Source organism: Nonomuraea sp. NPDC003709, assembly GCF_040610775.1.
In the GTDB taxonomy this organism is placed as follows: Bacteria; Actinomycetota; Actinomycetes; order Streptosporangiales; family Streptosporangiaceae; genus Nonomuraea; species Nonomuraea angiospora_A.
The window spans coordinates 55,924-513,314 of the sequence record NZ_JBEXMW010000005.1 but is presented as its reverse complement, the minus strand read 5'-3'; the positions used below and the strand labels follow the sequence as shown (position 1 = coordinate 513,314).

Genomic DNA, 457,391 nt, shown 5'->3' with positions numbered 1-457,391 from the left:
GTTGCCCCCGACGTCGAGGTGCTCGCCGTTGACGACGACCCCGCCCGGGTTGTCCAGGTGGGCGCGGTTGAGGTTGAGGTTGCCGCTGACGCGGGCGCCGGACAGGCGCAGCTCGCCGGTGACGTGGCAGCCGGCCAGGCGCAGGTTGCCGTCCACCTGGATGTTCGAGGCGATCAGGCCGGGCAGCGTGGAGCCGCTCAGGCTGAGGAACCGGGTGCGCGCCTGGTACAGGTCGGGCGCCTCGTCGAACGCGCACTGCTCAAGGGTGATCGGGAAGCCGATCTCGGCGAAGGCCAGGTGGAGCAGGCCGGTGATCCGGGCGCCGATGAGGCGCAGCGCGGGCTTGGGCCCGTCGTGCTCGCCGAGGAGCAGCTCGGCCAGGGCCTGCGCGCGAACGGCCGGGTCGAGGTCGCCCGAGCGCAGGTCGACTTCCCTGCCGCGGGGCACGGCTTCGGCCACGGCCCGCTCGGCCGGGAGGAGATCGGTGATTTTCACACGGCCATACTGCGTTGCCCGCCCGGGATCCGCAGCCGATCTCGGTGGCCGCCTACTCGCGTACGTCGAGCCCCAGCGCGCCGGCCACGACCGTCGCCTGGAACGGGTCGATGATCGCGTTCTTGAGCGTGACGGTGAGCGGGTCGAGCGTGCTCAGGTCGCTGCCGCGCAGGTCGCACCGCGTCAGGTCGGCGCCGCGCAGCGACGCGCCCGACAGGTCGGCCCGCCGCAGCTCGGCACCCTCCAGCCGGACGCCCGACAGGTCGGCCTCCCGCAGCCGGGTGCCGCGGAAGACGCTGCCCCGCAGGTCGGCGCCGGCGAGGCCGACGTACGACCAGTCGCCGCCCTCGACCTTGAGCAGCCCGTACGTGCACCCGTCGAACACGCTGCCGGTCAGCTTGCACCCGTCGAACGTCGCGTCGAAGAACGAGCACCGCGTGAACGTGCAGTTGACGAAGCGGGCGTCGTCGTGGGCCGACACGTTGAAGCGCACGTTGCTGAAGTGGCACTCCTCGAAGGAGGAGCCGTGATCAACCAGCTCGGTCATGTCCACGTCCTGGAACAGCACCCGGCGATGGCTCTCGCCGGAGATCTCCACGCTGTCCCAGTCGGTGGACCAGATCGTCTTCTCGGTGGGCTGGGTCATGCGAACAAACTAGCGGATCAGGACCGCTTGGCGATGGAGGTGATGAGAGGTTGCACGAGCTTGGCCGCCAGGGGCCCGAAGGCCGCCAGGATGAGGACGTACGCCGCCGCCAGCGCGCCCAGGTCGGGGTGGGCGCCCGCGCCCACCGCCAGGCCCGCGATGACGATGTTGAACTCGCCGCGCGGGATGAGCGCGATGCCCGCCCGCGCCTGACCCGCCTTGCCGATGCCCGCCCGCCTGGCCGCGTACGCGCCGGTCAGCAGCTTGGTGATCATGCTGACCACCGCGAGCAGCGCGGCCAGCCCCGCCACGGGAAGGATCTTCGCCGGATCGGTCTGGAGGCCGAAGAAGACGAAGAACACCGCCGCGAACAGGTCGCGCAGCGGCGCCAGCAGCGCCTGCGCGTCCTCGGCGAGCTCGCCGGACAGCGCGATGCCGACCAGGAACGCGCCGACCGCCGCCGACACGTTCAGCTGCTGGGCGAGCCCGGCCACGAGCAGGGCGAGCCCGACCACCTTGAGCAGCAGCACCTCGTTGTTGGGGCTGGCCACGAACGCCTCGATGAAGCGCCCGAACTTGAGCGCCACCACCAGCACCGCGCTCACGGTCAGCAGCGCGACGCCCACCGCGACCGCCCCGCTGGCCAGGCTCAGCCCGGCCAGGATGGTCGTCAGGATCGGCAGGTAGACGGCCATCGTCAGGTCTTCGAAGACCAGCAGCGACAGCACCGTCGGCGTCTCCCGGTTACCGATCCATCCCAGATCGGACAGCACCTTGGCGGTGATCCCGGAGGAGGTGGCGTACGTGACGCCCGCCATGGCCACGGCCGCGACCGGGCCCCAGCCCAGCAGTAATGCGCAGATCGCGCCGGGGGCGGCGTTCAGCACCAGGTCGACGATGCCCGCGCGGACGTTGCCGGTCAGGCTGGTGACCAGCTCGTCGGCGTTGTACTCCAGGCCGAGCGTCAGCAGCAGCAGGACGACGCCCAGCTCCGCGCCGACGGAGACGAAGTCGTCGCTGGTCGCCAGCGGCAGCACCCCGCCGGTCCCGAACGCCAGGCCGGCGATCAGGTAGAGCGGGATGGGCGAGATGCCCACGCGCAGCGCGAGGGCGCCCAGGATTCCCAGGGCGAGGACAATGGCACCGAACTCGAGAAAGAGGACCGCGGTGTGGTGCACCCGCGGTCCTACCCGTCCGCCAGGATGCCGGCCACCTCGGCGGTGGTGTCCTCGCTGCCCACGACGACCACGACGTCGCCCGCGGCGAACACGAAGTCGGGGCCGGGGCTGGCGAAGACCCGCCCGCTGCGCACGACGGCCACGATGGAGGCGCTGGTACGGGTCCGCACCCGGGCGTCACCCATGGGACGCCCGGCGTAGGGGGAACCGTCCGGGACGGGCAGCTGCACGCTGACCAGGCCCTCGACCTGCTCGTGCAGCTGGTTGAGCCGCTGCACGATGCGAGGGGCGCCGAGGAGCTCGGCCAGGGCGTCGGCCTCCTCGTCGTTGAGCTTGACCACGTGGCAGACGGCGTCGGGATCGTCCGCGTCGTAGATCACCAGGTCCCGGCGACCGGTGCGATGGGACACGACGCCGACCCGCTGTCCTTTGCGGGTGGTGAAGTCGTGTCGTAGCCCGATTCCCGGCAGCGCTGTCTGTTCGACCTCCACCTATCCCCACCCGCTCAGATCCGCCTATTTGCGACTAAACCCTACCAACACCTGCTTATGGCCTCTGCCTTGCAGAAGCGGGCTCGGTCGCCCTCGATGCCGCCTCGCGTAGCGGGCGTCCGACCTCGTGCAGGTGCCGCAGGGCCTGGCCCCACGACGCGAACAGGCCGCATTCGAGGTAGTCGACGCCGAGCCGCTCGCAGTACTCGCGGACGATGGGCTGCGCCTTGCGCAGGTTCGCGGTCGGCATGCTGGGGAACAGGTGGTGCTCGATCTGGTAGTTCAGGCCGCCGAGCGCGGTGTTGACCAGGCGCCCGCCGCGTACGTTCCGGGAGGTCAGGACCTGGCGGCGGAGGAAGTCCAGCTCGTCCTCGGCGGTCAGGACCGGCATGCCCTTGTGGTTGGGCGCGAACGTGCAGCCGAGGTAGACGCCGTAGCAGGCCTGGTGCACGATCACGAACACCAGCGCCGTGCTGAAGGGCAGCACCAGGAAGACCGCCCCCAGGTAGGCGAGCACGTGCGCGCTCAGCAGCAGCCCTTCGAGCCCTCTGCTCTTGAGCGAGGGGCGGCGCAGCGCGCGGAAGCTCGACACCTTCAGGTTCACGCCTTCGAGGGTGAGCAGCGGGAAGAACAGGAACGCCTGCCAGCGCCCGATGAACCGGGGTATCCCGCGCGCCTCCTCGGCCTGCTTCTGCGACCAGATCAGGCTGTCGGGCGCGACGTCGGGGTCGTGCTCCTCATGGTTGGGGTTGGCGTGGTGGCGCGTGTGCTTGTCCATCCACCAGCCGTAGCTGAGCCCGACGGCCAGGTTGCCCACCAGCAGCCCGGCGATCCTGCTGATGCGCCGCGACCGGGAGATCTGCCCGTGCGCCAGGTCGTGGGCCAGGAGCGTCACCTGCGCGAAGGCCACGGCTAGCAGCACCGCGACCGGGATCTGCCACCAGGAGTCCCCGACCATGGCGAACAGCGCCCAGCTCCCCGCGAAAAGGCCGGACACCATGCCGATCCTGGCCGCGTAATAGCCTGGCCGCTTGTCCAGCAGCCCCGCCTCGGCGATGCGGCGTGACAGTCTCGCGAAGTCGCTGCCGCGCCGAACGGCGGCGGTCCCCACAGTCCCCACGTTTCTCTCCGATGCTGACGAGTCGTATGTGATCACTCATCAGCATCGCGAGAGACGGGGGTCCGGCGGACCCCCGCTGTCACCCGTTCTCTTGGTAGTGCCCGCCCTACCATTGGGGCGCCCGGTGGGCGCCCCCGCCGCCTGGGGACAGGGCCGGTCCATCGCACTCAGCGTGGCACTGGACGACCTCACCTCTGGTGGGGAATGGCGGGCGGCGGGGACACCGGCTCAGATCGGCTGCAGGGCCGCGGCGTCGCCGTAGATGTGCAGGTCCGGGCGGAAGGCCGCGAGGTAGGCGGACCGGTCGTGGAAGGTCGCGGCCAGGGCGTCCCCGTAGTCGATCAGCTGCCTGTGGGCGTCCCTGCGGGGCTCGTAGCGGGCGGACAGCAGCCGATCGAGCAGGTCCGCGTCGCCGCCGGCCGCGCAGATGACGTCGGCCAGGAGCTCGGCGTCGTGCAGCGTGTAGCTCATGCCCATCCCGGTCATGGGGTGGCAGGCGAACGCGGCCGAGCCCAGCAGCGCCGCGTTGCCCTTGTGGTACTCCGCCACCCGCATCGAGGAGACCTTGATCCGCTGCCAGGTCGCGGGCTGGAGGACGTTGAAGGCGTCCGAGCTGTCGGTGACGAACTTCTTCAGCGCGTCGAGCAGCGCGGGGATGCCGTCCTGGAAGATCTCCTTGTCGTCCTCGGGGGGCAGGCCGACGAACACCCTGGCCTGGTCCCTGTTGACCGGATAGAGGTAGGCGAACCAGCCTTCCGAGCTGAAGTACAGCCGGTTGAGCTGGGCGACGCTGGCGGTCAGCGGGACGGTGGCCACCCGCATCAGCAGGCGCTCGTACGGCAGCGTGCGCTGCTCGATGTCGAGCGCCTGCCGTACGGCCGACCTGGTGCCGTCGGCGCCGATCACGACGCCGGCCCGCAGCCTGCGCCCGTTCGAGAGCGTCAGCTCCTCCACGCGGCCGTCGCCGATCGCGATGTCGTCGATGCTGGCGTCGAACCAGAACTCGACGCCCTCCATGACGCAGCTCGTGTAGATGAGCTCGACCAGCTCCCGGTAGGGGCGGACGAGGAAGCCTCCCTCCGGGAAGCGGCACTCCTGGATGGGGTCGCCGTCGTGGTAGTAGCGGATGGTGTCGCGCCTGAGGCCATGGCGTCCGACCAAGTCGGCCAGCCCGTGCCGGGCCAGCACCCGGAGCCCGGGGGGCTTGAGGAAGTCCGCGCCCGCGCTGGGGACCGATGGTCCCTGTTCGATGACGACGACGCGCTGTCCGCGGCGACGCAGCAGCAAGGCGAGGAAGCAGCCGCCGAGCCCGGCGCCGACGATCGCTACGTCGCACGATGTGGTTGCCATGACGAGAGCCCTTTCGAATGGTTGAACTAGTTCGGGTTCCCGCGGGAACCGGCGAGCGGGCCTGGCTCGGCCGCCCGCGGCCGCGGGATGTGGTCCGTGGGGGGTGTGCGGGTCTCGGCAGGCAGCAACGCGTCGGCCTCCGCCGCCACGGTGGCGAGAGTCATGCGCAGTTCCAGCAGCATCCGGCGCGGCACTTTGATCATGACGTCGCCCGGGTCGGTCCGCAGCCGGGTGATCTTGGTGAGGGCCAGCGCGCCGATCAGCACGGAGATGGCCACGCACATCGCGAGCGCGCCGGCCAGCCCCGCGAGGGGGCCGGTCATGAACGGGTGGTCGATGACGACCGACACGACGGCGACGCCGACGGCCCCGCCGACCATGCGCGCCATGGTGGCCGCGCCGACGGCGGAGGCGTACTGGTGGGGGCGGGCGGCCAGGGTGGTGGCGACGGAGGTGCCCGGCGCGAGCGCGCCGACGCCGATGCCGACCACGACGCTGGCGATCAGGCCCCACACGGTGGGCCCGGCCTGTGTCAGCACGAGCACGCAGGCGCCGCCGCACAGCAGCGAGCCCGCGTAGATCAGCCCGTACGCGCCGACCCGCTTGACGATCCGCCCGGCCAGGAAGCTCGTCACGACGACCGCCACCGACGTGGGTGTCAGCCACATGGCCACCTCGAGCATGGGGTAGCCCAGGTGGAGCAGGTACAGCGGCTGCACGGTCAGCAGCCCGTACGACAGGGCGCCGAAGCCCCAGGTCGCGAGCCAGCCCCAGACGAATCTGGGACGCCGCCACAGGGCCAGGTCGATCGCGGGCAGGCGGTGGTGCTTGGCCTGCGCGAACGCGCCGCCCAGCAGGGCCAGCGCGGCCAGCGCCAGCCACACCACGTCCATGCCCCAGGCCATCGCCTTGGAGATGGCCAGCACGATGACCGCGATGCCCGCGGCGAGCAGCCACGCGCCGAGGACGTCCGGCAGGCCCCTGGCGCCGGCGCGCTTACCCGGCGGAAGCGCGGCGCAGGCGATCAGGAGCGCGACGCCGATGACGACGTCAGGGACGAACAGGGCCCGCCAGCCGACGGAGACGACCAGCCAGCCGCCGCCCGCCTGCATGAGCAGGCAGCCCAGCCCGGAGGCGGAGCTCCAGAGAGCGATCGCGCCGCGCCGCTGCGACTCCGGCAGCTCTCCGAGCAGCAGCCCGAGGCTGGCCGGGATCATCGCCGCGGCACCGGCGCCCTGGACGGCCCGTGCCGCCAGGACGTACGACCAGGAGTCCACCAGGACGGTGGCGACACCGCCCAGGACGAACACCACGAGCCCGACGGCCAGGACCCGTCGGCGGCCGAACAGGTCCGCCCAGCGGCCCGCGGTGGCCAGCAGCGCCGCGATCGGGATGAACGCCGCGCTGGTCAGCCAGACCAGGTCGCCCAGCGGCATGCCGGCCCCGGCGGGTGTGTACCGCAGGACTCCGACTGCCAGGGTGGTGGCCGTGGTGTCGGCCATCACCGTCAACATGACACCCGCACCGACCAGCCGCAGCATCACGGCGTGACGACGGTCGATGGTGCTCGTCCCCCGCGCTGGTGACGAACGCACGTGGTCACCTCCAAGCTATGAGTGGTCTCCGCCGACCGGCACACTCCGGATGTGCGACCGGCGGAGGTGGGTCGTTCGGTTATGCGCCGTAGCGGCCGGGCGAGAGCAGGCCGTCCGGGTCGAGGGCGGTCTTGAGCCGGTGCAGCATGCCCAGGCTGGCGGTGCTGGTCTCCGACCACACGTCGGCGGCGGCGTGGTCGATGTCGGAGCGGTAGATGGCGCACCCGTGGCTGCGCAGCAGGCAGTTGCCGTCGTTGCGGAGCTGGTGGGCGCGGTAGGGGGCATCCGGCGCGCCCCGTTCGAAGAAGATCTGGATGACGCCGTTGGCCATGTGCCGGCTGACGAGGTTCCACTCGACCATGAGCGCGGTGGTGTGCGCGTCCACGGCCGTCTGGAGGGCGGCCAGGATGTGTTCGGTCCTGCGGGCGTGCGTCGGCATCAGCGGCATCAACGCCAGGAAGCCGGTCTGGCCCTCGTCGATCTGGTCGCAGGAGGTGACGCGGAGGGCGTTGCGCACGCCCAGGCAGGTGGGGATGCCCTGGGACATGAGCGCCCTCGGGTAGAGCGGGTCGTCGGGGCCCACCTCGGCCGCGTCGACCACGCGCAGCGACTCGGCGCCCTCGACCTCGATGAGCGCCTTGCGCAGCAGTTCCTCGGCCAGTTCGACGGCGGCGTCGCTGCCGAGCAGCGGCCCCATGACGGTGAACAGGTCGGGGTCGACGCCCCTGGGCAGGAACCAGTCGCCGTGGCTCGGAACGAGCGCCAGCTCGCGCACGCGCAACATCCCGTCGGCGGGGTTGCCGCGGCGCAGGAATCCGGCCATCGCGTCGAGCGCGACGCCGACCTGGGCGCGCGGCATGCGGCCGTAGACGAGGCCGACGGTCTGCGGGCGCGGTACGAGGGCGACGGCCATGGCGGTGACGATGCCCAGGTTGTGCTGGACGAAGGCGGGCGTCAGGTCGGGCCCGGCGACCCGGCCGTGGTAGCGCCCCGCCGGGTCCAGCCCGCCGGTGGTGACCACGCTGCCGTCTGCCAGCACGGCCTCCAGCCCGGCCACGTCGTGCACCCGGGAGCGGAAGGTGCCGTCGCCGCGGTCCAGGGCGTTGCCGACGACGGAGGTGTCGGCGCAGGAGTTGGTGACGTTCAGCATCCAGGGGGTGTCGCGCAGCGCCTCGGCGAGCTGTGCCTGGGTCACCCCGGGTTCGATGACCGCGAAGCCGGCTTCCAGGTCGAGGCCGCGGATGCGGTTCATCCCGCTCAGGTCGACGACCAGGTTGTCGTCGGTGACCGGCACGGCCGAGCCCATGCCCCAGTTCTTGCCGGTGCTGATCGGGTAGAGGCGGTGGCCGGTCCTCATGGACTGCCGTACGAGCGCGCGTACCTCGTCGAGGCTGCGCGGAGCGTCGATGCCCGCCACGGAACGCGGTTGGTGACCCCCGACGTCGTGCGACTTCAGCTCCAGTCGCTCTAGGTCCTGCATGACTCTCCTCTTTCGGCTCACGCGGTGTGCTGGAGCAGGTCGTCGATGGAGCCGATGGCCTGGTTGGACATCTCCCTGATGCCGAGCAGCCGCTGCTCGACGTACTCGTCGGGCTCGGTGGTGGTGTCGGGGAGGTCGAGGGTTCCGAGCGGCGCCGACTGCACGGGGACCTCGTGCAGGCCGTAGGGGTGCCGGCGGGGCCGGATGTCGGTGTCCCGGGTGTCGCGGATGGTTCTGGCGGGCAGGTGCGGGGGGGTTCGCATGACGGGAGCTCTCCTACCGGACTCGATGGGGTTTTTCCGGGCGACCGCTCGCCGTTGAGCGGATCTGGGTCAGCGTGCGCCCTCCCTGTGGTCGAGGTGGTCGACCACTGGAGTGACGGCCGCGGGGGTCGCCCGCGGCACGCCGTGGTTGATGACGCTCGCGGCGATGCGGCGCTCCGCCAGCCCCATGTGGGGACGGCCGGCGGTGCCACCGGTGCTCGGCCGGGCGCCGGCCGAGCCTCGGATCATGGAGCTGGCGTGCACCCATCGGCGCGACTCCAGCAGCACGTCGCGCTGGGCGCGCGACAGGTCTGAGTGGCGGGCGTACTGCTCGCAGACGGCCCGCGCCAGCACCCGCGCCATGACGAGGTGCTCCGCGCAGGCGGCCGAGACCTTCGCCTCCAATCCGATGACCTGGGCGAGGAGCAGCTGCAGGTGGGACAGCCCAGAGCTGCGCTCGAACCCGTCGAGCTCGGCCAGCCGCTCGGGCCAGCGCAGCCGCCGTTCGACCGAGGCGTTCACGGCGGCGACGATCTCCGTGGCGGGCTCCTCCGGGCGCCGCCCTTCGAGCTGTACGGCCCGCTGCGCGGTCGACTCGAAGTCGGTCAGCCGGCGCAGCCCGCTCTGGAGCAGGCGTACGCGGTTGTGCAGGCAGGCGGCGCTCCAGCCGAGGACCAGCAGCCGGTCGGCGTCGGCCTCGCAGTGCCAGCCGACCAGCGCGACCTCGCGCGCCATGCGGTGGTAGAGCACCCAGGACTCCTGCGCGGGGACCGGCACCGGGGTGTCGATCCACACCTGCAGGCCGCCCGGGGGTACTTCGTCGACGCCGACGTCCACGCCGGCGGGCGCCACTCTGGCGCAGATTCGCTGAACCACCCGTTGCTGGGCGGCTGTCTCCGGCGCCAGAGGCACCGGGCCTGGCAGCACTCGCTCTGGGGCCACTCTCGCCCTCGGCTCGATGCTCATCTGGGGCCACCTCCCGACCCACGACCTACGTAAATTGACACTTAATAGTGCCGTCCCGATCGTCGTCAGAGAGGGGTTTTCTGTCAACTGGTACTTAACAAAACCAGTATGGGTCCCCCGCCGCCCGATCGGCGGCAGCCGTGAACCCGCGACTTCCCGCAGGTGAATCCGGTGTTACGGAGCGTGGATCATCTAGAGTCCGAACGGTTCGGTCAGTTCGGGAGAGATGCGGGGAGCGAGCCGGTGTGGGTGCCAAGATCCGTGGTCGTGGCCTTGTCGGTGGCCGCGGGACTGCCCGCGCCGCCCGACGCGACGCAGGCGGCGGCCGGTTACTGCCAGCTACCGGATCACTCCCAGCCGTCCATCCCGGGCGAGGCTTACCTGATCGATACTGCTTCCTCACCCGACTGGATTCATCCCAATCCGCCGCCCGTCGACCGTGAGCCGACGGAGTCCGAACGGCTCGACTTCGCGGGCTTCCCGAACGTCTCGGTCCTCGACGTCGTGGGCCCCGGCGGGGCACCCCGGCAGAAGGTGATCAGCACCTTCACCACGAACGTGGACCAGATCGTCACCCTCACCAACTCGGTCGCGGTCTCGGACGACGGCGGGCTGGCGTTCGGCCCGGCGAACCTGACGCCGCTCCGCGAAGCGCCCATCCAGCTGCTCGACGGCCGCTACTTCGCCACCGAGTACTACCTGCAGGTCACCGGCCCGCACACCGGCACGCTGGGCGTGCTCACCACCTCGTCGCTGGAGGACGGGGAGAGCTGGGTGCGCTCGGAGGCGGCGCTGACCACGCCCGGCGAGCTGCTGCCCGGCGGGGCCACGCACGGGCTGCCGGTGCAGCTCGCCGACGGCACGATCCTGATCACGATGTACGCCCAGTACCGCGATACGGGGATGTACCAGGCCGAGCTGTACGCCAGCCGGGACGGCGGCCGGACGTTCGAGCGGCGCGGCGTGATCGGGCCGCCGTCCGACGGGCTGGTCTACAACGAGGCGAGCATCGCGCAGACGATGGACGGCAGCCTGCTGGCGGTGCTGCGCCGCGACGGCGGCCGGTTCTCCACGCTGCACCAGAGCCGCTCCACCGACGGCGGGCGCACCTGGTCGCCGGTCGGCGAGCTGCGCTTCGCGGGGCAGGACTGCGTGGTCCGCGGCGTGGCGCCCCGGCTGCTGCTGATGCCGGACGGCGTCCTCGTGCTCAGCGCCGGGCGCCCGGACAACTGGCTGGCCGTCTCCCCCGACGGGCTCGGCGAGGAGTGGCTGGAGCCGCGGGTGACGTACCACAACCGCGACGGGATCTGGCCGGTCCACGGCTCGTCCGGTTACACCGGGATCGCGGCGCTCGGCCCGCACCGGCTGATCCAGGTGTTCGACAACTGCAAGCTGCCGGGCGTGCGCCGCGACGGCCTGCTGGACGAGACCGCCTGCCCGGCGCACGGGCGCTTCGAGAACCACGGCTGGTACGCGATCAAGCGGCAGCTGTTCACGATCGATCCCCCCGGCCCCGGCCTGCTGGACCTGGCCGCGATGCGCCGGAGCGGCCGGTTGAGCGTCGAGACCACCATGCGCTGGACCGGCCGGCCCAGGAGCCGCCCCGGCGGGGCCTTCGACGGCAGCACCGGCTACTGGTCGAGCGCCGTCGCCCGGGGCCGCGGCCGGTACGTGCTGCACCTGGACCGCCCGTACGCGCTGACCCGGATCGGCCTCAGCCTGCGCCCGGGCCATCCGGCCGGGGCCCGCGTGTACGTCTCCGAGGACGGCCGCTCCTGGGGCGAGCCTGTCGTCACGATCACGGACCGGACGGACTACGCGATGCAGTACGAGGAGATCGACCGCACCGGCCGGCACATCAAGATCGTCACTGAGCCGACCTCCGGCTGCGAGCCGGAGCTCGGCCGGACGTGCAGCATGCTCAACGAGATCGAGCTCTACTCGCCGTGAGGCGTCTCCGGTCCCGGGGTCGTCTCCGTGGGCGTGCCGATGGACGATTCGGTGGGCGACCCGGTGGGTGTCTGCGTGGGCTGGCCGCCCCCGGACTGCCGCAACGCGGTCAGGTGCGCCACCAGCGCCGGCTCGGCCGTCCTGGCCAGCGCCACCACCGTCGGCGAGGTCCCGTGGGAGATCTCGACCTTCGTGGCCGCCAGCGTCTGCTGGTGCGCGTTGATCATGGCGGCCGTGAAGTCCTGGTCGAACTCGTCGCGCGGCGAGTCCTGCAGCTCGGCCAGCATGGCGCGCTGGTCGGCGCTCGGGGACATGGGCAGCGGGATGCGGAGCCGCGTGGCCGCGTTGGTCACCTGCGTGTCGAGCTTGGTGTGGTCCGCGACGAGCATCTTGCCGATCGCCCTGATCCGCGCCGTGCTCCCCTTGCCCACCCCGAGCTGCCCCGCCTGGACCTCGGCCAGGTTGGCCTCGTGGATGCCCCGCATCCAGGCCTTGTCCTGCTCGGACGGCTGGGTGTCGGTACGCGACACCAGGCCCGCGGTGTCCGTCGGCACGTCGGCACAGCCCCCGAGAGCGGCGAGGGCCACGGCGGCCAGCAACAGTGTGCGCATGAGCATTTCCTATGACATTGTGATACGACTCAACTACAGTGCGTAATAACCCCTTCCCCCAAAACCCGACATCCCACCCCCGGGCGCGCGGAGCCGGGCGCGAACGATAATGACCACGACCATGACGCCGATGTGACCGGAGCCCGGATGACCCAGCCAGATCCCCGCACGCCCCACCAGCGCAAGCGGGACACCCTCGACCGGCTCGAGAACGACGTGGACGCCTGGGTGGCCACGGCGGACGAGGGCGGGGTGCCGTACCTGGTGCCGTTGTCGTTCCTGTGGGACGGCGCGACCCTGCTGATCTCCACCACCAGCGCCAGCCGGACCGCCCGCAACCTGCTGGCCTCCGGGCGGCTGCGCGTGGGCGTGGGGCTGGTGCGCGACGTCGTCCTCGTCGAGGGCACGGCCGAGGCCATCCCCGAAGCCGAGATCCCGGCCGAGGTCGGCGACGCGTTCGCGGCGAAGACGGGCTTCGACCCGCGCAAGGAGCCCGAGTCCTACCACTACTTCCGCATCACGCCGGTGCGCCTGCAGGCCTGGCGCGAGGCGAACGAGCTGCGCGGCCGCGACCTCATCCGCGACGGCGGGTGGACGGTCGCCTGAAGACCCGCGACGGCGGGTGGACGGTCAGTTGAAGGTGACCACCAGGGTTGTGTGGCGCTTCGGGATGACCGCCCCCTTCCCTTCGTCGCCGGCGCGCCCGGGATAGGCGTGGATGCGCAGGTCGCCCGTCTCCGGGCGGCCCGCCTCGTTCCACGCCCGCACGTGCCCGGCCAGGTCGGCCGCCAGCGCGGCGCCGCCCGGCCCGTGGCCCTGGGCCGCCAGACCGGGGCCGGTGGGTCCCCGGCCGCGGGCCACGTGCGCGCCCCGCCCTCCGAGCAGCGCGATGGCGTCACCGTCGACGAGGCCGATGCTCATGCCGTACCCCTGCCCCAGCCTGCCGGTCAGGACGCAGCACCGGGAGTCGCGCAGGGCCAGCCACAGCGTGACACCCGGCCCGTACGCCACCTCCTCGCCCCCGTCGACGGCGACCTCGTCCGGCTCGCCGTCGAGCGCGGCCAGCACGTCGCCGATCTCGCGCCACTCGGGCAGGCCCAGCATGAGCTCGGGGTCCTGCCGCAGCACCACGATCGCCTCGGGTCCGGCGAACGCCCCGCGCATCCGCATGAACCCGCACGGCGCCACCGACCGGCTGGCCCAGTGGTCGCCGGCGCGTTCGAGGGCCACCGACACCTGCACGCCCCGCAGGTCGAGCGGCGCCACCAGCCGCCCGCCCGCGCCCAGCTGCTCCAGCCACGCCGGGGCCAGATCCCACACGCCGACCGTGGCGATCACGCGGTCGTACGGGGCCCGCTCCGCGAACCCCTGGACGCCGTCCGCGCACACCACCTCCACCCGCTCCGCCCCGGCGGCGGACAGGTGCCGTCCGGCCCGCGCGACGATGTCCTCGTCGATGTCGACGCTCACCACGTGCCCGGCGGGCCCGGCGAGGCGGGCCAGCAGCGCCGCGTTGTAGCCGGTGCCCGCGCCGATCTCCAGCACCCGGTGCCCCGGCTCCACGCCGAGCTGGTCGAGCATCGTGGCCATGATCGCGGGCTGCGAGGACGAGCTGATCGGCCGGCCCGCGTCGTCACGTTTGGTGACGATGGGCTCGTCACGGTAGGCGTCCCCGGGGTCGACGCCGGGCACGAAGAGGTGGCGCGGCACCGCCAGCAGCGCGGCGGCCACGGGATCGCTGATGTCCTGGCGTTTCCGCAGGTGCGCCACCATGGCCTGCCTCTGCTCCGCGAAGTCCATGGCCCCCATTCTCCACAGGGAGCTCCAGGAAATCTGAGTAAAGAAACAGCCAAGAAGGGTTGAGCTGGAAAGTTGGGGGAAGGGCAGGCAACTCCTGAACGTCGACCGTGAGGAGGAGCCGTAGTGCTCACCCTGACAGCCAACGCAGCCCAGGCGATCCGCGATCTGACCTCGACTGCGCCCGAACCTGCCCAGAGCGGGATCCGCATCTCGTCTCAGGGAGAGGGCGCGAGTTCGCTCACCCTTACGCTGGCCACCGCTCCGGAGCCGGCGGACGAGGTCGTCGAGGCCGAGGGGGCGCGCGTCTACCTCGACCCCGTGGCCGCCACCGTATTGGAGGACAAGTCACTCGACGCCGGAGCCGACGACCAGGGAAGCGTGTCGTTCCTGGTCAAGGATCAGATGGCGTGACATGGGCGCCCGCCGTGCCGCACCGGCACGGCGGGCGCGCCCGTCAGCCGTCGCTGAGGAGCTTGTGGAGGTAGCGCAGCTGCTCCTCCGTCTGGAAGCCGCCGCCGCCCTCGTGGCCGTTCCAGGGCCACACGGAGATCTCCTTCGGGCCCTGCCAGTGGTTGTATCCGGCGAACACGGTCGACGGCGGGCAGACGTCGTCCATCAGCGCCACCGAGTAGAGCGCGGGCACCTGGCCGCGGGCGGCGAAGTTGAGCCCGTCGAAGTACGACAACGTGCGGAAGACCTGGTCGGCGGTGTCCCTGCGGGTGGAGAGGAAACGCACCAGCTCCTGGTACGGGTCCTTCCCGGTGATCTCGACCGCCCGCCGGAAGTGGGTCAGGAACGGCACGTCGATCAGCGCCGCCTTGACCGCCGGATGCAGCGCGGCCGTGGCCTGCGCGATGCCGCCGCCCTGGCTGCCGCCCGAGACGACGACCCGGCTCGCGTCCACCGCCGGGTGCTCGAGGGCCGCGTCCACGGCCCTGACGGCGTCGGTGAAGACGCGCCGGTAGTAGTAGTCGTCCGGGTCGAGGATGCCCCGGGTCATCATGCCCGGCGCCTGCGGCGAGGCGCTGCCGTGCGGGTCCCCGGTCGCGCCGGGGCTGCCGGCGTTCGCGCCGCCGTGGCCGCGCGTCTCCATCACGAACACCGCGTACCCGGCCGACGGCCAGAACAGGTGGTCCTTGGCGAACCCGCGACCGCCGCTGTAGCCGATGTAGTGCATCACGCACGGCACCGGGCCCTCGACGCCGCGCGGCACCAGGAACCACCCGTTGATCCGGTGCCCGCCCCAGCCCGCGAAGGACACGTCGAACACGTCGACGGTGGCGAGGGGCAGGTCGTACGGGACGTACTCGGCGCTCAGGTCGAACTCCCTGGCCTCGGCCAGAGTGCGTGACCAGAACGCGTCGAAGTCCGCGGGCTCGTCGCGTTCGGGGAGGTAGCTGCGGAGTTGCTCAAGCGGCAGGTCGAACAGTGGCACGGAATCTCCAGCCTCGTAGAGGGACGCTGATATTTCACCTCATCCCGCCGGTAAGCGCTATCCCACTCCGCGTCCGGAATCCCATCCACCTGACCGAAACCCGTGGCGTGCACTAACGTCCCCTTGTGGCTTCTTTCGCCAGACTGGCCGGACGGGCGGTGGCGGGCGCCGGGGTGCTGGCCCTGTCGCCGGTCCTCGGGCTGGCCACTTTGGCCGGGATGGCGATGGTGGGCGCGGAGGCGACCACGTTCACGGTGACGGGGCTGGCGGTCTTCGCGTCGGTGTTCTTCCTGGGGCTGCTGCTGTGCGTGCCCAGGCCGAGGGCCGTGTGGGGGCGCTGGTTGCGGGCGTTGGTGATCCTCGGGGTGGAGGCGGCCGTCGTGTGGCCGGTCGGTGTCGCCACGCTGCGCCCGCCGCAGCCCTCCGCTCCCCCGGCGCCGGTGGCCGGGCAGCGCGAGTGGCGGCTGCCGACGGGCTCGGAGCTGGCGTACGTACGGCTCGCGCCGAAGCGGGTCACGCGCCCCGACCCCGTGGTGTTCCTGCACGGCGGGCCCGGCGTGGCCGACCTGGCGGCCTCCTCGGCCTTCTTCAGGAAGCTGACGGCGGACGGCTACCAGGTGTACGTCTACGACCAGCTCGGGGCCGGGCGCTCGGCCCGGCTGCGGGACCCGCGCGAGTACGGCCTGACGCGCGACGTGGAGGACCTGGAGGCCATCAGGCAGACCGTGGGCGCGGACCGGCTGAACCTCATCGCCCACGACTACGGCGCGCAGCTCGCCACCGCCTACCTGGCCGCGCACCCCGACCGGGTGGCGAAGGCCGTCCTGGCCTCCCCCACCGGGCTGCCGCCTGAGCGGAAACCGGACGGCGAGGTCGAGCTGGCGGCGATGTTCGGGCCGGGCGGCTCGCCGGATCCGCGCCTGCTCGCCGTCTCCACGCTGCTGCAAGTGGACCCGCACGCCGCGCACGCCTTCGCGGGTGACCGCGAGCTGGACGCCTACCTCGGCCTCGTCCGTCGGGGGGAGCCGCACCCGTGCCCGGCCGCCGCCACGACCGGATCCGGGGGGTATGTCGGCCTGACCGGGCGGACGGCGCCTTCCTCGCTCCCGTTGAGCCTGTCCGAGGCGAAGGCCCCCGTGCTGATCGTCAAGAGCCGGTGTGACGAGGAGGGCTGGACGTCGGCCATGGCCTACCGGCGGGCGCTGCCGTCGGCCACGCTCGCCTACCTCGACGACCAGGCCTCCACGGACGCCTATGCGAGCGAGCCGTACCTCGGGGTCCTGCGGGCGTTCCTGTCCGGGCGCCCGGTGGAGGCGTACGAGGGCGAGCACCCGCCGCCCGGCTACCGCGGCCCGAGCTGACCGCCGCACCGGGCGCGGCGGCCAGCCGGGTGAGCAGGAACGTGTTCAGCAGGGCCGGGTCAGCGGGAGGCCGGGCGGCGCTCGGGGTCGCAGCCGCCCGCCTTGGTGCCCGCGACCTTCCACTCCGCCCCGGGGAACGGGCTCATGAAGTGGGTCAGCAGGTCCACCGCGTAGTCCGGCACCTGGCCCCCCGGATCCAGCAGCGACACCATCTGGGGCCCGTCGGCGCCACGCAGCGTGATGGAGCTGGACCCGTTCCCGGCCGCGAAGCCGGGCTTGGCGTCCACCGTCACGCACGCCAGGCTGATCCCCGCCGCCTTGATCTCCTGCTTGGCGCCGATCCGCCGCATCCGCTGGTCGTAGCGGCGCAGCGCGAGCGAGTCGGTGGGGGCCAGCCGCACCGAGTCGCGGAAGACGTCGCTGCCGACCTCCCTGCTCAGCCGCACGTCCAGGGAGACCTCGGGCCGCAGGTCCACCCCCTTGGCGGCCAGCTTGAGCTGACCGTAGTCGCCCTCGAAGCCGGGCGCGACGTACCCGAGGGCCGGGGGCGCCTTCAGCCCGAACGGGACCTTGCCGGGCCGGATGCGCAGCCACGACACGCGCTGGGCGTCCAGCGACAGGTCCTTGACCGCGCTCGCCTGCAGCCCGAACTTCCCGCCGACGTTGTAGGTGAGGAAGCCCGTCGTGTACGGGACCTCCTTGCTCACGGAGATCTGCTGCGGCGCGACCGCGTCCATCCGCAGCCCCGCGTGCAGCGACAGGCGGCCCGTGGGGACGGGACGGGAGACGAGGTCGAGCGACTGGTCGGGGTTCATGCGGATCGTGGTGTCGGCGGCCAGGTCCTTGACCGCGAACGACACGTCCCCGAGCCTGCCCTGCGGGTCCACGAGGCCGCCCTCCACGCCGAGGTAGCCGTCGAGGGTGCTGACGTTCGACTTGTAGGTGAGCGCCGGCACGCTCAGCCCGGCGGCCGAGGCGTCGGCGTCCACCCCGAACGAGGCCGGCACGTCCGCGAAGCGCAGCTCGCCGGTGCCCTTCCCGGCCAGGGTGACCTTGGCGTCCAGGCGCTTGACGGCCGCGGAGTTGTTGACGCGGATGCGGGTCTGGGCGCCGTACGTGCCCTGGACGGACACCGAGGCCGGCACGGGGTCGATCGACACGTGCCCGCGCAGGTCACCGGCCTCGGCCTGCACGTCGAGCGCGCCGAGCGTGGCGGCGGGCTCGATGCGGTACGCGGCCTGCACGGCGTTGCCCTGCGCCACGCCGAACGGCCCCAGCGACATGCTGGTGATCTGGGAGGGCAGCCCGGTCAGGGTGGCCCTGGCCTTGACGGGCACGGGTGACAGGACGCTGCTGGCGAGATAGACGCCGAGGCTCTTGCGCCGCGGGCTGAACCCCGAGAACGCGAACGTCTTACCCGTCATGTCCACGGTCACCTGGTCCGGCAGCCCGCTCACGTCCAGGTATCCCTGCAGGCCGAAGCAGCCGCGATCCGGCGTGCAGAACGGCCCCTGGGAGCAGCCCGCGGATCCGGCCGCGCAGCCGCCGTCCACCAGGGACACGCCGCCGGGCACGGCGGGCGCGGCCCGCATGCGGTCGAGCGCCCCGGCCTTGCCGAGCCAGGCGCGGGCGCGCACGTCCAGGCGCGAGCCGGCGTAGGTGAGCTTGCCCCCGTCGGAGGTGACCGACAGGCGGCCGGGCACGGGCCCGAGCGTGCCGATCAGGCCGAAGCGGGCGTCACCCTGCGTGACGTCGGCGTCCACGGCCAGCCTCTGCCGGGCCGAGCGGAAGTCCGCGCTGAACCCCTGCGCGGCCGGAGAGAACCCGACCTGCTTGAGCCCCTTCACCAGCACGCTGGCGTCCAGGTCGCCGGTCGCCTGGCTGTAGTGCGCCGACAGGTGCGGCCCGGTGGGAGCCTTGGCCCCGTCGTGGTTGGTGAACGCCACCTCCGCCGACCCGACCGGCCCGGACAGGCCGCGGAAGCGGTACGACGCCGGGTCCCACGAGGCGTCGAAGCGGGCCGGCACGCCGCTCACCTCGGCGGCGGCCCTGGCGTACCGGTCGCCGAGCTTGACCCTGGCCAGGGCCGAGACCTTGGCCACCGGCGCGTCCGCGGTCCAGGTGAGGGTCCGGGCGCCCGTGTCGGCGACCAGCTCGACGCTCTTGCGCACGCCCTCGACGGTCGCCTCCAGGTCCTCCCCGGACGGCGAGGTCACGTGCGCTTTATTGGCATAAATCTTGATCTGGTCAATCTTGGCGGACGTGGCGACCTTGACGGTCGAGCGCTCGCCCAGCTCCCACGAGGCCTTGACGTCGTCGCGCACGCCCAGGACGGTGCCGTCGACGGTGGGGCCCGTCTCGAGATTCGCATAGGCGGCGCGGATGCTGCGGATCACGCCGCTGGCCTGGTATTCGGCCTTCCGGCTCGCGGGGTCGAGGGTGACGTCCACGGTGGAGGGCGTGTTGGAGATCTCCAGGCGGGCCACGTGGGTGCCGTCGATGCTGGCCGCGCCCACGAACGAGCGCCCGCTGGAGCCCACCTCCAGGTGGGCGTGCGGCACGGCCCCGTACGTGACGTCGAACCCGGACAACCCCGACAGCAGCCCCGACACCCCCACCGCGTCACCCTTCTTGATCATGGTGACGTGGCCGCCGCGCGGGCTGGAGATGGCGCCCTCGTTGCGCTGGAGCACCACGGCGAACCGGCCGATGGGTGAGCTGGTCGTGTGCGTGACGCGGTGCTCGGCCAGGTCGTTGACCAGGCGCACCTTGGCCGGCAGGTCGCTCAGCTCGGTCCTCAGCACGGTCTTGTCCGCGGCCCGGTCGAAGAAGAGCAGAGAGGCCGCCCCGGCCCGGCCCTTGGCGGACTCGACGGTCAGGGTCTGCTTGCCGTCCGCGGCCGCGTACTTGGCGGTCAGGGTCGGCGGCACCTTCCTGACCTGGGCGCTCAGCACCCTGGCCAGCTTGCCGTCACGGTAGGTGAAGCTGTGCAGCCGGGCGCGGGCGATCGAGGACGGGCTGGTGAAGCGGACCTCGCCGTCCGACAGCCGCACCGCGGCGCGGGCGGGCATGCGGTCGAGCACGGCCTGGGTGAACTGGCGGCCGTTCACCGCCAGCGCCTCCAGCTTGGCGGGCGCGGAGGCGTGAACGTCGAGGGAGGGCGAGTCGAGCGCGGCGGTCACGCTGAGCTTCTCGGTGGCGGGCGTCTGGCGCAGGCTCACCACGCTGCGGCCGGTCAGCCCCGCGACCAGGGCCGCGGACTTCCCGGGATCGGTACGCTTCACGCTGGCCTTGACCTGCTTGCCCGTCAGGTCGACGCCGAACGTCCCCCAGTCGAAGGCCGACAGCGACGCGCCGTGCCGCAGGCCGTCGAACCCGACCGACACCTTGCCGTCGTACTCGGCCCAGACCAGCGCCTTGACCTGCCCCTGCGACAGCCGCTTGACCGCGAACCCCAGACCGGCCGCCCCCTCCAGGGGGTTGGCCGTGGGCACGAGGTCGGCGGCCAGGTCGGGCCTGCCGTCGCCGGTGACGTCGGCGACGGCCGGTGTGGCGACCGGCTGCGAGATGGAGCAGGAGACCGGCACGGCCTCGCTCTGGACGCAGAGCCGGTACGTCAGCCCCGGCACCACCTTGCCCAGCCCACCCAGCCCGTCGAAGGCCTTGAGGATCGGCGCCAGCGGCTTGATCAGCGTCAGCGGCTCGGCGTCCGCCGTGTCGGGCAGCACACTCCGGACGTCGGGCGCCTGCCTGCCGAAGCCCTGTTCCTCCTGGACGGAGGCGGCCTCGGAGGTGACCTCGTCGATGAGCCGCGGCCCGGCGGGCGTGGTCACCTCGGGCTCGTCGGGCCCCACCCGCCCGGTGCCCGCCGGCCTGACGGCGAGCGAGGGCCGGGTGGGAACGCTGACCGCGGCGGCCGGCGGCTCCTGCACGGCGGGCACGGGCTGGACCCTCACCTGGGTGTGGCCCAGCGTCTGGGCCTGGGCACTCGGTGGCAGGGCCACCAGGACTGTGGCGCTTGCGATGGACGTCGAAGCGAGCACGCGCAGAAGGGCGTGCGGCATGAAACGTTCTCCCCCGGACCGGTCTAATTCATCCCATCAGAAACATAGGTCACGATGCGACCACACCTCCTCACAGGTAGTCAAACCCACCTGGACATGGGACCCCAATTTTCAGGATCGCTGTCAAGCGGTTGAGTCTCCATCTAGGGGAGGCGGGAAGGTGGAGACATGGCGCTCTACTCCATCGGCGACCTGGCCCGGCGCACCGGGCTGACGGTCAAGACCATCCGGTTCTACTCCGATCGGGGGATCGTGCCGCCTACCGACCGCAGCCCCACCGGGTACCGCCTTTACGACCTCGACGCCGTCGCATGCCTGGAGCTCGTACGGACGCTGCGCGACCTGGGAGTGGACCTGCCCACGATCCGGCGGGTCGTGGCACGCGAGGTCTCGCTCCCCGAGGTCGCCGCAGCGCACGCCGAAGCGCTGGCCGTGCAGATCCGCACACTCCGGCTGCGGCGCGCGGTGCTCACGGCGGTGGCCAGGCGCGGCTCCAGCCCCGAGGAAATGGATCTCATGCACAAACTGGCAAGACTCTCCGAGGACGAACGCCGCCGCCTCGTCGACGACTTCCTGGAGGCCGCCTTCGACGGCCTGGACACCGTTCCGGGGTTCGCGGGGGTCATGCGCTCGATGACGCCCGAGCTGCCCGACGACCCCTCGCCCGAGCAGGTGGAGGCCTGGGTGGAGCTGGCCGAGCTCGCGCAGGACCCGGACTTCCGGGCCGCCGTCCGGCGCATCCTCGCCCGGCACGCGGCCGAACGAGGCGAGGCCGACGCGCCCCCGCGCCCCGACCCCGCCGCACTGGCCCGCGACCACGCCCGCCCGGCCCTCGCGGCAGGTCTCGCCCCCGAGGCCCCCGAGGCGGACTCCGCGGTGGCGGCGGTCGTGGCCGCGTACGCCCGCGACCTCGGCCTCCCGGACGACCCCGCCCTCCGGCGGCGGCTGCTGGGCCGGCTGGAGGAGGCGGACGACCCGCGCAGGGACCACTACCTCGAACTGCTGGCGGTGATCAACGGCTGGCCTTCGCCGGAGCCGCTGAGCCCCGCCCTCGGCTGGTTCACCGAGGCTCTGCGCGCCCGCCTGGACTGACGTTCCCGGCGGGTCCAGTACGGTTTCGCCGTGGTCTCTGAGCTCGGTTGAGATGGGCGGTGGCCAAGCGTCTGGGCTTGCGGGTCGTGGTGCGGCTGCGGGTCGGCCGGGGCCGCATTCGTGTGGTGTGGCCCGGCATGGCTCAACTCGAGGGCGGCGGTCAGACGGCCTCGGCGGGCTCGACCACCGCGTCAGGTCCCGGGACGACGAGTTGCTCGTGTCCGTCCTTGAATCGCACCAGGAACGGTGGCGTGCCGTTCTCGCCCCGGGTCTCGATGATCTCGCCTATCCGGTCTCCGTGGCCGACAACGTTGCCGTGGACGATCAGGTGGTCACCGACGTTCGCGCGCATGATGAGTTCCTCTCAGCTGGTCTTGGGCAACTTTGAGGTTCCTTCCCACATTGCACCCGAAGGGCCGCCCCGCAAAGGGCATGCCTTTCTCATGCCGCGTCTTAGAGAGATCTGCGAGCCCGCGCTCGACGCCTCGGCCGTCCCGCGCCGCAGTAGCGTCGGCGCGGGACGAGCACTGCTGCCGGGAAGCACGAGCTCACGGCCGGCACCCGCGAGGCGCTGGTTCATCAGCTCGGACCTCGGGACCCGCAAGCCCGACCCGGCGCCCTACGAGCTGGTCGCCGCCGCTAGGGCAGGAAGGCGTCCAGGGCGGCCAGGTCGTCGGGGGTGAGCTCGACGGCGGCCGCGTCCAGGTTCTCCTCCAGGTGGGCGAGCGACCCGGTGCCGGGCGTGGGCAGGATGACGGGCGAGTGGTGCAGCAGCCACGCCAGCGCCACCTGACCGGCGCTCGCCCCGTGCCGCCGCGCCGCCTCCGGCAGGCCGTCGCGGACCAGCGAGCCGTTGCCCAGGGGGAACCACGGCAGGAACGCCAGCCCGCGCTCCTCGCACGCCCGCAGCACCGGCGCGGACTCGCGGTCCAGCAGGTTGAAGCGGTTCTGCACCGAGGCGATCTCCGTGATCTCCAGCGCCCGCTCCAGCTCCTCCACGGTGACCGTGTCGAGGCCGATGTGCCGGATCTTGCCTTCCTGCCGCAGCTCGGCGAGCGTGCCGAGCTGGTCGGCCAGCGGCACGTCCGGGTCGATCCGGTGGAGCTGGTAGAGGTCGACGGCGTCGGTCTTGAGCCGGCGCAGGCTCGCCTCGCACATGGCGCGCAGCCGCTCGGGCCGCCCGGAGACGTGCCAGACGTTGGGGCCCGTACGGACGACACCGCCCTTGGTCGCCACCACCAGATCGTCCGGGTACGGGTGCAGCGCCCGCGCCACCAGCTCTTCGGCCAGGTCGGGCCCGTAGTTGTCGGCCGTGTCGACGAGCGTCACCCCGCGTTCCACGGCGCGGCGCAGGATGGCGACGGCCTCGTCCGGGTCGAGGCGCGGCCCCCAGTAGCCGGGCCCGGTGAGCATGCCGGTGCCGTACCCGAGCCGGTTGACCCGCAGCTCACCGGCGATGTCGAAAGTCTGACTGGTCACTGTGCCCCTCTCAGTAGCTGTGTTCCGCCGTGACGTCGGCGGAGGCCGACACCGCCCGCTCGGCCGCGCCGCCGCGCAGCGCGAGCACGATCATGGACAGCGTGTCGACGATGGTGAGGTGGGCCAGGCGGCTGGCGACCGCCTCCATCCCGAAGACGAGGTCCTGCCCGCCGCCGACGAGCACCCAGGTGCTCTCCTCGGCCAGCGGCGAGCTGGCGTAGCTGGTGATCGCCACGACCCGCGCCCCGGCGGCGCGGGCGCGGCGGGCGGTGTCGACGGTGGAGCGGGTGGCCCCGCTGTGGCTGATCGCCAGGCAGACCGACCGCTCCGGCAGCAGCTCGGCGGCCAGGTGCGCGGTGAGCGGGTCGGGCGGCAGGTCCACCGGCAGGCCGAGGGCCCGCAGCCGGTAGGCGGCGTCGACGGCGACCGCTCCCGACAGGCCGGTGGCGGCGAACAGCACCCGGGCGGCCCCGCTGAGCGCCTCGGCGGCGGCGTTCAGGTCGTCGCGCGACAGCGTGGCGCCCAGCCCGCCGAGCGCCTCCTGCGCCGCCCGTACGGTCGCGGCCAGCGGGTCGCGGTCGTCCTGGGGCTCAGGCACTCGCGGCGTCTCGCGGGCGGAGGCGATCTTCAGCTCCTGGTAGCCGCCGAACCCGAGCCGCCGGCACGCCCGTACGACGGTGGACGCCGACGTGCCGGCCAGCCGCGCCACGTCGCTCACGCTCAGGTGGACGAGCCCGGCGCCCTGGTCGAGCACCACCTGCGCGACCCGCGCCTCGGCGTCGTGCAGCCCGGAGAGCCTGGCCCGCACGGTGGCCGCGAGGGAATTGCGTTCCATCGCGGCAGAGTAGCAGAGAACGAAATTCCGTCTTGATACCGTGGTGGGCATGCGTCCCATGGAGCAGCGGACGATCCTCGTCACCGGCGCGACCGACGGGCTCGGCCGGGCGCTGGCCGCCGACCCGGCCGCACGCGGCGCGACCGTCCTCGTGCACGGCCGCGACGACCGGCGCGGCCACGACACGCTGGCGGAGATCCGGGCCGCCGTCCCCGCCGCGCGGCTGCACTGGTACCGCGCCGACCTGGCCTCGCTCGACGAGGTACGCGAGCTCGCGCAGGCCGTCTCGGCCGACCACAAGGACCTCGACACGCTGGTGAACAACGCGGGGATCGGCACGACCGTGCCGGGCGGCGGGGCGCGGCAGGAGAGCGCGGACGGCCACGAGCTGCGCTTCGCGGTCAACTACCTGGCCGGCTACCTGCTCACCCGGCTCCTGCTGCCGGTGCTGCGCGAGTCGGCCCCGTCCAGGATCGTCAACGTCAGCAGTCTCGGCCAGGCCCCGATCGACTTCGGCGACGTCATGCAGGCCGCCGGCTACAGCGGGGTGCGCGCGTACTGCCAGAGCAAGCTCGCGCAGGTGATGTTCACCGTGGACCTGGCCGAGGAGCTGGCGGGCACCGGGGTCACCGCCAACGCCCTGCACCCGGCCACGTACATGCCGACCAAAATGGTCGCCACGCCGGTCAGCGAGCTGCGGGAGGGCGTGGAGGCCACGTCGCGGCTTGTCACCGACCCCGAGCTGGACGAGGTGTCCGGGCGCTTCTTCGACGGCCTGCGGCCCTCGCAGGCGCTGGAGCAGGCGTACGACGCCGGGGCGCGGGCCCGGCTGCGCGAGCTGTCGGAAAACCTGTCGAAGGCGCGGCCACCGGCTCACTAGCGTTTGCCGGTGCACATCTATCTGGAGACCGGGCGGCTGATCCTGCGCCGCTTCACCGAGTCCGACGCCGGCCACCTCTTCACCCTCCACAACGACCCCGAGGTCATGGAGTTCCTCAACGGCGGCAAGCCCACGCCGCACGAGGTGATCGTCGGGGAGACGCTGCCCGCGTTCATCGCAACCGGTTTCTTCGCGGCGATCGAGAAGCCGTCCGGGGCCTTCCTCGGGTGGTTCCACCTGCGCGCGCCCAAGGGCACGCCGGACGACGAGCCGGAGCTGGGCTACCGGCTGCACAAGTCGGCCTGGGGCAGGGGGTACGCGACCGAGGGCTCGCTCGCGCTGATCGACAAGGCGTTCCGGGAGCTGGGCGCGCGCCGGGTCTACGCCCAGACCATGGCCGTGAACGTGCGCTCGCGGCGGGTCATGGAGAAGTGCGGGCTGCGCTTCACCCGCACCTTCCACCCGGAGTGGGAAGACCCGCTGCCGGGAGCCGAGCACGGCGAGGTGGAGTACGAGCTGACGCGCGCCGAATGGGAGACGCGCTGACCCCCAACCTGGTGCACTGGTCGGACCAGTCGCTAGGGTGCCTCGTATGGGATATGACGCGCTGTTCCGCCTGGATGGGCGGCGGGCCGTGGTGATCGGGGCGGGGAGCGGGATCGGCCGGGAGGCGGCGCTGGCGCTGGCCGCCCACGGGGCTTCCGTGGTGTGCGCCGACCGCGACCTGGCCTCGGCCGAGGAGACCGCCGCCGCGTGCGGCGGCGACGCCCGGCTGCTCGACGTGCTGGACGCCGCCGAGGTGCAGAGGGCCGCCGGGGAGGAGCCCGCCGACGTGCTGGTGTTCACGGCCGCCACGAACGTCCGCAAGCGGCTGCTCGACTACTCCGGCGAGGAGTTCGACCGGGTGGTGGGGCTGAACCTGCGGGCCTCGTTCGACGTGGTGCGGGCCTTCGGGGCGGGCATGGTCGAGCGCGGGCGCGGGTCGATCATCGGGTTCGCCTCGATCCGCGCGTCCGTGACCGAGCCGGGGCAGAGCGTCTACTCGGCCACGAAGGCGGGCCTGGTGCAGCTGCTGCGGACGGCGGCGGCCGAGTTCGGGCCGCACGGGGTGCGGGTGAACGCCATCGCGCCCGGCGTGGTGGAGACGCCGCTGACCAGGCAGATCAAGGACAACCCCGACTGGTACGCCGCGTACGCGAACAAGAGCGCGCTCGGCCGGTGGGCGACGGCGCGGGAGATGGCCGGCGCGGTGGTCTACCTGGCCGGCGACGCGGCCAGCTTCGTGACCGGCTCGGTCCTGTACGTGGACGGCGGCTGGACCGCCGTGGACGGCCGCTTCGACCCGCCCAACTAGAAAGGCGCCGGCGACCGGGTCCCGCGACCCGGTCGCCATGACCACCCGCTAGGCGGGCCGGATGATCGCCATCCGGGTCACCGTCAGCTCCTCGATGGCGAAGCGGGGCCCCTCGCGCCCGATCCCGGAGTCCTTCACGCCGCCGTACGGCATGTTGTCCGCCCGGAACCCCGGCACCTCGTTGACCACCACTCCCCCGGCCTCGATCCGCTCGATGGCCGCGAACGCCGTGGCCAGCGACCGGGTGAACACCGAGGCGTGCAGGCCGTACCGCGACTCGTTGACGGCGGCGAAGGCCGCGTCGAGGTCGGGCACCGGGCGCACGCACACCACCGGCCCGAAGATCTCCTCGTCCCAGGCGGCGGCCCCGTCGCCGACGCCCGCGAGCACGGTCGGCGCGATGGCCCGGCCGTCGCGGTGCCCGCCCGTGACCACTTGGCCCCCCGACTCCGCGATCCACTCCAGCACGCGGTCCGTGGCGGTCTCGTCGATGAGCGGGGCGACGCGGGTCTCCGCCAGGCGGGGGTCGCCGACCGTGACGTTCTTGACGCGGTCGGCCAGCAAGGGCACGAACCGCTCCCGTACGGGCTCCTCGACCAGCACCCGCTGGACGGAGATGCACGCCTGGCCGGAGGCGTAGTAACCGCCGCGCACGACGGCGTCGGCGGCGGCCTCCAGGTCGGCGTCGGCCGCCACGACGAGCGCCGCGTTCGACCCCAGCTCCAGCAGGACCTTGGTGGGGGCCGCGTTGCGGGCGATGGCGTGCCCGGCGGCGGCCGAGCCGGTGAACGAGACCGCGCCGATCCGGCGGTCCTCCACCAGCGTCCTGCCGACCTCGACGTCCCCGGTGACGAGCTGCACGGCGGCCGGGGGGAGCGCGTCCGCCGACCGGATGAGGTGCACCAGCCAGAGCGTGGCCAGCGGGGTCGCGGGCGCGGGCTTGACGATCACGGGGCAGCCCGCGGCCACGGCCGGGGCGATCTTGTGGGCGGCGAGGAGCAGCGGGTAGTTGAAGCCGGTGATCCCGACGACCACGCCGATCGGGCGGCGCGTCCAGAACCCGACCAGGCCCTCCCCCGAGGGCAGCAGGTCGAGTGGCACGGTCTCGCCGTGCAGCCTGGCGACCTCCTCGGCGGCCGTGGCCAGCGTGACGAGCGTCCTGGCGACCTCGACCCTGCAGTCGACCAGCGGTTTGCCGGTCTCGAGGACGAGCAGCCGCTCGAACTCCTCCCGGTTGGCGGCGAGCGCGTCGTGGGCCTTCATGAGGGCGGCGCGGCGGGCGTGCGACGGGAGCGCCGCCATGGCGGGCGCGACGGCCAGGGCCGCGTCCACGGCCCGCCGGGCGAGACCGGCGTCGCCCCTCGGGGCCGTGGCGACGAGGGAGCCGTCGTACGGGAAGGTGACGTCGTCGGTTTCCGCCGTCTCCACCCACCCGTCGCCGATGGGCAGGCCGGACGGCCATGCGGTGTCGATGCTCATGCTCGCTTCCGTTGGGCGCTGGGGAACACGTCGAGGTAGGCGGGCGCGTCCTCGTGGCCGGTGGCGGCGAGGACGGCGTGCGCGATGGCTCGGCTGAACACGTCGGCCCCCGCCGCCAGGACCTCCTGCAGGGTGTCGTGGTCGGGCTCGGGGCCGGCGCAGGTGGCCAGGCCGAAGATCGTGTCGCCGTCGGTCATGGTGTGGGCCGGCCTGATCGCCCTGGCCAGGCCGTCGTGGGCGACCGCGGCGAGCTTGCCGCACTGGGCCTTGGTGAGGGTGAGGTCGGTGGCCACCACGCCGATGGTGGTGTTGAAGGAGGGGGCGTTCTGCGGGCGCCAGGCGTCGATCTCCGCCTGGAGCGGGGGCTGGAGGTGGTCGAACTCGCCTGGCAGGCCGTACCTCGCGCCGGCGAGCGTGCCGTCGCGGGGGTCGAGGACCGAGCCTACGGGGTTGGCGACGACCAGGGCGGCCACGGTGGCGCCGCCGGGCAGGACGACGCTCGCCGTCCCCACCCCTCCGGCCAGCCCACCGGCCCTGGCCCCGGTCCCGGCCCCGACCGACCCATTCCCCACCCCGCCGTCGAGGGTTACGGTCCCCCGGACGGGGACGACGCCATCCGGCGAGCCCGTCCCGCTCCTCCCCCAAGGGACCCCCGCCACGGACGGCGGGAGAGCGGCCGACCCACCGTCCGGGGTGGCGGCGTCGTGGGCGGCGGTGCCGAAGTCGGCGTCCGGTACGGCGCGGAACGTGCCACCGCGCCCCAGGTCGAAGATGACCGCCGCCGGCACGATGGGCACCACCCCGCCGGCCACCGGATACCCGATGCCCGCGTCCGCCAGCCGTTCCACCACCCCGCAGGCCGCCGACAGCCCGTACGCGCTCCCGCCCGTCAGCACCACGGCGTGCACGCGCGACACCAGGTTCCGCGGATCCAGCAGCTCGGTCTCGCGGGTCCCGGGAGCGGCGCCCCGCACGTCCACCCCCGCCACGGCCCCCGAAGGAGGGGCCAGGACGACGGTGGTGCCCGTGCGGTAGCCGCCGCCGACCCGCTGCGCGTGGCCGACCCGGAGCCCGGCCACGTCCGTCAGCGAGTTGGAAGGCCCAGCGCGCATCAGAAGTCCCCGTTGAGGAAGCGCCGGGCCGCCTCGGCGAACACGCGGGTGCACTGGACGATCTCGGCCACCTCCACGAACTCGTCCGCCTGATGCGCGATCCACTTCCCGCCGGGCCCGTACACCACGGACGGGATCCCGCCCCAGTGCGTCAGCACGGTCCCGTCCGTGGACCCGGGCACCCCGCCGTAGACGGGCTCCGCGCCGGTGACGGTGCGGTGGGCGGCGGCCAGCGCGGCCACCACCGGGTCCGACACGGGCACGTCCACCGGCGGCCGGTCCACCAGCACCGACACCTCGGCGGCGATCCCGTCGTAGGAGGCGAGCGCGGCCACCCGGTCGGCGATCAGCTTGTGCTCGACCCCGGGGATCGTCCGCACGTCCACGAAGACCGAGGCGGCCGCCGGGATCACGTTCACCTGTTCCTCGGAGCCGGCCCGCAGCACGGTCGGCGTCACGTACACCTCGCCGAGATGCTCGTGCGCCGGGTGCCGTCCCTGCAGCTCCTCCTGCAGCGACCCCAGCCCCACCAGCAGCGAGCCCACGGCGGGGAGGGGGTTGCGGCCGTGCTGCGGCATGGCGCCGTGCGCCATCTTGCCGGCGAAGTCGACGCGCAGCCGCAGCGCGCCCTTGGCCACCGCGCAGATCTCGCCCGCCTCGGGCTCGGCGACGATCGCGCCGTCCACGTCGGCGGTCAGCCCCTCGGAGACGAAGTGGTGCGCGCCGATCATGAGGCCTTCCTCGTCGGCCAGCGCGCACACCTTGATCCGCCCGGGGAACGGTCCAGCCAGCTGCAGGGCGCGGGTGGCGAAGAGGGTCGCGGCCAGGCCGGACTTCATGTCGGCGCTGCCCCGCCCCCACAGCCTCCCGTCGCGGATCTCCCCGCCGAACGGGTCGACGGTCCAGGTGGACAGGTCGCCCTCGGTCACCACGTCCGTGTGGCCCTCGAACATCAGGGTCGGCCCGGCACCGCCGCCGCCCTCGACCACGGCCACCACGTTCGGCCGGTCCGGCTCCACCTCGTACACCGTGGGCTCCCAGCCCCACTCCCGCATCTTGGCGGCCACCAGCTCGGCGGCGGCCCGCTCACGCCGCCCGGGGTCGTTGGTGCTGGGGATCCGCACCAGCTCCTGGGTGAACCCCACCACTCCGTCGGCATCGACGTCGATCAAAACAATCCCTCCAGAGTCGGTACGGCCTGCAGCAACGTACGCGTGTAGGCGTGGGCGGGCGCGGCCCAGACCTCGTCCACCGGCCCGCTCTCCACGATCTCCCCATGGCTCATGACCGCGACCGTCTCGCACACGTGCCGCACCACGGACAGGTCGTGCGACACGAACACGAGCGTGAGCCCCAGCTCGTCCACGAGATCGGCCAGCAGGTTGAGTATCTGCCCGCGTACGGACACGTCCAGCGCGCTCACCGGCTCGTCGGCCACCAGCACCTTCGGCCGGGGCGCGAGCGCGCGGGCGATGGCGATGCGCTGGCGCTGCCCGCCGGAGAACTGGTGCGGGTAGCGTTCGGCGGCCGAGGCGGGCAGCCCGACCCCCTCCAGCAGCTCGGTCACGCGGTCGCCGACCGGCAGGCCGAGCGCGACGAGCGGCTCGGCGACCAGGTCCCGGACGCGCATGCGGGGGTCGAGCGAGCTCATCGGGTCCTGGAAGACGATCTGCAGGTTCTCCCGCAGGAAGCGCAGCCGGCGTTCCGGCTTGCCGGCGATCTCCTGCCCGTCGAAGAGGATGGACCCGCCGGTCGGCTGATCGAGCCCGCACAGCAGGCGCAGCAGCGTCGACTTGCCGGAGCCGGACTCGCCGACGATGCCGTACCGCTCGCCCCGGCCCACCGTGAGCGACACGTCCTTGAGCGCGTGCACGGCGGCGCCCACCTTGGTGAGCGAGGTGCGGGGCCGGTGGTAGACGCGGCTGAGGTCGCGGGCCTCAATCAGCGGGGTGCCAGCATGCGTGGGCATGGCCGTCTCCTGTCAGCGCGGGTACGGTCTCGCACTCGGCAGTGGCGTGCGGGCAGCGGTTGCGGAAGACGCAGCCGCCGGGGAACTGCCCGGCCGGCGGCACGCTGCCCTTGATGGTGGGCAGCCGGGTGCCGCGCGGGGTGAGCCTGGAGGCGGCCAGCAGGCCCTCGGTGTAGCGGTGGCGGGGCCGGGTGAAGACCTCGCGGATGGGGCCGCTCTCGACGACGCGGCCCCCGTACATGACCAGGACCCGCTCGCACACCGACGCCACGACGGCGAGGTCGTGGGTGATGAACAGCAGCGCGGGCGCGACCTCGGCGATCAGCTCCAGCATCTGCTTCTGCACGGTGACGTCGAGCGCCGTGGTGGGCTCGTCGCAGATGAGCAGGCTCGGCTCGTTGGCCAGGGCGATGGCGAGCATGACGCGCTGGCGCTGGCCGCCGGAGAGCTGGTGCGGGTACGCGCGGGCGATCTGCGCCGGTTCGGGCAGGCGTACGCGTTCCAGCAGGTCGAGTGCCTTCTCCCGGGCCCGCGCGCGCGGCGTGCCGTGCAGGGTCATGACCTCGGCGACCTGGGCGCCGATGCGCATGAGCGGGTTGAGCGCGGTCATGGGCTCCTGGAAGACCATGGAGACGTCCTGGCCGCGCAGCCGCTTCAGCCGGCTCTCGGGCACGCCGACCAGGTCGTTCCCGCCCATCGTGGCCGTGCCCGAGGCGGTGACGCCCTCGGGGAGCAGGCCCATGAGCGACAGCGCGGTCAGCGACTTGCCGGACCCGGACTCGCCGATCAGCCCGACGCGCTCGCCGGGCGCGATGGCGAACGACACCTCGTGCACCAGTTCCAGCGAGTCGGCCCGTACGGTCAGCCCCTCAACCTTCAGCACGGACCCTCCTGAGCTTCGGATCGAGGTAGTCGCGCAGGCCGTCCCCGAGGAGGTTGAAGCCGAGCACCGCGAGCGCGATCGCCAGGCCGGGCCAGAGCGCCAGGCGCGGGGTCGAGAACAGCAGCTCCTGCGACTCCTGCAGCATCCGCCCCCACGACGGGGTCGGCGGGCGGGTGCCGAAGCCGAGGAACGACAGCGCCGCCTCGGCCAGGATCGCGATCGCGAACGACACCGACGCCTGCACGATGAGCATGGAGCCGATGTTCGGCAGCACGTGGCGCATCGCGATGGCCGGGCGGCGGCGCCCGGCGGCCCTGGCGGCCAGGATGTAGTCGGTCACCATGACCTGGAGCGTGGCGGCGCGGGCCACCCGGGCGAACGCGGGCACGGTGGCCACGCCGATCGCGATCATCGCGGTGAGCGTGCCCGGCCCGTAGACCGCGCCGAGCATGACGGCCAGCAGCAGCGCCGGGAACGCGAACACCAGGTCGTTGACCCGCATGATCAGCTCGGAGAGCCAGCCGCGCGGCGTCATCCCGGCGATCATGCCGAGCGGCGTGCCGATGACGGCGGCGATGCCGACGGCGACGATGCCCACGTAGAGCGTGGTCCGGGCGCCGACCATGATCTGGCTGAAGGTGTCGCGGCCGAACTTGTCGGCCCCCAGCAGGTAGCCGCCGCCCGGCTGCCGCAGCTTGCGCGCCGCGTCCACGAGCGTCGGGTCGTGCGGCGTCCAGAAGAACGACACCGCCGCCGCCAGCACCACGAGCCCGACGAGCACGCCGCCGACCAGCAGCCCGGCGTTCATCCGGCCCCTCATCGCAGCCTCGGATCGAGCACGCGGTAGGCCACGTCCACCACGAAGTTGATCAGCAGGACGGCCGCCACCAGCACCATCACCACACCTTGGACGAGCAGCAGGTCACGCCCGGCGACGCCGTTGAGCAGCAGGTCGCCGAGCCCGGGGATGACGAAGACCCGCTCGACCACGACCGCGCCGATCAGCAGCGTGGCCAGTTGCAGGCCGAGCACGGTGACGACGGGGATCGAGGCGTTGCGCAGGCCGTGCCGCCACAGGGCGCCGGTGCTGCCCCGGCCCTTGGCGCGGGCCGTGCGCAGGTAGTCCTCGCGCATCACGTCGAGCACGGCGCTGCGCACGTACCGGGTCAGGACCGCGCCCTGCACGAGGCCGAGCGACAACCACGGCAGCAGCAGGCTGAGGAGCCACTGCGCCGGGTTCTCGGCGATCGGCACGTAGCCGCCGGACGGCAGCGCCTGGGCCTGCACCGCGAACACGAACACCAGCAGGATGCCCGCCAGGAACGCCGGGATCGCGATGCCGACCTGGCTGAGCGCACTGATGGCCGCCCCGAGCGGGTTGCGGTGGTGCACGGCCGCGAACGTGCCGAGCGGCACCGCGATGACCAGCGCCACCAGCATCCCGCCGAGCACCAGCACGGCCGTGACGCCGAGCCGGTCGCTGATCTGCGGGCCGATGGGCGAGCTGGTCACGTACGAGGTGCCGAAGTCGCCGTGCAGGAGCCCGCCGAACCAGTCGAAGAACTGCACGACGGGCGGCCGGTCGGTGCCGAACTGCTTGCGCAGCGCCGCCACCGCGTCGGGCGTGGCGTTCACGCCGAGCGCGACCTCCGCCGGGTCGCCGGGCAGCAGCGCCATGAACGCGAACACCACCACGCCCGCCACGGCGGTGCTCGCGACGAGCACCGCCAGGCGTTTGATCAGGTAAAGCGTCACTGCTGCTTGGAGAGCGCGGTGAAGTCGAAGGACTCCGCGATGGCGTTCTTCGGCAGCCCGGTGACGCCCTTCTTCGCCACGATCAGGTTGGGGAAGAGGAAGAGCCAGTCGGCGGCCGCGTCGTCGGACAGCAGCTTGGCGGCCTTCTTCAGGTCGTCGGTCTGCTGCTGCTCGGTGCCCTCGTCGGCGGAGGCGAGGAGCTTGCCGAACTCGGGGTTGTCGTAGCGGAAGTAGTACGACTTGTCGGCGAATATGCCCATGTCGCGGGGCTCGACGTGGTTGATGATGGACAGGTCGTAATCGCCCTGCTTGAACACCACGTCCAGCCAGCGGGCCGGGAACTCCAGGGGCTCGATGTCGGCGGTGATGCCGACCTGCGCGAGCTGCGACTTGACGACCTGCGCACTGGCCACCGCGTACGGCAGGTTGGGGATGCGCATCTTGACGTTGAGCGTCTTGCCGCCGAGCAGTTCCTTGGCCTTGGCCGGGTCGTACGGGTAGTCGCCGGTGCGGTCCTCGTACCAGGGGTCGGTGGGCGGCACCATCGAGCCGATCAGCTGGCCGCGCCCGGCCCAGGCGGTCTCCAGCAGCGCCTTGTGGTCGATCGCGTAGCGGACGGCCTGCCTGGCCTTCTTGTCGTTGAACGGCGGGCGGCTGTTGTTCATCGACAGCACGACCTCGCCGTTCGTGGTGCCCTCGACCGTCTGGAAGCGGTTGGGGTCGGCGAACTGCTGCAGCGACTCGGGCGCCTGCACGGCGGAGATGACGTCGATGCCGCCGGTCAGCAGCGCGTTGTTCATCGCCGTGGCATCCTTGAAGTACTTCAGCGTGATCGACGACAGCGGCGGCTTGGTGCCCCAGTAGGAGGCGTTCGCGTTGAGCTGGATGGAGTCGCCGCGCCGCCACGAGCCGAGCGTGTACGGGCCGGTGCCGACGGGCTTGTTGGCCAGGTCGGCGATCCCGGTGCGGCTGAACATGGCGCCGAGCCTGGTGGCCATCGAGTAGAGGAAGCCGTTGCTCGGCTTCTTGAGCGTGACGACGGCGGTGGAGTCGTCCTTCTTCTCCACCTTGTCGACGACGTCGAGCTGCGCCTTGATCTTGAGCTTCCAGTCCGTCTTGACCCGGTCGAGCGAGAACGCCACGTCGTCGGCCGTGAACGGCGCGCCGCTGCTGAACTTGACGTCCTTGCGCAGGCTGAACGTGTAGGTCTTGCGGTCGGGCGAGACGTCCCACTTCTCGGCGAGCAGCGGCACGATCTTGCCGTCCTGGTCGAGCTTGACCAGGCCCTCGTAGACGTTGACGAGCAGCGCCTGCGGAATGGCGGCGCCCTCCGTCGAGGTGAAGTCGAGGTTCGCGGGCTCGGCCACGAATCCCACGGAGAGGGTCTGGGTCTTGGGGGTGCCCGCACTGCCGCCGCCGCTGGAGGTGCCGCCGCAGGCGGCCGTGCCCAGCAGGAGACCGCCGGCGGCGATCCAGATGCCGATTCGCCTCATGTGTTACTGCCTCCTGGCTAGTGCACTGGTCGGACCAGTAGGCTACGCACATTGCCAGTCGGCGGCGGCTCGGGTCAAGGGGGCTTTCATGGGTGGTCCGAGGTTCGAGCCGGTGCGTGCCGTACGCGCCTATGAGCGGGTGGTGGAGCAGGTCGAGGAGGCCATCGAGAGCGGCTCCCTCTCGCCGGGCGAGCGGCTGCCGAGCGAGCGGGAGCTCATGGTGCAGTTCTCGGTCAGCCGGTCCACCGTGCGCGAGGCGCTGCGGGTGCTGCAGGCGCGCGGCCTGGTGCGGTCACGGCCCGGCGACCCCAACGGGGCGGAGGTGCTGCCGTTCTCGCCCGCCACGCTGCACAAGTCGATGACCACGCTGGCCAGGGTGGAGGAGCTGTCACTCGCCGAGCTGGTGCAGTTCAGGATGGTGCTCGACTCGTCGGCGATCCTGCTGGCGGCCCGGCTGCGCACCGACGCGCAGTTCGCCGAGATGGAGTCGGCCGTCGCGCACATGCGGACCGCCGTGGAGACGGGGCAGGACACGTTCGGCGAGGCCGACGTGGCCTTCCACGACGTGGTGGCGCGGGCGAGCGGCAACAAGCTCATCCAGATCTGCACGGACGTGGTCCGTTCGATCGTGCTCAAGCTGATCTCGGAGAAGATCGCCGACGCGCCCGACCGGGAGGCGCTGATGCGGCAGAGCATCCGGCACCACGAGGAGGTGCTGGCCGCCATGCGCGCCGGCGACGGCCCGCTGGCCGCCCGGCTGTCGAAAAAGGCGATGTACGACTATTACGCCGGCTACATCCCCGCCCCCGAACGCCCCGCCCTCGGCGCCCTCCTCGACTGATCCCCCGCCGCCGCCCGCGCACCACCCCGTCGCCTGGTTGCACGATCTCGCCATCGCCACTGAACGGCCTGACATCCCGGTCGAGCGTCTCCAGGCTCGCAGCGTGTGGAAGGGTCGCTGCGCGAGACCTGAGCCGCCGGAAGTGCACCCTCTTCAGGTGGACGAGCGCTGGCGCGGCCTCTTTGCCTCCCGGCCATCCGCCGGTTCCTCACCCCCGTCATCCCCAAGTAGCCGCGTGACCCACGTTGTCCGGCGCCGGCGGCCGTCCATCGTGGCGGCCGCCATCACACGTTGTCGCGGTACGCCTGCCCGGGCACCCCATGACATGTCAATAAGTGCATTTTTTCGCACCCGCCAATGTATTTCGATCAGCGCCGATAGAGCGTGTATCGGTTTGTGAGAGTTCGGCGATCCGGGCGAGCGACGGTACGTGCATCGAATCCATCAGAACGGGACGGACCATGACAACCAACGATGGCCGGCAGACCACCCAGGCGCAGGACATTCACCAGGACGTGCCGATCCGGCGGCGGTGGCACCTGGAGAAGGTCGGCCAGCCGCAATCCGGGGCGATCGCCGAAGTGCTCGGCGCGATCAGAATGCTCAATTCCACGTTCGCCCCCATCCCCTCGCCGGTCGCCGTCGTCAAGGGCACCGACGGCCACCTGTGGATGGTCACACCGCACGGTCCCGGCGTGTGGGAGTGGACCCACGTGAAAGGCGCGGCCGACCAACCGGTGGGCGTCGTCGCCGTCGACGACGACAGCCGGGGCACCCGCCCCTACATCTTCGTCCTGCTTGACAGGCAACTGCAGCTGTACTGGTGGGATGGCACCAAGTGGGTCCCCACGGCTCTGGGCACGCCGCCTGGCACGACCCTCACAGAAGGCATCGGCGCGGTCTCCCTCGCACTGGTCCCCGGCGCCAGCGCCCAGCCGTTCGTGGTCGTACGCGGCCAGGACACCAATCTGTGGGCCGGCTGGTGGAACCCCACTCAGCACCGCTGGCAGTGGGCCAACCTGCGCCATCCCGAGGGCGTCGGCCTCAGCGGGAAGATCGGCGTGGTGGCCGTCACCGACCGAGCGACCGGTCATGGGCTCCTGCACGTCTACATGAACGGTGGCGACGGAAACCTGTGGCTGTGTGTCTCCGACACGGGCGAGACCCGATGGACCAACCTCGAAAAGCCGCCGGTTCCGAGCAGCGGCACCGCCGGCGTGACGGCCGTCCAGAACGCCGATGACAAGGCTCCACAGGTCTGCGCCTTCACCACCGCCCACGGGCAGCCGCTATACGCCCACGTCACCGACGCCGGCGGCACCGGCTGGCACGACGCCGGCGCCCCGCCCGGGGAGCAGGTGAACCTCGGCCTGGGGACCGCCCTCGTTCAGTCGCGCGCCGGCGGGGACTTCTTCCCGGCCGCCCTGGTGGGCGACACCACCGCCGCCGTGTGGGCTGATCAGGCGGACACGGAAGGCCGCTGGTCCTGGTCCAGAGTTGGCGACCTCGTCCGCGACGTCTTCGAGTCGCAGCTCGGCGAGGGCGTCATCATCGAGGACTCCCCCGAGATCACCTACACGCACGTCTTCCTGCTCAGCCGCGGCGGCGTCCTGTACGACGCCTGCTACGGCTAGAGACGCCATGACCATCGCCACCGGCGGCGTTGCCCCGCCGCCGGCCCGCCCAGACCACCCCGCCGCAGAGGGCCACCGCTCCTTCTACAAAGCATAAGCCTTGGGTTCCCTGAGGTCTCTGTGGCCTCACTACCCCCTGAACCTGCACCTTCTGCTTCACGGTCTCAGTCGCCAGTGGCCACCTGGATGGCCGGCCCGTCCGGCTTCGACCGGCCGCCCGATACCGTCACCGTGCCGCAGCCCACCTCCGGCTGGTCCGGACACGACTTTCCGTCCGCAGTGGACTGTTCGGGTCAGGGCCGGCCCAAGGCCCTCCCGCGCGTCACCGTGAAACCTCACCCCAAAGCCGTAAACGCGACTTTGATCCGGGGCGGCAATCCGTTCGCAGTCACGGATGCCGCCCGCCGGAAATGACGGGCAGGAACAGAAGGAAGCCCAGGCCGATGATCGACAATGATTGGACGGCGGTGTCCGTCGGTACCACGTTTGCTGAGCGGTGCCGCACCCTGATCGTGGTCTGCTCAGCGGCCGGCGCACCTCATCCTGCGATCACTTCTCTGGGGCGGTCGTCCGCTTGGCCGGGGGTTGTGCCATCGATGGACTACCCTGGCGGGTCATCGATCTTGATCTTGTCTCCTGTGTTGGAGATGAAGATGACCAGCAGCTTCGCCGGTTTCGTCTGGCTGGTGTTCTCCGTGAGCACATGGTGGGCACCCGGAGGCTCGACCCAGTGCTCGCCCTCATGGAAGGTTCGCACCGGCTCGCCACCGATCTGGCTACGAAAAGTTCCTGCAAGCACGTAGGCGTACACAAAACTGTTGCCGTGCCGATGCGGCACCGCACGTGAACCTGGCGGGAAGTCTGCGATCGCCGAGGTGAACGTCTTGCCCTTGACATTGGGAAGCGCCTGTTCCGACAGAATCGAGAGCGTCTCTGTCGGCGGTTGCGTAACCGTGACGGCAGCCGGCACCTCGGCCGCACCCTGCACCTTGCCGGTCGCATGCTCTGCCACGGGAGCACATGCGGCGGCCGCGGCTACCATGCTGGCAGCCAGAATGCCACCGGCGCACCGTCGTCGGATCATGATGTCTCTCCTATCCCGCTTGGACCTTGAGGCCGACGGGACGATCCCGAGGCCTCCCCCCTCCGGCCCTCAGGGCTCGCTGCTCCGACGCGCTACACCACCGCAGACAGCCGCTGACCTCGGTGTTGCGTCCCGGCCAGGCGGGGTGGACGTGCTCGAGTACGCTGCCCAAGCGATTCGATGCCTATCGAGGGCGAAATCAAGCCTTGGCGATGGTCTGTTCAGGCGCAGGTCGAGCCGCCCGAGGACCGCGCCGCGACGAACTGCGCGGCCGATCCCGCTGTGTGGCCGCGAACGCCGAGGGCACCTCGGCGAGCGTCCGCACGGCCCCGACGATCGGGCGGAGCCGTCCGTCCCGTACCCGCCGTGCCAGGTCCGCCGGCCGGGCACGATCGGGCTCGACGACGAAGAAGATCGTCTGCCCGTCACGGGGCCGAACCGTGGGGGCGAGACGATTGAGACGAGCGTGCCACCGGCGCGCCCGCAGGTCCAAGAAGGCATCCGCGCCGAGGTCGAGTGCTGTGTCCCTGTCGCCGGCCCTGCCGGTGCCGATCACTCGGGCTCCCGCCTCGCACGCGAGCTGCACCGCGATAGACGAGCTCATCAGCGGAGATCGACCTCCCAAGGGCCGCAACCCCGGACGACCGGTTTCCCCGTACTACATGTCATTGACGTCACATCCCTCCTATGTAGAAGATTTCCCTACGTACACGCGCCTGCGGATGGGGACGCCCATGTCGTCCGAGTCGTTCAACGCCAGCGTCTTTCTCGTGGACCGCCAGGTCGAAGCGGGCCACGGCGATCGCATCGCCGTCACCGGTCCCGCGGGCACGCTGACCTACGCGCAGCTGGCCGACCACGTGGCCAGGTTCGCGGCCGGTTTACGCACGATGGGCGTCCGCCCCGAGGAGCGGGTCCTGCTCGTCATGTCCGACCGCCCGGAGACCGCGATCACCGTCCTGGCCGTCATGCGCATGGGCGCGGTCGCCGTGCCGGTCTCCACCATGTACAACCCCACCGAGCTCGCCACCCTGGTCCGGGACTCGCGGGCGAGGGTGGTCGTGGCCACCCCCGAGTTCGCGCCGACCGTGCGCGAGGCGGTGCGGAGCACGCCCGACGTGGCGGTGCTCGTCCTCATCGACCCGCCGCCGGCGGAGGAGGAAACGCCGGTGTGCCTGTGGTCTGACGTCCTGGAGTCGGGCCGGGCCGCGGGCCTCCCGTACGACACCTGGCGCGACTCCCCCGCCCTCTGGCTCTACACCTCCGGCACCACCGGCGCCCCCAAGGCGGCCATGCACCGGCACGGCGCCGTCCAGGAGGTCTACGAGGGGTACGGGCGGCAGGTCCTCGGCATCCGCCCCGACGACCGGTGCTTCTCGGTCGCGCGGCTGTTCTTCGCGTACGGCATCGGCAACTCCATGTTCTTCCCCCTGGCCGCGGGCGCCACGGCGGTCCTCGACCCGGCGCGGCCCACCCCCGCGGGCGTGGTCGCCAGGGTGATCGAGGAACGGCCGACACTGTTCTTCGCGGGCCCGACGTTCTTCGCGGCGCTGCTCGCCGCCGACATCCCCGCCGGCGCCTTCCAGTCCGTACGGCTGGCCGTCTCCGCAGGCGAGGCACTGCCCGCCGAGATCCACCGCCGCTTCACCGAGCGCTTCGGGGTGGACATCATCGACGGCCTCGGCTCGACGGAGGCGCTGCACATCTTCATCTCCAACCACCCGGGCCGGGTACGCCCGGGCAGCTCGGGCACCGTCGTGCCGGGCTACGAGGCCAAGCTGCTCGACGACTCCGGCGCGCCCGTCAAGGACGGGGAGCCGGGCCACCTGTACGTCCGCGGCGACTCGGTGGCCACCGGCTACTGGTGCCGCACGGCGACCAGCCGGCAGGTGTTCCAGGGCGAGTGGCTGCGTACCGGCGACACCTACATCAGAGGCGAGGACGGCTTCTACCAGTGCCTCGGCCGCTCCAACGACATGATCAAGGCGGGCGGCATCTGGGTGTCGCCGATGGAGGTCGAGGCCCGGCTGCTCCAGCACGAGTCGGTGGGCGAGTGCGCCGTCGTGGCGTACATCGACGAGGACGGGCTGGAGAAGCCGGTGGCCTGCGTGGTGTCCGCCCCGGGCCGCACGGTGGACGCCGGCGAGCTGATCGGCTTCTGCCGGGAGGGCCTGGCCTCCTTCAAGCGGCCGCGCGAGGTCCTGGTGCTGGACGAGCTGCCGAAGACGGCGACCGGCAAGATCCAGCGCGTGGTGATCCGCCAGATCGCCGCCGACCTCCTGGGCAAGACCGGCGGCTAGGAGGTCGGCGGCGCCGGTTTCGTCCCGTAGACGGTGATGGCGAACGGGCGCGACGTGGCCGTGTAGACCTGCTCGGTCAGCCGTGACAGCGCCGCGTGCGAGTCCAGGTAGTGGTGCAGCCGGCCGGCCTCGGGCCACGGGTGGACGGCCACGAGCACCCCGTCGGGCACCAGCAGCTCGCTGAGCTGCGCCGACGCCTGCCGCAGCCGCTCGTGGCGGCCCAGGTAGTAGAGGGTCTCGGAGCAGAACACCAGGTCGAAGCGCTGGTCGGGGCGGTGGGTGAGGATGTCCGCCCGGATGAAGCGCACCCGCCCGTCCTGCGGCACCCGCTCGCGCGCCCGTGCCAGGGCCCGCTCCGACACGTCCACCCCGATGATCTCCGCCTCCGGGTACGTCACCGCGAGGACGTGCGTGAACACGCCCTCGCTGCACCCGACGTCGATGATCCGCCGGTACGGCCGAGCGGGCAGGTGCATGAGCGTGGTCCGGTACTTGTCCTGCTCGTAACTGTCCGTGGCGAGGCTCCACGGGTCAGGGGTCCGGTGCAGCCAGTCGAAGACGTAGCGCAGGAGCACCGCCTGCCCCTCCGGAGACAGCAGGGACAGGGTACGGAAGAACGTACGGTGCATGATCTCCGGCAAACTCGGCATGCGGTCTCTCTCGGTCGAGGCGGAGGAGCGCCCCAGGGTCTGAGGAGGAGTTCGTCACCGAGAGTGAATGCCCGCTAATCGCCGAGCTGACGCAAGCGCGCGATCAGAACGCGTCGCGCAGCTCCCGCTTGAGCACCTTGCCGGAGGCGTTCTTGGGCAGGGCGTCCACGAACACCACCCGCTTGGGCGTCTTGAACGCCGCCAGCCGCTCCCGCAGGAACGCGATCAGCTCCTGCTCCGTCGTCCCGCCCCCTTCGCGCAGCACCACCGCGGCCGTGACCGCCTCGATCCACGTGTCGTCCGGCACTCCGAACACGGCCGCCTCCGCCACCTCCGGGTGCTGGTAGATGGCCTCCTCCACCTCGCGGCTCGCGACGTTCTCGCCGCCCGACTTGATCATGTCCTTCTTCCTGTCCACCACGGACAGGTAGCCGTCGGCGTCCATGACGCCCAGGTCGCCGCTGTGGAACCAGCCGCCCCTGAACGCCTCGGCGGTCTTGTCCGGGTCGTTCCAGTAGCCGAGCATGGCGTGCGGGCTGCGGTGGACGATCTCGCCGACCACGCCGGGCGGCACGGGCCTGTCCTGGTCGTCGACGACCCTGGTCTCGACGTTGAGGGCGGCCCTGCCGGCCGAGCCGAGGCGGGTGAGCTGCTCCTCCGGGCCCAGGATGGTGGCGACCGGGGCCATCTCCGTCTGCCCGTAGAAGTTGAACAGGCGGACGTCCGGCAGGCGGGCGGCGATCTCCTTCAGCACCTCGACGGGCATGATCGAGGCGCCGTAGTAGCCCTTGCGCAGGGACGACAGGTCGCGGCGGTCGAAGTCGGGGTGGCGCAGCAGGCCGATCCAGACGGTGGGCGGGCAGAAGAGCTTGGTGGCGCGCTCGCCCTCGATGGTGGCCAGGATCGACGCCGGGGTGGCGCCGGGCAGGATGATGTTGGTGGCGCCGAGGTAGACGCCGGGCGTCAGGAAGCAGTGCAGCTGGGCGCAGTGGTAGAGCGGGAGCGCGTGGATCTCGACGTCGTGGTGGCTCATCTCGCCGTCCACGACGCAGGTGACGTACTGGGCGATCAGGCTGCGGCTGGACAGCGTGGCGCCCTTGGGCCGCGACTCGGTGCCGCTGGTGTACATGAGCTGGATCGGGTCGTCGTCGGCGATCTCCACCTGCGGCTCCGACGCGTCGTCGAAGGCCGACCACTCCTTGAACGACTCCCAGCCGTCGGCCGCACCGATCACGCCGCGCACCCGTACCTGCGGCCCGGCCGCCGCCGCGGCCACCGGCAGCAGCGCCTCCTCCACGAGGATCCCGGTCGCGCCGGAATGCTCCAGGATGTACGCGACCTCCGCCGTGCCCAGCATGAAGTTGATCGGCACGGAGATCGCGCCCAGCCGCGCCAGCGCGAAGTACGCCACCACGAACGCGTGGTTGTTGTGGCTGAAGACGGCGAACCGGTCGCCCTTGCCGACGCCGCGCGCGGCCAGGGCGTTGGCCGTGCGGTTCACCGCCAGGTCGAGGTCGGCGTAGCTCTGCCGCAGGTCGCCGTAGACGACGGCGGTCTTGGCCGGGTGGCGGGCGGCGGAGCGACGGAGGAGATCACCAATGGCGTGCCGGCGAGTCGTCATGCGGACTTCCCTTGCGATCGCAGAACGATGATCGGCGATCGTACCTGACAAAGGGGTCAGTCCAGTGGATCCCACGCAATACGGTCGTAATGCTCGAGAACGCTCGCCATCAGCGTGTCGTCCTGGGGCAGCGGGATGCCGTCCACCCCGCCGACCGGCCAGACGCCCCAGGAGTTGCAGAGGAAGACCTGGTCGAGGCCCTGCAGGTCGGCGACCTTCAACGGCCGTCGCTCCTGCGGGACGTCCATCCGCTCCAGCAGCTGCATCGTGATCCCGCGCAGCATCGGCGCGTCCGGCCAGACCAGGCGCCCACCGGCGAAGCCGCCCACGTTGGTGATCGAGCCCTCGCTGATCAGGCCGCCCTCGGCGGTGAGCAGCGCCTCGTCGAAGCCCTCGCGCTCGGCCTGCCGCCCGATGTGGGCCTGCATCATGCCGGACGCCTGCTTGATGTGCGGCAGGTAGCGCTGGCCGACGACCGACTTGACGCTCACCGGGCCGGTGGGCGGCTCGTGGGGCGGGGCGGCGACGGCGATGACCCGCGGGCCGTCGGCGAACTCCACCACGGACACGCGTACGCTCGCGTCCCGCACGTCGTCGCCGAGCACCGCCGCGACGGAGGCGAGCACGGCGGCGCGGTCGACCGGGACCCCGAACAGCTCGGCGTTGGCCGCCTCCAGCCGGGCGATGTGCAGGTCGAGCCCCCGCACCCGGCGATCCCTGACCTGCATGGCGGTGAAGTGGCCGTAGCGCGCCTGCCACATGAGGCGCGCGTCGGCGTCCACCAGCCTGCCCTCGAAGGCTGCCCGTTCCGTCACGCGATCTACTTTACGTACACGCCCACCGACCATCGCACCGGGCGGTTGGTGTACTCGCCCCAGAAGCCGATCTTTCCGGTGATCGTCACCTTCTTGCCTTTGGGGACGAAAAATTCTTGCAGGGCCATGGGGTACGGGCCTGATTTCCAGACGGCGCAGCTCGTGGCCATGGATTCCTCGGCGTCGACCCGGTATTTGAACCACATCCGCGTGGCCAGCTCACCCGTGCAGAGCCGGTCGATGCTGATCTTGCCGCCCGGGCTCGTGACCACGAGGGTGAAGGACTGATTCCGATCCCACATACCCGTAGCCGAACGGGCCAGCTTCCACCCCGCCAACCGGTCGGGGAAGTCCCTGACCGGCTCGGGCTCGACCGGCCGGGCAGGCGGCGTCCACTCGTAGACGGCCACGTGCCAGGTGGCCTCCTTCGGCTCGGGAGTCACGCACGGCCCGTCCTTCTTGAACTGGACGCAGCCCCGGGCCACGACGGTCGTGTCGAACGTGACCGTGGCCTCCGTCGCGCCGCGCCGGACCACGGACAGCGGGCGCAGCTGCATCGACTTCCCGCACGGCACGGCCTGGGAGCCGGTGTCGGCCCTGTCGTTCACGACGACGACGGGCGAGTCGGCGCCGGTGTCGCCGTCGCACGTCATGGCCACGTCCAGCGGCTTGCCGGAGACCGGCACCGTGAACGAGACCTTCTTCGCGCCTTCCTGCCTGATCGTGCCGACGGCCAGGCGGCGGTACGCGGTGCCGTCCCCGGCGGTGAACTCCTCGGGCAGTCCGGCGGGCTTGTCCTGTTCGGTCCTTGCCGTGGCGGTCGTGCCGGGCCCCGGTGCCGTCACCGTACCGGGGAACAAGGAGACGCCCACTACGGCGCTCGCCGCCACGGCCGCCGCGCCCGCCGTCGCCCGCCTGCGCAGGCGGGTCCTGCGGATGCGGGAGCTGACCTGCTCGTGCCGGTTCGGGTTGCCCGGCGAGGGGGCCTCGGCCCGCTCGCGCAGGACGTCACGCAGGTCTTGCACGGTCATCGGTGCAGCTCCTTCACGATCGACTCGTCCACTCGCAGCTTGGCCAGCGCCTTGGCGGTCTGGCTCTTGACCGTGCCCTCCTGGCAGCCCAGGATCGCGGCCACCTCGGCCACCGGCAGGTCCTCGTAGAAGCGCAGCACGATCACCGCGCGCTGCCTGGCGGGCAGCCGCCCGACCGCCTGCCACAGCTCGTCGCCCCTGCCCGCGTCGTCGTACGCGGGCGCCTCCGGCAGGTCCCCGCTGGGCAGCTCCCTGCGCCACCTGCGGCGCCACCAGGAGGTGTACGTGGTCACCAGGACGCGGCGCACGTACGCCTCGGGCTCGTCGATGCCCGGCCAGGCGAACCACGCTTTGGCCAGCGCCTCCTGCAGCAGGTCCTCCGCGGTGGCCCAGTCGTGGGTCAGCAGGTACGCCGTGCGTAACAGCCGATCCGACCTCGCCACCACGAAGTCCTGAAATATCGCCCTATCCGCCAACTTGATTTGCCTCTCGTGAGAGCCTGTTGCCGGTAGTGACGCATCGACCGCAACCCCAGGTTGCCCGCCCCCGGCAACGGCGCACACCGCCGCCCAGGTCGGCCCCACCTCGGCCGCCGCACCGCCCGCGCGCCTGACACCATGACGTCACCGACGCCCCGCCTCACCCGGCCGACACGCCGCCGGGGCGCGGGTCGGGCTACCCGCCAGGACGTCGGCGGAGGTGCCGGCCGACGCCCCCTGGCGCGCCACCCCTGCGGCGGGCAGCACGCCAGGTGCCGGCGGAGGTGCGAGTCGCGGGTGGTGGGTCAGGAGCCGGAGCGGGTGACCGTGAACGGGGCCAGTTCGCCGAGCCCGCGGACCGACAGCCGGTTGACGGGCCGCAGCCGGAACGCCCGGTCCCCCTCCAGCTCCTCGGCGAACTGCGGATCCGCCAGGATCGTCCCCGGCAGCGACAGCGCCGTGAGCCGGCTGGCGAGGTTGACCGTGGTGCCGAAGACGTCCCCCATGCGCCAGATCACCGGCCCCGCCGCCAGCCCCACCCGCAGCTCCGGCATGTCCTTGATCTTCGCGTGCGTCTCCACCAGCCGCAGCGCGATCTCGGCCACGACGTGCGGCTGGTCGGCCACGAACAGCACCGAGTCGCCCAGCGTCTTGACCACCCGCCCACCGGTGGAGGTCACGATGTCGGCCGAGCGCCCCTCGAACCGGTCGATCAGCCTGGACAGCTCGCTCCCCGTGATCTGCCTGCTCAGCCGGGTGAACGCGACCAGGTCGGCGAAGCCGACGGCCAGGCGTACGGCGCTCATGTCCTGCTCGGCGATGCGCCCCGCGGCGGCGGCGAGCTGGCGCTGCCAGCCGTAGACCAGCAGGCGCGCCAGGTCGGGCACCACTCGCTCGGCCCGCCGGCGCCAGGCCCGCGGGCGTTCGGCCAGCGGCACCCCGGCCTGGTCGAGCGCCTCGACGCCCAGCTCGGCCTGCGACTCGGCCAGCCGGGTCGTCGCGCTGCCGATCGATCGCGCGACCAGCAGCATGTGCTCCTCGTCGTAGACGCCCGAGCTGACCAGCTCGAGCATCGTCCTGAGCGCCTCCACGTCGGAGTCGGTGAACTCGACCGCGTCGTCGGCCACGTTCGCGAACCCCAGGGCACGCCAGTAACGCCGCGCGCGATAGACCGGCACCCCTGCCATGTAGGCCACCTGGTGGCTGGTATAGCGCCGCGGCTCGCGCAGAAAGGCCTCCGTCAGCCCGTCCTCCCCATCCACGCCCGCCACGCAGGCAAGATAACACCCTGTGGGCCAGGTCACGCCTCCACTCCCCGCAAGATCCGCTCCCGAGGGGCCCGTCACAGGTGGACGTACTCGTAGTCGAACGGACGGCCGTTGATGCCGTTGCGGGGCGGCGCCACCCAGGCCGCGATCTTCCCCGGCTCGTAGACGGGGCGCATCAGTGCCTGGACGCGCGTCTTGTCCTCGGCCGTCGGCAGCCACCGGTCGCGGGACGCCTCCCAGGCCGGCTCATCCAGAAGGCGCCCGTGCGGCGAGATGTGATGCCCGCCGAACATGCCCACCCACCGGTTGAACCCCAGGTGCGGCAGGTGGAGGACGGCGTCGAGACCGCGGTCGGTGAGGATCCGGTTCCACCGGTTGACGCCGGTGGCGCAGTCGGCGACGTACTCGCCGCGCAGGTCGGCGTTGAGCGCGGTGAGCGCGGGCAGCTCGACGTCGGCCAGCCGCCCCGCCTCGACCCGCTGCACGACGGCGACCGCCTCGGTGAGCAGGTGGTCGTCCTTGCGCCGCTCCTCCTGCCACCGCCCCTTGAGCCCGGCGGTGAAGTAGTTGGCCACGTTGGTGGAGGTCTCGCCGCCGAAGAGGTCGAGGCTGACGCTGTAGTGGAAGTTGATGTACTTCTGGAGGACGTCGAGCGGGATGCCGCCGTACTCCCAGATGTCGTCGGTGTCGTGTTCGCGCATCAACTGCGCCGTACGCTCCACCACGCGGTCCACGCCCGTGGTCCCCACGAACATGTGGTGGGCCTCCTCCTTGAGCATGAACTCACAGGTACGGCTCAGCGGGTCGAACGCCGACTCCTTCAGGGTGCCGAGCTGGTATTTCCCGTCCCGGTCGGTGAAGTACGTGAACATGTAGAACGACAGCCAGTCCGGCGTCTCCTCGTTGAAGGCGCCCAGGATGCGCGGAGAGTCCTCGCTGCCCGAGTTGCGCAGCAGGAGCGCTTCGGCCTCCTCCCGCCCGGACCGGCCGAAATAGGCGTGCAGCAGGTAGACCATGGCCCACAGGTGTCGCCCCTCCTCCACGTTCACCTGGAAGAGGTTGCGCAGGTCGTAGAGGGAGGGGGCGGTGAGGCCGAGCCGCCGCTGCTGCTCGACGCTGGCCGGCTCGGTGTCGCCCTGGATGACGATGAGCCGCTGCAGGTCCGCCCGGTGCTCGCCGGGCACCTGCTGCCAGACGGGCCGCCCCTTGTTCTGCCCGAACGCGATGCGCCGGTCGGTGTCGCGTTCGGCGAGGAAGATGCCCCAGCGGTAGTCCGGCAGCGCCACGTGATCGAAATGCGCCCACCCCTCGCGGCCGACCGCGACGGCCGTACGGAGATAGACGTCCTGGGTGGGCAGCGCGGGGCCCATCTCCGACCACCACTGCAGGAAGCGCGGCTGCCACGACTCCAGCGCCCGCCGCAACCGGCGGTCCTCCGCGAGGTCGACGTTGTTGGGTATGCGCTCGGAGTAGTCGATGGACATCCCGGACCTCCGCCTCCCGCTCGACACCTCCGAGTTCAACAGCAGGCCTTTAGTTGCGTCAAGGCTGTGTAGTGCTTTCCGAGTCACGTCGCAGGATTCGCAGGCCGTCGCGGTCAGCGATCTGCCTTCTGTTACGTACGGCGCATCATTGAGGTGTAGACCATTCGTGCAGGGCGTAGGGCACGCTGTTCACGACGTTGGCGATGGCCGCCGCCGGATAGCCGACCATGTCGCGGGGCAGGCCGTCCAAGGGCCACCAGGCGATCTCAGAGCATTTGTCCGGTTCGGCGTTGTACGGCTCGCCGGTCCACGTGTCGGCGGCGAAGAAGAGGCCGACCCGTTCCGGGGCCCGGTGCATGACGTGGACGAACCTGAGGTCGTCCGGATCGATCGTCACGCCGACCTCCTCGCCCGCCTCCCTGACGGCCGCCTCGGTCGCCGATTCGCCCGCTTCGAGGTGGCCTGAGGGCAGATGCCACAGCCCGTCGCCGTACCCGGTGCCGGCCCGCCTGCCGAGCAGCACAGTGGAGTCGCGGAGGAGGAGCACGTGCACGTCGACGATCGCCCGGAAACGTTCCCTCGGCAGCCCTCGATCGGCGGTGAGGGGTGCGCGGCGGTCGAGGGCCTGGGTCCATTTGACGGCGACGGCGGCCACCTGGACCAGCTCGGCGCGCAACCGCTCCGGGTCCGACTCCGCGAACGCCTCCAGCACCTCCTCCGCCAGCACGTGCCGCCACGTCAGCGTCCCGGCCTCGGCCGCCGCCTCCGTCTCGGACCTGGCCCGGCCGGACTCGGCCGCCGTCCCCTCGTGCCCGGTGCCGTCGGGCAGGAGCTGCATGCCCCACCGCACGTCCTGGGCCACCCGCTCGGCGGTCACGTCCGCGAGCACCCTCGCCAACGAACCCGGCACGCCGGCATCGCCATCGTGATTCATGGCCACCAGTCTGACGGGGTTCAGGGGGTGGCGGGGCGGAAGCCCGGGCCCAGGGCGGTGGTGCCGGCGCGGGCGTGGTCCCGGAAGGCTCGTACGGCCGGCGGAAGGCGCGCGTCCTGGAGCCAGCTCACCCCGATGGTCCGGTACAGCGGCGGGGACAGCGGGATCTCCACCACACCGGCCGCGGTCGCGTCCGATGTGGGGTGGGTGGAGCGGGGCAGGACGGCGACGCCGAGCCCGGCCGCCACCAGTCCGCGTACGGTCTCCGTCTCCTGGCCCTCGAACGCGATCCTCGGCTCGAACCCCGCCGCCGCGCACAGGTCGTCGGTGATCTGGCGCAGGCCGTACCCCGGCTCCAGCGTCACCAGCTCCTCCCCCGCCAGCTCCGCCGCCCGCACCCGCGCCCGCGCCGCGAGCCGGTGGGACGGGGGCACGGACAGCACCAGCTCCTGGTCGGCGAGGCGAGCACCGGCGAGGTCGGGGGCGTCCACGGGCATGGGGGCGACGAACACCAGGTCGATGCGGCCCTCGCGGAGCTCCTCGATCATGTCGTGGCGCGAGCCCTGCACCAGGCTGAAGCGGATGCCGGGGTGGTGCTCGCGGAAGCCGCCGATGAGGGACGGCACGAGAGTGCGGCCCAGGAGGTGGAGGAAACCCAGGACGATGCGGCCCGAGGCCGGGTCGATCTCCTCGCGGACCTCGCGGGCGGCGGCGGCCATCGTGGTGAGGGCGCGGGCGGAGGCGCCGGCCAGGGTGCGGCCCGCCCGGGTGAGGCGGATGCCGCGGCCGGAGGGTACGACGAGCGGGGCGCCGACCAGGTCCGCGAGCGCGGCGAGGCGGCGGCTGGCCGTGGGCTGCGGGATGCCGAGCAGCTCGGCGGCGCGCGTCACGTGACCCGTCTCACCCACGGCGGCCAGCAGGGCCAGCGCGGGCGCCAGCCGAGCCGCCAGCCGCTCGTCGGCCGATTCATCCATCATGGTATGAATTATCGCCCATTCCTGCATTAGACGTATTTATTAGCCTTGCTTAGCGTTGCAGGCGTGGTGGTTCTCGAGGCTCCTCCGGTTCGTGACACGCGGCGGGTCAGTGCGGCTGTGGCCGCGGCCGGGGTGTCGTCGTTCGCCCTCCTGTACGCGCCGCAGCCCGTGCTGCCGCAGCTCGCCGCCGGGTTCCGGCTGGATCCGGGCAGCGCCTCGCTGACCATCGGCGTGGCCACCGGAGCGCTGGCCGTGGCCGTGCTGCCGGTGGCGTGGCTCGCCGGGCGGGTGGGGCGGCGCAGGGTGATCGTCTGGTCGGTGCTGGCCTCGGTGGTCATCGGGCTGCTCCTGCCGCTGGCCCCGTCCTTCCCCGTGCTGCTGGTGATGCGGGCGGTGCAGGGGGTGGCGGTCGCGGGGTTCGCCGGGGTCGCGGCGGCGTACCTGGCCGACGCGGTCGGTACGGCACGGCTGCCCGCCGCGGTGGGGGCGATGATCGCCGGGAACTCGGTCGGCGGGATGCTGGGCCGGCTCGGCGCCGGGTTCGCCGCCGGGCCGATGGGGTGGCACGGCGCGCTGCTGGCGGTGGCGGTGCTGTCCCTGCTGTGCGCGCTCTTCGCGGCCCTCACACTCCCGCGCGACCACGCCCCGGAGCCCGGATCGGAGGCCGCCGACCTCGGATCAGAGGGCCTGGGGCGCGGGTCAGGGATCCAAGGGCGCGGGTCAGGGGGCCTGGAGTCCGGATCGCAGGCCTCGGGGCGCGGGTCGCCGGATGCCGGGCCGGGCCGGAGGGCTCGGATCGGGGCCGGGCTGGTCGGGCCGTTCGCCGTGGGGACGCTGGCCACGGGGGCGTTCGTCGCGCTCTACAACGCCGCCGGGTTCCGCCTGGCCGCCCCTCCCCTGTCGCTCGCCCCCGCCGCCGCCTCTCTCGTCTTCCTCTCCTACGCCATGGGCACCGCCTCCTCGGCCGCCGCCGGACGCCTGGCGGCCCGGCTGGGCTGGACGAAGGCGCTGGTCACGGCACTGGCCGTGACGGTGGCGGGCTCCGTGCTCACCGCGCACCCGTCGCTGCCGCTCATCGTGACCGGGTTCGCCGTACTGACCGCCGGGTTCTTCGCCGCGCACGCCATCGCCAACGCCTGGGTCGCCGCCGAGGCGCCCCCGAGCGCCCGGGGCCGCGCGGCCGGCGTCTACACCCTCTGCTACTACCTGGGCAGCGGCCTCGGCGGCACGGCGGGCGGCGTCGTGTACGGGCACGCGGGCTGGGCCTGGCTGATCGGGCTCACGTCGGCCTGGCTGGCGCTGGCGGTCCTCGCCGTCCTCATGACCCGCCGCTCAAGGTGACCGTCACCCCGATCTCCGCGCTGGAGCGCCGCGTGGCAGGCGGGTGACGGCCACGACGGGCGCTGGAGCGTGCCCACCGACATCAGGTCATCGGCCCTGAGCACGTCCACGACCGCGCGCGGATCAGGACGGCCGGACCTGATCGGGGCGGCGCTGGACCTCAAGAGGATGCTCACCCTCCCTGAGGGGGTCTAGGGTCGGCGCAGGACGTCGGTCCACGACGCGGCCGGCGACACCCCGGCGGGCCAGATCCACGGCGAGGGTGAGCCCGGTCGGACCGGCACCGACGATGAGGACGCCCGCCGTTTTCTCGTTCATGGCTCGACCGTGCCAGGCGGCTCTGCCGGATCGCTGTCAGCGTCTGTCGGGCACTGTCCATGGAGTCGGCCGGCCTCGCTGCTGGAATCAGGCCGGTTTTCTGGCGGGCGGCGAGGAGCTGCCTTGATCTCTTGGGTGCCGGCGCTGAGACTCCAGACATGAATGCGGAGCAGGAGGTCATTGCGGCGGCCTTGGAGCGCGCGGACGCTCTGGCCGGGGGAGACCCTGATCGGCTACGCCGGTTGCTGCACCCGGACTTTCACTGGACGTCGCATCTGGGCGAGCAGTTCGATCGAGAGGACTATGTCCGGTCCAACACAGCGGGGGCCACCACGTGGAAGAAGCAGTCGCTGACCGACGCCGAGGTGGTGGTGGTCGGGCAGCAGGTCGCGGTGTTGCGCTGCGTGGCGGCCGACGACGTCGTCAGCGGCGAAAGCGTTCGTTCGACGTTCCGGATGCCGATGACCCAGACCTGGGTCAATGAAGGGGACCGCTGGCTCTGTCTGGCCGGGCACGCCGGCCCGCGTCTCAAAGGATGATCACGGGTTGTTTCGGCGCCGGCAGCGGGACGGCATATGGGCACGGATACCGATGGGCTTCATGCGGGTGATCACCTGTACGCGGGCCGGCGAGAACGGGGCGTCACTGAAGACTCGACGTAGATCGTGGCCACATCTTGCCCATCGCTCGTGCAACCTTTGTTGACAGCCTTGCGCTCAAGTCGCCCGTGCAGGCTCTGGTCGCCCGCAATGCAAAGCTCGGCCCGCAGTGGAGGCGTTCCGTAGTACGGGCCATTGTCGCCGGGGCAGTCGAACGGCGGGGAGGTGCAGGGGGTCCCTGCGGGAGGGTCGTGCCTTTCTTCGGGATGGCAGTAATGCGCCATGTGCATCATCTCGTGAATGATCGTTTGGGCGATCTCCTCGTCTCCCAACGGGAACAGAAGTTGGAAGTTGACGCTCAACTCCCCGCGGTTCCGGTCCGCCCTGCCGAGATCGATTTCATCGACAAACGCCTTGTGGTGAATCGGGCGATCATAGGCTACGTCGATGAGACGGCGTTTCTCCTCAGCCGACAGGCTGTTACATAGCATGACGCGCCGCAGCGCGAACCTGTGCCGCTCGATCAGCCGGTCCCGGAGTACTGCGGTGATGTCGTTCGCGAAAGTGAAGTGCATGAGGCGGAAGTTCATCGGGAATGGCGGTCCGATGGTCTTGCCGATGACATTATGGCCCCAGACGTCGCCGTCTCCCCTGATGACGATGAGACGGTTGTCACTGGTGACCACGAATCTGTCCATGGCGCCGTTGATCGCGACCTTCGCTCCGTCGAACTTGAAGGCCGGTCCGATGGTGTTGTTGATGACCCCGCCCGGATCGACCTCATGGCCCCAGACATCGCCGTCTTCCCTGACGACGATCATGCGACTGCCCATCGTGACCACAAATCTGTCCACCGGGCCGTTGATCGCGACCTTCGCCCCGCCGCACTTGATGCCCGGCCCGATGGAGTTGCTGGTGATCGCATGGCTCCAGACGTCGCCGCTTTGCGTGATGACGAACATCCGGTCGTCATTCTTCAGACCACTGGCGACCACGAACCTGTCGACGGGGCCGTTGATCGCGACCTTCGCTCCACCGTACTTGAAGCTCGGGTCGATTTTACTGCCGTTGAACTTGTGACCCCAGACGTCGCCGCTTTGCGTAATGACGAAGATACGGTCGTCTTTCGTGACCACGAACCTGTCGACGGGACCGTTGAACGCGACCCGCGCACCTTCGAACTTGAAGCCTTGCCCGACGGCGTTGGCGTTGCCTGCGAGATTATGCCCCCAGACGTCGCCGCTTTGCGTGATAACGATAATCTGGCCGCTTCCCAGGTTGCTCGTGACCACGAACCTGTCCACAGGGCCGTTGAACGCGACGGAGAAGGGTGCAGTTCTGGACATGATCGATGACTCCCTGTACGGCAACCAAAGGGCAGCGCCACCCAGGCAAAAACGTCACGTACTGATCATATGCAGGAGGACCCGGCAGAAAACAAGAAAGGCAACTCCTCAATTTCCGAAAAACGACGAGATTGATAGCTGGACAAATGATGGCTAAACCTCGATCCATCAAGATCTTCCTGTGGTCTGCCGAGTGGTTCGCCTGCGTGACCGGTCGGTCGAACTGCTCGGGTGCATCCGTTCCGCCCGCGTGCTGCGCCCGCTCACGCCACCGAGACGCCATGACCCCCAGGCGCGGCCGACCGTCCGAGAGGCCGGGCGCACGTGTCGTCCCAACGCCAGTACTCGCCACGCCCCGCTCATGGCCGGGGTGGTGATCGTCCCTCACGCCGGCACTGCTCCGCACCGATGTCGATACGGTCCGCTACCGCTCATCCATGGCCGCTGAGTCGGCCTTGGATGATTGCCGGTCCCATGACCACGGGTCAACATCGGGAGTAGCCGGCCAACACCCCATGGAGGCAAATGTGCTCACGGTGATCGGCGCGGGATTCCCGCGTACCGGAACCAGCTCGATGAAGGCGGCACTCGAACGGCTCGGTTTTGGACCGTGCCACCACATGTTCACGATCATCAGCGACCCGTCCCGCGTCGACAGGTGGCTGCCCCTGGCCGACGGCGCGCAGGTGGACTGGGAGCACGTCTTCGACGGCTTCCGCTCCACGCAGGACTGGCCGGCGTCCTTCTTCTGGAGGGAGCAGGCGGAGGCGTACCCGGACGCGAAGGTCATCCTGACCGTACGCGACCCGCACGCCTGGTACCGCAGCATGCAGACGCTCGTCTCCATCGGCCCGGGGCGGGAGCTCCCGGAGGACCTGCCCGAGACGGCGGCGGCCGTGTTCGGCGGGATGATGCGGCTCAGCCCGGTGATGGATCTGATCACTTCGTCGGTGTTCGAGGGCAGGAGGAGCCTCAGGGAGGGGCTGCCGGAGGAGGACGAGGCGGTGGCGGTGTTCGAGCGTCACCTGGCCACGGTCAGGGAGAGCCTGCCCGCCGAGCGGCTGCTGGTGTTCGACGTGCGCGAAGGGTGGGAGCCGCTCTGCCGGTTCCTGGGCGTGGACGTCCCGGCCGGGGAGCCGTTCCCGCACCTGAACGACGCGAAGACCATGCGTGAGACCCTGGACCGGCTGATCAACGAGGGTCGGCTGGGCTCGCCGTTCACCCGGCAGGAGTGAGGGTGCCTTCGCCGCCCGGGTCTCACGTGTCCAGGTAGCGGAGGATGGCCAGGACGCGGCGGCTGTAGTCGGGGTCGCGGGGCAGGTCGAGCTTCTCCACGATGGCGTTGACGTGCTTCTCGACCGTGCTGAGCGAGACGTGCAGGCGCTCGGCGATGGCCGCGTTCACGAAGCCCTGGGCGAGGTGCCGCAGCACCTCGCCCTCGCGCGGGCTCAGGCCGCTCAGCGGGTCTGCGCGGGTGGTGCGGGCCAGGAGTTGCCGCACCACCTCGGGGTCGAACGCGGCTCCGCCCGCGCGTACGCGTTCGAGCGAGTCGAGGAAGTCGGCCACCTCCGAGACCCGGTCCTTGAGGAGGTAGCCGAGGCCCCGCGTGGAGCCGGCCATCAGCCTGGCGGCGTAGTGCTGCTCGACGTACTGCGACAGGACCAGCACGCCGACGCCGGGGTGGCGGTCGCGGATCTCCAGGGCCGCCCGGAGGCCGTCGTCCTTGTGACCGGGCGGCATGCGGACGTCGATCACGGCCACGTCGGGGCGGTGGCGCTCGACGGCGGCGAGCAGGGCGGGGGCGTCACCGACGGCGGCGACCACCTCGTGACCGGCGTCGTCGAGCAGCCGGGTGAGCCCCTCGCGCAGCAGCACGGAGTCGTCGGCCAGGATCACCCGCACGACGAGCCCGCCTCCGCCCCGGACCCGCTGGACGACGCCATCCCAGGCCCGCTCGACCCTGCCCCGGACCCGCTCGACCCCGCTCGGGGCCCGCTGGGCACCGCTCCGGAAACGCCCCCGGATGGCCCGGGGACGGCCTCCGACGCCTCGGGGGAGCCGCCGGGCGGTGTCTTCGGGAGGGTGGCGGCGATCTTGGTGGGCCCGCCCGGCGGGCTCTGGACCGTGAACTCCCCGTCCAGCGCCAGCACGCGCCGGGCCAGCCCCGACAGCCCGCCGCCCATCGGATCGGCCCCGCCCGAGCCGTCGTCCGAGATCACCACGCTCACCGCCCGCTCGTCCTCCGTCAGCACGACCAGGATGTCACGCGCCCCGGCGTGCTTGATCGCGTTGGTGATCGCCTCGCGGGCCACGAAGTAGAGCGCGGTCTCCACCTCCGACACGGGCCGTCCGGCCAGCCCGTCGTGCACGGTCACCGGCACGCTCGACCGGTCGGCGACGCCCGCCAGCGCGGCGCGCAGCCCCAGCTCGTCGAGCGCGGTCGGGTAGATGCGCCAGGCCACGCTGCGCAGCTCGTCGAGGAGCTGGCGCGACTCGGTGTACGCCTGGGCGACCAGTTCGGTGGTCGCCCCGGGATCGGCGCTGTGCCGGGCGCGGCCCAGCAGCATGGCGAGCGCGACGCCGCGCTGCTGGACGCCGTCGTGGAGGTCGCGTTCGATCCTGCGCCGCTCGTCGTCCACGGCCCGGACGATGCCGGAGCGGGTGGCGGTCAGCTCGGCGATCCGCCGGCGCATCAGCTCGTGGCTGCCGGGGCCGAGGAAGTGGTCGGCCAGCCGCCGTTCGAGCGATCCGACGGCCAGGGTCATGAGGGCGACCAGGGCGAGCAGCACGGCGCCGCCGGTCAGGCCGAGCATGCCGCTGCTGGTGACGATCCTGACGCCGGGCAGGTTCACCGGCACCGGCTCGGCCCGCCCCCATGCGAGATCCCACAGGCCGCCGACCAGCAGGAGCCCTCCGAGAAAGAGGCCCGCCGCGCACAGGTACCCGCCCAGGACCCCCAGGGCGGCGCGGGCCGCGAGGAAGCCGTAGCCGCCGTCCCGCCGTGCCACCTCGTGCCCGAACCAGCCGGACAGCCTGGCCCGTTCCAGCGCCATCAGCCTGTCCAGGCCTCGGACGACGGCGGGCCGGGCGGCGGGGACCAGGCACGCGGGCCACGCCACGCACAGGAAAACCAGCTCGACGAGGCCGAGGGCCATCCCGAGGACGACCCCGGCCAGCACCCGGGCTGCCCTACTGCCTGACACGGGCGTGAATTCTAGGCGCAACCCCCTGATGACGCGCACTGCTCCTGGCATCGCGGGCCGCCGCGCTACGCGTCGCGGCGGCGCAGCACCGCGTGGCCCGCCGCCAGGGCCGCCGCCGTCCAGGCGAGGAGCCAGGCCAGCCCCTCCCCCGCCGAGTACGGCATCGGCCCGCCGGCCAGGTTGTCCGCGCTCCCCATGAACGCCAGCCCGGCAAACGTCGGCATCCGCAAAGAGGCGTCCAGCGCCGCCTGGCTCCCCGTCGTCAGCAACATCAGCGGCAGCCCCATGAGCAGCATGAACACCACGGTCAGCGTGCCCGCCGCGCTGCGCATCGCGGCGCCGACGCCGAGCGTCATCACCGACACCAGCGCGAAGAACGCCCCGACCCCGAGCAGGTCCGGCACGACCTCGCCGATCGGCGACACCACGAGCCCGCCGAACAGAGCGCCGGACAGCACGACCTGGACGACCACCGTCGCGACGGCCCCCGACAGCACGCCCGCCACGGCCATCACCGGCGCCACCACCAGCGCCTTGGCCGCCAGCACCACCCCTCGGACGGGCGTGGCCTGCAACGTGGCCCGGATGCTCCCGGACGAGTACTCCGAGGTGATCGCCAGCATCGCCAGCGCCACCAGCGCGAACTGGACGAACGACGTCGCCGACACCACCGGCTCGCTGGCCGTCACCCGCGCGCCGGTCCGGCCCTCGCGCAGGGCGTCGGTGACGCTCGCGCCGCCCAGCGTGAGCGCGGTCACCACCATGAGCGCCGCCGCGCAGGCCAGGCACCACCACGTGGACCTGACCGACCACAGCTTCGCCCACTCGGACCCGATCGCCTGCCACAACGTCCTCATGATCCCGCCCCGTACTCGACGCTTCCCGCGGTCAGCTCCTGGTAGGCCTGTTCGAGCGAGGCCTCCCGAGTGCGCAGCTCGTGCAGCCGGATCCCGGCCTCGTAGGCCAGGTCGCCGACCGTTTCGAGGGTGGCGCCGGTGGCCTCCAGCTCGTTCTCGCCGTACCGGTCCACCGCGATCCCGGCGGCGCGCAGCCGTACCGCGAGATCGCCGGCGTGCGGGGTGCGGACGAGCACGGCCGTCAGGGAGCTGCCCGCGATGACGTCGGACAACGGCGCGTCCGCGATGAGCCGGCCCTTGCCGATCACGACGAGGTGGTCGGCGGTGAGCTGCATCTCGGTCATGAGGTGACTGGAGACGAACACCGTCCGGCCCTCGGCGGCCAGCGAGCGCATGAGCCCGCGCACCCAGCGCACCCCGTCCGGGTCGAGCCCGTTGACGGGTTCGTCGAACATCAGCACCTCCGGATCCCCCAGCAGCGCCGCCGCGATGCCGAGCCGCTGGCTCATGCCGAGCGACAGCGCCCCGGCCCGTTTGCGTGCCGCCGCGGCCATGCCGACCGTCTCCAGCACCTCGTCCACGCGCCGCCGGGGGATGCCGTTGGCGCGGGCCAGCGCCACCAGGTGCGCGTGGCCGCTGCGGCCCGGGTGCAGCGCGCGGGCGTCGAGGAGCGCGCCGACGGTGCGCAGCGGGTTGCCGATCCGGTGGTACGGCACGCCGCCGATGAGCGCGGTGCCGGAGGTGGGGCGGTCGAGGCCGAGGATCAGGCGCATCGTGGTGGATTTCCCGGCCCCGTTCGGGCCGAGGAACCCGGTCACCGTGCCCGGTCTCAGCTCCAGTGTCAGGTCGTCGACCGCCGGGCGGTCGCCGTACCTCTTGCTCAAACCCTTCAGACTGATCACGCCGCCTCACGCTAGGCGGCCTCGGGTCCGGCGGGTATGGGGGCGAGCCGCCGACTTCGATGGCGGAAAGCCGTAAAAGACCAGGCCGGCGGCGAACGGGGACGTCTCCGGCCTGGTCGGCCCAATGTACTGCCTCGCCTCGGGTGCGGACCACGGGGAAATACCGGGTTCGGCTGTGCCTCCGGGCATCGCGCATCCAGAATCCGTACGATTCCCTCGATCATCGACAAATCCTGCGAGGTCGTATGTTCGGCATCACCTGCGGGAGGTGGAGTTCGAGGAGCGCCACCTGGTGGACACGCTGCTCGGCGCCGAGGTGCATCGGGCGGTGGAGCGGGTGTTCCGGGCGTCGTACGAGCGGCCCGGCTGGATCCGCAAGACGGGGGCCGGGATCCTGACGGTCCTGACCTGCGGCCGGTGGCAGCCCCGGTGGAACAGGCGGGACGCCCGTCATCGCGGCCGGGGCGGGTGTGACCTGAGTGGCCTGGACTGTTCCTGTTGCGACTGCTGCAACTGCTGCGACTGCTCCACCTGAAGCCGCTCACGCCGGGCGGACGGCGCTGATCGCGGCGTCGCGGGTGAGCGCGGCCCCGCTCTCGTACGCCGCGGCGAACGCCTCGTCCCCCAGCGCCGCCCGCGCCCGCTCCGCGGGCCACAGCAGGTCGCCGAACCCGCTGCGGTCCTCCGTCCCGAGCAGTGCGGTAGCGGCCCCCAGCAGGTACGCCGCCCGCGCCGGCTCGTCGTCGGCCAGCGCGGCCGCCCGCACCTGCGCCGCGGCGGCCAGGATCGGCAGGTCCCCCAGCTCCATCGCGGTGTCGAGCGACGGCCCGGCACCCGGCCGGTCGCCGTCGAGCAGCGCGGCCATCGCGCGATAGCAGGCGGCCCAGGCCCGCACGTCGGGAGGGCAGGACGGATCCTCGACCGCCGTCAGCTCGCGCCGCGCCTCCTCCAGGTCACCGCTCCGGAGCAGCACCTCGACCTGCGACAGCCGGACGTACTCGACGCCCTCCCTCCGCCGCAACCGCTCCACGCAGTCCCAGCACGCGTCCATGTACGACCGGGCGCGGTCATGCTCACCCGACCGCGCGTACGAGAGCGCGATCTTGGCCAGGATGGCGGCCTGGTCCTCCACGACACCCAGCTCACCGGCCAGGCGCAGCGCCCGCGACCTGGCCTCGATCCCGGCAGCGAGATCGCCCGCGCGGTCGTGGTGCTCGGCCAGCACGCGCAGCGCGGAGGACAGCCCCCACCGCTCGCCGAGGGCCTCCATCTCCCGCCGCGTCTCGTCGACGAGGGTGAACGCCCCGCTGACGTCCCCCTTGCTCTCGGCCGCCATGGACAGCGTCATCCGCGCGAACGCCCGTTCCCAGCCGGTCAGGCCCGGCATCGACCGTTCGGCGGCCCGGGCGGCCGCCACCAGGTCTCCCAGCACCATCGACGCGCAGAGCAGCAGCACGCCGACGGGCCCGCCCAGCCGGTCGCCGAGGTCCAGCGCCTCCTGAACCGTCTCCTGTGCCGCCGCCGGGTCGCCGAGCTGCTGGTGGACGAGCCCCTGGAGCGCCAGCCGTACGGGCCGCAGCTCCTCCGGCACCTCGCCCGGCAGGTCGAGCACGCCACGCATCCAGTGCACGCTCTCGATCCGCATGCCCTGCAGGAACCAGAACCACCACATGGCCGCCGACAGCCGCACGCCCAGCTCGGCGTCCCCCGCGTCGGCCGCGAACCGCAGCGCGGCCACGACGTTGTCGTGCTCGGCCCGCAGCCTGTCCAGCCAGTGGAGCTGGCCGGCGCCGCGCAGCCCGGGGTCGGCCGCCTCGGCGAGCCGCAGGAAGTGGCGCGCGTGCCCGTCCCGCACGGCCCGGTCCTGCCCGGACTCCGCCAGCCGGACCATCCCGTACGACCTGACCGTCTCCTGCATGCGGTAGCGCTCGCCGGACAGCTCGACCAGCGACTTGTCCACCAGCGCCGTGAGCGCGTCGAGCGGGTCGAGTCCGCTGACCGCCTCCAGCGCCTCCAGCGTGGCCCCGCCGGGGAAGGCCGCCAGCACCATGGCCAGCTCCCGCTCCTCGCCGGACAGCGGGTCCCAGCTCCAGTCGACCACCGCCTGCAAGGTGCGGTGCCGGGGCAGGGCCGTCCGGCTGCCGCTGCTGAGCAGGCGGAAGCGGTCGTCGAGCTTGGCCGCGATCTGCTCCACGCTCAGCGCGCGCGTCCTGGCGGCGGCCAGCTCGATGGCCAGCGGCATGCCGTCGAGCCGCCGGCAGATCTCGACGACCGCCCGGGTGGTGGTCTCGTCGAGGGTGAAGCCGGGGCGGACCGCCACGGCCCGTGCGGCGAAGAGGCGGACCGCGGAGTAGCCGCGGGCGTCCTCGGTCGTGCCGGCGGGCCACTCCAGGGGCGGGATGGGGTAGAGACTCTCGCCCGCGACGGCCAGCGACTCCCGGCTGGTGGCCAGGACGCGCAGGTCGGGGCAGGCGCCCAGCAGCCGGTCCACCAGCTCGGCGACGGCCGACACGACATGCTCGCAGTTGTCGAGCACGAGCAGCGCGCCCTGCTGGGCGAAGACCTCCTCCAGCCGCTCGGCGGCGCCGCCCTCCCCGGCCTCGAACCGGGCTCCGTCCCGGCCGCCGATCGCCGTGAGCACCGCGTTGGCGACGTCGTGGGGGTCGGTGACGGGCGCCAGCTCGGCCAGCCAGACGCCGTCCGGCGCCAGGTCGGCCGAGCGCTCGGCGACCTCGGCGGCGAGCCGGGTCTTGCCCGCGCCCCCGGGGCCGACGACGGTGACGAGCCGGCCGGTCTCCAGCGCCTTGGCGAGCTGGGCCAGCTCCTGCTCGCGGCCGACGAAGCTGGTCACCTGGGCGCGCAGGTTCGTCCGGCGGGTGCGGCGGCGGTCCTGGCGCTGCGGGTCGTGCCGGAGGATCGACAGGTGCAGCTCGGCCAGCTCGGCGGACGGGTCGACGCCCAGCTCCTCCGACAGCGTCCGCCGGGTCCGCTCGTAGGCGTCGAGCGCGTCCGCCTGCCGGCCGGCCGCGTACAGGGCCCGCATGAGCAGGCCCTGCAGGCGCTCGCGCAGCGGGTGCGCGGCCGCCAGCGGGCCCAGCTCCGCCAGCACGTCGTTGCCCGCACCGAGCTCCAGGTCCAGCCGATCCTCGGCGGCGGACAGGCGCAGCTCGTCCAGCCGTACGGCGGCGTTGTCCGCGAACGGCAGCCCGGCCAGGTCCGCCAGCGCCGGCCCCCGCCACAGCCCCTCGGCCTGGCGGAGCGCGGCGAGGCCCCCCGTGCCGGCCAGCCGCTCGAACCGGGAGACGTCCACGTCGTCGGCGTCGGCGGCGAGCCGGTAGCCGGCCGGGTGCGACTCGATCGCGGCGTGGCCGACCAGCCGACGGGTGCGGGAGACCAGCGACTGGAGGGCGTTGGCGCTGCCGGCCGGCGGGCGCTCGCCCCAGATGGCGGCGGTGAGCACGTCGAACGGCACGACCCGGCCCGGCTCCAGCGCGAGCCGGGCCACCAGAGCGCACAACCTGGCACCGGAGATCTCGACCCGGCGCCCCTCCCCGTCACGCACCTCGAACGGGCCGAGCAACATCACACGCACGGCACCAAGCTTGCCATTCACTCCATATCGCGCCAACCGCGCGGCGGTCAGGTGCCGAAGACGGTCTTCGCCAGGTCGTACGACTGTCCGGCCACGTCATCCTCGGCGAGCCGGAACGCCTCCACGATGGCGTCCGCCAGCGCCTGCGAGCCCAGCCGCATCGCCCGCGGGTCGATGCGCAGCCCGGCCAGCGAGCCGGTGGGCTTGAGCTCCACGACGACCTGACCGCCGGCGCTCTCGCCGCGCCCCCGGGTCTCCTCCAGCAGGCGGCTCACCTCTTCGAGCTCGGCCGTCCGCGCCGCCATCTCGGCCAGCGCGCGGTCGAGCTCCGGGTCTCCGGTACGGGGTGTCGTCATCGGTGTTCCTCACTCACTCAACGCTTGAAGATGAAGGCCCTGGGCGCGTGCGCCAGCGCCGAGCGGAGCGCGCCCTGCTCCGACATCGCCCCGCCGGCGACCAGGGGGTAGATGGTGGCGGCCGAGAGCGTGCGGCGGAAGAACTTGCCCGCGGGGTCCGAGCCCAGCAGCGTCTCGGTGACCTTCGTGGCGGGGAAGAACCTGCGCACGTCGCTCAGCGCCTTGATGCCGCCGTTGTAGGCCATCTCGGCGGCGAAGTGCTTGCCCGCGTACTCCCAGAGGTTACCCATCGGCTGCCCCGTGGCGGCCGAGCTGCCCGCGTGCACGCCGGTCTTGAGCGCGGTCCACAGCACGGAGTCGGCCAGCGCGTCGAGCCCTTCGCGAACGAAGTAGTTGCCGACGCGGCGCTTGCCCATCCGCGCCTCCAGGATCATCCTGGTGATCTTCTGGAAGATCGTGCGCTCCAGCTTGGCCCTGGACACCAGCCATCTGAACGCCTTCTCGGCCGCGACCCTGGCCGCGGGGTAGACGAAGCCGAACATCATCGTGAAGGCCATGGCGGCGAGGTACGTGCCGATGATCCGGAGCTGTTCGCGGTGTTCCTCGACGGCGTCGGCGTACTCCTCGCAGCCCGCCGCCAGGTCCAGCAGCTCCTCCTGGAGCGCGGCGTAGCGGGGGGCGAGCTCCTTCGGCCACACGTCGGCGAAGCGGTCCACGATGCGGCTGTCGTTCGCCTTGCGCGCCTCGGCGACACCGGCGTCGGTCTTGTGCGCGACCTTCCCGATGGACTCGGCCAGCGTGCGCAGCGCCTTGGCACGGTCCCGCAGGTTGCTCACGTCGGCCACCGGCACGTGCACGTCGGCGAACCAGGCCAGCGCCTGGAAGGGGTCGAACATCAGGCGCCTTCCTTGCGCGGCGGGGCCTGCGGGATCGGCGGCGCGGGAAGGTCGGGGATCTTGGGCAGCGTGCTGATGATCTGCTGCTCCAGGAAGTCCCAGAACTTCTCGAAGTCGCGGAAGTTCCCCGCCGCGCTGAAGTTCTTGTCGGCGATGCCCCGCATCGCCTCGGTGAGCGAGTCGTAGCCGTCGCTGTACCACTCGGCGAACGCGCGGCCGTCGTCGTCGCCGCCGACCAGGTCGGAGGTGGTGGCCAGCGAGGTGGAGCCGCGGTGCAGCGCCACGACGTCGTCGCCGGTCTTGTCGAAGAGCTTGGCCAGGCGGCGGATCGAGGTCCAGTGGATCTCCAGGCCGCCACTGGGGGCGTTCGGGGGCTGGACCGGCTCCTGGGTCGGGGCCGGGCGCGGGGAGGGCTCCTGCACCGGGGGGATGACCGACCAGGTGGGCGTCGGAACGGGCGACCAGGTGGGCGTGGGGGTGGGGGTGGGCGTGCCCGACGGAGTCGGGGTCGGCTTCGGGGTGCCCGTCGGGGACGGGGTCGGGCTCGGTGACCCCGTGGGCGTGGGAGTCGGGGTGCCGGACGGGGACGGGGTGCCCGTCGGAGATGGGGAGCCCGTCGGAGATGGGGTGCCGGTTGGGGACGGGGTGCTGGTCGGGGACGGGGTGCCCGTCGGGGACGCGGTCGGCGTCGGGGAGGACGTCGGGCTGGGGGTGGTCGTTGGACTCGGCTCACCAGACGAATCAGCCATCAACCCTCCAATCACTACAAACAAACACGACTAGTAACAGTGAGACACTAACGTTGACAAATTTCTCAGGTGTTAACAAGCGGCTACGGATTGTTCATCCATGCCGGCGTCACCTTGAGCAGCTCGCCCAGCTCGTCGAGCGGCTCGCTGTCGACGGCGCCCGTACGCGCCCGATCCTCGACGCGCCGGCACAGCTCGGCCTCGCGGGCCGCCCCGACGGTCGCGCAGCTGCCCTTGAGCCGGTGGGCGAGCGCGGCCACCTCCGCCACGTCGCCGGTCCGCGCCGCCAGCCGCAGCTCCTCGTACGTCCGCGTCGCGGTGGCCAGGTACGCCTCCGCCACGTCGGCGAGCGCCTCCGGCGACAGCCCCACCAGCTCGGGCGGGAGCCCGGAGTAGGCGGCCCACTCCGGGATGCTGGCGAGCACGCGCGGCCAGTCCACCGGCTTGGCCAGGTGGTCGTCCATCCCGGCCGCCAGGCAGCGGATCCGGTCGTCCGGCATCGCCGCCGCGGTCATCGCGATGATCGGGGTGTGCGCGTCCTCGCGCCGCCTGATCTCCTCGGTCGCGGCCAGCCCGTCGAGCACGGGCAGCTGGCAGTCCATGAACACCAGGTCGTAGCCCCCGGCCAGCACGGCGCGTACGGCCTGCTCGCCGTCGTCCACCACCTCGACCTCGTGCCCGGCCTGGCGCAGCACGAGCATCGCGACCTGGCGGCTGACCTCGTCGTCCTCCGCCACCAGGATCCGCGCGCCGCCGTCCCTGCCCGCGAGCTCCACGCCTTCGCGCGGCTCGCCGGGGCACTCGGCGGTGACCAGGGCGTTCTCCACGGCGGCCAGCAGGCGGCGGCGGCTCAGCGGCCGGGTGATCGACTGGACGGCCCGCTCCCCCATGGCGCCGGGCCAGGCGAAGCCCGACCGCCCGGGGGTGACGACCACGACCACGCTGGTCGCCTGGAGCAGCGGGTCCGTGAGGATCACGTGCGCGGTCGACTCGGCGTCGGTGCCGAGGTCGAGGGCGACGACCGCGAGCTCGTACGGCCGCCCGCCCGACGCGGCGGCGCGCAGCAGCTCCAGGGCGGAGTCCGCGGTCTCCTCCACGTCGAGCCCGGCGCCCGCCAGGAACCGCACGGCCAGCGCGCGGTCCTCGGGCCGCGGGTCGGCGACGAGCGCGCGCCTGCCCTGCAGAGCCTCGACCGACGGTTCCGACCAGGTGAGCACGTCAACGGGCAGGCGCACCCAGAACCGGCTGCCCACGCCCTCCACGCTGTCGAGCCCGATCTCCCCGCCCATGAGCTCGGTGAGCTGCCGGCCGATGGCCAGCCCCAGGCCGCTGCCGCCGGTCCTGCGCGTGATCGGCGAGTCGACCTGCCGGAAGACGCCGAACACCCGCTCCCGGTCGTCGGGCCCCACCCCGATCCCGGTGTCGGCGACCGCGAACCTGAGCACCGCCCGCGCGTCGCCGGGCTCGCCCTCCTCGAGGGTGACGTGCAGGTCCACCCCGCCCTGGACGGTGAACTTCAGCGCGTTGCCCACCAGGTTCGTGAGGATCTGACGCAGCCGCGCCGGATCGCCTGTCACCTGCCGGGGCACGCCGTCGTCGAGCCGCAGCGTGAGCCAGAGCCCCTGCTCGTACGCGTGCGGCGCGAACGGCGCGACCACCTCGTCGCACAACCGCGGCAGGTCGAACGGCACCGCGTCGACCTGGAGGTGGCCCGCCTCGATCCTGGACAGGTCGAGGAAGTCGTCGAGCAGGCGCAGCACGTTCTGGGCCGACTCCTGGGCCGTGGTCGAGTAGTGGCGCTGCTCGTCGTCCAGCCGGGTGCTCATGAGCAGGGAGTTCATGCCGAGCACGCCGTTGATCGGGGTGCGGATCTCGTGGCTGATCTTGGCCAGGAACTCGGACTTGGCGCTGGAGGCGCTGACCGCCTCGTCCCTGGCGGCGGCCAGCTCGGCCGCGTACCTGGCCAGCGTGGCCTGCGCGCGGCGGCGGCCGCGCGTGGTGTGGATCTGCAGGCCCAGGCCGATGAGGATGAGCAGGGCCAGCAGGGCCGCGACGGTCATGACGTTCGTCCTGAGCCGCTCGGCCGAGGCCAGCGCCTTGGTGGCGGACACCTCGGCGGTGACCGTCCAGCCGATGCCCGGGATCGGCTCGGACGCCGACAGCACCGTGCCGTCGACGCCGCTGAACAGGCCGTTCCAGGTGCGCCCGGCGAGCGCGGCGTCCACCCGGGGGTCCTCGCGCAGGGAGGTGAGCGCGAGGAGCTTCCTGCCGGGGTCGGCGACGAGCACGCCCGCCCGGTCGGTGATCAGCAGCCTGATGTCCTGCGCCTCGGCGGCCTCCTTGGCGAACTCCTGGATGGCGTCCAGGCTGTAGACGACGGCGAGAATGCCGAGCATGCGCTTGCCGTCGGCGCTCGGGATCGGCGCGGCCACCGCGACCGCCCTGGACACGTCGATCATCGTGGGCGTGTACGCCTGGGAGATGTGGGCCGCCCGCCGGTCGCGCACGGCGCGGTACCAGTCGGTGGCGGTGAGGTCCTGGGGCAGCACGGTCTTCGGCTCGGCGCCGAGCATGCGGCCCTCCGACGAGACCAGGATCAGCCCGCTGATGCCGTCGCGCAGCTCCTTGAGCTCTCCGAGGGACGCACGCATGGCCTCGGGGGACGCGTGCTCCACCGTGTCGCGCACGCCGGGCCGCTGCGCGAACGTGGTGACGAGCTGCGCCAGGGAGCCCATCTGCTGCTCGACCACGACCCGGCTCACCGAGGCGGTGATCCTGACCCGGTCGTCGACCTCGTCGCGCACGGCGTTCTCCGACAGGGAGATACTGGAGGAGGTCAGCAGCGCCAGGGGCAGCAGGCCGAGCAGCGTCCACAGGGCAGTCACCGCGAGCACCCATCTCACCGGCGTCCGTCCTCCCCCCTGTCGGTTCGGCTACAGATTAAGAGGAAGAGGGCATGGGCGGCGGATCATGGTGAGCAGAACGCGCAAAACTTGAGCGTTTGTAACAAAACCTGCCTAAGCTCACTCTGATTTGTAAAAACTGCACCTGGACGAGGAGTGGCGGTGCCTGAGCCACGGGACATCACCGTTCTCATCGTGGACGACGACCCGGTCGTCACGGCGGCCCTGCACGCGCAGGTGAACAGAGTACTCGGGTTCAGGGTGGTCGGGATCGCCCACACCGGCCAGGCGGCGCTCGCCGCCGCCGGCCGTTTCGCGCCCCGGCTGGTGCTGCTGGACCTGCACCTGCCCGACCTGCCGGGGCTGGAGGTGGCGCACCGGCTGCGCCGGCCCGAGCAGCCGCCCATCGACATCATCGTGATCTCCGGGCGCAAGGAGTCGGCCACGGTACGCGCCGCCATGCAGCGCGGCGCGCTCTACTACCTGGTCAAGCCGACCAGGGCGGGCACGCTCGAGCAGACGCTGCTGCGCTACGCGGCCACGGCCGAGCAACTGGAGTCGGGCGACCGGTTCGCCGAGCAGCAGGAGATCGACCGCATCTTCCGCACGCTCCACCTCGACCAGGGCGCCCGGCCGAAGAGCATCTCGGCGGCGACCGAGCAGGCCGTGCTGGACGCGCTGGCCGCCGTCCCTGAGGACGTGTCGGCGAACGAGCTGGCCGGGATGATCGGCGTCAGCCGCGCCACCGCCCGCCGCTACCTGGAGCATCTGGCCGATCGCGGGCTGCTCGAAGGCCGGCCGAAGTACGGGCCGACCGGGCGCCCCCAGCACCGTTATCGAGTGCGATGAGAGGGCTCAGGGCGCTGCTCGCCGTCCTGCTCTGCCTCACCGCCGCCGGATGCGGGAGCGACAACCCCTTCCCCGAGGGCTCCACGATGGCCCGGATCAGGGAGCGGGGCGTCCTCGTCGTGGGCACCAAGTTCGACCAGCCGATGTTCGGCTACAAGGATCCCGCCAGCGGGCGGATCATCGGCTTCGACGCCGAGATCGCCAGGCTCATCGCGAAGGACCTCACCGGCAGCGAGCGCAACATCCGCTTCGTCGAGACCGTCTCGCGCGAGCGGGAGAACTTCATCTCGCAGAACGTGGTGGACCTCGTCATCGCCACGTACTCGATCACCCCGGCCCGCGCGCAGCTCGTCGCCTTCACCGACCCGTACTACTACGCCGGGCAGGACCTTCTCGTCAGGACGTCCGACACCACCATCAACGACGTGTCGGACCTGGACGGCAAGACCGTGTGCACCGCCACGGGCTCGACGTCCGTCGAGCGGCTGCGCTCCCTGGTGCCCGGTGCCACCCTGGAGATCGTCGACGCCTACAGCATCTGCGTGCCCGCGCTCACGAACGGGCGGGTCGATGCGATCAGCACCGACGACACGATCCTGCTCGGCCTGCTCGACCAGCATCCGGACCAGTTCCGGCTGGTGCTCAAGCCGTTCGGGCGCGAGCCGTACGGGATGGGCGTGCCCAAACAGGACGTCGCCTTCCGCGACTACCTCAACGGCCTGATCGCCGGCTGGCTGCGCGACGGGCAGTGGGACCGCGCCTACAAGGACACCATCGGGGTCTCCGGCGCGACGTCCGACTCCTCCAGGCCCGGCGACCACCGGCCCTGATCGAACTCAGATCGATCAATCACTGAGCAGAACGCGCACAAGCCTTTCGGTGACACATACGGCTCCTACGGTTACGCCATCGCTGACCGAGACAAGGAGCGTGACGCATGACCGAGGCCGACCTGATCGTCCTGGACCAGGTCAACAAGCGCTACGGCGACCACCATGTGCTCAGGGACGTCAACCTGAACGTCAGGCAGGGCGAGGTCGTCGTGATCATCGGCCCGTCCGGCGCCGGGAAGTCGACTCTGTGCCGGGCGATCAACCGCCTGGAGACGATCGACTCCGGCACGATCACCCTGGACGGTACGCCGCTGCCCGCTGAGGGCAAAGCGCTGGCCAGACTCCGCGCCGAGGTGGGCATGGTGTTCCAGTCCTTCAACCTCTTCGCGCACAAGACCGTCCTGGACAACGTCGTCCTCGGCCAGGTCCACGTGCTGAAGCGGCCGAAGGCGGAGGCCGTGCGCAGGGCCCAGGAACTGCTCGACCGGGTCGGCATCGGCGGCCAGGCCGCCAAGTTCCCCGCCCAGCTCTCCGGCGGGCAGCAGCAGCGGGTGGCCATCGCCCGCGCGCTGGCCATGGACCCCAAGGCGATCCTCTTCGACGAGCCCACCTCGGCCCTCGACCCGGAGATGGTCAACGAGGTGCTCGACGTCATGACCTCGCTGGCCCGCGAGGGCATGACCATGGTGGTCGTCACCCACGAGATGGGCTTCGCCCGGCGCGCGGCCGACCGGGTCGTCTTCATGGCCGAGGGCGAGATCGTCGAGCAGAACACCCCCGACGCGTTCTTCGGAGCCCCGAACAGCGAGCGCGCCCAGTCCTTCCTCGCCAAGATCCTCACTCACTAAGGAGCCGTCATATGTTCGGCAGGTCCCTTTACGCGACCTTCGCGGTGGTCGCGCTCGCCGCCACCGCCACCGCCTGTGGCAGCGCCGAGGCCAGCAACGCCTCGATCGTCGACAAGGCCAAGAACGACAAGAAGCTGGTCGTCGGCGTGAAGGCCGACCAGCCAGGGCTGGGGTTGCGCACGCCCGACGGCAGCTTCGCCGGGTTCGACATCGAGGTCGCCAAGTACGTGGCCAAGCAGCTCGGTGTGGAGGCCAAGGACGTCACGTTCAAGGAGACCGTGTCGGCCAACCGCGAGGCGTTCATCGAGCAGGGCCAGGTGGACATGGTGGTGGCGACGTACTCGATCACCGACGCCAGGAAGCAGAAGGTGTCCTTCGCCGGGCCGTACTTCGTGGCCGGGCAGGCCCTGCTCGTCAGGGCCGACGACACGGCGCTGACCGGGCCCGAGACGCTGAACGGCAAGAAGCTCTGCTCGGTCGCCGGCTCCACCCCGGCGCAGAAGGTCAAGGCGGAGTACTCCAAGGAGGTGCAGCTGCAGGAGGAGCGGACGTACTCGGCGTGCGTGGACCGCGTCCTCGGCGGCCAGCTCGACGCGCTCACCACCGACAACGTCATCCTCGCCGGCTACGCCGCCCAGTACGGGGGCAAGCTCAAGGTGGTCGGCCAGCCGTTCAGCACCGAGAAGTACGGCATCGGGCTGAAGAAGGACGACACGGCCGGGCGCAAGGCGATCAACGACGCGCTGGAGAAGATGTTCTCCGACGGCAGCTGGACGAAGGCGCTGCAGGCCAGCGTCGGCGCCTCCGGCTTCACTCTCCCGCAGGCCCCGCAGCTGGAGCGCTACTGATCCATGGAAGCGCTGCTGTTCGAACGCGACACGATCCTCGCCGCGTTCTGGATGACGATACGGCTGACGGCGGTCAGCGCGCTCGGCTCTCTCGTGCTGGGGACGCTGCTGACCGCCATGCGGGTGGCCCCGCTGACCTCCCTGCGCGGCGCGGCCAACTTTTACGTGACCATGATGCGCAACACGCCGCTCACGCTGGTGCTGATGTTCACCGGCCTCGGCGTCGGAGCGCAGCTCGGCGTGGAGCTGTCGGACGACATCGCGACCAACAACTTCTGGCTCGCCGTCATCGGGCTGACCGCCTACACCTCGGCGTTCGTCTGCGAGGCCCTGCGGTCGGGACTCAACACGGTGCCGGTCGGCCAGGCGGAGGCGGCCCGGTCGCTCGGGCTGGGCTTCACGAAGACGCTCGGGCTGATCACGCTGCCGCAGGCGTTCCGCGCCGTGGTGGCGCCGCTGGGCAGCATCATGATCGCGCTGACCAAGAACACCACGATCGCGCTCGTGGTCGGCGTGGGTGAGGCGTCCGTGCGGATGCGGGAGATGATCGAGACGTACGGAGACCAGGTCCTCGAGATCTTCCTCGGCTTCGCCGCCGGGTTCGTGCTGCTGTGCCTGCCGATGGGGCTGCTGTTCGGCTGGCTGTCGCGGCGGATGGCGGTGGCCCGATGAGCTACGCGAACCTTTACGAGCGGCCCGGGCCGCGCGGGATCCGGCGCAACCGGCTGCTGGCGGCGGTCGTCGCACTCGTGCTGCTGGGGCTGGCGTACGTGGTCTACGTGCGCTTCGACGCCAAGGACCAGTGGGCGGCCGACAAGTGGACGCCGCTGCTGCGCGGGGACGTCTGGGCCACGTTCATCCTGCCGGGGCTGGCCGGGACCATCGGCGCGGCCGTGGTGGGGGTGGTGCTGGCGGGCCTGTTCGGCCTCGTCTTCGCCACCGCCCGGATGTCGGACCACCGGTGGATCCGGGTGCCCGCGGCCGCGGTGGTGGAGTTCTTCAGGTCCGTGCCGCTGCTGCTGCTGATCTTCTTCGCCTTCTTCGGCTCGTACATGCTGATCGGCGTGAACATCTCGGCCTTCGCCGCCGTCGTCTTCGGGCTCACGCTCTACAACGGCTCGGTGATCGCGGAGATCATCCGGGCCGGGGTGCAGAGCCTGCCGCGCGGCCAGTCCGAGGCGGCCTACGCCATAGGCATGCGCAAGGGGCAGGTGATGCGCCTCGTCCTGCTGCCGCAGGCGTTCCGGACCATGATGCCCGCCATTGTCAGCCAGTTCGTGGTGCTGCTGAAGGACTCGGCGCTGGGGCTCATCGTGGGCTTCGACGAGCTGGTGAACCGGGGGTTGAACGGGATCGCCGCCAACTTCAAGAACACCATCCCGGCGGCGATCCTCATCGCGGCCATCTTCATCCTGATCAACATCTCCCTCGACCGCCTCGCCACCCGGCTCTCCACCCGCCTCGGCACCACCCGCTGACCCGCCACCCCTCCCCTTCAGCCCGGCCCCCGCACGGCCCACCCCCTCGCCGTGCCCGGCCGCCGCGCCCATCGCGCGCCTCGCCCACCGGCGAAGCGCGGGGCGCCCACCCGCGGCCCGGACGGTGAACCACCGTCCGGGCCGCGCTCTCATCCCGGGCTACGGGTCCTCGGGCGCCCCCAAAGGGGGATCTCAGCCACGGTCGGAGGGACGGAGACGGCGGCGGAGGGCCGGGAGCCAGGGGGCCGCGGCGAGGGCGGCGAGCAGGATCAGCAGCGGCGTCCGCCACCACCACGAGACGGTCGCGGGCGGCGCCGACGGCGGCCGGGCCACCCACGGCCGGGCCGTCTTCGCCCAGGCCAGGAACGCGTCACCGATGGGCAGCAGCCCGAAGGCGTACCGCTTGGTCCAGGGGGTGTCCACGGGCAGCCCCGCCAGCTCCCCGTAGCCGGCCAGCGCCGAGGCCAGCGGAGCGTCGGAGTGCGCCTGCGCCGCACCGAGGGTGACCACGGTCGCCGACAGGCTCACCCCGAGCGGCAGCGGCCCGGAGTCCACGTCGGCCGGTCCGTCCACGCCCCCCGGGTACTCGCGCACGGCGGGCCCGAGCCCGAGCGGGGTGGCGACGTACAGCTCGCGGAAGCGCGCGTACTGCTCGGCGGCGAAGGCCGGATCCACGTCCACCAGGAACCGCTGGATCATGCTCTGTGAGCTGCCCCGCGCCACCTCGGCCGGCGCGCCGTCGCCGGGGTCGGCGCGGTGCGGGAGCAGCCCGGTACGCGGGTCGAGCCGCCGCCGGACCTCCCGCAGCCAGCGTTCGACGGTCCCGCCGAAACGGGGCGGGAGGATCGCGTCGTGCAGCCGCAGCGACGCCACCGCCACGGTCGAGTCCACCGGCCAGGCCTGCCCCGGGTACGCCGCCAGGTACGGCGAGGCCGACGCGTCGAACGCGGCCCCGAGCGCGGCGGAGTCCTCCGCGAACCGGCGCACCTCGGCCGGATCACGCTGCCCGGCCGGCTCCAGGCTCAGCGTCCCGCCGCGCAGCCAGTTGGACCATCCCCGGTAGAAGACGCCGTAGGGCGGGGTGAGGCCGGGGCTGAACGGGGCCCGCCCGGCGGGCGAGTCCAGCCGGCTCAGCGCCCAGCGCGCCTCGCGCAGCGCCCGCGACCGTTCGCCCGCCGGCGCGCGCATCCCGAGCTCGACCCAGCTCAGCCCGTACAGGGCGTGCAGGAAGAAGTACCCCTCGGGGAAGAGCGCCTGGGCCTCGTCGCCCGCGCCCGCGTCCAGGGCCGCGCGCAGGAACGCCAGCTGCCGCCGCACCCCGGGCGGCTCCCCCGACGTGCCCGCGGTGGCGGGCACGGTCAGCCGTACGACGCCGGCCAGCGCGCACGCGCTCACCACGACGGCGAGGACCAGCCGCGCCCACTTCCATGCCCGGCGGGCGGCTGACGGCTGGGACATCCGACGATCTTAGCCGCGTGAGGGGGAGCCCTGCGGTGGAAGGTCCGATGTGCGTGGTGTTCAGTGGGATCCGTCAGCCGACGACCGCTCGAAAGGACCCCATGCCGCTCTCCCCCGGCCCCTTCACCGGCCGTACCATCACGAGCCTCGCCCAGGACCTGCGCGAAGGCCGGACCACCGCCGTCGAGCTCGTCGAGCAGGCGCTCGAGGCCATCGCCGAGCACGACCCCGCGCTCGGCGCGTTCGTCACCGTGGACGCCGACGGGGCGCTGGCGGCGGCGCGGCGGGCGGACGCCGAGCTGGACACGGGCACCTACCGGGGTCCGCTGCACGGCGTGCCGGTGGGCGTGAAGGACCTCTTCATGGTCGCGGGGCTGCCCGCGACCATGGGTTCGCGGCATTTCGCGGGGTACGTCGCGGACTCCGACGCCGAGTCCGTGACCCGGCTGCGCCGCGCGGGCGCCGTCGTCGTGGGCAAGACGACCACCCACGAGTTCGCGTACGGCCCCACGGGCGACCGCTCGGCCAACGGCCCCTCGCGCAACCCGTGGGACCCGGAGCGCATGTCGGGCGGCTCCAGCGGCGGCAGCGCGGCGGCCGTGGCGGCGGGCCTGGTGCCGCTCGCGCTCGGCACCGACACGGGCGGATCCGTCCGTATCCCGGCGGCTCTGTGCGGGATCGCCGGGTTCAAGCCGAGCTATGGGGCGATCTCGGCCGAAGGCGTGTTCCCCCTGGCACGCAGCTTCGACCACGTCGGCGTCCTGGCCGGTGACGAGCAGGACTGCCTGCTCGCCTACCGCTGCCTGGCCTCCGCCCAGTTGCGCGAGGACCCCGGTCCCGCGCGGGTGGCCTGGCTCGATCCGTCCGAGCTGTTCGACGGAGATCCGCGCGTGGTGGACGCGGTACGCGCGACCGCGGAGTCCCGCCTGGCCCGCTCGGGGCTGGAGGAGGTGCGGCTGCGGGCGGGGCTGGGCGAGGAGTTCCGCGAGACGTACACGGTGATCCAGAGCTGCGAGGCGGTGGCCGTGCACGCGGCCCGGATCGCGCAGGCGCCCGAGCTGTTCGACCCCGAGCTGCTCGAACGCCTCCGCACGGCCGCCGAGATACCCGGCTGGCAGTACGTCGCGGCCGTGGCCGCGCGCTCCCGGCTCGCCGAGGCCGCGGCGACGCTGTTCGAACGGCACGACGTGCTGGCGCTGCCCACCGTGCCGATCACCGCCCCGCTGCTCCTGGAGCGCGAGATGGAGGTGGACGGCCGGACCGTCGCCGTGCGGCCCGCGCTGCTGTCCATGACGAGCCTGTGGAACGTGCTGGGCCTGCCCGCGCTGACCGTGCCCGCTGGCACGGTGGACGGGCTGCCGGTGGGGCTGCAGCTCGTGTGCCGCCCCGGGCGCGAGCTTCGGCTCTTCGAGGCGGCCGGAATGGCGTGAAAGCGACCTCAAGGCGGGGGCGCGGCGTGGCAGCGCCCCCGAGGAGAGCACGCTAGATCGTCGTGCGCCCGCCCGCGTCGGAGGAGCCCGGGATGGCGGCGGCCAACTCGGGGATGCGCGCCCGGTAGCCGTCGAGCAGCTTGCGGGCCGTCGCGACCGAGTCGACCAGCGGGTGCAGCGCGAACGCCTCGACCGCCAGCCGGGCCGAGCCGGACCTGGCGGCCTCGATGGCGGCCTGCTCCACGGCCTTCACCTGCTGCACGAGACCAAGGAAGCGGCCCGGCAAGGGGCGGGTGGCCAGCGGCCGGACGCCGGCCCCGTCCACCGCGCACGGGATCTCGACGACCGCGTCCGCGGGCAGGCCGGGCACCGCGGCGCCGTTGCGCACGTTGAGGATCATGGAGGTGGGCTCGCCGCGGGCGATGGCGGCCATGAGGGCCAGGGCGATGCCCTCGTACCCACCGGCCTCCAGGTCGGCGGCGTCGCGCGCGCCCGCGGCGGTGGGTTCGCGGGCCTCGGCCATGTACGACTCGTCGCGCAGCCTGCGCGCCCTGACCCACTCCGCCAGCGCCTCCTCGGGACGCGCCCGCACGGCGGCGTAGAAGTCGTCCTGCTGCCGGACCAGCGACTCCCCGCGGGTCTGCCCGGAGATCGCGGCCACGGACTCCCGGGTGAAGTAGTAGTAGTACAGGTACTCGTTGGGCAGCGCGCCCAGCGTGCGCACCCAGTCGCCGCCGAAGATGCGCGCCTCCTCGACCTGCCGCAGCGCCGCGTCGTCGGCCAGCAGGTCGGGCAGCACGTCGCGCCCCTGATAGGTGAGGCCACGCAGCCAGCCGAGGTGGTTGAGGCCCACGTAGTCGGGCGACACGCGCGCCGGGTCGAGCCCGAGCGCGACGGCGGCCCGGCGGATCAGGCCGATCGGGGAGTCGCAGATGCCGATCACGCGGTCGCCGAGCACGTGCCGCATGGCCTCAGTGATCATGCCGGCGGGGTTGGTGAAGTTGATGACCCACGCCTGGGGCGCGAGCGCGGCCACCCGCTCGGCGACGTGGAGCGCGACCGGGATGGTGCGCAGGCCGTAGGAGATGCCGCCGGGACCGGTCGTCTCCTGGCCGAGCAGGCCCAGGTCGAGCGCGACCCGCTCGTCGGCGGTGCGCCCGGCCAGGCCGCCGACCCGGATGGCGGAGAAGACGAACGAGCTGTCGCGCAGCGCGGTGTCCAGATCGGTGGTGATCAGGACCTCCGGCGGGTCGTCGTGCCCGGCGGCGAGCTGGCCGAGCACGTGCCGGATGGCCTCCAGCCGGTCCTGCGACACGTCGTACAGGACCACTTGCTCCACACGCGGCTTCGCGGTCTCGCGCAGCAGCGCGCCGTACACGAGCGGGACCCGGAAGCCGCCGCCCCCGAGAACGGCCAGTCTCATCGATACCCTTTCACGTGAGCAGGATCTCGGCGCCTGCGGCGGCGCAATTGCGCAGCGTCGCCTCGTCGGCGCCCTGGTTGGTGACGATCACGTCGATGTCGTCCGGCCCGCACACCCGCAACGCGCCGGTGCCCGGGAACTTGTGCCGGTCGACGAGCAGCACCACCTGGCCCGCCGCCGCGATCATGGCGCGCTTCAGCGGCACCTCGGCGAGCGTGGTGTCCACGAGCTGCCCGTCCGGCCGCAGGCCGCTGGCGCCCAGGAAGACGCGGTCGGCGACCACCTGGCTCAGGGCCGCCTCGGTCAGCACCCCGACCAGCGAGTGGTACGGCCGCCGCAGCGCGCCGCCGAGCAGCAGCAGCTCGACCTCCGGGTCGGAGCGCAGCACGTCGAGCACGGCGAGGCTGGAGGTGACCACGGTGACGCGGCGCCCGCGCAGCCGCCGGGCCAGCCGCATCGTCGTCGTGCCGATGTCGAGCAGGACCACGTCGCCGTCGCGGACCAGCTCGGCGGCGCGGACCGCGACCGCCTCCTTGTCCTGCTCGTCCACCTCGGCCACCTCGGCGAACGGCCGGTCGGCGTCGGCGTCCACGTTGACCTCGCCGTCGAGGATCAGGGCTCCACCTCGCACGCGCCGCAGCGTGCCGTCGCGGTCGAGCACCTCGAGGTCCCTGCGGATGGTGGACGGGCTCACGCCGAGCTGGCTGGCGAGATCGCTGACGCTGGTGGCGCCTGAGAGTCGGACCCGGCGCATGATCTCGGCATGCCTGAGGCGCTGAAGCACGGCGCGAGTGTATCAGTCAAAATCGCGCAGGAGTATGCAGCTTCAGCCAAAAACTCCCAGAAGAAGACTTGAAGTGCGTGAGCAAACATGCAAGATTGCGCAGAGCTGGATACGTGTCGGGGAGGACTCATTCCCGTGTCTAATCAGGTGTACGACCCTCTCGCCGCCGAGCGCACCCCGGACGGGCCGCAGTTCGATGTCTTCCTGGCGGGCACGGTCTTTCTGGACATCATCTTCACCGGTCTGCCCGCGATGCCCGCGGCCGGAACCGAGATCTGGGCCGAGGGCATGGGATCGTGCCCCGGCGGCATCGCCAACCTCGCCATCGCGACCAGCCGGCTGGGCCTGCGCACCTCGCTGGCCGCCGCGTTCGGCGACGACGACTACGGCGACTTCTGCTGGCGCACGCTCGAGGAGCAGGAGTCGGTGGACCTGTCCAGGTCGCGGCGGTTCGAGCACTGGCACTCGCCGGTGACGGTCTCCATGGCGGTCGACCGCGACCGCAGCATGGTGACGCACGGCCACCCCTCGCCCATGCCGGCCTCGGAGATGATCGGCAACCCGCCGCGGTCCAAGGCGGTGATCGTGTCGCTGTCCACCGACGATCCGCTCGACTCGCCGGACAGCCCGTGCAACTGGGCCGAGCTGGCGCGCCGCGACGGCGCGCTCATCTTCGCCGACGTGGGCTGGGACCCGTCGGGTTCCTGGTCGGCCTCCTTGCTGGACCAGCTCGCGCTCTGCCACGCGTTCATGCCCAACGCGGTCGAGGCGATGGCCTACACCGGCGCCGACACCCCGCGCGACGCGCTCTACGCGATCGCCGACAAGGTCCCCGTGGCCGTGGTGACCGACGGGGCCAACGGCGCCATGGCCATCGACTCCACCAACGGCGAGGAGGCGTTCGTGCCCGCGCCGCGGGTGACGGCGCTCGACCCGACCGGCGCGGGCGACGTCTTCGGCGCGGGGTTCGTGCTCGGCACGCTGTCGCGCTGGCCGCTGGCCGACCGCCTGGCCTTCGCGCAGCTGTGCGCGGCGCTGGCGGTGCAGCAGTTCGGCGGCTCGCTCGCGGCGCCCGGCTGGGGCGACATCGCCGACTGGTGGCACGAGGTCCGCGACTCGGCCGACCACAGCGGCGCCTACGGCAACTCGCTGGCCCGCCGCTACGCCTTCCTCGACAGGCTGGTGCCCGCCGTGCCGGTGGGCGCCGTGCGCCGCGCGGCCGCGACCATCGCCCGGTACGCCGACGTCGGCCCCAAGGTTCCCACCACGCGGCCGAACCCACCCGAGGACGAGGGCCCCGACACGCCTCGCGTGCCCGCGCAAAAGGAGTAACACCATGAACCCCCCGCTCCGAGCGCTCGCCGTGCTCGCCGCCAGCGCCCTTGCCATCACGGCGTGCGCCCCCGGATCCTCCGCCCCGCCCGCGGCCACCTCCGCGCAGCCCTCCGCCTCCGCGGTGCGCACCGACGCCGCCGCGCTCGGCAACGTCACCCTGACGATCTGGGACCAGGAGGTACGCGGCGGGCAGGCCGCCCAGATGAAGCAGCTCAACGACGCCTTCCAGGCGAAGTACCCGAACATCAAGATCAACCGGGTGAGCCGCTCCTTCGACGACCTCAACACGACCCTGCGCCTGGCCCTGAGCGGCAACGAGCCGCCCGACATCGTGGAGGCCAACAACGGCCGCTCGTCGATGGGCGCGTTCGTCAAGGCCGGGCAGCTGCGCCCGCTGGACGCCTACGCCGAGGCGTACGGGTGGAAGAAGCGCTACCCGCAGTCGGTGCTGCGCTATTCGAGCTACAGCGCCGACGGCAAGACCTTCGGCGAGGGCAACCTGTACGGCCTGCCGCAGGTCGGCGAGGTCGTCGGCATCTTCGTCAACAAGGCCAAGCTGACCAAGCTCGGCCTGCAACCCCCCGCGACGTGGGCCGACTTCGACGCCGCGCTGGCCAAGGCCAAGGCCGCCGGCGAGGTGCCGATGCAGCTGGGCAACCTCGACAAGTGGCCGGCCATCCACGTGTTCGGCACGGTGCAGAGCCGCAGCGTGCCCGCCGACCAGATCAGCACGCTGGCCTTCGGCCGCAAGGGCGCCTCGTGGAACACGCCGGAGAACACCAAGGCCGCCGAGGAGCTCGTCGGCTGGGTGGACAAGGGCTACTTCAACAAGGGCTTCAACGGCCAGGGCTACGACCCGGCGTGGCAGGCGTTCGGCAAGGGTGCGGGCGTCTTCCTGATCGGGGGCACCTGGCTGCTGGCCGACCTGCAGAAGGCGCTGGGCAAGGACCTGGGCTTCATGCTGCCGCCGGGCGCCACGGCCGACGCGCCGACCGTCGCGACCGGCGGGACCGGGCTGCCGTTCGCGATCACGGCCAAGAGCCCCAACCCCGACGCCGCGGCGGCGTACATCGACTTCATCACCAACGCCGACGCGATGAAGGTGCTCACCACCACCGGCAACCTGCCGGTCGCCGACACCGCGCAGCAGAGCGTCCCGGCGGGTCCGCAGCAGGACGTCTTCACCGCGTTCGGCACGGCCACGGCGAAGGACGGGCTGGTGCCGTACCTCGACTACGCCACACCGACGTTCGCCGACACGCTGGGCGCGGCGCTGCAGGACCTGCTGGCCAAGAAGCAGACCCCGCAGGAGTTCCTGGCCACGTTGGAGAAGGACTACAAGACCTTCGTCGAGAGCAACGGCTGAGCATGGCAGTAAGAAGCGCGGGGCCTCCGGGAGAGCCTCGCCGCGTCGCCTACCTCTACCTGCTGCCGGCCTTCGCCGTCTACGCGGTGTTCCTGCTCTATCCGATCGGGCGCGCGGTGCAGCTGTCGCTGTACGACTGGGACGGGCTGTCGCTCGGCCGCTGGGTCGGCCTGGACAACTACCTCGCGATCGTCTCCGACGAGGGGCTGCGGGCGGCCTTCGGCCACGCGCTGGTGCTGGTCGTGTTCTACGCGGCCGCGCCGCTGGCCATCGGGCTGGGGCTGGCCGCGATCCTCAACCACGCCAAGGTGCGCGGCCTCGGCTTCTTCCGCACGGTCGTGTTCCTGCCGCAGGTGGTGGCCATGGTCGTGGTGGCCGTGGCCTGGCGGCGGGTCTACGCGCCCGACGGCACGCTCAACACCCTGCTCGGCGCGCTCGGGCTCGACTCGCTGACGCGGGGCTGGCTGGGCGACTACACGTTCGCGCTGCCCGCGGTCGGGGTGGTGGGCACGTGGTTCGAGACCGGGCTGGTGACCGTGCTGCTGCTGGCCGGGATGAGCCGCATCCCCGGCGAGCTGTACGAGGCGGCGCGGCTGGACGGGGCGGGCGCGGTCAGGGAGTTCTTCGCGGTCACGCTGCCGTCGGTGCGCGGGGAGATCGCCGTCGCGCTGACGCTGACCGTGATCGCCGCGCTGCGCACGTTCGACCTGGTGTACGTCACGACGCGCGGCGGGCCGGGCGACTCGACGTCGGTGCCGTCGTACGAGGTCTACCACCGGGCCTTCGGGCTCAGCCAGATCGGCTCGGCCGCGGCCATCGGCGTCACGCTCACCGTGGTCATCTTCGTGATCTCGTTCGGGATCAACCGGTTCGCCGACAGGAGGGTGTCGTGATCTCGCGGGGCGAGCGGGTGGGCAACTACGTGATCCTGTCGGCGTTCGCCGCCTTCGCGCTCTTCCCCATCGTGACGATCCTGGCCGCCGCGCTCGGCCCCGCCGACAGCGGGGGGACCTCCGGGCTGGGCAACTTCGCGGCGGCGTGGGAGATCGGGCGGTTCGGCACGTACCTGCGCACCAGCCTGGCGGTGTCGTCGTTCGTCGTGGTCGTGAGCGTGGTGCTGTCGATCCTGAGCGGGTACGCGTTCGGCACCATGCGCTTCCGCGGCCAGTCGGTGCTGTTCTACCTGTTCATGCTCGGGATCATGATGCCGAGCGAGGCCATCGCGGTGCCGCTCTACTTCGACCTGCGCTCGCTCGGCCTGATCGACACGTTCTGGTCGGTGGCGCTGCCGCAGGTGGCGCTGTCGGTGGCGTTCGGCACGTTCTGGATGCGGGCCTACTTCCGGGCCTCCAACCGGGCCATCGTCGAGGCCGCCCGCATCGACGGCGCCTCGACGTGGCGCATCCTGTGGCAGGTGCTGGTGCCGCCGGCCCGGCCCGCCGTCGTCACGCTGACCGTGCTGGTCTTCATGTGGACGTGGAACGAGTTCCTCATCCCGCTGATCATGGTCACCAGCGAGTCGCTGCGGACCGCGCCGCTGGGGCTGGCCTTCTTCCAGGGCCAGTACACCTCCGGCTTCACCCTGCTGGCCGCCGGCTCCGTCATCGTCGCGACCCCGGTCGTGATCTTCTACTTGTTCCTCCAGCGTCACTTCGTCCGCGGCCTGCTCCAAGGGGCGGTCCGCGAGTAACTGTTCCGGAGGTTCCATGCGTAAACGCCTGTCATTGGTGCTGGCCGCCACGGTCGCGCTCGCCCTCTCACCCGCCGTTCCCTCCGAAGCCTCCACAGCCTCCACAGCCTCCGCCGCATCCACCGCCGGCGCTCCCGTGGACCTCGACGCGCTGTTCGTCGGGGCCCACCCCGACGACGAGGCGTTCAGCCTGTCCACGCTCGGCCAGTGGAACGAGGACCACCGCGTACGCACCGGCGTCGTCACCGTCAGCCGCGGCGAGGGCGGCGGCAACGCCGTCGGACCCGAGGAGGGCCCGGCGCTCGGGCTGCTGCGCGAGTCCGAGGAGCGGGCGGCGGTCGGCAAGGCGGGCGTGCGCGAGGTCTTCAACCTCGACGACGTCGACTTCTACTACACGGTGAGCGCCCCGCTGACCGACCAGATCTGGGGCGCGGACACCCTGGAGAAGGTCGTGCGGGTGGTCCGCCAGACCAGGCCCGAGGTCATCCTGACCATGGACCCGGCGCCCTCCCCCGGCAACCACGGCAACCACCAGCAGGCGGCGCGGCTGGCCGTGCAGGCGTTCTACGCGGCGGCCGACCCCAAGGTGTTCCCCGAGCAGATCACCCGCGAGGGGCTGCGCCCGTTCGCGCCGGCCCGGCTGCTGCTCGGCGGCGGGCGCGGCACCTCGCAGACCGGCCCGTCCTGCGCCTCGACCTTCCGCCCGAACAACCCCGCGCAGAACGTGTACGGCGTGTGGAGCGGACGCCCCTCCCCGGCCCAGGGCAAGACGTGGGCCGCGATCGAGCGCGACGCCCAGCGCGCGTACGCCTCCCAGGGCTGGGCCGTCTTCCCCGACGTGCCGTCGGACCCGAACCAGCTCGGCTGCGACTTCTTCACGCAGGTGGACTCGCGGGTGCCGTTCCCCGAGCCGGGCAGCGCGGCGGCGGCGGCGCCCACGGCGATCCTCGACGGCGCGCTGACCAGGGCGAGCGGGGCGGTTCCGCTGGGTACCCTGTTCGAGCTGCGCGCCGGCACGTTCGACGTGCGGCCCGGCACGCCGTTCACCGTCAAGGTCAGCGCGACCGCGCCGGCCCGCGAGCCGCTGGGCCGCTCGTCGGTGACGCTGGGCGTGCCCGCGGGCTGGCAGGTCAGCGGCTCGGGCGACCTGGGCAGGCTCTCCGCCGGGCGCACCGGGACGGCGACGTTCACCGTAACCCCCGCCGCGGGCACCGGGCGGGCGCGCGTGTCGGCCGCGCTGACCACCGAGCGGGGCCGCGGCTACACCGACCGGCAGGTCGAGATCAGCCCGCCCGTACGGGCCGGGCAGCAGCTCCTCCCCCAGGTCGCCCAGTACGAGAAGTGGACCTCCGAGGTCGGCGTGCCGCAGCTGCGCGGCATCGTCACCCCCGTGCTCACCCTGCCCTCCGGCGGCTCCCGGCAGGTCGGCGTCGTGGTGACCAACGTCAGCGACGCCGCCAGGTCGGGGACCGTGCGCGTGGACCTGCCCGCCGGGTTCACCGCGGACCGCGTGGAGGCTCCCTACAGCGGCCTGGCCGCCGGGGCCTCGACGACGGTGCCGTTCACCGTCACGAACTCCGACCCCTCGTTGAAGACGTCCAACCAGGGCGGCGACTACGCGTACACCATCAGCGTGGACGGCGCGGTCGCGAGCAAGCCGGCGCTCGAACTGGTCCCGGCGGCCTCCGTGCCGCAGGCGTCGCCCACCGTGGACGGCGTGGCGGGCGACGGCGAGTATCCCGGGCCCGCCCTCGACATCTCGCGGCTGTGGGAGGGCACGGCCTGCTCGTCCGCGGCCGACTGCTCCGGCACCGCCAAGCTCGCGTGGCACGACGACACCCTCTACCTGCTGGTCCAGGTGCAGGACGACGTGCTCGGCACCCGGCTGGCCGCCGCCGACTGCAAGCGGCACTGGCGTACCGACTCGGTGGAGGTCACGCTCGACCCGCGTGGCACGTCCGAGAACACCTCGACCACCTTCAAGACCGCGGTGCTGCCCGTGACGGCCGAGGGACCGCCGTGCTTCCTGCGCGACGCCGACAACCGCCAGGGCCCGGGCGAGCAGACCGCTCCCGGCATGCGGGTGGCCTCGAAGGTCGCCTCGGGCGGATACACCGTGGAGATGTCGATCCCCCTGGAGCTCCTGCCCGGCTCCGTCGACCCTGCCGATCTCGGGGCCCACCTCGGGCTGAACATCCTCGTGTACGACTCCGACACCCAGGACAAGACCGGCCAGACCCGGATCGGCTGGTCGACGTGGGGCGGCGTGCAGGGCGACCCGTACCGGTGGGGCGTGGCCACGCTGACCGGCTACCGGCCGCCCGCGAACCGTCCGGTGCCCGACCCGGTGATCCCCGACACGGCCCTGTCCAGCCTGGACTCGCCGCAGTCGCTGGAGCAGGCGGTCCGGGTGCACGTCCCGCTCGCGGGTGGCCCGGCGGCCAAGGAGTCGGAGAGCGGCCAGGCCGTCTCCGCCGCCGGCCAGAAGGAGGTGAAGGTGACGCTGCGGGCGGAGGCGCCCGGTAAGGCCCACCTGTTCGTCCGCGACGACCAGGGGACGGCGGGCAGCCGCGTCGTCACGGTGTCCCGCAAGGGCGTCACGACCGTCACCGTGCCTCTGACCCGCGCCCTGGCCGCCCACCCGGCGGTGGTGGCGGGCTGGGAGGCGCCCGGCGGCGGCACGGCGGCCTCGCAGGTGAAGGTGCGCTGAAGCCGGGCTGCCCGCCCTCCTCCCCGGAGGGCGGGCAGCCCTGTCGGACGCATCCCGTAGTCTGCCGGGATGCCGGAATCCCTCACACTCACGAACCTGCTCGACGACGCGGCCATCCTCTCCCTCGAGCACCAGATCCACCTCGAAGAGGTCCTCGGCGAGCACAGCTGGAGCGTCGACCTGCGGGAGCAGCGCTTCCAGTTCACCGGGAGCCGCACGATCACCTGCACCCGCTTCCACCTGCTCGGCAGCGCCGCCCCAGGGCCGGAGTCGTGGCTGTGGGCCTGGGCCAACCCGTCCGGCTTCCCGGAGCCGGTGACCGCCCTGTCGGGGACGCTGCGGGACTTCGGGCAGCGGTTCGGCATCGCGGAGCTGGCCTCCGCGGAGGTCCCGTTCGCCGCGCTGCCCACCTCCCCCGCCGAGCCGCACTTCGCCGCCGCGATCCTCACCGAGGCCGCCAAGGCGGTGACCGGCCACTGGACGTCCTACAGCGGCGACGCGGGCGGCGGCACCCGGGCCGCGTTCCTCGTCGAGCACCCGGACTTCCAGCTGCCGCCGCCCGAGCCGGTCCGCGTCATGCGCGTCCTGCAGCAGGCGCTCTCCCTGCCGCTGCTGACGGACCACCGGCGCGCGATGCACGCTTACGCCGCCCGCCGCGGGCTCGGAGCGTCCTACAGCGACGCGGGCGGCGACCGGCTCATGCTCACGGGCCCCGGTTTCGAGGCGGCCGTCGACTTCGACGGGCACGGCCGCGTCGGCAACATCAGCGCGACCCTGTCGGCCCCCCGCGGCGCCTGAGCAGCGCCACCCCTGATCGCTCGCGGCGGGTGCCGTTTCGATAGATTCATCCCTCGGTGACCGACCGAAGGAGCCTCGTGACCATTCCCGAACTGACCGACGTCCACGCGGCGTGGCTGCCGCCCGAGGCGTTCCGGGCGATCGGTTCCCGCCGTACCCTCGTGCGGGCCGACGGGCCGCTCGCCGAGACCGTGCAGGCGGAGGTCACGCGGGCCCGCGCCCGGTACGGCGACGGCGCCGAGGGCCCGTACGACCTGGTGCTGGGCCTGGACGCGGCCGAGGGCGCGGACGGATACGCGATCGCGCGGCGGGACGGCGTCACGACCGTGACCGGCGGCGATGAGGCCGGGCTGCTGTACGGGTTCTTCCACGTCGTACGGCTCGGCGAGGCCGCGTTCGGGGCCGACAAGGAGACGGAGCACCACCGGCCCGCGATGCGCCGGCGCATGCTCGACCACTGGGACAACATCGACGTGCACCCGGTGATGGGCCAGGTCGAGCGCGGCTACGCGGGCGGCTCGATCTTCTGGGACAAGGGCGCGCCGCGCGCGGACCTGACGCGGGTGCGCGCCTACGGGCGGCTGCTGGCCGCCTCCGGCGTCAACGCGGTCGCGATCAACAACGTGAACGTGCACGCCACCGAGGCCCACCTGCTGACCGACCGGCTCGGCGAGGTGGCCGCGATCGCGGCCGAGCTGCGCCCGTACGGGATCCGCGTGCACCTGTCGGTCAACTTCGCCTCCCCGATCGCGCTCGGCGGCCTGCCCACCGCCGACCCGCTCGACGAGGGGGTGCGGGCGTGGTGGGCGCGGACCACCGAGCAGGTGTACGCGACCATCCCCGATTTCGGCGGATACGTGGTGAAGGCCGACTCGGAGGGCCAGCCGGGCCCGTTCGCGTACGGGCGCACCCACGCCGACGGCGCCAACATGCTCGCCGAGGCCCTGGCCCCCTTCGGCGGGGTCGTGCACTGGCGGGCCTTCGTCTACAACCACCGCCAGGACTGGCGCGACCGCTCGACCGACCGTGCCCGCGCCGCCTACGACCACTTCGCCCCGCTCGACGGCCGGTTCCTGGACAACGCGATCCTGCAGGTCAAGCACGGCCCCATGGACTTCCAGACGCGCGAGCCGGTCTCCCCGGTGATCCTGGAGATGCAGGGGACCCGCCTGGCGGTGGAGCTGCAGGTGACGCAGGAGTACACCGGCCAGCAGCGGCACGTCTGCTACCTGGCCCCCATGTGGAGCGAGATCCTCGCGTTCGAGAACGTCGCCGAGGCGGGCGACCTGGTCGCGGTCTCCAATGCGGGCGACGACCGCTACTGGACCGGCCACCCGCTCGCGCAGGCCAACCTGTACGCGTTCGGCCGCCTCGCCTGGGACCCGGGCCTCGACCCGGCCGCCGTCCTCGACGAGTGGATCGACCTCACCTTCGCGTGGCCCGGCGAGTCGCTGCGGCGCACCCTGCACGCCATGATGGACGGGTCGTGGCGCACGTACGAGCGCTACACCGCGCCGCTCGGCGTCGGCTTCATGGTGCGCCCCGGCCACCACTACGGCCCGGACGTGGACGGCTACGAGTACACGCCGTGGGGCACGTACCACTTCGCCGACCGCGACGGCGTGGGCGTGGACCGCACGCGCGCCACCGGCACCGGCTTCACCGGCCAGTACCCACAGCCGTGGTCGGACGTCTACGAGTCGCCGGAGCGCTGCCCCGACGAGCTGCTGCTGTTCTTCCACCACATCCCGTACGGGCACGTGCTGCACAGCGGCTCGACGGTCATCCAGCACATCTACGACACGCACTTCGCGGGGGCGGAGGAGGCGGCCGAGACGCGGCTGCACTGGGAGAAGCTGGCCGACACCGGCGCGGTCGACCCGGACCTGTACGCCCGGGTCAAGGAGCGGCTCGACGAGCAGGTCCGCTGCGCCGAGGAGTGGCGCGACCAGATCAACGCCTATTTCTTCCGCAAGTCAGGCGTCCCCGACGCGCGCGGCAGGCGCATCCCCTAGGGAGCGCCCCGCGAACGACCGCGCGACGGCGATCACAGCCGCCACCAGCACGGGCAGGGCGACGATCGCGGGCCACGGCACGTCCGCCACGACGTCGGGCGTGACGGGCCCGCCCTGCCAGGCGCGCACGAGCCGGGGCATCAGGACATGGCAGAGCCCCAGCCCCAGCAAGGCGCCCGCAGCGGCGTGCCACAGGGCCGCCCAACGGCCCGCGGCGGCGGCGTGGAGCAGGAGGCCGGACGCGGCCATCAGCCCCAGCGCGATCGCTCCGCCCAGTAGAACGGGCGATGGGACCGCCGAATCCGGCGAGCCGATCACCGTGACGTCCCACCCGGATCCGGCCACCGCCGCGCGGGCCGCGTTCCCGTCGCCGTCCACGGCGAGCCACCAGTCGGTCGCGGGCAACGGCGGCCGTGCCGCGGCCAGGTTCCAGGCCTGCAAGGTCTGCCAGTCCATGAGGACGGCGGCGGAGTCGAGAGCGACGCCGGGCATGCGCTCGACGACACCGGCGAGCTCGACCTGGAGCGGTCGCCGTCCGAGCGAGATGGAGCCGGTCCGGCCCGTGGCGAGCTTCGCCGAGGCGGCCAGCTCGGGGGTGAGCACGATCGGCACCGGCCGGGCGGGGGCGGCGTTCAGCGGTACGGGCCGCACGACGGAGGCACCGTCCTTCACCTTCAGCGAGAAGATGCCGCTTCCTGTCCCTTCCGACCATCGCTGACCCGCGGGCAGGGCCAGTTCCCCGCCGTCGGCGCGCAGCGCGGTCACGGTGATCACGTGCGCGGAGTCGTCGGTGGCGTCGCCCAGGAAACCCCGGACGGCAAGCGGGTAGGCGATCTTCCCATCCGGGCCGGCCAGGCCGGCGAGGTCCACGTCCACCTTCGCGGAGCCTTCGCGCAGCGGTGCGACCGGCAGGTCATGCCAGACCCCGAGGGCGTCGGAGACCACCACGCGCAGCCGCGCAGAGCCGTCGGACCGCTCGACCTCGACGGTGAGCGTGCGCGGCTGACCGGGCAGCGGGAGGGCGCCGAGCTGGGGACGGCCGGCGACCATCGCGGCCGCCAGCTGCGCAACCGTCCGGTCCGACAGATCGGGCCGCAGCCGGAACACCTCGCCGAGGCGGTTCGCGTCGACGCCGAGGAGGGTGCTGTAGCGCAGGTCGACATCGACGCGATCGCGGTGTCCGGGCACCGCGGCGGTGACACCGGGCAGCGCGGTGAAGGCGGTGCCACGGCCGAGGACGCCCGGCTCGCCTCCCGACGGCGGGCCGGTCAGCCGCACGTCGGCACCGGCCTGGTGACGGGCCTGGTCCGCCTGCGAGGAGCGCCAGGTCGTGGCGCCACCGATCGCGAGAACGGCGACCGCGGCGGCGATCCCCGCGGAGAGCGCCCGTATCCCCGGCCTCGGTGCCTCGGCGACCAGGCACGCCACCGCGACCAGCGCCATCAGGATCGCCACCGGGAGTGTTCCCGACAGGTCCGGCAGCCGTATTCCCGCGGCCCGCCACCACGGCGTGGCCTCCGCCAGGGACAGCAGCAGGCGGGCCACGAAGGGGGCCAGGAACGCGCAGCCCATGACCACCGCCGCCGTGCCCAGGGCCCGGCCGGTCCGCCTGGGCCCGGGCGTGAGGAGCAGCGCCAGGGCCAGGAGCGCCGCCAGACCCAGGACGGTCCAGCGGGCCGCCTGCGCGGCGGCCTCGATCCGGGCCAGTGTGCCGGGGAGAGCACTGGCGGGCGTGCAGTCGGGGCAGCCGTTCGCCTTGAGCCGTTCCCGCAGGTCCGGCAGCCGGGCGGCCGCCGTACGCAGCCGCTCGACCGGCATGCCGCGCAGGTCGGGCACGACGGTCCAGGTGGCGTCGACCGTTTCGGCGAAGCGGTCGAGGAAGGTGGCCTGATCCACCATGAGCGGGCCGTAGGTGGTGTATCCCTCCCTCTCGACGCCACGGCCGAGCATCAGGTCGCCGGCCCAGCGCGGCCCGTAGGGGTCGTCGGGCACGAACACCCCGGTGATCTTGACCTTTACCGGCTCGGCGTCGATACGGCCGATCGTGGTGAACACCTGTCCGGCCGTGAAGCCGGTGAACGAGGCGGCGGCCTGGGAGATCGCCGCCTCGACCGGCTCGGTGCGCGACCGGGGCCAGGAGCCGCTGACCAGTCTCGCGTGCTGCTGGAATCCGTCCAGACTGCCGAACCTGAGCCGCTCCGGCCGCCGGTACCTCAGCTTCTCCTGGCCCGGCATCGTGTAGCCGTCCGAGCGGAGCAAGGTGGTCACCTCGGTGCGCGCACCGCCGAAGGCCAGGGCCGTCTGTTCCCGTACGGCCCGGTCGAACCCGGCGAAGTTCCCGGCGTTGATCACGCCGGCGACCGTGACGCCGACGGCCTGAGGCGGAGCCGTCTCCACGGCATGCCGCACTTCCGCATCGCCCAGAGCCGCGGCACACATGCCGAGCCCGGCGAACACAGTGGCGACCAGCAGGCTCACCACGCCCAGCCTCAGCACTGACGGCATGCCCCGCCACCTTCCGCAGCTCTCATCTCCCGGTGATCACCGGGAGATCATGCTGAGGATAGTGGCTCGATCCGCGCCCGCGACTCCTCAGGCGGTGAAGCGCTCGCGGACCTCGGCGATCACCGGGCGGCTGTTCCACAGCAGGGCCGCGGCGAACGCGGAGGCCAGCAGGGCGGGCGCCAGCTCGGTGGCGACCATCGTGATGCCGCCCGCCACGATCAGCAGCGACGCGTTGCCGAGGGCGGCCTTCGGGTGGCGCATGAGGAAGTACGACGCCAGCCGCGCCACGTCCACCGCCCGGAACGCGAACAGCGACGTGATCACCAGCGCGTTGGCGGCCCACAGCAGCGCCGCCAGCGCGACGAGCACGAGCAGCACCGCCCACCACCCCGGGACGCCGGCGACGGCGAAGTTCGCCAGGTTCGTCCCGACGACGGCCAGCGCGACGAGCCACGGCACCCAGATCTTCAGCACGCCGCGCACGTTGGCCTGGTAACCGCGCCAGAACGCCGCCGCCGGATGCAGGTCCGTCATGTCCCGGCTGCGATGGCGCAGCGCGTAGAGGGCGGCGGACAGCGCGGGGCCGAGCGGCAGCGCGCAGGCCGCCACCAGCGGCACGTTGGCGGCGTCGCCGCCGAGCAGCGTCAGCGCGATCAGGCCAGGCGCGGTCGCGACGAGGAACAGGCCCTCGACCACCAGCAGGCTGTAGATCAGCGTGGCGGCGCGCGAGAGCGGGCCCTCGCCGAACCACCGCCCTGCCGACACCTCGCTCATGGGCTCTCCTCTTCCAGGCCGAGCAGCCGCCTGTCGTCCCACCACGGCGGCGTCCGGTCCACCACCGGTGTGAGCTCGACCAGCGTAACCTCGTGGCGGTCGAGCCGGAGATCCAGGTCCACGCGACCGTCCGCGACGGGCAGGCTCCGGTGGGAGCGCACGGGCTCGGCCGCCTCCCGCAGCGCGTCGAGCTCCCTGGGCCGGGGCGAGCGCGGGCGGCCCAGCTCGCGCCACGCCGCCCACGCGTTGCCCTTCTCCTCGCTCACCGACGAGCGCAGCTCGAACGCCGAGGCGGCGTCCCCGATGGGGATCGACAGCCGCACGGCGTGCCCGTCCACTGGAGGCGCGCCGGTCACGTCCGCCGGGGCCCAGGCCAGCACGGTGACCCGGCCGTCGCCGTCCCGGGTGACCAGGTGGTCCTCCCCGCGCGCCAGGACCTGGTCACCCATCCGGGCCATGAACGCGTACAGGTGGTAGGTGGGCTTCTTGATCTGCCGGTGGGTCAGCAGGCCGAAGCCGCCGTGGAAGAGCGAGGTCGGGATCCCCTGCTCCTCGAACATGTCGCTGAAGGTCCAGTAGGAGAAGGAGTCGACCAGGTCTCCCCCGGCCGCCAGCACCGGGGCGAGGTAGGCGGCGTGGAAGGCCGTGTCGTGGACGGGGTTGTCGGGCCGGTAGGAGGAGTTGAACTCCGTGATGTGCACCGGCAGCCCCTCCAGCGGGCCGCCCGCGAGCTGCCGCCGCGGCGTGGCGAACTGCTCCAGCAGCTTCGACGCCGGCGCGAGCGTCTGGTGCACGCCGAACGGCACGTGCTGGGCCGGGCCGGAGGTGTACGCGTGCCGGCTGACGAAGTCGATGGGCAGCGAATGCTCGGCCACGAAGTCGGCGAAGCGCACGAGGAACTCGTCGGAGCCGGGCGAGATGGCCGGGCCGCCGACCTGGAGCGAGGCGTCCACCTCCTTGACCGCGTGCGCGCTCACCTCATAGAGGCGGTGGTAGGCGTCCTGGTCGGCGTCCTGCCAGAAGTCCTTGAGGTTGGGCTCGTTCCACACCTCGATGGGCCAGGTGCGCACCTCGTCGAGCCCGTACCGGTCGACGAGGTGCGCCACCGTGGCCCGCACCAGCTCCGCCCACTCCCGCCAGGAGCGGGGCGGGGTGACGTTGCCCTGCCACCAGAAGACGGTCTGGTCGCCGGAGGCCAGCCCGGAGGGCATGAACCCCAGCTCCACGAAAGGGCGGATGCCGAGTTCGAGGTAGGCGTCGATCACCTGGTCCACGTACGTGAACGAGTGGCGCACGTGCCGCGCGCCCGCGTACTCGTACGGCTGGTGGACGCCCACCCCGTCGCTCAGCAGCCCGTGCCCCCGGATGTGCCGGAAGCCGATCTCCCGCTGGATCAGCGCCAGCGAGTCCTGGTAGTCGCGGCGCAGCGCCAGCTCGAAGCGGCCGGTGCCGACACAGAACCGCCAGGCGTCGGACAGCCGCCCCGAGGCCTCCGAGGGCACCCGCATCAGCCGTGGTCCTTCTTGAAGCGCTCGTAGGCGGAGTTGACGAGGTTCAGGTAGGAGGTCATGTTCTTGGCCTCCAGCTCCTTGACGTAGGCGTCCCACTCGCTCAGGTCACGCTCGCCGAGGACGAACTTGAGCGTCTGCTGGGTGACGTAGTCCTTCAGCGGCGTCTCCCACAGCGTGGCCTGCTCGCGCTCCTCGTCGTTGAACGGGTGCGGCGGCTCGACCGGCCAGTCCTTCCTGGCGTTCATCACGTCCTGGAAGGCCACCTCCTCCTCGGAGAAGGTGGAGTTCAGCAGCTTGGTGGTGCCGCCGTAGGCGAACACGCCGTTGGAGAAGCCGAAGTCCTTCTGCAGGTGCTTGGGCGCGCCGGGGTTGAGGCCGACGAAGTCGATGTCCTTGGCGATCTTGTAGTCGCCCGAGGCGTCCTTGGTGTACGTCGTGCCCTCGACGCCCCACTTGGCGAACTCCTCGCCCTGGTCGGAGTACCAGAGCCAGTCGACGAACTGCATCATGGCGACGAAGTTCTTGTTCTCCAGCGCCTTCTTGGAGATCATGATGCCGTTCTCGAGCCGGGTGTCGATCTTGTACTCGCCGACCGGGCCTACGGGCACCGGGATCTTGGCGACCTTGGCGCCGGGGACGAGCTTGCTCAGCGTCGGGCGGTAGTCGTTGACGATCGACTGCGCGTTCGCGCTGATCACGAACGACTTGCCGGAGTTGAACTTCTGCTTGGCCTGCTCGTCCTGCTGGGTGAAGCTCTCCGGGTCGAGCAGCTTCTCCTTCACCAGCTTGTTCAGGTACTCCAGCATCTGCTTGTACTGCGGCATCGCGCCGGTGTAGACGAACTTGCCGGCCGTGGCGTCGAAGGTCGCGTGCTGGTACTGCCAGCCGCCCTTGGCGCCGTAGGCCTGGGCGACGAGCTTGAACAGGTTGCCGCCGGGCGTGGGGACGCCGAACCGGTCGGTCATCGGGTAGAGGTCCGGGTATTCCTTCTTCAGCGCCTTGAGCAGGGTGTAGAGATCATCCCAGGTCTTCGGGACCTCCAGCTTGTGCTTCTCGAGGATGTCGGTCCGCACCGCCAGGGAGTAGTCGATCCAGATCTCCTCGTGGAGGCCCGGCAGCAGGTAGATGCGGCCGTCGGCCTGGCGCAGCGTGTCCAGCTCCGGCTCCATCTTCCACTTGGCGACCTTGTCCTTGAAGTTGGGCATCAGGTCGAAGTAGTCGCTGACCGGCAGGATGGCGCCGGAGGAGACGAACGCCTCCTCGGCCGGGTGGTAGGTCTTCGGGATGATGAGCGGGGCCTGGCCGGAGCCCACCAGCAGGCCGCGCTTCTTCTCGTAGTCGCTGAGCGGCACCTCCACCGGCTTGATCGTCACGTTGGTCCGCTTGGTCAGCTCCTGCCAGAACAGCCAGTCGCTCTTGTCCGGGTAGAACGGGTGGTTGTTGTAGAGCGCGTCGAACGAGACCGGCTCGGTGGCCTTGAACTGCTGGCCGACTCCGTAGTTGGCCATCGCGCCCGCCTTGTTCGCGGACACGTCGGCGGCCTTCTTCGGAGCCTCGTCCTCGCCGCAGCCGGCGACGGCAAGAGTGAGCGCACCCAGCCCGAGGAGTGCCTGACGGCGGGAGATGTGCTGCATGGGGGGATCCTTTCGGGAGGACAGTGGTTAACCCTTGACCGCGCCGAGCATGACGCCCGAGACGAAGTACCTCTGCACGAAGGGGTAGACCGCCAGGATGGGGACGACGGTGAGCATGATCGTCACCGACTGGATGTTGGCCGCCGCCGCCGACGCCTCGCTGAGCGACGCGCCCGCGGACTCGGCGCCGGTGGCGCCCGCGATGAGATTGCGCAGGTAGATGGTCACGGGGAACAACTCGGTCTTGTTCAGGTAGAGGAACGCCGTGAACCACGAGTTCCAGAACGAGACCGCGTAGAACAGCACCATCGTGGCGATGACCGCCTTCGACAGCGGCAGCACCACCCGCCACAGGACGCCGTAGGTGTTCAGGCCGTCGATCGCGGCGGCCTCCTCCAGCTCCTGCGGCAGGCCCTCGAAGAACGCCTTCATGACCAGGAGGTTGAAGACGCTGATGGCGTTGGGCAGGACGATGGCCCAGATGGAGTTGGTCAGCCCGAGGCCGTTGACCAGCACGTAGTTGGGGATCAGGCCGCCGGAGAAGATCATGGTGAAGACGGCGACCCAGATCAGGAACGTGCGGCCCCTGAGGTGCTTCTTGGACAGCACGTACGCGTAGCACGTCGTCAGCAGCATGGCGATCGCCGTGGCCACGACGGTGTAGACAATCGTGTTGCCGTAGTTCGTCCAGAATGTCGGGTCCGACACCACGAGCTTGTAGGTCGTGATGTTGAACCCGCGCGGGATGAGGTTGACCTGCCCGCCGACGATGTAGCGCTCCTCGCTGAACGAGCGGGCGAGGATGTTGAGGAAGGGGTAGAGCGTCACGATCACGACGCCGCTCAGGATGACGGCGTTGACCACCTGGAAGGCGCGGTAGCCACGGGTCTTCTCGAGGGTCACCACAGGCTCGTCCCTACTGTGCGGCGGGAGATCAGGTTCGCCGAGAGGATCAGCACCACGCCGACCAGGGCCTCGAACAGGCCGATCGCGGCGGCGTAGCTCAGGTTGCTGGACTCCACGCCCATCCGGTACAGGTACGTGGAGATCACGTCCGCCGTCGGGTAGGTCAGCGGGTTGTACAGCAGCAGGACCTTCTCGAAGCCCACGGCCATGAACGTGCCGATGTTGAGGATCAGCAGCGTGATCGCCGTCGGCCGGATGCCCGGCAGGGTGACGTGCCAGATCTGCCGCCACCGTCCGGCGCCGTCCATCCGGGCCGCCTCGTAGAGCTGCTCGTCGATGGTGGTCAGCGCGGCCAGGTAGAGGATGGTGCCCCAGCCGACGGTCTGCCAGACCTCCGACGAGACGAAGATCGTGCGGAACCACTCGGGTTTCTGCAGGAACGCGGTGGGCTCCCCGCCGAACACCTTGACGATCTGGTTCACCGGCCCGTCGATGGCCAGCATCTGCATGACGATGCCGGCCACGATGACCATCGACAGGAAGTGCGGCAGGTACGACACCGACTGCAGGAACCGCTTCACGCGCCGGTTGCGCACCTCGTTGAGCAGGAGCGCCAGCACGATCGGCAGCGGGAAGCAGAACAGCAGGGTCAGCGCGCCGAGGATGAGCGTGTTGGCGAACACGGTCCAGAACGACGGGTCGTTCAGGAACATCTTCACGTAGCGCAGGCCCACCCAGGTCTCGCCGAAGATGCTCCCGCCGGGCTCGAACTTGCGGAAGGCGATCACGTTGCCGAGCATCGGGAGGTACCGGAAGATCGCGAAGAACAGCAGCGGCAGGATCGCCAGCGAGTACAGCTGCCAGTCGCGGCGGATCGCGTGCCGCCAGGTGCCGGGTTTGGCCCGTCTGCGCCGGCTGGGCGCCGGTCCCGCCGCCCGTGCGTCTCGCGGCGGATTGTCCAACGACGTTGTGCTCATCCCGCTCCTTCCCGTGTTACACGAGCCGTGACCAGCAGGTTCCTGTCGTGCCCGAGCTCGCGCTCGGCGCCGGTCAGCCGCAGCGGCACGGCCGCCACCGTGCCCGCCGCCGTGCCCGCCACCGTGCCCGCCGCCGGGTCCGTCGCGGCGTCCCCGCTGGAGCGCGCGAAGCGCAGCTCGACGTCGCCGGGCTCGACGATGCGCCGGCCGCGCACGCCGGTGAACGACGCGGCGTCGGCCGGGACGGTGAACTCCACGCGGGCGGCCTGCCCGGCCTCCAGCGGAACGCGGGCGTAGCCGACCAGCCGCACCACCGGCCTGGTGGTCTGCGCGACCGGGTCGTGCAGGTAGAGCTGGACGACCTCGGCGCCGGCCCGCGATCCGGTGTTGCGGACGTTCACCCCGACGGTGACCTCGCCGTCCACCGGCCACTCGGCCGCGCCCGTGTCGAGGAGCTCCCACTCGAACGTGGTGTAGCTCAGCCCGTGCCCGAACGAGTACGCGGGCGTCGGGTCCACCGACGACACCTGCGTACGGCGCCCGAGCCACGGCGACAGGTAGGTGGCGGGCAGGCCGCCGGCGTCGCGCGGCACGCTGACCGGCAGGCGGCCGGTCGGGTTGACGGCGCCGGTGAGCACCTCCGCCAGCGCCTGGCCGCCCCGCTGGCCGGGGAAGAAGCCGTAGACGACGGCCGCGGCCGCGTCGAACTCGGGGCCCAGCGCGTACGGCCGCCCGGCCAGCAGCACCAGGACCACCGGGGTGCCGGTCGCCAGCACCGCCCGGACCAGCTCGGACTGCACGCCCGGCAGGCGCAGGTCGGCGGCGTCACAGCCCTCGCCGGAGGTGCCGCGCCCGAACAGCCCCGCCCGGTCTCCGACGGCCAGCACGCACACGTCGCTGTCCGCCGCCGCGGCGACGGCCACCGCGATCCCGGAGGTGTCGTCGCCGGTGATCTCGCAGCCCGGCTCGTACGCGAGATCGGGGACCAGCGCGCCGAGCGCCTCGCGCAGCGACGGGAGGTCGAGCCCGAGCCCGTGCTCGGGGTGCGGGCCCACGTGCGCGGGGAAGGCGTAGCAGCCGAGCATCGCCATCGGGTCGTCGGCCACCGGCCCCACGAGCGCCACCCGCCGGCCCGGCGCGAGCGGCAGGACGCCGCCGGTGTTGCGCACCAGCACGATCGACTCGCGCGCCAGGCGCAGGGCGAGCTCCTGGCTCTCCTCGTCGTCGAGCCGCACGTCGGCGGCGTCGCCGGGCAGCGGCCGCCAGTCCTCGTCGAGCAGCCCCAGCTCGGCCTTCTGCGCCAGCACCCGGGCCAGCGCGCGGTCGATGAGCGCCTCGTCCACCTGTCCCGACTTCACGGCCTCGATCAGCGGGGGGCCGAAGGTGTCCACCGTGGGCAGCTCGACGTCGATCCCGGCCCGCAGCGCGAGCCCGGCCGCGTCCGCGGCCTCCGCCGCGACGCCGTGCAGCTTGTGCAGGAACCGGATGGAGAAGTAGTCGGCGACCACCGTGCCCGCGAACCCCCACTCCTCGCGCAGCAGCCCGGTCAGCAGCTCCTCGTCGGCCGCGACGGGAACGCCGTCGATCTCGGCGTAGGAGTTCATCACCGACCGGGCGCCGCCCAGGCGCAGGGCCATCTCGAACGGCGGCAGGATCACGTCCGCCAGTTCCCTGCCTCCCATGTGGGCGGGGGCGAGGTTGCGGCCGCCCCGGGAGGCGGAGTAGCCGGCGAAGTGCTTCAGGGTGGCGACGAGGCCCGCGCCCTCGAGCCCGCGCACGTAGGCCGCGCCGACCGTCCCGACCAGGTAGGGGTCCTCGCCGATCGTCTCCTCGGTGCGGCCCCAGCGGTAGTCGCGGGTGACGTCGAGGACCGGGGCCAGGCCCTGGTGGACGCCGGCGGCCCGCATGGACCGGCCGATCCGCCCGGCCACCTCCTCGATCAGCTCGGGGTCGAAGGAGGCGCCCCAGCTCAGCGGCGCCGGGTACACCGTCGCCCGCCAGGCGGCGAAGCCGGTCAGGCACTCCTCGTGGACCTGGGCCGGGATCCCGAACCTGCCGGCGGCCACGATCTGGGCCTGCGAGGCGGCCAGCGAGCGCGCACCGGCGACGGGATCGACCGGCGCCGTGCCGAACGGGCGGGTCAGCTGGCCCAGCCCGTGGGCGATGACGTCGCTCCACTCCACGCCCGCCATGTCGGCCTGGTGCGGGGCGACGCCTCCCCCTGACGCGTCGGCGCCGACCCAGACGCCCACGAGCTGGGCGACCTTCTCCTCCAGCGTCATGAGCGGGATGAGCACCTCGGCCCGCTCGGCGGCAGTCAGCCGCGTGTCCCGCCACTTGTCGATTGGTACCTGGCCCCTCATGCCACCCTTTCGGCTCTTAGCCGGCCTGCTGCCGAAACTTTCGAGGAATTCCCGTTAATATTGCGGCAACTTATGGGTCCAGGTTTCGGCGTGTCAAGAGGGTGCAAACTGTTATATTCGTGCTGATCACCGCAGGGTCAGGCCGGCATTCGACGCCCGCATTTCCAGAAAGTTTCCGGATGCTCAGATGACAAGTTGCCGTTCAGCCACGCTCAGGTCAGGGACTCCGTCAGAGTGCGGGCCGCCCGGGTGACCAACTTGCCGTACTCCCCGCGCAGTTCCTCCGGCATGCGACTGGCGGGGGTGGAGATGCTGAGGCTGGCGACCGGGCCGTCCGGGCCCAGCACGGCGGCGGCGACGGCCGCGATGTCGGAGCGCCACTCACCGCGGTTGTCCGCGTAACCCCGCGCCCGGACCGCAGCCAGCTCGGCGTCCAGCGCCTCAGGGTCGACGATCGTCGTGTCCGTGTACGACGCGAGCTCCGGCAGCGGGGCGGACCTGTGCGCGAGCACGGCCTTGCCGTTGGCCGAGGCGTGCAGCGGGAGCCTGATGCCGAGCGGCAGCACGATGCGCAGCGGCTTGTCGGTCTCCAGCCGCTCGATCAGGACGACCGCGTCGCCCTCCGGCACCATCAGGTGGATCGTCTCCCCGGTGCGCTGCCGCAACTGCTCCATGACCGGCATCGCCGCGTCCCGCAGGCCCAGCTCCGTCCTGCGGCCGACCTGGAACGCCTTGCTCGTCACCTGCCAGCGCGTGATCTCGCCCGCGGCGGGCCTGATCCACCCGGCCTCGTGCAGCGTCCTCAGCGAGCGCTGCACCGTGCTCTTGGGCAGCCCGAGCACCCGGGCCAGCTCCCCGACTCCGGCGGGCTGGCGGGCGGCGACCTCTTCGAGCACCCGGAGGGCGTTGATCACGTTCTGCATCCATTGACTCCTCTGCGGACCGATTTTAATGTTAGTGAACCGCAACACGGCACACCGTGCCGTGACACGGCACGCAAGGAGATCAAGACGTGGGGCGTCATTTCCTGCAGATCCCAGGACCGACCAACGTTCCCGACCGGGTGCTGCGCGCCATCGCCCAGCCCACCGTCGATCACCGCGGCCCCGCCTTCGCCCGCCTGGCCGGCGAGGTCCTGGAGCGGCTGAAGGCGGTCTTCCGGACCCGCCACCACGTGATCGTCTACCCGTCGTCGGGGACGGGCGCGTGGGAGGCGGCGCTGGTCAACACGCTCTCGCCCGGGGACAGGGTGCTGGCGTACGAGACCGGGCACTTCTCCGCGCTCTGGTGCGAGATGGCCGCCCGGCTGGGGCTGGTCGTCGACCTCGTGCCCGGCGACTGGCGGCACGGCGCCGACCCCGACGCGATCGCGGGCCGCCTCACCGCCGAGCACGCCGCCGTCATGGTCGTGCACAACGAGACCTCGACCGGCGTGCGCAGCCGGATCCCGGAGATCCGGGCGGCCGTCGACCGGACCGGGCACTCCCCGCTGCTGCTGGTGGACACGATCTCGTCGCTGGGCTCGATGGACTACCGCCACGACGAATGGGGCGTGGACGTGACCGTCGGCTGCTCGCAGAAGGGGCTCATGCTGCCGCCCGGCATCGGCCTCAACGCGGTCAGCCCGAAGGCGCTGGCCCACCGGGGGCGGCTGCCCCGCTCGTACTGGGACTGGGAGCCGATCATCGCGGCCAACCGCGGCGGCTTCTACCCGTACACGCCGCCGACCAACCTGCTCTACGGGCTGCGCGAGGCGCTCGTCATGCTGCTGGAGGAGGAAGGGCTGGCGGAGGTCTTCCGCCGCCACGACCGGCACGCCGAGGCGACGCGGCGCGCCGTACGGGCGTGGGGGCTCGAGGTGCTCTGCGCCGACGAGCGGGAGCACTCGAGCTCGCTCACCGCGGTACTGATGCCGGACGGGCACGACGCCGACGCGGTCAGGAAGCTCATCCTCGATCGGTACGACATGTCGCTCGGCACCGGGCTCGGGCGGCTCGCGGGGCGCGTCTTCCGGATCGGCCACCTCGGCCACTTCAACGACCTGACGCTGGCCGGCACGCTGAGCGGCGTCGAGATGGGGCTGAGCGCGGCCGGGGCACCGATCAAGGAAGGCGGGACGCGCGTCGCGCTGGCGTACCTGGAGGGGGCCGAATGACCCTGGCCCGGACCCTGTCCCGGCTGCTCGAAGGAGACGTCAGGGACGATCCGTACACCAGGCATCTGTACGCCTCCGACGCCAGCATGTACGCCATCGAGCCGCTCGCCGTCGCCTTCCCCCGTCACGCCGGCGACGTCCAGGCGCTGGTCGCGGCCTGCGGCGAGCTGGGGGTGCCGGTACTGCCGCGCGGGGCGGGCACCAGCCTGGCCGGGCAGACGGTCGGGGCTGCGGTTGTCGTCGACTTCTCCCGCCACATGAACCGCATCCTGGAGATAGACGGCAGGACCGCCCGCGTGCAGCCGGGCGTCGTGCAGGACCAGCTCAACCGGGCGGCCCGCAAACACGGGCTGATGTTCGGGCCCGACACCTCGACCAGCAACCGGGCCACGATCGGCGGCATGATCGGCAACAACTCGGCGGGCAGCCACTCCGTGCTCTACGGGTCCACCGTGGACCACGTCGAGTCGCTGCGGGTGGTGCTCGCCGACGCCGGCACGCCCGACCTGCGCTCCGACGCCCGCCTGGGCGCGGCCGTCGCCGGGGCGCTGCAGGGGGTGGACCTGTCCGGGTTCCCGCGCTTCTGGCGGCACTCGGGCGGTTACCGCCTGGACCTGGCCGCCCGTGATCTGCCCGACCTCACCAAGCTGGTCGTCGGCTCCGAGGGCACGCTGGCCGTGGTGACCGAGGCCACGGTCGGGCTGGTGGACCGGCCCCGGGCCAAGGCCATCGCCGTCGGCCACTTCACCTCCACGCCGTCCGCCATCGCCGCCACCGCGGACGCGCTCTCCTTCGAGGCCGCCTCGGTCGAGCTCATCGACAAGGCCATCCTCGACCTGTCCAGGCGGCGCGTGGACTACGCCGGGCTCGGCGACATCCTGTCCGGCGACCCCGAGGCGCTGCTGTTCGTCGAGTTCTTCGGCGACAGCCCGGCCGAGGTGGCCGACCGCGTGGACAAGCTCGCCGCCACCTGGAAGGCGAACGGCCACGGCTACCACACCCTGCGGGCCGTCACGGCCGGGCAGCAGGCGGCCGTGCTCAAGGTCCGCAAGGCGGGGCTCGGGCTGCTGATGGCCTCCAGCGTGGGCAGCCGCAGGCCGCTGGCGTTCGTGGAGGACACGGCCGTGCCGCCGGAGCGGCTGCTGCCGTACGTCGAGGAGTTCGCGGAGATCCTCTCCCGGCACGGGCTCTCCGCGGGGTTCTACGGCCACTGCTCGGTCGGCTGCCTGCACATCCGCCCCTTCGTCGACCTTCGCGTGCCCGACGAGATCGGCACCATGCGCGCGGTCGCCGAGGAGATCGCCGAGCTGGCCGCCCGGCACGGCGGCGTCAACTCCAGCGAGCACGGCGACGGGCTGGCGCGCTCCGAGTTCAACCGGCGGCTGTTCGGCGACGCGGTCTACGAGGCGATGCGGCGCATCAAGCACGCCTTCGACCCGCGCGGGCTGCTGAATCCCGGCAAGATCGTGGACGCGCCCCCGATGACGGAGCACCTGCGCGATCCCGCGATGCCCGCGCCGCGCCCGCTGCGCACCACCCTGTCGTTCGCGGACGGCATGCACGCCGCCGCCGACCGGTGCATGAACGTCGGGGTCTGCCGCAAGGACGACACAGGCGTCATGTGCCCGTCGTACATGGCCACCCGCGAGGAGGAGCACTCCACCCGCGGCCGCGCCAACGCCCTGGTCAAGGCCCTGTCCTCGGACGACCCCCGGCAGGCCCTCGGCGACGAGAGGCTGCACGGGATCCTCGACCTCTGCCTGGAGTGCAAGGCCTGCCAGTCGGAGTGCCCGCTGGGCGTGGACATGGCGGCGATGAAGAGCGAGTTCCTGCACCAGTACCAGGAGACCCACGGCGTGCCGCCGCGGTCGCGGCTGTTCGGGGCGATCCGGACGCTCAACCGGCTCGGCTCGGCCACCGCGCCCCTGTCGAACTGGCTGGCCGCCCCCCTGCGCGGGCCGCTCGGGCTGAGCACGCGGCGGCCGCTGCCCCGTTTCCGCCGCGACAACCTGCTCCGCTGGTTCGCCCGCCGGCCGCCCGCCGCCGGGCGGCGGGAGGTGATCCTGCTCGCGGACTCCTTCACCTCCTTCAGCGAGCCCGGCATCGGGCGGGCCGCCGTCGAGCTGCTGGAGCGCGCCGGCTATCGGGTGCGGCTGGAGTCGGAGGGCTGCTGCGGCCGATCCAGCATCTCCAAGGGGCTGCTGGACCGCGCCCGCGCGATGGCCGAGGCCATGGTCGGCCGGCTCGCCGGCTCGGACGCGCCGATCGTCGGGCTGGAGCCGTCCTGCCTGCTCACGCTCAAGGACGAGTACGCCGCGCTGCTCCCCGGCGACCCCCGGGTGGCGGCGGTGGCGGCGCGGGCCAGGCTCATCCCCGAGCTGCTGGCGGAGGCCGTCGACGACGGCTCGCTGCCGCTGAACGGCGGGCTGAGCGGGCGCCGGATCCTCCTGCACGGCCACTGCCACGAGAAGGCCGTCGTCGGCACCGCGGCCACGCGCGAGCTGCTGTCCAGGATCCCGGGAGCGGAGGTGGAAGAGATCGACGCCGGCTGCTGCGGCATGGCCGGTTCGTTCGGATTCGAGAGCGAGCACTACGACCTGTCCATGAAGATCGGCGGCCTCCGGCTCTTCCCGGCGATCGCCGCATCCTCGCCCGACACCCTGCTGGCGGCCACGGGGGTCTCGTGCCGCCAGCAGATCGCCCACGGCGCGGGACGCGCTGCCCGCCATCCGGTCGAGCTCCTCCACCAGGTGGTCGACCTGCCATAACGCTCGGGGGAGATCGGAGTACGCAGTGTCCGCAGAGCTCCTGTCCATTCTCGCCCTCATCGTCATGTTCGTCATCGCGACCGTCTTCCCCGTGAACCTGGGCGCGCTGGCCCTGGTCGGCGCCTTCCTCGTCGGCACGCTGGCCGCCGGGATGAGCACGGACGACATCCTGGGGGCCTTCCCCGGCAGCCTGTTCGTGATCCTGGTCGGGGTGACGCTGCTGTTCGCGATCGCCACCAACAACGGCACGGTCGACTGGCTCGTACGGGCCGCCGTGCACCTGGTACGCGGCCGGCTGGCCGCCATCCCGATCGTGGTGTTCGCCATCTCGGCGCTGCTGACGGCCGTGGGCGCGCCGGCCCCGGCGGTGGCGGCGATCCTGGCGCCCATCGCTTTCGGGTTCGCGGCCGACTACCGGATCCATCCGATGCTGATCGGGCTCATGGTGGCGCACGGCACGCAGGCGGGCGCGTTCTCGCCGATCAGCGTGCTGGGCGGGATCGTGAACGGGGTGACCAGGGACGCGAAGCTGCCCGTCGACGACCTGGTGCTGTTCCTGTCGAGCTTCGCGTTCAACGCGGGCGCGGCGGTGGTCGTGTTCTTCATCTTCGGCGGCCGTCACCTGGTCAACCGCGGCGCCGTCTCCCCCGACGCGCTCGCCTCCTCCTCGCCCGTCTCCCCTTCGCCCGCCGCCTCTACGCCCGCCGCCTCTTCGGCCGCCTCGCCTTCGGGTGGGGCCGCTACCGGTTCGTCGTCCGGCGCGTCCGCCCCCGGAGCCGCGGCCACGTCCGTCTCCGTGGAGACCGCCGACGATGCCGCGGCTCCGGAACCGGTCCCCGACGCCTCTGACGCGGGGTCCGGTGGCCTGCGCCTCACCCCGCACCAGGCGCTGACCCTGACCGGCATCGTCGCCCTCTGCCTGGCGGTGCTGGTGTTCAAGCTGGACGTCGGCCTGACCGCCGTCACCGTCGCCGTCGTCCTGTCCCTCACCTCCCCCAGGACGAACAAGGGCGCCGTCGAGCGGGTGGCCTGGCCGACCGTGCTGCTGATCTGCGGCGTCGTCACGTACGTGGGCGTGCTCCAGGAGATCGGCACCGTCGACTACGTGGGCTCGGCGGTGGCGGCGATCGGCATCCCGCTGCTGGTCGCGCTGCTCATCTGCTACGTCGGAGGCGTGGTGTCGGCGTTCGCCTCGACGGTGGGCATCCTGGGTGCGCTGGTCCCGCTGGCCGTGCCGCTGCTCAACCAGGGCACCCTGGGCCCGGTCGCGATGATCGCGGCGCTGTCGGTGTCGTCGGCCATCGTGGACGTCAGCCCGTTCTCGACGACGGGGGCGCTGCTGGTGGCCAACGTCAGGGGCATGGAGCGGGACGCCTTCTACCGCAAGCTCCTGGCGTACGGCGCGGCGATCGTGGTGGTGGGCCCCCTGGCGGCCTGGGCCGTCCTGGTGGCGCCGGGCTGGCTCGGCTGACGCCGTCCTCGTGGCGCCCGGCCGGCTCGGCCGACGCCGTCGGGACAAGCCCCGCAACCCGGGGAGCGCGGGCCTCTTCGGGTTGCGGGCCTCTCACCCGTGGCGGTGGCGCTCACTCCTGGCGGTGGCGCTCGATCCAGGCGGCGTTCAGCTCGTCGGCCCGGCGCCGGTGGCCGGCCACGATCGCGCGTCCTTGGGCAGGTCGAGGAGCAGGGTGCCGCCGGTGCGGGGAGTGGCGCAGGCGAAGTACGGGTCCGCTGTCGGCATGGTCACGGCGTCCAGGTGAAACGATCAGGCAGGTCCCCCGCAACCCGATGACGCTCGTGGGCCAGGCGTGGGGTTGGTCGCCGGGTGAGGGCCGCTCCAGCGGGCCGCCTCGGCCGCCGCGCGGGCGGGCAGGTCGGGGCGCCCGCCGCTCGCCCAGGCGACGTACCCGTCCGGGCGGACCAGGATCACCGCCGGCCGGCCCGGCCGCGCGGGGCCCGTGTACCGCGTGACCTGGACCTCGGGCGCCGCGCTCGCGACCGCCTCGGCGACGGCGCCGGACGCGGTCATGTCCACCAGCCGGAAACAGCCGTCGCGAAGCAGCTCGTACAGCCTGCCGCCCTCGCACGCGAGATCCGGCATCCGCCGCCCGGTCCACGGGTGGGCGCCCCGGGTCGCGGCGGGATAGGCGATGCCGAGGCCGGTCAGCCGCCCGGCCAGGATGCGGCGGGTCGGCCCGAAGCGCAGGATCAGCCGGATCGCCATCGCCTGCGCCGCCCGGCGCACGGCCGAGCGGCCCAGCACGAGGCGGTTGAAGCCGTCGGTCAGGGCCAGCACCTGCGCGCCCACCCGGTGCCGCTCGCCCTCGTAGCCGTCCAGCAGCCCGGCCGGCGCCCGCCCCCGCACGGCGGCGGCGAGCTTCCAGCCGAGGTTCACGGCGTCCTGGATGCCGGTGTTCATGCCCTGCCCGCCCAGCGGCGAGTGCACGTGGGCGGCGTCGCCCGCGAGGAACACCCGGCCGACGCGGTAGTGCCGGGCCTGCCTGCGCTCGCTCCTGAAGCGGGAGCTCCACCGCTGCTCGCTCATCCCGAAGTCGGTGCCGGCGATGCGATGGAAGGCGTCGCGCATCTCCTCCATCGGCAGCGGCACGGTCAGCGGGATCTGCTCGCGCAACCGGTCCCAGGCGATGGCCCGGAACCAGCCGTCGCCGAACGGGACCATGATCACCACGCCCGCGTCGTTCCCCGTGGCGAACAGGGCCTGCCCGGGCGGGGCGGTGAGCCGTACGTCGGCGAGCAGGATGTGGGTCTCGTACTGCCGGCCGGCGAAGTCGACCCCGATCAGGCGGCGTACGGCGCTGTGGGCGCCGTCGCAGCCGACGACGTACGCCGCCGACTCCGTGCGGCCGTCGGCGAGGTCCAGCTCCACCCGCCGGGCGTCCTGCCGGATCCCGGTCACCTCGGCCCCACGCACGATCTCGACGCCGAGCTCGCGGGCGCGGGCCTCCAGCACGTGCTCGGTGCCGCTCTGCGGCACGATGAGGATCATCGGGAACCTGGTCTCCAGCGAGCGCAGGTCGAGCGTGGCGCCGGGCGCGGGCTGCACCTCGTGCACCCGCAACCCGCGCGCCAGGAGGTCGCCGGCGAGGTCGCGGGCGTCGAGGAGTTCGAGGGTGCGCGCGTGGACGGCGAACGCCCTGGTGATGTTGGGCTGTTCGGTACGCCGTTCGAGGAGGCGGCAGCGGACTCCGGCGAGGGCCAGCTCGCAGGCCAGCATGAGCCCGGTCGGCCCGGCGCCGACCACGATGACGTCGGTCTCGTTCATGGGGTTCTCCCATCGGATTCGATGCCCTCACGATGCCGCCGCGGGCGGTCCGGTCGAATCGGTGAAGTACACAGTCGTACCCACCGGTGCGAGCTCCCCTCGGCAAATGAGTAGGCCCTACTCATGCCGTCTTGCCCGGTCCTGCCTACTTTCGAGGCAGAGATCGTTCCCGAAGGGCAGGAAGACATGAACAAGACACTTCGCATCGCGGCGACCGCTGTGATGGTCGTGGCCGGGTCGGCCTTCGTGGCCCAGCCGGCCTCCGCGCGCTCGTGCCAGATCCAGCCGTACGGGCTGATCGGCGACTACTGGAGCTCGCTCGGCGGGGAGAACGCCATCATCGGCTGCCCCACCGACGAGGAGCGGGGCGTGCCGAACCGCAACGGCCGCAGGCAGAACTTCGACGACGGCCAGATCGCCTGGTCGCCGGACCAGGGCCCGAAGATGATCGTCGCGGCCTACTCCGCCAGGATCAACGGCAGGAACGGGCTGGTCTTCCGCTGGGGGCCGAGCACGCCCTTCAACTACGACTACTACCGGGTGACGCTCAGCGGCGGGCTGAAGGGCGAGCTGAAGCTGAAGGACCAGCCGCGTACGCGCGGCCGTCTCGTGGTCTACCCCGGTGCGGGGAAGCGGGTCAGTTTCAGCGTCATGGGCTGCGACAACAAGCTCCCCTCCGACACCTGCCGCCAGGGATGGACCATCTGGGTCTCGGCCACCTCCAGCTAGGGGCCGTGAAAACAAGTTGCAGCGTGCGCGCCCCGAAGAAAGTATTCGTGCATGATCCGGGTCGAGGGATTAACCAAGGTATTCCGCCGGCCACGCACCTTCCCCGGCCCCTTCGGGGCGTTACGCACACTGGTCACCCGGCAGTACGAGCACAAGACCGCCGTCGACGACGTCAGCTTCGCGATCGACGAGGGCGAGGTCATCGGCTACCTCGGACCGAACGGCGCGGGCAAGTCCACCACCATCAAGATCCTCACCGGCATCCTCACCCCGACGAGCGGCACCGTGCGGGTCAACGGTCTGGTGCCCTGGCGCAGCCGCTCGGCCAACGCGCGCAACGTCGGCGTGGTCTTCGGCCAGCGCAGCCAGCTGTGGTGGGACCTGCCGCTGATCGAGTCGTTACGGCTGGTGGGCTCGCTCTATGACGTTCCCGCCGCGCGCTTCGAGACGTCGCTGAAGAAGGTGCGCGACCTGCTCGGGCTCGACGAGTTCCTCGACACCCCGGTGCGCCAGCTCAGCCTGGGGCAGCGGATGCGGGGCGACCTGGCCGCGGCCGTGCTGTACGAGCCTCCGCTGCTCTATCTCGACGAGCCGACCGTCGGGCTGGACGTGGTGGCCAAGGAGGCCGTACGCGAGTTCATCGTGGAGACCAACCGCGCCGGCCGCACCACCGTCATCCTGACCACGCACGATCTGGCCGACGTCGAGGCGCTGTGCAAGCGGATCATCCTCATCGACCACGGCCGGGTGCTGTTCGACGGTGCCATCGACGCGCTGGTGAACCAGCCCCGGCGGCTGGTGGTGCTGCTCGAGTCCGGGCCGGAGGAGGTGCGTGGCGTGCCGCGGGACGCCGAGGGGCGCCACGTCTTCGAGATCCACGACGACCTGCCGGGCATGATCGCCTCGATCTCCGCCGAACACACCATCCGCGACCTGTCGATCGAGGAACCCGACCTGGAGAGCGTGATCAAAGGGATCTACACCCGATGACGCGCATCGGCTTCCTCCTTGCCCTGGCCTACCGCAGCAACATCATCATGACCTGCGTGACGATGGTCGCCCAGGTGTTCCTGCTGCGCATGATCTGGACCGCCGTGTACGGCGCGCGCCCCGTGGCCGCCGGGCTCACGCTGGAGGCGCTGCTGGCCTACCTCACCTTGGTCAACCTGCAGGCCTTCGCCACCCACACGCTCGTCTCCCGCACCGTCCATCACCGCATCCGTACCGGGACGGTCTTCTTCGACCTGGCCCGCCCGGCCGGCTACCTGAGGCAGATGGCCGCCTTCCAGGTCGGGAACACCGCCGGCGGGCTGCTGCTGCTCGCCCCGGTCGTCCCCGTGGTCCTGCTGGTCGGCTCGATCACCGTGCCGGTCAACGGCCCGGGCTATGTGATCACGCTGGTGCTCGGGTACGTGATCGCCGTGCAGATGGCGCTGCTGATCAGCCTGATCGGCTTCTGGACCATGGAGACCGGGGCCATCTCGCTGCTCTACCGGCTGGTCAGCCAGTTCTTCGCCGGGACGATGGTGCCGCTCGCCTTCTTCCCCGGCTTCCTGGGCGATCTGGCCGAGGTCCTGCCCTTCAAGTACATGGGCTACGTGCCCGCCGCGATCTACATCGGCCACATTTCCGATATTTCAGGACCTGTGGTGGTTGAGGTCGCCTGGATCGCCGGACTGTGGGGCCTGCTCGAACTGACCTGGTCCCGGGCCCACCGAAGGGTGGTGATCCAGGGTGGCTGAGCTCCTCCGCGGCCTGCGGCTGTACGTCCTGCTCCAGCGCGCCTCCGCCCGCGGCGCCCTGCAGTACCGCATGAACACCGTGATCGGCATCCTCAGCGGCGCGATCTGGCAGGGCACCGGGTTCGCCTTCGTCTGGGTGGTGATGCACACCTTCCCGTCGCTGGCGGGCTGGGGCCTGGCGGAGATCGCCTTCCTGTACGGCCTGCGCCTGACCGCCCACGCCCTGGCCATGATCCCCCTGATGAGCGTGAACGACATCCAGGGGCTCGTCCTCAACGGAGAGTTCGACCGCTTCCTGCTGCGCCCGCTCAACCCCCTCGTCCAGCTCATGGGCAACAGAATGGGCATCGCCCAGTTCGGCGACCTGCTCGTGGGCCTGACGCTGTTCGCCGTGGCCGGCCAGAACGCGCAGGTCCGGTGGAACGCCTGGCTGATCGCCTTCTGCCTGATGGCGATCGTCGGCGGCGCCCTCATCGAGGCCGCCTTCTTCCTCGCCCTCTGCTCCCTGTCGCTGCGCATGATCGACACCTTCGCGCTGCGGGTATTCGTGGACGACGTCTTCAGCAAGTTCGGCTCGTACCCGATGCGGATCTTCGGCGGCGTGGTGGAGTGGCTGCTCACGTTCGTGCTGCCGGTCGCGTTCGTGGCGTACGTGCCGGCGAGCGTCGTACTGGGCAAGCTCGGCAACCCCTGGGCGCTGGCCGCCCCGCTGGTGGGAGTGATCCTGATCGTGCTGGCGTACCTCGTGTGGCGCCGCCAGCTCGACCACTACCAGAGCGTCGGCCATTGAGCTCCGCCCCGAGAGCCGCTTTCAGGCCGCGCCGAGCCACAGGTCCGGGCCGAACACCTCGTAGTGGATGTCGCGCGGGGCGACCCCGGCCGTGATGAGCTCGCCGCGTGCCGTCCGCATGAACGGCACAGGCCCGCACATGTAGACGACCGCGCCCGCCGGGATGTCCACCTCGTCCAGGGACATCCTCCCGGTACGGGGGTGGCCTTCCTCGTACCAGAAGATCCGCTCCCCGCCGGGCAGGGCGTCGGCCAGGCGTTCCATGTCCGAGCGCAGGGCGTGGGCGGCCGGGGAACGGTCGGCGTGCAGCACCAGGACCCGGCGGGTGTCGCCGGTGAGCGCCAGGTGCTCCAGCATCGCGGTGATCGGGGTGCAGCCGATGCCCGCCGAGACGAGCACGAGCGGGGCTTGGCCGCCGTCGAGCGTCACGTCGCCGAATGGCGCGGACAGGGTCAGTTCGTCCCCCTCCTTGGCGGTGGCGTGCAGGAGGCTCGACACCTCGCCGTCGCCGACCCGCTTGACCGTGATGCGGCGCAGGCCGTCCGCGCCGTTCCCCGACAGCGTGTACTGGCGGAGCTGGCGGACGCCGTCGGGCATCCGTACCCGTACGCTGACGTACTGGCCGGGCCGGGCGGGCGGGGCCGGCGCGTCGCCGACCGGCCGCAGCACCAGCGACATGGCGTCCGCGGTCTCCTCGCGCCGCTCGACCACCTGCCACTGCCGCCAGGTGTCGCCGTGCCGGGCACCCGCGTCGGCGTACAGGCGGGCCTCGATGGCGATGAGCGCGCCGGCCATCAGCCAGTACACCTCGTCCCAGGCCGCCGCGACCGCGGGCGTGACGGCGTCGCCGAGCACCTCGGCGATCGCGCCGAACAGGTACTTCTGGACGATCACGTACTGGTCGTCGGTCACCCCCACCGCCGCGTGCTTGTGCGCGATGCGCGCCAGCAGCGCGTCGGGGCGCTCGTCCGGGTTCGCGACCAGCGCGGCCGCGAACGCCGCGAAGGCGCCCGCCAGTGCCTGCCGCTGCTCGCCGTTGCGCTGGTTGCCGCGGTTGAACAGCCCGTCGAGCAGTTCGGGGCGGTCGGCGAACATGGACTCGTAGAACCTGGCCGTGATCGTCTCGAGCCGCGCCTGCACGACGGGCAGGGTTTCGCCGACGATCGCCGCGCTCTCGGCGGACAGCATGAGACCTCCCAGAAAGGACCATAAATTGGTATCTGGGATTCATATTAAGCAATGGCGGGGTTGGTCCCCTTTCCGGGGGGCGTCAACGACAGCAAAAGCGGCCCGGTCGGCGCGTCCACCAGGGACGCGACCGTGATCGTGTCGAGCGAGGCGTAGAAGGCCTCCTGGGCCTGGCGCAGCGCGGACCGCAGCCGGCAGGCCGCCCGCAACGGGCACGGCGGGTCGTCCTCGCACCCCACCACGTCACCCGCGGGTTCGAGGGCGCGGACCAGGCCCCCGACCGTCGCCTCGCGCCCGGCCGCGGTGAGCTGCAACCCGCCGCCCCGCCCGCGCCTGGCCTCCACCACACCCAGCTCGCTCAGCCTCGCGACGGCCTTGGCGGCGTGGGTGTAGGGGACGGCGAGCAGGTCGGCGGCGGCCCGCGTGGTCAGCAGGTCGTCCGGATCCGCCACGGCCAGCCGCATCACGATGCGCAGGGAGATGTCGGCGAAGGCGGTCAGGCGCATGCACCCACGGTAGGCGCTGTCCCGCAGTGGTACGGCAGCCTGCTCGGCTTCGTCTATCCTCGCCAGCTATGGATCTTCGAGGCAGAACCGTGGTCGTGGCGGGCAGCTTCCGCACCGAGTCCGTCGCGAAGCTGAAGGCGCGGCTCGAGGCGGCCGGGGCGAGCGTCGTGGACGAGGTGTCGCGTTCGGTGGACGTCGTGTTCGACGGGTACGACGGCGGTTACCCGAACGAGCACGTCCGCGCGGCGGAGCGGCTGGGCGTGCCGGTGTTGCCGGTGACGGAACTGCTGGCGCCGGCCCCGCGTAGCGGGTCCGGGGAGTTCCCCGATCTGGAAGCGGCGCGGGACGATCCCGCGGCCCTGCTCGAACTGCTGGAGGAGGCCGACTGGTCGGCGTTCGAGCCGGAGCGGGACCTGCTCCCGCTGCGGGACTTGCTGGCCGGGGTGGAAGAGCGGCACGGCGTCACCGGCGCGCACCTGCTGGCCACCGAGCGCCTGCGCCAGCGCGGGGCGCGGCTGCGGCACCCGTACACCATGTTCGGGGGCGGCTTTCAGGACTACGCGCTCAGCCCGTGCGGCCGCTACCTCGCCACGGGCCGGGGCCTGACGAAGGACAACTACGATGGCACCGGTCCGCTGCAGGTGTGGGAGATGGCCACGGGGCGCCTCGTCAACACCATCGACATCATGTACGGCGTCGGCTGGCCCGGCCGCCGCGACACCGTGCAGTGGTCGGCGGACGGCACCCGGGTCGCGCTGGCGTTCTGCACGAACAACGTCGGAGTGTGGGACCCGTTCGGCGCGCGTACCAATCCGTACGGGAGCGCGGACGTCACTGACGGGTACGACGCCGCGGCGATCTTCACCCTGGCCCCCGACGGCCGCCGGGCCTACGTCTCGATGAGCAGCGAGCACGAGATGATGGGCTGCGTCGCGGCGCTGGACGAGGGCAAGGTCTTCTACAACGACTACCGCCACCACAACACGGGCCCCGAGCCGGCCATGCTGACCGAACCGCTGCCGGAGGAGGCGAAGGAGCGGCTCAAGGACGACTACTTCTCCTTCCGCCGGGTGCGCTGGTCCCGCGACGGCGGGCGGCTGCTCGGGGACAACGACACGTGGGCCGCCGTGGTCGATCTCCCGGGCGGGCGGATGCGCTGGCTGGCGCTGACCGCCGGCCCGGTCGCGTGGAGCCCGGACGACCGGTACGCCGCCGCGCTGACGCCGGGCCGCCCGCGCCGGCTGACCGTCTTCGACGCCGACACCGGGCGGCCGGTGGGCGACCCCGTGGCCCAGTCCGAAGGGTCGCTGCACTGGGGCATGCGCGGGGCCGAGGCCCGGCTGGCGGTCGTGGTGGAGGACGGCGGCGGTGTCGACGTTCACGACGCGCACGGCCGCCACCAGTACCACCTGCCCATCGCCACCACGAGGCGCGTCGGCCGGTACTTCTACGACGGTCAGGAGCGCCCCTGGGCCTGGGAGAGCGCCGGGGACTTCGGCGCCTGCCTGACCGCGGACGGGCGGGCGGAGGTGTGGTCGCTGGGCGACGAACCGGCCCGGGTCGGGTCGATCGAGGCGCCGGACGGGACGGAGGCGGTGCTGTGGGGCGCGGACGGGGTGCTCGCGCTGATCGGCGCGCAGACGCTCCGCTTCGTCGGCGCCTTCACCGGTGCCGTGCTGGGCGACTTCGTGTTCGGCCGTTACTTCGACAGTGAACGGAGTCCGCTCGACGACGATTATGCGACCTTGCACGGGATGTTCCGGTCGGACGCCTTTCCCCTGGCGGACTCCTCGTGGTGCGCGATCGCCGACCCCGCCGTCGGCCCTGCCGCGGCCCTGTTGATCGCCGACGAGGACCGTCTGAACTCCCCGGGCGACCTCGACGCCGTCCTGGCCTGGACCGTCGACCGCCGCTTCTCCTGGCCTGTCCGCTGGGGCCGGCTCGACGTCGTCGCGAGTGTCGAGGCGGCGTCCGCGCTCCTTCGCCGGACCTGAAGAACGGCAGGCGGGCCCCGCTGAGCCGGCCACGCCCGCCGTTACGTGCCCTGGTGCGGTTCGCGCGCGGACGCCTGCCCGGCGGGGCCCGCCGATGCCGGACCGGTGAAGTCGCGGATGCGAGCCGGCGGCGTCCCGGGCAGGATTGCCCGATGCGGCATGACGAGATGGTGTGCACGGTGTCCGGTTCGCTCGTCCGGGCCTACAGAGCGGGCGACGGCCCCGAACTGGTGCTCCTTCACGGCGGCGGGCTGGACAGCGCCCGCCTCACCTGGGAGCCGGTCTGGACGGCGCTCGCCGCGCACGCCCGGGTGACCGCACCCGACCTGCCCGGTTTCGGCGGCACCCCGCTGGGGACGACCGAGCCCACCTTGATCGGGTACGCGGCCTGGCTCCGGGAGTTCCTCGACACGTGCACCACCGGCCCGGTCGCCATCGCCGGGCTGTCCCTCGGCGGGGGGATCGCCCTGCGGGTGGCGCTCGACCAGCCGGACCGGGTCGCCAAGCTGGCGCTCTGCGCGCCGTACGGGGTGAGCCCGTCCGTGGCCGGCGGCCGGGCCGGCTACCTCGCCGTGCACGCCCCGTACGCGCCGGCCGCGTCCAACGCGCTCATGCGACGCAGCGACCGGCTCCTCCGCGCCGGCCTCCGGGCGGTGCTCCACCGCCGGGACGCGGTGACGGCCGGCCTTCTGGCCGAGGTACGAGCGGCGTTGTCCGGTCCGGACGCCGGTGTCGCGTGGTCGGCCTTCCAGCGGGACGAGGTGCGCTGGAACGGCCCGCGTACCTGCTTCGGCGACGAGCTGACCCACCTCGCCTGCCCGGCGCTGCTGCTGTGCGGGGCGAAGGACACGCTGGTGCCGCCCGGCGACGTACGCGCGGCGGCGGCCCTCATCCCGGACGCCCGCTTCGCCCTGGTGCCCGATGCCGGCCACTGGCTGCCCCGCGACGCGCCGGAGCGGGTCGCGAAGGAACTGGTGTCCTTCCTGACCTCAACCGCGCCGACGCCTCCCGCCCCGTGACCCGTCACCCCGGAAAGACCCACCCGGCCGAACGCTACCGCCCCGGCCCCGAACGCCACCGACCCGGACTCCGAACGCCGCCCCAGCCCCGCCGAGCGAGTCCCCGAACCACCGCCCCAGCCCGCTCAGCAAACCCCGAACCGCCACCCCCCTCGCTCAACGGCCGCCCAGCACGCCGCCGTCCTCGATGGCCAGCCGCACCAGCTCGGCCCGCGACGAGACCCCCAGCTTCACGAACACCTTGTGCAGGTGGTAGTCCACCGTGCGCGGGCTCAGGAACAGCTGCGCCGCGATCTCCCGGTTCGTACCGCCCTCGCTGACCAGCCGGGTGATCTGCACTTCCTGTGGAGTGAGCTGGGCGACCGCGCCGGGATCGCGTTTGCGCGCCGTCTCCCCGGTGGCCTGAAGCTCCACCCGGGCGAACTCCGCCCACGGCGCCGCGTCCAGCCGTTCGAACGTCTCGCACGCCGCACGCAGGTGACGCCGCGCCTCGGCCCGCCGCCGTCGCCTCCGCAGCGCCTCGTCGAACAGCAGTGCGGTCCTGGCCGTGTCGAACGGCCGCCCGGCCATCGCGTGCAGCGAGAGCGCCTCGGTGAAGTGAGCGTCGTAGGCGTCCCCGCCGAGCAGACCCTGGCAGCGCGCCACCAGCGCGTGGGCCCACCGTACCCGTGCCGGTCCGGCCCACCCGCGCAGCAGGTCCAGCGCGGCCCGCGCCCGTTCCATCCGATCCGTCCGTGTGGCCACCTCCACGAGATCGGCGGCGGCGAAGATCTTGACGATCGGGTGCCCCTCCCCCGGACCCGCGTCCGCCAGGGCGGTCAGCCGGTCGAATGCCTCCTCCGTACGGCCCTCCCCCAGGTCCAGCAGGGCCAGTGCCCACGCCGCGATCCCGGCCGGCGGTCCGAGACGCTGTCCGATGGCGTGCGCCAGCGCGGCGCTCGCCTCCGTACGGCACTCCTCGGCCCGTCCCTGCGCGGCGGCGATCCACGCGAGCACCGCGCGGTGGTGCGCGGCCGGGTTGTCCTGCCCGGTGTCCACGGCCAGCCGGAACCCCTCGCTCGCGGTGGCTCCGGCAGCGGCGAACCGGCCGGTCCACATCTGCACCGCGGCCAGCGGCGCGAGCACCATGGGCAGCGCGCTGACCGCACCGGACGTGCGGGCGCGCACGGCCGCCGCGGTGAACAGCTCGAGCGCCGCGTCATCCGCCCCCAGGAACAGCGCCGCGCCCCCGGCCAGCCCCAGGTCCTGCGGGTCGGCCGCGTCCTTCGCCAGCGCGCGTCCCTCACGCAGCAACGGCGCGGCCCGCTCGGCGTCCCCGTCCAGAAACGCGGCCAGCCCCATCACCAGCCGCGCACTGGCAGTGACAACCACCTCCACCGAACGCAGACCCGCCTCGGTCCCCTCCACCGAAGGCGAACCCAAACCGGCCACGTCGTCCTCCACACCAGTCCGACTCGAACCAGCGACGACGTCCTCGACCTGGGGACCACTCGAACCAGCCACGTCGCCCTCCACCACAGGCCGACTCGAACCAGCCACGTCGCCCTCCACCACAGGCCGACTCGAACCAGCCACGTCGCCCTCCACCACAGGCCGACTCGAACCAGCCACGGCCTCCTCAGTCGGACGCAGACTCGCGCCGGTGGGGGCAACGTCTTCAGCCGGGGGCGAGCCGGCGGCGGCTTCGATCGCGGGCAGGGCGGCGAGTCGGCGGCCGGCTTCGGCCAGCCGAGGGTGGTCGGAGGCGGCCCAGGCGAGCCGGCCCGCTTCGGTCAGCATGCGTGCGGCCTGGCCCGGGTCCAGATCGGCGACCGGCTCCGATCCGGCGATGAGCATCGCGTACGCGGTGTCCGGGCGGCCGCAGACGCTCTCGATCACGCCTCGTACGTACGTGCCGCGAGAGCGTAACCGGGGATCGGTCGCGTACTGGGCCGCCTCGTCCAGCAGCGCTCGGGCTCCGTCAGGCTGGCCCGCGAGCCATCCCGCCTCGGCGGCGAGGGTGAGCCGCCGCGCCCGGTCCTCGGCCGACGCGGTGAGGGCGGCCGAACGTCGCAGCGCGCTCGCGGCGGCGGCATGCCCGCCCCTGCGTGCGGCGCGTTCGGCGGACTGCTCCAGTTCCCGGGCCACCGCCTCGTCCGGTCCGATCGCGGCCGCCGCCAGGTGCCAGGCGCGCCGGTCGACGTCCTCGTCCGCCAGCGCCGCCGCCAGGGCCTGCTCCACGGCGCGGCGCTGCAGGAAGGTCGCGCCGCGGTAGACCGCCGAACGTACCAGCGGATGCCGGAAGACGATGGCGCCGCCCTCGACCCGTACCAGCCCGGCGGTCTCGGCCTCGTCGAGCGCGTCCGGCGGCACTCCCAACGCCTGCGCGGCCCGCAGCACGAGCTCGACGTCACCGCTCTCCTCGGCCGCGGCCACCAGCAGCAGCGTCTGCGCCGGGGCCGACCGCTCCCGCACCCGTACGAGGAACACCTCCTCAACGGCGGCGCCGACGGGCAACCGCTCGGGCAGTGGCCGCACGCCGGCGAGTTGCTCGGCCGACAGCGAGCCCGGCACCTCCAGCAGGGCCAGCGGGTTTCCGGCGGTGCTGCTCACCAGCAGGTCGGCCACCGCGGGGGCCAGCGTCACCCCCGCGCGCTCCGCCAGCAACGCCCGCGCCGCCTCCGGATCCAGCCCGCGCAGCCGCAGCTCAGGCAGCCCAGCGAACCGCCCTCCGCCCACCACCGTCCAGATGCTCCCACTCGGCCCACTGACCGCCGGATCCACACCTCCCACCGGATCCCTGCCGCTCCTCGGATACGTGTCTTCCACATCGTCGTCGCGGACCGCGAACAGCAGTGCCACCCCCTCCGCCTCCAGCCGCCGCGCCACGAACGCCAGCGCGTCGGCCGACGCCCCGTCCAGCCAGTGCGCGTCGTCGACCAGACACAGCAACGGCCGTTCCTCCGCCACCTCGGAGAGCAGGCTCAGCACCGCGACCGACACCAGGAACCGGTCCCCCTCGACCGGGTCCCCCAGCCCGAACGCCCCTCGCAGGGCTGCCGACTGGCCTGCGGGGATCGCCGGGAGCCGGTCCCGTACCGGATGCAGCAGCTGGTGCATCGCCGCATACGGGAGCTCCGCCTCCGACTCCACCCCGCCGCCCCGCAACACCCGCAGGTCGGACGCCTGCGCGGCGGCGAAGTCGAGCAGTGCCGACTTGCCGATCCCCGCCTCACCGCGAATGACCAGCGCCCCGCTGCGGCGCGCCCGCGCGTCGTCCAGCAGCCGCGCGACGAGCCCGCACTCCCGTTCCCGGCCATGCAGCATGAGCCGATCGTACGACCCGGCTCCGGAGCGGGATCCGGGTCAGTGCTCGGCGTCCCTCAGGTGCTCCCGCCAGGCGCGCAGCGATCCGGCCACCCCGGCGCTCATACCCGTAGGAATCATCACTTGTGGGACAGGAGGCGGTCGACCAGCGTGCCGGCGTAGCCGGGGGTGAGCGGGCCCGCTCCGAACAGGATCCGGATGTACATCGGGGCCAGGATGTGGTCGAGGACGTCCAGGACGTCCGGCGGGTGTTCGCCCCGGTCGCGGGCCCGGTCGAGCATGACCTGGAGTTGGCGGGAACGTTCGGCGAGGAACGCGTCGCGCGCCCGCAGGCCGTCCTGTCCCGCCGTGGACAGGGCGATGACCAGGCGCAGCACCGCCGGCCCGTCGGGGCCGGTGACGTCGCGGGCCACGTTGGCGGCGTAGGCGCGCAGGTCGCCCGCCAGGCTGCCGGTGTCGGGGATCGGCGACTGCGTGGTCAGCCAGGTGATCGCCACATCCATGAGCAGGGCCTCGAGGTTGCCCCAGCGGCGGTAGACGCTGGTGTCGGCCACGCCGGCGCGGGCCGCGACCTCGCCGACCGTGAAGTTCCCGTAGCCGCGTTCGGCGATGAGGTCGGTGACGGCCTGGTGCACCGCAGCCCGGACGCGGGCGCTGCGACCACCGGGCCGGCGGGCCGCCTGTCGCTCTTCCTCCATGCCGCCACCTTAACGCAGTTGCGACTTGCGTTTGCGGCTTCTGCGGCTCTAGATTGCGCTTTAACGCAGTCGCGGCCTGCTTTAGAGCGCGACGGTACGCCCCCGCATCCCTTGGAGAACGACATGAGCAGCGTCATCGAGCAGATCGACCGGGCCATCGACATGACGGCCGCCATCGTCAAGGGGATCGGGCCCGACCGGCTCGGAGCCGGCACGCCGTGCCCGGAGTGGGACGTACGCACCGAGCTCAACCACCTGGTGGGCGGCATGCGGATCTTCGCCGCCGAGCTCACCGGGACCGAGGATGGGGCCGATCACGAGTCCGACTGGCTGGGCACCGATCCGCAGGGGGCCTTCGCCGTCGCGGCCGACCTCGACCGTGCGGCCTGGCACCGGCCCGGCGTCCTGGAGACGAGCGTGCGTCTGGGGTTCGGCACCGTACCCGGGCCGATGGCGGCGCTCATCCACCTCACCGAGGTGCTCGTGCACGGCGCCGACCTGGCACTCGCCACCCGCCAGGAGCACCTCGTCGACCAGCGCTCCTGCGAGGAACTGCTGGCGGTCATGCGGGGCATGGACTTCGGCGCCTTCCGCCGGCCGGGCATGTTCGGCCCCGAACTGCCCGCCCCGGCCGACGCCACCGCTCACCAGCGGCTCCTTGCCTTCCTCGGCCGCGCCGTCACTTCCGAGGCCGCGCGCTGATCACCCCACTGGCCCACCCGGCAGACAAAGGGCCCGCAGACAAGAGCGCCCCGCTCCAGGCAAAGGGTCACGCATGAGCGCGTGGGTCCCGCCCGGCCACAGGCGTCCCGTTACGCCGGCGGCCAGCTCGCCCCCGGGCCCAGCTCCTCCGCCATCCCGGCCCGCATCGCCTCCAGCGTCCGCCGCCGCGCCCGCGCCTTCGTAGCCGCATGCGCTCTCATGTTCAGGCCGGTCAGCGCCTCGGCCGTCTCGCGAGCCACGTCGGACACCCGGGCCGGCTCCACCACCCGGTCCAGGAACCCGGCCGCCACGCCGTCGTCGGGCGAGAACGTCTCGGCCAGCAGCACCGCCCGCGTGAAGCACGCGGGCGTGAGCCGCTGCCGAAGGATCTCGACCGCCGCGTACGGCATCGTGATGCCCATCGCCACCTCGTTGGCCACCAGCCGGTACGGCCCGGCCGCGCCCACCCGGTAGTCGGCCGACAGCAGCAGGAACGCGCCCATCGCCACCGCGTGCCCCGTGCAGGCGGCCACCACCGGCGTCGGGAACGACAGCAGCCGCTCCGCCAGCTCGAACCCGCCCCGCACCAGCGCCAGCGCCCCGTCGCCGCCCGCCGCGAGCACCTTCAGGTCGAACCCGGCGGAGAAGACCCCCTCCCGGCCCTCCAGCAGCACGACCGCCGAGTCGGCGGCCGCCCGGTCGAGGGCGGCGCCGAGCTCGGTCAGCATCTGGACCGAGACCGCGTTCACCTTGCCGTCGTCCATGGTGATGGTGGCGACGGAGTCCTTGAGCTGATAACTGACGAGGGTGCCCATAGGGCTCAGAATAATGTTCTGGAGGCTAGCCGTCACGCAGTCCCGCGAACAGGTCCTCCTCGTGGTCGGGCGCGTCCACCTTGCACAGCTTCCGCTCGAACGCCTCGTGCGAGAACGCCTGCTGCTGCACTTCCTCGGGCATGCGGAGCAGGAAGATGTTCTCGCCCTGGCTCTCGTGCGCCCTGAGCGCCTTGAGCTTGCGCTCGACGAACGGCGCGATGTCGACGACGCTGGTGACCCGCTCGTCGGGGGTGCCGAAGTCGTCGGACGGCTGGAAGTCGCCGAGATCGACCCCGCTGGCCCGCATCATCTCGAACATCTGCTTGATGCCGGACCGAGGCATGGCCGTGTAGTAGAACTTGTCGGGAATGCCGGTCTGCTCGACGGCCGCCACCGTGACGCGGTGGGCCTGGACGTGGTCGGGATGGCCGTAGCCGCCACCGCCGGTCTCGTCATAGGTCACCACCACCTGGGGCCGGTAGTGCTCCATCAACGCGGCCAGCTTGGCGGCGGCCGTCTCGACCGGCACGTTGGCGAACGCGTCGGGGTGGGCGTTGGCGTCCCAGCCCTCCATGCCGGAGTCACGGTAGCCGAGCAGCTCCAGGTGGTCGATGCCCAGGTGGGACACCGACTCGCGCAGCTCGGCCAGCCGCTGCTCGGCCACCGCCGCGTCGTCGTGGCCGTCCTCGCCCGGCTTCACGCCGCCCTGGCCGTCACCCTGCTCACCGTTGGTGCAGGTGACCAGGACCGTGCGGATGCCCTCGTCGGAGTAGCGTGCCAAGATGCCGCCGGTGCTGAGGCACTCGTCGTCGGGGTGTGCGTGTACGACCATCAGGGTGAGTTGCCGTTCCATGGCCGGAAACACTACCCGCCGGCTCCGACAGTTCCCCGATCAGGACCCGGCCGCCGTTGCCGGCTCCCCGGCTAGGACCGGCCGCCGTTGCGGGCCAGCTCCCCGGCGCGCAGGCGGGCGGCCGCGGCGGCGCCCCGTTCGCCCAGCTCATCGGCGAGGGCGGCCTGCTTGAGCCAGTTGTACGGGCTGCACGGCCGGACGTTGACGCGCTCGCTCACCAGCACCCGCGCGACATCCCGCCGCCCCGCCCGCAGGGCCGCCTCCAGCAGGGTCTTCTGCACGGCGTCCCGCTGCGCGTGGCTGCCGCCGAACTCGTTCACCCGGTGCCTGATCGGATAGAGCAGGTCCACGACCGCGTCGTAGTCGCCCCGCCCGAAGGCCACCAGCGATCGGCACACCGGCAGGCCCACCCTGAGCGTCATGTCCCGGTTGGTGACGCCCGGACGCGGCTCCAGCACGTACGCCTCGCGCGTCGCGATCAGCTTCTCCGCCTCCCCGACCCGCCCGGCGCCCACGTACGACATCACCGCGTGCATGTCGTTGAAGGCGTAGAACGGCTCGCCCACCCTGACCGGCCACGCGTCGGCCAGAGCGCGCCAGCGCTCGTGCTGCTCGGAGCCCTCCAGGTGGAGCCGCCAGAGCAGGGCGGCGGCGTCCAGCAGCTCCATGCAGGTCTCCCCGCCCGCGAGCACCGAGTCGTAGATCGCCAGCGCCCGCGCCTCGTCACCGGACTCCAGCGCGAAAAGGCAGTAGTGCCACCAGTTGTGGATGTTGAAGAACGTTCCGGTGGACCAGTCCGGGACCCGCGCGTCGAAGTAGCGCAGCCCCTCCCCGAACCGCCCCTGCATCTCGTACGTGTGCACGACCGCATGAATGCCCCACACGTCGCGCGCGTTCAGCTCGACCGCCCGCAGCCCGGCCTCCTCCGACCGGTCGTAGTGCCCCGCCTCCTCCAGGCCGAAGGCGTACATCCCCAGCACGTGGCCGAAGTGCGGGTCGTCCTCCCGCCAGGCGTTCAGGGCCCCGCCGATCCGGTCGCGCAGCGAGCGCGCGTCGCCGGTGAAGAAGTCGACCTGGTGCCCGGCCGCCAGCGCCAGGGCGTCGCGCGGGTGCTCCACGGTGATCTCGCCGAGCAGCCGCCCGCACGTCAGCCAGTCGCCGTCGAGCAGCGCCTGCACGGCCGCCACGTGGGCGCGCTCGCGGGGCAGCAGCGACGACTCGTCGATCCTGTCCCGGAACGCCCCGAACCGCGCCCGCGCCTTCCGCGCGTCATCGACCTCGGTGGTGAGCAGCCCGAGGTACGCGCTCAGGACGTTGCCCATCGGGAAGCCGGGCGACTCGGCCAGCGCCGCCTTGGTCTCGGTGGCGACCTCCACCCGCAGGTGCAGCAGTTCGTCGATCGCGCGGTCGTAGTGCCGCGCCGCGGCGGCGCCGGCCCCGGTCATCGCCAGGCCGTGCTGGTCGTTCCTCACCGGACCAATGTACCCACTGATCCGGTGGGGAATAGGGCCGACGCCCCACGAGTCCCTACGCCTGCCGTCCGCTCACCACGGCCCTGCCCATGGCGGGGTCGTCGCAGAAGGCGCCGTCGATGCCCAGGTCGATCAGCTTCGACAGCCACCCCATCACGTTCCCGGTGGCCCGGGGGTAGACGGGGCTGGCCGGGTTGCCGAGCCGGTAGTCGGCGGGCAGCTGCGAGTTCTCGTTCCGTACCGTCCAGACGTGCACGTCCAGCCGGCGCCGGTGCGCGTCGGCGACCAGCGTGGTGGGTTCGAGGGTCTTGCCCGAGGCGTCCTGGGGCACGACGCGCCGGGTGTCCACCCCGATCCCGTTCGCGTACGAGGCCACCTCGCGCAGCCCGTCCGGCTTGACCATGTCGTCGTACGTGCGGGTGCTCCCGGAGGCGACCCAGTCGTACGGCGCGCCCCCGAACGTGATCAGCTGGATCAGCGGCAGACGGGTCTTGCCGCGCAGCTCGCGCAGGTTCGCGGTCTCGAAGGACTGGATGTACGCCTTGCGCACGTGATAGCGGTTGAGCACGTCCAGCAGCGGCTCCTCCAGCGACAGGCCGATGGAGTCGAAGTACGTCGGGTGCTTGGTCTCGGGGTAGACGCCGACGCCGTGCTCCTGCGCCAGCTTCACGACCTCCTCGAACGTCGGGATCTCCGGCAGCCCGTCGAACGCGGTGTTGTCCGGCCGCAGGTCGGGGACGCGCTCCTTGGCGCGCAACGTCTTCAGCTCGGCCAGCGTGAAGTCCTCGGTGAACCAGCCGGTGATCGGCCGGCCGTCCACGGTCTTGGTGGTGCGCCGGTCGGCGAACTCCGGGTGCGCGGACACGTCGGTCGTCCCGGAGATCTCGTTCTCGTGCCTGGCGACCAGCACGTGATCCTTCGTCGAGACGAGGTCGGGCTCGATGTAGTCGGCGCCCATGGCGATGGCGGTCTCGTACGACAGGAGCGTGTGCTCGGGCCGGTGGGCGCTCGCGCCCCGGTGGCCGATCACGATGGGTGCCTGGCCGCGGCGCTCGGCCGTGGCGGGAGTCGTCTGGGTCAGCACGACCGCGACGGTACCGCCGGCGACGACTCCGGCCAGCACACTCGCGAGTAACCTGCGCATTCTCATGCGCGCACCGTAGACCGCCCAGGTGGACCGCGAGTTACGCGTGAGCACACAGTGGAAGACGTACGGAAACGCCCCATTTCAACGTGCCGTCAACGCCTCTGTCACGGGGAAGATTGGGTGACATGACCCAACTCACTGGCCGCGTGGCCCTGCTGACCGGCGCGTCGGGCGGCATCGGGCAGGCGATCGGGCGCCGCCTCATCGCCGCGGGAGTCAGGACCGCCTTCACGTACGGCACCCGCTCCGAGCACGCCGACGACCTGGTGGCGCGAGCGCGGGCCGCCGGCGTGGACGCGATCGCGCTCCCGGGCGACCTGGCCGACCCGCAGGTCCCGGTCGCCCTGCTGCGCGCCACGGCCGACGCGCTCGGCCCCGTCGACCTGCTGATCTCCAACGCGGGCTATGCCATCCAGCAGGAGTACACGGCGGTGGACGCGGTGACGTGGGACCGCACGATGGCGGTCAACCTGCGCGCGCCGTTCCTGCTGGCGCAGCAGTCGCTGCCGGGGATGGCGGCGCGGGGGTTCGGGCGGGTGCTGTTCATGTCGTCGATTGCGGCCTTCACCGGCGGCATCGTCGGCCCGCACTACGCCGCGTCCAAGGCGGCGCTGCACGGCATGCTCCACTTCCTGGCCGCCCGCGTGGCCTCGCACGGCGTGACGGTCAACGCCCTGGCGCCCGCCCTGATCGAGGACACCGCGATGCTCCCGGCCACGGCGAGCCCGAGCCACCTCCCGGTCGGCCGCTTCGGGCGGCCGGAGGAGGTCGCCGACCTGGCCCTGGCCGTCCTCCGCAATGGCTATCTGACCAGCCAGGTCCTCAGCCTGGACGGCGGCGCCTACCCCCGCTAGCTATCTGGGGGCGGGCAGCTCGCCCGAGCCCCGGACGACCAGCCGGGTGGGCACCAGTGTCCTGCGGGCCTTGGAGCGGTCGCCGTCCAGCCGGGCCAGCACCTGCTCGGCCGCCGCGGCCCCCATCCGCGCCGGGTCCTGGGCCACGACCGTCAGCGGCGGGTCCAGGCACTCGGCCAGGGGCAGGTCGTCGAAGCCCACCAGCGCCACGTCCCTGCGGCGGGCCCGTGACAGCGCCACCACCGCGCCCGTGGAGGCGAGGTTGTTGCCCGCGAACAGGGCGGTCGGCGGATCGCCGAGGGCTAACAGCCGCATCGTGGCCCGGGCCGCGGCCTCCTGGTCGTGACCCGTCTCCACCAGGCCCCGGTCGAACGGCAGCCCCGCGCCTTCGAGCGCGTCGCGGTAGCCCTGGAAGCGTTCGCGGCGCGTGTAGAGGGCGGCGGGCACGTCGCCGACGAAGCCGATCCTGCGGTGGCCGTGGGCGATCAGGTGGGCGACGCCGGCTCTGGCGCCCTCCCGGTTGGCGCTGACCACGCTGTCGGCGGTCAGGCCGACGGCCGGCCGGTCGAGGAAGACGATGGGCAGGCCGGCCACGCGTTCGTTGCGCAGGTGGCGGTGGTCGCTGGTGGCCGAGGGGACCACCATGAGCGCGCTCACCCTGCGGGCCAGGAACGTCGCGATCAGCGACTGCTCCAGGTCGGCGGTCTCGCTGGAGTTGCCGACGATGAGGGTGAGGCCGCGGGCGCGGACGGCGCTCTCGATGCCGCCCGCGACCGTGCCGAAGAACGGGTTGCCCATCTCGGGGATGACCAGGCCGATCGCGGCGTCGCGCGCGCCGACCCGCATGTTGCGGGCCATCAGGTTGGGCTGGTAGCCCAGCTTCCTGACGGCCTCCATGACGCGCTCGCGGGTCTCGACGGCGACCGGGCCGTCGTCGTTGAGCACCCGCGAGACCGTCTTCGCCGTGACGCCGACCTCACGCGCCACATCTGTCATCGTCGGACGCCGCATTGCGCCCATGTTAGTGGCCGCTCATCAGGACAACCCGATAGCCTCCGCCGCGCCCTGGTCCGCCACCACCGCCTTGCCGTCCGAGACCTGGAGGGCGCCGGTCATGATGGCCACCACCTCGGCCATGCTGTGGTCGCCCGGCTTGATCTGGGCGACCCGGCGGCCGAGGCGCTGGACGTGGATGCGGTCGGCGATCTCGAACACGTGCGGCATGTTGTGGCTGATCAGCACGACCGGCGTGCCCCCGTCGCGGACCCGTTTGATCATGTCGAGCACCTGGCCGGACTCCTTGACGCCGAGCGCGGCGGTGGGCTCGTCCATGACCACGACGTGCGTGGCCCACGCCACCGCCCTGGCCACGGCCACACCCTGCCGCTGGCCGCCGGACAGCGACTCGACCGGCTGGGTGAGCGAGCGCAGCCCGATCTTGAGCTCGGCCATGTGCCGGGCGGACTCCTCGCGCATGCGCTTCTTGTCGAGCATGCGGAAGACGCTGCCGAGGATGCCGGGCTTGCGGATCTCGCGGCCGAGGAACATGTTCGTGGCGATGTCGAGCGAGGCCGCCACCGCGAGGTCCTGGTAGACGGTCTCGATGCCCTGCCGGCGCGCCTCCAGCGGGTCGCGGAAGCGCACCGGCTTGCCGTCGAGCAGGATCTCGCCGGTGTCGGGCTGGAGCGCGCCCGTGAGCGCCTTGATGAGGCTGGTCTTGCCGGCGCCGTTGTCGCCGATGACGGCGAGCACCTCGCCGGGCATCAGCTCGAAGTCGGCGCCGTCGAGCGCGGTCACGTGGCCGTAGCGCTTCACCAGGCCGCGGGCCTGGAGCACGGGGGTCGTCATCGGTTCCTCCTGCGGGAGAGCTGGTCGACCGCGACGGCGAGGATCACCAGGATGCCGGTGATGAGCGTCTGATAGATCGACGGTACGCCCATCAGCTGCAGCCCGTTGCGGAACACCCCCACGATGAGCGCTCCGACCAGCGTGCCGATCACCAGTCCACGGCCGCCGAACAGGCTCGTCCCGCCCAGGACGACCGCGGTGATGCTGTCCAGATTGTCGGTCTGGCCGGCCTGCGGGTCGCCCACTCCGGTACGCGAGACCAGCAGCAGGGCGGCGATGCCGTACACGAAGCCGGCCAGCGTGTAGACGCCGATGGTCAGCCGGCTCGTCCTGATGCCGGTCAGGCGGGCCACCTCGGGGCTGTTGCCGAGCGCGTACACGTGGCGGCCCCATGCCGTGGAGCCGAGCAGGTACGCGAACAGCAGGAACAGCAGGATCGTCAGCAGCGAGCCGTAGGTGACGTTCGTCTGCCCGACCTGGAACGTCTGGCCGAGGAACGTCAGCACCGGCGGCAGGTCCGTGACCGTCTGCTCGTTGGAGTAGATGTGGGTCAGGGCGAAGACCACGTTCAGCATGCCGAGCGTCACGATGAACGGCGGCAACGAGATCCGTGTCACCAGCAACCCGTTGACCAGCCCGAACAGCGAGCAGACGGCGAGCCCGGCGGCGACCGCGAGGACCGGCGGCAGGCCACTGTCCACGGCCAGCTTGGTCATCACGATGCCGCCGAACGCCATGATCGCGCCGTTGGACAGGTCGATGCCCGCGGTCAGGATGATCAGTGTCTGGCCGATGGCCAGCGTGCCGACCACCATGACCTGCTGGATGATCAGCGAGAAGTTCGGGCCGGTGAAGAACTGGTCGGTCCTGAGCGCGAAGAACACGCAGGCCAGGACGAGCGCGGCCAGCGGGCCCGCGACGGGTGTGGAGATCAGGCGGCGCGGCAGCGTCGCTTCCATGACGGCCATGTCAGCCCCAGCAGTTGGCCAGGCCGAAGGCCGTGTCCTTGGCCTCGACGCCGGAGACGGACTTGTCGGTGATCAGGGTGACGCCGGTGTCGGTGTAGCCGGAGGCCTTCTTGCCGGTCTTGGCGAACTCCGACACCGCCTTGACGCCGTCCTCGGCCATCTTCAGCGGGTACTGCTGGCTCGTGGCGGCGATCTCGCCCGACTTCACGGCCTTGGTGCCGGTGCAGCCGCCGTCCACGGAGACGATCAGCACGTCCTTCTCGCGGCCCTTGGCCTTCAGCGCCGTGTACGCGCCCAGCGCCGCGGGCTCGTTGATCGTGTAGACGAGGTTGATGTCGGGGGCCTTCTGCAGGCAGTTCTCCATGGCGGTCTGGCCCTTGGCCTGGTCGCCCCTGGTGTCCTGGGAGCAGACGACGGACGGGTCGCCCTCAGCGATCCCGTACCCCTTCAGGAAGCCGTCGTGCCTGAGCTGGCCGACGGTGATGCCGGGGGCCAGGTCGAGGGTGGCGATCTTGGCCGGCTTGCCGGCCATGGCGGCCTTGGCGTACTGGCCGATCAGCTCGCCGGCCTTGAGGTTGTCGGTGGCGAACAGCGCGTCCGTGGCGTCCTGCGGGTCCGTCGGCGTGTCCAGCGCGATGACGAGCACGCCCGCGTCGCGGGCCTTCTTGACGGCGGGCACGATGGCCTTGGTGTCGCTCGGCGTGATGAGGATGCCCTTCACACCGGCGGCGACCATGTTCTCGATGGCCGTGATCTGGGAGGCGTTGTCGCCGTCGAACTTGCCGGCGGCGGTCATCAGCTCCATGCCGTTGGCCTGGGCCGACTTCTGGGCGCCCTCCTTCATCTTCACGAAGAACGGGTTCGTCTCGGTCTTGGTGATGAGGCCGACCTTGGGCGTCGCGGAGGAGCTCTGCCCGGCGCCCCCGCCCCCGCCGCCACATCCGGTGACGAGAAGGGCGGTGACCAGGAGTCCGGCCGAAATCTTTGCATTCATGGGCGGTTCCTATCAGGGGGGACCCGATGTCATCGTTGACATATGTCAACGTTGACATCCGCTGTGCTGCGATGATGGACTCCCATCCGAGAAACGTCAATGCCCCCCTGCCGTAACAAATCGGCAACGTGCCTGAAAGGCAGGCTCGATGATCGCTGTCCTGGGCGAGTGCGTCGCCGACGGCTTCACCACCCGCTCCCCCGGCGACCACCCCCTCATATCCGGGCCGGCCGAGCACGGCGGGGAGGCGATGGAGCTGGGGTTGCGGGTGCTGCCGGGCGGCGGGCCCGCGAACACGGCGGTGGCGCTGGCCCGGCTCGGGACCCCCACGCGCTTCCTCGGCCGCGTCTCCGGCGACGTGTTCGGCGAGCTGTTCCGCCGCCACCTCGCCTCCTCGGGCGTGGACCTCTCGGCCTCCGTCGACGCCAAGGAGCCCAGCACGCTCGCCGTCGCCGCCCTCGACGCCGGTGGTCAGGCCGAGTACACCTTCTACGCCGACGGCACCGCCGACTGGCAGTGGACCCCGTACGAGCTGGACCTGGACCGCCTCGGCCCGGTCGCCTGCCTGCACACCGGATCGCTCGCCCTGGCCAGGGAGCCGGGCCGGACGGCGGTGGAGGCCTTCGCGCGGGAGGCCGCCGGGCGCGCCACGATCTCGATCGACCCGAACGTCCGCCCCAGCCTCGCCTCCCTGGCCGACTACCCGGTGTCGCGCTGGTGCGAGTGGACCGACATCCTCAAGCTCAGCGCGGACGACCTCGACTTCCTGCTGCCCGGCGTGCCGATGGAGCGTGCCTGCGACACCTGGCACGCCGCCGGCGCCCGGCTGATCGTCGTCACGAGGGGCGGGGCGGGCGCACTGGTATCCCTGGACGGTGAGCGCGCGTCGGTGCCGGCGCCGGAGGTGAACGTGGTGGACACGGTCGGCGCGGGCGACTCCTTCACGGCGGGCCTCCTGCACAGCCTCGCCGCCAAGGACCTCCTGGGTGGCCGCCTGGACGGCCTGGATCTCGGGACGGCGGTGGAGGCGGCCGAGTTCGCGGTAAGGGTGGCGGCACTGACGTGCTCGGTCGCGGGCGCCAACCCGCCTTGGACCGTGTGATCATTCCGTCGGGACCGTACGGTAGCCGTTCCAGACGAAGCGGGCGGTCGTCACCGCGTCGTCCCCGTCGCCGGTGATGAGCTGGTGGACGGCGATCCCGTCGAGCTCGCGATACTCGCACCACTCGTGGTCGGACGTGAGCACCAGGTCCAGCCCCAGGTTCACCAGCAGGTCGAACACCTGCCCCCGGTTCGTCCTGTCCACCCCCACGAACACCTCGTCCAGCAGGATGAACCGGGGACAGCCCGGGTCGCTCTGGTAGTGCGCGGCCACGGCGGCGAACAGCGGCAGGTGCAGCGCGATCGCCTTCTCCCCGCCGGACAGCGCCCCGTGCAGCTTCCTGGTGAGGTCCTGCCAGCCCTGACCGTCGCCGCGGTCCAGCCTGACCACGAACCGGTGCCAGGCCGTGTAGTCGAGCACCTTCATGAGCTGGTCCTCCCAGCTCGCCGACGAGTTGTCGGCCCGCGCCTCCTCCACCCGGTCCCTGAAGAAGACGTACAGGGCCTCCCTGTCGGCCTCGTCCAGCCCGGCCGGGTCGCGCAGCAGCAGGTCGCGGGCGGCCCGGGTGCCGGGCGACTGCGTGGGATCGACCTGCCACACCAGGCGGACGGCCACCCGGGAGGCGGTGCGGACGCGTTCGAGGCGCTGGTTCATGCCCTCCACCAGCGCGGTCGCCTGCCTGATCCGGTCGGCGAGGTGCCGCCGCGTGTCGCCGGCCAGCGTCCGGTCGAACAGGTCCCGCTCCGCCTCCGTGATGTCCGAGCGCCGCTCGTCGCGCTCCTTGCGCAGCGCCTCGCTGAGGGCGGCGGCCCCCGCCCGGATGCCGGCGACGGTGGCGGTCAGCAGCTGGACGTCCTCGTCGGGCGTCAGCTCCAGGTCCGCGCGGTCGGCGAGGATCTCCCTGGCGTGGTGGAAGGCATCCAGCAGCCGCGCCTCCGCCTCCTTGACGTTCTTCTGCTCGTACGGCACCGCCGCGAGCTGCTCGGCGACGTCCCTGGCCGAGACCAGCACGGCCCGCACCCCGGCGTCGCGCGCCAGCTCGACCGTCGCCCGCGCGTCCGCCGCCAGATGCCCGGCCGTCAGGCCGCGGAAGCGTTCGGACACCTCGTCCCGCACCCGCCCCGCCTCGGCGTGCTTCTCCTCGGCCGTGCCCAGCTCGCCCCTGAGCTCGCCGAGCCGGGCGTGCATGCGGGCCAGGTCGTCGTTGACCGAGCGGATGAGGCGGCGGCAGGTCTGGTACGCGGCCTGCGTCTCCTGGAGCCGCTCCAGCACGCGCAGGTGCTCGGCGCCGACCGTGGACTCGACGGCAGCGAGCTTCTCCGCCAGCGTGACGGCGCCCGCCGCGGCGTCCTCGGCGCGTTCGACGGCCCTGACGGCGAGGTCCTGGTATTCGCCGGCGGTCTCGGCGGCGTGCTGGGCGCGCTCCGCGGCGGCGCGGGCGTCGGCGCGCCGGTCGTGCCAGGCGGTGCCGGTCGTCTCGGCGGTGCGCAGGGCCTCTTCGAGGTTGTCGAGCGCGGGCGGCGCGGTGGGCAGGGCGTGGCCGGCCGCCAGCTCGGTGAGCCGCCGCAGCGTCCTGCCGACCTCCTTCTCCCGGTCGTGCAGGCGTTGTTCGTAGGCCCTGAGCTGGTCCTCGAGCAGCGCGACCTTCTTCACCGCCCCGTCGAGCGCGTCGAGCGCGTCCGCGTACGGCCGCCGGGCGGGCCGGCGCCGCAGCTCGGCGGCCAGCGTGTCGCGGTCGGCGTCGACCACGGCGAGCAGGTGGTCGCACTCGGCGACCGTGCCCGCGAGCTCGCCGAGCCGGTCGTCCAGCTCGGCGACGCGGCGGCGCCTGGCACGCTCGCGGGCGGTGGCGCCGATGTAGGAGGGTTCGGGCTTGACCCAGCGGCCCGCGGCGGGTCCGAGCCGCCAGGTGCCGTCGGCGCCGACGACCGCGGGGTGGTCGACGCCGATCGCGCTGGGCGCGAACGCGATGCCGGCCAGCACCGTGTCGGCCTTGACCGGGGAGTCCGCCTCCGTGAGCAGCACGTGGGCCAGGCTGTAGCCGGGCGCGGGCTTGGCCAGCGCGGCCACCGCGAACGCGTCGTGCTCCCCCGCGTCGAACCCGCCGTCCGGGCGCAGCCACAGGTCCAGCAGGCCCGCCGCCTCCAGCGCCGCCTCCACGCCCGCCTGGGCGACGGGGTCGAGGCCCGACCTGAATGCCACCGCCCGCCACAGCGGGGCCCCCGGGCGTCCCTTCCTGGCGGCCATGTCGCGGGCGTGCGTGGCGCGCGGGTCGAGGACGGTCCGGTCGTTGAGGCGTTCGCGTTCGCGGATCAGCTCGCCGCGCTCGGCCAGCAGCTTGTCGCGCAGGCCGGTCAGGTGCTGCTCGCGGGCGGCCAGCTTGACGGCCGCCGCCGTACGCGCGGCGCCCACCAGCTCGTCGGCCTGCTCGAACCGCTCTGCCAGACCCGCCAGCTCGTCCGCGTCGAGCTTGAGCTGCGCGCAGCCGGCCGCCCATTCGGACAGGGCGGCGGCCAGGTTGGCGGCCCGCTCGTCGCGCAGGCTCTCGGCCGCGTCGTGGGCGGCCTGGGCGGCGGCGAGGTCGTCGCGGGCGCGGTCACGGTCCTGCTCTGCCGTGGTGCGGCGGTTGATGGCCTCCTGGTGCTCGACGGCTCCGGCGCGTACCTCCCGGATCTGGGCGGCGCGGCTGGTGACGGCGGCACGCAGCAGCTCCCGGGCCCGGTGCACGGCGCCGGCCCCGTCGGCGGCGCGGACGGCCTGGTCGCCCTCGTCCGGCTCCGGGCCGGATCCGGCCCGGTCGGACTCCTCGTGGGCGGCCAGCAGCCCGGCGCGTTCGGCCGCGTGGCGGGCCTCCGTCCTGGAACGTTCCGACAGCGCGGCGGCGGTGCGGGCGGCGGCCTCGGCCAGCGCCGACAGCTCCTGCTTGGCGGCGGCCGAGCGGGCCGCCGCCCCCGCCTGGTCGCGGAGCAGGGCGGCCGTCTCGTGGGCGGCCTGCGCCTCCATGCGGAGCCGGTGCAGCTCGGAGCCCGCCCGGTACGCCTCGCTCTCCTTGAGCCCGTCGATCTGCGCCGCCAGCGCCAGCTCCTGCGCCTCCTCCTCCCCGAGCCGCACGGTCGTGGCGTTCAGCTCGCCCTCGACCTCCTTGAGCGCCTCGCGCTTGGCCTTGGCCTCGGCCGCCAGCGAGTCGAGGGTGTGGCCCGCGGACGTCACCGCGGCCGCGGCGGCGCGCAGGACGCGCTGCGCGTAGCCGCGCTGGCGGCCCGCCAGCCGGTCGGCCTCCTCGACGTCGCGGTCGAGCAGGCGCAGCTCCTCGCGTTGCCGGTCGAGCCGCTCGAACCCCTCGGCGATCTCGTGGATCTCCCCCTCGCCGAGCGGCGGCAGGGCGCTCGACAGCAGGTCGGACAGCAGGCCCGGGTCGAGGCGTTCGGAGAGCTTGGGGGTGCGCAGCTGGCGCAGGGCGGTGAGGAGCGAGTCGTAGCGCTGCTCGTTGAGCGCCCGGTAGAGCGTCTGGCGCACGACGGCGCGGTAGGCGTCGGCGGACTCGTGGACCTGGCCCGACGTGCCGAGCTCCTCGGCGAGCTGGGCCTTGGTCAGGGGCTGGCCGCCTTCGCCGGCGAGCCGGATGCCGTCGGGGGCGTCGACGCGGGCCTCGGTCGTGAAGTATGTGGCGGTGACGTTCTTGGTGTGGACGGTGGCCTGGAGCCGGGCGCCGCACGTGAACCAGCGCCCGTCGGCGTGCCGGAACTCCAGCCACACGTAGCCGACCCGGGTGGTGCCGGTGGCGCCGTCGCCCATGAGGTTCCAGTGCATGGTGCGCTCGGTGCCGCCGAACGTGGACAGCCTGCTCGGCTTGAGGCTGGCGTCGAGCACGTACGGGAGCAGCAGCTCCAGCACCTTGGACTTGCCGCTGCCGTTGGGCCCGCGCAGCAGCAGCCTGCCCCGGTGGAACTCGAACACCTCGTCGTAGTAGCGCCACACGTTCATGATCCCCGCGCGTACGGGCACCCAGCGGGCGTCCATGCCCTGCGCGGCACGCGTGCCGGTGGTGAGTGCGGCGGTGAGCTCCGTGACTGTCATGAATCCTCCTGGACGGCCGTGCCGCGATCGACCCGGTAGCGGGCCGCGGCAGGCAGAGCGGCGACCCGGTCACCCGTACGGCGGGCCAGCCCGAACAGTTCGAGCACCTCCAGCGCGTCGGCGGCCAGCCGCGGCCCGCCGCCGTCGGACTGGTACGCCTTGGCCCACTGCGGGAAGCGGCGCAGCAGCTCCGTGGCCTCGGCGTCGACCCGGGCGGCCCGGACGGGGCCGGCGGAGACGAGCAGGTCGAGCAGGAGCAGGGCGGCCACCTTGGCGTGGCTTCCGTCGTCGGGGAACTTGGTGTCCGTGGCGGTGGCGTCGGCGTCGATGAGCAGGAAGCCCTCGGACCGTTCCTCCAGCACGAACCCGGCCTCCTCCGCGGCGCGGCGGATGATCCGGCGGCCGGTGAGCGAGGCGGCGTAGGCCGACTGCTCGGGGGTCAGCTCGTCGCGGTAGACGACGGGCTCGTCGAGGAGGCGGCGCATGAGGGAGTGCCTGGCCCACAGGTTGCGCTGGGTCTCGGTCGGCTCGTCGCCGCCGTAGCGGGGCTCGGTGGTGAGCGTGCCGAGCACCCGGCCCATCGGGTCGTCGCCCTCGGCGACGATGCGGGACGGGGGCACCGGGGCGGCGAGGAGCCTGATCACGCGGGTGGTGTCGACGCGGTAGAGCACCTTGGCGTCCTCGTCGTCGAGGTAGGAGTCGGTCGCGCCGTCCATGGCCGTGATCGCGCCGTAGTGCTCCAGCTGTTTGAGCGCGTCCACGAACGCGGCCCGCTCCTCGCTCCTGACCGGGTCGAACGCGGGCACCCCCGCCTCCACGGCGGCGGCCTGGACCACGCGCTGGGCTAGCATGCCGATCGTGGTGACCGGCGAGGTGAGCAGCTCGGCGGCGCAGAGGCAGAGCAGCGTGTAGCGGCGGCGGTCGAACGGGGCCCTGGTGGTGCGGCGGCGCCGGGCGGGCCGGGTGGCGCTCGCCTCGGATCTGACCTTGACGAGGCGGGCGTACCCCTGGCGCGGCTCCACCACGAGCCGCCAGCCGCAGAAGTAGTCGAACCACTGGATCAGCGGCTGCCGCCGTTTCCTGATCAGGTCGAAGGCGGCGGCGTCGTCGTGCAGGGACACGAGCGGCCGGCCGAGCAGGGTCCTGATCGCCCGCGCGATCTCCTCCTTCTCGGCTCTGACGAGCTGGTTGGCCAGGCTGCTCATGCGCCCGCCGCCTGCTCGTGGTAGGCGGGGGAGCCGCCCACGCGGGCGAGCTCCAGGGAGCGCACGTCGATGAGGTAGTCAGGACCGCGGAACCAGCCGTCCGACGTACGCAGCACCGCCACCGCGCCGTCCTCCGGGGCCCGCAGCACGATCTCCACCCGCCCGTCCGAGGTCACGGCCCGCCGGAACCCGGTCGAGTCGGGCCGCTCGGCCAAAGCCCTGCCGAGCAGGTCGAGCAGGCGTCCGAAGGTGTCGTGGTCGAGCTCCCCCAGCTGCGACAGCCGGGTCGCCCCGGTGGTGGCCAGCGCCGACCAGGCGGCCTCCAGTTCGGCCCGCTCCTTCCCTGCCCGTTCCTGGCGCTCGGCCCGCAGGGCGATGACGTCGCGCACCTTGCCCGTGCGGCCCATCCGCTCGGTGCGCCCGCGCGAGCGCAGCAGCGCCGACACCTCCACGGGCTCGGCCTCCCGCCACGGCACACCGGCCGGGATCAGCTCCGCGTCCGCGTGCCCCAGGTGCGCGTGCCGGGCGGGACCCAGCCCGAACGCCGCGTCCCACAGCCGGTGGGCGTCGTCCTCGCTCGGGGCGCCGGCGAACCAGCGGGCCAGCGTACGGAAGTCGGCGGCGGCGCTGGAGGAGCGTCGGCGGGAGTCGGTGATCCGGTCGAGCACCTGCAGCAGCGACACGATGGCCTGCCGCGCCACGTCATGGAGCCGGCGGATCCGCGGCTCCCCCCAGTCGTCCGGCCCGCCGTCCGATCCGTCGGTCGGCCTGTCCTCGGGCGCGAACCACCGGCACAGGCCCTCCCATCTGGCTGCCCGCTCCGCCAGCCACAGGGTGACGTGATCCGTGCCCGGCGCCTCCGGCAGGTCGGCCCCGTCGAGCGCCCGCGCGTGCAGCACGGCGACCCCGTGCCCGGCCACCCCGCGCAGGGCCGCGGCGATGGTGTCGGCGCGCTGCTCCAGATTGCTCACGAACTCCTGCAGGTAGGCCACGGTGGCCCCCTTGACCTCGTGGAACGTGGTGAGGTCGGTCCCCTCGACGCGCAGCAGCCGCTGCAGCTCGCCGTTGAACTGCCTGGTGTTGTCGCGCAGCCCGTCGAGGTGGCCTTCGAGCTCCCGCAGGCTCGCGAAGATCCGCCGGTTGCGCCCGGGGTCCGGGTCGCGCAGCAGCGACTCCAGCTCCCCCAGCCGGTCGGCGATGGCGTCGAGCACCGCGGTCTGCAGCGCGCCGGCGGAGGCCAGCACCGCCATCGCGTGCCGTACGCCGGCGAAGGCCGCCTCGCCGCGCCTGGTCAGCGAGTACTGCAGGTTCTTGCGCTCGTACTCCTCGGCGGTGGCGAAGCTCCCGGCGTGGTTGAAGATGACGTCGAGCAGCCCCCACCCCGCGAGCTGCTTGAGCGTCGCGGTCAGCTCCTGCTCGCCGACCGGCGCGTACCAGCCCACCGCCCGCAGCCGCTCCCGCGCCGCCTCCACGGTGAGCGCCGTCTCCAGCCGCTCGCCGGCCTCGCCGAAGGCGTAGAGGACCGCGGTGTTCAGGTCTGCCCGGTCGGTGGTGGCGAACCGGAACATCTCCGGCGGCACCCGTGGCGGCTCAGCCATCGCCCCGCTCCCCTCGCCGCACGATTTCCACGCGCGCAACCGTAGCGGGAAGCCCTCATGACCCGACCCCGGTTTGCGCGAGGATCACCGAGGGCACGGCGCGCGCAGGGGAACGGGGGCCGGGATGGCGGGGTTCGGTACGACACGTCCCCGCGCCTGACGCGGGATCGGCGCGATTCGGCGTCCGAGCACTACCGTCCGATTACCTTGTCGAGGGCGGCGCATGGGCGAGCCCCGAATTCGCGCTTGCAGACGATCTATTCCAGCGCCCTTAAAGGCCGCCGCAAGCTTTCACATTCACGTTCTATTCATGCGACGTCTAATCACCATCATTTCGCCCGCCATCGCAGGCTTGATCGCCGCCGCCGGTCTCGCCGGGCCGGCGCGGGCGACCGAGCCCGGCGGGCTCGACGCTTATTACGGTCAGCGGGTGGCCTGGTCCTCCTGTGGCAACGGATATGAATGCGGGAAATTGCGGGTCCCGCTCGACTATTCGAAGCCCGGCGGCAGGCAGATCAAGATCAGCCTGGTCCGGTTGCGCGCCACCGGAAAGAAGATCGGGTCGATCGTGCTCAACTTCGGCGGCCCGGGCATCTCCGGCGTCGATTCGTTGAAGGCCGCCAAGACCATGGTTTCCCCTTCTCTCAGGCAGCGGTTCGACGTGGTCAGCTTCGACCCGCGCGGCGTGGGCGCCTCGGCTCCCGTGCGCTGCCTCGGCACGCTGGGCCTCGACGCGCTCTTCGCCACCGACCCGACGCCCGACAACCGCACCGAGGTCAAGCAGGCCAAGCAGTGGGCCAAGGCGTTCGCCGGCGCCTGCGCGAAGAACGCGGGCAAGCAGCTCCTCGCGCACGTCGGCACCGGCGAGGCCGCCAGGGACATGGACGTGATGCGGGCCGCGCTGGCCGAGCGGCGGCTGACGTACCTCGGCTGGTCGTACGGCACCTACCTCGGCGCCAGGTACGCCGACCTGTTCCCCACGAGGATCCGCGCCATGGTGCTCGACGGCGCCGAGAACCCGAACCAGACCGGCATCGAGTTCGCCCGGTCACAGGCCAAGGGCTTCCAGGTGGCGACCGAGTCGTTCATGCGCGACTGCTTCAAGGCCAAGAACTGCCCGTTCAAGAAGCACTCCGTCAGCGCGGCCTGGAAGCGGCTGGACGCGCTGTACAAGCGGGCCGACCAGGCGCCGCTGCGCAACACCTACGACGGCCGTCAGGTCAGCGAGGCCGTCGCGCGGACCGGCGTCATGAACGCCCTCTACGCGGTGGCCTACTGGCCGACGCTGCGGGTCGCGCTGGCGGACGCGTTCAAGGGCGACGGCACGAAGCTGCTGCTGCTCGCCGACGACTACAACGGTCGGCGGGCCGACGGCAGCTACGACAACCGGTACGAGGCGCTCATGGCGATCAACTGCCTCGACCACCCCGAGTCGCGCTGCCCGTACTGGCCGGTCAAGGGCACCAGGTTCGCCAAGAAGGTGCGGGCCCAGGGCTCGCCGCCGATCGTGGTGGTGGGCACGACCCGCGACCCGGCCACGCCGTACGGCCTGGCGAAGGCGCTAGCGTCGCAGCTGTCGAAGGGCGTGCTGCTGACCAACGACGCCGACGGGCACACCGCGTACAGCGGCGGTTCGAGCTGCGTGGAGAAGCAGATCGACCGCTACCTGATCACGGTCGTCCCGCCGCGGGCCGGAGCCTGTTCCGCCAAGGCGTAAGCCCCCTGTTCCCCCAGTCCCACACCACGGTGTGGGACTGGTGTCGTTCGGGTCAACCACGGTCGCGCCTGCGGGGCGCGCGTGCCATGCCGGGAGAGATTGGCGGACGTAGCCGGAAAAGTCCCTCCCGAGGAGCCCATGGAGTCGCTGCTGGTCCTGCACGCGGTGGCGGCGGTGTGCGCTCCCTGGCTGGTCAGGCGCACGTCCCTGGCCGTGCTCGCCCTTCCCCCGGGCATCGCCTTCCTCGCCGTGCTGCTGTGGCTGCCCCCGCGGGAGAGCGCGGCCTGGGCGCCCGTGCTGGGGCTGGAGCTGTCCTTCCGCGCCGACGCATTGGCCGTGCTGATGATGTCGCTGGTCACCGGCGTGGGCGCACTGGTCATGATCTACAGCTCCCGCTACTTCAGCCGGGACGACAAGGGGCTCGGGCGCTACGGCTGCTTCATGACGGGCTTCGCCGGGTCGATGCTGGGGCTGGTGGCGGCCGACGACCTGCTCCTGCTGTACGTCTTCTGGGAGCTGACCACCGTCTTCTCCTACCTGCTCATCGGGTACGACCCCGAGAGCAGGCTGAGCAGGCAGGCCGCCATGAAGGCGCTGATGGTCACCACGTTCGGCGGTCTGGCCATGCTGGCGGGGTTCGTCCTGCTCGGGCAGGCCGCGGGCACGTACCGCGTCTCGGACATCGTCGCGCACCCGCCCCACGCGGGCCCCGTCGCCGTCATCCTCATCCTGGCCGGCGCGCTGTCGAAGTCGGCGATCTTCCCGTTCAGCATGTGGCTGCCGGCCGCCATGGCCGCCCCCACCCCCGTCTCGGCCTACCTGCACGCGGCCGCCATGGTGAAGGCCGGCGTGTACCTGCTGGCCAGGCTCGGCCCCGCGCTCGGGGACCTGGCGGTCTGGCGGGCGGTGGCGGTGCCGCTCGGCCTGGTCACGATGGTGCTGGGCGGGTGGCGGGCGCTGCGCGAGACGGATCTCAAGCGGCTGCTCGCCTACGGCACGGTCGGCCAGCTCGGCTTCCTCACGGTGCTGTTCGGCTCGGGCGACGGGGGCGCGGCGCTGGCCGGCGTGGGCATGCTGCTGGCGCACGCGCTGTTCAAGGCCGCGCTGTTCCTGGTGGTGGGCATCGTCGATCACGCGGCGGGCACCCGCGACCTGCGCGAGCTGAGCGGGGTCGGCCGGTCGATGCCGTGGGTGTGCGGGGTCGCGGTGCTGGCGGGGGCGTCGATGGCGGGGCTGCCGCCGCTGGCGGGGTTCGCGGGCAAGGAGGCCGCGCTGGAGGCACTCATGGGCGCTCCGGTCGTGCTGGCGGGCGTGGTGGCCGGGTCGGCGTTGACGGCGGCGTACACGCTGCGGTTCCTGTGGGGCGCGTTCTGCGACAAGCCGGGGGTGGCGGCGCGGCAGACGCATCGCATGCCCGCGGCCATGACGGGACCTGCCGCGCTGCTGTCGCTGCTCGGGCTGGTCCTGACGCCGTTCGCCGGGTGGTTCGCCTCCGCCTTTTCTGGATATATCGGGACATTTCGCATTAAGGGGCATGACGTCCATCTGGCGGCGTGGGGTGGCTTCACCCTGCCGCTCCTGCTGTCGGCGGTGTCGGTGGCGGCCGGGGTGGCGCTGTTCCTGGCCAGGGAGCCGGTGGCCAGGGCGGGGGCGGCGCTGCACGTGGTCGACTCCGGGCAGGTCTTCTGGGCGCTCGTGCAGCGGCTCGACCGCTTCGCCATCCAGCTCACCGGCTTCATCCAGCGCGGGTCCGTACCCGACTACCTGACGCTCACCCTGCTGGCCGCGGTCGGCGTCGGCGTGTTCTCCCTCGCCTCCGGCGGCCCGCCCCACCTCGGCGTGCCCGTCGTCCTCTGGCAGCGCCCCGAGCAGCCCGTCGTCGTCGTCCTGACGGTGGCGGCGGCCGTGCTGGCGCTGTTCGCCCGCGCGTTCATCCTGCTGGCCCTGGTCGTCGGCCTCACCGGGTACGGCACGGCGCTGCTGTTCCTGGCGCACGGCTCGCCCGACCTGGCGCTCACCCAGTTCCTGGCCGAGACGGTGAGCCTGGTCATGTTCGCGCTGGTGCTGCGGCGGCTGCCGCTCGGCCCGGTCAGGGGGCGGCTGCCGTTCCCGTTCAGGATGGCGCTCGGGCTGGCCGTGGGGGTGGTGGTCACGGGCGCGGGCATGCTGGCGATGGGCGCGCGGACCGCCGAGCCGGTCGGCGCGCACCTGGAGGCGGCCGCCGGGCAGGCCGGCGCCAGGAACATCGTCAGCGCCCTCATCGTCGACCTGCGCGCCTGGGACACCATGGGCGAGAGCACGGTGCTCGTCGTGCTGACCCTGGGCGTGACGAGCCTGGTGTTCCTGCGGCGCAGGTCGTACCACATCGAGCCGGTCGCGGGGCCGCCCGCCGAGCGCACCCGCTGGCTGTCGGCCACGCTGCCGCGCGGGCAGCGGGCGCTGGCGTTCGAGGTGGTGGCCCGGCTGACGTTCCACACGGTCCTGGTGCTCTCGGTGTTCCTGCTGTTCATCGGGCACAGCGAGGTCGGCGGCGGGTTCGCCGGCGGCATCGTGGCCGGGCTGGCGATCACCGTGCGCTACCTGGCGGGCGGGCGGAACGAGCTGGCCGCCGCTCTCCCGGTGCACGCCGGGGTGCTCATGGGCGCCGGGCTCACGCTGTCGGCGGGCACGGCGCTGATCGGGCTGGTGTTCGGGCGGGCGGCGCTCGACCTGCTGACCGTGGACGTGAGCGTGCCCCTGGCCGGGCACCTGCACGTGTCCACGGGGCTGCTGTTCGACCTCGGCGTGTACGTGTCCGTCGTCGGCATGGTCCAGGACATCCTGCGCTCCCTCGGCGCCGAGCTGGACCGGCAGGAGAGCATGTGACCGTCACCCTGCTGCCCTTCCTGGCCTGCTTCGCGATGGTCGCCACCGGGGTCACGCTCCTGCTGGAGCGGAGCCTGGTACGGGTGCTGGCCGGCGTCGTCCTCCTGGGCAACGGCATCAACCTGCTGATCGTCACCGCGGGCGGCGACCCGGGCGGCCCGCCCTTCGTGGACGTCCGCGGGCGGGCCGACCCGCTGCCGCAGGCCATGGTGCTCACCGCGATCGTGATCACCCTGGGGGTGACGGCGTTCCTGCTGGCTCTGGCGCACCGGTCGTGGCAGCTGTCCGGGAGCGACGAGGTCCAGGACGACACCGAGGACCGCCGCGTACGGCTGCGCGCCCGGCGCGGCGAGCTGAGCGACGCCGTGCGCGCCCGGCGGGACGCCTACCGGCGGCTGGTCGCCGAACAGCGCGCCGAGCTGGCCAAGCTCGCGGCCGAGCAGGCCGAGCGCGAGCGGCTGCAGGAGGCCGACCTGGAGCAGCGCATCTCCAGGGTGCACGACGAGCTCGAACGGTGGATGCACGAGCGGCGGCAGGAGGGGCTGACCGAGGAGGAGGTGCACCTGCGCTTCGAGGAGGCGGGGCGGCGCGAGGACGCGGCCGCCCTGGACAACGCCGAGCGCATCGAGCAGCTGCGCGAGCAGCACACGCGGGGGCGGGAGGAGCAGGCGGCCAGGGAGCGGACGATGCGGAGAAAGCTCAAGGCACGGCAGCGGGAGGCGCGCAGGCAGATGCGGGCGGCCATCAGGGAGGAGCGGGAGCGCCAGGCCCTCGCGCAGGACCCCGAGCTGGAAGGCGAGGACTGACCATGAGGAGCCGCGTGCCCGGACCGGAAGGCGAGGTCTGACCGTGGAGAGCCGCGTGCCCGAGCCGGAAGGCGAGGGCTGATCCCGGTGGAGAGGCTGATCTGCGTGCCCGTACTGCTGCCGCTCCTGGCCGCCGGCGTGAAGCTGGCGATCGGGGGGCGGCTGCGCCGGCTGCAGTCGCTCATCAGCCTGGTCACGCTCGCCATCTCGGTCGTCGTCTCGGCGCTGCTGCTGGTCGCCGCCGACACCCGCGGCCCGCTGGTCACCGAGCTGGGCGGCTGGCCGGCGCCCGTCGGCATCTGCCTGGTGGCCGACCGCCTGTCCACGCTGGTGCTGCTGGTGTCGTCGGCGGTGACGTTCTGCGTCATGGTGTACTCGGTCGCCAACGCCTACGCCGCGCAGGAGCACGACGCCCCCATGGCGATCTTCCATCCGGCGTTCCTGGTCATGGTGGCCGGGGTGGCGGACGCGTTCCTGTCGGGTGACCTGTTCAACCTGTACGTGGCGTTCGAGCTGCTGCTGAGCGGCTCGTACGTGCTGCTCACCTTCGGCGGCACCGAGTCCAGGATCCGGGCGGGCGCCACGTACACGCTGATGGCCCTGGCCTCGTCGATGTTGTTCCTGATCGCGCTGGGAGTCACGTACGCGGCCACCGGGACGCTGTCGATGGCGCAGCTCGCCGAGCGGTTCGCCACGTTGCCCGTGCAGGTGGCGCTGCTGGTGGAGCTGACGCTGCTGCTGGCGTTCGGCATCAAGGCGGCGATCTTCCCCATGTCGGCCTGGCTGCCGGACTCCTATCCCACCGCGCCCGCCCCGGCCACGGCCGTGTTCGCCGGCCTGCTGACCAAGGTCGGCGTCTACTCGATCATCCGTCTGGAGGCGCTGCTGTTCCCCGGCGGGCCGGTGTCGACGCTGCTCATGTGGGTGGCGCTGGCCACGATGCTGACGGGCGTGCTGGGCGCGGTCGCGCAGACCGACCTCAAGCGCATGCTCTCGTTCACGCTGGTCAGCCACATCGGCTACATGGTGTTCGGCGTCGGCCTGTCCACGGTGGCCGGGCTGGCCGGGGCGATCTTCTACGTGGTGCACCACATCACCGTGCAGACGACCCTGTTCCTGGTGACCGGGCTGGTGGAGCGGCGCACCGGCACCACCTCGGTGAACGGGCTCGGCGGCCTGATGACCACCGCGCCGCTGCTGGCCGTGCTGTTCTTCGTGCCCGCCATGAACCTGTCGGGCATCCCGCCCATGTCCGGCTTCCTCGGCAAGCTGATGCTGGTGCAGGCGGGCCTGGCCGACGGCCGCCCGCTGCCCGTCGCCCTCGTGGCCGGGGGCCTGGTGACGAGCCTGCTCACCCTGTACGCCGTGGCCCAGACGTGGAGCAAGGCGTTCTGGCGCGGCCCGCGGGCCGTGCGGGCGGGCACGGTCGTGGAGAGCGAGGAGTACACCGGCGAGGACCCGACCGTCACCACGACGGCCGTCCCGGGGGCGCTGACGGCGGCGGTGGCGGCGCTGGTCGCGATGGGGCTGTCGTTCACGGTGCTGGCCGGGCCGCTGTCGGCGTTCACGCACCGGGCCGCCGCCGAGCTGATGGCCCGCGAGCCGTACGTCACGGCCGTGCTCGGAGGGCGGCCGTGAAGCCGCGGCTGGCGCTGATCGCCTGGCTGGCGGTGGTGTGGGTGACGTTGTGGGGCGAGCTTTCGGCCGGCAACGTGCTGGGCGGCCTGGCGGTCGCGCTGGTGGTGACGTGGCTGCTGCCGCTGCCCGTTCTCGACCCGGGCATCAGGGTCCATCCGGTCGCGCTGGTGGACTTCCTGCTCTGGTTCGGCCGGGACCTGGTGGTCTCGACCGTGCGGGTGGTGGTCTGGGTGGTGCGGCCCGGCGTGCCGCCCACCCAGATCGTCCGGGTACGGCTGCGCACGTCGTCGGAGTCCATGACCGTGATGATCATGGTCGCGCTGTCGACCGTGCCCGGCAGCCTCGTCGTGGCGGCCTACCCCGAGGAGCGCGAGCTGGACCTGCACGTGCTGGGGCGTCCGGGAGACGTCGCCGAGGCGGTGCGGGCGGACGTGGCCGGGCTGGAGTCGCGCATCGTGGCGGCGTTCGGCACCCGGCGGGACCGGGAGGAGCTGCCGTGACCGTGGTGTACCTCGTGACGCTGGGGCTGCTCGGATGCGCGGCGGCGGCCACGCTCTACCGGGTGGCGCGCGGTCCGACGATGCTGGACCGGGCGGTCGCGGTCGACGTGATGACGTCGCTGTGCATGTGCGGCGTCGGGGCGTTCGCCGTGGTCAGGGACGACTATTCGGACCTGCCGATCCTGCTGGTGCTGTCGCTGCTGGGGTTCGTCGGGTCCGTGTCGCTGGCCCGCTTCTTCTCGGGGAGGTCCCGATGAGCCGGCTCGACACGTGGCTCGACATCGCGGCGGCGGCCTGCCTGCTGCTGGGCGCGACGCTGGCGCTGTCGGCCGGGGCCGGGCTCGTCCGGTTCCGCACCACGCTGGACCGCATGCACGCGGGCACCAAACCGCAGGTGCTCGGCGTGCTGCTGGTGCTGCTGGCCATGTGGCTGCACCGGCCCACCTGGGCGAACGCCGGGCCGCTGCTGCTGGCGGGCATCTCCCAGGTGATCACCGTGTCGGTCGCGGCGTACATGGTGGGGCGGGGCGCCTACTCGCGCGAGCGCGCGGACGACGACACCGAGCTCCCGTCGGAGGACTGATCGTCCGAGCGGTTGAGCGCCGCCTGGCCGAACCAGGTCCACAGGGCCAGCGCGGCCAGGATCCCGCCGGTGGTCCAGCCCAGCGCGGGGCCGAACAGGTAGTCGATCACGAGCATGGTGGCCGTCGCCATGGACACGGCCAGCGCGAGCGCGCCGACGATGCCGTAGAGGTTGGAGCGCCGTACCAGGGTCTCCTTGCGCCCCTGCCGGAACAGCACGCGGTGCTGGGCGGTCGGCGCGATGTAGCAGATGGACGCGACCGCCGCGCTGACCAGCGCCAGGTAGAACAGCCACCGGTCGGGCTGGTCCAGCTTGCCGAAACCGGCCGAGAAGGGCACGGTGAGCAGGAACGCGAACAGCACCTGCACCCCGGTCACCGCCACGCGCGCGCCCTGTAAGAGCTCCACGAAGTTCCGGTCCGCGCGCTCCTGCTCCGACTCGTTCTTCACGCCGCCTCCCGCCTCACCAACGAGAGACTTCTCCTTCCTTGACGGAGCGCGCTAAAACATCGCCCGAAGGATCTTGGCCGGGGTGATGGGCAGATCGCGCACCCGGTGGCCGATGGCGTGGTGCACGGCGTTGCCGACGGCGGCGGCAGTGCCGACGATGCCGATCTCGCCGATGCCCTTGCTGCCCATGGGGTTGAGGTCGTCGTCCTCCTCCTCCAGCCAGACCGCCTCGATCCGCTCCACGTCGGCGCAGGCGGGCACGTGGTACTGGGCCAGGTCGCGCCGGAGGAAGCCGCCGAACTCCTCGTCGGTGTACGTCTCCTCCATCAACGCCATTCCCATGCCCATCGTCATGCCCCCGATGAACTGCGACCTGGCCAGCTCGGCGTCCAGGATGTGCCCCGCGGCGAAGACGCCGAGCAGGCGCGACACCCGTAGCTCGCCCGTCACGGAGTTGACCCGCACCTCGGCGAACTGGGCGCCGAACGCGTACCTGGCCAGCTCCGCGTCCCGCGCGACCTCCTCGGTGGTGTCGGCGCGGCCCACCGTGCCGTTCACCTTGAGGTGCTCGCAGGCGCGCACGACCGCCGAACCCCACGAGGCCGTGCCCATGGAGCCGCCCGCGAGCGGGGCGTCCGGCAGGTCGCTGTCGCCCAGCTCGACGTGCACCCGGTCGGGTGCGACGCCCAGCACGCCGGCCGCGATCCCGGTCAGCGCGGTACGCGCGCCCGTGCCGATGTCGGCGGCGGCCACCTGGACGAGGAAGTCGCCCTCCCGCATGGTGACGACGGCCTTCGACGGGCTGCGCCTGGCCGGGTAGGTGGAGGCGGCCACGCCGGTGCCGACCAGCCACTCGCCCTCCCGGTGGCGCCCCGGCTCGGGGTCGCGCCGGTCCCAGCCGAAGCGGCGGGCGCCCTCGCGCAGGCAGGCGACCAGGTTGCGGGAGCTGAACGGCAGGCCGCTGTCCGGCTCCGTCTCCGGCTCGTTGCGGACGCGCAGCTCGATCGGGTCGATGCCGGCGGCGCAGGCCAGCTCGTCCATGGCGGACTCCAGCGCGTACATGCCGGGGCACTCGCCGGGCGCGCGCATCCACGACGGGGTGGCGACGTCCAGCCGGACGAGCCGGTGGGCCGTGCGCAGCGCGGGCGTGGCGTACATGACGCGGGTCGGGGTCGCGGTCTGCTCGGCGAACTCCACCAGCGTCGAGCTCTGCTCGTAGGCCACGTGCTCCAGCGCCGTGAGCCGGCCGTCGGCGTCCGCGCCGAGCCGCAGCCGCTGGATCGTGGGCGTGCGGTAGCCGGTGACGTCGAACATCTGCTGCCTGGTCAGCACGATCTTGACGGGCCGGCCGACGGCCCTGGCGGCCAGGGCGGCCAGCACGGCCTGGGGCCTGGAGGTGCCTTTCGAGCCGAAGCCGCCGCCGACGTGCCGGGACACCACCCGCACCTGCTCACCGGGCAGGCCGAGGGTCCGGGCGATGAGGTCGCGGCTCGCGGACGTGCCCTGCGTGGTGTCGTACACCAGCAGCCTGCCCTCGCCGTCCCACAGCGCCAGGGCGGCGTGCGGCTCCATCGGGTTGTTGTGCAGGACAGGGGTCGTGTAGGTCACGTCGATGACGGTCTCGGCCGCGTTGAGCCCGGCTTCGACATCGCCCTTCACGGTGTCGGACGGGAAGCCGGGGTTGACGGTCTCCGGCTGGTACAGGTTGGGGTGGTCGGCGCGCAGGGCCACGTCGTGGATGTCCTGCTCGTACTCGACGACGATCGCGTCGGCGGCGGCGCGGGCGTTCTCGTAGGTGTCGGCCACGGCGGCCGCCACGAACTGGCCGCGATAGGCGACCTCCCTGCTCTGGAACAGCGCCAGCTCGCCCTCGGCGGCCGGGCCCAACCGGGGCGGGTCCTCGCTGGACAGCACGGCCAGCACGCCGGGCATGGCGAGTGCGTCACGGACGTCGATGCGCCGGATGCGGCCCTTGGCGATCCGCGACTGCACGGGATAGGCGTAGGTGACCCCCTCGACCGGGTATTCGGCGGCGTACGTGGCCAGCCCGGCGACTTTGACGCGGCCCTCGACGCGGTTCACGGCGTCAGCTCCTCAAGCGTGCGGACGATCAGATTGCGGGTCAGCGGCACCTTGAAGTCGTTGCGCGGGAGCGGACGGGCCTGTTCCAGCTCGGCCTCGGCGGCGGTGCGGAACGCCTCACCGGTCGCCGGGCCGCCGACGAGGACCTGCTCGGCGCGTTCGGCCCGCCACGGCGCGTGGGCCACGCCGCCGAGCGCGATGCGGCAGCCGGTGACGGTGCCGTCGCGGACGTCGAGCACGGCGGCGATGGACACGAGCGCGAAGGCGAACGACGCCCGCTCGCGTACCTTGCGGTAGAGCGAGGCGCCCGGCGGCGGCGCGGGCAGCTCCACGGCGGTGATCAGGTCACCCGGCTCCAGCACGGTGTCCCGCTCGGGCGCGTCGCCCGGCAGCCGGTGCAGCCCCGGCATCGGGACGATCTTGTCACCGCCCTGGCCGGTGACGTGCACCTCGGCCTCCAGCGCGACCAGCGCGACCGCCATGTCCGACGGATGGGTGGCCACGCAGGCGTGCGAGGTGCCGAGGATCGCCAGGTTCGTGTGGTCGCCCTCGATGGCCGGGCAGCCGGAGCCGGGCTGGCGCTTGTTGCACGGCCGGGTCACGTCCTGGAAGTACGGGCAGCGGGTGCGCTGCAGCAGGTTGCCGGCCACCGTCGCCATGTTGCGCACCTGGCCGGAGGCGCCGGACAGCACCGCCCGGGCCAGCATCGGGTAGCGGGATCGCACCAGGGGGTGGAGCGCCAGATCGCTGTTGCGCACGGCGGCGCCGACGCGGAGCCGGTCGCCGGTCTGCTCGATGGCGTCGAGCGGCAGCTTGCCGACGTCCACCAGGCGGTCCGGCTCGGCCACGCCCAGCCGCATAAGGTCCACCAGATTGGTGCCGCCGCCCAGGTACATGGCGCCCGGCCCGAACCTGCGCACCGCGTCCGCCGCGCTGCCCGCCCTGGTGTATTCGAAGAGTTTCACGGCGCGACCTCGGCGATGGCGCTGACGATGTTGACGTAGGCGCCGCAGCGGCACAGGTTGCCGCTCATGCGCTCCCTGATCTCCTCCGGCGTCAGGCCGGGGTCCTCGCGGAGATCGCCGGTGATCGCGCTCGGGCCCTGCTCGCCCAGCATCCCCACCGCCGAGCAGAGCTGCCCCGGCGTGCAGTAGCCGCACTGGAAGGCGTCGTGCTCGATGAACGCGGCCTGCAGCGGATGCAGCTCGTCACCCTCCATCAGCCCCTCGACGGTGACGATCTCCGAGCCGTCCATCGCCACCGCCAGCGCCAGGCAGGAGTTGGCCCGCCGCCCGTCGATCAGCACCGTGCAGGCCCCGCACTGGCCGTGGTCGCAGCCCTTCTTGGCGCCGATCAGCCCCAGCCGTTCCCGGAGCAGGTCGAGCAGCGACATCCGAGGGTCTACGTGCACAGAATGTGACGATCCGTTCACCTTCAGGGTGATGTCCATGGCGCACGACTACCCGACCTCCAGACGAGGCAATCTCTGAGGGCGGTAAAGCGCGGTGTCCGTTTTGCGCCTGGGATGAGGGGTAGCCGAGCGGGCATGGGCGTGTCGATCGACGAGCAGGTGACGGAGTCGGCGGCGATACTCACTGTCAACGCCGGGTCGTCGAGCCTCCGCCTGGACCTGGTGGAGGGCGGTTGCGTGCTGGACAGCGTGCGCACCGAGCGCGCCGTCGACCCCGGCTCGGCCAGGAGCGAGCTGTCGTCGTTCCTCGGCGGGCACTTCGGGCGCGACATCCGCGCCGTGGCGCACCGCCTCGTGCATGGCGGCGATCTCGTCCGCACCCCGACCGTGGCCGACGACGAGACGGCCGAGGGGCTGCGGGGCCTGACGAGCCTGGCGCCGCTGCACCTGCCGCCGGCGCTGGCCCTGCTGGACGCGGCCCGCGCGGAGCTGCCGGCCCTGCCGCACGTGCTCTGCCCGGACACCGCCTTCCACGCCGGCCTGCCGGAGGAGGCCGCGGTCTACGCGCTGCCGCTGTCCTGGCGGGAGAAGTACGGGCTGCGCCGCTACGGCTTCCACGGCCTGTCGTACGCGTGGGCGGCCGACCGGGCGGCCGAGCTGCTCGGCCGGCCGCCGGCGGAGCTGGACCTCGTGCTGACGCACCTGGGCGGCGGCTGCTCGGTGTGCGCGGTGTCGGGCGGGCGCAGCCTGGACACCTCGATGGGCTTCACCCCGCTGGAGGGGCTGCCCATGTCCCGGCGCTCGGGCAGCGTGGATCCCGGGATGCTGATGTGGCTGCTGGGGCCGGGCCAGCTCACGGTGGATGAGCTGAGCGAGGGGCTGGAGCGCCGCTCCGGCCTGCTGGGGCTCTCGGGCGGCTTCTCGGGGGACACGCGTGAGCTGGTGGCGGCCGCGCGGGAGGGCGACTCGGCCGCGGAGCTGGCGCTGGAGGTGTTCAGCCACCGGGTGGCCAGGGAGATCGCCGCCGCGGCCACCTCGCTGCGGCGGATCGACGCGCTGGTGTTCACCGGGGAGATCGGCTGGGACCAGCCCGAGGTGCGCGAGGCCGTCTGCGCCCGCCTCGGGCTGCTCGGCATCGAGCCTCCCTCGCTCGGCAACCGCCACGACGACGGGTCGGTCAGCGCGTACGACGCGGCCGTCCCCGTCATGGTGGTGCAGGTGCGCGAGGAGCTCCAGCTGGCCCGCGAATGTCTGCGCGTGCTCGCGGAGGAGGACGAATGACGGTTCTCGACGAGGTACGCCGCTCGGCGCTGCCGCTGACCGGCCCGGGGGACCTCGACCCGCTGATGGAACGCGTGGGCGAGGCGAGGTTCGTGCTGATCGGCGAGGCCAGCCACGGGACGCATGACTTCTACACCTGGCGGGCGGAGCTGACCCGCCGGCTGATCGCCGAGAAGGGATTCGGTTTCGTCGGGGTCGAGGGCGACTGGCCCGACTGCGAACGGGTGCATCGGGCCGTGACCGGCGACACCGATCCCTTCGAGGCCCTCTACACGTTCGAGCGCTGGCCGACGTTCATGTGGGCCAACGAGGAGGTCGTGCAGTTCTGCCGGTGGCTGCGGCGCTACAACGCCGCGCTGCCGCGCGAGGAGCGCTGCGGCTTCCACGGCCTGGATGTCTACAGCCTGTGGGACTCGCTGCGCGCCGTGCGCCGCTACGCCGCCGCCCGGCTGCCGCACGAGATGGAGCCGGTCATCGACGCGTTGTACTGCTTCGAGTCCTACGGCCACGACCCGCAGCAGTACGGCCTGGCCACCCGGCTGGTCCCGGAGGGCTGCGAGGACGAGGTCGTGCGGCTGCTCCAGACCGTGGTCCGCGCGGCGCCCGGCGACGAGCAGGGCTTCAGCGCGCGCCAGAACGCCGAGGTCGTGGCCGGGGCCGAGCGCTACTACCGCTCCATGATGCGCGGCGGCCCCGAGTCCTGGAACGTCAGGGACGTCCACATGGCCGACACCATGGCCCGGCTCGCGGACTTCTCCGACGCCAAAGGCGTGGTGTGGGCGCACAACACCCACGTGGGCGACGCCCGCGCCACGGACATGGCCGCCGCGGGCATGACCAACCTCGGGCAGCTGGCCCGGGAGCGGTACGGTGACGACGCGGTGCTGGTGGGGTTCGGCACCCATCGCGGGTCCGTGGTGGCCGCGACCGCCTGGGGCTCGCAGCACCACGTCATGCGGGTGCCGCCGGCGCGGCCCGCGTCGCTGGAGGCGCTGCTGCACGAGGCCGTCGTCGAGCCCGAGGTGCTGTTCGTGGTCCCGCCCAAGTGGTCCAGGCCCGCCTGGTACGACGAGCCGATGGGGCACCGGGCGGTCGGCGTCGTGTACCACCCCGAGCGGGAGCTCAGGGGCAACTACGTGCCCACGGTGGTGGGCGGCCGCTACGACGCGTTCATCTGGCTGGACGAGACCAGGGCGCTGCACCCGCTGCACGGCGAGCCGTGGGGCGACGCCGAACCGGCGACATACCCGACCGCCATGTGACCTTGTCGGTGCCAGGTGGTTGGATCTGCGGTGTGGAGGCGTCGGTCGAGCAGCTCGTCTACGTCCGGGAGGACGAATACACCGTCGCGCGCATGAGCGCCGACGGCGAGCCCGACTTCGTGGCCACCGGGCGGGCGCTGGCGGGGGCGCAGCCCGGCGAGACGCTGCGGATCTTCGGCGAGTGGGGCCGCCATCCCCGCTACGGGCGGCGCTTCGCGGTCAGCGGCTGCGAGCGCATCGTGCCCTCGTCGGTCCGGGCCATCCGGATCTACCTGGGGTCGGGGCTGATCAGGGGCATCGGGCCGCGCCTGGCGTACGCGATCGTCGACCACTTCGGCGAGGCCACGCTCAAGGTGATCGACAGCGAGCCCGAGCGGCTCACCGAGGTCGTCAACATCGGGCCGCTGCGGCAGGGGCAGATCGTCCAGGCGTGGCAGGAGCAGAAGGCGATCGCCGCGCTGATGGTGACGCTGCAGGGGCTCGGGGTCAGCCCGCTGCTGGCGGCCAAGATCTACCAGGTGTTCGGACAGGACGCCGACGAGGTGCTGGCCACGGACCCGTACCGGCTGATCGGGCGGGTGCGGGGGATCGCGTTCCGGATCGCCGACAAGATCGCGCTGCAGTCGGGGGTGCCCGAGCGCAGCCCGCAGCGGGTCAAGGCGGCGCTGCTCGACCGGCTGGAGGCGGCGGGCAGCCGCGACGGCCACTGCTTCGTGCCGGTGCCCGCGCTGGTGCGGGAGACGGCGGAGCTGATCGAGCAGGACCAGGAGCTGGTGCGCCCGATGATCGACGCGCTCGTGGCCGACCGCCGGGTGGTCGTGGAGGCCGCGCCGGGCCAGCCGGGCCAGGCGGTGGCGTACGCCAAGCACGTGCACGGCCGGGAGGCGGCGCTGACCGAGCAGATCGCCCGGCTCATGCGGGCCCGCTCGACGCTCCCCCTGCGCGCCTTCCCCGACGACCCCGGGCTCCACGAGGACCAGCAGGCCGCCGTCAACATGGCCCTGACCAGCACCGTCTCCATCATCACGGGCGGTCCCGGGTGCGGCAAGAGCCACACGGTGAAGGCCATCGCGACCACGGTCAGGGCCGCGGGCGGCACGGTCACGCTCACCGCGCCCACGGGCAAGGCGGCCAAGCGCCTGTCGGAGCTGACCGGGCTGCCGGCGATGACCATCCACCGGATGCTCGCCCGCCAGCCCGATCCCGACCCGGAGACGCTGTTCGACGAGACGCCGTCGCAGGCCGACCTGATCGTGGTGGACGAGGCGTCCATGCTCGACCTCCACCTGGCCACCCGGCTGACCGCCGCGGTGCCGTCCGGGAGCCATCTGCTGCTCATCGGCGACGGCGACCAGCTGCCCAGCATCGGGCCCGGCGACGTGCTCGCCGACCTGCTGCGCGTGGAGGCGGTCCCGCGGGTCCAGCTCACCCACGTCTTCCGGCAGGCGGGCGGCAGCGGCATCATCGACGCCGCCCACCGCATCCGCGCCGGCCGGCTCCCGGTCAGGACGGCCGGCGGCGGGTTCTGGTTCGAGGAGCTCGACGACCCCGCCCAGGTGGCGCGGCGGGTGGCCCATCTGGCGATGGTGGCGATCCCGCGCAAGCAGAACGTCGAGCCCGACCAGGTGCAGGTGCTGTGCCCGATGCGCAAGGGCGAGACGGGCGCCACCGCGCTCGGCCGCCTGATCCAGGACCAGCTCAACCCGGCCGCCGACGACAAGCCGGAGCACTGGTCGGGCGCGTCGGTGTTCCGGGTGGGCGACCGGGTCATGCCGATCCGCAACAACTACGACAAGGGCGTCTTCAACGGCGAGACCGCCACGGTGACGGCGGTCGTTCAGGAGGAGCGCACGATCGAGATCCTGACCGACGACGGTGAGCGGGTGCGCTTCGGCTTCGACGAGCTCGACGACCTGACCCACGCCTACGCGATCAGCGTGCACCGGTCGCAGGGCAGCGAATACCCGTTCGTGGTGGCGCCCGTCGTGGCCGAGTCGGGCGGGATCATGCTGCGCCGCAAGCTCCTCTACACGCTGGTGACCAGGGCGAAGGCGTGGGTGGTGCTGGTGGGCCAGCGGGAGGCGCTGGAGCTGGCCGTCCACCGGATCGGCCACCGGCGCAACACCGGCCTGGCCCGCCGCCTGGCCCTCGCCCTGGAAGGCTGACCTGGCGGGGGTGCCCGGCCCCTCACCGTGGACGGCCGGCCCGGTGGCCGCCCTCATGCGACGAGGACGGCAGCGGGCCTCGGTTCAGGTGGCTCCCTTTCCGCCGACGGATCTCGCCACCTCCCCGGCCGTACGAGCCAGCACGTTCCTGGCGATCAGCGCCACGGTCTTCATGTCGCCCAGCGCCTCGATCCGGCCGTCGGCCGACCCGCCGTACTTCTCGTAGGCGGACGACAACTCGCCTCCGTAGAGCGCCTCCCGCGCCCTCGGTACCGCCTGGTCGGCGAGCACCCTGAGCGCCGCCCGGTACTGGCCGGGCGGCAACGTCAGCAGATCGAGGTGGAGGCCTGCCCCGCCGGGACCGTCGTGCCGGGGCACGACGGTGAGGTCCCCGAGCCCCGGCACCCCTTCGCGGAGGACCGTCACCATCAGGCCGAACATGGGCTCCGAGCCGGCGTACATCAGCCAGCTGTATTCGGGCGAGAGGGAAACGCTGTAGAGATTCACTCCGCGCTCCTCTCGTCCAGCTCCCGCAGCACCTCGACGGCCATCATGGCCAGGATCTCCAGATGATGGACCTCGCCGGTGACGTGCGGCTCGTACTGCGGTCCACGCTCGCGCGCCCACGCGCCGTAGGCCGCCGGAACCTCCTCGGCCAGGACCCCCAGCACCGCGTGGCGGCCGGGCTCCGGGAGGTCGTACACGCGGAAGTTGTGCAACTCCTCGAAATCGGCCTGGTCGGCGTACGACCAGACGGGCTCGTCGGGGATCCGTTCCTTGAGATACCCCACGACCCACGAGGCCAGGCCCGTGGACGCGGGCCAGACGTACTCCGGCGAAACGCTGATGTCCCTGCTCATGCGCACCACCCCTCAGCGGACACCGACGAAGGAGACCTTGCTGGACCAGCCCATCTCCTGGTAATAGCCCCTGAGCGTAGCGAGCTCGGAGGCCCCCAGTTTCGACACGTCGAAGATCGTCACATCGGCCTTGCCGACATGCTTGGCGATGGTTGCCTTCAGGTCTCCGCCGTTGCCCGCCCAGTGCTCGGCGAAGCGCTCCGGCGTAAGGTTGCGCCCCATGGCGTCATACGTCAGGCCGTTGGAACCGATCCAGTCAGGGTTGGGCGGGGTCGGCTGGCCGGGCACGGGTTTGGGCGGCGTGTAACGGCTGAGCCTGACACTCGACTGCGCTTCGAACAGCGTGGCGGACGCCGCCTCGTCGGCCCGGAAACCGCGCCCGGCATCGAAGCCCAGGTCGAAGGCGTGCGCCAGTTTGGCCACTTGCTCGCTCGCGGTGCCGGTGGCCTTCATCCCGGTGACGGCCTCCAGGCGGGCGACCGTCGTCGCCAGCGCTTGTGGCACGACCTTGCCGGCGGCGACCGCCGTCCTCAGCGCGTCGACGGCGGCGTCGAGACCGAGACCGGTGCGCATCGCCGTCTCGAGCGCAACGATCTTCCGGGCGAACTCGGCGATCTTCTCCGGTGGGATGAAGATTGTCGCCGCCATCGCGCAGTTGAGGACTTCGCCCTTGGCGCACTCGGTGAAGTCGTGCGTGATGATCTTGAGCAGGTTCCGCAGCGCACCGGCCATCAGCTCCTGCTGGGTGAAGTGCCGGGTCGTCTCGTACTCGGACGTGAATGGCTCGCTGCCCAGCGGGAAGTACGAACCGGTACAGGAGTCGTCCGAGGAGTACTGGCAGTCCGACAGCACGAAGTAGTAGATCGTGCCTTCGAGATGCACGCGCAGCCTGATGTCACACCCGCCGGTGCCCACACAATCGCTGAGCGGCTCGATGTAGCCCTTGTCGTTGAACACGAAGTACGTCAGGACGTTCGAGTGGGACGCCACCTGGTCGTTCAGGTCGGCGGCTTCCTGAGCGGCCTCGGCGCGAGTGGCGGCGTCCTGGGCGTCCTTGGCCGCCTGCCGGGCGTTGGCGGCCGCGGTCTCGGCGGCGGTCGCGTCCGCCTCGGCCTGGGTGGCAACGTCGCGGGCCTTGGCCGCGTCGCTCTCTGCTGCACCGGCGGCCTCGCGGGCGGAGGCGGCGTCCCGCTCGGCCTCGTCGGCCGAGTCACGGGCGTCGCCCGCGTACTCGTCGGCGGCGTCGGCGGCCGATGCGGCCGCCGCCGCGTCGGCCGTGGCCTGGCGGTCGTACTCGACGGTGTTGGATTCCGCCTCCACCGCCGCCTTGGCCGCCGCCTTCGCCTCTGCGGCCGAGGCTTGGGCCTTGGCGAGCGAGGCCACCGCCTGGGCCGCGGAGCCCGCCGCCTGGGACGCCGCGGTGGCGGCGGCCTTGGCGTCGGCCGAGGCCTGGTCCGCCAACGCCGCGGCCTCTGTCGCGGCCTTCTGCGCCTGGGCGGCCTTGGCCTGGGCGACGGCGGCCTGCTGCTGGGCAAGCGTCTTGGACGACTGGGCGGTCAGCACGGCCAGGCCCGCCGAGGCGTCGGTGTCCTTGTACGGAGAGCCGAGCTCGATCGCGTCGTTGGCCGGCTTGATCACCTGGGCCGCGGAGTCACGAGCGGCGATCGCCGCCTGCGCGGTCGAGTAGGCGAACCCGGCGGTCTTGACCGCGCTGACGTGCGCGGCGTCGGCCTCCTTGCGTGCGACGACCGCGTCGGCCCTGGCCCGGACCGCGTTGGCCTTGGCGGTGTCCGCGTAGGCCTTGGCGTCGCGGACGTTGATGGCGGCATCCCACGAGGCCTTGATGGCGTCGGCCGCCGCGGCGTGGGCCTTCATGACCGCCGCGTTGGTGATTGCCACGTCCCGCTGGGCCGCGTCGGAGGCGGACCGGGCGCGGGCCGCGGACGCCTCGGCGCGCGTGGCCGCCTCGCGAGCCGCGGACGCGGCCGCGGTGGCCTCGTTGGCGGCGGCGCGGGCGTTGGTGGCGGCGGTCGTCGCGGCGGTCGCGGCCGACCGTGCCCGGGTCGCGGCGGCGCGGGAGGCGTCAGCGGCGTCCGTTCCCTCGTCCGCCGCGGCCTGTGCCTCCGCCGCCGCGGCCTGCGCGGACAGCATGTCGCGCCTACGTTCCGCGGCGAGCGCGTCGCTGCGCGCGGTGGTGGCCCTGCGTTCGGCCTCGACCGCCTCGTCCTTCTTGCTCGCGGCGGTGGCACCGGCCGACTGCGCGTCGCCGAGCCTGGAGGCCGCGGTCTGCCGTTCGGACTGGGCCCGCTGTTCGGCGGCGGCGGCGTTGGCCTGCTCCCGGGCGGCGATTTCCTTCTGCGCCTTGGCGTTGTCGCGCTCGGCCTCGGCGATCTCCCGCTTGGCGCGGGCGTCGGCGGCGGCCGCCTTCGCCGTCTGCTCGGCGGCCTCGGCCCTGGCCTGGGCGTTCTTGGCCTTGGTCGCGTTCTCGGCGGCGAGGGCGGCCTGCGTGGCGGCGCCCTCGGCGGCGGCCTTGGCCTGGGCGGCGGCCTCCTCGGCGGCCATCCGACGGAACTCCGCCCGTGAGGCGTGCGCCTGGGTCTCGGCCAGCGCCATCAGCGTCTTGCTGTCGGCGGCCGAGGCGCGGGTGGCGTTGGAGGCGGTCTCGGTGGCCTTGGAAACGGCCTGCGCGGCGGCGGCCGAAGCCCGGGTGACCTGGACGGCCTGCTGCCCGTAGAGCAGGCCGCGCCCTCGGGGCAGGCCGGCTGCGTCGGCGATGGCGTACGCGGCCTGCTGGGCGGTCACGGCCGCGGCGGCGCGCCGCTGCGCCGACTGGGCGGCCCTCGAGGCGACGAACACCCGGCCCAGCGCCATGGCCTGGGCCTTGACGATGTCGTTCTTGACCTTGGCGAACTGCGCCGCGCTCGGGTAGGACAGGTCGTCCGGCGACTGCTTGAGCCAGTACGCCTGCCACTCGGCCAGCCGGCTGGCGATGATCGACTGGCCCAGCGCCTCCCCCAGTGCCTGCGAGGCGACCTGGAGGTCGGTCGCGGCCTCGGCCTCCTCCTTCAGGATGGTGTCACGCTGGGCGCGCTGGCCGTCGACCTCCTGCTGCCACTCCGCCGACGCCGTGGCGAACTCGGCCTTCAGCACCCCGTGCGGGTCCAGCGGGTTGGCGGTGGTGCAGGAGGCGTAGCGGGCCTTGAGGTTCTCGACGTCGACCCGGAACTCCATGCTGTCCGGATCGGGCGCGCCGGTCGGGAAGCCGCCGCGCTCCAGGAAGGCCCGCGCGTCGTCGGCGTACATGGGGTGCATGAAGGTCATGTCCTCCCACGCCTTCCACCCCTCGTAGTCGTCGCCGTTCTCGGGATAACGCTCGGCGGCGATCTGCTTGGCCGCGTCCACGGACTCCTTGGCCGCCCGCGGCGTCTGGTCGGCGTAGAAGTCGTCCTCGTCCTGCCAGAACTGGTTGGAGATCCAGGGCAGCAGGCCGACCTTGCTGAACGGGTTGTCCTTGTTCTTGATCCACTGGAAGTCGGCGTCCGTGTAGCTCGCCGGGGGCGGGACGTCCAGCGACTCCTCCCAGACGTAGTGCCGGTCGTTGAGTTCATCCAGCTTGGCGCCGATCCGCTCTTCGTCCTGGTCGAAGGCGGTGTGCAGGGGGGTAGGAGGGTCGGCCCAGTAGTCCTCGGCGGCGTTGCGCAGCAGGACGTCGTCCGTGCCGCCCAGCCCGGCGCGGGCGACGGCCTTCATGTCCTGGCCGCCCTTGCGTTGCACGATGCTGAGCAGACACTGGGCCGCGCGCACCGACGCGGCATGTGCGAGGTCGTACTCGGCGGCGTAGGCGGCCGACGGGCCGGCGCCGGGCAGAGGCGCGAACTGCACGCCAGCGATCACGACGGCGGCGGAGGTGAAGGCCGCGGCGGTGGCGCGCAGCCGTCCTAAAAGAGGGCGCCGGGCACGGCGCGATGAAGAGGTGGTGGTGATCATGGTCAGCTTTCAGCCGTTGGTTACAGGGACGGGTGCGCTCAGAAGAAGGCGTTGAAGGCGTTCCAGCCGGCGTTGCCGATCTTCTCCTTGGCGGCGAAGGGCGCCGAGGCGACGCCGGTGCCCTTAAAGAGCCAGAGCGCGCCGGCGGAGTCGCGGGCGATCAGGTCGGCCTTGCCGTCCCCGTTGTTGTCGCCGGTCGAGACCAGGGCGGTGTAGGCGTCCCAGCCGGTGCCCGCGCTGACGCGGGCGCCCAGGATCTGGTTCTCGGTGACGCCGCCCGTTCCCGGATAGAGGTAGAGGGTGCCGGCGGTGGTCCTGGCGAGCAGGTCGTTCTTGCCGTCGCCGGTGTAGTCGCCGTATCCAGCCAGGGCGTCCATGCCGTTCCAGCCGGCGGTCCCGGCCTGGACGCGACCCGAGAGACCTCCGTCGGAGCGGCCGGGGTAGAGCCACAGGGCGCCGGCCGTGTCCCGCGCGATGATCTCGGGCGAGGCACTGCTGCCCATGTTGCCCGGGGTCATGATCAGGTTGTACTGATCCATGTTCGAGGCGACCGGCATGGTCGAGGTGCCGCGTTCGGCGGTGTAGTAGAGCTCGCCGCCCAGGCGGAAGAACAGGTCGTTGCCGGTGCCGTTCTCCGAGGTGGTGGCGCGCAGGATCGCGGTCGCCGCGGAGAAGCCGCCGCCGAGGTCGACGGGGGTCTGGAGGCCGCCGGTGCCCTTGGGCTCGTAGGCGAGCAGGTGGCCGTCGCTCGCCCTGCGGACGAACAGGGGCAGCATCGGCGCGCCCGCCGCGGTGGCGGACGCGGCGGGCGCGGTGAGCAGCGAGCCCAGGACGGTGAGCAGAGCCAGCGCCGCCAGCGTTCTGGTACGGACTGGCGCCCAGCGTAAGAATGTGGACATTCGACGTGACCTCGTATGAGGAAGAGGTGAAAGGATCTTTCAGGACGGACCCGACCGTTGCGCAAAGCGCTACCGGATCGCTTCCGTTGCGCTTCCCGCGGGCGGCGTTCGCGCTCTGCCCGCGGGAAGCACAACGGAAGGGTGACTCAGCCGGGTTCCGGGCGGGACAGCGACGTGGCGAGGAGCTCGGCCAGGTGGCGGGCCCGGCGGCCGCTGCGGGAGGCGGCGATCTGGGTGCGGCAGGAGAAGCCGTCCGCGAGGATCGCCTGGTCAGGGCCCGCCGCCCGGACGGCGGGCCAGACGGACTCCTCCGCACAGGCCACCGAGACGTCGTAGTGCGAGCGTTCGAACCCGAAGTTCCCGGCCAGGCCGCAGCAGCCCGCGTCCAGGACCTCCGTGCGGATGCCGAAGCGGTCGAGAACGGCGCGGTCGGCGTCGTACCCCATGATGGCGCTCTGGTGGCAGTGCACCTGCGCCACCGCCTCCCCGCCCGGGGAGGCCGGGCGCCAGTCGGGTGCCCGCGACTCCAGCAGCTCGGCGAGCGTCAGCGTGCGCTCCGACAGCAGCCGCGTGTCCGGCGTGTTCAGCAGCTCCGGCCCGTCGGCGCGGAACACGGCGGTGCAGCTCGGCTCCAGCCCCACCACCGGGACCCCGGACTCCGCCCACGGCCGCAGCGCGCGCACGCTGCGGGCCAGCACCCGCCGCGCGATCCCGAGCTGTCCCGTGGAGATCCAGGTCAGCCCGCAGCACAGCGCCACCGGCGGCACGTGCACCTCGAACCCGGCCGCCTCCAGCACGCTCACCGCCGCCTGCCCGATGTGCGGGTCGAGGTTGTTCGTGAACGTGTCCGCCCACAGCACGACCTTGCCCCGCGTGCCGGGCCGCGCCGGGCCCCGCCGCTTGAACCAGTCGATGAAGCGCTCGTTCGCGAAGCGGGGCAGCTCCCGCTCGGCCGCGACCCCCGCGACGACCTTGACCAGCCGTGACAGGCCCGGCGTGTGCGCCAGGGCGTTGAGCGGGCCGGGCATGGCGGAGGCGAGCGCCGCCCACATCGGCAGCCAGCCCATGGAGTAGTGCTCGCGGGGCCGGATCCGGCGCCGGTAGTGATGGGACAGGAACTCGGCCTTGTACGTGGCCATGTCGACGTTCACCGGGCACTCGGACCGGCAGCCCTTGCAGGCCAGGCACAGGTCGAGCGCGTCGCGCACGGCGGCCGAGCGCCAGCCGTCCGTGATCAGCTCGCCGCGCACCATCTCCCCCAGCAGCCGGGCCCGCCCCCGCGTGGAGTGCTCCTCCTCGCGCGTCACCCGGTAGCTGGGGCACATCACCCCGCCCTCGAAGGTGTCCTGGCGGCACTTGCCGATCCCGACGCACCGGGTGGCGGCGTGCCCGAACCGGCCGTGGTCGCCCTGGTAGTCGAAGGACTTCTGCCGGGGCTCCAGCGGGTAGAAGTGCCGCTGGGAGAGGTCCTGGTCGAGGCGGTTGGGGTGGACGACTTTGCCGGGGTTCATCCGGTTGCGCGGGTCGAAGACGGCCTTGAACCGGCCGAACGCCTCCACCACCTCGTTGCCATACATGCGCGGCAGCAGCTCGGCCAGCGCCTGCCCGTCGCCGTGCTCCCCCGACAGCGAGCCGCCGAAGGCGGCCACCAGGTCGGCCGCCTCCTCCGCGAACGCCCGGAATCGGGCGATCCCGTCGTCGGTGTGCAGGTCGAGCGGGAGCCTCCCGTGCACGCATCCCTGTCCGAAGTGCCCGTACAGGGCCGAGTCCGCGTAGCCGTGGCGACGCAGCAGCTGCTCGTAGTCGCGCAGGTACGTGCCCAGCCGCTCGGGCGGCACGGCCGCGTCCGACCAGCCCTCGTACGTCTCCCGCCCCTCCGGCGGGTACGCCTCCACGCCCAGGCTGGCCTCGCGCCAGCGCCACAGCTCGTCCTCCTTGGCCGGGTCGCCGAGGAAGGTGTGGGTCGCGTGCTGCCCCACGTCGCGCATCAGCCCGTGCGCCCGTTCGAGCGCCTCCTCGGCGGTGTCGCCGCCGAACTGCACCAGCAGCCACCCCCGCCCCTCCGGCAGGTCGCGCAACGCGGGATCGTCGGGGCGCTCCTGGCGGGCGAGCCGGCACATCCGGTCGTCCATGGCCTCCAGCGCCAGCGGCTGGTGCCCGGCCACGGCGGGGACGGCGTCGGCCGCCGCGAAGATGTCCTCGAAGCCGAGCACCGCCAGCGACCGCGCGGCCGGCCTCGGCACCACGGCCAGCTCGGCGCGCAGCACGGTCACCAGCGTGCCCTCGCTCCCGACGAGGGCGCGGGCCAGGTTGAAGCCGTTCTCGGGCAGGAGCTGGTCGAGGTTGTAGCCGGAGATGCGCCGCTCCAGCTTGGGGAAGCGGGTGCGCACCAGCTCCATGGTGTCGTCGCGCAGCTCGCGCAGCTGCCGGTAGAGCTGGGCCGGCCGCCCGCCCATGGCCTGGATCCTGGCGTACTCGTCGTCGTCGGTCGGGCCGACCCACATGCGCACGCCGTCGTAGGTGAGGATCTCCAGCCGCAGCACCGACTCCGACATCTTCCCGTACGCCTGCGCGGACGCCCCGCACGAGTTGTTGCCGATCATGCCGCCGATGGTGCAGGTCGGATGGCTGGACGGCCGGGGCCCGACCATCAGGCCCTCCGGCTCCAGCACGTGGTTGACCGCGTCCAGCACCGCGCCGGCCTGCACCGTGATCCGCCTGCCCGCGACGTCCACGGACTCGACCGCGCCGCAGTGCTTGGACCAGTCGATCACCACGGCCACGTTGCAGCACTGCCCGGCCAGGCTGGTGCCGCCGCCCCGCGACAGCACCGGCACGTCGCGGGAGCGGCACGCGGCCACCGCCGCCACCCCGGCGTCGAGCGTGTAGGGCACCACGACGCCGATGGGCACCTGCCGGTAGTTGGAGGCGTCCCGCGCGTAGGCGGCGCGGCTGCCGGTGTCGAACCGGACCTCGCCGTCGACCGTCTCCTCCAGCCGCCGCTGGAGCGGCTCCACGTCGATCTCGAGCGGCCGGCGCGGGCGCGCGGCCGGTGTTCTGATCAGGCTGTCCATAGCTTCGCGCGCCATCGTCCGCCGCCCGGCCCTAGACGCCGAGCAGATCGGTGAGGTCGTCGGCGTGCTCTTCTTCCTCTTCGAGGATCGACTCCATGAGCCGCCGCGTCGTCGGATCGCCCTCGCCCAGCCAGCGGATGATCTCCTGGTAGGTGGAGATGACGATGCGCTCGGCCCAGAGGTTCGCCTCCAGCAGGCCGCGCAGGTCGGTGTCGGCGGGGACCTGGTAGTCGGTGTGGGAGCGCTGCACGAGGCTGGCGGGGTCGAAGTCGGGCTCCCCGCCGAGCTGGCTCACGCGCTCGGCGGCGCGCAGCGCGTGCTGCAGCTCCTCCTGGGCGTGCTCGGTGAACTCCGCCGACACCTGCGCCCGGTCGATCCCCTTGGCCGAGATGGCGTGCCTGGTGTACCTGAGCCAGCACACCACCTCGGTCGCGATGACGTCGTTAAGGATGTTGATGACCTTCTGCGGGTCGTGCCCGAAGGTGCCGGTGATCGGCCCTTCGTTCATCTTCTGCCGCACCTGGTCACGGATCCTGGTGACGTCCAGCACGAAGTCGTCGGTGTGGCTCATGTCTGTCCTGTCCTTCCCCCGGCAAGGAGTTCCCCCAGGTCAAAGGTAACTTTGCGGGACGTCGCAGGCGGGCTGCGACACCCGGGGACAGTCACGTCGAAACCCGGTTGACGGGCGCGGGATCATGGCGGTGATGGACGAACGACGCTTGATACGCGTTTCCAAATATCTGGCCAGGCACCTGCGGCACGACCCGGGGCGCATCGGCCTCACGCTCGACCCGAACGGGTGGGTGCCGGTGGACACCCTGCTGCGGGCGGCGGCCGAGCACGGGTTCCCGATCACCGCCGCGGAGCTGTGGAAGGTCGTCGAGGCCAACGACAAGCGGCGCTACGCGATCGAGGACGGCCGGATCCGGGCGAGCCAGGGGCATTCGGTGCCGGTGGATCTCGACCTGCCCGCCGTGCGGCCACCCGAGGTGCTCTACCACGGCACCGTGGGCCGGTTCCTGGCGGCGATCAAGGAGGAGGGGCTGCGGCCCATGAACCGGCACCACGTGCACCTGTCGCCCGACCGGGAGACGGCGACGCGGGTGGGGGCCCGGCGGGGCGTGCCCGTGGTGCTGGTGGTCGCGGCCGGGACGATGCACGCCGGCGGGCACGAGTTCCGGGTCAGCGCCAACGGGGTGTGGCTGGCCGACCACGTGCCGCCCGGCTACCTGCGGTTCCCCTCCTGACGGCGGGCGCGCAGGGTGTCGCGGGCGGCCATCAGCGCGAAGCCGAGCAGGTTGGGACCCTGCCACGCGGCCGGTGACGCGGCCCGCTCGTCCGAGGCCGCCAGCCCGATGCCCCACACCCGGTCCAGCGGGCTCGCCTCCACCAGGACCCGGCCCGACGTGCCGAGCAGGAACTCCGCCAGGTCGTCGTGCGCCCCGAACTTGGCGACGTTGCCGCGCACCACGATGCCGAAGTGGTGGGCGTCCCACGTGGGCTCGTCGAAGCCCCGTACGGTCCGGCCCAGCGCCTTGGCCTCGCCCGGGTGGCCGGCCTCGAGGATCTTGTCCGCGCTCTCCCCGTCGCCGAACAGCCACGCCTTGTGCGCCATCATGTAGTGCTCGGCCGAGGCGTACGTGTGGCCGTCCTCCGTGAAGGTGACCGGCCACCACTGGCTGAGGCAGCCCGGTCCGACGCCGCCGTCGCGGGCGGGCTGGTGGCCCCAGAAGTACAGAAATTTGACGTGCCGGCCGGACCGCTCGGCGGCGATGGCCTCGTCCACGGTCATGGGAAGTTCGTCGGACATGTCCCCATACCTTACGCTCGCGAGCCCGCTCTCATGAGGCGGTCGGCGACCTCGCGCAGCACCGGCACCAGCTCGGGCGGGTCGAGCACCTCGAAGTCGAAGCCCTTGGCCGCGACGTGGATCGCCAGCTCCTCCAGCGAGTTGGAGCCGGCCTCGAACAGGCACGTGCGCGCGTCCACCGCCGCCAGCCGCCCGGCCCCCGGCGAGGTGCGCGGCGCGACCGCGTCCATGGGCGCGTGGAAGAGGATGCGTGCCCGGTAGCGGTAGGGCGCGGAGGTGATGGCGCGCGAGACGTACGCGGCCGCGTCCTCCTGGGGCACCGCGCGCGGCCTGAACCGGGCTCCCGGCTCCCCCAGGGGATCCTCGATCCGGTCCACCCGGAACGTCCGCCAGTCCTCCTTGGCCACGTCCCACGCCAGCAGGTACCAGCGGCGCGGCGTGTGCACGAGCCGGTGCGGCTCCACCTCGCGCGCCGTGACGCCGTCCCGCCCCCGGTAGCGCAGCCGCAGGCGCCGGTGGTCGCGGCAGGCGGCGGCGAGCCCGGCCAGCACGTTGGCGTTCACCTCCGGGGCCGCCGCGCCCGCCAGCGGCACCGTCGCCGTCTGGAACGCGCTCACCCGGTGCCGCAGCCGCGACGGCAGCACCTGTTGGAGCTTGGCCAGCGCCCGCAGCGCGACCTCCTCCAGCCCGGCGACGCTGCCGGTCGCGGCCGTACGCAGGCTGATCGCCACGGCCACCGCCTCCTCGTCGTCCAGCAGCAGCGGCGGCAGCGCGGCGCCCACGCCGAGCCGGTAACCGCCGGCCACGCCGGGGGTGGCGTCCACGGGATAGCCGAGCTCGCGCAGCCGCTCAATGTCGCGCCGCACGGTGCGCAGGCCGACCTCCAGCCGTCCGGCCAGCTCGGCGCCGCTCCAATCCATGCGCGACTGGAGCAGGGACAGCAGGCGGAGCAGCCGCGCCGAGGTCTCCAACATGAGGATGATTCTGCCGGACATCGGTGCCAGAACCTGTCACCAATCCCTTCTACTGTCGCAGACATGACGAACAACGGCATCGCCCCCTATCGCATCGACATCCCGCAGGCCGACCTCGACGACCTGCGCGAGCGCCTACGGCGTACGCGCTGGGCCCCCGAGCTGCCCGGCACCGGCTGGGAGCGCGGCGTGCCCACCGGCTACCTGCGTGACCTGGCCGCGTACTGGGCCGACGGCTTCGACTGGCGCGCCCAGGAGACGGCGCTGAACGCGTACCCGCAGTTCACGACCACGGTCGGCGGCGCGGACGTGCACTTCCTGCACGTCCGCTCCGCCGAGCCGGACGCCACCCCGCTGCTGCTCCTGCACGGCTGGCCCGGCTCGGTCGTCGAGTTCCTCGACGTCATCGGCCCGCTCACCGACCCGGTCGCGCACGGCGGCGCCGCCGCCGACGCCTTCCACCTGGTCATCCCGTCGCTGCCCGGCTACGGCTTCTCCGGCCCGCTGCCCGGCACCGGCTGGACGGACGGCCGCACGGCGGCCGCGCTCGTGGAGCTGATGTCCCGGATCGGGTACGAGCGGTACGGCGTCCAGGGCGGCGACGTGAGCGCCTTCATCGCTCCCCTGATGGGCCGGGCCGCGCCGGACCACGTCATCGGCGTGCACGTCAACGGGCTGCTCACCTTCCCCGACCCGGCCGTGATGGGCTCGCTGAACGAGGCCGAGCAGGCGCGGATGGCCGGGATGCGGGAGTGGCAGGACAAGCTCGGGGCGTACATGCAGCTGCACGGCACCCGGCCGCAGACCATCGCCGCCGCGCTGCACGACTCGCCGGCCGGGCAGCTCGCCTGGATCGTGGAGAAGTTCAAGGACTGGACGGATCCCGAGGCGAAGCTGCCCGAGGACGCCGTGGACCGCGACCGGATCCTCACCGACGTCAGCATCTACTGGTTCACGCAGACGGCGGGGTCGACGGCGCACACGTACTACGAGCGGTTCAACGACTTCAGCGCGTGGGCGCCCAAGGAGCGGGGCACGGTGCCCACCGCGGCGGCCGTCTTCCCGACGGACTTCTCGGTGCGCCCGCTGGCCGATCGGGTGCACAACGTGGTGCGCTGGACGGAGTTCGGCCGCGGGGGCCACTTCGCGGCGCTGGAGACGCCGGACCTGCTGGTGACGGACCTCCGCGAGTTCTTCGGCCGGCTCCGCTAGGGCAGCTCGGCGAAGCGCTCGACCTGCTCGGTCCGGCCGGAGACGAGGACGACGTCGCCATAGGACAGCTCGGTCTCGGCGGTGGCGTAGGTGAACTCCTCGCCCGGCGCCTTGACCGCCACGATGGTGACGCCGTACTTGCGGCGCAGGTTGGAGCGGCCGAGGGGGACGCCGACGTATTCCTTGGGCGGGGTGGTCTTGGCCAGCGCGAAGTCCTCGTCCACCTGCATGTAGTCGAGCATGCGCCCGCTCACCAGGTGGGCCACCCGCTCGCCCATGTCGTGCTCGGGGAAGACGACGTGGTGGGCGCCGATGCGGCTCAGGATCCGGCCGTGCTGGGTGCTGATCGCCTTGGCCCAGATGTCATTGATCTCGAGCTCGACCAGCAGCGACGTGGTGAGGATGCTGGCCTCGATGTCGCTGCCGACGCCCACCACCGCCTGGTAGAAGTCGGACACGCCGAGCTGGCGCAGCGCCTCCATGTCGGTGGCGTCCGCGGTCGCGATCTGCGTGATCCGCCCGGCCAGGCTCTGCGTGACCTTGGGCCGGTGGTCGATGGCCAGGACCTCGGTGCCGCGCCGGGTCAGCTCCAGCGCCAGCGACGTGCCGAACCGGCCGAGACCGATGACCACGACGGGGGTGTTGTCAGCCAACGATGACTCGCTCCTCGGGTAGCTCGTAATGTCGTGAGCGCTGGTTGAGCGCCAGCGCGGAGCCCATGGTGAGCGGGCCGATCCTGCCGATGAACATCAGCACCGTCAGCAGCAGGTGACCGGCCACGCCCAGGCTCGGGGTGATGCCGGTGCTCAGCCCCGCCGTGCCGAACGCCGCGACCACCTCGAACAGCACCTGGTCCAGGCCGTGCGGGGTGAGCGCGAGCAGCACGTACGTGGACGCGGCGACCAGCGTGACGCCCAGCACCGTGATCGTGACGGCCTGGCGCTGCGTGGCCTCGGGGAGCCTGCGATGGCCGATGTTGACCCGGCTCTCGCCGCGCACCTCGGCCCAGACGACGAACGCCAGCAGCCCGAACGTGGTCACCTTGAGCCCGCCCGCCGTGCCCGCGCTGCCGCCGCCGATGAACATCAGCACGTCGGTGGCCAGCCAGCTCGACGGGTACATCTGGGAGATGTCCAGGGTGTTGAACCCGGCCGAGCGCGGCATGACCGCGGCGAAGAACGCGGCCAGCAGCTTGCCGGGATCGTCGAGCGCGCCCAGCGTGCGGGGGTTGCGCCACTCGGTCATCAGGAAGACCAGGGTGCCCAGCACCAGCAGGGTGACGCTCACGCCCACGGTGACCCGGGTCAGCACGCTCCACTTGCGCGGGTGGCGCCAGGAGCGGGCCAGCTCGAACACCACGGGGAAGCCGAGCCCGCCGACGATGACCGCGAGCGCGATGGTCAGGCAGATCCACGGGTCGGCGACGAACCGCATGAGGTTGTCCGGCCAGAGCGCGAACCCGGCGTTGTTGAAGGCCGTGACCGAGTGGAAGGCGCCCAGGTAGGCGGCCCGGCCCAGCGGCTCGCCGTACCCGATGGCGAACCGGGCGGTGAGCACGACGGCGGCGACGACCTCGCACACGAGGCTGAACAGGACCACCTTGCGCACGACGCGGCGCACGTCGCTCATGCTCAGCGTCTTGGTCTCCGCCTGCGCCGCGATCCTGGCCCGCAGCCCGAGCCGGCCGGAGACGAGCAGGGTGAACAGGGTGGCCATCGTCATGATCCCCAGCCCGCCCACCTGCACGAGCCCCGCGATCACCACCTCCCCGAACACCGACCAGTGCGACTCGGTGTCCACGATCACCAGCCCGGTGACGCAGACGGCCGAGGTGGCGGTGAACAGGGCCACGACCCAGTCGGCGGGCGCGCGCTCGGTGGTGGCGATCGGAAGGGCCAGCAGCACGGTGCCGATCCCGATGGCCAGCACGAACCCGGCGGCCACGACCTGCGCCGGATGCCGGAAACGGGTCAAGAACGACGGCATCATGCTCATCACCTGGCCCCGCCACACAGGTCACGCATCGAGAGCGCCTCCCCCGTCGAACCCCAGCCGAAATCCGAGCCGACCAGACTTCCCGGCGCACCGCGCACTACCGTAACAGGCCCGGGTGACGCCGGCGCACTTACGCGTCCTTGACGCGAACCCCACGCGCCCTTGACGACCCAGCGGCGGTGGGGGCGACGTAGGCTGGGCGCCGGAGGCCACTGATGCGCGCACGCGATCTCGCCGTCGACTTCCCGACGGTCACGCTGGACACCCCGGCGCTGGAAGCCGCGAAGCTCCTGGCGGAGCAGGACCTGCCGGGGCTCATCCTCGTCGACCCCGACGGGCGCCCCCTCAGCATCCTGCCCGGCACCCAGGTGCTGCGGCTGGCGGTGCCCGCCTACTGCCAGGACGACCCGGCGCTGGCCCGGGTGGTGGACGAGGCCCACGCCGACCTGTTCCTGCGGCGGCTCGGGGGCAGGACCGTGCGGGAGTGCCTGCCCGAGCAGCCGAAGGAGCTGCCGGTCGCCGACCTGAAGGCGACCGTGCTGGAGCTGGCGGCGTTGATGGCGCGGACGCGCAGCCCGCTGGTCGCCGTGGTCGACGGGGGCCGGCTGATGGGGGCGGTCACGCTGCAGTCGCTGCTGGACCACGTCCTGGAGCTGTGACCCGCGCGGCGTCGTAGGCTGGTCGCATGGCCAAGACCGCGGCACGACAACCCGTACCCGCCCGGCGCGCGGACGCCGAGCGCAACATCGCCGCGATCCTCGAAGCCGGCACCAGGTTGCTCAGCGCCGACCCCACGGCCAGCGTGGCGGACGTCGCCAAGGCCGCCGGGGTGGGCAGGGTGACGCTGTACGGCCACTTCCCGTCGCGGGAGGCGCTCGTGGACGCGGTGCTCGACCACGCGGTCGAGGTGGCGGACGCGGTGCTGGCGGACGACTCGCTCGACACGGCCCCCGCGCCCGAGGCCATGGCGCGGCTGCTGCGCTCGTCGTGGGAGGTGCTCGACCGGCACCGCCGGCTGTTCCTGGCCGCCGACCGGGTGCTGGCCACGGAGCGGATCAGGGAGCACCACGAAAGGCCGCTGCGGCGGGTGGAGCGGCTCATCGTGCGCGGCCAGCGCACGGGCGAGTTCCGTACGGACCTGCCGTCGGAGTGGCTGGTGACGACGTTCTTCTCGATCATCCACGCCGCCGCGCAGGAGCGTGAGGCGGAGCGGCTCGCGCCCGAGGAGGTCGAGCTGGTGCTGACCAGGACGATGCTCTCGCTGCTCGCCCCCACCCGGCCGTAACCCTACCGGCCCTGACCGCGGGCTCTCGCGGCCCTTCAGCATGCCCTACCCACGTATGGTTCATGCGTGCTAACTTGAACATCAATGTTCAAGTTAAGGAGAGTATCCGATGAGCCTTGATACGGCTCCCGCCGGGCGGCGCACCGGCGGATGGGGTGTGCTGGTGCTGCTGTGCCTGGCCCAGTTCATGCTGATCGTGGACATCACCGTCGTACAGGTGGCCTTGCCGACCATCGGCGTGGACCTCGCGCTCGACCGCGAGTCCCTCACCTGGGTCGTGACCACGTACACGCTCTGCTTCGGCGGGCTGATGGTGCTCGGCGGGCGGCTCGCGGACGCGCTGGGCGCGCGCCGCACGCTCCTGGCGGGCCTGGGGCTGTTCACGGCGGCCTCGCTGCTGTGCGGGCTGGCCGGCAGCGGCGCCGCGCTCATCGCCGGGCGGGCGCTGCAGGGGGTCGGCGCGTCGCTGCTCTCCCCCGCCGCGCTGGCCGTGATCACCACCACCTTCACGGGTGAGCGGCGCGGCCGGGCGCTCGGCGTCTGGGCGGCCATCGGCGGCACCGGGGCGGCCCTGGGCGTGCTGGTCGGCGGCGTGCTCACCGCCGGGCCGGGGTGGTCGTGGGTGTTCTTCGTCAACGTCCCGATCGGGCTGGTGGTGCTGGCGGCCGTGCCCGCCCTGGTGCCGCCCGCGCGCGGGCGGGGCGAGCGGGTCGACGTGCCCGGCGCGCTGGTGGTCACGCTGGCGACGGCGCTGCTGATCTACGGGCTGGTGACGGCCGGCGACGCCGGCTGGGGCGCGGCGGGCACGGTGCTGCCGCTGGCCGGGTCGGTGCTGCTGTACGTCCTGTTCGTGGTGGTCGAGCGGTCGGTGCGGTCACCACTGATGCGGGCCGAGACCCTGACCAGGCGGCCGGTGATCTCGGGGACGTTCGTCATGCTGATGGCGACGGGGCTGATGCTGGGGCTGTTCTTCCTCAGCTCGCTCTACCTCCAGCACGTGCTGAAGTTCAGCGCGCTGGAGACGGGCCTGCTCTTCCTGCCCGTGGCGATCGCGATCACCATCGGGGCGCAGCTCGGCGGGCATCTCATCGGCAGGATCGGCGGGCGGCCGGTGGCGGTGGCGTCCTTCGTGCTGACCGCGGCGGGGGCGGCGCTGATGACGCGCATCTCACCGGACGCGAGCGCATACACCACGCTGCTGCCGGGCTTCGTCCTGGCGGCGCTGGGCATCGGGCCGGCGTTCGTGACGGCCACCACGACGACCATGGCGAACATCCCGCCCGGCGAGAACGGCGTGGCGTCCGGCGTCATCAGCACCTTCCACGAGCTCGGCGGCTCGATCGGCGTGGCCGCCGTCTCGACGGTCGCCGCGTCGAGCCTCGCGCCCGGCTCGGCGGGAGGCGTCGGAGGTTTCGTCGCGGGGCTCACGCTGTGCGCCGTCGTCGCGGTGGTCGCGGCGGCCGTCTCGCTGGGGCTGGTGCCGCCGGGCCGACCGGCCGCGGCGTTCGTCGGCCACGGCCACGGTCACTGAGGAAAAACCGGGATATCGCCAACGTCTCCGGCGCATTATCCTTCATTGATGGTCAACTTAAGCCGGGCGAGAGCGGTGAAGGCATAGATGCCGCGACTGAGGCTTGCGCACCAGCAACTGCCCGGCGTGACCGTGATCGCCGTGATCGGTGAGATGGACGCCGCCAACCGCGCCCAGCTCGAGGCGTACATCGCGCAGGTCCAGCCGGCGCCCGCGGGGAGGCTGGTGTTCGACCTGTCGGAGGTGCCGTTCATGGACAGCTCGGGTCTGCACGTGCTGCTGACCTGCGCCACCAACTGCCTCAAGGACGGCGGCGCGGTCCACCTGGCCGCCGTCCAGCGCATGCCCGCCCGGCTCTTCGAGTTGACCGGCGTCATCGCCCACGTGCCCGTGCACGACACGGTCCAGGGCGCCATCACCGCCGCCCTGGCCTCCTAGGAACGCTCCACCGGGGCGGGCTCCGGCCGCCACTCGCGGACGTTCCCGCCGACCCAGCCCAACATCCCATGATCAGCCGGCGCCGAAGCACATGAACGTGGCGGCGGGCTCCCCCGCCGACGCCGCCGCCAGCGCGTCGGCCGGGGCCGCACCCTCGGCCACGCCCCGGTGGTAGGCCGTCATGACCGCCTCGGCGACGTGGTCCGGCACCCGGGTGGGGCTGGAGATGACGGTGGACGTGCCCAGATGGAGCAGCGCCGCGGTGAAGCCGAGCAGCTCGTCCCCCGCCCGCACCACCGCCTGGCCCACGTCGCACGCCGACAGGACGACGTGCCCGGGGGCCCTGCCGAGCCGCTGCAGGTCGTACGCCATGAGCGGCCCGTCGGCCAGGTCCAGGCGGGAGAAGAACACGTTCTCGCGCTCGTGGTGCCCGTGCGCGGCGAAATGGGCGAGGGACGCGCCGTCCAGCGCCTCCAGCGTGGCCGACACGGTGGCCAGCCCGCCGCTGAGCCGGCGCGCCTTGGGGTGCACGGCCGCGAGCCGCTCGACCTCCGTCTCGGCGTGGTCCAGGCCGGGCCCGGCGACCAGGACCGGCGGGCCGTCGGGCCCGTACGGCGCCCGCCCGCGCCCGGCCGACAGCCACACCAGCGCGGACGGCGCCACCACCAGCGGGCGGCCGCGCAGGTCGGGCAGCAGGCCCCAGGGCACGGCGGACAGGCCCATCGTCGGGATGACGACGATCCCCCGCGCGCCGGACAACACCTGGCGCAGGGGCGCCATGACCGCGCCGGTGATGGTCGCCAGCTGCCGCCGGACGGACGCCTCGATCACCTCTCTCAGCGCGGGCCGCAGGGTGCGCCCGGCCTGCGCGTTGAGGTCTCCGGCCAGCCTGCGGGCGGCCTCGGCGACCGGTTCGTACGCACTGAGCTCGTACAGGTGGCACCGGCCGCGCACGAGCACCAGCGCCAGCAGCCTGCCCCCGACGTTGAGCAGGCTGACCATGGCATCGTCGCCGGCCGCCAGCGCCTCCTCGACCGCGCCGACGGGGGCGGGGGCCAGGCCGGGGCCGACGCCGGGGAGCTGCCAGCCGCGTTCCCTGATCACCTGCTCCAGCTCCAGGCAGCGCCTGCGCAGCCCGGGCCGCCGGCGTCCCGCGGCCTCGTCGGCGCGCATCCGCTCGGCGAGCTGGCGCAGCTCGGCCAGCGCCTCGGCGGTCGCGGGGTCCTCGGGGGCGCGCGTCGGCCGGTGGCGGAACGCCTGCGCCCGGCACCGCTCCGACCAGGCGAACACCTGCCTGGCCGACCCGCCGGCCAGCGCCGTGGTGAGCCCGTACGCGGCCAGGTCCGCGCCGAGCGCGGCGACGCCGGTCAGCAGGTCGAGGCTGCCCAGCCGGCCGCGGTGCGAGTGCACGAGCGCCAGCCCGGCCCGCACCCGGCGCAGCGCCAGGCCCCGCTCCCCGTGCGCGCCCGCGAGCTCGGCGGCGGCGAGATGCCGCATCAGCCGCACCTCCAACGACGCCCTCCGCGACCCCGCACCACCTCCCGACGCGGCGGCTGTTGCCTCGGGGAGACGGCCGGCGGCGGTCAGGGCCCTGACCGAGACCAGCCGGGCCAGCTCGGCGTCGTCCGCCATGTCGAACGCCGCGAACCCCGCCGACAGCTCCGCCGCCCGCCTGGCCACCCGCCCCGCCGCGCCCGCCTCCTCGCCGCGCAGGCGCATGAGTGCCGCGCGCAGCGCCCACGCCGTGCTCCCCCGGCGCCTGAAGTGCGTCTCCGCGCGCCGCGCCCGGGCGCGCGCCTCGGCGAGCCGGCCCGCGTCCAGCGCGCACTGCGCCCGGGCCAGCTCCGCCTCGGCGTAGTCCTGCATCAGGCGCTGCCTGCGGAACCCGTCGATGGCCCGGTCGAGCACGCGCCCCGCCTCGTCCGTCAGGCCGACCGCCAGCAGCGCCCTGGCGCGGTCGAGCGCGAGCACCGGGCGGAAGCCGGGGTTGACGTCCTCGTAGAGCCGGTCCACGCGGGCGAACACGGCCAGCGCCGCCGGCACGTCGCCGAGCAGCAGGTCGCAGTAGCCGTCGTTGTGCAGGGCCTTGGCGGCGATCACCTCGTGCCCGTGGGTGTGCGCGAGCTGCGCGCTGCGGCGCGCGTCGTCCCTGGCCAGGCGGATCCGGCCGGCCATGAGGTGGATGACCGACCGGTTGAGCAGCACCCTGGCCAGCTCGACCCGGTCGCCGTCGGCGAGCAGGGGCGCGGCGATGTCCAGCTCCCGGAGCGCCTCGGTGCCGGCGCCCATGCGCAGGTGCATCAGGCCGCGCTGGGCGTGCACGATGGCCAGCTCGGCCGGTGGCGCGCGGCGCTGGGCCCGGTCGAGCAGCTCCATCCCGAGCTCGGTCCGCCCCTGCTCGGCCTCGGCGTGCGCGAGGCTGGTGAGCACCCGGGCGACCAGGCCGTCAGACCCGTCGCGGTCCTCGGCCGCAGAACCGACGGCAGTCGCCGATCCGCCGTCGGTCGCGGGTCCGCCTGCGGTCGCGGGTCCGCCTGCGGTCGCTGGTCCGCCTTGGGGCGCGGATTCGAGCAGGGTGAGGGCCCGGCGGAGTCTGCGGGCGGCCAGGGCCGGGCGGCCGTTGTCGGTCGCCTCGACGCTGAGCCGGTGCAGGCGTTCCACTCGCTCCCGGAGCGACGCTGCACGCCCGCTGTCCCGCAATCGCGCCTCGCGGTGGTCAGAGAATGAGTGAGGGCGTCACCGCCAGTATCGTCGCCCGCGCCGGATCGTCCAGTCCCTGGCGTACCACGAGTTGCGACAGGCCACGCGGCACCGCGTCCAGGACGAAGCGGCCCTGGTCGTCGGCCCTGACCGTGCGCGGGCCCTCGCCGGTGCGCAGCTCGACCAGGTGGTCGCCCGGCGGCGCGAGCCAGCCGTCCACGCGTACGGCGTCCTCGTCCCGCGCGGTCACGCTGATCATGATCGTGAGGACCTCGCTGTCGAAGGTGATCGTACGGCTGTCCTCGCCGCCCCGGACGCCCGCCGGCAGCGGGGCCTCCTCCTGCGGGCGGAGGATCTCGAAGTCCAGCTCGGGGGATTCGAGGGCCAGGGCGAACTGCAGGCGTTCGACCAGCGTGGCGGGGACCGGGTCGACGGTGCGGTAGACGTCGGCGATGTCCTCGATGAGGAGCTGGTCCTCGGCGGTGAAGGGGGGAGGGTCGGTCCCGTCGGCCGTGTTCATCGGGGGCTCCAATCGGGGTCCTTCGCGAGCAGGCGGCGTAGCTTCGCGAAGCACCGGCCGCGCGTGGGTCCGATGCTGCCCATCGGCATGCCCAGGGCGGCGGCCACGGCGTCGTAGTGCGGACGAGGCACGAAGGCGATGATCCTGAGCAGCTCGGCGCACCGTTGGGGCAGGCTCTCGACGGCCTGCCAGAGCGCGCGCCGCCGCTCGTCGTGCACGAGGAGCTCGTCCGGCGTCAGCACGGGGTCGGGCAGCTCCTCGAACGCGTCGTCGCCCGGCAGGTCGTCCCTGCGCGAGGAGGCGCTGACCCGCCACGCCTCGCGCCGGGCGGTGGTGACGAGCCATTCGATCAGCGCGCCCGGCGCCGAGATGGTGTGCAGGTGGCGCAGCAGGATCAGCCAGGTCGTCTGGACGACGTCCTCGGCCGCCTGCGGGCTGAGGCCCTGGTTCCTGGCGGTGTGCCAGAGCACGGGCGTCAGCTCGGCGACGATGGCGTCCAGCGCGCCGCTCTTGCCCTCCCTGGCCTCGACCAGCAGGGCGGCCAGCCGGTCGCGGCGCCGGCCGGGAGCGGGCGCGCGTTCGAGTGCGGGGTCGCCGGTCATCAGATGGGGACGATTTCCGGCCGTACGGCCTTGTCGTCGACCATCGCGTCGACGACCTGCCTGGCCCGCTGGACGGGATCGACGCCGACCTGGCCGAGGGTCTTGGTGAGCTCGGCGGCGATGGTGCCGGCGACGATCGGGGCGGCGAACGACGTACCGCTCCAGCCGCAGAACGGCCCCACGGCGTCGCAGTCGAGCGAGGCGCGCTCGCCCGTGGTGAGCATCGCGTTCTGGGCGCCCCTGAACTTCGGCGGGAACGTGCTGACCACCATCGCGCCCGGAGCGCGCCACCGGACGGCGGGGTGCTCGTTGCTGAAGATGGCGATCGTGCCGTCGGGGTTCTTGGCGGCGACGCCCAGCATGGGTGCCAGCGGCGGGCCGGGCACGGCCGTCTCGGACAGCGCGGCGAGGTAGAACGGCCTGGTCGTGGCGTAGTTGCCGGCGGCGTTGACCACGATGACGCCGCGTGCCCGCAGCTGGTTGACCTTGTCGAACAGCGCCTGCATGGCCGGGTCGCCCGCCTCGGAGAAGCCGCCGAAGGAGCAGCACAGCACGTCCACGGCGGCGCCGGAGGCCATGAGGGCCAGCAGCCGGTCGAGCGCCGCGTGCACGGCCTCGAGGGGGACCACGCCGTCGCTGTGCATGACCTTGTACATGAGCACGCGGGCGTCCGGCGCGATCTGCGCGATGAGGCCGGCGAGCATGAGGCCGTGCCCGGTGTGGGAGTTCAGTACGCCGACGAGCGGGTTGGGCAGCTCGCCGAGGTCCTCGTAGCCGACGAGCTTGGCGACGTCGCGGCCCTGGTAGGCGGGGTGGGAGTCCTCGATGAGCTGCTGCCCGGCCGGATCGACGGTGAGGAAGGCGTCGGCGTCGGTCACCGGCCTGAACCAGGGGTGTTCCGTCACGCCGGTGTCCAGCGTGACCACCGTGATCCTGCGACCGCCGAGCTGGGCGAGCGACCTGCGGCGCGGCGGCCCCGCCACCACGGTCACGGGCACGCGTCCGTACCCCGGCCGGGCGCTCGTCTGCGGCTCCTCGATCACGGCGTGGCCGCTGGTGGCGGGCTCGCCGCCCAGGCTGAGCGAGCCGATGCCGCTCGTGGCCGAGCCCACGAACAGGTGGTCCAGTGAGATCGTGGCGAGCACCGCCTTGAACGGCCACCCGTCGGACTCGGCGCGCAGCGCCCTGCGCACGACGCGGAGGGCGCGCCAGGCGTCGACGTCGATGTCGTGCGCCTCCTTCTGGATCTCCAGCACGCCGGGCAGCCAGACGGTCTCGCGCCCATAATCCCGCTCGCGGGCGCGCCTGACGCTGACCGGCGACAGCTCCAGCTGGATCCCGGACAGCGCCCGGTTGATCCAGGAGACCACCTCGTCGGAGCGGAGCGCCTGCCCGGGGAAGAGCAGCACGTCCGAACGGTAGACCGTGGAGTCGGGGCGGCGCTCGCCCGGGTCGAGGGGGACGCCCCAGGGGTCGAGGATCCTGGCGCCGTGCCGGTCCAGGATCTCGCGGGGAAGCGTGATGCCCTGCCAGGGCGGCCCGAATCGTTCGGAGCCGCCCGATGCAGCTGGTTCGCGGATGTAGTCGATGCTCATCTCACCGTCTCCGTTCTTCCCTCTGTGGCGTACGAGAGCGGCGCCCCCGCCTCGATACGAGAGGTCGATAACGGAATGGTCACGATCCCGTCGGGTCGATCCCGCGGAGCATCATGCCCTGGCCCCGGGAGCGGTGGACGTCGTCGGCGGGCTGGTCCTCGGGGTCGCGGTACTGGATGAGCAGGGTCGTACGCGCCTCGTCCGCCCGGTTGACCCCGGACCCGTGCACGGTGAGATAGCTGAGGAACAGCACGTCCCCGGCCTCCGCCTCGACCGGGACCGCGGCCTCCAGCGGCCACTCCGCGAGCGGCAGGTGCCACCCGCCCGCCTCGAGGTGCGGCAGCGGCCCGTACCGGTGGCTGCCCGGCACCACGCGCACGCACCCCTTCTCCTCGGGCGCGGCGTCGAAGTGGAAGATCGCCGCGCCCATGGTGTGGCGGGTGTGCGGGAAGTGCGCGGCGTCCTGGTGCATGGGGAACGGCGAGCCCTTCTCGGCGGGCTTGACGAAGATCTTGGTGTGGTGGAGCTGCACGTTCTCCGAGCCCATCAGGGCAGCGGCGACGTCGGTGAAGCGCGGATCCACCATGAGCCGGGCGAAGGCGGCCGAGTGGAACTGCGCGTCGTGGCAGTGCCGCAGCTCGGTCCCCGCCCCGCCGATCTCCCGCGCGCTCCCCCACGTGGGGTCCGTCGGGCGCAGCCGCGCGAGCACCGCGTGACACTCCTCCCGGTACGCCCGCGCCTCCGCCGCGCCGAGCAGCCCTTTGACCAGCAGGTAGCCGTTGTCCTGGTAGAACCGCACCATCGCCGAATCGGTCATCGCACTCTCCCGCGCGTCCGCCCCGTGCCGTCCCTCCGAGTGATTCCCACTCCTGCGGGTGCGCTCGCAGCCGTGGCCGCGCGGGTGCGGGAGACTGGTGGGGTGACCACCGAGAACGCCGATCGCCCCGGTCCGCCCGTGACCAGCCCCTCGATCGTCCTGCTCACGCTGGCCCGCCGCATCGAGACCGAGCTGGCCGCCGCCCTGGCCCCGCTCGACCTCACGGTCAGCCGGCTGGGCCTGCTCGGTCACATATCCGGCGTGCCCGGGGTGTCGTTCAGCGAGCTGGCGCGGATGTCGGGGACGACGGTCCAGAGCGTGCACACCGCGGTGAAGGCGCTGGTCGCGGCGGGGCTGGCGCGCGACAGCACGGCCCGCGCCGGGTCGGCGTCGACGATCGAGCTGACGCCCGAGGGCGCGCGCCTGCTCGAGGCGGCCACAGGCGCGGTGTCCCGGGTGGACGACCTGCTGTTCGGGCCGGAGGCCGACCCGATCCAGCGCCAGATCGCCGACGCCGTCCACGCCGCCTTCGCGGGGGTCAGGCCGGTACGCGGGAGCGATGCCAGGCGTACGAGCTGACCGCGATGCCCGCCACCGTGACCACGGCGGCCACGACGTAGAGGGAGCGCAGCCCGAGCCCGCCGTCGATGACGCGCCCGCCGAGCCAGGCGGCGAACGCGGCGGCCAGCTGGTAGGCGGAGGCGTTCACCGCCATCGCCAGGGTGGGCGCCGCCGAGGCGGTGGCCAGCACGCGCGCCTGCATGCCGGGGATGACCGCGAACCCCGCCGCGCCCAGCACGAACACCATGACCGCCGTCACCGCCGTGCTGCCGCTCCCGGCCCACATGAGGACGAGCACCGCCGCGAGCACGCCCAGCAGCCCGAGCTGCGCGGCCCTCGGCGCCCGGTCCGACAGCCGGCCGCCGAGGAAGTTGCCCACGGCCGCGCCCACCCCGTACACCAGCAGCAGGACCGCCACCGCGCCGCCGGCGAAGCCGGTGACGTCCGTGACCAGGGGCGCGAAGAAGGTGAACACCATGAGCAGCCCCGCGTTGCCCACGGCCGTGACCGCGATGGCGAGCCGCACGTCCCGGGCGCGGAAGACGCGCAGCTCGCTCACGGCCGAGCCCCCGCCGGACGGCTCGCGCACATCCGGCACCAGCCGCGCGACCAGCGCGAACCCGGCCGCGCAGCACGCCGCGACCACCAGGAACGTGGCCCGCCAGCCGTGGGCGTTCCCGATGAACGTGCCGATCGGCGCGCCCAGGATCATCGACAGGTTCATGCCGAAGACGAGCTTGGAGACGGTGGACGCCTGCTTGCCCGGCGCGGCGGTGGAGACCGCGATGACGATCGCGTTGGCGAAGAACGTGGACGTCACCAGCGACGTGACGACCCTGGCCGCGAAGAGCACGCCGTACGCGGGGGCGAGCGCGGAGGCCAGGTTCCCGGCGATCGTGATCCCGAGCAACACCAGGATGAGCGGCTTGCGCGGGAAGCGGGCGGTGAGGGCCGTCAGCACGGGCCCGCCGACGATCATCCCGATGGCGTACGCCGTCACCAGCAGCCCGGCGGCCGGGATCGAGACGGCCAGGTCGGTGGCGATGCCCGGGAGGATGCCGGCGATGACGAACTCGCCGGTCGTTATCCCGAACACGCACCACATCAGCGACGGCACACTGAACCTCATCGATCTTCGCTCTCTTTCTTTACAGATCAGTACAGAACTAGGGCGGCAAAAAGGCCGCGGCTCCGTGAACCGCGGCCAGGGCTGCTACAGGGCGGCGACGGCCCCGTCGACGACGTCGAGGAGGGCGGCCCGATCGTCGGTGACCTTGGCGAGCACGCGCAGGCCGTAGTAGGCGCTCTGGAACGCCCGCGCCACCTGCCGCGGCGACCGGTCCGACGACAGCTCGCCCGTGCTCTGGCCGATCTCGACCAACCGTTGAAGCGCCTGCTCCAGGTCGGCGAACTGCCGCCGCACCAGCCCCGCGACCGCCTCGGTGCGCCCGCCGGCCTCGGTGGCGGCGTTGAGCGCCAGGCAGCCGCGCCGGCCCGGGTCCGCCATGTCGGCGTCGATCACGCCGAGCATGAGGTCCCTGAGCCGCGCGCGCACCGACCCGGACTCGGCCAGCATCGCCAGCTGCGCCTCGGCCCTGGTCTCGGCGTAGCGGCGGATCGCCTCCTCGTAGAGGCGGTGCTTGCTGCCGAAGGCGTTGTAGAGGCTGCCGCGGCCGAGCCCGGTGCGCTCGCACAGGTCCTGGGTGGAGGTCGCCTCGTACCCCTTCTCCCAGAAGACCTCCATCGCGGCGTCGACGACCGCCCGATCACTGAACTCCCGTGGCCTGCCCATGGGAGGAGGCTACCGGATTTTGTACAGACCAGTAAAGAACTGTCCGGGCTAGGGCGTGGTGGCGCAGAACTCGCCGCTCAGGGTGCTGACGCGCATGCATACCTCGTCTCCGCTGACCAGCACCACAGCGGGCCGGAAGTCCCCTTCGAGCGCCGTGCCGGAGGTGGACGTCGTGAGAGAGCCGGGGGTCAGGACATCGTTCACCATGAAGGTGAAGACGCCCGTGGCCGGCGCGGGCTGGATCTCGAACCAGTAGAAGCGGTCGCCGGGCACCCCGCGGACTTCCTGGCAGACAGGCGTTTCCGGCAGGCAGGTGATCGCCGCCTGAGCTGGAGGCGATCCCCCGAGCGAGAGGATCCCGGCGGCCACCGATACGGCGAGGGCGCGGAGCATGTTCGTCACCTTTTCTTCAGAGATCATCGAAGCCTTCCAGCCGATGATCTCTGAAGAGGAGGCGGCGGGCTACCGGGCGTCGATCCGCTGGCAGAGGCCGTAGACGAACCGGGCGCGGTAGGTGGCGCCGCCCTGGGCGAAGTCGACCGCCCAATGGTGCGGGGCCTGGCCCTCCTGATGGACGGCGCCGGGGAAGCTCGCGGCGACGTCGGCGACCACGCAGTTCCAGGGCGCCAGCTCGGCGAAGGACAGCGTCCTGGGGTCCCCGGGGCGGACGAACCACTGGTTCCACGTCTCGCCGCCGGGCCCGTACAGGACCTCGAACTCCAGGCCGGGCCAGGACGGCAGGGCCCAGCGGGACACACCGCAGGTCAGGCTGCCCACGGCGGTCGTGCCCTCGTACACGGGGCGGCCGAGCAGCGGCCGGAGCGTCTTCGGCGCCCTCGGCGAGTGGAGCATCCTCGTCCACTGGGCGTGCGCGGCCCGCAGCTCCGCCCTGGTCGCGCCCATGCCCCGGAGCGCGTCCTCGACCCGCGCGGGGTTGAGATCGCGCATCCGGTGCATCAGGGACAGTTCAAACTGCCGCACGCCGAATCGCACACCCCCGTTTTACCTGCTCCCGGCGTTGCACGAGGCATCGGGCGGGTGCCCTTTCCTACCATCGGCGGGTGACCATGGCGCGCCCCGTCCCAGGCCCCGGCTGGCTGACCCCGTTGGCGTTGCCCGCGTACCTCGTGCGGGGGGAGCACCTCCTCGACCGGGCCTTCGAACGCTACGGCGACGTGTTCGCGTTCTGGGCGCCGGGCATCGGGCGGGTCGCGCTCATGCGCGATCCCGCGCTGATCGGCGAGGTCATGACGGCGCCGCTGTACCCGTTCGAGGGCCGGCCCACGGCGGCGGCGTGGGGGCCGCGGTCGATCTTCGCGCAGCACGGGGCCGACCACCACCGGATGCGCAAGCTGGTGCTGCCCCTGCTGGGGGGCAGGGCGGTGCGGCGCCACCGCGAGATCGTGGCCGACGTGGCCGGGCGGACGGTGGACGGGTTCCCGGCCGGGATGCCGTTCGAGCTGCTGCCGCTGCTGTGGGAGGCGCTGCTGGAGATCGCGCTGCGCGCGCTGCTCGGGCTGGACCGGCGGCGCCTGGAGGTGTGGCGGCCGCTGGTGCGCGAGCTCCTGGACGTGGCGCTGACGGAGGAGCTCATGGTCCGTTTCGCGCTGCGCGGGCTGGGCGCCATCCGGCTCTGGCCGTCCGCGCAACGGCTCCGCGCCCGCTGCGTCCGGCTGGTCAGGGGCGAGATCGCCCGCCGCCACGACGGCGGCACCGGTGACGACGTCCTGAGCCTGCTGATGGCCTCGCGCACCGCCGAAGGGTGGCGGCTCAACGACGAGGCGCTGGTCGACCAGGTCCTGACCATGTTGCTGGCGGGGCACACCACGACCGCGCTGGGCGTGGCCTGGGCGGTCGAGCGGCTCGTACGGCACCCGTCCGCGCTCCACCGGCTGACCACGGAGGCCCTGCACGGCGAGGACGACCGGTTCGCCACCGCGGTCGCCTGCGAGACGCTGCGCCTGCGGCCCTCGACCTCGACCGTGCCGCTGGGCGTGGCGCGCGAGCGGCTCATGTTCGGCGGCTACCGGGTCGAACCCGGCACCAACCTGCTGGTGGCGCTGCGGGCGCTGCACCGCCATCCCCGGCACTTCGCCGACCCGTCGGCCTTCCGGCCCGAACGGTTCCTGGAGGGGCGTCCCGCCCCGTACAGCTGGCTGCCGTTCGGGACGGGGCCGCACGTGTGCGTGGGCAGGCACTTCGCGCTGCTGCAGATCTCGACGTTCCTGCACGTCGTGACCCGCCGCGTGATCCTCTCCGCCGCCGACCCGCGCGACGAGGGGATGAACCGCGTCGCCATCACCCACCAGCCCGACCGGGGCTGCACGGTGGTCGCGGTGCCCCGCGGCCCGATCACCCCGCGGCCTTTCGGGGGCCGGCCCGATGCCTGACACCCACCGATCACCCCGCGACCCTTCGACGGCCGGCCCGATGCCTGAGGCCCGCCCGCCGATCACCCTGCACCACGCCCGGCTCCGCGCCGCCCCGCACGGGCCGGACCAGCCGCCGCCCGATCCTGGGGTGATCGTGGCCCAGCCCGATCCCGAGGTGATCGTGGCCCGCGCGGGCGAGCGGATCGAGCGGCTGCGCGAGGCGTGGCGCGAGCTCCGCTACGAACGGTTCCTCCCGGAGGCGTGGCAGGCCCAGCTCCACCGGTTCGCGACCGCCCTCGACGAGCTGGCCCGCCCCGGCCGCCTGGGCGCCGTCGTCCTCGATCTGCTGCGGGAGCACGGGCTCGCGGAGCCCGGGCCGGACGGCCGGTGGCGGCTGACCGGTCCGGCCAGGCCGTACGAGCTGACCCGGAGCCTGCTGCTGCGACACCCGGCCTTCGTCACGGAGGTCGCGCTGAACAGCCGCATGTACCACCACCTGCCGGCGGTCCTGCGCGGCGAACGGGACCCGCTGGAGCTGCTGAGCCGCGACGGCGGCGGCGAGCTGACCCGCCAGCTCTACGACATCGCCCCGCTCTGCCGCTTTGCCAACCAGGTGGCCGGCACGCTGCTCGACGAGATCGTGGCCGCCTGGCCGCCGGACCGGCCGCTCCGGGTGCTGGAGGTCGGCGCGGGCACGGGCGGCACGACGGCGGCGCTCCTGCCGCGCCTGCCGTCCGATCGCACCCGCTACACCTTCACCGACGTCTGGCCGTTCTTCTGCACCGCGGCCCGCCGCCGCTTCGCCGCCCACGACTTCCTCGACTACCGGCAGCTCGACCTGAACACCGACCCCGCTGCCCAGGGCTTCGCGGCGGGCGGCTATGACGTGGTGGTCGCCGCCAACGCCCTGCACACCGCGCGGGACCTGGCCCCTGCCCTGCGCCGGGTCGGGCGCCTGCTCGCTCCCGGCGGTCACCTGCTGGCCGTCGAGACCCACGATCCGCGTCTGCTGATCGGCACCTTCGGCCTGCTGGAGAGCTTCTGGCAGGTCGACGACCGCGACCTGCGCCCGCACGGCCTGCTGCTGTCCCGGGATCGGTGGCCGTCGTTGCTGCGCGAGTGCGGGTTCGCCCAGGTGGTGCAGACCGGCGACGACCGGCCGCCTGCCCGGGACGGCTTCTCCGTCATGCTGGCCGCTCGTCTCCCGAGTACCGAGGCTCGGCGACGACCGTTGCCCGCGGCTGCCGGCGACACCCGATGGGTCGTCGCCGCGGAGACGGACTCCGAGCTGTCGCTCGCCGACGCGGTCGCCCGGTTGCTGACCTCCGGCATCGAGGGCGAGGCGACGAGCGACCAGGCCGTGGCGGCGTCGGCCCCGGCTGGGGCGGCGGGCGGTGCGGCCGTGGCGGCGCTCGCGGATGGGGATCCGGCTCGCTGGCGCGAGTGGGTGTGCGGCAGCGGGCCATCGAGCGGGTGGGTGTGCGGTGGTAGGCCGGGGAGCGGGCGGGTGTGCGTCGTGTTCGTGCTGGCCGAGCATGGTGAATGCGCCGGCACCGATGACGAGCCGCGTCTGAGGATGGAGCAGGCCGTCGCGCGGATGGGGGTGCTGCGGGCCGTCGTGGCCGCGTGCGACGAGCTGCCACCGACCGTCGAGCGCACCCTGTACGTGGTGACGCGGCCCAGCGGCGCGTTGCCCGCTCCGGAGCTGCCCCTCGTGCCCGCCGACGCGGCGATCTGGGGAGCTGCCCGCGCCATCGCCAACGACCGGCCCGGCCTGCGCCTGCCCAGGATCAGCCTGCACCGCGAGGGGACGGTCGCCGTGGACGCCCGCCGGCTGGCCCGCGAGCTGCTGGCCGCCTCCGGGGAGAGCGAGGTCGCGTTGACCCCGGGTGGCCGCTTCGTCGCCCGGGAGGTGCCGTACGAGGGGGTCGGCGACCGGGTGCGGCACTACGTCCTGGACCTCCGCCGGTCGGGCCGGCGCGGAGAGCCCGCCTGGACGGAGGCCGACCCTCCACCCCCGCCCGGCCCCGGCACCGTCACCGTCGAGGTCCGGGCCGTCGGCCTGCCCGATCGCTCGCTCCCGCCCGCCGTTGATGCCCGAGCTGCCGGTGATGCCCGGGAGGCCAGGGGCGCCGGGAACCCTTGGGACGGGAGCGCCGGGGGCGCCGGGAGCCCTGGAGACGGGAGCCCTGGAGACGGGAGCCCTGGAGACGGGGGTCCTGGGGACGCCGGGGATGTCAGGGAGGCTGGGTGGGCGTTCGCCGGGGTGGTCAGGGCGGTCGGGACGGGTGTGCGTGATGTCGGGGCCGGTCGGCGGGTGGTCGGGGTGGCGGCGGGCGTGCCGGCCTCCCACCTGCTCGCCGACGCCCGGCTCGTCGGCGCGATCCCCGACGGCATGAGCTTCGCCGAGGCCGCCACCCTGCCGATCCCGTTCATCGCCCTCGCCCGCCACGAGGCGCGCGGTGGCGCCACAGCGCTCGGGCTCGCGGCGCTGCAGGACGCGTGGCACCGCGGAACGCCGATCGCCGCCACCGCGAGGACGGCGGCCCAACGCGAGCTCCTGCACGGCCTCGGCGTGCCGGAGGTGCTCGACGGCCCGCACCCCGGGGAGGGTGTCCAGGAGGTGCTCGACGGCCCGCACCCCGGGGACGGCGGGCCGGAGGTGCTCGACGCAACGCACCCCGGGGACGGCGGGCCGGGGCGGGCGGTCGAGCCCGAGGTGTTCCGTGAGGTCATGGAGCGCGTCCACGCGGGCGTTCACCGCCCGCTCCCGCACACCCTCTATCCCGCCGCCCGGGTCCGGGAGGCGGTCGCGTCCATGCGGCACGACCGGCACCTCGGCGCGGTCGTGCTCTCCTTCGACCCCCTGGACGGCCCGGTCCCGGTCAGGACGCGACCCGGACGGCTCAGGCCTGATCCCGGGGGCACGTACCTCGTGGTGGGTGGCGTGGGTGGGTTCGGGGCCGCGGCCGCGTACCGGCTGGCGGAGCGGGGCGCCCGGCACTTCGCGCTGGTCTCGCGCAGGGGCGGCGACGCGCCGGAGGCGGCCGCCACGGTGGCCGGGCTCCGGTCGCGGGGCGCGCGGGCGTCCGTCCACGCCGCCGACGTCACCGACCTGGCCGCGATGGCGTCGGTGCTCAAGGAGATCGACGCCGGGGAGCAGCCCCTGCGCGGCGTGGTGCACGCCGCGATGGAGCCGGACTCGGGCGACCTGCTGCGCCTGGACCCCGCGCGGCTGGCCCGCGTGCTGGGCGGCAAGATGGCCGGCGCCCTGGTGCTGGAACGGCTCACCGAGGGGCGCGAGCTGGAGCTGTTCTGGCTGTTCTCCTCGGTCAGCGGCACGTACGGAGGCACGCGCCAGTCCGCGTACGCGGCCGCCAACGTCTTCCTCGACGCCCTGGCCCGGCGGCGGCGCGCCCGTGGCCTGCCCGGGCACGCCACCGCGTGGGGCACGATCGGCGACGCCGGGTTCGTCGCCCGCCACGGCATCGCGGAGGTGTTCGGGCGCAACGGCTTCCTGCCCATGACGTCCGGGGAGGCGCTGACGGCGGCCGAGGGCCTCATCGCGGCGGGCGTCGAGGCCGGTGCCGTGTCCCGCTACGACTGGGCCCGCTGCCGGGCCGCCCTCAAGGCCGGAACGGACGTCGCGACCCGGCTCGGCCCGCTGATCGACTAGTCCAGGGCCGTTCTTGACCGGACACGAGGACTCCGGCGCCGCCCCGGCCTCCCGCGCGGCGACATGCTGGGACCCCCGACAGACCCCCGACGGAGAGGCGAGGACTCTTGTCCGAGGAAGACATCCTGCGGCTCGTACGCCAGTACTGCGCCGAGATCTACGTCGTCGACCCGGCGGCCGTCACCCCGCAGACGACGTTCGTGGACGATCTCGAGTCCGACAGCATGAGCGTGCTCGAACTGCGGGCGGCGCTGGGCGGCCACGGGCTGGACATCGACCCCTCCGACTTCACGATGGAGATGACGGTCGGCGATGTCGCCCGGCTGGCGCACCGTTCGTACCTCGCCCGGCGAACGGCCGGTTAGCCCGGTCATGCGAGCTGCTGGGACCGTACCGCTGACCGGGTCGGACCGGCTCTTTCTCGGCGAGGTCGGCTCGGCCCGAGACCACCGGCTGCACATCGCCCTCGCGGCGCGGATGTCCGGCCCGGCCCCCGACTCCTGGGAGTTGCGGCGGCGGGTCGCCGAGGCGGCCGCGCGGGCGCCGGTCCTGACCTACCGGCTGGCCCGCGAGGGGTGGGAGCCGGATCCCGCCTTCGACCCGGCCTGCCACGTCGTGGAGTACCGGGTGGCGCCGGGCCGTGACGTGGGCGCGGCCGTGGTGGACGCCGTCAGGGAGAACCGGCTGCTGCCCGAGCACCCGCTGTGGAGCCTGATGGTCGTGCACGGGTACGCCGCGGACGAGCACATCCTGTGCTACCGCGTGCACCACGCCTTCCAGGACGGCGTGGGGGCGGCCCGGATCGCGACGCGGGCCGTGCTGCTGGGCAGGACCGTCCCGGCGCCCGACCCGAACGTGGCGGTGCGGGCGCCGGCCATGGCCCAGATGCGGCTGCTCGCCACGGCGGCCCGGCTGGCGGCCCCGTCGGCGCGGCTCAGACCGCCCCCGGGCAGGACCGGCAGATCGAGGGCGCGCACGTTCTTCCTGCGGCTCGACCTCGCCGCCTTCCGCGAGATCGCCGCCGCGACCGGCGCGAGCGTCCCGCAGGTCGGCCTGGCCGTGCTGGCCGGCGCCCTGCGGGCCTGGAACCCGGCCCACTGGCGGAAGGCGGGCCGCCGGGGCACGACCGTCTCCTTCCCGCTCAACCTGAACGGCCGCCTGCGCGACGGCGGCCTGGGCAACGGCGCGACCACCATGCCGGTCGACCTGCCCTGCGCCGAGCCCGCGGCGCGCGAGCGGCTGCGCGGGGTCATGGAGCAGACGAGCTTCGAGCGGATGGCCGTCTACCGGCGCGACCGCTATCCCGTCAAGGCCCCGGCGGTGGTGTTCCGGCTGCTCAGGTGGCTCGTGCCGAAGGCGTTCCCGGGCCGGATGACGGTGAGCGTCATCGGGGTGAACCTGCCCCTGGACGGCTGCTTCGCGGTCCCGCCCACGTACGACACCGGCGGAGGGGCCGTGTCGATGGTCTACAGCGACACGACCGTGGTCGTCTCCTGCGTCCTGTCCGCCGCGCTCGCGCACGGCGACCGGCTCCCGCGCCTGATGGAGGAGGCCCTCGAGGAGCTGCGGCAGGAGGTCACCCGGTGATCCGGCCCAGTGATCCGACGGGTCAGCAGGCGCGCAGGCGCAGGAGGGTGCTGGCGTAGGCGCCGTTGGGGGTCAGCGGCGGCAGGCCGCGGGACATCAGCACCGCGCCGTGGTGCACCGCGCCGGTGTCCTCGTCCCGGTAGCGGCCGTCCGGGTCGAGCCCGGCCAGGCGGAGAGGGGCGATCGGCGTGCCGAACGCGACGGGCCCGTGCCAGGCGAGCACCACCACCCGGTCGCCGTGCACGTACTGCACCCCGTACGGAAGCCGCCACAACCGCCCGAACTGCACGACGGGCCGGATGTCCTTGTAGACGGCCACCAGCTCGGCCGCCTCGGACAGCTCGGCCTCGCTCCAGCGGGCGAGGTCGCCGCCGAGCCCGAGCGCCCCGGCCATGGCCACGTGGAAGCGGAAGCGGAGCGGGACGGCCCGCCCGGTGAGCGGGTTCGGGCTGTCGGTGACCCAGGCGGCCATGGCCCGGGCCGGGTAAACCTGGCTGAATCCGCGCTGGATCGCGATGCGGTCGTGGGCGTCGGTGTTGTCGGAGGCCCACACCTGGTCGGTGCGGGCCAGGATGCCCAGGTCGGTACGGCCGCCGCCGCCCGCGCACGCCTCGATGCGCAGGTGCGGGTGGTCGGCGCGGAGCCGGTCCATGATCGAGTAGACGGCCCTGACGTGGTCGATCCAGAGCCGGTCCTGGTCCGGGTCGCCGGGCCGGCCCGCCTCGGTGAAGGCGCGGTTGAAGTCCCACTTCAGGAAGTCGACGGCGTGCTCGGAGACCAGCTTGTGCAGCCATTTGTGCGCCCAGTCGGCGACGTCGGGCCGGGCGAAGTTCAGCACGAGCTGGTTGCGCAGCAGCGTGCGGGAGCGGCCCGGCATGTGCAGGACCCAGTCGGGGTTGGCTCGGTAGAGGTCGCTGTCGGGGTTGACCATCTCGGGCTCGACCCACAGGCCGAAGCGCATGCCGAGCCGGTGCACCTCGTCGATGAGCGGGCTCAGCCCGTCGGGGAAGCGCTCCTCGTTGACCCACCAGTCGCCGAGCCCCGCGCTGTCGCCGGTGCGGCCGCCGAACCACGCGTCGTCCATCACGAACAGCTCCGCGCCCGCCCGGGCGGCCAGCCGGGCGAGGTCGCGCTGGTTGGCCTCGTTCACGTCGAACCCGACGGCCTCCCAGGCGTTGTAGACGACCGGGCGCGGCTCGTCCGGCCGGGGCAGCACGTGCCTGGCGATGTGGTCGTGCCAGCGCCGGCTGGCCTCGCCGTACCCGTCGGGCGCGTACACGCCGGCGAACACCGGCGTCACCCACTCCTCGCCCGGCTCCAGCCGCCAGGTGAGGCCCTCGTGGCCGAACCCGCCGGTCCAGCTCGCCCGCCCGGACGGCGTGCGGGTGAGCGTGACGCGCCAGCTCCCGCTCCAGGCCAGCGCGCAGCTCCACACCTCGCCGTGCCGCTCGCCCGCGTCGCCGCCGTCGATCATGAGCCAGGGGTTCGCGTGGTGGCTGGTCACCCCGCGCCTGCTGGTCAGAGTCGTTTCCCCCACGGCCAGCTCGGTACGGCCCAGCGCGTGCTCCGAGCTCCAGCCGCCCGTGACGTGGCTGAGCCGGTAGCCCTCCAGCGCCGGAACGCTCCAGGCCGCCGAGTCGCACCGCAGCACGGTCACCGGCACCCGCGGCCGCAGCACGGTCCAGCGCTCGATCACGTCGCTGTCCTCGTGCACCCGGTAGTGCAGCTCGACCAGGAGCGGATGGCGGCGGTCGGAGAAGCGCAGCGTCAGGTGACCCCCGTCGATGTCATGGCCGTCGTGCCGCCACTCGATCCCCCGGTCGCCGCCCGGGAGGACGACCTGCAGCGACGGCGTCTCGAACCGCGCCCCCACCTCGGAGACCAGCTCCTCCTCGCCCGCCGTGCTGTCGAAGCTGCTGGCCCCGGACGCGGCGGGACCGGGGAGGCTGGCGGCCTGCTCGGCGGTCAGCGCGGGGCCCCAGTGCAGGCAGCGGGGGGCGTCGTCGTCCGCGAGGGCCACGACGTAGCTCGTGCCCGGGGTACGCAGCAGCCACCTGCGGCTGGAGGCGTCGAAAGTCACCGATCGCATGCCCCGGAGCCTAGGCACGACCCCGCTCGAATTCAATTCTTGACGAAGTTAATTACTGCTACTATCGCACTCATGCACCCTCGGCTCACCTCGACCCCCGCGGCGGCGACCGTGTTCACCATGGTGCTGACGCAGGGGCCGGTCTCCCGGGTGGAGATCGCCAAGCGGAGCGGGCTGTCGTCCGCCGCCGTCACCAAGGCCGCCCGGCCGTTCATCGAGGCGGGCTACCTGGAGGAGCTGGAGGCCACCGAGCGCACGGCGCCGGGTGCGGGCCGCCCGGCCAGCCCGCTCTCCATCAGGCCGGAGCGGGAGTTCTTCTGCGGGGTGAAGATCACCCACGAGGAGCTCATCGGCGTGGTCACCGACCTGCGCGCGCAGCCGCTGGTCTCGGCGCACCGCCCGCTGGCCACGACGTCGGCCGAGGGTGTGGTCTCGGCGCTGGCCGAGCTGGTCGCCGAGCTGCTGGCCACCGACCCGGCCTACGGCGAGCGCTGCCACGCGCTGGGCCTGGCCGTGTCGGGCGACGTCGACAAGGCCCACGGGGTGGTGCGCTACTCCCCTTTCCTGCAGTGGCACCAGGTGCCGCTGGCGCGGCTGGCCGCCGAGGCCACGGGCCTGGTCGTCACGATCGACAACGACGTCAAGTCGCTCACCGTGGCCGAGCAGTGGTTCGGCGACGGGGTGGGCACGTCGTCGTTCGCCCTGGTCACGGTGGGGGTGGGGATAGGGTGCGGGCTGGTGGTCAACGACCGGGTGGTGGCCGGCGCGCACGGGGTGGCCGGGGAGATCGGCCACATCCCCGTCGGGGGTGACGAGCCCGAGTGCCACTGCGGCGGGCGCGGCTGCGTCGAGGCCATCGCCGGCACGGCACCCCTGCTGGCGGCCGCGCGCACGGCGTCCGGCGACGCGTCGCTGACCGTGGACGCGGCCATCGACGCCGCCCAGGCGGGCGATCCGGCGGTGCGGGAGGTGTTCGCCCGCGCGGGGCACGCCATCGGGCTGGCCATGGCCGCGATGGCCAACCTGTTCGGGCCGGAGCGGATCATCGTGACCGGGGACGTGCCGGGGCTGGCCTCGTACGGGCTGTTCGAGGAGCAGCTCAACCGGTCGTTCGCGGCCCAGGCGTTCGGCGCGGCCGCCGACTGCCGCCTGCTGCTGCGCCCGCGATCGTTCGAGCAGTGGGCCCGCGGCGCCGCCGCGGTCGCCATCCAGCAGCACTTCGCCCTCGAGCCATGAACAGGGAGACCGAGTGACCGCAGCGCCCGGCATCTGGCAGCCGCACGATCGAGCGTTCGAGCAGCCGGAGGAGGTGCGGATCGAGGCCGCGGGGCTCGCGTTCGAGTGCTCGGCGGCGGCCGTGCTCACCTGCACGGCCGCCGAGCCGTCCCCGGGCGTCCTGGAGCTGCGCGTCGTCCCCGACCGGACCGCGGACGTGCGGGTGGCCTGGCAGGTGCCGTGCGTGGACGCGACCGCGTTCTGGGCCGCCGACGGCGGCGAGCATCGGGGGTTGCCGCCGTTCTGGCGCCGTCCCCGCGTGGCGGCGCTGGAGAAGAACGCGCCCGTCGGCTGCCTGGTGGGCGCCGGTGACGTGGCGCTGTGCGCCTACGCCGCGGGCGAGGTGGTCAGGCCCGTGCGGACGCGTACCGGGGTGGTGGAGGAGACCGGCGAGTTCGGGTTCTGGGTGGAGCACGAGGCCGACCCGGACACGGGGCTCGTGCTGCGGCTCGACCTCACCCGGCGGCACTTCGCGACCACGCTGGCGGAGGTGGCGGACTGGTGGCGTGCGCTGCACGGACCGGTCGCCGACGTGCCGCGGGCGGCGCGGATGCCCGCGTACTCGACCTGGTACGCCATGCAGCAGCACGTCAGCGCCGAGAGCGTGGAGCGGCAGGCGGGGCCGGCGGCCGAGCTGGGCTGCGAGGCGATCATCGTGGACGACGGCTGGCACAGCGACGACCGGGGGCGCGGGTACGGCTATGTCGGCGAGTGGGAGCCGTCCCCCACTACATTCCCCGATATTTCGGGACACGTGGCCAAGGTGCGGGGCGCGGGGCTGGCCTACCTGCTCTGGTACGCCCTGCCGTTCGTCGGCAGCCACACGGCGCTCTGGGAGCAGGTGCGGGGGTACACGCTGGCGTACAAGGAGCACATGAACGCCGCCGTCGTCGACCCTCGCTACCCGCACGTCCGCGACCTGATCGCCGGCCACCTCACCCGGGCGGTCACGGAGTGGGGCATGGACGGCCTCAAGATCGACTTCATCGACCAGTTCGCCGTGGAGGACCCGCCCGAGCCCGGCCCCGAGGCCGACTGCCGGACGGTGAACGAGGGCGTGCGCCGGCTCCTGGCGCAGCTGCCGCGTGACTGCCTGGTCGAGCTGCGGCAGCCGTACGTGAGCCCGGGCCTGTGGCCGTACGCCACGATGGTGCGCGCCTCCGACTGCCCGCTCAGCCCGGCGCACAACCGGCAGCGCACGGTGGACCTGCGGCTGATCGCGGGACCCCTGGCCGTGCACGCGGACATGCTGATGTGGCACCCGGACGAGCGGCCCGAGCACGTCGCCACGCAGCTCGTCAACGTGCTCTTCTCGGTGCCGCAGATCTCGGTGGACCTGACCGCGCAGACGCCTGAGCAGCGCGAGGTGCTGCGGTTCTGGCTGGGCTTCTTCCGGGAGCACGCCGAGGTGCTGCAGCGCGGCTCCTTCGAGCCCGCCCGGCCCGACCTGGGCTACCCGCAGGTCACGGCCCGCTCGGGCGACACGGTGATCACGGCCCGGTACGCGCCGATGCCGGTGGCCGCGCCCGCCACCGGCACGCTCTGGCTGGCCAACGGCGACGCCTCCACCGACGTGCTGCTGCGGGTGCCCGACTCGGGTACGGCCCACGCCACGATCCTCGACTGCCGCGGCCGCACCGTCACCGAGGGCAACCTGCCCCTGCGCCCGGGCATCGCCCAGGTCAACGTCCCCGTGGGCGGCCTGCTCCGACTGACCCGCTAGCGGGTCAGGTTGTAGGCGCAGCCGCTCTAGCGCCCGGACAGTCGGCGGCTGCGCCTGGTCCGCGTTACCGGCGCAGCCGGTCCAGCAGCTGGGCCTGGTAGAGCGAGGGCGGCAGGAGGCCGGGCTGGTTGGCGCCCTCGATGTACCCGGCCGGCTGCGCGAACGGCCCGTCGCCGGTGATCGTGCCCTGGCAGCCGATCGCGTAGTTCTGGGCGGTCGGCGGTTTCTGCACGATGAGCCTGCTGGTCGAAACGTCGCAGTTCCACGCCACCGAGTGGGCCGCCGACCACCCGTGCGAGGTGCCGTACCGGCCGCGGTTGTACAGCCCGAGCGTGTAGTCGTAGTGCGGGTCGACGTCCTTGTGGCCGTCGAACAGCAGAGCCTGCGACCACCGGCGGTGGCCCTCGCTGGAGTTGAGCGCGTACTCCGAGGTGCCGCGCAGGAACACCACGCCCGACACCGTGCTGTGGCCGTTGGAGACGAACGCGTGCCTGGCCTTGTACGCGTAGCAGTCGCGGAAGAGCACCTGCTGCGAGTAGACGTAGGTGTTGAAGTTGTAGCGCCTGCTCCCCGTCACGATGCTGACCGGGTCGACGGCCCGGCAGTTCTCGACCGTGGCGCGGGTGGTCTCCTGGGTGGCGACCCCGGCCTGGGTGAAGTGGAGCATCGTGCAGTCGCGCACCCACGAGTCCTCGGTGCGCAGCAGGACGATCGCGTTGTAGGCGTGGTCCTCGTCCTGCTCCGGGTCCCCCTGGTACTCGATGTCGACGCGCAGCCGCTCCACGCCCACCTGGGTGACCAGCCCGGCCCGGTCCCACTTGTAGAGGAAGGACGGGGACAGGGCGCGGTTGAGGTGGTTGAAGACCGGGACATCGATTTTCACGACATTTCCGGAAACTTCGCGTACGTACCTGTTGTAGATGAGGGGGTGCTCGCCCACCTTCCACGCCGGTCCCACGTCGTGGCCGCCGTAGTCGATGGCCTTCAGCCACTCCTCGGTGCAGGGATGGGTGATCACGATGTTGTCGCCGGGCCGCAGCGAGCCCGCGTCGGCCACCGCGAACTCGCGCGCGCCCACCTGCACGAAGTCGGTGGTGATGTCGGTGCGGGTGCCGGGCACCTCGCCCGTCCAGCCGCCGCCCGCCGCGCCGCCGGCCACGATCACGTCGCGGTCCTTCGGGTTGTTCCCGGTGGCCTTGATGATCGTGTTGCCGGCCGGGTCCTCGCCGTCGCCGGAGCCGCGCAGGACCGTGCCGCTCGCCCGTACGTACAGGGTGCCCGCCACCGGATAGAGGCCGGGCAGCAGGAGCAGGGCGCCGCGCCGCGCGCGGGGCAGCGCGGCCACCTCGTCGAGCGCCGCCTGGATATGGGCGGTGTTGTCGCCCTCGATCGGGCGGATCGTCTTGACGACGGGCACGTGCGGGATCGGCCGCTCGCCGTTGCGGTAGCCGGCATGGCTGAAGTCGGGGATGCGGTTGCCCTCCGCGTCCTGCTCGTACGCCAGCCGCCCCCACCGGTCGTAACGCACCAGGCGGGACTGCCAGATCGTCGAAGCGCTCGCGGAGACCGCTCCCGCGGCGGACAGCGCCAGCGCGCCGCCCGCCGCGAGCACGGCCCGCCTGCTGAGGTCATGTGCCATGGTCCACCTATCTGATGACGATCTTGTCGAGCTCGGGCCCGCGGGCGGTGAGGCCGAAGAACCGGATCGTGTTGACCCCGGCCACCAGGTCCACCGGCACCGTCGTGGTGGTCACCGTGTCCTTGGTGCCGGTCATCGGCACCTGGATCGCGTCGCCGCCGTTGACGCTGACCGAGAACGACTGGGAGCCGTCCACCAGCGCGTGCACGGTCAGCTGCCGGGTCCCGGTGGTCTCCGACAGCACGCCCCTGACCACGGTGTAGTCGTAGACGTTGCCGCCGACGAGGATGACCTTCCGCCCGCCGGAGCAGACGGCGCAGTAGGCGGGCTCGGCGGCGCCCTCGAAGACGTTGCCGGCCCGCTCGGCCTCGTACGTCCCCGGGCCGCGGTCCGGCGGCGGCAGCTTCACCGGCGGCGTCGCGGGCCCGAGCTGCTCCGCCTTCAGATCCTTGACCAGCAGGTACGTCTCCTGCAGCCCGGCGCTCTTGATGCTGCGGTAGATGCCCCACTTGGGCCGGTTGTACTGCTCCTGCGTCCACCACAGGTCGATGTTCTCGACCTTCTGGTCCACGATCGTCCGCGAGCCGTTCTTCGGGCCGTCACGCAGCACCCACCGCATGTATCCGGCGTCGCCGGACTTGAACTCGATGGTCGTCGTGACCCACTTGTTCTGGATCGGCTCCAGGTCGGCCGTGGCGAAGTCGTGCGACTTGTTGTCCTCCAGCGTCCAGTAGCGGGCCGCGATCTTCTGCACGCCGTTCACGACCGGCAGCGAGATCTGCGCGATCGGCGTGCCGACGTCGGAGTTCTTCAGCTGCCAGATGTGGGTGAAGTTCGTGGTCGCGTCCAGCGTGTCCGGAATGTACATCTGGTACGTGATCCGCCAGGTCTCGTCCTTGCGGATCTCCAACGGGCTGCCGTCGGCCGCCCGCATGCCGCGTACCTCGTTGCGCATGCGGTCGGAGCCGTCGCGGTCCTCCAGGTGCGCGTCGAACCGCCACACACCCTTCTCGGCGCGCACGTGCGGCAGGCCCTCGGGATGGGAGCCGCGCCGGTCGTCCTCCAGCGCCTCGAACGCGTTGACGCCGTCGCGCCACGGGCTGGGGTTCCACCGGGTCTCCCATCGGGGAGCCCCGCCGGGAGACGCTGCGACGACGGCGTGGGCCGGGGCCGTCTGCAGGAGCAGCGCCATCGCCGCCAGGGCTCCCACCAGGTGCCTTCTCACTGAATCGTCACCCTGTCGAGGTCGGGCGCGCTGGCGCCGTCGTTGAAGAAGCGGACGCTGTTGGCGCCCGCGGCGAACTGCACCGGGACCGTCGTGGAGACGGGCGTGCTCCAGTCCGTGCCGGTCAGCGAGACGGTCTGGGCGGCGCCGCCGTTCACGCTGACCTGGAAACTGCGCGTGCCGCTCACCAGGCCGTGCACCGTCAGCTGCCGGGCGCCGGCGGAGGAGGACTGCACGTTCAGCGTGACCGCGTTGCCGGAGCCGCCGCCGATCCAGCCGACCTTGGTGCCGCCCGAGCAGCCGGAGCAGGACGCGGTGCGGGCGGTGCCGCTGAAGGAGCCCTGCTCGGCCTCGTACGCGGACGGGTCGGTGCTGCCGCCGCCGGTGAGCTGGTAGGCCTGCAGGTTGCGGACCAGGAGGTAGGTGTTCTGCAGGCCGGAGCTGTTGATGCTGCGGTAGATGCCCCACTTGGGCCGCAGGTACTCGTCGTCGCCCCGCCACAGGTCGGTGTTGTCCAGGCGCTTGTCGACGAGCGTGGTGGAGCCGTCCTTGAGCGTCCAGCGCAGGTAACCGCTGTCGGAGGCCTTGAACTCGAACGTCGTGTCCACCCACTTGCCCTGGATCGGCTCCAGGTTGGTGTTGCCGACCTCGTGGGTCTGCTCGGCCTCGTCCCAGTAGCGGACGTTGATCTTGGGGGTGCCGCCCGAGATCGGCAGCGACATCGTGTAGAGCGGCGCGCCGGAGCCGGGCACCTTCATCTGCGCGATGTGGGTGAAGCTGCTGGTCGCGTCCAGCGAGGTCGGGATGTACAGCTGGTAGCTGATGCGCCAGGTCTCGTTCTCGAGGATCTTGAGGTACGAGCTGCCGCCGGTCCGCATGCCCTTGACCTCGTTGCGCTGGCGGTCGTCGCCGTCGCGGTCCTGGGTGTGCATGTCGAAGCGGTACGCGCCGCCGGAGACGTAGATGTGCGTGACGCCGGAGTGCGAGTCGGCGCGGTCGTCCTCGATGCCCTCGAACGCCTCTGCGACGGTGTCGTCCGCCGGATCCGGGCTCCAGCGCAGCGTCCAGGCGGCCGCCGCGGCGGGAGTGGCGGCGGGCAGTGCGGCGGCGGCGGTGACCACCAGGGCGGCTAAGACGCCACCGATGCGCTTGTTCATTGGTCTTCTCTCCTCAGGTGAAGCGTGAACCCGCCGTTGGGGGGAACGGCGAGGTCGAGCTTGCCCCCGGCGGAGACGGTGACCGTCTCGGCGAGGATCCGGTCGCCTGGGGCGTCCCGGTAGATCTCGGCCGCCCATTCCCCCTGGTCGAGGAAGTCGAGCGGCACGGTGAGCGTGCGGGCCTCGCCCGACACGCCCGCGCCGACGTACCATTCGCCGCCGTTCCTCCTGGCCAGCAGGATGTGGTCGGCGGGGTCGCCGGACAACAGCCGCGTCTCGTCCCACGCGGTGGGGACGGCCGACAGCAGCCGCAGGGCCTCCGGCCGGGCTTCGTAGGCCTCGATGCCGTCGGCGAAGTGCTGGACGCCGGACTCGAAGATCACTGACAGCGCGAGTTCGAACCCGGCCGAGATCGTGCGCACGCCGGTGAACGTGCACGGCGTGAAGTCCATCGGGCCCTGCACGTTGCGGGTGAAGGCCAGCGACAGGTAGTGGGCGGGCTGGTAGAGCGGCTGCTTGCCGGGCTTCGGCTTGATCCACTCGGCGCCCTTGACGGCTTCGGCGGTCATGAACTGCGGCCACGTCCGCTCGGTGCCGCGCGGGATCGTGCCGCCGTGGAAGACCACCATGAGCTCGAGCCGGGCGGTGGCGGCCAGGATGGCGTCGAACCAGCGCATCCGGTCCTGGCCGTCGGACTCGGTGAAGTCGATCTTCACGCCGACCGCGCCCCACTCCTTCCAGAGCGCGAGCTTCTCGCGGTGCTCCAGCTCGGTGTCCACGTGCTGCCAGTGCGACCAGAGCCAGACGCCGACGCCCTTCTCCTTGGCGTAGGCGATCAGCTCGGGCATCCACTCCTTGTTCCAGCCCGCGTCGGCCAGCAGGTACGGCCAGCCGTTCGCGGCGGCGAAGTCGGTCCAGCGCTTCTGGGCGTCGAGGTCGCGCGTCGAGGGCCCGTCGGACCACCACGACCAGGCGGCCGCCCCGGGCTTGATCCAGGAGGTGTCCTCGACCCTGGACGGCTCCGCGAGGCTGGTGACCAGGTCGCTCTCCACGATCGTGGCCAGGTCGCCGACGATCATCGTGCGCCAGGGGGTGGTGAGCGGGCTGGCGGCGGTCACGTACGGGTCGGGCAGGTCGAGCCGGAACGTGTTGCCGTCGAGGAGCAGGCGGGAGCCGGCGTAGCCGCTGTCCAGGTTCGACTCGGTCACGAACATCCAGGAGCCGCCGGTCTCGAAGAGCGAGGGGTAGCCGTACAGGATGGGCTCGGCGTCGGCGACGGTGCCGTGCCGGTGGATCTCCTCGTAGTCGCAGCGGCCGTTCTCGTACGGGAGCAGCACCGCGCGGGCCTCGGGCGGCAGGACGTACTCGGAGGCCTCCTCCACGACGGTGACCGGGCCCGTCCACGGCACCACGTACCGATAGGCCACGCCGTGCCCGCCGACGCGGACCTGCACGTCGAGCCGGTGCCCGTCCTTGGTGAACGACAGCGTCCACTCGCCGGCCTCGTAGCCGTGCTCGCGCCGCTTGCCGGTGACCGTCCGGTAGGTCTCCTCGACCCGCCGCTCGGACATCCCGGACAGGGTGAGCCCCTTGCTCAGGTCGGCGTGGGCGGTCCTGATGCCCAGCCTGGACGGCTCCAGCACCGTCCGCTCGCGGTGGCGCACCTCCAGCGTGAGCACGCCCTCGGTGGAGAGGGTCAGCCCCGCTTCCAGGTCCTCGTCACTGAACGTCCAGCTTGGCACGTGCCCTCCAGGGAAAAAGGAAGAGATAGGAGGAGTCGATCGCGGCTCACCAGCCGTCCCCACACCTGGCACGGCCGCCGGTCAAGGCGTCCGGATCTCCTCACAGTGCGCTAGAGCCTAGGTTGCAAGCGCTTTCAATTCAATTCTTGACGAAGTTAATTACCGGGTCTACGGTACGGCCATGCCTCACGGACTGCCACAGGTCCAGCTCATCAACGCGCTGATACATCCGACCTCTATCGAGCTCTTCCTTTGAGAGGCCCACCATGGAGATGAACCGTCGCCAGATGCTGGCCCTGGCGGTGGCGGCCGCGACCGCGCCCGTGCTGTCCTCCTGCGCGGACACCAGGCAGCAGAAGCAGGCCGCGGCTCCGGTCAAGTCCGGGGCGCAGCTGATCGACCCCAACCGGCCGGGCAGCGACGCCTGGCCGTTCGAGGCGGCCGAGCAGCTCAACAACTCGCTGACGTGGCCGAAGACGGACGTGGCCGACCCGGCGTCCAAGGTGACGATCACGGTGGCGATGACCACGGACGCGGTCACCGAGGTGCGCAACGCCCAGTTCGACTTCTTCTTCAAGAAGCGCCACCCGAACATCGAGATCAAGCGCGAGTCGTCGCCCTTCGACCAGTTCCTGACCAAGTACATGACGCAGGCCGCCGGCGGCACGCTGCCCGACGTGCTCTACAACCACTACTCCTGGACGCAGAACCTCATCTCCAACCAGGTGCTGCATCCGGTGGACGAGTACATCGCCAAGACGCCCGAGTTCGACATGGACGACATCCCGCAGAGCGGGCTCGGCTACTTCAAACGCGACGGCAAGCTGTACGGCCTGCCCACCGACATGGCGCCCAAGCTGCTCTTCTACAACAAGGACCTGTTCGACAAGGCCGGGATCGACCACCCGGACGAGAGCTGGACGTTCGACAAGCTCTTCGAGACGGCGAAGAAGATGACCAGCGGGTCGGGCGCGGAGAAGATCTACGGCTTCTCCCCCATGCCGACGGCGGCTCCCGACCTCAGCGCCGTCTTCCTGATGCCGTTCGGCGGCCGCTTCCTCGACGCCTCCGAGTCGAAGGTGCTGATCAACGAGCCCAAGGCGAAGGAAGCCATGGGTCGCTGGCTGGACCTGCTGCTCAAGGACAAGGCGGTGCCCAGCCTGGCCGAGCTGCAGCTGCTGGAGAAGGTGGACCCGTTCAAGACCGGGCACGCGGCCATGCTCATCAACGGCGCCTGGCTGATGCTGGAGCTGTCCAAGCAGACGGCGTTCAAGTGGGGCGCCACGCACATCCCCAAGGGCCCGGCCGGCCGCTTCACCCCGGCCGTGGGCAGCGCGCTGGTGATGACGGCCTCCTCGCAGAACAAGGACGCCGCCTGGATCTACATGCACGAGTTCCTGTCGTCCTCCGGCTACAAGTTCCGCCAGATCACCGCGCCCGCCCGGCAGTCCGCCTGGGACGCCAACGCCAAGGCGGTCGGCATCCCCGACGAGACGGCGAAGCTGGTCAAGGAGGTCCTGGCCGACTACGCCTCCGACGACGGCGTGCTGCGGCTGCCGGCCAACAAGAAGGTCGTCGACACGGCCAAGCCCATCTGGGAGCGCGCGATGCTCGGCAAGGTCAGCGTGGACGACGCGCTGAAGGAGATCGCCGACAAGGTCACGCCCGTACTGGCCGAGAACAAGATCGCATGACCGCCGTCAGCGCCCGCAGCACGCTGGCGCGCCGCGAGGCGCGGCGCTTCCACCTGTTCGTCTCGCCGTGGGTGATCGGGTTCGTGCTCTTCAGCGCGGGCCCGATCCTCGGCGCCGTCGTGCTGAGCTTCATGGACTGGAACCTGCTGAAGCCGCCGACGTGGGTGGGTCTCGCCAACTACGAGCGCATGCTCAACGACCCCGAGTTCTGGGAGTCGATCGAGAACACCGTGCAGTACGGCCTCGGCTCGGTGGCGCTCGGCGTGTCGTTCACGTTCCTGCTGGCGCTGCTGCTCAACCAGCCGCTGCGTTTCCAGGGGCTGTTCCGCACCGTGATGTACCTGCCGTCGGTGGTGTCGGGCCTGGCCACGGCGCTGCTGTGGCTGAACATCCTGCACCCCGACTACGGCCTGATCAACAAGGTGCTGGCGTCGGTCGGCATCGAGGGGCCGGGCTGGCTGGCCTCGCAGGAGTGGGCCATCCCCGGGCTCGTGCTGATGAGCGTGTGGGGCGCGGGCAACACGATCGTCATCTACCTGGCCGGGCTGCAGGGCATCCCGAAGACGCTCTACGAGGCCGCCGAGATCGACGGGGCGGGGTGGTGGCGCCGCTTCTGGAGCGTGACCGTGCCGATGATGTCGCCGGTCATCTTCTTCAACGTGGTGACCGGGTTCATCGCGGCGCTGCAGAGCTACGTGCTCATCCTGGTCATGACCGAGGGCGGGCCCGGCAACGCCACGATGGTGCTGGGGCTCTACATCTACCGGCACGCGTTCGTCTACTTCGACATGGGGTACGCGGCCACGCTGTCGTGGGCGATGTTCGTGCTGGTCATCGCCGTGACCGCGATCCAGTTCGGCCTGGCCAGGCGCTGGGTGCACTACGAGTTCAAGTGAGGTCGCCGATGCTCGTCGAGACCGCGGTGAAACCCGCGCGCTCCCCCCGCACGGGCGGCAAGCCCTTGAGCTCGGAGCAGGCCGAACGCGTCAGACGGATCCGGCGCTCCGGCGCGTACATCCTGCTGGCCATCAGCTCGGCGGTGTTCCTGCTGCCGTTCCTGTGGATGGTGACGACCTCGCTCAAGTCGGACGCCGAGAACCTGGCCTTCCCGCCGCAGTGGCTGCCCGACTCCTTCAACTTCGACAACTACGCCAAGGGCTGGTCCGGGTCGCTGCCGTTCACCAGGTTCCTGCTGAACACGATCGTGATCACCGCGCTGTCCATGGTGGGCAACCTCGTCTCGTGCGTCCTGCCGGCGTACGCGTTCGCCCGGCTGCGGGCGCGGGCGGCGGGCTTCATGTTCGCGGCGCTGCTGGCGACCATGATGATCCCGCGCGAGATCACGCTGGTGCCGAAGTTCGTGATGTTCTCCAAGCTCGGCTGGGTCGACACGTATCTGCCGCTCGTCGTGCCGGAGTTCTTCGGCGTCGCGCTCTACATCTTCCTGCTGCGCCAGTTCTTCACCACGATCCCGCAGGAGCTCATCGACGCGGCCCGCATCGACGGGGCCTCGGAGCTGCGCATCCTGTGGAGCGTCATGCTGCCGCTGGCCAAGCCGGCCATCGCGGCGATCTGCCTGTTCTCCTTCGTGGGCAACTGGAACCAGTATCTGGAGAACTCCATCTACCTGCGCTCGATGGAGAAGATCACCCTCGCCCAGGGGCTCGGCATGTTCAACGGTCAGTATGTGACCCAGTACAACCAGATGATGGCCGTCGCGCTAGTGTCGATGCTGCCCATCCTCGTCATCTTTTTCCTGGCGCAGAAGACGTTCATCCGGGGCGTCACGCTCACCGGAATCGCAGGAAGGTAATCCTTGGACTACGAACGCCAGCCGTACAGAAGGTGCGGCCGCAGCGGTCTCCTCCTCCCCGCCGTGTCGCTCGGCCTTTGGCACAACTTCGGCGGGGGTAAATCCCTCGACAGCCAGCGCGCCATCTTCAACAAGGCGCTCGACCTCGGCATCACCCACTTCGACATCGCCGACCGTTACGGCCCGCCGTTCGGCGCCGCCGAGGCGACGTTCAACCGGCTCCTGCCGCGGTCGCTGCGTGACGAGGTGGTCGTCACCACCAAGGGCAGCAACCCCATGTGGGACGGCCCGTACGGCAAGGGCAACTCGCGCAAGCACCTGCTCGCCACGCTCGACCGCTCGCTGGCCCGGCTCGGCCTCGACTTCGTGGACATCTTCTACCTGCACCGCGACGACGAGGAGACGCCGCTGGAGGAGCAGGTCGCCACGCTGGACTACATGGTCCGCACGGGACGCGCTCTCTACGTGGGCGTGTCGAACTTCTCGCCCGAGCGCACGGCGCAGGCCGCCCGGCTGCTGCGCGAGCTGGGCACGCCGCTGCTGATCCACCAGCCGTCGTACTCGCTGCTCAACCGGAAGATCGAGCACGGCCTGCTGGGCGTGCTGGAGCAGGAGGGCGTCGGCTGCGTGGTCTACTCGCCGCTGGCCCAGGGCCTGCTCACCGACCGCTACCTCGACGGCATCCCCGCCGACTCGCGGGCCGCCGAGGCGCGCTTCCTCACCCCTGACCGGGTGACGCCCGAGGTGCTGGCGTTCGTGCGGTCGCTGTCGGAGCTGGCCGCCTCCCGCGGGCAGACGGTGGCGCAGCTCTCCCTGGCCTGGGCGCTCAGAGACCCGCGCGTCACGTCGGTGCTGGTCGGCGCCTCCAGCCCCGAGCAGCTCGAGGCGAACGTGGCCGCCGTCGACCGGCTCGACTTCTCCGACGACGAGCTGGCCGCCATCGACCGCGCCGCCAAGGAGGCCGGTATCGAGGCGTAAGGAGTCGTCTCCCCCGTGAGAGTGAGGGCGCTCGCTCGTCACGGGGATCCGCCGCTGCCCGGGCGACCGGCACGATCGTGACATGATCACCTGGACCGGCCGATGGGCCGTCTGGGCAGCGGCCTCCTGGACGCTGCTCTACGTCGCGTCCAAGATTCACTTCGCCCTCGCCGAGCGCATCGGCGTGACCGGCGGCCCGCGCGTGGCCCCGGAGACCTATCTGGAGTACGGGCCCGGCGAGGTCGCGCGGGCCCAGTGGGCCAACGCCGCCGCGGGCCTGCTCATGGCCGCCGTCGTGCTGGCCTCCCTCATTCCTTTCCGTCGGCCGCTGCCGCGCCGGACGCTGGCGGCGCTGCTGTGGTCGTGCGCGGCGATGGCCGCGGCGGGCGGGATCGGCATGACCGCCGGCGCCCTGTTCGCCGAGCGCGGTGGCGCTCTCTTCGGTGGTTACTGCGCGGTGTGGGCCGTGCTGCTCTGCCTCGCCTCCCTCTCCTTCCATCGACGCCGCCGTTCCATAATGAAACAGCTTTCCCGTTAGCGTGCTATCTTAAGGGGACGGCAGACCCATTAAGGAGTGATTTTTCATGGAATATCGGCAGTTGGGGGCGTCCGGGCTCAAGGTTCCGGCATTGAGCTTCGGCGCCGGCACGTTCGCCGGGAAGGGCGAGCTGTTCGGCGCGTGGGGCGACACCGACGTGGCGCAGGCCCGGCGGCTGGTGGACATCTGCCTCGACGCGGGGGTGACGATGTTCGACACGGCCGACGTCTACTCCGACGGCGCGTCCGAGGAGGTGCTGGGCCAGGCGCTCAAGGGGCGGCGCGACCGGGCGCTCATCTCCACCAAGGCCGGGCTGCCCATGGGCGACGGCCCCGGCGACGCGGGGACCTCCCGGCACCGCCTGATCAAGGCGGTCGACGACGCGCTGCGCCGCCTCGGCACCGGCCACATCGACCTGTTCCAGCTGCACGCCTTCGACGCGGCGACCCCGGTGGAGGAGGTGCTGTCCACGCTCGACGACCTGGTCAGGGCGGGCAAGCTGCGCTACGTGGGCGTCTCCAACTTCTCCGGCTGGCAGCTCATGAAGTCGCTGGCGACCGCCGAACGGTACGGCTACCCGCGCTACGTGGCGCACCAGGTCTACTACTCCCTGGTCGGGCGCGACTACGAGTGGGAGCTGATGCCGCTCGGCCACGACCAGGGCGTCGGCGCGGTGGTGTGGAGCCCGCTCGGCTGGGGCCGCCTCACCGGCCGCATCCGCCGGGGCCGGCCCCTTCCCGAGGGCAGCCGGCTGCACAGGACCGCCGCCTTCGGGCCGCCGGTGGCCGACGAGCTGCTGTACGCGGTGGTGGACGCCCTGGACGAGATCGCTGCGGAGATCGGCAGGTCGGTCCCCCAGGTCGCGCTGAACTGGCTGCTCCGGCGCCCGACCGTCTCCTCGGTCATCGTCGGCGCCCGCGACGAGTCGCAGCTCCAGGAGAACCTGGGGGCGATCGGCTGGGAGCTGACGCCGGACCAGGTGGCCCGGCTGGACGCGGCGAGCGCGACCACGGCGGCGTACCCCTACTTCCCGTACCGGCGTCAGGAGGGTTTCGCCCGGCTCAACCCGCCGATCGCCGGCGGCGTGGAGTTCTGAGCGCCGCCGGCGATCGGCGGAAGGCGGGCACCCCATAAGGTGGGATTCATGGGGGCGCTCAGGGATGGGTGGTACGTCCGAGTGCCTCCGGCGCCGGGCACGGACCGGCCGATGCTCCCCCGCCTGCCGTTCGCCGCGCTGGCCGCGGCGGTCCTGATCTTCAACCTGCTGTTCTACGCCGTGAGCGCCGGGTTCGGGGTGCTCGCCGTCCCGGCCGCCGTCCTGCTCGCCGGACCCTTGCTCATGGCGTGGTACCGGCCGCTGCCCGCCTGGTCGGCCATGGTGGTGGCCATGCCTCTGACCACCGGCCTCGGGCTGGCGCTGCACAGCTCGATCGTGCCGCAGCCGTGGCTGCTCAATCACACGCTGGCCCAGCTCCCCGTCATGTACGTGCTGGCGCTGTCGTCGGCACGGCGCGTGACGATCGTCGCCGTCGCCGTCACGCTCGCGGCCGGGGTCGCCATGAGCGTGCCGCAGGACATGGCGCCGGACCGCTTGTCCAGGGGGCTACTGGCCTGGACACTGGCCCTGCTGCTGGCCGTGGTCCTCGGCCACGCGAGGCGCATGGGGCGGCTGGCCACCTTACGCGTCGCCGACGAGCTCGGGCGGCGCCGGATCCTCGAGGAACGGGCGCGGATCGCCAGGGAACTGCACGACGTGGTGGCCCACCACATGTCGGTGATCGCCGTACAGGCCGCCAGCGCGCCCTACCGGATCGGCGGCGGGGTGAGCGAGGAGGTCGCGGAGGAGTTCGCGGCCATCAACGCGGCCGCCCGCGAGTCCCTGCGCGACATGCGGCACCTGCTCGGCGCGCTGCGGGGCTCGGACGACGGACCGGGGACCGTGCCGCAGCCCGGGCTGGAGGATCTCGGCGCACTGGCCGAATCGGTGCGCCGGGCGGGCGTGCCCGTCCAGCTCGCCGTCTCCGGCCCCGCCCCGTCACTCTCTCCCGTGGAGTCCGTCACCGTCTACCGGATCGTCCAGGAGGCGCTGAGCAACGTCGTACGGCACGCGCCCGGAGCCAGGACCACCGTGTCCGTCCGCGCCGAGGGGGACGCAGTGTCGCTCGCCGTGGACAACGAGCCTCCTCGGCACGTGTCCGGCACGACGCAGCCGGGCTCGCGACTCGGGTTGATCGGGATGCGCGAGCGCGTGGCGGTGCTCGGCGGCGACCTCACGGCGGCGGCGACGGACGAGGGCGGCTTCGCCGTCCGGGCGCGGCTGCCGCGGCGGGCGGCCGGGTGAACCACGAGGTCGCCGCAGGGCGAAGACGAACGTTCCGCGACGTCGCCGAAGGAGGCGCTGGATGATCACGGTGCTGGTCGCCGACGACCAGGCGATGATCAGGGCCGGGTTCGCGGCCCTGATCTCCGCGCAGCCGGACCTGCAGGTGGTGGGAGAGGCCGCGGACGGTCTGGAGGCGGTGACGGCGGCGCGCGATCTGCGACCGGACGTCGTGCTCATGGACGTGCGCATGCCCCACCTCGACGGTCTGGAGGCCACCCGGCGCATCGCCGGAGCGGGCGGCTCGAAGGTGCTCATCCTCACCACCTTCGACATCGACGACTACGTCTACGCCGCGCTGCGTGGCGGGGCCAGCGGCTTCCTGCTCAAGGACGCGCCGCCGGCCGACCTCATCACCGCCGTACGCGTGATCGCCGCCGGCGAGGCGCTGCTCGCGCCGTCCGTCACCCGCAGGCTCATCGAGGAGTTCGCGACCCGGCAGCCCATCGACGAGCGGGAGGCGCTGCGGCTGAACGCGCTGACCCCGCGCGAGCTGGACGTGCTCAGGCTGGTGGCGGCCGGGCTGGCCAACGCCGAGATCGCCGGAGAGCTGACGATCGCGGAGGAGACCGTGAAGTCGCACGTCGGCCGGATCTTCACCAAACTGGGCCTGCGCGATCGGGCACAGGCGGTGATGCTCGCCTACGAGAGCGGTCTGGTCGTACCCGGCAATCCCTCTCCAGCGGCACGCCGGGGCTCGCGACTGCGCTCCTGAGAGGGATCCGCCGCTCCCCACCCCGTCTCTACCGTCACCGGCATGATGAGAGTGGAAGCCGTGGCCGCGATGCTGCGGGCGGGGGCGGCGGTGTCGCTCAGCGAGCCGGAACTGCGGGGGCTGGCCGAGTTCGTCCGGCCGGGCGCGGTCTGCTTCGACATCGGGGCCGCCTACGGGATGTACACCTACCCGCTGGCCAGGCTCGCCGGGCCGGCCGGGCAGGTGCACAGCTTCGAGCCGCTGCCGGTGCCGTACCGGATCCTGGAGGCCGGGCGGCGGGCGAGCGGGGCGCGCAACGTGCGGGTGACCAACGCCGCGCTGAGCTCGTCCACCGGATACCGGCGGCTGCGGCTGCCGTACCGGTTCGGCCTGCCCGTCCACGGCTGGGCGCACCTGGAGGAGGGGTTGAAACATCCCGGCCCCTTCGCCGCCACCAGGACGCTCGAGGTCCCCGTGTACACCGTGGACCGCGTGTGCGAGCTGCGGGAGATCTCCCGCGTCGACTTCATCAAGATGGACGTCGAGGGGTGCGAGACGGAGGTGCTGAAGGGCGCGGAGTGGGCCATCGAGCAGCACCGGCCCGCTCTGCTGCTGGAGATCGAGGACCGCCACCTCGGCAGGTACGGCAGGGACTCCGCCGAGGTGGCGGGCTCACTGATCGCGCGCGGCTACCGCATGCACGTCTGGCACCGGGGCCGCTGGAACCGGGCGGACCGGGTGAGCACGCACCGGCGCAACTACCTGTTCGCCCGCTGAGCCGCGCCGGGTGCGAGGCCGCCGGACGCCCGCTGAAAATTTCACCGCGGCGACGGGCATTCGCGCTGGTGGCCGGAAGGGCGGGGGCGACGCCGTTGCGGCGGCGGATCACCGTGTCGTGCAATTTACGGTGATCCACCCCTCTTCGAGATGGGAGACCTGGTGCGTCACCGACTCGCCGCCCTGTCACTGCTCGCCGCCACCGCCCTGGTGCCCGCCGTGGCCGTGGCCGCACCCGCGCACGCGGACCTGACCCTGCAGAAGGTCTACTCCAGCCTGCCCTACGACATCTGCATCTCGTTCGGCCAGTCCGGCCAGCAGAACGGCCGGTGGAGCACCTGGTGGTGCAGCACCACCCAGCCGCAGAACCCGCAGTACCCCACCTACGACCTGTGGGCGTACGTGAACTGAGGCCGGGCGTCCAGGACCGTGCCGTTCCAGACCAGAGTCGGCGGCTCGGGGGACGAGGGGCGCAGCCAGGCCACCTCCACCCCCGTGCCGACCAGCTCGAAGACGTGGGCGTCCGGGCGCTCCGGCACCTCCACGCGGCGCACGTCCGTCGCGCCCGCCAGCCGCGACGACAGCTCGGCGAACGCGTCCGCGCCGGGATGCCGCACGGACATGGTGCCGCCCTCGAAGGCCATGAGCTGGAATTTGGAGAACATCAGCTGGAGGAGGTTGTACGGATCGGGCGGCGCCGGCATGTCGGGGCCGAGCTGCCAGCAGACGGTCAGCCGGAGGCCGGACGACAGGGCCAGCATGTTCCTGATGACGATGTCGTCGGCGTTGATCCGGTGCCGCTCGGCCTCGAGCTCCGGCGGGCAGCCGGTCATGAACATCTGGAGCGTGGGCGGCAGCTCCGCCATCCGGTCGTAGAGCCGTTTCATGGCGGCGCGCACCGGTTCGGTGGTGAGCCGCCCTTCGTGGAGGTCCTCGACGGTCAGGCGGTGCCACGGCTGCATGCCCCCGGCCTCGATCACCTCCGCCAGGTGCTCGAACACCTCGGGGTACTGCGTCGGCAGCGGCCCGTTGTACTCGCCGGCCACGATCGGTTTGTCCCCCACGGCCGCGCGCAGGTCCTCGATCGCGCGGGGGATCAGGTACGGGTCCCCGTACAGGTGGACGTCGAAGACGTCGTAGGCGTCCCGGCCCTCCTCGATGACCTGGAGGAAGAAGTCCCGTTCGTCGTCGGGCTCGTCCGAGGCGGAGAAGACGCCGGGCGGGCAGCCGCCCAGCACCACGGCGGCGTCCGGGTCGGCGCTCTTGACCGCCTGGTGGAAGGTGGCGAGGTGGGCCACGTAGTCGGCGGCCGTGCCGGCCCAGAACAGGGGGATGCAGGGCTCGTTCTCGCACTGCCAGTAGCGCACGCGGCCCCGGCAGTGCGTCACGAGGGCGCGCAGCGTGGCCGCGTAGGCGGCCGGGTCGAGCGGCGGCGAGGCGGGCAGCAGGTCGGTTGAGCGGGTCGAGCCCCACGGCGAGGCCGCGCCGAGCGTGAACCAGAGCTCGGTGTCGTCGTCGAACTGGCCGAGCACGGCGTCCACCGCCGACCAGTCGTGGCGGCCGGGCTCGGGTTCGAGCTGCGACCAGTAGAAGAACACGCGTACCAGCCCGGCGCCCAGCTCCCTGGCCTGCGGGGCGAACGTGTCGGGCTTTTCGACGAGGCCGTACTGGAGGCCTCGTACCACTCCGAGTCGGATGTCCATGACCTCACGGTCCCCGGCCGGCCTGGCAAAAGGCTGGCAGCACGCTGTCAGTCCGTGCACAGGCGGACGGGGCCGAACAGGCCGGTGCTGCGCTGGCCGGGGAAGACGAAGTGGGTGGGGCTGATCTCGTCCATGAACGGGCCGAGGGTGCCGAGGACCAGGATCTCGATCGTGTTCTCGCCCTCGTCCAGCCGGACGTCGAAGGTGTAGGGGGAGCACACCCGGATCCCGCAGGGCCGGCCGTTCACGGTGGTCTCGGCCGTGCCGCGCACCCTGCCGAGGTCGAGCACGCCGGGCCCGGCGGCGGCGGTGATCGTGGTGCGGTAGCGGACGCCGCCGCTGTAGCCGGACAGGCCGCGTTCCTCCCAGTCGCCGAGCCGCATCCGGCCGGGGCCGCAGGTGAAGCGGACCGGGCCGGTGAGCGACCCGGTGACCTCCAGCTCCGTGCCGTGGATCCGTACGGGACCCGTCGCGTCCACCTCGATGCCGGTCACGCCGGGCGGCGGGTCCAGGAGGAGACGGCCGGGGCCGGGGTATCCGCCCGGGACCGCGAACCCGGCGGGCAGCGCGCTCGCGCGCCCGTCGAGCCAGCCCGCCCCGGGCAGCGGATGCGGCCGCGGCCGCAGGTGGAGCGCGGCGGGGTCGCCCTGCTGGCGCCGCCGTACGCGGGGCCGCGACGGCCAGCCGGGACCGGAGACCGCGAGCCCGTCCACCAGCACCCAGCCGTCCGACTCCACGCTGATCGTGTTGCCGCCCGGCCGGAGCAGGCCGGACACGTCGTAGCGGCGCACCCGGGGGATGTCCGCCTCCTCATACGGGTCGAACCCGCCCTGCCTGCCCGCTTCCGCCCCGTTCACCAGCACCCGGCAGTACGCGGTCGAGGCCACCTGCAGCAGCTCGTACGGCGGTGCGCCGACGTGCACGGTGGTCTCCATGGCCCCGCCGATCCACTCGGGCAGAGCGGCGTCGCGGGGGTCGGCGACCAGGCAGGCGTACGCCCGCAGGTCGAGCTCCTCGTCGGGGACGAACCGCAGCTCCAGGAGGTAGGTGCCGGGCGCGAGCGGCGCGCGCGAGACCGCCGCGTATCCGGAGTCGTCCAGCGGCAGCTCCTCTCCGTCCAGCCAGGCGGTCTTGGCCGCGCCCGCCCCGATCGCCAGCCGGCCGCCCTCGGGCATGTCGGCGGGCATGTCGGCGGGCACGGTGAGCAGGCTGCGGAAGCGGGCCTCCTCCCCCGCCCCGACCGTCCCGAACGCCAGGAACTCCACGGGCACGTGCCCCTTGGGGCCGAGGGTCTCCCGGTGGATCGGGTCCTTGCGCAGCCCGCGCGACGGCGACCACACCGACGGCGTCCACGGCCCGGCCCCGACCCGCTGCTCGCCCCTGGGCTCGAACGTGACGTGCACCGGCTCGCCGTCCGGCGTGCGCAGCGTCCAGCGTTCGACGACGGCGCGGCTGCCGAAGTCCGACCAGGTGTCGTCCAGCGTCGGCACGAGCTCGACGTCCCACTCCTCGCCCAGCTCCACCTCATGCGGGAAGCTCGGGCGCGGCGCCGGGACCCGGGAGGTCCCGTCGAAGATCAGCAGCGCGGCGGGCCCGTCGTCGAAAGGCACGACGACCTCCAGCGCGTCCCCGTCCGTGGTGCACGGCAGCGCCCGGGGCTCCCCGCCGAACGGGCTCGCCAGCAGCGGCGTACCGGAGACGCCGCGCACCTTCACCCGCATCTCGCGGGCGTACCGGGACGGGTCGAAGTCGATGGCCGCGTCCAGCCAGCCCAGTTCGACGCCGCGCTCCTCGGGCCGTCCCACGCCGATCCTGCTGGCCATGGGGAACGCGGCGGTCAGGAACACCAGCGTGGTCTCGCCGATCTCGCGTACCAGCGGCGGCACCGGCGCCTCGACCCGCCGTTCGAGCCCGGCCAGCGCCGCCCCGATCCCTTCGGCGCTCTCCACGGACACGGCCGGGAGCCCGTCGGGGACCGCCCCCACCGCGACCAGCAGCCCCCCGCCGGCGGCGAACTCCTTCAGCCGCGCGGCCACGTCCTCGTCGAGCACGGTCACGGCGGGCAGCACGACGGCCCGGTACGCCTCGGTGGAGACGGCCAGCCGCCCGTCGCGCACGTCCGCGCGCCGCACCGAGTCCTCGTCGATCACGTCGGCGTCGAGGCCGAGCCTGTCGAGCGCTCCCGGCACGGTCGCGAACCACGCCATGTCGCCCACAAGCTCCCGGTAGACCTCCTGCGCCCGCGCGGCCTGCGCGCCGACGCCGTCCAGCCCGGTTCCGGCCTGCGACGTCGCGGTGGGCAGGAGCACCGCGACGTCGCAGGCGTGGCGGCCCAGGGACAGGGCCGCGCACAGGCGGGTCACCGCGTCCGCGAAGACCCGGTGGTGCCGCCAGTAGGGTTGGCGCCAGTCGGTGGACGGCGGCGCCCACTCCCACCAGCCGCGCCGGGTCGTGTAGTAGACGGCGTGCGGGTTGTAAAGGTTGGCACCGGCGCGCAACCAGGGCAGCAGCCAGTCGAAGGTCTCCTCCAGGGTGCCGCCCCAGCCGCTGGAGTGGAACGCCTCGATCCAGGTGCGCGGCCGGCCGTACAGGTGGGCGAGGGAGGAGTGCAGGCGCGCGTCGCCGTGGTGGTCGGAGCCGGGCGCGCCGAACCAGCGATGGGTACGCGCGTAGTCGGCATAGAGCCGGACCCCGTCCACGGGATGCCCGGCGCGGGCCGGGTCCTGCTGGTCGCAGCCGTTGAGCAGGCCGTGGCGCTCGTGCCAGGCGGCCAGCGGCCGGAAGAACGCCTCCTCGGCCAGCTCGGCCCGGGTCTGCTGGTAGGCGTGCCAGTCGGGCGCGTCGAGGGTGAAGGGCCGGCCGCGCCGTGCCGCGTACTCCTCGGCGAACGTCGCCGACCAGGTGGGCACGGTCGGCAGCTCGTCCTGGAACGACCCGGCGATCACCGTGCCGAACCAGTGGCCGACCCGTCGCTCGAACTCGCCGTGCACTCGGTCGAGCAGCACCGCGCATGCCTCGCGGGACAGGTAGTCGAAACCGCGCGTCGAGACCGTCCCGTCGGCGGCCAGCCACTGCCCGGCGAACTCCGGGCGTTCCTGGACGAGACGGGCCTGCAGGTCGGCGCCGGAGAAGCCGAGCTGGTCGTAGAACCACAGGTACGCGCCCAGCTCGCAGGCGTCGGCGCAGACGCCGTCCAGCAGCTTCCACCACGCCTCCGACAGGAACGGCGGGTCGTCGGCATCGGAGCCGAACAGCGGCCCCGACGGCGCCAGGTTGAGGATGACGAGGTTGCGCACTCCCCCGGCGACGAGCCGCTCCATCTGCCAGCGCAGCCGGTCGCGGCGCAGCGGCTCGCCGCTCCACCACCAGATGGCCGCCGGGGAGAACTCCCGTGGCGGCTCGCGGAGCACGTCGAAGACGGTCATCCCTTGAGCCCGCTGGAGAAGCCCTTGATGACGTAACGCTGCAGCACCAGGAAGACCAGCACGATCGGCAGCGCCCCGAGGACGAGCCCGGCGAAGACGAGGCCGTGGTCGGAGACGTACTGGCCGACGAAGGCGAAGACGCTGACCGGGACCGTCTCGAACCCGGAGCCGCCCAGGTAGAGCAGCGGGGTGAAGAAGTCGTTCCAGATGAAGACGGCGTTGAGGATCAGCACGGTGCCGGTGATGGGCCGCAGCAGCGGGAAGACCACCCGGGTGAACGCCGTCAGGTGGGAGGCGCCGTCGATCTGGGCGGCGCTGGCGTACTCGCGGGGCAGCGCGCGGATGAAGCCGGTGTAGAGGAAGACCGTGAAGGGCAGCTGGATGCCGGTGTAGAAGAGGATCATCCCGGCGTGCGTGCCGATCAGCCCCAGATCGGTCACCAGCTCGTAGAGCGGGATCATGCCGAGCTGGAACGGCAGCACGATGCCCAGCAGGAAGAGGATGTACAGGCCGTAGCCGAGCCTGCTGTGCACGCGGGCCAGGAAGTAGGAGGCGAACGAGCCGAGCGCGATCAGCAGGACCAGGCTGGCCACGGTGATCACCGTGCTGTTGACCAGCGACGGGCCGAGCGCGGCGGCCGACCACGCCTTGCCGAAGTTGTCCAGCGTGGGCGGGTCGGGCAGCGCCAGCGGCGTCTGGGAGATCTGCGCCGGGTCCTTCAGCGACAGCGAGATCAGCGTGTAGACGGGGAACAGGAACGCCACCGCCGCCGCGATCATCACGATCTCCAGCAGGAACGTCCTTCTCATGCGGACACCTCCCGGTTGCGCAGGTAGTAGACCTGGACGAGGGAGACGGCCGCCACGAACAGGGCGAGCACCAGCGCGATCGCGGTGCTGTAGCCGAACTTGCCGAACACGAACGCCTGCTTGTAGAGCACCGTGGACAGGGTCTCCGTGGCGTAGCCGGGGCCGCCGTTGGTGGCGGCGAAGATCTGGTCGAAGAGCTTGAGCCCGCCGATCGTGGAGAGCATGAGGTTGATCGTCACGGCGGGGGCCAGCAGCGGCCAGGTGACGTAGCGGAAGCGCTGGAAGGTGCCCGCCCCGTCGATCATGGCCGCCTCGTGCAGCTCCTTCGGCACGCCTTCGAGCCCGGCCAGGAAGATGACCATGGAGTATCCGGCGTACTGCCACACGACCATGCCGGCGATCGACCACAGCGCCACCGACGGGTCGCCCAGCCAGTCCACGCTCAGGCCGAGCAGCCCGTTCAGGCCCGCCGACGGGTCGGGGTTGTAGACGTACTTCCACAGGAACGCCACCATGACCGGGCTGACGACCACCGGCGCGAAGAAGATCACCCGTAGTAGCGCCCGGCTCTTCAGCTTGGCGTTGACGCCCAGGGCCAGCAGCAGGCCGACCCCGTTCTGGACGGCCACGATGGCCACGGTGAGCAGCAGCGTGTTGCCGATCGAGCCCATGGCCTGCTCGTCGCCCAGGAGCGCGCCGAAGTTGGCCAGGCCGACGAAGGACATGTCCTGGCCGATGCCGCTCCAGTCCGTGAAGGCGTACACCACGCCGGCCGCGGCCGGGTAGAGCACGACCAGCGCGTAGACGACGAGGGCGGGCGCGGCGAACAGCCAGGACGGCGAGTTGGCGCTGAAGCGCCGCCTGCGCCGCGAGACGGCCGAGCGCCGCTGGACAGTCAGGGAAGTCACTTCTTGTACGCCTCGTCCATCTTCTTCAGTGCCTCGTCGATGGTCGACTTGCCGGCCAGCAGCTCCTGGATCACCGCGAAGTGCACCGGCTGCACCTCGGCGTTGGGCCAGCGCTGGTCCATGAACGGCACCGCCCGGTCCTTGGTGAACGGCAGGAACGACTGGACGGCCGGGTCGATGGTCGAGGAGGAGTCCTGGGTGAGCGGGATGGCGGCGATGGCCTTGGCCCAGGCGTTGATGCTCTCCTGCTTGCCGAGGAAGTCGATGAACGCCTTGGCCTCCTCGACGTGCTGGCCCTTGGCGCTGGCGCCGAGGCCGACGACCACGCCGGCGGGGATCCACACCTGGTTGGCGTCGTCCGCGCCCGGCACGGGGAACATCGACAGGTCGTCGGGCGAGGAGGCCGCCTTGCGGAAGTCGGGCAGCACGGCCGACACCTGGATCGCCATGCCGGCCTTGCCGGTGGCCACCATGGAGATCTGCTGCTCGAACGTGGTGCCGTTCGGCTTGTCATTGAAGAAGCCGCGCTTCTGCAGCTCCAGGTACATCTCCATGGCCTGGCGCCAGCCCGACTGGGCGAAGGAGGTCTGCCCGGCGAGCTGCTTGTCGTCGAACGTCGGGTCCTTGGCGTAGACGGTGGAGGGCACCAGCGCGTACGTGATGAGCTGCGTGACCCACGGCGTCTGCGCGCCCAGTGCGATCGGCGTGATGCCGGCCTTCTTCAGCTTGTCGCAGACCGCGAGGAACTCCGTCCACGTGGTGGGCGGCGCCTCCACGCCGGCCTTCTCGAACGCCTTCTTGTTGTAGACGGCGCCGATGACCGACGAGCCGGCGGAGTAGATGTAGGTCTTGCCGTCGAGCTGGAAGGCGGGCTTGAACCCGGCGGGGATCGTCTGCGTCCACGCCTGGGAGGACAGGTCGGCCAGCAGCCCGGCCTTGGCGATCTGGCTCATGGACATCGCGCTGCCGTTGCCCGGGTAGACCACGTGCAGGTCGGGGGCGTTGCCCGCGCCGAGCTGGGTGCGGACCGAGGTCTGCACCTGGTCGGTGGGGGCGAAGGAGGCGGTGAGCCGCACCTCCGGCTTCACCTTCTGGTAGGCGGCGAGCAGCGCGTCCATCGGCGCCTTCTGGTCGGCCACGCCGAGGAACTTCAGGTCGACCCCGGCGGCGGCGGTCCCTCCGCCCGTGGTGGCGGTGGTCTCGGGCTTGGTCGAGCAGGCGGTGGCGGCCGCGGCCACGGCGAGGCCACCCATCATGCGGAAGAACTGGACCCGGCTCAGTCGGGCGTCACGCAGATCGGTCATGTCATGTCTCCTCGCCCGGCACTGGGGGGGCCGATACGAACGTTTTAATGACGGGCCTGTTAAGTTAACAGCCGATTTTGTTAAAAATGAGGGATGTCGGGAGAGTACGAGTCGCCCGAGAAGAGTGTCAAGAGTAGGATCCGCAACCGTCCAGGCAAGGGTGAGGGCTCAGGGTGAATTCGCGGCAGCACACCTCCGGCAAGTCCGCTCGGTGGCGGGACATGGCCGAGCACATCGTGCGGCGTGGCTCGGCCACGGTGACGGAGCTCGCGGAGAGCTTCGACGTCAGCGTGATGACCGTACACCGCGACCTCGACGAGCTGGAGCGCCAGGGCATGGTGCGCAAGGTTCGCGGCGGCGCCACCGCCCAGGCCTCCAACGTCTGGGAGAGCAACATCGCCTACCGACTCACGGCGCACACCGCGGAGAAGGACGCGATCGCCAGGGTGGTGGCCGGGCTCATCGAGCCGGGCAGCTCCGTGATGCTCGACGACTCCACGACGGCCCTGGCCGTGGCCCGCCACCTGGGCGAGCTCGCGCCGCTGACCGTGCTGACGAACTTCCTCGAGGCGATCAGGCTGCTCGCGGCCACCCCCGACATCCGGCTCATCGCGCTCGGCGGTGAGTACCATGCCACACACGACTCTTTCCTCGGACTGGGCTGCGTGGACGCGGTCGAGGCGGTCAGCACGGACGTGGTCGTGGTCTCCACCTCCGCGGTCTCCGACCAGTACGCCTTCCACCAGGAGCAGGAGATCGTGCTGGTCAAGCGGGCGATGCTGGGCTCGGGCACCCGCCGGATCCTGGCCGTGGACGGCTCGAAGCTGGCCAGGGTGGCGCTGCACCGGGTCGCGCCCCTCGACGACTTCGACGTCATCGTGGTCGACGCCAACGCCCCCGCCGAGATGCTGCAGCGCCTGCGCGACCGGCACCGGCGGGTCGAGGTCGCCCAGTTGTAACACGTTTGTGTGTGATTTTTAACTTCAGTCTTGTTACAAGCTTGCCTGCTTGCTACAAAGTGAGGGCTTTCGCCCCCCATCTGAGGAAGCAGCATGCACACGCGCCGTTCGTTCCTCGGTCTGAGCGCATTAGCCCTGGCGTTCAGCACCGACCTCGCCGACCCGTGGACCGCAGCCGCCACGGTGAGCGGCGACTACCCCTTCCAGCTCGGCGTCGCCTCCGGCGATCCGCTGCCCGACCGGGTGATCCTCTGGACCCGGCTGGCGGTCAGGCCGCTCGAACCGCTGGGCGGGCTGCCGTACAACAAGATCAAGGTCGAGTGGGAGATCGCCGAGGACGAGGCGTTCACCCGGCGCGCGGGGTACGGCTCCACGTGGGCCACCCCCGAGTACGGCCACTCGGTCCACGTGGACGCGAAGGGGCTGCGCCCCGGCCGCGACTACTTCTACCGCTTCCGCACCGGCGGCCAGCTCAGCCCGGTCGGCAGGACCAGGACGGCGCCCGCGCCGCGCAGCAGCCCCGAGTCGCTGCATCTGGCCTTCGCCTCGTGCGCGTCGTGGCAGGACGGCTACTACGCCGCCTACCGCCACCTCGCCGAGGAGCGTCCCGACGTCGTCTTCCACCTCGGGGACTACATCTACGAGTACGGCATCGTGCCTTCCGGCGGGAACCGCAACACCCCGGTGCCCGAGCAGTTCCGGGTGCAGTGCGACACGCTCGACCGCTACCGCGTCCAGTACGGCCTCTACAAGAGCGACCCCGACCTGCAGGCCGCGCACCAGGCGGCGCCGTGGATCGTCACCTGGGACGACCACGAGGTGCTCGACAACTGGGCGGGCCGCTTCGGCCCCGGCGGCGAGGTGTCCGAGCAGGACTACCTGGTGATCCGCGCCAACGCCTTCCGCGCGTACTGGGAGAACATGCCCATCAGGGTGCCCGCCGTGCAGGGGCCCGACGCCCGGATCTACCGCAGGTTCTCCTTCGGCGACCTGGCCGAGTTCAACGTGCTGGACACCCGGCAGTACCGCGACGACCAGGTCTGCGGTGACGGGCAGCAGATCGACTGCGCCGAGCGGCTCGACCCGGCCCGCCAGATGCTCGGGGCCGAGCAGGAGAAGTGGCTGCTCGACGGCCTGGGCGAGTCCCGCGCCAAGTGGAACGTGCTGGCCCAGCAGATCGCCATGATCCAGCTCGACTACGACGCCGGGCCCGCGCAGAAGCTCAGCATGGATCTCTGGGACGGCTACAAGGCCGCCAAGGACCGCGTGCTGAACGGCATGGTGGAGCGGCAGGTCAGCAACCCCGTCGTGCTGACCGGCGACATCCACTACAACCTGGCCGGGGAGCTCAAGGCGAACTTCGACGACCCCTCCTCGCAGACTGTCGGCGTGGAGTTCGTCGGGACCTCCGTCAGCAGCGGCGGCAACGGCAACCCGAACACCGGCCTGCCGGCCGGCGGCGTCGACCCGGTCAACCCGCATCTCCGCTTCTCCAGCTACCAGCGCGGCTACGTCTCCTGCGAGGTCACCAGGAGCCAGTGGCGGGCGGACTTCAAGGTGGTGCCGTACGTGGACCGGCCCGGCGCGCCGGTCTCCACCAGGGCCAGCCTCGTGACCCTCGACGGCGTGCCCGGCCTGCACGCGCTCTGACAGGAAGGACCGATCATGCGACTCCTCACCGCCGCGCTGGCCGCCACCGCCGTCGTCCTGACCGCCCCGGCCGCCGCCTATGCACAGGATCCCTCCGAGCCCCCGTCGAACCCGTCGCTCACCGTCAAATCGGGCGCCTCCAAGGGCACCGGCAGGCTGACCCCCATCGCGGGCGCCGACCGGGTCGTGGCCCCGCTCGGCGTGGACCCGGCCTGCCCGGCCAAGCTCGAGATCGGCATGCGCAGCGACGCCAGGAAGCCGTCGTACGCGACCATGTCCGTCGAGGTGACAGCGCCGCTGTCCGCCTCCCGCTCGATGCTGACCAGCTACCTGCCGCCCGGCTACGAGCTCGGCGCGAAGCTGCTGATCGCCGTGCCACCCACCACGCCACAGGGTGAGTACGCGCTGCGCCTCAAGACGCCGGACCGCACCCTGTCGGTCCCCGTCCAGGTCGTCACCCTGGACCAGCTCGACAACGGCGGCAATCTCGCCCTGCGCCGTCCCGTCACCGCCTCGTCCCAGCACACCAACGCGAACTACCCGCCGTGCAGCATCGCCGACGGCGATGCCGGCTCGAACGGCTGGGCCGGGGGCAACGGCTGGAACGACGCCACGGCCAGGGCCTGGCCGGACACGGTGTCGATCGCGCTGGGCGGCCCCAAGCAGATCTCCCGCGTCGACCTCTACACCCTGAACACCGAGCGCTACCCGTCCTCGAGCGTCGGGCTGCGCGACTGGGACGTCCAGGCGGGGCTGAACGGCCAGTGGCAGACGGTCGCGCAGGTCCGCGGCAACACCGCGGGCAGCGTGCGCTCGGACTTCGCCGCTGTGACGGCGGACGCGGTCCGCATCGTCGCCCTGGCCTCGAACGGCGCCAACGACTACACCCGCATCACGGAGGTGGAGGTCCGCTAGGCCAGGAGACGGAGCGGCTAGCCCAGGAGACGGAGCCGCTAGGCCAGGAGACGGAGCCGCCGGCTCACAGGGACGCGCCGCCGCACATCACCAGGTGCTGGCCGGTGACCGCGCCCCCTTCCGGGCCGAGGAGGAAGGCCGTCAGTCCCGCGACCTCCTCGGCTCTGATGAACCGGCCCAGCGGCGGAACCCGTGGCGGCGTGGCGGCACGTCCGGGATCCCGCAGCATGGGGGTGTCCGTCGGGCCGGGGGCGACCACGTTGACGGTGATGCCACGCGGGGCCAGTTCCATGGCCCAGGAACGGGACAAGCCCACGAGCGCGGCCTTGGTCGCCGCGTACTGGCTCTTGCCCACCGCGCCCGCCATCGTGCGGCTTCCGATCAGCACGACGCGGCCACCTGGGCGGATCGCGCCGGCGAGGGCGTTCACCAGGACGGTCGCGGCCTCGACGTGGACGCGCCACATGAGGGCGCCGTCCTGTGCCGAGAGGCGTCCGAGCGGTGCGGAGCGTTGCAGACCCGCCGCGTGAACGACGGCGTCGACGGTGCCCACCGCGGCCGATGCGCCGGCCAACTGGTCGAGGTCGGTCAGGTCGGCCTGGATCCACGAGTAGGCCGGGCTGTCCTGGCGGTGCTCCGGAGGGCGGGTACGGCTCATCCCGGTGACTTTCCAGCCCTCGCGGAGCAGGCGTGCGGCGATGGCCTGGCCGATGCCGGAGCTGGCCCCGGTCACCACCGCGTGCTGCGGCTGCTCCGCGGTGTGCCGGTCTGGCGTGGTGCCCGTCGACACGTCAGACGCCCGCGGCGCGGGCGGCCCACTCGGGTCGCACCCGTACGTACTTGATGACGCGGCGGTGGTAGGTGAAGGCGATGTGCAGGTCGCCGTCGGCGGTTTCCTGGATGGACGGGTAGGAGTACTCCCGGTTGAGACCCTCGCGGGAGTTGTTGGTCAGGCAGTAGCCGTCGCCCACCTCCAGATCGCGGCGGATCGGCCACGTGCGCCCACCGTCGTCGGACAGCGCGAGGGTCATGGGCGCGCGCGGAGCGCCCCAGAACGCGGTCCGCTCATCGCTCCCGGCTGGTGCCGGCTCTTCGTCGACCGGGGTCGCCGGGGTCGCGGCGAGGCCCTCGTCATCGATCTCGTCGTACAGGGAGACTCGCCGCTCGGTGGCGTCGGCCGCGCTGCTGGCGTTGAACACCAGCGCGAGCCGGCCGTCACGCAGTGTGACGTACTGGATGGAGGAGTTGTTGTTGGGCAGCTCGGTGGCGGCGGGAGCGCTCCAGGTCACGCCCTCGTCCTCCGACCGGCTGGCGTGGATCGAATCCGCCCAGCGGCTGCGGAACAGCGCGAGCAGCGTGCCGTCGGCCAGGAGGTGGACGTTCATGTGGACGCAGCCGGTGCTGTCGGGGACGAGCTGTTCGCGCCAGGTTCGTCCCTCGTCGTCGGAGATCATGAGGGAGCTGGTGTCACGGTCGCCGACCCAGCGCCTGCCCGGCGTGGTGACGCAGTTGAAGACGGGCAGGAGCCATCGGCCGGAGGGCAGCACGAGCACGGGCTGCCGGACGAAGACGCCGCCGCGGCTCGTGGCGGGGAAGAGGGTGTGCACAGGCCCCCAGGTCTGACCGTCGTCTCGGGAGATGCGACGGCGGACTTCGGCGGTGTCCTGGTTGCCGGCGTGCTGGGCCGTGTACAGCAGCCACAGCTCTCCGGCGGGCGTGGGGAACAGGACCGGGTTCTGCTCGGAACGAGTCATGTCGTCGGACAGCCGCGTGGGCGTGGACCAGGTGTCCGCGCCCTTCTGCAGCCGGGAGAACCAGATGGAGATGTCCGAGACGCCTTCCTGCGTGCCGCCGAACCACACGCAGCCGAGATCACCGTCGTGCAGCGACATGAGGTTGGCCGCGTGGTTCTGCACGGCGGGCGCGATCAGGTACGCGTCATGGCGCTCCGGATCGTCGTCGCGAACCCGGATCAGGCCGTCCATGGGCAGGTGATCGGGGACGGAGGTCGGGGACTGGCTCACTGTTCTCCTTGGCGAGACTGGGCTCGGGCGTCGGTCAGGTGGGACTTCGCGGCCTGTTCGAGGTGGACGAGGTCGCAGGCGATGGTGGCGAAGGTGTATCCCTCGGCCAGGCGCTTGGCGGCCGTCCCGCCGTCGGGGGTGTGAATGCCGGCGGCGATACCGGCGGACCGGGCGGCTTCACGCACCGTGACCAGCGCGTCCTCGAACTGGGAGGCGATCGCGGGGTCGCCGGGGAAGGCGCCGCCCAGGGCCAGGGACAGATCGGACGGGCCGACGTAGACGCCGTCGAGGTCGGGGGTGGCGCAGATCGCTTCGATGTTCGCCAGCCCCTGTGCCGTCTCGATCATGGCGAGGACCAGCACAGTGGCGTCGCTGTCCGCGGGGCGCGGTCCGATGCGGAGCGCGGAGCGCATCGGGCCGTACGAGCGGCGCCCTTTCGGTGGATAGCGGGTCGCGGAGACAGCGGCCGCGGCGTCCTCGGCGGTGTCGATGAGAGGCACGATGACGCCTGCGGCGCCCGCGTCGAGGGCACGGCCGATGGGGGCGGGGCTGTTCGCCTCGACTCTGACCAGGCCCGCGGACACGCCGCCCGCGTCGATCGCGGTCAGGCCGCTCAGCAACCCCGAGTAGCCCAGCAGCCCGTGCTGGGCGTCCAGGCACACGTAGTCGTATCCGAGGCGCGCGATGCGCTCGGTGGACACGGGCGAATCGAGCACGGACCAGTAGCCCAGTGCGGGTTGCCGGGCGCGGATCCTGGCGGTGAAGTCGGTGATGCTCACGGCTGGCCTTCTCCTCGGTGGTCGGCTCTCATCGGTTGTAGGCGGGCATGGGGCCGCGCAGCGCCGCGCCCACGCGGTCACAGGCTGCCACGACGTCCTCGGGAAGGGGTCCTGCCGCGGCGGTCGCGATGTTCGCGCGGAGGTGTTCGACCTTGGAACCGCCGAGCAGGAGGGCCCCCACGCCGTCGCGATGGAGCAGCCACCGCAGAGACAACTCGACGAGGGGGGTGCCCGACTGCGCGGCGATCTCACCGAGGGCGGTGACGGCCTCGAACAGCGCCGGGTTCCAGTACCGCTGCCGGTACATGGGGGCGAGCTTGGAGTCACCGAAGCGGCCGGCGGAAGGGTCCTGCTCGAAGGTGTGCCGGCCGGTGAGCAGGCCCCCGCCGAGCGGGTTGTAGACCATGGTCGTCAGGCCGGTGCTCTGCGCGAACTCCAGGTATTCCTCCTCCACCCTGCGGGCCAGGAGGTTGTAGAGCTGCTGGGCGACGACCGGGCGCGGCGCGCCGACGTCGTCGGCGGTGTGGTTGAGCTCGGCGATCTGCCAGGCCGCGTAGTTGGAGACGCCGAGCGCGCCGATCTTGCCCTCGGCGACGAACTCGGCGACGGCGCCGAGCGTCTCGGCCGGCGGCGTGCGGCGGTCGGGCTGGTGCAGGTAGAACAGGTCGACGTGGTCGACCCGCAGGCGGCGCAGGCTGCCTTCGAGGCTCGCCCGCAACGCCTTGGCGGACAACGGCGCGTCATCGCCCGCGTCCGGATGGGGCATGCCGGCCTTGGTGGCGAGGACGACCCGGTCGCGCCGGGTGGCGAGCAGCGGTCCCAGGATGGACTCGGTCGCGCCGCCCGCGTAGACGTTCGCGGTGTCCACCCCGGTGATGCCGGCGTCGAGCGCCGCGTCCAGCATGCGCGCGGCCTCTTTCGCGTCGGCCGTGTCGCCGAACGTCATGGTGCCCAGCACCAGCCGGGACAGCCCGATGCGCGCCCCGGACGGTGTCGCTGCCGGTGTCGCCGCCGGTGTCGCTGCCGGCACAGAAGGTGTCATCGGTCGGTTCCTCGCTGAACGGGTGTCCCGGGGGACTGCTTGGTGGACTGCTTGGCGGACGGGCCCCGCACCAGATCGCGCGGCTTGCGCCCGCGTATGGCGGACGGGTCCAGCGCGGCCCTGCGGAGGGCGCGGGTGTAGGGGTGGGCCGGCGCGGCCAGCACCTTCCGGGTCGGGCCGGACTCGACCAGGCGCCCTTTGCTCATGACGATGATGTCCTCGCTGATCTCCCTGACCACACCGAGATTGTGGGAGATCACCACATAGGTGAGACCGGTCTCGGCCTGGATCCTCATCAGCAGGGCGAGGACCTGCGCCTGGACGGACACGTCCAGAGCGCTCGTCGCCTCGTCGCAGACCAGCAGATCGGGCTTGGAGGCCAGGGCTCTGGCGATGCCGATGCGCTGGCGCTGGCCGCCGGAGAACTCCGGCGGGCGGCGCTCGAGGGCCGTGGCGGGCAGGCCCACCTGGTCGATGAGCCTGGCCGCCTCCTTGGCCCGTGCGCGTCTGTCGCGCATTCCGCGCACCCGCAGCGGTTCCGCGACGATCTCCTCCGCCGACAGGTGCGGGTCGAGCGATCCGTACGGGTCCTGGAAGATCATCTGTACCCGGGTGCGCATCGGGCGCAGCTGTTTCTCACTCAGCCCCGCGATGTCGGTGCCGCCCACCACGATGCGGCCCGCGGTGGGCTTGACCAGCCGTACGATCGACCGGGCGATCGTGGACTTGCCGCAGCCCGACTCCCCCACGATGGCCAGGGTGCCGCCCTGCCGGACGGTGAAGCTGACGTCGTCGACCGCGCGGAACAAGCCGTGCGCGACGGGATAGTCCACGACGAGGCCGTCGACCTCGAGGAACGCGTCATCGGTCATCGGGATTCTCCCAGTGCCACCGGGTCGGCGGGCGACCCGTCGTCGAGGGGCGCTTCCGGCGACTCACCGTCCTCGTCCCACGGGCCGAGCCGCGGGACCGCCGTCAGCAACTTCCTGGTGTACGGATCGCCCGGCGCGTCGACGATCTGTTCGGCCTCGCCGGACTCGACGAATCGCCCGTCCTTCATGACATGGATGCGGTCGGAGACGAGCCGGGCCACGCCGATGTCGTGAGTGATCATGAGGATGCCGATGCCGGTGTTCTCCTGTACTTCGAGCAGCAGGTCGAGGATGCCTGCCTGGACGGTGACATCCAGGGCGGAGGTCGGTTCGTCGGCGACGAGCAGTACGGGCGACCCGGCGAGCGCGAGCGCGATGAGCACGCGCTGCAGCATGCCTCCCGACAGCTGATGCGGATACTTGCGGAGCTGGGACTCCGGATCGGGGATGTGCATCTTGGCCAGCAGGTCGACGGATCGCGCGATGGTCTCCGACTTGGACAGGCCGCGGTGCCGCAGCCGAACGGCCTCACGGAGCTGCTGCCCGATGGTATGGACGGGGCTGAGCGCCGTCATCGGATCCTGCGGGATGAGGGAGACGGTACGCCCGCGTACCTTGCGCGCCGCGCGCGGATCGGCGATGACGTCGATGCCCTGGAAGCGGGCTCTGCCGGACAGGACCGCCAGCTCCGGCGGGAGCAGCCGCAGAATGCCCATGGCCGTGGTGGACTTGCCGGATCCGGACTCACCGATGATCGTCACGGTTTCGCCCTGGCGGATGACGAAGCTGACGCCGTCGACCGCGCGGACGATACCGGCTTCGGTGATCAGCTCGATCTGCAGGTCCTCGACCTCCAGCAGGGGACGATCAGCCTCGTCGAACTCGGCTGTCATGCTCGGCTCACCTTCCCTTTCCGCCTGCGTACGCGGTCCCGAAGCCCGTCTCCGAGCAGGTTGACTCCGACGACGAGCAGCACGATGACCAGTCCGGGCAGCGTGACCAGCCACCACGACGTCGTGATGTAGTCCTGGCCGTCGGAGATGATGCGGCCCCAGGTGGCGAACGGGCGCTGCGGACCGGCGCCCAGGTAGCTCAGCGCGCTCTCCAGCAGCACGGCCTGGGCCAGCAGCAGCAGGATCACGAGAGTGGCCTGCTTGACGACGTTGGGCAGCACGTGCCGGAGCAGGGTGGTGACGCGGCGCAGGCCGAGCACCCGGGCCGCGGCCACATAGGGTTTCTCCCGCTCGACGAGCACCATGGAACGGGTCAGGCGAGCCACCTCCGGCCACTGCGCGATCGCGATCACGAAGGTGATGACCGGGATGGAGGGGCCGAAGAGCGCGACGACCAGCAGCAGCATCAACAGCAGAGGCAGCGAGAGCTGGGCTTCCAGCAGGCGGGAGACCACGGTGTCGACCCAGCCGCCGAAGAATCCGGCCGCGGCGCCGGCGATGAGGCCGATGATGCCGGACACGACGATGGCCAGCACCCCGACGGTGAGCGAGACCTGGCCGCCGTGCAGGACCCGGGAGAGAAGGTCCCTGCCGAGCTGGTCGGTTCCGAACAGGTGCCCGCCGGTCAGCGGTGGCAGGCGGCGCAGGCCGAGGCTCTGCTCGTCCGGCCCGGGGATCGGCAGCACGTTGGCCAGGGCGACGGGCACGACGACCAGGGCCACGCACACCGAGCCGATCCACAGCTTCAGCCGCGCGCCCTTGCGGCGGCGGACCGCCGCGGATCGCGCGAGATCCTTGGCGGTCACCGCGCTGGGCCGCGCGGGGGGCTCCGGGACGTCCTGGTCTCTGAAGCCGTCGGTGGGGCCGGCCTCCATGGCGGTCATGAGGCCACCGCCTTCCCGAGTCGTACCCGCGGGTCGAGCAGCGGGTAGGCCAGATCGATGAGGAGTTGGACGGCCACCGTCAGGATGGCCGTGACCAGGACGGTCGCCTGGATCAGCGGATAGTCCCTGGTTTCCAGCGCGCGCACGACGAGCGATCCGACACCCGGCCAGGCGAAGACGACCTCGACCACCACCACGCCGTTGAGCATGGCGGCGAACCGGGTGCCGAGCGCGGTGACCACCGGGACGGCCGAGTTGCCCATGGCGTAGCGCCAGGTCAGGCCGCGTTCGGAGATGCCGCGGGAGCGGGCGATCGTCAGGTAGGGAGCCGCGAAGCCGGTCCCCATCTCCCGGCGTACCAGGCGGGAGATCAGCGCGATCTGCAGGATGCCGACCGTCAAGGTCGGCAGCACCAGGCCGCCCCAGCTGGTGAAACCGGATGCCGGCAGCACGGGGACGAGCACCGCGAAGATGGTCAGGAGCATGATGCCGCTCCAGAACTCCGGCATCGACTGGCCGGCGATCATGGCCACGTTGGCCCCCAGCTCGCGGGCGGTGTCGGCGTGCCGCGCCATCCAGACGCCGAGCGGGATGGCCACGACCGCGGCGAACAGGATGGAGGACACCGCGAGCATGACGGTGTACGGCATCCGGCTGAGGACGACGTCCAGGGCGGGGGCCTGGAAGGAGAAGGACGTGCCGAGGTTGCCGCTGAACAGGTCACGAACGAAGATTCCGTACTGCTGTATCAGCGGTTTGTCCAGGCCGAACTGGACGCGGATGCGTTCGAGCTCCGCCGTGGTGGCCAGGGGGCTGGCGTAGGCGGCGGCCGGATCCCCTGGCGCCAGCCGTACGAGGACGAAGACTGTGGAGACGGTCAGGAAGATCGCCAGCAGGCTCTGCCCGACACGTTGGGCGACATATCGGACCACGAGTCATCCATTCAGCCGGACAGATGCCAGATCGTAGGAGTTGGTGGGACTGAGCAGTACGTTCTGCACGCTCTTGCGCCGGGCGATGACGGTCTTGGGGACGAAGGCCCACATGCAGGGCCAGGTGTTCCAGATCTCCTTCTGGGCGGTGGCGAGCAGGGCGTCCCGGGCCGTCTTGTCGGTTTCCCGGGAGGCCTTCTGGAGCATTTCGGTGATCTTGGGGAACACGTAGCCGTGGTAGGTGTCCCGGGTGGCCTCCTTCTCCTTCGTGCCGGCGAACATGCCCTGCAGCGGAGTCAGCGCCAGCCCGGTCGGGCCGGGGTAGCCGTTGCCGAGGACGTCCCAGTCGCCGCCCCGGCCCTGCCGCCACTTGGAGATGTCGCCGCCCGGCTGGAACTGCTGGAGTTCGGCCTGCACGCCGACCGCCTTGAGCATCTCCACCACGGCCTCCATGACGCTCGTGTCGTTGGCGAACTCCCCGGTCTCCCAGATGATCTTGATCTTGAGATCCTTCACCCCGGCGGCCTCGAGCATCTGCTTGGCCTTCTGCGGGTCGTAGACGTACTCGCCGGTCTGCACCGCCCCGGTCAGGGTGTCGGCCACCACGCCCCGGGCCTGGGTCACCGAATCGGCGAAGACGTCCTTGATCAGGGAGGGGCCGTTGATGGCGTAGCTGAGCGCCTCGCGCACGCGCGCGTCGGCGAGCGGGTGCCCGGCGGGCTTGCGGAAGTTGTAGAAGAGCTGCGTGATGCGGGTGCTCGGCACCTGCTGGATCTCCACGTCGCCGAGACCGGACAGCTGGCTGATCGCATCGGGGGAGATCGCGTCGATCACGTCGACCTCGCCGCTGCGCAGGGCGACGACGCGGTTGGCCTCCTCCGGGAGGAACCTGACCTGTACGGTCTTGATCCCGGGCGCGGGGCCCCAGTATTTGTCGTTGACCTGCAGCGTGTACTCGCCGGTGCCCCGGTTCGCGGAGGTGACGACGTAGGGGCCCGAGCCGATGCCGCCCTGAAGTTCCTCCGCCTTGTTCGCGGCGGCGGGGGTGATCAGGATGTTCGCCATCAGGTAGTCGAGGGTCGGCACCGGGTTCTCGGTCACGAGCTTGAAGGTGCTCGCGTCGACGGGGGTGACCGTCGGCCATTCGGGAAACAGGCCGGCCAGGAACGATCCGGGGACCTTCTGGTACATCTGCAGGGCCGTTGAGACGTCTTCGACCTTGACCGGGCTGCCGTCGGAGTAGCGGACGCCGTCCCGCAGCTTGACCGTCCACTCGGTGGGAGCCGTCAGCTCGAACCTCTCGGCCAGGACGTGCTGCACGGTGAGCTTCGGATCGATGAAGGTCAGCGCCTGGCGGACGCCGCGCTGGACGCTGACGGCGGCGTCGAACTGGTTGAGCTTGTTGTCCAGCGACACGAGCGAGCGGTTGAGCGCCAGCGTGAGGCCAGGACCGGCGGTGGAACCGGCACCAGAGCCGGCGCCGGGGACGGGCCCCGGTCCCGCGCAGGCGGCGAGGGGACTCAACGTCATGGCCGCGCCGGTGAGAGCACCGAGACGGAGAAGACTTCGTCGGGAGTACTGGGGGCCGCTTCCGAGATGAGTCACTGGGCTTCTCGCTTTCTGGACCGTCCTCAGCGGTGCGCTTCTCAGCGGCCGCCTGCCAGGACCGGATGTTTCCCACGTCACAACGACGTTGCTGCACCATTACACGCATGCGCGCTTCGCGCAAGAGCTCTAGCGCATTTTGTGCAAGCTGTGACATCATCCAGTCAAGGCGGAGGCTGCGCCGACGTGCCTGCCTCGCTCCGGAGCGGATCGCGCATGAGGGTTCGCAGGGATAGTGAAAGCCTGTCTGAGGTGCATAGATCGAACACATCGGGGGATTCCTTGACGCCCAGGAGAAGCACGGCCGCGCACGGTGTCCTCATCGTGGCCGACGACCTCTCGGGCGCGGCCGAGTCGGCAGCGCGAATAGTTATGCGCGGAACACGCACGAGGATTGTTCTCACTCACCAGGCCGTGCGGGACGAGTGCGATCCCGCCGACATCCTGGTGGTCGATACCGACTCCCGGCACCGGCATCCCGCCGAGGCCGCCGCGGCGGTGCGTTCCGCGGTCGCCCTGGCCTCGGCCGGGCGTCCGCGGCTGGTCTTCAAGAAGATCGACTCTCTGCTGCGCGGCAACGTCGCGGCGGAGGTGGCCGCGCTCAGGGCGCCTGGGGCCGGCATCGTCGTCGCCCCTGCCCTGCCCGGTCTGGATCGGGTGGTACGCGGCGGCGTGCTTTACCTGGCCGGTGTGGCCCTCCACCGTGCGAACGCCTGGGCGGTGGACGGCGTCTCCCCTCCGGCGTCGGTCGAGGCGGCCCTGGCGCCGCTTCCGGCCCGCGTGCTGGACCTCGCGACCGTGCGATCGGATCGCCTTTCCGACGCGATCGCCTCCTGCGCCGAAGACTCGCACATCGCGCTGTGCGACGCCGAGACGGATGCCGATCTGGACGCCGTGCTGCGTGCCGCGCTGGCCGTGCCGTCGGTGCGGCTGGTCGGATCCGGCGGACTCGCCGACGCGCTCGGGCGTCATCTGCGGAGTCTCGGCACGGCCACCGAGCAGACGGCCACCGAGCAGACGGCCACCGAGCAGACGACCATCGAGCAGACGGCCATCGAGGAGCATGAGCCCGTCCCTGCGCATACCGCGCGGCACGGCGACGTGGCCCGCCCGGCGCCGCTCGTCGTGGTGGGCAGCGCCGAGCCGGTCGCGGCCGAGCAGGTCCGCCGGCTGGTCGAGGCGGGAGCCGTACCCGTGGCCCTGCCCTTGACGGCGCTCCTCGGCACACCCTCCGGACGGGACCCCCTCCCCCGCATCCCGATCGGCGAGCGGGCGGTCGTGGCCTTCCTCGACTCCGCCGGCGCCGTCCTGCCGGCGGCCTCGCGTGACATCGCGCGGCGGCTGGCCGAGGTCGTCGCGGACGCGGTGCGCGCGTCCCCGCGGACGGTGGACCTCGTGCTGACCGGCGGCGAGACCGCCCGGCGCGTCCTCGACGCCCTTCAGGTGCGGGAACTGACACCGGTCGGACAGGTGCACCCGGGAGCCGTCCACTCCCGGACGCCCGACGGCCGTTCCGTGGTCACCCGCCCGGGCAGCTTCGGGGGAGCCGACTCGCTCGTCGAGATCGTCAGGGCCCTGGCCGCGCGCTCCCTCGCAACCCTTGACCCCGCCCCTCCCCAGAACCAAGCGAAAGGTCCCCAAGTGAGCATCACCACCGCCGCCGTCGGCGCACAGCCGCGCACCGCGGCCACCCCGATCATCGCCGTCACCATGGGTGACGGAGCCGGCGTAGGCCCGGAAGTCATCGTCGGCGCCCTCCAAGACCCCCACGTCGCCGAGCTCTGCCGTCCCGTCGTCATCGGCGACGCCGTGCGGCTGCGCCAGGCGGCCGGCATCCTCGGGATCGACGCCGAGATCGTGGCGGTCGACACCGTGGCCGATGCCGTGTTCGAGCCGGGACGCGTCAATGTCATCGATCTCGCGCTGCTGCCGGAGGATCTGCCCTGGGGGAAGGTCTCCCCCGTGGCGGGGGCGGCCGCGTACCACTACGTACGCGTCGCCAGCGGGCTGGCGATGGCCGGGGAGGTGCAGGCGATCTGCACGGCGCCGCTGAACAAGGAGGCTTTGCACGCGGGCGGCCACATCTTCCCGGGACACACCGAGCTCCTCGCGCACCTGACCGGGATCGACGAGGTGTCCATGATGTTGTCCTCACCGAAGATCCGGGTCATCCACGTCACCACGCACATCGGGCTGATCGACGCGATCGCGAAGATCGAACCCGGCCTGGTGGAACGGACCGTTCGCCGCGGCCACGAGGCGCTGCGGCGGGCCGGGATCGACAACCCGCGCATCGGCGTGTGCGGCATCAACCCGCACGCCGGGGAGAACGGCCTGTTCGGGTACGGGGAGGAGGCCGAGAAGATCGTTCCCGCCATCGAGGTCCTGAAGGCCGACGGCATCGACGTGCAGGGACCGCTGCCCGCCGACACGGCGTTCTTCGTCGCGGGGCGCGGAGACTACGACCTCATCGTGGCGATGTACCACGACCAGGGCCACGGCCCGGTGAAGATCCTCGGCATCGAGGCCGGGGTGAACATCACCGTGGGACTGCCCGTCATCCGCACGTCCGTGGACCACGGAACCGCCTTCGACATCGCCGGGAAGGGCCTCGCCGAGGTCGGTAGCATGATCGAGGCGCTGCGGCAGGCCGCCCAGATGTCTCCCAGCCCGGCCGTCTGATCCCGGGGCGTTGAACGACAAGCCGAGAAGGAGGAGCGTTGTCCAGTAACTCTGAGCGTCGGCGCGCCGAGATCGTGCGTCTGGCCACGACCAGTGGTCTGGCCAGCGTCGAAGAGCTGTCCTCGACGTTCGACGTGACGTCCTCGACCATCCGGCGTGACCTCGCCCGGCTGACCGCGCAGGGGCTGCTGGCCCGCACGTACGGCGGTGCGATGGCCGTCGTCGCGCACCCCGAGGACTCGTTGCGCCAGCGCGTCGGTGACGCCTTCGAGGCCAAGCGCGGAATCGCCCGGTGGGCGGCCCAGCAGATCGGAGCCGGGGAGTCCGTGTTGCTCGACGCCGGCTCGACCGTCGCGGCGCTGGCTCACGAACTGCGCTCCAGCACCCAGCTCCTGATCGCCACCACGAGCCTGACGGTGCTGAAAGAGCTCGACGACGTCGAGGGCCTCCATGTGGAGTGTCTCGGCGGCAGGCTGCGCCACCTCAGCCAGGGATTCGTCGGCCCCGTCACCGAGACCGCCCTGGAGCGGATGTCGTTCGACCGCGTCTTTCTCGGGGCTGACGGAGTCACCGCCGACCGCGGGATCTGCGAGGCCGACCTCCAGCAGACCCGGCTCAAGGAGCTCATGGCGCGCAGTTCCCACAGGACCTACGTGCTGGCGCATGCGGCCAAGCTCGGGCGACGTCCGTTCCACGCCTGGGTCCGGCTCCCCCGGCCCTGGACGCTGGTGACCGACGCCGGTGCCTCGGAGGACGCGCTGGCCCCGTTCTCGGCCGAGGGAGTCGAGGTGGTCGTGGTCGACGCCGAAGGACAGATCAGCAAGCCGAAGCCGGCCGCGGGTCAGCCGATCGCGCCATAGCGTGGGGTGCAAGAACGGGCGAAAAGCCGCTGGTCCGGGCTTTTACGTGATGCCTGGGCGGCTCGGCCGGCAGGTTCCGTAGCCGAGGCCGTCGCCGACGCGGCCCGAGGAGACCCGCTCCGGCCTTGGTGCAGCGGGGCCCGCGGTCAGACGAGCGGGACGCCCGTGTGGCTCTCCAAGGCGTGAATGAGGCGATCTTGGAAATCTTCGTCCTGCGACGCGGGGTGTGGCGTCTGCACCTGCCGGTGATGCCAGTAGCCGCCGGTGCCCGGGCGCACGTCATGGTGGGTGGCGAGCCACACTTGTGTCTGGTGTCCGGCTGCCAGGTCATCCGGTGCGCCGGCGCCGCCCATGCGTGTGGGGACCCACCCGGGGTCGACCGCATGGCTCGAGGTTCCCTCCCACCGCGACGCGACCGCCAGCGCGAGCGTGGTGACCCACAGCTTGCTGTCACTGTAGGAAGCGGTGCCGGTGGCCAGCCGGCGCAGGTCGGTGGAACCGCTTCGGTGCATGGAGCTGCTGAGGTAGATGAGCCTGCCTGGTTTGTCCATCAGGACCGTCAGCATGTACGGCGCGACGGTGTTGACGATGCCCGCTTCGGGAGACCGCATGGTGCCGGCGTTGTGGATGACGGCGTCGAAGCGGCCGAACCTGCGGGCTTGCCGGGCGACGTCGTGGATCTCGTCCAGCTCGGAGAGATCCCCGATGACGACGTCTTTCCACCGGGCGGTGTCATCCGCGCCGGTGAGACGGGCCCGGTTGCGGACGTGGATGACCACGTCGTGCCCGCCGCCGGCCAGCGCGTTCGCCGTGTCGCGCCCGAGCCCGGTGGATGCCCCGGTTACCAGAATCAGTGCCATGTCAGTCCTCTCGCGCCTGCGTGACCGGCCGGTTCCGCGCTGTCTGCCGGTTCCTCACCATGGGCCGCGGTCACGCGCTGCCGGCTCCCGAACCCCTGGGTGGCGGCCAGGTCGAACAGGTGGTCGCGTTCGACGCCGTTGAGTTGCAGCGCTCGCGCGACGGCGTTGAGCACGCTCTCGGAGGCGCCGCGGATCTTGCCGCGTTCGAGCCGGGTGTAGCAGTCGACTCGTCCTTCCTGCTCATATCCTCCACCGTAGACCTGTCGCCTGACCTGGTCGGCGCTGCGGATCATCGGGACGTTCGTCGACGCCACCGGCGGCAGCCTCCTCGGCCAGACGAGTACGTCCTAAGTCGTCCAGGGCGTCACGGGGACATGCCGCAGGTCGGCGGACATTTTGGCGGACGTCTCGGCCAGCGCGGGCAGGACGTCGCGGAGCAGGTCGGCGCGGGTGGCCCGGCTGGCGTGGGTGGCGACGTTGACGGCCGCGACCACCCGCCCGTCCCGGCCCCGGACCGGCACCGCGATGGACCGGACCCCCTCCTCCAGCTCCTGGTCGACCAGCGCGTAGCCGTCCTCGGCGGCCTGCCGGACGGCGGCCCGCAGCCGGTCGGGCGCCGTGATGGTGTGGCGGGTCAGCGGCTCTAGCGCGATGGCGGCCACCCGTTCTTCGGGCTGGTCGGCCAGGAGCACCCGGCCCATCGAGGTGGCGTACGCGGGGAAGCGGGTGCCGACCGTGATGTTGACGGTCATGATGCTCACGGTGGGCACGCGGGCCACGTACAGGACGTCGTCGCCCGACAGCACCCCGACCGAGGCGGACTCGTGGACGCGGGCCACCAGGTCGGCCAGGTGCGGCTGGACGACCTCGCCGAACGTGCGCTCGGACAGGGCGGCGTAGCCCAGCTCCATCGCCTTGGGGAGCACGGCGAAGCGGGAGTCGTCGCAGGCCACGTAGCCAAGCCGCGCCAGCACCTGCAACGATCGCCGCACGGTGGCGCGCGCGAGCCCGGTGATCTTGGCGGCGTCGGCCAGGCTCAGCCCGCCGCGGGCCGAGCCGAGCGCCACCAGCACAGCGAGACCTCGGGCCAGCGACTGCAGGTATCCCGCGCCCAGCTCCTCCTTCGCGGCGCGCGAAAGATCTGTGTTGATGGCCTCAACTCCGTTGAGGCGGGCTCGGTCGCCCTCGATGCCGCCGCCTTCCCCCGCTCTGGTCGCTGCGCTCCCGCCGCTCCTCCAGGCGACGGCGCTCCCTCGCCGGGCGGGTGCCAGCGGGGGCCGGGGCGCCGGCTCGGTCAGGGCCGCCTCCATGGCCGCGACCGTCTCGCGCAGCCGGGGCAACGCGTAGTCGCGCAGGCTGGCGGCGGTGTGCCGGCTGGTGTGGCTGACGACGCTCACCGCGCAGACCGCCTCCCCCCGCGGGTCGCGTACGGGCACCGCGACCGCGACCAGGCCCGGCTCGATGAGCTGGTCGTCCTCGGCCCACGGCGCGGCGGGGTCGCGCAGGGCCAGGCCCGCCGCGCAGCGGTCGGCGGGCAGCAGGTCGCCGACCCGGAAGGCGACCGACATGGTGCGCCTGCGGGTGAACTGGCCGATGAAGCGCACCCCGTCGCCGTCCGGGACGGCCAGCGACACGGACTCGTCCAGCTCCTCCGCGAGCCGCTCGGCCGGCGGCGCGAGGGGGTCGCGCAGGCCACCGCAGGCGAGGTACGCCTCGCCCAGCTCCATCAGGCGCGGCGCGGGCAGCAGGTCACGCCCCTCCGCGCGGACGTAGCCGAGGTGGACCAGCGTGGCCAGCACGCGGTCGACCGTGGACCTGGCCAGGCCGGTGGCGCGTACGAGGTCGGTGGCGCGCACCCGCAGGGGGCGCGAGCGCCCGGCGGCATCCGCCGTCAGCGCCCGAAGCACGGCCAGGCCGCGTTCGAGGGTCCCCGCAGGCTCCATCGGCCCTCCTTTGACACGGGCGCGGTCACGTACGCATACTCGACATCACAATAGTGAACTAAAGTTCACTATGCGAACACTCCCGATGAATGGAGCGTCGTGCGGAGAGACAAAGTGGTCGCGACCGCGGAGGAGGCGCTGGCCGGCGTGTCGGACGGCGCGTCGTTCGCGGTCGGCGGCTTCGGGCTCAGCGGCATCCCCAACGTCCTGATCCAGGCCCTCTACACCACCGGCGTGACGGGGATCGGCGTGGTGTCGAACAACTGCGGGGTGGACGGCGGCGGCCTCGGCATCCTGCTGGCGGCCGGCCGCATCGCCCGCGTGACCGCCTCCTACATCGGCGACAACAAGGAGTTCGCCCGCCAGTACCTCGCCGGGGAGATGGAGGTGGAGCTGACCCCGCAGGGCAGCCTGGCCGAGCGGCTGCGGGCGGGCGGCGCCGGCATCCCCGCCTTCTACACCCCCGCCGGGGTCGGCACGCCGATCGCCGACGGCGGCCTGCCCTTGCGCCACAACCCGGACGGCTCGATCGCGGTGGCCTCGCCGCCGAAAGAGGTCCGCGAGTTCGACGGCCGCTCCTACGTGCTGGAGCGCAGCATCACCACCGACTTCGCGCTGGTGCGGGCCGCCAAGGGTGACCGCTTCGGCAACCTGGTCTTCAACAAGGCCGCCCGCAACTTCAACCCCCTCGCCGCGATGGCCGGGCGGGTCACGGTCGCCGAGGTCGAGGAGCTGACCGAGCTGGAGCCGGACGAGGTGCACCTGCCCGGCGTGTTCGTCCAGCGGGTCCTGGTCCTGACCCCCGAGCAGGCCACCGACAAGGGCATAGAGAAGAGGACCACCTCGTGAGCTGGACCAGGGACGAGATGGTCGCGCGGGCGGCGGCCGAGCTGCGCGACGGCGACTACGTCAACCTCGGCATCGGGCTGCCCACCCGCATCCCGTCGTTCCTGCCGCCCGACGTGGACGTGATCCTGCACTCGGAGAACGGCATCCTCGGCGTCGGCCCCTACCCCGCCCCCGACGCGCTGGACCCCGACCTGATCAACGCCGGCAAGGAGACCGTGACCGTGCTCCCGGGGGCGGCGTTCTTCGACTCGTCGCTGTCGTTCGGGATGATCCGGGGCGGCCACATCGACGTGGCGGTGCTGGGCGCGATGCAGGTCTCGGCGCGGGGCGACCTGGCCAACTGGATGGTGCCCGGGAAGCTGGTCAAGGGCATGGGCGGGGCGATGGACCTGGTCCACGGCGCGGGCCGGGTCATCGTGATCATGGACCACACCGCCAAGGACGGCACGCCGAAGATCGTCAAGGAGTGCTCGCTGCCTCTCACGGGGAAGGAGTGCGTGCACCGGATCATCACCGACCTCGGCGTCCTCGACGTCACCGGGGACGGGCTGAGGCTGGTCGAGACCGCGCCCGGAGTGAGCGTGGCCGACCTGCGCGACCGCACGGAAGCGGAGGTGTCCGCATGAACACCGTCTACATCGTGGACGCCGTCCGCACGCCCTTCGGCCGCCACGGCGGGGCGCTGGTCGGCATCCGCCCCGACGACCTGGCCGCCCACGTCGTCAGGGCCGTCGCCGAGCGCAACGGCGTGGAGGCCCCCGACGAGGTGATCCTCGGCAACGCCAACGGCGCCGGCGAGGAGAACCGCAACGTCGCCCGCATGGCCGCGCTGCTCGCCGGCCTGCCCGTGACCACTCCGGGCGTGACCGTGAACCGGCTGTGCGGATCCGGCATGGAGGCCGTCATCCAGGCGTACCGCATGATCGCCCTCGGCGACGCCTCCACCGTGATCGCCGGCGGCGTGGAGTCGATGACCCGCGCGCCGTGGGTGCTGCCCAAGCCGGACCGGGCGTTCCCGGCCGGCGGGCAGGAGCTGGTCTCCACGACGCTCGGCTGGCGGCTGGTCAACCCGAAGATGCCCGCCGAGCACACCGTGCCGCTGGGCGAGGGCGCCGAGCTGATCGCCGACCGGCACGGCATCGCCAGGGCGGAGCAGGACGCGTACGCGCTGGCCAGCCACCAGAAGGCGGCCAAGGCGTCGTTCGAGCGCGAGATCGTCCCCATCGGCGGCCTGACCAGGGACGAGAGCATCCGCGAGGACACCGGCCCCGACCAGCTCGCCCGGCTCAAACCGGTGTTCAGAAAGGACGGCGGCACGGTCACCGCGGGCAACTCCTCCCCGCTCAACGACGGCGCGGCCGCCCTGCTGCTGACCGACGAGGCGGGGCTGCGTGGCCGCGAGCCCCTGGCCAGGATCGTCGCCGGCGCGGCCAGTGCGCTCGAACCCCGCTACTTCGGGCTCGGCCCGGTCGAGGCGTCGCGCAGGGCTCTGGCCAGGGCGGGCAAGGGGTTCGGCGACCTGGCGTCGGCCGAGCTGAACGAGGCGTTCGCCGCGCAGGTGCTCGGCTGCCTGGCCGAGCTGCCCGACCTCGACCCCGCCATCGTCAACCCCGATGGCGGCGCCATCGCCCTGGGCCACCCGCTCGGAGCCTCCGGCGCCCGCATCACCGGCACCCTGGCCCACCGGCTCGCCGCCGCCGGCTCCGGCACCGGGCTCGCGTCCCTCTGTATCGGCGTCGGCCAGGGCCTGGCCGTCGTCCTGGAAAGGTAGCCGCAGATGACCCCACCCCTCACCCAAGCCGACATCGACCGCGAGATCGCCGAGGTCCACAAGGCCCGCGAAGGCGCGGAGGCCAACCATCCCGATCGCGACTTCGCCCCCTACCGCAGCAGCGTGCTGCGCCACCCCAAGCAGCCGCTCGTCGCGCTGAAGGACCCGGAGGCGGCGGAGTTGGCCGGGCCGGTCTTCGGCGTCGCCGACGTCGCGCCGTTCGACGCGGACCTGACCAGGCAGCACGCCGGCGAGCCGCTCGGCGAGCGGATCACCGTCCAGGGGCGCGTGCTGGACCGCGACGGCCGCCCGGTACGCGGCCAGCTCGTGGAGGTCTGGCAGGCCAACGCCTCGGGCCGCTACCTCCACCAGCGTGACGACCATCCCGCGCCGCTCGACCCCAACTTCTCCGGCGTGGGCCGCTGCCTGACCGACGACGAGGGCCGCTACGCCTTCACCACGATCAAGCCCGGCGCGTACCCGTGGCGCAACCATGTCAACGCCTGGCGGCCCGCGCACATCCACTTCTCGGTGTTCGGCACGGCCTTCACGCAGCGGCTGGTGACCCAGATGTACTTCCCGAACGACCCGCTGTTCCGATACGACCCCGTGCTCAACTCCGTCACCGACGAGCGGGCCCGGCAGCGACTGGTCTCCGCCTACGACCACGACCTGTCCGTGCCGGAGTGGTCGCTGGGCTACCGGTGGGACATCGTGCTGGACGGCCCCGCCGCGACCTGGATGGAGGAGGGCCGATGAACCCCACCCCCTCGCAGACCGTGGGCCCGTTCTACGGCTACGCGCTGCCGATCCCCCGCGGCGGCGACGTCGCCGACGGCGGGATCACCGTCCACGGCCACGTCTACGACGGCGCGGGCGAGCCGGTGCCCGACGCGCTGCTGGAGTTCTGGCAGGCCGACCCGTCCGGCGGCCTCGCGGGCGCGCCGGGCACGCTCCGGCGCGACCAGGTCACCGGCGTGCCGCTGGGCAGGCGCGGGGTCGACTTCACCGGGTTCGGCCGGGTGGCCACCGACGCCGACGGCGGCTGGGCCCTGCGCACGCTCCCGCCCGGCAACGGCTACATCAGCGTCTGCGTGTTCGCCCGCGGCCTGCTCCACCACCTCTACACCCGCATCTACTTCACCCAGGACGCCTTCCTCGGCTCGCTGCCGCCGGAGCGCGGGCGGACGCTGGTGCCCGTGGAGGAGCGTACGGGCGTCTACCGGTTCGACATCCACCTGCAGGGCGACGAGGAGACCGTCTTCCTGGACTTCGGCTGATCTTCTCAGACCAGGCCCACCATGAAGCCCTCGTCGCGGATGCCCAGGTAGATGGCCGGGCGGTACTGGCGCATGGCGTGCTCGATGACCGGGATGTACTTGGGGTTCGAGCCCAGCGGGAGCCGGTAGCCGTTCTTGACCGTGTGGAACTCCCACAGGTGCTCCATGTCGGGATGGCGCGCGCGGAAGCCCGGGTCGGCCGGGAAGAGGTCGAGGCGGACCATCGTCTTGCGCATGATGTAGTCGGCCGGCTTCACGCGGCGCTGCTGCGTGCGCGAGATGCCCACCCCGGACAGCTCGGCCCACGGGGCCGCCCACGGGCGGCCCTGGGGGTCGTCCCAGCGCACGCCGTGGACGTCGAAGACGAGCTTGCGCGGCCGGCTGAGCTTGCGCCAGGTGATGATCGGCAGCAGCCCGATGAACAGGAAGACCAGCCCGAGGACCAGGACGGCGACCGCGGAGCCCGCGCCGCCCGTCGTCTGCCCGGTGAGCGCCGAGAAGACCGCCATGAGCCCGATGGCCCCCGCGACGGAGCCGCCGATCAGCGCCTTCACCTTGGCGTCGCCTCCGACGTCGATCACCACGGGAGGCGGCGCGAAGGCGGGCTGCTGCTGCGGGGGGTAGGGGGCGTTGAACCGCTGCGGTGGCTGCTGCTGGGGGCCGTACATCATGAGACGGCAGGTTAGCCGGGATCGCCCGTTGTGCCGTGACGCTTCGTACATTTGCGAAGCATCCAGAGTCACCCGGACTCGGCGGGGCGGATCTCGGTGAACAGGCGCAGCGTCACCGGCCGCAGCCGCCACCTGGGCCAGCGCAGCCGCAGGGGCGAGAACCTGGCCGTGAGGACGATCTTCAGGTACGAGCTCCCGGTCCATCCCACGGGCACCCGCGCGCAGAGCCCCGACACGTCGGCGCGGGCCGCCCGCCCGTCCAGCAGCAGCCGGCTGCTCCCGCGGACCTCGGATCCGCCCTCCAGGCTCACCGACTCCCACAGGAGCTCCGGCGCCCCGGGCGGGGAGAGCCGCAGCGTGAAGCCCGCCAGCGACCCGGCCGGGCTCAGGTAGAAGGAGCCGTCGAAGTCGCCGCTCCCGAGGCCGGCCGAGAGCGTCGCCTCGCTGGCGTCCATGGCGATCCGCCAGGCGTTGGGATCGGTATAGGGGATCAAGGGGCTCACCTCGCTGTCCGGTAAGACGCGTCTACACAGACAAGACGTCGTAGCCCCCGCGAATGTGACAACCGGGTCAGCGTCGCGCGGGCACGGTCGCGTCGAGCCGGAAGCGGTGATCCCGGGAGGCGGTCGTGAGGCGGCCGCCCCGGGCGGCGAGGCGGGCGGTGAGGTTGGCGACGCCCTGGCCGGGCTCGTCGGGGCGGCCGGTGACGCCGTCGTTGTCCATGCGCAGCCGTACGAGGTCGTCGCCGGTGGTCAGGGCGATCGTCACGTGGCGGGCCTCGCTGTGCCGCAGCACGTTGGTGGCCGCCTCGCGGACCACGACGGCGAGCAGGGCGTCGACGCCGGCGGGCAGGGGTGCGGGATCGGGGTCGATCTCCACGGTCGCGCCGGTCGCCTCGAGGACCTCGCGGGCCGAGGCCAGCTCGGCGCGCAGGCTGAGCCCGGGTTCGCCGTCATCGGGGATGGCGCGCAGGTCGGCCAGCGCGGTGCGGGCCACGGTGACGACGCCGGCCAGCTCGGCCTCGGCGCGGGCGGGGTCGCGGGCGGCCAGCTCGGCCTTGACGGTGATCGCGGACAGGCCGTACCCGATCAGGTCGTGGACGTCCTGGGCGATCCTGCGCCGCTCCCGGGCCGCGGCCAGTCCGGCGAGCGCCAGCCGCGACTCGCGTACCTGGTAGACCAGCCGCGTCACGGCGGTCAGCCCGTAGAACATCGCCGACAGGCCGACCACCTCCACCAGGGCCGCCGGGACGCCCGCGGCCGAGCCGGACCGGGCCAGCAGCACCGCGGGCACGCTCGCCACCACCGCCGCGTACAGCGCCCACGCCAGGCGCGGCGCGGGGATCACGATCAGCAGGGCCGCGGCGGCCCAGCCGACGAGCTGGTAGTAGGGGCGGTCCGGTTCGAGCAGCGGCAGCCACGCGAGCAGCAGTTGCGCGGGCAGCGTCCAGGCGGCGTGCCTCGGCCGGACGCCGGGAGGCCGCGGCAGCGCGTGGTACGCCTGCAGCGCGACCACCGCGACGACCGCGGCCCAGTACGCCACCCGCAGCCCGGCCGGGACCGGCGCGCGGGCGATGACGATGATCGCGGCGACGGGGACCCACAGGTAGACCACCGTCAGGATGGGCAGCGCGAGCCGCGGGGTCAGGTCGCCGGGCGGCGGGATCGGCGGCGGTTCGGGGCGCTGCCTGACCTGCCGCGCGGCCCGCCGGGTCAGCGGCGGGATCTCCCCGGCCCGCCCGGCGGCGGCCAGCCCGATGACGCGGGACAGCGTGGACCCGAGCACCGCGTCCAGGTCGTGGCCGGCCCGCTCGCGCTCCTCGGCCACCGAGCGCGCGGCCAGCTCGGCCCGGGTGGCGTGGAGCTCGTCGCGCAGGTCGCTGAGCCGCGTGAGGGCGAACACGACCAGCCCCTGCGTGGCCGTGTTGCCCACCGCGTTGACCCAGACGTAGGCGTCGGCACCGAGGTTCACGGCGCCCGCGGCGGCCGTCACGCCACCGAAGAGCACCCACCGCAGCGGCCCGCGGGCGACCAGGAGGACGGAGGCGGCGAAGAACGCCGACGGCCCGCCGAACGGCACCGGCCCCATCCAGGCGAACAGCGCCGCCTGGCCGGCCACCAGCCACCAGCCCCGCAGCCGCCGGGTCCGCGGGAGCGAGCACAGCAGTTGCAGAGCGAGGGAGAGCAGCGCCGGCACGCCCGGCAGTCCTGCGGCCGGGGGGATCACCAGGAGGAGGAACACGACCAGGATGATGAGCGTGGACACTCGATCCCCACCGCGAGACGACCTTCACCGTTTCGCGGCCAAGCATCCCACAGCGCGGGTCCGGGTCCCGGGCGGGGATCAGCCGAACACGCCCCCGACCATGTGGTACGCGTACGCGACGGCCATGAAGCCCGCCGAGACGAGCGCGAAGGCCGTGTAGGAGATCCGCCCGGCCGGGCCCCACCAGCCCTTCCACCAGGCGCCCGCCGAGCAGGCCAGGACCCCGCCGCTGAGCACGAACGCCGTGGACGAGGCGATCAGGGCGGCCGTGAGCAGCGGGGACCCGAGGAAGATGGCGTCGGTCGGCGCGATGACGATCGTGACGGCGAGGCCGTACGCGAAGACCAGGACGAGCACACTGGTCAGCCAGGCGAGCCACCACGCGGCCCGGTGCCGGGCGGGCCTGCCCCGGAGCCTGCGGACGAGCGCCGCGACCGGCATCCCGAGCCCGGCGAGCACGAACGCGGCCAGGCCCGCATACACCAGCCACACGTGCAGGCCGGCGGCCGAGCGTTCGAACGTGGCCGCCTCCTCCTGATGGCCGCCGGCGAGCAGGCCGTGGCCGTCGAAGGCGATGCGCTCCTGTCCGCCCCGCTCGGCGAACAGCCCCGGCCCGACGAGCTGCCACGTCTGCACGGGTCTGGCGGGGTCGCGGGACAGGCCCGTCGTGGTGATCGTCCCGTCCCCCGCCGCCTCCACGGTCACGTTGCCGAACAGCGCGCCGAACCTCAGCAGGTCGCCGCGGATCCGGGTCGAGGTGTACGTCCCCGCGTACGCCGAGGTGTCCCCGCGCACCGGCCACGGCTGCTCCGGCTTGCCGGGGAAGTAGCGGTCGACGATCCGGTCGACCAGCTCGGCGGCGGCGGCCGCGGAGTCCTCGCCGTTGTAGACGGCGTACACGCCGGTCCTCTGGTCGGGCAGCAGGGCCAGGACGTGGTGGAAGCCGTTGATGTCGCCGCCCTTGGAGAAGATCCGGTGCCCGTTCCTGGCCGTCTCCTCCAGGCCGTACCCCATGCCGGGGAGCCGGTGGTCCTGCGTGTAGTGGCGGGTCATCATGGTCGTGCCGACGTCCCTGCCCAGGCGGGGGTCGTCGCCTAGCAGCGCGATCATCAGCCGCCCCATGTCGGCGGCGGTGGTGACGGGCCCGGCCCCGGAGGCGGGCGACCCGTAGTAGCGCTTGTACGGAACGTCCCCGTTGTATCCCCGGGCCAGGGTGCCGAGCAGGGCGGCGGGCAGTGGCGCCTTGAACGACGTCCCCTCCATGCCCAGCGGCCCGAGGATGCGCGAGCGCACGTACTCGGCGAACGGCCGGCCCGAGGCCACCTCGACCAGGTGGCCCGCGAGGTTGTAGGCGTAGTTGTCGTAGGCGAGGACGGTCCCCGGCGGGCGCACCCGCTCCGGCCGGCCGTTCTTGACGACCTCGGCCAGGGGCTCGGCGGCGCCGGGATCCTCCCAGGACGAGCCGAGCACGCTGTCCGCGAAGCCGGCCGTATGGGTCAGCAGGTGCTCCAGGGTGACCGGCCGCCCGGGGAAGGTGTTCTCGATCTTGAAGGTCTTCAGGTACGTGTTGACGTCGGCGCGCAGGTCGAGCTTGCCCTCCTGGACGAGCTGGAGCGCGGCGATCGCGGTGAACGTCTTGGCCGTCGAGGCGGTGAAGAACCCCGTGCGGGCCGCGTCCACCGGAACGCGCCCGGCCAGGTCGGCGTAGCCGTACCCGCGGGAGAAGACCTGCCGGCCGCCCGACACCACCGTGACCGCCGCGCCGGGGATCCCGTGCGCGGCGAGCTGGGCGGGCACCACCTGGTCGACCAGCGTTCCGACGTCCTCCAGGTCGGTGGAGGCTGCGGCGGCCCCGCCGGACAGGCCGCACACCAGCAGCGCGGTCGTCAGCGCGGTCATCAGGCTGGGGAACAGGGCTTTCTGCATGCCTCCCAAGATCGCGAACCCGGCCGGTCCCGGACCAGTGCCAGGCACCTCGATCCGGCAGGTGAAACGCACGAACCGGACATCGGAAATATCATGGTCCCCATGCTTCGGGGGAGTCGAGAGTGATCCGGGTGCTGCTGGCCGAGGACCTGCATCTCATCCGCGGGGCGCTCGCCTCGCTCCTGCGCCTGGAGCCCGACATCGAGGTCGTCGCCGAGGCGGCGGACGGGGACGCGGTGCTGCCCGCGGCGCTGGCGCACCGGCCCGACGTGGCCGTGCTGGACGTGCAGATGCCCGGCATCGACGGCATCGAGGCCGCCGCCGTGCTCCGCGAACGGGTCCCCGGCTGCCGCGTGCTCGTCCTCACCCAGCTCGGCCGTCCGGAGGTGCTGCGCAGGGCGCTGGCGGCCGGCGTCCAGGGGTTCATGCTGAAGGACGCGCCGCCCGCCGACCTCGCCGCGGCCGTGCGCCGCGTCCACGCGGGCGAGACGGTGGTCGACCCCGCCCTCGCCGCGGCCACCATCGCGGCCAGGGCGAACCCGCTGTCACCGCGCGAGGTGGACGTGCTGCGCCGGGCCGCCGACGGCGACGACCTCCCGGAGATCGCCGCCGCGCTCCACCTGACCAGGGGCACGGTACGCAACTACCTGGGGGCGATCGTCACCAAGCTCGACGCCCGCAACCGGCTGGACGCGGTCCGCATCGCCACCGAGGCCGGCTGGCTCTGACCCGCCGTCAGGCGCGCTCGCTCCGGGCCATCCGGTAGAGCCCGTACGCGGCCTCGATCGCGCCGAGCACCATCATGACCACGCCGATCTTCGACGGGGTGAACACCACGATCTCGACGTCGGTCCCGAACAGCCACAGCGCGAGCCCGATGACGAGGACCGCCAGTCCGGTGAGGAACGTCTTGCGGGCAGGATCCATGGGGACCTCTTTCGATCAGGGCCGTTTCCAGCAACGCTAGCGACGGCCCGGGTCTCCAGGCTTCCTGCCCGCTGAGGAGATCGGCGTACATCCTTCGGGTGACGCCACCGGACCTCGTGATCGTCACGCGGGAACGCCGGTGGCCCCCTTGGGCGGCGCGATGAGGCCGTACATGACCAGGGCGCAGAGCGCGATCGCGATCACCGACCAGAGCGGGAAGGCCACCATGAAGGCGAAGTGGCCGATCATCGCCAGCCCGGCCAGGACGACCCCGGTCCAGCGGGCCCAGGTCTGCCCGGCCAGCACGCCGAGCCCCACCGCGAACATCAGGACGCCGATCGCCAGCCAGATCACGCCCCAGGCGGTGTAGTTCCACACCAGGAGGCGGCCTCCGGGCGTGACGAAGAAGTACGTCTTGAACAGGGCTATGATGCCCTCGATGATGTTGAAGATACCCAGCACCATCGAGAGGGTGCCGGCGAATCCGAGCCAGCCCGAGTAACCACCACGGTGGAATGCGAACGGTGACGTTGACGTCGCCATGATCGTCTCCTTCCCGGCGAGTTGAAACTCCGGGTCGCCGTCTGCATCCATGCCCGAGATGCCTAAAGGCAAAATCCCGCCGGGCAAAGCTATGTCCTCGCATCGGTAAAGTGCGCCGCCATTTAGCCACCGACTTTTCCCAATTTTTCCGGAAAATGGGGATTTGCTTGACCGACTGCACCCGCGCGGAAACGACAAAGTGCGAGGGGTACCTTCACCGAATAATCTGGGAGTGGAAGCTCGGGCACCGGAGGCGCGGTGATCCGAGCACCGGAGCCGTTGGAGCATTCATGACCACAACCGCACCGAACGTTTCGTGCCACCTGCCCGCCGAGCTCAACAGCTTCATCGGCAGGCGGCACGAAATCGCCGAGGTCAAGCGGCTGCTGTCCGATGCCAGGCTGGTGACCCTGATCGGCGTCGGTGGCGTCGGCAAGACCCGCCTGGCCATGCGGGTCGGCTTCGACCTGCGGCGCGCCTACCCCGACGGCGTGTGGCTGGTCGAGCTCGCGGGGCTGGAGAGCCCCGAATTGCTGGTGCAGACGGTGATGGAATGCCTGGAAATCCAGGACCGTTCTGTACGGCCCTCCATAGAGGTGCTCACGGATCATCTGCGTGACAAGAAAATGCTCCTCATCCTGGACAACTGCGAGCACCTGCTGGACGAATGCGCCGCGGTGGCCGAAACGCTCATGCGCGCCGCGCCCGGTCTGCGGATCCTGGCCACGAGCCGGCAGACGCTCGGCGTCGTGGGCGAGCAGATGATGCCCGTTCCGCCGATGCCCATGCCGGATTCCGACGGTTCGCGGTCGTCCACGGATTCGCTGAAACAGTTCGACGCGATCCGGCTGTTCGCCGACCGGTCCCAGTCTGTGCTGCCGGGGTTCGAGGTCACCGACGACAACCAGGACAGCGTGGCGCGGATCGTACGACGGCTGGACGGCATCCCGCTGGCGATCGAGCTGGCGGCCGTCCGGCTGCGGGCGATCTCCGTGGATCAGCTGCTGGCCCGGCTGGACGACCGGTTCCGGCTGCTCACGATGGGGGCGCGCACCGCGATGCCCCGCCAGCAGACGCTGCGGGCGCTGATCGACTGGAGCTACGGCCTCTGCACCGAGCAGGAGCGGCTGCTCTGGGCCCGGCTGTCGGTGTTCTCCGGCGGTCTGGACCTGGAGGCGGCCGAGCACGTGTGCGCCGGCGACGGCATCGAGCCGGACGAGGTCGTCGATCTGGTGGTCGGCCTGGTGGGCAAGTCGGTGCTGGCCCGCGAGGGCGACCAGACCACGGTGCGCTACCGGCTGCTGGAGACGATCCGCCAGTACGGCCGCGACCGGCTGCGCGAGTCGGGCGACGAGGCGGCGCTGCGGGCGCGGCACCGCGACTGGTTCGCGGACCTCGCGAGCCGCGGGCAGCGAGAGTGGTTCGGCCCCGACCAGGTGGCCTGGTTCAACCGCCTGCGCGCCGAGCACGGCAACATCCGCAGCGCCCTCGACTACTGCCTCACGACGCCGGGCGAGGCGGTGCGCGGCCTGGCCATCGCCACGGCGCTGCGGTTCTACTGGATCGCGACCGGGTCGCTGCGGGAGCCCCGCGACTGGCTCGACCGCCTGCTCGCGACGGGCGACGCGGCGGCCCCTCCGGCGGGCCCAGCGGCAGGTCCGGCGGCAGGTCCGGCAGCGGGTGACGCGGCGCTGACCGCGCGCGCCAACGCGCTGTGCGTCAACGCGCGGCTGGCGGTGCTGCAGAGCGACTTCGCGCTGGCGGCGGACATGCTCGAGGAGGCCCGCGAGCTGGCGAAGCGGCTCGACGGCGCGGCGATCCCCGCCGAGATCTCCTACGTCTCCGGCCTGGCGACCCTGCTCCAGCGCGACATCACCGGCGCGGCGGCCCTGCTGGAGGAGGCGGTGGCGGGCTACCGCGAGGCGGACGCCCCGATGGGGGTGGTGAACACGCTGCTGTACCTGGCCACCGCCCACTCGCTCCTCGGCCATCCCGACGAGGCCGTCACGCGCTTCAAGGAGGGCCTGGAGGCCTGCGAGGCCCGCGCGGACCACTGGTTCAGGTCGTACACGCTGTGGGTGTACGGGATCGAGGTGTGGCGGGAGGGCGACGTGGCCAGGGCGGTCGAGATGGAGCGCGAGGCCATCCGGCTCAAGCGGCCCTTCGACGACCGGCTGGGCACCGCCCTGTGCATCGAGGCGCTGGCGTGGATGGCCGCCGACGGCACGCCCGAGCGCGCCGCCGTGCTGTTCGGGGCCTCGCAGGAGCGCTGGCGGTCGTTCGGCGCTCCCCCGTTCGGCTACCTGTCCGGCCACCACGACGCCTCCGAGGCGCTGGCGCGCGAGCGCCTCGGAGAGGAGCAGTTCGAGGCCGCCTTCCGCAGAGGGACCGAGCTCACCCCGGCCGACGCGCTCGCGTACGCGATGTGCGAGAGCGTGAAACCGGCCAAGCCCGCGGCGGTCCAGGCCTCGCCGCTCACCCGGAGGGAGATGGAGATCGCCCGGCTCGTCGCCCAGGGCATGACCAACAAGGCCATCGCCTCCGCGCTCGTGATCGCCCAGCGCACGGCCGAGGGACACGTCGAGCACATCCTGACCAAGCTCGGGTTCAACTCGCGCTCCCAGATCGCGGCCTGGGTCGGCGAGCAGGGCCTGCTTCCCGGGGGCGCCCCATGAGGTCCGGCGCCGGCGTTCTGACCGACAAGTCCACCTTCGTCGGGCGGGCCCAGGAGCTGTCCACGGTGCGGAAGCTGCTGGGCAGGTCCCGGCTGCTCACCTTGACGGGCGCGGGCGGCGTCGGCAAGACCCGGCTGGCGCTCAGGGCCGCGGAACTGCTGCGGGACACCTACCAGGACGGGGTCGAGGTGGTCGAGCTGGCCACCCTGGAGACGGGCGACCTGCTGGAGTCGGAGGTCGCCATGGCGCTGGGGTTGCGTGACGTGCGCCGCGACCCCATGGGCGTGCTGGTGGACTACCTGTCCCGCAAGCGGATGCTGCTGGTCCTGGACAACTGCGAGCATCTGAGCGCGGTCTGCGCCCGGTTCGTGGACCGGCTGCTGCGCTCCGCGCCCCGGCTGCAGGTCCTGGCGACCAGCAGGCAGACGCTGCGGGTCTCCGGCGAGCAGGTGCTGACGGTCGCTCCGCTGTCCACTCCCGATCCCGGTCCGGGCTGCGGCCACACGGTCAGGGAGATCGGCCGCCACGACTCCGTCCGGCTGTTCGTGGCGCGCGCGGCGGGCGCCGTGCCCGGCTTCCGGCTGAACGCGCGCAACGTGGCGCCCGTGGCGGAGCTGGTCCGGCGCCTGGAGGGCATCCCGCTGGCGATCGAGCTGGCGGCGGTCCGGCTGCGTTCGATGCCGCTCGAACGCCTGGCGCGGGAGCTGGAGGAACGCTTCGACGTGCTGGTCGCGAAGACGCCCACCGCCCTGCCCCGCCACCAGACGATGCGCGCGACCATGGACTGGAGCTTCCGCCTCTGCTCGGCCGGGGAGCGGCGGCTGTGGGCGCGGCTGGGGCTGTTCCCCTCCGGGGCCGACCTGGAGACCGCCGAGGCGGTGTGCTCCGGTGACGGCATCGACCGGCTCGACGTTCTCGACCACCTGACCGGGCTGGTGGACAAGTCGGTCCTGGTCAGGGAGGGCTCCAGATACCGCATGCCGGAGGCCCTGCGCGCGTACGGCTGCGAGCAGCTGCCGCCTCCCGAGGAGCGGCGGCTGCGCCGGCGTTACGCCGAGCACTACCGGGACCTGGTGACGGAGCACCGGATCGACCGGATGGTCCCCGAGCAGCTGGACCGCTACCTGCTCCTGCAGCGGGAGCTGCCCAACATCCGCGTCGCCCTGGAGATGTGCCTGAGCGACCCCGCGCTGGCGCCGATGGAGCTGGAGGCCGCGTCGGCGATGTGGTGCTTCTGGCTCCTGACCGGATCGTTCGTGGAGGGCCGCTACTGGCTGGGACGCGGCCTGGAACTGGTGCCGGAGGGCAGCCGGTGCCGTGCCTTGGCGGTCTGGGCCGACAGCCTGCTCTCCCTGCGCCAGGGCCAGGCCGCGACCGCCACGCGGCGGCTGGAGGAATTCATCGCCTTCGCCCGGCGGGAGGGTGACGAGCAGCTCGTGGCGCACGGCATCCGCAGTTCGGGCGTCGCGGCGTTCTACACCGGCGACGCCCGGCGCGGCCTGGCGCTGATCCGGGAGTCCCTCGCCCTCCACGAGGCCATGGGCGACATCGACGGCATCATGTTCAACCTCTACGTCGGAGCCGCGTACGGCTCGACCGAGGATCCCCGCCAGGCGAGCGAGTTCGGCGAGCGGCTCCTGACCCTGTGCGAGAGCCGGCGGGCCCTGGTCTTCCGCGCGTACGCGCAGCTCGCGCTGGGTGTCGCGCACTGGAATCTGGGCGAGCGCCGGCGTGCGGAGGCGTTGCTGACGGCGGCCACCGAGTTCACCGGGCGGATCAACGACCGGTGGTGCCTGACCCAGTGCCTGGAGGTGCTGGCCTGGCTCGCGGGCGCGCGGGACGAGCACGACCGGGCCGCCGCGCTGCTGGGGGCGGCGCACGCGATGTGGCAGGCGGTGGGGACCTCGCCCGAGTGGATCAGCTACCACGCGACCTCGCACGAGCGTTGCACGAAGCAGGCCCGCGCGGCGCTGGGCCGGTCGGCGTTCGCGACGGCGTTCCGTCAGGGGTCGCGGCTGGGGCCGCAGCGGGCGGCCGCCTACGCGGTGAGCGGCGCGCCGCGGGAGCGTTCGGGGCGACGGGGCGTCCGGGGTTCGAAACCGCCCGTCACGACGGGTGCGGGAGGCCGGCGGCGGCCTCGGTCAGGCACGTCTCCAGCCGGGTGACGATGGCCGGCGCCCCGGCCGTGTCGATCCGGCAGCAGTACAGGAAGCGTACGAGGGGCTCCTCGGCGATGGGGCGGGCGACGACGCCGTCCACCGTGTCCGTGAGCGCCAGCGCTGGCAGCACGGCGATGCCGAGCTCGTGGGCGACGAGTTGCAGCACCGTCCTGAAGTCGTCGCCCTCGAAGGCGAGCCGGGGACGGAAGCCCGCGGAGCGGGCCAGCTCCGCGAGGGGGCCGAGGTTGGGGCCGGTGACGGGGGTGCCGATCCACGCCTCGCCGGCCAGGTCGGCCAGGCTCAGCGACGTGCGCCCGGCCAGGGCGTGGCGGGCGGGGAGCGCGACCATGACCGGGTCGCGGCCGATGAGCGAGCGCCGCAGGCCCGGTGGCGGCGGCAGGGGGAACCAGCTGTAGTCGAAGGTGACCGCGAGGTCGAGGTCGCCGCGGAGCAGCCGCTGGTAGGCGTCCTCGGTCTCGTACTGACTCAGCGTGACCCGCACACCCGGGCAGGCCCGGCGGAACGCGGCCAGGGCCGGCGGGACGAGGCCGGCCGCAGCCGAGACGAAGGCGCCCAGCCGCACTTCGCCCGACTGCCCGGCGTTCAGGGCCTCCAGCTCCGTCCGGGCCCGGGTCATCGCCGCCCGGACCGCCTCTTCGGCCCGCAGGAGGACGGTGCCGGCGGCGGTGGGGCGTACGGGACGGCGGTCCAGGAGCCGCAGCCCCGCCCGCCGTTCGAGGTCGGCGATCTGCTGGGAGACTGCCCCCTGCGTGTAGCCGAGCTCCTCGGCGGCCGCCGCGAACGAGCCCAGCCGAACGACGGCCTCCAGCGTGGCCAGGAGGCGGGGCTCCAGTTGTCCGGGCACGAGCATTAGCATACCTAATGCCAGGCTTAGTAGACTTTGCTGGTGCTTATGGTCGAGCTGATGGAGCATGGAGGCACGTCGCCTGAAGAAGGGTCTCCACCATGGACCTCGCCGCCCTTGACGCGCTGGTCGACCGGCTGCCCCGCAGGCGGATCGGCTTCTACCCGACGCCCTTCCACCGCCTGGACAATCTGTCGGCCGCCTACGGGGCCGGCTTCTTCCTCAAGCGGGAGGACCTGGCGGGGCCCGGCACCATCAGCGGAAGCAAGACCCGCCTGGCCGAGTTCATCATCGGCCAGGCCCTGGAGGACGGCGTCACGCACCTCATCACGCAGGGCGTCTACCTGACGAACTCCGGCATGCAGTTCGCCGCCGCCTGCCGGGCGGCCGGGCTCACGCCGATCCTCTTCCTCACCCGGGACGAAGGACGCCACGGCGAGCTCGCGGAGTACCGCGGCAACCTGCTGCTGAGCAAGATCATGGACGTGGAGACGCACTACCTGCCCACCCGGGGCGGCGCCTACTGGGACACGGCCGACGAGCAGCAGCGCATCGCCGACGCGATGACCGCCCGCAAGGCCGAGCTGGAGGCACAGGGGCACAAGGCGCTGATCGTGCCCACCGGCGGCGCGCATCCGTACGGCTTCGTGGCGCACACGCTGACGTTCACGGAGATGAGCCGGCAGGCCGGGGCGTCCGGGGTCCGGCTCGACTACCTCTACCACACCGCGGGCACGGGCACGGCGCTGCCGGGCCTGATCGCGGCGAAGCTGGTGACGGGGAGCCCGGTCGTCGTGCGCTCCATCGCGATCTGCCACTACCGGCCCGGGAACTGGATCAACGTCGAGGTGATCGTCGACCGCGTGAAGCACATCCTCAAGCTGCTCGAGGTCCCGGTCCCCGCCGACGAGGTCATCCGCGCCGAGATCGACGTCGACGAACGGTTCATCGGCGAGGACTACGCGGTGCCCTCGCCGGAAGGCGTCGCCGCCATCAAGGAGCTGGCCCGGTCGGACGGCGTGTTCATGGGCCCCGTCTACACGGGCAAGGGCTTCGCGGGGCTGCTCGACCACGTGCGCTCGGGGCGGGTCGAGCCGGGCCGGAACGTGGCGTTCCTGCACACCGGAGACACCGCCAACCTGTTCGAGATCCCGCAGGTCGTCGGCGACGTGGCCGGCGGCCGGTAAGCGGGCGGTCAGGAGCGCGGGGACAGGCGGAAGACGCGCAGCTCGCGGCCGGAGCGCTCGGTGTAGCCGTCGTACAGCGGCCAGAAGCCGGTGAGCGCCTGCCAGGCCTGCTCGCGGTCGGCTCCGGCGAGCAGGGCGGCCGTGACGGGGATGACCCGCCCGCGGAAGGTCACGGTGGCCTGCGGGGTCTTGAGCAGGTTGCCGCTCCAGGCCGGGTGGTGCTCCCTGCCGAAGTTGCTGCCGACCACCAGGAACGTGCCGCCGTCCTCGGGCAGGCAGGCCAGCGGGCTCTGGCGCTCCTGCCCTGACTTGCTGCCGGTCGTGGTGAGCAGCAGGTGGGGGATCATCTGGTCCCCCATGAGCACGCGGCCGCCCGTCACCCGATTGACGAAGCGATCAAGAGGCGGGACGATCTTGGGCGCGACCCGCGCGAAGCCCCTCGTGCCCGCGAGCCACTGGAAGAACGGGCGGAGCGCGGTGCTGACGCGTGCCATGAAACCGCCGCTGGACTGCTGCTGCTCGACCACGGTGCCCTCACGTCCTCGTTGCGCTGCCGACGGGGGCCAAGAATACTTCCCAACCAAGCGATTGGTCTACTCGGGGTCGGCCGGCCGGTCGATCCGGTAGACGTAGTGGGCGCGATCGTGGATCGGGTTGTCGGGCTCGAGCTCGCCCTCGGCCACCCGGCGCATCCCGGCCTTCTCCAGCGCCCGCCACGACGCGCGGTTGGCCGCCGAGACGGGGACCAGCACGCAGGACGAGCCGGGGATCTCCGTCCAGGTCCGCTCGATCACCGAGCGGATCATCTCCGGGCCCAGGCCCCGGCCGACCTGGCCGGGATCGCCGATCAGGTAGTCGATGCTCACCGCGCCGTCGGGGACGGGGGTGATCGTCGCCAGTTCGGCCAGGTAGCCGGGGTAGTCCGCGTACCGCGACCGCTGGACCAGGCCGAGCGGCCGGCCGTCGAGGAACACGAGCAGGTCCTCCGACGGCTCCTCCCCGCGGGCGGCGGGGCCGAAGTCGCGGGTCACCGCCTCCATCGAGGTCTCGTGGTTCCACCACAGCGCCACGTGCGGCTGCTCCAGCCACGTACGCAGCAGGGGGAAGTCCTCCTGGCCGAGCCGACGCCATGTGATCATCAGGACGCTCCGGGGGTGTGCTGCCGGCGGTAGTAGCGGGCCTGGCGGTCGCGGTGACCGCACGAGGGGTGGCACCAGCGCCGGCGGGGGTGGTTCTGGACGAAGAACAGCGAGCAGCCGGGGCCCTGGCAGCGGCGTACCCGATCCGCCTGGGGGCCGGTCAGCAGCTCGACGCAGCAGGTGGCGATGCTCCCGAGCACGGCGGCCGGGCCGGCGACGGTGCCGGTGACTGTGCTGGCCCAGCGCGAGGCCGGCGCGCCGCCGCTCCAGTCGAGCCACAGGTACGTCGGCGCCGCCGCCGTGAAGTCGTTGACCCGCCGGACCGGCGCCGCGTCGGGAACGCGCCCCTCGACGGCGGCCGACAGCAGGGCGTGCACGCAGTCGCGCAACATCCGCACCCGGGCCGCGTGCGGACCCATCGGGACCGCGACCCCATGGCGCTCGGAGACCCGGGCGAACCACTCGCCGACCCGCCGGGCGTCCGGCAGGAAGTCGATCCGCGCCTCCCCCGCGCCGTACAGCGTGTTGGCCAGCTCCACCGCGAGAGGTTCCGTCCCGAGGATCGGGAACTCGACTGCCGTCACGATGCTGACGCTAACAGAGCACCTTAACCGTCAGCATCTGATTTATAGGGGTAGCAAGTCCCTGTACGGGGATATAACTTGGCGGCCGTGGAGGAACGCACAGGCAGGACCGGGCGGCGGCCGGGGGCCTCGACCACCAGGGAAGAGATCGTCGCGGCGGCGGCCAGGGCCTTCAGCGCGGGCGGCTACGAGGCCACCAGCATGCGCCAGGTGGCCGCGGACGCCGGCGTGGACCCGGCGCTCGTGCGCCGGTTCTTCGGCGGCAAGGAGCAGCTGTTCAGCGCGGTCGTGACGTCGGTGTTCCAGCCCGAGCAGGCCGTGGCCATGCTGCTGGACGGGCCCCGCGGCAAGCTCGGGGAGCGGCTGGCCGGATACGTCCTCGGCCTGCTCGGCGCGGTGGACCGGCCCGGCCCGGTGCTGGGCCTGATGCGCTCGGCCGCCACGAACGCGCACGCGGCCGCCCTGATCAGGGAGTTCCTCGCCAACGACATGCTCGGCAAGGTCACCAGGAAGCTCGGCGTGGACCAGCCCGAGCTGCGCGCGGCGCTCGCGGCCGGCCAGCTCGTGGGGCTGGCCATCACCCGCTACGCCGTACGGGTGGACGCGCTGGTCTCGTCCTCGCCCGACGAGCTCATCGCCTGGATGGCGCCGACACTCCAGCGCTACCTCACCGGCCGGGCCCCCTGATGGGCGCTGCGGCTCATCCGGCCGGGCTCGCCGGGATGGCGCCGAGGGCGAGGAGGAGGTAGTGGCGCTGGCGCAGGGTGAGGTCCCCGATGCTGGCGCCGCTGAGGATCCTGCCCCTGCGCAGCACGCGGGTGATCTCGGTGGCGCTGCGCCCGGGCAGGGCCCGCAGCACCGTCTCCACGTCGGCCCCGATGGTGGCCAGGTCGGTGCGCGACAGCAGGGCCTCCAGGCCGAGCCGCCCGGCCGCGACGGCGGTGCGCAGCTCGCCGGGCGTCATCGGTTCGGGTCCGGTCGTCGGCTTGGGCCTCGGGGACGGCGGGCGCGGCTGCGGGGTGGGCGGCCCGCCCAGGCGGGCGGCGGCGACCGGGACGGCCGGGGCGGGGAGCGCGCCGGGCAGCATGGCCTGGGCGGTGACCAGCAGGCCGCCCACGGCGAGTACGCCGGTCGCCACGACGACGACCTGGCGGCGCGGCAGCCGGCCGCTGGCGCGGGCCATCTGCAGCCCGACCATCGCGGTACGCAGCAGCACGCCGGTGAGCACGCCCAGCAGGATCGGCACGCTCTGCGGCGGCAGCGGCGCCACGCTGGCCAGCACGACGCCGGCCGCCGGGCTGAGGCAGGCCAGCGCCAGCCAGGGAGCTAGCGGCTTGCGGGCCAGGTCGAGCATGGCCGTCAGGGCCACCCCTTCACCGGCCGAGTGGATCATGAGCGCGGCCACGACGATGATCGAGGCGGCCAGCACCAGGGTGGCGCCCTCGATCATGCGGTGCAGGCTCAGCGCGACGGCGGTGCCCACTCCCCCGTACACGGCGGCGCTGACGGCCTGCTCGACCCGCCGGTGCATGCCGGGGGCGTGCCGGGCACGCCGGCCCACGTCGTGCTGGTGAGCGCACCCGTGGCGGGTGAAGTGCGTGATGACGACATACCCGAACAGCCCGGCCAGCGCCACCAGCCACACGGGCACATGGGTCGCGACGGCCTCCCGCCAGGCGTCGGGCATCACGTCGGTCAGGGCGGTGATGAGCATGAGCGCCGAGGCGACGGCCAGCCAGACGCTGATCCGGTCGGCCTTGCGCTGCGCCAGGTGGGCGCCGGCCAGCGTGGACAGGGCCACCAGGCCCACGGCGGCCCACACCGTCCAGACCGGCATGGCGGCGCCCATGGCCGCGTCGCGCGCCGGCAACGGCAGTACTGACCCCCCGAGCGGCAAGAACATGTGACGGCCTTTCTGGCTGGAGGACGGTGATCGATCACTGAGCCGCGAGAGGGCCGGTGTGCGTGCCGTGGCCGGGCGTCGCGACGTCCTCCAGGACCGTGCGCAACCGGCCGAGCTGGGTGTGCAGGCTGTCCTGCAGTTGCCTGCCGTGGTCGGCGAGGACGGCGTCGAATTCGTTGAACTGCTCCTCGATGGCCTCCTGATAGGCCAGGCGGGCGGTCCTGGTCAGCGCCTCGGCCGCGGCGGCGGCATCGAGCCGCACCCGTTCGGCGCCGGCGCGGGCCTCGGTCAGCATGTGGCGCGCCTCCTGCCTGGCGGCCTCGACGTACTCCCGTGCCTCCTCTCGGGCGGCCTCGACAGCCTGCCGAGCCTCGTGCCGGGCGACCTCGACGGTCTCCCGCGCGCTCTCCTCCGCGGCGGCCAGCATGTCGGCCGGGGCGGGGGTGGCGGCGGCGAGACGCTCGCGCAGGTGGGCGTTGTCCTGCCAGAGCAGGCTGATCGTGGTCTCCACGGTGGACAGGAACGCGTCCACTTCGGCCAGGTCGTAGCCGGCCCGCAACCGGACCACGGTGAAGACCTGGTGGTGCACGGCGGTGGGGGTCAGCAGCGTGAGCTGGCCAGGGCCGGCGGCCTGGGCCGGCACGGTGACGAAGCCGTCGCCGACGGCGTGGCCGTGCGGGATCGGGAGGCCGTAGACGTGGTCTTCGTGCTCGATGTGCATGACGGAGTTTCACCGAACCTTTCACCGTCAGCGCTGGAGCGGCCGGGCGCGCCCGCACCGGCCCCGGGGCATGGAGGGGTGCCCCGGATCGGGGGGAACCGGTGCGAAACCTTGACCGTCCAACCAGGCATTCTATACGCACAGTAGTTGACACGTTACCGTGTGCTTAAACATGTGGGCAGCCGCTCACGGGTAAAGGCCGCTTCGGATGTGACCAGGGTCACATCGACGGCCTGTCCCCCCGGGCCCGACCCGTCCGTCCTCCTGCCGAGCAACCGGCTACGAGGAAGGTTCAAGGACATGGGCAAGCTGATCGTCATCGAGTTCGTCTCCCTCGACATGGTCATCGAGGACCCGGACGGGGCGGACGGGACGCCGTGGGGAGGCTGGGCCTTCCGGTACGGGCCCGAGTCGGTGGCCGGTGACAAGTTCGCGCTCGGCGAGGTGCTGGACACCGGGGCCATGCTGCTGGGCCGCGCCACCTGGCAGCGCTTCTCCCGCATCTGGCCCGGCAGGGACGACGAGTTCTCCCGGAAGATGAACGCCATCCCGAAGCTCGTCGCCTCGCGCTCGTCGGACGGCGTCGAGGGGTGGAGCAACTCCTCCCTCCTGCGGGGCGACCTGATCGAGGAGGTGGCCGGGCGCAGGCGGGAACGGGATATCGTGGTCGCCGGCAGCGGCAGCGTCGTCGCCGCGCTGCGGGCGCATGACCTGGTCGACGAGTATCGGCTGCTGGTGTTCCCGACCGTGCTGGGCCGGGGACGCCGCCTGTTCGATCAGGATGACCGGCCCCTCGGCCTGGCTCTGGAGTCCGCCGAACGCATGGGTCAGGCAGTCCGCCTCGTCTACGGCCGCGACGCGGCGGCGTGAAGGAGACCACCGTGAGATACGCACTGCTGATCAACGAGCGGCCCGGAGCGTACGACGGGCTCACCGCCGATGAGCGCGCCGCCATCACCGCCGAGTACGTCGCGCTGATGCAGGACGAGCGCATGATCTCGGGCGAGCGGCTCCAACCGGCCGAGACCGCGACCACCGTCCGGGTCCAGGGCGGCCGGACGCTGATGACCGACGGGCCGTTCGCCGACACCAAGGAGATCTTCGGCGGGTTCTACATCGTCGAGGCGGACGACCTCGACGACGCGCTGGAGCTGGCCGCCCGTGTCCCCGCCGCCCGCCTCGGCGGATCGGTCGAGGTGCGGCCGCTGGTGGAGCGGTAGCCGGTGCTCGAGGAGATCTTCCGCGACCAGTGGGCCCGCGTGTTCGCCGCCCTGGTGAGCTACACCGGCGACGTCGACGTGGCCGAGGAGGCCGCGCAGGAGGCGTTCGCCGTCGCGGCCGAGCGCTGGGCCCGCGACGGGGTCCCGGACAATCCCGGGGCCTGGCTCGTGGTGACCGGGCGCCGCCGGGCGATCGACCGCCTTCGCCGGGACCGTACGTATGCGGACAAGCTCCGCCTGCTGGACCGGCCGGAGCCGGGCGAGGAGGTGACGATGGACGAGTCGGCGGTCCCCGACGAACGGCTCGAACTGTTCTTCCTGTGCTGCCATCCGGCGCTGGCGGACGAGGCCCAGGTCGCGCTCACTCTGCGGGCCCTGGGCGGCCTGTCCACCCCGGAGATCGCCCGGGCGTTCCTGGTGAGCGACGAGACGATGAAGCGGCGGCTCTCCCGGGCGCGCGACAAGATCCGGGCGGCCGGGATCCCGTTCGGGATCCCCCGGGAGCACCTGCTGCCCGCCCGCCTGGAGGCGGTGCTCTCCGTGCTCTACCTCATCTTCAACCAGGGGTACGGCGACGGCCGGGCCGACCTGGCGGCCGAGGCCGTCCGGCTGGCCCGGGTCCTGGTCGAGCTCGTGCCCGGCGAGCCCGAGGCCGCCGGGCTGCTGGCGCTGATGCTGCTGCACGACTCGCGGCGCGCCACCCGGGTCCGCGACGGCGAGATCGTCCTGCTGCACGAGCAGGATCGCGGCCTGTGGGACACCGCTCAGATCGAGGAGGGCCAGGCGCTGCTCGACCGCGCCCTCGCGCTCGGCGCCCGCGGCGCCTACGTGGTGCAGGCGGCCATCGCGGCGCTGCAGACCGAGGAGCGGATCGACTGGCGGGCCGTCGCCGCGCTCTATGACCGGCTGCGGGAGCTGACGGGCTCGGCCGTGGTCGAGCTCAACCGCGCGGTGGCGGTCGCCGAGGTCGACGGGCCGCGGGCGGCGCTGGCGATCGTGGACGGGCTCGGACTCGACGGCTACCGGTACTTCCACTCCACCCGGGCCGAGCTGCTGCGTCGCCTGGACGACACCGCGGGGGCGCAGGCGGCGTACCGGAGGGCGCTCGACCTGGCCACGACGGAGGCCGAGCGCCGCTTCCTCACCCGCCGCCTCGGCGAGCTCTGACCTCTTGTCCCGGGTTTACAGACCTGTCAGTGTAGGACCATGCGTGAGCTGAAGCCCGGGCTGGAGCACACCTTCCGTTTCCGCGTCCCGGAGAGCAAGATCGTGGCGGGGCTGTATCCGGAGTCGCCGGAGTTCGCGGTCATGCCGCCCGTCTTCGCCACCGGGTTCCTGGTGGGGCTGATCGAGTGGACGTGCGTTCAGGCGGTCGTGCCGTACCTGGACTGGCCGCGCGAGCAGACGGTCGGGACGCACGTCGACCTCAGCCACGAGGCCCCCACGCCGCCGGGCCTGGAGGTCACCTGCCGGGTGCGGCTGACGGGGGTGGAGGGGCGGCGACTGCGGTTCGAGGTGAGCGCCGAGGACGGGGCTGACGTGATCAGCACCGGCACCCACGAACGCACCGTCATCGACGCCGCCCGCTTCACCGCCCACGCCCACGCCAAGACCACCCCCACCCCGTAGCCAACCACCCCACCACCCACCCGCCGCCGACCGCGGCACGCGCACCGGGCGGGGGGCAGGTCGGGGTGCCGATGGGCCAGGCGGTGCCGGAAGGTCAGGGGGACGGGGCGAGGGTGTCGGGGTTGAGCAGGAGGTCGGCGCGGTCGCGGGTGGTGCGGATGGCGGCGGCGTTGGGCTCGTCGACCTCGGCGACCCAGCGGGCGGCCTGGGAGGGCGTCTTGCCGAACTGGACGTGCCGCCTGGTGAGCCGGTCCAGGCGGACGCGGTCGTCGATCTCGGCGTACCAGACCTCTGTCATGGCCCCCCGCACCCGCCGCCACGTCTCGTCGTCGGCGAGGAGGTAGTTGCCCTCGCTGACCACGACCCGCGCGGCCGGCGGCACCGGGATGGCGCCGGCGATCGGCTGCTCGATCTCGCGGTCGAAGGACGGCGCGTAGACGACGGTGCCGGTCTCGGCGCGGAGGCGGTGGAGCAGCGCCAGGTAGCCGTGGGCGTCGAAGGTGTCCATGGCGCCCTTGCGGCGCAGCCGCCCGAGGCGTTCGAGCTCGACGTCGGCCAGGTGGAAGCCGTCCATCGGCACCCACACCGCCGGCAGCCCGGCGGAGGTGAGGTTCTCGGCCAGCCAGCCGGCCAGCGTGGACTTGCCCGCGCCCGGGCATCCCGCGATGCCCACCACGACGCGCTCGCCGGACGCGGCCAGCCCGCGTACGCGCTCGATCAGCTGCGCGCCGGTCACCGGACGCCTCCGGCGAGCGGGACCGCCGGGAGGCGGTGGGCGCCGGGCGGCTGGGTAGGGCTCAAGATTCTCCTCGAATACGGATTTAGCGCGATATGTCGCCAATGAGCCGTCAGCTTATCCACGCCCCGCCGCCCGATTATCGATATACCCCATACCCCTACAATGTGTCTCCCCTCTACTAAGGAGCATCGTATGGATCACAGCGAGCACCACCACGCACACCATGAGGCCCCGCCCGCGGCCACGTGGGGAATGGCCGCGCAGGCGACCCTGCACTGCCTGACCGGTTGCGCCATCGGCGAGGTGCTGGGCATGGTCATCGGCACCGCCGCCGGCCTGTCCAACCTGACCACCGTGGTGTTGTCCGTGGCGCTGGCCTTCGTGTTCGGCTACGCGCTGACCATGCGGGGCGTGCTGCGGGCCGGTGTCGACTTCCGCACCGCGCTGAGGGTGGCGCTGGCCGCCGACACCATCTCCATCGCGATGATGGAGATCCTGGACAACGCGGTGATGCTGCTCGTGCCCGGCGCGATGGACGCGGGCCTGTCGAACTGGCTGTTCTGGGTGGCGCTGGCCGGTTCGCTGCTGGTGGCGTTCGTGCTGACCACGCCGGTGAACAAGTGGCTCATCTCACGGGGCAAGGGCCATGCGGTGACGCACCAGTACCACCAGGGCCACTGAGCGTTCACTCCCCGTGCCACGAGCGCCAGAGCTCGGCGTACGTGCCCCCGGCCGCGACGAGGTCGTGGTGCGTGCCGAGCTCGGTGAGGCGGCCCTCCTGCATGACCGCCACCCGGTCGGCGTCGTGGGCCGTCTGGAGGCGGTGGGCGATGGCGATGACGGTACGGCCGTCCAGCACGGCGGCCAGGGCGCGCTCGGTGTGGCGGGCGGTCCTCGGGTCCAGCAGCGCGGTGGCCTCGTCGAGGATCAGCGTGTGGGGGTCGGCCAGTACGACGCGGGCCAGGGCCAGCTGCTGGGCCTGCGCGCCGTCGGGCCGGTGGCCCCCGGGGCCGAGATCGGCGCCGAGGCCGTCCGGGAGGTCGTCGATCCAGTCGGCGCCGACGGTGGCGAGGGCCGCGCGCAGCTCGGCGTCGGTGGCGGAAGGGGCGGCGATGCGCAGGTTGTCGCGTACCGTGCCGAGGAACACGTGGTGTTCCTGGGTGACCAGGACGACGCGTTCGCGCAGGCGGCCGGGGTCGAGGGCGGCGACGGGAACGCCGCCGACGGTGACCGTGCCGGTGCGCGGGGCGTCCACGCCCGCCAGCAGCCTGCCCAGCGTGGTCTTGCCCGCGCCCGAGGGCCCGACGATCGCCAGACGCTCGCCGGGGCGGACGGTCAGGTCCACCCCGCGCAGGACGTCGGGGCCGCCGTCGTAGGCGTAGTGCACGCCGGCGGCCACGAGCCGGTCGCCGTCCGGTACGAGCTCCGGCCCGGTGGCCGGCGCCGGCCGCGGGACCAGGGCGAGGCCCTCGACCCTGGCGAACGAGGCGCCGCTGCTCTGCATGCCCTCCAGGTGCAGGAGGATCGTGTCGAGGGGCTGGCCGAGCTGGCGGAGGTAGAGGGCGGCGGCGACGACCGTTCCGAGGGTCATGGAGCCGTTCGCCATGAGGCCGCCGACCAGCAGCACGCCGGCCACCGGGATCGCGTACGAGACGTCCACGACGGGGAAGAGGACGCTGCGCAGGAACAGGGTCCGGACGCGGGTCCGGCGGCACTCGCCGATCGCCGCCTGGCAGGCCGTGATGCGGCGGTGTTCGAGGCGCAGCGCCGCGACGGTGCGGGCGCCGGCGGTGGTGGCGGCGAGCTGCTCGGCCAGCGCGGAGTTGGCCTCACCCTCGGCCAGGTACGCCGGGATCGCGCGGCGCAGATACCAGCGGGCGGCGAACCAGATGCCCAGCAGGCCGAGCACCCCGCAGGCGCCCAGCAGCGGATCGAGCACGAAGACCGCGGCCAGGATGAACGCCGCCTGGACCGCGGCGATGAGGACGTCCGGCCCGGCGTCGCGCAGCGTGGCGCCGAGCGCGGCCACGTCGGTCGTCCCCCGGGTGGTCAGGTCGCCCGTGCCGGCCCGCTCGACCACCGAGACGGGCAGGTCGAGGGCGCGTTCGGTGAACCGCTCGCGGATGCGCGCCAGGGTGCGCTCGCCGAAGCGGTGGCCGACGTGGCCCGCGTAGCGGGACAGGACGAGCTGGACCAGGGCGGCGGCCAGGATGGCCAGGGCCAGCCGGTCCACGGCGGCGGCCCCGGCGCCGTACTTGACCGCGTCGACGATCCGGCCGAGCAGCCACGGCCCGGCCAGCCCCGCGACGGCGGCCAGGGCGTTGAGGGCGATCATCGCGGCGAAGGCGCGGCCGTCCAGGCGGATCAGGCGCAACGCCGCCCGCCGCACCCGGGGCGGCTCGGCGACCGGCAGGGCCCCGGTCATCGCACGGGCCGGCTGGGCGACGGGCTGCGGCTCGGTCATCGCGCGGCCTCCTCGGGCGGGGATCCGGTCATCGGGCGGCCCGCTCGGGTGGTGTGCTGGGCTCGTCGTCGCGTGACACCAGCAGGCGGTAGCCCGGGTGCTCGTGCAGCAGGTCGCGATGCTCGCCGGCCGCCGCGACCGAGCCGTCCACGAGGTAGTACACCGTGTCCGCCCGGTCCAGCAGCAGCGGCGAGGTCGTGGTGACCACCGTGGTACGGCCCCTTCGCGCCTCGCGCAGCCGGGCGGCGATGGTCGCCTCGGTGTGGGCGTCCACGGCGGAGGTGGGCTCGGCCGCCAGCAGGACCTCCGGGTCGGCCAGCAGGGCCCGGGCCAGGCGGACGCGCTGGCGCTGCCCGCCGGACAGGTTGCGGGCCTGGGGGTCGACGGCGGAGTCCAGCCCGTGCGGCAGCCCCCGGACGACGTCCTCGGCCATGGCCGCGTGGACCGCCCGGCCCACGGCCTCGTCGCCGGGATCGTGCCGGCCGGCGACGACGTCCCGCAGCATGCCGGCGAACAGGTCCGCCTCGTTGTCGGCCAGCAGGATCCGCTCGCGGACCCGTACCGGGTCAATGGTGTCGAGCCGGATCCCGCCCCAGGTCGCGGCCGACGCGGCGAACCCGCCCAACCGGTCGAGCAGCGCGGCCGAGTCCCCCGGCCGGGCGCTGACCAGCGCGGTCAGCCTCCCCGGCGCGATCTCGACGCCCGAGGCCGGGTCGCGCAGCGGCGCGGGCGACGCGGGCGGATCCGCGTCGCCGCCGGTGACGTCCGGTTCGAGGGTGAGGAAGTGGATGACCCGGCGGGCGGCCACGAGGCCGCGGCTGAAGCCGTACCCGGTCTCGATGAGGTTCGTGACCGGCACCACCAGCACGCCGGCGTACCCGTACACCGCGACCAGTTCGCCGGTGGTGATGTCGCCCTGCGCGGCCATCCGGGCCGCCAGCCACGTCACGGCGCCGAGGAACACCGTGGGCAGGCCGACCCCGAGGGCGTGGATCCAGCTGGTGACCGCGCCCACCTGGTAGCCCTTCTCCCGGAGCTCCTGGGAGCCGCGCCGGTAGCGCTCGGCGTACACGTCCTTGCCGCCGATGCCGTTCAGGACCCGCAGCCCTCCGGCGATGTCCCCGAACCGGGCGGCGAGCTCGCCCTGCCGCAGCCGGTACGCCGTCTCGGCGCCGCGCAGCCGTCCCAGCAGCGGCCCGACCAGCATGACCAGCAACGGCACGCCCAGCAGCACCACCGCGGCGAGCAGCGGCGAGACGGCCAGCAGCAGCCCGGCCACGACGACATAAGCGAGCACCGCGCCGACGCCGGGGCCGGTGATGGTCAGCGCGTGGGCGATCACGGCGGCGTCACCGAACCCGATCGTCACCACCTCCCCGGCCGTGACCTTGCGCGGGAGCGCCGCGCCCAGCCGCGTCGCGTGCAGCACCACCACCTGTACGGTGCGGAACGCGGCGTCCATCCGAACCCTGGTCATCGTGCGATGGCGCATGATGGCCAGCCAGGCGTTCAGGACGCCGACGCCGAGCACGGCGGCGGTCCAGCCGGCCAGCGCGGGCCTGTCTCCCGGAGCCAGGCCGTCGTCGATGGCGCGGGACAGGAAGTACGGCGGCAGCGTCAGGCAGACCATCCAGGCGGAGCCCAGCAACGCGCCGACGGCGATGCGGCCGGGCTGGCTCCTGACCAGCCACCACAGGTACCGTCCGGCGCTTCGGCGGTCAGGGGTCCCGGGGTCCACGATCTTCACCCTATTTGACCGATGGCCCGGAACGATGATGGGGTACGTCCCAGCGTCGCGGTGCACCCGGCAAACAGATCGCCGAGGGCATGGAGGCGCCGGAACATGGGACCCCCATGGAAACACCCGACGGGCGCCTGGCGGCGTTCGGCAACCAGTTGATCGACGTGCACCTCTGGCTCCGCGAGCAGCTCGACGCGCTGCGCGAGGACGTCGAGGCCTATCTCGCGGGCGGCGCGCTCCCCCGCGACCTGCGTACCCACTGCCTGACCTTCTGCTCCGCGCTGGAGCGGCACCACACCGGCGAGGACGGCGGCGCCTTCCCCGCGCTCGCCCGGAGCTTCCCCGAGCTGCGCCCGGTACTGGAGGAGCTGCGCCGCGACCACCGGCTGGTGGACGACTCCCTGCGGCGCTTGCAGGCGCTCATCGACGGCCTCGGCCGGGACCACGACCCGGTCCTGGTGCGCGGCGAGCTGGACACTCTCGCCGCGCTGATGGAGACGCACTTCGTCTACGAGGAGAAACGGATCGTCGCGGCGCTCAACGCGCTGGACGCCCCGGAGTGGCGCCGGGCCAGGCCCGACTTCCTCATGTCCTGATCAGCGGCGGAGCTTGTACCGGATGGGCAGGTGCTTGATGCCCCCGACGAAGGTCGTGGCGCTCCATTCCGGCCGGCCGGTGAGCTCGACGCTCTCCAGGCGCGGCAGCAGCTCGGCGAACAGGGCCTTCAGCTCCATCCGGGCCAGCGCCGCGCCGAGGCAGTAGTGCACGCCGAACCCGAAGGCCAGGTGGCGGTTGGGGTCGCGGCCGGCGTCGAAGGCGAACGGGTCGGTGAACACCTCCTCGTCGCGGTTGGCCGACGGGTAGGACAGCAGCACCGACTCGCCCGCCTTGATGTCCACGCCGTTGAGGCTGGTGTCGGCCGAGGCCGTGCGCATGAACTCCTTGACCGGGGTGACCCAGCGGATCATCTCGTCGACCGCGAGCGGCAGCAGGCCGGGGTCCTCGCGCAGCCGGGCCAACTGGTCGGGGTGTTCGATGAGGGCGTGCAGGCCGCCGGCGACGGTGGAGCTGGTGGTGTCGTGGCCGGCGGAGGCGATGATGACGTAGTAGGAGGCCGTCTCCATGTCGTTGAGCGGCTTGCCGTCCACCTGGGCGTTGGCGATGGCGGAGGCCAGGTCCTCGGTGGGGTGGGCGCGGCGGGCGGCGGTGAGCTGCTGGAAGTAGGCGAAGAAGTCGAGCAGCACCGCGAACTGGTCCTCGGCGGTGTCTCCGCGCCTGGTCTCCGCGTCCGCGCCGCCGAACAGCTCCTGGGTGAGCTTGAGCATGCGGGGGAAGTCGGATTCGGGCAGCCCGAGCAGGGAGAGGATCACGTACAGCGGGTAGTGCACCGCGACCTGGGTGGCGAAGTCGCATTCGCCGCCGTAGTCGGCCAACCGGTCCACGTAGCGGCGGGCGAGCTCCTGGATCCGGCTCTCCATGGCGCGCATGGCCTTGGGGCGGAACCAGTCGGCGCCGATCGCCCGGACCACCCGGTGGTCGGGGTCGTCCATGTGGACCAGCGTCTTCAACTGGATGCCCTGCGCCGCCTGCTGCCTGGCGTGCTCCTCGAACGTCTTCTTGCCCAGGACCGGGCGCGGCGCGCTGAGCCAGAGGGCGTTGTCGCGTTCGACCCGCATGATGTCGGCGTGCCGGGTGACGGCGTAGAAGGGCGTGTACTCGGGCGCCTCCACGAGATGGACCGGGGCCTCCCGGCGCAGCAGGGTGAGCGCCTGGTGCAGCCGCGGCTCGTCGGCGTAGGCGAGGGGGTCGGCCAGCATGAGCCCCGCCTGCTCGATGGTCATGTTCATGATTGATTCCCTATCAGGACTTGAAGCTCGGTTCGACGCGCTCCCCGGCCTGAAGCCGGACATTCTGGCCTGTGCCAGGCCGTTCATGCGGCGGCACTTCCCCGGCTTCCTGCTTCGCCGGTGCCGCCGACGGTCATGGCGAAGCCCGTCATGAGGCCGGCAGCAGGACGGGCTTGACCGTGGCGCCGCTCGCGGAGTCGCGTTCGGCGTCGTTGATGCCGCCCAGCGGGTACGTGCGGATCAGCCGGTCGAAGGGGAAGCGGCCCTGCCGCCACAGCCCGATCAGCATGGGGATGAACTGCTGGGGCACGGCGTCGCCCTCCAGGATGAAGCGGACGGTGCGCCCGGCGAGCGCGGTCGGCCGCAGCGTGACCTCGCCGCCGCCCGCGCCTACCAGGCCGCACGACCCGCCGGGGCGCAGCACTGCGATCGCGGTGCGGATCACCTCCGGCACGCCGGTGGTGTCGAAAGAGTGGTCCACCTCGCCGACGGCGTCGGCCAGGCCGGGGTCGGCGCCGTCGAGCGCCCGGGTGGCGCCGAGTTCCAGGGCCAGCTCGCGCCTGGAAGCGTGCAGGTCCACGGCGATGATCTCGCCGGCGCCCGCGACCTTGGCGGCCATGACCGCCGCGAGGCCGACCGCCCCGGCGCCGAACACCGCGATGGCGTCGGCCGGGCGGACCTTGAGGGCGATGAACACCGAGCCCGCGCCGGTCTGCAGGCCGCAGCCCAGCGGGCCGAGCAGTTCCAGCGGCAGCGACTTGTCGACGGTGACCAGGTTGCGCTCGGTGGCGACGGCATGGGTGGCGAAGGAGGACTGGCCGAACCGGCGGGCCGCGACCGGCTCACCGCCGGTCCCGTTGGCCCCGGCCGACCCGTCCACGCGCACCCCGCTGAGGTTGCGCGCCATGAACTCGTCGCAGTACGGAGCGAGACGTCCTCGACGGTGAACGGCCTGCCCGGGTCGCGCAGGACCGCCGCTCGAGCCCGCATCACTCTCCCCGGGAGGCGATCGCTTTTTTGGACGGAGCCGTCCAATTCAATGGCGACGCTATGGCCGTTCCCTGGGCGTGTCAAGCATGCGGTGCGGTCATCGACACGTCAGCCTGAACCGCTGTACGGTATTTTTGGACCACATAGCGGTACGGACAGGGGTTCGATGACCGACAACTCATCACCGCGGCTGCTCGACGGCGTACGCGTGCTCGACATGACGAACGTCCTGTCCGGCCCGTACGCCGGCTACCAGCTCGCCCTCATGGGCGCCGACGTGATCAAGCTGGAGATCCCCGGCACCGGAGACCTGGCCCGCCAGCTCGGCGCCGACCCCCGTCTCAGCGGCGAGAACCTCGGCGTCTCCTTCCTGGCGCAGAACGCGGGCAAGCGCTCGGTCACCGTCAACCTCAAGCACGCCTCCGGCCGCGAGGTCTTCACCAGGCTGCTGGGCGAGGCCGACGTGTTGCTGGAGAACTTCCGCCCCGGCGTGCTGGACAAGCTCGGCTTCGGCTGGGAACGGCTGCGCGAGATCAACCCCGGCCTGGTCTACTGCGCGCTGTCCGGCTTCGGCGCCACCGGGCCCATGCGCGAGCGCCCCGCCTACGACCAGGTGATCCAGGGCCTGGCGGGCATCATGAGCGTCACCGGAACCCCGGACACCGCGCCCGTGCGGGTGGGCTACCCGGTGTGCGACAGCGCCGGGGGCATCACCGCCGCCTTCGCCGTGGCCGCCGCCCTGCACCGCAAGCTCCGCACCGGCCAGGGCGCCCACCTGGACGTGTCCATGCTGGACGCCGCGCTCACGGGGATGGGCTGGGTGGTCTCCGACTACCTCGTCGCCGGGCGGGAGCCGGTGGCCATGGCCAACGAGAACCGTACGTCGGCGCCGTCGGGCACCTTCGAGACCGCCGACGGCCAGCTCAACATCGCCGCCAACAAGCAGGAGCAGTTCGAGACCCTCTGCCGGGTGCTGGGCCGGCCGGAGCTCATGAGCGACCCCCGCTTCCGCACCAGGGACGACCGCAAGACCCACCGCGACGCCCTGCGCGAGGAGCTGGAGAAGACGCTCAAGACCAGGTCGGCGGCCGAGTGGGACGAGATCCTGCTGCCGACCGGCGTGCCCGCCGCGCCGGTGGTCACCGTCCCGCAGGCGCTGCGCTCGCCGCAGGTCGAGCACCGCGGCCTGCTGCACCGGCTGCCCTCCCCCGCCTCCGGCGGCGGCGAGCTCGTGCTGCTGGGCGGTGCCGCCCACGTGGACGGCCGCCCCCTGGCCCCCGCCGGCCCGCCCCCGAGGCTCGGCGAGCACACCGACGCGGTGCTGCGCACCCTCGGCTACTCCGACACCGACATCGCCCACCTGCACGAGGAAGGAGCTGTATGAGCACGACGACAGAGCAGGTGACCGGATGGTGGGCCACCGCCATATCCGACATCTCCCCCGGTGTCATCCGGCTGCACGGCTATCCCGTCGAGCAGCTCATCGGCCGGCTGTCGTTCGCCGACACGATCTGGCTCATGCTGCGCGGCGAGGTGCCCTCTCCCGGGCAGTCCGCGCTGTTCGAGGCCGCGCTGGTGTCCGGGGTCGACCACGGGCCGCAGGCGCCCTCGATCGCCGCCGCCCGCATGGCCGCCACCTGCGGCGTCGGCCTCAACACCGCCGTGGCCACGGGCGTCGGGCTGCTCGGCGACGTGCACGGGGGCGCTGGTCAGGAGTGCATGGCCGTGCTGGCCGACATCCGGGGGCGAACCACCGCAGACCCGGCGGGGGCCGATCCTGCGGGGACCGATCCGACGGAGGCCGGTCTGGCGGGGGCGGTCTCGGGCGCGGTCTCGGGAGTGCTGGACGGGTATCGGGGTGCCAAGCGGTACTTTCCCGGGTTCGGACACCGCTTCCACCCGCGCGATCCGCGCCGCGACCCCCTCGTGCGGGCGGTCGAGGAGGCGGTCCGCGACGGCGTGGTCGAGGGCGCGTACCTGCGGATCGGGCTGGAGATCGAGCGGCAGCTGGCGCCGGTGCCGATGAACGTCGACGGCGCCACCGCCATCGTCTACAGCGAGCTCGGCTTCGCGCCCGAGCTGGGCAGGGGCCTGTTCGTCCTGTCACGCGCGGTCGGCGTCCTGGCGCACGCGTGGGAGGAGCACGGCGAGGGCCGCCGCATCAAAGGCCCCATACCGCCCCCGCTGCTGCCCGCCTACCGGGGGCCGGAGCCACGCGATCTGCCCGCCGACCGGCGCTGACGCGGCGCTGAAACGCCCGCCGGGCGGCGCATGATCGCCGCTGGTCCCGTACGGGTAACATGCCGACATGCCGCCGACCCGCGAACACGCCGAGCTGAAGCTGCAGCCGTTGCCGCACGCGGGCCGGTCGCTGGCCGAGCAGGTGATCTCCGAGGTGCGCCGGGCGGTGCACACGGGCGCGATGGTCCCTGGCCGGCTCTACTCCGTCTACCAGGTGGCCGAGCAGCTCAACGTCTCCAGGAGTCCGGTCCGCGAGGCGATGCTGCGCCTGGCCGAGGCGGGGCTGGTGCAGGTCGAGCGCAACCGCGGGTTCCGCGTCGTGCTGCCGCATCCCCGGGAGATCGTCGAGATCTTCGGGGTGCGGCTGGCTCTGGAGCTGCCCGCCACGCGGCGGGCAGCCAGGGGCGACGCCGCCGGGCTCGGCGCGGCGCTGCGGGCGACCATGGAGGAGATGGCGGCGGCGGTCGAGGCGGCCGACGAGGCGCTGTTCTTCCAGCTCGACCAGGCGCTGCACGACCGCCTCCTGGTCGCGGCGGGCAACGGCAGGGCCCGCGCGATCGTGGGCGGGCTGCGCGACACCATGCGCATCCTCGGCACGTCCACGGACGACCGCTCCCGCACGCTGCGGCAGGTGCACGAGGAGCACGAGCCGATCGTGGCGGCCGTCGCGGCGGCGGACGCCGAGGGAGCGGTGCGCGCGATGCGCGCCCACCTGACCAACACCGGCCTCATCCTGGCCCGGCAGGCGGCCAGGGCCCAGGGCGAGCCGGTCGACGTGGACGCGTTGTGGGCATCCATCGTCGAGGAGCCGCAGCCAGGCTAACCGGCCATCGCTGAGGAGCCGAAGAGCCGCAGCCGGGTTAACGGGCCGGGGGCAGGGTGATCTCCCGGGCCAGGCCGAGCTCGTCGCGGACGCGGGCCAGCGAGGCCGCCCGGGTCGACGCGTACAGCTCGTAGGGGTCGTGCAGCGGGCGCCCGAGCACCGCGGCCAGCGCCTCCGGGCCGAAGTCCGCGCCCGCCGCCGTCACGTCCTTGGCGCCGTCGGAGGTCAGGTTGGACTGGAAGATGCCGGCGGCCGAGCGCGGCAGGAAGTCCTCGTACACGATGGGCCGGGCGCCGATCCACCCGTCGGCCAGGAGCGCCGCGAGGTCGGCGGGCGCGGCGCGGCCGGGGCGGGCGTCGAGGACGTGGAAGGTGAAGTACGCGAGGTCGCCCGCGGCCAGCTCGGCCTCACCGCGCGGCACCCGGTCCGCCCACAGCTTGGCCCCGGCGGTGTTGCGCTCCTCCGCGGTGACCCGCTGCCCGGCGAGCAGCGCGTCCAGCTCGGCCGACAGCTCGTCATAGAGCGCGCGTCCGGCGGGCGTCACGGCGATGCCGCGCGCCTCCACCTCCCCGAACCGCACCCGCAGGTCGTCCTGGACGACCCGGCCGTCGTCCTCCCTGAACAGCCGCGGCTCGGCCAGCGCACGGAAGGAGGTCTGGCGCAGCAGGAGGTCGGGGCCGTCCCAGCGGGGCGGCCCCTGGATGGCGTCGATCATGGTGATGCCGCGCTCGCTCATGCGGGCGTAGAGCGCGTCGATGTCGAGCACGCGCGGGGTCAGGTGGTTGACGTGAGTGGAGGCCACGCCGCCGATGTCGGCGGCCACGGCTGACACGCGTTCGAGCTCGGCGTACCAGCTGCGGGAGACCGGCTCCGCGGACAGCTCGAACGCCCGCGTGGCGAGCATCAGGAACTCCTCGGCCGCCTCGTCGTCCAGGCCGCCCTCGGCCTCGGCGCGGTCGGCCAGGTCGAGCAGGCGCGGCGGGAACAGCCGGCGCGCCCCCAGGAACTCGCCGAGCCGGCGCTCCAGGTCCGCGCCGAAGAACCGCCGGTCACCCGTCACCAGCATGGAGGTGAACACGCGGAAGGGGTTGGCGGCCAGCTCGGCCTCGTCCACGGGGCGGAAGGCCGTGGAGACGACGGGCACGGAGCTGCCGGCCGCCTCGCGCAGGTCGTAGTAGCCGACGGGGTACATGCCCATCGCGCCGAAGATCCGCGCGACCTGCGCCAGCTCGGCAGGGGTGCCGACGCGGATCGCGCCGTGCCGCTCGGCGGTGACGCGGCCGATGGACCCGAGGCGTTCGGCGCCGGCGCCCATCCGGGCCAGCACCTCGCGGTTCACCTCCTGGGCGACGTCGACGAGCGTGTTGTACGCGGGGACCTCGGTGCCGTACATCGCTGACAGGCGCCGGGCGAAAGCCGCCCGGAGTGCGGTCGCGTCGACCATCGTGCCTTCTCTCCTCGCCGCCGGAAGCGAGTAGCATGCTACATGGGTCGCATGTAGCATGCTACTCATGGACCGCGCAGCCGCTCTCGTGACCGACCTCCGCCGTCGCGGGGTCACCGACGTGCTGGACGACTCCACGTCGCGGGCGCTCCACTCCTCCGACGCCTCCCTCTACCGGGTGCCGCCGCTGCTGGTGGCCCGGCCCAGGTCCGCCGAGGACGTGGCGACGGCGATCGAGCTGTGCGCGCACCACGAGATCCCCCTCACCGCGCGCGGCGGCGGCACGTCGGTCGCCGGGAACGCGATCGGCCCCGGCCTGGTGCTGGACTTCAGCCGCCACATGGACCAGGTGCTGCGGGTCGACGCCGAGGCCCGCACGGCGGTGGTGCAGCCGGGCGTGGTCCAGGCGGCCCTGCAGCGGGCGGCGGCCCCGTACGGGCTCAGGTTCGGCCCCGACCCGTCCACCCACACCCGCTGCACCATCGGCGGCATGATCGGCAACAACGCCTGCGGCTCCAGGACGCTCGGCTACGGCCGCACGTCCGACAACATCGCCGGGCTCAAGGCCGTGGCCGGCGACGGGACCGCGCTCGACCTGCCCGCCCAGGCCGCGTTGGACCTGCCGGGCGCCTCCGCCGCCCCGGGCCTGCGCGGCCAGGGCATCCCGGCCGCGCTGCGGGACCTCGCGATGGCCAACCTCGCCACGATCAGGACCGAGTTCGGCCGGTTCGGGCGGCAGATGTCGGGATACGCGCTGGAGCACCTGCTGCCGGAGCGCGGGTTCGACGTGGCCCGCCTGCTGGTCGGCAGCGAGGGCACGCTGGCGGTGCTCACGGAGGCGACGGTGCGGCTGGTGACCGATCCGGCGTACCGCGCCCTGGTCGTGCTCGGCTACGCCGACATCGCCGCCGCCGGGGACGCCGCGCCGGGAGTGCTGGAGCACCGGCCGACGGCCTGCGAGGGCATCGACGCGCGCATCGTCGACGTGGTGCGCCTGCGACGGGGCCCCGGCGCGGTGCCGCCGCTGCCGCGCGGCGCCGCCTGGCTGTTCGTCGAGGTCGCGGGCGACGACGCGGCCGAGGTGCGGGAGCGGGCCGCCCGGGTGGCGGCCGGCGGCGAGGACGCCCTCGTCGTCACCGATCCGGCCGAGGCCGCGGCGCTCTGGCGCATCCGTGAGGACGGCGCGGGCCTGTCGGGACGCAGTCCCGCCGGGCGGCCGGCGCATGCGGGCTGGGAGGACGCCGCCGTGCCGCCCGAGATGCTGGGCCGCTACCTGCGCGACTTCGAGGCGCTGCTGGCCGGGCACGGCCTGACCGGCCTGCCGTACGGGCACTTCGGCGACGGCTGCCTGCACATCCGGCTCGACGTGCCGCTGGACCGGCCGGGCGGGCGCGCGGAGTTCAGGGACTTCCTGGTGGCCGCGGCCACGCTGGTCGCCGGCTACGGCGGCTCGCTGTCCGGCGAGCACGGCGACGGCCGGGCCAGGAGCGAGCTGCTGCCGCTCATGTACTCGCAGGCGGCGATCGACCTGTTCGCCGGGGTCAAGGCGATCTTCGACCCGGGCGACGTGCTCAACCCCGGCGTGCTCGTACGGCCCCGCCCCCTTGATGCCGACCTGCGCGTCCCGGCCGCCCGCCCGGTGCGCGAGGGCCTGGCCCTGGCCTACCGCCACGACGGCGGCGACTTCGGCCAGGCCGTGCACCGCTGCACGGGCGTGGGCAAGTGCCGGGCCGACAACACCGCGGCCGGCGGCGTGATGTGCCCCTCCTACCTGGCCACCAGGGAGGAGAAGGACTCCACCCGGGGCCGCGCCCGCGTGCTCCAGGAGATGATCAACGGCTCCGGCGTCACCGGCGGCTGGCGCTCTCCCGAGGTCCACGAGGCCCTCGACCTCTGCCTGTCCTGCAAGGGCTGCGCCTCGGACTGCCCGACGGGGATCGACATGGCCGCGTACAAGTCCGAGGTGCTCCACCAGACCTACAAGGGGCGCGTCCGGCCGCTCACGCACTACTCCCTGGGGCGGCTGCCGCGCTGGGCGCGGCTGGCGAGCCGGATGCCGCGGGCGGTGAACGCGCTCATGCGGGTGCCGGGGCTGCCGGCGCTGGCCGGGGTGGACCGGCGGCGCGGGCTCCCGGAGTTCGCGCGGGAGACGTTCCGGGCCTGGTTCGAGCGGCGACGGCCGGCGGAGGGCAGGCCGGTGATGCTGTTCGTCGACACCTTCACCGACCATTTCGCGCCGGAGATCGGCCGCGCGACCGTGAAGGTGCTGGAGGCCGCCGGCTACCGCCCGCGGATCAGCGAGCGCCGCCAGTGCTGCGCGCTCACGTGGATCTCCACCGGGCAGCTGGACGCGGCCCGGGCCATCCTGGGCCGCACGGTCGCCGAGCTGGCCGAGGCCGCCGGGCAGGGCGTGCCGATCGTGGGGATGGAGCCGTCGTGCACGGCCGTGCTGCGCTCGGACGCGCTGGAGCTGCTGGACGAGGCGGTGGCCGGGCCGGTGGCGCGGATGACCCGCACGCTGGCCGAGCTGCTGTCCGGCACGCCCGGCTGGCGGCCGCCCGCGCTCGACGGGGTGACGGTGGTGGCCCAGCCGCACTGCCACCACCACGCGGTCATGGGCTGGGAGCAGGACCTGCGGCTGCTGCGGGAGGCGGGCGCGCGGGTGACCCGGCTGGGCGGGTGCTGCGGGCTGGCGGGCAACTTCGGCGTCGAGAAGGGGCATTACGACGTGTCCGTGGCGGTGGCCGAGCACCAGCTGCTCCCGGCGATCCGGCAGTCGGAGCCGGGGACGGCCGTGCTCGCCGACGGGTTCTCCTGCCGTACCCAGATCGCCGATCTGTCGGCCCGGCGGGGCACCCACCTGGCCCAGCTCCTCGCCGACCGGCTGCCGTAAGGTCTGCTTATGCTCAACCCGCTCCACCTGCGGACGCTGACCGCCGTGCTGAACGCGGGCTCGTTCGCCGCCGCGGCCAGGCGGCTCGGTTACACGGGGTCCGCGGTCTCGCAGCAGATCGCGGCGCTGGAGCGGGCGGTCAGGATGCCGCTGTTCGAGCGCGGGGCCCAGACGATCACGCCTACGCCGGCCGCCCGGTATCTGGTGCTGCGGGCGTACGAGGTGCTGGCCGCGCTGGACGCGCTGGAGGACGACGTCCGCGGCATGTCCGAGGGCACGATCGGCCGGCTCAGGCTGGGCAGCTTCCCCACCGCGAGCCAGCGGCTGCTGCCGATCGCCCTGGCCGCGTACGCGCAGACGCACCCGGCGGTCGAGACCCTGCTCGACGAGGGGGAGCCCGACGAGCTGATCCCGTTGGTCCGGGCGGGCGAGCTCGACCTGGCCCTGGTCTACCGCTACGACCTGGTGCCCCGCGCCTGGCCGCGCGACCTGCGGGAGATCCCGCTGCTGGCGGAGGAGCTGCTGCTCCTGCTGCCCGCGGGGCACTCGCTGGCCGCAGCCGGGGCGGTCGCGCTCGACGACCTCAAGCACGAGACGTGGGTGTCCACCCGGGAGGGCACCTCCGGGGCCTCCTGCCTGCGCCGGCTGTGCGCGCGGGCGGGCTACGAACCGCAGGTCGACTACCGCAGCAACGACTACGGCGTCATCCACGGGTTCGTACGCTCCGGCCTGGGGGTGGCGCTCGTCCCGGCGCTGGCGCACCTGCCCGGCGAGGGCGTGGTCGCGACCGGGCTCGACGGGGTCGAGGCCCGCCGGCGCATCGCCGCCGTGCACCGGACCGCCGCTGCCAACCCGGCGGTGACCGGCGCCGTGTGCTCCCTGCGGCTGGCCGCGGCCCGGCTGGAGGACGACCTCCCCCGGAGCATAAGAACTTCTTACGCCTCACCCACAGATGCCGAGGCTTGACCGCTTCCTCCGGCTCTGTCCGATCCCCGATCCTGAATGCGGTACGTGAGGAAGGAAGCCGATCAATGGGACGTGACCTGCCCGCGCGGGCCTCGGTGGTCATCATCGGAGGCGGCGCCATGGGCGTCAGCTCGGCGTACGCGCTGGCCGCGGCCGGCGTGAGCGACGTGGTCCTCATCGACAAGGGGCCGCTGGGCTCCGGCTCGACCTCCAAGGCGGCCGGCGGCGTGCGCGCGCAGTTCTCCGACCGGGTCAACATCGAGCTCGCCGTACGCAGCCTGGAGACATTCGAGACCTTCGCCGAGCGCTTCGGGCAGGAGATCGACCTGCACAAGCCCGGCTACCTGTTCCTGCTCGACTCCCCCGAGTCGGTCGCGGAGTTCGAGAAGAACGTGGCGATCCAGAACGACCTCGGCGTACCCAGCCGGATGATCCCGGTCGGGGAGGCCAAGGAGCTGTCGCCGCTGATCGACACCGACGGGCTGCTGGCCGCCGCCTACTCCCCCACCGACGGCCACTGCACGCCCGAGTCCGTGGTGCTCGGCTACGCGGGCGCGGCCCGGCGGCTGGGCGCGCGGCTGCTGCCGAACTGCGCCGCGACCGGCATCGAGGTCGTGGACGGCCGCATCGTCGCCGTCCGGACCGAGGGCGGCCGCGTCGAGACCGACACGGTGATCTGCGCGGCGGGCGCCTGGTCGCGGCCGGTCGGCGAGTGGGCGGAGGTCGACCTGCCGGTGGCCCCGCTGCGCCGCCAGATCCTGGTCACCGAGCCGGTCGCGGACCTGCCACCGATGGCGTTCACCATCGACTTCGGCACCACGTTCTACTTCCACCGCGAGGGCCCCGGGCTGCTCCTCGGCATGTCCGACCCGGACGAGACGCCGGGGTTCAAGCTCGACCGCTCCGACGCCTGGCTGCCCAGGCTCGGCGAGGCCATGGCCCGCCGCGCCCCGGCGCTGATGGAGACCGGCATCGCCACCGGCTGGGCCGGGCTGTACGAGGTGACGCCGGACCACAACGCGCTCATCGGCACCGCCCGCGGCGTCGACCGGTTCATCTACGCCACCGGCTTCTCCGGCCATGGCTTCCTGATGAGCCCGGCCGTCGGCGAGGTGGTCCGCGACCTCTACCTGGGCCGGACGCCGTTCGTGGACGTCACCGGCTTCGACGCGGGCCGTTTCGCCCTGTCCGGGGCCAGGCCCGAGATCAACATCGTCTGACAAGGAGATCCTGATGGTGACCACGCTGCCCGGCGCCGACGAGCTGGCCGCGACGGCGCGAGAGACCGCCAAGCGCTGCGGTGTGGACGTGGACGCGCTCGGCGGCGGCGTCACGACCACCTCACCGATCAACGGCGGGCCGCTGTCCGCCGTGGACTGGGTGGACCCCGGTGCCGTCGACACCGCCGTGGAGCGGGCCAGGCAGGCGTTCCTGGCCTGGCGGACCGTGCCCGCGCCGGCCCGGGGCGCGCTGGTCAAGCGACTCGGCGAGCTGCTGTCCGCGCACAAGGCGGACCTCGCGACGCTGATCAGCCTGGAGGTCGGGAAGATCACCTCCGAGGCGCTCGGCGAGGTCCAGGAGATGATCGACATCTGCGACTACGCGGTGGGTCTGTCCCGCCAGCTGTACGGGCGCACGATCAGCTCCGAGCGGCCCGGTCACCGGCTCATGGAGACCTGGCACCCTCTAGGTGTCGTCGGGGTGATCAGCGCGTTCAACTTCCCGGCGGCCGTCTGGTCGTGGAACACGGCCATCGCCCTGGTGTGCGGCGACCCGGTCGTCTGGAAGCCGTCGGAGCTGGCGCCGCTGACCGCCCTGGCCTGCGCGGCCCTGCTCGACCGGGCCGCCGCCGAGCACGGCGCGCCCGCGTACCTGAGCCAGGTCCTCGTCGGCGGCCCCGAGGTCGGCGAGGCGCTCGTGGACCACCCCGGGGTCGCCCTGGTCAGCGCCACCGGCTCGACCCGCATGGGCCGCGCCGTGGGGCCGCGGGTCGCCGCCAGGTTCGGGCGGTCGCTGCTGGAGCTCGGCGGCAACAACGCGGCCGTGGTGTGCCCGTCCGCGGACCTGGGCCTGGCCACGCGCGGCATCGTGTTCTCGGCCGCCGGGACGGCGGGCCAGCGGTGCACGACCATGCGCCGCGTCATCGCCCACGCCGACATCGCCGACGCGCTGGTCGAGCGGCTCACCGACGCCTACGCGCGGCTGCCGATCGGCAACCCGATGGCGCCCGGCACCCTGATCGGACCGCTCATCAACGGCCGCGCGCACGCCGCCATGCGCGGCGCGCTGGAGGCCGCCGTGGAGCAGGGCGGCACGCTGGTGGCCGGCGGCGGGCGCCGGCTCGCCGACCAGGCGCCGGACGCCTTCTACGCCGAGCCGGCGCTGGTCCGGATCGGGGAGCAGACCCCGATCGTGACCCAGGAGACGTTCGCGCCGATCCTCTACGTCATGCCGTACGACACCCTGGAGCAGGCCATCGCGCTCAACAACGCGGTCCCCCAGGGCCTGTCGTCCAGCATCTTCACCCGCGACCAGGCCGAGGCCGAGCTGTTCGTCTCGGCCGAGGGCTCCGACTGCGGGATCGTCAACGTGAACATCGGCACTTCCGGGGCCGAGATCGGCGGCGCGTTCGGCGGCGAGAAGGAGACCGGCGGCGGGCGCGAGTCCGGCTCGGACGCCTGGCGCGGCTACATGCGCCGGGCGACGAACACCATCAACTACTCCGGCGAGCTGCCCCTGGCCCAGGGGGTCGAGTTCACCGTCTGACCAACCCGATCTTCGCGAATGAAGATCTCAACGCCGTCACGGATGCGTTCCGGCGGAGCCCGGCCGGTGCTTGCGCAGGGTGGTGGCGGCACCGGCCGGTCAGGGAGGAGCGTCAGGTGGCGAGGGTGGCCACCGGCTCCAGGTCGTAGGTGCGGGCGTAGCCGTTCTCGGTGCCCACGAGCAGGTCCACAATGTCGAAGTAGCGGTCCCAGAAGGGGGTTTCGCGCAGCGCGTCGATCAGCAGCCGGTAGGCGTCGTGGTCGTCCGCCTCCCAGACCCAGATGTCGGTGACCCGCGCCGAGTAGAACTCCGTGTCGTAGAAGCGGGAGCGGACGCCGCGGGTGCGGGCCTCGATCACCGGGACGACCTGGGTGGTGAAGGCCTGGACGCGTTCGGCCACGGTCATCGCGAGCCACTCGGGCGTTGTCTTGACCAGCATGAACGCCGTGACCGGCGGCTCGGTTCGGTCAGTGGGCATCGACGGCCTCCGGTGTGGCGAGGACGGCGGGCTTGAGAGTCTGCGCGCACCACTGCGCGAATCCGGTGGCCGGGCCCGCCTGCGGCGAGCGGTCGACGCCCGAGTCCAGGCCCTGGTCCTTGGCGCGCTTCATGTCGACCATGCCCTCGACGAACGCCTCGTTGAGGCCGTAGCCGAGCAGGGTGGACCGCAGCTCGTCGAGCGGCTGGCGCTGGTAGCGGACCGGACGGCCCAGCTCCTCGGTCATGATGCGGGCCAGGTCGTCGGGCGACAGGTCCTGCGGGCCGAGCACCGGGACACTGCCGACACCGGTCCATGAGCGGTCCAGCAGCAGCCCGGCCGCCGTCGCGGCGATGTCGGCGACGGCCACCAGCGGGGCCGGACGGTCCGCGGCGACGGTGTCGGTGAAGACGCCGTGCTCGCGGATCGAGTCGGCCTCCTCCAGCAGGTTCTCGAAGAAGGACGGGTTGGCCAGGGCGCGGTAGGCGACGCCGGAGCCGGCGATCAGGTCGTCCATGGCCAGGGAGGCGGTGACCAGCCCGGCCTGGGCGGCCTGCGGCGTGCCGCGGCCGAGCGCCGAGACGCCGACGACATGGCCGACGCCGTGGGCGGCGAACGCCCGCGCGGCGGGGCGGGTGAAGCCGCTGTACGCCTCGTCGGGCGTGGCCGAGGCGTCCGGCGGCACCAGCCAGAAGACGGCGTCGGCCCCGGTGAAGGCGCGCTCGACGGTCGCGGCGTCGCCGTGCGAGCCGGTGACCACCTCGACCCGTCCGCGCACGGCCTCGGGGAGCCGGGCAGGATCGCGGACCACGACGCGCAACTCCTCTCCGCGTGCGGGCGCGGCCTCGACCAGCAGCGACAGCAGCCGCCGGCCGATGTTCCCGGTGGGGGCGGTAATGACGATCATGAAAACCTCGCGGTCTATGTCGGATCGGTACAACCCTTTGATCGTGCAGACCCGAACCGCATTGCCACAATGGGAACTTCAGCATCCAATCATTGCCTGAAACGGAATAATGCCGGTGAGCAGCCCAGACCCGAACCTCGACGCCAACCTCGCCGTCGCCCTCGACGCCCTGCTGACCGAGCAGAGCGTCACCCGTGCCGCCGCGCGGCTGCACACCTCCCCCGCGGCGATGAGCCGTACCCTGGCCCGGCTGCGCCGGGTGCTCCAGGACCCGCTGCTGGTGCGGGCAGGACAGGCGATGGTGCCGACACCCCGCGCCGAGGCGCTGCGGGACGAGGCCGCCGCGGTGGTGCGCCGGCTGGAGGCATTGCTCACCCCGAGCGGCGGGATCGATCCCGCCACATTGCGGCGTACCTTCACCGTCCAGGCCTCGGACCTGGTCGGCGCGGCGCTGGCGCCGGGTCTGCTCGGGCTGGCCCGGCGGCGGGCGCCGGGCGTCTCGCTGCGGGTGCTGGCCGAGGAGTGGGAGGCGGGCCCCGCGCTGCGCGAGGGCCGGATCGATCTGGAGATCGGGGCCATCGACCACGTCGACCCGGAGACCCGGGTCGAAGAGCTGGTCACGTTGCGGATGGCGGCCGGCGTCAGGGCCGGGCACCCGCTCGCCGAAGGAACCCTGACGCCCGCCAGGCTGGCCGCGGCCGAGCACGTCACGGTCAGCCGCCGGGGACGCTTCACCGGCCCGCTGGACGCGGCCTTGGCCGAGCAAGGGCTCAGCCGGCGGGTCAGCGCCGTCCTGCCCGGACATCTGGCGGCGATGGCGCTGGCCGCAGCCGGCAACGTGGTCTGCCTGGTGCCGACCGGGCTGCCGGGCGAGCCCCGTTCACCACTCAGCGACGCGGCGCACGCGCTGGGACTACGCCTGCTGGAAATCCCGCTGCCGCTGCCACCACTGACGATCGGCATGGCCTGGCACCCGCGCCACACCGCGGACGGGGCCCACCAGTGGCTGCGTGGCGCCGTGCGCCGGGTGCTCCGTCCGGCCCGGGAGGAATAGCCGACGGCGCGGGTCCGCGCATACCAGGGTTCGGGCAGCCGGCACCGGATCGGCCAGGTCCTCCGGCTCGACCTTCCTCCACAAGGGCATCGGACAGTGCCGGTCAGGGGCCTGAGGGCATATACGAAACTGCGGTTGCGTAAATGAGCGGCCCCGGTGTACCTTGAATTTCGCTACTCCAGTAGCGAAATGGAGGGATCCACATGAGGCCACGGGGGCGACCGCGTGACACCGAGGTCGACGAACGCGTCCTGCAGGCGGCCACCGAGCTGCTGCTGCGGCGCGGGTACGGCGGCCTGGCCACCGACGAGGTGGCCGAGCGGGCCGGCATCGCCAAGACCACGCTGTACCGCCGCTGGCCCACCAAGGACCACCTCGCCCTGGCCGTCGTGGCCAGGCTGCAGGACCACGACGAGATCACCGACACCGGCGACATCCGGCGCGACCTCACCGACTACATGGAGAAGGTCGCCGACGGGCTCAACCGGATGCGGGTCGCGGGCCTGCCGCCCGGCCAGGAGAGCCGCTCGGCGGGGACGGTGGCCGAGCTGGTCGCCGCCGCCGCGCGCCACGACGACGTCGGCGAGCTGGAGCGGGACGTCTACACCCGCCGCAACGCGCTGGCCTGCCACCTCATCGAACGCGCCCGCGACGAGGGCCGGCTCCGACCCGACGTCGACCCCATGACGCTGCTGGAGCAGCTCGCCGGAGCCCTGTACTACCGCGTCCTGATCACCGGCAACCCGGTGGATCGCGCCTACGCCGCACGCCTGGTCGCCGCCGCCCTCGACGGCGCCCTGTAACTCCCCAGGAAGGACTTCTCACCATGTCGCTCATCACGCCCGAGACCGCAGTCGTACGCGCGGCCGACGCCGAGATCATCGGCGGCGGCGACGCCCCGGCCACCGGCCGGCTCCTGCTCGACTCCAGTGCCACCGGAGGCGCCCTGAGCAGCCTCCGCATGACCCTCACCCCGGGCGCCGACGGCGCGGTGCCCCACCTGCACACCTCCTCCAGCGAGCTGTTCTACGTCCTCGGCGGCGCCGCCCAGGTGCTGGCGGGCGAGGAGGTGCTCACCCTGGAGGAGGGTGACATGGCCGTGGTGCCGCCGAACGTCGCCCACGCCTTCGCCGCCGCCCCCGGCTCCGAGGCCGACCTGCTGATCGTCATCACGCCGGGCGTGGAGCGCTTCGAGTACTTCCGCCTGCTGGCCCGCCTGCGCACCGGCGAGGCCACCCTCGAGGAGCTGCTCGATTCGCAGGAGCTGTACGACAACCACTTCCTCGACAGCCCGCGGTGGAAGGAGGCCCGCTCGCTCGGGCAGGGCTGACGGTCAGGACTCCACGGGCGGCTTGGGCGGCTTCCGGTCCCACCCCTGGCTGCCCTTACGGCCCAGCGACCACATCTGCATCCCGCGTTCGATCTCCAGCGCCGACGGCCAGGACACCGCGGGCGGGCCGAGTTCGAGGGTGGCGCTCTGCTTGATCCGCCGGGCCAGCTGGGGGTCCGCGGCGGCCATGGCCACGAGCCGGGTGGCGGCGTCCAGCATGGCGTGCGGCTCGGCCACGTCCCAGGCCAGGCCGCGGCGTACGGCCTCGGCTCCGGACAGCGCCGCGCCCAGAGCCCCGAGCGCGATGGCGTGCTGATACCCGGCCGCGCGGCCGAGCAGGGCCAGGTGACCGCCGCCCGGATGGATGCCGCGCGCCACGAACCCGCTGTCGAGCACCGCGTCATGGCTGACCAGCATCAGGTCGGTGGCCAGGGCGAGGTTGAGCCCGGCGCCGACCGCGCCGCCGGTCACCAGGGACACGCTGGGCACCGGGAGCCGCCCGACCTGCACGAACGCCGCGTACACGGCCGAGGTCCGCGCGACCGACTCGGGCGCGGCGGGATCGGCGGAGGAGGCGGCCAGGTCGCGGGTGTCGGCGCCGCTGCAGAAGTAGGCGCCCGCGCCGTCGACGAGGACGGCGCCGATGGTGTCGTCACCGTGGACGCGGGCGCAGAAGTCCTCGATGAGGGCGGCCATCTCCAGCGTGATGGCGTTCTTGCGCCGGGGGTTGTTCAGGGTGAGCCTGGCGATCCCGTCGCCGACGGTGGTGATGGCGGGCGGTTCGGCGGTCATGGTGCTGCTCCTGTCGTCAAAGGGGCCTCGACCCCGGCTCGCCGGTGACGAGCTCCCACACGTCGCCCGATCCTCTCGCCAGGTCGGCGCATCTGCGCTGCCAGTGGAGCTCGTTGCCGTGTTCCTCGCGCCACGCCCACAGCCTCCTGGTGCAGGAGCCGAGCCGGTGCTCCATCGTGAACCCGATCGCGCCGTGCAACTGGTGGCCCGCGGCGGCCACCGACCTGGCCAGCGCGGACGCCTCGGCCTTGGCCGAGGCCACGGCGAGCTCCCGGTCCTCGGCGCCGTCCCGCAGCGCCGCGACCGCCGCGTCCGCCGCCACCTCGACGGTGACCACGTCCGCCGCCAGCCGCGCGAGCCGGTGCTGGACCGCCTGGAACCGGGCCAGCGGCTTGCCGAACTGCACCCGGTCGGTGACATGCCGCGTGGTGAGCGTCAGTACGGCGCGGGCGGCGCCGGCCAGCTGCAGCGCCCGCGCCGCGGCCCCGTGCAGCTCCAGCTCGTGGCGCCACGGGCCGGGCGGCAGGGGTGTGACCGCGGCCTCGGCGCCGTCGAGCACGGCGTTGTCGCGCTCCTCCCCCGCCAGGTTCTCGCCGGGGGAGAGCCCGGCAGGGGCGGGCAGCACGGCGGTGGCCGGCCCGTCCGGGGTGCTGACCAGGGCCACCAGGTGATCGGCGGATCTCAGCCAGGGTACGCGGATCAGCGGGCCGGTGACTCGCCACCGGCCGCCGGGGCCCGGCTCCGCCACCAGATCGCCGGTGTACGCGGTCACCGTCCCGGGCGGCAGGGCGGCTCCCGACGCGGCGAGCAGCGGGCCGGCGACGAACAGGGCCTCGGCCAGGGGCAGCGCCGCCCCGGCCGCGCCGGCTTCGCGGACCACCACGGCGGCGTCCGTGAGCGTGCCGCCGCTCCCGCCCTGGGGCTCGGGAACCGTGAGGGAGGTGAAACCCAGCTCCTCCAGCCGGGCCCAGAGCGCCGGGCCTGGCAGCTCCGCGTCCAGCAGGCCCCGCACCGCATCGGCCAGGTCGCGGAGATGGGCGGCGGTCATGAGGACAGATCCTTGGCCACGATCGAGCGCAGGATCTCGTTGGCGCCGCCGCGCAGGGTGAAGGCCGGGACGTGCAGGACAGCCTTGGCCAGCATGGCCGCGAGCCCCCGTCCGCCCGGATCCGGGCGGACGTGTCGCCGCACGGCGTCCACGACGTCGCCCTCGAACTCCGTGCCCAGGTCCTTGACCAGGGCCGCCGCCACGGCCGGACTCTCCCCCGCGGCCAGCCGCGCGGCGACCGACAGGGACAGCCGGCGCAGCGCCACCAGCCGGGAGACCAGCCGGCCCAGCTCGGCGTGCGCGACCGGGTCGTCTCCGAGGTTCTCGGGCCGGGCCCACTCCCGCAGCAGCGGCAGCGTGCTGAGGATGCGCTCGGGGCCGGAACGTTCGTTGCCCAGCTCCGCGGTTACCTGGCGCCAGCCGTCCCCCCGGCGGCCCAGCAGGCCGCCCGCCGGGATCACCGCGTCGTCGAAGACCACCTCGTTGAAGTGGTGCGCCCCGTCGATGGTGATGATCGGCCGGATCGAGACCGCCGGGTGGGGCAGGTCCACGATGAACTGGGAGAGCCCGGCGTGCCGGTCGCCGGCGTCGTCGGTGCGCGCCAGGACGACCACCGCCGTGGCGATGTGCGCGACGCTGGTCCACACCTTGGTGCCCGTCAGCCGCCAGCCGTCCTCGACCTCTGCGGCCCGGGTCCGGACCGAGGCCAGGTCCGAACCCGAATCGGGCTCGGACATGCCGATCGCGAAGAAACCTTGGGCGCGGGCGATTTGCGGGAGATACGTGTGTTTCTGTTGTTCTGTTCCGTTACGCAGGATGCTGGGTGCGATCTGCCGGTCGGCTATCCAATGGGCCGCCACCGGCGCCCCGGCGGCCAGCAGCTCCTCGGTCACCACATAGCGCTCCAGCGCGGTCCGCCCGTGCCCGCCGTACGCCGCGGGGATCGTCATCCCCACCCACCCGCGCCCGGCCAGGCGGCCGCTGAAGGCCGGATCGACGCCCGACATCCAGGCGTCGGCCTCGGGGGCGAAGCCGCCGGAGGCGATCTCGTCCTCCAGGAACCGCCTGACCCGCACCCGGAGCTCCCGTAACCCCTCCGGCAGCCCGGCGACCGCGCCGAGCGCCAGGGCCTGAGCATTCACGAGGGGATCTTATATACGCGATGCTTCCCACTCCGGGAAATGCGCGGCCAAACCGGCCGTTCCCAGGAAAACAAGTAGATCTTTTGCTCATATGTGCCATTCATCACCCCCTGACACCTAAACTTCGGGAATGCGTTATGTCCCTTTTGTCCTGGTTGCCGCTGCGACGCTGGCATACACCGCGACTCCGGCAGCGGCCATCACCAACGGTTTCACCGACGGTGACGCTCACCCGGAAGTAGGGGCTCTCATCTCCGATGAGGCGAATCCCGACGGCACGTGGTCGTACTGCACCGGAACGCTCATCTCGCCGACCGTCTTCCTCACCGCCGCCCACTGCGGTGAGCCGAAGCAGAAGACGGCCACCGTCTCCTTCACGGGCCACTACAAGCGCGGGGGCCAGGTCTACACCGGCCGTTACATCCCGGACCCCCGCTTCTCGAAGAAGTCCGACCTCCATGACATGGCCGTCGTCGTGTTCAGCAAGCCCGTCCCGAACATCACTCCCGCCCAGCTGCCGGCCGCGGGCCTGCTCGACCTCCTCAAGGCCCAGAACAAGCTGGAGTCCGCACGCTTCACCCCCGTCGGGTACGGCTCGCTCAAGCCCACCAAGAACAAGCCGCGCGGCCAGAGCTTCCACTACACCGACACGCGCCACCAGGCGACCATCTCGTACAAGAGCATGACCCCGAGATGGCTCAACCTCTCGCTGTCCACCAAGGGCGACGGGAGCACCTGCTTCGGCGACTCGGGCGGCCCGAACTTCCTGGGCGGGCTCACCTCGCACCTCCTCATCGCCACGACGATCTCCGGCGCGGACGACGCCTGCAGGAAGACCAACTACGACTACCGACTGGACTCCGCCTCGGCGCGGCAGTTCCTCGGCAAGTACGTCACCCTTCCCGGAGATGCCTGGTCAGCGGCGATCGCGGCGCTTCCGGCCCGTCCGAGCGCGGGCTGAAGATGGGGCGGGGCATCGGGACCCGCTCCGCCGCCGGCGGCGGCGCCTGATCCACCAGCGCCTGGATCGCCGTCCTGCGCCTCTCGATGCCCGCTCCGTCGATGCTGATCCGCGGCCTGCTCCGGCTCTTGTCTTCCATCACGCACGGGAGCGTACTGAGACGGACACCAAGAGCAGGTCACGAGCGCGCCCGGTTACTCCCCGTCAGTCGAACGTCTCGTGGACGGCGTCCGGGACGTCCTCGTCCAGCTCCACCCGAACCCGCTCGATCGTGCCGGTGAAGGGGAAACCGCGCGGATAGTCCCAGCTCACCGGCGACAGCGCGTCGCGTCCCAGCACCAGGCCCTGCCAGCCGATCAGGTAGCGGGCGGTCGTGAGCGGCTCCTTGCCGCCGTCGGGGCGGCCGTCCACGGCCAGGGAGGCCACACCCTGGCAGGGGCCGGTCCTGGTGAAGATCATCGACAGGACGTGGTCGCCCAGCGGCAGCGGGTGCTCGCCGTGCACGCGGTAGCGGGTGCCCTGATGGTTGTACTCGTAGTGGAGCCGGCCCGCTGCCACGTACAGGACGTGACCGCCGTTCACGTCACCCTGGGAGATCAGCACGCCTTCGTCGCCCTCGCGCAGCCGTACCTCGGCGTCGATGCGGTACGAGCGGTCGTAGATCAGCGGCGTGACCCCGCCCGGGATGCGGCTCATCTCCGGGTAGAGCACGAAACTCCGCCGCCTCCTGGGCGAGGCCGCGCTGTGGTATTTCGCGGCGCGTTCGGCGAAGTTGCGGTCGTCCAGAGGGAAGACGCCGTACCGGTCGGCCTCGGACCACCAGCGGCCGATCAGCTCATGGAGCACGTCGGGGCGCTCGGCCGCCAGGTCGTGGCACTCGGAGAAGTCGTCGTCCAGGTGGTACAGCTCCCACCGGTCGTCGTCGTAGGAGGTGCCGCGCTCGTGGTAGGCCACGGCCTTCCAGCCCTCGTGCCAGATCGCGCGGTGCCCGTACATCTCGAAGTACTGGGTGGGGCGGCTGGTCGGAGCCGTGGCGCCGTCGAAGGTGTAGCGCATGGACACGCCGTGCACGGGCAGCTGCGCGAGCCCCCGGTACGTCTGCGGCATCTCGGCGCCGACGACGTCCAGGATCGTCGGGGTCACGTCGATGACGTGGTGGAACTGCGTCCGTACGCCTCCCTCGGGGACCCGCCCCGGCCACGAGACGATGAGCGGGGCCCGGACGCCCCCGGCGTGCGTGTTCTGCTTGTAGCGCTTGAGCGGCGTGTTGCCCGCCTGCGCCCAGCCCCAGGGGTAGTTGCCGTGGCAACGGAAGCCGCCGATCTCGTCGAGGCGGGCGAAATTGTCGGCGTGGGAGACGGCGTCGCCGTTCTCGTAGGCGATCGAGTTGGTGTTGCCGAGCGCGCCGCCCTCCTGGCTGGCGCCGTTGTCCGACAGGAGCACGATCAGCGTGTTCTCGCGGGTGCCGATGTGCTCCAGGTGGGCGACGAGCCGGGCGAGGTGGGCGTCGGTGTGCTCCAGCATCGCGGCGAACGCCTCCTGCAGCCGGGCGGCGACCGCGCGTTCCTCCTCGGGGAGCTCGGCCCAGGGCCGCACCCCGTCGTTGCGGGGCGCCAGCGCGGTGCCGGGCGGGATGATCCCGAGCTCGACCTGCCGGGCGTGGCGGCGCTCCCTGGTCACGTCCCAGCCCTCGTCGTAGCGGCCCAGGTAGCGCCGCAGGTACTCCTCGGGCGCCTGGTGCGGCGCGTGGCCGGCCCCCATGGCCAGGTAGAGGAGGTACGGCTTGTCCGGCCCCACCGACTTGTGGTCGGAGACGCAGGCGATGGCCCGGTCGACGAGGTCCTCGGTGAGGTGGTAGCCCTCCTCCGGCGTCCGCGGCGGCTCCACCCGGTGGTTGTCCTGGACCAGCTCGGGAAAGTACTGGTCGCTGATGCCCTCGAGGAAGCCGTAGTAGCGGTCGAAGCCCCGGCCCAGCGGCCACTGGTCGTAGGGGCCGATCGCGCTGGTCCGGTCCATGGGCGCCAGGTGCCACTTGCCGAAGGCGTAGGTGTTGTAGCCGGTGTCGCGCAGCACCTCGGCGATCGTGGCCGCGCGGTGGGTCACGGTGCCGCGCTTGCCGGGGAAGCCGCTGTCGGCGTTGGACAGCAGGGACATGCCGACGGCGTGGTGGTTGCGGCCGGTGAGCAGCGAGGCGCGGGTGGGCGAGCACAGCGGCGTGACGTGGAAGTTGGTGTAGCGCAACCCGCCGGCGGCCAGGGCGTCCATCGTGGGGGTGGCGATCTCGGATCCGTAGCAGCCGAGGCTGCCGAACCCGACGTCGTCGAGGACGACCACGATCACGTCCGGCGCGCCCTCTCGGGGCCTGGGCGGCTGCGGCCACCACGGCGTGGAGTCCTGGTAGGTACGTCCCACGTGCCCCGAGGTCATGCATGCATCCTTTCTTCGAGCTGGCGCAGGGTCAGGCCGCGGGTCTCCGGGGCCAGTTTGAAGGTCACCGCGGCGTTCAGCACGGCCAGGGCCGAGATGACCAGGAAGGAGACGGCGCCGAGCGCCTCGAACATGCTGGGCAGCGCCAGCGTGCCGACCACGCTGCCCGTCTTGCCGACCATGTTGACGATGCCGACGGCCCGCCCCCGCACCCCCGCCGGGAACAGCTCGGGCGCCCAGGAGTAGAAGGCCAGCGAGGTGCCGCCGTTGATCACCGCGATCGTGACGGCGAAGGCCGCCAGCACGAGCCACGAGGTGCCGAACCCGGCCCAGATGACGAACGTGCACGCGGCGGCGACGGCCGTGCCGGTGATCGCGATGAAGCGGCGGCCGATCGACTCGATCACCCACAGGCAGACGATCAGGCCCAGGATCACGGCCAGCGCCGTCGTGCAGGCGGTGAACAGCAGCGAGGTGAACGTGCTCGGCGTGACGATGCGTTTGATCAGGGTGGGCTGGTAGAGCAGGATGGCCGAGCCGTACAGGTTGTTGCAACCCCAGTACACGCAGAGCATGACCATCATGATCGCCAGCGGCCGGCGGAACAGCATCCGCAGCGGGGCCGGCTGCCCGCCGCCCGTCGCGGCGGGCTCGGGCGAGCCCGCCTCGCCGGAGGTGGCGTACCGCCAGGCGGCCACGGCCTCCTCGTGGCGGCCATGGGCCCGCAGCCAGTACGGCGACTCCGGCGTACGGCGGCGCAGGAAGAGCAGCAGCACCGCCGCGACGGCCCCGGTCGCCATCACCCAGCGCCAGTGCTCCACCCCGGAAGCGGTGAAGACCAGCAGCGTGACGGCGATGGCGGTCAGCGCGCCCAGCATCCAGGCCACGCCGCCCAGGCCGGTGAACGTCCCGCGCCTCCTGGACGGGATGAACTCCGTGATCAGGGCGGCCGAGGCCGGCATGTCCGCGCCGATCGCGAACCCGACGAAGAACCGCAGCGCGATGAGCTGCCACACGTCGTTCACGAGCAGGAAGCCGAGCGAGGCCAGCACGAAGACGGCCATCGAGGCGAAGAACACCGGCCGCCGGCCGAAGCGGTCGGTCAGCGGGCCGGTCAGCAGGGAGCCGAGGGCCATCCCGACGAACGCGGACGCGCCCACCAGGCCGAGGACGCCGGGGTCCGGGGAGAGCTCGGGCACGATGCCGAGCAGGGCCCCGGACAGGACCAGCAGGTCGTAGCCGTCCACGTAGTAACCGCCGATGGCGGTCAGCGCTATCCTGCGCTGACCTCTGGTCATGCGTCCGGCATCGAACTCCACAATCTCGCTCGTCATATTCCGGGAATTTAGGACAGGCGCAATCATTCGTCTATTGCCATGGCCCGGCTCAAAACCATACGTTTTCCGGATGATCGAACGCCTGGACCTGCAGCTGAGCTGGCTGGCCACCTTCGTGGCGGTCGTGGACCACGGGGGCTTCACCGCCGCGGGGCGCGTCCTGGGCCGCTCGCAGCCCCGGGTCAGCGCGCACGTCGCCGCCCTGGAGCAGGCGCTCGGCGACACGCTGCTCATCCGTACCAGCAAGGAGGTCACGCTCACCGCCGCCGGCGCCAGGTTCCTGCCCAAGGCCCGCGCGGCGCTGGCCGCGATCCAGACCGGAGTGGACGAGGTGCGGACCCTGCGCGCCGAGCTCAAGGGCCGGGTCACGGTGGGCGGTTACCCGGGGCTGAGCGCGGTGCTCCTGGCGCCGCTGATGCAGCGGTTCAGGCGGCTGCACCCCGGGGTGACAGTGGTGCTGCGCGAGGGCGACCCGCCGCAACTGGAGGAGGCCATCGCCCGCGGCGAGCTCGACATCGCGCTGCGCACCTCGGACGTGCCGCAGGTGTACCACAACGTCCCCTCCGCGCACCTGTTCCACGAGAAGATCGTGCTGGTGGCCCCGAAAGGCCACCCGCTGGCCACGGCCTCGCCGGTGGACCTCAGGCTGCTGTCCCAGGAGACCGTCATGGTCACCGGCGACCCGTACGCCGGCTGGGCCGACTACCGCGACCGGCTCGACCGGGTCGGCGCCGACCCCGTCGAGATCATGGTGATCGCGCAGGCCACCACGATCTCGTCCATGGTGGCGGCCGGTCTGGGGGTGGCGATCCTGGGCGCGTTCGCCGCGCAGGTCGCGGTGTTCGGGGACGACGTGGTGACCCGGCCGCTGCCGGCCCCCTTGTGGCAGCGGGAGATCCGCGTCTACCGGAAGGCCGGACGCGTGTCCACCAGGCCGGTGGACGCCTTCCTCGACCTCCTCCACCAGGAGGCCCCGGCCCTGACCGCCCGTACCGCCGCCTGGCCGCAGTGACCCGCCGCTAGGAACGGCGCCGGAAGTAGCAGATCGTGGCGGTGGCCAGGGCGGCGCCCCAGATCGGCCAGAAGCACTCCGGGAGCCAGGCACCCCATTCGTCCAGGGTGAACCGGCCGGCGATCGTGGACCTGATGTAGGTCAGCCCGGCCACGGTGACGACGATCGAGACGAACCCGGCGGGGATGACCGCCAGCAGGGGCGGCACCCGCCTGCCGCGCAGGCCGGCGATCCAGCGCGGGAAGACCTCGCCCCACCGCTGCGTCAGCCCGAGCGTGAGCACGCCGCCGAACGCGCCGAAGGTCGCCAGGTACGCGCCGGCCAGCCACAGGCCGTCCTCTCCCTGGGCGAGGAACTCCGGGGTCACGCCGAGCGGGATGCCCAGGGCCCAGGCCCACCGGGTCAGGCAGTACACCAGCGGCACCGCGACCGCCACGTACACGGCCCGGCGCCCCCGCTCGGGGGTGAACCAGCGCGCGGCATCCCGGCCGCGGCCGTACGACAGCGCCGCGGCGGCCAGGAGCAGCCCGCCGAGCACGCAGACGAGCTGGTTGAGCACCGGCCACGGCCAGGCGTCGGCGAGGGTGACGCCGCCCAGGCTCCAGCCGAACAGCGGCGCGACCAGCAGGAGGGGCGTGTAGGCCAGGCCCATCATGAGCCGGGAGTCGGGGACGACCAGGATCAGGAGCACGGCGATCGGCCAGGCCAGGTAGAGCGGGGCTCGGCCGCCGTCGCCGCGGGCCAGCGCCAGCGCCGTCACCAGGGCGAGCAGCGCGACGGCGGCGATCCACCAGCCGAAGCTCGGCGTCGCGCCGGCCAGGACCGACAGCGCCCCGTCCGGGTCGGGGTCCGAGGCGCCCCAGGGGAAGCCGGGCGTTCCCAGCGCCCACGCCGCCCCGAGCAGGCCGTAGCCCAGCGCCCACAGCGCCGCCGCGTAGCCGCGACGGCCGGAAGTGAGGGTTTCCATGCGATCAAGCCTCGCGGGGGCCCGGTCGCCGGGGCCAGATGCCGTTCGGCACCTCCTGACCCCGGCGACCGTGCCGTTCGGCACCTAGGAACGGTTTCCCACGAAGACCGGAGGAGTCCGGTCCTTCCAGGGCATCGCCTGTTCCAGGTGGGCGGCGATCCGGAACAGCAGATCCTCGCGGCCGTAAGGGGCGACGATCTGCACGCCGACGGGCAGCCCGTCGGCGTGGCCGAGCGGCAGGCTGATCGCGGGCTGCCCGGTGACGTTGAACAGCACCGTGAACGGCCCGTAGCCGTCGAGCGACTCCAGCCAGCTCGTCAGCGTGTGTTCGGGATCGTCGTAGCGCAGCGTGCCGTGCGGCGCGGGCAGGCGGGCCAGCGTGGGGGTGACGAGCAGGTCGTGCTCGGTGAAGAACGCGCCCGCGGAGCGGGTGACCCGGTTCTGGACGTCGAAGGCGGCCAGCAGGTCCAGCCCGGTGTACTCCCGCGCCACCCGCAGGGCCTGCCGGGAGACGGCCTCCATCCGGGCCGGGTCCGGCTGTCTGGGTGCCAGGAGCAGCGTGGAGGCGATGGCCACGCTTTCGGCCACCAGGCTGCGCATGACCGCCTCCTGGTCCACGTCCGGGGCGGCCTCGGTGACGTGGTGCCCGGCCCGCTCCAGCGCGTGGCCCACGCGGAGCGCCGCCTCGGCCACCCGGCCGTCCACCTCGGCCCCCGACCAGGCCTTGGTGGTCACCGCCACCCTCAGCCGGCCGGGGTCGGCCCCGACCTCGTCGGCGTACCGTCGCCGCGGGGGCGGCGCGGTGTACTTGTCGCCGATGCCGGGTCCCTGGACGGCGTCCAGGAGGTGCGCGGCATCGCGGACGGTCCGCGTGAGCGCGAACTCGTACGACATGCCGAGCATCGCCTCGCCCGCGTCGGGCCCGCAGGTGATCCGGCCGCGGCTCGGCTTGAGCCCGACCAGCCCGCAGCATGAGGCCGGGACGCGGATGGACCCGGCTCCGTCGCTGGCGTGCGCGACGGGCACCGCGCCGGCGGCGACCAGGGCGGCCGCGCCGCCGCTCGACCCGCCCGCGCCCCTGTCCAGGTCCCAGGGGTTGCGGGTGGGCCCGTACCTGAGCGATTCGGTGGCGAAGCTGAGGCACAGCTCCGGGACGGTGGTCAGGCCCAGCGTGACCAGGCCGGCGGCCCGGAAGCGGGCCATCAGCTCGGTGTCGCGCCCGGCGACGATGCCCGGCAGGGCCCGGCTGCCGAGAGTGAACGGCACCCCCTCGGCCACCGGCCCGTGGTCCTTGATCAGGAACGGCACCCCGGCGAACGGCCCGTCCCCGGCGTGGTCCAGCGCCGGCCTGAAAATTGGCAGGGCCAGGCCGTTGACCTGCGCGTCCGCCTGCTCCAGGGCCCGCCGGGCGGTGGCCTCGACCTCGCCGGCGGTGACCTCGCCCGACCTGATCAGGTCGCGGATCCCGACGGCGTCGTACCTTGCGTATTCGTCAAGCTCCATGAAGAGCCTCTTTCTGGCGTCCTCGATCACATGTGGCGGTGGGCGGCGCCCGGGGCGCCGCCGATGACGAACAGCCTGAACAGCGGCGATGGCCGCGAATCGGGGGCCATCCCCTGCTGTGATCGAGGTGCTTCTACGCTCGGTACATCACGACTCATGGTGGCGGGTGACGCCCAGGGCCGTCGAGCGGTTTTCCCCGCGACCGGGGTCCTCCCGGCGCACGGCTCGTGCGCCGGGAGGGCGGGCCGGCGTCAGTCGGCGGCGTGCCCGGAGCGCTTCCACGGGCCGGTGATGGCGAACACGTGGCCGGGCGACTGGATGTTGGCGAACAGGATGCGGCCGTCGGCGCTGAAGGTCGGGCCGGTGAACTCGCTGTCGTTGAGGTCGTTGCGGGCCAGCGGGTACGACTTGCCGTGCGCGCTGACGCCCACCAGGTGCTGGATGCCCTCACCGTCTTCGGCGAGAATCACCCCGCCGTACGGGGAGACCGTGATGTTGTCGGGTCCGTCGTAGTTGGTGTCCTGGCTCGGGTCGGGGTTGACGCCGAAGATGACCTTGAGCGTGACCGTCTCGGTGCGCGGGTCGTAGAACCACACCTGGCCGTCGTGCTCGTTGACGCTGCCGTCGGTGTGCCGGGCGAAGCTGGCCACGAAGTACGCGCCGCCGTCGCCCCACCAGGCGCCCTCCAGCTTGCGGCTGCGGGTGACCTGGTCGTTGGCGAACTGCAGGCGTACCGACTGGGCCTTCGCGTCACGGTCGGGCACCTCGACCCAGCGGGCCTTGAAGCGCGTGCCCGGCTCGGTCGCCTCCGACAGGTCGGCAATGTGCGTGTCGTCCCGGTAGCAGCTCAGCGCCTCCAGCTTGCCCGCGGTGTCGCCGCCCTCGGACAGCGCCAGCGCCCGCAGCGCGCCCTTGCGGCCGTGGAACTTCCTCGGCGGGGTCCACCGGTAGTAGAGCCCGTTCGGCCCGCCGGCGTCCTCGGTCAGGTAGATCGCCGACGTCCTCGGGTCGACGGCGACGGCCTCGTGCGAGTAGCGGCCGAGGAACTTCAGCGGCACCGGGTCCTGGTTGGCCTCGCGGTCGAACGGGTCGACCTCGAAGACGTAACCGTGGTCCTTCTGGTAGGCCCCGCCGGCGCGCTGCTCGGTCTCCTCGCAGGTCAGCCAGGTGTTCCACGGGGTCTTGCCGCCGGCGCAGTTGTTGTGGGTGCCGGCCAGGCTGACGTATTCGCGGATCCGCTCGCCGTGCGCGTCGACGTCGATGTTCGTGGTGCCGCCCCCGGCGCCGGGGTCGTAGGTGAGGCCGGGCAGCGCCGGCACCCGATACGGCTCGCTGCCTCCGATCTCGTGGTTGTTGACCAGCGTGGCACCCCGGCCGTGCGGGAAGGCCGCGGTGCCGTCGGCGTCGCTCGGGGTCGGCTCGCCGCTCTCCAGCAGCGTCACCCCCGCCTCCGCGACGACGCGGTAGGAGAATCCGGCGGGCAGGGCAAGGATGCCGGCCGGGTCGGCGACCAGCGGGCCGTAGCCGAGCGGGGGCCGGGTGGCGGCGAGCGCGGCGGGACCGGCGATGGTCTCGATGCTGCCGGCTAACGCGATGCCAAGGCTCCCCGCCGCGGTGCGGCCGAGGAAGGAACGACGAGAAACAGGTGAGGACACGGGACATCTCCTCTAGCGTCTGGGCGCTTGTACACCAGCCGACCCAACGATGCCACGGAGACGGCCGCCGCGCCGCCCGCAGTCCGCATGATGAACGCCGAATGAACAACCGGTTCCGTCCGGCTCCCTGGTGAGCGGGTCGGGGTTCGAAATTCTCACGACGCGGATAACAGTTGAAGAACGGACGATGGCGGGTCCGTGGTGCGGTGCATCAGCATGGAAACGTGACAGTCATTTCCGCCAGGCGGCGATCGACCGGGCGCCGGGGGCCGTACGTGGCCCGCGCGGTGGCCCAGCTGTTGTCCTGGCCGGCCCTGGAGCTGAGCGACACCAGGCGTGGCATGGCCTTCACCGTCCGCGGCACCGAGATCCTGCGCCTGACCGGCGCGGACGAGGTGCGCCTGTGCCTGACGGAGCCCGCGATCGAACGGCTGGAGCCGTACCTGCGCGACTGCGATCAGGTCCAGGTGGACGCCGACCACGCGTGGGTGACCCTGAGGGTCGAGGCCGAGCCGGACCTCGATCTGCTGCTGGCGCTGACCAGCGTGGCGATCAAGGCGCACGCAGCCTCGGAGGTCGCCTGATATCGGGCATGGGCCGCCCGCCCATGGTGACTGATTTATACCGAAAAAGTGCTCTATGGTGCGGGCTTTGGAGCGTGCTATGACAAAGTCATGGCGTACGACGAGCGCCTCGAACGTGAGGCGATCCAGGACGTGGTGACCAGGCTGGTCGCCAGATTCACCGGAACGCGTTCGGCCGAGCAGGTCGAGGCGGCTGTGCGGACGGCCTATGACCGATTCGCCGACAGCCCGGTGCGCGATTTCATCCCGGTGCTGGTGGAACACGATTCCAAGGAGCTGCTGCGCGGCTCCAGGGAACTGCTGCGCGGCGGCACCAGCTGACGGGGCCGCCCGACGGGTGACGGTCTCCCTTTCCGGGGTAGCTGAGCCGGCGGAACACGACAGGCTCGGCGCGGGGAGCGGGGATGTACTACGACCAGTTGCTCAAGATCGTGGAGCAGCAGACCGGGGCGGGACCCCAGGTCGCCGAACGCGCCGTGCAGGCCACGCTCCGTACGCTCTCCGAGCGGCTCTCCAAGGACGAGAGCCGCGATCTGCTCAGGGAGCTGCCCCCGGAGGCGATGCCCTGGCTCTACACCGAACGGGACCCCGAGACCTTCGGCGTCGAGGAGTTCCTGCGGCGGGTGGCCGAGCGCGCCGGGGTCGACGTCGAGGCGGCCGGGCGGCACACCCGCGCGGTCTTCTGGGCGATGGGGCAGGCGGTGAGCCCCGAGGAGTTCGCCGACATGGCGGCCGACCTCCCGGACGACTTCGAGGCCCTGGTCGCGGAGGCCGGACGCGGGTACGTCGAGATCGTGCCGGCCGGGGAGTTCCTGGCCGGGGTCGCGGAACGGGCCGGGCTCGACTACTCAGGAGCGCGCCGGGCCACCGAGGCGGCGCTGGAGACGCTCGCCGAGCGCATCGCCCCGGGCAAGGTCGAGGACCTGGTCGGCCAGCTGCCCGTCCAGCTGCACGCGCCGCTGAAGCGCGGGGTGGGCGGAGGTTCCGGCCGGGAGCTCCCGCTGGAGGAGTTCGTCCGCCGGATCGCCACGCGCGAGGGCGTCTCCCCCGAGCGGGCTCGCGAGCACGCCAAGGCGGTCTTCACCATGCTGCGCGAGTCGATCGCCGGCGAGGAGTACGCCGACCTGGCGGGCCGGCTGCCCGACGAATACCGGACCCTGCTACCACGTCCCTGACAATCACCATTTACACGAATATTTGGCGACTGTACGAGCAGAATGCCTTTCATGGTCACCTCGATCAAGCGGCTACGGCAGGGGCTCGCCATCCGGGTGATGCGGGCGGCCAGGGCGGCGAACCGGAGTCCCCTGGCCCGCAGGCTCCTGCGCGGTCGCAGCATCCGGCGCTTCGCCCTGGTCAACCGGCTCTACCACACGGTGTTCCGGCTGGGGGTGGCCACCGGCGACCGCGACGCCGAGGCGCGTTACCGGGGTGTCGTGCTGACCGGCCCCGCGTGGGATGCGACGATCATGCCTTCGGTCTCGGCGGGGTACTACGAGGAGTTCGAGGTCGGCGTCTTCGAGCGGCTGGCCTCGATCAGCCGTTCCGTCCTCGACGTGGGGGCGAACATCGGCGTCTACACCTGCACCGGCGCGGCGCGCCTGCCCGAGGACGGCAGCCTGATCGCCTTCGAGCCGGTGCCGGAGAACATCGGTTACCTGCGGCGCAACGTGGAGCGCAACGACCTCGCCGCCCGCGTGACCATCGAGCCCGTGGCCGTGGGGGCGGCGCCGGGCCGGCTGACCGTGCACCTGTCGGGCGAGCAGACGGGCAAGCACTCGGCCGCCGCGGCAAACGTCGGCACCGCCGCCGGCACCCTCACCATGCCCATGACCTCGATCGACGCCTACCTCGCCGACGGCGGCCTGGGCCCGCCCGACCTCATCAAGATCGACGTCGAGGGGTACGAGGGCTTCGTGCTGCGGGGCGCGGCCGAGAGCCTGGCCGCGCTGCCGGCGCTGCTGTTCGAGGTGCATCCCGAGCTCCAGGAGAACTGCGGCTGCGCCGCGGGCGAGCTGCTCGACCTCGTCTTCGACCGCTACCCCTGGGTCTTCGTGATCGACGAGCTGGACAACGTCCTGCGGCCGTGCACGCGGTCCGAGCTCGACGACCCGCACGCGATCGGCCTCTACCGCTCCAACCTCGCCGCCGTCGGCAGGCCGGAGCACCTCGACGCGTTGCGGCAGTGGCACGGCCTCGGCTCATCCTGAGGGATCACTGAGGGACCACTGAGGGATCACGGCTCGGCCCTGCCGGTGGCCCAGGCCCACGCGGCGATGGCGACCCGGTTCCTGGCGTCGATCTTGCGCTGGATCGCGGCGATGTGGTTCTTGACCGTGCCCGGCGCGAGGAAGAGCTCCGCGGCGATCTCGGCGTTGGTCCTGCCGTGCGCCACCATCGCCACGATCTCGTCCTCGCGCTCGGTGAGGACGACGCGCGGCGCCCCGGGGGGTGTCTCGGGCAGGCCGCGCTGCCGGAGCAGCCGGACGGTGAGCTGGGGGCTGATGAGCATGTCGCCGTTCATCGCGGCCCGGACGGCCTCGACGAGCAGCGCGGGGCCGGAGCGCTTGAGGATGAATCCTGAGGCGCCGTGCCGCAACGCCGCGTCGACGTACTCGTCCAGCCCGAACGTGGTGACGATCACGACGTGGATGCCGCTGCCCGCCAGCGCGCGGGCCACCTCGATGCCGTCGGCCCCGGGCATGCGGATGTCGGCGAGCACGACGTCGGGCCCGATCGCCCTGGCGGTCTCGATCGCGGCCCGGCCGTCGGCGGCCTCGGCCACGACGGTCATGTCGGGCTGGGCGTCGAGGATCAGCCGGAAGGCGGCGCGGATGCCTTCCTGGTCGTCGGCGATGAGGATGCGGATGGCCACCCCGGCGATTGTGCCAGCGGCAGGCGGGCGGCCAGCGACCACCCGTCCGGTACGGCCCGCGCCACCAGGTCACCGCCCTGCTCCCGGACGAGCGCGGCCAGCGCCGGCAGGCCGGAGCCGCCTCGCCGGCCGCCCCGCGTTCCCGCCACGCCGTCGTTGGTCATGGTGATCTCGAGCGCGCCGGACCCGGCGGTCACGGCGAGGTCGACCCGGGCCGCCCCTGGGGCGTGCCGCCGTACGTTGGTCAGCCCCTCGATCACGATCCGGTAGGCCAGGGCCCCGGTGTCGGCGGGCACCGCCGGCAACGCGTCCATGCGCAGGCGGACCTCGGCGGGTCCCGCCTCGGAGAAGCGCTCGGCGGCGGCGCGGATGCCGTCGAGGTCGCCCGCGGGGGTGAGGGGCCGGTCGTGGTGCAGCGTGTCCAGGGTCCGGTCCAGCATCGACAGGGCGCGCTGGCCGGCCGCCTCGACGCGTTCGAGGGCGTCCAGCGGATCGCCCGCCACCATGCCCGCCTGGGCGTGCGCCACCATCTCGCTGATGTCGTGGGCGACGAAGTCGTGCAGGTCCCGGGCCAGCCGCAGCCGCAGCTCGGTCCGGGCGTCGGCCGCCGCGCGCGCCTGCCGTACGTCGAGGAAGCGCAGGTAGCCGCCCACGGCGGCGGCCAGGAGCGCGCCCAGGCCCCAGAACGCGGACGCGCCCACCGCTTCCAGCCACGAGACCGGGAAGAAGAACCGCAGCAGCCAGACGGCCCCGGCCAGGCCCGCCGCCGACGCGGCCGGGGCCGCCCGCCGGGGCGGCGCGTACCGGACGACCAGGCCGGCCAGCGCCGCGAGCGCCAGCCCCTCGGCCATCCCCAGCGCGTCGGAGCCCGGCGCCGCCTCCACCGCGCCCATGACGTGGGCGAGCGTGACGGCCAGGGAGACGGCCGCGGCCAGGAGCGTCAGCTCGGGCAGGCGCGACCTGAGCCGCGGGCGGAACGACGTGGCCGCCACCAATGAAACCGCGAACGAGACCGCGGCCAGCGCCGGTACGGCGTCGGCGACCCACATCAAGCTCACCGGACCGACGATACGCGCAGACCGGACACCGACCGGAACTCCCCGCGTGCTCACCGCAACTTTGGCGGATCCTGGGGCATCTAACCCGCCGTGGAGGCGCTGATCGCGGGGGATCCGCAGCAGATCGGGGACTACTGGCTGGCCGGGCGGCTCGGCGCGGGAGGTCAGGGGGTCGTCTACGACGCCTACGACCCCGACGGGCGGCGGGTGGCGGTGAAGGTGCTGCACGCGGCGGGCGACCGCGGGCGCTTCGCCAAGGAGGCGGCCGCGGCGGAGCGGGTGGCCTCGTTCTGCACCGCCCGGCTGCTGGCGGCCGATCTCGACGGCGGCAAACCGTACCTGGTCTCGGAGTACGTGGCGGGCCCGAGCCTGCGCGAGGCCGTACGGGAGGGGCGGCGCTTCACCGGCGACGACCTGCACCGGCTGGCGACGGCGGTGGCCACGGCTCTCACCGCGATCCACGAGGCGGGAGTCGTCCACCGCGACCTGAAGCCGGACAACGTGCTGCTCGGCCCGGACGGGCCGCGCGTGATCGACTTCGGCATCGCCAGGACGGCGGAGATGTCGCTGACCAGGACCGGCGAGCTGGCCGGAACGCCCGGTTACATGGCACCTGAGGTGCTGACCGGGCAGCGGGCGGGGACGGCGGCCGACGTCTTCGCGTGGGCCGCGATCATGGTGTTCGCGGCCACCGGGCAGGACGCCTTCGGCGGCGAGAACCTGGGCGGCGTCATGCACCGCGTGCTGACGCACCACCCCGACGTGAGCGCGCTGCCCCCGGGGCTGGCCACGCTGATCGAGGCCGCGCTGGAGAAGGATCCGCGGGCCCGGCCGTCCGCCCGCGACCTGCTGCTGGCGCTGGTCAGCGGCGACGGTTCCGACGTGGGCGGGCTGCTGGCGGCCGGCAGCCGCCGCGCCGGGGGGATGCGGGCGCCCGACCGGGACGACCCCGCGCTGGGCGCGATCGCCGAGGACGCCTACGGCTCGCTCGGCCCGGAGGCGCGCGACCTGGCGGCCGAGGTGTTCCTGCGGCTGGTGGCGGTGAACGCCGAGGGCCAGGAGACGCTGCGGCGGGCCGGCCACGAGGAGCTGTTCGGCGGCCGGCCGGACCACGAGGCGGCGGCCGTCCAGCGGATCCTGGAGGCGTTCTCGTACGTGGTCACCACCAGGGACGGGTCGGTGGCGCTGGCGCGTCCCGGCCTGGTGCGGGCCTGGCCGCGCCTGCGGACGTGGATGGAGGCCGAGCGCGCCGGGCTGGCGATGCTGGACGAGATCAACGCGGCGGCGCGGCACTGGGAGGAGCACGGCCGGCGCGACGGCGACGTGCTGCAGGGCAGCCGCCTGGAGCAGGCGCTGAGCTGGGCGGCGACCGGCCGCAGGCACCTGACGCTGACCCCGTTCGAGCGCGATTTCCTGCGTGCGGGCACCGAGCTGACCAGGAGGCGCAGCCGGCGCAGGACGCTGGTCACGTCGGCGCTGGCCGGGCTGCTGGCGGTGGCGCTGGTGGCGGGCGGGCTGGCCGTGTGGCAGCGCCGGCAGGCCGTCGAGCGGCTCGACATCCTGACCGCCAAGCAGGTGGCGGCCGAGTCCGACCGCATGCGCACCGCCGATCCGGGCCTCGCGATGCTGCTCAGCGTGGCCGCGTACCGGGTCTCGCCGCAGCCGGAGGCCCGCTCCAGCCTGATGGGCTCGCTCCAGCAACTGGAGACGGCCGCATTCCGCGACCCCCCGGTCAAGGGCATGGGCCGGCGGACGCTGAGCCGCGACGGGCGCACGCTGGTCAGCTTCAGCGAGGGCGGCGTCAACGTCTACGACGTGCGCACCGGCAGGCGGACGGCGAGCTGGCCCGGCATGACCCTGCGCGGGACGATCATCCAGGGCCCCGCGCTCAGCCGCAGCGGGCGCCTGCTCGCCCAGACCACCACGGACGAGCTCGGCGTCTGGGACCTGAAGACCGGCAGGACGCTGGTGCGCAGATCTCTTGAGCCGACCGGGAACGGCGGCTACGGCGTCGTGTTCGGCGAGCACGAGACGACGCTCGTCGTCACCATGGCCGACGACGTCCCCTTCCTCATCGACGTGACCACCGGGAAGCAGTTCGGCCGGATGGTCTACGCGGACCGGACGATGGCGCAGACCCCCGCGCCGCTCGTGGATCCGACGGGGAAACACCTGCTGCTGCCCGGCTACCGGTTCGACCAGATCGGCCTGCCCGGCTGGACCACCGAGCGCCCCTTCCCCGCCTGCGTGAAGAGCCACGTCATGGCGGCCTACAGCGCGGACGGAAAGACCCTGGCCTGCTCCGACGTCGCGGGCGACATCGTCCTCGTGGACGCCGTCACCGGGCGCCCGCACAAGCTGAAGGAAACGCTGAACTGCGGGATCTGCCACGACTCCGGACGGCTCCGGTTCAGCGCCGACGGGCGCTACATCGCCGGCTTCTACGGCCGCGACCTGGAGGTCATGCGGATCAGCGACCAGCGGACCGTCCTGCGCTACCGCGCCGAGGGCGAGTTCGGCGACGTCCGCTTCGACCCCGACGGCAGGACGCTGCGCTACCTCGTCGACGACACCGTCATCAGCGTGGACCTCGTGCCGCGCACCCCGTCCGTCGCCGTGCCCGACACCCCGAGGCTCAGCCGCGACGCCCACTGGGCGGTGTCCTGGACGAACGGTGCCGAGCTGAGCGTGTTCGACCTGCGGACGCGTAAGGAGGCGGGCCGCCTGCGTGTCGGGGAGGAAGGGTCCATCCTGGGCATGGACGACGCCGGCACCAGGCTGGCCGTCGCCGGCATGGACCGCACGATCACCCTGTGGGACCTGGCGAGCAGGAGGAAACTCTGGTCCAAGCGGGTGGGGGAAGGCGACTACCAGCCGGCGTACGTCAACTTCACCCCCGACGGGCGCAGGATCGCCATCACCCTCCTGCTGGGCGAGAGTCCGTTGATGAGCGTGGTCGTGCTGGACGCCGCCGACGGCCGCGCGGTGGCCGCGTACAAGACCCGGCTGAGCATCGGCCCCTTCCTTCCGGGACGGCAGGTGTTCGTCTCGGGGGACGGCAGGCTCGTCGACGTGATGACCGGCAAGGCCGTCGGCTCCGGGCTCGGCGACGCCGGCACGCTGGCCGTCAGCCGTGACGGGCTCCTGGCCGTCCAGGAGTCCGCCACCCACCGGATCGGGCTGTGGGACGTCAAGGGCCCGACCCCGCTGCGTCCCGTCCTGCCCCGCGCCGCCGGCGCCAGCGACGTCATGGTCTTCTCGCCGGACGGCAGGACCCTCGCCACGTCCACCGACGAGGGCGTGCTCGAGCTCTGGGACGTCCGGTCCAGGCGCCGGCTCGGCAGCTCGTACCGGGTCGGGGAGTTCGCCCCCTCGTCCATGGCCTTCGGCGCCGACGGGAGCGTCCTGTACGTCGGCATGCAGGACGGCCTGGAGGCCGGGGCCGTGCGCGAGGTGCCCGTCGGCGACGCGCTGATGATCGGGAAGGTGTGCGCGCGGGCGGGTCGCACGCTCACGCCCGCCGAATGGGACCGGTACCTCCAGGACGTGCCGTACCAGGACGTGTGCGCGGCCCGGTAACAGAATGCATGTCTCTTGCTCTTGCAAACTACTCGCAATTAGGCTTCGCGTATGCATCACGACGGACCTGGCATCACCGCGATATCCGCCCAGATCATCGACCTCTACCAGCGTTGCTACGCCGCCCCGCCGTGGTCGGAGACTCCCGAGCAGCTCGGCCGCTACCCCGCCAAGCTCGCCGCAGGCGCCGCCAAACCGGGTTTCAGCGCGCTGACCACGACCGACGACGCCGACCGGCTCACCGGTGTCTGCTACGGCTGGCCGACCCCGGACGAGCTGAGCGGCAACCGCGTCTATGACGCCCTCGTCACGGCCTTCGGCCTGCCCGCGGCGACCGCGCTGACCCGCGGCGCCTTCGAGGTCGTCGAGCTCTTCGTCCACCCCGGCCACCAGGGTCAGGGGATCGGCGCGCGGCTGCTCGACGGGATGACCGCCGGCCGGCCCTCAGCCTGGCTCATCACCGACCCCGGCGCGCCCGCCGCCGGCCTCTACCGCAGGCTCGGGTGGCGGGAGGCGGGCCCGCTGCCGGCCGGCTTCTACCCGCAGTCGCGGGCGTCGGTCTTCACCCTGACGCATCCGGACGCGTGACGCCCGGGTCTAGATCCAGCCGCGCTCCCGGGCCGCCAGCCCCGCCTGGAAGCGGGTGATGGCGTTCAGCTCCTGCATGACGGCGTGGATGCGGCGCTGAACGGTGCGCAGCCCGAGCCCCAGCGCCCGCGCTATGGCCTCGTCCGTCAGGCCGCCCGCGAGCAGCGCGAGCAGGTCCCTGGTCAGCCCGTCGGGCTCGCCGGGGCCGGGGGCGGGCCGGGGCTCCCCGCGCAGCGGGAACCCCCGCCGCCACTCGAGCTCGAACAGCGCGATCAGCGCGTCGAGCAGGGCGGACCGGTGCAGGATGAACGCCGCGTCGATGGAGTACGCCCCGTTGCGGATGGGGATCAGCGCGAGCGCGTCGTCGGCGATCCACATCTTGGCCGCCGCCCCGGCCACCACGCGGGCCTTCTCGCCGTGGGCCACGGAGTCCTGGACGAGCCGCAGCTTGCCGGGCAGCGCCAGCGACTCCAGGTCGTACACGCTGCGGTAGTCGATGCCCGACCTGAGCATGCGCCGCTCGCGCTCGACGTTGTCGGCGTGGCCGCGCATGACGTACGGGGGCTTGTCGATGTTGCGGAACATGGTCTGCGCGCTGTCCTGGAGCGCGTACGCCCTGCTGATGATGTTGTCGGTCCCCGTGACGACCTCGACCTGCTCGGCCGGGTGCGCCGCGTAGCGGGAGGCCAGGTGGAACGACGTGGTGAGCTCGTGGATGGCCGTGCGCACCTGGTGGAGCTCCTCCTCCTGGCGGGTGAGCAGCGGCCTGAAGGCGATGTCGGGGGCGACGGCGACGTAACGGGCGCGGCGGCCCGGCAACCTGCTGGCCAGGCCGCGCCGCGCGAAGGCCGCCAGCGTCCGGGCCGCCAGGGGCGTCGAGACGCCGCAGTGGGTGGCGAGTTCGGCGGCGGATGATCGCGGGTTCTCGACGAGCGTCGCGTACAGGCGGCTCTCTGCCGGTGACAGGCCGATCGCTTTGAGCATCGGCGACGCCCTTCCTCCCGCCGCAGGGATGGCGGGTTACCGCCACCTGGCGGGTTTTGGCCCGTTCGGCGGACTTGTGCCCTGACTCAATCCCAGATTAGGTCAGCGAGGAAACGATCTCCGGCGTTTCCCAGGTCTGGAGAAAGGTGTGCGTATGCTGTCCACCCCCCGGCGCCGCGGACTCGTGGCCTTATTCGCGTCCTTACTCGCGGCGCCGCTCGCCGCGGTCCCGCAGGCGGCCGTCGCGGCGACCGTCACGACGGCGACCACGACGGCGACCACGGGGGCGGCCACGAGGGCGGCCACGAGGGCGAACGCGCCGGTGACCGGCCTGCCGGCGGTCAAGATCACGCTGATCACCGGGGACACCGTCACCTACGCGAAGGACGCCTCGGGCCGCGCCTCGGCCACGCTGGAGCCCGTCGAGGGTGCGGAGGCGCGGACGTACCAGGCTCAGCAGGACGACCACGGCTACTACGTGATCCCCGCTGACGCCGCCCCTTACGTCAGCGGGGGCCTGCTGGACAAGGAGCTGTTCAACGTCGACTACCTGGCGGCCAACGGCTACGGCGACGCCAAGACCGCGCAGCTGCCGCTCATCGTCCAGTACCAGCCGCAGACCAAGGCCGCCGACCTGGCGGGCAAGGCCAGGTCGCTGAAGGGCGGCACGGAGCCGATGGTGCTGGAGAGCATCGACGGCGCCGCGATCAAGGTGGACAAGAAGCAGGCCGCCGCGTTCTGGCAGTCCCTGGGAGGGGGCCGGAACGACGCCAGGGCCCTGACGAGCGGCCTGCGCAAGGTGTGGCTCGACGGCAAGGCCAAGGCGCTCGACGACGTCAGCAACCCGCAGATCGGCGCCCCCGCCGCCTGGGCGGCCGGCTACGACGGCACGGGCGCCAAGGTCGGCATCATCGACAGCGGCATCGACCTGGCGCACCCCGACCTGCAGGGCAGGGTCGTCGCGTCCCGCAACTTCGTCCCGGCCGGCATGCCGGGCGGCGGCAACCCCGACGAGGTCACCGACCGGGTCGGTCACGGCACCCACGTGGCGTCGATCATCGCCGGCAGCGGCGCCGCCTCCGGCGGCAAGTACAAGGGCGTCGCCCCCGGCACCAAGCTGACCATCGCCAAGGCCCTGGACGACACGGGCAGCGGCAACAACTCCGAGATCATCGCGGCGATGCAGTGGCAGGCGGCCACCGAGCGCGTCCGGGTGGTCAACATGAGCCTGGGCAGCAGCAACCCGACCGACGGCACCGACCCGCTGAGCCAGGCGGCCAACGAGCTGACCGCCGAGTACGGCACGCTGTTCGTGGTCGCTGCGGGCAACTCGGGCCCCGGCCGGTACACCATCGCCTCCCCCGGCGCGGCGACCTCGGCGCTCACCGTCGGCGCGGTGGACTCGGCCGACAAGATCGCTTCGTTCTCCAGCCGCGGCCCGCGCCTGAGCGAGGACTTCGCGATCAAGCCGGAGATCACCGCGCCCGGCGTGAACATCATCGCCGCGCGCGCGGCGGGCACCTCGCTCGGCGAGGGCAGCAGCGTCCCGGGCGGCGGCCCGATCGACGACAACTACACCGCGGCGTCCGGCACCTCGATGGCCGCCCCGCACGTGGCCGCCTCCGCCGCGATCCTCGCCGTCCAGCACCCCGACTGGACGCCCGAGCAGCTCAAGACCGCGCTGACGGGCACCGCGAAGCCGACCGACGGCACGGTCTACGACCAGGGCTCGGGCCGGCTGGACATCGGGCAGGCCGTCACCCAGCAGGTCTTCGACGACCTGGCGACGGTGCACGCGGGGTTCACCGACCCGTACACCGGCCAGACGCTGGCCAGGAAGGTGACCTTCCGCAACACCGGCAAGGACCCCGTCACGCTGGCCCTGTCGATGACGCTCAAGCGTGGTGACGCCCAGCCGCCCGCCGGGATGGCCACGCTCACCCCGTCGTCGCTGACCGTCCCCGCGGGCGGCACCGCGAGCGCGGACCTCACCATCGAGCCCACGCTCGGCGACCCCGGCTGGTACGAGGGCCGCCTGACGGCCACCGCGGGCACGACCCGGTTGACCGCGCCGATCGCCCTCCACAAGGGCGCCAAGCTGGACACCGTACGCGTCAAGCTGGTCGGAAAGCCGGAATGGACGCTCAACCCGGGGGTCCTGACCGCCCTCCGGGTCAGCGACACCGACCCGCTCCTCCAGGGCGAGCCGATGACCACGGCCACCGCGAACTGGCGGACCACCGACACGCCCGGCACGGTGGAGACCGAGCTCAAGCTCGCGCACGGCGGCGTCTACTCCATCGGCGACATGCCCTGGTGGTACACCAGGCCGGACCGGCAGATCCAGTACGCCACGCTGCTCGCCCCCGAGATCAAGCTCGACGGCGACACCACGGTGACCCTGGACGCGACCGAGCTCGAGCAGATCCAGGTGAGCACGCCGCGCACGTCGGAGCCGGTGTTCATGAACCTGATGGTCGCCCGCACGACCGCCTCGGGCCAGATGTACGCGGGCGCGTCGCTGCTCAGCTACGAGCCCGTGAACAGGGGCAGGTTCTGGGTCACGCCGGTGCGCAAGGCGCCCACGGTGGGCACCTCCACGGTGCTGTTCGACCAGATCCGCCGGGCGCCGGAGGTCGAGCTGGCCGTGCCGGGGCTCCGGCTCAACCCGCACTACGTCAGCGAGCACGACCCGCTGGTGCCGAAGTTCGCCGCCGACCAGCGCCTGAGCCTGACCACGGGCGACGACGTGCGCGGCGGCGCGGACGCGCGCGGCAAGCTCGTCTACCTTCCGGCCAGGGACTCGCTCGACCTCTTCACGGCCGACGTGGACCTGGCGATCAAGGTGGGGGCCGCCGGCGTGGTCACCAGCGACCGGTTCGCCTGGCTGCTCAGCGACTCGCACTACACGGACCACAACAAGATCCCGGTGCTGTGGATCGACAGCGGCGAGGCGGACCGGCTCGGCCAGGCCCTGGCCCGCAAGCCGTACCCGAGCGCCGCCCTGCGCGTCACGCCGACCACACCGTTCGAGTACAAGCTGGCCTACTACGTGAAGGGGACCACGGCGGGCAAGCTGAGCTTCGCCCCGAAGGCGCGCGACCTCACCGAGATCGACACCACCTACCACGCCCGGTTCGCCCCCCAGCCCGGCACGTGGGGCCCGTACACGAACTTCACCGAGGTCAACCACACCTACAACCCCGAGCAGCGCTTCAGCATCCGCGGCTCGCACGCCTTCGCCGGGCCCACGGCGAGGACCGAGTACTACAACGCGCCCGGCCGGGACGTGCTGTGGGAGCGTGAGTTCACCTTCATCGACCCTGCCTCGGGCGGCGCGCGCTTCGCCGCTTCGGCCCGCGGCTTCAACCACGCGACCAAGGAGCGGGAGGACTGGAACGAGGCCATCATGCCCTCGCAGTTCGCGGCCGGCGCCGGCCTGCCGGACTGGGTCACCCCCGTCATCTACTGCGACGGCTGCCGCCAGGGTGACCGGCTGCGGCTGCGCGCGCTCAGCCCGATCGGCTTCGGCTACTACTCCGACGCCTCCGACCCGACCCACATGTACCAGGGCGCGCCGGGGACCGAGGAGCTCCGGCTGTTCAGCGGCGCCGCCGAGGTCAAGCCGCAGTACGACGACCTGGGCGTGCCCTACTACGGCGTCCCCGCCGGGTCCGGCACGTACCGGCTGACGAGCTCGTGGAAGGACGCGTTCCCCGGCAAGCACGCCGGCACCGGCGTGGAGACCAGCTGGACGTTCCGCTCCGCCCGCCCCACGGGCGACAGCAACCCCTACCCCTGCCTGGACTCCGTGCTGTGGGAGGACAAGCAGCCCTGCGCGCAGGTGCCGATGATCCGGCTGCGGTACGAGCTCGGCCTGCCGGAGAACGACACGGTCCAGGGCGGCCGGCCGTTCGCCTTCACCGTCAGGACCGAGGGCGGCCGCTCGTCGTCGCTGCGGGCGGCCTGGATCTCCGGTGACAAGGGCGCGCACTGGACCCGGGCCACGGTGCTGCCCGGCGGCAAGGTGCTGGTGCTCAACCCCAAGGGCCCCGGCAGCATCTCGATCAAGGTCGAGGCGCAGGACAAGGACGGCAACTCCGTCCAGCAGATCCTCTCCGACGCCTACCTCGTGAAGTGAGCGCGGTAGCGGGGGCCGGGACACCCTGGCCCTCGCTACCTCGTGAAGTGACCGCGGGAGCGGGGGCGGGGGCGGGGACATCCTGGCCCCGCTCTCAGCCGCCGGGTCCTCTCCGCCGGATGGGAGCGGCGTCGCCGTTCCGGGGCAGATCGCCGCGCTCCACCGGGGCCGGTGGCGAGGGAGCGGGCGGGCCCGTGCCGGTCGCCGGGCGGGCGCCCTGCGCGGCCTGCTTCAGCACCGCCCGGTCCACCTGGCCGACCGGGCAGATCAGCCGGATGTGGTGGTCCTTGCGCACGGCGACGTACTCCTGCTCGCCGCCGTTCACGGCGTACCAGCCGCCGCCGTCGCGCTCGCACGTGCCCGTGCGCACGTACGGCCCGCGGTCGATCCGCAGCTCCACCCGCTTGCCGTCGGGCGAGGTGTAGACCGCGCCGAAACCGTCGTCGTTGATCACGCCGACCGACTGCTCGGACACTTCATACCCGGGCAGGTCCACGACGTACATCAGCTCGGGAGCCGCGCCCTGCCGCCGGGCCAGGTCCATGACCGCCCGGCTCAGCTCGGTGCCCCGGCGCGACGACACGATCAGGGCTTGCGCGCGATGCCGCCGAACATGAGGCGCTGGCCCACGGTCAGCTCCTCGGGGACGTCCGCCTCCGGACGCCACAACGGCAGCGGCACGACGCCCGGCTCCACCAGCTCGAACCCCTCGAAGAAACCGGTGATCTCCGCGACGGTGCGGAACCTGCCGGTGCCGAGGAGCGCGAGGTACTGCTTCTCCGCGTCGCGGGACTCCGCGCTCGAGTCGCAGAAGTGGGTGATGAAGAGGTAGCTGCCCGGCGGGACGGCGGCCATGTACGCATCGACGATCCCCTGCGGGTCCTCGTCGTCGTGCAGGTGGTGCAGGATGCCGACCAGCATCACGCCGACCGGGCGGTCGAAGTCGATGAGCTGCTTGACGGCCTCGTCGCCGAGGATCGCCACCGGGTCGCGCAGGTCCGAGGTGACCACCGCGGTGCGCTCGTTCTCGGCCAGGAGGGCCCGGCCGTGGGCCAGCACCATCGGGTCGTTGTCGACGTAGACCACGCGGGCCTCCGGGTTCGCGCGCTGCGCGACCTGGTGGGTGTTCTCCACGGTCGGCAGCCCCGAGCCGAGGTCGATGAACTGCGTGATGCCCTGGTCGATCATGAAACGGACGCCGCGGTCCAGGATCTGGCGGTTGTAGGCGGCCACGTCGTAGATCTCCGGGATGACCTTGACGATCTCCGCGACGAAAGCGCGATCGACCTCGAAGTTGTCCTTGCCGTGCAGGACGACGTCATAGGCCCTGGCGATGCTGGGCCTGGTCGTGTCGATCGCGCTCTTCCACTCATCCGACTTCTCGCCCACAGGTGCCCTTCCTCACGGAGTCGATCATCAGGATCATAGGGCGGATCCGGCCCGACAAATGCGCTTATCACCGCATTGTCGCCAGCCGTCTGCTTCGCCGCGCGGCACGCCGTACGCGCCGCGGCCCCGGAAGACGGCTTCGGCCCGGCCTCCCGGTCTAAGCTGATCACGGCGGTGAGCGAGCTGGCCCGCGACTGCTACGGACAGGGGGGCTGGTGGTCGAGCAGCCTCGGCATGGGCGGGGGGCGATGTGAAGTCCGTCCCCGATGAGCCGCTGCGGCGGATCCGCACGCTGGAGGGCGAGCTGGCCGACGCCCGCCAGGACGTGCTGGCCCTGGTCGCGGAGCTGGAGGAGCGCGACGTACGGCTCAGGCGGGCCCACCGGGCGATCTTCCGCGAGCTGGAGGACGCCCTGCGCCCGCCGATCCCGCACGTGGAGCAGGCGCGGCTGGCGGTCTACTACTCCTCATCCGAGGACGACGCTCCGACCGGCGGCGACCTCTACGACGTCGTGATCATGCCGGGCGGCGAACTGCACGTCGTCGTGGTGGACGCGGCCGGCCACGGCGTGGCCAGCACCCGCGCCGCGCTCAACATCATCCACGCCGTCCGCGTGCTCTCCCTGGCCGGGCTGCCGCTGGAGAACGTCGTGGAGCGCGCCGCGGCCATCCTGCAGCCGGTCTACCCCGATCTGGCCGGCACCGTACTGGTGGCCCGCTTCGACCCCCGTACCGGCGTGCTCCGGGTGGCCACCGGCGGCCACCCGCCACCGCTGATCGTGGCGCCCGGCGAGCCGGCGACGTACCTGGAGGCGTGGGGGCGCGGCCTCGGCTACCCGGATCCGGGCAGCGACCACGTGGCCGAGCGGTGGCTGGGGCCCGGCACGCTGGTGCTGTTCTACACCGACGGGCTGGTGGAGGCCCGGCGCGACCTCAACGCGGGGCTGGACGAGCTGGCCGAGCTGGCGGGCCGGCACCGGGACCTGCCGGTGGACGAGCTGACCGACACCCTCGTACGGATGATGCGCCGCGAGGTGCTGCACAGCGACGACACCCTGCTCCTGGCCATGCGCTGGACGCCGGCGCGCGAAAGTTGACCTGGAGCGCGCTCCAGCGGGCAGGGTGGACCCATGCACAACGCCATGCGAACGCGCACCATCGGAAACCGCCAGGTCGGGGCCGTCGGGCTCGGCGCCATGCCCATGTCGGTGGCCGGGCACATGCCCGACGAGGACCAGTCGATCCGCACCCTGCTCGCGGCCCTGGAGGCCGGTGTCACGCTGATCGACACGGCAGACGCCTACACGCCTTCGCACGACGACGTCGGCCACAACGAGCGCCTGGTCGCCCTCGCGCTGGCCCGCTGGGGCGGCGACGCCGACACGGTGCTGGTCGCGACCAAGGGCGGCCACACCCGCGTCGCCGGCGGCGGCTGGTCCGTGAACGGCGACCCGTCGTACCTCAAGGAGGCCTGCGAGCGCTCGCTCAAGGCCCTCGGCGTGGAGAGCATCGGCCTCTACCAGCACCACCGGCCCGACCCGAAGGTGCCGTACGCGGAGACCATCGGCGCGCTGAAGGACCTGCACGACGCCGGCAAGATCCAGATGGCCGGCATCTCGAACGCCGATCCGGAGCAGATCAGGCTCGCCCACGACATCCTGGGTGAGCGCCTGGTGAGCGTGCAGAACGAGTATTCTCCGCGCTTCCGCTCCAGCGAGCCCGAGATCGACGTCTGCGCCGAGCTCGGCCTGGCGTTCCTGCCCTGGTCGCCGCTGGGCGGCATCGGCCGTACCGGGGAGCTGAGCCGGCGGGACGCCTTCACCGAGATCGCCGAGGCGCGCGGCGTGTCCCCCCAGCAGGTCTGCCTCGCCTGGGAGCTGGCCCGCAGCCCGGTCGTCATCCCCATCCCCGGCGCCAGCCGGCCGGAGACGATCCTCGACTCCATCGGCGCCGCCGACCTGGAGCTCACCGAGGAGGAACTGGCCCGCATCGGCTGACCTCAGCCGTCACGATCCGAGGATCACCGGGCCCGTCACGACCCGACCGTGACCGGGCCCGTCACGAGCCTCGGGTGGACGGCGGCAGCGCGCGGGAGATGGCGCGGGCGCTGGTGCGCAGGAGCGGGGCGAGCGCGTGGGGCGACGTGCTGCCGTGGTGGACCACGAGGGACACCGCGGCCACGACGTCGCCCCGGGCGTCGTGGATCGGCGCCGCGACCGACAGGGCGTCCATGGTGACCTGCCGGTCGCTGACGGCGTAACCGCGGGCACGGGTGTCGGCGAGCGCGGCGCGGATCTGCCGCGGGGTGGTCATGGTCCGTTCGGTGTAGCGGGTCATGGGGCCGGCCACGACCTGCTCCTGCACCTCGGCCGGCGCGTACGCGAGCAGCACCAGCCCGACGCCCGTGGCCGTGAGCGCGAAGCGGCCGCCGACCCGGGTCAGCACGGGCACGGCCTTGCTCCCGGCGATCCGTTCGACGAACACCACCTCGGCGCCCTCCCGGACGGCCAGCTGCACGTTCTCGCGGGTGACCTGGGACAGGTCCTCCAGGTACGGCAGCGCGGCCTCGCGCAGGCCCAGGCCGCGCGGGGCGAGCGAGCCGATCTCCCACAGGCGCAGGCCGATGTGGTAGCACCCGGCCGGATCCCGTTCGAGCGCGCCCCAGGCCAGCAGCTCAGCGGCCAGCCGGTGCACCGTGGAGACCGGCAGGCGGGAGTGCCGGGACAGCTCGCTGAGGGTGAGCGAGCGCCGGTCGGGCGTGAACGCGCCGAGGATCTGCAGCGCGCGGGCCACGACCGGGCCGGTGCGTTCGGCCGTTTGCCTGGGGGCTGGGATCTGCATCGGCGGCTCCCTGGTCAGAGTTCGAGGACCAGCCTGGGGCAGGCGGCGCGGGAGACGCAGACGAACATGGTGTCGTTCACCGCCCGCTCCTCGGAGGTGAGGAGGGAGTCGCGGTGGTCGACCGCGCCGGCCAGCACCCCGGTCTCGCAGGTGCCGCACGTCCCCTCATGGCACGAGGATAGGACCTGCACGCCGGCCTCCAGCACGACGTCGAGGATCGAGCAGTCCGGGGGCACGGTGAGGGTGACGCCGGTGACGGCCAGTTCGACCTCGAAGGACTCCGCCCGTACGGGGTCGGCCGCCTCCTTGGGCTCGAAGCGCTCCACGTGCAGCGTGCCGGACGGCCGGTCCGCGCAGCGGCTCTCGACCGCCGCCAGCAGCGGGGCGGGGCCGCAGCAGTACACGAGGGTGTCCGGGGTGGCCCGCGCCAGGAGGGCGTCGAGGTCGAGCAGGCCGTGCTCGTCCTGTGGGCGCAGCTCCACCCGGTCTCCGTGCGCGGCTTCGAGGTCGCGGGCGAACGCCATCGAGCCCGCCGTACGACCGCCGTAAGCCAGGTGCCACCGGGCGCCGGCGGCGTCGGCGGCCCGCACCATCGGCAGGATGGGCGTGATGCCGATGCCTCCGGCGACGAACAGGTAGCGGGGTGCCGGGTGGAGCGGGAAGTGGTTGCGCGGGCCTCGGGCGAGGACCGTCGTGCCCGGGTGGAGGTCCTCGTGCACGTACGCCGAGCCGCCCCGGCCGTCCGGCTCGCGCAGCACGGCGACGCGCCAGGTCGTGCGGTCGGCCGGGTCGCCGCACAGCGAGTACTGGCGGACGCGGTCGCCGCCGAGCACCAGGTCGATGTGCGCGCCGGGCTCCCATACGGGCAGCTCGGCGCCTGCCGGGTCACGCAGGTCGAGCGCGACGACCCCGTCGGCGACCGGGTCGCGAGCCTGCACGACCAGCTTGCGCTCAGCGCTCATCGGGCGCCTCCCGTCCCCGACAGGGCGTCCGGACGCGCCGTCCCGACAGGGGCGTCGGGGGGCGGCGGGTTCGTGGGGGTGTTGTGGCCGGCCGGGTGGCCGAGGAGCCATTCCCAGACCTCGACGGGCCCGTCGGCGACGTGTACGGCGCCGCAGTGGCAGGTGCCCTGGAGCAGGTCGCTCCCCGGCAGCCAGACCACGCGGAGCAGCCCACGCCGGGTGGGCACGTGTCCGGGCTCCATGCCCGTCACGCCTGCCGGGCCGGGGCGCCCTGCCCTGCCAGTCCGGCCAGCATGCGCCGGGCCGCCAGCCCGCCCGTGTCGATGTTGATCGACAGCTCCTGGTAGCCCGCCGGCTCGGTCGCGATCACCCGTTCCAGCACGTCGAGCGCGGCCACGTCCTGCAGCACCACCGTGCGGTTCTGTTCGGCCAGGAAGTCGGACACGCCCTGGTCGTCCAGGGCGAAGTCGCGGGCCACCGCCCAGAAGTCGTGCGTGGAGTGCTCGGTCTCGGGCGTGATCGCGTACACGACCTCGACGTGGAAGGCGTCCGGGTCGCCGCCGTCGGCGTTGGGCAGCACGCCGAGCGGGGCGATGCGGGAGTGCAGCTTGTACAGGCACGGCGGGGTGTACTCGATGTCCTGCCAGCGCATGATGCGGCCGGTCAGCCCGGTGGACTTGGCGTAGAACGGCGGGCATTCGGCGTCGTCCATGTGGCGGCTGACGTACACGATCCCGGCCTCCTCGTCCACCGTGGTGGTGATCGGGGTGGCGGCCACCTCGGGGGTGCCGATGTACCCGCCGTGCAGGTACGTCTCGTGCGACAGGTCCATGAGGTTGTCCACCAGCAGCCCGAACCGCGCCTGGAGCGGCTCCATCCCCGACACCGTCGTGTACTCGGGCGAGTCCAGCCAGGGCGCGCGCGGGATGCGGGCCGCGTCGGCCCGGGCGGGGTCGCCGATCCAGACCCAGACGAAGGAGTCCAGCTCGACGACCGGGTAGCTCTTCAACCGGGCGGTACGCGGCACCCTGGTCTGGCCGGGGACGGCGACGCAGCCGCCGTCGGCGCCGTAGGTGAAGCCGTGGTAGCCGCAGACCACCTGGTCCTCGACGAGCCGGCTGGGCGGCTGCGACAGCGGGAACCGGCGGTGCACGCAGCGGTCGGACATGGCGGTGACGGTCCCGGCGCGGGTGCGCCAGAACAGGATGGACTCACCGCATATGGTGCGGGTGAACAGCTCCTGGCCGATCTCTCGCCCGTATGCGGCGACGTACCACTGATCGCGGGGGATGCTCGACACGGCGACTCCTTCGTGGTGCGGCGGCCGGTGGGAACGATGGTGGCTCGGCCGCCCGGAGCGCGGAACAACGATTCCCGGATGCCGGAAAACTCGCTCTTCCCGAGTGCCGGATTCTTCTTTATCCTCATGCTCAAGCAGTCTGTGAACGTTCACAGTATGCATAAGGCCGCTTTCGCCCCCCAAAGGCGCATTTTTCGGGCCGCTCGTCGCCACATGCGTCCGTGAACGTGCACACAGTCCGGAATTCGGCTCTATCAACGGGACCGATCATGACCACGTACCACTTACGAAGGATCCGGGTCACCCTCCTGCTGACACTCGCGGCGCTGATCGCGGTCGCGCCGGCGACGCCCGCCCAGGCCGCCACGCTGAGCATGCGCGGCGCCGACATCTCCTCGCTCCAGCGGAGCCTGGACCTGGGGGCCAGGTACTACAACGCCTCCGGGACGGCCGCCGACCCGCTGGACATCCTCATCGGCGCCGGAGTCAACTACGCCCGGCTGCGCATCTGGAACAACCCGGCCAGCGGCTACAACAACAAGGCGAAGGTGCTGGCCTACGCCAGGACGGTCAAGGCCAAGGGACTCGGCCTGATGATCGACTTCCACTACTCGGACACCTGGGCCGACCCGGGCAAGCAGTTCAAGCCGGCGGCGTGGGCCGGTCACGGCATCGCCCAGCTCCAGACGGACGTCTACAACTACACGTACGACATCTGCACCAGTCTCAAGGCGCAGGGCACCACGCCGGACAGCGTGCAGATCGGCAACGAGATCAACGTCGGCATGCTCTGGAACGACGGTAAGGTCATCAACAACGACTTCACCAACCTCAGCCTGCTGCTGAAGGCCGGTTACAACGCGACCAAGGCGTGCAACAGCGGCACCCAGGTGATCATCCACACCGCGGACGCCGACAGCCTCGCGAACGCCCGCTGGTTCTACGACGGGATCCGCGCCAAGGGCGTGCCGTGGGACATCACCGCCCTGTCGTACTACTGCATGTGGCACGGCTCGCAGTCCACCCTGTCCAGCGTGATCAACGACGTGCGGACCCGTTACGGCAAGCCCGTCATCGTGGCGGAGACCGCCTACCCGTTCACCGCGAACAACGCCGACAGCGAGCCGAACGCGATCAACGGCTCGGCGCCGTGCTCCGGCTACCCGGCCACCTGGGCGGGGCAGGCGAGCAACTTCACCGCCGTCCAGAACACCGCCCGCAGCGCGGGGGCGATCGGCGTCTTCTACTGGGAGCCGACCTGGTACGCCATCCAGGGCAACGGCTGGGACCCGGCCAACATCAACGGCACCGGCGACCAGTGGGACAACATGGCCACCTTCAACTGGACCGGCGGCGTCAACCCCGGCATCAGATGGACCCCCTAGCCTGAGCCGCTCCCCGGCTCGATACGGCGTCGAGCCGGGGTCCAAGACGTCCGCAAGTGAGCGCCAAGACGTTCAGGAGAAGCCTTCCGCACACTGTCTCCGGAGGACGGAAGGGAGACAGGCGATGATCACAGGCTTCACGACCACAGCCCCCGCGGGCGGGGTCCTGCCCGCGGAGGTGCGGCAGGTGTTCGAGCGCTCGTCCGTGTGCGAGTACACCTCGCTGACCCGGGCCGGCCGCCCGGTGACCTGGCCGGTCACGCCGTACGTCGGCAAGGGCGAGACGCTCGACGTCACGACCGGCCTGTCCTACCCCGACAAGGCCGAACGCGCCCGCCGTGACCCGCGCGTGGCGCTGCTGTACTCCGACCCGGCGGGCAGCGGCCTCGATCGGCCGCCCGTGGTGCTCGTCCAGGGGCGGGCCGCCGTACGCGACGCCGACCTGCAGGCCAACACCGACCGGTACGTCCGCGAGGCGCTGACCAAGGCCGGGAGCGGGCTCGCCGACGCGCCGCTGTTCCTGCTCAGGGGGCTGACCTGGTATTTCGCCCGCATCTACGTGGAGGTGACCCCCGAACGCGTCACCTGGTGGCCGGAGGGCGACCTCTCCTCCGCGCCCCGCACCTGGACCTGCCCGGGCGGGACGGGCTTCCCCCGGTCCGACCTGGCGCCGTCGGGGCCCCGGCTGCCGAGCCGGTCGGCGCCGCCGGTGGACTGGCGGCCCCACGCCGCGCGGGCGATGGGCCTCGGCCCGCCCGTCGTCTCGATGGTGGCCGACGGCCTGCCGGTGACGGTGCGTGCCCGCTCGGTCGTCCGTACGAGGCGCAGGTTCGAGGTGCTGCTGCCCGCCGGGGTGACGGGCTCGCCGGGGCCGGTGTGCCTGACGTTCCACCGGTCCTCGGGGACCGGAGGGCAGGAGAACGTCGTGCTGCTGGGATCGACGACGGGCTCGGGCGACCTGCTGGAGGTCGAGGTGGAGCGGGCGCTGAACGACTGGAGCCTGGCCGGCGGTGCGGTGGGCCGTACGTGGTCGTTCGTCCGGCACGCGAAGGAGCTGCGGAAGCGGGTCAGGGCGGAGGCCGCCCGCCGTGACCAGCCGGTGCCCGTCGTCCGGCGGTGACGCGCCTACTACATCTGCTAGTACACTCCGTCACTATGCGCGACCCCCGGGCATCATCGCAGGTCAGGTCGGCGGAGAACTCTGAACGGGTCGCCAGCCGTATCCAAGACCAAATGGACATCACAGTTACCGGATCCGGGCCCCTCCCGGCCGGCGGCCCGCACCCGGGCCTCATGCACACTCAGGCGCCGTCGTGAGCGCCCCTCGCTCGCGGCGCGTGCTCATCATCACCGCCGCCGTCATCCTGGTCGCGGTGCTCGGCTACGCCGTGCCCGCCATCTCGCTCGCCGGCAAGGTTCCCCCGGGCACGCGCGTGGACGGCGTGGACATCGGCGGGCTGGCGCCCGAGGCCGCCCGCTCCCACCTCGACCGGCAGCTGGCCCAGCGCGTACGGCAGCCGATGACGCTGGTCGCGGGCGGCAAGCGGGTCCAGCTCACGCCCGCCGAGCTGGGGCTCGACTTCGACGCCCGGGCCACCATCGAGGCCGCGATGGCCGGGGCCGCCACCCCGGTCGGCATCGCCCGCTCCCTCTTCGGCAGCCGGCAGCTCCCGCCCCGGGTCATCGTGGACGAGCAGCGGCTGGCCGCCGGGCTCGCCGGCCTGGCCAAGAGCGTGGACACCAAGCCGGTGCAGGGCGGCGTCCGCTACCAGGGGCTGGAGCCGCGCACGGTCCTGCCCAAGCCCGGACGCGCGCTGGACCGCGACGGAGCGGCCCAGGCGGTGCGGGCGGCCTTCGCGGCCGGGCGCAGTTCCGTCGAGCTGAAGCTCCAGGTGACTCCTCCCGCGCTCACCGCCGCCCAGGTCAAGGAGGTCGCCTCCGCCACGGCGCGCACCGCGATCGCCTCCCCGCTCACGCTGGCCAGCGGCGGCAAGCAGGCCACCGTGTCCAGGGAGCAGCTGGCCGCCGGTCTCCGTTTCGTCCCCGACGGCAAGGGCGGCCTGCGCCCGTCGTACGACGCCGGCAAGATCGCCGCGGACATGGCCAAGTCGCTGCTGATCACGCCGCCCAAGGACGCCTCCTTCACGATCGTCAAGGGCAAGCCGAAGGTCGTCCCCTCCCGGGCCGGCCACGGCGCCGACATCAAGACGCTCGGCCCGGCCATCGCCGAGGCCGTGGCGGCGGGCAGCCGCCGCGTCGACCTGCCCGCCACGGCCCGGCAGCCCCGGGTGACCACGGCCGAGGCGGCCAAGCTCGGCGTCAAGGAGCAGGTCAGCTCGTTCACCACCCAGCACCCGTGCTGCGCGCCCCGCGTGACCAACATCCACACCATCGCCGACATCGTGGACGGCTACGTGGTGCAGCCCGGGGAGACGTTCTCCCTCAACGACGTGGTCGGCAAGCGCGACAAGGCCCGCGGCTTCGTCGAGGCGCCGATGATCCTCAACAACCGGTTCGTCAACGACGTCGGCGGCGGGGTCTCCCAGTTCGCCACCACCATGTTCAACGCCGTCTTCTTCGGCGGCTTCCAGGACGTCCAGCACCGGGCCCACCAGTACTACATCTCCCGCTACCCGGCCGGGCGCGAGTCCACGGTCTCCTTCCCCCAGCCGGACTTCCGCTGGCGCAACGACTCCCGCCACGGCGTCCTGATCAAGACCTCGTACACGAGCACCTCGGTCACCGTGCAGTTCTGGAGCACCAAGCGCTACGACATCGAGTCGCAGAGCTCCGACCGCTACAACGTCAAGCCCGTCGAGACCCTCAGCGAGAAGGGGGACGAGTGCATCCCCATGGACGGCTCGGAGGGCTTCGCCATCGACGTGTGGCGCATCTTCAAGAAGGACGGCAAGGTCCTGCGCAAGCAGCGCTTCCACACCGTCTACGACGCCGAACCCCGCCTCACCTGCGAGAAGTGACCTCGGGACCGGTGAGCGCAGGCGAGGACGGTGTCCTCATCGGAGGAGCGCGTTGAGGCCGCCGTAGTCGAGGCCGCCGTCGAGCGTCGCGTACGTGCCGCCGCCGAGCAGTTCGGCGGCCGCCCGCGCGGCGCACGCGTAGGCGGCCTGGGCGATCGCCGAGCCGACGCTGACCCGCGCGACGCCGGCCGCCGCCAGCCGCTCCACCGGCGGGGCTCCGGGCCCGGCCATCACGTTCAGCGGCAGCGGCCCGCCGGCCAGGCGGGCGATGGCGTCCAGGTCCAGCAGGCCCGGCACGAACAGCCCGTCGGCCCCGGCCTCGGCGTAGACCCGCGCCCGCTCCTCGACCTCGGCGAGCCGGTCCCCCGGAGCACCGGCCAGGTAGACGTCGGTACGGGCGTTGACGAACAGCTCGACCCCCGCGGCGTCGGCCGCCGCCCGCGCCGCGGCGATGCGCCGGGCCTGGTCCGCGGGTGACAGGAGCGGCATGCCGTCGGGGCCGGGGGAATCCTCGAGGTTGACGCCGACCGCGCCGGCCTCGATCACCGCGCGAACGGTGCCCGCGACGTCGCCGTATCCGCCCTCGATGTCGGCCGTGACCGGCACCGTCACGGCCGCCACGATGGCGGTGACCGCCGCCACCATCCGCTCCCTGCCGAGCCCCTCCGCGTCCGGCGCCCCGTTGGCCCAGGACACGCCGGCGCTGGTCGTCGCGATCGCCTGCGCGCCCGCGGCCTCGATCAGGGCGGCGGAGGCGGCGTCCCAGGCGTTGGGGAGCACGAGGACCGTGCCCTCGTGCAGGTCTCTGAACCGGGCGGCCTGCGTGACCGTGGTCGGCGTCATGCGGATCTCCTTGGCAAAGTCTCTACGGACACCAAAGGATCTTCCGCGCCGCAGGCTCAGGTCCGGCCATATCCGGACATCCGCGGTAACCGTGCCGCTGCCCACCAGAGCGCACGCGACCTCGAAAACAGTCAGGGCGCGGCTGACGGGCAACTCCCCCGTCGCGCGCCCCGACCAGCGTCCCCCGCCCGGACGCGAGGCCGGTCACCCGTGACCTCCCGCCCGGTCGAGACCCTCGCGTCATGGAATCCGGGCGAGGAGCTTCTTCATCTGCGTCACCTGGGCCTGCTGCTCCTTCATGATCCGGTCGGCCAGCTTCTTCGCCTTCGAGCTCTTCCCGTGCTTCCGCTCGACCCGCGCCATGGCGATCGCCTCCTCGTGATGATCGGCCATCATCGTGAGGAACTCCTTGTCGAAGGCCGAGCCCCGGGCGTCCAGCAGTGTCTTGATGTTCGCGTCGGATATGCCGGCCGCCGCGTCGTGCCCCGCCTCGCTGATCGGCGTGGTCTTGCCCCACTCCTTCAACCAGCCCTGCAGGGTCTCGATCTCCGGCTGCTGCCCGGACTTGATCTTCTCCGCCAGTTCTTTGGTCTCCTCGTACGTTGCCCGCGTCGTGGCCAGCTCGGCCATCTCGATGGCTTCCTGGTGGTGCGCGATCATCATCTGCGCGAACATCACGTCGGCGTCGTCGAAAGCGGGTTTCGACTGAGCGCTCGCCGTCGCGACCGGCACGGCTCCGGACATCATGGTCGTGTCCCGCCGCGCCGGGCTACTGCCGCAGGCGGCGAGGACGAACGCCCCCACCGCCAAGGACGTGGCCAGTGAGACGCCGTGCACTGCCGCTGGTTTTATGGTCATCGCCGCTGAACCCCCCGATTTCAGCACGTCAGCCCAAGCCGTCTACGCGGGGCTGACCTGGCCATATGTTCCCCGGGAAGGGCTGTTGCTACCGTGCTGGGAGCGTCAGGAACCGGCCGTGGAGCGCGTTCGTTGTGCGGGGCAGACGGACCACCGAGCGTCGGGGAGTTCAGCATGGCGATCACCGGCATCATTTCCGGACTCATCATCGGCATCGTGATCGGCGCCCTCGGGCGGCTGGTCATCCCGGGGCGGCAGCGCATCCCCATCTGGCTGACGATCGCGATCGGCGTCGTCGCGGCGCTCGTCGGCACCGCGATCGCCTCCGTTCTGGGCGTCGCCGAGACCGGCGGCGTCGACTGGATCGAGCTCGCCATCCAGGTCGCCCTGGCGGCCCTCGGCGTCTCGCTGACGGTCGGCCTCTACGGCGGCAAGCGGCGAAGGTAGCGGCGGCAGCCGTCCCCGTCAGGGGCCCTTGCCGCCCGCGGGCGTGGGCTCGCGCGTCAGCAGCTGGTCGAGCTTGGCGTTGACCGCCGCCAGCTCCTGCTTCACCTCTTCCAGCTCCGCCTGCGCGCGGGTCTCCGCGGGGGACGGCTCCGTCTCGTGCATGGCGTTGACCACCACCGCGATGAACAGATTCAGCGCGACGAAGGTGGACATCAGGATGTAGACGATGAAGAAGACCCATGCCCACGGCTTGTGCTCCATCACCTCCTGCGCGACGTTGCCCCAGTCGTCGCCGGTCATGATCTGGAACAGGGTGAACAGCGAGCGCGGCAGGTCGGCGAAGCGATCGGGCACGAGCTCCCCGAACAGCTTCGTGGAGATCACCGCCGCGATGTAGATCATCAGCACCAGCAGCCCGATGATGGAGGCCATCCCGGGCATGGCGGTCAGCAGCGCGCCCACCACGCGCCGCATGCTGGGCACCGCCGAGACCAGCCGCAGCGCCCGCAGGATGCGCAGCGACCGCAGCACCGACGTGGGCCCGGAGGCCGGGACGAGCGCGATGCCCACGATGGCGGCGTCGAACCAGTTCCACGGGTCGGCGAAGAACGACTTGCGGTAGGCGTACAGGCGGGCGGCGATCTCGACCGTGAAGATCGCCAGCGCGATCCGGTCGACGGCGTGCAACAGCCCGCCGACCTGCGCCATCAGGTCCGCGCTCGTCTCGCATCCGATGGTGATCGCGTTGATGACGATCACGGCGATGACGCCGCGCTGCACGAACTTGCTCTCCAGGACGGCACGAACGCGTTCTGGCCCTGACAACTTCTACCGCCCCCGGGTGACGACCACAATTATTGATCATCGTAGTGGGCCGCGGGCCCCGCGCCGGCTAGGCCGGAGGTCCGGGATCGCCGTGGCGAGCGGCGCACCCGTACGATGTGGCCATGGTGGCACGGCTGATCGTCATGATCGGTTACGACGGCATCGAGCTCGTTGACGTGGCGTCCGTGACGACCGGGTTCGACCACGCCAACCAGCAGGGCGCCGACCCGGCGTACGAGGTGGTGTTCGCGACGCCGATGGGCCGGCCCGTGCGCTGCGACTCCGGGCTCGAGCTGTCCGGGCAGCACCGGATCGACCGGATGGACGGCCCCATCGACACCCTGGTCGTCTCCGGCGGGCGGGGACACGCGGCCGCCGCCGCCAACCCCCGGTTCGTCAGCCAGGTCCTGCGGCTCGCCGGGCTGTCGCGGCGGGTCGCGTCGGTGTGCACCGGGGCGACGGTGCTGGCCGCCACCGGGCTGCTCGACCACCGCCGGGCCACCACGCACTGGCACTACGCGGGGCAGCTCGCCGCGCGCTACCCGCGGGTCGACGTCGACCCGGCGCCGATCTTCATCCGGGACGGCGCGGTCGCGACCTCGGGCGGGGTCACCGCCGCCCTCGACCTCACGCTGGCCTTCATCGAGGAGGACCACGGGGCCGAGCTCGCCCGCCGCGTGGCCATGGGCATGGTCGCCTACCTGAAGCGCCCCGGCAACCAGGCGCAGGTGAGCCTGTTCAACCGGATCCCGCGCTCCGACCAGGCCCTGGTCCGGCGGGTCATCGACCACGTGATCAGCGACCTCGCCGGCGACCTGAGCGTGCCCCGGCTGGCCGCGCTCGCCGGGGTGAGCGAGCGGCACCTGAGCAGGCTGTTCGTCGAGCACGTGGGCCGGACCCCGTCGCGGCTGGTCCGCGACGCGCGGCTGGAGGCGGCCTCCCAGCTGCTGGCCGGATCGCGCGAGCCGGTCGCGGGCATCGCCCGCCGGTGCGGGTTCACCTCCGCCGAGTCCTTACGGCAGGCGTTCGTGGCGTGGGCCGGCGTCTCGCCGTCGCAGTTCCGCTCCAGGGCCGTCGGACGCGAGCCCGGCCCCTGATCAGGTGAGGTCTCCGGTCACGTCCGGGACCGGCGTCTCCACCCGCGGCAGCCTCCGGTAGCCGCTGGGGGCGGGCCGCGGCGGGATCTTCAGGGGCGCCCGCCGCACCTCCTCGTACGGGATCGTGGACAGCAGGTGGGAGATCATGTTGATCCTGGCCCGCCGCTTGTCCGCGCTCTCCACCTCGTACCACGGCGCCTCGGGGATGTGCGTGTGGATCATCATCTCGTCCTTGGCCCGCGAGTACTCCTCCCACCGCGTGATCGACTCCAGGTCCATCTCCGACAGCTTCCACCGCCGCATCGGATCCTCCAGCCGCGACCGGAACCGCCGCTCCTGCTCGTCGTCGCTCACCGAGAACCAGTACTTGCGCAGCAGGATCCCGTCCTCCACCAGCAACCGCTCGAAGATCGGGCACTGGTGCAGGAAGCGGGTGTACTCCTCCTGCGTGCAGAACCCCATGACCCGCTCCACCCCGGCCCGGTTGTACCAGCTCCGGTCGAACAGCACGATCTGCCCCGCGGCCGGCAGGTGCTCCACGTAGCGCTGGAAGTACCACTGCGTCCGCTCCCGCTCGGTGGGCGCGGGCAGCGCCGCGATCCTGGCCACGCGCGGGTTGAGATATTCGGCGACCCGCTTGATCGTGCCCCCTTTGCCCGCCGCGTCCCTCCCCTCGAAGACCACGACCACCCGCTGCCCCTCCGCCTTCACCCACTCCTGCAGCTTCACCAGCTCACCCTGCAACTGGAGCAGCCGCTTCTCGTAAGGCTTGCGCCGCAACCCGTCAGAACTCATGCCTTCGGACTCCCTCCACCGGTCAGGGCGCGTGATGCTGGCGCCCGCGTGCCATCATGCGCCATCCTCGGGCGTGATCCGTTTCCTGCCCGGCCTGGCCACCCTGACCGCCTACCGGCGCGAATGGCTGCGTGGCGACCTGCTCGCCGGGCTGACCGTCGCCGCCTACCTCGTCCCCCAGGTCATGGCCTACGCCACCGTGGCCGGGCTGCCGCCGGTGACCGGGCTGTGGGCGATCCTGGCCCCGCTGGCCCTGTACGCCCTGCTGGGCTCCTCCCGCCAGCTGTCGGTCGGGCCCGAGTCGACCACCGCGCTGATGACCGCCACCGCCATCGGCCCCCTGGCCGCCGGGAACCCGGCCGGATACGCCTCCCTGGCCGCCTCGCTGGCCCTCATCGTCGGGCTGCTCTGCCTGGGCTGCCGGCTGCTGCGGCTGGGCTTCGTCGCGGACCTGCTGTCCAGGCCGATCCTGGTCGGCTACCTCGCCGGCGTGGCCGTCATCATGATCGCGAGCCAGCTCGGCAAGCTCATCGGCGCCCCGGTGACGGGAGAGTCCCTCATCGAGCAGGTGTCGTCGTTCGTCCATCTGCTGCCCCGCGCTCATCCCGGCACCGTCATCATGGCGGCCGCGGTGCTCGCCTTCCTGTTCCTGCTGCAGTGGCGGCTGCCCGCGGCCCCGGCGCCCCTGCTCGCCGTGCTGCTGGCCACGCTGAGCGTGGCGTTGTTCCACCTGGAGGCGCGGGGCATCAAGGTGGTCGGCGCGATCCCCGCCGGGCTGCCCGCCCCCTCGCTGCCCCCGCTGGAGAACCTGCTGCTGCCCGCCGTCGGCGTCTTCCTCGTCGGCTACAGCGACAACATGCTGACCGCCCGCTCCTTCGCCGCCCGCCACCACCAGGAGGTCGACGCCAACCAGGAGCTCCTCGCGCTGGGCGCGGCCAACCTGGGCGCGGGCGCGCTGCACGGCTTCCCCGTCAGCAGCAGCGGCAGCCGCACCGCCCTCGCCGACGCGGCCGGCGCCCGCACCCAGCTGTACTCGCTCATCTGCCTGGTCGCCGTCGCCGCGGTGCTCATGTTCGCCGGGCCGCTGCTGGCCGACTTCCCCACCGCCGCCCTCGGCGCGATCGTCGTGTACGCCGCCACCCGGCTCGTCTCACTGCCCGACTTCGTGCGGCTGGCCCGCTTCCGCCGCACCGAGCTCCTGCTCGCCCTCGGCGCCTTCGCCGGGGTCCTGATCTTCGACATCCTGTACGGCATCCTGCTCGCGGTGGCCCTGTCGGTCGCCGAGATGCTCGCCCGGGTTGCCCGCCCGCATGACGCGATCCTGGGCGTGGTGCCGGGCCTGGCGGGCATGCACGACATCGACGACTATCCGGCCGCCCGCACCATCCCCGGCCTGGTGATCTACCGCTACGACTCGCCGCTGTTCTTCGCCAACGCCCAGGACTTCCACCGCCGCGCCCTGGCCACCGTCGACCAGCAGGACACCCCCGTCCGCTGGTTCGTCCTGAACACCGAGGCCAACGTCGAGGTGGACATCACCGCCCTGGACGCCGTCGACTCCCTGCGCCAGGAGCTGGAGCGGCGCGGCATCGTCTTCGCCATGGCCAGGGTCAAGCAGGACCTGCGCACGTACCTGGACGCCTACGGCCTGACCGCCACGGTCGGCGAGCAGCGGCTCTTCCCCACGCTCCCGACCGCGGTCGCCGCCTACCGGCAGTGGGAGCGCGAAGCGCCCTGATCAGCGCTCATCGCGGGGAGGGGCCGAGCGCGCGAGGGGCATCCACGGCGGCCAGCCTGAGTTGCAGGCGGGTGTGGAAGGACAGCGTGGAGACGAGCGTCTGGTGGCCGGCCCGCGGCATGGCGGTGCGGAACGCCTCGTGGAGCAGGTCGTCGGCGCCGGCGATGCATCTGATCTCGTGGCTGACGGTGAGAGCGCGCCGGAGGTAACGCGTGGTCTCCGCGTTCCGCCCCGAGGCCAGGCTGGCGAACCCCATGGCGGTGAGCGCGAGGCTTTCGCTCCAGCGGTCGCCGATCTCGCGGGAGATGACGAGCGCCTGGCACAGCGGGTGGGACGGGTCCCCGTACTCGCCGTTGATCAGCAGGCCGAGGCCGATCACGATGAGGGCCATGCTCTCCCCCCAGCGGTCGCCCATCTCCCGGGAGATGGTGAGGGCCCGGTAGAGAGGGCGGGTGGCTTCCGCGCCGTAGCCGCCGGTCAGGCGGGTGAAACCGATGGCGGTGAGGGCCAGGCTCTCGCCCCAGCGGTCGCCGATCTCGCAGGTGATGGCGAGCGCCCTCTTGAGGTGGACCATGCTCGCGCTGTGGTGCCCGAGCTGGCGGTAGGCGTTGCCGATGCCGACGAGCGCGCGGCCCTGGCCGCACAGGTCGCCCGCCTCCCGGTAGCGGGCGAGGGAGCGCTGCTGCTGGCGCAGCGCCTCGGCGAAGTGGCCCGCGCGGTCGTGGATGAACCCCAGATGGTTGCGCGTCTTGGCCTCGCCCCAGCCGTCGCCGCTCTCCTGGTCGAGGACGAGCGCCCGCCCGTGGTGGTCCAGCGCCTCGGAGAGGTGCCCGGCCCGCCAGTACGCGAAGCCGAGGTTCTTCATCGTCTCGGCCAGGACGCGGGGGTCGCCGGTGTCGCGCGCGGCGTCGAGCGCCCGGAGATGCGTGTCGATCCAGTCGCGGACGTGCCCGGTGATGAGGAAGAACCGCCAGAGCGCATGCGCCAGCCGCCAGGTGAAGTCGTCCCAGCCGTGCTCGGCCGACAGCGCGACGGCCGCCACGAGGCCGGCCCGTTCCTCCTCCACCCACATCAGCGCGCCTTCCGGGCCCTCCAGCGCGGGCGGCTCGGCGGGTGCGCGGTCGATCACGTCGGGGAAGCGTCTCCTGGTGGGTTCGACGAGGTCAGCGGCGCGGCTCGCCGTGTGGAGGTACCAGTTCAGCACGCGGCGGACGGCGGCCGTCCGTTCGGCCGCGCCGTCGGTCCGGGCGCTCTGCTCGGCGGCGTACGCGTGGAGCAGGTCGTGGAAGCGGTGCCGTTCCCGGCCCTGTTCACGGCCCTGTTCACCGCTGGGCCTCTCCAGCAGCGACCGGTCGGCCAGGACGTCGAGCAGCCGCCGCGCCTCGGCGACCGGGACGCCCGCCAGCGCGGCCGCCGCCCCCGGGCCGACGTCGGGACCGGGGTGCAGGCTCAGCAGGCGGAACATCCGGGCCGCCGGCGGCTCCAGCGCCAGGTACGACCAGGAGAGCACCGCCCGCACGCTCGCCTCGTGGTCGTCGGAGGTGTCCAGCGCGTCCAGCCGGGTCCGCTGGGCCCGCACCTCCTCGGCCAGGCTCTGCAACGGGCTGTCCGGGCGGTACATCGCGTGCTCGGCCGCGATCGTCAGCGCCAGCGGCAGGTGGACGCACGACCGAGCCAGCTCGGCGGCGGCCCACGGCTCGGCGCCGATCCGTTCCGGGCCGAGGATCGCGGCCAGCAGGGCGGTCGACTCGCCGGGCGAGAACCGGCCGAGCACGAGGGGCCGCGCCCCTTCCCGTACGGCCAGGCCGCGCAGCTGGTTGCGGCTGGTGACCAGCACGAACGAGCGCGAGCCCGGCAGCAGCGGACGCACCTGGGCCGCGTCGCGGGCGTTGTCGAGCAGCATCAGGACCCGCCGCCCGGCCAGCACGCTGCGCAGCAGCGCCGAGCGGGCGTCCGTCTCCTTGGGAACCCGCTGCCCGACCACGCCCAGCGCATTGAGCAGCAGCTCCAGCGCGGCATGGGGCTCGACGGGGTTGCCCGGGCCGAAGCCGCGCAGGTTGAGATGGAGCACGCCGTCGGGGAACCGGTCGGCGACCGAGTGCGCCCAGTGCACGGCCAGCGCCGTCTTGCCCACTCCGCCCATGCCGCTGACGGCGGCGATCACGATCGGCGGCGACGCGTGAGCGTTCTCGCGGTCGAGGAGGGCGTTCAGGGCCGCGAGCTCGTCGCGGCGCCCGGTGAAGGAGGCGAGGTCGGAGGGGAGCTGCCGCGGGCGTACCGGGCTCGGCGGCGGATCGTCCGGCTGAGTGGCCGGCGGGAGGTGGCCGTCATCGAGCACGCGCGCCGCGTCGGGGTCGCCGGCCAGGATGGCGGAGTGCAGGCGGACCAGCTCCTGGCCGGGGTCGACGCCCAGCTCGTCGCGCAGGAGGGCGCCGACGCTCCGGTACGTCTCCAGCGCCTCCGCCCGGCGGCCGGACCGATGCAGCGCGACCAGGAGCTGCGCCCACAGCCGCTCGTGGAACGGATGCTCCGCGGTCGCCTCCTTGAGCACCTTGACCATCTCGTCGTCGCGGCCGAGCCGCAGGCCGAGCTGGAACCACCGGTCGACGGCCCGCAGCCGCTCCTCCACGACCGGCGGCACCTCGTCACGGTGCAGCGACTCCGACGGAACGCCGGCCAGCACGGGGCCGCGCCACAGCCCCAGGGCGCGGCCGAGGAGATCCGCCGCGCCGGCGGCGTCCGTGCCGGCGCCGGCGCGCGCGACCAGCACCCGGAACCGCGACAGGTCCAGCGCCTCGGGCGGCACATCGATGACGTAGCCGTCGTCGGACGTGCGGATCAGCCGGTGGGAGCCGTCACCGCCCGGGTCCTCGCCCAGCGCGCGCCGCAACCGCGCCACGTGGGTGTACAACGCGCTGCGGGCGTTGTGGGGAACGTCGTCGGCCCACAGCCGCTCGATCAGCTCGTCCGGCGAGACGTTCCGGTTGGCGCGCAGGAGCAGCGTGGCGAGCACGATCCGCTGCTTGGCCGCCGGAAGGGAGATCGGCCGGCCGTCACGTACGACTTCGAGCGGGCCCAAAATCCCGAACCGAAATCCGGCATTCGACCTTATGTCCACATTTATCCTGACGTCGCGAAGTGATGGACGACAGCACGGGCGGGTGGGGCGTCGTCGTGCCGCAACCGGTCCGTCGACACGTGCCGCTACGAACTACGGTAGCCACCGGCGATGCCATCGTTCTTGCACAAACCTTGCGTCGCGCGGACCGCCTCCTTTCGCCGGGTTTCGGTGTGGCCCGGGCGACAGGTTCAGGACAGGTCCACGAAAGGAGCCGATGGGATCGTGAGAGCCGGACGACATCGCTGAGCCCGCTGGGAGGACTCTGTGGAAGGCATGCGGATCACGGCGCTGATGGCCGCAACGCTGTCGATGGGCCTCGTGGCGGGGGCCTTCGCCCTGTACGCGCACACGGTCATGCCGGGCCTCGAGCGGACCGACGACCGCACCTTCGTGGGCGCGTTCCAGGCGCTCGACCGGGCGATCATCAACCCGTGGTTCATGGGAGGCGGCTTCCTGGGCGCCCTGCTGTTCACGCTCCTCGCCGCGGTGGCCCATCTCGGCCGCCCGGCCCTGCCGTGGATCGTCGCCGCGCTCGTCCTGTACGTGATCACCTTCGTCATCACCCTGGCGGTCAACGTGCCGCTCAACGACGCGCTCAAGGCGGCGGGGGATCCCGGCCGCATCGACGTGGCCGCGGCGCGCGAGGCGTTCGGCGAGATGCGGTGGCGGAGCTGGAACCTCGTCCGCGTGGTCGCCTCCACGACCGCGTTCGGCCTGCTCGCCTGGGCTCTCACGTTGTCAGGAAGATAGAGCCGGCCCCTGACACGCCTTTCCATCCAAACCGTAGGCGTCCGGGTGATGGTTTTCCGGCCGGGGTGTCGGTCACGATGTGTGCGTGTCCATGTGGCGACTGTGGCCGGGCCCGTCAGGGTGGTCGCGCCGGATTCCGGCGGGAGTGGCGATCCTCCTGGTGGTGCTGGGCGTGGTGGCGACCGCCGCCGGGCTGGACGCGCCGTCGGACGGCAGCGTGGTGCCGCTGGGCTGGCGCGCCGAAGGCGTGGTGGTGAACGTCCCGGGCACCCCGGCAGACGTCGCCGGGGCTCCAGCGGACATCCCCGGCGCCCCCGTGGAGGTCCTCGGCGCCCCCGTGGAGGTCCTCGGCGCCCCCGTGAGCGCGCCGGGCGCTCCCGGCGGGGTGGGGCTGCGGACCGGTGATCTGGTGACCGGTGTGGCCGGGCATCGGCTCGCCGACGGTCTGGGCCTCGTGCCCCGTCCGCGGCCGGGCACGACCCTGGTCTACGACGTGGTCCGCGAGCGGCCGACGACGGTGGCGGTCCGGGTCGGCCGCCCCGATCCGTACCCGCTGCTCATGGAGGGCTGGGGCGACCTCGTCTTCGTGATCGCGCTGGCCGGGCTGGCCGTCGCGCTGTATCTGCGGCGGCCCGAGGAGCCCGCGACGGCTCCGCTGCTCGTGCTCGCGGCGGGCCTGCTGGGCAGCACGCTCACCGTCACCGCCGGGCTGCCCGTCCTGGCCCTGGCCACCGGCGGCGCCCAGCTGTGGCTGTTCCACCTCAACACGATCGTGGCGTACTCGATCTCCTGGGGAGGACTGCTGGCCTTCACGATCGCGTTCACCGCGCCCCGGCCGCTGCCGGCCCGCAGCCGCCGGGCCATGACCGTCGCGTACGCCGCGCCGCCGGCCGCGATGGCACTCTGGAGCGCGCTCGCCGCGCCACTGGTGCCCAATGCGCTCGGCTGGCTGGGGCTGGTGCACGGCGGCCAGACGGCGGTCGTGGCGGCCGTCCTGGTCACCAGCACGGTGTGGGGCCTCGCCGCCTACCGCCGCAACCCCGATCCGCTGATGCGCGCCAGGATGCGCTGGCTGGTGGCGGGCGGCGCGGTCGCGACGCTGCTGAGCCTGGCCGGCTGGCACCTCCCCGAGCTGCTCGCCGCGGCGCGTCCCCTGCCGCCGGGAGCCCTCGGGCTGTCGGGGCTGCCGTTCGTGGCCGGGATCGGGGTGGCGCTGCGCCGCCATCGCCTGTTCGACATCGAGCGGCTGGCGAACCGGTCGCTCGTGTACGCCAGCGTGGTCGCGATCCTGGTCGCCGGGTACGCGGCCGTCGTGGCGCTGCTGGTCAGCGGGCTGGGGTTGTCGCAGCCGGTGGCCGCCGCGCTCACCGCGGCCGGTGCGGCGCTCGCGCTGGCGCCGCTGCGCGCGCTGGCGCAGAGCACGGTCAACCGGGTGATGTACGGCGACCGCCGCGACCCGTCAGCGGCGCTGACCCGCCTCGGCACCCGGTTGCAGGCGGTGCTGCTGCCCGCCGACGTGCTGCCCGCGATCGTCGAGACCGTGGCCCGGTCCCTGCGCGTCCCGCACGCGGCCATCGACCTGGTGGACGGCTCCGGCGCCGGTCACCTGGCCACGCAGTACGGCGTCCCCGTCGGCGAGGTGCACGTCGAGCCGCTGCGCTACCACGGGACGCTCATCGGGCACCTGCGCGTCTCGGCCCGCGGCAGCGACGACCCGCTCGACCCCGTCGACCTCGGCCTGATCGCCTCCCTGGCACAGCAGGTGGGCACCGCGGTGCAGGCCGTGCGCCTGCATGACGACCTGGTCAGGTCCCGCGCCGAGGTCGTGGCCTCGCGCGAGGACGAGCGCCGGCGCTTACGCCGCGACCTGCACGACGGTCTCGGCCCGACCCTGGCCGCGATCCGGATCAAGGCCGGCCTCGCCGCGCGGGACGTACCACCCGGCTCGGCGGCGCGTCCGCTGCTCGACGAGATCTCCGCGGAGGCCGCCGCGTCGCTGACCGATGTGCGGCGCCTGGTCGAGGCGCTGCGCCCGCCCGCGCTGGACGAGCTCGGCGTCGTCGGCGCGATCCGGGCGCGGGCCGCGGCCCTGTCGGGCGCCATGTGCATCGAGGTCGTCGGCGCCGAACCGCTGCCGGCGCTGCCGGCAGCGGTCGAGACGGCGGCCTACCGGATCGCCGTCGAGGCGATCACGAACGCGGTCCGCCACAGCGAGGCGACCCACTGCACGGCCACGGTCACGCCGTCGGACGGCGGTGTGGAGGTGACCGTGCGGGACAACGGCCGCGGGCTCGACCCCGATCGGACGGCCGGCGTGGGGATCCGCTCCATGCGGGAACGGGCCGCCGAGGTGGGCGGTGCCTGGTCGATGCGCTCCCCGCCCGGCGGCGGCACCCACATCCGCGCCTTTCTGCCGACGAGCCTGGGAGGGGACCATGATCAGGCTGATCCTCGCCGATGACCACCCCGTCTTCGTGTCGGGCCTGCGGGCCCTGCTCGGCGCCGAGGCCGGGATGACCGTGCTGGCCGTGGCCGCCACCGGCGCGGACGCCCTGCGCCTGGCCGTCGAGCACCGGCCCGACGTCGCCGTGCTCGACGTGAACATGCCCGACGGCGACGGCCTCACGGTCACCGCCCGGATGCGCGCCGCCGGCCTGCCCACCCGTTCGCTGATCCTGACCATGTACGACGACGACGAGAACGTCCTGGCCGCCCTGCGCGCGGGCGCCCACGGGTACGCGCTCAAGGGCGCCGGGCCCGAGGAGATCGTGGCCGCGGTACGCGCGGTCGCCCGTGGCGAGGCGGTCTTCGGGGCCGGCGTGGCCGCGCGGATCCTGGCCCACTTCGCCCGGGTCGCGGTGGCGTCGCCGTTCCCGCAGCTCACCGAGCGCGAGCACGAGGTCCTGGGGCTCGTCGCCCGCGGCCTGGACAACATGGCGATCGCCCAGCGGCTCGGCGTGAGCGGCAAGACCGTACGCAACTACGTCTCGAACGTCCTGACGAAGCTGCACGTCACCGACCGGTCGGCGGCCATCGTCCGGGCCCGCGAAGCGGGACTCGGCGGCGAACCCCGATAGCGGGGCCCGGCCTCCCGGGCCGGCTGGGACATCTGCCCCGTGACGCCGGGACGCGGTGGCGCCGACGCTGGCGGTCATGAGGACGCGGGTGGCCGGCGGGCTGTGCCTGATGGCGTCGTCGGCGCTCTGCCTGGCCGGGTGCCTGGCGGGCGAGCCGGCCCTGTGCCCGGCCGGACGCCTGGCGGGCGGGCCGGCCCTCGGGCTCGTCCGCGTCACCGGTGCGTGGCTCGCCGTCGTGGCCGTCTCGCTCGTGTACCGCGACCTGTCCGCCTGGGGCCCCCGCCACGCCGGCCGCGCGCCGGCCGCCGTGGTCCTGGCCCTGCTGGGCGTGGTCGCCTCGGCGGCGACGGTCGAGGCGGCGCTCCACGTCGCCGGCCCGGTCCTGCCGCCCGCGCTGGCCGTCGGCGCGGCCTCCGCCCTCGCGGGACTGTCGTACGTGGCGGGCCGGGCCGGGCTGGCGCACCCGGTCATCGGCGGGATCGCGGCGGTGGCCGCCCTGCTCGGCGCGCTCACCGCCGACCTCGCCGTCCCCTACCTCCTCGGCGCCGCCCCGCTCGGCGCCGCCCTGCTCGTCAAGGCGCTCCGCTCCCCGTCGAAAGGACAGGCACCATGAGAATCGTCTACAAGGTCTTGGCGTACGCCGTCGCCGTCGAGGTCGCCGTCCAGGCGGCGGCGATCGTCCTGGCCATCGCCGGGCTCGGCAAGTGGGTCTCGGCCGGCAACGTGTTCGACAAGGCCGTCATGGAGAGCGACGACCTGGCCTTCCCGGAGGTCGTCGGCCTCATCGTGCACGGCATCAACGGCGGGCTCGTCATTCCCGTCGTCGCCCTCCTCCTCCTGATCGTCTCGTTCTTCGCCCGGATCCCCGGCGGGGTCAAGTTCGCCGCGTTCGTGCTGCTCCTCGTCGCCGTCCAGGCCATGCTCGGCTACTCGGGCCACGACCTGCCGTGGGTGGGCGGGCTGCACGGGCTCAACGCGATGGCGCTCTTCGCGGTCGCCCTGCACGCGGCCCGGCGCGCCCGGCCCGTCGCCGCCGAGGCGCCCGCCTCGGCGGCGGTGTGAGGGTCATGGTCCTCACCCGTCGCGTGCGGCTGGTCGCGGCCTGCGCCGCGACGCTGGCCGTCGTCCTCCCGCTGGGCTGGCTGTGGCAGGCGAGCCGGCTGCCGCGGTCGTACTCCGTCATGGACATGGGGTACGCCGACGGCGGCCGGCAGGCGGTCGCGCCGCACCACCACCGGAACGCTGCCACCCGCGACATCACCACCCTGGTCGCCGACCCGGCGCGCAGGCCGGACGTCGAGGTGACGCTGACCGCGCGCGAGCAGCGCGTGCGGCTGGCGTCGGGCCGCGAGATCGACGGGTACACCTTCAACGGCCGCTCCCCCGGCCCGCAGATCACGGCCGTGGCGGGCCAGCTCGTACAGGTGCGGCTGGTCAACGCGTCGGTGCCCGGCGGGGTCACCCTGCACTGGCACGGCGTGGACGTCCCGGGCGGCGAGGACGGCGTCGCCGGGGTCACCCAGGACGCGGTCCGGATCGGCCGGGACTTCGTCTACCGGTTCGTCGTCCGCCGGGCCGGGACGTTCTGGTACCACTCCCACCAGCTGTCGCACGAGCAGGTCGCGGGCGGCCTCTTCGGCGCCCTGGTCGTGCGGCCCGCGCGCCCGCAGGCCGCGCTCGACGTCGTCGCCCTGTCGCACCTCTACCACGGGATCCGCACCGTCAACGGGTCCGAGTCCGACGTCACCGTCCCGGCCCCGCCCGGTGCCACGGCGCGGGTACGCGTGATCAACACCGACAACGGCCCCACCCCGGTGTGGGTCACGGGGGCCGCGTGGCGCCTGGTCGCCGTGGACGGCACCGATCTGCACGGCCCGACGGCGGTCGAGCACGCCGCCGTCCTCGTGACGGCGGGCGGCCGGGCCGACCTCGAGGTGACCATGCCGTCCGGCGGCGGCTCCGTACGGGTGCAGATCGGCGGGCCGCTGTCGGTGGTGCTCGGCCGCCCGTCCGACGTCCCGGCGAGCGCCCGCCCGGCCGCCACGCTCGACCTGCTGACCTACGGCACCCCCGCGCCCCTCGGCTTCGACCCGGCGCACCCCGACCGCGCCTTCCGCTACGAGATGGGCCGCCGGCCGGGCTTCCTCGATGGCGTCCCCGGGCTGTACTGGACAGTCAACGGCCACATGTATCCGGACGTGCCGATGTTCACGGTCGCCGACGGCGACGTCGTCCGCATGACGATCGTCAACGACAGCGGCGAGGTGCACCCCATGCACCTGCACGGCCATCGCGCGGTGGTGCTGGCCCGCGACGGCGTGCCCGCCACGGGGAGCCCCTGGTGGGTCGACTCCCTGAACGTCGAGGACGGCGAGTCCTACGACATCGCCTTCCTCGCCGACAACCCCGGCATTTGGGTCGATCACTGCCACAACCTGCCGCACGCGCGTGAGGGGCTGCTCGTCCACCTCATGTACGAGAACGTCACGACCCCGTTCCTCATCGGCGGCCCGGCGGGCAACTCGCGAGAGTGAAGGAGGACACCGGTGAAGACAGACCCGCACCCGCTGCCCGCGTCGCTGCGCCGGCAGGCGGTGGCCGGCGGGGTCACGGGCCTGGTCGCGGACGCGTTCCTGGTCCTGTTCTACGTCGTCGCGCGGCCCTGGGCCGACGACCCCGGCGACAGCTGGCTCGGCCCGGCCAACGACGTCCTCGTCCTGCTCCAGTACCTGGCGCTCGTGCCGGTGGTCCGCGGCCTGGGCCGCCTCATGGCCGGCGACGCCCGCGCCCGCGGGTGGACCAGGATCGGCCTGGTCGCCGCCGTCCTGGTCGTCGTGCTGCAGGCGCTGCTGCTCACGGGCCTGATGCCGTTCGAGTACCAGGTCGTCCCGGTGAGCCTGAGCGCCGTCGCCGGCATGTGCTGGGCGGGCGCGATCAGCGCCGCGGGGGCGCGCACCGGCACCCTGCCCGCGGCCGTGACCCGCCTCGGCCGCGCCATCGTGATCGGGCTGCCGGTCGCCGTCGGGGCGTTCGGCGTCGGCTTCCTCGTCACGGTCTTCTTCGACGTGTCGTGGGCCTGGGCCGCCGGCGGGATCCCGGGCGCCGTCGTCTGGACGATGTTCCCCGCGTGGACGCTGCTCGTGGGCCTGCGCCGGTGATGCCGGTGGGGGGTGGGCGGCGCGGCCGGCACCGCGTCGCCCGTGATCACGGTCGGTTCAGGGTTGGTCGTAGTGGCCCGCGGCGATGTCCTCCAGGAGGGTGGGGCCGGTGGGCCGCCAGCCGAGCAGTTCGCGCGTGATCGTGCTCGTTGTTGGGAAGTCGGCGGCCAGAAACCCGCCGATGAACGGGATCTCGTCGGCGATCTGCTCCGCCGGGGCGGGCTTCGCCGGCACGCCGAGGCGGTCGGCGAGCGCTTCGGCGATCCGCCGGACGGGCACGCCCTCTTCGGCGGCGGCGTGCAGGATCGTGCCGGCGGGGGCGTCCTCGAGCCCCAGCCGGACCAGGCGCGCGGCATCGGAGCGGTGGACGGCGGGCCAGCGGTTGTGCCCCTCGCCGGGGTAGACGGAGGCTCCGCGCCGTCGGGCGGCATGGGCGATGACGGAGATGAAGCCGTGGTCTCCTTCGCCATGGACGGTCGGGGCGAAGCGGGCGGAAATCACCCGTACGCCACGGTCGGCGTAGGTGAGGGCGAGGTTCTCGGCACCGCCGCGCGGTGAGTCCGGGCCGACGGCGGGATTGGGATCCCGCTCTGTCGACGGGCGTCCGAGGCCGGGCAGAGCGAGGCCGGCCGCGAGCACGAACGGCCGATCGGACCCGGCGAGCGTGTCGCTGATGGTCTGGACCGCGGCCCGCTCGGCGCGGTTGGAGATCTCGGGGTGGGCGAAGTCGTGCTTGTTCGCGAGGTGGACGACGCCGTCGGCCGCGTTCGCGCCCTGGCGGATCTGGTCGAGGTCGTCGAGGTCGCCGGGGTGGACGTCCGCCCCGAGGCCCTTGACGACGGATGCCGATGCCTCGGTACGGGCCAGTCCGGTCACCTCGTGACCGGCGGCGATGAGCTCGGCGACGACGGCGCGGCCGATGAATCCGGATGCTCCGGTGACGAAGACGTGCATGGTTGGGCTCGCTTCCAAGAATGATGTCAGGGGCTGACATCACCAGCATAGCCGTGATGTCAGGCTCTGTCATCACCTCGGTTCGGGCTACGATCCGGACATGGCACGTTGGGCACCTGGAGCGTCGGATCGTCTGCAGCGGGCGGCGATGGAGCTGTTCGCCGAGGACGGCTTCGAGGCGACGACCGTGGCCGGGATCGCCGGGCGGGCCGGGGTGACCGAGCGCACGTTCTTCCGGCATTTCGCGGACAAGCGCGAGGTGCTGTTCGCCGGCGGGGAGCAGCTCGAAGCCGCCTTCGTGGGCGCGATCGCCGACGCCCCGGCGGACGCGTCCATGGCCGGTCTGCTCGCCGCGGCGCTCGATGCCGGGGGCCGGGTCCTGCAGGACGGACGGGGCCGGGATTTCTCCCGCATGCGGAACGGGATCATCACGGCGAACGAGCAGTTGCGGGAGCGCGAGCTGCTCAAGCTGGCCAAGCTCTCCCACGCCGTGACCGCCGCGCTCGTCTCTCGCGGCATCGCCCAGGTGACCGCTTCCCTGGCCGGCGAGCTGGGCGTTCTGGTGTTCAAAACGGCCTTCGCCCGGTGGATCGCGCCCGATGAGACCCGCGATCTGCTCGACCTGCAACGCGAAGGTCTCGCCGCCATCAGCGACCTGACCCGTGCCGAGACCGTGTGACCCGATGTTGACGCTGTCGCTCAGTGCGCCGGACCGGGCGGCGCCCGGGCGCTGTACCTGGACGTCACCGGTCCGGGCGGCACAGGCCCCGCGCGTTTGACCTCAAGCGCTTGAGGTGTGTTTCGCTGACCGCATGGCAGTTCTGACCATCCATGAGATGTCCCGGCGCAGCGGGCTGAGTGAGCCGACCCTGCGCTACTACGAGGAGGTCGGGCTGGTCGGCCCGATCGACCGTGACGAGAGCAGCGGGCACAGGCGGTACCGCGACGAGGATCTTCACGTGATCGAGGCGCTGGCCTGCCTTCGCGCGGTCGGCGTGAGCATCGAAGACATGCGCGCCTACCTGGCGAACCGCACCCGCGGGCGGCTGGCGGCGGCCGAACAGCGCGATCTGCTGCTGCGTCACGCGGAGCGCATCGAGGCCGAGATCCTCGCCCAGCATGCCCGGCTGGCCTATCTGCGGGAGAAAGCGGCGCTGTGGGACGCTCGCGACCGCGGCGACACGGCCGCGGAGTCCGAGGCGATGCGGCGTTCCATCGACGCGGCCGGTCGCTTGGGGGTGCTGTGATGAGCCGGGTCCTGGTCACCGGCGGGGCCGGCTACGTGGGGACGCACCTGATCGCCGCACTGCTGCGGGCCGGGAGACCGGTACGCGCCACGGTGCGCCGGACGACTCAGGAGGCCGAGCTGCGTGCGGCGGTGCGCCGCGGCGACGCCGACGACGCCGGCCTGGAGATCGTCACCGCCGACCTGATGGCCGACGACGGCTGGCCCGCCGCGGTGGCCGGGTGCGAGGAGGTTCATCATGTCGCCTCGCCCATCCCGGTCACCCAGCCCGAGAACCCCGACGAGCTGATCGTCCCCGCCCGGGAGGGCACGTTGCGGGTGCTGCGTGCCGCGCGCGACGCGGGTGCCCGGCGCATCGTGCTCACCTCGTCCTTCGCCGCGGTCGGATACACGCCCAAGCCGGGCGCCGAGTTCACCGAAGACGATTGGACCGATCCCGACACGCCGGGTCTGGCGCCATATCCGCGTTCCAAGGCGATCGCCGAGCGGGCCGCATGGGCCCTGATGGAGCGCGACGGCGGCGACACCGAACTCGTCGTGGTCAACCCGACGGCCATCTTCGGGCCCACCCTCACGGCCGGCCTGCGCTCCTCGACGCAGCTGATCAAGGCGATGCTCGACGGAACGATGAGCCTCGCGCCCCGCCAGCGCTTCGGCGTCGTCGACGTGCGCGACGTGGCCGACCTGCACCTTCGCGCCATGGCGGAGCCCAAAGCCGCGGGCAAGCGCTTCCTGGCCGTCGCCGACGGCGCGACGCTGAGCTTCCTGGAGGTGGCCCGGATCCTGCGCCGAGGGCTCGGCCCGGCGGGCGCACGCGTACCCACGCAGGAGGTGCCGGGGGAGGACCCGCCACGGCCGATCATCCACAACGACCGGGCCCGCGGCGAGCTCGGCTGGCGTCCGCGGCCCGCCGAGACGACGATTGTGCAGACGGCGCAGAGCCTGCGCGACCTCGGCCTGGTGTAGGCGACGGAACCGACCATCGCCGGGGTTCCGCACGGGCGGCACGGTCCGCGGGCCCGCCCGTCGTCTGGCTGCCTGCCTGGTACCGCCGGTCCCAAGAAACTCTCGTCTAGGGCAGGGACGCCCCCTGCACGGCCTGGATGTCCAGCTCCACCTTCAGCGTCGACCCGATCAGGTTGACCCCGGCCCGCACGACCTGGTTGTAGGTCATCGCGAAGTCCTCGCGGCGCAGCTCCGTCTCGGCCCGGAACGCCGCCCGCAGGCCGCCCCACGGGTCGGGGCCGGTGCCGAGGTAGGCCAGGTCGAGGTCAACGGGCCGCTGCACCCCGGCGAGCGTCAGCGTCCCGTGCACGATCCACCGGTCGGGGCCCGCGGGCGTGAGCCCGGTGCTGCGGTAGGAGATCATCCGGTACGCGGCGGCGTTCAGGAAGTCGGCCGAGCGGAGATGGTCGTCGCGGGTGCCGTTCCCCGTCTCGATCGAGGCGGCCACGATGTCGGCGGCCACCGACGAGGTCTCCGGGTCCGTGCCGACCTCGATCCGCCCGGCGAACTGGGTGAACCGTCCCCGTACGGTGCTGAGCCCCAGATGCTGGGCGGTCGCCGCGATCGTGCAGTGGGCCGGGTCGAGCGTCCAGATCCCGGGCGGGGGAAGGTCGACGCCGCCCTGCCGGGCCAGCACCACCGTGCCCAGCTCGGCGGCGCCGGACCCGGTCGCGATGGCCGTCATCGCGGCCGGTGTGTATCCGGCCGCGGTGGCGACGGCCGTGTAGACGCCGGGCGCCAGCGGGCCGGTCGACACGACGCCCTCCGCGTCGGCCTCGGCCCGCGCGACCTGCTGCCCGGTCAGGTCGGTCACCGTGACGATCGCGTGCTGCACGGCCCACCCGTCCTTGGTGCGGATCAGGGCGTGCAGGCCCCGGCGGGCGGCCGGGGCGCTCTGCCGGCTCGCCGTGGCGTTCCGCCCGGCCTGCTCTTGGCTGGTGTACATGGTGCTCCTGCTCTCCCTGCTTTCCTTGCTCGTCCTTTCGAGCAGCCGTCGCGGTGTCTGGTGTCAGTCGGCGTGGACCAGCCACAGGTCGCGGTCGTCGTCGTCGCGGCCGTTGATGCTCACGGTGTCGGCCACGGGCGGGTATCCGGTGGCGATGAGCGTGTACTGGCCGCCGGTCAGGTCGGCGAAGGCGTACGCGCCGTCCTCGCCGGTCGTCGTGGTGCCGACCACGTTCCCGGCCGCGTCCAGCAGCGTCACCCGCGCGTCGTTCAGCGGGCCGCCGTCGCCCACCCGTACGGTGCCGCGGATCCGGGCGCCGGGCCGCAGCTCGACGTCCTGCCTGGTCTGGCCGGCGCCGGCGACCTCGACCGGGACGGCGGCCGGGCGGAAGGAGTCCGCGCTGACCGCGAGCGTGTAGCCGCCCGAGGTCACGCCGGACAGGCTGTAGGAGCCCTCCCCGTCGGTCGCGCCCGTGGTGACGACCTCGCCGCGGACGTCGGTCAGCACGACGACCGCCCCGGGCACCGGCTTGCCCTCCAGGTCGCGCACCACTCCGGTCAGCTTGTTCGAGCCGGTGAGGATCAGGTTGAAGTCGACCGGCCGGTCGCCCACGACGAGGGTGGCCACCTGCGGGTCGCGCTCGGCGGCCGACGCGATCAGGACGTAGGTGCCCATGCCGGGCGTCCAGATGGCGTACCCGCCGTCGGCCAGGGTCACGGCCCGGGAGAGCTGGTGGCCACGCGAGTCGATCAGCGTCAGCGTGGCGTGGCCGACCGCGTGGCCGTCGTCGCCGCTGACGATGCCGCGGATCTCGACGCCGCCGTCCGGCGCGTCCGTCCAGGCGGTGCCCACCGGCGCGTACGCGGGCTCATCCACGTGCGCCGGCCCGTGCGCGGAACCGTGCGGGGATGGCGCCGGGGCGGCGGCGTGCGCCGTGGTGGGGGCGGCGGCGCTCCGGCGCGGGAGGAAGGCGGCCAGGACGAAGGCGAGGAGGGCGGCTCCGGCGCCGATGCCCATGACGACGCGGAAGCCGTCCTCGGAGGGGAGGGCGACGGGGCCGAACGTGGTGGTCATCTGCGACAGGACGACGCCCGCCACGGCGCTGGAGACGGAGGTGCCGACGGCGCGCATGAGGGTGTTGAGGCTGTTGGCGGCGGCCGTCTCGGACACCGGCACGGCCCCCATGACGAGGGCGGGCATGGAGGCGTAGGCGAATCCGATGCCGGCCCCGATGATGCAGGAGACCAGGACGAGGTGCCAGAGCTCGGACATCAGCCCGATGTTGAGCGCGTAACCGGCGGCGACGATGACCGCGCCGATCATCAGGGTGACCTTGGGCCCCTTGGCCGCGGACAGGCGGGCCGACAGCGGCGCCAGCACCATCATCACCAGGCCGGACGGCGCCATCACCAGGCCCACCGCCAGCATCGACTGGCCCAGTCCGTAGCCGGTGGCCTCCGGCAACTGCAGCAGCTGCGGCAGCACCAGGGACATGGCGAACATCGAGAAGCCCATCATGGTGGAGGCGAGGTTGGTGAACAGCACCTGACGCCGCGCGGTGGTGCGCAGGTCCACCATCGGCTCGCGGGTGCTCAGCTCCCACCAGCCCCACAGCAGCAGCACCACGACCGCCGCGGCGAACAGGCCGATCGTGAGCGGGTCGCCCCAGCCCCAACTGGCGCCCTTGGAGATCGCCAGGAGCAGGCACACCAGCGCGGCCGACAGCCCGACGGCGCCGACCAGGTCGAAGCGCCCGCCGCTGCGTACCGCGGACTCGGGCACGAGGGCCAGCACCAGGACCAGGGCCACGGCGCCGAGCCCGGCCGCGGTCCAGAACAACATGTGCCAGTCGGCGTTCTCGGCGATGAGGGCGGCGGCGGGCAGGCCCAGGGCGCCGCCCACGCCGAGCGAGGCGCTCATGAGCGCGGTCGCGGAGCCGAGCCGTTCGGCGGGCAGCTCGTCGCGCATGATGCTGATGCCGAGCGGGATCACGCCGGAGGCCAGGCCCTGCAGGGCCCGCCCGACGATCATGGGCGTCAGGGAGTCGCTGAAGGCGCACACGACCGACCCGGCGACGAGCAGGATCAGGCTGAGCAGGAGCATGCGCCGCTTGCCGAACATGTCGCCCAGCCGTCCCACCACCGGTGTGGCGACCGCGCTGGCGAGCAGGGTGGCGGTGATCGCCCAGGTGGTGTCGGACGCCGGGGCTCCCAGGAGCTTGGGCAGCTCGGGAACCAGCGGGATCACCAGGGTCTGCATCAACGACACCACGATCCCGGCGAAGGCGAGCACCACCACGAAGGTGCTCGACCGCGGGGGGTCGGCCGCGTGGGCGCGGCGGGCGGGGATGTTGGCCATGCGAAGTCTCCGTTGCGGGGTTGAGGGAAGCAAACGACGAGGTATTAGTAAATCAGTCGCTTGACTTAAGGCTAACAGCGTCGATTTACTGAACACAACCGACGGTCAGGCCCCCGAAGGAGGTCCTCGTGAGCAGGCGTGACATTCCGGTACGGTGGTGCCGATGACCGGCAAGACCGTACGCGCCGAGCGCGCCGGAGTGACCCGCGAGCGGATTCTCGCGGCGGCGGAGCAGCTGTTCGCCGAGCACGGCGTGCTCGCCGTCTCCAACCGTCAGGTGAGCGAGGCCGCCGGGCAGGGCAACAACGCCGCCGTCGGCTACCACTTCGGCACCAAGACCCACCTCGTACGCGCGATCGCCCGCAAGCACGCCGAGCCGGTCGAGCGGATCCGCGAGCGGATGGTGGCCGAGCTCGGCGACTCCGCCGACGTGCGCGACTGGGTCGCCTGCATGGTACGCCCGGTCACCGAGCATCTGGCGGACCTCGGCTCCCCCACCTGGTACGCCCGCTTCGTCGCCCAGGTGATGACCGACCCCGCGCTCCGCGCGATCATGGGTGACGAGACCCGCTCCTCCCCCTCGCTGCGGCAGACCGTCGAGGGGTTCAACCGGTGCCTGCCCGAGCTGCCCGCCGAGGTGCGGGCCGAGCGCGGCGACATGGCCCGCCAGCTGATCGTGCTCACGTGCGCCGACCGCGAGCGCGCGCTCGCCGAAGGCGCCCCCACCCCCCGTGCCACCTGGCACGACGCAGCGACCGGGCTGATCGACGCGCTCGTCGGGATGTGGCTCGCGCCCGTCACGCGCGAGCCCTGACGGGCGCCCCTGCGACTCGCGCCGCGATTTGGGCGGAAGTTCCGGTTCGGTTCATGGTCCGGTCGGCTTCACTCATGAGGATCAAGGCAGCAAGGTTCCTTGATGAGGAGAAGTCGATGCGCCCCCTGACCTCGCTGGCGTCCGCAGCGCTGACGATCGGCCTGCTCGGTGCCCTGGTCCCACCGGCGACCGCGCAAGACCTGCCCGCCGTCGAGCCGCGGGTCGAGACCCCGCCGCTGTTCGACGACGAGGCCGGCGGCAATGCCAACGGCGACGACCCGGCGATCTGGGTCCACCCCACCTCTCCGGCGGAGAGCCTGATCGCGACCACCGCCAAGGAGGGCGGTCTGTACCTCTACGACCTGGACGGCAGGCAGCTCCAGCACCTGCCCGCACCGGCCGCGCCGGGTCAGGACGACGAGCCGGGCCGGCTGAACAACGTGGACGTCGTCTACGGGCACGCGTCCAAGGCGGGCCGGTCGGACGTCTTCGTCGCCTCCGACCGTGGTTCCGACAAGCTGCGCGTCTACCGGATCGATCCGGCGAAGGCGGGCCAGAACCGGCAGCCGCTCACCGACGTCACCGACCCCGCCGCGCCGTTCATCTTCAACGCGACCCAGGCGGAGGTGAACGACGCCGAGACCGTGTACGGCCTCGCGACGTGGAAGCGGAGCTCGGGCACCTACGTCCTGGTCAGCCGCCGGCACACCACGCGGCTCGCGCTGCTGAAGCTCACCGACGCCCCCGGCGGCAAGATCGGCTACACGACGCTCCGGACCATCGATCTCCCGTCGAGCTTCACCCTTCCGAACGGCCAGAGCTGGAGCCCGTGCGACGAGCCGGGCGTGGGCCCGCAGATCGAAGGCATGGTCGTCGATGCCCAGACCGGCACGCTCTACGCGGCCCAGGAGGACGTCGGCATCTGGCGCGTCTCCGGCGATCTCACCGGTTCACCGAAGCTGGTCGACCGTGTCCGCGAGTACGGCGTACCGGCCACCTACGACCCCGCCACCGAGGAGTGTGCCCCCGGAGCCGACCCCGGATACGGCGGCGACAACCTGACGGCGGACGCCGAGGGCCTGACCATCTATTACGGCAAGGACGGCAAGGGCTACCTGATCGCTTCCAGCCAGGGCAGCGACACCTTCGCCGTCTATGACCGCAGAGGTGACAACGCCTACCTCGGTTCCTTCCGCGTCGGCGAGAGCGGCGGCATCGACGGTGTGCAGGGCAGCGACGGGACGATGGTCATCAACGTGCCGCTCGGCCGCCGGTTCCCCAAGGGCCTGTTCGTCACCCACGACGGCGCCAACACCCCCGAGGCGACGGATCCGGAGGGCGAGGTGCGCGAGAACACCAACTTCAAGTATGTGAAGTGGGATGACATCGCTCGCCGTCTCGGGCTGGACGTCGACGTCACCGGCTGGAACCCGCGCGGCTGACCTGAATGGGTCGCCGGATCACTCCGGCGACCCATTCCGCCTTTTCCGGGTCAGGTCCGGAACGGGCCGGTCACGCAGTAGGTGATGCCGCCGGACGACGACCCCGACGTGCCGCGCTGGGAGGAGAAGTACAGCCGGTTGCCCGCGGGGTTGAAGGCCGGGCCGGTGATCTCCGACGAGCTCTGGCCGCCGATCCGCAGGAACGCGGAGATCTTGTCGTCGGGAGTGATCAGGCAGATCTCCATGTTGCCGCCGTCCTCGGCCACGTACAGGTCACCGTAGGTGGAGCCGGTGACGTTGTCGACGCCGGTGAGCGGCGGGGTGCCGGGGCTGACGAGGCTGTCGTCATAGGCGAGTTCGTAGGTGTTGCTCGTCAGGTTGACCTGCCACACCCGGTTGTCGCCCTTCGTGGTGAACCAGACCGTGTCGTCGGCGTAGTGGCAGCCCTCGCCGCCGTTGAACGACTTGGAGCCGGACACCTGGCTGCGCGTCGCCGTCGGCGAGCCGTCCGGGTCCGGGACGTTCGCCCAGGTGAACGAGCCCGACGTGGCCGATCCCGCCACCAGCACCTGGAGGGTGCCGGAGGACAGGTCGCCCCACGTCGTGGGGACGAACCGGTAGAAACGCCCGTTGGTCTCGTCCTCGGTGAGGTAGATCACCTGCCGTACGGGGTCGGCCGCGGCGGCCTCGTGCTTGAAGCGGCCCATCGCGGGCCGCTGCACGGCGGTGCCGCCGAACGGGTAGGTCTCGTAGACGAAGCCCAGGCTGACCTCCTCGCACGACAGCCACGTGTTCCAGGGCGTCTTCCCGCCCGCGCAGTTCTGCCGGGTGCCGGACAGGATCCGGTTCGCCGAGGTGACGGCTCCGCCGGAGTCGAAGCGGATGGCCGAGGCGCCGCCGCCGGGGTTGATCTCGGAGTTGGAGACGTAGATCCAGCCGCTGCCGTCGGCGAAGCAGGCGCCTCCGTCAGGGGCGTTGTGCCAGGTGTAGGACGTGCCCGGGACGGGCTGGCCGGAGCGGGCGATCACCTGGCTGGTGAAGCCGGCCGGCAGCTGGATGCCGTTGGCGTCGGCGGCCTGCAGCGGGCCGTAGGGACCGGGGGCGTTCTGCGCCGGTGCGGCCAGGGCGGCGCCCTGCCACAGACTGCCGGAGAAGGCGACGGTGCTCGCGCCGAGCACGGTCGCGCGCAGGAAATTACGGCGTTCCATCGACGAAACCTCCTTGAGGGGGTGCGGCCTCGCCGACAGTATGTCGATCAAACCGACATTGGCCCGTCAGAGAAGTTAACGGGAATAGTGCGCTGGATCACATTCCCGTGCCCGGCGTGGCGTCGCACCCGCCGATGGTCTGAACTGGGTGGGGACAGCCGTACGACAGGGGAAGGCCGATGACCGCGGGCCGGGTCGACATCATCGAGCAGGGCCCGCGCAGGCCACGCCGGGCAGGGATCGCGGTGCTGGTCGCTCTCGCGGCGGTGTCGCTCATCGGGTCGCTCATCGGGATTCTCACGAGCCGGGACACGAGCCGCCCCGCGCCGGAGCCGCCGGAGCCGAAGCCGGTGCGCGAGGCGGTCACCGTTAATCCCAATGCCGTCTACCCGGAGGCGAGCGGAACGGGCGGGACCAGGACGTTGCGGGTCACGTTCCCCGACGGGTCGCGGGCGGAGGTGACCTACCCGGCCGGTCTGAACCTGGCCTCGCTGGGGGCCCGGCCGTACACCAGCGGCACCCTCACCGGGGAGGCGGAGGGGCACCGGTCCCTCACCGGTGCCGGGAAGGGCGGGGAGTTCCGCTCCCTGACCGCCCCGCTGTACGGCGAGGCCGAGACCGCCGCCGGCCGGCCGATGATCCGCCGCCTCACCGGCGACGTCACGCTCTGGCCCGGGCCACTCGGGGTGGACACCGCCGGCCCGGTCCTGCTCTTCGCGTTCGGCGACTGGCGGATCGCGTTGCAGGACGAGCGGGCCGGGATGACCTTCGAGCAGCGGCGGGCCTGGGCGCAGAACCTGCGCGGCACGCTCACCCCCGACGGCTTCCTCACTCTGTCGGCCGGCGGGCCGCTGCGCCTGTCGCGCCCCGGCGAGATCCGCGACGGCGTGCTCGTCGGCCCGCAACTGTGGCTCGGCGGGCTGAGCCGCCGCATGCTGGTGCTGGCCCCGGTCCCCGACTGCGAACGGCAGGGCCCGGCGTCCGTCGCCCTCGACCCGCGCCACACCATCTCGGGCAGCGCCTGCCGCGCGGGCTTCTACCTGGCCGCCTCGGGCGACGAGAGCTTCGTGCGCAGCGCGCTCCGGGACGTCCGCGTCCGGGCTCTGTGAGCGCGGAAACGCTTTCACGTGGCATGAAATTTTCAGCGGGCATTCCCCGGCCCAGCAGGCCCGTCTCCCCGCTCCCACCACGTCACTGACAGCCGACCTTGACGCTCCCAGACTCTATTCTTACGGTTAAACCGCTTTAACCCTAGGAAGGGGAAGTCGGTCATGGCAGACATGCGCACGTCCGTACCCGCCGAGCTGAGCAGGCGCGCGGTCCTCCTCGGCGCCGGCGCGCTCGCACTGGGCGCGGGCACGGGAACGCCGGAGGCTCAGGCGGCGACCTTCGTCAAGGGCGCCGACATCAGCTGGATGCCGCAGATGGAGGCGCAGGGCCGGAGCTGGCGCAACGGCGCCGGGACCGCCCAGGACCTGTTCACCATCCTCAAGGGGTACGGCATCACCGCGATCCGCCTGCGGACCTGGGTCAACCCCTCCAGCGACCCGGTGCACGGCCACTGTGCCGTCGAGGAGACGGCCGCGATGGCCGTACGCTGCAAGAACGCGGGGCTGTCCGTGCTCATCGACTATCACTTCGGCGACACCTGGAACTCGGTCGGGGTGCAGAACCCGCCCGCCGCCTGGGCCTCGATGAGCTACAGCCAGATGCTGGACGCGATGTACGACTACGTCTACCACACCATGAACGTGATCAAGTACAACAACGTCACGCCCGCATGGGTGCAGATCGGCAACGAGACCAACTCCGGCATCTGCAAACCGGTCGGGAGCATCAGCCGCCCCGCCCAGATGACCGGCCTGCTCAACGCCGCCTACGACATGGTCAAGCACGTCTTCCCGGCCACGCCCGTGCTGGTGCACCTGGCCCAGCCGCAGAACCTCGGCAGCGTCCAGAACTTCCTCAACGCCTATCGGGACAACGGCGGCCGGTGGGACATCACCGGCCTGTCCTCCTACGCTCAGGGCGGCAACGTGGCCCCGGTGCTGGACAACATGCACACCATCCAGAGCACGTACGGCAAACCGGTCATGCACGTCGAGTACGGCGGCCCGCTGAACAAGCCCACGCAGGTACGCGACTCGCTCCGCGCCTTCATCACCGGCCTGAAGAGCTTCGGCGGCCTCGGCACGTTCTACTGGGAGCCCGAGGTCTACTCGCCGTTCGCGACCTACGGCAGCGGGGCATGGGACCCCGCCACCCTGCGGCCCACCGCCGCCATGGACGGATTCCTCAACGTCTGACCCGGCAGGAGAAGACCCATGGGACAAACGATCGAACCCGCCTCCGGCGTGCGCAGGAGGACGGTGCTGGCCGCCGCCGGCGCCCTGGCGCTGGGCGCCGCCGGGCTCACCCGCGCCGACGAGGCGACCGCCGCGACGGCGAGCGGCCGCGTGGTCTACAACCTCAACCCGGACTGGCGGTTCGTCAAGCAGGACGTGGCGAACGCGCAGGCGCCCTCGTTCGACGACTCGGCATGGGCGGCCGTGAGCGTCCCGCACACCTTCAACGACGTGGACTCCTTCGACAACTACATCACCAGCTCCGGCGAGTCCGCCGTCGCGATGCAGCCGGTCTGGTACCGCAAGCGGTTCACCCTCCCGGCCGCGCACGCCGGGCAGAAGGTGCTGCTGGAGTTCGAGGGCGTCCGGCAGGCGGCCACGGTCTACGTCAACGGCACCCAGGTGGGCCTGTACGAGTACGGCGTCACGCCGTTCGGCTTCGACATCACCGGCCAGGTGCTCTTCGGCGCCGAGAACGTGATCGCGGTCAAGGCCGACAACACCAAATGGCGGCCCGAGCAGTCCACCGGCACGGCCTTCCAGTGGGACACCCGCGACTTCAATCCCACCTACGGCGGGCTGACCCGCAACGTGCGCATGTACGTGCTGCCCAGGACGTACTTCACGCTGCCGCTCTACACCAACCTGCGGACCGTCGGCACGTACGTCTACCCGAGCGTCGTGAACGTCTCCGGCGCGACGGCGACCGTCAACGTCGAGGCCCAGGTCCGCAACGAGCAGACCTCAGCCCGCACCGTCACGGTCTCCGCGAACGTCGTCCAGGCCGACGGCCAGGTCCGCGCCACCATCACCGGATCGCCGGTCACGCTGGCCGCCGGGCAGACGCAGATCGTCAAGCTGTCGCAGCGGATCAGCCAGTTGCGTTTCTGGGAGCCCGGCCGGCCGTACCTCTACACCGTGGAGGTGGTCCTCTCGGAGGGCGGTACCGTGCTGGACGCGTACCCGATCGTCACCGGGTTCCGGAAGGCGGAGTTCAAGGGCGGGACGAGCGGCGGCGGCGTCCACATCAACGACAAGCACGTCTTCCTCACCGGCTACGCCGTCCGCGCCACCAACGAGTGGGCCGCTATCGGCGCGGCCGTACCGGAATGGATGACGCACCTCGACGGCGAGATGATCCGCGACAGCAACGCCAACCTGATCCGCTGGATGCACGTCGCCACCACCCCGGCGAACATCCGCATGACCGACCGATACGGCATCGTCTCCGTCCAGCCCGCGGGCGACAAGGAGTCCGACGCCACCGGCCGGCAGTGGGAGCAGCGGGTCGAGCTCATGCGCGACGTGCTCATCTACTTCCGCAACAGCCCCAGCATCCTGTTCTGGGAGGCCGGGAACAACTGGATCACCGCCGAGCACATGCGCCAGATGACCGATCTGCGCAAGACCTGGGACCCGAACGGCGGCCGGGCGATGGGCTGCCGCGCCATCTCCGACGACTCCGCGTACGGCGGGACCGCGGCGGTGGACGCCGCCGAATACGTCGGCACCATGCTCAACCGGCACTATTCGGCCTACGCCCGCGACCGCAAGCCCATCATCGAGTGCGAGTACACGCGGGACGAGGCGCCGCGGCGCGTCTGGGACAACTACTCTCCCCCGGACTTCGGCTACGTGACCGGCCCGGACGTCACCTACCACCTGACCTCCGAGGACTTCGCCGGCCCGCACGCCGCCGCCACCCGCTACGAGTTCTGGGGGCAGCGCATCCAGGGGCCCGGCGATCGCCGCTACTCCGGGGCCGCCGCCCTCGTCTGGGCCGACTCCAACCAGCACGGCCGCCAGTACAACTGGGAGTGCGCCCGCCTGTCCGGCCGGGTCGACGCGGTCCGCATCCCCAAGGAGTCGCTGCACACCTTCCGCGTCATGCAGAGCCCCACCCCGGACATCCACATCATCGGGCACTGGACCTACCCCGCCGGCACCGCCAAGTCCGTGTACGTCATGGCCTCCTCCCACGTCCGCCGCGTGCGGCTGCTCGTCAACGGCGCCCAGGTGGGCGACGACACCTCCGCGACCCAGGACTTCCTGTACTCCTTCGCCGGGGTCGGCTGGCAGTCCGGCACGATCACCGCCGTCGGCTACGACGCGGCCGGTCAGGAGATCGTCCGCGCCTCCAAGACGACCACCGGCGCCGCCACCGCGCTCCGGCTGACGCCGCGCAGCGCGCCCGGCGGATTACGCGCGGACGGCAGCGACATCGCCTTCTTCGACGTCGAGGCCGTGGACGCGCAGGGCCGCCGGATGCCCACCCACCAGGCCCGGGTCGACTTCACGCTCACCGGCCCGGCCGCCTTCCTGGGCGGCTTCAACCCGGGCAAACCGGGCAGCGTCCACAAGCCCTACCTGGACACCGAGGCGGGCGTGAACCGGGTCTTCATCCGGGCCTCCCGCACGCCGGGCACCATCGCCCTGCGCGCCACCGCCACCGGCCTGACCGCCGCCACCGCGAGCGTCACGTCCGTCTCGTTCGCCGTGACCGCCGGCCTGACCACCCAGCTGCCCGCCACGTACTGACCGGCGCCGCGGCTCGGTCAGGCGCCGGTGAGATAGTTCTTGATCCCGTTCGCCAGCGATTCGGCGATGCGCTTGCGGAAGGCGACGTCGGTCATCTTGGCGGCGTCGCCCGCGTTGCGCATGTTGCCGCACTCGATGAACACGACCGGCCGCGTCGACAGGTTGAGCCCGCCCAGGTCGGTGCGGGACCGCAGGCCGTCCTCGCCTCGGTAGTTCGCGTACGGCATGCCGGTGCCGTCCCGGTACGCGTCGCGGATCGCCAGCCCGAGCTTGCGGGACGGCTCGATGACCTCGTCGTTGCGCCCGGCGATCAGCCCGGGGGTGATCACGTGGAACCCGTGCCCGCTCGGCTTGCCGCTGTCGCCGTGGATGGACACCACCGCGTCCGCCCTGGCCTCGTTCCCGATGGCCGCCCGCTCGGTGACGCAGGGGCCGATGCCCTCGTCGTTGCTCCGGGTGAGCACGACCCGGGCGCCCATCGTCTCCAGGAGCGGCCTGAGGTGCTGGGTGACGCTCCAGGCGAAGGCGTTCTCCTCGTACCCGTCGGCGGTCCTGAAGCCGACGGCGTTACAGGCCTTGCTCTTGGTGATGATGTCGACCTGGCGGTCGACCTGCTCGGGGTGCGCGGCGTTCCCGCCGTTGTGCCCGGGATCGAGCACCACGACCTTGCCTGCCAGCAGCCCCTTGCCCGTGCCCGGCGGCGCCGGCAGGCCCGCCCCGCCAGGGGCCGGCGCGGCGCCACCGCACCCACCGGACAACGCGGCCAGTACGGCGAGTGCCACGAATCCAGGTCGATGAACGCGCATGATCAGACCGTATCCGGCGATGACCCGTCATGACCCGGTATTTCGTGGGACGAGCAGCCCCCGGTTGAACGCCTCGGTGACGGCGGCGGCGCGGTCGTTCACCCCGAGTTTGGCGTAGATGTTCAGCATGTGGGACTTGACGGTGGCCTCGGTGAGGAACAGCCTGGCCGCCGCCTCCCGGTTCGTGGCTCCGGCCGCCACCAGTTGCAGCACTTCGACCTCGCGCGGGCTGAGCGGCCCCGGGGCGGGCCGGCGTACCCGGCTCATCAGCAGGGCCGCCACCGACGGCGCGAGCACCGCCTCGCCCCGGGCCGCCGCCCGGACCGCGCGCAGCAGCTCGTCGCGGGGAGCGTCCTTGAGAAGGTATCCGGTGGCGCCGGCCTCGATCGCGGGGAGCACGTGACTGTCGGTGTCGTACGTGGTCAGCACCAGCACGCGGGCCTGGCTCCCCCGCTCGGCGAGCTCCCTGGTCGCGCTCACCCCGTCCATGCCGGGCATCCGCAGGTCCATGAGGATCACGTCCGGACGCAGGGCCTCGGCCAGCCGGACCGCCTCGGCCCCGTCGGCGGCCTCGCCGAGCACCTCGAACTCCGGGTCGCGGGCGAACATGCTGGCGAGCCCGTCCCTGACCACCGGATGATCATCCACGATCAGCAGCCCGATCGGGCCGGCGGGGCGGCTCACGCGCTCACCTCCGCCCGCTCGGCGGGGACGCGGGCCGAGATGCCCGTGCCGCCGCCCGGCTCCGACTCGACCTGCAGCGTGCCGGACAGGCTCTCCATCCGCTGCCGCATCGCGATCAGGCCGAACCCGCCGCGATCGGCCCGGAAGCCGTCGGCGGCGGCGTCCAGCAGCGCCGGGTCGAAGCCGCCGCCGTCGTCGCGGACGTCCAGGGCCGTCTCGTGCTCCAGGTACGACAGCGTCACCCCCACCCTGGTCGCCCGCGCGTGCTTGGCCACGTTGGCCAGGGCTTCCTGCGCGATCCTGAGCAACGCGGCCTCCGCCTCCGGCCGGATCGGCCGCGCCGTACCGGTCGTCGTGACCTGGACCGGGATCTCGTGCAGCGCCGACCAGCGCTCGGCGACGCCCGCCAGCGCCTCGCTCAGCATGGCCGACCGCAGCTGCTCGGGACGCAGCGCGTGCACCGACCGCCGCGCCTCCGACAGGCTCTCCCTGGCCAGCTTGGTCGCGGCGGCGACGTGCCCGCGCCAGGCCGCCGGATCGTCGCCGGCGTGCTCGGCCGCGCGCAGCTGGCTGACGATGCCGGTCAGCCCCTGCGCCAGGGTGTCGTGGATCTCCCGCGCCATGCGCTGCCGCTCGTCCTGCACGCCGGCGTCGCGCGCCTGCGCCAGCAGCCGTTCGTGCAGGGCCGCGTTCTCCGCCAGCGACGCCGCCAGCCTGCGGTTCGCCTCGCGGGCCTCCTGAAGCGCGCGCTCCCGCTCCTCGTTCTGCCGGGCGCCGCGCCTGGCGAACCAGGCGAAGGCGCACATGGGGAGGGCGTTCGCGGCCACGACGGCGCCGTAGGTGGCCAGGCCGGCGACCGTGGTCTTGTCCACGCCGTACGCCTGCGCCGTGCCCGCCACCACCGCCACCGCGCCGACGCCGACCGGCTGCCACGGCCAGCGCAGGAGCCGGAAGGCGTAGACGTACCCGGCGGGGGTGAAGGCCCCGAACCACGGGTCCCTGATCGCCAGGATCGCCATGAGCAGGATCAGCACCGCGCAGAACACCGCCATCACCGGCGCCCGCTCGCGCCAGGCGGGACGGAGCGTGAAGACGCCCAGCATCCACGCCGCCATCAGCGCGCACAGCACCAGGTCGACGATCAGGGACTCGCCCGCCGAACCCTTGATGGCCACGGTGACACCGGTCAGCAGCGCCAGCAGCGCGTACGGCCCGACGGTCAACGCCACGGACCACCGTGCCGGCGGATCGCTCATCCGCGTCCTCCTCCCCGGCGCCTGCCCCCGGCGGACAATCTAGCCCGGATGCCGGTCAACCGGCCTGGGGAGGTTCGACGGCCAGCGCGTGCCGGAAGACGTTGCGCGGGTCCCACCGGGCCTTCACCCGCTGCAGGCGCGGGTAGTTGTCCTTGTAGTAGAGCGTGTGCGCGGGCACGCCCGAGGTGTTCCACGCCGGGTCGGCCAGGTCGGCGTCCGGATAGTTGATGTAGGAGCCGTCGTCCACCTCGCCGGGCACGGGCACGCCGCCGGTGCCGGCGTACACGTCGCGGTAGAACTCGCGGACCCAGGCGAGGTTGGCCGCGTCGTCCGCCTCGTCGCGCCAGATCGTCTGGTAGACGGCCTTCATGACCACGTCCCGCTGGGCGGTCGCGGTGGCCCCTGGCGCCACCGCGCGGACCTGGCCGCCGTAGCCGATCAGCAGCATGCCGGCGTCCGGCCCGCCGGTGGAGTTCGTCAGGTTGCGGTAGGCGGCCGCGAGCTGGGGCTCGGTGAGCGAGCGTCGCAGGTAGGCGGCCTTTATCTTGTACCGCCGGTTGATCACGTCGCCCGGCTCGCCGCTGCCCGGCCAGGTCATCCGGTGCAACCACGGCATCGTCCGCCGCAGGTCGAGCGCCGGGGTGAGGTCGACGCCGGCGGTCACCGCGGACACGAAGTCGGTCACCATGCCGTCGGCGCCGGGGAGGTCCGCGTCGATCTGCGAGACCAGCGTGACGGTCCCGCCGACGCGATGCGAGATCAGGAGGATCCCGTACAACCCGGCATGCGGGGAGCCGGGCGCGCTGTTGCCCTCGTGCCAGTTTCCGAAGTTGCGCATCAGCCCGGTGAGCGCCTGCTCGGTCATGTGCTCCCAGGACCAGATGGCCACGTGCTGCAGCATCCGCCCCGGCGCCGGGGGGAGCAGCCGCGACGGGTCGGTGCCGGTGACGCCGGGCGAGCGCAGCCAGTACCGGGTGACCACGCCGAAGTTCCCGCCGCCACCGCCGGTGTGGGCCCACCACAGGTCGTGGTTCGGGTCGTCCCGGTCACGGGTGGCGACGACCGCGCGGGCGGTGCCGTCGCGGTCGACCACCACGACCTCCACGCCGTACAGGTGATCCACCACCGAGCCGTACCGCCGGGACAGCGCCCCGTACCCGCCGCCCGCGAAGTGCCCGCCGGCGCCCACCTCCGGGCAGCTGCCACCGGGGATCGTCACGCCCCAGCCGGTGAGCAGCGTCCGGTAGACGTGACCGAGGGTGGCGCCGGGTTGCACGGAGAACGCCCGCCGGCCGGCGTCGTAGCCGACCGCGTCCATCGGGGACAGGTCCAGCAGCATCCGCACCGCCGGGTCGGCGGTGAAGTTCTCGAAGCAGTGACCGCCGCTGCGCACCGCGACCCGCCGGCCGGACCGCACCGCCTCCTGCACCGCGCGCACCACCTGCTCGGTCGACCCGGCCACGCGGATCTCGTCCGGGCGGCCGACGAAGCGGAAGTTGTTGCCGCGCAGCAGCTGGTCGTAGCGGATGTCGCCCGGACGTACGGTCACCGGCCCGAACGCCTCCGGCGCGGTCTGGGCCTCGGCGTCGCCCGTGCCCAGCAGGGTGACCGCCGCGGCGCCCGCACCGGCAAGCACCCCACGACGGCTCACCACCGCGCCCGTATTTCCCTCGCGCGCTTCTGGCATGTGTTCTCGCTCCTTCCGACTGGCTAGGGGCCGTCAGCCTCTCAATCCGGCAGCGAGCCACACATCCGTCCATGTCATGAATCGGCGGCTGAGCCCTTCACCCCGCCGAACGGCTGATCCGCCCCACCGACCGGCTGACCGGGGGCCTCCTGCGGATGGCCCATTCGGCCACGGCGAGATTGATGCCCCAGGCCAGGCCGTGGAGCAGGGCCCTGGTGGCGGCGTGGGGATCGGCGCCCGTGGCCGCGTACCAGGCGGACAGGACCACCGCCTGCGTGCCCGCGCCCATGGCGAGGGCGTACGCGCGGATCATCCAGGCGCGGTGCCGGGCGACGTCGCGGCGCAGGATCGCGGCGAAGCCGAGGACGAGGGAGCCGGCCATGGCCGAGCCGGCCGCCAGGCGGAAGACGGTCAGGAGCCCGGCGTCGCCGGCCGGAAGGTCGGAGAACAGGGTCATCCACAGCCCGGCGAGGGCCGCGACCAGGCCGGCCGGCACCAGCACCCGCCCGGCCGCCCGATGCCAGGCGGGCCTGCGGCGGCGGAATCCGGGCGCGAACTGGAAGGCGCCCAGGACGCTGTAGACGGTGACGCCGGCGATGTGCAGCAGCACGGGCGCGGGGGCGGCGACGAAGCGGGCGTTGTCCGGAGTGATGGCGGCGCCGCCGGCCAGCTCGGCCGCGCGGATGGCGCCCGCGATCACGGGGACGGCGCTGAGGACGAGCAGTCCGGCGGGGATGAGCCGGCCCGCCTTCGTGTGGGTCATGGCTCGATGGTGGCAATCGCGGGGGCGCCGGTTCATCGGCGTAAGGGCTCGTGCTGGTTCGGCCTTTCGGCCGCCGCGAGGTCATACTTTCGGCGACCCGGCGGCCGTGAACCTGATCGGCTTCTCGTCCGACTGTGCTGGGTGACGGGAGGACGAGATGACCGATGAGCTGCTGGTGGTCCGCGCCCAGTTGGGTGAGCGGGCGGCACTGGCCGAGCTGGTGGAGCGCTGGCGGGTGCCGGTGTGGACGTACGTACGGCGCATGCTGGACGCCGAGCGGGCCGACGACGTGAGCCAGGAGGTGTGGCTGGCCGTGATCCGGGGCCTGCCGCGGCTGAGGGAGCCCACCCGGTTCGCGCCCTGGCTGTTCACGATCGCCCGCCGGTCGGTGACCGACCGCCTGCGCAGCCAGTACGCCCGGGAGGAGCTCGCCGGCCGCGCCGTGGTCGCCGAAGACCCGGTGGAGGCTGTGGTGGATCGGGCCGAGCTGGTGAGCGCGCTGTCGGAGCTGCCGGTGCTGGAGCGGGAGATCCTCGTCCTGTTCTACCTGGAGGACCTGTCGGTGGAGGACTGCGCGCAGATCTGCCGGATCCCCGCCGGCACGGTCAAGTCCCGGCTCAACCGTGCCCGTCGCCTGCTGCGTGAACACCTCGAGGAGAAGGGATCCCGGGCATGACCGAGGACGAACCGCGCCTGTCGGCGCGAGAGATGATCGAGCGGCTCGAGCCCGCGCTGTCGCCGAAGCGGCGGCTCCGGGCGGTGGTGGCGCTGGCCGCCGGGTCGGCCGGGGCGCTGTTCGTGGGCGCGCTGTGGTGGAGCGAGCCCGGGCCGCTGCCGGGACGCACGCACCTGGCCTTCGCGACGCTCACCGTGTTCTGCCTGGCCTGGGCCTGCTACGGCGGCTGGCTGGTGACGCGCCGGGTGCCGTTGTTCGCCGCCGACCGGGTGATCGCCGCCTGGCTCGGCCTGGCCGCCTCGCTCACCACCACTGGTGTGCTGGCCGCCTTCGCCGTCCAGCGCGGCACCGGGCTCGGGCTGCCGCTGGCGGTCGGAGGGCTGTTCGTCGCGGGGGCGCTGGTGCTGGTCGTACGCGCGCATGCCCGCCAGGCCGCGCTGCTGCGCCGCCTGCACGAGCTGACCGAGCCGCCCTCGTCATGAACGGCGCGCAGGTCGGGTGTGAAAGTTTCAGGCGCCCGACCTGCGAGGGCGGCAGGCGTGCTTGACACCACTCATGTGACCGGTAACCCTGACTGTCGCAGTCAAGCCACCCCCCACCGTCGAGGTCACGTCATGTGGAAACGAGCTCTCGTCGCCCTCCTGCTCGGCGCCGCCGCGGTGCGGCCCGAGCCCGTGCCCCTGGCCACGCCGACCATTCCCCCGGCGGCCTTTCCCAATCCCGGACGGGTGACGGGCGACATCGGCGTGCACGACCCGAGCGTGGTCAAGCGGCCCGACGGCTCCTACCTGCTGGTGCACACCGGCGACAACATCACGATCAAGACCTCGACCGACCGGACCGCCTGGCACAACGCCGGCGTGGTCTTCCCCGGCGGCGCGCCGTGGACCACGTCGTACACCGGCGGCAGCGCCAGCCTGTGGGCGCCCGACATCTCCTACCGCAACGGGCGCTACTACCTCTACTACTCGGCCTCGACGTTCGGCTCGCGCAATTCGGCGATCTTCCTGGCCACCAGCACCACGGGCGCGTCAGGCTCCTGGGCGAACCAGGGCATGATCATCTCCACCACCTCGTCGAGCAACTACAACGCCATCGACCCGAACCTCGTCGTGGACGCCCAGGGCCGCTGGTGGCTGTCCTTCGGGTCGTTCTGGACCGGGATCAAGCTCATCCAGCTCGACCCCGCCACCGGCAGGCGCCTCGGCACCTCGATCACCGGCCTGGCCCAGCGCACCGGCACGACCGCGATCGAGGCGCCGTTCATCTTCCGCCACGGCTCGTACTACTACCTGTGGGTGTCGTTCGACGCCTGCTGCCAGGGGGCGAGCAGCACCTACCGGATCATGGTCGGCCGTTCGACCAGCGTCACCGGCCCGTACGTGGACCGCAACGGCGTCGCCATGACCTCGGGCGGCGGCACCCAGGTCCTGGCCGGGCACGGGAGCGTGCACGGGCCGGGCCACCAGGCGGTGGTCCCCGACAGCGACGCCGAGGTGCTCTACTACCACTACTACGCCGACAACGGCGCGCCCCTGCTGGGGATCAACCTCCTCGGGTACGACAGCGCGGGCTGGCCCTTCGTCTACTGACCCGCCACGGACCGGAGCACGGCGACGCCCGAGGGCGGCAGCGTGACGGACTCGACGTCCTCGCCCGAGAGGGCGTCGGTCCACTCCCCGCCGGGGGTCACGTCGTGCTTCTCGCCGGTGTGGTTCAGCAGGATCAGGAAGCGGCGGCCGGCGCCGGCGCGCACGCTCGCCTGGACCCCCGGAGGCAGCCCTTCGACGGCGGGCGTGACACCCGCCTCGGCGAGCGCCCGCGCGAGGACCGCCCGCATGGCGGGCTCGTCGAGGCGGGTCGACAGGTAGCGGGCGGTTCCCTCGCCGAAGTCGTGCCTGGTCACGGCCGGGCGGCCGTCGGGGCCGTCGAAGACGACCTCGGGCTCGGCCCCGGTGAGGCGCAGGTCCTCGCGCCACAGGTCGGCCGTCCCCTCGAGGTGCGCCAGCGCACCGCAGCCCCGTACGGGGAACGTCTCGTGCTCGGCCGCCGGCCAGAACTCCTCGACCCGCACCCCGAGGACCTCACGCAGCGGCGCGGGATAGCCGCCCAGGTGGACCCGGTCGTGCTCGTCCACGATGCCGCTGAAGAACGAGACGACCAGCGCGCCGCCGCCGGCGACGTACGCCGAGACGCGCCGCGCGTCCTCGCCCGCCAGCAGGTAGAGGTTGGGCACGACGACGAGCCGGTAGCCGGTCAGGTCGGCCGACGGCGGCACCACGTCCACGCCCGCGCCGAGCTCGAACAGGGGTCCGTAGTGGTCGAGCAGGCGGTCCTGCTGGCGCACGCCGTCGGAGGGGTGGGAGTCGAGCTCGAGCGCCCACCAGCTGTTCCAGTCGAGCAGGATCGCCACCTGGTTGCGCACCCGCGTGCCGGCCAGGTCGGGCACCGCGGCCAGCTCCCTGCCGAGCGCCACGATCTCGCGGTAGACCCTGCTGTCGGCGCCCGCGTGCGGCACCATGCCGGAGTGGAACTTCTCGGCGCCGCCCCGTGACTGCCGCCACTGGAAGTAGAGGACCGCGTCGGCGCCGTGCGCGACCGCCTGCCAGCTCCACAGCCGCATCCGGCCCGGCTGCTTGACGGCGTTCCTGGCCCGCCAGTTCACCGCGCTCGGCGCCTGCTCCATGAGGATCCACGGGTCCCCGCCGCCGGCTCCGCGCATCGTGTCGTACACCAGGCCGGGGCCGAGGTGCGGCCGCTCGTCGTGGGGGTCGGGGTAGGAGTCGACCGCGACGACGTCCAGCCCGGGCGCCCAGTCGAAGACGTCCACGGCCTTCAGTCCGGCCAGGAAGTTCGTGGTGATCGGCACGTCGGGGGTGACGCGCCGCAGGATGCCGGCCTCCAGGTCGTAGCAGGCGCGCAGCGCCTCGTTACTGAAGCGCAGGTAGTCGAGCTGCTGGGCCGGATTGGGGTACGTCGGAGCCACGCGGGGCGGCCGGATGTGGTCGAAGGTGGCGTAGCGCTGCGCCCAGAAGTCCGTCGACCAGGCGTCGTTCAGCGCCTCGATGTCGTCGCCGTACCGCTCGCGCAGCCAGCGGCGGAAGTCGTCCGCCGACACCTCGCAGTAGCAGGCGGGGATGTGGCAGCCGTACTCGTTGCCGACGTGCCAGAGGCCGAGGGCCGGGTGGCCGCGATAGTGCTCGGCCAGCCGCTCCGCCAGCAGCGCGGCGCGCTCGCGGTAGACCGGGCTGGACGGGCAGAAGTGCTGCCGCCCGCCGGGGCCGAGCACGGTCCCGTCGGCGGTGACCGGCAGGATCTCGGGATGCTCGTGGACCAGCCAGGGCGGCGGCGAGGCCGTCATGGTGGCCAGGTCGGCGGTGATCCCGTGCGCGTGCAGGTCATCCAGGACCTGGTCGAAGAGGGAGAAGTCGTACGCGCCGCGCGCCGGCTCCACGCGGGCCCAGCCGAACACGCCGACGGTGACGAGGTTCACCCGGGCCTCGGCCATGAGGCGCAGGTCCTCCGCCCTGGTCTCGGCCGGCCACTGCTCGGGGTTGTAGTCGCCGCCGAAGGCCACGCCGCCGAGCCGGCGCCGGAGCCGGTCGGCCGGTGACGGGGCGCCGGCGGTCCCGGGGACCGGGCTGACATCGCGAGGAACGGCGTTCATCGTCGGCGCGGCGGCCTCGTCGGGGCGAGGTCCGCCGCTCCTCCCTTCTTTCTGGGTCACGTACGGGGCGGCGCGCCGGTGCTCTGCCGGACGACCAGCTCGGGGGCGACGAAAGCGGTGGCGGACGGGGCCGCCCCGGTCTCGATCTGGCCGATCATGAGCGCCACGATCTTCTCGGCCACCACGTCGAAGTCCTGGCGGACGGTGGTGAGCGGCGGGGAGAGGTAGGCCGACTCGTCGAGGTCGTCGAAGCCGGCGATGCTGACGTCCTCGGGGACGCGGTGACCCGCCTCGATCATCGCGCGCATCACGCCGAGGGCCATCTGGTCGTTGGCGGCGAAGACGGCCGTCACGCCGGGCCGCCGCGCCAGCTCGCGTCCTGCCTTGTAGCCGCTGGCCGCGCTCCAGTCGCCGAACAGTAACTGGGGAGTGCCGGCCCCCGCCTCCTTGAGAGTGGCGTGCCAGGACTCGGCCCGGCGCCGCGCGGCGTAGGAGTCTTCGGGCCCGGCGACGTGCCAGACGGTCTCGTGACCGAGGTCGAGCAGGTGGCGGGTGATGAGCCGGGCGCCGAGGGCCTGGTCGGTGTCCACCATGGGGTGGCGGTGGCTGACGTCGCCGTCGGCCATCACGACCGGGACGCCCGGCGGCAGCCGGAGCGAGGGAGTGTCGAGGATCTGCGCCTCGATGAGCACGATGCCGTCGACCGCCTGCACCGTGAGCTGGTCGAACGCCTCGTGCACGGCCTGCTCGGTCTGCGACTCGACGGCGATCATGTTCACGGTGTAGCCGGCGCGCTGCGCCGCCCGGGTGACGGCGTCGACGGTGCGGGCGTTGCCGAAGCTGGACAGCCCGAAGCTGATCAGGCCCAGGGTGCGGAACTGGCCGGTGACCAGGGCGCGCGCAGCGGTGTTGGGCCGGTAGCCGAGGACCCGCATGGCCGACAGCACGCGCTGGCGGGTCTCCTCCTCGACGTTGCTGCGGTTGTTGACCACCCGGGAGACCGTCTGGCTGGAGACCCCGGCCATCGCGGCGACGTCGGCCATGGACGGCCGCCTGCGCGAGCGTCGTCCCGCCGGTGATTCCTGGGTCGTCCCGTCCAACTGCCACCTCTGATCGTCCGATGCTCTCGCCAGATGTTTACGTAAACATGCCCCAGCCGTCAATGGCCGCGAGAGATCGACATAAAAGACCACCAAATCGCCACGTATGTTAACTGACGGTTACCTATTGACATGATCCTGCGGCGGCTCCAGACTACGGGACACCTTCTTCATGTTTACGTAAACACACGATCATCGCAGCTACCGCAGCGGGCAGGCCCACGGTGGCGCAGGTAGCAGCGCGGCTCATCCGCCGCAGATGGCCCCCGACAAGGAGAGCTCAGTGCCAGTATTCGTGGCAGCGCGAACATCGCAGAGGAGCGCGACATGACCGCGCGGGCCGCGCGGCCCGGCCTCGGCCGGCCGCTCCTGCGCCTGCGGGTCGCCGGCTACGCCTTCTTCCTGCCGTTCTTCGTGGTCTTCCTGGTCGCGGTGGTCGCGCCGCTGGCGTACGCGATCTACCTCAGCTTCTTCCAGGACCGCCTCATCGGCGGCACGGTCTTCTCCGGAGTGGCCAACTACACCCGCGCCCTGGGCGACGCGCTGTTCGGGGCGGGCCTGCTCCGCGTGGCGCTCTTCCTGGTCCTGCAGGTGCCCGTCATGCTGCTCATCGCCCTGGGGTGCGCGCTCGCCATCGACAGCGGCCGGCTGCGCTGGCCGTCGCTGTTCCGCATCTCGATCTTCATGCCGTACGCGGTGCCGGCCGTGGTGGCGGCCCTCATGTGGGGCTACATGTACGGCGACCAGTTCGGCCTGGTCGGCCAGATCGGCGACGCGCTCGGCGTCGCGGCCCCCGACCTGCTGTCGCGCTCCTGGATGCTGACCTCCATCGGCAACATGGTGACCTGGGAGTACGTCGGCTACAACATGATCATCCTGTACGCCGCGCTGCGGGCCATCCCCGAGGAGCTCTACGAGGCCGCCGAGATGGACGGGGCGGGCGCCATCCGCATCGCCTGGAGCATCAAGCTGCCCGCCCTGCGCCCCGCGCTGCTCGTGGCGACGATCTTCTCGATCATCGGCAGCTTCCAGCTCTTCAACGAGCCGAACATCCTGCAGAAGCTCGCGCCCGCGGTGATCTCGACCAGCTACACGCCCAACATGTACGCCTACAACCTCGCCTTCAACGGCCAGCAGATCAACTACTCGGCCGCCGTCGCCGTGGTCCTCGGCCTCGTCACCGTCGTGGTCGCGTACGCCGTTCAGCTCATCACGGCGAGAAGGGAGCAGACCCTGTGACCGCGGTCGCCACGCACCGGTCCGGCGCGCACCGATCCCCCGCCGCCAAGCGCCGCAGGAAGAGCGCCACCCTCACCGTGATCATGCTGGTGATGTTCGGGTACGCGGTGCTCCCGCTGTTCTGGCTGCTGGCCAACGCCAGCAAGAGCGGCGCCGACCTGTTCTCGACCTTCGGGCTGTGGTTCGGCGGGGACTTCCACCTGTTCGCCAACATCGGCGACACCCTGAGCTACCAGAACGGCATCTTCCTGCGCTGGTTCGGCAACACCGTGCTCTACGCCGTGGTGGGCGCGGGCGGCGCCGCCCTGCTGGCCACTCTCGGCGGGTACGCTCTGGCGAAGTACGACTTCCCTGGCCGCAAGCTGCTGTTCGCGATGGTGCTCGGCGCGATCTCCATCCCGGGCACGGCCCTGGCGGTGCCGACGTACCTGCTCTTCAGCCAGGTCGGGCTCGTCGACACCCCGTGGGCGGTGCTCATCCCGGCGCTGTGCAGCCCGTTCGGCCTCTATCTGATGCGGGTCTACGCGGCCGACGCCGTGCCCGACTCGATCCTGGAGTCGGCCCGCATCGACGGCGCGGGAGAGTTCAGGATCTTCCGCACCATCGCCCTGCGGCTGCTGGCCCCCGGGTTCGTCACGGTGCTGCTCTTCGCGCTGGTCGCGACCTGGAACAACTACTTCCTGCCGCTGATCGTGCTGAACTCGCCGGACTGGTTCCCGCTCACCGTCGGGCTGAACCAGTGGAACGCCCAGGCCAACAGCGGCACCTCGGGCGCCGGCGACGCCAGCTACCAGCTCATCCTGACCGGCAGCCTGCTGTCCATCGTGCCGTTGATCGTCGCCTTCCTGGTGCTGCAGCGGTACTGGCAGTCGGGCCTGGCCACCGGAAGCGTCAAGCAGTAACCCCCGTGAGTGAGGAAACATCATGAGAAGACATGCGATGACCGCCGGTGTCGCCGCGGCCCTGTCGCTGGCGCTGGCCGCGTGCGGTGGCGGTTCTGGAGGGGGCGCCACCGCACCGGCCGCCGCCCCGAGCGCGACGGCGGCCGTCCAGGACGCGCTGAGCAAGCCGGCCGAGCTGACGTTCTGGACCTGGGTCACGGGGATCGAGAAGACCGTCGCCCGCTTCCAGGCGAAATATCCGAACATCAAGGTCAACGTGGTGAACGCGGGGCAGTCCGCCGACCAGTACACCAAGTTGCAGACCGCGATCAAGGCCGGCTCCGGCGCGCCCGACGTGGCGCAGGTCGAGTACTTCGCGCTCCCGCAGTTCGCGCTGGCCAAGCAGGTCGTCAACCTGGCGGACTACGGCGCCGCCTCGTTGAAGGACAAGTTCGCCCCCGCGGCGTGGGGCCAGGTGGCGATCAACGGCGGCGTCTACGGCATCCCGCAGGACACCGGCCCGATGGCGATGTTCTACCGCAAGGACATCTTCGACAAGCTGAAGATCAAGCCCCCGACCACGTGGGCGGAGTTCGTGGACGCGGCCAAGAAGATCAAGGCCGACAACCCGGACAACTTCCTCACCACCATCGACCCCGGTGACGCCGGCGGCGTGGACAGCATGATCTGGCAGGCGGGCGGCGCGCCGTTCAAGACCTCGGGCGAGAGCTCGGTCGGCGTCACGCTGTCCTCCGACCCCGGCGCCAAGCAGTGGGTCAGCACCTGGACCACCCTGCTCGGCGAGAAGCTGGTGGACCCGCAGCCCGGCTGGACGGACGAGTGGTGGAAGGGCATGGGCTCCGGCAAGTACGCGGCCTGGCTGACCGGCGCCTGGGCCCCGAACGGCATCATCAGCTCCATCCCCAAGACGAAGGGCAAGTGGGCGGTCGCGCCGATGCCCCAGTTCGACGCGGCCAAGCCGATGAACGCCGAGAACGGCGGCTCGTCGGTCGCGGTCATCCCGCAGAGCAAGAACGTCCCGGCCGCCGTCGCCTTCGCCGAGTGGCTCAACTCCGACCCGGAGGCCGTGAAGTCGCTGAACTCCGAGGCGGGGCTGTTCCCCGCCACGAAGGCGCTGCTCGACGACCCGGCCTTCCGTGACGCGCCGCAGGACTTCTTCGGCGGGCAGAAGATCAACCAGGTCCTGGGCGACGCCTCGGCCGCCGTCAACCCCGGCTGGCAGTACCTGCCGTTCCAGGTGTACGCCAACAGCGTCTTCAAGGACACCGTGGGCCAGGCCATCGACGGCGGCGGCGACCTGGCCGGCGCGCTGAAGGCGTGGCAGGACCGCATCACCGCCTTCGGCACCGAGCAGGGCTTCACGCTCACCAGCGGCTGACCCGGCGAAGCGGGCGGCCCCGGCGGGATGCCGTGGGCCGCCCTTTCCTTATGATCGGATCCGTGCTGTCCGCTCTGTCCGCTCTGGAACGCGAGATCCGCGAGGTCGCGGCGAGCGACGAGCCGCTGCCCGGCCTGCCGTACACGGCCTTCCGCGAGTACGGGCGCACGGGAGAGCGGCTGGGCTACGAGCGGCGCTACTTCGGCCGCCGCGCCAGGCTGGCGGCCCTGGCCCTGCTCGATCCCTTCGGGGATGCGCTCGACGACGTGGTGTGGGCGACCTGCGACGAGTACACGTGGGTGCTGCCCGCCCACCGGTCGATGCCCGTCGACCTGTTCGCCTGCGAGACCGCCCACACACTGGCCGAGCTCGCCGGGCGGGTGGACCCGGTGGTCGGCGAGCGGGCCCGCGCCGAGGTCCGGAAACGGGTCCTCGACCGGTTCCTGGACCCGCGTCCCATGGAGTGGGAGGGGTTCGGCAACAACTGGGAGGCGGTGTGCGGAGGCGCCGCCGGGATGGCGGCGCTCGCCGTGCTGGACGACCCCGAGCCGGTGCTTGAGCGGTGCCGGGCCGCGATGCGGCGATTCCTGAACGGGTACGGCGACGACGGCGGCTGCGTCGAAGGCGTCGCGTACTGGGTCTACGGGTTCGGCTACTTCGTCTACTTCGCCGAGGCGCTGCACGAGCTCACCGGGGAGGATCTGCTCGACCATCCCAAGGTGGCCGCGATGGCCGCGTTCCCGCACCGGGTGCGCTTCGCCGACGGCGGGCACGTGCCGTTCTCGGACACGACGGACGACCCGTTCCTCCCGGCCGGCCTGCTCACCAGGCTGGCCGAGCGTTTCGGCACCCCCGGGCCGGATAGCGTCCCCTCCTTCCACGCCGACCACTGCTACCGGTGGGGCCACCTGTCCAGGACGCTCGCCTGGTACCGCCCGGTGCCGTCACGGCCGGTGGAGACCACCAGCTACCTGCCCGACCTGGCCTGGGTGGTGGACCGGGGGGAGCACGGCCACGGCTTCGCGGCCAAGGGCGGGCACAACGACGAGCCGCACAACCACGACGACCTCGGCCACTTCGTCCTCAGGGCCGGCGGCCGCAACGTGCTCGACGACCTCGGGGCCGGCGAGTACACGCGGGACTACTTCGGCGACCGGCGCCACACCTTCCTGCACCCCTCGGCGGAGGGCCACTCGCTCCCGGTCGTCGGCGGCGTCCCCCAGCGCGGCGGGCGTGCCAAGGTGCTGGAGTACGCCGAGACGCCCGACGGCCTGACCTTCGCGCTCGACCTCAGCTCCGCGTACCCGTCGCCCGTGGTCCGCCGCTTCCGCTGGCACCGGGACGGCCGGCTCGACCTGCGTGACGAGTTCACCGGCGACGTCCCGGTCGAGGAGGTGTTCATCAGCCGGATCCGCCCTGAACCGCGTGGAAACCGGGTGAGCTGGGACGGCCTGGTCACCCTCGACCATCCCGGGTTCGCGGCGACGGTCGAGACGCTCGCCACCCGCGACCACCACGGCCGCCCCGACACCGTCCACCGCCTGCGGCTACACGTCCCGCCCGGCCATCCGGCCGTCGACCTCCGCTTCACGTGCCATTGACCCCACCCCGGCGAGGGTGAGCTCGGCCGCGTGGTGGCAGGCCGCCCGCCGCTCGCCGTACGCGCGCAGGTCGGGCACGTCGGTGCGGCACAGCTCGGCGCGGACGTGCGCGCACCGGGTGTGGAAGCGGCACCCGGGCGGCGGCGCGGCCGGGTCGGGCAGGTCGTCGGCGATCTCGTACGCGTGCCGCTCCCGCCGCCGGCCCGGGTCGGGCACCGGCACGGCGTGCAGCAGCGCCTCGGTGTACGGGTGGCGCGGCTGCCGGTAGAGGTCGGCCGTGCCGGCGTCCTCCACGACCTTGCCCAGGTACATGACCGTGACCCGGTCGCTGATGTGCTCCACCACCGACAGGTCGTGCGAGATGAACAGGTACGTCAGCCCGAGCTCCTCCTGCAGGTCGGTGAGCAGGTTCAGGATCTGGGCGCGGACGGACACGTCCAGCGCGGAGACCGGTTCGTCGGCCACCACGAGCCGGGGCCCGGTGATCAGCGCACGCGCGATGTTGATGCGCTGCCGCTGGCCGCCGGAGAACGCGTGCGGATAGCGCCGCATGTACTCCGGCCGGAGCCCGACGCGGGCCAGCATGTCCGCCACCCGGTCCGTCAGCTCGCCGCCGGAGGCGATGCCGTGGGTCCTGAGGGGTTCGCCGACGATCTGCTGGAGCGTCATCCGGGGGTTGAGCGAGGAGAACGGGTCCTGGAAGATCACCCGGATCTGCCTCCTGAACCCCTTCAGCCGGGCCCCGGTCACCGTGGCGAGATCGACCTCGTCCCCCGACTCCGTCCGGTAGAGGATCCGGCCCGCGGTCGGGTCGGCCAGCCGCGCGACGCAGCGGCCGAGCGTGGTCTTCCCGCAGCCCGACTCCCCCACCAGGCCGAGCGTCCGGCCGGGCAGGATCGTCAGATCGACCCCGTCCACGGCGCGGACGACCCCCGTCGGCCGGCGGAACAGGCCGCCGCCGATCGGGTAGTGCTTGGCCAGCCCCTCGACCCTGAGCAGGGGTCCGGCCGCCTCGGGGGCGGGGGCGGCCCGCTCGGCGACCTGGAGCACAGCGGCTGGGAGCTCGGCCGGGGGCTCGGCCGGGACCTCGTCGAGGTGGCAGGAGGCCACGTGCGCCTCGCCGTACCTCTTGATCGGGGGTGGCGTGGTGTCGCAGAGCCCGTCGATCGCGTGGTCGCAGCGGGTGTGGAACGGGCACCCGTCCGGCACCCGGTGCAGCGACGGCACCATGCCGCGGATCGCGGTCAGCCGCCGGCGGGCCCCGCTGCCCCGCAGCTCCGGGATCGAGCGGAGCAGGGCGCGCGTGTACGGGTGGCGGGGGTCGGAGAAGATCTCCGCCACGGTGCCGTGCTCGACGATCTTGCCGAGGTACATCACGGCGACCTCGTCGGCGATCTCCGCGACCACGCCGAGGTCGTGGGTGATGAACAGGATCGCCATGTCGTTCTGCGCGCGCAGGTCCATCATCAGGTCGAGGATGCGCGCCTGGGTGGTGACGTCGAGCGCGGTGGTCGGCTCGTCGGCGATCAGCAGCGCCGGGTCGCAGCACAGCGCGATCGCGATCATCACGCGCTGGCACATGCCGCCCGACAGCTGGAACGGGTAGGCGTCGAAGCGCCGCTCGGCGTCCGGGATGCCGACCTTGCGCAGCAGCGCGACGCCTTCCTGCCGGGCCTCCTGCCGGGTCAGGTCGCGATGCAGCCGCAGGGCCTGGGAGAGCTGCGCGCCCACGGTGTACATGGGCGACAGGGACGCCATCGGCTCCTGGAAGATCATGCCGATCTCGCCGCCGCGCACCCGCCGCAGCTCCTCCCCGGCCGGGTCGAGCCCGGCCAGGTCGGTCGCGCCCTTCCAGCGGATCGAGCCCTCGACGATCCGGCCCGGCCGGTCCACGAGCTGCAGGATCGAGCGCGCGGTGACGGACTTGCCGCACCCCGACTCGCCGACCAGGCAGACCGTCCTGCCCGCCGGCACCGGCAGGTCCACCCCGTCCACGGCCTTGAGCACGCCTTCCGAGGTGAAGAAGTGGGTGCGCAGCCCTTCGATCCTGAGCAGCGGCTCTTCCACGAGGTCCTCCCGCGTCAGTGCTTGTACGGGTCGGCCGCGTCACGGAGGCCGTCGCCGAAGAAGTTCATGGCCAGCACGGTCACCACGACCGCGATGCCGGGGATCAGCATCCAGGGCGCGGTGGACACGGCCCGGATGTTCTGCGCCTCCTGCAGCAGGACGCCCCAGCTGATCATCGGGGTCTGCAGGCCGAGCCCGATGAACGACAGCGCGGTCTCGGCCAGGATCACCGACGGGATCGACAGCGACAGGTTGGCGATGATGTGGCTGGTGAACGACGGCAGCATGTGCCGGAACATGATGCGCAGGCGCCCGGCGCCGTCGGCGGTCGCGGCCATCACGTACTCCTCGCCGCGTACGGCGAAGAACTTGCCGCGCACCTCCCTGGCCATGCCGGTCCAGCCGACCAGCGAGATGACGACGGTGAGCGCGAAGTAGCGTTCGAGCTGGCTCCACGAGGCCGGCACGGCCGCGAACAGCGCCATCCACAGCGGGATCGTCGGGATCGACATGATGATCTCGATGACACGCTGGATCACGGTGTCGGTCCGGCCGCCCACGTATCCCGACACGCCGCCGAGCACGATGCCCAGCACCAGCGAGAGCAGCACGCCGACCAGCCCGATCGACATGGAGACCGTGGTGCCCTGGATGATCCTGGACAGCAGGTCACGGCCCACGGAGTCGGTGCCCAGCAGGTACATGTGTCCCCCGCTCGAAGGGCCGATCAGGTGCCGGTCCCAGGGGATGAATCCGAGCAGCTCGTACGGCTCGCCCCTGACGAAGAACCCGACCGGCACCTTCTTGCCCTCGTCGGCCTCGAACGACAGCGCCAGCGTCTCCGGGTCCTGCTTGAACGTGTACGGGTGGACGTACAGCCCGGTATCGGTGTCGAAGCGCAGCGCCTGCGGCGGCGCGTAGGTGTAGTCGGCGTTGGTCTTCTGGCCGGAGCCGGGAGCGAGGAACGGCGCGAAGACCGCCACCAGGTAGATGGCGACGGTGACGAAGCCGCAGACCAGCGCGACCCGGTGGCGCTTGAAGCCCCACCAGACGAGCTTCCACTGCGACGCGACAGCGAGGGTCTCATCCTTCACGATCGGGCCCTCCTAGTACCTGAGCCGGACGCGCGGGTCCAGCCAGCCGAGCGCGAGGTCGGAGACCAGCGTGCCGACCACCACCAGCACGGCGCTGATCAGCAGGATCGCCCCGGCCAGGTACATGTCCTGGGCGAGCAGCGCGCGCAGCATCAGCGGCCCGGTGGTCTGCAGGTTGAGCACCTTGGAGGTGATCGCATCCGCCGCGATCAGGCCGGGCAGGACCCAGCCGATGGTGGAGAAGAACGGGTTCATCGCCACCCGCACCGGATACATGATCGTCATCTTCCGTTCGGGCATGCCGCGTGCCCTGGCCGCCACCACGTACGGCTTGCGCAGCTCGTCCAGCAGATTGGCGCGGAGGACGCGGATGTTGCCCGCGGTGCCGGCCGTGCCCCAGATGACGATCGGGATCCACAGATGGGCCACCAGATCGCCCACCTTGGCCAGGCTCCACGGGGCGTCGCGGTACTCCGGCGACAGGATCCCGCCCGCGTTCAGGCCGAAGAACTTGAGCCCGACCCACATCAGCACGAGCGCGATCAGGAAGTTCGGCACGGCGAGCCCGAGATAGCCGAGGAAGGTGAAGGTGTAGTCGCCCGCGGAGTACTGCCGGATCGCGGAGTAGACGCCGATGGGGAACGACACCGCCCAGATGAAGACCAGCGTGACCAGCGACAGCGTGATCGTCAGCGGCAGCCGCTCGGCGAGCAGCGCGGTGACCGGCCGGGCGTAGTCGAAGGACTCGCCGAAGTCGCCGTGGAACAGGATGTTGGAGATCCACTGCCAGTACTGCACGACGACCGGCTGGTCCAGCCCGTAGCGCTCGGTCAGCCGGGCCACCTCGCCCGTGGGCACGGCGTCGCCCTGGGCGGCCCGCTGCGCGGTCAGCGTGGTCAGGTAGTCGCCCGGCGGGAGCTGGATCACCACGAACGTGATGACGGAGATGGCGACCAGCGTCGGGATGAGGACGAGGACGCGCCTGCCGAGGTAGCGCAGCATCTTCTCAGGCCCCGAAGTACCAGGTCGGCACGTTGACGAGCCCGGGCGAGAGGAACTGGAAGGCGTCGGGATAGCCGGCCGGCACGTTCTTCAGCTTGTTGCTGACGATCGCATAGCCGTCGGTGGGCAGGACGATCCCGATGGCGTAGAACTGCTCCTTGGCGATCGCGAGGACCTGCCGGAACAGCTCCTTGCGCTTGGCCTGGTCGGGCTCGGTCCGCATCTGCCAGTAGAGCTCCATCTGGCGCAGCGTCTGCGCGGGCGGCTTCTCCCCGTCCGCGCTCTTGCCAAGGGTCTGGAAGTACATGCCCCAGCGGGTGGCGTAGTTGGACTCCTCCCCGTTGGGGAACCACCAGCGCGGCTCGTCGATCTCGATGCGCAGGCCGCCGTCCCCGGCCCAGACGTTCGCGTCGTGGTCGTTGGCCTTGGCCGCCTTGCGGTCGTAGAACAGGGTGCGCTCGATCGGGTTGACCTTCATCTCGACGCCGACTGCCGCCCAGTTCTGGCGGACCAGCTCGGCGGCGTTGGCCCACTCGGGGAACAGCGTGATCAGGTCGAGCGAGAAGCGCAGCCGGTCGCCGCCCGGCAGCAGGCGGAAGCCCTCGCCGTCCTTCTTGCTCAGCCCCACCTTGTCGAGGTGCTGGTTGGCCAGGTTCACGTCGTACTGCGTGTACTGCTTGGCCATCTGCTCGTCGAAGAACTCCGAGTTGCGGTGCGGCGCCGCCTGCCAGGGCTCGCCCTGGCGCTGGTAGGCGGTGTTGATGATGTTCTGCCGGTCGATGGCGTGGGACAGGCCGACGCGGAAGTCCTTGTTCCTGAAGACCTCGCGCAGCTCCTTGTTCTTGTGGCACAGGTTCAGGGAGATGATCATCCGGTTCATCGTGGTCGGCTCGACCTTGATGAAGTGGTAGCCGCCCTTCTGGCGTCCCTCGGCCAGCACCGGCTTGTTCACGTCGGAGTTGATGTGCCGGGCGTGGAAGTCGAGCTTGCCGTCCACGCCCTGGAGCAGCATCACCTCGGCCTCCTGGATGATCGCGAACTCCAGCTTGTCGATGTAGGGCAGCTGCGCGCCGCCGGAGTCGACCTTCCAGTAGTACGGGTTACGCTCGGCCACCGCCCGATCGCCGGTGTTGAGCGGGTCGGTCACCACCCACGCGTGCAGGGTCGGGCGTTCGGGGTTGTTCCACCACTTGATCCGGTCCTCCCAGTAGGCCGCGAACTCGCCGAACCCCTTCTTCTCCATGTCCTTGTCGACGTCCTTGTTGTACGTCGGGTGGAAGTCCTTCAGGTAGTGCTTGGGGTAGAAACCGAAGTTGGCCCCCGTCCAGGTGGCGGTGCGGCAGCCGTCGACGAAGTCGCCCTTGGGCTTGGCGAAGGTGAGCTTCACCGTGTGGTCGTCGACCTTCTCCACCTTGGCGCGCTCGCCATTCACGTGCAGCAGCGGCGGCACCCCCGTGGCGGTGACCTGCTCGTTGAAGTAGACGTCCTCGATCGCGAACATCACGTCGTCCGCGGTGAACGGCTCGCCGTCCGACCAGCGCATGCCCTTGCGCATGTGCAGGGTGTACTCGGTGCCGTCGGCGTTGCCGGCGACCTCCTTGAACGTGCCGGGCAGCGTCGTCTTGCCGGCCGGGTCCATGCGCAGCATCGGCTCGTAGCCGATCAGGCGCTCCAGCCACGGGTCGTCGCCCTCGCCGAGGCAGGCGCCGTGGTACGTGCCGCCGTAGCCGCCCAGGCCCTGGGGCCCGTCCACGACCAGGCGGTCGGCCATCTCGGGCAGCCGTTCGGCGAGCGGGGGCAGCTTGCCCGCCTTGATCTGGTCGGCGAGCATCGGGGCCTCCAGCGGGCGATCGGCCGGAGGTGCGCTCTTCGACGGCTGCGATCCGCCCTGTGATCCGGTGGCGGTGCACGCCGACAGCGACGTGGTGACGAGGAGGGCGCCGCCGCCGAGCCTGATCAGGTCGCGACGGCTGAGGCTGGAGGGATCGGGTCGATAGGCCATGTCGAGACTCCAAGAACGGCTGGGGGCGGATGGCTTGGTAACCGGTTACTCGACAAGTTGCGCTGAACGTTAAAAGCCGTTGACACGGTCGTCAAGACCCGTCCGCGCGGCGAAGATTCCCGAAATGCCGGACTTAGCAGCGGGTTCACCGTGCGGCTAGGCGGAGTTGTTAGCATCTCGTTACCTTCGGACAGAACCGCCCTTGACGGCGCTTGTGGCGCGTGCGTATGTTCGGCCCGAGCCGACGAGTAACCGGTTACCTGGAGGTAGTCGTGCGCGCTGACCGCCCTCGCGAGCACTGGGTGAAGACGGCGGACGGGCTGCTCGACGCCGTGCTGCCGTACGCCTCCCCCGGCTTCGCGCAGTACCGGCTGCCGGGCCGGACGAGCTGGTCGGGGCCCGGCTCCGACGGGCTCGAAGGGTTCGCGCGCACCTTCCTGCTCGCCGCGTTCCGCCTCGCGGGCGACCCGGCCGGCGCGCCCGCGGGCCTGCTGGAGCGCTACGCCGACGGGCTCGCGCACGGCACCGACCCCGGCCACGAGTACGCCTGGCCGGCCATCACCGATCTGAACCAGACGATCGTGGAGGCCGCCTCGATCGCGATCGCGCTGCACGAGACCCGGCCGCTGCTGTTCGACCGGCTCGACCCCGGCGTCCAGGAGCGGGTGGTGTCCTGGCTGGGCGGGATCGTGGGCAAGCGCGCCTGGCCGTGCAACTGGGTGCTGTTCAAGGTGATCGTCGAGCAGTTCCTGGCCGGGGTCGGCGGGCCGTACGACCAGGGCGAGATCGACGGACACCTCGCCGACGTGGAGCGCTGGTACGTCGGCGACGGCTGGTACACCGACGGCGCCGGGCAGAACTACGACTACTACTGCGGCTGGGCGATCCACCTCTACACGCTGTGGTGGGCCAGGATGTCGGGCGCCGACGCCACGGTCCACAAGGAGCGGCTGCGCACGTTCCTGGACGGCTACCGGCACTTCTTCGCCCCCGACGGCGCGCCGATGCACCAGGGCCGGTCGCTCACGTACCGGATGGCGAGCCTGGCCCCGCTCTGGCTCGGCGCGATCTTCGACGCCTCCCCCGTCGGGCCGGGGACCACGCGCCTGATGGCGGGCCGCACGCTCGACCACTTCGCCGCCCACGGCGTGCCCGACGAGCGCGGCCTGCTCACCCTGGGGTGGCACCGGCCGCACCTGCCGACGACGCAGGGATATTCGGGTCCCGCGTCGCCGTACTGGGCGAGCAAGGGATTCCTGGGACTGCTGCTCGGCCCGGACCACCCCGTCTGGACGGCCCCGGCCACCGCGCCCGGCGAGGGCGACCTCGCCCTGGCCCTGCCCGCGCCCGGCTGGCTCCTGCACCGCACCGACGGCGTCACCCACCTGGTCAACCACGGCAGCGACGGCAACGACCCCGACAGCGCCAAGGACGACCCGCACTACGCCAAACTCGGCTACTCCACGCACACCGCGCCCGAGACCGGCCCCGGCGGCCGGGCCGAGAACGTCGACAACCATCTCGCCGTGCTGCTCCCCGACGGGCGCGCCACCCGCCGCCGCCGCATCGAGCGCATCGGCATCGCCCACGGCTTCGCCGCCTCCCGCTACGCCGACGGCGAGGTCGTCGTGGAGACCGCCTCCGTGCTCGACGGCCCGTGGGAGGTGCGCGTGCACCGCGTCACCGCCCCGGCGGGCAGCGTGGTCCGCGACGGCGGTCACGCCCTCGCCTCCGGCGAGCCGTGCGCGGTCACCCTGGCCGGGCTCACCGCGTCAGTGGCGACCGGCCCAGGGAGCGGCCCAGGGAGCGGCCCAGGGAGCGGCCCAGGGAGCGGCCCTGTGAGCGGGCCCGTGAGCGGCCTGGTGAGCGAGATCGCCGGGCTGCACGGCTGGCGCACCGCCCAGGCGGCGCTGCGCCAGGACGAGAACGCGATCGGCCCGCACTCCGCCACGCCGTACCTGGTCGGCGCCCACCCGGGCGGCGCCGCGGTCTACGTCTCGGCGGTGCGGCTGGGCCGCGGCTCCCCCGCGCAGGCGCCGGATATCCGGGTGAAGGGCGACGAGGTCTCGTGGAATGATGCCGCTGGATCAAGGGTCACGGTCGCGCTCGGCCGCGAGCCCGGCTACACCCGCAACGGACCCGTGGGGGAGCGCGTTGTCTGGACCGGCTAAACGCGTCACCATCCGCGACGTCGCCAAGCAGGCCGGGGTCTCGGTGGCGACCGTCTCGCGCACCCTGGCGGGCGACTACCCGGTGCAGCCGAGCACCAGGCACAAGGTGCTGCGCGCGGTGCGCGAGCTGGACTACGTGCCGAACGCCCAGGCCAGGGCCCTGTCCGTGGCCTCGCCCGGAGCCGTGGCGATCGTCGTCAACTCGGTGTCCGTGCCCTACTACGCCTACATCGCCCAGGGCGTGGAGGAGCAGGCCGCCGCCGAGGGCCGCCTGTCGCTCATCTGCACCACCGGCGGCGACATGGAGCGCGAGCTCAGCATCGTCCGGATGATGCGCGAGCAGCGCGCCGAGGCGGTGATCCTGGTGGGCAGCGTGATCCTGGACGACGATTACCGCGAACGCATGACGCACTACGCCCACGGGCTGGCCTCCTCGGGCTCGCGCCTGGTGCTGTGCGGCCGGCCGCCGCTCGGCGAGGGGGTCCCGGCGCTCACCGTCGGGTTCGACAACACGGGCGGAGCCCACGCGGTCACCGCCCACCTGCTGTCGGCCGGGCACCGGCGCATCCTCTACCTGGGGCTGCGCCCCGGCCACACCACGTCCGACAGCCGCGTGGCGGGTTACCGGGCGGCCCTCTCCGACCACCGGCTCGGCCACGACCCGGCGCTCGAGGTGCCCTGCGACTTCGACCGGGCCAGCGGGTACGCGGCCATGAAGCGGCGGCTCGCCGCCGGGCACGACGACTTCACCGCGGTCTTCGCCGCCACCGACGTGATCGCCGCCGGGGCCGTACAGGCGATCCACGAGCACGGCCTGCGCGTCCCCGAGGACGTCTCCATCGTCGGCTACGACGACGTGCCCCCGGCCGAGGACATCGGGCTGACGACCGTCCACCTGCCGCACGCCGAGCTGGGCCGGGCGGCCGTACGCCTCGCGCTGTCCGGCAAGGACCCGCTGGCCGAGCCGCCGATCACGCTCGGCACGCACATCGTGGTCAGGAGCTCGGTGGGGCGCCTGCGGAGCGTGCGGTGAGAGCCGCCTTCGCGATGCACGGCGCGTTGTTCGGCGAGCTGTTCCCCAATGACGTGCGCGAACGGCTGGCCGGGCTGGTCGACGCCCCCGACGCCGTGCTCCCCCACCTCGGGGGGACGCTCGCCGACGTGGAGGTGCTGATCACCGGCTGGGGGTGCCCCCGCATCGACGCGGCCGTGCTGGAGCGGGCGCCCAGGCTGCGGGCCATCGCGCACGCCGCCGGCAGCGTCAAGGAGCACGTCACCGCCGAGGTGTTCCGGCGGGGCATCGTGGTGTCGTCGGCCGCCGCGGCGAACGCGGTGCCGGTCGCCGACTACACGATCTCGATGCTGGTCCTGGCCGCCAAGTCGGTGCCGCGCCGGGTCCACGCCTACGCCACGGGCGGCTGGCCGGACGGCCCCCGCCCCGGCGGCGTGCCGGCTCCCGGCGAGCGCGCGGGGCTCGGCGCCTTCACCGTGGGCGTCATCGGCGCCTCACGCGTCGGCCGGCTGGTGATCGAGCGGCTCAGACCGTACGGGGTGACGCCGCTGCTCAACGACCCCTACCTGGACACTGACCGGGCACGCGAGCTCGGCTGCGAGCCGGTCGGGCTCGACGACCTGTGCCGCCGCGCCGACCTGGTGACGGTGCACGCGCCCGCCCTGCCCGAGACGTACCGGCTGCTGGACAAGCGCCGCCTCGGCCTGCTGCCGGACGGCGCCACGCTGATCAACACCGCCCGCGGCACGCTCGTCGACACCGAAGCGCTCACCGGCGAGTGCGTGTCCGGCAGGCTCAACGCGATCCTCGACGTCACCGACCCCGAGCCCCTGCCGGCGGGCCATCCCCTGCTGTCCGCGCCCGGGGTCTGGGTGACCCCGCACGTCAGCGGCGCCCGGGGCAGGGAACTGCGCGCGCTGGGAGAGTACGCGGTGGGCGAGGTCGAACGGTTCGTCACGGGACGGCCGCTGCACGGGCAGGTCCGCCTCGCCGACCTGCCGCGGATCGCCTGACTCCCGTCGGTTCACACTGGTTTGCAGCGCACCGCCGTGACGTCGCCGCGCAGCGCGCACTTCCCGGCCGCGTACGGGACGAGCAGCGTGTCCCCGGCGACGACCTGGAGCGGCGCGCCGTGCTCGCACTCGACGGAGCCGGCACCGGCCGTGATCACGACGACCGAGTACGCCGGCTCCAGCACGCTGACCGGATCGGGCCGCAGCCGCTCGGCCGCGAAGAACTCGTCGGCGAGCTCGGTGAAGAGCCGCTGGACCCCGGGCCTGGCGTCGGCCGACGGGCGGCGGGCGCGGCTCAGCTCGGCGAGCCCTTCCTCACCCCAGCCGCTCCTGTCGACGCAGGCGAGCGCCTGATCGTAGCCGAGCCCCAGGTGCCCGGCGGCCGGGCCGTCAATGTCGAAGCCCGCCCACTCCAGCAGCACGGAGAAGTCGGTCGGCTCCTGCACCTCGACCATGAGAACCCCGGCCCCGATGGCGTGCGGCAGGCCCGCGGGGCAGAGGATGGCGTCGCCGGCCCGCACCGGCACCCGGTTGGTGGCGTCGAGCATCCGGTCGATCCGCTGGTCCGCGACCCAGCCGGCCAGCTCGCCCGGCTCGACGTCCCGGGCGAAGCCGAGGTGCACCGCAGCCCCCGGCTCGGCCGAGACGATCACCCACGCCTCGGTCTTCCCGTACGGCGAGGCCAGGTGGGCGGCGGCGAAACGGCGGTCGGGGTGCACGTGCAGCGGCAGGCGCTCGCCCGCGTCGAGCAGCTTCACCAGGATCGCCGGGTCGGCGCCGTGCTCGGCGACGTGCCGCTCCCCCAGCCACCACGCGGGATCGGCGGCGATCGCCTCGGCCAGCGACCGGCCGTCGGGCAGCGTGGTCAGCCCCGCGGGAGCCGCGCCGTGCCGGCTCGTGGTCGAGGCGATCCAGTCCTCCGGGAAGTACGGGTCATCGGCGGGACGGACGCCGCGGAACCTGCCGATGCGCCCCTCACCCCGGTAGAACGAGCGGGGTGTGTTGGCGGGCAGCCGGTGAATGGTCATAGACCCTGCATCATGCCAGGTGACCTGGTCGAGCTTCGGGGGCGGGTTCCTGAACAACGGCGCGCCGCCGTGCCGGGAGCCTGCCCTGGGTGACGGCGAGGACGGCGCCGACGAGCAGCACGGCCGCGCCCAGCGCCTGCACGGTGCCGAACGACTCTTCCAGGAACAGGGCAGAGCACGCGGTCCCGACGACGGGCACGACGAACATCATGATCGACGCCGACGCCGGCCCCACGTCGCGGATGCCCCGGTAGTACAGCAGGTTCGCCACCGCGGTCGGGCCGAGCGCCACGAAGGCCACGTTCAGCCAGACGTAGGCGGGCACGTCGTGCCAGGCGACCTCGACGGCCGACGGCGCGCTGTAGATCGCCAGGAGCACCACCCCGCTCACCGTCGCGTACGTCGTCGCCTTGAGCGGGTCGATGCCGGCGAGCACGCGGCGGCCCATCAGCGTGAACGCCGCCCAGCAGCAGGCGCTCAGCAGGAAGAGCAGGTCCCCGGCGAGCCGGCCCTGGCCCGCGCCCGCCTCCCCGCCCGAGCCCACGAAGAAGACCACGGCGCCGGCCGCGCCGATCGCCAGCCCCGCCACCCGCGCCGCCGACGCCCGCTCCTGGCCCATGACCAGCAGGAAGGACGTGGTCAGCACCGGACTCATGACCGGGACGATGGTGCTCCCGTCGATCGCCGGAGCCAGCGACAGCCCCCAGAAGAACAGCACGTTGTAGACGAAGACGCCCAGCACGCCCGCGCCGGCCGCCCGCGCCCAGTCGCGCACCGGGGGCCGCCGCCGGCCACCGGGCTGCCGGGAGAGCCGCAGGGCGACCAGCAGCGCCAGGGCTCCGCCGCCGAAGCGCAGGGTCGCGACCACGGAGTGGGGCAGGTGGTCGACGATCACCTTGGAGGCGCCGAAGCCACTCCCCCACAGCAGCATCGTCGTGACCAGCAGAAGGTACGGTTTGGTGCCGCTCGTTACAGTGCTTGCCATGGGTTCACCTCCGCGCCACGCCGGTCCGCGCCGGGGGACAGAGGAGACGGGCGCGGCGGCAGCGATCCAGCCTGCGCCCGGGGCGCCAAGCCGGTCTTGTACGCTCGTGCGCGGCGACGACCGGATGGTGATGCGATGACCGGCGAGCGCCGCGGGCCCCGGGAGTGGACCAGCTACTGGCGCGCGGACGGGATGCCGCTGGAGGCCATGTACGCGAGCTTCCTGCGCCACCGCTACCACCGGCACAGCCACGAGACCTACTCCTTCGGGGTCACCGAGCACGGCGCGCAGACCTTCACCTGCCGTGGCGCCGGGCACACGAGCGCGGCCGGGATGGTGATGGCGTTCAACCCCGACGAGGTGCACGACGGGCACGCGGCCCACGAGCTGGGCTTCACGTACCGGATCGTGCACATCGGCGAGGACCTGATCACCGACGTGCTCCGGGACCTGACCGGGCGCCCCGCCGGGCGGCCCCTGTTCGCCGCGCCGGTCCTCGGCTCGCCCGTGCTCGCGGAGCGGCTGCGCCGGCTGCACACCGCGCTGCAGCACGGCGCCGGGCCGCTCGAACGCGACGAGCTGCTCTCCTCCACCGTCGCCGCCCTCGTGCACCTGGCCGCGCGCACGCCGCCCGGACCGCCCGCCGCCCTCAGCGCCCCCGCCGTCACGCGGCTGGCCGCCAAGGCGCGCGAGCTGATCCACGACCGCCACGCCGAGCCGATCAGCGCCGACGACCTCGCGGCCTGGACCGGCTCCAGCCGGTACGCCGTCTACCGGGCCTTCCGCACGGCCTACGGGCTCGCGCCCAGCGACTACCAGCGCCAGCTGCGGCTGCGCGCCGCCCGCCGCCTGCTCGCCCAGGGCCATCCGGCGGCTCGGGTGGCCGTCGAGGCCGGGTTCACCGACCAGGCCCACCTCACCCGCTGGTTCACCCGCTCGTACGGCGTCACGCCCACCCAGTATCGACTGGCACGACCGGTCTGACCTCTTCTCAGTCCGTCCCAAGTCTGCCACCATTCCGCCCCAAGTCACCCTCCCTAACGTGACTCGCGACAACACCGGACAGGGAGGATGCGATGAAAAACGTCTACAAGGTCTTGGCCTACCTGGTGGCGATCGAGGTCGCCGTGCAGGCGTCGATGGTGGTCTGGGCGGACGCCGGGCTCGGCCTGTGGGTCGAAGGGGGCGGCGTGGTCGACAAGACGCTCATGGAGAGCGGCGAGACGCCGTTCGCCGAGGCCCTCGGGCTCATGATCCACGGCATGAACGGGATCTTCGTCATCCCGGTCCTCGCGCTGCTCCTGCTGATCTCCTCGTTCTGGGCGAAGCTCCCCGGGGCCGTGAAGGCGGCCGGGCTGGTGCTGCTGCTGGTCGTCCTGCAGATCACCTTCGGCCTCGTCGGCCACAGCATCCCGCTGGTCGGCCTCGTGCACGGCCTCAACGCGCTGCTGCTGTTCACCGTGGCGCTCTACGCGGCGCGCCGGGGCGCGGCCGTGACCTCGGCCGCCGTGCCGGGGTCGCAGCACGCGGCCCGCGGCTGACGGCGCGTCCCATGCGTCGCAACCGCCCGGGTCGCGGCCGGGTCCGCACCGCCGTCGCGTGCGCCGCGACGGCGGCCGTGCTCGGGCCGCTGATCTGGCTCTGGCAGGCCAGCCTGCTGCCGTCCGCGTACTCCGTCATGGACATGGGGTACGCGGACTACGGCGGCGGGCCGCGAGGCGCCCAGAACCACGGGGCGCATGCGATGGGAGGCGCCTCGACCCACCACAGCGGGCGCGACGTGACGGGACTGGTCGCCGACGCGGACCGCCCGGCCGACGTCACGGTGACCGTGGTGGCCCGCAAGCAGCGGTTCCGGCTGGCCTCCGGCCGCGACTTCGACGGCTACACGCTCAACGGGCAGTCGCCGGGCCCGGTCATCAAGGCCGTCCAGGGCCAGCTGGTCCAGGTCCGGCTGGTCAACGAGTCGGTGCCGGGCGGCATCACGCTGCACTGGCACGGCGTCGACGTCCCCAACGCCGCGGACGGCGTCGCGGGCGTCACCCAGGACGCGGTCGGCATCGGCAAGGAGTTCACCTACCGGTTCGTCGCCGACCGCGCGGGCACCTTCTGGTACCACTCGCACCAGATGTCACACGAACAGGTCCGCGGCGGCCTGCTCGGCGCGCTGGTCGTCGCGCCGGCCGAAACCGCCGGCGTGAAAGACGTCGTGGCGCTGGTGCACCTGTACGGCGGCATCCGCACCGTCAACGGGCGCGAGGGCGACGTCCAGGTCAGGGCGGCGCCCGGCGCGCGGACCCGGGTACGGGTGATCAACACCGAGTACGGCGTGATGCCGGCCTGGGTGAGCGGCGCGCCGTACCGGCTCGTGGCCGTGGACGGCACCGAGGTCAGCGGGCCGGCGCCGGTGCGGGACCAGGCGGTCGCGGTGGCCGCCGGCGGACGCGCCGATCTCGAGGTCACCATGCCCGCCGACGGCTCCCCCGTGCGGATCCACCTCGGCGGTCCCGCCGGTGTCGTGCTCGGCTCGACGTCGTACGATGCGCCCCCGGTGCCACGGCCGGCGGCGACGCTCGACCCGCTCACGTACGGCACCCGGGCGCCGCTCGGGTTCGACCCCGCCAAGCCGGACCGGCGCTTCGAGTACGACGTGGGCCGCCGCCCCGGCTTCCTCGACGGGGTCCCCGGAGTGTGGTGGACGATCAACGGCCACCTCTACCCCGACGTGCCCATGTTCCACGTGACCGAGGGCGACGTGGTGCGGATGCGCATCTCCAACAACAGCGGCGAGGCGCACCCCATGCACCTGCACGGCCACCACGCGGTGGTGCTCACGCGCGACGGCGTGGCCGCCACCGGCAGCCCCTGGTGGGTGGACTCCCTCGAGGTCGGGATCGGCCAGACGTACGAGATCGCCTTCGTCGCCGACAACCCCGGCGTCTGGATGGACCACTGCCACAACCTGCCCCACGCCTCCGAAGGGCTCACGGCCCATCTGATGTACGAGGGAGTCACCACCCGGTTCACGGTCGGCGGCTCGGCCGGCAACAAGCCCGAGTGAGCCCTATCGGGCGTTCGCCCGATAAGTGAGCGCCAGGCGCTGGCCGGTGGCGACGGCGTGCGGCGGCGCATTCCACCGGTCCGGGGCGACCCCGGCACGGCCCGGCTTCAGGACCAGGCGATCTCGCCATGGCGGGAGACGAAGCGTCCGGTGCCGGCGCCAAGCCCTTCGGTGGCGAGGGCGACGATCGCGTCCGTGCCCTCGGCAACGGTTTGGGGGCCGCTGTGACCGTTGAGGTCGGTCGCGGTGTAGCCGGGATCGGCGGCGTTGACGCGGATGTCCTTGAGCCCTTTCGCGTATTGCGTGGTCAACATCGTCAGCGCCGCCTTCGAGGAGGTGTACAGCGGCGCGATGACGTGCGACTCGGGCCGGCCGGGGTCGTGGGTGAAGGCGAGGGAGCCCATGCCGCTGCTGACGTTGATGATCGCAGGGGCGTCCGAGCGGCGCAGCAGCGGCAGGAACGCGGTGGTGGTGCGGACGACGCCGATGACGTTGACCTCGAGGACGGCGCGGGCGTCGGCGGCGGTGAGGTCGCCGGGGTCGCCGACGGGGCCGTGGACGCCGGCGTTGTTGATCAGGACGTCGATCCTGCCTTCGTGTTCGGCGACGTTCGCGACCGCGGCGGCCACCGACGCGTCGTCGGTCACGTCGATGGGGACGTGGCGTGCGCCGAGCGCGGCGGCGGCCTCCTCGCCCTGCTCGCGGTCGCGGGCTCCGACGAGCACGGTGTGGCCGTACTCGATCAGGCGGCGGGCGGTCTCGCGGCCGAGGCCCTTGTTGGCTCCGGTGATGAAGGTGATCGTCATGCGTTCGATACTGGTCCCGGCGAAGGAGGCGGACCAGGGACGCTTCGACGGTAGGAACACCCGTACCACCCTCGCGCCCACCCGCACGACCGGGGATGCAGCAGGATGGAGCTCATGCCGACGACACCCGGAACCGGACTGGGCGCGATGATCCGCACGTGGCGGGATCGGCTGCCCCCGTCGGCCGCCGGGCTGCCGGTGTCCCGAGGGCGCCGGGCGGCCGGGCTGCGGCGCGAAGAGCTGGCTGACCTGGCCGGCGTATCGGTCGACTACGTCGTGCGCCTGGAGCAGGGGCGGGCCACGACACCCTCGGCGTCGGTGGTGGCGTCACTGGCGCGGGCTCTCCAGCTGTCCACCGCCGAGCGGGACCACCTGTACCGGCTGGCCCAGCTCGTACCGCCGGTGGGCGGCGCGATCTCCGACCATCTTCCGCCCGGCGTGCGGCGGGTGCTCGCCCGCCTCGGGGATGTGGCGGTCGCCGTGTTCGCGGCGGACTGGCAGCTGGTGTGGTGGAACCGCGGGTGGGCCGCCCTGCTGGGCGACCCCTCCGCCGCGCCGCCGCGGCTGCGCAACTTCGCCCGCGACAGGTTTCCGGTGGACCCCGGCCCCGCGCACCTCGCTCTGTGGCCGGTGACCGAGGCGGACCGCGACGCCACCGACGCCGCCGTGGTCTCCGACCTGCGCCGCGCCACCGGCCGCTTCCCCCAGGACGGCCGCCTGGCCACGCTGATCCGCGAGCTGAACGCGGGCAACAGGAGGTTCGCCGAACTGTGGGCTACCGGAGAGGTGGCCGCGCACCGCGAGGACCACAAGACGATCTACCACCCGTCGGTGGGCCCCGTCACGGTGGACTGCGACATCCTGACCGACGGCGACTCCGAGCTCAAGATCGTCATCATGACCGCCGTGCCCGGCAGCGAGGACGAGACCAAGCTCCGCCTCACCGCCATCGCCGGCCCACCGGCTCCGAACCACGATGCCGACCTACAGGAACACATTAGGAGGAGCCCTCACTAAGTAGCCCCCGATTTCTCTCCTATATCGTTGACCACCTCCCAAGTTGATGTTAGTAATGCAGGAAACCTTCATAACGACCGGAGGCCACCTGTGGTCACGCGATTAGCCGCACTGGTCCTGCTCCTCACCGCCCTGCTGGCCGTCCCCCTGCCCGCCGAGGCGGCCACCGGCTACGCGTTGACGGCCGCGCAACTGGCCCAGGTCAGGCCGCTGGCGTTCACCTCGACCATGTCGGCGCGTGACGCGGTGGTATCCACGCTGCCGGTGACCAAGGTGCGGATGGACACCGTCATCGCCGGCGGCTACACCACCCGCGCGATCTGCCACCCCACCGACCTCCACGTCTCCGTCCCGGTCAGCGGATTCTGCTGGAACGCCACCGACGACACGACCGCGAACTGGTTCCCGCAGGGGATCACGGGCAGCGGCGACGGCATGAACGGCTCGGTGCTCTACCCGCCCTGCGACGGCTGCGCCGGCCGGAAGATCGTCGCGGTGAGCTGGCGCAGCGGCGCCTCCCACGAGTACGGAGCCAACCGGCTCGCCAGGGTCACCTTCGCCGACGTCACCGCCGGAATGTCGGGCGCCCCCTACCGCCACGTCGTCCTGGTCGAACCCGACGGCACCGCCGAGGGCTTCCACGAGATCGCCACCCACGCCGACGGCATCTCGTGGTACGGCAACAAGCTCTTCCTCGTCACCGGCGGCGACCCGGACGTTTCCGGCGGCGACCGGCTGGTCCGCGTCTTCGACCTCACCCACTTCTGGAAGATGAACTCCACCACGTCGGGGAACGTCGGCTGCGTGAGCGGCGTCTGCTCGGCGGCGTACTCCGGCTTCGCCCTGCCGCAGATCGGCTACTACCGGCTCAACTCCCCGGCGGTGTGCGCCAGCCTCGACCTGACCAGGCCCTGCCTGAACGGCGTCTCGCTCGACCGGAGCGGCGCCGACCACCTGACCACCGTCGAGTACAAGAGGGGCGCCTCCGGCGGGAAGATCCTGCGCTGGCCCCTCGACCCGTCCACCGCCCTGCTCAAGACCGGCTCCGACGGGCTCGTCCACCCCACCGAGGGATGGACCAGCCCGGTCTGGGAACTGCAGGGCGGCGTGTTCACCGGCGACAAGGGCGTCCTCGTCGGGCTGTGCCCCGACGGCGCGCCCGCCGTCACCTACATGCCGGGCGGCACGGCGAACATCTCAGGGGATTACCGCAAGTCCTGCCTGCACCGCGTCACGATCTCCGCCGACCGCGGCACGCTCGACGTCCACTACATGACCACCGCTCCGGGCAACGCGCAGAACGTCGCCTACTGGCCGGCCAGCGGAGAGATATGGCTGGTCAACGAGTTCCGCGGCGATTACGACGCCGTCTACGACAGCGACCGCCTCGTACTCGCCCTGAACTGCCCGAACCTCGACTGCTGAGACCGGCACCTCGCCGGCCACGGTGCGCGATCGATCCAGTCAGCGGGCGCTGACCGGATCGCCCACCCGGATCGTGCCCGGTTCGAGGGTGACAAGGCGGATGCCGAACCAGGTCTTGCCGTCCCACTTGTGGTACCGGGCCAGCGTCCGCAGCGGCTCCTTGCCCTTCACCTGGGTCTCCGGATCGATCGTCGTCACCGCGCAACGGTCGCAGATCTCCGAGACCCGGAAGGGGACGTCGCCGATCCGCACCTCGCGCCAGCCTTCCTCCGCGAAGGCCTCCGCGCCCTCGATGATCACGCTGGGACGGAACCGTACCCGTGACAACCGGCCGGGCGGATCCTCGCCGTGCCTGGCGGCCTCCTCGGCCAGCCACCCGTCCAGGGCGAGCGCGGACGACTCCGAGATGAGCAGGAGCGGCGCGTCCCACGCGAAGCTCACCACCTCACCCGGCAACCCGCCGTGCGCCGGGTCGATCGAGCGCCGCGTGGGGTCGTCCAGCCACACCAGCCGGGCCGGGCGTCCCAGCAGCTCGCTGAACCAGGCGTGCGCGGCGTCGTCGGCGAGCACCGCCTTGTCCAGGCCGGTGAAACCGACCCGCGTGGCCGCACCGGTGGCGGGCGGCACGGTCAGGGGTTCCATCCCGCGCGCCGCGAGCCGCAGACCGTCCTCGGCGGTGGGGTGCGCGGCGACGGACGCCAGGCGCGGGAACTCGCCCAGCCACAGGTTGTCGCCGTTCTCGTCGACGACCGCCCACCGCCGGTCCCCGTCCAGGCCCCAGGGGTGAACGACCACCTCGGACCGCGCCCAACCCTGACCCGATTTCAGCGGATAAATCAGGATTTGATCAAGGATCACCGCCCAAGCTTATCCGGTTCAGTAACGGCCGTCAGGAGGCAAATATGTCACCACTCCCGTCTCCTCAGGCGTGGCCTCGCCACCGAAGACCGCGGCCACCCGCGCCCCCAGGGCCCCGGGCAGCATCGGGATCGCGCCGGCGATCTCCGCCGCGCTCACGCCGAACGCGGCGGCATGCCTGATCGCCAGCGCGGCCGCCCGTCCCTGGACCTCGTAGGACGCGTGGGCGAACGCCGTCGTCAGCGCGGGCGCCAGGCCGGCGGCCCGCCCCGGCGCCTGCCGTACCTCCGCCTCCAGCCAGCTCAGCCCCGCCCGCGCCAGCTTGGCCTCCGGGCGGAAGGTGAGCGCGCCGATCGCCTCGGCGACCTCCGCCGGGTCGTGCGGCCCGGTGCGGCGCACCTGGGCGAGCGCGAGCTCGGCGACCGTGCCGGGCGCCGAGGGCAGCAGCCGGAGGTAGTCCCGCGCCCGCGCGCCCGCTTCCTGCGGCGACGGGTCGATCAGCATGTGCAGCCGTACGAAGAAGCGCAGGTCGATGGCGTCGCCCCCGCGCAGGAAGCGGCTCACGCAGCCGTCGAGGAGCTCCCCGCGCGACACCTGCCCGGACGCCAGGAGCTCCCGCATCCGGGACAGCCACGGGGAGGGCGCCGGTTCGAGCCGTTCCTCGCGCAGCGCGCGGCCCGCCCCCTCCGCTTCGAAGATCCTCGGCAGCAGCGGCCCGAGCAGCGGGTCGCCCTCCACCACCCGGGCGGACAGCCAGGCGACCACGAGCGGGTCGCGCTCGGCCGGCACGCCGCCGCAGGCCCGCAGCAGCGCCAGCACGAGCGGGACCAGGGTGTCGCCGGGCGTGCGGATGCGCCCGGCGAGCCGTCCCACCACGTCGGCCCGCCACCCGGCGGGACGGGAGAGGATGACGCGGACCAGGTCGGCCGAGTCCTGCGCGGTCACCCACCGCGGGGAGAACTCGCGCCGGCCCAGCCACGTGGCCGCGGCGGCGGGGCCCGCGATCGTGCCCGCGCCCACGATGCGCAGCGACATCCCGAACCCGGCGAGCACGCCCGGCATCGTCCCGTCCCACGAGAGCGACTCGCCCTCGTCGAGGGACTCCCAGCGCTCACCGGCCATCCGGCCGGCGGTCTGGCGCAGCTCCTTGAGGAAGGCGGGCAGGCGCCGCGCCACTTCGGGGCGCTCGGCCTCGTCCAGCGCGATCACGCGGTCGGCCAGGTCCGCGGTCCTGCCCTCGGCGACGAGGTCGCGTAGCTCCTGCCAGGCGGGTGACGGGATCACTTGTGTCATGGGCGGGAGATTAGAGATCATCACCGACAAAGCGACCGGGTGCGGATCCGGCCGTTCACAAGATCGAGTCGGGTGGGGAAAGGCCGCGTGATCGACGACGTACTCCGTTCCATGGCCGAGAAGATCGCGGCCGCGGCGCCCCCGAAGTGGCGCCGGGCCGAACTGCGGGGGTTCGCGACCGCCGGCGGCGGGTCCGGGCACAGCGGCCTGACGTACGAGCCCGGCGCCGGCGGCGGTGACGTCGACCTGCACGCCGAGCTGTGCGCCGTGCACACGCTGGCCGGGCCGGCCGGCGATCATCTGACCGTCGAGCTGGTGGTGGAGGCCAAGGGGCGGTTCGAGGCGGTGGTCAGCGAGTCGCTGGAGCGTGCCCACGGCGGCGGGTTCCTGTACGTGCTCGACCGGCACGCGCTCCCGGCCGAGCCGGCGGCGTTCCAGAAGGGCCCGGTGGAGCCCACGCAGGCGGGAGACCCGCGGGAGGCGGTCGCCCTGCTCGGCGCCTATTTACGGGAGCGGGACCGGATCCTGGGACGGGACACGTACGCGCCGCCGCCCGCCCTGCCGGAGGCGCGCCGGGCCGAGCTCGCGATGGGGCTCCCCGACGACCTCCGCGCCCTGTACGCGCACATCGACGGCGACGGCGGCGAGGGGCTGCTGGACCGGCACCCCTGGTTCGGCCTGGAGAGGCTGGTGAGCCAGAGCCGCCCGGAGAACCGCTGGTGGGCCGCGGGCCGCGCCTGGCGTGACCACCTGCGCACCCCATTGATCACCAGCACCGGCCCGCCGCTGGCGGTGCGCCGGGCGTCGGACCACCCGGGCTGGATCCCGTTCGCCACCAGCACCGGCGGCGACTTCCTGGCCGTGGACCTCGCGCCAGGCCCCGGCGGGCGCTCCGGCCAGGTCATCCGCATGGGCATGCACCACGACGACGGCCCGGTCTACATCGCCGACTCGGTGACCGGCCTGCTGCATCGGCACGTCGCCGCGCTGCGGGCGGGCGCGTACCGGATCGAGCAGGGCGAGCTGTGGATCGACGCCGAGGAGCCGGAGGAGGAGCCCCGCGCGCTGGTCGTCGCCGGCGCCGACGCGGCCTCCATGCGCGGCATGCGCGCGGGGATCGAACGCCTGACGGTGCTCAACGCTCCCTGGGCCGACTTCCGGCCCCTGCGCGGGACGCCGACGCTGTGGCAGATCACCGTGGAGAACGTGCCCGGAGCGGACCTGGGCCCGCTCCGCGACACGCCGGTGGAGCTGCTCGACCTGGCCATGGACGCGATCGACCTGTGGCCGCTGGCGGGCCACGCCACGCTGCGCCTGCTGACGCTGCGTACCGCGAACCCCGTGGACCTGGCGCCGCTCGTGTCGTGCCCGCGCCTGTACGGGCTGGACCTGTCCGAGGCCACCGTCAACGACCTCGGCGTGCTCGCCGACCTCAAGAACCTGCTCTACCTGCGCCTGCGCCGCGCGCAGTGGGAGGAGCTCTGGGAGCGGGCGGGCCACCCGGCGGGGCTGGCGGCGGCCGAGCTGGCCGCCGAGCCGCCCCGGGAGCGGGCCTGGTGGTGGTCGGTCGACAGGTCCTACCACGCCCCGGAGCCGTCGCTGAGGACGGCGGTCAAGTGGGCGGCCGACCTGGCGGGCAGGTCGGCGGACGTGCGGACCTTCGCGGGCCGGTTCGCCCGCGGCGGGTCAGCCTCTCGTTGAGATCAGCTCCAGGGCGCGCTGATACTGCTCGGTCGACGGCTGCCGGGTCCAGGTCATGCCGGGCAGGCTGTCCGACAGCATGCGCGCCATGACCATGGACATGACGTCGGACGGCTGCGCCTGCGGCATCTGCGGGCGCATCGACCGGTATCCGGCGAGCACCCGGCCGTAGTCGTACATCAGCGTGTTCGTGAAGCGGCTGCGTTCGGCGTCGGCGCTCTCCAGCCCCGCCACGAACTCGGGCTCCGGCTCCTCGATCACGGCCTTGTAGACGTCGAGCCGGTTGCGGATCTCGCCGGGGGCGGCGTGGCTGTGGGCGTCGTCGTACATGCGGGCCACGTGCTGCGGCATCTCCACGAGCACGGTGAGCATGCCGTAGCCGCCGTCCTCGTCGCCGTAGCCGCCGACGCCGCCGTCCACGCCCTGGGCGTGCGTGGCGCTCATCATCGCGCTGGTGAAGTCGTACTTGTCCATGCCGTCGACCGGCTGGGCCATCCAGTCGTCGTCGAGGTGCAGCACGCCGCCGGTCTCGCTCTGCGCGGCACGGTCGATCAGGTGGCGTACGGCGCCCGCCGGGTCGACCAGGGCCTGCGGGCCCATCGCGGCGAACTGCTCGGTGAGCAGGAACAGCGAGATCATCATGGACGGGTCGTAGACGCGCAGCGCGCCGGCCTCGCGATGCGGGAAGACCGTGCTCTCCTCGTCGTACGCCTCGAGCCCGGCCATGAAGGCCCGCTCCTGCTCGTCGTCGAGGATGAGCTCCCAGGCCCACTTGCGTTCGACGTGGAACTTGTAGAAGTCCTCGCCTCTGAGCGGATCTCGGAACTTCCACCACAGAGCCACGCCCGCGACCAGGGCGACGATCACACCCAATGCGATCCACATAGGGGTACGTCTCTCTTTCTCTCGGGTTTACTGCCGGAAAGGCCGGACGGTAGCAGTGAAGATCCGCCGATCTCCCGGAAACAACCGGAAAGGAAGGACATGATCACCTTCAGTAGCCCCTAGCGGGCGGCACCCAGTCGGTGGCGCCGCCCGCCCATCACGGGGTCAGGCCCAGGCCGTGACGGCCGTGAAGGAGCTGTCGTCGCGGAACCCGGTCGTGCCGTCGTAGGCGTCCACCCAGAGCTCGAAGCCGCGGTGGCGCAGGAAGCGGCCGGGGTAGTTGCTCGATTCGAGGCGCACCGAGCCGCTCGCGGCGCCGGGGACGGCGTAGAAGGTGGCGTCGGCCTTGAACTGGGCCGTGCCGTCGTCGGCGCCCAGGCGCGCCCGCCAGCCGAAGTGGCGCAGGTACCGGCCGTCGGCGGCGCGCAGGGAGTAGCCGTTCGGCGCGGCGAGCCCCGTCACGATCGTGAAGGTGGCGTCCTGACGGGTCTGGGCGTCGCTGGAGGCGCTCACCTCGTGCAGGTAGCCGAGGTCGTTCTGGTGCCTGGCATAGCGGGCGGAATAGTTGACCGAGCGCAGCGACCTGGTCGTCCCCGTCGGGAGGGTGGCGGCGCCGGGGACCCTGGCGTGCGTGAGCGTGCCGAACCCGAGCTGGTCGAAGCCGCCGCTGTTGGGCCCGTAGTCGCCGCCGCCGCCCTCCGGCCGCACCTTGGCGACGAACGCGGCCGAGTACGGCATCGCCAGGCCGCGCCTGACGGCGTAGTGGTGGTAGACGGTCTCCCAGACGGGCCGCACCTCGCCGCGGCTCGCCGAGGAGATCGCGGTGTGCGTCTGCTGGGCGCAGTTCTGGCCGGTGCCCCAGGTGTAGGCGGTGAACGGGACGTCCTCGCCCAGGTTGTACTTGGCGATGTACTCGCACGCCTTGGCGAACCGGTTGCCGTCGTAGCCGTACAGGTCGATGCCCTGGTTCCAGGCCATCTCGCAGAAGGCGCCCATCTGGCCGACGCCCATCATGGTGTGGCCCTGGTCGCGCCCGCTCTCCTGCCACTGCGCGAGGCCGCCGCTGTGCAGGAACGGGATGGCGTGCGCGATCGAGCCGTTGCCCGCGCCCGTCTTGAAGTACGTGACGGCCCGGTCGATGAGGTCCTGGCGGTCGCAGAGCACGCCGATGGCCAGGATCGAGTTCATGGAGCACAGATCCCAGTTGGCCCAGTAGTTGGTGATGCAGGCGTCGTTGTGGTTGGTCAGGAAGCTCTCGTTGAGCGGGTGGAAGACGTTGAGCATCATCCGCTGGAAGCGGGCCAGGTCGAAGCCGCCGTAACCGCGCATGATCTCGGCGACGTTGGCGAACTGGTAGCCGTAGATGCCCGCGGCCAGGAACCGGTCGGCGTTGCCGGTGACCGTGGTGAGCGTGCCGGACCAGGCGTTGAGGATGTCGCGCGCCTTGTCGCCGTGCGCGGTGCTGCCGCTGACCTTCCAGCGCAGCGCGTTCTGGTAGGCGGCGTGGATGTCGTTGTAGAGGATCCCGTAGTTCTGTCCGTCGCCGCCGCGGACGATCGTCGCCTGCGGGTTGGGCGTCCAGGTGCTCTGGGAGTGGGAGTTGGCCACGAGCCGGTCCCAGCCCGCCTTCCACGGCTGGGCTCCGGCGTTGACCATCGAACGCATGCGGTCGAAGTCGGCCTGCGTGTGCAGCAGGCCGGGGTGGCTTGCCGCGGCGGCGGGCTCGGCGCGGCCCAGCAGGGCCGCGCCGACGCCGGCGGCGAGCACGGTGTTGAGCGCTGTCTTGAGGGCTCCGCGACGGGTGACTTGGGGGGTGCGTGCGGACATGACCTCTCCTTAGGGGGTTGGAGGGTACGGGGTCACAGGCTCGCGAGGGCGACGCGCAGCCGCTCGGCCGCGGCGTCGATCTGCTCCTGACCGCTCAGCTCGGAGCGGGCGTGCTCCAGCGCGGCGGTCAGCTCGGGGGTGCGGCGGCTCGGATCGACGGCCTCGGCCTCCTCGATGAGCAGGTCGAGCAGGGTACGGTCGTCACTCATGGACAGGAACTCGATCTCCGCCACGTTGGTGTTGCCCGACGGGAAGGCGACGCGCAGCCACGGGTAGGCCGCCGTCCGCGGGAGCGGGACGGAGTACCACTGCGCCGCGTCGACCCCGCTGACCGTGTGCAGGTCGGTCCAGGTGGCGCCGCCGTCGGCGGATCCCCTGAACACGGCGCCGTTCAGCCGCGTGACGTGGGTGGAGCGCGGGTGGTAGCGGACCGCGTCCAGCGCCACCGCCGCCGGCAGGCGCACGTCGATCCAGCCCGCCGAGGTGGTGGTGTCGGTGGCGGTGGCCAGGTCGCCGTCGAAGGCGCGCCAGCCGTTCTGGGCCTTGGTGCCGCCGCCTCCCCATGGTTCGGTGGACGCCTCCACCATGGACGGCTCGACGGTCACCTTCTTCAGCAGCGTGCCGACCGGCACGAGCTGCTCGACGGCGGCGTAGATCCGGTCGATCAGCTCGTCCTCGTCGCCGCCCGCCCGCGCCTCGGCGATCGCCCGGGTGAGCAGGTAGTGGCTGCCCTTGGTGTAGTCGGCGGCGGGCAGCTTCTCCGTCTCGGCGATCACGGTGGCGAGCGGTTCGGCCGTCGCCATCAGCAGGCCCGAGCCCGGCCGTTCGGCGCCGTCCGCGCCGATCGCCGCGATCCGGTAGAAGCGGGTGCCGTGCCGCAGCGGTTCGTCGGTGAAGTCGAAGGCCAGCGCGCTGGACAGCACGGGGCGCCAGGCGGCGCTCGCGCCGTCCTTGCGGTAGACGGTGAACCGGATGGCGGCGTCCGGCTTGCTCCAGCGCAGTGTCACCCGGTCCCGGGCCCGCTCCACCCGGGCGTACAGCGTCCCCTCGCGGTCGGGCGACACCGTGACGTCGGTGAACGTGGCCGCCGTGGCCGCCGCGACCCCGGCGTACACGCCTTCGGGGAAGGGCGTGAACAGCTCCGCCACGTACGACCACGACCGGCCGTCCTTGCTCGCCCACGCCCGCACGATCTGGGAGTCGGCGTCGCGTGCGAGCTTGACGAACGGGTACTCGGCCGCGGTGTATCCCTGGATCCCGGCGTCGATCGGGCTGCGCCGGTCGTCCTGCCAGTCGTGCCGGGAGTCGCGGGTGCGATTGCGCAGGACGAGCCGGCCCGAGGCGTCCGCGCCGAAGTAGATGTAGCGGGCGTCGGCCCGGAGCAGCACGCCACTGGCCGGGCCCCGCGCCTGCTCGATCCGGGCGCTGACCGACCCGCTGCCGGTGAGCACCTCGTTCGAGAACAGCAGGGTGTCCTTGATGTCACGCTTGTCCACGTAGTAGTCGTCGCCGTCGCCGAGGCCCTTGCCGTCGCCCCCGGTGAGCTCGACGCGGTGCCCGTCCGTCTTGACGCGGCCCGCGACCTCGCCGACGCGGTCCACCGGCGCGGTGGGCGCCTGGACGGCCTGCGAGGCCCAGCCGGAGCCGTGGCGGTTCACGCCGGTCACGGTGTAGGCGCCGGACTGCCTGCCGGCCTCGTACGTCGTGCCGCGGACCCCGGTGGCGACCACCTTGCCGTCGCGCCTGATCGTGTACGACTCGGCGCCGGCGGCGGGCTTCCAGGTGAGGGTGACGCCGTCGCGGTCGCGCAGCGCCTGGACGAAGTCCACGTGGTGCGGCTTCGGCCGCTCGGCCACGGCGCCGTCCAGCCTCAGCACCATCGCGGTCTCGGGCGGCACGCTCACCGCGCCCCCGGCCACCCGCCTGCCCGAGACCAGGTCCACCGCGTCGCCGGGCACGTCCAGGGAGAACGAGCGCTTGTTGCCGTGGTCGTCCCGGGTGGTGTTGAAGGCGAACACGTAGTTCCCGTAGCGGGCGGTCAGGAAGTCCGCGTATCCGGAGTAGGGGGTGTCGAACTCGTAGTTCTCCCGCCGCACGGTGCCGACGCCCGGCTGGTAGGCGGCGGGCAGGATCTCACCGGCCAGGGCCTGCGGCAGGCCGCCGTCGCCCTTCTGCTGGTCCTCCATGAAGTCGACGTCGATGTTGTCCATCCGCAGGTTGTAGTCGCGGTAGGCGAACTGCGTGTCCGTGGCGATCTGCACGACGTTGTGGTGGTCCTTGTCCAGGACGTGCAGCCGCCCGTTGCCGGCGACGCCGCGCTGCCGTTCGAACAGCGAGCCGAAGATCCGGGTGTCGCCGTCGCGTACGGAGACGAACATGTCGTCCACGTCCGCGAACGCGAACCGCTCGTAGCGGGCCGGGTCGACGCCCAGGGCGGCGAGCTCCGCGGGCGTGTACGCGGCGAAGTCCGTCTGCGGGAGCACGGCCCCGGCCGCCGGACGGGCACGCAGGTAGGCGTAGGTCTCGGGCAGCCACATGTCGTACTTCCGCTTCGCCTCCACGGAGGAGAAGGTGTTGAAGTACTGGTTGTCGGCGATCTGCTGCTGGACGAACCCGGCCGCCTCGTTCGCGTAGCGCCGGTACGGCTCCCACTCCGCGCCCGCGTACCGCTCGGCGTGCTCGGCCATGTGCTTGTCCAGCGTGACGTACTCCATCGTGCGGCCCTCGGTGTTGCGCAGGGCGTAGGCGGGCCAGCCCGGGTAGCTCGTGTTGCGCTCGTCCACGACCATCTCCGCCAGGGCCACCCGCTTGCCGTTGTCGTCCGTGCCGGTGTAGCGGGTGAAGCCGCGGGCGTGCAGGTTCTTCAGCGCCAGCTTGAGGATCTCATCGTTGAGCTTCTCGTCGCCCTGGTGGCCCCAGGTGCGGAAGAAGTACTCCGGCAGGTAGTTGGTGGCCTCGCCGTAGTTGGCGACGAAGGTGTTCTCCCTGGTCAGGCCGGCCTTGGTGATGCCGGTGTAGTGCTCGCCGTACGGCAGGCGGCGCACCACGCCCCCGTCGGGACCGAGCTTGCTCCTGGCCAGGCCCTTGCCCACGATCTGCGCGAAGTCGTCGGTGAAGCGGGCGGTGGTGTCGTGGTAGAAGAGCGAGTGGTAGAGGTCCAGGTCCTTGCCGTCGGGCCCCACCAGCACCTCTTCGCCGAGGAAGGGCTTGACGCCGAGCGCCTCCAGCAGGATCCGGTGGCTCCTGGCCTTGCCCTCGTAGAAGTGCGACCCGATCATCCGCAGGCCCTCGTGCGCCTCCCACGCGCCCTCGTAGGTGTACATCACCTGGTTGTAGATGTAGGACAGGCGCGCGCGGGCGAAGTCGAAGTTGGCCTTCAGCACCCGCTCGTACGCCTCGCGCCGGGACAGTTCCCCGCCGTCCCAGTCCACGCCCTTGAGCGAGGACGGCCCGTCCTGCGTGCCGGTGACGAAGGGCTCGTCCAGGAACGCCTCGAACTCCTTCGTGCCGTACACCTCGGGGATCAGGTTCTCCACGATGTACAGCGCCTCGCCCAGGGCCCCGTAGTAGCCGCCCCAGTCGCCCTGGTGACCGCCCCGCAGCAGCAGCCGGGTGTCGGCGTAGTAGTCCTTGACGTGGTTGTCGATCGCCTTGAACAGCCGTCCCAGCGCCGCCTTCTTCAGCTCGGGCGTGTTCGCCGGAGTCCACGGCTCCAGCAGCGCCGAGGCGTAGAAGCGCAGGTCGTCCTGGTAGCGGACGATCGACAGCTTCGCCGTCGGCGAGGCGTCGAGCTGCCCGCTGTACTGGTTGAACAGGTCGATCTGGCTCTTCCGGTAGCGGTCGACCATCGCCTGCTTCTCGGCGTCGGCCGGCCCGGGCGCGGGCGTGGTGTCAGGGGTGACCGTCCCCTGCTTCTCGCCGGAGACGTCCAGGTACGCGGTGGTGTGCGTGTAGGCCCGGTAGTAGCCGCGCGAGTCGGCGGTCACGGGCTGGGCGAACCCGGCGTCGTACGTCCGGACCGTCATCTCCACGACCCGCCGGCCCAGGGTGTGGCCGAGCGGCAGCATGATCGTGTTGTAGTAGAACCGGCCCGGCAGCGCCTTGCTCGACCCGAGGTTGATCGCCTCGTAGTCGCCCGAGCGCCGGTAGCCGATCTGCTCGCCGTTGACGTAGGCGATCGTCTTGTAGGGCGAGACGTCGCTCCCCCAGAACTTCAGCGTGAAGTAGTTCTGCGCGACCGGATCGACCGCGACCCTGAACCGCAGCTCACCGCCCTTGACGGTGGGCGGCGAGGTCGGCTTGGCGACGCGGGCGGGCTCCCCCAGCGCCCCTTCGACCACCGCGGTGGAGGCCGACTGCAGCGCGTGCGCGCTCTCGGACTCGGTGTCGCCGAACGTGACCACGTCCACGTGTCCGGCGGGTAGAGGGGCGGCCATCGCGGGGGGCGCGGCGAGGAAGGGCAGCAGCAGGATCGCGGCGAGCGGGCCGCCTAACCGGTGCCGAATGAGCATGGCGGATCTCCCGATAGAAAACGTTCTCCCCGGAGATTAGGCCGCAGTGAGATGCCCGACAAGAACCCGTTACTCAGGCGTTACATAGGCGATCAACTCAAGCCCGACGTTTTACCAGGTCAGAGGCATGATTGACGGCCGGAAATCCAGGAATGCGCTTTCCCCTCTTGCCGACCCGCCGGGGACGCGTTTACGCTGAGCGCACTCTGATAGGTACCGTTAACTACGCTCGCTGGCTCAGAAGGTCCAGAACTCGTTCGCGTTCTCCTTGGTCGCCAGCTTGACCGGGACCGCCACCGTCTTGGCGACCGTCTGGCCCTTGGCCACCTTGATGGCGTCCTGCACCGCCTGCCAGCCGATCAGGCGCGGCTGCTGGGTGACCGTGGCGGCCATGCTGCCCGCCCGCACCGCCTTGATCCCGTCCGGCGTGCCGTCGAAGCCGACGACCTTGACGTGGCCCGCCTTCGGCCCCAGGGCCTGGATCGCGCCCAGCGCCATCTCGTCGTTCTCCGCGAACACCCCGTCGAGGCCAGGGTGGGACCGGATGAGGCCCGTCATGACGTTCAGGCCCTTGGCCCGGTCGAAGTCGGCCCGCTGCGCGGCCACGACCTTGATCTTCGGGTACGCGGCGATGCCGTCGGTGAAGCCCTTGCTGCGGTCTCGGGAGGCGGAGGTGCCGGCCGTGCCGCGGAGCACGATCACCTCGCCCTTCCCGCCGATCTGCTTGGCCAGCTCCTGCGCGCCGAGCTTGCCTCCGGCCAGGTTGTCCGAGGTCAGGGTCTGCGTCACCGAGGCGTGGTTGATGGCGCGATCGGCCGCGATCACCGGGATGCCGGCCAGGTTCGCCGCCCTGACCTCCGTGGCGAGCGCGTTGGAGTCGACCGGGTTGATGATGACCGCTTTCAGCTTGCGGCTGGTGAAGCCCTGGATCTGCGTCGCCTGCCGGGAGGCGTTGTTCTGGGCGTCGGCGACGGCCAGCTTGGCCCCGAAGCGCTGCGCGGCCGCCTCCGCCCCGTCGCGGAACTGGACGAAGTACGGATTGTTCATCGTCGAGACCGACAGGCCGATGGCGAGGCCCTCCGTGGCGTCGCCGTTGGCGGGCACGCCGCAGGCGGCCGCGCCCAGAGCGAGACCGGCAATGGCGTACGCGAGACTTCGCATGATCATATCTTCTCGTTGGGCTTCAGCCCCGCTGCGAAAGGGCACCGACGCGGGCGGCGAGCGCGCTCCACACGCACCCGTGACCGCCCGGCCGCTGCGCTGAGGCCGGGCGGCGGCCCGAAGGCCACCACGTAACCGCTGGTCAGAGTGTATGTGATGGGCTTCACGTTTGCCGAACCCGAGTTGTGAGACCGTCATCACGGCGACGGCGCGAACCCCAGGAGACTCAGTGGTCCCAGCCGGCCACCAGTTCCACGAACGTCGCCGGATGCTCCACGTGCAGGAAATGCCCGGCATCCGGCCACACCACAGTCCTGGATCGCGGGTGACCGGGGAGACCCGCCTCCCACCGCGCGGCCTCCGGCACATTGTGCACGGCGAGCACCGGACAGCCCCGTCTGGCCAGATATCGCTCGGATTCCCGCCGCACCCCGAACGCACCCGGCACGGTGTACATCCCGGCGTAGCACTCGGCCAGCACATGACCCGGCGTGGCCAGCAGTTGCCCGGTGATCGGCGCGGGCAGCGGCCCGAGCTGCCGCAGCGCGGCGGCCACGCCGTCGGCGCGCAACGCCGCCAGGCGCCCGGGGATGAGCCGTTCCTCCTCCTCGTCGGCGCCGTAGGCGGGGGCGACCACGACCAGCCCGCTGACCAGCTCCGGGTGCTCGACCGCCAGCGCGGTGACCACCTGGCCGCCCATGGAGTGCCCGACGGCCAGCACCGGCTCGTCGAGCAGCGGCACCAGGTCGCGGGCCAGGTCGACGGGCCGGTACCCGGTCGCCGGGACCGGGGAGCGGCCGTGGCCGCGCAGGTCGGGGGCGATGACCCGGCGGCCCCCGAAGTCCAGGGCCCGCCACAGCCGGTGGTCGCCGCCCCAGCCGTGCACCAGGAGCAGCGGCGGGCCGCCCTGGCCCCAGGTCTCGACGTGCACCCTCATGGGGTGCCCGAGGTGCTGAAGAGACCGGTGTTGCTCATGTGCGGTAGCCGATCTGCTCGAAGCGCGCCGAGCAGCCCTCTCCCGCCAGGTCCTGCACCCAGAACCCCACGAACGCGCCGGTGAAGCCGAAGGCCCGCACCTTCCCGTCGATGAACTCGTCGGCGTGCTCGTCCGACAGGATCGTGGCGTCCAGGTCCGGGCCGTGGTTGAAGCGCACGACCGGCCCGTCGAACTCCACGCGCAGCTCGACCTCGCCTCCCACGGGGCCGAGCAGGCGCTCGGTGCGGGTCCCCTGGTCGCTGCTGGTCAGCACCAGGCCGTCGGCGGTCACGGCCAGGTAATGCCAGTTGCGCGAGTTGTAGTAGGCGACGATGCCCGCCCACTGGTGGACGCTGTCCGGCTCGAACCGCATGACCGTTTCCAGGGAGCACTTCCGGTCCGTGACCCGGTGGGCGATCAGGCTCGGGGTGCGCAGGCCGTACGGGGACTGACCGCCCTGGACGGTGAGCCCGCCCTGGTCGGCGGTCAGCCAGTCGGGCGAGGCGGGCCGCCGCAGCGTGCTCCAGTCCGGCCCGAGCCCGCCGGGGGACGGCGAGCCGCCGTTCCAGCCCTCGTTCGCCGGCCACGGGTGCGCGGGCAACTCGGGGGCGGCCACCTCGACGGCGGGCACGCCGCCCGCCACGCGCGGCCAGCCGTCCTCCCAGGTCACGCGCTGCAGCGCGGTCTCGCGCCCGAGCACGCACCTGCCGTTGTGGTACGGCCGGGCCATCAGGTGGGACAGGTACCACTCCCCCGTCTGCGTCTCCACCAGGCAGCCGTGCCCGGCCTTCTGCAGCTCCAGGCTCCGGTCGTGACGCGAGGTGAGCATGGGCCCCGCCGGGTCCTCCTCGTACGGCCCCGACATCGAGCGGGAGCGCAGCACCGTGACCCCGTGCTCGTAGCCGGTGCCGCCCTCGGCCACCATCAGGTAGTACCAGCCGTCGATCTTGTAGAGGTGCGGACCCTCGGTGACATTCCGGTTGGGCAGGATCAGCTCGGGTTTGCCGCCGTCGAGGGACTGCAGCTCGATCCCGGCGAACCCGCGGCCGGGCCGGGAGTCGAAGACCATGTTGAGCAGCCAGCTCCGGCCGTCCTCGTGGTAGAGGGAGGCGTCGAAGCCGCGGCCCGGCAGCCGGACCGGGTCGGACCACGGCCCCTCGATCGAGGGCGCGGTGATCAGGTAGTTGGCGATGTCCTTGTAGCCGAGGGCGTAGTTGTCCATCACGCCGTAGACCAGGTGGAACAGCCCGTCGTGATAGGTCAGGTCGGGCGCCCAGACGCCCCCTGAGTCGGGCACGCCGGACAGGTCGAGCAGCCCGCGCCCGGTCAGGACGCCGCCCAGCGGGCGCCAGTTGACCAGGTCACGGGAGTGGTGCACCCGGACGCCCGGATACCACTCGAAGGTCGAGGTGGCCAGGTAGTAATCCTCTCCCACCCGCACGATCGAGGGGTCGGGGTCGAAACCGGGCAGGACGGGATTGCGGATCATACGATCTCCACACTCTTTCCAGCAGGAAGCTCAACTTCTCGGCGCAGGCCCGAGGCACGGTGAACAACGGTAACGGTCTGGTCGATCAGCGAGATGATCCCGCCCGGACGCCGTCGCCCCAGGGGGCGCGACGGGCCGGGCGAGGAGTGCATCAGTCCTCCAGGAAGAGCACCACGGTGCTGAGGGGCGCGACCTCGATCGGGGTTCCCAGGCGGACGCGGCGGCCGGTCACGAGGTCACGGGCGTGGCCGGGGCCGGTGGTGTGCAGGCGGCGGGGCCGGTCCTCGGAGGTGTTCATGCCGATGAGGTAGCGGCCGTAGGAGCAGCGGTAGAACTGGGCCTTCCCGACGAAGAGCTTCTCCACACCCGGGAAGTCCACCCCGAGCGCGGGGTCCGGGACGTCCGCGGGATGGGGCCCGACCTTGAGCACCTCGCCCGCGAAGGCCTGGTGGACCTGCGGACCGGGGGGTGAGAAGCCGCCGGGCGGGATGTGGGAGGCGGCGGGGTCGTTGATGGCGAAGGAGAAGCAGACCCAGTCGGCCTCGGTCCAGGTGTCGCCGGTGGGCGTGACCTGGCACTGCTGCCGGACGGTGGCGACCCGGTGGGTGTCCGGGGTGATGTGGTGGACCCGGGCCAGGTCGTTGACGGCCTGCCGGGCGCGCCAGTAGAGGGAGGCGTAGAGGATCTCCTTGCCGTTCTTGATCGCGACGACGCCGTTCTCCTCGTCGGAGAAGACGGAGGCAGGGGCGTCCCAGTCCATGGGGAACCGCGTGCCGCTCGCCGGCAGCGCCTGGAAGTCGGGCCAGTCGCGCTGCACGAGGCGCAGGGCGTTGAGCCCCACGCGCGGCCAGGTGTTGGTGAGCAGCAGGTCGAGGTGGCCGAAGAACTGGTTGTCGGCGATCATGCGCTGGGCGTGCCCGGCGATCGCGGGGTCGCCGAGCACGGCGGCGGCCATGGCGGGGTGGCCGTCCCAGGCCAGGCGCTGGGCGTAGACGACGTCGCCGGGATAATGGTCGTCGCGCCAGCCGACGGCGGCCTCCATGCGCATGGTGCGGTAGCCGTCGTTGTCGACCTCGGGGTAGCGGAAGACGGCCCGCGCGTTGATCATCTTGATCAGGTGCGCCTTCAGCTCGGCGTCCTCGACGCCGTCGAAGCGGGTGACGGCCTCGTAGAGCAGGACCAGCCAGTCGGTCACCTCGCCGTAGTTGCCGACGTAGCCCAGCTCCCTGGTCAGGCCCTTGCGGGTGACCTGGTGGAAGTGCTCGCCGAGGATCTTGCTGGGGGTGCCGGAGGCGTCCTCGCGGCCGAGGAAGGGCTTCAGGCCGACGGACTGGTGGATGTAGTCGCGGGCCTCCTCCTCGGCGAGCGGCGCCTTTTCCGGATTTATCAGCATCAGGGCGCGGTTGCAGCGGTAGATGCCGAGCGCGCAGATCATCGTCTGGTTGCTGTAGTGCGGCATGTGCTGACGCCAGTACGAGATCGACTCGGCCAGCATCCTGGTGTACGCGTCCCGCCGTACCGGAAGATCGCCCTGGACCGGCGGGGTGGCCCCGTCCAGCGGCGTGACCTCGACGTCGTCGAACCAGGCGGTGCCGCCGCCCTCGACGCGGACGTCCAGCCGGAGCTCGACCGCGGTGGCCGGGGTGGTCAGCTCGGCGGTGATCTGCGTCCAGTCCCGGGTGCCGGCCGGGGCGTAGAACTTGTTGTCGGTGCCGACGATCTTCCCGGCGGCGTCGTAGAAGAGCACGTCGAGGTAGGCGCCCGGGGCCACGACGTCCTCGGTCCTGACCCAGACGCCGTAGCGGTGCCGGCCCTGGCCGATGAGGGTGCGGTTCTGGGCGGTGTTCCAGCCCGCGGCGCCCCCGGCGGCGACGGTGACCTTGACCGAACGCGAGCCGCCGCGCTTGACCGTGTCGTCCCAGAGCCAGGTGGCCGTGCCGGCCCACCGGGAGGTGTTCCAGGAGGCGGGGGCCGTGCCGCCGCGCTCGAAGCCCGGGTTGGGCGCGCCCACGGGCCGCCCGCCGACCGGGCGTTCGAGCCGGTCGCCCAGGACGTCGCGGAGCAGCAGGAGCGCCGTACCGACCTTGGCGAAGCCCTCCCACTGCTGGTCGGAGGCGGTCAGCACGGTCGGGTCGGTGAGCCACTTGGTGTAGCGGGCGTCGATGGCGGCCAGCACCTGGTCGATCGCGTCCGCAGACCGGTGGGCGGGGCTCTCGGGCCAGAAGTAGCCCTCGGCCAGCCCCTGGAAGGCCCAGGAGTCGAGCGAGGCGGGGTTGCCGTCGAGCCAGTTGCGATGCTCGCGCAGCACCCTGGCCTTGATGTCGGCCAGCACCTCGGGGCCGGGCGCGGGCCGGACGGGCGCGTCGGGCGCCGGCCCCTGGATGCCGTCGCCGGGGAAGTACGGCTCGGTATGGGTGTAGATCCGGTAGAAGGGGCGGCTGGGCTTGTCCATCGACCGGTAGAACTCGGCCGTGTTCTGCCCGTAGCCCCAGATCCGGCCCATCGACCGGATCTCCAGCGTGACCTGCTCGCGGTCGCGCGTCATCGCCTCGGGCAGCGGCAGCGTGTGGAAGTGGAAGCGGCCCGGCGAGTGGGCGTCCTGGCTGAGGATGTCCAGCGGGTCGACCGCGCCCAGGTGGTAGTGGCCGACCTGCGCGCCCGCGCAGAAGAGCTGGAGCCGGGACTGGTCGGCCTCGCTCGCGGCCCGGTCGCCGCCCCACAGCTTGATCGTGACGTACGTGGTGCCGCGCGGCGCGCACCTGACGGTGAAGGAGACCGTGCCGCCCCAGACCCCGGCGGGCTCCTGCGGGGTGAGCACGCGCGCGGAGCGGCCGAGCGCTCCGGCCACCACCGCCGACCGGTCGGCGGTCACCGCGTGCGCGCTCTCGGAGGCCTCGTCGCCGAAGACCACCACGTCCAGCAGGGTCTCACGGCCCGTCGTGGCGGCGGCGGCCTCGCCGTTCCATAACCACGTGGCGGCGGCCAGCGCGCCGGAGGACGCCAGCACGGTCCTCCGGCTGATGGGGAGCGCCATCGTCACTGGCCCTTCAGGTAGGCGTCGGCCTGCTTGGCCATCTCGGCCTGGACCTTGGCCAGGCCCGCCCGCTCCAGCGCCTTCTTCAGCTTGTCCAGCCCCTGGTCGACATCGACGGCGCCGATGAACAGCGGGTTCGCGAACTGCGTCATGGCCGCGGTGACCTGGGTGTTCTCCCGCTTGATGGGCTCCGGGTCGGGGACGAAGCTGGCATAGGGGTCGATGGTGAAGTTGTCGATGTCCTGCGCCCAGTCGAACCACTTGGCCTCGGACTCCGTCATGCCCTTGACCCGGCGCTCCAGCTTGGCCCGCCAGGCGAGGGCGAAGCCGGGGAAGGTGTAGGTGGACAGCTGCTCGTACTTGTCGTCGCCGACGGGGTTCCAGTCCTTGCCGGGGAGGCCGTAGTTGATCAGGTCGTGGTTCTCCTTGATCGACACCCAGTCCTGCAGCTGCATGGCCTTCTCGTTGCTCTCGCCCTTGGCGTTGAGCACGACGAAGTTGTCACTCTGGAACGTCTGGTACGGCTTGGCGCTCTCGCCGCCCTTGAGCGGCATCACGTTCGCGATCATCGCGCCCGGCACGTTCTTGGTCAGCTCGGGCAGCCCCGTGGAGGACAGGCCGTCGGTCATGGCCCAGCCGGTGGCGACGCGGCCGGCCTTGAACTGGGAGTCCAGCGCCTTCGAGTCCAGGGTGAGCGCGTTCTTGTTGATCAGCCCGTCCTGGTAGTACTTGCGGATCTTGCGCAGCGCGTCCACCATGCCCGGGGCCTCCCACCACGGGATCGGGTTGGACGAGCCGGTCTGCTTGCCGTCGGCGGCCAGGACGAAGTTGAGCGAGTCGCCGGTGAAGGAGGCGATGCTCATGGTGGGGTTGTCCCACATGTAGGGGTTGAGCCAGCCGACCGGGTTCCACGCCACCAGCAGCTTGGGCATCCGGGAGCTGACCCCGATCGGGATGATGTCCTTGTTCTTCTGCTTGACGTCGTACCAGAACTTCTCCAGCCCGGCGAAGTCCGTGATGTCGCTCATGCCGAGCTTCTCCGCCAGGTCCTGGCGGATGCTGAAGTGGTGGAAGCGGGCGACCGAGTTGATCTGGGGCAGGCCGTAGAGCTTGCCGCTCCACCGGTTCAGCTCGATGATCTTCGGGTCGATCGTGGCGGTCAGGTTGGGGTACTTGCCGCTGGACAGCAGGCTGCTCAGCTCGACGATCGAGCCGCTGGCCGCGAGCTGGGTCATGTTGAGCCAGCGCGCCTGCAGCGCGGTGTCGAACTTCTCCCCCGCGGTGAACTTGAGCAGCGCCTGCTGGCCGTAGCTGGTCCACGGGATGAACTGCGGCTTGATGGTGAAGCCCAGGTCCGCCTGGAGCTTCTTGTTGACCTCGGCCAGGACGGCGTCCCAGCCGGCCGGGACGTCGCCGGGGAGCAGCAGGCTCAGCGCGAGCGCGCCGGCGCTCTGGGCGCCGCCGGTGGCCTGCGGCTTCTGGGAGTCGTCCGAGCAGGCGGCGAGGAGGGCGGCCAGGGACAGGCCGCCGCCGGTGGCCAGCAGGCGGCGCCGCGACATGAGGTGGTGGGACACGGTAACTCCTGAGGTGGGGGGAGCGGGATCAGCCCTTGGTGGCACCGAGGGTGATGCCCTTGACGAAGTAGCGCTGGGCGAAGGGGTAGGCGAGCAGGATCGGGCCGATGGCGACGGTGGTGAGCGCCAGCCGGAGCTGGTAGACGGGGGTGGCCGCCTCGGCCAGCTGCGGCAGCATCTGCGTGAACGAGATGTTGGAGATGAGGTTCTGCAGCACGAGGGGCAGCGGGAACTTGTGCACGTCGTCGATGAACAGCAGCGCCATGAACCAGTCGTTCCAGTAGTGCACGGCGTAGAAGAGGCCGACGACGGCGAGGATCGGCTTGGACAGCGGGATCGCGATCGTGAAGAAGATGCGCAGCTCCCCCGCGCCGTCGATCTTGGCCGACTCGAAGATCGACTCCGGCAGCTGGCGGAAGGCGCTGACCTGGACGAAGACCAGGAACGGCATGACCAGCAGCGGCAGGATCACCGAGAAGTAGCTGTTCTGCAGCTTCAGGTACTGCGTGACCAGCAGGTAGAGGGGCACCAGGCCGCCGGAGAACAGCATCGGCAGGTAGGAGAAGACGGTCAGCGGCCGGCTGATGCCGGGCAGCCGCCGGGCGATCACCCAGCTCAGCCCCGAGGTCACCGCCAGGGACAGGGCCGTGCCCACGACCGTGATGAAGACGCTGGCGAAGTAGGCGTTCAGCACCGCCGGACCCGTGAAGATCATCTTGTACGCGGTGAGGTCGAAGGCCGCGGGGAACAGGCTGTAGCCCGTCGTGGCCAGCTCGGACTCGCTGGTGAGGGACCCCGAGATGATCATCCAGAACGGGATCGCGCAGGCCAGCATGGCAAAGGAGACGCCGATGACGCTGACGATCGTGAACGGTTCCAGCTTCTTGCCGCTCATAGGATGCTGGTCTCCTTCGAGTACTTGCGCTGGATCAGCACCGCGATCATCACGAGGACGAAACCCACCACCGACTGGAACAGGCCGATCGCGGCGGTGGTGCCGAAGTCTCCGAGCTGGCGCAGGGCGCGGAAGACGTAGGTGTCGATGACGTCCGTGCTGTCGAACAGGGTGCCGTTGTCCCCGACGATCGCGTAGATGGTGCCGAAGTCGCCGTAGAAGATCCGGCCGACACCCAGCACCAGCAGGACCGCCGCGGTGGGCTTCAACAGCGGGAGGGTGATGCGCCAGGCCATCTGGGCCCGCGAGGCCCCGTCGATCATGCCGGCCTCGTAGACCTCCTCGGGGATGCCGGTGATCGCGGCCAGGAAGATGACGCTCAGGTAGCCCCCGAGCTGCCAGATCTTCACCACGGTGAGGATCCACGGCCACGGCCCCGGCTCCGTGTACCAGTCGACCGAGGGGAACCCGAGGCCCCCGAGGGCGTCGTTGACCGCCCCGCCCCCGCCGGAGGCCCCGGCCAGCAGCACCTGCAGGATGATGCTGATCACGACCGGGGAGACGAAGTAGGGGAAGAAGACGACGGACTGGGAGACCCGCTTGAAGAAGGTGCTGCGGATCTCGTTCAGCATGATCGCCAGAACCATCCCGGCGGCCAGCGTCGCGGCCAGGAACAGGATGTTGAGGAAGAGGGTGTTGAACAGGATCCTCGCCGCGTCCCCGGACTCCAGGAAGTAGCTGAAGTTCTCCAGCCCGTTCCACGGGCTGCCGAAGATCCCCAGGCTGACGTCGAACTCCTTGAACGCCACCACCAGGCCGGACATCGGCAGGTAGCTGAAGACAAGGAAGAAGGCGACCGCAGGCAGGGCGAGCAGCCCGATCGTCCAGTTCGTACGGACGGCCTTGCGTCGGACGCGGCGCCTGTCCGGCGGCCCGGAAGGCGGTCTCGTCTGAGGCTCTGGCCTCGTCTGTAGCGTGCTCATCACCGAAGTCCCGTCTGAGGCGGCAGCAGGTGGTTCTCTAGGTTGATAGAAACCGGTCGCTGCGAACGCTACGTCCGACCGGCCAGCACGTTCAAGGCTGCGTTACAGAGACGTTACAGATCAGCGCAGGCCAGCCGGGAGATCCTGGTAAGACGCGCCTTCGAGTTAATCGGGGATTGCCCGTTGACCACAGAGGGCTGCGCTCCTAGTTTAGAAACCGGTCTCTATCGAATGGAGGGCTTCCCCCGTGTCCCCACGCCCGAAGGCGCTGTTCGCCATGCGCGAGGAACATCTCGCTCTGCTCTTCCCCGCGCCCTTGCTGCGGCGGCTGGACACGCTGGCCGACATCGACGTCGCCGTGGTCGCCGAGCGGTTCGACGACCCGCGCCTGGCCCTGGCCGACGTCGAGATCCTCATCACCGGGTGGGGCTGCCCGCCGATCGACGAGGCGCTGCTGGCCGCCGCCCCCCGCCTGCGCGCCGTCCTGCACGCGGCCGGCTCGGTGAAGGGCATGATCAGCCCCGCCTGGTGGGAACGCGGCCTGCTGGTCTCCTCGGCCGCCGAGGCCAACGCCGTCCCGGTGGCCGAGTACACCGTCGGCGCGATCCTGCTGGCCGGGAAGGGGGTCTTCGCCCTCAACCAGCGCTACCGGCGCGACCGCTCCTTCACCCTGGCCAAGATCGAGCCCGGCATCGGCAACAACGGCCGCACGGTCGGCATCGTGGGCGCCTCCCGCATCGGCCGCAAGGTGCTCGAACTGCTGGCGCCGTACGACCTGGACCTGTGCCTGTACGACCCCTACACCCGGGTTCCCGGCGTACGGCAGGTGTCGCTGGAGGAACTGCTGCGCCGCAGCGACATCGTCAGCCTGCACGCCCCCGCCACCCCCGAGACCGAGCACATGCTCGACCGGGCGCGGCTGGCGCTGATGCCGGACGGCGCGGTCCTGATCAACACCGCCCGCGGGTCGCTGGTCGACACCGACGCGCTGATCGGCGAGCTGAAGTCCGGGCGGCTGTCGGCGATCCTCGACGTCACCGAGCCCGAACCGCTGCAGCCCGACTCGCCCCTGTTCGACCTGCCCAACGCCTTCCTCACGCCGCACATCGCCGGCTCGCACGGCAACGAGCTGGCCCGGATGGGCGCCGTGGCCCTGGACGAGCTGGAGCGGCTCATCGCCGGGCTGCCGCTGGCGCACCAGGTGACGCACGAGGACCTGGACCGGGTGGCCTGATGGAGGTGACCTGGCGCGACCTCGTCCTCGACCTGACCGCCGGCGCTCCGCCCCGGCTGCTGGCGATCGGCCCGTTCCGGGGCAACGGCCGCTCGGCGCTGCCGGTGGTGCAGATCGAGGTGACCGGCCGGGGCAGGAGCGGCACGTCGGGCAAGCGGCACGTGGACGGGCTGAAGCTGCGCTACGAGAGCCACCGCGCCGAGGACGAGCGCCTGACGATCCACTCCGGCGGCGACGGCGTCTCCGTGACGACCGTCTTCCAGGCGGTCGGCCCAGTGCTTGAACAGGTGATTGAACAGGTGGTTGGACAGGTCGTCCGCTGCTGGTCGACGGTGACCGCGACGGACGAACTGGTCCTGGAGCACGTGTCGAGCTTCGCGTTCGCCGGGCTGCCCTGGGATCTGACGGTGTGGAGCGCGCGCAACCCGTGGAGCGGCGAGTTCCGCTGGTCGGGCCGGCCGCTGGAGCTGCACGACGTCGGCATGACGCGGTTCGGCCAGACCGGGACGAAGAACCGCGTCGCGCTCACCAGCACCGGCTCGTGGCCGTCCTCCGAGCACCTGCCGACAGGGTGGCTGGAGTGCGCCGGCGGCACGCTCGCCTGGCAGATCGAGCACAACGGCCCCTGGCACGCCGAGCTGGCCGACCGGTTCGACGACGTCTACCTGGCGCTGTCGGGACCGTCCCAGCGCGAGCACGGCTGGTCGGCGCGGCTGGCGCCGGGCGAGAGCTTCACCACCGCGACCGCCGCGTTCACCGTGGCCGGCGACCCCGTCGCCGCCCTGACCACCTACCGCCGGGCCGTGCGCGGGCCGCACCGCGACAACGCCGAGCTGCCGGTGGTGTTCAACGACTTCATGAACTGCCTGATGGGCGACCCCTCGACCGAGCGCCTGCTGCCGCTGATCGAGGCCGCCGCCCGGGTCGGCGCGGAGTACTTCTGCGTCGACGCCGGCTGGTACGACGACTCGCTGGCCGGGCCCGGCGACGGCGGCGTGCCGGGCTGGTGGGACACGGTCGGCGCGTGGGAGCCGTCCACCGTGCGCTTCCCCGGGGGAATCGGCGAGGTCATCGACGCGATCAAGGGCCACGGCATGGTCCCGGGGCTGTGGCTGGAGCCCGAGGTCATCGGCGTACGCAGCGGGGTCGCCCTGCCCGAGGAGGCGTTCCTGCGCCGGGCCGGAACCAGGCTGACCGAGTGGGGCCGCCACCAGCTCGACCTCAGCCACCCCGCCGCCGTCGCCCATCTCGACGCCGTGATCGACCGGCTGGTGCGCGAGCACGGCATCGGCTACTTCAAGTTCGACTACAACATCGACATCGGCCCGGCCGATCGGCTGCTCGAGCACAACCGCGCCTACCTGGCCTGGGTTGAACGCCTGCTGGAGCGCCACCCCGGCCTGGTGATCGAGTCCTGCGCGGCCGGCGGCATGCGGCTGGACGGCGCCACCCTGGCCAGGCACTCCATCGCCTCGCTCACCGACCAGCAGGATGAGCTGCTGCTGCCCGCCATCGCCGCCGCCGCGCCCGCCGCGGTGCCGCCGGAACAGGGCGCGATGTGGGCCTACCCCGCCGAGCGGGTCGCCTGGTCCATGGTCACCGCGATGCTCGGCCGCATCCACCTCAGCGGCCGGCTCGACCTGCTGGCCCCGGACCAGCTGGCCGAGGTCGCCGAGGCGATCGGCGTCTACAAGTCCTACCGCGGCGAGCTGGCGCACGGCCTGCCGCGCTGGCCGCTCGGGCTGCCCGGCTGGCAGGACGACCGCCTCGCCCTGGCCGTGGACTGCGGGGACACCGTCTACCTCGCCGTGTGGCGCAGGGGCGCGCCGTCCGCGACGATCGAGCTGCCCTGGCCCTCCGGCTGCGAGGTGACCCCGCTCTTCCCATCGGCGACCGAGGCGGGCTGGCAGGCGGGCACGATCGGCGTCGTGCTGCCCGAGCCGTACTCCGCGGCGCTGCTCCGCCTGACGAAAGGTGCGCCTTGCCACGAGAGCTGACATCACCGAAGCCGGACTCCGCCGCGCGGGAGGCAGCACCGCCAAAGCCCGACGCGCGGAAGGCCGCACCGCCGAAGCCTGCGCAGGAGGCCGCGCCGCCGAAGCCCGCCGCGCGGGAGGCGGCGTCGCGGAGGGCCGCGCCCGTGGATGATCTGGAGCGGGCCACCATCCGGGACGTCGCCGCCCGCGCCGGGGTCTCCGCGTCCACGGTCTCCCGGGTCCTCAAAGGGGACTATCCGGTCGCGCAGGCCACCCGCGCCCGCGTGCTGCGGGCCATGCGCGAGCTGGACTACGTCCTCAACGTGCACGCCCGCGCCCTGTCCGGGGCTGGCACCAAGATGGTCGCCTTCGTGCTCGACGACGTCACCGGGCCCTCCTTCGCCTATGTCGCCAAGGGCGTCGAGCAGCAGGCCACGGAGGAGGGCCGGCTGTGCCTGGTGTGCGCCACGCACGGCGACCCGGCGCGCGAGCTGGCGGTCGTCGAGGCCATGCGCGAGCAGCGCGCCGACGCGGTGATCCTGGTCGGCGGCGGCTCGGCCGACGACGCCTACCGCGCTCGGATGTCGCACTTCGCGCACGCTCTGGACAAGGCGGGCTCCCGGCTCGTGCTGTGCGGGCGCCCGCCGCTCGGCGACGACGTGCCGACCACCGTCGTCGAGTACGACAACGAGGCCGGCGCGTACGCCATGACCGGCCACCTGCTCTCGCGCGGCCACCGCCGGATCGTCTACCTCGGCGCCGCCACCGCGGACGACCAGAACACCACCAAGATCGACCGCGTGACCGGCTTCCGCCGCGCGCACGAGGACTACGGGGTCCCCTGCGATCCGGACCTCGTCCTGCCCGGCGACTTCTCCCGCGGCGCCGGTTACGAGGGGACCAGGCGGCTGCTGGCGGCGGGGACGGAGTTCACCGCGATCTTCGCGGGCACCGACATGGTCGCCGCCGGCGTGCTGGCCGCGCTGCGCGAGGCGGGCCTGCGCGTGCCCGAGGACGTGTCGGTCGCCGGCTACGACGACATCCCGCTCGCCGCCGACCTCGTCCCCGGGCTCACCACGGTGCACATTCCCACCGAGGAGCTGGGCCGCACCGCCGTACGGCTGGCCCTGGACCCCGGCCAGCCGCAGCACGTCATCCTGGGCACGCACATCGTGGTGCGCGGATCGGTGGGCGAGAGGATCGTCAGTTGAAGGGGTTGTCGTAGGTGAACGACTTCCTCTTCCAGGTGGCCTGGTTCTGGCCGTTGAAGTTGACGCCCTCCACCTCGACCGTGACGTTCCTGACGGTGCTGCCGACGGAATCCGTCGTGCCGTACAGCTGGGCCGGATACAGGCACTCGGCGATCGTCGTGTCCCCCCAGTTCAAGCTGTACGAGGCGCGGAGGGTGGCGCGGTCGTTGATCAGGACGTACCCGCCGGCGGCGCTGTAGCTCGACTCGCGGCACAGGTAGAACTGGTAGGTGTACGTCGTGCTGTCGTTGAACTCGATCCAGCCGTAGATGCCGGCCAGCTTCCGGCTGTTGTCCCCGCGTACTTCCAGGAAGATCGGGACCTGGGCGGTGGCCGAGTGGGCCGGCACGACCGGCACGGCGACCGCGGCCAGCAGCGTGAGAACGACGGTCAGGAGCCTGGTCGTGCGGCGTCGCAGGATGTCGGGTAACAATTCCCGCCCCCTTCTGTCTGACGTGGCGTCGGCATCACCCTGCGCCGGGGGCCGTCGAGCCGTCCACTAGAGGATTCGTCGGGCCGGAATCGGGCGCGCGCTAACCTGGCCGAACGCCCGGCTGATAAGGGGGCCGATCTCTCCTTTCACCGGCGGTTTCGGGGTGGCCGCGGGACCCGGGGCGCAGATTCCTGTTCGTGAAAGTTTCAACGGCATCATGCGCACGATGAAGATCATGCGAGGTCTCGCGGCGGCGACGGCCTGCCTGAGCCTGCCGGCCGCCTGCGCCGTGGAAGGGTTCCCTGCACCACTTGACCGCGTTCGGCAAGGACGACGTGTGGGCCAGCGGCACTGACCCCCTATTTCCTGCCGACCCCGCAGAATCCATCCACTTCCGGGACGTCGTCGATGTCGGGGCGCCAGCGCGTGGTGGAGACGATGCCGGGGGGCAGGATCTCCAGGCCGTCGAAGAAGCGCCCGATCTGCTCGGGCGAGCGGATGGTCAGCTTGGGCGTGCCGTGCTCGTTCCAGTGGCGCACTTCCTCGCGCTTCGCCTCCGGGTTGAAGAACGCGGTGATGTGGACGATCGCCAGGTGGCTGCCGGAGGGGACGGCGTCGAGCAGGCGGTCGATGATCGCGTACGCCTCGTCGTCGTCGTTGACGAAGTGCACGATCCCCAGCAGCATGATCGCGATCGGCTGGGTGAAGTCGAGCGTCTCGGCGGCCGCTCTCAGGATGGTGTCCGGGTCGTGGAGGTCGGCCTGGATGTAGTTGGTCCTGCCTTCCGGCGTGCCCACGAGCAGGGCCTTGGCGTGGGCGAGGACGACGGGGTCGTTGTCGACGTAGACCACGCGCGTCTCCGGAGCCAGGCTCTGGGCGATCTCGTGCGTGTTGCCGGCCGTGGGCAGCCCGGTGCCGATGTCCAGGAACTGCCGTACCCCCGCCTCGGCCACCAGATGGCGCACGGAGCGGTGGAGGAAGGCGCGGTCGGCGCGGGCCGTGAAGGCGATGTCCGGATTTATCCGGCTCAACCGGTCGCCGACTTCCCGGTCCACCGCGTAGTGATCCTTGCCGCCCAGCCAGTAGTTCCAGACCCGCGCCGAGTGTGCCACGGTCGTGTCGATCTCCGGCGGCCACCGGTCCGTGGTCGAGTTATCTGCTGTCATTCAGAGGTCTCCAGGCTTGAGCATAAGGTCCCACCCGCGAGGTGATCATACCCATTTGCAACGAAGAGGCGGTTAGTGTACTTCTCCCGAAACTGAATCTCACACGACTGGACAAACCACCCACCGAGGGCCTTTCATCCAAAGGCGCTCACCCGAAATGCCGGGCGCTCGACAAAGCATGGTAAGTTCCGGGAATTGTCTTCCGCGCGCGCAGGACCAGCAATATCGGATCAGCGCTTGACATGGCTTCTGCCGCGAATATTCAATCGCCGCACATCGGAAGGATGGCACCATGCGCGTGCGCCGGCCACGGCATGCGGGACGTAACACGGCGAGGACCACAGCGATTCTCGGGCTGTTCCTCCTGCTCGCGGCGTGCACCGGCACGCAACAGACGCCCCAGCCGAAACCGGCGGCGTCGGGGAATGCCAACGACCCCACCGACCTGCGCGGCGTCTGCCCGGCCACCATCGTGGTGCAGACCCAATGGACGCCGCACATCTCCGTCGAGGGCGGGATGTACCACCTCCTGGGCGCCGATCCCGCCATTGACGCCGCCAGGAAGCGGGTGAGCGCGCCGCTGGTCGTCCGGGGCAAGGACACCGGGGTCACGCTGGAGCTTCGGGCGGGCGGGCCGGCGATCGGCTTCACCCAGTCGTCGGCGCAGATGTACACCGACCCCGGCATCACCCTCGGCGTGCTGGGCGGCATGGACGAGGGCATCCAGATGTCGGCCACCCAGCCGACCCTCGCGGTCATGGCGTTGCTGGAGATCCACCCACAGATCATCCTGTGGGACCCGGCCACGTACCCCACCTTCAACACCATCAAGGACATCGGCCGGACGGACACGAAGGTGCTCTACTTCGGCGGCAACACCTACATGGAGTATCTGGTGGGGGCGGGGCTGCTGAAGCGCAGCCAGGTGGACGGATCCTACGACGGGTCCCCGTCCCATTTCGTGGCCGCCGGGGGCAAGGCGGCGGTGGCCGGCTATGCCAACGCCGAGCCGTACATCTACGAAAAAGACGTGCCGCAGTGGCGCAAGCCGGTGAAGTATCAGCTGGTGTACGACGCCGGCTATCCGAACTACGGCCCGCCGCTGGTGATCCGCCCGGCCGACAAGCAGAAGCTCGCGCCGTGCCTGCGCAAGCTCATTCCCATCTTCCAGCAGGCGCAGGTCGACGTGCTGGCCGAGCCGGGCCCCACGATCGATCTCACCCTGCGGCTCAACCAGGCGTACAAGGTCGCCACCCAGTACACCAAGCCGAGCTCGGAGTTCTCGGTCCAGCAGATGAAGGCCCTCAAGCTGGCCGGCAACGGCCCCGACGACACCGTCGGCAACTTCGACATCGCCCGCGTGCAGCGGCTGATCGACATCACCAGGCCGATCTTCGCCAAGCAGAACAAGCCGGTGAAGGACGGTCTGCAGCCCTCCGACGTGGTCACCAACGACTTCGTCGACCCGAAGATCGGCTACGGCGCCGGCTGACCGATCGGCGTGTTGCCCGTGTCCTGTCCGATGTGGTCTAGTGGCCCGGTGCTCGGTGAGGCCGCCCCCTCCGCGCTGTCCTTCTCCGGCGCGGGCAAGCGCTACGACGACGGCACGCAGGCGCTGGACAAGGTCGATCTGACCGTCGCCCCCGGCCAGTTCGTCGCGGTGGTCGGCCCTTCCGGGTGCGGCAAGAGCACTCTCCTGCGCCTGGCCGCGGGGCTGACCGACGCCACCGAGGGCTCGGTGCGCCGGGACACCACGTCCGTGGGCTACGTCTTCCAGGACCATGCCCTGCTGCCGTGGCGCACCGTCCGCGCCAACGTGGAGCTGCTCGGCGAGCTGCGCGGGCTGTCCAGGGCGGAGCGGCGGCGGCGCGCGGCCGAGGCGATCGACCTGGTGGGGCTGGCCGGCTTCGCGCACCACCGGCCCCGGACCCTGTCGGGCGGGATGCGGATGAGGGTGTCGCTGGCCCGCGCGCTCACCGTCGAGCCCGACCTGCTCCTGCTCGACGAGCCGTTCGGCACGCTGGACGAGATCACGCGCGAGCGGCTGCAGTTGGAGCTGCTGCGGCTGTTCGGCTTACGCCGCTTCGCCGCGGTGTTCGTCACCCACTCCGTCGGCGAGGCCGTCTTCCTGGCCACGAGGATCATCGTGCTGTCGGAACGGCCGGGGCGGATCGTCGGCGCCTGCGACGTGCCGTTCCCCTACCCGCGCCCGCCCGAGCTGCGCTTCAGCCCCGACTTCGCGCGGATCGCGGGCCAGGTGTCGGCCTGGCTGCGGGGGGCGGTCGCATGAGGTGGCTGCGGTGGGTGCCGCCGCTGATCGTCTTCGCCCTGGTGATCGCCCTGTGGTACGCGGTCACGTACGTGCTGCTGACCCCGGACCGGCGGTTCCTGCTGCCCCCGCCGGACGCCGTGGTGCGGGTGGGGCTTTTCGACCCCGTCAACCGCGCCGAGCTGTTCGCCGGCCTGCTGCTGTCCGGCCAGGTCGCGCTGCTGGGCCTGGCGATCGCGGCCGTGATCGGCGTCGTGTGCGCGATCGCCATGGCGCAGGCGAGCTGGCTGGAGCGGTCGCTGCATCCGTACCTCGTGATCCTGCAGACGATCCCGATCCTGGCGCTGGTGCCGCTGTTGGGGTTCTGGTTCGGGTTCGGGTTCTTCACCCGCGTCCTGGTCTGCGCGCTGATCGCGCTGTTCCCGATCGTGACCAACACGCTGTTCGGGCTGCGGTCGGTGGAGGAGACCCACCACGACCTCTTCACGCTGGCGCGGGCCGGGTGGGCGGCCCGGCTGTGGAAGCTCCAGCTGCCGGCGGCGCTGCCCCACATCCTCACCGGCCTGCGCGTCTCCGCCGGCCTGTCGGTCATCGGCGCGGTGGTCGGTGACTTCTTCTTCCGGCAGGGCGAGCCGGGCATCGGCACGCTCATCGATCTCTACCGGTCCCGGCTGCAGTCCGAGCAGCTGTTCGCGGCGGTCGCGCTGGCGTCCCTGCTCGGGCTGGCCGTCTTCCTCGGCTTCGGCGCTCTGGCGCGCAGGGCGACGAGCTGGCACACGGCCGCCCGCGACGTGGCACGCTAGCCGCTCAGAGCTCTTCGAGCATGCCCTTGAGCAGCGACGGAGTCGCCTCCTTCGGAGCGGCCTGGATGGTCAAGGTGTTCATCACCTTGCTGTAGTCGTCGATGTCGGTGGGCTTGTCCAGGTACATCGCGCTGGTGAGATGCTCCAGATAGACCACGTCGGGCAGGTCGGGGGCGTCGAAGCGTAAGAGCGTGAACGGGCCGCCCACCGCCGCGTGCCCGCCGATGTGGAAGGGCACGATCTGCAGGGTGACGTTCGGCAGGTCGCAGGCCGCGAGCAGGTGCTCGAGCTGGGCCCGCTGGACGTCGCGGCCGCCGATCGGCCTGGTCAGCACCGCCTCGTCCATGATCGCCCACAGGATGGGCGCGTCGCTGTCGGTGAGCAGGTCCTGGCGGCGCATCCGCATCGCCACCCGGCGATCGAGGTCGTCGGGGTCCGCGTCGCCGTGCCGGATGCCGATGACGGCCCGCGCGTACGGCTCGCACTGCAGCAGGCCGTGCACGAACTGCGCCTCGTAGTTGCGGATCGTGCGTGCCGCCTGCTCCAGCCCGAGGTAGGGCTCGAGCCAGCCGGGGAGCACGTCGCTGTACTGGTGCCACCACCCCGGGGCGCTGGCCTGGCGGGCCAGCTCCAGCACCTTCTCCCGCTCGTCGGGGGCGGTGATGCCGTACAAGGTGAGCAGATCGGCCACGTCACGCTGCTTGAAGGGGCTGCGGCCCAGCTCCATCCGGCTGATCTTGGAGTGGCTGGCGCGGATGGTGTCCGCGGCCTTCTCGCCGGTGATGCCCTTGGCCTCGCGCAGCCGGCGCAGCTGGGTACCCACCATGATCCGCAACGCGGTCGGCCCGCTCCGGGCACCACGTACGACGCCGGTGGGGACGCCGTCTCCGTCAGGCTCTGCAACGATCATCATTGATCCTTTTGCCGGGCGAGGCACACATTGCTCCTTACGTTACCTACTGTTTCATGCTCTTTCTGACCATGCATCGATATTCGCGCCGCGCACTTCACCCCATACAACACAGAAGCCGACATGCCCTTGTAAATGGGACTCTCCATCCCTTTCTCCCTTTCAACCCGCAGCCGGTGCACGTGCATATGCAATTTTCTTGGAATGCATGTGCAGACGTACTTGCATCGGGGAATGCCGAGTGGGAAGGATAAGCGTCCGCACGCACCACGATCTACCCCCTCGATGGAGATCTTGATGCCAGCACCCATGCCGCCCGACCGGGAAGAGCCCACCCGGGAAGACCTCACGGAGAGATCGCAGCGACCCCGCCATCGCCGCTCGCGCGGTGGACCAGCCCAACCGCCCCCGCGGCAGGACGCCGGCTCCTCCGGCTCCTCGGCCGCCATCGATCGCGACCTGGACGCCCTGCAGGCGCGGTGGCCGGGCTGGGTCATCACCTGGGGAGCCTGGCGGCAGGCCTACACCGCCTTCGAATGCCGCGACCCCCTCCGCTGCACCGTCCTCGAGGCCGGCAGCCCCGACCAGCTGCAGGCCGCCATGGCCAAGGCCGAACTCGAGCTGAAGGCCCGCTGGCCCCGATCCGACGAGCGCCCCTGACGCACGGGCGTTCGCACCGGCCCTTCCGATCGGTCAGGATGTGCGCTAGAAAGAGGCGGACGCAAAATGCTACAAAATCCTGACGGCGATGCGTGCTGGCGTAGGAGATTAGGATGCGTTTCTCGGTCGAGAAGGACGTCATGGTGCCGATGCGCGACGGGGTGACCCTCGCCACCGACCTCTGGATCCCCGAAGGACCACCCGCGCCCACGCTGCTGGTGCGCGTCCCCTACGGCAAGGACGCCCTGCCGGGCCTCGGCGGATCTCCCATCACTCCCAACCTGCAGGCCCTGCTCGAAGCCGGGTACGCGGTCGTCTGGCAGGACACACGCGGCAGGTTCCGCTCGAACGGCGAGTTCACCCCCCACACGGACGACCCGCACGACGGCGCCGACACCGTCGCCTGGCTCCTGGAGCAGCCGTGGTGCGACGGCAACATCGGCGGCTACGGCGCCTCCTACCTCGGCTTCGTGCAGTGGGCCGGCGCCTCGCAGGCCCCCGCCGGGCTCAAGGCGATAGCCCCGACGGTGACCAGCACCGACTTCTACCACGCGCCCTGGTACTCCGCGGGAGGCGCGCTCTCGTGGCACACGACCTGGACGTGGACCACGATGATGACGCTGACGGCGGCGCAGACCGCGGGCGACTTCGGCGTTCTCATGGAGGCGGCCGGCATGGCGGCCGATCCGCAGCCGCATCTGGCCACCCTGCCGATCGGCGACCAGCCGCTGCTCAACAAGCAGTCGCCCTGGTGGGCCGAGTGGCTGCGGCACCCGGCCCGGGACCGGTTCTGGCAGGACCTCGCCGTCGCCGAGCGGTTCGACCAGGTGACCGTGCCCGCGCTCAACGTGGGCGGCTGGTTCGACCTGTTCGTCGACAGCACCGTCCGTACCTACACCCGCATGCGCGCCGAGGGCGGCAGCGCCGAGGCCCGCGAGGGGCAGCGGCTGATCATCGGCCCCTGGGACCACCTGTACCAGGACGGGGCCTACCACGACCGGCGGTTCGGGATGAGCGCCGGCGGCATGGCGGCCGACCTGACCGGGGCGCACATCCGCTTCTTCGACCGCTGGCTGCGCGGCCGCACCGACGCGCCGGCCGACGGCGCGCCCGTACGGATCTTCGTCATGGGCATCGACCAGTGGCGCGACGAGCAGGACTGGCCGCTGCCCGATACCGAGTACACCGACTACTTCCTCGACGGCGCCGGCCGGGCCAACACCGCCGGCGGCGACGGCGTCCTCAGCCCTCGGCCGCCCACGGCGGAGGCGACCGACACCTACACCTACGACCCGGCCGACCCGGTGCCCACCCGCGGCGGCCGGATCATGATGCCCGCCGCCGTCAACGGGGCCGGCCCGGTCGACCAGCGCCCGGTCGAGGCCCGCGACGACGTGCTCTGCTTCACCACCCCCGCGCTGGAGGAGCCGGTCGAGGTCACCGGCCACGTCTCGCTCGTCCTCCACGTCACCTCGTCGGCGCGCGACACCGACTTCACGGGCAAGCTCGTCGACGTCTTCCCCGACGGACGGGCGATCTACCTCACCGACGGCATCCTGCGCGCCCGCTACCGCGACTCCCTGGCCGAGCCGGAGCCGCTCACCCCCGGCCAGGTGTACGAGGTGACGCTGGACCTGTCGGTGACCTCCAACGTGTTCCTGCCCGGGCACCGGATCCGCCTCGAGGTCTCCTCCAGCGACTTCCCCCGCTACGACCGCAACACCAACACCGGCGGGACCATCGCCGAGGACACCGCCGGCCAGGTCGTCGTCGCGACCAACAGCGTGCTCCACGGTCCCGGGCACCCGAGCCGCCTGATCCTGCCCGTGATCCACCGCTGAGACATGACGACGAGGAAAGAGGGCGCGGTGCTGCCGCTGAACGACACCGTGAAGATCGAGGACGGGACCGACCGGATGCTGGTCCGGCTGGACCGGCCGCAGGTGCGCAACGCGATCGACGCGGCGATGGTGACGGACCTGCACGCGGTCTGCGCCGAGCTGGAGCGGCGGCCGCGCATCCTCGTGCTCACCGGCTCCGACGGGATCTTCGCCGCCGGCGCGGACATCCGCGAGCTGCGCGAGCGCCGCCGCGAGGACGCGCTGGCGGGCATCAACAGCGGCCTGTTCGACCGGATCGCCCGGCTGCCGATGCCCACGATCGCCGCCGTCGACGGCCCCGCCCTGGGCGGCGGCGCGGAGCTGGCCTACGCCTGCGACTTCCGCCTCGCCACCCCGCGGGCCCGCTTCGGCAACCCGGAGGCGGGGCTCGGCATCATGGCCGCCGCCGGGGCCTGCTGGCGGCTGCGCGAGCTGGTCGGCGAGCCGCTCGCCAAGGAGATCCTGCTCGCAGGGAGGGTGCTCTCGGCCGAGGAGGCGCTGGCCGTCCGGCTGGTCAACGAGCTGGTGCCGCAGGACGAGCTGCCGGCCGCGGCGGACCGGCTGGCCGCCCGGATCGCGAAGAACGCGCCGCTCGCGCTGCGCCTGACCAAGCTCGCGCTGGCGGCCCCGCCCGGCGCGCACCCGCGCTTCGACGACGTGGCGCAGGCCGTGCTGTTCGAGACGGAGGAGAAGCACGAGCGCATGACCGCGTTCCTGGAGCGGCGCCGCTGACGTGGGAGAAGGTCAGGGGTCGAGCCGGCGCAGCTCGTGGCGGTAGCGCTTGGCGTTGGCGCGATACTCGGCCACGCCGAAGCCGATCCACTCGCTCTGCGCGGCCCCTTCCATCGGCCTGGGGCGGGCGGGCACGCCGAGCGCCATGTGGCCGAGCGGCACCTCCAGCCCTTCGGGTACGAGGGCCTGGGCGCCCACCACCGACCCCGTACGCACCACGGCGCGGTTGAGCACCACCGAGCCGGAGCCGATGAGGCATCGGTCCTCGACCGTGCAGCCTTCGAGGTGGGCGTTGTGCCCGACGACGCAGTCGCTGCCGATCACGGTGGGCCACTGCTCGGTGGTGTGCAGGATGGTGCCGTCCTGGATGGAGGTGCGCTCGCCGATCTCGATGCGGCCGAAGTCGGCGCGGAGCACGGCGGACGGCCAGACCGACGACTCGGCGCCGATGACGACGCTGCCGATGACGACGGCGTCGGGGTGGACGTAGGCGTCCGGGTGGATCCGGGGCACCTGGTCGCCGAGGGCGTAGACGGGCATGGTCACTCCCCCGTGCGCAGGCCGGCGTACACCTTCGTCGCGTTCCCGGCGAGCACGGCCCTGGCCACCTCGTCGGGCAGGAGGCCCGCGACGGCCCGGGCGTTGGCGGCGGTCCCGGGGACGCCGGGCCAGTCGGTGCCGAAGATCCATTTGCGGCCGAGCCGCGTGAGGTCGTACTTGGCGTAGTACTCGGGCAGCCGCTTGGGCGGCAGGCCGGACAGCTCCAGCCACACGGTGTCGTGGGACAGGGCGAGGAAGGCGGCGGCGTCGTACCACCAGCCGCGTCCGCCGTGCGCGAGCACCACGTTGAGGCCGGGGAAGTCGCGGATGACCGGGATGAGGAAGCCCGGGTCGGCGTTCTCGTTGGCCGCGCCCGGGAAGGAGCTGGTGCCGCAGTGGACGACGAGCGGGACGCCGCGCTCCTCCAGCACGTGGTAGGCGGGGTAGAGGGCGGCGTCGTCGCAGCGGAACCCGCCGTGCACGGGGTGCAGCTTGAGCGCGGCGGCGCCGAGGTCGAGCTGGCGGCGCAGCTCGTCGGCGAGCGGGAAGTGCAGGTGCGGGTTGACGTTGGCGACCGGCCGGAAGCGGACCGGGTTGTGCTCGACGATCGGCAGCAGGTCCTCGAACGCCTGCGTGCCGGTGGCCTTGGGGCTGTACTCGCAGAACAGCAGCGCGACGTCCACGCCCTGGGCGGCGAAGAGCTCGTCCAGGCGGTCGGGACGCGGCCTGCCCGCGGAGTCCCAGACGTCCTCCAGCACGCCGTGCCCGCCGAAGTCGCGGGCCCAGCGCAGCCAGGCGGGCTTGAGGGTGCCGAGCAGCGGCACGTGGACGTGCGCGTCGATGAGGGGGATGCCGTCGATCATGCTCCTTACCTGCCCGCGACCATGGGGGTGTCCACCCCGATCCGGCCGGTTCTGCCCGAACCGCCGGGCGCGCCGAGCGGCGCGTCGCGCCCGTCCAGCACCTCGATGAAGAAGCGGCGATTGTCCTCGACGAACTCCGCGTGCTCGTCGGCCACCCGCCGGTCCTGGCTGATCGCCTCGACGGGGCAGACGGGTTCGCAGGCGCCGCAGTCGATGCACTCCTTGGGGTTGATGTAGAGCTTGCGGTCCCCCTCGTAGATGCAGTCGACCGGGCACTCCTCGACGCACGACTTGTCCATGACGTCGATGCAGGGTTCGGCGATGACGTACGGCATGGTGAATCTCCTGGTTACGGACCCGGGGCGGGGTTGTCGGTGGAGTGCCCCGGGAAGAGCTGGGCGGCGGGGTCGAGGTGCACGGCGGCGTTGTTGACGGCCGTGGCCACCTCGCCGAAGCCGACCGCGATCAGCCGGACCTTGCCGTCGTGCTCGGCGATGTCACCGGCGGCGAAGATGCCGGGCACGTTGGTGCGCATCGCGGAGTCGACGACCAGGTGGCGGTTGTCGTGCAGGTCGAGGCCCCACTCGCGCAGCGGGCCGAGGTTGGCGGTGAAGCCGAGGGCGGCGACCAGCCGCTGGCACGTGAGGGCCCGCCCGGTGCTGAGCTCGACGCGTTCCAGCCGGTCGCCGCCGAGGGCGGCGGTGACCTGGGCGTTGACGACGACCTCGACCGGCGACGCGGTGAGCCGTTCCACGGAGCCGTGGTGGGCGCGGAAGGCGGCGCGGCGGTGGACCAGCGTGACGCTGCGCGCGACGGGGTGGAGCATGAGGGCCCAGTCCACGGCGCTGTCGCCGCCGCCGACGATGACGACGTCCCTGCCCGCGTAGTCCGCGGACTCGGGCACGAAGTAGGCCAGGCCCCGGCCGAGGAACTCCTCCCCGGCCGGGAGCGGGCGGGGCGTGAAGGTGCCGATGCCGCCGGTCACGATGACGGCCCCGGCGGTGATCTCGGTGCCCGCGCCGGTCTTGACCACGAGCCGGCCGCTCGGGGCGCGTTCGAGCCGCTGGGCCTCCTCCCCGAGCACGTACGCCGGTTCGTACGGGGCGGCCTGCTCGACCAGATTGGCGATGAGGCGGCGGCCGGAGACGGCCGGGAACCCGGCGATGTCGTAGATCTCCTTCTCCGGGTACATGGCGCTCACCTGGCCGCCGACCTGGCCGAGCGAGTCGACCACCGCCGTGCTCAGGCCGCGGACCCCGGCGTAGTAGGCGCCGTACAGGCCCACGGGACCGGCGCCGATGATCAGCACGTCGACGTTCACGCGCGGGCCTCCTCGGCGAGGAGCTCGCGGACCCGGAAGCGCTGGATCTTGCCGGTCGCGGTCTTGGGCAGCCGGTCGAGGAAGACCACCCGGCGGGGCCGTTTGAAGGCGGCCAGGCCGTCGCGGCACCACTGGACGAGCTCCTCGGCGGTGACCTGCCCCTGGGCGACGACGCAGGCGACCGGTTTGTCCAGCCCGTGCTCGTCGGCCACGCCCACCACGGCCGCCTCCAGGACCGCCGGGTGCTCCAGCAGCCGGCTCTCGACCTCGGCGGGCGAGACCCAGATGCCGCCCGCCTTGAGCAGGTCGTTGCTGCGGCCCAGACAGGTGTAGTAGCCCTCGGCAGAGCGCGTGTAGGTGTCGCCGGTGTTGAGCCACTGACCCGCGAACACGGCGCGGCTGGCGTCGGTGCGCCGCCAGTAGCCCAGGGCGATGGACTCGCCGCGCACGTGCAGCGCGCCCGGCTCGCCATCGGCGACGAGCCGGCCGTCGGGGTCGCGCAGCTCGATGTCGTACCCGGGCACGGGACGGCCGGTGGTGCCGGGGCGCACGTCGCCGGGCCGGTTGGACAGGAAGATGTGCAGCGCCTCGGTGGAGCCGATCCCGTCGATGATCTCGACGCCGAAGCGGCCGGTGAACCGCTCCTGGAGCGGCGCGGGCAGCGCCTCCCCTGCCGAGGCGCCCAGCCGTACGGAGGCGAACGTGCCGGCGGGCAGGTCGGCGGCCAGCAGCGCGGCGTAGAAGGTGGGGACGGCGAAGAACAAGGTCGGGCGGTCGGCGGCCATCCGCTCGGCGGTCACGGCGGGGGCGGGGCGACGCGGCTCCAGCACGGTCGCGGCTCCGGCCGAGAGCGGGAAGAACATCGAGTTGCCGATGCCGTAGGCGAAGAACAGCTTGGCGACGGAGAAGCAGACGTCGTCGGGCCGGATGCCGAGCACCTGGTCGCCGTAGGTCTGGCAGACGTGCCTGACGTTGGCGTGCCGGTGCATGGCGCCCTTGGGGACGCCGGTGGTGCCGGAGGTGTAGAGCCACAGGGCCCAGGAGTCCTCCAGGGTGGGAGCGGGCTCGCGCCGCTCTCCCCCGCCCGCGCGGAGCAGCTCCTCCCATGTCAGGGACGTGCTCCCGGGCGGCGGGTCGCCCTCCCACACCACGTGCCGCACCTCGGGCGCCGCGGCGAGCACCTCCTGGACCTGGGGGGCGTACTCGGCTCCGGCGACGACGACGGCGGCGCCGGAGTCGGCGATGATCGCGCCGAGTTCCTTGGCGCCCAGCATGGTCGAGACCGGCACGGCCACGAACCCGCCGCAGAAGGCCGCCAGGATCCCCACGAACATGGGGACGCCGTCGCTGGTGACGAAGACCACGCGGTCGTCGCGCCGCAGGCCGAGTGCGCGCAGGGCGGCGGTGGCGGTCGCCACGAGGTCCGACAGCTGCGCGTACGTGAGCGTGACGCCGCCGCGGACCGCCACCCGGTCCCCGCGCCCCTCGCGGACGTGGCGGTGGACGAGCCAGTCGCCCGCGTTGAAGATGGTCATGTCAGACCCTCTTGAGGTCGTAGTCGCCCTTGCGGCCGGTGCCGTAGCGGCGCAGCGCGCCGTCGGGGCCGGAGGCGTTGGGCCGGACGAAGATCCAGTTCTGCCAGGCGGTGAGGCGGCCGAAGATCTTGGTCTCCAGCGTCTCCGGGCCGGCGAAACGGTGGTTGGCCTCCATGCCGGTCAGCGCGTCGGGCGAGAGCGAGGCGCGTTCCTCCAGCACGATGCGCAGCTCGTCCTCGAAGTCGATGTCGTCCAGGGCGAGGGTGACCAGGCCGAGCTCCATCGCGGCGGCCGCCTCCAGCGGCTCGCCGAACCGGGCGCGGGCGGCCTCCAGGTCCTGGTCGTTGCCCCAGAAGCGGGAGCGCAGGCGGGACAGGCCGTTGCCCATCGGGAGGAGGCCGTCGTTGGACGGGGTGAGGACGAGGGTGGCGGGGACGGCGGCCTCGTCGCGGTCCTCGTAGACGCCCTCCAGCATGTACTGCCGGTCGGCGGCCAGGGCCAGCTCGGCGAGCAGGCCCGCGAAGGCCGTGCCCGGCTCGATGACGGCGATGAGGCTGCGGCTGGTGACGTCGAGGCGTTTGAGCGTGCGTTTGTAGTAGTGGCGCACCTCGTTGACGAACCAGTGCCCGGCCCGCTCGCGGAGCTGGGCGTCGTAGGCCAGCACCCGGTCGGGGTCGCCGGCCGCGCGCAGCACCCAGATGCCGAGCTCGGGCTCGTTGGTGCGCAGGTGCAGGATCAGGTCGTCCAGCGCGCGGGTCACGGCGAGCGGCCAGTAGCCGGCGCCCTGGTCCGCGGGTTCCGCGGGTGGGGCGTCGCTCGGGCCGTCCACGGTGATCTCGACCCGGCGGCCGGCCCGGTCGATCCGGGCGGTCACGTACGGGTACGTGATGGCGTCGCCGTCGTCCTTGCGGTCGAGCGGCGTCAGGGCCACGCCCGTGGCGGTCGAAGGCCGGGCGGAGGCCGCCACCGCCGCGTCCGTCCGCCTGGTCACCTCCTCCTCGAACGAGTGGCGCGGCACTGCGGCGTCCACCAGGCCCCACTCCATGGCCGTGCGGCCCCGGAAGCCCTCGGATTTGGTGGCGAACAGGTCGGCCCGGTCCTTGCGCACGTGCCGCTTGTCCACCACGCGGGTCAGGCCGCCGGTGCCCGGCAGCACGCCGAGCAGCGGCACCTCGGGCAGGGAGACGGCCGAGGAGCCGTCGTCGACCAGGACGATCTGGTCGCAGGCCAGTGCGAGCTCGTAGCCGCCGCCGGCGGCGGTGCCGTTGAGCGCGGCGATCCAGGTCTGGCCGGAGTGCTCGGTGGCGTCCTCGATACCGTTGCGGGTCTCGTTGGTGAACTTGCAGAAGTTGACCTTCCACGCGTGCGTGGACTGGGCCAGCATCCGGATGTTGGCTCCGGCGCAGAACATCCGGTCCAGGCCGCCGGTGAGCACGACCGCCCTGACCTCGGGATGCTCGAAGCGCAGGCGCTGGACGACGTCGTACAGCTCGATGTCGACGCCGAGGTCGTAGGAGTTCATCTTCAGCTCGTAGCCGGGGACGAGGCCGCCGTGCTCGTCCACGCGGAGCGTGACGGTGGCCACCGCCCCGTCCACCGCGAGAGTCCAGTGGCGGTAGCGGCCTGGGGAGGTCGCGAAGGTGACAGTCAATGCGTGCTCCGGGAGGGCGTGGGACCTTGGTCCAATATTCGACGTCTATCATGAGTAGCGTCAAGTGTTTGTAGTGCTTCTGCCTGGATGCGCATCCGCGAGGGTGCCCGACCTGGCAGAATGCGCGTCACGAGCGTGTCGAACGACGGGAGGGCAACCGTGCCGGCCGAGTCCGCGGAGCGCCCGCGCGAGAAGGCGTCCGCCAGCGCGCGGTCGACGCTGCTGACGGTCCTGGGCGAGTTCGTCCTGCCGCGCGGGGGCGAGGTGTGGACGGGCACGCTGGTGGCCGCGCTCGGCGCGCTCGGCGTGGAGGAGAAGTCCGCGCGCCAGGCCCTGGCCCGCACCGCCGCAGAGGAGCTGCTGGCGTCCGAGCGGCACGGCCGCAAGGTGCGCTGGAGGCTGACCGAGGCCGGCGACCGGCTGCTGCGCGAGGGCACCGAGCGCATCTACGGCTTCATGCGCGCCCCCCACCAGTGGGACGGCCGCTGGCTCGTGCTCACCGCCGGCGTGCCCGAGACCCAGCGCCAGCTCCGCCACCGGCTGCGCACCAAGCTGACCTGGCTCGGGCTCGGCTCCCCCTCCCCCGCGCTCTGGGTGATCCCCGACGCCTCCAAGGAGGCCGCGGTACGCGAGGTCATCCGCGAGCTGGACCTGACCGACCGGGCCTACGCCTGGACCGGGCCGTCGGCGGGCATCGGCGACACCGCCAAGCTGATCTCGGCCGCATGGGACCTCGACGACGTGGAGAAGCGCTACGTGAGCTTCATCGAGCAGTTCGAGGGCCGCGCGGTCGCCTCCGGCCGGGAGGCGTTCGTCAACCAGGTGCTGCTCATCCAGGAGTGGCGCCGCTTCCCGTTCCTCGACCCCGACCTGCCGGCCGAGCTGCTCGACCACGCCTGGCCGGGGCCCCGGGCGGCGGCCGTCTTCCACGACCTGCACAACCGCTGGCACCGGCGCGCGCAGGCCGAATGGGACCTCATGGACGAAGAGGCCGCCGCCCGGCACTAGAGGAGCCCTTCGTCGGCCAGGTGCACGTAGTCGAACTCGACCGGCTGGTCGTTGATGCCGGTCTTCGGCGGGGCGATCCAGCCGGCGAACTTGCCGTACTCGTACTCCGGGACCATGAGGGCGGCGACCTGCTCGCGGTCCTCGGGGGTGGGCAGCCACCCGTGGGCGCGGGCCTGCCAGGCGGACTCGTCGAGGACCTCGCCGTGCGGGGTCACGTGGTGGCCGGCGTAGACGCCGACCTTGCGGTTGAAGCCCTCGTGCGGCAGGTAAAGGCGCTCGTCCAGGCCGGCGTCCTCCAGCGCCTGGTTCCAGCGGCGCACGCCGTTGGCGCAGTCGGCCACGTACTCGTCGCGCAGGTCGAGGTTGAGCGCGCTGAGCATCGGCACCGTCTTGACCCTGATCTGGCCGTCCTCGACGTGGCGCAGCTCGCGGGTGTCCTCCAGCAGCACGTGGTCGTCCTTGCGCCGGGTCTCCATCCAGCGGCCCTTCAGCCCGGAGGTGAAGTAGTTGCCGGCGTTGGTCGACTGCTCGGAGCCGAACAGGTCCATCGAGACCGAGAACTGGAAGTTCAGGTACTTCTGGATGACGTCCAGCGGGATGCCGCCGTACGGCAGGACGTCGGCCGTGCCGTGCTCCTTCATCAGCTCGGCCGTGCGCTCCAGGACCCGCTGCACGCCCGTGGTGCCCACGAACATGTGGTGGGCCTCCTCCTTGAGCATGAACTCGCAGGTGCGCGCCAGCGGGTCGAACGCCGACTCCTTGAGCGTGCCGAGCTGGTACTTGCCGTCGCGGTCGGTGAAGTACGTGAACATGAAGAACTGCAGCCAGTCGGTGGTCTCCTCGTTGAACGCGCCCAGGATGCGCGGCGAGTCCAGGTCGCCGGAGTTGCGCTTGAGCAGCTGCTCGGCCTCCTCGCGGCCCTCCCTGCCGAAGTACGCGTGCAGCAGGTAGACCATGGCCCACAGGTGGCGGCCCTCCTCCACGTTGACCTGGAAGAGGTTGCGCAGGTCGTAGATGCTGGGAGCGGTGTTGCCGAGGACGCGCTGCTGCTCGACGCTGGCGGGCTCGGTGTCGCCCTGCACGACGATGAGCCGCATCAGGTCGGCCCGGTGCTCGCCGGGCACCTCCTGCCAGGCGGGCTCGCCCTTGTGCTTGCCGAAGCCGACCTTGCGGTCGGGGTCGCGCTCGGCCAGGAAGATCCCCCAGCGGTACTCCTCCATGGGGACGTGCTCGAAGTGCGCCCAGCCGTCGCGGCCCACGGCCACCGCCGTGCGCAGGTAGACGTCCTTGGTCGGCAGGGCCGGGCCGAGCTGCTTCCACCAGTCCAGGAACTTCGGCTGCCAGCCCTCCAGCGCCCGCTGCAGGCGGCGGTCGCCCGCGAGGTCGACGTTGTTGGGGATGCGCTCGCTGTAGTCCACGCGGCTGAGCGGGCCGCTGGGCACGGGGGCGGCGCCGGTACGGGAGTCGGTGCTCATCGCTGCTCTCTCTACGCTTGTTTGTCGTTACTTCAGGATCGAGTCGAGTGTCTCCGGGCTGCCCTGGAGGGCGGTCCGCTGGAGGTGGGCGTGGACGGCGCGCAGGCCGCCCTCCTCCTCGCCGCCGCCCGCCCGGCCGGGGCCGCCGTGGACGAGCTGGGGCATGGGCGTGCCGTGCCCGGTTGACTCGCCCGCGCTGTCGCGGTCGAGCACCAGCAGGCGGCCGTGGTGGGCGGCGGCGCCGAGCACGACCTTCCGGACGAAGTCCGCGTCGTACGACACCACCGAGCCGGCCAGCGAGCCCTCGCCGCGGGCGATCAGCGCGTTCAGCTCGGCGACCCCGCTGTACGGCATGAGCGTGCTCACCGGCCCGAAGGCCTCGATCTCGTGCGGCTCCGGATGGACGGTGTCGTCCACGCGCAGGAGCAGCGGCGACAGGAACGCGCCGCGCCCGGCGTCCGCGCCGACCACCTCCACCGTCCGCGCGTCACCGAAGACCACCGTGCCGGCCGACGCGAGCCGCGCGACCGCGGCCCGGACGTCCCTGCGCTGGGCCTGCCCGACCAGAGCACCCATGGTCACGCCTTCGGCGCCGGGGGCGCCCACGACCACCTTCGCCAGCCTGGCCGCGATCGCCTCCGCCATCGCGTCGATGAGCTGGGCGGGGACGAACGCGCGCCGGATCGCCGTACACTTCTGCCCCGCCTTGACCGTCATCTCGGTCACCAGGGCGTCGGCGAACAGGTCGAACTCCGGCTCCCCCGGCACCGCGTCCGGGCCGAGCACCGAGCAGTTCAGCGAGTCGGCCTCGGCGTTGAAGCGGGCCGAGCGGCGGGTGACGGCCGGGTCGGACCGCAGCAGGGCGGCCGTGGCCGCCGAGCCGGTGAAGCCGATGTGGTCCTGCCCGCCGAGCAGGTCGAACAGCCCGGGCACGCTCCCCGCCACGAGCTGGATCGCGCCCGGCGGCAGCGCGTCCGCGATGATCCGCACGGCGTGCGCGGCGATGTAGGCGGTCGGGGTGGCGGGCTTGACGATCGTGGGCAGCCCGGCGAGCAGCGCGGGCGCGAGCTTCTCCAGCATGCCCCAGACCGGGAAGTTGAACGCGTTGATCTGCAGGGAGAGGCCGCGCGGGGTGGTGAGGACGTGGCGGCCCGCGAACGTGCCGCCCCTGCCGAGCGGGATCGGGTCGTCCTCGACGATGAGCGTGTGGTCGGGCAGGCCCTTGCGGGCCAGGCTCGCGTACACGAGGGCCGTGCCGAAGCCGCCGTCCACGTCCACCTGCGCGTCCCGCCGGGTGGCGCCGGCCCGCGCGGACAGCTCGTACAGCTCCTGCCTGCGCTCCTGCAGCGCCAGGGCCGCGGCCTTGAGCGCGGCGGCGCGCTGCGGGAAGGTCAGCTCTCCGAGCGCGGCCAGACCGGTGCCTCGGGCGTATGCCACGGCGGCGGCGAGGTCGAGCCCCTCGCCGCTGACCCGGGTGACGATCTCGCCGGTCACGGCGTCGGCGACCGGGACGCCTTCTCCCCCTCCGGCGCGCCAGGCCCCTTCGAGGTAGCTCTCCAGCGTGCTCACGACTCGCTCCAGTCGTAGAAGCCCTTACCGGTCTTGCGCCCCAGGTGGCCCTGCTCGACGAGCCGGACGAGCAGGTCGGGCGGGGCGAAGCGGGGGCCCAGCTCGCGTTCGAGGTAGCGGGCGATGCCCAGCCGGACGTCCAGGCCGACGAGGTCGGTCAGGCGCAGCGGCCCGGTCGGGTGTCCGTAGCCGAGCGTCATCGCGGCGTCGATGTCCTCGGCCGAGGCGACGCCGGACTCGACCATGCGGATCGCCTCCAGCCCGAGGGCGACGCCGAGCCTGCTGCTGGCGAAGCCGGGCGAGTCGCGGACGACCACGGCCACCTTGCCGATGGCCTCGACCCACGCCACGGCCCGCTCCCGCAGGGCTGGGTCGGTGGCGGTCGCGATCACCACCTCGACGAGCCTGCTGGCCGGGACGGGGTTGAAGAAGTGCAGCCCGAGGAAGCGCTCGGGGCGGGCGAGCGCCTGGGCGAGCGTGTCGAGCGAGATGCTGCTGGTGTTGGAGGCGATCACGGCCTCCGGCCCGACCGCGTCCTCGGCGGCGCGCAGCGTGACGAGCTTGAGGTCGACGTCCTCGGGCACCGCCTCGATCACCAGCCCGGCCGCGGCCAGCCCGGCGGGGTCCGTCACCGTGGTGAGGCGGGCCATCGGCGCGCCGGCGTCCTCGATCAGGCCGCGCTTCGCGCTGCCCTCGACCGCCCGCGCCACCCGGTCCCGCGCGGCGGCCGCGGCCTCGCCGTCGCGCTCCACCAGCGTGACGTGGCAGCCCGCGAGGAGCAGGGCGTGGGCGATGCCGGCGCCCATGCGCCCGCCGCCCACCACCCCGCACCGCTCCGGCAACGTCTGGGTCATCGCAGTCCTCCTGTGGCGAGCTCCTGGGCGCGGGGCGCGGACGCGCTGGATGCGGTCATGCCCCGTACGCTCACAGGTACTCAACTTGCCACAGTTTCATGGCGCTGCGAAAGACTTGTGTAGCAGATTTATGTCTGGCCTAGTTGGGATTGCCCGCGTGGGTGAGGGTCTCCCAGGCGACGAAGAGGTTGTTGGTGCCCGCCGGGCGCTGCTGCTCGGTGAGGGCCTGCGTGTTGCTCATCGCGATGCCCATGCGGTTGTGCAGGGCGTTGAAGCCGACCTCGGTGACCGGCCCGAGGCCCAGGGTGAGGCTCCCGCCGCACAGCCACGCCGGCACGGCCGTGCCGAGCTGGTACTTGGCGTGCAGGCCGAGCGCGTGCCGCAGCCGGTCGGCGATCTCGGGGTAGAGGTCCTGGCCCTGGATCCGGGCCGTCTCGGCGATGTGCGCGATCGACGCCAGGCCGTACCCGGTGTGGGTGAAGTCGCGGCACGTCTCCTGGGAGAGCCCGTCGACGAAGGTGTCCTGGCCCTGCCAGTAGTCGACGACCTCGGCCCGGGTGTCGATGCCGCTGCCCGCCGGGCCCTTGGGGAAGGCTCCGTCGGTGGTGAGGTAGATGTAGGCGGGCACGCGGGCCCGGAACGTGCTCACGGCCTTGTCGTAGGCGGCCTTGTCCTGTAGGAACACCGCGATCCCGATCGTCGCGTCCATCATCGTCAGCTCCCAGTTGCCGTTCGTGCGGGCGCTGCCGTTGATGATCTCGGGAAGGTAGACGTCACGGAGCATGGTCGTGAAGCGGTTGACGCCCGTGGCGGACCACCCGGTGTAGGTGTAACGGATGATCTCGGCCGCCCTGGGCCAGGACGATCCCGCCCAACCGGTCTGGAGCGGCGCGTTGCTGTTGGTGTGGTCGGTGATCACGCCGGACCAGGCGTCCATGATCTGGGTCGCCTTCTGCGCGTACCGGCTGTCTCCGGAGATGTACCAGGCCAGCGCGTCGGTGTAGGCGGCCAGCGCGTCCTGGCGCTCGTCCGTGCAGCCGTTGTTGGGGTTGGAGTACGGGCCGCACTCCACGACGGCCCGCGGCTTCGGGGTCCGCGACAACGACGCGAGCGGACTCGCGATCATCTGGTCGTAGGCGCCCTTCCACGGCTGGGCCCCGGCGTTGACCTTGGTGCGGACGAAGTCGAGCTGGGCCTTGCTGACGAGCACGCCAGGATGCGCGAAGGCGGCCGGCGCCGTCCGGGCCACGGCGGCGGGCGGGGACAGGACGGCGGTGATCAGGGGGATCGCCAGGGCGATGGCGAGCGACGACAGGATCCCGCGACGACGGGGACGGACCACGGACCCCACTCCTTATTTAGGAAAGTTTCCTAAAGATCGGTGTGATCGTAGCCCTGACACCGAACCTTGACAAGTGATGCGGCCCGCTTGTGTCCCTGGTAAGCCCTTCTCATGACGCGAATGCCTGAGGCCGAGCGGAAGTTCACCGAGCACCGGGGTCTGCTGCACGCCGTGGCGTACCGGGTGCTGGGCAGCGTCACCGAGGCCGAGGACGTGGTGCAGGACGCCTGGCTGCGCTGGAGCCGCGTCGACGTGGCCACCGTCGCGGACGCCGAAGGCTATCTGGTGCGGGTGGCCACCCGGCTGGCGATCGACCGGCTGCGCAGCGCACGCGTACGGCGCGAGTCCTACGTCGGGCCGTGGCTGCCCGAGCCGATGCTCACCCTCCCGGATGTCGCCGAGGACGTGGTGCTCTCCGACTCGGTGTCGACCGCGATGCTGCTCGTGCTGGAGGTCCTGTCGCCGACGGAGCGCGCGGTGTTCGTGCTGAGCGAGGCCTTCGGCTACAACCACGCCGAGATAGCGCACTTCGTCGGGCGCAACCACGCGGCGGTGCGGCAGATCGCGCACCGCGCCAGGAAGGCCGTCGAGGAACGGCGCCACCGCTACGACGCCGACCCGGCGACCAGGCAGCAGGCCACCGAGCGGTTCCTGGCCGCCTGCCTCGGCGGCGACCTGGAAGCCCTGCTGGAGGTGCTGGCACCGGACGTGACGATGGTGAGCGACGGCGGCGGCCTCACCGGCGCACCCCGCAAGGCGATCCACGGCCACGAGTACGTGGCCCGCGCGATCGTCATCCTCTCCAAGCGCATGCCCGGCGACTCGCACGCTCAGGTGCTCCAGGTCAACGGCGGCCCGGGCATCGTCGTCCGCTCGGGACGCACGCCGGTGCTGGCGATCACGTTGCACGTGCTGGACGGGGCGATCAAGACGGTGCACGTGGTCAGCAACCCGGAGAAGCTCGCCGGCGTGGCGCCATGACCTAAGTCACATGAGCACGTTGTCACTCCCCGGGGCGCTGCCCCGTCCGTGAGGCGATCGACCTGCCGTCGTCCTCATGGAGAAGGAGACCTTCGTGTTCGCCGCCTACCTCGTCATCACCCTCCTCGCCTCGGCGATCATCGGCCTGACCGCCGTCGCCAACCTCGTCGGCCACGACTACCCGAAGCGCCAGGCGGACATCATGCGCGTCCCCCGGTCCTGGATGCTCCCGTTGGGGCTGCTGCTGGGGGCGGGCGCGCTGGGGCTGCTGGCCGGGTTCGCCGTGCCGGCCTTGGGCACGCTCGCCGCCGCCGGCCTCGTGCTGTACTTCCTCGGGGCGTTCGCCGCCCACCTGCGGGCCCGCGACTATCACTTCGGCCCGTGGGCCGTGTTCTCCTCGCTGGCGGTGGCCGCTCTGGCCGTGAACCTGGCCTACCACGGGCTCGGGTGACCAAGCGGAGGGTCCGATCGTCAAGCCGGCCGGGGGCTCACAGGGGCCGGCCACGACGCGCTGCCGGGCGGAGCAGCCGACCGGTTGACCGCGCGTTCCGGACACCCGTCAGAACGGCCGCTCCTGGCCGCGACGTGACGGCCTCGTGCCGGGGCTACTCCTGGTTCGGCCGGAGGCTCGCGAGCCGGGCCAGGACTTTCGCCAGGAGCCCGCCACCGGCCGCCGCCCGCTCGGAGGCGCGGACGGCGGCGAAGCCGAGCTCGGTCATCTTGCGCTCGTAGCCACCCACCGCCTCGACCAGCGGCCCGCCCGCGCCGACGGCGCGGCACAGGAGGGCGGCGTCCAGGAGCGCGCAGTTGGCCCCCGATCCCTGGGCCGGGCTCATCGCGTGTACGGCGTCACCGAGCAGGGTGACGTTGTCCGGCCCCCACGGTTTGAGCGGGACCGAGCTCCTGACCGGGACGTAGAAGGTCTGGTCGGCCCGGGCGGCGGCGACCAGCTCGACGAGGTCGGGATGCCAGCCGGCGACGTGTCCGGCGGCCAGCTCGTGCAAGTGGGCGCCGTCGGCGGCGGCCAGCTCGCGGTCGGTGCCGGGGAGCGCCGCGGCGGGCACGGCCAGCGCCCACATCACGTAGTCACCGGCCCAGTCCAGCCGCAGGCCGGGCCAGAGCCGCGCCGCCGCCTCGGCGGGGTTCTCGCGGGGCCGTACCAGGCCGAGCGCCAGTCCGGCACGGGACGACCTGACCGACATGAAGCCCTCCGTCAGCGCGGGCGGCAGCAGCCCCGCCACCCGGTCGTCGAGGGTCGTCCGGCCGTAGAGGCAGCGAACCCCGAGGTCCTTGACCCGGGCCTGGGGCAGGCGCTGGCCGCGTACGCGCGAGCCGATGCCGTCGGCGCCGACCAGCAGATCGCCCGCGGCGGTCGAGCCGTCGGCGAAGAAGGCGCGTACCCGCCCGCCGTCCTGCTCGTAGCGGACGAACTCGGCACCGAAGCGAACCTCGTCGAGCCCGGCGAGCAGGATCGTGCGCAGCGTCATCCGGTCCACCGCGGCGTTGAACGTCTCCGGGGCCTGGCCGGACGCGCCGTCGCCGAAGCGGACGGCATGCAGCTCGCGCAGGTGCTCGTCGACGATCGTGACCCGCCTGCTCGGCTGCCCGGACGTGGCGGTGAAGAGCTCGTAGAGACGCGGCGGCAGACACTCACTCAGCGCGCGGGCGGCCCTGGAATCGAGGTGAATGCGGTAGCCCTGCGGCCGGTGGCCGACGGAGAGATCGCGTTCGTGGACCGTCACGGCGACCCCGGCCGCCTTGAGTCCCTGAGCCAGGCACAGGCCGCCCAGACCCGCCCCGATGACCACGACCTGCATGGCGCACTCCCCTCAGCGGCGAGCCGACTCGGACGCGAAACCGGGTCAATGCTAGGCGATGCGGTCAGGCTGCCCGGGCGGATGGACGCGCGGCGACGTCAGGGCGGCGCACACCTCCGTGGCCATGGCCGCGCTGAGCTGGGCCGACAGGGGGACCTTCGCCCGGGGCGGGCGGTCCCACTGCTCGCTCGCGAGGACGAGGCCGTCACGGCCGCACGACCGCCACAGGTGTTCGGTGCTGCCCAGCACGAAGGCCCTGACCTCGGGCACCTCGGCGGCCTCGACGAGCTCGCGGGCGTAGCGGTAATAGATGCCCTTGAACAGTCCCTCGTCGCCGCCCTCCCCCTCGGCGGCGAACACGCCGTCCACGCCCAGCTCGGCGATGGCCGTCCGCGCGGTCCGGGCGGCGCGGGAGAGGTAGAGGTCAGGCTCCTCGCCGAGGCCGAGGCCGGGGCCAAGGGCGCGGGCGAGCTCGACGCACGCGCCGACGTACAGACCCTGGTTGTACGTGAAGCGCCAGTCCTCGTCGACCGCGTGGTCCTCCTGGCGGTTGACACCGTCGTGCACGAACCCGTCCGGCCGTACGAGCGTGCGCTCCAGCCAGTCCATGACGAGCCGGGCCTGCTCCAGGTAGCGCCGCTCGCCCGTGTGCCGGTGCAGCCGCGCCGAGAGGATGACGAACGGGGCGTTGGCGGGGGTGTTCTTGTAGTACGGCTGGGAGACGCGCCAGGCGATGCCGCCGCCCTCGTGGTCGTTCCAGCCCTGGTCGAGAACGTGCTCCCAGAGCTCGACGACCTCCCCGTACAGCTCGCTCTCCCCGGTCGCCTCGGCCAGGCGCAGGGTCGCCAGGGCGAGCCAGAGCATGTCGTCGAAGTAGTCGTTGAACAGCTCTCCCCCGTTGCGCCGCAGGATCCCGTCGTGGATGTGCCTGGCCTGCTCCAGACGTGCCGGGTCCGAGGTCCGCAGGTACGCGTCGATCCGGACGTCAACGGCGTGGGCGAGCCACCAGTAGTTGAAGACGTCGTTGTCACCGGGCTCCAGCGGATGCCAGTTGTTGAACAGCTGCTCCCCGGGGGCGGCGAAATAGTGGTCGATGCTGCGCTGGGCCAGGTCGGCGCGGTGGTTCCACACGTCGGACTTCGACACGTCGGACTTCGACACGTCGGACTTCGACACGTCGGACTTCAACACATCGGACAAGGATTCTCCGTTCATCACACGGGTTCGACGATGGTGAAGGGCACGACGGAGCGGGCGGGGACGGGCTCGCCGCGCGTCTGGGCGAGCAGCAGGTCCACCGCGCGCCTGCCCATCTCGCGCTGGTCCTGCCGTACGTGGAGGAAGGCAGGCCCGGCGACGGGGTCGAGCGGCGAGTCGAAGCACGCGATGACCGGGCCGTCGATCGCCCGGTCCAGCACCCGCGCCAGGTTGTACTCGCAGACCACGAACGCGGTGACCTGGGGTTCGCGGGCCTGGAAGGCGCGGATCCGCTCGATGTCGGCCCGCACGTTCTCCGGGCTGAAGGCGCCGGGCAGGGTGCTGGACAGCTCGGTCAGGTGATGCTGCCGGTCGAGCGGCAGGCCGCGGGCGGCGCAGGCGGCGCGGAAGCCCTCCAGCCGCTCCTCGATGCTGGAGGTGTTCTCCGGCGGAGGTGAGGCGAAGGCGACGTGCCGGTGCCCCTGGTCGAGCAGGCGCTCGGTCAGCGCGCGGGCGGCGGCCGCGTTGTCCGTGTGCACGGCGCACACCTGGATCCCGGCCAGGTAGCGGTCGACGAGGACCAGCGGGTGGCCGTCGAGGATGGTCCGCAGCAGGCCGGCGTTGTAGTACTCGCCGTGGACGGGGAACACGATCAGGCCGTCGGCCAGCCCTGAGTCCACCATCGACTCGATCGCCTTCTCCTCCTCTTCCTGGCTGCCGCGGGTGCGCTTGATCACCAGGGGGATGCCCCGCTCGGCGCAGCGCTCCTCCACCGCGCACAGCAGCTCCAGTCCGTACGCCTCCGACGCGTCCGGATAGATCATCGCGATGGCCCCGGGGACGCGCTCCCCCTCGGCGGGGCGCGCGGCGGGCGTGAGCCGGTCGAGGTCGGGGAGGTCCGTGGCCACGAACGAGCCCTTGCCGCGGATCCGATGGACGACGCCGGCCTCCCGGAGGAGTTCGAGCGCCTTCTTGGAGGTGATGCGGCTGACCTCGAACCGCTCGGCCAGCTCCATCTCCGAGGGCACGCGGTCGCCCGGGGCCAGGGCGCCCCGCCTGACCTCGTCCAGCAGGTAGTCGACGATCCGCTCGTACAGCAGCGGGCCTCTCTCAGCCACTCTTCCCCTCGCCCATTCAGTTGGTATGTCAACCCATCCAGATATATATCATCTTATATCTCGATGTTTCAGACATATTGACTTATGACAACTTGATTCTTACGTTTCCCTCAAGCGACGTCGAAGGGAACCGTGTGAAAGCCGTACATGACCTCGCCGACAAGGTCGAGCCCCGGCTCGCGCGGCGTCACCCCGAGGCCGCCGCGATGTTCCGGCAGTGCCTGCTCAACACGCTGGAGAGCACGGTCAGGCCGCTGCCGGACGGGACGACGTTCGTGCTCACCGGCGACATCCCGGCGATGTGGCTGCGCGACTCCGCGGCCCAGGTCGAGCCGTACGTGCGGCACGCGGCCGCCGACGACGAGGTCCGCCGCATGGTGCGCGGGGTGATCCACCGGCAGGCCAGGTACGTCGCGATCGACCCGTACGCCAACGCGTTCAACGAGAGCCCCGACGGCCAGGGCCACCACGACGACGTGCCGCGCGCGGGGCCGTGGGTCTGGGAGCGCAAGTGGGAGCTGGACTCCCTGTGCCATCCGATCCGGCTGCTGCACCTCTACTGGGGGGCGACCGGCGACGTCTCGGTGTTCGACGAGTCCGTGTACCGCATGCTGGTCGCCGTCGTCGGCACGATGCGCGCCGAGCAGCGGCCCGAGCGCTCACCGTACCGCTTCGTCCGGCCGGATCCGGGGCTGCCCACCGACACGCTGGTCAACGAGGGGAGCGGCCCGGCCTGCGGGTACACGGGCATGGTCCGCTCCGCGTTCCGGCCGAGCGACGACGCGTGCACGTACGGCTTCCTCGTCCCGGCCAACATGTTCGCCGTCGTCGTGCTGGGCCGGTTGGCGAAGTTCGCGCGGGAGATCTACGCGGACGCCGGCCTGGCCGACGACGCCGTACGACTGCGTGCGGAGATCGACGAAGGCATCCGGCGGCACGCCGTCGTCCGCCACCCCGTCCACGGCGAGATCTACGCCTACGAGAGCGACGGCCTCGGCAACCACCTGCTGATGGACGACGCCAACATCCCCAGCCTGCTCTCCATCCCCTACCTGGGATACCGGCCGGCGTCCGACCCGACGTACCGCAACACGCGCGCCTTCGTGCTCGGCCCCGGCAACCCGCACTACGCCGAGGGCAGGTACGCGCGGGGCGTGGGCAGCCCGCATACCAAGTCCGGACATGTCTGGCCGTTATCGCTGATCATGCAGGGCCTGACGTCCACCGACGCGTCGGAACGGGACGAGCTGCTGGCCGTGCTCGCGGCCACGACGGCCGGTACCGGATACGTCCACGAGAGCTTCGACCCCGACGATCCCGGCGTCTTCACCCGCCCCTGGTTCGGCTGGGCCAACAGCCTGTTCGCGCAGTTCGCCATGGAGGTGGCACAGACATGACCCAGACGCTCGCCGGCCGGTCCGCGGCCGGCCGCGCATCCCCGGGCCGCGCCCGGCCCGGGGGCTCCCTGCTGAGCCGGCACCAGGCGCGGGCCGGGGCGCTGTTCGCCGCGCCGCCGATGGTGCTGTTCCTCGTCTTCACCGTGCTGCCCGTCATCGGCGCCCTCGGCCTCAGCTTCACCTCGTACGACGTGCTGACCCCGCCGACGTGGGCCGGCCTGGCGAACTACGCCAGGCTGCTGAAGGACGCCACCTTCGCCCTCACGCTGAAGAACATCCTGCTGTACTGCGCGATGTTCGTGCCCGCGATGATCGCCGTCTCGCTGCTGCTCGCGGTGGCGCTCAACAGCAGGCTCCCGGCGATGGGCGTCTTCCGCACCATCTACTACATCCCCGTGGTCACCTCCCCCGTGGCCGCCGCGACCGTGTGGACCTGGATGCTCAACAGCCACTACGGGCCGGTCAACGAGATCCTCGGCTTCCTGGGCATCCCCGGCCCGGCGTGGGTGGGCGACAGCAGCACCGCCATGCTCTCCATTGTGCTGGTCACCCTGTGGCAGGGGGTCGGCTCCAACATGCTGATCTACCTCGCCGGGCTGCAGAACATCCCCGGCCACCTGTACGAGGCCGCCGCCCTGGACGGGGCGGGCCGCTGGGCGGCGTTCGCCCACATCACGTGGCCGCAGCTGCGCACCACGACGATGTTCGTCACGACGCTGTCGCTGATCGGCGCGTTCCAGCTCTTCGACCAGGCGTACGTGATGACCAAGGGCGGTCCGGGCAACTCGACCCTGACGCCCGTCTACCAGATCTACGAGACCGGCTTCAACCGGCTGCACATGGGCTACGCCTCGGCGCAGGCGTTCACGCTCTTCCTCGTCATCGTGGCGGTCACCGTGCTCAACATGCGGCTCAACCGGAGCGACGAGACATGATCCGGACGATCAGAATCACCCTGTTCTACGCCGTGCTCACCGTCGTCGGGCTGTTCATGCTGCTGCCGTTCCTGTGGTCGCTGAGCACGTCGCTCAAGCCGGACGACGAGATCATCTCCCTGCCCATCACGTGGCTGCCCGACAGGATCACCTTCGAGCACTACGGGGCGGCGTTCACCACCGTCCCCTTCGCCCGGCACTTCGCCAACTCGCTGCTGCTCGCCGTGGCCGGCGTCGCCACCAACCTGCTGCTCGGGTCGCTGGCCGGCTACGCGTTCGCGCGGCTGCCGTTCCGCGGCAGCCGGGTGCTGTTCCGGCTGCTGCTCGCGTCGATGATGGTGCCGTCCGTGGTGACCCTGGTGCCGTCGTTCCTCATCGTCAAGAACTTCCCGCTGGCCGGGGGCAACGATCTCGCCGGCCAGGGCGGCTTCGGCCTGCTCAACACGTACTGGGCGGTCATCCTGCCGGGGGCCGTCGGGGCCTTCGCGGTGTTCATGATGCGGCAGTTCTTCCTCGCGCTGCCCAGGGAACTGGGCGAGGCCGCCCGCGTCGACGGCTGCCCCGAGTTCCGCATCTTCTGGCGGATCTATCTGCCGCTGTGCCGTCCCGCGCTGGCCACCCTGGCGGTCTTCACCTTCGTGGCGGGCTGGAACGGCTTCCTCTGGCCGCTGATCGTGCTCAACGACCCGGACATGAGCACGATCCAGATGAGCCTGGCCGCGTTCTCCTTCAACCGGCAGACCGACTACGGGCCGCTCATGGCCGGATCGATCGTCGCCATGCTGCCCACTCTGCTGCTGTTCGCCTTCGGGCAGCGCTACCTGACTCGCGGCCTGGCCTTCACCGGCTCCGGCCTCCAGTGACACCCCCTCCCAGAAAGGAGCGCGCCGCCGATGCACTCGACCCTGGTCAAGCGGCTGGCCGCCACCGCCCTCGCCGTACTCTCGACGATCACGACCGGCTGCGCCTCGTCCGACGCCCCCTCCTCCTCTGCGGGAGGGGTGGTGCGGCTGAAGTTCTGGGGCGACTGGTCGGGCGAGGGCGAACAGCAGTTCAAGACCATGACCGCCGCCTTCAACAAGACGCACCCCAAGATCCAGGTCGACTACGTCGTCCAGGAGGACATGCTCACCAAGTTCCTCACCGCCTCGACCTCCGGGCAGGCCCCCGACGTCATGTTCTGGGACCGCTGGCGGACGGCGAGCTACGCGCCGAAGGGCGTCCTCACCCCGATCGACGACCTGCTGAAGAAGGACGGCATCGAGCGGGAGCGCTTCTACGGCGAGGCGCTGCGCGAGCTCACCCACGGCGGCAAGCTGTACGGGTTGCCGCTCACGGTCGACGCGCGGGCCCTGTTCTACAACAAGGCCCACCTGAAGGAGGCCGGCGTCGAGCCGCCGCGCACCTGGGCCGAGCTGGAGCAGGCGGCGGTCAAGCTGACCAGGCGCGAGGGCGGCAAGCTCGTGCGCGCCGGCCTGTCGATGGACGACACCGGCCTGTTCAGCATGTACCTGCGCCAGGCCGGCGGCCAGATGGTCAGCGACGACTGCTCGCGCACGACCTTCAACGGCCCGCAGGGGCTGCAGGTCCTCGACCTGTGGAGCCGCCTGGTCAAGGCGGGCGTCTACCAGAGCGGCTTCGAGAAGGGGCTCGGCGAGGGCACCGACGCGTTCGCGACCGGCAAGGTCTCCATGATCCTGACGGGTCCCTGGAACATCACCACGTACCAGAAGTACGGCAAGGACCTCGACTTCGGCATCGTGCCGCCGCCGACCGGGCCGCAGGGCGGCAGCGCCAGCCTCATGGGCGGCTTCGGCCTGGTGATCCCGCAGGCGGCCAAGCACAAGGACGCGGCCTGGGAGTTCGTCAAGTGGTGGACGGCCGAGAAGGACAACGCGCTGCTGTGGGCCAGGACGAGCCTGAACATCCCCGGCAACGTGCAGGCGGCGCAGGATCCCTTCTTCTCCGGCGACCCGTTCTGGAAGCCGATCCTGGACACGCTGCAGTACGCCAAGATCCGCCCCGCCTGCGCGGGCTACGCGCCGATGGAGGAGGAGTCCCTCATCCCCAACCTCCAGCTCCTCATGGAGGGCAAGACCACCGCCCAGCAGGCCCTGGCCAAGGCCCAGGAGCAGGGTGACCGGGTGCTGACGGAGAACAACCAATGAGGGCGCGCGCGGCGACCGCCGGCCTCGTGCTGACCGCGGCCCTCACCCTCGCCCCCGCTCCCGCACACGCCACCGTGCCCGCCGACGCCGACGCGGCGATGTCGGCCTTCGTCGCCGCCTTCTGGGATCCGGCGAAGAAGTACTTCTACACCAACAGCGACCACCAGATCCACGCCGAGCACGCTCACGGCCCGGAAGGCGGCCTGTACACCGACTTCTGGTGGGAGGCCCAGCTGTGGGAGCTGGTGATGGACGCCTACCAGCGCACCGGCGGCGCCGCCTACCGGCAGCTGATCGACGACGTGTACGCCGGTTTCGTCGCCTACTACCCCACTTTCGCCAACGACTTCAACGACGACCTGGGCTGGTGGGCGCTGGCGTGCGCGCGGGCGTACGAGATCACGCGTGACGCGACGTACCTGAACCGGTCGCGTGCCCTGTTCGACCAGATCTGGTCCGAGCAGGACACCACGTTCGGCGGCGGCATCTGGTGGCGCAGGAGCGTGCACACCCAGAAGAACGTGGCCACCAACGCCCCGGCCGTGATCACCGCCACCAAGCTGTACGCCGCGACCGGCGACGCCGCCTACCTGACGCGGGCGCAGAGTCTGTTCGCCTGGATCAAGGCCAACCTCCAGCAGTCCGGGCACGTCTACGACCACATCGAGGGCTCGAGCACGCTCGTGAAATGGGACTTCAGCTACAACTTCGGCACCTACATCGGCGCCGCCGCCGCGCTCCACGACGCGACCGGCACCGCCTCCTACCTGACCGACGCCCGCGCGGCGGCGGACTGGGCCACGACCTACCTCACCAACGGCGGCACCATGATGCACGAGGGCTCCGACGACGCCGGGGGCTTCAAGTCGCTGCTGTTCCGCTCGCTCAACACCCTCGTCACCGAGCACGGCCAGACCCAGTACCTGCCCTTCCTCCAGCGCAACGCCACCCAGGCCTGGCGCCACCGCCGCACCGGCGACGGCCTCGCCGGCCCCGACTGGTCCGCGCCCGCCCCCGCCACGTACCTCCAGAGCCTCACCGCGGCCGCCGCCGTCAGCGCGCTCCAGCTCGTCCAGCACGACGGCAACACCGGGCTCCAGCCGGAGAACGGCCGGTACGAGGCCGAGAACGCGCTGTCGTCGGGCATCGGCGCGGAGAGCACCCAGCCCGGCTTCAGCGGCCGGGGCTACCTCGCCGGCTGGAACACATCCGGCCAGACCCTGACCTTCCACGTCAACGTGCCCTCCGCCGGGGCGCACGAGCTGCGCTTCCGGTACGCCGCCGGCGCCGGGGACGCCTCCCGCCGGATCGTCGTGAACGGCGCCCAGTCCGACCAGTCGTTCCCGTCCACCGGCGGCTGGGGCACCTGGAACACCGCCGTGCTCAACGGTGTCACGCTGGCCCGGGGCCACAACACCATCCGGGTCGAGCTGGGCTCGGGCAACTACCTCAACCTCGACCGCCTCGACGTCTCCGCCCAGCTCCAGGCCGAGTCGGGGACCCTGCACGGGGTCGGCACCGAGTCCACCAACCCGGGCTTCACCGGCACCGGCTACGTGGCCGGCTGGAACGCCGACGGCCAGTGGGTGGACCTGCGGCCCGACGTCAGCCGGGCCGGCACGTACGAGCTCACCTTCCGCTACGCGGCCGCCGCGGGCGACGCCGTCCGCCACGTCTTCGTCAACGGCGCCGGAGCCGTGGACGCCCTCCGCTTCCCCTCCACGGGCTCGTGGAGCACGTGGAACACGGTGACCGTGCCGAACGTCGCGCTCCAGGAAGGGGCCAACACCGTCTCCGTCATCTTCAACGAGTCCAAGGGCAGCGCGAACTGGCTCAACCTCGACGAGCTGACCCTCCGCCACGTCAGCGGCCCTTCGTGAGCCCGGGGATCGGAAAGGGCCTTCAAGCAACTCATGTTGACTAAGACCGGATTAGTCAACTAGCGTTGCTTGTCGTCGCCGGCGCCTCTGCCCGGCGGATGACCACGCCCTTTCCGACCTCCGTGGAGGCTCCATGTCCATGCTCCGTACCGGCCTGCTCGTCGCCGCCCTGACCGCGACGGCCACCACGATGACGATCCCCGCCGCCGCGGCCGACCGGGGCCACGCCAAGCTCCAGCGCGCGCTCGACCGGGCCGTGGCCGACGGCGGCGGCCCCGGCATCGTCGCCGAGCTCAGGGACGGCGACGCGGCACCATGGTTCGGGACGGCGGGGGTGGCCGACCTGGAGACCGGACGCCACCGCCGGCCGGGCGAGCACTTCCGCATCGGCAGCTTCACCAAGGCGTTCGTGGGCACGGTGGTCCTGCAGGTGGCGGCCGACGGCAAGCTGAGCCTGGACGACACGGTGGCGAAGTGGCTGCCCGGCGTGGTGGAGGAGCACCTCGGCGGGGACGGCACCAAGATCACGGTCAGGCAGCTGCTCAACCACACCAGCGGGCTCCCCGACGCCGTCCCCGGCCAGGAGACCCCGCGCCCCGAGGAGCCCGGCAAGCGCTTCATCTACTCCAAGGTCAACTACAACCTCGCGGGGATGATCGTCGAGCGGGCGACGGGTTCGACCATCGCCGACGAGATCGACCGCCGCATCGCCCGCCCGCTGCACCTGACGGGCACGTACCTGCCCGGCGCCGACAACACGATCCGCGACCCGCACGCCCGCCACTACTCGAAGTTCGACGAGGCCGGCGGGCCCACGGAGATCCACGACGTGACCCACGCGGACCTGAGCTGGGCCGGGGCCGCCGGCGGGATGGTCTCGACCACCTCCGACCTGCACCGCTTCCTGCGGGCCCTGCTGCGCGGCCGCCTGCTCGCGCCCGCGCAGCAGAAGGAGATGTTCACCACCGTCTCGACGGAGGGCGCGGACTGGGTCCCGAACACCAGGTACGGCCTCGGCGTCTACTCCCAGAAGCTCCCGTGCGGGGTCACGCTCTGGGGCGGGGGCGGCTTCATCCAGGGCTCGGTGACGTACGCGATGGGCGACCGCGAGGGCACCCACACGCTGGTCGCCAACCTGAACGGCGACTGGAACGACTTCCTGACGACGTTCGCCGCGCTCTTCGAGACCCGCTTCTGCCCGCTCACGTAGCCTTCTCTGCCGGCTTCAGGCCGGCCAGCAGGTTGAAGGAGCCGGTGAGCAGGTTGAGGGCGACCAGGCCGGGGATCTCCGCGATGATCCGCTCGCTCCAGCCATGAGCCCTCAACTCGGCCACGTCCTCGTCCGTCAGCGAGGACGGCTCGGCCAGCACGCGGGTGGCCACCGCGATGAGCGCCGCCTCCCGGGCGTCGGTGGAGGTGCCCTGGCGGGCGAGAGCGATGTCCGTCTCGCTCAGCCCCGCCGCCCGGGCGCCCGCCGCGTGCGCGTCGAGGCAGAGCCCGCAGCCGATCCACTCCTGCAGGGCGAGCGAGATCTTCTCGCTGAGGGCGCGGGGCAGCTTGCTGCGCTTCATGGCCCGCGACAGGTCAAGGTAGCCCTGGAGCATCGCCGGCGAGTGCGCCATGGTGGAGATCATCTCACCGGCCGAGCCGGTGCGGCCGATGATGTCGTTCAGCAACTCCCGGGACTTCTCCGGGGCTTCGGCGGGGTCGAGCGCACCCAGCCTGGGCGCCGCGTTCATGACCGACTCGCCACCTCGTAGCCCGCTTCCTCGACCGCGGCCACGATGTCCGCCGCCTCCACGGGGCTGTCACTCTCCACGGTCAGCAGGCCGCTGGCCAGGTCAACCTCCACCGAAGTGACCCCGGACACCTCACCGACCTCCTCCTTCACCGAACTCACGCAGTGCCCGCAGGTCATACCCGTGACGGTGTAGGTAGCGGTAGCCATATCGATCAACCCTCTCCAGAGATGTCTGTCAGGAACGAACGAGCCGCGCGATGGCGTCGGAAGCCTCTTTGACCTTCGCCTGAGCCTCCGGCCCGCCCTGGGCGGCGGCCTCGGCGACACAGTGCGCCAGGTGATCCTCCAGCAGGGAGATCGCGACCGACTGCAGAGCACTGGTGGCCGCCGACACCTGCGTCAGGACATCGATGCAGTACTTGTCGTCCTCGACCATCCGCTGCAACCCCCGCACCTGACCCTCGATCCGGCGCAGCCGCCGCAGCTGGTCCTGCTTGCTGCCGCTGTATCCGACCATGTCTCCCCCTTCCGGCTCGTCGAGCGTACCATACCCCCCTACCGTATTCAAAACATGAGCTTGTCCGGGGTGATGGGCAGGGATCGGAGGCGTTTGCCGGTCGCGTGGTGGACGGCGTTGGCGACGGCGGCCGCCACGCCCACGATGCCGAGCTCGCCGATGCCCTTGGCGCCCAGCGGGGTCTGCGGGTCCGGCCGGTCGACGAAGCGGATGTCGATGTCGGGCACGTCGGCGTGCGTGGGCACGTGATAGTCGGCCAGGCTGTGGTTGACGATCAGGCCCGTGCGCTCGTCGAGCAGCGCCTCCTCGGTCAGCGCCATGCCGATGCCCATGATGATCCCACCGCGCATCTGGCCGGCGGCCTGCTTGGGGTTGACGATCCGGCCGCCGTCGAACGCCCCGGCCCAGCGCGTGACGCGCGTCTCGCCGGTGTCCTCGTCCACCCGCACCTCGCAGAAGTGCGCGCCGTAGGAGTAGGTGCCGCGCTTGATCGTCTGGTACGGCAGCGCCGACCTGCCCTCCACCTCCACCCCGTCCACCCCGGCCCCGGCCAGGATGCGCTCGTAGGTCTCTCCACCCCGGGGACCGAACAGGCCGCCGTCGCGGGTCTCCGCCTCGCCGGGCGACAGTCCGGCCAGCGGCGAACCGGTGCCGCGGGCCAGTTTCAGCAGCTCGCGGACGAGGTTGTCGCGGGCCGACCAGATGGCCGAGGCGAGCGTCGTGGTGGCGGCCGAGGCGCCGGGGATGCGGGTCCTGGCCACGTCGGAGTCGCCCTGTTCGAAGCGGACCCGGTCGAGGGGCAGGCCGAGCCGGTCGGCGGTGGCCTGGCTCTGCGCGGTCGAGGTGCCGGCGCCCAGTTCGTTGGTGCTGCTGCGGACGGTGACCGTGCCGTCGGCGGACAGGCGGAGCTTGACCCCGGCGATGAGCACGGCGTCGGGGTTGATCGCGGCGGCCATGCCGTACCCGATGAGCCAGCGGCCGTCGCGGGTCGCGCGGGGCACGGGCGGACGCCGGGACCAGCCGAACGCGTCCGCGCCGAGCAGGTACGCCTCGCGCAGGTGGCGGCTGGTGAACCGGTTGCCCGCGGCCGGGTCGCGGTCCGGCTCGTTGCGCAGGCGCAGTTCGAGCGGGTCCAGGCCGAGCCGCCAGGCCAGTTCGTCCATGGCCGACTCCACTGCGAAGGAGCCCGGCGCTACGCCGGGGCCGCGGAAGAAGGCGTTCTGGATGCGGTCCAGGCGTACCACCTGCTGGGCGCTGTGCAGGTTGGGGCAGGCGTACAGATGCCGGGAGGCGATGACCGCGGCCTCGGCGAACTCGTCGGCGCTGCACGACGACACGGCATGGTGCTCCAGCGCGGTGAGCCGCCCGGAGGCGTCGGCGCCGAGCGAGACGCGGCTGCGGGTCGGGGCCCGCCCGCCGGTCATGGCGAACAGGTCAGCGCGCGACAGGACGAGCTTGACCGGCCGGCCGGAGGGCCTGGCCGCGGCCACGGCGAGCCAGACGTGCGGCCAGGCGACGGTCTTGCCGCCGAAGCCGCCGCCGATGAACGGCGCGAGCACGCGGACGTTCTCCTCGGCCAGCGAGAACTTCCTGGCCAGCATCTCCTTGACCCCGTAGGGGTATTGCGAGGTGTCATGGACGGTGAGCCGGTCGCCCTCCCAGTGGGCCACGGTGGCGTGCGGCTCCATCGCGTTGTGGTATTCGAGCGGCGTGGCGTACTCGGCCTCGACCGTGACCGCCGCCGGGGCGGTGCGGGGGTCGCCGATCCTGGTCACCGGCTCTTCCAGTACGGCGTGCGCGGGCGTGAAGGGCCGCTGCCCGGTCATCGACAGCGCGGCGGGCCACCGCTGGTAGTCGGCGTGGATCAGGGAGGCCGCGTGCCTGGCCTGCTCCGGGGACTCGGCGACGACCACCGCGATGGGCTGGCCGTACCAGAAGATCTCGTCGGTGTTGAGCACGGGCAGGCTCATCGCGGCGGCGCCCAGCGGGCCGCGGAGGGTGGCGTAGGCGGCGGTGCGCTTCATCGCGGGCGCGTTGTGGTGGGTCATCACGAGCAGCACGCCGGGCGCGGGAGGCACGTGGATGGCGGTGACGCGGCCCCTGGCGACGGTGCTGCCCACCACGGCGGCGTGGACGAGGCCGGGGAGCCGGTGCTCGGCCGTGTAGCGGACGGCGCCCGCGGCCTTGGCGGGGCCGTCCAGCCGGTCGGCGGGGCGGCCCAGTTCGGCGCGCTGGTGGGCCAGGGGGTCGGGCCTGCCGTCAGGGAGGAGCCTGGCCAGCCTGGCCATCGCCTTGCCGGCGAGGGTGAAGCCGCGCGATGCGAGGGTCATGAGTGGGCTCCCTTCAGGGCTCGGCGGATCAGCCGCCTGGCCAGCTCGGGCTTGAACGCGTTGTGCTCGCGCGGCCGCGCGTCCGCCAGGGCCCGCTCGGCGGCCTGGTCGATGAGGTGGTCGTCGAGCGAGGTGCCGGTGAGGAGCCGTTCGGCCTCGTACGCGCGCCACGGCTTGGGCGCGACCCCGCCCAGCGCGATGCGCACCCGGCTCGCCCGCCCGTCCTCCAGGTGGGTGAACACGGCCACGCTCACCAGCGCGAAGGCGTAACTGGCCCGATCGCGGACCTTCAGGTAGACCGAGTGGCCGGGAGGGACGGGAGGCAGGTCGATCGACGTCACCAGCTCGCCCGGCCGGAGCACCGTCTCCACGTGCGGGGTGTCCCCGGGGAGGAGGTGGAAGTCCACCAGCGGCACGGGGTCGCGGCCGGCGATGTTGACCACGGCGTCGAGGGCGGCCAGGGCCACGCACATGTCCGATGGGTGCACGGCGATGCAGCTCTCCCCCGCGCCGAGGACGGCGTGCATGCGGTTGAACCCGTCGAGGGCGTCGCAACCGGCACCCGGCTCGCGCTTGCCGCAGGCCGAATGGCGGTCGTAGAAGTAGCCGCAGCGGGTCCGCTGCAGGAGGTTGCCGCCCACCGTCGCCCGGTTGCGCAGCTGGGGCGAGGCGCCGTTCACGATGGCCTGGGACAGCAGCGGGTAGCGGTCGCGGACCCGGTGGTCGGCGGCCACGCGCGTGTTGCGGGCCAGGGCGCCGATCCGCAGCCCGCCGCCGGGCAGGTCCTCGATCCCGGCCAGCGGCAGCCGGCCGATGTCCACCAGTCGTTCCGGCGTCTCGATGCCCTCGCGCATCAGGTCGACGAGGTTGGTGCCGCCCGCCAGGTATTTCGCCCCCTCGGCGGCGAGGGCGCGGGCCGCGGCCGGGTCGGTGGCGGTGACGTAGGAGAACGGGTTCATCGGGCGACCTCTCTCACGGCCGCGAGGATCCCGTTGTATGCGCCGCACCGGCACAGGTTCCCGGCCAGCCGCTCCCGGATCTCGGCGTCCGTCAGGCTCGCCGCTCCGACGGAGCTCGGCACCCCCGCGTCGTGCTCGGCGAGCATGGCCACCGCCGAGCAGATCTGCCCCGGCGTGCAGTAGCCGCACTGCAGGCCGTCGTGACGCACGAACGCCTCCCGCAGCGCCCGTCCCGGCTCGCCGAGCCCTTCGATGGTCGTGATCTCCGCGTCCTGGCACTGGGCGGCGAGCACGAGGCAGGAGTTGACCCGCTCGCCGTCCACCAGCACCGTGCAGGCGCCGCAGGCGCCCTGGTCGCATCCCTTCTTCGTCCCGGTCAGGGCGAGGTGTTCGCGCAGACAGTCGAGCAGGCTGACGCGGGTGTCGAGCTCCAGCTCGTGCCGGCGGCCGTTCACCGACAACCGCACCTGTATGGATGGCATCCGAAAACCCCTCTAACTCGTACATCCATGTACGGATTACCGGCCCGACTATACCCCTCCTCCGTATGAGCGCTGTTCCGGAACTACGACCGCGGATAGCATTCGCGTCATGACGCGCGGCCTAGGAGAGCTCGAATCCACCATCATGGAGCGGATGTGGGCCCGGCGGCAGCCTGCCTCCGTCCGGGACGTGCTGGAAGAACTGCGGCAGGAGCGCACCATCGCCTACACGACGGTCATGACCGTGATGGACAAGCTGCACACCAAGGGCCTGCTCAAGCGCGAGCCCGTCCGCCGCGCCTACATCTACGAGCCGGTCGCCTCCAAGGAGGCCTACACGGCCGACCTGATGCGGGCCGCGCTGGCCGGCAGCGGCAACCAGGCCGCCACGCTGGTGCACTTCCTCGAACGCCTCACTCCCGAGGAGGCGACCGCCCTGGAGGCGGCCCTGCAGGTGTTCCCGCCCAAGGGCGGGCAGGCGTGATCGCAGCCGCCGTCCTGGCGCTCTACACGGTGGTCGCCGCGATCTGGCTGCCGCGGCTGATGCGGACCGCGCGCTGGGCCGACCGGGCGCCCCGGCTGGCGATCGCGATGTGGCAGGCGGCCGGCGCGTCCGTGGTCGCCTCCGCCGTCCTGGCCGCGTTCGCCTTCGCCGTGCCCGCCGACGTCGTGGGGCACGGGCTGGCCGGGCTGTTCGAGATCTGCGCGGCGATGTTGTCGGACGGCGACGGCCTGACCGTGGCCGGCGCCGGCGCGCTCCTGGCCGCGGGCGCGGTGCTGGCGCGCCTGCTCTCGTGCGGCGCGGCCGTCCTGGTCAGGACGAGCATGGAACGACGTGCGCACGCGGCCATGCTCGGCCTGCTCGGCCGGCGCGACCGCGACCTCGACGCGATCGTGCTCGACCACGACGAGCGGCTGGCCTACTGCCTGCCCGGCAGGCGCGCCCAGACCGTCATCACCACCGGGGCCCTGCGCAGCCTCACCCCCGAGCAGGTCGCCGCCGTCCTGGCGCACGAGCGCGCCCACCTGCGCGGCAGGCATCACCTGGCGCTCGCCGCGGCGCACACTCTGGCCAGGGCGTTCCCGAAGGTGCCCGTGTTCGGGGCGGCCGAGGCGGAGATCGTCCGGCTGATCGAGCTGCTGGCGGACGATGTCGCGGCGCGGCGCCATCCCCGGGTGCAGATCGCCGCCGCGCTCGTCGGCCTGGCCACCGGGCGGGCACCCGCGTTCGCGCTCGGCGCCGGCGGCGACACCGCGCTCCTGCGCGTACGCCGCATGCTCAACCCCGCCTCCCCGCTCAGGCGCGTGGAGCGCCTGGCCGGAGTGGCGAGCGTGGCCCTGCTGCTGAGCGGGCCGGCGGCGGTGGCGCTGGTGCCCGGCTTCGCCTCGTTCGTGGCCCATCACTGCCATTCCCTCCTCACCTTCTGAGCCCGCGGCCCCGGAACCGTCCGGCCCTCTCCGGTGTATCCCGGGCATGAGATTGCCGGTCGTCCTCACCCTCGCCGCCGTCCTGTCCTGCCCGGCCTGCTCCTCCGGAGCGGGCCCCGGCGACTGCCCGGTGACGCTGCCCAGCCCCGCCCCGACCTCCTCGAACGGCACGCCCGGGCCGTTCTTCGGCAGGGAGAGCTCCCACGGCGCCGGGAGCCTGTGGGTGGGCGGGCTGGAGCCGGACGGCGTCATCGAGGCCGGCGCCGATTTCGTCCGGCCGGACGGCTCGATCTCCATGAAGTACGGCTGGTGGCGGGGGGTCGCGGGCAAGCTGGAGATCAGCGGGCGGCGGCTGGACGGACCGGCCGCGCCGCTGCGCAGCGACGTGCCCGACGGCTACGGCGACACGGGTTTCCAGGCCACGGGCGTGTACTTCCCCGTCGAAGGCTGCTGGGAGGTCACCGGCCGGGTGGGCTCGGCCCGCCTCACCTTCGTCACCCTCGTCACTCGCGCCGGCGCGACCTCCCAGGCGCGGTAGTCGACCTTCCACATCGCGGGTGTGCGGACGGGCGACGGGGTACCGTCACCGCGTGGACGCGCCCGCAGCACGGACCGCCTTGTACGGCGACGCCGTTTTCACCCGCCACACTCTGATCGTCATCGACTTCGAAGGGCTGACGCCGCAGGGGCGTCCCCTGGTGCCGGTCGAGGTGGGGGTGTGCGCCGTCAAGGCGAGCGGCGGCGACCTGGCCGAGGTGTGGCGGTTCGAGTCGCTGATGGCGCCGCCGGCGGGCGTGGCTGTCACCCCGTGGGACGTGCGGCAGACCGGCATCACCGAGGCCATGCTCGCCACCGCCCCACCGGCCGAGCAGGTCATGGCCGCTCTCGACGACCGCCTGACGGCGCCGCCGTACCGGCTCGTCGCCCATCACGCCGCGACGGAGGCGGCCCTGATCGCCGGGCTGCGGTCGTGGTGCCCGCGACTGGCCGCCGTCCCGCTGCTCGACACCGTACGGCTGGCCCGCCACCTGTATCCGCGGCTGCCCTCCCACAGCCTGGACACGCTGCTCGCGCACCTGGACATCCCCCGCCCGGCCGGCCGCCACCGGGCCCTGCCGGACGCCGAGGTGACGGCGCGGCTGCTGCGGCGCCTGCTGGCCGAGGGGGGCCGCACGCGCTGGCGGTCCCTGTACGACCTCGACGCCATCGGCGGCCTCGCGCCCAAACGGCCGCCGCACCGGCCGAGCGAGCAGCCGGGCCTGTTCTGATCCTGTTGCCATCGCCCACCCTTATACGTAGGCTTATACGTATACACGAGGAGGGCGGCCATGGTGCGCGGCACGACGATCGAGATCCCGGACGAGGACCTTCCGCTGCTGGAGCGGGCGCAGGGCCTGGCGGGCGGCACGCCGGCGGCGGCGATCAGCGAGGCGCTGCGGCGCTACGTCGAGGCGGAGGAGGGCCGCCGGCAGGGCTACGACGAGATCGTCATCCAGGTCGCCGGGGACGAGCGGCGCTTCTCGGGGGTGCTGCTCGGCGAGTGGGGCCGCACCAGCCGCAGCGGGCGGGTGGAGACGTTCCGGGTGTACCGCTCGGGCAAGGGCACGTTCGTCCTGCACGTCGATCGCTCGCCCGACTGGGTGAGCGGCTCGGAGCCCGACGACTGGCTCGGCCACCTCGGCCTGGGCGAGACGAGCTGGGGCTTCGTGCCGGGCGATGCCGTCGTGGAGATCGTCGGCACGATCGAGGAGCTGCGCGGCAGGATCCCCGCCGAGTTCCACGACCGGATCGCCGGGATCGCCGAACGCCCCGCCGTCGAGGACCTCGACCTCTGACCGGCGAGCCGCCACGACCGAACAGGAAGGCAAGCATGGAACTCCGGACGCGAGTCTCCGACGGCGACCGCGACATGGTCGTCCAACGACTTCAGCAGGCCTTCGCCGACGGCCGGCTCGGCTCCGCCGAGATGGAGGAGCGGCTCGAACGGGCGCTCACCGCCACCTCCCACGGCGACCTGGTGACGGTCACCGCCGACCTGCCGGAGCTCCCGGACGAGACGGTGGAGCTGAGCTCCACCGGCGGCCGCATCAGGCGGGCGGGCGACTGGCAGGTCCCGCGCCGGTTGCGGATCGAGTCCGAGTACGGCCAGGTACGGCTGGATCTGTCCCGGGCCGTCATCGCGCATGCCGAGATCGAGATCGGCCTCCGGCTCGACTACGGATCCGCCACGATCGTCCTGCCGCGCGGCGCGACCGCGAACACCGACGGGGTGCGCACCGACTGGGGCCGCGTGACCTGCGAGGCGCCGGGCCGTCCACGTCCCGGCGCTCCGCACGTCCTGGTCACCGGGACGCTCCCCTACGGCCGGCTGCGGATCCGCGTCTCCCGGCGGTGGCTCAGCCGGTGAGGGCTCACTCGGCCAGGCGCTCGATGGCGAAGGCCGCCAGGAATCCGATCGTGGTGATGAGCCCCGTGAGGGTGTGCGCGCGCTCGAAGGCTTCGGGGATCATCGTGTCGGCCACCATGGCGAGGATCGCGCCCGCCGCCACCCCCATGATCACCGCGGTGAACGCGGGCGAGGCGGACTGCATGGTCAGGTTGCCGAGCAGCGCCGCCAGGCCGCTGGCCAGCGCGATCCCGCCCCAGATGCCGAACACGTAGCCGGGGCCGCGGCCCGCGCGCTTCATCCCGGCGGCGCTGGAGAGCCCTTCGGGGACGTTCGAGATGAACACCGCGGCGAGCACGGCGAGCCCGATCTTCCCCCCGCCCACCAGGGACAGGCCGAGCACCACGGACTCGGGGACACCGTCGAGCAGCGCGCCGATCGCGATCGCCGCGCCGCTCCCCTGGACGTCGGCCTCGCTCGGCTGCTGGTCGCCCGAACGCTTGCGGTGCCGCGCGCCGTACCGGGCCAGCAGCGCGTTGGCCGCCACGTAGGCGCAGGCGCCGGCGAGGAAGCCGACGGCGGCCGGTAAGAGCCCGCCGGCGCGCTCAGCCTCGTCCATCAGCTCGAACGACAGCGCCGAGATCAGCACACCGGCCCCGAAGGCCATGATCATGGCGATCCAGCGCGCCGGGACCTTCACCGACCAGGCGACCGCGGCTCCCACGACCAGGGCCCCGCCAGCCACCGACCCCCACAGCCCCGCCTCCAGCCATTCCGGCATCACCGCACCTCCACCCGCAGGACTGTACGCGCCGCACGACCCCGTCCAGCCGGAGGGGGCTGCACGACGCGCGGGCCGTACTGCGAACGAGCCGCCCGGGGGCCCGGCGGCTCATCCGAGCGCATGACGCGGTTACCGGGGCTGGTCCGGGGTTCCCCGCAGGGCGTTCTCGAGCCGGCGAGCCCAGCACAGCGCGGTGGCCGCGAGTTCGGCCGTCCGGGGGGCCAGGCGGACGCGTGGCCCTGGACCCGGCCCAGGTCGCTGCCTTGTACTTCGGCGTCCCGTTCGTGGCGATCTGCTACTTGTATTACCACCTGCGCCACGGACGCCGTATGCGTCCCGCCCTTGTCCAGACGAAGGAGAACCAAGCTCATGGAACCCCCTCTGTGGTCGGCCTACCGCGAGCTCACCGCGAAGACGACCTGCGTGGACCTCACCCACGCCTTCCGCCCGGGGCAGCCGCACTTCGCCGCGTTCCCGGACGAGCGGCGCGAGAAGGTCTTCGACATGGATCGCGGGGACGGCTTCAACGTCCACCTGTACACGCTCGTCGGGCAGTGGGGCACGCACGTGGACCCGCCCGTGCACTTCGTGGCCGGCGCGCGGACCGTCGACGAGATCCCGGTGGAGGAGATGATCCTGCCGCTGGTGGTGCTCGACATCACCCAGCGCGTGGAGGCCGATCCGGACGCCACCCCGACGATGGAGGACGTCGCGGCATGGGAGCGGCGCAACGGGCGGATCCCCGCCGGAGCGTTCGTGGCGCTGCGGACCGGTTGGGGCCGGCGCTGGCCGGACCGGGACGCGATGGCCAACAAGGACGCTGCGGGGGTCAGCCACACCCCCGGCTGGTCCGCCGACGTGCTGCGGTACCTGTTCGAGCAGGCCGGCGTCACCGCGATCGGCCATGAGCAGACCGACACCGATCCCGGGTCGGCCACGTCCCAAGGCGACTTCAGCCTGGAGCTGTACGTCCTGGCGCGGGACCGGTGGCAGATCGAGCTGATGGCCAACCTCGACCAGGTGCCCGAGACGGGCGCGCTGATCGTGGCGACCTGGCCCAAGCCCCAGGGCGGATCCGGCTTCCCGGCCCGCGTCTTCGCCCTGTGCCCGACCGGCTGAGAGCGGTGCTTCCGGTCGCGATCATCTCGCCATAGTGCGGATGTGACGGCGAACCCGCCGCAGGCCTCCTCGCTGCGCACGGCCCTGCGGATCGTCAACGCGGTCCTGGAGCGGGAGACCTCCGGCCGGGCCGGGTTCAACGTCGCCCGGCTCGCCCACGAGGTCGGCATCGACCCCAGCAAGGCCTCCCGGATCACCCGGGAGCTGTGCGACCGGGGCCTGCTCGAACGCCGCGAGGACGCCACGCTGCGCGTCGCGGCCGAGTTCTTCGCCCTGGCCGGGGCCCTCGACCACGGGCTGCTCGGCGGGAGCCGCCCGATCCTGCGCCGGCTGGCGATCGAGCACGGCGCGAGCGCCCGCCTGTCCGTGCGCGACGGCGTGCTCGTCCGGCTGCTGCGCGCGGAGTCGACGCCGGAGCAGTGGCCCGCCCGGACCAGCCTGGTCACCCCCTGCTGGTGCACCGGCGCCGGGCGTGCCCTGCTCCTCGACCACACGCGCGACGAGATCGCCGCCCTGCTCGCCGACTACGAGCTGATCGGGGTGGGCGGCCCGAACGCCGCCCACTCCGCCGAGGAGCTGGTCGCGGCCAACGACCGCGACCGGCCGGACGGCATGATCGCCGCGCTGGAGGAGCTCGTCGGCGTCAGCTCGTGACGGCCCGCTGTCTCGGCAGCGCCGCCGTCGCCGTTCCCCAGGACTCGAGCCGCGTACGGATCTCCTCGCGTACGGGGTGCGAGAGCGCGTCGTGGTAGGCGCGGTCCAGCAGCGCGTCGATCTCGATGCGCGCACCCGTCTCCGCGGAGCGGACCGCCGCCTCGACCATCGCGAGGCTGCGGACGTTGCCCGCGATCGCCCCCGGCGGCTCCACCCCCGCGCGCAGCGCCGCCACGAACTCCGCGAGCGCCCCGGCGATCTGCTCCCGGTCACCCCGCGGCACGTCCACGGCGCCGCCGGCGCTGGACGTGACGCGGTCCTCGCCGTCCCAGGTGGCGGTGCCCTGGGCGCCGCTGGCCAGCCACTCCCCGTTCCAGGACGTCTCCGCCCCCTCCGCGCACCAGCTGCCGGTGAACACGTAGCGGGTGCCCTCCTCGAACAGGAAGGTCGCCGTCGCCGCCGCGTCGCCCCGGTACCAGCTCCAGGGCGGGTTCCAGCTCTCGCAGCCGACCGAGACCGGCTCCGCGCCGAGCAGGTGGCGGGCGGCGTCGAAGGCGTGGATGGCCATGTCGACCAGCAGCGGCTGCTCCATCTCGTCGCGGAAGCCGCCGAAGCGCGGGGCGCGGAAGAACCCGGTGGTGAGCAGCCCGATCGGGCCGAGCTCGGCGATCCGGCTCCGGTACGCCTCAAGGGCGGCGAAGTACCGGCGCGACTGGCTGATCATCAGCAGCCGCCCGGTCGCCTCGGCGGCGGCGGCCTGGACGAGCGCCTCGGCGAGGGTCGGCGCGGCCGGCTTCTCGCACAGCACCGGCAGCCCGGCGAACAGCGCCTCGACGTTCACCGCGGTGTGGGCCGCCGGGATCGTGACGTTCACGACCGCATCCGGCCCGGTCGCCAGGAGCTCGCTGAGCGAGGCGCCGACCTCGGCGTCCACGCCGACGGCCCGTACGGCCTGCGCCGCCCGGTCCGTGTCGAGGTCGGCCACCCCGACCAGCTCGACGTCGCCGGACTCCGCCAGGGTCCGCAGCCAGGCGACGCCCATCGCGCCCGCCCCGACCTGCACGATACGGAGCGGACGCGCACCCGAACGGTTCACTCGGCGTGCTCCTTGTTGTGCAGGGCGCCGCGGTAGCCGTGCCCGTTGAAGAAGTCGCCCGTCTCGTAGCGGAGCAGGATCGGCAGCTCGCGCCGCGACCGGTCGCCGGCCGCCCACTCGGCGCCGTTGGCGATGACGTGCAGCACGTCCGGGTGATGGTAGACGGGGTAGTCCTGGTCGCCGGGGCTGAAGTAGAAGATCTTGCCGTTGCCGCGCCGGAAGGTGCAGCCGCTGCGGAAGACCTCGCCGCCGCTGAAGGAGCTGATGAAGATCAGCTCGTCGGGCGTGGGGATGTCGAACTGCTCGCCGTACATCTCCTGGGCGGGGATCTCGATGGGGTGCGGGATGCCGCGGGCGATGGGGTGGGTCGGGTTCACCGTCCAGACCAGCTCGCGGTCGTTCTCGCTGCGCCAGCGCAGCGTGCACGTGGTGCCCATGAGCTTGGTGAAGATCTTCGACCAGTGGCCGGAGTGCAGCACCACCAGCCCCATGCCCGACAGGACGTGCCGGTGCACCCGCTCCACCACCTCGTCGGCCACCTCCGCGTGGGCGGCGTGACCCCACCAGATGAGCACGTCGGTGTTCGCGAGCACCTCCTCGGTCAGGCCGTGCTCGGGGTCGTCCAGCGTGGCCGTGGCGACGGTCGCGCTGTCACCCAGCCAGCCCTCGATCCCCCGGCGGATGGCGTTGTGCATGCCGTCCGGGTAGATCTCGGCGACCCGGGGTTCGCGCTGCTCGTGGCGGTTCTCGCCCCATACGGTGACGTGGGTCTTCACACAGGTTCCTTTCTCATTTGATGGCGCCCGGGATGTGGTTGATCTTGATCTCGACGCCGACGCTCTTCGCGCAGGCTTTGTAGATCGCGTCGTGCGAGGGTTCGTAGTAGTCCTGGACGGTCAGCGATCCGGTGCCGGAGGAGGCCGACCCGCCGCAGGCGGTCAGGGAGAGGAACGAGGGCCGCTGCCGCGACAGCTACTTCGGGCGCCTTTGGGCATCTGTTGGTAAAGCGCTTAACCGCGCTTGCTTGTGAAGTATGTTGCGCTCATCGCACTGTGATGTCAATAACTAGTTAAGCGATTTACCGACGACGCCGCGATAGAGTTGCTCGCGCGTCCTCACAAGGTGGGAGGCGGGACAATCCATGGTCACGATGCGCGATGTCGCCGAGCGAGCCAGCGTCTCCATCGCCACGGTCTCCTTCGTCATCAACGGCACCAAGCGGGTCGCTCCGGAGACCCGGGCCCGCATCGAGGCGGCCATCCGGGAGCTCGGCTACCGGCGTAACGTCGTGGCCCGCGCGCTGGCCAGCTCGCGCACGCGCATCCTCGCGCTGCTGCACCCCTACCTCGAAGCGCGGCCGATCGCCACGGCCAACCAGTTCCTCATGAGCGCCGCCCACGGCGCCCGCGAGCGCGGCTACGACCTCGTGCTGTGGCCCGTGAACGACGACGAGCAGATGTCCCACCTGCTCGCCGGCGGCCTCGTGGACGGCGCGCTGCTCATGGAGGTCCAGCTCCGCGACCCCCGCGTGGACCGGCTGATCGCGTCCGGGCTGCCCTTCGCGCTGATCGGCCGGACCGAGGACGAAGACCTGCCGTTCGTCGACATGGACTTCACCACCACGATCGACCAGGCCGTCGGGCATCTCCGCTCCTTCGGCCACCGGCGCATCGCCCTCGTCACTCTGCGGATG

Annotated in this window: 397 protein-coding genes and 2 pseudogenes (2 of these 399 only partly in view); 181 read left to right on the top strand and 218 right to left on the bottom strand. The window is 72.2% G+C overall.

Annotation, left to right across the window (positions count from 1 at the left end; genetic code table 11):
* From ABZX61_RS18645 to ABZX61_RS18600, 10 genes are all read right to left on the bottom strand, one after another.
* Positions 1-495: the beginning of a hypothetical protein gene (locus ABZX61_RS18645; RefSeq protein ID WP_355195950.1), read on the bottom strand. The gene continues 1,365 nt to the left of window position 1, outside the view; only the first 495 of its 1,860 coding nucleotides appear in the window; its start codon is at positions 493-495; its stop codon lies beyond the left edge, outside the window.
* A 52-nt stretch (positions 496-547) separates the two neighbouring features.
* The gene (locus ABZX61_RS18640) at positions 548-1,141 is read right to left on the bottom strand and encodes a pentapeptide repeat-containing protein (protein ID WP_355195948.1); all 594 of its coding nucleotides are present in this window, start codon (positions 1,139-1,141) and stop codon (positions 548-550) included.
* Positions 1,142-1,158: 17 nt separating this feature from the next.
* The gene (locus tag ABZX61_RS18635) at positions 1,159-2,319 is read right to left on the bottom strand and encodes a cation:proton antiporter (RefSeq protein ID WP_350727869.1); all 1,161 of its coding nucleotides are present in this window, start codon (positions 2,317-2,319) and stop codon (positions 1,159-1,161) included.
* Positions 2,320-2,327: 8 nt separating this feature from the next.
* Complete coding sequence (locus ABZX61_RS18630) at positions 2,328-2,810, bottom strand: cation:proton antiporter regulatory subunit (protein WP_319713832.1); 483 nt, start codon at positions 2,808-2,810, stop codon at positions 2,328-2,330.
* 55 nt (positions 2,811-2,865) lie between these two features.
* A complete protein-coding gene (locus tag ABZX61_RS18625; protein ID WP_355195946.1) occupies positions 2,866-3,930 on the bottom strand; it encodes an acyl-CoA desaturase in 1,065 nt (354 codons plus the stop codon).
* A 228-nt stretch (positions 3,931-4,158) separates the two neighbouring features.
* Positions 4,159-5,280, bottom strand: coding sequence for an FAD-dependent monooxygenase (locus ABZX61_RS18620; protein ID WP_355195944.1), 1,122 nt, complete (start codon positions 5,278-5,280; stop codon positions 4,159-4,161).
* A gap of 26 nt (positions 5,281-5,306) precedes the next feature.
* Positions 5,307-6,875, bottom strand: coding sequence for an MFS transporter (locus ABZX61_RS18615; RefSeq protein WP_355195942.1), 1,569 nt, complete (start codon positions 6,873-6,875; stop codon positions 5,307-5,309).
* Positions 6,876-6,954: 79 nt separating this feature from the next.
* The gene (locus ABZX61_RS18610; RefSeq protein WP_350727865.1) at positions 6,955-8,355 is read right to left on the bottom strand and encodes an FAD-binding oxidoreductase; all 1,401 of its coding nucleotides are present in this window, start codon (positions 8,353-8,355) and stop codon (positions 6,955-6,957) included.
* A gap of 17 nt (positions 8,356-8,372) precedes the next feature.
* Complete coding sequence (locus ABZX61_RS18605) at positions 8,373-8,618, bottom strand: hypothetical protein (RefSeq protein WP_350727864.1); 246 nt, start codon at positions 8,616-8,618, stop codon at positions 8,373-8,375.
* A 69-nt stretch (positions 8,619-8,687) separates the two neighbouring features.
* Positions 8,688-9,470 (bottom strand): hypothetical protein, encoded by a 783-nt coding sequence (locus ABZX61_RS18600; RefSeq protein WP_355195939.1) that lies wholly within the window; start codon positions 9,468-9,470, stop codon positions 8,688-8,690.
* A gap of 363 nt (positions 9,471-9,833) precedes the next feature.
* Between ABZX61_RS18600 and ABZX61_RS18595 the strand changes: the two genes are divergently transcribed.
* Positions 9,834-11,534 carry an exo-alpha-sialidase gene (locus ABZX61_RS18595; protein ID WP_355195938.1) on the top strand — a complete coding sequence of 567 codons (1,701 nt, stop codon included), beginning with the start codon at positions 9,834-9,836 and terminating at the stop codon, positions 11,532-11,534.
* On the opposite strand, the gene ABZX61_RS18590 is transcribed toward ABZX61_RS18595, so the two are convergent.
* Positions 11,522-12,145: a DUF4142 domain-containing protein gene (locus tag ABZX61_RS18590; protein WP_355195936.1), complete on the bottom strand. Its 624-nt coding sequence runs from the start codon at positions 12,143-12,145 to the stop codon at positions 11,522-11,524. The genes ABZX61_RS18595 and ABZX61_RS18590 overlap by 13 nt on opposite strands.
* 147 nt (positions 12,146-12,292) lie before the next feature.
* Between ABZX61_RS18590 and ABZX61_RS18585 the strand changes: the two genes are divergently transcribed.
* Entirely contained in the window at positions 12,293-12,751 is a 459-nt protein-coding gene (locus tag ABZX61_RS18585) for a pyridoxamine 5'-phosphate oxidase family protein (RefSeq protein WP_355195934.1), read from the top strand.
* Between the two features lie 24 nt (positions 12,752-12,775).
* Here the strand turns inward: ABZX61_RS18585 and fxlM are convergent, their stop codons facing one another.
* A complete protein-coding gene (fxlM, locus tag ABZX61_RS18580; protein ID WP_355195932.1) occupies positions 12,776-13,945 on the bottom strand; it encodes a methyltransferase, FxLD system in 1,170 nt (389 codons plus the stop codon).
* A 123-nt stretch (positions 13,946-14,068) separates the two neighbouring features.
* Here fxlM and ABZX61_RS18575 point away from each other — a divergent pair, with 123 nt between their 5' ends.
* Positions 14,069-14,356, top strand: a complete 288-nt coding sequence (locus ABZX61_RS18575; protein WP_350727858.1) for a Fe-S cluster assembly protein HesB — start codon at positions 14,069-14,071, stop codon at positions 14,354-14,356.
* 43 nt (positions 14,357-14,399) lie between these two features.
* Here the strand turns inward: ABZX61_RS18575 and ABZX61_RS18570 are convergent, their stop codons facing one another.
* Complete coding sequence (locus ABZX61_RS18570; protein WP_355195930.1) at positions 14,400-15,380, bottom strand: acetylxylan esterase; 981 nt, start codon at positions 15,378-15,380, stop codon at positions 14,400-14,402.
* Between the two features lie 125 nt (positions 15,381-15,505).
* On the opposite strand from ABZX61_RS18570, the gene ABZX61_RS18565 reads away from it, so the two are divergent.
* Positions 15,506-16,741 carry an alpha/beta hydrolase gene (locus ABZX61_RS18565; RefSeq protein WP_355195928.1) on the top strand — a complete coding sequence of 412 codons (1,236 nt, stop codon included), beginning with the start codon at positions 15,506-15,508 and terminating at the stop codon, positions 16,739-16,741.
* A gap of 59 nt (positions 16,742-16,800) precedes the next feature.
* On the opposite strand, the gene ABZX61_RS18560 is transcribed toward ABZX61_RS18565, so the two are convergent.
* Complete coding sequence (locus ABZX61_RS18560; RefSeq protein WP_355195926.1) at positions 16,801-20,805, bottom strand: hypothetical protein; 4,005 nt, start codon at positions 20,803-20,805, stop codon at positions 16,801-16,803.
* A gap of 168 nt (positions 20,806-20,973) precedes the next feature.
* On the opposite strand from ABZX61_RS18560, the gene ABZX61_RS18555 reads away from it, so the two are divergent.
* Complete coding sequence (locus ABZX61_RS18555; RefSeq protein ID WP_355195924.1) at positions 20,974-21,897, top strand: MerR family transcriptional regulator; 924 nt, start codon at positions 20,974-20,976, stop codon at positions 21,895-21,897.
* Between the two features lie 160 nt (positions 21,898-22,057).
* On the opposite strand, the gene ABZX61_RS18550 is transcribed toward ABZX61_RS18555, so the two are convergent.
* From ABZX61_RS18550 to ABZX61_RS18540, 3 genes are all read right to left on the bottom strand, one after another.
* Positions 22,058-22,249 carry a DUF1918 domain-containing protein gene (locus ABZX61_RS18550; protein WP_355195922.1) on the bottom strand — a complete coding sequence of 64 codons (192 nt, stop codon included), beginning with the start codon at positions 22,247-22,249 and terminating at the stop codon, positions 22,058-22,060.
* Between the two features lie 287 nt (positions 22,250-22,536).
* Complete coding sequence (locus ABZX61_RS18545) at positions 22,537-23,376, bottom strand: aldo/keto reductase (RefSeq protein ID WP_355195920.1); 840 nt, start codon at positions 23,374-23,376, stop codon at positions 22,537-22,539.
* Between the two features lie 10 nt (positions 23,377-23,386).
* Positions 23,387-24,211: a MurR/RpiR family transcriptional regulator gene (locus ABZX61_RS18540; RefSeq protein ID WP_355195918.1), complete on the bottom strand. Its 825-nt coding sequence runs from the start codon at positions 24,209-24,211 to the stop codon at positions 23,387-23,389.
* Between the two features lie 49 nt (positions 24,212-24,260).
* On the opposite strand from ABZX61_RS18540, the gene ABZX61_RS18535 reads away from it, so the two are divergent.
* The 3 genes from ABZX61_RS18535 to ABZX61_RS18525 are packed head-to-tail and all read left to right on the top strand — an operon-like array spanning position 24,261 to position 26,445.
* A complete protein-coding gene (locus tag ABZX61_RS18535; RefSeq protein WP_355195916.1) occupies positions 24,261-25,091 on the top strand; it encodes an SDR family NAD(P)-dependent oxidoreductase in 831 nt (276 codons plus the stop codon).
* Between the two features lie 9 nt (positions 25,092-25,100).
* A complete protein-coding gene (locus tag ABZX61_RS18530; protein ID WP_355195914.1) occupies positions 25,101-25,637 on the top strand; it encodes a GNAT family N-acetyltransferase in 537 nt (178 codons plus the stop codon).
* Between the two features lie 46 nt (positions 25,638-25,683).
* Complete coding sequence (locus tag ABZX61_RS18525; protein ID WP_350727847.1) at positions 25,684-26,445, top strand: SDR family NAD(P)-dependent oxidoreductase; 762 nt, start codon at positions 25,684-25,686, stop codon at positions 26,443-26,445.
* A gap of 48 nt (positions 26,446-26,493) precedes the next feature.
* On the opposite strand, the gene ABZX61_RS18520 is transcribed toward ABZX61_RS18525, so the two are convergent.
* The 8 genes from ABZX61_RS18520 to ABZX61_RS18485 are packed head-to-tail and all read right to left on the bottom strand — an operon-like array spanning position 26,494 to position 35,136.
* Entirely contained in the window at positions 26,494-27,924 is a 1,431-nt protein-coding gene (locus tag ABZX61_RS18520; protein ID WP_355195909.1) for an aldehyde dehydrogenase family protein, read from the bottom strand.
* The gene (locus tag ABZX61_RS18515; protein WP_355195907.1) at positions 27,921-29,036 is read right to left on the bottom strand and encodes a P1 family peptidase; all 1,116 of its coding nucleotides are present in this window, start codon (positions 29,034-29,036) and stop codon (positions 27,921-27,923) included. The genes ABZX61_RS18520 and ABZX61_RS18515 overlap by 4 nt, the downstream gene beginning before the upstream one ends.
* A complete protein-coding gene (locus ABZX61_RS18510; protein ID WP_355195905.1) occupies positions 29,036-30,208 on the bottom strand; it encodes a M20 family metallopeptidase in 1,173 nt (390 codons plus the stop codon). Before ABZX61_RS18510 ends, ABZX61_RS18515 begins: the two co-directional genes overlap by 1 nt.
* Positions 30,205-31,005 (bottom strand): ATP-binding cassette domain-containing protein, encoded by an 801-nt coding sequence (locus ABZX61_RS18505; RefSeq protein WP_355195903.1) that lies wholly within the window; start codon positions 31,003-31,005, stop codon positions 30,205-30,207. Before ABZX61_RS18505 ends, ABZX61_RS18510 begins: the two co-directional genes overlap by 4 nt.
* Positions 30,974-31,888, bottom strand: a complete 915-nt coding sequence (locus tag ABZX61_RS18500; RefSeq protein WP_355195901.1) for an ABC transporter ATP-binding protein — start codon at positions 31,886-31,888, stop codon at positions 30,974-30,976. The genes ABZX61_RS18505 and ABZX61_RS18500 overlap by 32 nt, the downstream gene beginning before the upstream one ends.
* Positions 31,875-32,696, bottom strand: coding sequence for an ABC transporter permease (locus tag ABZX61_RS18495; RefSeq protein ID WP_355195899.1), 822 nt, complete (start codon positions 32,694-32,696; stop codon positions 31,875-31,877). Before ABZX61_RS18495 ends, ABZX61_RS18500 begins: the two co-directional genes overlap by 14 nt.
* Before the next feature lie 8 nt (positions 32,697-32,704).
* On the bottom strand, positions 32,705-33,643 hold the full coding sequence (locus tag ABZX61_RS18490; protein WP_355195897.1) for an ABC transporter permease: 939 nt from the start codon (positions 33,641-33,643) through the stop codon (positions 32,705-32,707).
* On the bottom strand, positions 33,640-35,136 hold the full coding sequence (locus ABZX61_RS18485) for an ABC transporter substrate-binding protein (protein WP_350727839.1): 1,497 nt from the start codon (positions 35,134-35,136) through the stop codon (positions 33,640-33,642). Before ABZX61_RS18485 ends, ABZX61_RS18490 begins: the two co-directional genes overlap by 4 nt.
* An 88-nt stretch (positions 35,137-35,224) precedes the next feature.
* On the opposite strand from ABZX61_RS18485, the gene ABZX61_RS18480 reads away from it, so the two are divergent.
* Positions 35,225-35,977, top strand: coding sequence for a FadR/GntR family transcriptional regulator (locus ABZX61_RS18480; RefSeq protein ID WP_350727838.1), 753 nt, complete (start codon positions 35,225-35,227; stop codon positions 35,975-35,977).
* Between the two features lie 461 nt (positions 35,978-36,438).
* Positions 36,439-37,611, top strand: coding sequence for a hypothetical protein (locus ABZX61_RS18475; RefSeq protein WP_355195895.1), 1,173 nt, complete (start codon positions 36,439-36,441; stop codon positions 37,609-37,611).
* Positions 37,612-38,212: 601 nt separating this feature from the next.
* On the opposite strand, the gene ABZX61_RS18470 is transcribed toward ABZX61_RS18475, so the two are convergent.
* Positions 38,213-38,695, bottom strand: coding sequence for a cupin domain-containing protein (locus ABZX61_RS18470; protein ID WP_355195893.1), 483 nt, complete (start codon positions 38,693-38,695; stop codon positions 38,213-38,215).
* Between the two features lie 199 nt (positions 38,696-38,894).
* A complete protein-coding gene (locus tag ABZX61_RS18465; RefSeq protein ID WP_355195891.1) occupies positions 38,895-39,299 on the bottom strand; it encodes a hypothetical protein in 405 nt (134 codons plus the stop codon).
* 130 nt (positions 39,300-39,429) lie between these two features.
* On the opposite strand from ABZX61_RS18465, the gene ABZX61_RS18460 reads away from it, so the two are divergent.
* Entirely contained in the window at positions 39,430-40,995 is a 1,566-nt protein-coding gene (locus tag ABZX61_RS18460) for a benzoate-CoA ligase family protein (RefSeq protein ID WP_355195889.1), read from the top strand.
* Here ABZX61_RS18460 and ABZX61_RS18455 read toward each other — a convergent pair.
* The 9 genes from ABZX61_RS18455 to ABZX61_RS18415 form a co-directional block, all read right to left on the bottom strand.
* Entirely contained in the window at positions 40,992-41,645 is a 654-nt protein-coding gene (locus tag ABZX61_RS18455) for a class I SAM-dependent methyltransferase (RefSeq protein ID WP_355195887.1), read from the bottom strand. The two genes, ABZX61_RS18460 and ABZX61_RS18455, sit on opposite strands and share 4 nt — an antisense overlap.
* A gap of 103 nt (positions 41,646-41,748) precedes the next feature.
* Positions 41,749-43,266: an acyl-CoA synthetase gene (locus ABZX61_RS18450; protein ID WP_355195885.1), complete on the bottom strand. Its 1,518-nt coding sequence runs from the start codon at positions 43,264-43,266 to the stop codon at positions 41,749-41,751.
* Positions 43,267-43,322: 56 nt separating this feature from the next.
* On the bottom strand, positions 43,323-44,081 hold the full coding sequence (locus ABZX61_RS18445; RefSeq protein ID WP_355195883.1) for an aminotransferase class IV: 759 nt from the start codon (positions 44,079-44,081) through the stop codon (positions 43,323-43,325).
* Between the two features lie 5 nt (positions 44,082-44,086).
* The gene (locus ABZX61_RS18440) at positions 44,087-45,112 is read right to left on the bottom strand and encodes a hypothetical protein (RefSeq protein WP_355195881.1); all 1,026 of its coding nucleotides are present in this window, start codon (positions 45,110-45,112) and stop codon (positions 44,087-44,089) included.
* Positions 45,109-45,588 (bottom strand): SigE family RNA polymerase sigma factor, encoded by a 480-nt coding sequence (locus ABZX61_RS18435; RefSeq protein WP_355195879.1) that lies wholly within the window; start codon positions 45,586-45,588, stop codon positions 45,109-45,111. Before ABZX61_RS18435 ends, ABZX61_RS18440 begins: the two co-directional genes overlap by 4 nt.
* Positions 45,589-45,896: 308 nt before the next feature.
* Entirely contained in the window at positions 45,897-46,862 is a 966-nt protein-coding gene (locus ABZX61_RS18430) for an adenylate/guanylate cyclase domain-containing protein (protein WP_355195877.1), read from the bottom strand.
* 71 nt (positions 46,863-46,933) lie between these two features.
* A complete protein-coding gene (boxB, locus tag ABZX61_RS18425) occupies positions 46,934-48,343 on the bottom strand; it encodes a benzoyl-CoA 2,3-epoxidase subunit BoxB (RefSeq protein ID WP_355195875.1) in 1,410 nt (469 codons plus the stop codon).
* Between the two features lie 145 nt (positions 48,344-48,488).
* On the bottom strand, positions 48,489-49,277 hold the full coding sequence (locus ABZX61_RS18420) for an NUDIX domain-containing protein (RefSeq protein WP_355195873.1): 789 nt from the start codon (positions 49,275-49,277) through the stop codon (positions 48,489-48,491).
* A 20-nt stretch (positions 49,278-49,297) separates the two neighbouring features.
* Positions 49,298-50,254: a LysR substrate-binding domain-containing protein gene (locus ABZX61_RS18415; protein WP_355195871.1), complete on the bottom strand. Its 957-nt coding sequence runs from the start codon at positions 50,252-50,254 to the stop codon at positions 49,298-49,300.
* Between the two features lie 63 nt (positions 50,255-50,317).
* Between ABZX61_RS18415 and ABZX61_RS18410 the strand changes: the two genes are divergently transcribed.
* Positions 50,318-51,595: an MFS transporter gene (locus ABZX61_RS18410; protein WP_355195869.1), complete on the top strand. Its 1,278-nt coding sequence runs from the start codon at positions 50,318-50,320 to the stop codon at positions 51,593-51,595.
* Between the two features lie 123 nt (positions 51,596-51,718).
* Here the strand turns inward: ABZX61_RS18410 and ABZX61_RS18405 are convergent, their stop codons facing one another.
* Complete coding sequence (locus ABZX61_RS18405; protein WP_355195867.1) at positions 51,719-51,913, bottom strand: FAD-dependent monooxygenase; 195 nt, start codon at positions 51,911-51,913, stop codon at positions 51,719-51,721.
* Positions 51,914-52,071: 158 nt separating this feature from the next.
* Here ABZX61_RS18405 and ABZX61_RS18400 point away from each other — a divergent pair, with 158 nt between their 5' ends.
* Positions 52,072-52,452 (top strand): nuclear transport factor 2 family protein, encoded by a 381-nt coding sequence (locus ABZX61_RS18400; RefSeq protein WP_355195865.1) that lies wholly within the window; start codon positions 52,072-52,074, stop codon positions 52,450-52,452.
* Between the two features lie 71 nt (positions 52,453-52,523).
* Here the strand turns inward: ABZX61_RS18400 and ABZX61_RS18395 are convergent, their stop codons facing one another.
* Positions 52,524-53,858, bottom strand: coding sequence for a hypothetical protein (locus ABZX61_RS18395; protein WP_355195863.1), 1,335 nt, complete (start codon positions 53,856-53,858; stop codon positions 52,524-52,526).
* A 527-nt stretch (positions 53,859-54,385) separates the two neighbouring features.
* Between ABZX61_RS18395 and ABZX61_RS18390 the strand changes: the two genes are divergently transcribed.
* Positions 54,386-55,093 (top strand): sulfotransferase family protein, encoded by a 708-nt coding sequence (locus ABZX61_RS18390; protein WP_350727822.1) that lies wholly within the window; start codon positions 54,386-54,388, stop codon positions 55,091-55,093.
* Positions 55,094-55,115: 22 nt separating this feature from the next.
* Here the strand turns inward: ABZX61_RS18390 and ABZX61_RS18385 are convergent, their stop codons facing one another.
* The 4 genes from ABZX61_RS18385 to ABZX61_RS18370 all read right to left on the bottom strand — a co-directional run bounded on the left by ABZX61_RS18385 (position 55,116) and on the right by ABZX61_RS18370 (position 58,820).
* Positions 55,116-55,760 carry a response regulator transcription factor gene (locus ABZX61_RS18385; protein WP_350727821.1) on the bottom strand — a complete coding sequence of 215 codons (645 nt, stop codon included), beginning with the start codon at positions 55,758-55,760 and terminating at the stop codon, positions 55,116-55,118.
* Complete coding sequence (locus ABZX61_RS18380) at positions 55,751-57,061, bottom strand: histidine kinase (RefSeq protein ID WP_355195861.1); 1,311 nt, start codon at positions 57,059-57,061, stop codon at positions 55,751-55,753. Before ABZX61_RS18380 ends, ABZX61_RS18385 begins: the two co-directional genes overlap by 10 nt.
* A 65-nt stretch (positions 57,062-57,126) precedes the next feature.
* Entirely contained in the window at positions 57,127-57,918 is a 792-nt protein-coding gene (locus ABZX61_RS18375; protein WP_355195859.1) for an ABC transporter permease, read from the bottom strand.
* Positions 57,915-58,820 (bottom strand): ATP-binding cassette domain-containing protein, encoded by a 906-nt coding sequence (locus tag ABZX61_RS18370; RefSeq protein ID WP_355195857.1) that lies wholly within the window; start codon positions 58,818-58,820, stop codon positions 57,915-57,917. Before ABZX61_RS18370 ends, ABZX61_RS18375 begins: the two co-directional genes overlap by 4 nt.
* Before the next feature lie 268 nt (positions 58,821-59,088).
* On the opposite strand from ABZX61_RS18370, the gene ABZX61_RS18365 reads away from it, so the two are divergent.
* Positions 59,089-59,355 (top strand): hypothetical protein, encoded by a 267-nt coding sequence (locus ABZX61_RS18365; RefSeq protein WP_355195855.1) that lies wholly within the window; start codon positions 59,089-59,091, stop codon positions 59,353-59,355.
* Positions 59,356-59,361: 6 nt separating this feature from the next.
* Here ABZX61_RS18365 and ABZX61_RS18360 read toward each other — a convergent pair whose 3' ends face one another.
* From ABZX61_RS18360 to ABZX61_RS18345, 4 genes are read right to left on the bottom strand one after another with little or no spacing between them, the layout of a single operon-like run.
* A complete protein-coding gene (locus ABZX61_RS18360) occupies positions 59,362-62,403 on the bottom strand; it encodes a BTAD domain-containing putative transcriptional regulator (protein WP_355196133.1) in 3,042 nt (1,013 codons plus the stop codon).
* 56 nt (positions 62,404-62,459) lie between these two features.
* Complete coding sequence (locus ABZX61_RS18355) at positions 62,460-62,768, bottom strand: YbaB/EbfC family nucleoid-associated protein (RefSeq protein ID WP_355195853.1); 309 nt, start codon at positions 62,766-62,768, stop codon at positions 62,460-62,462.
* A 17-nt stretch (positions 62,769-62,785) separates the two neighbouring features.
* Entirely contained in the window at positions 62,786-63,664 is an 879-nt protein-coding gene (locus ABZX61_RS18350; RefSeq protein WP_355195851.1) for a hypothetical protein, read from the bottom strand.
* Positions 63,664-64,086, bottom strand: a complete 423-nt coding sequence (locus ABZX61_RS18345; protein WP_355195849.1) for a hypothetical protein — start codon at positions 64,084-64,086, stop codon at positions 63,664-63,666. The genes ABZX61_RS18350 and ABZX61_RS18345 overlap by 1 nt, the downstream gene beginning before the upstream one ends.
* A 7-nt stretch (positions 64,087-64,093) precedes the next feature.
* Here ABZX61_RS18345 and ABZX61_RS18340 point away from each other — a divergent pair, with 7 nt between their 5' ends.
* Complete coding sequence (locus ABZX61_RS18340) at positions 64,094-64,447, top strand: hypothetical protein (protein ID WP_355195847.1); 354 nt, start codon at positions 64,094-64,096, stop codon at positions 64,445-64,447.
* A gap of 49 nt (positions 64,448-64,496) precedes the next feature.
* Here the strand turns inward: ABZX61_RS18340 and ABZX61_RS18335 are convergent, their stop codons facing one another.
* Positions 64,497-67,316, bottom strand: coding sequence for a response regulator (locus ABZX61_RS18335; RefSeq protein ID WP_355195845.1), 2,820 nt, complete (start codon positions 67,314-67,316; stop codon positions 64,497-64,499).
* 162 nt (positions 67,317-67,478) lie between these two features.
* On the opposite strand from ABZX61_RS18335, the gene ABZX61_RS18330 reads away from it, so the two are divergent.
* The 6 genes from ABZX61_RS18330 to ABZX61_RS18305 all read left to right on the top strand — a co-directional run bounded on the left by ABZX61_RS18330 (position 67,479) and on the right by ABZX61_RS18305 (position 72,172).
* Complete coding sequence (locus ABZX61_RS18330; protein WP_350727812.1) at positions 67,479-68,165, top strand: response regulator; 687 nt, start codon at positions 67,479-67,481, stop codon at positions 68,163-68,165.
* A complete protein-coding gene (locus ABZX61_RS18325; protein ID WP_350727811.1) occupies positions 68,162-68,995 on the top strand; it encodes a glutamate ABC transporter substrate-binding protein in 834 nt (277 codons plus the stop codon). Before ABZX61_RS18330 ends, ABZX61_RS18325 begins: the two co-directional genes overlap by 4 nt.
* Before the next feature lie 107 nt (positions 68,996-69,102).
* Positions 69,103-69,846 carry an amino acid ABC transporter ATP-binding protein gene (locus tag ABZX61_RS18320; protein WP_350727810.1) on the top strand — a complete coding sequence of 248 codons (744 nt, stop codon included), beginning with the start codon at positions 69,103-69,105 and terminating at the stop codon, positions 69,844-69,846.
* Positions 69,847-69,857: 11 nt separating this feature from the next.
* The gene (locus tag ABZX61_RS18315; protein ID WP_350727809.1) at positions 69,858-70,694 is read left to right on the top strand and encodes a glutamate ABC transporter substrate-binding protein; all 837 of its coding nucleotides are present in this window, start codon (positions 69,858-69,860) and stop codon (positions 70,692-70,694) included.
* Positions 70,695-70,697: 3 nt separating this feature from the next.
* Positions 70,698-71,366 carry an amino acid ABC transporter permease gene (locus ABZX61_RS18310; RefSeq protein WP_350727808.1) on the top strand — a complete coding sequence of 223 codons (669 nt, stop codon included), beginning with the start codon at positions 70,698-70,700 and terminating at the stop codon, positions 71,364-71,366.
* Positions 71,363-72,172, top strand: a complete 810-nt coding sequence (locus tag ABZX61_RS18305; RefSeq protein ID WP_355195841.1) for an amino acid ABC transporter permease — start codon at positions 71,363-71,365, stop codon at positions 72,170-72,172. Before ABZX61_RS18310 ends, ABZX61_RS18305 begins: the two co-directional genes overlap by 4 nt.
* A 192-nt stretch (positions 72,173-72,364) precedes the next feature.
* On the opposite strand, the gene ABZX61_RS18300 is transcribed toward ABZX61_RS18305, so the two are convergent.
* Entirely contained in the window at positions 72,365-73,630 is a 1,266-nt protein-coding gene (locus tag ABZX61_RS18300) for a hypothetical protein (protein WP_355195839.1), read from the bottom strand.
* 101 nt (positions 73,631-73,731) lie between these two features.
* Here ABZX61_RS18300 and ABZX61_RS18295 point away from each other — a divergent pair, with 101 nt between their 5' ends.
* Positions 73,732-75,060, top strand: coding sequence for an amidase (locus ABZX61_RS18295; RefSeq protein ID WP_355195837.1), 1,329 nt, complete (start codon positions 73,732-73,734; stop codon positions 75,058-75,060).
* A gap of 52 nt (positions 75,061-75,112) precedes the next feature.
* Here ABZX61_RS18295 and ABZX61_RS18290 read toward each other — a convergent pair whose 3' ends face one another.
* The gene (locus ABZX61_RS18290; protein ID WP_355195835.1) at positions 75,113-76,483 is read right to left on the bottom strand and encodes a 6-phospho-beta-glucosidase; all 1,371 of its coding nucleotides are present in this window, start codon (positions 76,481-76,483) and stop codon (positions 75,113-75,115) included.
* Positions 76,484-76,493: 10 nt separating this feature from the next.
* Entirely contained in the window at positions 76,494-77,267 is a 774-nt protein-coding gene (locus tag ABZX61_RS18285; protein WP_355195833.1) for a DeoR/GlpR family DNA-binding transcription regulator, read from the bottom strand.
* A gap of 135 nt (positions 77,268-77,402) precedes the next feature.
* Between ABZX61_RS18285 and ABZX61_RS18280 the strand changes: the two genes are divergently transcribed.
* The 7 genes from ABZX61_RS18280 (at position 77,403) to ABZX61_RS18250 (ending at position 87,181) form a co-directional block, all read left to right on the top strand.
* The gene (locus ABZX61_RS18280) at positions 77,403-78,599 is read left to right on the top strand and encodes a carbohydrate kinase family protein (protein WP_355195831.1); all 1,197 of its coding nucleotides are present in this window, start codon (positions 77,403-77,405) and stop codon (positions 78,597-78,599) included.
* 4 nt (positions 78,600-78,603) lie between these two features.
* Positions 78,604-79,968 carry an extracellular solute-binding protein gene (locus ABZX61_RS18275; protein WP_355195829.1) on the top strand — a complete coding sequence of 455 codons (1,365 nt, stop codon included), beginning with the start codon at positions 78,604-78,606 and terminating at the stop codon, positions 79,966-79,968.
* A 2-nt stretch (positions 79,969-79,970) separates the two neighbouring features.
* Positions 79,971-80,861: a sugar ABC transporter permease gene (locus ABZX61_RS18270; protein WP_350727800.1), complete on the top strand. Its 891-nt coding sequence runs from the start codon at positions 79,971-79,973 to the stop codon at positions 80,859-80,861.
* Complete coding sequence (locus ABZX61_RS18265; protein ID WP_350727799.1) at positions 80,858-81,658, top strand: carbohydrate ABC transporter permease; 801 nt, start codon at positions 80,858-80,860, stop codon at positions 81,656-81,658. The genes ABZX61_RS18270 and ABZX61_RS18265 overlap by 4 nt, the downstream gene beginning before the upstream one ends.
* Positions 81,659-81,674: 16 nt before the next feature.
* Entirely contained in the window at positions 81,675-84,368 is a 2,694-nt protein-coding gene (locus ABZX61_RS18260) for a sugar-binding protein (protein ID WP_355195827.1), read from the top strand.
* A gap of 69 nt (positions 84,369-84,437) precedes the next feature.
* On the top strand, positions 84,438-85,166 hold the full coding sequence (locus ABZX61_RS18255) for a DUF6882 domain-containing protein (RefSeq protein ID WP_355195825.1): 729 nt from the start codon (positions 84,438-84,440) through the stop codon (positions 85,164-85,166).
* Positions 85,167-85,243: 77 nt separating this feature from the next.
* Positions 85,244-87,181: an alpha-glucuronidase gene (locus ABZX61_RS18250; protein ID WP_355195823.1), complete on the top strand. Its 1,938-nt coding sequence runs from the start codon at positions 85,244-85,246 to the stop codon at positions 87,179-87,181.
* Here ABZX61_RS18250 and ABZX61_RS18245 read toward each other — a convergent pair.
* The 8 genes from ABZX61_RS18245 to ABZX61_RS18210 form a co-directional block, all read right to left on the bottom strand.
* Positions 87,143-89,686 (bottom strand): hypothetical protein, encoded by a 2,544-nt coding sequence (locus ABZX61_RS18245; protein ID WP_355195821.1) that lies wholly within the window; start codon positions 89,684-89,686, stop codon positions 87,143-87,145. The genes ABZX61_RS18250 and ABZX61_RS18245 overlap by 39 nt on opposite strands.
* 87 nt (positions 89,687-89,773) lie before the next feature.
* The gene (locus tag ABZX61_RS18240) at positions 89,774-90,460 is read right to left on the bottom strand and encodes a hypothetical protein (protein WP_355195819.1); all 687 of its coding nucleotides are present in this window, start codon (positions 90,458-90,460) and stop codon (positions 89,774-89,776) included.
* The gene (locus ABZX61_RS18235) at positions 90,457-91,968 is read right to left on the bottom strand and encodes a hypothetical protein (protein ID WP_355195817.1); all 1,512 of its coding nucleotides are present in this window, start codon (positions 91,966-91,968) and stop codon (positions 90,457-90,459) included. The genes ABZX61_RS18240 and ABZX61_RS18235 overlap by 4 nt, the downstream gene beginning before the upstream one ends.
* Positions 91,968-93,605: an extracellular solute-binding protein gene (locus tag ABZX61_RS18230; protein ID WP_355195815.1), complete on the bottom strand. Its 1,638-nt coding sequence runs from the start codon at positions 93,603-93,605 to the stop codon at positions 91,968-91,970. Before ABZX61_RS18230 ends, ABZX61_RS18235 begins: the two co-directional genes overlap by 1 nt.
* A gap of 27 nt (positions 93,606-93,632) precedes the next feature.
* The gene (locus tag ABZX61_RS18225; RefSeq protein WP_355195813.1) at positions 93,633-94,508 is read right to left on the bottom strand and encodes a carbohydrate ABC transporter permease; all 876 of its coding nucleotides are present in this window, start codon (positions 94,506-94,508) and stop codon (positions 93,633-93,635) included.
* On the bottom strand, positions 94,505-95,488 hold the full coding sequence (locus ABZX61_RS18220) for an ABC transporter permease subunit (protein ID WP_350727790.1): 984 nt from the start codon (positions 95,486-95,488) through the stop codon (positions 94,505-94,507). The genes ABZX61_RS18225 and ABZX61_RS18220 overlap by 4 nt, the downstream gene beginning before the upstream one ends.
* Entirely contained in the window at positions 95,485-97,851 is a 2,367-nt protein-coding gene (locus ABZX61_RS18215; RefSeq protein WP_355195811.1) for a glycoside hydrolase family 3 N-terminal domain-containing protein, read from the bottom strand. Before ABZX61_RS18215 ends, ABZX61_RS18220 begins: the two co-directional genes overlap by 4 nt.
* Positions 97,852-98,063: 212 nt before the next feature.
* A complete protein-coding gene (locus ABZX61_RS18210) occupies positions 98,064-98,774 on the bottom strand; it encodes an IclR family transcriptional regulator (RefSeq protein WP_355195809.1) in 711 nt (236 codons plus the stop codon).
* Between the two features lie 89 nt (positions 98,775-98,863).
* Here ABZX61_RS18210 and ABZX61_RS18205 point away from each other — a divergent pair, with 89 nt between their 5' ends.
* From ABZX61_RS18205 to ABZX61_RS18195, 3 genes are read left to right on the top strand one after another with little or no spacing between them, the layout of a single operon-like run.
* Entirely contained in the window at positions 98,864-100,006 is a 1,143-nt protein-coding gene (locus ABZX61_RS18205; protein WP_355195807.1) for an aminotransferase class V-fold PLP-dependent enzyme, read from the top strand.
* Positions 100,003-102,774 carry an FAD-linked oxidase C-terminal domain-containing protein gene (locus ABZX61_RS18200; protein WP_355195805.1) on the top strand — a complete coding sequence of 924 codons (2,772 nt, stop codon included), beginning with the start codon at positions 100,003-100,005 and terminating at the stop codon, positions 102,772-102,774. Before ABZX61_RS18205 ends, ABZX61_RS18200 begins: the two co-directional genes overlap by 4 nt.
* 25 nt (positions 102,775-102,799) lie before the next feature.
* A complete protein-coding gene (locus tag ABZX61_RS18195) occupies positions 102,800-104,245 on the top strand; it encodes an SLC13 family permease (protein WP_355195803.1) in 1,446 nt (481 codons plus the stop codon).
* A 147-nt stretch (positions 104,246-104,392) separates the two neighbouring features.
* On the opposite strand, the gene ABZX61_RS18190 is transcribed toward ABZX61_RS18195, so the two are convergent.
* Both ABZX61_RS18190 and ABZX61_RS18185 read right to left on the bottom strand, forming a co-directional pair.
* Positions 104,393-104,518 carry a hypothetical protein gene (locus ABZX61_RS18190; RefSeq protein WP_355195801.1) on the bottom strand — a complete coding sequence of 42 codons (126 nt, stop codon included), beginning with the start codon at positions 104,516-104,518 and terminating at the stop codon, positions 104,393-104,395.
* Positions 104,519-104,536: 18 nt separating this feature from the next.
* Complete coding sequence (locus ABZX61_RS18185) at positions 104,537-106,054, bottom strand: FAD-dependent monooxygenase (RefSeq protein ID WP_355195799.1); 1,518 nt, start codon at positions 106,052-106,054, stop codon at positions 104,537-104,539.
* 186 nt (positions 106,055-106,240) lie between these two features.
* On the opposite strand from ABZX61_RS18185, the gene ABZX61_RS18180 reads away from it, so the two are divergent.
* Genes ABZX61_RS18180 through ABZX61_RS18165 form a run of 4 tightly spaced genes read left to right on the top strand, consistent with a single transcriptional unit; the run spans position 106,241 to position 109,315 of the window.
* A complete protein-coding gene (locus tag ABZX61_RS18180) occupies positions 106,241-106,783 on the top strand; it encodes a hypothetical protein (protein ID WP_350727782.1) in 543 nt (180 codons plus the stop codon).
* A 51-nt stretch (positions 106,784-106,834) separates the two neighbouring features.
* Complete coding sequence (locus ABZX61_RS18175; protein ID WP_350727781.1) at positions 106,835-107,773, top strand: ATP-binding cassette domain-containing protein; 939 nt, start codon at positions 106,835-106,837, stop codon at positions 107,771-107,773.
* The gene (locus ABZX61_RS18170) at positions 107,770-108,525 is read left to right on the top strand and encodes an ABC-2 family transporter protein (protein ID WP_355195797.1); all 756 of its coding nucleotides are present in this window, start codon (positions 107,770-107,772) and stop codon (positions 108,523-108,525) included. Before ABZX61_RS18175 ends, ABZX61_RS18170 begins: the two co-directional genes overlap by 4 nt.
* Positions 108,518-109,315, top strand: coding sequence for an ABC-2 family transporter protein (locus ABZX61_RS18165; protein WP_355195795.1), 798 nt, complete (start codon positions 108,518-108,520; stop codon positions 109,313-109,315). The genes ABZX61_RS18170 and ABZX61_RS18165 overlap by 8 nt, the downstream gene beginning before the upstream one ends.
* Positions 109,316-109,336: 21 nt before the next feature.
* Here the strand turns inward: ABZX61_RS18165 and ABZX61_RS18160 are convergent, their stop codons facing one another.
* Together ABZX61_RS18160 and ABZX61_RS18155 are read right to left on the bottom strand one after the other, a co-directional pair.
* A complete protein-coding gene (locus tag ABZX61_RS18160; protein ID WP_355195793.1) occupies positions 109,337-110,503 on the bottom strand; it encodes a globin domain-containing protein in 1,167 nt (388 codons plus the stop codon).
* Positions 110,504-110,547: 44 nt separating this feature from the next.
* A complete protein-coding gene (locus ABZX61_RS18155; protein WP_355195791.1) occupies positions 110,548-111,009 on the bottom strand; it encodes an Rrf2 family transcriptional regulator in 462 nt (153 codons plus the stop codon).
* Positions 111,010-111,077: 68 nt separating this feature from the next.
* Between ABZX61_RS18155 and ABZX61_RS18150 the strand changes: the two genes are divergently transcribed.
* Together ABZX61_RS18150 and ABZX61_RS18145 are read left to right on the top strand one after the other, a co-directional pair.
* Positions 111,078-113,003, top strand: a complete 1,926-nt coding sequence (locus ABZX61_RS18150) for a hypothetical protein (RefSeq protein ID WP_355195789.1) — start codon at positions 111,078-111,080, stop codon at positions 113,001-113,003.
* 152 nt (positions 113,004-113,155) lie between these two features.
* Entirely contained in the window at positions 113,156-114,022 is an 867-nt protein-coding gene (locus ABZX61_RS18145; RefSeq protein ID WP_355195787.1) for an alpha/beta hydrolase, read from the top strand.
* Between the two features lie 156 nt (positions 114,023-114,178).
* Here the strand turns inward: ABZX61_RS18145 and ABZX61_RS18140 are convergent, their stop codons facing one another.
* Both ABZX61_RS18140 and ABZX61_RS18135 read right to left on the bottom strand, forming a co-directional pair.
* A complete protein-coding gene (locus tag ABZX61_RS18140; protein WP_355195785.1) occupies positions 114,179-117,328 on the bottom strand; it encodes an AAA family ATPase in 3,150 nt (1,049 codons plus the stop codon).
* A gap of 119 nt (positions 117,329-117,447) precedes the next feature.
* Positions 117,448-118,026, bottom strand: coding sequence for a TetR/AcrR family transcriptional regulator (locus ABZX61_RS18135; protein WP_355195783.1), 579 nt, complete (start codon positions 118,024-118,026; stop codon positions 117,448-117,450).
* Positions 118,027-118,149: 123 nt separating this feature from the next.
* Between ABZX61_RS18135 and ABZX61_RS18130 the strand changes: the two genes are divergently transcribed.
* Entirely contained in the window at positions 118,150-118,728 is a 579-nt protein-coding gene (locus ABZX61_RS18130) for a TIGR03086 family metal-binding protein (protein ID WP_355195781.1), read from the top strand.
* A 110-nt stretch (positions 118,729-118,838) separates the two neighbouring features.
* Here ABZX61_RS18130 and ABZX61_RS18125 read toward each other — a convergent pair whose 3' ends face one another.
* The 4 genes from ABZX61_RS18125 to ABZX61_RS18110 form a co-directional block, all read right to left on the bottom strand.
* Complete coding sequence (locus ABZX61_RS18125; protein ID WP_355195779.1) at positions 118,839-119,543, bottom strand: crotonase/enoyl-CoA hydratase family protein; 705 nt, start codon at positions 119,541-119,543, stop codon at positions 118,839-118,841.
* A 25-nt stretch (positions 119,544-119,568) separates the two neighbouring features.
* A complete protein-coding gene (locus tag ABZX61_RS18120; RefSeq protein ID WP_355195777.1) occupies positions 119,569-120,396 on the bottom strand; it encodes a PIG-L family deacetylase in 828 nt (275 codons plus the stop codon).
* Positions 120,397-120,467: 71 nt separating this feature from the next.
* Positions 120,468-121,868, bottom strand: coding sequence for a tetratricopeptide repeat protein (locus ABZX61_RS18115; RefSeq protein WP_355195775.1), 1,401 nt, complete (start codon positions 121,866-121,868; stop codon positions 120,468-120,470).
* Between the two features lie 55 nt (positions 121,869-121,923).
* Positions 121,924-123,018, bottom strand: coding sequence for a glycerophosphodiester phosphodiesterase (locus ABZX61_RS18110; RefSeq protein ID WP_355195773.1), 1,095 nt, complete (start codon positions 123,016-123,018; stop codon positions 121,924-121,926).
* A 122-nt stretch (positions 123,019-123,140) separates the two neighbouring features.
* On the opposite strand from ABZX61_RS18110, the gene ABZX61_RS18105 reads away from it, so the two are divergent.
* A complete protein-coding gene (locus tag ABZX61_RS18105; RefSeq protein WP_355195771.1) occupies positions 123,141-123,869 on the top strand; it encodes an SDR family NAD(P)-dependent oxidoreductase in 729 nt (242 codons plus the stop codon).
* Here the strand turns inward: ABZX61_RS18105 and ABZX61_RS18100 are convergent, their stop codons facing one another.
* The 4 genes from ABZX61_RS18100 to ABZX61_RS18085 are packed head-to-tail and all read right to left on the bottom strand — an operon-like array spanning position 123,870 to position 127,679.
* Positions 123,870-124,880 carry a LacI family DNA-binding transcriptional regulator gene (locus ABZX61_RS18100; protein WP_350727768.1) on the bottom strand — a complete coding sequence of 337 codons (1,011 nt, stop codon included), beginning with the start codon at positions 124,878-124,880 and terminating at the stop codon, positions 123,870-123,872.
* Positions 124,881-124,904: 24 nt separating this feature from the next.
* Positions 124,905-125,717, bottom strand: a complete 813-nt coding sequence (locus ABZX61_RS18095; protein WP_350727767.1) for an ATP-binding cassette domain-containing protein — start codon at positions 125,715-125,717, stop codon at positions 124,905-124,907.
* Positions 125,714-126,676: an ABC transporter permease gene (locus ABZX61_RS18090; protein WP_350727766.1), complete on the bottom strand. Its 963-nt coding sequence runs from the start codon at positions 126,674-126,676 to the stop codon at positions 125,714-125,716. Before ABZX61_RS18090 ends, ABZX61_RS18095 begins: the two co-directional genes overlap by 4 nt.
* Positions 126,677-126,686: 10 nt before the next feature.
* A complete protein-coding gene (locus ABZX61_RS18085; protein ID WP_355195768.1) occupies positions 126,687-127,679 on the bottom strand; it encodes a sugar ABC transporter substrate-binding protein in 993 nt (330 codons plus the stop codon).
* A gap of 148 nt (positions 127,680-127,827) precedes the next feature.
* Here ABZX61_RS18085 and ABZX61_RS18080 point away from each other — a divergent pair, with 148 nt between their 5' ends.
* The gene (locus tag ABZX61_RS18080; protein ID WP_355195766.1) at positions 127,828-128,781 is read left to right on the top strand and encodes a carbohydrate kinase; all 954 of its coding nucleotides are present in this window, start codon (positions 127,828-127,830) and stop codon (positions 128,779-128,781) included.
* Here ABZX61_RS18080 and ABZX61_RS18075 read toward each other — a convergent pair whose 3' ends face one another.
* The 3 genes from ABZX61_RS18075 to ABZX61_RS18065 are packed head-to-tail and all read right to left on the bottom strand — an operon-like array spanning position 128,782 to position 135,661.
* Positions 128,782-132,858 carry a TIGR02680 family protein gene (locus tag ABZX61_RS18075; RefSeq protein ID WP_355195764.1) on the bottom strand — a complete coding sequence of 1,359 codons (4,077 nt, stop codon included), beginning with the start codon at positions 132,856-132,858 and terminating at the stop codon, positions 128,782-128,784.
* The gene (locus tag ABZX61_RS18070) at positions 132,855-134,063 is read right to left on the bottom strand and encodes a TIGR02678 family protein (protein WP_355195762.1); all 1,209 of its coding nucleotides are present in this window, start codon (positions 134,061-134,063) and stop codon (positions 132,855-132,857) included. The genes ABZX61_RS18075 and ABZX61_RS18070 overlap by 4 nt, the downstream gene beginning before the upstream one ends.
* Positions 134,060-135,661, bottom strand: a complete 1,602-nt coding sequence (locus tag ABZX61_RS18065; protein WP_355195760.1) for a TIGR02677 family protein — start codon at positions 135,659-135,661, stop codon at positions 134,060-134,062. Before ABZX61_RS18065 ends, ABZX61_RS18070 begins: the two co-directional genes overlap by 4 nt.
* Before the next feature lie 310 nt (positions 135,662-135,971).
* Between ABZX61_RS18065 and ABZX61_RS18060 the strand changes: the two genes are divergently transcribed.
* The 7 genes from ABZX61_RS18060 (at position 135,972) to ABZX61_RS18030 (ending at position 143,770) form a co-directional block, all read left to right on the top strand.
* Positions 135,972-137,378 carry an alpha/beta hydrolase gene (locus ABZX61_RS18060; protein WP_355195758.1) on the top strand — a complete coding sequence of 469 codons (1,407 nt, stop codon included), beginning with the start codon at positions 135,972-135,974 and terminating at the stop codon, positions 137,376-137,378.
* A 138-nt stretch (positions 137,379-137,516) separates the two neighbouring features.
* Positions 137,517-140,243 (top strand): Na+/H+ antiporter subunit A, encoded by a 2,727-nt coding sequence (locus ABZX61_RS18055; protein ID WP_355195757.1) that lies wholly within the window; start codon positions 137,517-137,519, stop codon positions 140,241-140,243.
* Entirely contained in the window at positions 140,240-141,049 is an 810-nt protein-coding gene (locus tag ABZX61_RS18050; RefSeq protein ID WP_355195755.1) for a Na(+)/H(+) antiporter subunit C, read from the top strand. Before ABZX61_RS18055 ends, ABZX61_RS18050 begins: the two co-directional genes overlap by 4 nt.
* A gap of 87 nt (positions 141,050-141,136) precedes the next feature.
* Positions 141,137-142,687 carry a Na+/H+ antiporter subunit D gene (locus ABZX61_RS18045; RefSeq protein ID WP_355195753.1) on the top strand — a complete coding sequence of 517 codons (1,551 nt, stop codon included), beginning with the start codon at positions 141,137-141,139 and terminating at the stop codon, positions 142,685-142,687.
* Positions 142,684-143,187: a Na+/H+ antiporter subunit E gene (locus ABZX61_RS18040; protein ID WP_355195751.1), complete on the top strand. Its 504-nt coding sequence runs from the start codon at positions 142,684-142,686 to the stop codon at positions 143,185-143,187. Before ABZX61_RS18045 ends, ABZX61_RS18040 begins: the two co-directional genes overlap by 4 nt.
* Positions 143,184-143,444 (top strand): monovalent cation/H+ antiporter complex subunit F, encoded by a 261-nt coding sequence (locus ABZX61_RS18035; protein WP_185074016.1) that lies wholly within the window; start codon positions 143,184-143,186, stop codon positions 143,442-143,444. The genes ABZX61_RS18040 and ABZX61_RS18035 overlap by 4 nt, the downstream gene beginning before the upstream one ends.
* Positions 143,441-143,770 carry a monovalent cation/H(+) antiporter subunit G gene (locus ABZX61_RS18030; RefSeq protein ID WP_355195749.1) on the top strand — a complete coding sequence of 110 codons (330 nt, stop codon included), beginning with the start codon at positions 143,441-143,443 and terminating at the stop codon, positions 143,768-143,770. Before ABZX61_RS18035 ends, ABZX61_RS18030 begins: the two co-directional genes overlap by 4 nt.
* Here ABZX61_RS18030 and ABZX61_RS18025 read toward each other — a convergent pair.
* From ABZX61_RS18025 to ABZX61_RS18010, 4 genes are read right to left on the bottom strand one after another with little or no spacing between them, the layout of a single operon-like run.
* Positions 143,719-144,219 carry a DUF6328 family protein gene (locus ABZX61_RS18025; RefSeq protein WP_355195748.1) on the bottom strand — a complete coding sequence of 167 codons (501 nt, stop codon included), beginning with the start codon at positions 144,217-144,219 and terminating at the stop codon, positions 143,719-143,721. The genes ABZX61_RS18030 and ABZX61_RS18025 overlap by 52 nt on opposite strands.
* Before the next feature lie 51 nt (positions 144,220-144,270).
* The gene (locus ABZX61_RS18020) at positions 144,271-146,301 is read right to left on the bottom strand and encodes a xanthine dehydrogenase family protein molybdopterin-binding subunit (RefSeq protein WP_355195746.1); all 2,031 of its coding nucleotides are present in this window, start codon (positions 146,299-146,301) and stop codon (positions 144,271-144,273) included.
* Positions 146,298-147,266 carry a xanthine dehydrogenase family protein subunit M gene (locus ABZX61_RS18015; protein WP_355195743.1) on the bottom strand — a complete coding sequence of 323 codons (969 nt, stop codon included), beginning with the start codon at positions 147,264-147,266 and terminating at the stop codon, positions 146,298-146,300. The genes ABZX61_RS18020 and ABZX61_RS18015 overlap by 4 nt, the downstream gene beginning before the upstream one ends.
* Positions 147,263-147,751 (bottom strand): 2Fe-2S iron-sulfur cluster-binding protein, encoded by a 489-nt coding sequence (locus tag ABZX61_RS18010; protein ID WP_350727750.1) that lies wholly within the window; start codon positions 147,749-147,751, stop codon positions 147,263-147,265. Before ABZX61_RS18010 ends, ABZX61_RS18015 begins: the two co-directional genes overlap by 4 nt.
* 96 nt (positions 147,752-147,847) lie before the next feature.
* On the opposite strand from ABZX61_RS18010, the gene ABZX61_RS18005 reads away from it, so the two are divergent.
* Genes ABZX61_RS18005 through ABZX61_RS17995 form a run of 3 tightly spaced genes read left to right on the top strand, consistent with a single transcriptional unit; the run spans position 147,848 to position 152,420 of the window.
* Entirely contained in the window at positions 147,848-148,993 is a 1,146-nt protein-coding gene (locus ABZX61_RS18005; RefSeq protein ID WP_355195741.1) for an acetate/propionate family kinase, read from the top strand.
* Positions 148,990-150,255: an erythromycin esterase family protein gene (locus ABZX61_RS18000; RefSeq protein ID WP_355195739.1), complete on the top strand. Its 1,266-nt coding sequence runs from the start codon at positions 148,990-148,992 to the stop codon at positions 150,253-150,255. The genes ABZX61_RS18005 and ABZX61_RS18000 overlap by 4 nt, the downstream gene beginning before the upstream one ends.
* A 32-nt stretch (positions 150,256-150,287) precedes the next feature.
* Positions 150,288-152,420 (top strand): ATP-dependent RecD-like DNA helicase, encoded by a 2,133-nt coding sequence (locus ABZX61_RS17995; protein WP_355195737.1) that lies wholly within the window; start codon positions 150,288-150,290, stop codon positions 152,418-152,420.
* A gap of 84 nt (positions 152,421-152,504) precedes the next feature.
* Here the strand turns inward: ABZX61_RS17995 and ABZX61_RS17990 are convergent, their stop codons facing one another.
* From ABZX61_RS17990 to ABZX61_RS17965, 6 genes are all read right to left on the bottom strand, one after another.
* Entirely contained in the window at positions 152,505-152,927 is a 423-nt protein-coding gene (locus ABZX61_RS17990; RefSeq protein WP_355195735.1) for a hypothetical protein, read from the bottom strand.
* On the bottom strand, positions 152,924-153,280 hold the full coding sequence (locus ABZX61_RS17985) for a hypothetical protein (RefSeq protein WP_355195733.1): 357 nt from the start codon (positions 153,278-153,280) through the stop codon (positions 152,924-152,926). The genes ABZX61_RS17990 and ABZX61_RS17985 overlap by 4 nt, the downstream gene beginning before the upstream one ends.
* A 12-nt stretch (positions 153,281-153,292) precedes the next feature.
* Positions 153,293-157,162, bottom strand: a complete 3,870-nt coding sequence (locus tag ABZX61_RS17980; protein ID WP_355195731.1) for a hypothetical protein — start codon at positions 157,160-157,162, stop codon at positions 153,293-153,295.
* A gap of 143 nt (positions 157,163-157,305) precedes the next feature.
* Complete coding sequence (locus ABZX61_RS17975) at positions 157,306-158,166, bottom strand: FG-GAP-like repeat-containing protein (protein ID WP_355195729.1); 861 nt, start codon at positions 158,164-158,166, stop codon at positions 157,306-157,308.
* Positions 158,167-158,312: 146 nt separating this feature from the next.
* Positions 158,313-161,255: an FAD-linked oxidase C-terminal domain-containing protein gene (locus tag ABZX61_RS17970; protein WP_355195727.1), complete on the bottom strand. Its 2,943-nt coding sequence runs from the start codon at positions 161,253-161,255 to the stop codon at positions 158,313-158,315.
* 16 nt (positions 161,256-161,271) lie between these two features.
* Positions 161,272-161,811 carry a DUF892 family protein gene (locus ABZX61_RS17965; RefSeq protein WP_350727741.1) on the bottom strand — a complete coding sequence of 180 codons (540 nt, stop codon included), beginning with the start codon at positions 161,809-161,811 and terminating at the stop codon, positions 161,272-161,274.
* Between the two features lie 133 nt (positions 161,812-161,944).
* On the opposite strand from ABZX61_RS17965, the gene ABZX61_RS17960 reads away from it, so the two are divergent.
* On the top strand, positions 161,945-162,487 hold the full coding sequence (locus ABZX61_RS17960; RefSeq protein WP_355195725.1) for an RNA 2'-phosphotransferase: 543 nt from the start codon (positions 161,945-161,947) through the stop codon (positions 162,485-162,487).
* On the opposite strand, the gene ABZX61_RS17955 is transcribed toward ABZX61_RS17960, so the two are convergent.
* Both ABZX61_RS17955 and ABZX61_RS17950 read right to left on the bottom strand, forming a co-directional pair.
* Positions 162,466-163,050, bottom strand: coding sequence for an NADAR family protein (locus ABZX61_RS17955; protein WP_355195723.1), 585 nt, complete (start codon positions 163,048-163,050; stop codon positions 162,466-162,468). The genes ABZX61_RS17960 and ABZX61_RS17955 overlap by 22 nt on opposite strands.
* A gap of 11 nt (positions 163,051-163,061) precedes the next feature.
* Positions 163,062-164,024, bottom strand: a complete 963-nt coding sequence (locus tag ABZX61_RS17950; RefSeq protein WP_355195721.1) for a WYL domain-containing protein — start codon at positions 164,022-164,024, stop codon at positions 163,062-163,064.
* 63 nt (positions 164,025-164,087) lie between these two features.
* Between ABZX61_RS17950 and ABZX61_RS17945 the strand changes: the two genes are divergently transcribed.
* The gene (locus tag ABZX61_RS17945; RefSeq protein ID WP_355195719.1) at positions 164,088-165,236 is read left to right on the top strand and encodes an epoxide hydrolase family protein; all 1,149 of its coding nucleotides are present in this window, start codon (positions 164,088-164,090) and stop codon (positions 165,234-165,236) included.
* Here ABZX61_RS17945 and ABZX61_RS17940 read toward each other — a convergent pair.
* Positions 165,233-165,889, bottom strand: coding sequence for a TrkA family potassium uptake protein (locus tag ABZX61_RS17940; protein ID WP_355195717.1), 657 nt, complete (start codon positions 165,887-165,889; stop codon positions 165,233-165,235). The genes ABZX61_RS17945 and ABZX61_RS17940 overlap by 4 nt on opposite strands.
* Entirely contained in the window at positions 165,882-167,225 is a 1,344-nt protein-coding gene (locus ABZX61_RS17935) for a potassium transporter TrkG (protein WP_355195715.1), read from the bottom strand. Before ABZX61_RS17935 ends, ABZX61_RS17940 begins: the two co-directional genes overlap by 8 nt.
* 221 nt (positions 167,226-167,446) lie before the next feature.
* On the opposite strand from ABZX61_RS17935, the gene ABZX61_RS17930 reads away from it, so the two are divergent.
* The 4 genes from ABZX61_RS17930 to ABZX61_RS17915 all read left to right on the top strand — a co-directional run bounded on the left by ABZX61_RS17930 (position 167,447) and on the right by ABZX61_RS17915 (position 170,485).
* Positions 167,447-167,890, top strand: coding sequence for a CBS domain-containing protein (locus ABZX61_RS17930; protein WP_355195713.1), 444 nt, complete (start codon positions 167,447-167,449; stop codon positions 167,888-167,890).
* A gap of 26 nt (positions 167,891-167,916) precedes the next feature.
* Positions 167,917-168,516 carry a TetR family transcriptional regulator gene (locus tag ABZX61_RS17925; RefSeq protein ID WP_355195711.1) on the top strand — a complete coding sequence of 200 codons (600 nt, stop codon included), beginning with the start codon at positions 167,917-167,919 and terminating at the stop codon, positions 168,514-168,516.
* Between the two features lie 109 nt (positions 168,517-168,625).
* On the top strand, positions 168,626-170,047 hold the full coding sequence (locus tag ABZX61_RS17920; protein ID WP_355195709.1) for an MFS transporter: 1,422 nt from the start codon (positions 168,626-168,628) through the stop codon (positions 170,045-170,047).
* An 87-nt stretch (positions 170,048-170,134) separates the two neighbouring features.
* The gene (locus tag ABZX61_RS17915) at positions 170,135-170,485 is read left to right on the top strand and encodes an STAS domain-containing protein (RefSeq protein ID WP_350727731.1); all 351 of its coding nucleotides are present in this window, start codon (positions 170,135-170,137) and stop codon (positions 170,483-170,485) included.
* A 72-nt stretch (positions 170,486-170,557) separates the two neighbouring features.
* Here the strand turns inward: ABZX61_RS17915 and ABZX61_RS17910 are convergent, their stop codons facing one another.
* The 5 genes from ABZX61_RS17910 to ABZX61_RS17890 all read right to left on the bottom strand — a co-directional run bounded on the left by ABZX61_RS17910 (position 170,558) and on the right by ABZX61_RS17890 (position 176,719).
* Complete coding sequence (locus ABZX61_RS17910) at positions 170,558-173,146, bottom strand: CHAT domain-containing protein (RefSeq protein ID WP_355195707.1); 2,589 nt, start codon at positions 173,144-173,146, stop codon at positions 170,558-170,560.
* A gap of 55 nt (positions 173,147-173,201) precedes the next feature.
* Entirely contained in the window at positions 173,202-173,705 is a 504-nt protein-coding gene (locus ABZX61_RS17905) for a hypothetical protein (protein ID WP_355195705.1), read from the bottom strand.
* Complete coding sequence (locus ABZX61_RS17900; protein WP_355195703.1) at positions 173,702-174,307, bottom strand: sigma-70 family RNA polymerase sigma factor; 606 nt, start codon at positions 174,305-174,307, stop codon at positions 173,702-173,704. Before ABZX61_RS17900 ends, ABZX61_RS17905 begins: the two co-directional genes overlap by 4 nt.
* On the bottom strand, positions 174,307-175,902 hold the full coding sequence (locus ABZX61_RS17895; protein ID WP_355195701.1) for a S8/S53 family peptidase: 1,596 nt from the start codon (positions 175,900-175,902) through the stop codon (positions 174,307-174,309). Before ABZX61_RS17895 ends, ABZX61_RS17900 begins: the two co-directional genes overlap by 1 nt.
* A 79-nt stretch (positions 175,903-175,981) precedes the next feature.
* Positions 175,982-176,719 carry a phytanoyl-CoA dioxygenase family protein gene (locus ABZX61_RS17890; protein ID WP_350727721.1) on the bottom strand — a complete coding sequence of 246 codons (738 nt, stop codon included), beginning with the start codon at positions 176,717-176,719 and terminating at the stop codon, positions 175,982-175,984.
* A gap of 102 nt (positions 176,720-176,821) precedes the next feature.
* On the opposite strand from ABZX61_RS17890, the gene ABZX61_RS17885 reads away from it, so the two are divergent.
* Positions 176,822-177,298, top strand: coding sequence for a MarR family winged helix-turn-helix transcriptional regulator (locus ABZX61_RS17885; RefSeq protein WP_355195699.1), 477 nt, complete (start codon positions 176,822-176,824; stop codon positions 177,296-177,298).
* On the opposite strand, the gene ABZX61_RS17880 is transcribed toward ABZX61_RS17885, so the two are convergent.
* The 4 genes from ABZX61_RS17880 to ABZX61_RS17865 all read right to left on the bottom strand — a co-directional run bounded on the left by ABZX61_RS17880 (position 177,258) and on the right by ABZX61_RS17865 (position 180,053).
* The gene (locus tag ABZX61_RS17880) at positions 177,258-178,409 is read right to left on the bottom strand and encodes an MFS transporter (RefSeq protein ID WP_355195697.1); all 1,152 of its coding nucleotides are present in this window, start codon (positions 178,407-178,409) and stop codon (positions 177,258-177,260) included. The genes ABZX61_RS17885 and ABZX61_RS17880 overlap by 41 nt on opposite strands.
* Positions 178,410-178,493: 84 nt before the next feature.
* Positions 178,494-179,072, bottom strand: a complete 579-nt coding sequence (locus ABZX61_RS17875) for a TetR/AcrR family transcriptional regulator (RefSeq protein ID WP_355195695.1) — start codon at positions 179,070-179,072, stop codon at positions 178,494-178,496.
* 48 nt (positions 179,073-179,120) lie between these two features.
* Entirely contained in the window at positions 179,121-179,465 is a 345-nt protein-coding gene (locus ABZX61_RS17870) for a hypothetical protein (protein ID WP_355195693.1), read from the bottom strand.
* A 69-nt stretch (positions 179,466-179,534) separates the two neighbouring features.
* Positions 179,535-180,053 carry a hypothetical protein gene (locus ABZX61_RS17865; RefSeq protein ID WP_355195691.1) on the bottom strand — a complete coding sequence of 173 codons (519 nt, stop codon included), beginning with the start codon at positions 180,051-180,053 and terminating at the stop codon, positions 179,535-179,537.
* 86 nt (positions 180,054-180,139) lie between these two features.
* Here ABZX61_RS17865 and ABZX61_RS17860 point away from each other — a divergent pair, with 86 nt between their 5' ends.
* From ABZX61_RS17860 to ABZX61_RS17845, 4 genes are all read left to right on the top strand, one after another.
* Entirely contained in the window at positions 180,140-181,462 is a 1,323-nt protein-coding gene (locus ABZX61_RS17860) for a cytochrome P450 (protein WP_355196131.1), read from the top strand.
* A 40-nt stretch (positions 181,463-181,502) separates the two neighbouring features.
* The gene (locus ABZX61_RS17855) at positions 181,503-185,120 is read left to right on the top strand and encodes an SDR family NAD(P)-dependent oxidoreductase (protein ID WP_355195689.1); all 3,618 of its coding nucleotides are present in this window, start codon (positions 181,503-181,505) and stop codon (positions 185,118-185,120) included.
* A 107-nt stretch (positions 185,121-185,227) separates the two neighbouring features.
* Positions 185,228-185,485, top strand: a complete 258-nt coding sequence (locus ABZX61_RS17850; RefSeq protein WP_350727714.1) for an acyl carrier protein — start codon at positions 185,228-185,230, stop codon at positions 185,483-185,485.
* 7 nt (positions 185,486-185,492) lie between these two features.
* A complete protein-coding gene (locus tag ABZX61_RS17845; RefSeq protein WP_355195687.1) occupies positions 185,493-186,707 on the top strand; it encodes a wax ester/triacylglycerol synthase domain-containing protein in 1,215 nt (404 codons plus the stop codon).
* Positions 186,708-186,729: 22 nt separating this feature from the next.
* On the opposite strand, the gene ABZX61_RS17840 is transcribed toward ABZX61_RS17845, so the two are convergent.
* Positions 186,730-188,796 (bottom strand): alpha-galactosidase, encoded by a 2,067-nt coding sequence (locus tag ABZX61_RS17840; RefSeq protein ID WP_355195685.1) that lies wholly within the window; start codon positions 188,794-188,796, stop codon positions 186,730-186,732.
* 72 nt (positions 188,797-188,868) lie between these two features.
* On the opposite strand from ABZX61_RS17840, the gene ABZX61_RS17835 reads away from it, so the two are divergent.
* Positions 188,869-190,032: an ROK family protein gene (locus ABZX61_RS17835; RefSeq protein ID WP_355195683.1), complete on the top strand. Its 1,164-nt coding sequence runs from the start codon at positions 188,869-188,871 to the stop codon at positions 190,030-190,032.
* A 13-nt stretch (positions 190,033-190,045) separates the two neighbouring features.
* Positions 190,046-191,794, top strand: coding sequence for a glycoside hydrolase family 36 protein (locus tag ABZX61_RS17830; protein ID WP_355195681.1), 1,749 nt, complete (start codon positions 190,046-190,048; stop codon positions 191,792-191,794).
* Positions 191,795-191,858: 64 nt separating this feature from the next.
* Here the strand turns inward: ABZX61_RS17830 and ABZX61_RS17825 are convergent, their stop codons facing one another.
* From ABZX61_RS17825 to ABZX61_RS17810, 4 genes are read right to left on the bottom strand one after another with little or no spacing between them, the layout of a single operon-like run.
* Positions 191,859-193,433, bottom strand: a complete 1,575-nt coding sequence (locus ABZX61_RS17825; RefSeq protein ID WP_350727709.1) for a hypothetical protein — start codon at positions 193,431-193,433, stop codon at positions 191,859-191,861.
* A gap of 7 nt (positions 193,434-193,440) precedes the next feature.
* Entirely contained in the window at positions 193,441-194,658 is a 1,218-nt protein-coding gene (locus tag ABZX61_RS17820; protein WP_355195678.1) for a hypothetical protein, read from the bottom strand.
* Entirely contained in the window at positions 194,655-195,815 is a 1,161-nt protein-coding gene (locus ABZX61_RS17815; RefSeq protein ID WP_355195676.1) for a CBM35 domain-containing protein, read from the bottom strand. Before ABZX61_RS17815 ends, ABZX61_RS17820 begins: the two co-directional genes overlap by 4 nt.
* Positions 195,812-197,557, bottom strand: coding sequence for a glycoside hydrolase family 97 catalytic domain-containing protein (locus ABZX61_RS17810; RefSeq protein ID WP_350727706.1), 1,746 nt, complete (start codon positions 197,555-197,557; stop codon positions 195,812-195,814). The genes ABZX61_RS17815 and ABZX61_RS17810 overlap by 4 nt, the downstream gene beginning before the upstream one ends.
* A 272-nt stretch (positions 197,558-197,829) precedes the next feature.
* Between ABZX61_RS17810 and ABZX61_RS17805 the strand changes: the two genes are divergently transcribed.
* The 10 genes from ABZX61_RS17805 to ABZX61_RS17760 all read left to right on the top strand — a co-directional run bounded on the left by ABZX61_RS17805 (position 197,830) and on the right by ABZX61_RS17760 (position 206,842).
* The gene (locus ABZX61_RS17805; protein ID WP_355195674.1) at positions 197,830-199,251 is read left to right on the top strand and encodes a sugar ABC transporter substrate-binding protein; all 1,422 of its coding nucleotides are present in this window, start codon (positions 197,830-197,832) and stop codon (positions 199,249-199,251) included.
* Positions 199,248-200,147, top strand: coding sequence for a sugar ABC transporter permease (locus tag ABZX61_RS17800; RefSeq protein ID WP_350727704.1), 900 nt, complete (start codon positions 199,248-199,250; stop codon positions 200,145-200,147). The genes ABZX61_RS17805 and ABZX61_RS17800 overlap by 4 nt, the downstream gene beginning before the upstream one ends.
* An 8-nt stretch (positions 200,148-200,155) precedes the next feature.
* Positions 200,156-201,064 carry a carbohydrate ABC transporter permease gene (locus ABZX61_RS17795; RefSeq protein ID WP_355195671.1) on the top strand — a complete coding sequence of 303 codons (909 nt, stop codon included), beginning with the start codon at positions 200,156-200,158 and terminating at the stop codon, positions 201,062-201,064.
* A gap of 3 nt (positions 201,065-201,067) precedes the next feature.
* A complete protein-coding gene (locus tag ABZX61_RS17790) occupies positions 201,068-202,042 on the top strand; it encodes an aldo/keto reductase (protein WP_355195669.1) in 975 nt (324 codons plus the stop codon).
* 82 nt (positions 202,043-202,124) lie between these two features.
* Complete coding sequence (locus ABZX61_RS17785; protein WP_355195667.1) at positions 202,125-202,580, top strand: hypothetical protein; 456 nt, start codon at positions 202,125-202,127, stop codon at positions 202,578-202,580.
* Positions 202,581-202,626: 46 nt separating this feature from the next.
* Positions 202,627-203,676, top strand: coding sequence for an aldo/keto reductase (locus ABZX61_RS17780; RefSeq protein ID WP_355195665.1), 1,050 nt, complete (start codon positions 202,627-202,629; stop codon positions 203,674-203,676).
* A 48-nt stretch (positions 203,677-203,724) separates the two neighbouring features.
* Positions 203,725-204,921: a histidine kinase gene (locus ABZX61_RS17775; protein ID WP_355195663.1), complete on the top strand. Its 1,197-nt coding sequence runs from the start codon at positions 203,725-203,727 to the stop codon at positions 204,919-204,921.
* Between the two features lie 61 nt (positions 204,922-204,982).
* Complete coding sequence (locus tag ABZX61_RS17770; RefSeq protein WP_355195661.1) at positions 204,983-205,675, top strand: response regulator transcription factor; 693 nt, start codon at positions 204,983-204,985, stop codon at positions 205,673-205,675.
* A 42-nt stretch (positions 205,676-205,717) separates the two neighbouring features.
* Positions 205,718-206,431, top strand: coding sequence for an FkbM family methyltransferase (locus ABZX61_RS17765; RefSeq protein ID WP_355195659.1), 714 nt, complete (start codon positions 205,718-205,720; stop codon positions 206,429-206,431).
* 162 nt (positions 206,432-206,593) lie between these two features.
* On the top strand, positions 206,594-206,842 hold the full coding sequence (locus tag ABZX61_RS17760) for a hypothetical protein (protein ID WP_355195657.1): 249 nt from the start codon (positions 206,594-206,596) through the stop codon (positions 206,840-206,842).
* Here the strand turns inward: ABZX61_RS17760 and ABZX61_RS17755 are convergent.
* From ABZX61_RS17755 to ABZX61_RS17735, 5 genes are read right to left on the bottom strand one after another with little or no spacing between them, the layout of a single operon-like run.
* Positions 206,815-208,134 (bottom strand): hypothetical protein, encoded by a 1,320-nt coding sequence (locus ABZX61_RS17755; RefSeq protein ID WP_355195655.1) that lies wholly within the window; start codon positions 208,132-208,134, stop codon positions 206,815-206,817. The genes ABZX61_RS17760 and ABZX61_RS17755 overlap by 28 nt on opposite strands.
* 47 nt (positions 208,135-208,181) lie before the next feature.
* Complete coding sequence (locus ABZX61_RS17750; protein WP_355195653.1) at positions 208,182-211,559, bottom strand: hypothetical protein; 3,378 nt, start codon at positions 211,557-211,559, stop codon at positions 208,182-208,184.
* Complete coding sequence (locus tag ABZX61_RS17745; protein ID WP_350727693.1) at positions 211,556-212,368, bottom strand: carbohydrate ABC transporter permease; 813 nt, start codon at positions 212,366-212,368, stop codon at positions 211,556-211,558. The genes ABZX61_RS17750 and ABZX61_RS17745 overlap by 4 nt, the downstream gene beginning before the upstream one ends.
* Positions 212,365-213,276, bottom strand: coding sequence for a sugar ABC transporter permease (locus ABZX61_RS17740; RefSeq protein WP_192792926.1), 912 nt, complete (start codon positions 213,274-213,276; stop codon positions 212,365-212,367). The genes ABZX61_RS17745 and ABZX61_RS17740 overlap by 4 nt, the downstream gene beginning before the upstream one ends.
* Entirely contained in the window at positions 213,273-214,580 is a 1,308-nt protein-coding gene (locus tag ABZX61_RS17735; RefSeq protein ID WP_350727692.1) for an extracellular solute-binding protein, read from the bottom strand. The genes ABZX61_RS17740 and ABZX61_RS17735 overlap by 4 nt, the downstream gene beginning before the upstream one ends.
* Positions 214,581-214,753: 173 nt before the next feature.
* On the opposite strand from ABZX61_RS17735, the gene ABZX61_RS17730 reads away from it, so the two are divergent.
* The 3 genes from ABZX61_RS17730 to ABZX61_RS17720 all read left to right on the top strand — a co-directional run bounded on the left by ABZX61_RS17730 (position 214,754) and on the right by ABZX61_RS17720 (position 218,104).
* Positions 214,754-215,539: a DeoR/GlpR family DNA-binding transcription regulator gene (locus ABZX61_RS17730; protein ID WP_350727691.1), complete on the top strand. Its 786-nt coding sequence runs from the start codon at positions 214,754-214,756 to the stop codon at positions 215,537-215,539.
* Positions 215,540-215,632: 93 nt separating this feature from the next.
* On the top strand, positions 215,633-217,189 hold the full coding sequence (locus ABZX61_RS17725) for an alkaline phosphatase D family protein (RefSeq protein ID WP_355195650.1): 1,557 nt from the start codon (positions 215,633-215,635) through the stop codon (positions 217,187-217,189).
* 15 nt (positions 217,190-217,204) lie between these two features.
* Positions 217,205-218,104 (top strand): discoidin domain-containing protein, encoded by a 900-nt coding sequence (locus ABZX61_RS17720; protein ID WP_355195648.1) that lies wholly within the window; start codon positions 217,205-217,207, stop codon positions 218,102-218,104.
* Between the two features lie 64 nt (positions 218,105-218,168).
* Here ABZX61_RS17720 and ABZX61_RS17715 read toward each other — a convergent pair whose 3' ends face one another.
* From ABZX61_RS17715 to ABZX61_RS17675, 9 genes are read right to left on the bottom strand one after another with little or no spacing between them, the layout of a single operon-like run.
* Positions 218,169-218,894: an SDR family oxidoreductase gene (locus ABZX61_RS17715; RefSeq protein ID WP_350727688.1), complete on the bottom strand. Its 726-nt coding sequence runs from the start codon at positions 218,892-218,894 to the stop codon at positions 218,169-218,171.
* Position 218,895: 1 nt separating this feature from the next.
* Positions 218,896-220,128 (bottom strand): exo-alpha-sialidase, encoded by a 1,233-nt coding sequence (locus ABZX61_RS17710; RefSeq protein ID WP_355195646.1) that lies wholly within the window; start codon positions 220,126-220,128, stop codon positions 218,896-218,898.
* A complete protein-coding gene (locus tag ABZX61_RS17705) occupies positions 220,125-220,907 on the bottom strand; it encodes an aldolase/citrate lyase family protein (RefSeq protein ID WP_355195644.1) in 783 nt (260 codons plus the stop codon). The genes ABZX61_RS17710 and ABZX61_RS17705 overlap by 4 nt, the downstream gene beginning before the upstream one ends.
* A gap of 28 nt (positions 220,908-220,935) precedes the next feature.
* Positions 220,936-221,949: an aldo/keto reductase gene (locus tag ABZX61_RS17700; RefSeq protein ID WP_355195642.1), complete on the bottom strand. Its 1,014-nt coding sequence runs from the start codon at positions 221,947-221,949 to the stop codon at positions 220,936-220,938.
* Complete coding sequence (locus ABZX61_RS17695; protein ID WP_355195640.1) at positions 221,946-222,821, bottom strand: ATP-binding cassette domain-containing protein; 876 nt, start codon at positions 222,819-222,821, stop codon at positions 221,946-221,948. The genes ABZX61_RS17700 and ABZX61_RS17695 overlap by 4 nt, the downstream gene beginning before the upstream one ends.
* Complete coding sequence (locus tag ABZX61_RS17690; RefSeq protein WP_355195638.1) at positions 222,818-223,714, bottom strand: ABC transporter ATP-binding protein; 897 nt, start codon at positions 223,712-223,714, stop codon at positions 222,818-222,820. Before ABZX61_RS17690 ends, ABZX61_RS17695 begins: the two co-directional genes overlap by 4 nt.
* On the bottom strand, positions 223,711-224,658 hold the full coding sequence (locus tag ABZX61_RS17685) for an ABC transporter permease (RefSeq protein WP_355195636.1): 948 nt from the start codon (positions 224,656-224,658) through the stop codon (positions 223,711-223,713). Before ABZX61_RS17685 ends, ABZX61_RS17690 begins: the two co-directional genes overlap by 4 nt.
* Entirely contained in the window at positions 224,655-225,590 is a 936-nt protein-coding gene (locus ABZX61_RS17680) for an ABC transporter permease (protein WP_350727681.1), read from the bottom strand. The genes ABZX61_RS17685 and ABZX61_RS17680 overlap by 4 nt, the downstream gene beginning before the upstream one ends.
* 3 nt (positions 225,591-225,593) lie before the next feature.
* A complete protein-coding gene (locus tag ABZX61_RS17675; protein WP_355195634.1) occupies positions 225,594-227,120 on the bottom strand; it encodes an ABC transporter substrate-binding protein in 1,527 nt (508 codons plus the stop codon).
* Between the two features lie 66 nt (positions 227,121-227,186).
* On the opposite strand from ABZX61_RS17675, the gene pdxA reads away from it, so the two are divergent.
* Both pdxA and ABZX61_RS17665 read left to right on the top strand, forming a co-directional pair.
* A complete protein-coding gene (gene pdxA, locus ABZX61_RS17670) occupies positions 227,187-229,877 on the top strand; it encodes a 4-hydroxythreonine-4-phosphate dehydrogenase PdxA (RefSeq protein WP_355195632.1) in 2,691 nt (896 codons plus the stop codon).
* Positions 229,878-229,915: 38 nt separating this feature from the next.
* Positions 229,916-230,737 (top strand): DeoR/GlpR family DNA-binding transcription regulator, encoded by an 822-nt coding sequence (locus ABZX61_RS17665; protein ID WP_350727678.1) that lies wholly within the window; start codon positions 229,916-229,918, stop codon positions 230,735-230,737.
* A 146-nt stretch (positions 230,738-230,883) separates the two neighbouring features.
* Here ABZX61_RS17665 and ABZX61_RS17660 read toward each other — a convergent pair whose 3' ends face one another.
* From ABZX61_RS17660 to ABZX61_RS17650, 3 genes and pseudogenes are all read right to left on the bottom strand, one after another.
* Positions 230,884-231,597, bottom strand: a complete 714-nt coding sequence (locus ABZX61_RS17660) for an SDR family NAD(P)-dependent oxidoreductase (protein ID WP_355195630.1) — start codon at positions 231,595-231,597, stop codon at positions 230,884-230,886.
* 104 nt (positions 231,598-231,701) lie between these two features.
* Positions 231,702-231,824: pseudogene (locus tag ABZX61_RS17655) on the bottom strand (transcriptional regulator); the annotation flags it as partial.
* Positions 231,825-231,944: 120 nt separating this feature from the next.
* Positions 231,945-233,540, bottom strand: a complete 1,596-nt coding sequence (locus tag ABZX61_RS17650; RefSeq protein WP_355195628.1) for an IclR family transcriptional regulator C-terminal domain-containing protein — start codon at positions 233,538-233,540, stop codon at positions 231,945-231,947.
* Between the two features lie 99 nt (positions 233,541-233,639).
* Here ABZX61_RS17650 and ABZX61_RS17645 point away from each other — a divergent pair, with 99 nt between their 5' ends.
* The 5 genes from ABZX61_RS17645 to pcaG are packed head-to-tail and all read left to right on the top strand — an operon-like array spanning position 233,640 to position 237,440.
* Positions 233,640-234,389 (top strand): CoA transferase subunit A, encoded by a 750-nt coding sequence (locus ABZX61_RS17645; protein ID WP_355195626.1) that lies wholly within the window; start codon positions 233,640-233,642, stop codon positions 234,387-234,389.
* Positions 234,386-235,015 (top strand): CoA transferase subunit B, encoded by a 630-nt coding sequence (locus ABZX61_RS17640; protein ID WP_355195624.1) that lies wholly within the window; start codon positions 234,386-234,388, stop codon positions 235,013-235,015. The genes ABZX61_RS17645 and ABZX61_RS17640 overlap by 4 nt, the downstream gene beginning before the upstream one ends.
* Entirely contained in the window at positions 235,012-236,160 is a 1,149-nt protein-coding gene (locus ABZX61_RS17635) for a thiolase family protein (RefSeq protein ID WP_355195622.1), read from the top strand. Before ABZX61_RS17640 ends, ABZX61_RS17635 begins: the two co-directional genes overlap by 4 nt.
* Positions 236,161-236,166: 6 nt before the next feature.
* Positions 236,167-236,919 carry a protocatechuate 3,4-dioxygenase subunit beta gene (gene pcaH, locus ABZX61_RS17630; RefSeq protein WP_355195620.1) on the top strand — a complete coding sequence of 251 codons (753 nt, stop codon included), beginning with the start codon at positions 236,167-236,169 and terminating at the stop codon, positions 236,917-236,919.
* Positions 236,916-237,440 carry a protocatechuate 3,4-dioxygenase subunit alpha gene (gene pcaG / locus ABZX61_RS17625; protein WP_355195618.1) on the top strand — a complete coding sequence of 175 codons (525 nt, stop codon included), beginning with the start codon at positions 236,916-236,918 and terminating at the stop codon, positions 237,438-237,440. Before pcaH ends, pcaG begins: the two co-directional genes overlap by 4 nt.
* A 5-nt stretch (positions 237,441-237,445) precedes the next feature.
* On the opposite strand, the gene ABZX61_RS17620 is transcribed toward pcaG, so the two are convergent.
* From ABZX61_RS17620 to ABZX61_RS17605, 4 genes are all read right to left on the bottom strand, one after another.
* Positions 237,446-238,111, bottom strand: a complete 666-nt coding sequence (locus tag ABZX61_RS17620) for a hypothetical protein (protein WP_355195616.1) — start codon at positions 238,109-238,111, stop codon at positions 237,446-237,448.
* Between the two features lie 68 nt (positions 238,112-238,179).
* Entirely contained in the window at positions 238,180-238,605 is a 426-nt protein-coding gene (locus tag ABZX61_RS17615; protein WP_355195614.1) for a hypothetical protein, read from the bottom strand.
* A 76-nt stretch (positions 238,606-238,681) separates the two neighbouring features.
* On the bottom strand, positions 238,682-240,376 hold the full coding sequence (locus ABZX61_RS17610) for a histidine kinase (protein ID WP_355195612.1): 1,695 nt from the start codon (positions 240,374-240,376) through the stop codon (positions 238,682-238,684).
* Between the two features lie 78 nt (positions 240,377-240,454).
* Entirely contained in the window at positions 240,455-242,302 is a 1,848-nt protein-coding gene (locus tag ABZX61_RS17605; protein ID WP_355195610.1) for a serine hydrolase domain-containing protein, read from the bottom strand.
* A 122-nt stretch (positions 242,303-242,424) separates the two neighbouring features.
* Between ABZX61_RS17605 and ABZX61_RS17600 the strand changes: the two genes are divergently transcribed.
* A complete protein-coding gene (locus tag ABZX61_RS17600; protein WP_355195608.1) occupies positions 242,425-243,030 on the top strand; it encodes a response regulator transcription factor in 606 nt (201 codons plus the stop codon).
* 7 nt (positions 243,031-243,037) lie between these two features.
* Here the strand turns inward: ABZX61_RS17600 and ABZX61_RS17595 are convergent, their stop codons facing one another.
* Positions 243,038-243,229: a DUF5708 family protein gene (locus ABZX61_RS17595; RefSeq protein ID WP_355195606.1), complete on the bottom strand. Its 192-nt coding sequence runs from the start codon at positions 243,227-243,229 to the stop codon at positions 243,038-243,040.
* Positions 243,230-243,352: 123 nt separating this feature from the next.
* Positions 243,353-243,772 (bottom strand): hypothetical protein, encoded by a 420-nt coding sequence (locus tag ABZX61_RS17590; protein WP_350727660.1) that lies wholly within the window; start codon positions 243,770-243,772, stop codon positions 243,353-243,355.
* Between the two features lie 290 nt (positions 243,773-244,062).
* On the opposite strand from ABZX61_RS17590, the gene ABZX61_RS17585 reads away from it, so the two are divergent.
* On the top strand, positions 244,063-246,447 hold the full coding sequence (locus ABZX61_RS17585; RefSeq protein ID WP_355195603.1) for a LuxR C-terminal-related transcriptional regulator: 2,385 nt from the start codon (positions 244,063-244,065) through the stop codon (positions 246,445-246,447).
* Positions 246,444-248,612, top strand: a complete 2,169-nt coding sequence (locus tag ABZX61_RS17580; protein WP_355195601.1) for an AAA family ATPase — start codon at positions 246,444-246,446, stop codon at positions 248,610-248,612. Before ABZX61_RS17585 ends, ABZX61_RS17580 begins: the two co-directional genes overlap by 4 nt.
* Here the strand turns inward: ABZX61_RS17580 and ABZX61_RS17575 are convergent.
* Positions 248,554-249,471, bottom strand: coding sequence for a LysR family transcriptional regulator (locus ABZX61_RS17575; protein ID WP_355195599.1), 918 nt, complete (start codon positions 249,469-249,471; stop codon positions 248,554-248,556). The two genes, ABZX61_RS17580 and ABZX61_RS17575, sit on opposite strands and share 59 nt — an antisense overlap.
* Before the next feature lie 101 nt (positions 249,472-249,572).
* Here ABZX61_RS17575 and ABZX61_RS17570 point away from each other — a divergent pair, with 101 nt between their 5' ends.
* On the top strand, positions 249,573-250,658 hold the full coding sequence (locus ABZX61_RS17570; protein ID WP_355195597.1) for a pyridoxal-phosphate dependent enzyme: 1,086 nt from the start codon (positions 249,573-249,575) through the stop codon (positions 250,656-250,658).
* An 8-nt stretch (positions 250,659-250,666) separates the two neighbouring features.
* Here the strand turns inward: ABZX61_RS17570 and ABZX61_RS17565 are convergent, their stop codons facing one another.
* The 3 genes from ABZX61_RS17565 to ABZX61_RS17555 all read right to left on the bottom strand — a co-directional run bounded on the left by ABZX61_RS17565 (position 250,667) and on the right by ABZX61_RS17555 (position 252,381).
* Entirely contained in the window at positions 250,667-251,185 is a 519-nt protein-coding gene (locus tag ABZX61_RS17565) for a nitroreductase family deazaflavin-dependent oxidoreductase (protein ID WP_350727655.1), read from the bottom strand.
* Positions 251,186-251,251: 66 nt separating this feature from the next.
* Positions 251,252-251,797, bottom strand: coding sequence for a GNAT family N-acetyltransferase (locus ABZX61_RS17560; protein ID WP_355195595.1), 546 nt, complete (start codon positions 251,795-251,797; stop codon positions 251,252-251,254).
* Entirely contained in the window at positions 251,797-252,381 is a 585-nt protein-coding gene (locus ABZX61_RS17555) for an ABATE domain-containing protein (protein ID WP_355195593.1), read from the bottom strand. Before ABZX61_RS17555 ends, ABZX61_RS17560 begins: the two co-directional genes overlap by 1 nt.
* 87 nt (positions 252,382-252,468) lie before the next feature.
* On the opposite strand from ABZX61_RS17555, the gene ABZX61_RS17550 reads away from it, so the two are divergent.
* Positions 252,469-253,068, top strand: a complete 600-nt coding sequence (locus ABZX61_RS17550) for a TetR family transcriptional regulator (protein WP_355195591.1) — start codon at positions 252,469-252,471, stop codon at positions 253,066-253,068.
* 13 nt (positions 253,069-253,081) lie between these two features.
* Here ABZX61_RS17550 and ABZX61_RS17545 read toward each other — a convergent pair whose 3' ends face one another.
* A complete protein-coding gene (locus tag ABZX61_RS17545; protein WP_355195589.1) occupies positions 253,082-254,251 on the bottom strand; it encodes a hypothetical protein in 1,170 nt (389 codons plus the stop codon).
* 67 nt (positions 254,252-254,318) lie between these two features.
* Positions 254,319-255,005 (bottom strand): DivIVA domain-containing protein, encoded by a 687-nt coding sequence (locus ABZX61_RS17540; protein ID WP_355195587.1) that lies wholly within the window; start codon positions 255,003-255,005, stop codon positions 254,319-254,321.
* A 300-nt stretch (positions 255,006-255,305) separates the two neighbouring features.
* Here ABZX61_RS17540 and ABZX61_RS17535 point away from each other — a divergent pair, with 300 nt between their 5' ends.
* From ABZX61_RS17535 to ABZX61_RS17520, 4 genes are read left to right on the top strand one after another with little or no spacing between them, the layout of a single operon-like run.
* The gene (locus ABZX61_RS17535; protein ID WP_355195585.1) at positions 255,306-255,875 is read left to right on the top strand and encodes a dihydrofolate reductase family protein; all 570 of its coding nucleotides are present in this window, start codon (positions 255,306-255,308) and stop codon (positions 255,873-255,875) included.
* Positions 255,876-255,886: 11 nt separating this feature from the next.
* The gene (locus ABZX61_RS17530) at positions 255,887-256,225 is read left to right on the top strand and encodes a YciI family protein (RefSeq protein WP_350727648.1); all 339 of its coding nucleotides are present in this window, start codon (positions 255,887-255,889) and stop codon (positions 256,223-256,225) included.
* Between the two features lie 3 nt (positions 256,226-256,228).
* Positions 256,229-257,392 carry a sigma-70 family RNA polymerase sigma factor gene (locus ABZX61_RS17525; RefSeq protein ID WP_355195583.1) on the top strand — a complete coding sequence of 388 codons (1,164 nt, stop codon included), beginning with the start codon at positions 256,229-256,231 and terminating at the stop codon, positions 257,390-257,392.
* 39 nt (positions 257,393-257,431) lie between these two features.
* Complete coding sequence (locus ABZX61_RS17520) at positions 257,432-257,854, top strand: thioesterase family protein (protein WP_355195581.1); 423 nt, start codon at positions 257,432-257,434, stop codon at positions 257,852-257,854.
* Between the two features lie 94 nt (positions 257,855-257,948).
* Here ABZX61_RS17520 and ABZX61_RS17515 read toward each other — a convergent pair whose 3' ends face one another.
* Positions 257,949-258,590 carry a nucleoside/nucleotide kinase family protein gene (locus ABZX61_RS17515; protein WP_350727645.1) on the bottom strand — a complete coding sequence of 214 codons (642 nt, stop codon included), beginning with the start codon at positions 258,588-258,590 and terminating at the stop codon, positions 257,949-257,951.
* 195 nt (positions 258,591-258,785) lie between these two features.
* Between ABZX61_RS17515 and ABZX61_RS17510 the strand changes: the two genes are divergently transcribed.
* On the top strand, positions 258,786-259,274 hold the full coding sequence (locus tag ABZX61_RS17510; RefSeq protein WP_350727644.1) for a DUF4396 domain-containing protein: 489 nt from the start codon (positions 258,786-258,788) through the stop codon (positions 259,272-259,274).
* A gap of 4 nt (positions 259,275-259,278) precedes the next feature.
* Here the strand turns inward: ABZX61_RS17510 and ABZX61_RS17505 are convergent, their stop codons facing one another.
* On the bottom strand, positions 259,279-261,057 hold the full coding sequence (locus tag ABZX61_RS17505; RefSeq protein WP_355195579.1) for an ABC transporter ATP-binding protein: 1,779 nt from the start codon (positions 261,055-261,057) through the stop codon (positions 259,279-259,281).
* A 28-nt stretch (positions 261,058-261,085) separates the two neighbouring features.
* Positions 261,086-262,795 carry an ABC transporter ATP-binding protein gene (locus tag ABZX61_RS17500; RefSeq protein ID WP_355195577.1) on the bottom strand — a complete coding sequence of 570 codons (1,710 nt, stop codon included), beginning with the start codon at positions 262,793-262,795 and terminating at the stop codon, positions 261,086-261,088.
* Positions 262,796-262,911: 116 nt separating this feature from the next.
* Here ABZX61_RS17500 and ABZX61_RS17495 point away from each other — a divergent pair, with 116 nt between their 5' ends.
* Positions 262,912-263,394, top strand: coding sequence for a hemerythrin domain-containing protein (locus ABZX61_RS17495; RefSeq protein WP_355195575.1), 483 nt, complete (start codon positions 262,912-262,914; stop codon positions 263,392-263,394).
* Here the strand turns inward: ABZX61_RS17495 and ABZX61_RS17490 are convergent, their stop codons facing one another.
* Together ABZX61_RS17490 and ABZX61_RS17485 are read right to left on the bottom strand one after the other, a co-directional pair.
* A complete protein-coding gene (locus tag ABZX61_RS17490; RefSeq protein ID WP_350727640.1) occupies positions 263,395-264,645 on the bottom strand; it encodes a cytochrome P450 in 1,251 nt (416 codons plus the stop codon).
* Positions 264,646-264,793: 148 nt separating this feature from the next.
* On the bottom strand, positions 264,794-265,552 hold the full coding sequence (locus ABZX61_RS17485; RefSeq protein ID WP_355195573.1) for a zinc-binding dehydrogenase: 759 nt from the start codon (positions 265,550-265,552) through the stop codon (positions 264,794-264,796).
* Positions 265,553-265,801: 249 nt separating this feature from the next.
* On the opposite strand from ABZX61_RS17485, the gene ABZX61_RS17480 reads away from it, so the two are divergent.
* The 3 genes from ABZX61_RS17480 to ABZX61_RS17470 all read left to right on the top strand — a co-directional run bounded on the left by ABZX61_RS17480 (position 265,802) and on the right by ABZX61_RS17470 (position 268,699).
* Positions 265,802-267,019 carry a CoA transferase gene (locus tag ABZX61_RS17480; RefSeq protein ID WP_355195571.1) on the top strand — a complete coding sequence of 406 codons (1,218 nt, stop codon included), beginning with the start codon at positions 265,802-265,804 and terminating at the stop codon, positions 267,017-267,019.
* On the top strand, positions 267,016-267,876 hold the full coding sequence (locus ABZX61_RS17475; RefSeq protein ID WP_355195569.1) for a citryl-CoA lyase: 861 nt from the start codon (positions 267,016-267,018) through the stop codon (positions 267,874-267,876). Before ABZX61_RS17480 ends, ABZX61_RS17475 begins: the two co-directional genes overlap by 4 nt.
* Before the next feature lie 67 nt (positions 267,877-267,943).
* Entirely contained in the window at positions 267,944-268,699 is a 756-nt protein-coding gene (locus ABZX61_RS17470) for a GntR family transcriptional regulator (RefSeq protein WP_355195567.1), read from the top strand.
* A 37-nt stretch (positions 268,700-268,736) separates the two neighbouring features.
* Here the strand turns inward: ABZX61_RS17470 and ABZX61_RS17465 are convergent, their stop codons facing one another.
* Entirely contained in the window at positions 268,737-270,143 is a 1,407-nt protein-coding gene (locus ABZX61_RS17465; RefSeq protein WP_355195565.1) for a VOC family protein, read from the bottom strand.
* A 67-nt stretch (positions 270,144-270,210) separates the two neighbouring features.
* On the opposite strand from ABZX61_RS17465, the gene ABZX61_RS17460 reads away from it, so the two are divergent.
* The 4 genes from ABZX61_RS17460 to ABZX61_RS17445 all read left to right on the top strand — a co-directional run bounded on the left by ABZX61_RS17460 (position 270,211) and on the right by ABZX61_RS17445 (position 276,768).
* Positions 270,211-273,036 (top strand): FAD-linked oxidase C-terminal domain-containing protein, encoded by a 2,826-nt coding sequence (locus ABZX61_RS17460; RefSeq protein ID WP_355195563.1) that lies wholly within the window; start codon positions 270,211-270,213, stop codon positions 273,034-273,036.
* Between the two features lie 9 nt (positions 273,037-273,045).
* Complete coding sequence (locus ABZX61_RS17455; protein WP_355195561.1) at positions 273,046-274,002, top strand: LysR family transcriptional regulator; 957 nt, start codon at positions 273,046-273,048, stop codon at positions 274,000-274,002.
* 65 nt (positions 274,003-274,067) lie between these two features.
* On the top strand, positions 274,068-275,222 hold the full coding sequence (locus tag ABZX61_RS17450; protein ID WP_355195559.1) for an FAD-binding oxidoreductase: 1,155 nt from the start codon (positions 274,068-274,070) through the stop codon (positions 275,220-275,222).
* Positions 275,223-275,235: 13 nt separating this feature from the next.
* A complete protein-coding gene (locus ABZX61_RS17445) occupies positions 275,236-276,768 on the top strand; it encodes an aldehyde dehydrogenase family protein (RefSeq protein WP_355195557.1) in 1,533 nt (510 codons plus the stop codon).
* 112 nt (positions 276,769-276,880) lie between these two features.
* Here the strand turns inward: ABZX61_RS17445 and ABZX61_RS17440 are convergent, their stop codons facing one another.
* A complete protein-coding gene (locus tag ABZX61_RS17440; RefSeq protein ID WP_350727630.1) occupies positions 276,881-277,246 on the bottom strand; it encodes a darcynin family protein in 366 nt (121 codons plus the stop codon).
* A complete protein-coding gene (locus ABZX61_RS17435; protein WP_355195555.1) occupies positions 277,236-278,153 on the bottom strand; it encodes an NAD(P)H-binding protein in 918 nt (305 codons plus the stop codon). Before ABZX61_RS17435 ends, ABZX61_RS17440 begins: the two co-directional genes overlap by 11 nt.
* A gap of 115 nt (positions 278,154-278,268) precedes the next feature.
* On the opposite strand from ABZX61_RS17435, the gene ABZX61_RS17430 reads away from it, so the two are divergent.
* The 3 genes from ABZX61_RS17430 (at position 278,269) to ABZX61_RS17420 (ending at position 280,537) form a co-directional block, all read left to right on the top strand.
* On the top strand, positions 278,269-279,207 hold the full coding sequence (locus tag ABZX61_RS17430) for a LysR family transcriptional regulator (protein WP_355195553.1): 939 nt from the start codon (positions 278,269-278,271) through the stop codon (positions 279,205-279,207).
* A 203-nt stretch (positions 279,208-279,410) separates the two neighbouring features.
* Positions 279,411-280,010 carry a TetR/AcrR family transcriptional regulator gene (locus tag ABZX61_RS17425; protein WP_355195551.1) on the top strand — a complete coding sequence of 200 codons (600 nt, stop codon included), beginning with the start codon at positions 279,411-279,413 and terminating at the stop codon, positions 280,008-280,010.
* 23 nt (positions 280,011-280,033) lie between these two features.
* Positions 280,034-280,537, top strand: coding sequence for a cupin domain-containing protein (locus ABZX61_RS17420; RefSeq protein ID WP_355195549.1), 504 nt, complete (start codon positions 280,034-280,036; stop codon positions 280,535-280,537).
* 3 nt (positions 280,538-280,540) lie between these two features.
* Here ABZX61_RS17420 and ABZX61_RS17415 read toward each other — a convergent pair whose 3' ends face one another.
* Genes ABZX61_RS17415 through ABZX61_RS17405 form a run of 3 tightly spaced genes read right to left on the bottom strand, consistent with a single transcriptional unit; the run spans position 280,541 to position 283,519 of the window.
* A complete protein-coding gene (locus tag ABZX61_RS17415) occupies positions 280,541-281,329 on the bottom strand; it encodes an enoyl-CoA hydratase-related protein (protein ID WP_355195547.1) in 789 nt (262 codons plus the stop codon).
* A 16-nt stretch (positions 281,330-281,345) separates the two neighbouring features.
* Positions 281,346-282,377, bottom strand: coding sequence for an acyl-CoA dehydrogenase family protein (locus tag ABZX61_RS17410; RefSeq protein WP_355195546.1), 1,032 nt, complete (start codon positions 282,375-282,377; stop codon positions 281,346-281,348).
* Positions 282,374-283,519 carry an acyl-CoA dehydrogenase family protein gene (locus tag ABZX61_RS17405; protein WP_355195544.1) on the bottom strand — a complete coding sequence of 382 codons (1,146 nt, stop codon included), beginning with the start codon at positions 283,517-283,519 and terminating at the stop codon, positions 282,374-282,376. Before ABZX61_RS17405 ends, ABZX61_RS17410 begins: the two co-directional genes overlap by 4 nt.
* A gap of 130 nt (positions 283,520-283,649) precedes the next feature.
* Here ABZX61_RS17405 and ABZX61_RS17400 point away from each other — a divergent pair, with 130 nt between their 5' ends.
* Positions 283,650-284,480 carry a trypsin-like serine protease gene (locus ABZX61_RS17400; protein ID WP_355195542.1) on the top strand — a complete coding sequence of 277 codons (831 nt, stop codon included), beginning with the start codon at positions 283,650-283,652 and terminating at the stop codon, positions 284,478-284,480.
* Between the two features lie 204 nt (positions 284,481-284,684).
* On the opposite strand, the gene ABZX61_RS17395 is transcribed toward ABZX61_RS17400, so the two are convergent.
* Together ABZX61_RS17395 and ABZX61_RS17390 are read right to left on the bottom strand one after the other, a co-directional pair.
* Entirely contained in the window at positions 284,685-286,907 is a 2,223-nt protein-coding gene (locus ABZX61_RS17395) for an arylsulfatase (RefSeq protein ID WP_355195540.1), read from the bottom strand.
* Positions 286,904-288,241, bottom strand: a complete 1,338-nt coding sequence (locus tag ABZX61_RS17390) for an MFS transporter (protein ID WP_355195538.1) — start codon at positions 288,239-288,241, stop codon at positions 286,904-286,906. The genes ABZX61_RS17395 and ABZX61_RS17390 overlap by 4 nt, the downstream gene beginning before the upstream one ends.
* A gap of 73 nt (positions 288,242-288,314) precedes the next feature.
* On the opposite strand from ABZX61_RS17390, the gene ABZX61_RS17385 reads away from it, so the two are divergent.
* Entirely contained in the window at positions 288,315-289,256 is a 942-nt protein-coding gene (locus ABZX61_RS17385; protein WP_355195537.1) for a LysR family transcriptional regulator, read from the top strand.
* 7 nt (positions 289,257-289,263) lie between these two features.
* Here the strand turns inward: ABZX61_RS17385 and ABZX61_RS17380 are convergent, their stop codons facing one another.
* The 3 genes from ABZX61_RS17380 to ABZX61_RS17370 form a co-directional block, all read right to left on the bottom strand.
* Positions 289,264-290,223 carry a hypothetical protein gene (locus tag ABZX61_RS17380; protein WP_355195535.1) on the bottom strand — a complete coding sequence of 320 codons (960 nt, stop codon included), beginning with the start codon at positions 290,221-290,223 and terminating at the stop codon, positions 289,264-289,266.
* 84 nt (positions 290,224-290,307) lie between these two features.
* Positions 290,308-291,726, bottom strand: coding sequence for an amidase (locus tag ABZX61_RS17375; RefSeq protein ID WP_350742905.1), 1,419 nt, complete (start codon positions 291,724-291,726; stop codon positions 290,308-290,310).
* A gap of 251 nt (positions 291,727-291,977) precedes the next feature.
* A complete protein-coding gene (locus tag ABZX61_RS17370) occupies positions 291,978-293,381 on the bottom strand; it encodes an alkaline phosphatase PhoX (protein ID WP_355195532.1) in 1,404 nt (467 codons plus the stop codon).
* Positions 293,382-293,605: 224 nt separating this feature from the next.
* Between ABZX61_RS17370 and ABZX61_RS17365 the strand changes: the two genes are divergently transcribed.
* From ABZX61_RS17365 to ABZX61_RS17350, 4 genes are all read left to right on the top strand, one after another.
* Complete coding sequence (locus ABZX61_RS17365) at positions 293,606-293,965, top strand: luciferase family protein (RefSeq protein ID WP_350742907.1); 360 nt, start codon at positions 293,606-293,608, stop codon at positions 293,963-293,965.
* Between the two features lie 90 nt (positions 293,966-294,055).
* On the top strand, positions 294,056-294,286 hold the full coding sequence (locus ABZX61_RS17360) for a three-helix bundle dimerization domain-containing protein (RefSeq protein ID WP_355195530.1): 231 nt from the start codon (positions 294,056-294,058) through the stop codon (positions 294,284-294,286).
* An 83-nt stretch (positions 294,287-294,369) separates the two neighbouring features.
* The gene (locus tag ABZX61_RS17355; RefSeq protein ID WP_355195528.1) at positions 294,370-295,140 is read left to right on the top strand and encodes a DUF2267 domain-containing protein; all 771 of its coding nucleotides are present in this window, start codon (positions 294,370-294,372) and stop codon (positions 295,138-295,140) included.
* 51 nt (positions 295,141-295,191) lie between these two features.
* A complete protein-coding gene (locus tag ABZX61_RS17350; protein WP_355195526.1) occupies positions 295,192-296,175 on the top strand; it encodes an FkbM family methyltransferase in 984 nt (327 codons plus the stop codon).
* A gap of 26 nt (positions 296,176-296,201) precedes the next feature.
* Here the strand turns inward: ABZX61_RS17350 and ABZX61_RS17345 are convergent, their stop codons facing one another.
* Entirely contained in the window at positions 296,202-296,840 is a 639-nt protein-coding gene (locus tag ABZX61_RS17345) for a response regulator transcription factor (RefSeq protein WP_355195524.1), read from the bottom strand.
* Complete coding sequence (locus ABZX61_RS17340) at positions 296,780-297,898, bottom strand: histidine kinase (RefSeq protein WP_355195522.1); 1,119 nt, start codon at positions 297,896-297,898, stop codon at positions 296,780-296,782. The genes ABZX61_RS17345 and ABZX61_RS17340 overlap by 61 nt, the downstream gene beginning before the upstream one ends.
* Before the next feature lie 90 nt (positions 297,899-297,988).
* Between ABZX61_RS17340 and ABZX61_RS17335 the strand changes: the two genes are divergently transcribed.
* Both ABZX61_RS17335 and ABZX61_RS17330 read left to right on the top strand, forming a co-directional pair.
* On the top strand, positions 297,989-301,477 hold the full coding sequence (locus tag ABZX61_RS17335) for a WD40 repeat domain-containing serine/threonine protein kinase (protein WP_355195520.1): 3,489 nt from the start codon (positions 297,989-297,991) through the stop codon (positions 301,475-301,477).
* Between the two features lie 51 nt (positions 301,478-301,528).
* Entirely contained in the window at positions 301,529-302,065 is a 537-nt protein-coding gene (locus ABZX61_RS17330; RefSeq protein WP_355195518.1) for a GNAT family N-acetyltransferase, read from the top strand.
* Between the two features lie 9 nt (positions 302,066-302,074).
* Here ABZX61_RS17330 and ABZX61_RS17325 read toward each other — a convergent pair whose 3' ends face one another.
* Positions 302,075-303,049, bottom strand: a complete 975-nt coding sequence (locus ABZX61_RS17325; protein WP_355195516.1) for a helix-turn-helix domain-containing protein — start codon at positions 303,047-303,049, stop codon at positions 302,075-302,077.
* A gap of 154 nt (positions 303,050-303,203) precedes the next feature.
* Here ABZX61_RS17325 and ABZX61_RS17320 point away from each other — a divergent pair, with 154 nt between their 5' ends.
* A complete protein-coding gene (locus tag ABZX61_RS17320; protein ID WP_355195514.1) occupies positions 303,204-307,190 on the top strand; it encodes a S8 family serine peptidase in 3,987 nt (1,328 codons plus the stop codon).
* 94 nt (positions 307,191-307,284) lie between these two features.
* Here ABZX61_RS17320 and ABZX61_RS17315 read toward each other — a convergent pair whose 3' ends face one another.
* On the bottom strand, positions 307,285-307,773 hold the full coding sequence (locus ABZX61_RS17315; protein WP_355195512.1) for a hypothetical protein: 489 nt from the start codon (positions 307,771-307,773) through the stop codon (positions 307,285-307,287).
* A gap of 2 nt (positions 307,774-307,775) precedes the next feature.
* On the bottom strand, positions 307,776-308,579 hold the full coding sequence (locus tag ABZX61_RS17310; RefSeq protein WP_355195510.1) for an SAM-dependent methyltransferase: 804 nt from the start codon (positions 308,577-308,579) through the stop codon (positions 307,776-307,778).
* 250 nt (positions 308,580-308,829) lie between these two features.
* On the opposite strand from ABZX61_RS17310, the gene ABZX61_RS17305 reads away from it, so the two are divergent.
* Together ABZX61_RS17305 and ABZX61_RS17300 are read left to right on the top strand one after the other, a co-directional pair.
* Positions 308,830-309,675 (top strand): PP2C family protein-serine/threonine phosphatase, encoded by an 846-nt coding sequence (locus ABZX61_RS17305; RefSeq protein WP_350742927.1) that lies wholly within the window; start codon positions 308,830-308,832, stop codon positions 309,673-309,675.
* Between the two features lie 45 nt (positions 309,676-309,720).
* On the top strand, positions 309,721-310,575 hold the full coding sequence (locus tag ABZX61_RS17300) for an aldo/keto reductase (protein ID WP_355195508.1): 855 nt from the start codon (positions 309,721-309,723) through the stop codon (positions 310,573-310,575).
* A 61-nt stretch (positions 310,576-310,636) separates the two neighbouring features.
* Here ABZX61_RS17300 and ABZX61_RS17295 read toward each other — a convergent pair whose 3' ends face one another.
* From ABZX61_RS17295 to ABZX61_RS17280, 4 genes are read right to left on the bottom strand one after another with little or no spacing between them, the layout of a single operon-like run.
* Positions 310,637-311,419: an IclR family transcriptional regulator gene (locus ABZX61_RS17295; protein ID WP_350742931.1), complete on the bottom strand. Its 783-nt coding sequence runs from the start codon at positions 311,417-311,419 to the stop codon at positions 310,637-310,639.
* Positions 311,420-311,433: 14 nt separating this feature from the next.
* The gene (locus ABZX61_RS17290) at positions 311,434-312,381 is read right to left on the bottom strand and encodes a PDR/VanB family oxidoreductase (RefSeq protein ID WP_355195506.1); all 948 of its coding nucleotides are present in this window, start codon (positions 312,379-312,381) and stop codon (positions 311,434-311,436) included.
* Positions 312,378-312,608, bottom strand: coding sequence for a hypothetical protein (locus ABZX61_RS17285; RefSeq protein ID WP_355195504.1), 231 nt, complete (start codon positions 312,606-312,608; stop codon positions 312,378-312,380). Before ABZX61_RS17285 ends, ABZX61_RS17290 begins: the two co-directional genes overlap by 4 nt.
* A gap of 20 nt (positions 312,609-312,628) precedes the next feature.
* Entirely contained in the window at positions 312,629-313,681 is a 1,053-nt protein-coding gene (locus ABZX61_RS17280; RefSeq protein ID WP_355195502.1) for an aromatic ring-hydroxylating dioxygenase subunit alpha, read from the bottom strand.
* 269 nt (positions 313,682-313,950) lie between these two features.
* Between ABZX61_RS17280 and ABZX61_RS17275 the strand changes: the two genes are divergently transcribed.
* The 3 genes from ABZX61_RS17275 (at position 313,951) to ABZX61_RS17265 (ending at position 318,044) form a co-directional block, all read left to right on the top strand.
* Positions 313,951-315,066 (top strand): glycosyl hydrolase 53 family protein, encoded by a 1,116-nt coding sequence (locus ABZX61_RS17275; protein ID WP_355195500.1) that lies wholly within the window; start codon positions 313,951-313,953, stop codon positions 315,064-315,066.
* 124 nt (positions 315,067-315,190) lie between these two features.
* Positions 315,191-316,186 (top strand): pyridoxamine 5'-phosphate oxidase family protein, encoded by a 996-nt coding sequence (locus ABZX61_RS17270; RefSeq protein WP_355195498.1) that lies wholly within the window; start codon positions 315,191-315,193, stop codon positions 316,184-316,186.
* Between the two features lie 193 nt (positions 316,187-316,379).
* The gene (locus ABZX61_RS17265) at positions 316,380-318,044 is read left to right on the top strand and encodes a VanW family protein (protein ID WP_355195496.1); all 1,665 of its coding nucleotides are present in this window, start codon (positions 316,380-316,382) and stop codon (positions 318,042-318,044) included.
* 36 nt (positions 318,045-318,080) lie between these two features.
* Here ABZX61_RS17265 and ABZX61_RS17260 read toward each other — a convergent pair whose 3' ends face one another.
* Together ABZX61_RS17260 and ABZX61_RS17255 are read right to left on the bottom strand one after the other, a co-directional pair.
* The gene (locus ABZX61_RS17260; protein ID WP_355195494.1) at positions 318,081-318,887 is read right to left on the bottom strand and encodes an isocitrate lyase/phosphoenolpyruvate mutase family protein; all 807 of its coding nucleotides are present in this window, start codon (positions 318,885-318,887) and stop codon (positions 318,081-318,083) included.
* A gap of 240 nt (positions 318,888-319,127) precedes the next feature.
* Positions 319,128-319,745, bottom strand: a complete 618-nt coding sequence (locus tag ABZX61_RS17255; RefSeq protein WP_355195492.1) for a DUF305 domain-containing protein — start codon at positions 319,743-319,745, stop codon at positions 319,128-319,130.
* 174 nt (positions 319,746-319,919) lie between these two features.
* On the opposite strand from ABZX61_RS17255, the gene ABZX61_RS17250 reads away from it, so the two are divergent.
* Positions 319,920-320,192 (top strand): GlsB/YeaQ/YmgE family stress response membrane protein, encoded by a 273-nt coding sequence (locus tag ABZX61_RS17250; protein WP_350737993.1) that lies wholly within the window; start codon positions 319,920-319,922, stop codon positions 320,190-320,192.
* 18 nt (positions 320,193-320,210) lie between these two features.
* Here ABZX61_RS17250 and ABZX61_RS17245 read toward each other — a convergent pair whose 3' ends face one another.
* A complete protein-coding gene (locus ABZX61_RS17245; protein WP_355195490.1) occupies positions 320,211-321,017 on the bottom strand; it encodes an ion transporter in 807 nt (268 codons plus the stop codon).
* A 122-nt stretch (positions 321,018-321,139) separates the two neighbouring features.
* Between ABZX61_RS17245 and ABZX61_RS17240 the strand changes: the two genes are divergently transcribed.
* Positions 321,140-322,114 (top strand): helix-turn-helix domain-containing protein, encoded by a 975-nt coding sequence (locus ABZX61_RS17240; protein WP_355195488.1) that lies wholly within the window; start codon positions 321,140-321,142, stop codon positions 322,112-322,114.
* Here the strand turns inward: ABZX61_RS17240 and ppk2 are convergent, their stop codons facing one another.
* Positions 322,115-322,909 (bottom strand): polyphosphate kinase 2, encoded by a 795-nt coding sequence (gene ppk2, locus ABZX61_RS17235; RefSeq protein ID WP_355195486.1) that lies wholly within the window; start codon positions 322,907-322,909, stop codon positions 322,115-322,117. It lies immediately after the preceding gene.
* Positions 322,910-322,982: 73 nt separating this feature from the next.
* Between ppk2 and sulP the strand changes: the two genes are divergently transcribed.
* Positions 322,983-324,647 carry a sulfate permease gene (sulP, locus tag ABZX61_RS17230; RefSeq protein WP_355195484.1) on the top strand — a complete coding sequence of 555 codons (1,665 nt, stop codon included), beginning with the start codon at positions 322,983-322,985 and terminating at the stop codon, positions 324,645-324,647.
* Between the two features lie 7 nt (positions 324,648-324,654).
* On the opposite strand, the gene ABZX61_RS17225 is transcribed toward sulP, so the two are convergent.
* Positions 324,655-327,726 carry a BTAD domain-containing putative transcriptional regulator gene (locus ABZX61_RS17225; RefSeq protein ID WP_355195482.1) on the bottom strand — a complete coding sequence of 1,024 codons (3,072 nt, stop codon included), beginning with the start codon at positions 327,724-327,726 and terminating at the stop codon, positions 324,655-324,657.
* A 315-nt stretch (positions 327,727-328,041) separates the two neighbouring features.
* On the opposite strand from ABZX61_RS17225, the gene ABZX61_RS17220 reads away from it, so the two are divergent.
* The 7 genes from ABZX61_RS17220 to ABZX61_RS17190 all read left to right on the top strand — a co-directional run bounded on the left by ABZX61_RS17220 (position 328,042) and on the right by ABZX61_RS17190 (position 334,753).
* Positions 328,042-328,518, top strand: coding sequence for an anthrone oxygenase family protein (locus ABZX61_RS17220; protein ID WP_355196129.1), 477 nt, complete (start codon positions 328,042-328,044; stop codon positions 328,516-328,518).
* Between the two features lie 91 nt (positions 328,519-328,609).
* Positions 328,610-330,979, top strand: a complete 2,370-nt coding sequence (locus tag ABZX61_RS17215; protein WP_355196127.1) for a GAF domain-containing sensor histidine kinase — start codon at positions 328,610-328,612, stop codon at positions 330,977-330,979.
* Positions 330,954-331,595, top strand: coding sequence for a response regulator transcription factor (locus ABZX61_RS17210; protein ID WP_355195480.1), 642 nt, complete (start codon positions 330,954-330,956; stop codon positions 331,593-331,595). Before ABZX61_RS17215 ends, ABZX61_RS17210 begins: the two co-directional genes overlap by 26 nt.
* Before the next feature lie 76 nt (positions 331,596-331,671).
* On the top strand, positions 331,672-332,208 hold the full coding sequence (locus tag ABZX61_RS17205; protein WP_355195479.1) for a hypothetical protein: 537 nt from the start codon (positions 331,672-331,674) through the stop codon (positions 332,206-332,208).
* Positions 332,205-332,657 (top strand): hypothetical protein, encoded by a 453-nt coding sequence (locus ABZX61_RS17200; protein WP_355195477.1) that lies wholly within the window; start codon positions 332,205-332,207, stop codon positions 332,655-332,657. Before ABZX61_RS17205 ends, ABZX61_RS17200 begins: the two co-directional genes overlap by 4 nt.
* 5 nt (positions 332,658-332,662) lie before the next feature.
* Positions 332,663-334,129 carry a multicopper oxidase family protein gene (locus tag ABZX61_RS17195; protein ID WP_355195475.1) on the top strand — a complete coding sequence of 489 codons (1,467 nt, stop codon included), beginning with the start codon at positions 332,663-332,665 and terminating at the stop codon, positions 334,127-334,129.
* A 12-nt stretch (positions 334,130-334,141) separates the two neighbouring features.
* A complete protein-coding gene (locus ABZX61_RS17190; RefSeq protein ID WP_355195473.1) occupies positions 334,142-334,753 on the top strand; it encodes a hypothetical protein in 612 nt (203 codons plus the stop codon).
* 57 nt (positions 334,754-334,810) lie between these two features.
* Here the strand turns inward: ABZX61_RS17190 and ABZX61_RS17185 are convergent, their stop codons facing one another.
* Positions 334,811-335,707 carry an SDR family oxidoreductase gene (locus tag ABZX61_RS17185; RefSeq protein ID WP_355195471.1) on the bottom strand — a complete coding sequence of 299 codons (897 nt, stop codon included), beginning with the start codon at positions 335,705-335,707 and terminating at the stop codon, positions 334,811-334,813.
* Positions 335,708-335,807: 100 nt separating this feature from the next.
* On the opposite strand from ABZX61_RS17185, the gene ABZX61_RS17180 reads away from it, so the two are divergent.
* The 3 genes from ABZX61_RS17180 to ABZX61_RS17170 all read left to right on the top strand — a co-directional run bounded on the left by ABZX61_RS17180 (position 335,808) and on the right by ABZX61_RS17170 (position 337,919).
* Positions 335,808-336,386 carry a helix-turn-helix domain-containing protein gene (locus ABZX61_RS17180; protein ID WP_355195469.1) on the top strand — a complete coding sequence of 193 codons (579 nt, stop codon included), beginning with the start codon at positions 335,808-335,810 and terminating at the stop codon, positions 336,384-336,386.
* A 133-nt stretch (positions 336,387-336,519) separates the two neighbouring features.
* Positions 336,520-336,954: a MerR family transcriptional regulator gene (locus ABZX61_RS17175; protein ID WP_355195467.1), complete on the top strand. Its 435-nt coding sequence runs from the start codon at positions 336,520-336,522 to the stop codon at positions 336,952-336,954.
* Entirely contained in the window at positions 336,954-337,919 is a 966-nt protein-coding gene (locus ABZX61_RS17170) for an NAD-dependent epimerase/dehydratase family protein (protein ID WP_355195465.1), read from the top strand. Before ABZX61_RS17175 ends, ABZX61_RS17170 begins: the two co-directional genes overlap by 1 nt.
* Positions 337,920-338,025: 106 nt before the next feature.
* Here ABZX61_RS17170 and ABZX61_RS17165 read toward each other — a convergent pair whose 3' ends face one another.
* The 3 genes and pseudogenes from ABZX61_RS17165 to ABZX61_RS17155 all read right to left on the bottom strand — a co-directional run.
* Positions 338,026-338,904 (bottom strand): YceI family protein, encoded by an 879-nt coding sequence (locus ABZX61_RS17165; protein WP_355195463.1) that lies wholly within the window; start codon positions 338,902-338,904, stop codon positions 338,026-338,028.
* A gap of 63 nt (positions 338,905-338,967) precedes the next feature.
* Positions 338,968-339,579 (bottom strand): carboxypeptidase-like regulatory domain-containing protein, encoded by a 612-nt coding sequence (locus tag ABZX61_RS17160; RefSeq protein ID WP_350738259.1) that lies wholly within the window; start codon positions 339,577-339,579, stop codon positions 338,968-338,970.
* A 264-nt stretch (positions 339,580-339,843) separates the two neighbouring features.
* A pseudogene (locus ABZX61_RS17155) lies at positions 339,844-341,262 on the bottom strand (MFS transporter); the annotation flags it as partial.
* A gap of 163 nt (positions 341,263-341,425) precedes the next feature.
* On the opposite strand from ABZX61_RS17155, the gene ABZX61_RS17150 reads away from it, so the two are divergent.
* Together ABZX61_RS17150 and ABZX61_RS17145 are read left to right on the top strand one after the other, a co-directional pair.
* Positions 341,426-342,076, top strand: a complete 651-nt coding sequence (locus tag ABZX61_RS17150) for a TetR family transcriptional regulator (protein WP_350738041.1) — start codon at positions 341,426-341,428, stop codon at positions 342,074-342,076.
* Between the two features lie 116 nt (positions 342,077-342,192).
* Entirely contained in the window at positions 342,193-343,518 is a 1,326-nt protein-coding gene (locus ABZX61_RS17145; RefSeq protein WP_355195460.1) for a phytase, read from the top strand.
* Between the two features lie 50 nt (positions 343,519-343,568).
* Here the strand turns inward: ABZX61_RS17145 and ABZX61_RS17140 are convergent, their stop codons facing one another.
* Complete coding sequence (locus ABZX61_RS17140) at positions 343,569-344,726, bottom strand: alkaline phosphatase PhoX (protein WP_355195458.1); 1,158 nt, start codon at positions 344,724-344,726, stop codon at positions 343,569-343,571.
* A gap of 179 nt (positions 344,727-344,905) precedes the next feature.
* On the opposite strand from ABZX61_RS17140, the gene ABZX61_RS17135 reads away from it, so the two are divergent.
* The 3 genes from ABZX61_RS17135 (at position 344,906) to ABZX61_RS17125 (ending at position 349,609) form a co-directional block, all read left to right on the top strand.
* Positions 344,906-345,835, top strand: a complete 930-nt coding sequence (locus ABZX61_RS17135) for a hypothetical protein (RefSeq protein WP_355195456.1) — start codon at positions 344,906-344,908, stop codon at positions 345,833-345,835.
* A gap of 162 nt (positions 345,836-345,997) precedes the next feature.
* Complete coding sequence (locus ABZX61_RS17130; RefSeq protein ID WP_355195454.1) at positions 345,998-347,032, top strand: glycosyl hydrolase 53 family protein; 1,035 nt, start codon at positions 345,998-346,000, stop codon at positions 347,030-347,032.
* 18 nt (positions 347,033-347,050) lie between these two features.
* Positions 347,051-349,609: a sugar-binding domain-containing protein gene (locus ABZX61_RS17125; protein WP_355195453.1), complete on the top strand. Its 2,559-nt coding sequence runs from the start codon at positions 347,051-347,053 to the stop codon at positions 349,607-349,609.
* A gap of 17 nt (positions 349,610-349,626) precedes the next feature.
* On the opposite strand, the gene ABZX61_RS17120 is transcribed toward ABZX61_RS17125, so the two are convergent.
* The 5 genes from ABZX61_RS17120 to ABZX61_RS17100 all read right to left on the bottom strand — a co-directional run bounded on the left by ABZX61_RS17120 (position 349,627) and on the right by ABZX61_RS17100 (position 354,805).
* Positions 349,627-350,415: an N-acetylmuramoyl-L-alanine amidase gene (locus ABZX61_RS17120; RefSeq protein WP_355195451.1), complete on the bottom strand. Its 789-nt coding sequence runs from the start codon at positions 350,413-350,415 to the stop codon at positions 349,627-349,629.
* A gap of 27 nt (positions 350,416-350,442) precedes the next feature.
* Positions 350,443-351,099, bottom strand: coding sequence for a response regulator transcription factor (locus tag ABZX61_RS17115; RefSeq protein WP_355195449.1), 657 nt, complete (start codon positions 351,097-351,099; stop codon positions 350,443-350,445).
* A complete protein-coding gene (locus tag ABZX61_RS17110) occupies positions 351,096-352,355 on the bottom strand; it encodes a sensor histidine kinase (protein WP_355195447.1) in 1,260 nt (419 codons plus the stop codon). Before ABZX61_RS17110 ends, ABZX61_RS17115 begins: the two co-directional genes overlap by 4 nt.
* Before the next feature lie 55 nt (positions 352,356-352,410).
* Complete coding sequence (locus tag ABZX61_RS17105; RefSeq protein WP_355195445.1) at positions 352,411-354,042, bottom strand: FAD-binding protein; 1,632 nt, start codon at positions 354,040-354,042, stop codon at positions 352,411-352,413.
* A gap of 97 nt (positions 354,043-354,139) precedes the next feature.
* Positions 354,140-354,805, bottom strand: a complete 666-nt coding sequence (locus ABZX61_RS17100) for a DUF2306 domain-containing protein (RefSeq protein WP_355195443.1) — start codon at positions 354,803-354,805, stop codon at positions 354,140-354,142.
* A 157-nt stretch (positions 354,806-354,962) separates the two neighbouring features.
* On the opposite strand from ABZX61_RS17100, the gene ABZX61_RS17095 reads away from it, so the two are divergent.
* From ABZX61_RS17095 to ABZX61_RS17085, 3 genes are all read left to right on the top strand, one after another.
* Positions 354,963-355,481 (top strand): sigma-70 family RNA polymerase sigma factor, encoded by a 519-nt coding sequence (locus ABZX61_RS17095; protein WP_355195441.1) that lies wholly within the window; start codon positions 354,963-354,965, stop codon positions 355,479-355,481.
* Positions 355,478-355,963, top strand: coding sequence for a hypothetical protein (locus tag ABZX61_RS17090; protein WP_355195439.1), 486 nt, complete (start codon positions 355,478-355,480; stop codon positions 355,961-355,963). The genes ABZX61_RS17095 and ABZX61_RS17090 overlap by 4 nt, the downstream gene beginning before the upstream one ends.
* A 132-nt stretch (positions 355,964-356,095) precedes the next feature.
* Positions 356,096-357,073: an arabinan endo-1,5-alpha-L-arabinosidase gene (locus tag ABZX61_RS17085; RefSeq protein WP_355195437.1), complete on the top strand. Its 978-nt coding sequence runs from the start codon at positions 356,096-356,098 to the stop codon at positions 357,071-357,073.
* Here ABZX61_RS17085 and ABZX61_RS17080 read toward each other — a convergent pair.
* Positions 357,067-359,148, bottom strand: a complete 2,082-nt coding sequence (locus ABZX61_RS17080; RefSeq protein WP_355195435.1) for a beta-galactosidase — start codon at positions 359,146-359,148, stop codon at positions 357,067-357,069. The genes ABZX61_RS17085 and ABZX61_RS17080 overlap by 7 nt on opposite strands.
* Positions 359,149-359,204: 56 nt before the next feature.
* The gene (locus tag ABZX61_RS17075) at positions 359,205-360,191 is read right to left on the bottom strand and encodes a LacI family DNA-binding transcriptional regulator (protein WP_355195433.1); all 987 of its coding nucleotides are present in this window, start codon (positions 360,189-360,191) and stop codon (positions 359,205-359,207) included.
* A 384-nt stretch (positions 360,192-360,575) separates the two neighbouring features.
* On the opposite strand from ABZX61_RS17075, the gene ABZX61_RS17070 reads away from it, so the two are divergent.
* The 4 genes from ABZX61_RS17070 to ABZX61_RS17055 all read left to right on the top strand — a co-directional run bounded on the left by ABZX61_RS17070 (position 360,576) and on the right by ABZX61_RS17055 (position 365,368).
* Positions 360,576-361,487, top strand: a complete 912-nt coding sequence (locus tag ABZX61_RS17070; protein WP_355195431.1) for a sugar ABC transporter permease — start codon at positions 360,576-360,578, stop codon at positions 361,485-361,487.
* Positions 361,484-362,389 carry a carbohydrate ABC transporter permease gene (locus ABZX61_RS17065; RefSeq protein ID WP_355195429.1) on the top strand — a complete coding sequence of 302 codons (906 nt, stop codon included), beginning with the start codon at positions 361,484-361,486 and terminating at the stop codon, positions 362,387-362,389. Before ABZX61_RS17070 ends, ABZX61_RS17065 begins: the two co-directional genes overlap by 4 nt.
* 22 nt (positions 362,390-362,411) lie before the next feature.
* The gene (locus ABZX61_RS17060) at positions 362,412-363,767 is read left to right on the top strand and encodes a sugar ABC transporter substrate-binding protein (protein ID WP_355195428.1); all 1,356 of its coding nucleotides are present in this window, start codon (positions 362,412-362,414) and stop codon (positions 363,765-363,767) included.
* Between the two features lie 62 nt (positions 363,768-363,829).
* Positions 363,830-365,368: a heparinase II/III family protein gene (locus ABZX61_RS17055; RefSeq protein ID WP_355195426.1), complete on the top strand. Its 1,539-nt coding sequence runs from the start codon at positions 363,830-363,832 to the stop codon at positions 365,366-365,368.
* Here the strand turns inward: ABZX61_RS17055 and ABZX61_RS17050 are convergent.
* From ABZX61_RS17050 to ABZX61_RS17035, 4 genes are read right to left on the bottom strand one after another with little or no spacing between them, the layout of a single operon-like run.
* Positions 365,315-367,435, bottom strand: a complete 2,121-nt coding sequence (locus ABZX61_RS17050; RefSeq protein ID WP_355195424.1) for an ABC transporter ATP-binding protein — start codon at positions 367,433-367,435, stop codon at positions 365,315-365,317. The two genes, ABZX61_RS17055 and ABZX61_RS17050, sit on opposite strands and share 54 nt — an antisense overlap.
* Positions 367,436-367,449: 14 nt before the next feature.
* Positions 367,450-368,529 carry an ABC transporter permease gene (locus tag ABZX61_RS17045; RefSeq protein ID WP_355195422.1) on the bottom strand — a complete coding sequence of 360 codons (1,080 nt, stop codon included), beginning with the start codon at positions 368,527-368,529 and terminating at the stop codon, positions 367,450-367,452.
* Between the two features lie 12 nt (positions 368,530-368,541).
* Entirely contained in the window at positions 368,542-369,531 is a 990-nt protein-coding gene (locus ABZX61_RS17040; RefSeq protein WP_355195421.1) for an ABC transporter permease, read from the bottom strand.
* A 4-nt stretch (positions 369,532-369,535) separates the two neighbouring features.
* Positions 369,536-371,533, bottom strand: a complete 1,998-nt coding sequence (locus ABZX61_RS17035) for an ABC transporter substrate-binding protein (protein WP_355195419.1) — start codon at positions 371,531-371,533, stop codon at positions 369,536-369,538.
* Positions 371,534-371,805: 272 nt separating this feature from the next.
* Here ABZX61_RS17035 and ABZX61_RS17030 point away from each other — a divergent pair, with 272 nt between their 5' ends.
* Genes ABZX61_RS17030 through ABZX61_RS17020 form a run of 3 tightly spaced genes read left to right on the top strand, consistent with a single transcriptional unit; the run spans position 371,806 to position 375,729 of the window.
* Positions 371,806-373,704 carry a DUF2264 domain-containing protein gene (locus ABZX61_RS17030; protein WP_355195417.1) on the top strand — a complete coding sequence of 633 codons (1,899 nt, stop codon included), beginning with the start codon at positions 371,806-371,808 and terminating at the stop codon, positions 373,702-373,704.
* Positions 373,688-374,737: a LacI family DNA-binding transcriptional regulator gene (locus ABZX61_RS17025; RefSeq protein ID WP_355195416.1), complete on the top strand. Its 1,050-nt coding sequence runs from the start codon at positions 373,688-373,690 to the stop codon at positions 374,735-374,737. The genes ABZX61_RS17030 and ABZX61_RS17025 overlap by 17 nt, the downstream gene beginning before the upstream one ends.
* The gene (locus ABZX61_RS17020) at positions 374,734-375,729 is read left to right on the top strand and encodes a hydroxyacid dehydrogenase (protein ID WP_355195414.1); all 996 of its coding nucleotides are present in this window, start codon (positions 374,734-374,736) and stop codon (positions 375,727-375,729) included. Before ABZX61_RS17025 ends, ABZX61_RS17020 begins: the two co-directional genes overlap by 4 nt.
* Positions 375,730-375,740: 11 nt before the next feature.
* Here ABZX61_RS17020 and ABZX61_RS17015 read toward each other — a convergent pair whose 3' ends face one another.
* Positions 375,741-376,757, bottom strand: coding sequence for a class I mannose-6-phosphate isomerase (locus tag ABZX61_RS17015; RefSeq protein ID WP_355195412.1), 1,017 nt, complete (start codon positions 376,755-376,757; stop codon positions 375,741-375,743).
* A gap of 10 nt (positions 376,758-376,767) precedes the next feature.
* A complete protein-coding gene (locus ABZX61_RS17010; protein ID WP_355195410.1) occupies positions 376,768-377,742 on the bottom strand; it encodes a DMT family transporter in 975 nt (324 codons plus the stop codon).
* Between the two features lie 135 nt (positions 377,743-377,877).
* Here ABZX61_RS17010 and ABZX61_RS17005 point away from each other — a divergent pair, with 135 nt between their 5' ends.
* From ABZX61_RS17005 to ABZX61_RS16995, 3 genes are all read left to right on the top strand, one after another.
* Entirely contained in the window at positions 377,878-378,726 is an 849-nt protein-coding gene (locus tag ABZX61_RS17005; protein WP_350738115.1) for an AraC family transcriptional regulator, read from the top strand.
* 92 nt (positions 378,727-378,818) lie between these two features.
* Positions 378,819-379,283 (top strand): hypothetical protein, encoded by a 465-nt coding sequence (locus ABZX61_RS17000; RefSeq protein WP_355195408.1) that lies wholly within the window; start codon positions 378,819-378,821, stop codon positions 379,281-379,283.
* An 11-nt stretch (positions 379,284-379,294) separates the two neighbouring features.
* Positions 379,295-380,803 (top strand): multicopper oxidase family protein, encoded by a 1,509-nt coding sequence (locus ABZX61_RS16995; protein ID WP_355195407.1) that lies wholly within the window; start codon positions 379,295-379,297, stop codon positions 380,801-380,803.
* Positions 380,804-380,910: 107 nt separating this feature from the next.
* On the opposite strand, the gene ABZX61_RS16990 is transcribed toward ABZX61_RS16995, so the two are convergent.
* On the bottom strand, positions 380,911-381,609 hold the full coding sequence (locus ABZX61_RS16990) for an SDR family NAD(P)-dependent oxidoreductase (protein WP_355195405.1): 699 nt from the start codon (positions 381,607-381,609) through the stop codon (positions 380,911-380,913).
* Positions 381,610-381,723: 114 nt separating this feature from the next.
* Here ABZX61_RS16990 and ABZX61_RS16985 point away from each other — a divergent pair, with 114 nt between their 5' ends.
* Together ABZX61_RS16985 and ABZX61_RS16980 are read left to right on the top strand one after the other, a co-directional pair.
* Positions 381,724-382,626, top strand: a complete 903-nt coding sequence (locus tag ABZX61_RS16985) for a helix-turn-helix transcriptional regulator (protein WP_355195403.1) — start codon at positions 381,724-381,726, stop codon at positions 382,624-382,626.
* A 90-nt stretch (positions 382,627-382,716) separates the two neighbouring features.
* Positions 382,717-384,051: a hypothetical protein gene (locus ABZX61_RS16980; protein WP_355195401.1), complete on the top strand. Its 1,335-nt coding sequence runs from the start codon at positions 382,717-382,719 to the stop codon at positions 384,049-384,051.
* A gap of 39 nt (positions 384,052-384,090) precedes the next feature.
* Here the strand turns inward: ABZX61_RS16980 and ABZX61_RS16975 are convergent, their stop codons facing one another.
* Both ABZX61_RS16975 and ABZX61_RS16970 read right to left on the bottom strand, forming a co-directional pair.
* On the bottom strand, positions 384,091-384,909 hold the full coding sequence (locus ABZX61_RS16975) for an MOSC N-terminal beta barrel domain-containing protein (protein ID WP_355195399.1): 819 nt from the start codon (positions 384,907-384,909) through the stop codon (positions 384,091-384,093).
* 18 nt (positions 384,910-384,927) lie between these two features.
* The gene (locus ABZX61_RS16970) at positions 384,928-386,202 is read right to left on the bottom strand and encodes a hypothetical protein (protein ID WP_355195397.1); all 1,275 of its coding nucleotides are present in this window, start codon (positions 386,200-386,202) and stop codon (positions 384,928-384,930) included.
* A gap of 87 nt (positions 386,203-386,289) precedes the next feature.
* On the opposite strand from ABZX61_RS16970, the gene ABZX61_RS16965 reads away from it, so the two are divergent.
* Positions 386,290-387,903 carry an SMI1/KNR4 family protein gene (locus ABZX61_RS16965; protein ID WP_355195395.1) on the top strand — a complete coding sequence of 538 codons (1,614 nt, stop codon included), beginning with the start codon at positions 386,290-386,292 and terminating at the stop codon, positions 387,901-387,903.
* Here the strand turns inward: ABZX61_RS16965 and ABZX61_RS16960 are convergent.
* From ABZX61_RS16960 to ABZX61_RS16915, 10 genes are all read right to left on the bottom strand, one after another.
* The gene (locus tag ABZX61_RS16960; protein WP_355195393.1) at positions 387,889-388,788 is read right to left on the bottom strand and encodes a hypothetical protein; all 900 of its coding nucleotides are present in this window, start codon (positions 388,786-388,788) and stop codon (positions 387,889-387,891) included. The genes ABZX61_RS16965 and ABZX61_RS16960 overlap by 15 nt on opposite strands.
* 165 nt (positions 388,789-388,953) lie before the next feature.
* A complete protein-coding gene (locus ABZX61_RS16955) occupies positions 388,954-390,615 on the bottom strand; it encodes an AbfB domain-containing protein (protein WP_355195391.1) in 1,662 nt (553 codons plus the stop codon).
* A gap of 32 nt (positions 390,616-390,647) precedes the next feature.
* Positions 390,648-395,126, bottom strand: coding sequence for a hypothetical protein (locus ABZX61_RS16950; RefSeq protein WP_355195389.1), 4,479 nt, complete (start codon positions 395,124-395,126; stop codon positions 390,648-390,650).
* A gap of 237 nt (positions 395,127-395,363) precedes the next feature.
* On the bottom strand, positions 395,364-396,287 hold the full coding sequence (locus ABZX61_RS16945) for a substrate-binding domain-containing protein (protein ID WP_355195387.1): 924 nt from the start codon (positions 396,285-396,287) through the stop codon (positions 395,364-395,366).
* A 226-nt stretch (positions 396,288-396,513) separates the two neighbouring features.
* Positions 396,514-397,218 (bottom strand): alpha/beta hydrolase, encoded by a 705-nt coding sequence (locus ABZX61_RS16940; protein WP_355195385.1) that lies wholly within the window; start codon positions 397,216-397,218, stop codon positions 396,514-396,516.
* A 40-nt stretch (positions 397,219-397,258) separates the two neighbouring features.
* Positions 397,259-398,752 carry a glycoside hydrolase family 43 protein gene (locus ABZX61_RS16935; RefSeq protein WP_355195383.1) on the bottom strand — a complete coding sequence of 498 codons (1,494 nt, stop codon included), beginning with the start codon at positions 398,750-398,752 and terminating at the stop codon, positions 397,259-397,261.
* A 151-nt stretch (positions 398,753-398,903) separates the two neighbouring features.
* Complete coding sequence (locus tag ABZX61_RS16930) at positions 398,904-401,786, bottom strand: hypothetical protein (RefSeq protein WP_355195381.1); 2,883 nt, start codon at positions 401,784-401,786, stop codon at positions 398,904-398,906.
* Positions 401,787-401,788: 2 nt separating this feature from the next.
* Complete coding sequence (locus ABZX61_RS16925) at positions 401,789-403,360, bottom strand: DUF3502 domain-containing protein (protein ID WP_350738159.1); 1,572 nt, start codon at positions 403,358-403,360, stop codon at positions 401,789-401,791.
* A gap of 28 nt (positions 403,361-403,388) precedes the next feature.
* Positions 403,389-404,255: a carbohydrate ABC transporter permease gene (locus ABZX61_RS16920; protein ID WP_350738162.1), complete on the bottom strand. Its 867-nt coding sequence runs from the start codon at positions 404,253-404,255 to the stop codon at positions 403,389-403,391.
* Positions 404,252-405,238: an ABC transporter permease subunit gene (locus tag ABZX61_RS16915; RefSeq protein WP_355195379.1), complete on the bottom strand. Its 987-nt coding sequence runs from the start codon at positions 405,236-405,238 to the stop codon at positions 404,252-404,254. Before ABZX61_RS16915 ends, ABZX61_RS16920 begins: the two co-directional genes overlap by 4 nt.
* A 247-nt stretch (positions 405,239-405,485) precedes the next feature.
* On the opposite strand from ABZX61_RS16915, the gene ABZX61_RS16910 reads away from it, so the two are divergent.
* From ABZX61_RS16910 to ABZX61_RS16900, 3 genes are all read left to right on the top strand, one after another.
* Complete coding sequence (locus tag ABZX61_RS16910; protein WP_355195377.1) at positions 405,486-406,472, top strand: hydroxyacid dehydrogenase; 987 nt, start codon at positions 405,486-405,488, stop codon at positions 406,470-406,472.
* A complete protein-coding gene (locus ABZX61_RS16905; protein ID WP_355195375.1) occupies positions 406,472-408,469 on the top strand; it encodes a glycoside hydrolase family 36 protein in 1,998 nt (665 codons plus the stop codon). The genes ABZX61_RS16910 and ABZX61_RS16905 overlap by 1 nt, the downstream gene beginning before the upstream one ends.
* 143 nt (positions 408,470-408,612) lie before the next feature.
* On the top strand, positions 408,613-409,659 hold the full coding sequence (locus ABZX61_RS16900) for a LacI family DNA-binding transcriptional regulator (RefSeq protein WP_355195373.1): 1,047 nt from the start codon (positions 408,613-408,615) through the stop codon (positions 409,657-409,659).
* Here ABZX61_RS16900 and ABZX61_RS16895 read toward each other — a convergent pair.
* Complete coding sequence (locus ABZX61_RS16895) at positions 409,652-410,131, bottom strand: hypothetical protein (RefSeq protein ID WP_355195371.1); 480 nt, start codon at positions 410,129-410,131, stop codon at positions 409,652-409,654. The genes ABZX61_RS16900 and ABZX61_RS16895 overlap by 8 nt on opposite strands.
* 359 nt (positions 410,132-410,490) lie before the next feature.
* Positions 410,491-411,297: an SAM-dependent methyltransferase gene (locus ABZX61_RS16890; RefSeq protein WP_355195370.1), complete on the bottom strand. Its 807-nt coding sequence runs from the start codon at positions 411,295-411,297 to the stop codon at positions 410,491-410,493.
* A gap of 292 nt (positions 411,298-411,589) precedes the next feature.
* Here ABZX61_RS16890 and ABZX61_RS16885 point away from each other — a divergent pair, with 292 nt between their 5' ends.
* From ABZX61_RS16885 to ABZX61_RS16875, 3 genes are read left to right on the top strand one after another with little or no spacing between them, the layout of a single operon-like run.
* Positions 411,590-412,789 (top strand): nitrate ABC transporter substrate-binding protein, encoded by a 1,200-nt coding sequence (locus ABZX61_RS16885; protein WP_355195368.1) that lies wholly within the window; start codon positions 411,590-411,592, stop codon positions 412,787-412,789.
* A 48-nt stretch (positions 412,790-412,837) separates the two neighbouring features.
* Positions 412,838-413,587, top strand: coding sequence for an ABC transporter ATP-binding protein (locus ABZX61_RS16880; RefSeq protein WP_355195366.1), 750 nt, complete (start codon positions 412,838-412,840; stop codon positions 413,585-413,587).
* A complete protein-coding gene (locus ABZX61_RS16875) occupies positions 413,584-414,369 on the top strand; it encodes an ABC transporter permease (RefSeq protein WP_355195365.1) in 786 nt (261 codons plus the stop codon). The genes ABZX61_RS16880 and ABZX61_RS16875 overlap by 4 nt, the downstream gene beginning before the upstream one ends.
* A 4-nt stretch (positions 414,370-414,373) precedes the next feature.
* On the opposite strand, the gene ABZX61_RS16870 is transcribed toward ABZX61_RS16875, so the two are convergent.
* Positions 414,374-415,279, bottom strand: coding sequence for a helix-turn-helix transcriptional regulator (locus ABZX61_RS16870; protein WP_355196125.1), 906 nt, complete (start codon positions 415,277-415,279; stop codon positions 414,374-414,376).
* 297 nt (positions 415,280-415,576) lie between these two features.
* Here ABZX61_RS16870 and ABZX61_RS16865 point away from each other — a divergent pair, with 297 nt between their 5' ends.
* From ABZX61_RS16865 to ABZX61_RS16855, 3 genes are all read left to right on the top strand, one after another.
* Positions 415,577-415,939 carry a hypothetical protein gene (locus ABZX61_RS16865; protein ID WP_355195363.1) on the top strand — a complete coding sequence of 121 codons (363 nt, stop codon included), beginning with the start codon at positions 415,577-415,579 and terminating at the stop codon, positions 415,937-415,939.
* Positions 415,940-416,052: 113 nt separating this feature from the next.
* A complete protein-coding gene (locus ABZX61_RS16860; RefSeq protein WP_355195361.1) occupies positions 416,053-417,780 on the top strand; it encodes a CocE/NonD family hydrolase in 1,728 nt (575 codons plus the stop codon).
* Between the two features lie 3 nt (positions 417,781-417,783).
* Positions 417,784-418,551, top strand: coding sequence for an enoyl-CoA hydratase/isomerase family protein (locus ABZX61_RS16855; RefSeq protein ID WP_355195359.1), 768 nt, complete (start codon positions 417,784-417,786; stop codon positions 418,549-418,551).
* A gap of 12 nt (positions 418,552-418,563) precedes the next feature.
* On the opposite strand, the gene ABZX61_RS16850 is transcribed toward ABZX61_RS16855, so the two are convergent.
* The 6 genes from ABZX61_RS16850 to boxC are packed head-to-tail and all read right to left on the bottom strand — an operon-like array spanning position 418,564 to position 424,461.
* Entirely contained in the window at positions 418,564-419,091 is a 528-nt protein-coding gene (locus ABZX61_RS16850) for a gamma carbonic anhydrase family protein (protein ID WP_355195357.1), read from the bottom strand.
* A gap of 2 nt (positions 419,092-419,093) precedes the next feature.
* Entirely contained in the window at positions 419,094-419,954 is an 861-nt protein-coding gene (locus tag ABZX61_RS16845; RefSeq protein ID WP_355195355.1) for an amidohydrolase family protein, read from the bottom strand.
* 5 nt (positions 419,955-419,959) lie between these two features.
* On the bottom strand, positions 419,960-420,289 hold the full coding sequence (gene fdxA, locus ABZX61_RS16840; protein ID WP_350738204.1) for a ferredoxin: 330 nt from the start codon (positions 420,287-420,289) through the stop codon (positions 419,960-419,962).
* Between the two features lie 14 nt (positions 420,290-420,303).
* Positions 420,304-421,275, bottom strand: a complete 972-nt coding sequence (locus tag ABZX61_RS16835) for an NAD(P)/FAD-dependent oxidoreductase (protein ID WP_355195353.1) — start codon at positions 421,273-421,275, stop codon at positions 420,304-420,306.
* Positions 421,272-422,810, bottom strand: coding sequence for a benzoate-CoA ligase family protein (locus ABZX61_RS16830; protein ID WP_355195351.1), 1,539 nt, complete (start codon positions 422,808-422,810; stop codon positions 421,272-421,274). The genes ABZX61_RS16835 and ABZX61_RS16830 overlap by 4 nt, the downstream gene beginning before the upstream one ends.
* A gap of 1 nt (position 422,811) precedes the next feature.
* Positions 422,812-424,461, bottom strand: coding sequence for a 2,3-epoxybenzoyl-CoA dihydrolase (gene boxC, locus ABZX61_RS16825; RefSeq protein ID WP_355195349.1), 1,650 nt, complete (start codon positions 424,459-424,461; stop codon positions 422,812-422,814).
* Positions 424,462-424,620: 159 nt separating this feature from the next.
* On the opposite strand from boxC, the gene ABZX61_RS16820 reads away from it, so the two are divergent.
* A complete protein-coding gene (locus ABZX61_RS16820; protein ID WP_355195347.1) occupies positions 424,621-425,469 on the top strand; it encodes a PaaX family transcriptional regulator C-terminal domain-containing protein in 849 nt (282 codons plus the stop codon).
* On the opposite strand, the gene boxB (ABZX61_RS16815) is transcribed toward ABZX61_RS16820, so the two are convergent.
* The 4 genes from boxB (ABZX61_RS16815) to ABZX61_RS16800 form a co-directional block, all read right to left on the bottom strand.
* Complete coding sequence (boxB, locus tag ABZX61_RS16815; protein ID WP_355195345.1) at positions 425,466-426,944, bottom strand: benzoyl-CoA 2,3-epoxidase subunit BoxB; 1,479 nt, start codon at positions 426,942-426,944, stop codon at positions 425,466-425,468. The two genes, ABZX61_RS16820 and boxB (ABZX61_RS16815), sit on opposite strands and share 4 nt — an antisense overlap.
* Positions 426,945-426,971: 27 nt before the next feature.
* Positions 426,972-428,513, bottom strand: a complete 1,542-nt coding sequence (gene paaZ, locus ABZX61_RS16810) for a phenylacetic acid degradation bifunctional protein PaaZ (RefSeq protein ID WP_355195343.1) — start codon at positions 428,511-428,513, stop codon at positions 426,972-426,974.
* Complete coding sequence (locus ABZX61_RS16805; RefSeq protein ID WP_355195341.1) at positions 428,510-429,367, bottom strand: 3-hydroxyacyl-CoA dehydrogenase family protein; 858 nt, start codon at positions 429,365-429,367, stop codon at positions 428,510-428,512. The genes paaZ and ABZX61_RS16805 overlap by 4 nt, the downstream gene beginning before the upstream one ends.
* 139 nt (positions 429,368-429,506) lie before the next feature.
* Complete coding sequence (locus tag ABZX61_RS16800) at positions 429,507-430,709, bottom strand: alginate lyase family protein (RefSeq protein WP_355195339.1); 1,203 nt, start codon at positions 430,707-430,709, stop codon at positions 429,507-429,509.
* Between the two features lie 111 nt (positions 430,710-430,820).
* Between ABZX61_RS16800 and ABZX61_RS16795 the strand changes: the two genes are divergently transcribed.
* Together ABZX61_RS16795 and ABZX61_RS16790 are read left to right on the top strand one after the other, a co-directional pair.
* The gene (locus ABZX61_RS16795; RefSeq protein WP_355195338.1) at positions 430,821-431,690 is read left to right on the top strand and encodes an RNA polymerase sigma-70 factor; all 870 of its coding nucleotides are present in this window, start codon (positions 430,821-430,823) and stop codon (positions 431,688-431,690) included.
* A 76-nt stretch (positions 431,691-431,766) separates the two neighbouring features.
* A complete protein-coding gene (locus tag ABZX61_RS16790; protein WP_355195336.1) occupies positions 431,767-432,141 on the top strand; it encodes a DoxX family protein in 375 nt (124 codons plus the stop codon).
* 154 nt (positions 432,142-432,295) lie between these two features.
* Here ABZX61_RS16790 and ABZX61_RS16785 read toward each other — a convergent pair whose 3' ends face one another.
* The 3 genes from ABZX61_RS16785 to ABZX61_RS16775 are packed head-to-tail and all read right to left on the bottom strand — an operon-like array spanning position 432,296 to position 435,822.
* A complete protein-coding gene (locus ABZX61_RS16785; protein ID WP_355195334.1) occupies positions 432,296-433,507 on the bottom strand; it encodes an FAD-dependent monooxygenase in 1,212 nt (403 codons plus the stop codon).
* A gap of 51 nt (positions 433,508-433,558) precedes the next feature.
* Positions 433,559-434,698, bottom strand: a complete 1,140-nt coding sequence (locus ABZX61_RS16780) for a glycoside hydrolase family 76 protein (protein WP_355196123.1) — start codon at positions 434,696-434,698, stop codon at positions 433,559-433,561.
* Between the two features lie 23 nt (positions 434,699-434,721).
* Positions 434,722-435,822, bottom strand: coding sequence for a substrate-binding domain-containing protein (locus ABZX61_RS16775; RefSeq protein ID WP_355195332.1), 1,101 nt, complete (start codon positions 435,820-435,822; stop codon positions 434,722-434,724).
* Between the two features lie 134 nt (positions 435,823-435,956).
* Here ABZX61_RS16775 and ABZX61_RS16770 point away from each other — a divergent pair, with 134 nt between their 5' ends.
* The 6 genes from ABZX61_RS16770 (at position 435,957) to ABZX61_RS16745 (ending at position 443,412) form a co-directional block, all read left to right on the top strand.
* The gene (locus tag ABZX61_RS16770) at positions 435,957-437,219 is read left to right on the top strand and encodes a glycoside hydrolase family 125 protein (protein ID WP_355195330.1); all 1,263 of its coding nucleotides are present in this window, start codon (positions 435,957-435,959) and stop codon (positions 437,217-437,219) included.
* Positions 437,216-438,154, top strand: coding sequence for a sugar ABC transporter permease (locus ABZX61_RS16765; RefSeq protein ID WP_355195328.1), 939 nt, complete (start codon positions 437,216-437,218; stop codon positions 438,152-438,154). Before ABZX61_RS16770 ends, ABZX61_RS16765 begins: the two co-directional genes overlap by 4 nt.
* Complete coding sequence (locus tag ABZX61_RS16760) at positions 438,151-439,017, top strand: carbohydrate ABC transporter permease (protein ID WP_355195326.1); 867 nt, start codon at positions 438,151-438,153, stop codon at positions 439,015-439,017. Before ABZX61_RS16765 ends, ABZX61_RS16760 begins: the two co-directional genes overlap by 4 nt.
* Before the next feature lie 30 nt (positions 439,018-439,047).
* Entirely contained in the window at positions 439,048-440,322 is a 1,275-nt protein-coding gene (locus tag ABZX61_RS16755; protein WP_355195324.1) for an ABC transporter substrate-binding protein, read from the top strand.
* Entirely contained in the window at positions 440,319-442,202 is a 1,884-nt protein-coding gene (locus tag ABZX61_RS16750) for a glycoside hydrolase family 76 protein (protein WP_355195322.1), read from the top strand. The genes ABZX61_RS16755 and ABZX61_RS16750 overlap by 4 nt, the downstream gene beginning before the upstream one ends.
* Positions 442,203-442,335: 133 nt before the next feature.
* Positions 442,336-443,412, top strand: a complete 1,077-nt coding sequence (locus tag ABZX61_RS16745; RefSeq protein WP_355195320.1) for a serine hydrolase domain-containing protein — start codon at positions 442,336-442,338, stop codon at positions 443,410-443,412.
* Here ABZX61_RS16745 and ABZX61_RS16740 read toward each other — a convergent pair.
* The 6 genes from ABZX61_RS16740 to ABZX61_RS16715 are packed head-to-tail and all read right to left on the bottom strand — an operon-like array spanning position 443,405 to position 448,231.
* Complete coding sequence (locus ABZX61_RS16740; protein WP_355195318.1) at positions 443,405-443,941, bottom strand: carboxymuconolactone decarboxylase family protein; 537 nt, start codon at positions 443,939-443,941, stop codon at positions 443,405-443,407. The two genes, ABZX61_RS16745 and ABZX61_RS16740, sit on opposite strands and share 8 nt — an antisense overlap.
* Positions 443,938-444,150, bottom strand: a complete 213-nt coding sequence (locus ABZX61_RS16735) for a copper ion binding protein (protein WP_355195316.1) — start codon at positions 444,148-444,150, stop codon at positions 443,938-443,940. The genes ABZX61_RS16740 and ABZX61_RS16735 overlap by 4 nt, the downstream gene beginning before the upstream one ends.
* Before the next feature lie 28 nt (positions 444,151-444,178).
* Positions 444,179-444,460 carry a metal-sensitive transcriptional regulator gene (locus ABZX61_RS16730; RefSeq protein ID WP_355195314.1) on the bottom strand — a complete coding sequence of 94 codons (282 nt, stop codon included), beginning with the start codon at positions 444,458-444,460 and terminating at the stop codon, positions 444,179-444,181.
* Positions 444,461-444,507: 47 nt separating this feature from the next.
* A complete protein-coding gene (locus ABZX61_RS16725; RefSeq protein WP_355195312.1) occupies positions 444,508-446,790 on the bottom strand; it encodes a xanthine dehydrogenase family protein molybdopterin-binding subunit in 2,283 nt (760 codons plus the stop codon).
* Positions 446,787-447,749, bottom strand: a complete 963-nt coding sequence (locus ABZX61_RS16720; RefSeq protein WP_355195310.1) for a xanthine dehydrogenase family protein subunit M — start codon at positions 447,747-447,749, stop codon at positions 446,787-446,789. The genes ABZX61_RS16725 and ABZX61_RS16720 overlap by 4 nt, the downstream gene beginning before the upstream one ends.
* The gene (locus tag ABZX61_RS16715; protein WP_355195308.1) at positions 447,746-448,231 is read right to left on the bottom strand and encodes a 2Fe-2S iron-sulfur cluster-binding protein; all 486 of its coding nucleotides are present in this window, start codon (positions 448,229-448,231) and stop codon (positions 447,746-447,748) included. The genes ABZX61_RS16720 and ABZX61_RS16715 overlap by 4 nt, the downstream gene beginning before the upstream one ends.
* 109 nt (positions 448,232-448,340) lie before the next feature.
* On the opposite strand from ABZX61_RS16715, the gene ABZX61_RS16710 reads away from it, so the two are divergent.
* Genes ABZX61_RS16710 through ABZX61_RS16685 form a run of 6 tightly spaced genes read left to right on the top strand, consistent with a single transcriptional unit; the run spans position 448,341 to position 452,066 of the window.
* Positions 448,341-448,715, top strand: coding sequence for a BlaI/MecI/CopY family transcriptional regulator (locus ABZX61_RS16710; RefSeq protein ID WP_350735128.1), 375 nt, complete (start codon positions 448,341-448,343; stop codon positions 448,713-448,715).
* Entirely contained in the window at positions 448,712-449,659 is a 948-nt protein-coding gene (locus ABZX61_RS16705; protein ID WP_355195306.1) for a M56 family metallopeptidase, read from the top strand. Before ABZX61_RS16710 ends, ABZX61_RS16705 begins: the two co-directional genes overlap by 4 nt.
* Positions 449,660-449,705: 46 nt before the next feature.
* On the top strand, positions 449,706-450,197 hold the full coding sequence (locus tag ABZX61_RS16700) for a hypothetical protein (protein WP_355195304.1): 492 nt from the start codon (positions 449,706-449,708) through the stop codon (positions 450,195-450,197).
* Between the two features lie 52 nt (positions 450,198-450,249).
* Positions 450,250-450,927, top strand: coding sequence for a 3'-5' exonuclease (locus ABZX61_RS16695; RefSeq protein WP_355195302.1), 678 nt, complete (start codon positions 450,250-450,252; stop codon positions 450,925-450,927).
* A 60-nt stretch (positions 450,928-450,987) separates the two neighbouring features.
* Positions 450,988-451,494: an EXLDI protein gene (locus ABZX61_RS16690; RefSeq protein ID WP_355195300.1), complete on the top strand. Its 507-nt coding sequence runs from the start codon at positions 450,988-450,990 to the stop codon at positions 451,492-451,494.
* 35 nt (positions 451,495-451,529) lie between these two features.
* A complete protein-coding gene (locus tag ABZX61_RS16685; protein WP_355195298.1) occupies positions 451,530-452,066 on the top strand; it encodes a DUF1707 domain-containing protein in 537 nt (178 codons plus the stop codon).
* A gap of 4 nt (positions 452,067-452,070) precedes the next feature.
* Here the strand turns inward: ABZX61_RS16685 and ABZX61_RS16680 are convergent, their stop codons facing one another.
* Entirely contained in the window at positions 452,071-452,826 is a 756-nt protein-coding gene (locus ABZX61_RS16680; RefSeq protein ID WP_350735119.1) for a ZIP family zinc transporter, read from the bottom strand.
* Positions 452,827-453,198: 372 nt separating this feature from the next.
* Between ABZX61_RS16680 and ABZX61_RS16675 the strand changes: the two genes are divergently transcribed.
* Positions 453,199-453,948 carry a cyclase family protein gene (locus ABZX61_RS16675; RefSeq protein WP_355195296.1) on the top strand — a complete coding sequence of 250 codons (750 nt, stop codon included), beginning with the start codon at positions 453,199-453,201 and terminating at the stop codon, positions 453,946-453,948.
* Between the two features lie 42 nt (positions 453,949-453,990).
* Positions 453,991-454,602: a hypothetical protein gene (locus tag ABZX61_RS16670; protein WP_355195294.1), complete on the top strand. Its 612-nt coding sequence runs from the start codon at positions 453,991-453,993 to the stop codon at positions 454,600-454,602.
* Here ABZX61_RS16670 and ABZX61_RS16665 read toward each other — a convergent pair.
* Positions 454,592-455,698: a Gfo/Idh/MocA family oxidoreductase gene (locus ABZX61_RS16665; protein ID WP_355195292.1), complete on the bottom strand. Its 1,107-nt coding sequence runs from the start codon at positions 455,696-455,698 to the stop codon at positions 454,592-454,594. The two genes, ABZX61_RS16670 and ABZX61_RS16665, sit on opposite strands and share 11 nt — an antisense overlap.
* Positions 455,695-456,474 (bottom strand): ThuA domain-containing protein, encoded by a 780-nt coding sequence (locus ABZX61_RS16660; RefSeq protein WP_350735112.1) that lies wholly within the window; start codon positions 456,472-456,474, stop codon positions 455,695-455,697. The genes ABZX61_RS16665 and ABZX61_RS16660 overlap by 4 nt, the downstream gene beginning before the upstream one ends.
* A 365-nt stretch (positions 456,475-456,839) precedes the next feature.
* On the opposite strand from ABZX61_RS16660, the gene ABZX61_RS16655 reads away from it, so the two are divergent.
* Positions 456,840-457,391, top strand: the 5' portion of a protein-coding gene (locus ABZX61_RS16655; RefSeq protein WP_355195290.1) for a LacI family DNA-binding transcriptional regulator. It continues 462 nt past the right edge of the window; only the first 552 of its 1,014 coding nucleotides appear in the window; its start codon is at positions 456,840-456,842; its stop codon lies beyond the right edge, outside the window.

Coding starts and splice junctions, on each gene's coding strand:
- ABZX61_RS18175 (WP_350727781.1), top strand. CDS start 106,835: ATGATCCGGGTCGAGGGATTAACCAAGGTATTCCGCCGGCCACGCACC.
- ABZX61_RS16850 (WP_355195357.1), bottom strand. CDS start 419,091: ATGCCCGTCTACGCCCTCGGCGACCAGGTGCCCCGGATCCACCCGGAC.
- ABZX61_RS17540 (WP_355195587.1), bottom strand. CDS start 255,005: ATGCACATCGAGCACGAAGACCACGTCTACGGCCTCCCGATCCCGCAC.
- ABZX61_RS18095 (WP_350727767.1), bottom strand. CDS start 125,717: ATGACGACCCCCGTGCTCCAGGCCCGCGGCCTGGTGAAGCGCTACGGC.
- ABZX61_RS17690 (WP_355195638.1), bottom strand. CDS start 223,714: ATGACAGCCGAGTTCGACGAGGCTGATCGTCCCCTGCTGGAGGTCGAG.
- ABZX61_RS17435 (WP_355195555.1), bottom strand. CDS start 278,153: ATGATCGTCATTACCGCCCCCACCGGGAACATCGGCCGGCGGCTGCTG.
- ABZX61_RS17360 (WP_355195530.1), top strand. CDS start 294,056: ATGGCGTACGACGAGCGCCTCGAACGTGAGGCGATCCAGGACGTGGTG.
- ABZX61_RS17585 (WP_355195603.1), top strand. CDS start 244,063: ATGACCACAACCGCACCGAACGTTTCGTGCCACCTGCCCGCCGAGCTC.
- ABZX61_RS17070 (WP_355195431.1), top strand. CDS start 360,576: ATGACCGCGCGGGCCGCGCGGCCCGGCCTCGGCCGGCCGCTCCTGCGC.
- ABZX61_RS18295 (WP_355195837.1), top strand. CDS start 73,732: ATGCCGCTCTCCCCCGGCCCCTTCACCGGCCGTACCATCACGAGCCTC.
- ABZX61_RS16805 (WP_355195341.1), bottom strand. CDS start 429,367: ATGACCCAGACGTTGCCGGAGCGGTGCGGGGTGGTGGGCGGCGGGCGC.
- ABZX61_RS17800 (WP_350727704.1), top strand. CDS start 199,248: ATGACCGCCGTCAGCGCCCGCAGCACGCTGGCGCGCCGCGAGGCGCGG.
- ABZX61_RS16740 (WP_355195318.1), bottom strand. CDS start 443,941: ATGAACGCGGCGCCCAGGCTGGGTGCGCTCGACCCCGCCGAAGCCCCG.
- ABZX61_RS18360 (WP_355196133.1), bottom strand. CDS start 62,403: ATGTTGCTCGGCCCGTTCGAGGTGCGTGACGGGGAGGGGCGCCGGGTC.
- ABZX61_RS18140 (WP_355195785.1), bottom strand. CDS start 117,328: ATGCTGCATGGCCGGGAACGGGAGTGCGGGCTCGTCGCGCGGCTGCTG.
- ABZX61_RS18315 (WP_350727809.1), top strand. CDS start 69,858: ATGTTCGGCAGGTCCCTTTACGCGACCTTCGCGGTGGTCGCGCTCGCC.
- ABZX61_RS16920 (WP_350738162.1), bottom strand. CDS start 404,255: ATGAGCGGCAAGAAGCTGGAACCGTTCACGATCGTCAGCGTCATCGGC.
- ABZX61_RS18260 (WP_355195827.1), top strand. CDS start 81,675: ATGCGTAAACGCCTGTCATTGGTGCTGGCCGCCACGGTCGCGCTCGCC.
- ABZX61_RS17440 (WP_350727630.1), bottom strand. CDS start 277,246: ATGCCCACTGACCGAACCGAGCCGCCGGTCACGGCGTTCATGCTGGTC.
- ABZX61_RS18475 (WP_355195895.1), top strand. CDS start 36,439: ATGACAACCAACGATGGCCGGCAGACCACCCAGGCGCAGGACATTCAC.
- ABZX61_RS17100 (WP_355195443.1), bottom strand. CDS start 354,805: ATGACCCACACGAAGGCGGGCCGGCTCATCCCCGCCGGACTGCTCGTC.
- ABZX61_RS17000 (WP_355195408.1), top strand. CDS start 378,819: ATGAAAAACGTCTACAAGGTCTTGGCCTACCTGGTGGCGATCGAGGTC.
- ABZX61_RS17535 (WP_355195585.1), top strand. CDS start 255,306: ATGGGCAAGCTGATCGTCATCGAGTTCGTCTCCCTCGACATGGTCATC.
- ABZX61_RS17160 (WP_350738259.1), bottom strand. CDS start 339,579: ATGGGCACCTACGTCCTGATCGCGTCGGCCGCCGAGCGCGACCCGCAG.
- ABZX61_RS16750 (WP_355195322.1), top strand. CDS start 440,319: ATGAGGGCGCGCGCGGCGACCGCCGGCCTCGTGCTGACCGCGGCCCTC.
- ABZX61_RS18170 (WP_355195797.1), top strand. CDS start 107,770: ATGACGCGCATCGGCTTCCTCCTTGCCCTGGCCTACCGCAGCAACATC.
- ABZX61_RS18480 (WP_350727838.1), top strand. CDS start 35,225: ATGGGTGGTCCGAGGTTCGAGCCGGTGCGTGCCGTACGCGCCTATGAG.
- ABZX61_RS17375 (WP_350742905.1), bottom strand. CDS start 291,726: ATGGAGCTTGACGAATACGCAAGGTACGACGCCGTCGGGATCCGCGAC.
- ABZX61_RS17570 (WP_355195597.1), top strand. CDS start 249,573: ATGGACCTCGCCGCCCTTGACGCGCTGGTCGACCGGCTGCCCCGCAGG.
- ABZX61_RS17295 (WP_350742931.1), bottom strand. CDS start 311,419: ATGCAGATCCCAGCCCCCAGGCAAACGGCCGAACGCACCGGCCCGGTC.
- ABZX61_RS18150 (WP_355195789.1), top strand. CDS start 111,078: ATGGATCTTCGAGGCAGAACCGTGGTCGTGGCGGGCAGCTTCCGCACC.
- ABZX61_RS18275 (WP_355195829.1), top strand. CDS start 78,604: ATGAACCCCCCGCTCCGAGCGCTCGCCGTGCTCGCCGCCAGCGCCCTT.
- ABZX61_RS17785 (WP_355195667.1), top strand. CDS start 202,125: ATGATCACCTGGACCGGCCGATGGGCCGTCTGGGCAGCGGCCTCCTGG.
- ABZX61_RS18120 (WP_355195777.1), bottom strand. CDS start 120,396: ATGGAACGGCAACTCACCCTGATGGTCGTACACGCACACCCCGACGAC.
- ABZX61_RS17195 (WP_355195475.1), top strand. CDS start 332,663: ATGGTCCTCACCCGTCGCGTGCGGCTGGTCGCGGCCTGCGCCGCGACG.
- ABZX61_RS18135 (WP_355195783.1), bottom strand. CDS start 118,026: ATGGAGGAAGAGCGACAGGCGGCCCGCCGGCCCGGTGGTCGCAGCGCC.
- ABZX61_RS17450 (WP_355195559.1), top strand. CDS start 274,068: ATGGGACGTGACCTGCCCGCGCGGGCCTCGGTGGTCATCATCGGAGGC.
- ABZX61_RS17275 (WP_355195500.1), top strand. CDS start 313,951: ATGACCACGTACCACTTACGAAGGATCCGGGTCACCCTCCTGCTGACA.
- ABZX61_RS18185 (WP_355195799.1), bottom strand. CDS start 106,054: ATGAACGAGACCGACGTCATCGTGGTCGGCGCCGGGCCGACCGGGCTC.
- ABZX61_RS16915 (WP_355195379.1), bottom strand. CDS start 405,238: ATGAGCACGCTACAGACGAGGCCAGAGCCTCAGACGAGACCGCCTTCC.
- ABZX61_RS17905 (WP_355195705.1), bottom strand. CDS start 173,705: ATGAACACGGCCGACGGGACCGACCCTCCCCCCTTCACCGCCGAGGAC.
- ABZX61_RS18350 (WP_355195851.1), bottom strand. CDS start 63,664: ATGTTCGACCCCTTCCAGGCGCTGGCCTGGTTCGCCGACGTGCACGTG.
- ABZX61_RS17745 (WP_350727693.1), bottom strand. CDS start 212,368: ATGAGAAGGACGTTCCTGCTGGAGATCGTGATGATCGCGGCGGCGGTG.
- ABZX61_RS17380 (WP_355195535.1), bottom strand. CDS start 290,223: ATGGAAACCCTCACTTCCGGCCGTCGCGGCTACGCGGCGGCGCTGTGG.
- ABZX61_RS18215 (WP_355195811.1), bottom strand. CDS start 97,851: ATGAGGGGCCAGGTACCAATCGACAAGTGGCGGGACACGCGGCTGACT.
- ABZX61_RS16935 (WP_355195383.1), bottom strand. CDS start 398,752: ATGATCCGCAATCCCGTCCTGCCCGGTTTCGACCCCGACCCCTCGATC.
- ABZX61_RS17385 (WP_355195537.1), top strand. CDS start 288,315: ATGATCGAACGCCTGGACCTGCAGCTGAGCTGGCTGGCCACCTTCGTG.
- ABZX61_RS17560 (WP_355195595.1), bottom strand. CDS start 251,797: ATGATCACATGGCGTCGGCTCGGCCAGGAGGACTTCCCCCTGCTGCGT.
- ABZX61_RS18590 (WP_355195936.1), bottom strand. CDS start 12,145: ATGCGCACACTGTTGCTGGCCGCCGTGGCCCTCGCCGCTCTCGGGGGC.
- ABZX61_RS18300 (WP_355195839.1), bottom strand. CDS start 73,630: ATGTCCCAGCCGTCAGCCGCCCGCCGGGCATGGAAGTGGGCGCGGCTG.
- ABZX61_RS18180 (WP_350727782.1), top strand. CDS start 106,241: ATGAACAAGACACTTCGCATCGCGGCGACCGCTGTGATGGTCGTGGCC.
- ABZX61_RS16765 (WP_355195328.1), top strand. CDS start 437,216: ATGACCCAGACGCTCGCCGGCCGGTCCGCGGCCGGCCGCGCATCCCCG.
- ppk2 (WP_355195486.1), bottom strand. CDS start 322,909: ATGAGTTCTGACGGGTTGCGGCGCAAGCCTTACGAGAAGCGGCTGCTC.
- ABZX61_RS17875 (WP_355195695.1), bottom strand. CDS start 179,072: ATGGGCAGGCCACGGGAGTTCAGTGATCGGGCGGTCGTCGACGCCGCG.
- ABZX61_RS18145 (WP_355195787.1), top strand. CDS start 113,156: ATGCGGCATGACGAGATGGTGTGCACGGTGTCCGGTTCGCTCGTCCGG.
- ABZX61_RS17180 (WP_355195469.1), top strand. CDS start 335,808: ATGGCACGTTGGGCACCTGGAGCGTCGGATCGTCTGCAGCGGGCGGCG.
- ABZX61_RS17870 (WP_355195693.1), bottom strand. CDS start 179,465: ATGCTCCGCGCCCTCGCCGTATCGGTGGCCGCCGGGATCCTCTCGCTC.
- ABZX61_RS16885 (WP_355195368.1), top strand. CDS start 411,590: ATGCGCGTGCGCCGGCCACGGCATGCGGGACGTAACACGGCGAGGACC.
- ABZX61_RS16860 (WP_355195361.1), top strand. CDS start 416,053: ATGCGTTTCTCGGTCGAGAAGGACGTCATGGTGCCGATGCGCGACGGG.
- ABZX61_RS18235 (WP_355195817.1), bottom strand. CDS start 91,968: ATGCGGGTGCCCTCGGAGGCCTCGGGGCGGCTGTCCGACGCCTGGCGG.
- ABZX61_RS17735 (WP_350727692.1), bottom strand. CDS start 214,580: ATGACCGATCTGCGTGACGCCCGACTGAGCCGGGTCCAGTTCTTCCGC.
- ABZX61_RS17290 (WP_355195506.1), bottom strand. CDS start 312,381: ATGAGCGCTGAGCGCAAGCTGGTCGTGCAGGCTCGCGACCCGGTCGCC.
- ABZX61_RS17445 (WP_355195557.1), top strand. CDS start 275,236: ATGGTGACCACGCTGCCCGGCGCCGACGAGCTGGCCGCGACGGCGCGA.
- ABZX61_RS17835 (WP_355195683.1), top strand. CDS start 188,869: ATGCACCCTCGGCTCACCTCGACCCCCGCGGCGGCGACCGTGTTCACC.
- ABZX61_RS18105 (WP_355195771.1), top strand. CDS start 123,141: ATGACCCAACTCACTGGCCGCGTGGCCCTGCTGACCGGCGCGTCGGGC.
- ABZX61_RS17110 (WP_355195447.1), bottom strand. CDS start 352,355: ATGAGCGATCCGCCGGCACGGTGGTCCGTGGCGTTGACCGTCGGGCCG.
- ABZX61_RS18030 (WP_355195749.1), top strand. CDS start 143,441: ATGAGCCGGCTCGACACGTGGCTCGACATCGCGGCGGCGGCCTGCCTG.
- ABZX61_RS17040 (WP_355195421.1), bottom strand. CDS start 369,531: ATGCTGCGCTACCTCGGCAGGCGCGTCCTCGTCCTCATCCCGACGCTG.
- ABZX61_RS17840 (WP_355195685.1), bottom strand. CDS start 188,796: ATGCGATCGGTGACTTTCGACGCCTCCAGCCGCAGGTGGCTGCTGCGT.
- ABZX61_RS16870 (WP_355196125.1), bottom strand. CDS start 415,279: ATGATCGTTGCAGAGCCTGACGGAGACGGCGTCCCCACCGGCGTCGTA.
- ABZX61_RS17415 (WP_355195547.1), bottom strand. CDS start 281,329: ATGACCGCCGAACCGCCCGCCATCACCACCGTCGGCGACGGGATCGCC.
- ABZX61_RS17480 (WP_355195571.1), top strand. CDS start 265,802: ATGACCGACAACTCATCACCGCGGCTGCTCGACGGCGTACGCGTGCTC.
- ABZX61_RS17490 (WP_350727640.1), bottom strand. CDS start 264,645: ATGAACATGACCATCGAGCAGGCGGGGCTCATGCTGGCCGACCCCCTC.
- ABZX61_RS18155 (WP_355195791.1), bottom strand. CDS start 111,009: ATGCGCCTGACCGCCTTCGCCGACATCTCCCTGCGCATCGTGATGCGG.
- ABZX61_RS17125 (WP_355195453.1), top strand. CDS start 347,051: ATGGGACAAACGATCGAACCCGCCTCCGGCGTGCGCAGGAGGACGGTG.
- ABZX61_RS17695 (WP_355195640.1), bottom strand. CDS start 222,821: ATGACCGATGACGCGTTCCTCGAGGTCGACGGCCTCGTCGTGGACTAT.
- ABZX61_RS17410 (WP_355195546.1), bottom strand. CDS start 282,377: ATGACCGCCGCCCATCTCCGCGACCTGGCCGATGCGGTGCGGGGCCTG.
- ABZX61_RS16830 (WP_355195351.1), bottom strand. CDS start 422,810: ATGACCATCTTCAACGCGGGCGACTGGCTCGTCCACCGCCACGTCCGC.
- ABZX61_RS17240 (WP_355195488.1), top strand. CDS start 321,140: ATGGTGGCACGGCTGATCGTCATGATCGGTTACGACGGCATCGAGCTC.
- ABZX61_RS18505 (WP_355195903.1), bottom strand. CDS start 31,005: ATGCCCACGCATGCTGGCACCCCGCTGATTGAGGCCCGCGACCTCAGC.
- ABZX61_RS17455 (WP_355195561.1), top strand. CDS start 273,046: ATGCTCAACCCGCTCCACCTGCGGACGCTGACCGCCGTGCTGAACGCG.
- ABZX61_RS16685 (WP_355195298.1), top strand. CDS start 451,530: ATGGAACTCCGGACGCGAGTCTCCGACGGCGACCGCGACATGGTCGTC.
- ABZX61_RS18070 (WP_355195762.1), bottom strand. CDS start 134,063: ATGAGCAGCCTGGCCAACCAGCTCGTCAGAGCCGAGAAGGAGGAGATC.
- ABZX61_RS17985 (WP_355195733.1), bottom strand. CDS start 153,280: ATGAGCAGGGACATCAGCGTTTCGCCGGAGTACGTCTGGCCCGCGTCC.
- ABZX61_RS17725 (WP_355195650.1), top strand. CDS start 215,633: ATGCACACGCGCCGTTCGTTCCTCGGTCTGAGCGCATTAGCCCTGGCG.
- ABZX61_RS17780 (WP_355195665.1), top strand. CDS start 202,627: ATGGAATATCGGCAGTTGGGGGCGTCCGGGCTCAAGGTTCCGGCATTG.
- ABZX61_RS17215 (WP_355196127.1), top strand. CDS start 328,610: ATGTGGCGACTGTGGCCGGGCCCGTCAGGGTGGTCGCGCCGGATTCCG.
- pcaH (WP_355195620.1), top strand. CDS start 236,167: ATGACCCCACCCCTCACCCAAGCCGACATCGACCGCGAGATCGCCGAG.
- ABZX61_RS18375 (WP_355195859.1), bottom strand. CDS start 57,918: ATGAGGACGTTGTGGCAGGCGATCGGGTCCGAGTGGGCGAAGCTGTGG.
- ABZX61_RS17605 (WP_355195610.1), bottom strand. CDS start 242,302: ATGCAGAAAGCCCTGTTCCCCAGCCTGATGACCGCGCTGACGACCGCG.
- ABZX61_RS18540 (WP_355195918.1), bottom strand. CDS start 24,211: ATGGAACGCAATTCCCTCGCGGCCACCGTGCGGGCCAGGCTCTCCGGG.
- boxB (WP_355195345.1), bottom strand. CDS start 426,944: ATGAGCACCGACTCCCGTACCGGCGCCGCCCCCGTGCCCAGCGGCCCG.
- ABZX61_RS18255 (WP_355195825.1), top strand. CDS start 84,438: ATGCCGGAATCCCTCACACTCACGAACCTGCTCGACGACGCGGCCATC.
- ABZX61_RS18515 (WP_355195907.1), bottom strand. CDS start 29,036: ATGCGCGCTGGGCCTTCCAACTCGCTGACGGACGTGGCCGGGCTCCGG.
- pcaG (WP_355195618.1), top strand. CDS start 236,916: ATGAACCCCACCCCCTCGCAGACCGTGGGCCCGTTCTACGGCTACGCG.
- ABZX61_RS16905 (WP_355195375.1), top strand. CDS start 406,472: ATGGAGGTGACCTGGCGCGACCTCGTCCTCGACCTGACCGCCGGCGCT.
- ABZX61_RS17775 (WP_355195663.1), top strand. CDS start 203,725: ATGGGGGCGCTCAGGGATGGGTGGTACGTCCGAGTGCCTCCGGCGCCG.
- ABZX61_RS18325 (WP_350727811.1), top strand. CDS start 68,162: ATGAGAGGGCTCAGGGCGCTGCTCGCCGTCCTGCTCTGCCTCACCGCC.
- ABZX61_RS18010 (WP_350727750.1), bottom strand. CDS start 147,751: ATGGACATCACCCTGAAGGTGAACGGATCGTCACATTCTGTGCACGTA.
- ABZX61_RS18420 (WP_355195873.1), bottom strand. CDS start 49,277: ATGAATCACGATGGCGATGCCGGCGTGCCGGGTTCGTTGGCGAGGGTG.
- ABZX61_RS17485 (WP_355195573.1), bottom strand. CDS start 265,552: ATGGCGCGCAACCTCAGCGGGGTGCGCGTGGACGGGTCGGCCGGGGCC.
- ABZX61_RS17920 (WP_355195709.1), top strand. CDS start 168,626: ATGAGCCTTGATACGGCTCCCGCCGGGCGGCGCACCGGCGGATGGGGT.
- ABZX61_RS17825 (WP_350727709.1), bottom strand. CDS start 193,433: ATGGCACATGACCTCAGCAGGCGGGCCGTGCTCGCGGCGGGCGGCGCG.
- ABZX61_RS17105 (WP_355195445.1), bottom strand. CDS start 354,042: ATGCCAGAAGCGCGCGAGGGAAATACGGGCGCGGTGGTGAGCCGTCGT.
- ABZX61_RS16680 (WP_350735119.1), bottom strand. CDS start 452,826: ATGCCGGAATGGCTGGAGGCGGGGCTGTGGGGGTCGGTGGCTGGCGGG.
- ABZX61_RS17595 (WP_355195606.1), bottom strand. CDS start 243,229: ATGGATCCTGCCCGCAAGACGTTCCTCACCGGACTGGCGGTCCTCGTC.
- ABZX61_RS18085 (WP_355195768.1), bottom strand. CDS start 127,679: ATGAATGCAAAGATTTCGGCCGGACTCCTGGTCACCGCCCTTCTCGTC.
- ABZX61_RS17425 (WP_355195551.1), top strand. CDS start 279,411: ATGAGGCCACGGGGGCGACCGCGTGACACCGAGGTCGACGAACGCGTC.
- fdxA (WP_350738204.1), bottom strand. CDS start 420,289: ATGCCGTACGTCATCGCCGAACCCTGCATCGACGTCATGGACAAGTCG.
- ABZX61_RS17400 (WP_355195542.1), top strand. CDS start 283,650: ATGCGTTATGTCCCTTTTGTCCTGGTTGCCGCTGCGACGCTGGCATAC.
- ABZX61_RS16960 (WP_355195393.1), bottom strand. CDS start 388,788: ATGTGGATCGCATTGGGTGTGATCGTCGCCCTGGTCGCGGGCGTGGCT.
- ABZX61_RS16725 (WP_355195312.1), bottom strand. CDS start 446,790: ATGACCCTCGCATCGCGCGGCTTCACCCTCGCCGGCAAGGCGATGGCC.
- ABZX61_RS17895 (WP_355195701.1), bottom strand. CDS start 175,902: ATGAGCATCGACTACATCCGCGAACCAGCTGCATCGGGCGGCTCCGAA.
- ABZX61_RS17015 (WP_355195412.1), bottom strand. CDS start 376,757: ATGACCATTCACCGGCTGCCCGCCAACACACCCCGCTCGTTCTACCGG.
- ABZX61_RS17795 (WP_355195671.1), top strand. CDS start 200,156: ATGCTCGTCGAGACCGCGGTGAAACCCGCGCGCTCCCCCCGCACGGGC.
- ABZX61_RS17120 (WP_355195451.1), bottom strand. CDS start 350,415: ATGCGCGTTCATCGACCTGGATTCGTGGCACTCGCCGTACTGGCCGCG.
- ABZX61_RS17350 (WP_355195526.1), top strand. CDS start 295,192: ATGGTCACCTCGATCAAGCGGCTACGGCAGGGGCTCGCCATCCGGGTG.
- ABZX61_RS17580 (WP_355195601.1), top strand. CDS start 246,444: ATGAGGTCCGGCGCCGGCGTTCTGACCGACAAGTCCACCTTCGTCGGG.
- ABZX61_RS17420 (WP_355195549.1), top strand. CDS start 280,034: ATGTCGCTCATCACGCCCGAGACCGCAGTCGTACGCGCGGCCGACGCC.
- ABZX61_RS17770 (WP_355195661.1), top strand. CDS start 204,983: ATGATCACGGTGCTGGTCGCCGACGACCAGGCGATGATCAGGGCCGGG.
- ABZX61_RS18340 (WP_355195847.1), top strand. CDS start 64,094: ATGACCGACCAGGTGGGCGTCGGAACGGGCGACCAGGTGGGCGTGGGG.
- ABZX61_RS18470 (WP_355195893.1), bottom strand. CDS start 38,695: ATGATCCGACGACGGTGCGCCGGTGGCATTCTGGCTGCCAGCATGGTA.
- ABZX61_RS16720 (WP_355195310.1), bottom strand. CDS start 447,749: ATGAACCCGTTCTCCTACGTCACCGCCACCGACCCGGCCGCGGCCCGC.
- ABZX61_RS18560 (WP_355195926.1), bottom strand. CDS start 20,805: ATGCCGCACGCCCTTCTGCGCGTGCTCGCTTCGACGTCCATCGCAAGC.
- ABZX61_RS16890 (WP_355195370.1), bottom strand. CDS start 411,297: ATGACAGCAGATAACTCGACCACGGACCGGTGGCCGCCGGAGATCGAC.
- ABZX61_RS16970 (WP_355195397.1), bottom strand. CDS start 386,202: ATGACACAAGTGATCCCGTCACCCGCCTGGCAGGAGCTACGCGACCTC.
- ABZX61_RS17960 (WP_355195725.1), top strand. CDS start 161,945: ATGGACGAACGACGCTTGATACGCGTTTCCAAATATCTGGCCAGGCAC.
- ABZX61_RS17475 (WP_355195569.1), top strand. CDS start 267,016: ATGAGCACGACGACAGAGCAGGTGACCGGATGGTGGGCCACCGCCATA.
- ABZX61_RS18465 (WP_355195891.1), bottom strand. CDS start 39,299: ATGAGCTCGTCTATCGCGGTGCAGCTCGCGTGCGAGGCGGGAGCCCGA.
- ABZX61_RS17010 (WP_355195410.1), bottom strand. CDS start 377,742: ATGGCAAGCACTGTAACGAGCGGCACCAAACCGTACCTTCTGCTGGTC.
- ABZX61_RS18080 (WP_355195766.1), top strand. CDS start 127,828: ATGATCGCTGTCCTGGGCGAGTGCGTCGCCGACGGCTTCACCACCCGC.
- ABZX61_RS17970 (WP_355195727.1), bottom strand. CDS start 161,255: ATGGCGCGCGAAGCTATGGACAGCCTGATCAGAACACCGGCCGCGCGC.
- ABZX61_RS18605 (WP_350727864.1), bottom strand. CDS start 8,618: ATGCGAACCCCCCCGCACCTGCCCGCCAGAACCATCCGCGACACCCGG.
- ABZX61_RS17085 (WP_355195437.1), top strand. CDS start 356,096: ATGTGGAAACGAGCTCTCGTCGCCCTCCTGCTCGGCGCCGCCGCGGTG.
- ABZX61_RS18055 (WP_355195757.1), top strand. CDS start 137,517: ATGGAGTCGCTGCTGGTCCTGCACGCGGTGGCGGCGGTGTGCGCTCCC.
- ABZX61_RS18220 (WP_350727790.1), bottom strand. CDS start 95,488: ATGAGCACAACGTCGTTGGACAATCCGCCGCGAGACGCACGGGCGGCG.
- ABZX61_RS17150 (WP_350738041.1), top strand. CDS start 341,426: ATGACCGGCAAGACCGTACGCGCCGAGCGCGCCGGAGTGACCCGCGAG.
- ABZX61_RS17935 (WP_355195715.1), bottom strand. CDS start 167,225: ATGATGCCGTCGTTCTTGACCCGTTTCCGGCATCCGGCGCAGGTCGTG.
- ABZX61_RS18305 (WP_355195841.1), top strand. CDS start 71,363: ATGAGCTACGCGAACCTTTACGAGCGGCCCGGGCCGCGCGGGATCCGG.
- ABZX61_RS18320 (WP_350727810.1), top strand. CDS start 69,103: ATGACCGAGGCCGACCTGATCGTCCTGGACCAGGTCAACAAGCGCTAC.
- ABZX61_RS18550 (WP_355195922.1), bottom strand. CDS start 22,249: ATGCGCGCGAACGTCGGTGACCACCTGATCGTCCACGGCAACGTTGTC.
- ABZX61_RS18005 (WP_355195741.1), top strand. CDS start 147,848: ATGGGCGTGTCGATCGACGAGCAGGTGACGGAGTCGGCGGCGATACTC.
- ABZX61_RS17095 (WP_355195441.1), top strand. CDS start 354,963: ATGACCGATGAGCTGCTGGTGGTCCGCGCCCAGTTGGGTGAGCGGGCG.
- ABZX61_RS18535 (WP_355195916.1), top strand. CDS start 24,261: ATGCGTCCCATGGAGCAGCGGACGATCCTCGTCACCGGCGCGACCGAC.
- ABZX61_RS17505 (WP_355195579.1), bottom strand. CDS start 261,057: ATGACCGAGCCGCAGCCCGTCGCCCAGCCGGCCCGTGCGATGACCGGG.
- ABZX61_RS17165 (WP_355195463.1), bottom strand. CDS start 338,904: ATGTACACCAGCCAAGAGCAGGCCGGGCGGAACGCCACGGCGAGCCGG.
- ABZX61_RS18000 (WP_355195739.1), top strand. CDS start 148,990: ATGACGGTTCTCGACGAGGTACGCCGCTCGGCGCTGCCGCTGACCGGC.
- ABZX61_RS17140 (WP_355195458.1), bottom strand. CDS start 344,726: ATGGAACGCCGTAATTTCCTGCGCGCGACCGTGCTCGGCGCGAGCACC.
- ABZX61_RS16845 (WP_355195355.1), bottom strand. CDS start 419,954: ATGATCGACGGCATCCCCCTCATCGACGCGCACGTCCACGTGCCGCTG.
- ABZX61_RS18075 (WP_355195764.1), bottom strand. CDS start 132,858: ATGACAGTCACGGAGCTCACCGCCGCACTCACCACCGGCACGCGTGCC.
- ABZX61_RS18450 (WP_355195885.1), bottom strand. CDS start 43,266: ATGACGACTCGCCGGCACGCCATTGGTGATCTCCTCCGTCGCTCCGCC.
- ABZX61_RS16730 (WP_355195314.1), bottom strand. CDS start 444,460: ATGGTCGGATACAGCGGCAGCAAGCAGGACCAGCTGCGGCGGCTGCGC.
- ABZX61_RS17175 (WP_355195467.1), top strand. CDS start 336,520: ATGGCAGTTCTGACCATCCATGAGATGTCCCGGCGCAGCGGGCTGAGT.
- ABZX61_RS17200 (WP_355195477.1), top strand. CDS start 332,205: ATGAGAATCGTCTACAAGGTCTTGGCGTACGCCGTCGCCGTCGAGGTC.
- ABZX61_RS17635 (WP_355195622.1), top strand. CDS start 235,012: ATGAACACCGTCTACATCGTGGACGCCGTCCGCACGCCCTTCGGCCGC.
- ABZX61_RS16790 (WP_355195336.1), top strand. CDS start 431,767: ATGGAGAAGGAGACCTTCGTGTTCGCCGCCTACCTCGTCATCACCCTC.
- ABZX61_RS17720 (WP_355195648.1), top strand. CDS start 217,205: ATGCGACTCCTCACCGCCGCGCTGGCCGCCACCGCCGTCGTCCTGACC.
- ABZX61_RS16950 (WP_355195389.1), bottom strand. CDS start 395,126: ATGCTCATTCGGCACCGGTTAGGCGGCCCGCTCGCCGCGATCCTGCTG.
- ABZX61_RS18240 (WP_355195819.1), bottom strand. CDS start 90,460: ATGAGCGAGGTGTCGGCAGGGCGGTGGTTCGGCGAGGGCCCGCTCTCG.
- ABZX61_RS17260 (WP_355195494.1), bottom strand. CDS start 318,887: ATGACGCCGACCACGGTCACGCAGGCCGCCCGGTTCAGAGACCTGCAC.
- ABZX61_RS17210 (WP_355195480.1), top strand. CDS start 330,954: ATGATCAGGCTGATCCTCGCCGATGACCACCCCGTCTTCGTGTCGGGC.
- ABZX61_RS17390 (WP_355195538.1), bottom strand. CDS start 288,241: ATGACGAGCGAGATTGTGGAGTTCGATGCCGGACGCATGACCAGAGGT.
- ABZX61_RS17925 (WP_355195711.1), top strand. CDS start 167,917: ATGGCCAAGACCGCGGCACGACAACCCGTACCCGCCCGGCGCGCGGAC.
- ABZX61_RS18415 (WP_355195871.1), bottom strand. CDS start 50,254: ATGATGGATGAATCGGCCGACGAGCGGCTGGCGGCTCGGCTGGCGCCC.
- ABZX61_RS17075 (WP_355195433.1), bottom strand. CDS start 360,191: ATGGCCGACGTCGCCGCGATGGCCGGGGTCTCCAGCCAGACGGTCTCC.
- ABZX61_RS17130 (WP_355195454.1), top strand. CDS start 345,998: ATGGCAGACATGCGCACGTCCGTACCCGCCGAGCTGAGCAGGCGCGCG.
- ABZX61_RS16735 (WP_355195316.1), bottom strand. CDS start 444,150: ATGGCTACCGCTACCTACACCGTCACGGGTATGACCTGCGGGCACTGC.
- ABZX61_RS18310 (WP_350727808.1), top strand. CDS start 70,698: ATGGAAGCGCTGCTGTTCGAACGCGACACGATCCTCGCCGCGTTCTGG.
- ABZX61_RS18485 (WP_350727839.1), bottom strand. CDS start 35,136: ATGAGGCGAATCGGCATCTGGATCGCCGCCGGCGGTCTCCTGCTGGGC.
- ABZX61_RS16785 (WP_355195334.1), bottom strand. CDS start 433,507: ATGCAGGTCGTGGTCATCGGGGCGGGTCTGGGCGGCCTGTGCCTGGCT.
- ABZX61_RS17700 (WP_355195642.1), bottom strand. CDS start 221,949: ATGACACCTTCTGTGCCGGCAGCGACACCGGCGGCGACACCGGCAGCG.
- ABZX61_RS16795 (WP_355195338.1), top strand. CDS start 430,821: ATGACGCGAATGCCTGAGGCCGAGCGGAAGTTCACCGAGCACCGGGGT.
- ABZX61_RS18200 (WP_355195805.1), top strand. CDS start 100,003: ATGACCCTGGCCCGGACCCTGTCCCGGCTGCTCGAAGGAGACGTCAGG.
- ABZX61_RS18065 (WP_355195760.1), bottom strand. CDS start 135,661: ATGGCTGAGCCGCCACGGGTGCCGCCGGAGATGTTCCGGTTCGCCACC.
- ABZX61_RS17185 (WP_355195471.1), bottom strand. CDS start 335,707: ATGCACGTCTTCGTCACCGGAGCATCCGGATTCATCGGCCGCGCCGTC.
- ABZX61_RS18100 (WP_350727768.1), bottom strand. CDS start 124,880: ATGCGGCGTCCGACGATGACAGATGTGGCGCGTGAGGTCGGCGTCACG.
- ABZX61_RS17145 (WP_355195460.1), top strand. CDS start 342,193: ATGCGCCCCCTGACCTCGCTGGCGTCCGCAGCGCTGACGATCGGCCTG.
- ABZX61_RS17855 (WP_355195689.1), top strand. CDS start 181,503: ATGCCTGAGGCCCGCCCGCCGATCACCCTGCACCACGCCCGGCTCCGC.
- ABZX61_RS17470 (WP_355195567.1), top strand. CDS start 267,944: ATGCCGCCGACCCGCGAACACGCCGAGCTGAAGCTGCAGCCGTTGCCG.
- ABZX61_RS17845 (WP_355195687.1), top strand. CDS start 185,493: ATGCGAGCTGCTGGGACCGTACCGCTGACCGGGTCGGACCGGCTCTTT.
- ABZX61_RS17355 (WP_355195528.1), top strand. CDS start 294,370: ATGTACTACGACCAGTTGCTCAAGATCGTGGAGCAGCAGACCGGGGCG.
- ABZX61_RS17090 (WP_355195439.1), top strand. CDS start 355,478: ATGACCGAGGACGAACCGCGCCTGTCGGCGCGAGAGATGATCGAGCGG.
- ABZX61_RS17890 (WP_350727721.1), bottom strand. CDS start 176,719: ATGACCGATTCGGCGATGGTGCGGTTCTACCAGGACAACGGCTACCTG.
- ABZX61_RS18525 (WP_350727847.1), top strand. CDS start 25,684: ATGGGATATGACGCGCTGTTCCGCCTGGATGGGCGGCGGGCCGTGGTG.
- ABZX61_RS16995 (WP_355195407.1), top strand. CDS start 379,295: ATGCGTCGCAACCGCCCGGGTCGCGGCCGGGTCCGCACCGCCGTCGCG.
- ABZX61_RS17060 (WP_355195428.1), top strand. CDS start 362,412: ATGAGAAGACATGCGATGACCGCCGGTGTCGCCGCGGCCCTGTCGCTG.
- ABZX61_RS18585 (WP_355195934.1), top strand. CDS start 12,293: ATGACCCAGCCAGATCCCCGCACGCCCCACCAGCGCAAGCGGGACACC.
- ABZX61_RS17495 (WP_355195575.1), top strand. CDS start 262,912: ATGGAAACACCCGACGGGCGCCTGGCGGCGTTCGGCAACCAGTTGATC.
- ABZX61_RS18125 (WP_355195779.1), bottom strand. CDS start 119,543: ATGGGCACCCTCGTCAGTTATCAGCTCAAGGACTCCGTCGCCACCATC.
- ABZX61_RS16690 (WP_355195300.1), top strand. CDS start 450,988: ATGGTGCGCGGCACGACGATCGAGATCCCGGACGAGGACCTTCCGCTG.
- ABZX61_RS18460 (WP_355195889.1), top strand. CDS start 39,430: ATGTCGTCCGAGTCGTTCAACGCCAGCGTCTTTCTCGTGGACCGCCAG.
- ABZX61_RS17975 (WP_355195729.1), bottom strand. CDS start 158,166: ATGTCCACATTCTTACGCTGGGCGCCAGTCCGTACCAGAACGCTGGCG.
- ABZX61_RS16990 (WP_355195405.1), bottom strand. CDS start 381,609: ATGACGATCACCTTCATCACCGGAGCCAACAAGGGCCTCGGCCGCGAG.
- ABZX61_RS16865 (WP_355195363.1), top strand. CDS start 415,577: ATGCCAGCACCCATGCCGCCCGACCGGGAAGAGCCCACCCGGGAAGAC.
- ABZX61_RS17950 (WP_355195721.1), bottom strand. CDS start 164,024: ATGTTGGAGACCTCGGCGCGGCTGCTCCGCCTGCTGTCCCTGCTCCAG.
- ABZX61_RS16875 (WP_355195365.1), top strand. CDS start 413,584: ATGAGGTGGCTGCGGTGGGTGCCGCCGCTGATCGTCTTCGCCCTGGTG.
- ABZX61_RS16675 (WP_355195296.1), top strand. CDS start 453,199: ATGGAACCCCCTCTGTGGTCGGCCTACCGCGAGCTCACCGCGAAGACG.
- ABZX61_RS17620 (WP_355195616.1), bottom strand. CDS start 238,111: ATGATGTACGGCCCCCAGCAGCAGCCACCGCAGCGGTTCAACGCCCCC.
- ABZX61_RS18640 (WP_355195948.1), bottom strand. CDS start 1,141: ATGACCCAGCCCACCGAGAAGACGATCTGGTCCACCGACTGGGACAGC.
- ABZX61_RS18060 (WP_355195758.1), top strand. CDS start 135,972: ATGCGACGTCTAATCACCATCATTTCGCCCGCCATCGCAGGCTTGATC.
- ABZX61_RS17460 (WP_355195563.1), top strand. CDS start 270,211: ATGGACCGCGCAGCCGCTCTCGTGACCGACCTCCGCCGTCGCGGGGTC.
- ABZX61_RS17750 (WP_355195653.1), bottom strand. CDS start 211,559: ATGACCGTCTTCGACGTGCTCCGCGAGCCGCCACGGGAGTTCTCCCCG.
- ABZX61_RS18555 (WP_355195924.1), top strand. CDS start 20,974: ATGGCGCTCTACTCCATCGGCGACCTGGCCCGGCGCACCGGGCTGACG.
- ABZX61_RS16955 (WP_355195391.1), bottom strand. CDS start 390,615: ATGTCCGCACGCACCCCCCAAGTCACCCGTCGCGGAGCCCTCAAGACA.
- ABZX61_RS18110 (WP_355195773.1), bottom strand. CDS start 123,018: ATGAGAATGCGCAGGTTACTCGCGAGTGTGCTGGCCGGAGTCGTCGCC.
- ABZX61_RS17005 (WP_350738115.1), top strand. CDS start 377,878: ATGACCGGCGAGCGCCGCGGGCCCCGGGAGTGGACCAGCTACTGGCGC.
- ABZX61_RS17815 (WP_355195676.1), bottom strand. CDS start 195,815: ATGAACAAGCGCATCGGTGGCGTCTTAGCCGCCCTGGTGGTCACCGCC.
- ABZX61_RS16760 (WP_355195326.1), top strand. CDS start 438,151: ATGATCCGGACGATCAGAATCACCCTGTTCTACGCCGTGCTCACCGTC.
- ABZX61_RS16930 (WP_355195381.1), bottom strand. CDS start 401,786: ATGGCGCTCCCCATCAGCCGGAGGACCGTGCTGGCGTCCTCCGGCGCG.
- ABZX61_RS16855 (WP_355195359.1), top strand. CDS start 417,784: ATGACGACGAGGAAAGAGGGCGCGGTGCTGCCGCTGAACGACACCGTG.
- ABZX61_RS17170 (WP_355195465.1), top strand. CDS start 336,954: ATGAGCCGGGTCCTGGTCACCGGCGGGGCCGGCTACGTGGGGACGCAC.
- ABZX61_RS17320 (WP_355195514.1), top strand. CDS start 303,204: ATGCTGTCCACCCCCCGGCGCCGCGGACTCGTGGCCTTATTCGCGTCC.
- ABZX61_RS17330 (WP_355195518.1), top strand. CDS start 301,529: ATGCATCACGACGGACCTGGCATCACCGCGATATCCGCCCAGATCATC.
- ABZX61_RS18455 (WP_355195887.1), bottom strand. CDS start 41,645: ATGCCGAGTTTGCCGGAGATCATGCACCGTACGTTCTTCCGTACCCTG.
- ABZX61_RS18130 (WP_355195781.1), top strand. CDS start 118,150: ATGAGCAGCGTCATCGAGCAGATCGACCGGGCCATCGACATGACGGCC.
- ABZX61_RS17520 (WP_355195581.1), top strand. CDS start 257,432: ATGCGTGAGCTGAAGCCCGGGCTGGAGCACACCTTCCGTTTCCGCGTC.
- ABZX61_RS17395 (WP_355195540.1), bottom strand. CDS start 286,907: ATGACCTCGGGGCACGTGGGACGTACCTACCAGGACTCCACGCCGTGG.
- ABZX61_RS18160 (WP_355195793.1), bottom strand. CDS start 110,503: ATGCTGTCCGCCGAGAGCGCGGCGATCGTCGGCGAAACCCTGCCCGTC.
- ABZX61_RS17325 (WP_355195516.1), bottom strand. CDS start 303,049: ATGCTCAAAGCGATCGGCCTGTCACCGGCAGAGAGCCGCCTGTACGCG.
- ABZX61_RS17255 (WP_355195492.1), bottom strand. CDS start 319,745: ATGACCATAAAACCAGCGGCAGTGCACGGCGTCTCACTGGCCACGTCC.
- ABZX61_RS17035 (WP_355195419.1), bottom strand. CDS start 371,533: ATGGCCTATCGACCCGATCCCTCCAGCCTCAGCCGTCGCGACCTGATC.
- boxB (WP_355195875.1), bottom strand. CDS start 48,343: ATGTCCATCGACTACTCCGAGCGCATACCCAACAACGTCGACCTCGCG.
- ABZX61_RS17915 (WP_350727731.1), top strand. CDS start 170,135: ATGCCGCGACTGAGGCTTGCGCACCAGCAACTGCCCGGCGTGACCGTG.
- ABZX61_RS17220 (WP_355196129.1), top strand. CDS start 328,042: ATGCGGATCACGGCGCTGATGGCCGCAACGCTGTCGATGGGCCTCGTG.
- ABZX61_RS16715 (WP_355195308.1), bottom strand. CDS start 448,231: ATGCCATCCATACAGGTGCGGTTGTCGGTGAACGGCCGCCGGCACGAG.
- ABZX61_RS18090 (WP_350727766.1), bottom strand. CDS start 126,676: ATGGAAGCGACGCTGCCGCGCCGCCTGATCTCCACACCCGTCGCGGGC.
- ABZX61_RS17955 (WP_355195723.1), bottom strand. CDS start 163,050: ATGTCCGACGAACTTCCCATGACCGTGGACGAGGCCATCGCCGCCGAG.
- ABZX61_RS18610 (WP_350727865.1), bottom strand. CDS start 8,355: ATGCAGGACCTAGAGCGACTGGAGCTGAAGTCGCACGACGTCGGGGGT.
- ABZX61_RS16700 (WP_355195304.1), top strand. CDS start 449,706: ATGAGATTGCCGGTCGTCCTCACCCTCGCCGCCGTCCTGTCCTGCCCG.
- ABZX61_RS18400 (WP_355195865.1), top strand. CDS start 52,072: ATGAATGCGGAGCAGGAGGTCATTGCGGCGGCCTTGGAGCGCGCGGAC.
- ABZX61_RS17270 (WP_355195498.1), top strand. CDS start 315,191: ATGATCACAGGCTTCACGACCACAGCCCCCGCGGGCGGGGTCCTGCCC.
- ABZX61_RS17510 (WP_350727644.1), top strand. CDS start 258,786: ATGGATCACAGCGAGCACCACCACGCACACCATGAGGCCCCGCCCGCG.
- ABZX61_RS18245 (WP_355195821.1), bottom strand. CDS start 89,686: ATGCCGTCAGTGCTGAGGCTGGGCGTGGTGAGCCTGCTGGTCGCCACT.
- ABZX61_RS18290 (WP_355195835.1), bottom strand. CDS start 76,483: ATGAGACTGGCCGTTCTCGGGGGCGGCGGCTTCCGGGTCCCGCTCGTG.
- ABZX61_RS17860 (WP_355196131.1), top strand. CDS start 180,140: ATGGCGCGCCCCGTCCCAGGCCCCGGCTGGCTGACCCCGTTGGCGTTG.
- ABZX61_RS18440 (WP_355195881.1), bottom strand. CDS start 45,112: ATGACCGTGCAAGACCTGCGTGACGTCCTGCGCGAGCGGGCCGAGGCC.
- ABZX61_RS17465 (WP_355195565.1), bottom strand. CDS start 270,143: ATGGTCGACGCGACCGCACTCCGGGCGGCTTTCGCCCGGCGCCTGTCA.
- pdxA (WP_355195632.1), top strand. CDS start 227,187: ATGAGTCACTGGGCTTCTCGCTTTCTGGACCGTCCTCAGCGGTGCGCT.
- ABZX61_RS16710 (WP_350735128.1), top strand. CDS start 448,341: ATGACGCGCGGCCTAGGAGAGCTCGAATCCACCATCATGGAGCGGATG.
- ABZX61_RS16985 (WP_355195403.1), top strand. CDS start 381,724: ATGCCGACGACACCCGGAACCGGACTGGGCGCGATGATCCGCACGTGG.
- ABZX61_RS17135 (WP_355195456.1), top strand. CDS start 344,906: ATGACCGCGGGCCGGGTCGACATCATCGAGCAGGGCCCGCGCAGGCCA.
- ABZX61_RS17590 (WP_350727660.1), bottom strand. CDS start 243,772: ATGGCGACGTCAACGTCACCGTTCGCATTCCACCGTGGTGGTTACTCG.
- ABZX61_RS18355 (WP_355195853.1), bottom strand. CDS start 62,768: ATGACGACACCCCGTACCGGAGACCCGGAGCTCGACCGCGCGCTGGCC.
- ABZX61_RS17080 (WP_355195435.1), bottom strand. CDS start 359,148: ATGAACGCCGTTCCTCGCGATGTCAGCCCGGTCCCCGGGACCGCCGGC.
- ABZX61_RS17755 (WP_355195655.1), bottom strand. CDS start 208,134: ATGGACATCCGACTCGGAGTGGTACGAGGCCTCCAGTACGGCCTCGTC.
- ABZX61_RS17675 (WP_355195634.1), bottom strand. CDS start 227,120: ATGACGTTGAGTCCCCTCGCCGCCTGCGCGGGACCGGGGCCCGTCCCC.
- ABZX61_RS17965 (WP_350727741.1), bottom strand. CDS start 161,811: ATGAGCCACACCGACGACTTCGTGCTGGACGTCACCAGGATCCGTGAC.
- ABZX61_RS17805 (WP_355195674.1), top strand. CDS start 197,830: ATGAACCGTCGCCAGATGCTGGCCCTGGCGGTGGCGGCCGCGACCGCG.
- ABZX61_RS17660 (WP_355195630.1), bottom strand. CDS start 231,597: ATGGCACTGATTCTGGTAACCGGGGCATCCACCGGGCTCGGGCGCGAC.
- ABZX61_RS17900 (WP_355195703.1), bottom strand. CDS start 174,307: ATGACCGGCGACCCCGCACTCGAACGCGCGCCCGCTCCCGGCCGGCGC.
- ABZX61_RS18210 (WP_355195809.1), bottom strand. CDS start 98,774: ATGCAGAACGTGATCAACGCCCTCCGGGTGCTCGAAGAGGTCGCCGCC.
- ABZX61_RS17765 (WP_355195659.1), top strand. CDS start 205,718: ATGATGAGAGTGGAAGCCGTGGCCGCGATGCTGCGGGCGGGGGCGGCG.
- ABZX61_RS17880 (WP_355195697.1), bottom strand. CDS start 178,409: ATGAGGTTCAGTGTGCCGTCGCTGATGTGGTGCGTGTTCGGGATAACG.
- ABZX61_RS17250 (WP_350737993.1), top strand. CDS start 319,920: ATGGCGATCACCGGCATCATTTCCGGACTCATCATCGGCATCGTGATC.
- ABZX61_RS17930 (WP_355195713.1), top strand. CDS start 167,447: ATGCGCGCACGCGATCTCGCCGTCGACTTCCCGACGGTCACGCTGGAC.
- ABZX61_RS18495 (WP_355195899.1), bottom strand. CDS start 32,696: ATGAACGCCGGGCTGCTGGTCGGCGGCGTGCTCGTCGGGCTCGTGGTG.
- ABZX61_RS18405 (WP_355195867.1), bottom strand. CDS start 51,913: ATGAACGAGAAAACGGCGGGCGTCCTCATCGTCGGTGCCGGTCCGACC.
- ABZX61_RS16755 (WP_355195324.1), top strand. CDS start 439,048: ATGCACTCGACCCTGGTCAAGCGGCTGGCCGCCACCGCCCTCGCCGTA.
- ABZX61_RS16945 (WP_355195387.1), bottom strand. CDS start 396,287: ATGCGAAGTCTCGCGTACGCCATTGCCGGTCTCGCTCTGGGCGCGGCC.
- ABZX61_RS18620 (WP_355195944.1), bottom strand. CDS start 5,280: ATGGCAACCACATCGTGCGACGTAGCGATCGTCGGCGCCGGGCTCGGC.
- ABZX61_RS18520 (WP_355195909.1), bottom strand. CDS start 27,924: ATGAGCATCGACACCGCATGGCCGTCCGGCCTGCCCATCGGCGACGGG.
- ABZX61_RS18270 (WP_350727800.1), top strand. CDS start 79,971: ATGGCAGTAAGAAGCGCGGGGCCTCCGGGAGAGCCTCGCCGCGTCGCC.
- ABZX61_RS17205 (WP_355195479.1), top strand. CDS start 331,672: ATGAGGACGCGGGTGGCCGGCGGGCTGTGCCTGATGGCGTCGTCGGCG.
- ABZX61_RS17300 (WP_355195508.1), top strand. CDS start 309,721: ATGCGAACGCGCACCATCGGAAACCGCCAGGTCGGGGCCGTCGGGCTC.
- ABZX61_RS17685 (WP_355195636.1), bottom strand. CDS start 224,658: ATGACCGCCATGGAGGCCGGCCCCACCGACGGCTTCAGAGACCAGGAC.
- ABZX61_RS16745 (WP_355195320.1), top strand. CDS start 442,336: ATGTCCATGCTCCGTACCGGCCTGCTCGTCGCCGCCCTGACCGCGACG.
- ABZX61_RS17650 (WP_355195628.1), bottom strand. CDS start 233,540: ATGGAGCCTGCGGGGACCCTCGAACGCGGCCTGGCCGTGCTTCGGGCG.
- ABZX61_RS18230 (WP_355195815.1), bottom strand. CDS start 93,605: ATGCAGCACATCTCCCGCCGTCAGGCACTCCTCGGGCTGGGTGCGCTC.
- ABZX61_RS17945 (WP_355195719.1), top strand. CDS start 164,088: ATGACGAACAACGGCATCGCCCCCTATCGCATCGACATCCCGCAGGCC.
- ABZX61_RS18395 (WP_355195863.1), bottom strand. CDS start 53,858: ATGTCCAGAACTGCACCCTTCTCCGTCGCGTTCAACGGCCCTGTGGAC.
- fxlM (WP_355195932.1), bottom strand. CDS start 13,945: ATGGACTTCGCGGAGCAGAGGCAGGCCATGGTGGCGCACCTGCGGAAA.